The 461,373-nt window shown below is 44.9% G+C and carries 383 protein-coding genes, 2 tRNA genes, 1 pseudogene and 1 riboswitch (2 of these 387 running past the window's edge); of the genes and pseudogenes, 212 read left to right on the top strand and 174 right to left on the bottom strand.

Annotated features, from left to right (window positions below):
* Positions 1–573: the 3' portion of a patatin-like phospholipase family protein gene (locus A8C56_RS00270; protein ID WP_067750562.1), read on the top strand. It extends 468 nt beyond the left edge of the window; only the last 573 of its 1,041 coding nucleotides appear in the window; the start codon falls outside the window, past its left edge; its stop codon occupies positions 571–573.
* Between the two features lie 463 nt (positions 574–1,036).
* On the opposite strand, the gene A8C56_RS00275 is transcribed toward A8C56_RS00270, so the two are convergent.
* On the bottom strand, positions 1,037–3,196 hold the full coding sequence (locus A8C56_RS00275) for a heavy metal translocating P-type ATPase (RefSeq protein WP_067750565.1): 2,160 nt from the start codon (positions 3,194–3,196) through the stop codon (positions 1,037–1,039).
* A gap of 201 nt (positions 3,197–3,397) precedes the next feature.
* Between A8C56_RS00275 and A8C56_RS00280 the strand changes: the two genes are divergently transcribed.
* Entirely contained in the window at positions 3,398–4,942 is a 1,545-nt protein-coding gene (locus tag A8C56_RS00280; protein WP_067750568.1) for a TPM domain-containing protein, read from the top strand.
* A 9-nt stretch (positions 4,943–4,951) separates the two neighbouring features.
* Here A8C56_RS00280 and A8C56_RS00285 read toward each other — a convergent pair whose 3' ends face one another.
* From A8C56_RS00285 to A8C56_RS00310, 5 genes are all read right to left on the bottom strand, one after another.
* Positions 4,952–5,443: an RDD family protein gene (locus A8C56_RS00285; protein ID WP_067750571.1), complete on the bottom strand. Its 492-nt coding sequence runs from the start codon at positions 5,441–5,443 to the stop codon at positions 4,952–4,954.
* A 138-nt stretch (positions 5,444–5,581) separates the two neighbouring features.
* Positions 5,582–5,905, bottom strand: a complete 324-nt coding sequence (locus A8C56_RS24260) for a hypothetical protein (protein ID WP_157097826.1) — start codon at positions 5,903–5,905, stop codon at positions 5,582–5,584.
* Positions 5,906–6,173: 268 nt separating this feature from the next.
* Positions 6,174–6,902 carry a 3-oxoacyl-ACP reductase FabG gene (gene fabG, locus A8C56_RS00300; RefSeq protein WP_067761359.1) on the bottom strand — a complete coding sequence of 243 codons (729 nt, stop codon included), beginning with the start codon at positions 6,900–6,902 and terminating at the stop codon, positions 6,174–6,176.
* Between the two features lie 120 nt (positions 6,903–7,022).
* Positions 7,023–8,558 (bottom strand): HAL/PAL/TAL family ammonia-lyase, encoded by a 1,536-nt coding sequence (locus A8C56_RS00305; RefSeq protein ID WP_067750580.1) that lies wholly within the window; start codon positions 8,556–8,558, stop codon positions 7,023–7,025.
* A gap of 255 nt (positions 8,559–8,813) precedes the next feature.
* Positions 8,814–9,362, bottom strand: a complete 549-nt coding sequence (locus A8C56_RS00310; RefSeq protein ID WP_067750583.1) for a hypothetical protein — start codon at positions 9,360–9,362, stop codon at positions 8,814–8,816.
* 244 nt (positions 9,363–9,606) lie between these two features.
* On the opposite strand from A8C56_RS00310, the gene A8C56_RS00315 reads away from it, so the two are divergent.
* Complete coding sequence (locus A8C56_RS00315; protein WP_067761362.1) at positions 9,607–10,008, top strand: RDD family protein; 402 nt, start codon at positions 9,607–9,609, stop codon at positions 10,006–10,008.
* Here the strand turns inward: A8C56_RS00315 and A8C56_RS00320 are convergent.
* From A8C56_RS00320 to rnpA, 4 genes are all read right to left on the bottom strand, one after another.
* Positions 10,005–11,300, bottom strand: coding sequence for a phenylacetate--CoA ligase family protein (locus A8C56_RS00320; RefSeq protein WP_067750586.1), 1,296 nt, complete (start codon positions 11,298–11,300; stop codon positions 10,005–10,007). The genes A8C56_RS00315 and A8C56_RS00320 overlap by 4 nt on opposite strands.
* Positions 11,301–11,447: 147 nt before the next feature.
* The gene (acpS, locus tag A8C56_RS00325) at positions 11,448–11,822 is read right to left on the bottom strand and encodes a holo-ACP synthase (protein ID WP_067750589.1); all 375 of its coding nucleotides are present in this window, start codon (positions 11,820–11,822) and stop codon (positions 11,448–11,450) included.
* 24 nt (positions 11,823–11,846) lie between these two features.
* Complete coding sequence (gene yidD / locus A8C56_RS00330; protein ID WP_067750592.1) at positions 11,847–12,077, bottom strand: membrane protein insertion efficiency factor YidD; 231 nt, start codon at positions 12,075–12,077, stop codon at positions 11,847–11,849.
* Positions 12,061–12,459: a ribonuclease P protein component gene (gene rnpA / locus A8C56_RS00335; RefSeq protein ID WP_067750595.1), complete on the bottom strand. Its 399-nt coding sequence runs from the start codon at positions 12,457–12,459 to the stop codon at positions 12,061–12,063. The genes yidD and rnpA overlap by 17 nt, the downstream gene beginning before the upstream one ends.
* Positions 12,460–12,579: 120 nt before the next feature.
* Between rnpA and A8C56_RS00340 the strand changes: the two genes are divergently transcribed.
* Positions 12,580–14,919, top strand: coding sequence for a PDZ domain-containing protein (locus A8C56_RS00340; RefSeq protein ID WP_067750598.1), 2,340 nt, complete (start codon positions 12,580–12,582; stop codon positions 14,917–14,919).
* 213 nt (positions 14,920–15,132) lie between these two features.
* Here A8C56_RS00340 and A8C56_RS00345 read toward each other — a convergent pair whose 3' ends face one another.
* From A8C56_RS00345 to A8C56_RS00375, 6 genes are all read right to left on the bottom strand, one after another.
* Positions 15,133–16,110, bottom strand: coding sequence for a hypothetical protein (locus tag A8C56_RS00345; RefSeq protein WP_067761365.1), 978 nt, complete (start codon positions 16,108–16,110; stop codon positions 15,133–15,135).
* Between the two features lie 148 nt (positions 16,111–16,258).
* Entirely contained in the window at positions 16,259–16,414 is a 156-nt protein-coding gene (rpmH, locus tag A8C56_RS00350; protein ID WP_067750601.1) for a 50S ribosomal protein L34, read from the bottom strand.
* A 224-nt stretch (positions 16,415–16,638) separates the two neighbouring features.
* Positions 16,639–17,502 carry a sugar phosphate isomerase/epimerase family protein gene (locus A8C56_RS00360; protein ID WP_067750607.1) on the bottom strand — a complete coding sequence of 288 codons (864 nt, stop codon included), beginning with the start codon at positions 17,500–17,502 and terminating at the stop codon, positions 16,639–16,641.
* Positions 17,503–17,792: 290 nt separating this feature from the next.
* Positions 17,793–18,641, bottom strand: a complete 849-nt coding sequence (gene murI, locus A8C56_RS00365; RefSeq protein WP_067750610.1) for a glutamate racemase — start codon at positions 18,639–18,641, stop codon at positions 17,793–17,795.
* On the bottom strand, positions 18,638–19,948 hold the full coding sequence (murA, locus tag A8C56_RS00370; RefSeq protein WP_067750612.1) for a UDP-N-acetylglucosamine 1-carboxyvinyltransferase: 1,311 nt from the start codon (positions 19,946–19,948) through the stop codon (positions 18,638–18,640). Before murA ends, murI begins: the two co-directional genes overlap by 4 nt.
* Before the next feature lie 242 nt (positions 19,949–20,190).
* A complete protein-coding gene (locus tag A8C56_RS00375) occupies positions 20,191–21,411 on the bottom strand; it encodes a hypothetical protein (protein WP_067750614.1) in 1,221 nt (406 codons plus the stop codon).
* A 116-nt stretch (positions 21,412–21,527) separates the two neighbouring features.
* Between A8C56_RS00375 and A8C56_RS00380 the strand changes: the two genes are divergently transcribed.
* Genes A8C56_RS00380 through A8C56_RS00395 form a run of 4 tightly spaced genes read left to right on the top strand, consistent with a single transcriptional unit; the run spans position 21,528 to position 25,311 of the window.
* The gene (locus A8C56_RS00380; RefSeq protein ID WP_067750617.1) at positions 21,528–22,163 is read left to right on the top strand and encodes a hypothetical protein; all 636 of its coding nucleotides are present in this window, start codon (positions 21,528–21,530) and stop codon (positions 22,161–22,163) included.
* Positions 22,164–22,165: 2 nt separating this feature from the next.
* A complete protein-coding gene (locus tag A8C56_RS00385; protein ID WP_067750620.1) occupies positions 22,166–23,080 on the top strand; it encodes a hypothetical protein in 915 nt (304 codons plus the stop codon).
* Positions 23,081–23,117: 37 nt separating this feature from the next.
* A complete protein-coding gene (locus tag A8C56_RS00390) occupies positions 23,118–24,245 on the top strand; it encodes a hypothetical protein (RefSeq protein ID WP_067750623.1) in 1,128 nt (375 codons plus the stop codon).
* Positions 24,246–24,285: 40 nt separating this feature from the next.
* Positions 24,286–25,311 (top strand): hypothetical protein, encoded by a 1,026-nt coding sequence (locus A8C56_RS00395; protein ID WP_067750626.1) that lies wholly within the window; start codon positions 24,286–24,288, stop codon positions 25,309–25,311.
* Between the two features lie 114 nt (positions 25,312–25,425).
* Here A8C56_RS00395 and A8C56_RS00400 read toward each other — a convergent pair whose 3' ends face one another.
* Positions 25,426–25,965, bottom strand: a complete 540-nt coding sequence (locus A8C56_RS00400) for a DUF420 domain-containing protein (protein ID WP_084489882.1) — start codon at positions 25,963–25,965, stop codon at positions 25,426–25,428.
* Entirely contained in the window at positions 25,937–26,761 is an 825-nt protein-coding gene (locus A8C56_RS00405; protein ID WP_067750629.1) for an SCO family protein, read from the bottom strand. Before A8C56_RS00405 ends, A8C56_RS00400 begins: the two co-directional genes overlap by 29 nt.
* Before the next feature lie 175 nt (positions 26,762–26,936).
* Here A8C56_RS00405 and A8C56_RS00410 point away from each other — a divergent pair, with 175 nt between their 5' ends.
* The 10 genes from A8C56_RS00410 (at position 26,937) to A8C56_RS00455 (ending at position 41,856) form a co-directional block, all read left to right on the top strand.
* On the top strand, positions 26,937–28,187 hold the full coding sequence (locus A8C56_RS00410) for a PQQ-dependent sugar dehydrogenase (protein ID WP_245645697.1): 1,251 nt from the start codon (positions 26,937–26,939) through the stop codon (positions 28,185–28,187).
* Between the two features lie 99 nt (positions 28,188–28,286).
* Positions 28,287–29,945, top strand: coding sequence for a M28 family metallopeptidase (locus A8C56_RS00415; protein WP_067750635.1), 1,659 nt, complete (start codon positions 28,287–28,289; stop codon positions 29,943–29,945).
* 110 nt (positions 29,946–30,055) lie between these two features.
* Complete coding sequence (locus tag A8C56_RS00420) at positions 30,056–32,425, top strand: S9 family peptidase (protein ID WP_084489884.1); 2,370 nt, start codon at positions 30,056–30,058, stop codon at positions 32,423–32,425.
* Between the two features lie 195 nt (positions 32,426–32,620).
* Entirely contained in the window at positions 32,621–34,717 is a 2,097-nt protein-coding gene (locus tag A8C56_RS00425) for a ComEC/Rec2 family competence protein (protein WP_067750638.1), read from the top strand.
* A gap of 59 nt (positions 34,718–34,776) precedes the next feature.
* Positions 34,777–36,300 (top strand): bifunctional phosphoribosylaminoimidazolecarboxamide formyltransferase/IMP cyclohydrolase, encoded by a 1,524-nt coding sequence (purH, locus tag A8C56_RS00430; RefSeq protein WP_067750640.1) that lies wholly within the window; start codon positions 34,777–34,779, stop codon positions 36,298–36,300.
* A gap of 133 nt (positions 36,301–36,433) precedes the next feature.
* Entirely contained in the window at positions 36,434–36,991 is a 558-nt protein-coding gene (locus A8C56_RS00435; protein ID WP_067750643.1) for a TetR/AcrR family transcriptional regulator, read from the top strand.
* Positions 36,988–38,232 carry a beta-ketoacyl-ACP synthase II gene (fabF, locus tag A8C56_RS00440; protein WP_067750646.1) on the top strand — a complete coding sequence of 415 codons (1,245 nt, stop codon included), beginning with the start codon at positions 36,988–36,990 and terminating at the stop codon, positions 38,230–38,232. Before A8C56_RS00435 ends, fabF begins: the two co-directional genes overlap by 4 nt.
* Positions 38,233–38,343: 111 nt before the next feature.
* Positions 38,344–38,658, top strand: coding sequence for an HPF/RaiA family ribosome-associated protein (locus A8C56_RS00445; RefSeq protein WP_067750648.1), 315 nt, complete (start codon positions 38,344–38,346; stop codon positions 38,656–38,658).
* A gap of 57 nt (positions 38,659–38,715) precedes the next feature.
* Positions 38,716–38,917: riboswitch (cobalamin riboswitch) on the top strand.
* 124 nt (positions 38,918–39,041) lie between these two features.
* Entirely contained in the window at positions 39,042–40,016 is a 975-nt protein-coding gene (locus tag A8C56_RS00450) for a ribonucleotide-diphosphate reductase subunit beta (protein WP_067750651.1), read from the top strand.
* A gap of 193 nt (positions 40,017–40,209) precedes the next feature.
* Entirely contained in the window at positions 40,210–41,856 is a 1,647-nt protein-coding gene (locus A8C56_RS00455; RefSeq protein ID WP_067750653.1) for a ribonucleoside-diphosphate reductase subunit alpha, read from the top strand.
* A 278-nt stretch (positions 41,857–42,134) separates the two neighbouring features.
* Here the strand turns inward: A8C56_RS00455 and A8C56_RS00460 are convergent, their stop codons facing one another.
* Entirely contained in the window at positions 42,135–43,781 is a 1,647-nt protein-coding gene (locus tag A8C56_RS00460; RefSeq protein ID WP_157097827.1) for a RagB/SusD family nutrient uptake outer membrane protein, read from the bottom strand.
* Between the two features lie 30 nt (positions 43,782–43,811).
* Complete coding sequence (locus tag A8C56_RS00465) at positions 43,812–46,775, bottom strand: SusC/RagA family TonB-linked outer membrane protein (protein WP_067750657.1); 2,964 nt, start codon at positions 46,773–46,775, stop codon at positions 43,812–43,814.
* A 171-nt stretch (positions 46,776–46,946) separates the two neighbouring features.
* On the opposite strand from A8C56_RS00465, the gene A8C56_RS00470 reads away from it, so the two are divergent.
* Positions 46,947–48,863 (top strand): RecQ family ATP-dependent DNA helicase, encoded by a 1,917-nt coding sequence (locus tag A8C56_RS00470; protein ID WP_067761374.1) that lies wholly within the window; start codon positions 46,947–46,949, stop codon positions 48,861–48,863.
* A 555-nt stretch (positions 48,864–49,418) separates the two neighbouring features.
* Here A8C56_RS00470 and A8C56_RS00480 read toward each other — a convergent pair.
* Together A8C56_RS00480 and A8C56_RS00485 are read right to left on the bottom strand one after the other, a co-directional pair.
* Entirely contained in the window at positions 49,419–50,933 is a 1,515-nt protein-coding gene (locus A8C56_RS00480; protein WP_067750663.1) for an OmpP1/FadL family transporter, read from the bottom strand.
* Positions 50,934–50,958: 25 nt separating this feature from the next.
* Positions 50,959–51,978, bottom strand: coding sequence for a hypothetical protein (locus A8C56_RS00485; protein WP_067750665.1), 1,020 nt, complete (start codon positions 51,976–51,978; stop codon positions 50,959–50,961).
* A 246-nt stretch (positions 51,979–52,224) separates the two neighbouring features.
* On the opposite strand from A8C56_RS00485, the gene proS reads away from it, so the two are divergent.
* On the top strand, positions 52,225–53,700 hold the full coding sequence (gene proS / locus A8C56_RS00490) for a proline--tRNA ligase (RefSeq protein ID WP_067750668.1): 1,476 nt from the start codon (positions 52,225–52,227) through the stop codon (positions 53,698–53,700).
* Positions 53,701–54,455: 755 nt separating this feature from the next.
* Here proS and A8C56_RS00495 read toward each other — a convergent pair.
* A complete protein-coding gene (locus A8C56_RS00495) occupies positions 54,456–55,070 on the bottom strand; it encodes an ABC transporter ATP-binding protein (RefSeq protein ID WP_067750670.1) in 615 nt (204 codons plus the stop codon).
* The gene (gene lpxA, locus A8C56_RS00500) at positions 55,051–55,857 is read right to left on the bottom strand and encodes an acyl-ACP--UDP-N-acetylglucosamine O-acyltransferase (RefSeq protein WP_067750672.1); all 807 of its coding nucleotides are present in this window, start codon (positions 55,855–55,857) and stop codon (positions 55,051–55,053) included. The genes A8C56_RS00495 and lpxA overlap by 20 nt, the downstream gene beginning before the upstream one ends.
* A gap of 213 nt (positions 55,858–56,070) precedes the next feature.
* Here lpxA and A8C56_RS00505 point away from each other — a divergent pair, with 213 nt between their 5' ends.
* Positions 56,071–56,967 carry a helix-turn-helix domain-containing protein gene (locus tag A8C56_RS00505; RefSeq protein ID WP_245645699.1) on the top strand — a complete coding sequence of 299 codons (897 nt, stop codon included), beginning with the start codon at positions 56,071–56,073 and terminating at the stop codon, positions 56,965–56,967.
* Positions 56,968–57,012: 45 nt separating this feature from the next.
* Here A8C56_RS00505 and A8C56_RS00510 read toward each other — a convergent pair whose 3' ends face one another.
* Complete coding sequence (locus A8C56_RS00510) at positions 57,013–58,293, bottom strand: sugar MFS transporter (protein ID WP_067750678.1); 1,281 nt, start codon at positions 58,291–58,293, stop codon at positions 57,013–57,015.
* A 128-nt stretch (positions 58,294–58,421) separates the two neighbouring features.
* Positions 58,422–58,997 (bottom strand): DUF6580 family putative transport protein, encoded by a 576-nt coding sequence (locus tag A8C56_RS00515; RefSeq protein WP_067750680.1) that lies wholly within the window; start codon positions 58,995–58,997, stop codon positions 58,422–58,424.
* 501 nt (positions 58,998–59,498) lie between these two features.
* Here A8C56_RS00515 and A8C56_RS00520 point away from each other — a divergent pair.
* Together A8C56_RS00520 and A8C56_RS00525 are read left to right on the top strand one after the other, a co-directional pair.
* Positions 59,499–62,426 (top strand): TonB-dependent receptor, encoded by a 2,928-nt coding sequence (locus A8C56_RS00520; RefSeq protein WP_218917223.1) that lies wholly within the window; start codon positions 59,499–59,501, stop codon positions 62,424–62,426.
* A gap of 826 nt (positions 62,427–63,252) precedes the next feature.
* A complete protein-coding gene (locus tag A8C56_RS00525) occupies positions 63,253–64,551 on the top strand; it encodes a glycosyltransferase (RefSeq protein WP_067750686.1) in 1,299 nt (432 codons plus the stop codon).
* Positions 64,552–64,557: 6 nt separating this feature from the next.
* On the opposite strand, the gene A8C56_RS00530 is transcribed toward A8C56_RS00525, so the two are convergent.
* The 5 genes from A8C56_RS00530 to A8C56_RS00550 all read right to left on the bottom strand — a co-directional run bounded on the left by A8C56_RS00530 (position 64,558) and on the right by A8C56_RS00550 (position 68,905).
* Positions 64,558–66,222 (bottom strand): C45 family autoproteolytic acyltransferase/hydolase, encoded by a 1,665-nt coding sequence (locus tag A8C56_RS00530; protein ID WP_067750689.1) that lies wholly within the window; start codon positions 66,220–66,222, stop codon positions 64,558–64,560.
* A 39-nt stretch (positions 66,223–66,261) separates the two neighbouring features.
* The gene (locus A8C56_RS00535) at positions 66,262–66,717 is read right to left on the bottom strand and encodes a DUF3368 domain-containing protein (RefSeq protein WP_067750692.1); all 456 of its coding nucleotides are present in this window, start codon (positions 66,715–66,717) and stop codon (positions 66,262–66,264) included.
* Positions 66,710–66,937, bottom strand: a complete 228-nt coding sequence (locus A8C56_RS00540) for a UPF0175 family protein (protein ID WP_067750695.1) — start codon at positions 66,935–66,937, stop codon at positions 66,710–66,712. The genes A8C56_RS00535 and A8C56_RS00540 overlap by 8 nt, the downstream gene beginning before the upstream one ends.
* 65 nt (positions 66,938–67,002) lie before the next feature.
* The gene (locus A8C56_RS00545; protein WP_067750698.1) at positions 67,003–68,505 is read right to left on the bottom strand and encodes a phytoene desaturase family protein; all 1,503 of its coding nucleotides are present in this window, start codon (positions 68,503–68,505) and stop codon (positions 67,003–67,005) included.
* A gap of 10 nt (positions 68,506–68,515) precedes the next feature.
* Positions 68,516–68,905 (bottom strand): winged helix-turn-helix transcriptional regulator, encoded by a 390-nt coding sequence (locus A8C56_RS00550; RefSeq protein ID WP_067761377.1) that lies wholly within the window; start codon positions 68,903–68,905, stop codon positions 68,516–68,518.
* A gap of 93 nt (positions 68,906–68,998) precedes the next feature.
* On the opposite strand from A8C56_RS00550, the gene A8C56_RS00555 reads away from it, so the two are divergent.
* Complete coding sequence (locus tag A8C56_RS00555) at positions 68,999–69,739, top strand: SDR family NAD(P)-dependent oxidoreductase (protein ID WP_067750701.1); 741 nt, start codon at positions 68,999–69,001, stop codon at positions 69,737–69,739.
* A gap of 215 nt (positions 69,740–69,954) precedes the next feature.
* Here the strand turns inward: A8C56_RS00555 and A8C56_RS00560 are convergent, their stop codons facing one another.
* Positions 69,955–73,800, bottom strand: a complete 3,846-nt coding sequence (locus A8C56_RS00560; RefSeq protein WP_067750704.1) for a 1-acyl-sn-glycerol-3-phosphate acyltransferase — start codon at positions 73,798–73,800, stop codon at positions 69,955–69,957.
* Between the two features lie 11 nt (positions 73,801–73,811).
* A complete protein-coding gene (locus A8C56_RS00565; protein WP_067750706.1) occupies positions 73,812–75,020 on the bottom strand; it encodes a DUF2062 domain-containing protein in 1,209 nt (402 codons plus the stop codon).
* 311 nt (positions 75,021–75,331) lie between these two features.
* Between A8C56_RS00565 and A8C56_RS00570 the strand changes: the two genes are divergently transcribed.
* Complete coding sequence (locus A8C56_RS00570; protein ID WP_067750709.1) at positions 75,332–76,519, top strand: ATP-binding protein; 1,188 nt, start codon at positions 75,332–75,334, stop codon at positions 76,517–76,519.
* A 336-nt stretch (positions 76,520–76,855) separates the two neighbouring features.
* On the opposite strand, the gene A8C56_RS00575 is transcribed toward A8C56_RS00570, so the two are convergent.
* From A8C56_RS00575 to A8C56_RS00600, 6 genes are all read right to left on the bottom strand, one after another.
* The gene (locus A8C56_RS00575; protein ID WP_067750712.1) at positions 76,856–77,368 is read right to left on the bottom strand and encodes a hypothetical protein; all 513 of its coding nucleotides are present in this window, start codon (positions 77,366–77,368) and stop codon (positions 76,856–76,858) included.
* 75 nt (positions 77,369–77,443) lie between these two features.
* Complete coding sequence (locus tag A8C56_RS00580; RefSeq protein WP_067750715.1) at positions 77,444–80,377, bottom strand: glycoside hydrolase family 3 N-terminal domain-containing protein; 2,934 nt, start codon at positions 80,375–80,377, stop codon at positions 77,444–77,446.
* A gap of 389 nt (positions 80,378–80,766) precedes the next feature.
* Complete coding sequence (locus A8C56_RS00585; RefSeq protein WP_067750718.1) at positions 80,767–81,474, bottom strand: response regulator transcription factor; 708 nt, start codon at positions 81,472–81,474, stop codon at positions 80,767–80,769.
* A gap of 17 nt (positions 81,475–81,491) precedes the next feature.
* Entirely contained in the window at positions 81,492–82,511 is a 1,020-nt protein-coding gene (locus tag A8C56_RS00590; RefSeq protein WP_245645701.1) for a sensor histidine kinase, read from the bottom strand.
* On the bottom strand, positions 82,489–82,959 hold the full coding sequence (locus A8C56_RS00595) for a gliding motility lipoprotein GldH (protein WP_067761380.1): 471 nt from the start codon (positions 82,957–82,959) through the stop codon (positions 82,489–82,491). The genes A8C56_RS00590 and A8C56_RS00595 overlap by 23 nt, the downstream gene beginning before the upstream one ends.
* Positions 82,960–83,190: 231 nt before the next feature.
* A complete protein-coding gene (locus A8C56_RS00600; protein WP_084489886.1) occupies positions 83,191–84,066 on the bottom strand; it encodes a YicC/YloC family endoribonuclease in 876 nt (291 codons plus the stop codon).
* Between the two features lie 553 nt (positions 84,067–84,619).
* On the opposite strand from A8C56_RS00600, the gene A8C56_RS00615 reads away from it, so the two are divergent.
* Together A8C56_RS00615 and A8C56_RS00620 are read left to right on the top strand one after the other, a co-directional pair.
* Positions 84,620–85,579 (top strand): UDP-3-O-(3-hydroxymyristoyl)glucosamine N-acyltransferase, encoded by a 960-nt coding sequence (locus A8C56_RS00615; protein ID WP_067750729.1) that lies wholly within the window; start codon positions 84,620–84,622, stop codon positions 85,577–85,579.
* A gap of 130 nt (positions 85,580–85,709) precedes the next feature.
* On the top strand, positions 85,710–88,064 hold the full coding sequence (locus A8C56_RS00620) for an ATP-dependent helicase (RefSeq protein ID WP_067750731.1): 2,355 nt from the start codon (positions 85,710–85,712) through the stop codon (positions 88,062–88,064).
* Positions 88,065–88,070: 6 nt separating this feature from the next.
* Here the strand turns inward: A8C56_RS00620 and A8C56_RS00625 are convergent, their stop codons facing one another.
* From A8C56_RS00625 to A8C56_RS00635, 3 genes are read right to left on the bottom strand one after another with little or no spacing between them, the layout of a single operon-like run.
* The gene (locus tag A8C56_RS00625; protein ID WP_067750733.1) at positions 88,071–88,427 is read right to left on the bottom strand and encodes a septal ring lytic transglycosylase RlpA family protein; all 357 of its coding nucleotides are present in this window, start codon (positions 88,425–88,427) and stop codon (positions 88,071–88,073) included.
* Positions 88,424–88,696 (bottom strand): SemiSWEET family sugar transporter, encoded by a 273-nt coding sequence (locus tag A8C56_RS00630; RefSeq protein WP_067750735.1) that lies wholly within the window; start codon positions 88,694–88,696, stop codon positions 88,424–88,426. Before A8C56_RS00630 ends, A8C56_RS00625 begins: the two co-directional genes overlap by 4 nt.
* Before the next feature lie 28 nt (positions 88,697–88,724).
* Positions 88,725–89,534 (bottom strand): 3-keto-disaccharide hydrolase, encoded by an 810-nt coding sequence (locus A8C56_RS00635; protein ID WP_067750738.1) that lies wholly within the window; start codon positions 89,532–89,534, stop codon positions 88,725–88,727.
* Positions 89,535–89,804: 270 nt separating this feature from the next.
* Here A8C56_RS00635 and A8C56_RS00640 point away from each other — a divergent pair, with 270 nt between their 5' ends.
* Positions 89,805–90,464 carry a phosphatase PAP2 family protein gene (locus A8C56_RS00640; protein ID WP_157097828.1) on the top strand — a complete coding sequence of 220 codons (660 nt, stop codon included), beginning with the start codon at positions 89,805–89,807 and terminating at the stop codon, positions 90,462–90,464.
* A 21-nt stretch (positions 90,465–90,485) separates the two neighbouring features.
* Positions 90,486–92,039, top strand: a complete 1,554-nt coding sequence (locus tag A8C56_RS00645) for an ArnT family glycosyltransferase (protein WP_067750744.1) — start codon at positions 90,486–90,488, stop codon at positions 92,037–92,039.
* 7 nt (positions 92,040–92,046) lie between these two features.
* Here A8C56_RS00645 and A8C56_RS00650 read toward each other — a convergent pair whose 3' ends face one another.
* Complete coding sequence (locus A8C56_RS00650; RefSeq protein WP_067750747.1) at positions 92,047–92,796, bottom strand: LOG family protein; 750 nt, start codon at positions 92,794–92,796, stop codon at positions 92,047–92,049.
* A gap of 98 nt (positions 92,797–92,894) precedes the next feature.
* Here A8C56_RS00650 and A8C56_RS00655 point away from each other — a divergent pair, with 98 nt between their 5' ends.
* The 4 genes from A8C56_RS00655 to A8C56_RS00670 all read left to right on the top strand — a co-directional run bounded on the left by A8C56_RS00655 (position 92,895) and on the right by A8C56_RS00670 (position 94,757).
* Positions 92,895–93,668, top strand: a complete 774-nt coding sequence (locus A8C56_RS00655; RefSeq protein WP_067750750.1) for an exodeoxyribonuclease III — start codon at positions 92,895–92,897, stop codon at positions 93,666–93,668.
* Entirely contained in the window at positions 93,665–93,979 is a 315-nt protein-coding gene (locus A8C56_RS00660; RefSeq protein WP_067750753.1) for a DUF4286 family protein, read from the top strand. Before A8C56_RS00655 ends, A8C56_RS00660 begins: the two co-directional genes overlap by 4 nt.
* 300 nt (positions 93,980–94,279) lie before the next feature.
* The gene (locus A8C56_RS00665) at positions 94,280–94,549 is read left to right on the top strand and encodes an HU family DNA-binding protein (protein ID WP_067750756.1); all 270 of its coding nucleotides are present in this window, start codon (positions 94,280–94,282) and stop codon (positions 94,547–94,549) included.
* A gap of 91 nt (positions 94,550–94,640) precedes the next feature.
* Entirely contained in the window at positions 94,641–94,757 is a 117-nt protein-coding gene (locus tag A8C56_RS00670) for a 30S ribosomal protein THX (protein ID WP_067750758.1), read from the top strand.
* Between the two features lie 821 nt (positions 94,758–95,578).
* Here the strand turns inward: A8C56_RS00670 and A8C56_RS00680 are convergent.
* The 3 genes from A8C56_RS00680 to pyrH form a co-directional block, all read right to left on the bottom strand.
* The gene (locus A8C56_RS00680) at positions 95,579–96,775 is read right to left on the bottom strand and encodes a PepSY-associated TM helix domain-containing protein (protein ID WP_067750764.1); all 1,197 of its coding nucleotides are present in this window, start codon (positions 96,773–96,775) and stop codon (positions 95,579–95,581) included.
* Between the two features lie 111 nt (positions 96,776–96,886).
* Complete coding sequence (gene pdxH, locus A8C56_RS00685; RefSeq protein WP_067750768.1) at positions 96,887–97,534, bottom strand: pyridoxamine 5'-phosphate oxidase; 648 nt, start codon at positions 97,532–97,534, stop codon at positions 96,887–96,889.
* Positions 97,535–97,546: 12 nt separating this feature from the next.
* On the bottom strand, positions 97,547–98,254 hold the full coding sequence (gene pyrH, locus A8C56_RS00690) for a UMP kinase (protein ID WP_067750771.1): 708 nt from the start codon (positions 98,252–98,254) through the stop codon (positions 97,547–97,549).
* A gap of 175 nt (positions 98,255–98,429) precedes the next feature.
* On the opposite strand from pyrH, the gene A8C56_RS00695 reads away from it, so the two are divergent.
* The 4 genes from A8C56_RS00695 (at position 98,430) to A8C56_RS00710 (ending at position 102,234) form a co-directional block, all read left to right on the top strand.
* Entirely contained in the window at positions 98,430–99,401 is a 972-nt protein-coding gene (locus A8C56_RS00695; RefSeq protein WP_067750774.1) for an aldo/keto reductase, read from the top strand.
* Between the two features lie 30 nt (positions 99,402–99,431).
* Positions 99,432–100,895 carry an alpha-L-fucosidase gene (locus A8C56_RS00700; RefSeq protein WP_067761386.1) on the top strand — a complete coding sequence of 488 codons (1,464 nt, stop codon included), beginning with the start codon at positions 99,432–99,434 and terminating at the stop codon, positions 100,893–100,895.
* Positions 100,896–100,965: 70 nt separating this feature from the next.
* A complete protein-coding gene (locus tag A8C56_RS00705; RefSeq protein WP_067750777.1) occupies positions 100,966–101,838 on the top strand; it encodes a carbohydrate kinase family protein in 873 nt (290 codons plus the stop codon).
* 108 nt (positions 101,839–101,946) lie between these two features.
* The gene (locus A8C56_RS00710; RefSeq protein WP_067750780.1) at positions 101,947–102,234 is read left to right on the top strand and encodes a hypothetical protein; all 288 of its coding nucleotides are present in this window, start codon (positions 101,947–101,949) and stop codon (positions 102,232–102,234) included.
* On the opposite strand, the gene A8C56_RS00715 is transcribed toward A8C56_RS00710, so the two are convergent.
* From A8C56_RS00715 to A8C56_RS00725, 3 genes are all read right to left on the bottom strand, one after another.
* Complete coding sequence (locus A8C56_RS00715) at positions 102,231–103,646, bottom strand: CCA tRNA nucleotidyltransferase (RefSeq protein WP_067750783.1); 1,416 nt, start codon at positions 103,644–103,646, stop codon at positions 102,231–102,233. The genes A8C56_RS00710 and A8C56_RS00715 overlap by 4 nt on opposite strands.
* Positions 103,647–103,803: 157 nt before the next feature.
* On the bottom strand, positions 103,804–104,370 hold the full coding sequence (locus tag A8C56_RS00720) for an L-threonylcarbamoyladenylate synthase (protein ID WP_067750786.1): 567 nt from the start codon (positions 104,368–104,370) through the stop codon (positions 103,804–103,806).
* 80 nt (positions 104,371–104,450) lie between these two features.
* Positions 104,451–105,602, bottom strand: coding sequence for a glycosyltransferase family 4 protein (locus A8C56_RS00725; protein WP_067750788.1), 1,152 nt, complete (start codon positions 105,600–105,602; stop codon positions 104,451–104,453).
* A gap of 150 nt (positions 105,603–105,752) precedes the next feature.
* On the opposite strand from A8C56_RS00725, the gene A8C56_RS00730 reads away from it, so the two are divergent.
* Together A8C56_RS00730 and rsgA are read left to right on the top strand one after the other, a co-directional pair.
* Entirely contained in the window at positions 105,753–106,559 is an 807-nt protein-coding gene (locus tag A8C56_RS00730; protein WP_218917224.1) for a 2,3,4,5-tetrahydropyridine-2,6-dicarboxylate N-succinyltransferase, read from the top strand.
* 76 nt (positions 106,560–106,635) lie between these two features.
* The gene (gene rsgA, locus A8C56_RS00735; RefSeq protein ID WP_067750792.1) at positions 106,636–107,562 is read left to right on the top strand and encodes a ribosome small subunit-dependent GTPase A; all 927 of its coding nucleotides are present in this window, start codon (positions 106,636–106,638) and stop codon (positions 107,560–107,562) included.
* Here the strand turns inward: rsgA and A8C56_RS00740 are convergent.
* Both A8C56_RS00740 and A8C56_RS00745 read right to left on the bottom strand, forming a co-directional pair.
* Positions 107,556–108,767, bottom strand: a complete 1,212-nt coding sequence (locus A8C56_RS00740; protein ID WP_067750795.1) for an ATP-binding protein — start codon at positions 108,765–108,767, stop codon at positions 107,556–107,558. The genes rsgA and A8C56_RS00740 overlap by 7 nt on opposite strands.
* Before the next feature lie 254 nt (positions 108,768–109,021).
* A complete protein-coding gene (locus A8C56_RS00745; RefSeq protein ID WP_067750797.1) occupies positions 109,022–109,567 on the bottom strand; it encodes a gamma carbonic anhydrase family protein in 546 nt (181 codons plus the stop codon).
* Between the two features lie 473 nt (positions 109,568–110,040).
* Here A8C56_RS00745 and A8C56_RS24740 point away from each other — a divergent pair, with 473 nt between their 5' ends.
* The 5 genes from A8C56_RS24740 to A8C56_RS00765 all read left to right on the top strand — a co-directional run bounded on the left by A8C56_RS24740 (position 110,041) and on the right by A8C56_RS00765 (position 113,380).
* The gene (locus A8C56_RS24740) at positions 110,041–110,331 is read left to right on the top strand and encodes a hypothetical protein (protein ID WP_071609306.1); all 291 of its coding nucleotides are present in this window, start codon (positions 110,041–110,043) and stop codon (positions 110,329–110,331) included.
* The gene (locus tag A8C56_RS24745; protein WP_179946940.1) at positions 110,319–110,513 is read left to right on the top strand and encodes a hypothetical protein; all 195 of its coding nucleotides are present in this window, start codon (positions 110,319–110,321) and stop codon (positions 110,511–110,513) included. Before A8C56_RS24740 ends, A8C56_RS24745 begins: the two co-directional genes overlap by 13 nt.
* Positions 110,514–110,610: 97 nt before the next feature.
* Entirely contained in the window at positions 110,611–112,068 is a 1,458-nt protein-coding gene (locus A8C56_RS00755) for a RapZ C-terminal domain-containing protein (RefSeq protein WP_067761389.1), read from the top strand.
* Between the two features lie 76 nt (positions 112,069–112,144).
* Positions 112,145–112,432 carry a four helix bundle protein gene (locus A8C56_RS00760; RefSeq protein ID WP_218917225.1) on the top strand — a complete coding sequence of 96 codons (288 nt, stop codon included), beginning with the start codon at positions 112,145–112,147 and terminating at the stop codon, positions 112,430–112,432.
* Between the two features lie 201 nt (positions 112,433–112,633).
* Complete coding sequence (locus tag A8C56_RS00765; protein WP_245645704.1) at positions 112,634–113,380, top strand: nucleotidyltransferase family protein; 747 nt, start codon at positions 112,634–112,636, stop codon at positions 113,378–113,380.
* A 121-nt stretch (positions 113,381–113,501) separates the two neighbouring features.
* Here A8C56_RS00765 and A8C56_RS00770 read toward each other — a convergent pair whose 3' ends face one another.
* The 8 genes from A8C56_RS00770 to A8C56_RS00805 all read right to left on the bottom strand — a co-directional run bounded on the left by A8C56_RS00770 (position 113,502) and on the right by A8C56_RS00805 (position 122,047).
* The gene (locus A8C56_RS00770; protein ID WP_067761395.1) at positions 113,502–115,451 is read right to left on the bottom strand and encodes a M1 family metallopeptidase; all 1,950 of its coding nucleotides are present in this window, start codon (positions 115,449–115,451) and stop codon (positions 113,502–113,504) included.
* Positions 115,452–115,538: 87 nt separating this feature from the next.
* Positions 115,539–116,528, bottom strand: a complete 990-nt coding sequence (locus A8C56_RS00775) for an MBL fold metallo-hydrolase (RefSeq protein ID WP_067750803.1) — start codon at positions 116,526–116,528, stop codon at positions 115,539–115,541.
* A gap of 39 nt (positions 116,529–116,567) precedes the next feature.
* On the bottom strand, positions 116,568–117,185 hold the full coding sequence (locus A8C56_RS00780; protein ID WP_067750806.1) for a hypothetical protein: 618 nt from the start codon (positions 117,183–117,185) through the stop codon (positions 116,568–116,570).
* Positions 117,186–117,251: 66 nt separating this feature from the next.
* Positions 117,252–118,253, bottom strand: coding sequence for an aldo/keto reductase (locus A8C56_RS00785; RefSeq protein WP_067750808.1), 1,002 nt, complete (start codon positions 118,251–118,253; stop codon positions 117,252–117,254).
* Positions 118,254–118,439: 186 nt separating this feature from the next.
* Positions 118,440–119,675 (bottom strand): multidrug effflux MFS transporter, encoded by a 1,236-nt coding sequence (locus A8C56_RS00790; protein WP_067750811.1) that lies wholly within the window; start codon positions 119,673–119,675, stop codon positions 118,440–118,442.
* Between the two features lie 81 nt (positions 119,676–119,756).
* On the bottom strand, positions 119,757–120,662 hold the full coding sequence (locus A8C56_RS00795) for a helix-turn-helix domain-containing protein (RefSeq protein ID WP_067750813.1): 906 nt from the start codon (positions 120,660–120,662) through the stop codon (positions 119,757–119,759).
* Positions 120,663–120,771: 109 nt separating this feature from the next.
* Complete coding sequence (locus A8C56_RS00800; RefSeq protein WP_067750816.1) at positions 120,772–121,425, bottom strand: DinB family protein; 654 nt, start codon at positions 121,423–121,425, stop codon at positions 120,772–120,774.
* A gap of 43 nt (positions 121,426–121,468) precedes the next feature.
* The gene (locus A8C56_RS00805; RefSeq protein ID WP_067761398.1) at positions 121,469–122,047 is read right to left on the bottom strand and encodes a pentapeptide repeat-containing protein; all 579 of its coding nucleotides are present in this window, start codon (positions 122,045–122,047) and stop codon (positions 121,469–121,471) included.
* A 98-nt stretch (positions 122,048–122,145) separates the two neighbouring features.
* On the opposite strand from A8C56_RS00805, the gene A8C56_RS00810 reads away from it, so the two are divergent.
* From A8C56_RS00810 to A8C56_RS00840, 7 genes are all read left to right on the top strand, one after another.
* Positions 122,146–122,721: an ExbD/TolR family protein gene (locus tag A8C56_RS00810; protein WP_067750818.1), complete on the top strand. Its 576-nt coding sequence runs from the start codon at positions 122,146–122,148 to the stop codon at positions 122,719–122,721.
* Between the two features lie 90 nt (positions 122,722–122,811).
* Entirely contained in the window at positions 122,812–123,633 is an 822-nt protein-coding gene (locus A8C56_RS00815; RefSeq protein WP_067750821.1) for an energy transducer TonB, read from the top strand.
* A gap of 55 nt (positions 123,634–123,688) precedes the next feature.
* The gene (locus tag A8C56_RS00820; protein WP_067750823.1) at positions 123,689–124,348 is read left to right on the top strand and encodes a phosphatidylserine decarboxylase family protein; all 660 of its coding nucleotides are present in this window, start codon (positions 123,689–123,691) and stop codon (positions 124,346–124,348) included.
* 202 nt (positions 124,349–124,550) lie between these two features.
* Entirely contained in the window at positions 124,551–125,186 is a 636-nt protein-coding gene (locus tag A8C56_RS00825; protein ID WP_067750826.1) for a peroxiredoxin, read from the top strand.
* An 18-nt stretch (positions 125,187–125,204) separates the two neighbouring features.
* On the top strand, positions 125,205–125,519 hold the full coding sequence (locus A8C56_RS00830) for a thioredoxin family protein (RefSeq protein WP_067750829.1): 315 nt from the start codon (positions 125,205–125,207) through the stop codon (positions 125,517–125,519).
* The gene (locus A8C56_RS00835) at positions 125,500–125,745 is read left to right on the top strand and encodes a DUF6952 family protein (RefSeq protein ID WP_067750831.1); all 246 of its coding nucleotides are present in this window, start codon (positions 125,500–125,502) and stop codon (positions 125,743–125,745) included. Before A8C56_RS00830 ends, A8C56_RS00835 begins: the two co-directional genes overlap by 20 nt.
* Before the next feature lie 104 nt (positions 125,746–125,849).
* Entirely contained in the window at positions 125,850–127,136 is a 1,287-nt protein-coding gene (locus A8C56_RS00840) for an NAD(P)/FAD-dependent oxidoreductase (protein ID WP_067750834.1), read from the top strand.
* A gap of 1 nt (position 127,137) precedes the next feature.
* Here A8C56_RS00840 and A8C56_RS00845 read toward each other — a convergent pair whose 3' ends face one another.
* The gene (locus tag A8C56_RS00845) at positions 127,138–127,722 is read right to left on the bottom strand and encodes a C40 family peptidase (protein ID WP_067750836.1); all 585 of its coding nucleotides are present in this window, start codon (positions 127,720–127,722) and stop codon (positions 127,138–127,140) included.
* A 91-nt stretch (positions 127,723–127,813) separates the two neighbouring features.
* Between A8C56_RS00845 and A8C56_RS00850 the strand changes: the two genes are divergently transcribed.
* From A8C56_RS00850 to A8C56_RS25430, 4 genes are all read left to right on the top strand, one after another.
* The gene (locus tag A8C56_RS00850) at positions 127,814–128,251 is read left to right on the top strand and encodes a nuclear transport factor 2 family protein (protein WP_067750840.1); all 438 of its coding nucleotides are present in this window, start codon (positions 127,814–127,816) and stop codon (positions 128,249–128,251) included.
* 10 nt (positions 128,252–128,261) lie between these two features.
* Entirely contained in the window at positions 128,262–129,524 is a 1,263-nt protein-coding gene (locus A8C56_RS00855; RefSeq protein ID WP_067750843.1) for a DUF4861 domain-containing protein, read from the top strand.
* 175 nt (positions 129,525–129,699) lie between these two features.
* On the top strand, positions 129,700–129,753 hold the full coding sequence (locus tag A8C56_RS25425) for a DUF433 domain-containing protein (protein ID WP_394330811.1): 54 nt from the start codon (positions 129,700–129,702) through the stop codon (positions 129,751–129,753).
* 291 nt (positions 129,754–130,044) lie between these two features.
* On the top strand, positions 130,045–130,233 hold the full coding sequence (locus A8C56_RS25430) for a DUF5615 family PIN-like protein (RefSeq protein WP_394330812.1): 189 nt from the start codon (positions 130,045–130,047) through the stop codon (positions 130,231–130,233).
* Between the two features lie 15 nt (positions 130,234–130,248).
* Here the strand turns inward: A8C56_RS25430 and A8C56_RS00860 are convergent, their stop codons facing one another.
* The 3 genes from A8C56_RS00860 to A8C56_RS00870 form a co-directional block, all read right to left on the bottom strand.
* Complete coding sequence (locus tag A8C56_RS00860) at positions 130,249–130,854, bottom strand: tetratricopeptide repeat protein (RefSeq protein ID WP_067750845.1); 606 nt, start codon at positions 130,852–130,854, stop codon at positions 130,249–130,251.
* On the bottom strand, positions 130,851–131,858 hold the full coding sequence (locus tag A8C56_RS00865) for a VWA domain-containing protein (RefSeq protein ID WP_067750848.1): 1,008 nt from the start codon (positions 131,856–131,858) through the stop codon (positions 130,851–130,853). The genes A8C56_RS00860 and A8C56_RS00865 overlap by 4 nt, the downstream gene beginning before the upstream one ends.
* A gap of 88 nt (positions 131,859–131,946) precedes the next feature.
* Entirely contained in the window at positions 131,947–132,816 is an 870-nt protein-coding gene (locus tag A8C56_RS00870) for a penicillin-binding transpeptidase domain-containing protein (RefSeq protein WP_067750850.1), read from the bottom strand.
* Between the two features lie 199 nt (positions 132,817–133,015).
* Between A8C56_RS00870 and A8C56_RS00875 the strand changes: the two genes are divergently transcribed.
* Complete coding sequence (locus tag A8C56_RS00875; RefSeq protein ID WP_067750853.1) at positions 133,016–133,588, top strand: hypothetical protein; 573 nt, start codon at positions 133,016–133,018, stop codon at positions 133,586–133,588.
* Here A8C56_RS00875 and A8C56_RS00880 read toward each other — a convergent pair whose 3' ends face one another.
* Positions 133,589–134,770: an acyltransferase family protein gene (locus tag A8C56_RS00880; RefSeq protein WP_067750856.1), complete on the bottom strand. Its 1,182-nt coding sequence runs from the start codon at positions 134,768–134,770 to the stop codon at positions 133,589–133,591.
* A 207-nt stretch (positions 134,771–134,977) separates the two neighbouring features.
* Here A8C56_RS00880 and rfbB point away from each other — a divergent pair, with 207 nt between their 5' ends.
* The 8 genes from rfbB to A8C56_RS00920 all read left to right on the top strand — a co-directional run bounded on the left by rfbB (position 134,978) and on the right by A8C56_RS00920 (position 140,976).
* Positions 134,978–136,030 (top strand): dTDP-glucose 4,6-dehydratase, encoded by a 1,053-nt coding sequence (gene rfbB / locus A8C56_RS00885; protein WP_067750859.1) that lies wholly within the window; start codon positions 134,978–134,980, stop codon positions 136,028–136,030.
* Between the two features lie 3 nt (positions 136,031–136,033).
* Positions 136,034–136,495, top strand: a complete 462-nt coding sequence (locus A8C56_RS00890) for a hypothetical protein (RefSeq protein WP_067750861.1) — start codon at positions 136,034–136,036, stop codon at positions 136,493–136,495.
* The gene (gene rfbA, locus A8C56_RS00895; protein WP_067750864.1) at positions 136,492–137,349 is read left to right on the top strand and encodes a glucose-1-phosphate thymidylyltransferase RfbA; all 858 of its coding nucleotides are present in this window, start codon (positions 136,492–136,494) and stop codon (positions 137,347–137,349) included. The genes A8C56_RS00890 and rfbA overlap by 4 nt, the downstream gene beginning before the upstream one ends.
* Positions 137,350–137,769, top strand: coding sequence for a cupin domain-containing protein (locus A8C56_RS00900; RefSeq protein WP_067750866.1), 420 nt, complete (start codon positions 137,350–137,352; stop codon positions 137,767–137,769).
* Positions 137,770–137,802: 33 nt separating this feature from the next.
* On the top strand, positions 137,803–138,387 hold the full coding sequence (locus A8C56_RS00905; RefSeq protein ID WP_067750867.1) for an acyltransferase: 585 nt from the start codon (positions 137,803–137,805) through the stop codon (positions 138,385–138,387).
* Positions 138,388–138,470: 83 nt separating this feature from the next.
* Entirely contained in the window at positions 138,471–139,451 is a 981-nt protein-coding gene (locus A8C56_RS00910) for a UDP-glucuronic acid decarboxylase family protein (RefSeq protein WP_067750870.1), read from the top strand.
* A 136-nt stretch (positions 139,452–139,587) separates the two neighbouring features.
* Complete coding sequence (locus tag A8C56_RS00915) at positions 139,588–140,289, top strand: tyrosine-protein phosphatase (protein ID WP_157097829.1); 702 nt, start codon at positions 139,588–139,590, stop codon at positions 140,287–140,289.
* Between the two features lie 186 nt (positions 140,290–140,475).
* Positions 140,476–140,976, top strand: a complete 501-nt coding sequence (locus A8C56_RS00920) for an RNA polymerase sigma factor (RefSeq protein WP_067750872.1) — start codon at positions 140,476–140,478, stop codon at positions 140,974–140,976.
* A 33-nt stretch (positions 140,977–141,009) separates the two neighbouring features.
* Here the strand turns inward: A8C56_RS00920 and A8C56_RS00925 are convergent, their stop codons facing one another.
* Entirely contained in the window at positions 141,010–141,654 is a 645-nt protein-coding gene (locus A8C56_RS00925; protein WP_067750875.1) for an MBL fold metallo-hydrolase, read from the bottom strand.
* Positions 141,655–141,711: 57 nt separating this feature from the next.
* Here A8C56_RS00925 and A8C56_RS00930 point away from each other — a divergent pair, with 57 nt between their 5' ends.
* The gene (locus tag A8C56_RS00930; protein WP_245645706.1) at positions 141,712–144,180 is read left to right on the top strand and encodes a DUF5686 and carboxypeptidase-like regulatory domain-containing protein; all 2,469 of its coding nucleotides are present in this window, start codon (positions 141,712–141,714) and stop codon (positions 144,178–144,180) included.
* An 11-nt stretch (positions 144,181–144,191) separates the two neighbouring features.
* Here the strand turns inward: A8C56_RS00930 and rpiA are convergent, their stop codons facing one another.
* Both rpiA and A8C56_RS00940 read right to left on the bottom strand, forming a co-directional pair.
* Positions 144,192–144,863 carry a ribose-5-phosphate isomerase RpiA gene (gene rpiA, locus A8C56_RS00935; protein ID WP_067750878.1) on the bottom strand — a complete coding sequence of 224 codons (672 nt, stop codon included), beginning with the start codon at positions 144,861–144,863 and terminating at the stop codon, positions 144,192–144,194.
* Complete coding sequence (locus A8C56_RS00940; protein ID WP_067750880.1) at positions 144,860–146,053, bottom strand: aspartate aminotransferase family protein; 1,194 nt, start codon at positions 146,051–146,053, stop codon at positions 144,860–144,862. The genes rpiA and A8C56_RS00940 overlap by 4 nt, the downstream gene beginning before the upstream one ends.
* A 78-nt stretch (positions 146,054–146,131) precedes the next feature.
* On the opposite strand from A8C56_RS00940, the pseudogene A8C56_RS25435 reads away from it, so the two are divergent.
* The 4 genes and pseudogenes from A8C56_RS25435 (at position 146,132) to A8C56_RS00960 (ending at position 155,194) form a co-directional block, all read left to right on the top strand.
* A pseudogene (locus A8C56_RS25435) lies at positions 146,132–149,549 on the top strand (methylmalonyl-CoA mutase family protein).
* Positions 149,550–149,594: 45 nt separating this feature from the next.
* A complete protein-coding gene (locus A8C56_RS00950) occupies positions 149,595–150,053 on the top strand; it encodes a hypothetical protein (RefSeq protein WP_067750883.1) in 459 nt (152 codons plus the stop codon).
* 459 nt (positions 150,054–150,512) lie between these two features.
* Positions 150,513–153,563, top strand: a complete 3,051-nt coding sequence (locus A8C56_RS00955; RefSeq protein ID WP_067750885.1) for a SusC/RagA family TonB-linked outer membrane protein — start codon at positions 150,513–150,515, stop codon at positions 153,561–153,563.
* A gap of 20 nt (positions 153,564–153,583) precedes the next feature.
* Positions 153,584–155,194: a RagB/SusD family nutrient uptake outer membrane protein gene (locus tag A8C56_RS00960; protein ID WP_067750887.1), complete on the top strand. Its 1,611-nt coding sequence runs from the start codon at positions 153,584–153,586 to the stop codon at positions 155,192–155,194.
* A gap of 52 nt (positions 155,195–155,246) precedes the next feature.
* Here A8C56_RS00960 and A8C56_RS00965 read toward each other — a convergent pair whose 3' ends face one another.
* Together A8C56_RS00965 and A8C56_RS00970 are read right to left on the bottom strand one after the other, a co-directional pair.
* Entirely contained in the window at positions 155,247–155,741 is a 495-nt protein-coding gene (locus tag A8C56_RS00965) for a metallophosphoesterase family protein (RefSeq protein ID WP_067750889.1), read from the bottom strand.
* A 70-nt stretch (positions 155,742–155,811) separates the two neighbouring features.
* Positions 155,812–156,435, bottom strand: coding sequence for an outer membrane beta-barrel protein (locus tag A8C56_RS00970; protein WP_067761407.1), 624 nt, complete (start codon positions 156,433–156,435; stop codon positions 155,812–155,814).
* A gap of 149 nt (positions 156,436–156,584) precedes the next feature.
* On the opposite strand from A8C56_RS00970, the gene A8C56_RS00975 reads away from it, so the two are divergent.
* The 9 genes from A8C56_RS00975 to A8C56_RS01010 all read left to right on the top strand — a co-directional run bounded on the left by A8C56_RS00975 (position 156,585) and on the right by A8C56_RS01010 (position 164,007).
* Positions 156,585–156,980, top strand: coding sequence for a hypothetical protein (locus A8C56_RS00975; RefSeq protein WP_067750892.1), 396 nt, complete (start codon positions 156,585–156,587; stop codon positions 156,978–156,980).
* A gap of 115 nt (positions 156,981–157,095) precedes the next feature.
* Positions 157,096–157,317, top strand: coding sequence for a translation initiation factor IF-1 (gene infA, locus A8C56_RS00980; RefSeq protein WP_067761410.1), 222 nt, complete (start codon positions 157,096–157,098; stop codon positions 157,315–157,317).
* A gap of 28 nt (positions 157,318–157,345) precedes the next feature.
* A complete protein-coding gene (gene ykgO / locus A8C56_RS23800) occupies positions 157,346–157,462 on the top strand; it encodes a type B 50S ribosomal protein L36 (protein ID WP_071609307.1) in 117 nt (38 codons plus the stop codon).
* A gap of 35 nt (positions 157,463–157,497) precedes the next feature.
* Positions 157,498–157,878 carry a 30S ribosomal protein S13 gene (rpsM, locus tag A8C56_RS00985; RefSeq protein ID WP_067750895.1) on the top strand — a complete coding sequence of 127 codons (381 nt, stop codon included), beginning with the start codon at positions 157,498–157,500 and terminating at the stop codon, positions 157,876–157,878.
* Between the two features lie 181 nt (positions 157,879–158,059).
* Entirely contained in the window at positions 158,060–158,461 is a 402-nt protein-coding gene (gene rpsK, locus A8C56_RS00990; protein ID WP_067750897.1) for a 30S ribosomal protein S11, read from the top strand.
* Positions 158,462–158,659: 198 nt separating this feature from the next.
* Positions 158,660–159,265 (top strand): 30S ribosomal protein S4, encoded by a 606-nt coding sequence (gene rpsD, locus A8C56_RS00995; protein ID WP_067750900.1) that lies wholly within the window; start codon positions 158,660–158,662, stop codon positions 159,263–159,265.
* Between the two features lie 55 nt (positions 159,266–159,320).
* Positions 159,321–160,322, top strand: a complete 1,002-nt coding sequence (locus A8C56_RS01000) for a DNA-directed RNA polymerase subunit alpha (protein ID WP_067750901.1) — start codon at positions 159,321–159,323, stop codon at positions 160,320–160,322.
* 225 nt (positions 160,323–160,547) lie between these two features.
* Entirely contained in the window at positions 160,548–161,111 is a 564-nt protein-coding gene (gene rplQ / locus A8C56_RS25440) for a 50S ribosomal protein L17 (RefSeq protein WP_067750904.1), read from the top strand.
* A gap of 316 nt (positions 161,112–161,427) precedes the next feature.
* Positions 161,428–164,007, top strand: a complete 2,580-nt coding sequence (locus A8C56_RS01010) for a phosphoenolpyruvate carboxylase (RefSeq protein ID WP_067750906.1) — start codon at positions 161,428–161,430, stop codon at positions 164,005–164,007.
* 1,084 nt (positions 164,008–165,091) lie between these two features.
* On the opposite strand, the gene A8C56_RS01015 is transcribed toward A8C56_RS01010, so the two are convergent.
* Together A8C56_RS01015 and A8C56_RS01025 are read right to left on the bottom strand one after the other, a co-directional pair.
* Positions 165,092–166,060, bottom strand: a complete 969-nt coding sequence (locus A8C56_RS01015; protein WP_084489894.1) for a PstS family phosphate ABC transporter substrate-binding protein — start codon at positions 166,058–166,060, stop codon at positions 165,092–165,094.
* A gap of 479 nt (positions 166,061–166,539) precedes the next feature.
* A complete protein-coding gene (locus A8C56_RS01025) occupies positions 166,540–169,203 on the bottom strand; it encodes an alpha-L-rhamnosidase (RefSeq protein WP_084489896.1) in 2,664 nt (887 codons plus the stop codon).
* A 372-nt stretch (positions 169,204–169,575) separates the two neighbouring features.
* Here A8C56_RS01025 and A8C56_RS01030 point away from each other — a divergent pair, with 372 nt between their 5' ends.
* From A8C56_RS01030 to A8C56_RS01090, 13 genes are all read left to right on the top strand, one after another.
* Positions 169,576–170,139 carry an RNA polymerase sigma-70 factor gene (locus A8C56_RS01030; RefSeq protein ID WP_067750913.1) on the top strand — a complete coding sequence of 188 codons (564 nt, stop codon included), beginning with the start codon at positions 169,576–169,578 and terminating at the stop codon, positions 170,137–170,139.
* 472 nt (positions 170,140–170,611) lie between these two features.
* On the top strand, positions 170,612–170,797 hold the full coding sequence (locus tag A8C56_RS01035) for a hypothetical protein (protein ID WP_067750915.1): 186 nt from the start codon (positions 170,612–170,614) through the stop codon (positions 170,795–170,797).
* The gene (locus A8C56_RS01040; protein ID WP_084489898.1) at positions 170,794–172,968 is read left to right on the top strand and encodes an outer membrane protein assembly factor BamB family protein; all 2,175 of its coding nucleotides are present in this window, start codon (positions 170,794–170,796) and stop codon (positions 172,966–172,968) included. The genes A8C56_RS01035 and A8C56_RS01040 overlap by 4 nt, the downstream gene beginning before the upstream one ends.
* Positions 172,969–173,025: 57 nt before the next feature.
* Positions 173,026–174,102: a FecR family protein gene (locus tag A8C56_RS01045; RefSeq protein WP_067750918.1), complete on the top strand. Its 1,077-nt coding sequence runs from the start codon at positions 173,026–173,028 to the stop codon at positions 174,100–174,102.
* A 198-nt stretch (positions 174,103–174,300) separates the two neighbouring features.
* Positions 174,301–177,642 carry a SusC/RagA family TonB-linked outer membrane protein gene (locus A8C56_RS01050; protein ID WP_218917227.1) on the top strand — a complete coding sequence of 1,114 codons (3,342 nt, stop codon included), beginning with the start codon at positions 174,301–174,303 and terminating at the stop codon, positions 177,640–177,642.
* A 20-nt stretch (positions 177,643–177,662) separates the two neighbouring features.
* On the top strand, positions 177,663–179,432 hold the full coding sequence (locus A8C56_RS01055) for a RagB/SusD family nutrient uptake outer membrane protein (RefSeq protein WP_067761419.1): 1,770 nt from the start codon (positions 177,663–177,665) through the stop codon (positions 179,430–179,432).
* Between the two features lie 102 nt (positions 179,433–179,534).
* A complete protein-coding gene (locus tag A8C56_RS01060; RefSeq protein ID WP_084489900.1) occupies positions 179,535–180,869 on the top strand; it encodes a cellulase family glycosylhydrolase in 1,335 nt (444 codons plus the stop codon).
* 59 nt (positions 180,870–180,928) lie between these two features.
* Positions 180,929–181,861 (top strand): metallophosphoesterase, encoded by a 933-nt coding sequence (locus tag A8C56_RS01065; protein WP_067761425.1) that lies wholly within the window; start codon positions 180,929–180,931, stop codon positions 181,859–181,861.
* Positions 181,862–181,937: 76 nt separating this feature from the next.
* Positions 181,938–182,699 carry a PIG-L deacetylase family protein gene (locus tag A8C56_RS01070; protein ID WP_067750923.1) on the top strand — a complete coding sequence of 254 codons (762 nt, stop codon included), beginning with the start codon at positions 181,938–181,940 and terminating at the stop codon, positions 182,697–182,699.
* A 23-nt stretch (positions 182,700–182,722) separates the two neighbouring features.
* Positions 182,723–183,784, top strand: a complete 1,062-nt coding sequence (locus A8C56_RS01075; RefSeq protein ID WP_084489902.1) for a glycoside hydrolase family 99-like domain-containing protein — start codon at positions 182,723–182,725, stop codon at positions 183,782–183,784.
* Between the two features lie 359 nt (positions 183,785–184,143).
* Positions 184,144–185,379, top strand: coding sequence for a glycosyltransferase WbsX family protein (locus A8C56_RS01080; RefSeq protein ID WP_067750925.1), 1,236 nt, complete (start codon positions 184,144–184,146; stop codon positions 185,377–185,379).
* A gap of 297 nt (positions 185,380–185,676) precedes the next feature.
* Positions 185,677–186,546, top strand: a complete 870-nt coding sequence (locus A8C56_RS01085) for an endonuclease/exonuclease/phosphatase family protein (RefSeq protein ID WP_067750927.1) — start codon at positions 185,677–185,679, stop codon at positions 186,544–186,546.
* 45 nt (positions 186,547–186,591) lie between these two features.
* Positions 186,592–187,269, top strand: coding sequence for an SGNH/GDSL hydrolase family protein (locus tag A8C56_RS01090; RefSeq protein ID WP_067750932.1), 678 nt, complete (start codon positions 186,592–186,594; stop codon positions 187,267–187,269).
* Between the two features lie 56 nt (positions 187,270–187,325).
* On the opposite strand, the gene A8C56_RS01095 is transcribed toward A8C56_RS01090, so the two are convergent.
* On the bottom strand, positions 187,326–188,078 hold the full coding sequence (locus A8C56_RS01095) for a GntR family transcriptional regulator (RefSeq protein WP_067750934.1): 753 nt from the start codon (positions 188,076–188,078) through the stop codon (positions 187,326–187,328).
* A gap of 211 nt (positions 188,079–188,289) precedes the next feature.
* Here A8C56_RS01095 and A8C56_RS01100 point away from each other — a divergent pair, with 211 nt between their 5' ends.
* The 7 genes from A8C56_RS01100 (at position 188,290) to A8C56_RS01130 (ending at position 200,180) form a co-directional block, all read left to right on the top strand.
* Positions 188,290–189,528 carry an MFS transporter gene (locus A8C56_RS01100; protein ID WP_067761431.1) on the top strand — a complete coding sequence of 413 codons (1,239 nt, stop codon included), beginning with the start codon at positions 188,290–188,292 and terminating at the stop codon, positions 189,526–189,528.
* 167 nt (positions 189,529–189,695) lie between these two features.
* Positions 189,696–191,189: an L-fucose/L-arabinose isomerase family protein gene (locus tag A8C56_RS01105; protein WP_067750937.1), complete on the top strand. Its 1,494-nt coding sequence runs from the start codon at positions 189,696–189,698 to the stop codon at positions 191,187–191,189.
* Between the two features lie 129 nt (positions 191,190–191,318).
* The gene (locus A8C56_RS01110; RefSeq protein WP_067750939.1) at positions 191,319–194,516 is read left to right on the top strand and encodes a SusC/RagA family TonB-linked outer membrane protein; all 3,198 of its coding nucleotides are present in this window, start codon (positions 191,319–191,321) and stop codon (positions 194,514–194,516) included.
* An 18-nt stretch (positions 194,517–194,534) separates the two neighbouring features.
* Positions 194,535–195,971 (top strand): RagB/SusD family nutrient uptake outer membrane protein, encoded by a 1,437-nt coding sequence (locus tag A8C56_RS01115; protein WP_067750943.1) that lies wholly within the window; start codon positions 194,535–194,537, stop codon positions 195,969–195,971.
* Between the two features lie 39 nt (positions 195,972–196,010).
* Positions 196,011–198,539, top strand: coding sequence for a hypothetical protein (locus A8C56_RS01120; protein WP_071609309.1), 2,529 nt, complete (start codon positions 196,011–196,013; stop codon positions 198,537–198,539).
* Between the two features lie 31 nt (positions 198,540–198,570).
* Entirely contained in the window at positions 198,571–199,275 is a 705-nt protein-coding gene (locus tag A8C56_RS01125) for an SGNH/GDSL hydrolase family protein (protein WP_067750945.1), read from the top strand.
* A 155-nt stretch (positions 199,276–199,430) separates the two neighbouring features.
* Positions 199,431–200,180 carry an MBL fold metallo-hydrolase gene (locus tag A8C56_RS01130; protein ID WP_067750949.1) on the top strand — a complete coding sequence of 250 codons (750 nt, stop codon included), beginning with the start codon at positions 199,431–199,433 and terminating at the stop codon, positions 200,178–200,180.
* Between the two features lie 142 nt (positions 200,181–200,322).
* On the opposite strand, the gene A8C56_RS01135 is transcribed toward A8C56_RS01130, so the two are convergent.
* The 4 genes from A8C56_RS01135 to A8C56_RS01150 all read right to left on the bottom strand — a co-directional run bounded on the left by A8C56_RS01135 (position 200,323) and on the right by A8C56_RS01150 (position 203,199).
* Positions 200,323–200,709, bottom strand: a complete 387-nt coding sequence (locus A8C56_RS01135; protein ID WP_067750951.1) for a hypothetical protein — start codon at positions 200,707–200,709, stop codon at positions 200,323–200,325.
* A 115-nt stretch (positions 200,710–200,824) separates the two neighbouring features.
* Positions 200,825–201,409, bottom strand: a complete 585-nt coding sequence (locus tag A8C56_RS01140) for a hypothetical protein (protein ID WP_067750954.1) — start codon at positions 201,407–201,409, stop codon at positions 200,825–200,827.
* Positions 201,410–201,445: 36 nt separating this feature from the next.
* Positions 201,446–201,997: an RNA polymerase sigma factor gene (locus tag A8C56_RS01145; protein ID WP_067750957.1), complete on the bottom strand. Its 552-nt coding sequence runs from the start codon at positions 201,995–201,997 to the stop codon at positions 201,446–201,448.
* A 239-nt stretch (positions 201,998–202,236) separates the two neighbouring features.
* Positions 202,237–203,199: a transketolase family protein gene (locus A8C56_RS01150; RefSeq protein WP_067750959.1), complete on the bottom strand. Its 963-nt coding sequence runs from the start codon at positions 203,197–203,199 to the stop codon at positions 202,237–202,239.
* 322 nt (positions 203,200–203,521) lie between these two features.
* Between A8C56_RS01150 and A8C56_RS01160 the strand changes: the two genes are divergently transcribed.
* From A8C56_RS01160 to A8C56_RS01220, 12 genes are all read left to right on the top strand, one after another.
* Positions 203,522–203,710 (top strand): hypothetical protein, encoded by a 189-nt coding sequence (locus A8C56_RS01160; protein WP_067750964.1) that lies wholly within the window; start codon positions 203,522–203,524, stop codon positions 203,708–203,710.
* Positions 203,677–204,702 (top strand): rod shape-determining protein, encoded by a 1,026-nt coding sequence (locus A8C56_RS01165; protein ID WP_067750967.1) that lies wholly within the window; start codon positions 203,677–203,679, stop codon positions 204,700–204,702. The genes A8C56_RS01160 and A8C56_RS01165 overlap by 34 nt, the downstream gene beginning before the upstream one ends.
* Before the next feature lie 56 nt (positions 204,703–204,758).
* Positions 204,759–205,634, top strand: coding sequence for a rod shape-determining protein MreC (gene mreC, locus A8C56_RS01170; RefSeq protein ID WP_084489904.1), 876 nt, complete (start codon positions 204,759–204,761; stop codon positions 205,632–205,634).
* Positions 205,631–206,164: a rod shape-determining protein MreD gene (locus A8C56_RS01175; protein ID WP_067750970.1), complete on the top strand. Its 534-nt coding sequence runs from the start codon at positions 205,631–205,633 to the stop codon at positions 206,162–206,164. Before mreC ends, A8C56_RS01175 begins: the two co-directional genes overlap by 4 nt.
* Positions 206,165–207,804: 1,640 nt before the next feature.
* Positions 207,805–209,277 (top strand): glycine--tRNA ligase, encoded by a 1,473-nt coding sequence (locus A8C56_RS01185; RefSeq protein WP_067750975.1) that lies wholly within the window; start codon positions 207,805–207,807, stop codon positions 209,275–209,277.
* Between the two features lie 201 nt (positions 209,278–209,478).
* Positions 209,479–211,749 (top strand): S9 family peptidase, encoded by a 2,271-nt coding sequence (locus tag A8C56_RS01190; protein WP_067750978.1) that lies wholly within the window; start codon positions 209,479–209,481, stop codon positions 211,747–211,749.
* 207 nt (positions 211,750–211,956) lie between these two features.
* Positions 211,957–212,541, top strand: a complete 585-nt coding sequence (locus A8C56_RS01195) for an RNA polymerase sigma-70 factor (protein WP_067750980.1) — start codon at positions 211,957–211,959, stop codon at positions 212,539–212,541.
* Between the two features lie 67 nt (positions 212,542–212,608).
* On the top strand, positions 212,609–213,679 hold the full coding sequence (locus A8C56_RS01200; protein ID WP_067750982.1) for a FecR family protein: 1,071 nt from the start codon (positions 212,609–212,611) through the stop codon (positions 213,677–213,679).
* A gap of 139 nt (positions 213,680–213,818) precedes the next feature.
* Positions 213,819–217,196, top strand: coding sequence for a TonB-dependent receptor (locus A8C56_RS01205; protein ID WP_157097831.1), 3,378 nt, complete (start codon positions 213,819–213,821; stop codon positions 217,194–217,196).
* Between the two features lie 128 nt (positions 217,197–217,324).
* Positions 217,325–218,980, top strand: a complete 1,656-nt coding sequence (locus A8C56_RS01210; RefSeq protein ID WP_179946955.1) for a RagB/SusD family nutrient uptake outer membrane protein — start codon at positions 217,325–217,327, stop codon at positions 218,978–218,980.
* 49 nt (positions 218,981–219,029) lie between these two features.
* Complete coding sequence (locus A8C56_RS01215) at positions 219,030–220,163, top strand: SusE domain-containing protein (protein WP_067750985.1); 1,134 nt, start codon at positions 219,030–219,032, stop codon at positions 220,161–220,163.
* Between the two features lie 118 nt (positions 220,164–220,281).
* Positions 220,282–221,478, top strand: a complete 1,197-nt coding sequence (locus A8C56_RS01220; RefSeq protein ID WP_067750988.1) for a glycoside hydrolase family 76 protein — start codon at positions 220,282–220,284, stop codon at positions 221,476–221,478.
* A gap of 892 nt (positions 221,479–222,370) precedes the next feature.
* Here A8C56_RS01220 and A8C56_RS01225 read toward each other — a convergent pair.
* The 4 genes from A8C56_RS01225 to nirB are packed head-to-tail and all read right to left on the bottom strand — an operon-like array spanning position 222,371 to position 226,559.
* Positions 222,371–223,228, bottom strand: coding sequence for a formate/nitrite transporter family protein (locus A8C56_RS01225; RefSeq protein WP_067761446.1), 858 nt, complete (start codon positions 223,226–223,228; stop codon positions 222,371–222,373).
* A gap of 31 nt (positions 223,229–223,259) precedes the next feature.
* Positions 223,260–223,670 (bottom strand): hypothetical protein, encoded by a 411-nt coding sequence (locus A8C56_RS01230; protein ID WP_067750991.1) that lies wholly within the window; start codon positions 223,668–223,670, stop codon positions 223,260–223,262.
* Positions 223,657–224,043: a nitrite reductase small subunit NirD gene (nirD, locus tag A8C56_RS01235; protein ID WP_067750993.1), complete on the bottom strand. Its 387-nt coding sequence runs from the start codon at positions 224,041–224,043 to the stop codon at positions 223,657–223,659. Before nirD ends, A8C56_RS01230 begins: the two co-directional genes overlap by 14 nt.
* 26 nt (positions 224,044–224,069) lie before the next feature.
* Positions 224,070–226,559 carry a nitrite reductase large subunit NirB gene (gene nirB, locus A8C56_RS01240; RefSeq protein WP_067750996.1) on the bottom strand — a complete coding sequence of 830 codons (2,490 nt, stop codon included), beginning with the start codon at positions 226,557–226,559 and terminating at the stop codon, positions 224,070–224,072.
* A gap of 198 nt (positions 226,560–226,757) precedes the next feature.
* Here nirB and cobA point away from each other — a divergent pair, with 198 nt between their 5' ends.
* Positions 226,758–227,531 (top strand): uroporphyrinogen-III C-methyltransferase, encoded by a 774-nt coding sequence (gene cobA, locus A8C56_RS01245; RefSeq protein ID WP_067750999.1) that lies wholly within the window; start codon positions 226,758–226,760, stop codon positions 227,529–227,531.
* Positions 227,532–227,631: 100 nt separating this feature from the next.
* Positions 227,632–227,931 (top strand): SelT/SelW/SelH family protein, encoded by a 300-nt coding sequence (locus A8C56_RS01250; RefSeq protein ID WP_067751003.1) that lies wholly within the window; start codon positions 227,632–227,634, stop codon positions 227,929–227,931.
* A 40-nt stretch (positions 227,932–227,971) separates the two neighbouring features.
* Here the strand turns inward: A8C56_RS01250 and A8C56_RS01255 are convergent, their stop codons facing one another.
* Genes A8C56_RS01255 through A8C56_RS01265 form a run of 3 tightly spaced genes read right to left on the bottom strand, consistent with a single transcriptional unit; the run spans position 227,972 to position 234,378 of the window.
* Positions 227,972–229,462, bottom strand: coding sequence for a rubredoxin (locus tag A8C56_RS01255; RefSeq protein WP_067751005.1), 1,491 nt, complete (start codon positions 229,460–229,462; stop codon positions 227,972–227,974).
* Positions 229,459–233,046, bottom strand: a complete 3,588-nt coding sequence (locus A8C56_RS01260; protein ID WP_084489906.1) for a nitrate reductase — start codon at positions 233,044–233,046, stop codon at positions 229,459–229,461. The genes A8C56_RS01255 and A8C56_RS01260 overlap by 4 nt, the downstream gene beginning before the upstream one ends.
* A 21-nt stretch (positions 233,047–233,067) precedes the next feature.
* Entirely contained in the window at positions 233,068–234,378 is a 1,311-nt protein-coding gene (locus A8C56_RS01265; RefSeq protein WP_067751008.1) for a NarK family nitrate/nitrite MFS transporter, read from the bottom strand.
* A gap of 367 nt (positions 234,379–234,745) precedes the next feature.
* Here A8C56_RS01265 and A8C56_RS01270 point away from each other — a divergent pair, with 367 nt between their 5' ends.
* Complete coding sequence (locus A8C56_RS01270; RefSeq protein WP_067751010.1) at positions 234,746–235,438, top strand: Crp/Fnr family transcriptional regulator; 693 nt, start codon at positions 234,746–234,748, stop codon at positions 235,436–235,438.
* A 46-nt stretch (positions 235,439–235,484) separates the two neighbouring features.
* Here A8C56_RS01270 and A8C56_RS01275 read toward each other — a convergent pair whose 3' ends face one another.
* From A8C56_RS01275 to A8C56_RS01295, 5 genes are all read right to left on the bottom strand, one after another.
* A complete protein-coding gene (locus A8C56_RS01275) occupies positions 235,485–236,426 on the bottom strand; it encodes an alpha/beta hydrolase (RefSeq protein ID WP_067751012.1) in 942 nt (313 codons plus the stop codon).
* Positions 236,427–236,434: 8 nt separating this feature from the next.
* On the bottom strand, positions 236,435–237,040 hold the full coding sequence (locus A8C56_RS01280) for a hypothetical protein (protein ID WP_067751015.1): 606 nt from the start codon (positions 237,038–237,040) through the stop codon (positions 236,435–236,437).
* Complete coding sequence (locus tag A8C56_RS01285; protein ID WP_067751018.1) at positions 237,040–237,306, bottom strand: DUF2089 family protein; 267 nt, start codon at positions 237,304–237,306, stop codon at positions 237,040–237,042. Before A8C56_RS01285 ends, A8C56_RS01280 begins: the two co-directional genes overlap by 1 nt.
* Before the next feature lie 189 nt (positions 237,307–237,495).
* Positions 237,496–238,275 (bottom strand): MBL fold metallo-hydrolase, encoded by a 780-nt coding sequence (locus A8C56_RS01290; RefSeq protein ID WP_067751021.1) that lies wholly within the window; start codon positions 238,273–238,275, stop codon positions 237,496–237,498.
* A 42-nt stretch (positions 238,276–238,317) separates the two neighbouring features.
* Positions 238,318–238,608 carry a hypothetical protein gene (locus tag A8C56_RS01295; protein WP_067751023.1) on the bottom strand — a complete coding sequence of 97 codons (291 nt, stop codon included), beginning with the start codon at positions 238,606–238,608 and terminating at the stop codon, positions 238,318–238,320.
* A 190-nt stretch (positions 238,609–238,798) separates the two neighbouring features.
* Here A8C56_RS01295 and A8C56_RS01300 point away from each other — a divergent pair, with 190 nt between their 5' ends.
* From A8C56_RS01300 to A8C56_RS01310, 3 genes are all read left to right on the top strand, one after another.
* Complete coding sequence (locus A8C56_RS01300) at positions 238,799–240,025, top strand: HD domain-containing protein (protein WP_084489908.1); 1,227 nt, start codon at positions 238,799–238,801, stop codon at positions 240,023–240,025.
* A gap of 17 nt (positions 240,026–240,042) precedes the next feature.
* On the top strand, positions 240,043–241,083 hold the full coding sequence (lpxD, locus tag A8C56_RS01305) for a UDP-3-O-(3-hydroxymyristoyl)glucosamine N-acyltransferase (protein ID WP_067751029.1): 1,041 nt from the start codon (positions 240,043–240,045) through the stop codon (positions 241,081–241,083).
* Between the two features lie 94 nt (positions 241,084–241,177).
* Complete coding sequence (locus tag A8C56_RS01310) at positions 241,178–242,581, top strand: bifunctional UDP-3-O-[3-hydroxymyristoyl] N-acetylglucosamine deacetylase/3-hydroxyacyl-ACP dehydratase (protein ID WP_067751032.1); 1,404 nt, start codon at positions 241,178–241,180, stop codon at positions 242,579–242,581.
* Positions 242,582–242,672: 91 nt separating this feature from the next.
* Here A8C56_RS01310 and A8C56_RS01315 read toward each other — a convergent pair whose 3' ends face one another.
* The 6 genes from A8C56_RS01315 to A8C56_RS01340 all read right to left on the bottom strand — a co-directional run bounded on the left by A8C56_RS01315 (position 242,673) and on the right by A8C56_RS01340 (position 247,542).
* Complete coding sequence (locus A8C56_RS01315) at positions 242,673–244,100, bottom strand: L-serine ammonia-lyase (protein WP_067751034.1); 1,428 nt, start codon at positions 244,098–244,100, stop codon at positions 242,673–242,675.
* A 206-nt stretch (positions 244,101–244,306) separates the two neighbouring features.
* Complete coding sequence (locus A8C56_RS01320; protein ID WP_067751037.1) at positions 244,307–244,807, bottom strand: FKBP-type peptidyl-prolyl cis-trans isomerase; 501 nt, start codon at positions 244,805–244,807, stop codon at positions 244,307–244,309.
* Between the two features lie 706 nt (positions 244,808–245,513).
* The gene (locus A8C56_RS01325) at positions 245,514–246,005 is read right to left on the bottom strand and encodes an FKBP-type peptidyl-prolyl cis-trans isomerase (RefSeq protein WP_067751039.1); all 492 of its coding nucleotides are present in this window, start codon (positions 246,003–246,005) and stop codon (positions 245,514–245,516) included.
* A gap of 27 nt (positions 246,006–246,032) precedes the next feature.
* Positions 246,033–246,542: an FKBP-type peptidyl-prolyl cis-trans isomerase gene (locus A8C56_RS01330; RefSeq protein WP_067751041.1), complete on the bottom strand. Its 510-nt coding sequence runs from the start codon at positions 246,540–246,542 to the stop codon at positions 246,033–246,035.
* A gap of 85 nt (positions 246,543–246,627) precedes the next feature.
* Entirely contained in the window at positions 246,628–247,176 is a 549-nt protein-coding gene (locus A8C56_RS01335; protein WP_067751044.1) for an FKBP-type peptidyl-prolyl cis-trans isomerase, read from the bottom strand.
* Positions 247,177–247,227: 51 nt separating this feature from the next.
* Positions 247,228–247,542: a hypothetical protein gene (locus tag A8C56_RS01340; RefSeq protein ID WP_067761452.1), complete on the bottom strand. Its 315-nt coding sequence runs from the start codon at positions 247,540–247,542 to the stop codon at positions 247,228–247,230.
* A gap of 277 nt (positions 247,543–247,819) precedes the next feature.
* On the opposite strand from A8C56_RS01340, the gene A8C56_RS01345 reads away from it, so the two are divergent.
* Complete coding sequence (locus A8C56_RS01345) at positions 247,820–248,668, top strand: hypothetical protein (RefSeq protein ID WP_084490381.1); 849 nt, start codon at positions 247,820–247,822, stop codon at positions 248,666–248,668.
* On the opposite strand, the gene A8C56_RS01350 is transcribed toward A8C56_RS01345, so the two are convergent.
* Positions 248,665–250,017 carry a S41 family peptidase gene (locus A8C56_RS01350; RefSeq protein ID WP_067751051.1) on the bottom strand — a complete coding sequence of 451 codons (1,353 nt, stop codon included), beginning with the start codon at positions 250,015–250,017 and terminating at the stop codon, positions 248,665–248,667. The two genes, A8C56_RS01345 and A8C56_RS01350, sit on opposite strands and share 4 nt — an antisense overlap.
* Positions 250,018–250,293: 276 nt before the next feature.
* Here A8C56_RS01350 and A8C56_RS25385 point away from each other — a divergent pair, with 276 nt between their 5' ends.
* The 9 genes from A8C56_RS25385 (at position 250,294) to A8C56_RS01395 (ending at position 261,507) form a co-directional block, all read left to right on the top strand.
* A complete protein-coding gene (locus A8C56_RS25385; RefSeq protein ID WP_067751054.1) occupies positions 250,294–252,618 on the top strand; it encodes an NADP-dependent malic enzyme in 2,325 nt (774 codons plus the stop codon).
* A gap of 27 nt (positions 252,619–252,645) precedes the next feature.
* On the top strand, positions 252,646–253,383 hold the full coding sequence (locus A8C56_RS01360) for an MlaE family ABC transporter permease (protein WP_218917228.1): 738 nt from the start codon (positions 252,646–252,648) through the stop codon (positions 253,381–253,383).
* A gap of 26 nt (positions 253,384–253,409) precedes the next feature.
* Complete coding sequence (locus tag A8C56_RS01365) at positions 253,410–254,321, top strand: ABC transporter ATP-binding protein (protein WP_067751060.1); 912 nt, start codon at positions 253,410–253,412, stop codon at positions 254,319–254,321.
* Between the two features lie 117 nt (positions 254,322–254,438).
* On the top strand, positions 254,439–255,314 hold the full coding sequence (gene sucD / locus A8C56_RS01370; protein WP_067751063.1) for a succinate--CoA ligase subunit alpha: 876 nt from the start codon (positions 254,439–254,441) through the stop codon (positions 255,312–255,314).
* Positions 255,315–255,552: 238 nt separating this feature from the next.
* Positions 255,553–255,948, top strand: a complete 396-nt coding sequence (locus tag A8C56_RS01375; protein ID WP_067751065.1) for a response regulator — start codon at positions 255,553–255,555, stop codon at positions 255,946–255,948.
* A gap of 93 nt (positions 255,949–256,041) precedes the next feature.
* Entirely contained in the window at positions 256,042–258,966 is a 2,925-nt protein-coding gene (locus A8C56_RS01380; protein WP_067751068.1) for an FAD-binding and (Fe-S)-binding domain-containing protein, read from the top strand.
* 124 nt (positions 258,967–259,090) lie between these two features.
* Positions 259,091–259,867, top strand: a complete 777-nt coding sequence (locus A8C56_RS01385) for a prolipoprotein diacylglyceryl transferase (RefSeq protein WP_071609310.1) — start codon at positions 259,091–259,093, stop codon at positions 259,865–259,867.
* On the top strand, positions 259,839–261,245 hold the full coding sequence (locus A8C56_RS01390; protein ID WP_067751070.1) for a radical SAM protein: 1,407 nt from the start codon (positions 259,839–259,841) through the stop codon (positions 261,243–261,245). The genes A8C56_RS01385 and A8C56_RS01390 overlap by 29 nt, the downstream gene beginning before the upstream one ends.
* Before the next feature lie 52 nt (positions 261,246–261,297).
* Complete coding sequence (locus tag A8C56_RS01395; RefSeq protein WP_067751073.1) at positions 261,298–261,507, top strand: hypothetical protein; 210 nt, start codon at positions 261,298–261,300, stop codon at positions 261,505–261,507.
* 185 nt (positions 261,508–261,692) lie between these two features.
* Here A8C56_RS01395 and A8C56_RS01400 read toward each other — a convergent pair whose 3' ends face one another.
* On the bottom strand, positions 261,693–262,601 hold the full coding sequence (locus tag A8C56_RS01400; protein ID WP_067751076.1) for an NAD(P)/FAD-dependent oxidoreductase: 909 nt from the start codon (positions 262,599–262,601) through the stop codon (positions 261,693–261,695).
* A 159-nt stretch (positions 262,602–262,760) separates the two neighbouring features.
* Between A8C56_RS01400 and A8C56_RS01405 the strand changes: the two genes are divergently transcribed.
* The 9 genes from A8C56_RS01405 (at position 262,761) to A8C56_RS01465 (ending at position 274,863) form a co-directional block, all read left to right on the top strand.
* Positions 262,761–263,168 carry a MerC domain-containing protein gene (locus A8C56_RS01405; protein ID WP_067751078.1) on the top strand — a complete coding sequence of 136 codons (408 nt, stop codon included), beginning with the start codon at positions 262,761–262,763 and terminating at the stop codon, positions 263,166–263,168.
* A 137-nt stretch (positions 263,169–263,305) separates the two neighbouring features.
* Entirely contained in the window at positions 263,306–263,665 is a 360-nt protein-coding gene (locus tag A8C56_RS01410) for a hypothetical protein (RefSeq protein WP_067751080.1), read from the top strand.
* 794 nt (positions 263,666–264,459) lie between these two features.
* Positions 264,460–267,000, top strand: coding sequence for a TonB-dependent receptor (locus A8C56_RS01425; protein ID WP_067751088.1), 2,541 nt, complete (start codon positions 264,460–264,462; stop codon positions 266,998–267,000).
* A 7-nt stretch (positions 267,001–267,007) separates the two neighbouring features.
* The gene (locus A8C56_RS24040) at positions 267,008–267,550 is read left to right on the top strand and encodes a thioredoxin family protein (RefSeq protein WP_169818734.1); all 543 of its coding nucleotides are present in this window, start codon (positions 267,008–267,010) and stop codon (positions 267,548–267,550) included.
* Positions 267,551–267,933: 383 nt separating this feature from the next.
* On the top strand, positions 267,934–268,842 hold the full coding sequence (locus A8C56_RS01440; protein WP_157097832.1) for a BPSS1187 family protein: 909 nt from the start codon (positions 267,934–267,936) through the stop codon (positions 268,840–268,842).
* Between the two features lie 855 nt (positions 268,843–269,697).
* Positions 269,698–272,097 carry a TonB-dependent siderophore receptor gene (locus tag A8C56_RS01450; RefSeq protein WP_084489914.1) on the top strand — a complete coding sequence of 800 codons (2,400 nt, stop codon included), beginning with the start codon at positions 269,698–269,700 and terminating at the stop codon, positions 272,095–272,097.
* A gap of 70 nt (positions 272,098–272,167) precedes the next feature.
* Positions 272,168–273,343: a PepSY-associated TM helix domain-containing protein gene (locus tag A8C56_RS01455; protein WP_067751105.1), complete on the top strand. Its 1,176-nt coding sequence runs from the start codon at positions 272,168–272,170 to the stop codon at positions 273,341–273,343.
* A 422-nt stretch (positions 273,344–273,765) separates the two neighbouring features.
* Positions 273,766–273,906, top strand: a complete 141-nt coding sequence (locus A8C56_RS24275; RefSeq protein WP_157097833.1) for a hypothetical protein — start codon at positions 273,766–273,768, stop codon at positions 273,904–273,906.
* Positions 273,907–274,062: 156 nt separating this feature from the next.
* On the top strand, positions 274,063–274,863 hold the full coding sequence (locus A8C56_RS01465; RefSeq protein WP_067761457.1) for a sulfite exporter TauE/SafE family protein: 801 nt from the start codon (positions 274,063–274,065) through the stop codon (positions 274,861–274,863).
* A 61-nt stretch (positions 274,864–274,924) separates the two neighbouring features.
* Here A8C56_RS01465 and A8C56_RS01470 read toward each other — a convergent pair whose 3' ends face one another.
* Genes A8C56_RS01470 through A8C56_RS01485 form a run of 4 tightly spaced genes read right to left on the bottom strand, consistent with a single transcriptional unit; the run spans position 274,925 to position 279,192 of the window.
* Complete coding sequence (locus tag A8C56_RS01470) at positions 274,925–275,449, bottom strand: NADPH-dependent FMN reductase (protein ID WP_067751111.1); 525 nt, start codon at positions 275,447–275,449, stop codon at positions 274,925–274,927.
* A 31-nt stretch (positions 275,450–275,480) separates the two neighbouring features.
* Positions 275,481–277,271, bottom strand: coding sequence for an SLC5 family protein (locus tag A8C56_RS01475; RefSeq protein WP_067751114.1), 1,791 nt, complete (start codon positions 277,269–277,271; stop codon positions 275,481–275,483).
* 9 nt (positions 277,272–277,280) lie between these two features.
* Positions 277,281–277,994 (bottom strand): SDR family oxidoreductase, encoded by a 714-nt coding sequence (locus tag A8C56_RS01480; RefSeq protein WP_067761460.1) that lies wholly within the window; start codon positions 277,992–277,994, stop codon positions 277,281–277,283.
* A 25-nt stretch (positions 277,995–278,019) separates the two neighbouring features.
* Entirely contained in the window at positions 278,020–279,192 is a 1,173-nt protein-coding gene (locus tag A8C56_RS01485; protein ID WP_067751117.1) for an LLM class flavin-dependent oxidoreductase, read from the bottom strand.
* 911 nt (positions 279,193–280,103) lie between these two features.
* On the opposite strand from A8C56_RS01485, the gene A8C56_RS01490 reads away from it, so the two are divergent.
* Genes A8C56_RS01490 through A8C56_RS01515 form a run of 6 tightly spaced genes read left to right on the top strand, consistent with a single transcriptional unit; the run spans position 280,104 to position 288,993 of the window.
* Entirely contained in the window at positions 280,104–283,196 is a 3,093-nt protein-coding gene (locus tag A8C56_RS01490; protein WP_067751120.1) for a SusC/RagA family TonB-linked outer membrane protein, read from the top strand.
* A gap of 21 nt (positions 283,197–283,217) precedes the next feature.
* Entirely contained in the window at positions 283,218–285,104 is a 1,887-nt protein-coding gene (locus A8C56_RS01495) for a RagB/SusD family nutrient uptake outer membrane protein (protein WP_084489918.1), read from the top strand.
* Positions 285,105–285,136: 32 nt separating this feature from the next.
* Positions 285,137–286,324, top strand: coding sequence for a Gfo/Idh/MocA family protein (locus tag A8C56_RS01500; protein WP_067751124.1), 1,188 nt, complete (start codon positions 285,137–285,139; stop codon positions 286,322–286,324).
* A gap of 32 nt (positions 286,325–286,356) precedes the next feature.
* The gene (locus tag A8C56_RS01505; RefSeq protein ID WP_067751126.1) at positions 286,357–287,199 is read left to right on the top strand and encodes a 3-keto-disaccharide hydrolase; all 843 of its coding nucleotides are present in this window, start codon (positions 286,357–286,359) and stop codon (positions 287,197–287,199) included.
* 3 nt (positions 287,200–287,202) lie between these two features.
* Entirely contained in the window at positions 287,203–288,033 is an 831-nt protein-coding gene (locus A8C56_RS01510) for a 3-keto-disaccharide hydrolase (protein ID WP_067751128.1), read from the top strand.
* A 15-nt stretch (positions 288,034–288,048) separates the two neighbouring features.
* Positions 288,049–288,993: a hydroxypyruvate isomerase family protein gene (locus A8C56_RS01515; RefSeq protein WP_067751130.1), complete on the top strand. Its 945-nt coding sequence runs from the start codon at positions 288,049–288,051 to the stop codon at positions 288,991–288,993.
* Positions 288,994–289,056: 63 nt separating this feature from the next.
* Here A8C56_RS01515 and A8C56_RS01520 read toward each other — a convergent pair whose 3' ends face one another.
* Both A8C56_RS01520 and A8C56_RS01525 read right to left on the bottom strand, forming a co-directional pair.
* A complete protein-coding gene (locus A8C56_RS01520) occupies positions 289,057–290,010 on the bottom strand; it encodes a YeiH family protein (protein WP_067751133.1) in 954 nt (317 codons plus the stop codon).
* Between the two features lie 58 nt (positions 290,011–290,068).
* Positions 290,069–290,965, bottom strand: a complete 897-nt coding sequence (locus A8C56_RS01525; RefSeq protein WP_067751136.1) for a LysR substrate-binding domain-containing protein — start codon at positions 290,963–290,965, stop codon at positions 290,069–290,071.
* A gap of 187 nt (positions 290,966–291,152) precedes the next feature.
* On the opposite strand from A8C56_RS01525, the gene A8C56_RS01530 reads away from it, so the two are divergent.
* The 9 genes from A8C56_RS01530 to A8C56_RS01575 all read left to right on the top strand — a co-directional run bounded on the left by A8C56_RS01530 (position 291,153) and on the right by A8C56_RS01575 (position 305,768).
* Positions 291,153–291,839: a 3-keto-disaccharide hydrolase gene (locus A8C56_RS01530; RefSeq protein ID WP_084489920.1), complete on the top strand. Its 687-nt coding sequence runs from the start codon at positions 291,153–291,155 to the stop codon at positions 291,837–291,839.
* Between the two features lie 43 nt (positions 291,840–291,882).
* Positions 291,883–293,565, top strand: a complete 1,683-nt coding sequence (locus A8C56_RS01535) for a GMC oxidoreductase (protein WP_067751141.1) — start codon at positions 291,883–291,885, stop codon at positions 293,563–293,565.
* A gap of 33 nt (positions 293,566–293,598) precedes the next feature.
* Positions 293,599–294,159 carry a gluconate 2-dehydrogenase subunit 3 family protein gene (locus A8C56_RS01540; RefSeq protein ID WP_067751143.1) on the top strand — a complete coding sequence of 187 codons (561 nt, stop codon included), beginning with the start codon at positions 293,599–293,601 and terminating at the stop codon, positions 294,157–294,159.
* Positions 294,160–294,214: 55 nt separating this feature from the next.
* A complete protein-coding gene (locus A8C56_RS01545; RefSeq protein ID WP_067751145.1) occupies positions 294,215–295,381 on the top strand; it encodes a Gfo/Idh/MocA family protein in 1,167 nt (388 codons plus the stop codon).
* Positions 295,382–295,781: 400 nt separating this feature from the next.
* Entirely contained in the window at positions 295,782–296,381 is a 600-nt protein-coding gene (locus tag A8C56_RS01555) for an RNA polymerase sigma factor (RefSeq protein ID WP_067751148.1), read from the top strand.
* A gap of 56 nt (positions 296,382–296,437) precedes the next feature.
* Positions 296,438–297,634 (top strand): FecR family protein, encoded by a 1,197-nt coding sequence (locus tag A8C56_RS01560; protein ID WP_067751150.1) that lies wholly within the window; start codon positions 296,438–296,440, stop codon positions 297,632–297,634.
* A 238-nt stretch (positions 297,635–297,872) separates the two neighbouring features.
* Positions 297,873–301,346, top strand: coding sequence for a SusC/RagA family TonB-linked outer membrane protein (locus A8C56_RS01565; RefSeq protein WP_218917229.1), 3,474 nt, complete (start codon positions 297,873–297,875; stop codon positions 301,344–301,346).
* Between the two features lie 12 nt (positions 301,347–301,358).
* Positions 301,359–302,972 carry a RagB/SusD family nutrient uptake outer membrane protein gene (locus A8C56_RS01570; protein WP_067751152.1) on the top strand — a complete coding sequence of 538 codons (1,614 nt, stop codon included), beginning with the start codon at positions 301,359–301,361 and terminating at the stop codon, positions 302,970–302,972.
* A 69-nt stretch (positions 302,973–303,041) separates the two neighbouring features.
* Positions 303,042–305,768: a M14 family metallopeptidase gene (locus A8C56_RS01575; protein WP_067761466.1), complete on the top strand. Its 2,727-nt coding sequence runs from the start codon at positions 303,042–303,044 to the stop codon at positions 305,766–305,768.
* Between the two features lie 344 nt (positions 305,769–306,112).
* On the opposite strand, the gene A8C56_RS01580 is transcribed toward A8C56_RS01575, so the two are convergent.
* Positions 306,113–306,186: transfer RNA gene (locus A8C56_RS01580), tRNA-Arg, on the bottom strand.
* A 398-nt stretch (positions 306,187–306,584) separates the two neighbouring features.
* Here A8C56_RS01580 and A8C56_RS01585 point away from each other — a divergent pair.
* From A8C56_RS01585 to A8C56_RS01615, 7 genes are all read left to right on the top strand, one after another.
* Positions 306,585–308,003, top strand: a complete 1,419-nt coding sequence (locus A8C56_RS01585; protein WP_067751155.1) for an anthranilate synthase component I family protein — start codon at positions 306,585–306,587, stop codon at positions 308,001–308,003.
* A gap of 36 nt (positions 308,004–308,039) precedes the next feature.
* Positions 308,040–308,609 carry an anthranilate synthase component II gene (locus A8C56_RS01590; protein WP_067751157.1) on the top strand — a complete coding sequence of 190 codons (570 nt, stop codon included), beginning with the start codon at positions 308,040–308,042 and terminating at the stop codon, positions 308,607–308,609.
* A 220-nt stretch (positions 308,610–308,829) separates the two neighbouring features.
* Entirely contained in the window at positions 308,830–309,822 is a 993-nt protein-coding gene (gene trpD, locus A8C56_RS01595; protein WP_067751159.1) for an anthranilate phosphoribosyltransferase, read from the top strand.
* A gap of 47 nt (positions 309,823–309,869) precedes the next feature.
* Positions 309,870–310,673 (top strand): indole-3-glycerol phosphate synthase TrpC, encoded by an 804-nt coding sequence (gene trpC, locus A8C56_RS01600; RefSeq protein ID WP_067751162.1) that lies wholly within the window; start codon positions 309,870–309,872, stop codon positions 310,671–310,673.
* Entirely contained in the window at positions 310,654–311,289 is a 636-nt protein-coding gene (locus A8C56_RS01605; RefSeq protein ID WP_067751164.1) for a phosphoribosylanthranilate isomerase, read from the top strand. Before trpC ends, A8C56_RS01605 begins: the two co-directional genes overlap by 20 nt.
* 62 nt (positions 311,290–311,351) lie before the next feature.
* Positions 311,352–311,828, top strand: a complete 477-nt coding sequence (locus A8C56_RS01610; RefSeq protein ID WP_067761469.1) for a GNAT family N-acetyltransferase — start codon at positions 311,352–311,354, stop codon at positions 311,826–311,828.
* Between the two features lie 122 nt (positions 311,829–311,950).
* Positions 311,951–312,685: a lysophospholipid acyltransferase family protein gene (locus A8C56_RS01615; RefSeq protein WP_067751166.1), complete on the top strand. Its 735-nt coding sequence runs from the start codon at positions 311,951–311,953 to the stop codon at positions 312,683–312,685.
* On the opposite strand, the gene A8C56_RS01620 is transcribed toward A8C56_RS01615, so the two are convergent.
* Positions 312,679–315,531: a putative LPS assembly protein LptD gene (locus A8C56_RS01620; protein ID WP_245645709.1), complete on the bottom strand. Its 2,853-nt coding sequence runs from the start codon at positions 315,529–315,531 to the stop codon at positions 312,679–312,681. The genes A8C56_RS01615 and A8C56_RS01620 overlap by 7 nt on opposite strands.
* 75 nt (positions 315,532–315,606) lie before the next feature.
* Here A8C56_RS01620 and A8C56_RS01625 point away from each other — a divergent pair, with 75 nt between their 5' ends.
* The 3 genes from A8C56_RS01625 to A8C56_RS01635 all read left to right on the top strand — a co-directional run bounded on the left by A8C56_RS01625 (position 315,607) and on the right by A8C56_RS01635 (position 319,653).
* Positions 315,607–316,611: an N-acetylmuramoyl-L-alanine amidase family protein gene (locus A8C56_RS01625; protein ID WP_067751171.1), complete on the top strand. Its 1,005-nt coding sequence runs from the start codon at positions 315,607–315,609 to the stop codon at positions 316,609–316,611.
* 155 nt (positions 316,612–316,766) lie between these two features.
* Complete coding sequence (locus A8C56_RS01630; RefSeq protein WP_067751174.1) at positions 316,767–317,750, top strand: MlaD family protein; 984 nt, start codon at positions 316,767–316,769, stop codon at positions 317,748–317,750.
* A gap of 1 nt (position 317,751) precedes the next feature.
* Positions 317,752–319,653, top strand: a complete 1,902-nt coding sequence (locus tag A8C56_RS01635; protein WP_067751176.1) for an OstA-like protein — start codon at positions 317,752–317,754, stop codon at positions 319,651–319,653.
* Positions 319,654–319,725: 72 nt separating this feature from the next.
* Here A8C56_RS01635 and A8C56_RS01640 read toward each other — a convergent pair whose 3' ends face one another.
* Positions 319,726–319,938, bottom strand: coding sequence for a hypothetical protein (locus tag A8C56_RS01640; RefSeq protein WP_067751179.1), 213 nt, complete (start codon positions 319,936–319,938; stop codon positions 319,726–319,728).
* Positions 319,939–320,165: 227 nt separating this feature from the next.
* Between A8C56_RS01640 and trpB the strand changes: the two genes are divergently transcribed.
* The 4 genes from trpB to A8C56_RS01660 all read left to right on the top strand — a co-directional run bounded on the left by trpB (position 320,166) and on the right by A8C56_RS01660 (position 324,645).
* Positions 320,166–321,359: a tryptophan synthase subunit beta gene (trpB, locus tag A8C56_RS01645; RefSeq protein ID WP_067751181.1), complete on the top strand. Its 1,194-nt coding sequence runs from the start codon at positions 320,166–320,168 to the stop codon at positions 321,357–321,359.
* A gap of 16 nt (positions 321,360–321,375) precedes the next feature.
* Positions 321,376–322,146 (top strand): tryptophan synthase subunit alpha, encoded by a 771-nt coding sequence (gene trpA, locus A8C56_RS01650; RefSeq protein ID WP_067751184.1) that lies wholly within the window; start codon positions 321,376–321,378, stop codon positions 322,144–322,146.
* A gap of 178 nt (positions 322,147–322,324) precedes the next feature.
* The gene (locus A8C56_RS01655) at positions 322,325–323,401 is read left to right on the top strand and encodes a TlpA disulfide reductase family protein (protein WP_067751186.1); all 1,077 of its coding nucleotides are present in this window, start codon (positions 322,325–322,327) and stop codon (positions 323,399–323,401) included.
* 29 nt (positions 323,402–323,430) lie between these two features.
* Entirely contained in the window at positions 323,431–324,645 is a 1,215-nt protein-coding gene (locus A8C56_RS01660) for a carboxypeptidase-like regulatory domain-containing protein (protein ID WP_084489922.1), read from the top strand.
* A gap of 20 nt (positions 324,646–324,665) precedes the next feature.
* Here A8C56_RS01660 and A8C56_RS01665 read toward each other — a convergent pair whose 3' ends face one another.
* The 7 genes from A8C56_RS01665 to A8C56_RS01695 all read right to left on the bottom strand — a co-directional run bounded on the left by A8C56_RS01665 (position 324,666) and on the right by A8C56_RS01695 (position 330,657).
* Positions 324,666–325,421, bottom strand: a complete 756-nt coding sequence (locus tag A8C56_RS01665) for an SDR family oxidoreductase (RefSeq protein WP_067751191.1) — start codon at positions 325,419–325,421, stop codon at positions 324,666–324,668.
* Between the two features lie 110 nt (positions 325,422–325,531).
* Entirely contained in the window at positions 325,532–325,903 is a 372-nt protein-coding gene (locus A8C56_RS01670) for a helix-turn-helix domain-containing protein (RefSeq protein WP_067751193.1), read from the bottom strand.
* A 107-nt stretch (positions 325,904–326,010) separates the two neighbouring features.
* The gene (locus tag A8C56_RS01675; protein WP_067751196.1) at positions 326,011–326,520 is read right to left on the bottom strand and encodes an O-acetyl-ADP-ribose deacetylase; all 510 of its coding nucleotides are present in this window, start codon (positions 326,518–326,520) and stop codon (positions 326,011–326,013) included.
* Positions 326,521–326,571: 51 nt separating this feature from the next.
* A complete protein-coding gene (locus A8C56_RS01680; RefSeq protein ID WP_067751198.1) occupies positions 326,572–326,916 on the bottom strand; it encodes a tRNA-binding protein in 345 nt (114 codons plus the stop codon).
* Positions 326,917–327,054: 138 nt separating this feature from the next.
* Positions 327,055–327,843 (bottom strand): MBL fold metallo-hydrolase, encoded by a 789-nt coding sequence (locus A8C56_RS01685; protein ID WP_067751200.1) that lies wholly within the window; start codon positions 327,841–327,843, stop codon positions 327,055–327,057.
* Positions 327,844–327,901: 58 nt separating this feature from the next.
* Positions 327,902–329,317, bottom strand: coding sequence for a pyridoxal phosphate-dependent decarboxylase family protein (locus A8C56_RS01690; protein WP_067751203.1), 1,416 nt, complete (start codon positions 329,315–329,317; stop codon positions 327,902–327,904).
* Between the two features lie 119 nt (positions 329,318–329,436).
* Positions 329,437–330,657 carry an MFS transporter gene (locus A8C56_RS01695; protein ID WP_067751205.1) on the bottom strand — a complete coding sequence of 407 codons (1,221 nt, stop codon included), beginning with the start codon at positions 330,655–330,657 and terminating at the stop codon, positions 329,437–329,439.
* Positions 330,658–330,848: 191 nt separating this feature from the next.
* On the opposite strand from A8C56_RS01695, the gene dgt reads away from it, so the two are divergent.
* Positions 330,849–332,225: a dGTP triphosphohydrolase gene (gene dgt, locus A8C56_RS01700; RefSeq protein WP_067751207.1), complete on the top strand. Its 1,377-nt coding sequence runs from the start codon at positions 330,849–330,851 to the stop codon at positions 332,223–332,225.
* 58 nt (positions 332,226–332,283) lie between these two features.
* Here dgt and A8C56_RS01705 read toward each other — a convergent pair whose 3' ends face one another.
* Positions 332,284–332,607 (bottom strand): MmcQ/YjbR family DNA-binding protein, encoded by a 324-nt coding sequence (locus A8C56_RS01705; RefSeq protein WP_067751209.1) that lies wholly within the window; start codon positions 332,605–332,607, stop codon positions 332,284–332,286.
* Positions 332,608–332,613: 6 nt separating this feature from the next.
* Positions 332,614–333,180 (bottom strand): hypothetical protein, encoded by a 567-nt coding sequence (locus A8C56_RS01710; protein WP_067751212.1) that lies wholly within the window; start codon positions 333,178–333,180, stop codon positions 332,614–332,616.
* 462 nt (positions 333,181–333,642) lie between these two features.
* On the opposite strand from A8C56_RS01710, the gene A8C56_RS24280 reads away from it, so the two are divergent.
* The 6 genes from A8C56_RS24280 to A8C56_RS01745 all read left to right on the top strand — a co-directional run bounded on the left by A8C56_RS24280 (position 333,643) and on the right by A8C56_RS01745 (position 342,338).
* Positions 333,643–333,855 carry a hypothetical protein gene (locus A8C56_RS24280; RefSeq protein WP_157097834.1) on the top strand — a complete coding sequence of 71 codons (213 nt, stop codon included), beginning with the start codon at positions 333,643–333,645 and terminating at the stop codon, positions 333,853–333,855.
* Between the two features lie 220 nt (positions 333,856–334,075).
* On the top strand, positions 334,076–336,361 hold the full coding sequence (locus A8C56_RS01720) for a TonB-dependent receptor (RefSeq protein ID WP_067751217.1): 2,286 nt from the start codon (positions 334,076–334,078) through the stop codon (positions 336,359–336,361).
* A 39-nt stretch (positions 336,362–336,400) separates the two neighbouring features.
* Positions 336,401–337,996, top strand: coding sequence for a PepSY domain-containing protein (locus A8C56_RS01725; protein ID WP_071609311.1), 1,596 nt, complete (start codon positions 336,401–336,403; stop codon positions 337,994–337,996).
* A 1,163-nt stretch (positions 337,997–339,159) separates the two neighbouring features.
* Positions 339,160–339,609, top strand: coding sequence for a MarR family winged helix-turn-helix transcriptional regulator (locus tag A8C56_RS01735; protein WP_067751224.1), 450 nt, complete (start codon positions 339,160–339,162; stop codon positions 339,607–339,609).
* A gap of 69 nt (positions 339,610–339,678) precedes the next feature.
* Positions 339,679–341,277 (top strand): DHA2 family efflux MFS transporter permease subunit, encoded by a 1,599-nt coding sequence (locus A8C56_RS01740; RefSeq protein ID WP_067751226.1) that lies wholly within the window; start codon positions 339,679–339,681, stop codon positions 341,275–341,277.
* Between the two features lie 227 nt (positions 341,278–341,504).
* Positions 341,505–342,338, top strand: coding sequence for a class I SAM-dependent methyltransferase (locus A8C56_RS01745; RefSeq protein ID WP_067751229.1), 834 nt, complete (start codon positions 341,505–341,507; stop codon positions 342,336–342,338).
* 70 nt (positions 342,339–342,408) lie between these two features.
* On the opposite strand, the gene A8C56_RS01750 is transcribed toward A8C56_RS01745, so the two are convergent.
* Positions 342,409–342,481 (bottom strand) — tRNA-Thr (locus tag A8C56_RS01750).
* Positions 342,482–343,347: 866 nt separating this feature from the next.
* Entirely contained in the window at positions 343,348–346,671 is a 3,324-nt protein-coding gene (gene secA, locus A8C56_RS01755) for a preprotein translocase subunit SecA (RefSeq protein WP_067751232.1), read from the bottom strand.
* Positions 346,672–346,954: 283 nt separating this feature from the next.
* Between secA and A8C56_RS01760 the strand changes: the two genes are divergently transcribed.
* Together A8C56_RS01760 and A8C56_RS01765 are read left to right on the top strand one after the other, a co-directional pair.
* Positions 346,955–347,860, top strand: a complete 906-nt coding sequence (locus A8C56_RS01760; RefSeq protein ID WP_067751234.1) for a lysylphosphatidylglycerol synthase transmembrane domain-containing protein — start codon at positions 346,955–346,957, stop codon at positions 347,858–347,860.
* Between the two features lie 18 nt (positions 347,861–347,878).
* Positions 347,879–349,840, top strand: coding sequence for an LTA synthase family protein (locus tag A8C56_RS01765; protein WP_067751237.1), 1,962 nt, complete (start codon positions 347,879–347,881; stop codon positions 349,838–349,840).
* Between the two features lie 87 nt (positions 349,841–349,927).
* On the opposite strand, the gene A8C56_RS01770 is transcribed toward A8C56_RS01765, so the two are convergent.
* The 7 genes from A8C56_RS01770 to A8C56_RS01800 form a co-directional block, all read right to left on the bottom strand.
* Positions 349,928–351,673: a glycosyltransferase family 39 protein gene (locus A8C56_RS01770; RefSeq protein WP_084489926.1), complete on the bottom strand. Its 1,746-nt coding sequence runs from the start codon at positions 351,671–351,673 to the stop codon at positions 349,928–349,930.
* A 107-nt stretch (positions 351,674–351,780) separates the two neighbouring features.
* Positions 351,781–352,170 carry a DUF1634 domain-containing protein gene (locus tag A8C56_RS01775; protein WP_067751239.1) on the bottom strand — a complete coding sequence of 130 codons (390 nt, stop codon included), beginning with the start codon at positions 352,168–352,170 and terminating at the stop codon, positions 351,781–351,783.
* A gap of 5 nt (positions 352,171–352,175) precedes the next feature.
* Positions 352,176–353,012 carry a sulfite exporter TauE/SafE family protein gene (locus tag A8C56_RS01780; protein ID WP_067751243.1) on the bottom strand — a complete coding sequence of 279 codons (837 nt, stop codon included), beginning with the start codon at positions 353,010–353,012 and terminating at the stop codon, positions 352,176–352,178.
* A 112-nt stretch (positions 353,013–353,124) separates the two neighbouring features.
* On the bottom strand, positions 353,125–354,015 hold the full coding sequence (gene fabD / locus A8C56_RS01785; protein ID WP_067751245.1) for an ACP S-malonyltransferase: 891 nt from the start codon (positions 354,013–354,015) through the stop codon (positions 353,125–353,127).
* A gap of 21 nt (positions 354,016–354,036) precedes the next feature.
* Positions 354,037–354,633 (bottom strand): GTP cyclohydrolase I FolE, encoded by a 597-nt coding sequence (gene folE / locus A8C56_RS01790; RefSeq protein WP_067751247.1) that lies wholly within the window; start codon positions 354,631–354,633, stop codon positions 354,037–354,039.
* A gap of 17 nt (positions 354,634–354,650) precedes the next feature.
* Complete coding sequence (locus A8C56_RS01795) at positions 354,651–355,058, bottom strand: 6-pyruvoyl trahydropterin synthase family protein (RefSeq protein WP_067751250.1); 408 nt, start codon at positions 355,056–355,058, stop codon at positions 354,651–354,653.
* A 23-nt stretch (positions 355,059–355,081) separates the two neighbouring features.
* The gene (locus A8C56_RS01800; RefSeq protein ID WP_067751252.1) at positions 355,082–355,489 is read right to left on the bottom strand and encodes a 6-pyruvoyl trahydropterin synthase family protein; all 408 of its coding nucleotides are present in this window, start codon (positions 355,487–355,489) and stop codon (positions 355,082–355,084) included.
* Between the two features lie 206 nt (positions 355,490–355,695).
* On the opposite strand from A8C56_RS01800, the gene mqnB reads away from it, so the two are divergent.
* Both mqnB and A8C56_RS01810 read left to right on the top strand, forming a co-directional pair.
* Complete coding sequence (gene mqnB, locus A8C56_RS01805) at positions 355,696–356,340, top strand: futalosine hydrolase (RefSeq protein WP_067751254.1); 645 nt, start codon at positions 355,696–355,698, stop codon at positions 356,338–356,340.
* Between the two features lie 59 nt (positions 356,341–356,399).
* Positions 356,400–357,209, top strand: a complete 810-nt coding sequence (locus tag A8C56_RS01810; RefSeq protein WP_067751257.1) for a 1,4-dihydroxy-6-naphthoate synthase — start codon at positions 356,400–356,402, stop codon at positions 357,207–357,209.
* Here the strand turns inward: A8C56_RS01810 and A8C56_RS01815 are convergent.
* The 10 genes from A8C56_RS01815 to A8C56_RS01860 all read right to left on the bottom strand — a co-directional run bounded on the left by A8C56_RS01815 (position 357,206) and on the right by A8C56_RS01860 (position 365,530).
* Complete coding sequence (locus A8C56_RS01815) at positions 357,206–358,027, bottom strand: aminotransferase class IV (protein WP_067751259.1); 822 nt, start codon at positions 358,025–358,027, stop codon at positions 357,206–357,208. The genes A8C56_RS01810 and A8C56_RS01815 overlap by 4 nt on opposite strands.
* Positions 358,028–358,048: 21 nt before the next feature.
* Positions 358,049–358,468: a DUF4296 domain-containing protein gene (locus A8C56_RS01820; RefSeq protein ID WP_067751261.1), complete on the bottom strand. Its 420-nt coding sequence runs from the start codon at positions 358,466–358,468 to the stop codon at positions 358,049–358,051.
* Positions 358,465–359,676, bottom strand: a complete 1,212-nt coding sequence (gene coaBC, locus A8C56_RS01825) for a bifunctional phosphopantothenoylcysteine decarboxylase/phosphopantothenate--cysteine ligase CoaBC (protein WP_067751264.1) — start codon at positions 359,674–359,676, stop codon at positions 358,465–358,467. Before coaBC ends, A8C56_RS01820 begins: the two co-directional genes overlap by 4 nt.
* 264 nt (positions 359,677–359,940) lie before the next feature.
* The gene (locus tag A8C56_RS01830) at positions 359,941–360,282 is read right to left on the bottom strand and encodes a DNA-directed RNA polymerase subunit omega (protein WP_067751266.1); all 342 of its coding nucleotides are present in this window, start codon (positions 360,280–360,282) and stop codon (positions 359,941–359,943) included.
* Complete coding sequence (locus A8C56_RS01835; protein WP_067751269.1) at positions 360,257–361,018, bottom strand: outer membrane protein assembly factor BamD; 762 nt, start codon at positions 361,016–361,018, stop codon at positions 360,257–360,259. The genes A8C56_RS01830 and A8C56_RS01835 overlap by 26 nt, the downstream gene beginning before the upstream one ends.
* 156 nt (positions 361,019–361,174) lie before the next feature.
* On the bottom strand, positions 361,175–361,978 hold the full coding sequence (locus A8C56_RS01840; RefSeq protein ID WP_067751271.1) for a uroporphyrinogen-III synthase: 804 nt from the start codon (positions 361,976–361,978) through the stop codon (positions 361,175–361,177).
* Between the two features lie 35 nt (positions 361,979–362,013).
* On the bottom strand, positions 362,014–363,420 hold the full coding sequence (locus tag A8C56_RS01845; protein ID WP_084489928.1) for a DUF4271 domain-containing protein: 1,407 nt from the start codon (positions 363,418–363,420) through the stop codon (positions 362,014–362,016).
* A 220-nt stretch (positions 363,421–363,640) separates the two neighbouring features.
* Positions 363,641–363,985 carry a translation initiation factor gene (locus A8C56_RS01850; protein WP_067751277.1) on the bottom strand — a complete coding sequence of 115 codons (345 nt, stop codon included), beginning with the start codon at positions 363,983–363,985 and terminating at the stop codon, positions 363,641–363,643.
* A gap of 86 nt (positions 363,986–364,071) precedes the next feature.
* A complete protein-coding gene (gene nadC, locus A8C56_RS01855) occupies positions 364,072–364,929 on the bottom strand; it encodes a carboxylating nicotinate-nucleotide diphosphorylase (RefSeq protein ID WP_067751280.1) in 858 nt (285 codons plus the stop codon).
* Between the two features lie 208 nt (positions 364,930–365,137).
* Complete coding sequence (locus A8C56_RS01860) at positions 365,138–365,530, bottom strand: DUF4783 domain-containing protein (RefSeq protein WP_084489930.1); 393 nt, start codon at positions 365,528–365,530, stop codon at positions 365,138–365,140.
* 226 nt (positions 365,531–365,756) lie between these two features.
* Between A8C56_RS01860 and gpmI the strand changes: the two genes are divergently transcribed.
* From gpmI to A8C56_RS01910, 10 genes are all read left to right on the top strand, one after another.
* Positions 365,757–367,298 carry a 2,3-bisphosphoglycerate-independent phosphoglycerate mutase gene (gene gpmI / locus A8C56_RS01865; protein ID WP_067751282.1) on the top strand — a complete coding sequence of 514 codons (1,542 nt, stop codon included), beginning with the start codon at positions 365,757–365,759 and terminating at the stop codon, positions 367,296–367,298.
* A gap of 134 nt (positions 367,299–367,432) precedes the next feature.
* Positions 367,433–367,921, top strand: a complete 489-nt coding sequence (locus tag A8C56_RS01870) for a heme-binding domain-containing protein (RefSeq protein WP_067751285.1) — start codon at positions 367,433–367,435, stop codon at positions 367,919–367,921.
* A 510-nt stretch (positions 367,922–368,431) separates the two neighbouring features.
* Positions 368,432–370,267, top strand: coding sequence for an excinuclease ABC subunit UvrC (gene uvrC, locus A8C56_RS01875; protein ID WP_067751287.1), 1,836 nt, complete (start codon positions 368,432–368,434; stop codon positions 370,265–370,267).
* A 21-nt stretch (positions 370,268–370,288) separates the two neighbouring features.
* Complete coding sequence (locus tag A8C56_RS01880; protein ID WP_067751290.1) at positions 370,289–370,831, top strand: Crp/Fnr family transcriptional regulator; 543 nt, start codon at positions 370,289–370,291, stop codon at positions 370,829–370,831.
* Between the two features lie 73 nt (positions 370,832–370,904).
* The gene (locus tag A8C56_RS01885) at positions 370,905–371,495 is read left to right on the top strand and encodes an NAD(P)H-dependent oxidoreductase (RefSeq protein WP_067751295.1); all 591 of its coding nucleotides are present in this window, start codon (positions 370,905–370,907) and stop codon (positions 371,493–371,495) included.
* Positions 371,496–371,587: 92 nt separating this feature from the next.
* The gene (lnt, locus tag A8C56_RS01890; RefSeq protein ID WP_067751296.1) at positions 371,588–373,183 is read left to right on the top strand and encodes an apolipoprotein N-acyltransferase; all 1,596 of its coding nucleotides are present in this window, start codon (positions 371,588–371,590) and stop codon (positions 373,181–373,183) included.
* Positions 373,184–373,981, top strand: a complete 798-nt coding sequence (locus A8C56_RS01895) for an alpha/beta fold hydrolase (RefSeq protein ID WP_084489932.1) — start codon at positions 373,184–373,186, stop codon at positions 373,979–373,981.
* A 95-nt stretch (positions 373,982–374,076) separates the two neighbouring features.
* Positions 374,077–374,835, top strand: a complete 759-nt coding sequence (locus A8C56_RS01900; RefSeq protein ID WP_067751298.1) for an SDR family NAD(P)-dependent oxidoreductase — start codon at positions 374,077–374,079, stop codon at positions 374,833–374,835.
* A gap of 307 nt (positions 374,836–375,142) precedes the next feature.
* Positions 375,143–376,183, top strand: a complete 1,041-nt coding sequence (locus tag A8C56_RS01905; RefSeq protein WP_084489934.1) for an NAD(P)H-dependent glycerol-3-phosphate dehydrogenase — start codon at positions 375,143–375,145, stop codon at positions 376,181–376,183.
* A 159-nt stretch (positions 376,184–376,342) separates the two neighbouring features.
* On the top strand, positions 376,343–376,621 hold the full coding sequence (locus A8C56_RS01910; RefSeq protein WP_067751302.1) for a hypothetical protein: 279 nt from the start codon (positions 376,343–376,345) through the stop codon (positions 376,619–376,621).
* 23 nt (positions 376,622–376,644) lie between these two features.
* On the opposite strand, the gene hemW is transcribed toward A8C56_RS01910, so the two are convergent.
* Positions 376,645–377,766, bottom strand: a complete 1,122-nt coding sequence (hemW, locus tag A8C56_RS01915; RefSeq protein WP_067751305.1) for a radical SAM family heme chaperone HemW — start codon at positions 377,764–377,766, stop codon at positions 376,645–376,647.
* 396 nt (positions 377,767–378,162) lie between these two features.
* On the opposite strand from hemW, the gene A8C56_RS01920 reads away from it, so the two are divergent.
* The 3 genes from A8C56_RS01920 to A8C56_RS01930 all read left to right on the top strand — a co-directional run bounded on the left by A8C56_RS01920 (position 378,163) and on the right by A8C56_RS01930 (position 382,993).
* A complete protein-coding gene (locus A8C56_RS01920) occupies positions 378,163–379,971 on the top strand; it encodes a POTRA domain-containing protein (RefSeq protein ID WP_084489936.1) in 1,809 nt (602 codons plus the stop codon).
* A 493-nt stretch (positions 379,972–380,464) separates the two neighbouring features.
* Positions 380,465–382,372, top strand: a complete 1,908-nt coding sequence (locus tag A8C56_RS01925) for a S9 family peptidase (protein ID WP_067761484.1) — start codon at positions 380,465–380,467, stop codon at positions 382,370–382,372.
* Positions 382,373–382,453: 81 nt separating this feature from the next.
* On the top strand, positions 382,454–382,993 hold the full coding sequence (locus A8C56_RS01930) for a GNAT family N-acetyltransferase (protein WP_084489938.1): 540 nt from the start codon (positions 382,454–382,456) through the stop codon (positions 382,991–382,993).
* A gap of 358 nt (positions 382,994–383,351) precedes the next feature.
* Here the strand turns inward: A8C56_RS01930 and acnA are convergent, their stop codons facing one another.
* On the bottom strand, positions 383,352–386,126 hold the full coding sequence (acnA, locus tag A8C56_RS01935; RefSeq protein WP_067761489.1) for an aconitate hydratase AcnA: 2,775 nt from the start codon (positions 386,124–386,126) through the stop codon (positions 383,352–383,354).
* 174 nt (positions 386,127–386,300) lie between these two features.
* Here acnA and A8C56_RS01940 point away from each other — a divergent pair, with 174 nt between their 5' ends.
* From A8C56_RS01940 to A8C56_RS01950, 3 genes are all read left to right on the top strand, one after another.
* Positions 386,301–386,876, top strand: coding sequence for a Crp/Fnr family transcriptional regulator (locus tag A8C56_RS01940; RefSeq protein WP_067761491.1), 576 nt, complete (start codon positions 386,301–386,303; stop codon positions 386,874–386,876).
* Between the two features lie 69 nt (positions 386,877–386,945).
* Positions 386,946–387,356, top strand: coding sequence for a DUF4267 domain-containing protein (locus A8C56_RS01945; protein ID WP_067751311.1), 411 nt, complete (start codon positions 386,946–386,948; stop codon positions 387,354–387,356).
* On the top strand, positions 387,343–387,672 hold the full coding sequence (locus A8C56_RS01950; RefSeq protein WP_067751316.1) for a hypothetical protein: 330 nt from the start codon (positions 387,343–387,345) through the stop codon (positions 387,670–387,672). Before A8C56_RS01945 ends, A8C56_RS01950 begins: the two co-directional genes overlap by 14 nt.
* A 20-nt stretch (positions 387,673–387,692) precedes the next feature.
* Here the strand turns inward: A8C56_RS01950 and A8C56_RS01955 are convergent, their stop codons facing one another.
* Positions 387,693–389,213: a WG repeat-containing protein gene (locus tag A8C56_RS01955; protein WP_169818735.1), complete on the bottom strand. Its 1,521-nt coding sequence runs from the start codon at positions 389,211–389,213 to the stop codon at positions 387,693–387,695.
* 64 nt (positions 389,214–389,277) lie between these two features.
* Between A8C56_RS01955 and A8C56_RS01960 the strand changes: the two genes are divergently transcribed.
* Positions 389,278–390,246 (top strand): helix-turn-helix transcriptional regulator, encoded by a 969-nt coding sequence (locus A8C56_RS01960; protein ID WP_067751321.1) that lies wholly within the window; start codon positions 389,278–389,280, stop codon positions 390,244–390,246.
* Between the two features lie 784 nt (positions 390,247–391,030).
* Here the strand turns inward: A8C56_RS01960 and A8C56_RS01965 are convergent.
* Complete coding sequence (locus A8C56_RS01965; RefSeq protein ID WP_067751324.1) at positions 391,031–391,522, bottom strand: DinB family protein; 492 nt, start codon at positions 391,520–391,522, stop codon at positions 391,031–391,033.
* A gap of 163 nt (positions 391,523–391,685) precedes the next feature.
* Here A8C56_RS01965 and A8C56_RS01970 point away from each other — a divergent pair, with 163 nt between their 5' ends.
* The 3 genes from A8C56_RS01970 to A8C56_RS01980 all read left to right on the top strand — a co-directional run bounded on the left by A8C56_RS01970 (position 391,686) and on the right by A8C56_RS01980 (position 398,744).
* Entirely contained in the window at positions 391,686–394,649 is a 2,964-nt protein-coding gene (locus tag A8C56_RS01970) for a SusC/RagA family TonB-linked outer membrane protein (RefSeq protein WP_067751325.1), read from the top strand.
* A 24-nt stretch (positions 394,650–394,673) separates the two neighbouring features.
* Positions 394,674–396,050 (top strand): RagB/SusD family nutrient uptake outer membrane protein, encoded by a 1,377-nt coding sequence (locus tag A8C56_RS01975; RefSeq protein WP_067751328.1) that lies wholly within the window; start codon positions 394,674–394,676, stop codon positions 396,048–396,050.
* Positions 396,051–396,248: 198 nt separating this feature from the next.
* Positions 396,249–398,744, top strand: a complete 2,496-nt coding sequence (locus A8C56_RS01980; protein ID WP_067751333.1) for a M14 metallopeptidase family protein — start codon at positions 396,249–396,251, stop codon at positions 398,742–398,744.
* A 68-nt stretch (positions 398,745–398,812) separates the two neighbouring features.
* Here A8C56_RS01980 and A8C56_RS01985 read toward each other — a convergent pair whose 3' ends face one another.
* The 20 genes from A8C56_RS01985 to A8C56_RS02085 form a co-directional block, all read right to left on the bottom strand.
* On the bottom strand, positions 398,813–399,016 hold the full coding sequence (locus A8C56_RS01985) for a hypothetical protein (protein ID WP_067751335.1): 204 nt from the start codon (positions 399,014–399,016) through the stop codon (positions 398,813–398,815).
* Positions 399,017–399,147: 131 nt separating this feature from the next.
* Positions 399,148–399,867, bottom strand: coding sequence for a DUF72 domain-containing protein (locus A8C56_RS01990; protein ID WP_067751338.1), 720 nt, complete (start codon positions 399,865–399,867; stop codon positions 399,148–399,150).
* Between the two features lie 161 nt (positions 399,868–400,028).
* The gene (gene ilvA / locus A8C56_RS01995) at positions 400,029–401,261 is read right to left on the bottom strand and encodes a threonine ammonia-lyase IlvA (protein ID WP_067751340.1); all 1,233 of its coding nucleotides are present in this window, start codon (positions 401,259–401,261) and stop codon (positions 400,029–400,031) included.
* A 62-nt stretch (positions 401,262–401,323) separates the two neighbouring features.
* On the bottom strand, positions 401,324–402,148 hold the full coding sequence (locus tag A8C56_RS02000) for a hypothetical protein (protein ID WP_067751343.1): 825 nt from the start codon (positions 402,146–402,148) through the stop codon (positions 401,324–401,326).
* A 110-nt stretch (positions 402,149–402,258) separates the two neighbouring features.
* On the bottom strand, positions 402,259–402,924 hold the full coding sequence (locus tag A8C56_RS02005) for a hypothetical protein (RefSeq protein WP_067751345.1): 666 nt from the start codon (positions 402,922–402,924) through the stop codon (positions 402,259–402,261).
* A gap of 524 nt (positions 402,925–403,448) precedes the next feature.
* The gene (ilvC, locus tag A8C56_RS02010; RefSeq protein ID WP_067751347.1) at positions 403,449–404,501 is read right to left on the bottom strand and encodes a ketol-acid reductoisomerase; all 1,053 of its coding nucleotides are present in this window, start codon (positions 404,499–404,501) and stop codon (positions 403,449–403,451) included.
* A gap of 87 nt (positions 404,502–404,588) precedes the next feature.
* Complete coding sequence (locus tag A8C56_RS02015) at positions 404,589–405,056, bottom strand: DinB family protein (protein ID WP_067751354.1); 468 nt, start codon at positions 405,054–405,056, stop codon at positions 404,589–404,591.
* Positions 405,057–405,059: 3 nt separating this feature from the next.
* Positions 405,060–405,437 carry a glyoxalase superfamily protein gene (locus A8C56_RS02020; protein WP_067751359.1) on the bottom strand — a complete coding sequence of 126 codons (378 nt, stop codon included), beginning with the start codon at positions 405,435–405,437 and terminating at the stop codon, positions 405,060–405,062.
* A 28-nt stretch (positions 405,438–405,465) separates the two neighbouring features.
* Positions 405,466–406,053 carry an acetolactate synthase small subunit gene (ilvN, locus tag A8C56_RS02025; protein ID WP_067751362.1) on the bottom strand — a complete coding sequence of 196 codons (588 nt, stop codon included), beginning with the start codon at positions 406,051–406,053 and terminating at the stop codon, positions 405,466–405,468.
* A gap of 36 nt (positions 406,054–406,089) precedes the next feature.
* Positions 406,090–406,533: a four helix bundle protein gene (locus tag A8C56_RS02030; protein ID WP_245645712.1), complete on the bottom strand. Its 444-nt coding sequence runs from the start codon at positions 406,531–406,533 to the stop codon at positions 406,090–406,092.
* A 3-nt stretch (positions 406,534–406,536) separates the two neighbouring features.
* Positions 406,537–407,247, bottom strand: coding sequence for a class I SAM-dependent methyltransferase (locus A8C56_RS02035; protein ID WP_067761495.1), 711 nt, complete (start codon positions 407,245–407,247; stop codon positions 406,537–406,539).
* Positions 407,248–407,313: 66 nt separating this feature from the next.
* On the bottom strand, positions 407,314–407,901 hold the full coding sequence (locus A8C56_RS02040) for an O-methyltransferase (RefSeq protein WP_067751365.1): 588 nt from the start codon (positions 407,899–407,901) through the stop codon (positions 407,314–407,316).
* Between the two features lie 42 nt (positions 407,902–407,943).
* Entirely contained in the window at positions 407,944–409,716 is a 1,773-nt protein-coding gene (gene ilvB, locus A8C56_RS02045; protein ID WP_067751367.1) for a biosynthetic-type acetolactate synthase large subunit, read from the bottom strand.
* Between the two features lie 32 nt (positions 409,717–409,748).
* On the bottom strand, positions 409,749–410,237 hold the full coding sequence (locus A8C56_RS02050) for a DinB family protein (protein ID WP_067751369.1): 489 nt from the start codon (positions 410,235–410,237) through the stop codon (positions 409,749–409,751).
* 29 nt (positions 410,238–410,266) lie between these two features.
* Complete coding sequence (locus A8C56_RS02055) at positions 410,267–410,842, bottom strand: ORF6N domain-containing protein (protein ID WP_067751371.1); 576 nt, start codon at positions 410,840–410,842, stop codon at positions 410,267–410,269.
* 434 nt (positions 410,843–411,276) lie between these two features.
* The gene (locus tag A8C56_RS02065) at positions 411,277–412,191 is read right to left on the bottom strand and encodes a hypothetical protein (RefSeq protein WP_067751376.1); all 915 of its coding nucleotides are present in this window, start codon (positions 412,189–412,191) and stop codon (positions 411,277–411,279) included.
* A gap of 35 nt (positions 412,192–412,226) precedes the next feature.
* Positions 412,227–413,912, bottom strand: coding sequence for a dihydroxy-acid dehydratase (gene ilvD, locus A8C56_RS02070; RefSeq protein ID WP_067751381.1), 1,686 nt, complete (start codon positions 413,910–413,912; stop codon positions 412,227–412,229).
* 287 nt (positions 413,913–414,199) lie between these two features.
* Positions 414,200–415,192, bottom strand: coding sequence for an isocitrate/isopropylmalate family dehydrogenase (locus tag A8C56_RS02075; RefSeq protein WP_067751384.1), 993 nt, complete (start codon positions 415,190–415,192; stop codon positions 414,200–414,202).
* Position 415,193: 1 nt separating this feature from the next.
* Positions 415,194–416,687, bottom strand: a complete 1,494-nt coding sequence (locus tag A8C56_RS02080; protein ID WP_067751388.1) for an ATP-binding cassette domain-containing protein — start codon at positions 416,685–416,687, stop codon at positions 415,194–415,196.
* A gap of 110 nt (positions 416,688–416,797) precedes the next feature.
* Entirely contained in the window at positions 416,798–417,958 is a 1,161-nt protein-coding gene (locus A8C56_RS02085) for a 2-isopropylmalate synthase (protein ID WP_067751393.1), read from the bottom strand.
* Positions 417,959–418,183: 225 nt separating this feature from the next.
* On the opposite strand from A8C56_RS02085, the gene A8C56_RS02090 reads away from it, so the two are divergent.
* On the top strand, positions 418,184–419,743 hold the full coding sequence (locus tag A8C56_RS02090) for a hypothetical protein (protein ID WP_317041090.1): 1,560 nt from the start codon (positions 418,184–418,186) through the stop codon (positions 419,741–419,743).
* A 162-nt stretch (positions 419,744–419,905) separates the two neighbouring features.
* Here the strand turns inward: A8C56_RS02090 and A8C56_RS02095 are convergent, their stop codons facing one another.
* Positions 419,906–420,262 carry a hypothetical protein gene (locus A8C56_RS02095; protein WP_067751398.1) on the bottom strand — a complete coding sequence of 119 codons (357 nt, stop codon included), beginning with the start codon at positions 420,260–420,262 and terminating at the stop codon, positions 419,906–419,908.
* Between the two features lie 347 nt (positions 420,263–420,609).
* Between A8C56_RS02095 and A8C56_RS02100 the strand changes: the two genes are divergently transcribed.
* Positions 420,610–422,034: a tetratricopeptide repeat protein gene (locus A8C56_RS02100; RefSeq protein WP_067751402.1), complete on the top strand. Its 1,425-nt coding sequence runs from the start codon at positions 420,610–420,612 to the stop codon at positions 422,032–422,034.
* Between the two features lie 120 nt (positions 422,035–422,154).
* On the opposite strand, the gene A8C56_RS02105 is transcribed toward A8C56_RS02100, so the two are convergent.
* From A8C56_RS02105 to A8C56_RS02115, 3 genes are all read right to left on the bottom strand, one after another.
* Positions 422,155–426,144, bottom strand: coding sequence for an AsmA family protein (locus tag A8C56_RS02105; RefSeq protein ID WP_179946956.1), 3,990 nt, complete (start codon positions 426,142–426,144; stop codon positions 422,155–422,157).
* Positions 426,145–426,234: 90 nt separating this feature from the next.
* Positions 426,235–428,361, bottom strand: coding sequence for a methionine--tRNA ligase (metG, locus tag A8C56_RS02110; RefSeq protein ID WP_067751406.1), 2,127 nt, complete (start codon positions 428,359–428,361; stop codon positions 426,235–426,237).
* Positions 428,362–428,547: 186 nt separating this feature from the next.
* Entirely contained in the window at positions 428,548–428,775 is a 228-nt protein-coding gene (locus A8C56_RS02115; RefSeq protein ID WP_067751407.1) for a hypothetical protein, read from the bottom strand.
* A gap of 83 nt (positions 428,776–428,858) precedes the next feature.
* On the opposite strand from A8C56_RS02115, the gene A8C56_RS02120 reads away from it, so the two are divergent.
* The 3 genes from A8C56_RS02120 (at position 428,859) to A8C56_RS02130 (ending at position 432,358) form a co-directional block, all read left to right on the top strand.
* A complete protein-coding gene (locus A8C56_RS02120) occupies positions 428,859–429,890 on the top strand; it encodes a S66 peptidase family protein (RefSeq protein ID WP_067751410.1) in 1,032 nt (343 codons plus the stop codon).
* Between the two features lies 1 nt (position 429,891).
* The gene (locus A8C56_RS02125) at positions 429,892–430,806 is read left to right on the top strand and encodes a S66 peptidase family protein (protein ID WP_067751411.1); all 915 of its coding nucleotides are present in this window, start codon (positions 429,892–429,894) and stop codon (positions 430,804–430,806) included.
* Between the two features lie 601 nt (positions 430,807–431,407).
* Positions 431,408–432,358, top strand: coding sequence for a hydrogen peroxide-inducible genes activator (locus A8C56_RS02130; protein WP_067751414.1), 951 nt, complete (start codon positions 431,408–431,410; stop codon positions 432,356–432,358).
* Here the strand turns inward: A8C56_RS02130 and A8C56_RS02135 are convergent.
* Positions 432,355–434,334, bottom strand: a complete 1,980-nt coding sequence (locus A8C56_RS02135) for a KUP/HAK/KT family potassium transporter (protein WP_067751418.1) — start codon at positions 434,332–434,334, stop codon at positions 432,355–432,357. The two genes, A8C56_RS02130 and A8C56_RS02135, sit on opposite strands and share 4 nt — an antisense overlap.
* A gap of 179 nt (positions 434,335–434,513) precedes the next feature.
* Between A8C56_RS02135 and A8C56_RS02140 the strand changes: the two genes are divergently transcribed.
* From A8C56_RS02140 to A8C56_RS02155, 4 genes are all read left to right on the top strand, one after another.
* Positions 434,514–436,085 carry a hypothetical protein gene (locus A8C56_RS02140; protein ID WP_067761497.1) on the top strand — a complete coding sequence of 524 codons (1,572 nt, stop codon included), beginning with the start codon at positions 434,514–434,516 and terminating at the stop codon, positions 436,083–436,085.
* A 75-nt stretch (positions 436,086–436,160) separates the two neighbouring features.
* Positions 436,161–437,111: a hypothetical protein gene (locus A8C56_RS02145; protein WP_245645714.1), complete on the top strand. Its 951-nt coding sequence runs from the start codon at positions 436,161–436,163 to the stop codon at positions 437,109–437,111.
* A 73-nt stretch (positions 437,112–437,184) separates the two neighbouring features.
* Complete coding sequence (gene purQ / locus A8C56_RS02150) at positions 437,185–437,898, top strand: phosphoribosylformylglycinamidine synthase subunit PurQ (RefSeq protein ID WP_067751422.1); 714 nt, start codon at positions 437,185–437,187, stop codon at positions 437,896–437,898.
* 79 nt (positions 437,899–437,977) lie between these two features.
* Positions 437,978–438,427 (top strand): protein-disulfide reductase DsbD domain-containing protein, encoded by a 450-nt coding sequence (locus A8C56_RS02155; RefSeq protein WP_084490385.1) that lies wholly within the window; start codon positions 437,978–437,980, stop codon positions 438,425–438,427.
* Between the two features lie 160 nt (positions 438,428–438,587).
* On the opposite strand, the gene A8C56_RS02160 is transcribed toward A8C56_RS02155, so the two are convergent.
* Positions 438,588–439,151: a UbiX family flavin prenyltransferase gene (locus A8C56_RS02160; RefSeq protein ID WP_067751428.1), complete on the bottom strand. Its 564-nt coding sequence runs from the start codon at positions 439,149–439,151 to the stop codon at positions 438,588–438,590.
* 301 nt (positions 439,152–439,452) lie between these two features.
* Here A8C56_RS02160 and A8C56_RS02165 point away from each other — a divergent pair, with 301 nt between their 5' ends.
* Together A8C56_RS02165 and A8C56_RS02175 are read left to right on the top strand one after the other, a co-directional pair.
* Complete coding sequence (locus tag A8C56_RS02165; protein WP_067751432.1) at positions 439,453–439,956, top strand: hypothetical protein; 504 nt, start codon at positions 439,453–439,455, stop codon at positions 439,954–439,956.
* Positions 439,957–440,483: 527 nt separating this feature from the next.
* On the top strand, positions 440,484–440,888 hold the full coding sequence (locus A8C56_RS02175; protein ID WP_084490386.1) for a hypothetical protein: 405 nt from the start codon (positions 440,484–440,486) through the stop codon (positions 440,886–440,888).
* A gap of 69 nt (positions 440,889–440,957) precedes the next feature.
* Here the strand turns inward: A8C56_RS02175 and A8C56_RS02180 are convergent, their stop codons facing one another.
* Both A8C56_RS02180 and A8C56_RS02185 read right to left on the bottom strand, forming a co-directional pair.
* A complete protein-coding gene (locus tag A8C56_RS02180; RefSeq protein WP_067751437.1) occupies positions 440,958–442,217 on the bottom strand; it encodes an aminotransferase class I/II-fold pyridoxal phosphate-dependent enzyme in 1,260 nt (419 codons plus the stop codon).
* A 240-nt stretch (positions 442,218–442,457) separates the two neighbouring features.
* On the bottom strand, positions 442,458–444,890 hold the full coding sequence (locus A8C56_RS02185; RefSeq protein ID WP_067751439.1) for a penicillin-binding protein 1A: 2,433 nt from the start codon (positions 444,888–444,890) through the stop codon (positions 442,458–442,460).
* A 206-nt stretch (positions 444,891–445,096) separates the two neighbouring features.
* Here A8C56_RS02185 and A8C56_RS02190 point away from each other — a divergent pair, with 206 nt between their 5' ends.
* Positions 445,097–445,870: a phosphosulfolactate synthase gene (locus A8C56_RS02190; RefSeq protein ID WP_067751441.1), complete on the top strand. Its 774-nt coding sequence runs from the start codon at positions 445,097–445,099 to the stop codon at positions 445,868–445,870.
* Positions 445,870–446,601, top strand: coding sequence for a shikimate dehydrogenase family protein (locus A8C56_RS02195; RefSeq protein WP_067751443.1), 732 nt, complete (start codon positions 445,870–445,872; stop codon positions 446,599–446,601). The genes A8C56_RS02190 and A8C56_RS02195 overlap by 1 nt, the downstream gene beginning before the upstream one ends.
* 65 nt (positions 446,602–446,666) lie before the next feature.
* Here A8C56_RS02195 and glmM read toward each other — a convergent pair whose 3' ends face one another.
* Both glmM and A8C56_RS02205 read right to left on the bottom strand, forming a co-directional pair.
* Complete coding sequence (gene glmM, locus A8C56_RS02200; RefSeq protein ID WP_067751445.1) at positions 446,667–448,055, bottom strand: phosphoglucosamine mutase; 1,389 nt, start codon at positions 448,053–448,055, stop codon at positions 446,667–446,669.
* Positions 448,056–448,182: 127 nt separating this feature from the next.
* Positions 448,183–450,147 carry an LTA synthase family protein gene (locus A8C56_RS02205; RefSeq protein ID WP_084489942.1) on the bottom strand — a complete coding sequence of 655 codons (1,965 nt, stop codon included), beginning with the start codon at positions 450,145–450,147 and terminating at the stop codon, positions 448,183–448,185.
* Positions 450,148–450,300: 153 nt separating this feature from the next.
* Between A8C56_RS02205 and A8C56_RS02210 the strand changes: the two genes are divergently transcribed.
* Together A8C56_RS02210 and A8C56_RS02215 are read left to right on the top strand one after the other, a co-directional pair.
* Positions 450,301–450,918: a phosphatase PAP2 family protein gene (locus A8C56_RS02210; RefSeq protein ID WP_067751450.1), complete on the top strand. Its 618-nt coding sequence runs from the start codon at positions 450,301–450,303 to the stop codon at positions 450,916–450,918.
* Entirely contained in the window at positions 450,918–452,213 is a 1,296-nt protein-coding gene (locus A8C56_RS02215; protein WP_067751453.1) for a hemolysin family protein, read from the top strand. The genes A8C56_RS02210 and A8C56_RS02215 overlap by 1 nt, the downstream gene beginning before the upstream one ends.
* Positions 452,214–452,437: 224 nt before the next feature.
* On the opposite strand, the gene A8C56_RS02220 is transcribed toward A8C56_RS02215, so the two are convergent.
* On the bottom strand, positions 452,438–452,956 hold the full coding sequence (locus A8C56_RS02220) for a DUF6702 family protein (protein WP_084489944.1): 519 nt from the start codon (positions 452,954–452,956) through the stop codon (positions 452,438–452,440).
* Positions 452,957–453,034: 78 nt separating this feature from the next.
* Between A8C56_RS02220 and A8C56_RS02225 the strand changes: the two genes are divergently transcribed.
* Both A8C56_RS02225 and A8C56_RS02230 read left to right on the top strand, forming a co-directional pair.
* Positions 453,035–453,616 (top strand): HupE/UreJ family protein, encoded by a 582-nt coding sequence (locus A8C56_RS02225; RefSeq protein WP_067751456.1) that lies wholly within the window; start codon positions 453,035–453,037, stop codon positions 453,614–453,616.
* A 9-nt stretch (positions 453,617–453,625) separates the two neighbouring features.
* Positions 453,626–455,986: a M1 family metallopeptidase gene (locus A8C56_RS02230; protein WP_067751459.1), complete on the top strand. Its 2,361-nt coding sequence runs from the start codon at positions 453,626–453,628 to the stop codon at positions 455,984–455,986.
* Between the two features lie 231 nt (positions 455,987–456,217).
* Here the strand turns inward: A8C56_RS02230 and A8C56_RS02235 are convergent, their stop codons facing one another.
* The 6 genes from A8C56_RS02235 to A8C56_RS02270 all read right to left on the bottom strand — a co-directional run.
* Positions 456,218–457,096 (bottom strand): TraB/GumN family protein, encoded by an 879-nt coding sequence (locus A8C56_RS02235; RefSeq protein ID WP_084489946.1) that lies wholly within the window; start codon positions 457,094–457,096, stop codon positions 456,218–456,220.
* An 87-nt stretch (positions 457,097–457,183) separates the two neighbouring features.
* On the bottom strand, positions 457,184–457,552 hold the full coding sequence (locus A8C56_RS02240) for a DUF6515 family protein (RefSeq protein ID WP_157097835.1): 369 nt from the start codon (positions 457,550–457,552) through the stop codon (positions 457,184–457,186).
* Positions 457,553–457,635: 83 nt separating this feature from the next.
* A complete protein-coding gene (locus A8C56_RS02245; protein WP_067751466.1) occupies positions 457,636–458,046 on the bottom strand; it encodes a DUF6515 family protein in 411 nt (136 codons plus the stop codon).
* Positions 458,047–458,586: 540 nt separating this feature from the next.
* A complete protein-coding gene (locus A8C56_RS02260; RefSeq protein WP_067751474.1) occupies positions 458,587–459,099 on the bottom strand; it encodes a hypothetical protein in 513 nt (170 codons plus the stop codon).
* A gap of 104 nt (positions 459,100–459,203) precedes the next feature.
* Positions 459,204–459,515 carry a hypothetical protein gene (locus A8C56_RS02265; protein WP_067751477.1) on the bottom strand — a complete coding sequence of 104 codons (312 nt, stop codon included), beginning with the start codon at positions 459,513–459,515 and terminating at the stop codon, positions 459,204–459,206.
* Between the two features lie 89 nt (positions 459,516–459,604).
* Positions 459,605–461,373 carry the 3' portion of an ABC transporter ATP-binding protein gene (locus tag A8C56_RS02270; RefSeq protein WP_179946957.1) on the bottom strand. It continues 34 nt past the right edge of the window, so 1,769 of the gene's 1,803 nt are visible here — the last part of the coding sequence; its start codon lies off the right edge, out of view; it ends in the stop codon at positions 459,605–459,607.

A 461,373-nucleotide genomic window follows, 5' to 3' on the forward strand; every position in this document is an offset into this window, starting at 1 on the left:
TCTGCAAGTCAGCCTGTATTTATGCCTCCTGTACAGGTAAACAAAAATATAACCGGCAGCGCCAATCCGGATTATCAGTTTGTGGATGGCGGTGTACGGGAATATGCGGGCATGGGCATTGCTTTGGATGCAGGCGCTACAGAACTGTTTACCATTTTGCTGTCTGCAAAAAACAGCGTTCCGGACAACGTTCAGTATACCAATCTTTTTTCGATCCTTTTACAAACCGTTGATATTTTTATTACAGACGTCAGCACCAATGATCTTTACGGGCCAAAGCAGTTCATCAGCTTTATCAATTATATCAACGAAGCAAGACAAAGCATGAAAAGTGCCGGTGTTCCGGAGCAAGCAATAAAAAATTATTTCAGCAACCAGAACCCTGCCTATAAAAATTTACTGGATCGATCTTCCATTAAGTGGCATATTATACAACCGGACCATCCTTTGGGTGGTGGGCCCGGCGGACTGGAGTTTGATCCTGCTGAAATGAAGAATATGCTGGCTACAGGTGCAATAACAGCGGCCGCCTATGTTGCCAGTTTAAAGCCCGGAGATGTAGACTGGGCCTGATAGCAGGCAGGAGACCGTGAAATGCTGTGCGTACCTTATGTGTTTTCATTTAAAAGACAAAGCACTCTGCGCCCGTACTGAAGCTGTATGGTGTATATGTAGGATACGAGAAAAACTGTGTCTTTTACAAAGAAGCCCAATGTTTTTTCCGGTTGTGTTTTACAACCGGCATATAGTTTTTTTTGAATGAAGAATATGCCGCCGCTATACGGCTTATTTTAATTGGACATTTATTGGTCTACTATCTATATAGGCCTCTTTAAGGGCTATATACGGGTAGCATTTATGGAGGCCAGGCAACAAAGCCCGTTTTACGGACGACCTGTTTTCATCTGTTTTTTATTTCTGAAATTTATGTGTTTGCCCGGGGTGCTGATTTTTAGCCAAGAGGAGCTCCTATAAAATTTTCATTCATAAATGATGCTGAAACCGGAGCAATTAATTCAATCGAAACAGGATAAATTTAAACCACTTTTTTTACGGCCAGCCTTCCGCTGTTGATGGCCAGTACCACATCACTAAAAGCCATAATAAGCGCGCCGAACATTGGGGTTAAGAGCCCGAGTGCGGCTACCGGTATTGCTATGATGTTATACGAAAAAGCCCAGAAAAGATTTTCCTTAATAGTTTTATAGGTATGCTTGCCTAAACCCATTGCCAGGGGCAGATGCTTTAATCCATGATTGGTCAATACCACCTGGGCGGTTTGCATGGCAATCTGGGAGGCATCGCTCATGCTAATGCCAATGGTGGCCCTGGCCAGGGCCGGCGCATCATTAATACCATCCCCCACCATTGCCGTAGGCACCTGCGCATTCTTTTCCCCGATGATCTGTAGTTTTTCTCCGGGGGCCTTTTCTGCAATTACCTCGTCAATTCCCAGCTCGTCAGCAATTTGTTTTGCTTTTGAAAAACGATCGCCGCTCAGTAAGATCGTTTTAATGTTTTTGCTGTGAAAATAATTGACCACCTGTTTTGCCTCGGGCCGCAGTTCATCTTTCAGGTCAATGGTACCGATCAGTTGGTTGTTTTTTGTAACATAAATGTTGTGATGTTCTTCTGCTGTGTGGCCGGGTGCAATAGCATGGGAACCGGCGCTGTATCGGTTATCTTCTTTATCCACTGCCATCATACCCAATCCCTTTTCTTCACGGATATTTTTCCAGCGGATCTCTTTATTCGTCTTCCAGGCGCTTGCTGTACTTTTTGCAAGAGGGTGATTAGAGTATTTTTCCAAAGAATACACAATGGATCTGAATGCGTCGTCCTCAATTGCAGGATCAAGAACCGTATAGCTGCATATAGAAAAATTACCGGTGGTTAATGTGCCCGTTTTATCAAAAACAACCTGCCTGATGTCTTTAAAGCGTTCCAGTGTTGTTGCATTGCGGAACAGTACTCCGTTACGGGCTCCGCGGCCGAGGCCTACGGCAATGGCGGCCGGCGTGGCCAGGCCCATTGCACAGGGGCAGGCAATGACCAGCACGGCAATAGCGCGCATGAGGGCATGGGTAAAGTCCTGCAAAATAACCCAGTTGATGATGAGCGTAAGGAGCGCTATCAGTAGCACCAGCGGTACAAAAACGGTGCTGATCTTATCAGCCATCTGCTGAACCGGCGGCTTTTCACCCTGGGCTTCATACACCATATTAACAATGCCGGCCATAACCGTATTTTTCCCAACCGCAGTAACCTGGGCCTTAACGGTACCATCTACCAGAACGCTTCCGCCGATGAGCTTATCTTTTGATTGTTTTTTTACCGGTATGCTTTCTCCTGTAATAATGGCTTCATTAACGTTTGCATCGCCCCAAAGAATCTTACAGTCTGCCGGAACCTGCTCACCGTTTTTTATAAGGATCAGGTCGCCCGTACGCAGCGCATTGCTTTCAACAGGAAATATATTTTCATTATGATCCTGGTCGTAGGCAATCATATTAGCTGTTACTACCTGTGTTTGTGCCAGTTTTTTTAATTGTGCCTGTGTGGAGGTAACGGTATGCTCTTCCATATAGTTTCCCAGGAACACCAGTGTAATTACAGTAGCAGCGGTTTCATAAAAGATATAGGCATGCTGGTGGGTCAGTGTTCCGTATAAGCTGTAAACAAATGCAGCCAGTGCCCCGATGGTTACTAGCACATTCATATTAGGCATTCTGTTACGGATGCTTTTAATGGCGCTAACACCAAAATAAGACAGTCCTGCGGCCAGTACGGGCAAAGTTAAAATAAGCTGTACCCAGGGCTGCATCAGCCAGGTGCCGTGCATTATCGGGAGCATATGCAGCATAAGGATCAGGGTAAAAGGCAAACAAAACCAGAACCGCTGCATATTGGTGCTAAGGAATGCTCTGTTTTTGCCGTGTGCAGGTTCATGGCTGTGCGTGTGCGTATGGTTGTGTTCATTTATGTTTGCTACCACGTTATATCCCAGGCCGGATATGCCTTTGGAAAGTTCCGCTTCATCAGCGGTACCAGTCAGGTCAAAACTTACAGCCCCAGTGGCAAAGTTTACCTTCACATTTTTCATCCCTTCTTTTTCCAGGTATTTATTAATGGTCAGTGCACAGGTAGGACAATCCATTCCTTCCACTGTCCATTTTATTTTCTCATTGGTCTCCATACCTGCAAAGGTACCACAACAAAGAAGGCAATATGGTTGAATTGGCCCTTTTTATTAAAACGCTGTTGCAGAACTTTCTTCTTTTATTGTAACGGAGTTTCAAATAGCCCATGGTTCATATAGCTGCTGGCTACTGATTACTGACCACTGATAACTCAATTCCCTTCATTTCATTATCTTTAACTACTATTTATCTGACATATGACAAAGCCGGGCCGGCCATTATCCATTGTGTTTTTCTATTTGTTTTTGCTGCTTCCGGCAAGTGTTTTTGCCCAGGAGAAATGGACCATTAATAATGTTCCTGATCCCAAAGCACATGCAAGCGGGAATTATGTAAGCAATCCGGATGGCGTTTTGAATGACGGCACGGTGGCTTCTGTCAATGCTTATCTGAAACAACTGGAAGATTCCACAACTGACCAGGTGGCAGTGGTGGTACTGAACTCTATCGGAAAGCAGGAGCCGCGCAGCTTTGCAACAGAGCTGCTCCGGCGGTGGGGGATTGGTCAGCAAGGCAGGAATAACGGTGTATTGATCCTGCTGGTGATGGACCAGCGGAGAATGGAATTTGAAGTAGGATACGGGTTAGAAGGTAAGCTGACAGATCTTGTTCCCAAACAGATCCAGGAAGTATATATGGTGCCCTATGCAAAAAAAGGTGATTATGATGCTGCGGTGCTCAACGGGGTGGAACAGGTATGCGAAGTGCTTCTGGGAAATGCAGTTGCTGATGAGCAAAAAACCGGGGAAGTATATGGCCGGAGCCCGGTTGCCCCGGGTGCAGGCTATACTGAACTCGTATCATCAGCTCCTGCGGCTACGGATCTTTTTGATTTATATAGAAGGCATGTTGGGTTCGGAGGCTTTTGGATGTTACTGTTTTATGGGATCTTTTTAGTTGCAGGGCTTATTAACGTATTTAAAAGTAAAGACAAAAATAATTTTTTCTTTTCTGCAAGACCCTGGTGGTTCTCTTTTCTCCAGTTTTTGTGTACCTATGTATTGTTTGCGGTAATAGTATTTGTTATTGCGGGCATTAAGATCAATTTTTTTACCGGGCTTGCATTTTTTTATTTATACGGAGTAGGTTACCTGTCTTCTACAGTGTACTGGCTCCTGTATCGCTTAAAGCTGGAAGAACGAAAAAGAACGGAATATGATCTTTTGTATCTATACGCACGGCAGCTGGATCAGAGGTGGAAACAGTCTGTTGCCGGTAAGCTGTTTCCTTTTCCACTCCGTAATTACCGGGTAACGGTAGGGCAGTACCTGGCACGTTTGAAACAGGGCATGGTGATCAGCCATACTGGTAGCAAAATGCGTCTGCTGGATGAAAAACAGGATGATGCGTATCTTACCAAGGCCCAAAAGCTGGAAGAACAACTAAAGTCTGTAGATTATGATGTGTGGGCGGAGCAGGGAAGTAAGGAATTTAAGCTGCATGGCGTTTTATTAAGCAGTAAGTACAGTCATTGCCCCAAATGCAACACAATGGCGTATTGCCTGAAATCAGACACTACCATTCAATCAGCTACCTATTCCAGAAGCGGTATCGGGCTAAAAGTATATGAATGTAAATACTGCGGTTATCAGGAAAAAAAAGAATATACGATTCCCAAAAAAAGTAATTCTTCTTCATCCGGCAGCAGCGGTGGTTCCTGGAGCAGCGGTTCTTCTTCCAGCTCCGGCAGCAGTTGGGGTGGTGGCAGCTCTGGTGGTGGCGGTGCCGGCAGTAGCTGGTGATGCTGCCGGTTAAACTGTGTGCAGTTCCTCTCTTTGATTTTCATCAATGACTATGGTTTGGGTCCACCGGTCCTGCCATGGGTCGCATGGAGTTCCCAACGCGCTGAATGCGCAAAACGGAACAGCACGGCTAAAGCCCCGAAGGAAAGCGGTTTTGGAAGAAATGATGCTCCCGTCTGCATTAACAGCCCTGGTCTTTGTAACCAGCTTGCCGATTGATCTCCCTTTAAAGATTGTTTCCATAAGGCCCATATAAAGGGCATAAAAAACAAGGGTGCATAATCTGTCTATAAGGTTTAAACCCTGATCACCATTAGCCAGCGCATCAATAAAGTCAGGGGCTATCAGCGCAATAATGATTCCGAGTATAAAAAACAGGCAGTAAAACACCACCAAGTCAATAAGATAATTGGCAAGGCGCTTACCGGCGCTTGCTCTTACATATTCGTAATCAGTGTCAAAAATTGAGATTTGCTGGCCGGTAGCCGGTTCCTGGTACATATAATCAATTTACTTTGCAGTTTAAAATTCTGGTAAAATTAGGCATTAACCAATACAGGAACAAATCTGCCTCACAGGAATAAACCCCTTCTGCCTATCTACGGCAGGTAACCCGGCAGGATAGGGATATTTTTGAGCTTAATCTGCTTTCTTTATTATCTTAAATGACCCCGTTCCTGTTCCCGGACTTGGATTCTTCCATTCGCCGTCTTTCATTTCTCCGTTTTTTTTATCGAAAACGGCAGTATGAACTTCCTGTACACCAATATTGTACCCGTAGCCATAGATGCAGGTAGTGTTACATATAAGTGTATCTCCCCTCATCGTCCATGTACCTGTTGAAATATGTGTTTGGTCCGTCCATTTTGTTTCGTTAATCGCAGTTCCGTCAGGCTTCAGGATCAGACTGTAATATTGGCTTCCAAGCTCCGGGTAAATTCTACAGTATAGCTGCCTATCCAAATGCCCTCCGCTTTATAAGCCGGCACCGGGGACTGTACATACGTAACTTCTTTTTTACATCCTGGAAATATTAAGCACGTTGTGATTAATATAATTACAGCAATTGGGCTCAAAGTCAAATTTTTCATAGTAATTATTAATAGTTAGTGGTTACAGCAGGTAATAATCGTTTAGATGATTGATATTTTCATAATTCTTATAGCAAAGGGAGCAAAATTGTTTTAATAAGTAAATATAATATAATTTACTGAATTATATATTAAAGAATTCAGGTATACAACCCTCCATTAATGGAAAGAACCTGCCCTGTAATATAGGCGGCTTCTTTGGTAGCAAAGAAGCCAACGGCATGGGCCACTTCTTCCGGTGTGCCAAAGCGGTTGGCGGGGATCAGCTGTTTCATCTGCCCCTCGTCAATGTCTTCCGTCATATCAGTTTTTATAAAACCGGGCGCAACTGCATTTACCGTAATATTTCGTTTCCCTACCTCCTGCGCCAGGGCTTTGGTGGCCGCTATGACCCCGCCTTTTGCAGCAGAATAATTGGTCTGCCCTGCCAGGCCTTTTAAACCGGATAAAGATACAACATTGATAATACGCCCATACCTTTGGCGCAACATTTGATTTACCACCAGCCGGGTTACATTGAAAAAGCCGCCGAGGCTGGTATTTACCACTCCATCCCATTGCTCATCTTTCATCCACATCAGCAATACATCGTCTTTAATACCGGCATTATTCACCAGCACTTCAATGATTTTATCTGCGTTGGCTTCTATCCATCCGCCCAGGATTTGCTGTACCGCATTACGGTCAGCTACATCAAAGGCCAGCAACTGCCCATCTGCCCCGGCTTTCTTTACTTCGGCCAGGGTAGCTTCCGCTTTTTCTTTATTACCCTTATAATTAATAAGTATATGAAAGCCTTGTCGTGCCAGTTGTATGCAAATGGCCTTTCCAATGCCACGGGATCCTCCGGTTACCAATGCCCAGTTCATATTTGCTGATTTGAGATTTTCTGATCTTTGATTCCTGCTGCCAGACATTCTGCCGCTGAAGTGTGCGATGCAAGAATGCCTGATAGTAGTGCTGAAGCCGGCTTCAAAACTACTACTAAATTAAAATGGCTGATGTGCTTTCATAAAGTCACGCACTTTGGCCAGGTCTTTATAGAGCGGATAATCCTTGCTGAACCGGGGAAATTCCCTGCGCAGCAATTCATAAACTGTTTTTGTTTTTACAGCCATCTGGTCATGCCGGTTCAGGTAATCAATGGCCTGTAATAAGGTCATTGCCTGTATGGCCAGCACCTCATAGGCATTCCCTATGACCTGTTTTGCGATCTGCGCTGCATTAAAGCCCATGCTTACAATATCCTGATTGTCGTTATTATTGGGAATGCTGTGCACATACATAGGGAAGGAGAGCGTCTGGTTTTCCGCCGTTGTAGATGTAGCGGTAAACTGGATGCCCTGCATTCCGAAATTTAAACCTAACACCCCGTGATTTACGAACGGCGGAAATTTCTGATTCAGCCGTGCGTTTACCAGATAGTTCAGCTGGCGCTCGCCCAGCATAGTGAGCTTCGTTACCGCAATCTTCATTTTGTCCATTTCGAAGGACACATAGTCGCCATGGAAATTACCGCCATGGAAAATATTTTGGTTGACAACATCTACAACGGGATTGTCGTTGACAGAATTGAGCTCGTCCACAACTACTTCCTCTGTATTTGCCAGCGTGTCATAAACCGGCCCCAGTACCTGGGTAATGCACCGGAGTGAGTAATACTCCTGTACCTTGTCCTCAAATACGTCGTGCTGAATATTTTCAGGATTGTATAGATGTTCCGACCTGCTGCGGATAAGCCGGCTGTCTTCCAGGATATTACGCATCAAACGGGCAATGTGTTGCTGCCCCCTGTGATGCTTTACGGCGTTCAACTCGTGGGAGTAATGATCATCATATACTTCCATGATCTCATTGGTCATAGCAGAAAGCATTACTGCCCAGTTCAGCAATTGCTGCGCCTGCAACAGGTTCAGCAATCCTACTCCTGTCATGGCCGATGTTCCGTTGATCAGTGCCAGGCCCTCGCGTATCTGTACTTTTAAAGGTTCCAGCCCTGCTTTTTGAAAAGCCCCGGCAGCCGGTTGTATTTTTTCTTCATACCAAACCTCGCCTTCCCCGATAATACCCAATGCAAGGTGCGCCAGTTGAACCAGATCGCCGCTGGCACCTACGCCGCCATGTTCATAGATACAGGGTATCAGATTGCTGTTGATCATAGCAGCCAGTAACTGTGTCAGTTTGGGGTCTATGCCGGAATACCCCTGCATCAGATTGTTGAGCCGTGCCAGCATTACTGCCTTGCCCTGCAAGGGTGGAAGTATATTGCCGCCACCGCTGCTATGGCTGCGGATTAAATTATATTGAAGCTCAAGGATGTTCTCTTCGCTGATCTTGTATTGTGCCATTGGCCCAAAACCAGTGTTGATGCCATAGATTAATTTATTGCTGGAGAATTGCTTTAGAAATTCAAAGCTGGTGTTTACCTGCCTTAAGGCTTCTTCATCCAGTGTAACAGGCTGGCTTTCCAGTATAACTGCATTAAAATCCTGTAGTGAAAGCCTTTTCCCTCCTACTATGATCATTTTTTATTTTAAAAATTGGTTAAACAGGCGGCAAAAAAACGAAATATATCGCGGGTATCAAAATAATTGTTCGGTGGCTTACAGGCGTTTGTATATATAGGTACCCCGACTCCATTAAACCGTAAAACCCAGACATGCCCCTGTTTGAACAGGCAGATCATAGTAGAAACAGCTTTTACTGTCTCAATAGCCGGAAAATATTTTTAAACCGGAACCTGCGGTTTTTTTCCAGGAAGGAAAAGCTAATGTGATCTATTATGCATTATCATCGCTGAGGCTGTATTCATTATTTTCTTCGTCTTCTTCTCCCTTGTTTTCGTCCTCATCGTCCTCTTCTTCGCCGGGGATGTCCAGATCCTTTCCGGTGGCGCCGGAACTTTCGTTCAAAGGGTCTCCTTCATCGTCCTTATCATCCGGCCGTGCTCGGCGCAGGTTCTCATCATCAATAGACCCCGTTTGTTCCAGTGCTTCCTGCTCTTCCTTTGTTATTGCCTCTTCCTGGCCGCCGGGGCGGCTTTCATCCAAAGAAGGAGCCGTTTCTGAAGCATCGTCCGGCTGCTGGTTATCTTCTGCAATACCGCGGGTAAGGCGCTCATTGTCTGTGTCAAAGATGCCTACGCCCTCTTCATCATCCGAGGCAATAGTGGTATCGGCCATTTCACGCAGATCAGGAGGGTGTATATTTTCCTGGCCGGGGATGTCTTCTGCATCGGGCAGGTTCAGCGTGTCTTTGTCGGGCTGTAATTTTGCCTGATCTTTTTCAGGATCCTTCAGATCCTGGTTCTTCCTGGTATTAGTGTCCATCGCTTTTTTTTAACAGGAGTACAAATAGGGTGCCTTAGCAAATCCTGTTACATACCTGCCGTTTTAAAAAAATTATAATATATTTATAATGAGTGTATTATGATTTTTAGTGTTCAAGTGGAATTGTACCAGGTGCAACCCTTTTTTTTGAGTGGAACACGGGCCGTGCAAATTTTTTCAGCAAAAAGGGGAATTAATACTACATTTAGATTATAACTTAATTGCTTATCAACCTATAACTGTTATGGAAAAGCGGTATCCTCAACTGATCGACAGGATTCAGTCTACATTTATCGACACATTTTTTATTATCATCCTGATGTTTGTGTTTGCCGGCATCCTGGACCGGTATGAAAGGGTACCGGATTGGGTACGGATCGTCTTATTTATAGCTCTGATCATCGCTTATGAACCACTTTGTACCACATTGGGGTTCACGTTGGGGAACTATATTAAAGGGATCAGGGTCCGGAAAAATTCGGATGAAACAAAACGGATCGGCCTTCTTCAGGCACTTATAAGATATCCCGTTAAACTGTTCTTAGGGTGGATCTCTTTCTTAACGATCGGCACCAATCCTAAAAAAAGGGCCATTCATGACATTGCCTCAGGAAGCGTAATGATCAAACAGTCAACCGCCGGTTAAACCCGCTTATCAATGAACTTTACCGGTTTCCGGGCCCCCTCAGGGAACTGCAACCGCTGCATTTCTTCTTTTGTGAGGTACTTTATATGCGGCATTACGCGCAGGCGGGCCTGCAGGTAGGTTTTTATTTTGCCATCGGTTTCTTCGGATGTGTTGGCCGGTAATATATAGAGGAGCACTTCATCAGTGCCGATCTCGTTACTGTATACTTCTGTCACATACTCTTTAATGGCATCCATTTTATGGATGATCTCAAACAGGGCGGGAGCAAACAGGGTAGTGCCTTTGAACTTGATCATCTGCTTTTTGCGGCCGATGACGGGCGAAAGCCGCGTGGTATGTCGTCCACAGGAGCAGGGCTCATAAAAAGCGCGGCAAAGATCACCGGTCTTGTAGCGCAGCAGGGGCATGCCTTCCACGCCCAGCGTGGTAATGGTCACTTCGCCTATTTCACCCGGCGCAACGGGGTTGCCGTTATCATCGATCAGTTCCAGGATCACCAGCTCCGGGTTCTGGTGCCCGCCCCTGCCCGCGGAGCATTCTGTAAATGCGGTCTGCATTTCAGTGGAGGCATAAGTAGAGTAGAGCTGTATGTTCCAGTTTTCGGTGATCCTGGTGCCGAGTATGTTCAGGCTCAGATCTTCCTTCCGCAGGTTTTCACCAATGCAGATCGCTTTTTTTACGGAAGACTGATCCAGGTCAATACCGTTTTCTCTGGCATACTGGATCATCTTTACAATAAAAGAAGGAACCGCTACAATGGCATTGGGCTTTAAACGCTCAATTACTTCCCATTGCAGGGACGGAACACCCGGCCCCACGCGCACCTGCCCGGCGCCCAGCTTGCGGATACCCAGGTAATAGGCAATGCCGGCCATGAACTGCCGGTCGAGCGTGAGCATCAGCTGATAGATATCGGAAGCGCTGCCATCAGCGCAAACAAAGGAACAGTATTCGTTATAAGCAAGACGTTGCAGATCATTTTCTGTAAGCGCAATAGTAACCGGGCTGCCCACTGTACCGGAAGTGGCCATGTATTCCACGATCTGGTGCTGCGGTACGCACACAAATTCTTTATTGTACAATTGCAGGTGCTCCTTTTCTGTAGGAGGAATTTGGGCCAGGTCTTCAATATGCCGGATGTTGTCCGGGTCAATATTGTTTTCACGGAACAGCCGCTTATAAAAAGGTGAGTTTACTTTCAGGTACTGTACCAGGTTGACCAGTTTTTTTTCCTGGTGAGTCTTTATATGCCCTGCCGGCTGAAAGGATAAGGATGGTAACTCGTTCATTGCCTCAAAAGTAGGATATATAATTTTGGGTTGGACATTTATCAGTTGAGATGTAATGCATAAAGCCCCGCTGAAAGCGCAAAATCTCGTAAAAAGGTAAATGAAAATTCTGCGTTCGTCAGCGCAGTCTGCGAGAGATAAACAAGCTCAGTCTTCTATAATGACAACTGCCGCAGCAATCGTTTTTAAATGGCTTAGGGATATTTTTACTTTATCCAGCCGGACATATTGCAAGGTAACAGCCGTTTGCCCTTTTAAATGAATTTCCGGTTTCCCGTTTTCATCGCCCAGGATCATAATTTCATTAAAAGAAGTGCCATTGGCCCAGCCGGTGCCCAATGCCTTAAAAAAGGCTTCCTTGGCGGCAAAACGGGCTGCATAATGCTCGTATTTATGTGTTTTGGGCTCGCAATAGGCAATTTCCTCAGGGGCAAAGACCAGCTCCCGGAAGCCCTGTTCCTTTTGGATCTTTTCTGCTACGCGTTCTGTTTCTATAACATCAAAACCTAAGCCGCTGATCATTATTTTTTATTTTATATCTATATTTCATGGTACCGGGTCATATCCGCTTCCTCCCCAGGGATGGCAGCGGGAAATGCGTTTTATGGAAAGCCAGAAACCCTTAAAGGGGCCATACTTTTTAAAAGCTTCTAATGCGTAATGGCTGCAGGTAGGCGTATACCGGCATTTAGGCCCCATCCAGGGAGAAATGACCAACTGGTAGAACCGGATGAGCACCACAAACGGGAAACTTAGTATTTTATACAGCCACTTCATTTAATTGCTTCAGTAATTTCTGCAGAGCTATTTCCACCGATTCATAAATGGATCCGTAATCAGGGAGCTCCTTTCCCGTAAATAACAGGAAAACAGACAGGTTGGTTGACTGTTTCAACGCATGCTCCTTTAGGGAATGTTGTTGCAGCCGGTAAGCTTCCCGCAATAATCGCTTGATCCGGTTCCTGTCTACTGCCTTTTTAAAATAACGCCCGTTTGCCCCTACGCCACATTTTACAAAGCCGGCCTGAGCGGGTTCACTTACATAAAGAAGCTTTAAAGGGCCGGCATAAATGCGCTTACCGGAACTGAAAAGTTCCTGCAATTTTTTCCGGCTTTTAAGCCGTTCTTCTTTCGGAAAAGTATATTTTAAAACGGACATGAATCAATGCAAAAATAACCAAGTATGCGCATTTGCCGGAAAGGAATAACGGGATGGTATTGTTTAATAACCGGGTAATATTTATTAAAAGCGGATCAAAAAAAGGTTTATGTTAGTGGTATGCTTCGACTTTTATTGTTATTGCTAATTGTATTCACAGGTACGGTAACCGGTGATGCCCAAACAGCGTTTTATATTGACGCAAATGGAAGCGATTCCAACCCCGGTACCTTGTCAAAGCCCCTGCTTACATTGGAACGGGCACTTCAGAAAGCGCAGGTACTAAAAGGAAAAGATGCAACCATTTATTTAAGAAAAGGTACTTATTATTTCTCACAAACCGTTCAGTTGGCGGGTATTAAATTGTTATTCCGGTCGCTAACCATCCGTAATTATAACAATGAGAAAGTGGTATTCAGCGCGGGACGAAAGCTTTCCCTGCAATGGAAACCGTATAAGAACGGGATCTATGTTGCCAAAGTGCCTGCGGGAACAGTGTTTGAGCGATTGTATATAAACGGACAGTTACAGGTTTTGGCAAGATATCCTGATTATGATTCCACGGCTAAAGTATTTAACGGCACGGCTGCGGATGCTATTGCCCCGGAAAGGGTAAAGAAATGGAAAAACCCGGAAGGGGGCTATGTGCATGCGCTGCATGCTGCTGAATGGGGAAGTTTTCATTACAAAATTATTTCGGCTAACGCGAAAGGGAACCTGAAACTGGAAGGTGGCTGGCAGAATAACCGGCCTTCACCCCTACACAAAAGAGAACGGTTCGTGGAGAATATTTTTGAAGAACTGGATGCGCCGGGTGAATGGTTCCTGGATGAAAAAGCGCAGCTGCTGTATTATTTTCCACGTCCGGGCATCAATCTTTCAAAAGCCCTGGCAGAGGTTCCGGTGCTCCGGCAAACGATCCGGCTATTGGGAAGCAGTACAAATCCTGTAAGAAATGTAGAAATAAGCGGGATTGAATTTGCACATAATGAGCGCAGTTTTATGGAAACAAAGGAGCCATTGCTGCGCAGCGACTGGACGATCTACCGCGGGGCAGCGGTGTACCTGGAAGGAACGGAAGATTGCAGGATCAGCAACTGCACCTTTAACGGCATAGGCGGTAATGCTATAATGATGAGCGGTTATAATAAAAGAGATACTGTTCAGAACTGCCTGGTTCAATATGCCGGGGCCAGCGGTATTTGTTTTGTGGGTAATGCGGATGCAGTGCGGTCGCCCTCCTTCAGTTATGGAAAATATGTTCCTTACGCAGCAATGGATAAAACGCCGGGGCCTAAATCGGCAGCCTATCCCCAATACTGCGTGGCAGATAATAACCTGGTACACGACATCGGGCAAATCGAAAAACAGGCTACCGGTGTTGAAATAGAGATCGCTTCCCATATTACCGTAAGTCATAACAGTATTTATAATACGCCGCGTGCAGGCATCAATATTGGCGATGGTTGCTTTGGCGGGCACCTGCTGGAATATAATGATGTGTTTAATACCGTTCTGGAAACCGGTGATCATGGGGCTTTTAATTCCTGGGGGCGCGACCGGTACTGGGCAACCGACCGGAAATATATGGACAGCCTGGTTGCCCTGCATTCGGAACTGATTTTGCTGGATGCACAGCAAACAACAATCATCCGCAACAACCGGTTCCGCTGTGATCATGGCTGGGATATTGACCTGGACGATGGGTCTTCCAATTACCGGATCTATAATAATCTTTGTTTGAATGGCGGGCTAAAATTGCGTGAAGGTTTTTACCGGATGGTAGAAAATAATATCATGATCAACAACAGTTTTCATCCGCATGTTTGGTTTCAGAACAGCGGCGATATTTTCCGGCACAATATCATCATGAAAGCGTATGCGCCTATTGCAGTGAAATACTGGGGAAAGCAGATCGACAGTAATTTTTTTATGACGGAAAAAAGTCTTGATGCGGCCCGGGCGGATCAAACAGATGCGCACAGTAGTACAGGCCCCCTGGTTTTTAAGGATGCTGCCAAAGGCGATTTTTCATTGTTGCCGGGTGCGGCCGCCTTTTCCATCGGGTTTGAGAATTTCCCTATGGATCAATTTGGGGTGCAGACGAGCCGGTTAAAGCAGCTTGCAAAACGGGCGCCCATTCCGCCATTGCTGGATGCGGCTGCAAGTGATAAAGAACCCATAACGGACCTTTTAAAAGGAAAAGTAAAGTCGGTAGATGGCCTGGGCGACCGCTCCACCTACGGACTGCCCGATGAAACGGGGGTAATTATAATAACTCCGGGTACGGGGATTTTGGCAACGGCCGGATTGCGGGAGGGGGATGTAATTCGCAGCGCAAATGGTAAACCCATACGAAATGTAAAGGATCTGAAAACCATGATCAACGGCGGCGAAAAACAAATAAAGCTGGAAGTGATCCGGAACCAGCAATCCCAAACGTTATTGATGGTACTGTAAAACCAGCCTCTTATGGGGCTACAAATAGTTGGCTCCCGGCAGAGGGCCGGAGGCGTTATAACATTCTTGTTTCCTGTTACTCCTTATTCTTTGCAAATATACCGTAGGCAGTAACCCTTTTCAGAACGGAATTGGGCAATAACAGGTGGTGCCATGTAGCGGCTGCCCGGGCCAAATGATATGATGTTTATTATTATGACGTGTAAACAATTCCTATCCAAACAATGCCAGTTGTGTTATTTCAGGCTCCGGTTGTTTCTTTTGCTTTTTACCTTCGGTTGTTTCTACCGGTTTATCGTTTTCATAATAATGATTCACGCGCGTTATTGAGGTTCCGGTAATACGTTCAACGCCTTCGTTGTTAATTTTTTTATGAATGGTCAGCTGGCAATTGATCACTGATCCGTTTTTGAATTGTACTTTCCCGGATTGTACCAGCTTTTTAAATTCTTTTGATTCCATGATAAAGGAACGCGGTTTTCCGTTATACATGCCTACCCATTTGTAATTACTTTTTTTCAATACCGGTGCAATAATTTCAATTTCCACGTCGTTCACTTCTTCAGGCTCCAGTTCATCAGTAGTTAAAATATACTTTTCAAACTGCATTCTTGTTACGGTGTTTTCCCGGGTTATTTTTAACCGTTCTTCATCCACCGCCGTAAACTGTACGCCAGTGATTTTGGGGTAGCGGGATAGCAATTCAAAGAAATTGGAGCGGCGCTTTTTAATGATATTGCTGGCATCCAGGTTGCTACAGCTCTGTTGCATTTGCCGGATGCGCTTTTCAATCTGTGGTTTCAGTTTTTCATTTTCAGGATCGCAGATCCGGGGCGATTGTTGTACCGCTTCAATAATATGCTGAACTTCCGTAGCTACCGGCGCTGCAAGGGGAGTGCTAATGGCCGCTACCAGGGTAGCGGTTGCAATGGTAACGGCAACGGGGGCGGTTTTGTTTTCCTTTTTTAAAGCTACTTTAAAGCGGCGGCAAAATCCTTTTTCGGCCAGGGGTACGGTTTCTATATAAATACTGAGGCGCAAGCGGAGTGCTACTTCACGCATCAGCGCCAATAATTCATATTCGCATTTATTCTGAATCAGCGCATCCATGAAATGCGTTCCTTCTTTAAAATAATATTGTACTTCTATACAGTTACTTTCTATGTAAACCCGTTCGTTTGCTGTGCTCATCCTGATGATCAAATGCTTTTTGCAAGGCCGCGAAAGTACGGCATTTCTTTGGGCAGGCAAAGGCAGGGTGTTGGGAAATAACAGAAAGAACGAGTACTAAAAAGCCCCGGTTATTCCGGGGCAGATTCTTTTGAGCAGCAAAACTTGCTTACTTCAATTTCCTTTCGTCAGAAACCGTTAATTTTTTGCGCCCTTTTCTGCGGCGGGCAGCCAGCACTTTACGGCCATTAGCGGTTTGCATACGCTTACGAAAACCATGAACCGTTTTCCGGCGGCGACGATGGGGTTGAAATGTACGTTTCATAATATCTTAATTTTTCACTTTTTTTGAATGCGCATGGGAGAACATGCTGATTTTCAAGTTCAACCACAGGACACCACTCCCGTTGGCTTGTGAAAGGACGGCAAAGGTAGGGAAAATATACCATTTGTGCAGATAAAAATCCATGCTATTTAGCAAGAACGTTATAATGTTAGCCACAGATACCTGCCTGAACGGCATGAATAAAAGTAAAACGAAGTTTCCGGTTAAACATATTTTTGCTTTGCCAGGTAGTCGTGGCTGAATTTCAGGCTTTCAAACATATCGCCCTTACTTACATCCTGCTCCACAAACCATTTCTTTAATCCTGCTTTTTTTCGTGCAGCAAAAATGCGGTCAAAGTCAATGGTGCCATGCCCTACTTCGGTAATATCTTTAGTGTTGGCTTCCATATCTTTTACATGCCATAGCGGAAATCGTCCGGGATATTTATCAAAATAGGCTACGGGGTCATGGCCTGCCCTGCTGATCCAGTAAAGATCCATTTCCATGTTTACATGTTGTGCAGCCGTATTGGTGATCAAATAGTCGTAAACAAGCGTGTTGTTATATTTTTCAAATTCAAAATCATGGTTATGGTAAGCAAATATAATACCAGCGCCGGCAGCCTTTTCTCCACACTTGCTTAACAGGTCGGGCAGTTTTGCGTACACCTCTTTGGTGCGTTCATTGGGAAATAAATAGGCACAGGCCATATACCGGGCCCCGATGGAATGCAGATCTTCCACTGCCTGATCCCATCCGTCTGTTAATGTTCCTTTTGATTTTTCCTGTAACCCGGTTGTATGGTGGGAGCTGATCACTTTCATCCCGGTATTGTTTAAAACGGATTTGAATTCGGCAGGGGATTTTCCGAAAAAGCTGCCATTATAACCATAAATCTCCAGCTCATTATAGCCTAATGCTACCAGCTTTTCCAACGTGCCCTCCAGGTCTTTTGCAACGGCTTCCCGCACGGAGAACAACTGCATGGCCATCATCTTTTTTTTCATGTTTTCTGCAAATAAATGAGTGGTATACAATCCTGCGGCGCCCGCAGCAATCGTTTTTAAGAAAAGACTTCTTTTCATGGCAAATCCGTTTTTAATATAAAATTGATTCCTGAAGTTAGCTGATATTCAGCAGATTTCAATCATCGGTACAGGAAAATGCCGGCGTTTTTAGCGCAGCTGTTTCAATTTTTTACAGATCGCCGATGGGGCTAAAGCTGTTAGGGAGGCGCTTTTATCAAAATATTGCCCTATAGAGGGCTGTGCTTGTGAAGACGAAATTCTGGTAAAAATAGCAAGCTATCAGGATAGACCATAAAAGCGCTGTTTTGTTACAAACGCTGAATGCCTGAACAGGTACAGCAACTGCTTTATAACACAATATGCCTGCTGTTTACCGGGGCTCCAAAAAAAACGGAACCATGATTATCAAAGTCTTCAGTAGCGTCTGTGGTAAAAAACAGCCGGCTGCCGTTTTTACTACAGGTTTGTTCTGTTTCAGGGTGCCTTTGCAGGTAATCTTTCAGGCTTTTTGCCACCAGTTCACCCTGTGCTATCAGCTTTACATCAATCGGCAGGTATTGCTGTATCCTGTGTTTTAATAACGGGTAATGAGTGCAGGCCAGTAACACCACATCTATATGCGGCCCTTTATGGAACAGGGAATGCAGGTTCTTTTTTATAAAAAAATCTGCCCCGTGCGTATCTATTTCATTGTTTTCAACAATGGGTACCCACATAGGGCAGGCCTCCTGATATATTTTTGAATGTGGAAAAAATTTAATGATTTCGATCGGGTAAGATCCGGAAAGCACCGTGCCCAATGTTGCCAGGATGCCGATTTCGCCGGTCTCAGAATAATTGCCGATCACTTCCGTAGTAGGGCGAATAACCCCCAATACCCTTTTATCCGGGGCAATTTTAGGAAGATCATTTTGCTGAATGGTGCGCAGGGCCTTTGCGGATGCGGTATTACAGGCAAGGATGACCAGGGGGCAGCCCTGCTGAAAAAACCATTGCACACATTGAAGCGTATATTCATAAACGGTTTCAAAGGAGCGGTTGCCATAGGGCGCACGGGCATTATCGCCCAGGTAAATAAAATCGTATTGCGGCAGGGTCTTAACCAGTTCTTTTAAAACGGTTAAGCCGCCGTAACCGGAATCAAAAACGCCTATAGGCGCTTCTCCGTTTCTGATTTCTGATTTCTGATCTCTCATTTCTGACTTCTTCTGATATCCGCTCCCAGCGCCTGCAACCTTGTATCAATATGCTGATAGCCTCTGTCTATCTGTTCAATATTCTGAATTGTGCTCTTCCCTTCTGCGCTCAACGCGGCAATTAATAAGGCCACACCCGCCCGGATGTCGGGACTGCTCATCGTAATGCCGCGCAGGTTCTGTTCGCGTCCCAGGCCAATAACTACAGCACGATGCGGATCACAAAGAATAATCTGGGCGCCCATCTCGATCAGTTTGTCTACAAAGAACAGGCGGCTTTCAAACATTTTCTGGTGAATCAGCACACTGCCATGTGCCTGGATGGCTGTTACCAGTACAATGCTCAGCAGATCCGGTGTGAACCCGGGCCAGGGGTGATCATAGATTGTTAACACCCCCCCATCGAAATATTTTTGTATGGTATAGCTTTCCTGCGTAGGAACATGAATGTCGTCTCCGGTTATTTCCAACTGAATGCCTAATTGTTCAAACCGGTTGGGAATAACGCCCAGATCCGGCACGCTTACATTTTTGATCAGGATATCGCTCTGCGTCATGGCTGCAAGGCCAATGAATGAGCCTATTTCAATCATATCCGGCAAAATAGTATGTTCTGTGCCGCTTAAGTATTCAACTCCTTCAATGACCAGCAGGTTGCTGCCGATGCCGCTGATCCTGGCGCCCATCCGGTTGAGCATTTTACAAAGCTGCTGCAGGTAAGGCTCGCAGGCAGCATTATAAATGGTAGTAGTGCCTTTTGCCATAGTGGCGGCCATAACAATGTTTGCTGTGCCTGTAACAGAAGGCTCGTCCAGCAGCATATAAGAGCCCTTTAATTCCCTGGCCGATAAGTGAAAGAACCCGTCTTCCTGGTTATGGTTAATGTCAATCCCAAATTTTTCAAAACCGATCACATGCGTATCCAGCCGGCGGCGCCCGATCTGGTCACCACCTGGTTTGGGTATAAAGGCTTTTTTATAACGGGCAAGCATGGCCCCGGCCAGCATGACAGAACCTCTCAGGCGCCCGCTTTTTTTCCGGAAAGCTTCACTATGCAGGTAGTCAATATCCACATCTTTTGCTTTAAAAACGCAGGTGCTCCGGTCAACCCGGTTCACTTCCACATTCATTTCTGCCAGTAACTCAATCAGCAGATTCACATCCAGAATGTCCGGAATATTTTTTATGGTTACTTCTTCCGGGGTAAGCAATACGGCACAGATGACCTGCAATGCTTCGTTCTTTGCTCCCTGTGGAATAATTTCGCCCTTTAAACGGTTACCCCCTGTTACTTCAAATACATTCATAAAATCTCCTTTTAAACATTGATCGGCCCTCCGCCTGCGAAGATAAAGTTTAATCAGATTGTTGTTTATGAAATATAGTGAGGGGGCATAAAACAAATCGCATCCTGAGGATTCAATAAGCGGTCATCCGATAGTTCGGACCCGGCCAGAGTTTTGCCTCAAAAAGCAAAACGCGCGGAACTATTTACTATAGATAATCTCTATGATAATAGAGATCCACCCAAGCTATAGTGCAACCCTAATTACGCCGCAGGTGTTAACTGGAACGACCGTATAAATCCCGTTCCGAAAAAGTTAAGCCGGATGCCCACAATTTTACCAATGGGTTTATCAAACCGGTTTTCAAAGGCCGGATGATCATTGATCATTATTTTGATGCGGTTATCCTTTGATGCGCAACGCAGTTGAACCATACGGGTAAAATCGACCCCAAAAGCAGACAGGTCATTTGTTTTTCCATTGATGGCTTTTGACCCCAGCATCATATTCAGCTCGCCGGAGCAGCCCGTTTTCCCAAAAGGAATTAAAAGCACCCCATCTGTTCCCAGCACCACTACATTCGTGTGCAGGCAGGGCGAGTTATTACCGGAATAGGTATTCTGAAATTCAAGATCCAGCTGAAAATTATTGCTGTTTACATCAAATTTGCGGCTCACATTGGCCAGTGTAACCACCGGCGTTTCCTTAGGATCCAGGTGCAACTGGTCCAGTTCCTGCTGGTCCAGACCAATAAGTCCCGGTTTTTTAAAGATCTTTTCTTTTAAATAGATGGGCGCCGGGTCATGCGCTACCGATCCCATCCACCCATTGGATTCAATGTACAGATCATGTTCTTTCACAATAGAATCGTTCAGGATCAGTTTGGCCCTGTAGTAGCCCGGCAAATAGTAAGTGCTGGTATAGGTATGCAGGTCTTTGGCTACTTTAAATCTTCTCCCGGGATCCCAGCTCTGTTGTATAAAAACGCTATCCGCATTAGAATGAGCAGCATCATACTCAAAAACGACGGTATTGGGAACCCCCAGGGTTACCGGCTGGCTCGAAAAGTACACCTGGTTATAATTCAACTGTTTGAAGGATTTATGCAGGAACATAAAGCCGATAAGAAGGAACGCAATGGCTAATAATAAAAGGAGGAAAGCCATTTTGGGAAACGACCGCTTTTTTACAGGCGCTGGCGGTTGCTCCTGCTCCGTAACAGCAGCGGCAAATGACCGCCAGTTGGAAAAACCGGCAAAACGGGAAAGAGCATCCAGCGTGCCCAGGTTGGGTTTGCTGTTGTACCGCACTTTGCCCCAGATCCGCTTCAGGGTACTGGCGCTTAACACCACACCCGTAGCTTCAAACACCTGGTCGCCCAGGTTTTCAAAATCCTGATGTTGCCAACTGGCACTGCTGCCCCAACCCAGCTGTTGCTCAATCAATGATTTACACTTTTCTATAAGAAGCTGATTATCATCCATTTTTATTTGTGATGCGTCTTGAACAATCTTGAACAGGGTATGAATTTACAATTTATCGGAGCAATGGCAATTTTGGTGCATTCGATTCGCAATTTATTGCTTCTTAAATAAAGGATATGAAAAAAAGATATTTGTTGATTGCTTTGTTGAGCAGTTTCTTCTTTCAGAGCCAGGCACAGCCGGTTAAAACTTCCGACCAGTTACAACCCGTTAACCGGAATGTACAGAGCGGAAAGGACAAGAACCGCAGAACAATCGTTCACCTGGATGCACGCCCCGGTGCCGGCATTGCCTGGATAAAAGGCACCCGCTTTGCCACTGGTATTATTGAAGCCGATATAAAAGGAAAGAATGTACTCCAGGAAAGTTTTGTGGGGATTGCTTTTCATGGGGTGAATGATACGATTTATGAGGCCGTTTATTTAAGGCCGTTCAATTTCAAAGCCAAAGACAAACAGCGGCAGCAACATTCGGTTCAGTACATCGTACTTCCGGGGTTCGACTGGGCGTATTTAAGGGAAAAATTCCCGGGCCGGTATGAAAGCGGTTTGTTAACGGCTACAGATCCGGATGCATGGGTACACCTGAAGATCGTGGTAACAAAGGATACCTTCCGGGTTTTTATAAATGAGGATGCACAACCCTGTCTTACCATAAAGCGGCTGGCACATCATCATTCCGGTAAAATCGGTTACTGGGTGGGCAATGGTTCCGATGGCGATTTTGCCAACCTGAAAATTCAAAATAAATAAAAATGAACAGGAAAATCTGTGTATTGCTGCTGATTGTTTTACTGTTTAACGGCAGGATATATGCCCAGGCCGGTTTCTGGAAAACAAAGGAGGCCTATTTAGGGCAGGAACAACCTGGTGAAATTCCCCGAATTTTTGCAAAAGGCCTGTTGGTGGATTCCGGTTTTGCATTTTGCCGGGTGGCATTTAGCAATGCCGGGAAAGAGTTTTTATACACCTTTGGCCAAAGCTGGACGGATTATAAGGGAAGCGGTGTGAACCGGATCGTTTTTGATGGAAAGCAATGGGAAAAACCGGAACTGCTTTTTGTGGAATATTCAAAACCCACATTATCCCCTGACGGGCAAACACTCTATCTGGATGGGAAGGGAGGCGTATTGTGGCGATCGGAGAAAACTGCAGATGGATGGAGCCGGCCGGTTCAATACCTGGATCTGCCTTTTGGTTTATATAATTATATGCCCACCCTATCCGGTACAGTTTACGCAGGCAGCAACGGAACCTGGGGAAAGAAGGGGGATTACAACAGCTATCAGTTTTCGGTCTTCCGAATTACAGGTAAAGATACGGTGATCAAAAGTCTTGGAACACCACTAAACAAACCCGGCTTTAACGGTGACCTGTATATTGCTCCCGATGAAAGTTATATCATTATCAGTACCAATGAAACGCCCGCTTATGAAAGCGAATTGTACATCAGCTTCCGGAAAAAAAATAAAACATGGACGAAACCTGTAAGTCTTGGCGCTGCTATTAATGAAGGGAAGGCGCACCGCTACGGGCAGTATGTATCGCCGGACGGCAAATACCTGTTTTATACACAGGGTACCAGCGAAAAGGATTGTCATATTTACTGGATGCGATTTGATGGGTTGCTGAAACGGCTGAAAGCTGCTGCTGAAGCCGAATTGCAGTAAATGGCGTAATTACTATTCTTTATTTTAAAAAATTAAAATGAAAAAATTATTTTTTATTGCTCTTGTTTTATTACAACAATCTTGTTTGTATGCACAGAAAAAGACAGGCAATTCTCCCGGAAATTTTTTAAGGCCGGAACAATGGGAGGTTGAACCCGGAAAAGTGGAATTTACCGGCAGTGGTGATCAATCCGTTATGAAAATAACGAATGCCGGTACTGTTGCCCGTTTGAAGAATATTGAATTTGCCAATGGGATCATTGAATATGATGTGCAATTGCAGGAACCCGGTTTTGCAAGCATCTATTTCCGGATGCAGGATATGTTGGAAACGGAATGTTTTTACTTAAGGGGCGGGCGGGCCGGCAATCCCGTGGCGATGGACGCTATCCAGTATGCCCCGTTTTTAAAAGGCGTGAATCTTTGGGATCTGCTGCCGCAATACCAGGCGGCGGCTGAGTTATATCCGGACCGGCCGAATCATATTAAACTGGTAATTTCCGGTAAGAAAATGCTGGCTTATGTGAATAGCAGCCAGTGGCCGGCATTACAGATCCCGTTGCTGGAAGGAAATACCATCAAAGGGGCCATTGCTTTTGATGGAAAGGTGATCATTAGTCATTTGACAATAAAACCAAACGAAACCGAAGGCCTTTCTCCGGAAGCAGGCATGGACATCACCAACAATGACCCCCGTTACCTGAGGAGCTGGAAGGTAAGTGCTCCTTTTGAATTTCCCGTGGGGCAGGAACTGTATTCCAAATTATTACCGGACAGCACTGTGCAATGGCAGCCCATACACGCGGAGCGGGCGGGGCTGGTAAACCTGACCCGGTTGCTGGGCGGCGGCAATTATTTAAAAAGACAGGCAGTTTGGCTAAAGGTGGTTTTGCAGGTGAAAAAGGAGCAAACAAAAAAGATGGATTTTGGATTTAGTGATGAGGTGTGGGTATACCTGAATGGCAAAACCATTTATACAGATAAAAACCTGTACCCGGAGGCCATGCGGAAAGTGCCAGATGGACGGATCTCTGTTGAGAACGCGCAGTTTGAGCTTCCTTTAAAAACTGGTGACAATGAATTGCTGATTGGTGTTGCTAATAATTTTTACGGCTGGGGCATTATTGCCCGGCTGGGATCGATGGACGGGGTTGTAATAAAGTGAAGGTAAAATAATCAGGATCATTTTTAATAAGTTATTGATTATGAAAAAAAGTATCGGAATGTTCCTTACAGGATTAATCGTAATGACTGCATTGCATGCACAAACCTTTTATGTTGATCCTGTAAATGGAAGCGATCAGGCCGATGGCAGTTCTTCAGCTCCTTTTGCCAGCCTCAAAAGGGCTGCTGAGAATGTAACTCGTTACCAGGGTGATACAACTGTTGTTATTAAATTATTACCAGGTCTTTATGTGCTGGATGATAAGATCGTCCTTTCCAGAGAACAAAAGAATGCTTCATCGTCATTTATTATTGAAGCGGCTGTAATGCCGGATGATACTGGCTGGACGCCATCGGAAATGCCGGTCATTCAATCCCTGTCCGGGAATAATTCCACTACTCAGTTCCCGCATGCCGCAGGCTTTCTAGTGGCAACTAATAACGTTTCCATACGGGGATTAAAATTTGTTGGAAATGCCAACCCGGCAACAAAATATTATTATCCGGTTACCCGGGAAGCAACTATTTATACCGGTCTGAATATTTCGCAATGTTATTTTGTTGGAGAAAGGAATTCGGCACCCATACAGGGTGCCATATGGGCGCACGGGCATGGTACAACAATTACGCATTGTATATTTTATGGCTGCAAAAATGCCTTATTGTTATTTAATGCGATCCGTAATTTTTCAGTTACGCACAGCATTATTTATGGCGCGTATGAAGCTGCTGTATGGTTCGGTCCCTATATTTCAGATTTTATATTTGAAAATAATATTGTTACTCAATGCAACTTTTTCTGGTTAAGGCCGGAAGGTACTTATCCTGCATACCGATTTTCCAGCTCGCTTATAGCAAATAATAAGCATTTTATGGGCGTCTATCTAAACTCCGGCGGTCTTGCGGAATCGGAAAACAGAAATCAGATTGAAATCAATATCCGCAAATCCGGATCAGTCACCCTTAACGAAGTTACATCAGACGGAATGCAAAAGGGCTATCTGAACCTTTCGCCGAATTCCGATGGCCACGGGTATAATGCAGGAATATTGACGACAGGGAATTAAGGCATGCTAATGATTGCAGCTTTCCGGAACAATGTGCTTCTAAGAATAAAGGTGTGTTTCGGATTACACCCCTCACGTCTTATATCTCCATATCTCACATCTGAAAGCTTCCTTCTAATAATACGGGCTGATCAGTATATAAATAATAGGCCCGGTTACCGCTACATAAAACCAGATGGGCCAGGTGATCTTTGCTATTTTACGATGACGGGGGTATTCCCCGATCAGCCCGCGGTAGGCGGTAAATAAAATAAAAGGAAGGATAATGCCTGCCAGTGGTATATGCGTGGCCAGGATAAAATAATAGATATAACGGATAGCGCCCTGCCCGCCATATTTGGTATCACCCGCCAGCAGGTGATGGGCAATATAGCTTACCAGGAACAGGATGGAAAGGACCATTGCCACCAGCATCAGCTTTTTATGACGTTCATATTTCCCGTTTTTGGCAGCAAACAATGCGATTACCAACAGCACCGCCACTACGGAATTGATCACTGCATTGATCAATGCAAAGATGTGTACATCAAACCCAAGGTTGACTTTTAACTGTACCCGTCCTAAGGCTACGACCACTGCAAATACAATAATGGAAAAAGTATATATTAAGATATTTGCCTTTTTATCATTTTTTGTCCACGAAGGCTTCAGCATTTTTTTTCTTTTTAAAAACGATCAGGAATAAGCCCACTGCTATTGCTGCTATCAGGAATACGAAGGCAAGAAAATTTATTTGTCCGGAAAGCGCCCCTTTTTCATTGGGTTTTTTCTCCAGTGTCAGCAGGATCAGGTCATTGGATAACCTGGCCAGTGAGGCACTGTCCAAACCATGATAGAATCCCCGGATCACCCGGCTGCTATCGATCAGCACAAAATGATCGGTATGAATAAAGCTGGTATCAACGCCCTTACCATCTACCAGGCCGATCTTCATATCGTTCAGCGCCAGGTCATAAATTGTTTTTTTATCCCCTGTTAAGAGGTCCCATTGTTCCGGGTTGATCTGGAAACGGTCGGCCCATTCCTTTAGCTGGTGCACAGAATCCCGCTCAGGATCAATGCTGAAAGATACAAATTGCACATCCTTATTGGTACGATCGCCCACCCGCTCTAAATTGGTAACAGATTGCTGCAGGCGCCTCATATTCATAGTAAGCCCCGGACAAATAGTAGGGCAGTGGGTAAAGAAAAAATCTGCAATGATTGTTTTTCCCCGGTATTTGTCCAGTGTAACGGTTTCTCCCAGTTGGTTGGTCAGCTTAAAATCACTGATCCGGTGCCAGGTGGTATCTGTAACCTTTTTGCCATCCTTTAAAAGGGTGTTTACAGAGTCCGGAAAAAAACGGGGCGGAAGTGTTACTACGTTGTCGCTGAAGTGTTTTACAACAAAGTAACAGGTAAGCGGTAAAACTATCGCTATGAGTAACCCGTATATCGCTTTTTTATTCAAACTGAGAGGTTTGTTCTTTTTGAAGGCGCAAAAATCGTAAAAAGCTTTTAAAGCGGCCTTATTTTAGAAGAATATATTTTCTTTAACTAGAACAGAAGATTGGCACATTTGTTAATAAAAGCCAGCCATTTAAAGTATTTTGTGTTACTTTTAAAATCTCTAAAACAATAGAATCATGAGCTTTATGAATGTAAAATCTTTCTTAGCCATAGCGCTGGGCTCTTCCCTCATCTGGGCCTGTAATTCAAATAATCACAACGCGGTAAAACCAGGGTCAGGCAGTGATTCCTCTTCCAGGCCGGTAGAAACAAAACCTCCCAACAGTGATTATAAACCGGCTTTTGAAGGGCAAACAAGAATAAAAGGAGTGCATACTAAAACGCCGCTAGACGTAAAAATAATAACAGATAGCCTTAAATATCCCTGGGGAATTGTAACGCTGCCCGACGGGCGCTTTTTAATTACGGAAAAGAAGGGAACCATGCGTATTGCAACCACAACCGGCCAGCTAAGCGCGCCGATCACTGGTCTGCCAAAAGTAGATGCAGCCGGACAGGGAGGCCTGCTGGATGTGGCTATTGATCCGGATTTTGCCACCAACCGTGTCATTTATTTTACATTTTCCCAGGATGTGCCACCGGGTACCCTTACGGCCGTTGGTAAAGGAATGCTTTCCCGGGATGAAAAAACGGTTGAAGGGGCAACGGTCATTTACCAGGCTACACCGGCTTTTGACAGTAAGCTGCATTACGGCGGAAGACTGGTTTGGGATAAGGACGGGAATCTATTTGTAAGCACGGGTGAGCGGTCCGATATCAAGTCCCGTCCGCAGGCGCAGCAATTAAATTCTGCATTGGGCAAAGTGTTACGCATTACAAAAGAGGGTAAGCCGGCACCCGGGAATCCGTTCCTCAGCCAGCCGGATGCAAGACCGGAGATCTACTCCTGGGGCCACCGGAATGTGCAGGGCCTGGCCATTAACCCGGTTACCGGTAATCTTTGGGAAGATGAATTTGGCCCATTGGGGGGGGATGAAGTAAACAGGATTGAGCCCGGCAAGAATTACGGATGGGCTACCATCACATACGGACTGGAGTACAGCGGCAAAAAGGTGGGGGATGGTATTACCCAAAAAGAAGGACTGGAGCAACCGGTTTATTACTGGGATCCGGTAGTATCTCCCAGCGGGTGTATTTTTTATACAGGTGATGCAATCCCTGAATGGAAAAATAATTTGTTTATAGGAGCACTGAGCGGAATGCATATTGTGCGCCTGGTGATTGAGAACAACAAAGTGACCGGTGAAGAGCGCTTGCTGGCAGATCAGCAGCAACGCTTCCGGGATGTGGTACAGGGTGCTGACGGCGCTTTATACGCCATAAGCGATGGCGAAAAAGGCCGGTTATTCCGTATCGGAAAGAAGTGATAGTTATAAGGTTTCAGTTATCAGTATCTGGTTCTGAGAGCTCAACACCGATAACTGAAGCCTGAAAATTGAAAGAACACATATTAAAGCAACTATTCAATGTATTACAAGCTGTTTACTGTTGCGGCTGCGGCGCTTGTTTTTTTATCCTGTAATAATCCGGAAAAGGCAGGTAATGATGAAGAAGGCTTATCGGTATTCAATGCAGACAGCCTCATAAAACATATAAAAGTGCTCTCATCTGACTCCTTCCAGGGGCGCAAACCTTTTACAGAAGGGGAAACAAAGACCATTGCTTATCTGCAGGGTCAGTTCAGGGCTGTTGGCCTGCAGCCTGGTAACGGGGAAAGCTATTTGCAGGATGTGCCGATGATTGATATTTTTTCACGGCCCGATCCGGTCATGCAGATACAATCCCCCAAAGCTGGTTTTCAATTAAAAGGGCTGGATGAATATGTTTTGTCTACCCCGAAAACCGACCCGGTGGTTAACCTGAAGAATACACCAGTAGTCTTTGCCGGTTACGGAGTGGTAGCACCCGAATACAACTGGAACGATTATGCAGGGCTGGATGTAAAAGGAAAAATAGTGATGGTGCTGGTGAATGATCCGGGATTTAATAACGGCGATACCACCTTATTCAAAGGTAAAACAATGACCTATTATGGCCGGTGGACCTATAAGTTTGAGGAGGCTGCAAGACAGGGTGCAAAAGGGTGTTTGGTTATTCATAATACTGCTGCGGCCAGCTATCCGTTCAGCGTTGTACAGAACAGCTGGAACACTTCAGAGTTACGGCTGGATAATATGGATGAGCCATTGCTGGATGCGCAAGGCTGGATCACAACAGAAGCGGCAAAGAAATTAATCGTAGCCGGCGGGCAGGACACCGCAATCCTTTCAAAGGCAGATGTACCCGGGTTTAAAGCTGTTCCGCTGAATATAAGCGTTTCCACCCGTATTCAAACAAAGGTAACGCGCAATCAATCGCATAATGTGATCGGTAAAATAACCGGCACAAAATATCCGGATGAATACATTCTTTACACGGCTCACTGGGATCACCTGGGTATCGGGAAACCCGATGCAACAGGCGATTCCATTTACAATGGTGCTGTAGATAATGCCAGTGGTACGGCTGCTTTGCTGGAATTTGCCCGCGCCTGGAAAAGTTTAAAAACGCCTCCCGAACGCACCATCGTTTTCCTTGCAGTAACCGGTGAGGAACAGGGGCTGCTGGGTTCTGCCTACTATGCAAAAAATCCTGTTTATCCCGTTTCAAAAACTGTTGGGGTCTTAAACGTGGATGAGGTTAATAATTATGGCAGAACAAAAGATATTATGGTAGTGGGGCAGGGACAGTCTGATATGGAAGATCTTTTAGCAGATGCTGCGAAAAAGCAGGGGCGGTATATTTCTTTTGATGATACACCTGAAGCAGGGCATTATTTCCGTTCTGACCACTTTAGTTTTGCAAAAGCAGGTATCCCCGCCCTGGCACAGGGCTTTGGCATTGATGTGGTAGGTAAAGGGAAGGAATACGGGCGAAAGAGGCAGGAGGAGTTCAATGCGCAACATTATCATGCGCCGTCGGATCAATATAATTCTGACTGGGATTTAAGCGGCGCAGTGGAAGACCTGCAGCTCCTGTTCCTTATCGGCAAAAAGCTGGCATATAACCATACCTGGCCGGGATGGAAGCCAGGTTCTGAATTTAAGGCAGAACGGGATAAGACAGCCAGTGAGCGGACAAAATAGTGCATTTATAATAACCGTTGTTCCGGCTGAAGGGCAAAGGGCATCCGGATTGCCTGCATGATATAACTGCAAACATGCTAAGACTAATAAATAGATATTCCTGTTTAATTATGATTAAGAAAATTTTGGGGTATGGCGCTGTTATGATAGCAATAATTACGCCAGCCAGCACAACCGGCCAAAACGCTCCCGGTATTTTGACCGTGCAAAAAATCATGCGCGATCCCAAATGGATCGGCAGTTCTCCTTCGGATGCTGCCTGGAGCAGCAATGGGAAAACCCTGTATTTTTCCTGGAATCCTGCCAATGCTCCGGCCGACTCTGTTTACAAAATTACCATCAACAATAAAACACCGCAGAAAGTAAGCATAGAAGAGCAAAGGCAATCAGTCTTCACTGATCAGGTAAAGTATAATCAAAATAGAACAGCGGCTACCTGGGTAAAGAACGGTGATATCTACTACCGGAATGCAGCCGGTAAAACAATACGGATTACTCAAACACAGGAAGATGAGTATAACCCTGTGTTTAGTTTTAATGAAACCAAAATCGTTTACAACAGTGCCCGGAATTTATATGCCTGGGATATTGCCACCGGTACTACCTGGCAACTGACCCGTTTTATCAATGAGGCCCCACATACTGATAAAAAACCGGACCGGGAAGAAGCCTGGCTGAAAAACGACCAGCTGGCGAATATGCAGGTATTGAAAGAACGAAAAGAAAAAAGGGACGCTACAGCACAATACAACCAGCTGCTGGAGGAAAAGAATCCCCGCGATATTTATTTAAAAGAGGCCCAGTTAACAGGTACAACCATCAGTCCGGATGGCCGCTTTATAACCTATCGCCTTTATTATCCCGTAAACGGCAAAAGAACCATTGTACCGGATTATATTACAGAGAGTGGCTATACAACAGATATTAACGGGCGTACCAAAGTAGGCAGCCCGCAGGGAACGACGACTTTTTATCTATACGATCGGTTGAAAGATACTTCTTATGAAATAAAGCCTCAAAATATTCCCGGCATCAGGGATATACCCGCATATATAAAGGATTACCCGGCTGAATTTCAGAAAATGCAGAAAGACAGCGTCTTGCGCAGTGTTAATTTCTATGGTGTGGAATGGTCGCCCGATAGCCGGCATGCCCTGCTGGATATTTATGCAAATGATCACAAGGACCGCTGGCTGATGATACTGGATACGGCTTCGGGAAATCTGCAACTGGCAGACCGGCAACATGACGATGCATGGATAAGCGGACCGGATATCAACCCCCGCTATACAGGCTGGATCGATAATCAGACGATCTGGTTCCAGAGCGAGGCAACCGGCTATTCGCACCTGTACACCTATTCATTGCCTGCGCAGACAAAAACAGCGCTCACATCCGGTAACTATGAAGTACAGGAAGCAAAGTTGTCGAATGATAAAAAATCCTTTTACATTACTACCAATGAAGTGCACCCCGGGGAAAAGCAGTTTTACAGGCTGGATATAAAAACAGGATCAGCACAGCGCATCACCGGGACGGAAGGCGCCAACGATGTAAGCATTTCGCCCGATGAAAAATACATCGCCATATTGCATTCTTATATCAATAAACCCTGGGAGCTATACCTGCAGGAGAATAAAGCAGGGGCAAAACCGGTGCAGATCACTTTTAAGGCGCAGAGCGATGAATTTAAGCAATACAGGTGGCGGGCGCCGGATGTGGTTACTTTTACCGCCAGGGATGGTGCTAAAGTATACGCACGCGTGTACAAGCCGGAAAATGCAAAACCCGGCATGCCGGCCGTATTTTTTGTGCACGGAGCCGGCTACCTGCAAAACGCGCATAAATGGTGGAGCTCCTACTTCCGGGAATATATGTTCAACAACCTGCTGGCGGATAATGGCTACTATGTGATGGATATTGACTATCGAGGAAGTGCCGGCTATGGCCGCGACTGGCGCACGGGTATTTACCGGCATATGGGTGGAAAAGATCTGACGGATCATGTGGATGCAGTAAAATACTTAGCAGACACCTACCAGATTGATCCTGCAGAGGTGGGCATGTATGGCGGCTCCTATGGTGGGTTCATGACCCTCATGGCGCTGTTTACCGAACCGGATGTATTTAAAAGCGGTGCGGCCTTAAGGCCCGTAACGGATTGGGCCAATTATAACCACGGCTATACTTCTGATATTCTGAATGAGCCTTTTACAGACAGCCTGGCTTATTACAGGAGCTCTCCCATCTATTTTGCAAAAGGATTAAAAGGCAACCTGCTGATCTGCCATGGAATGGTGGATACCAATGTAAACTTCCAGGATGCAGTAAAACTGGCCCAGCGGTTAATAGAACTGGGCAAGGATAACTGGGAACTGGCGCCTTTCCCTATGGAAGATCATGGTTTTATAGAACCCAGCAGCTGGACGGATGAATATAAACGCATTTTTAAACTTTTTGAAAGTACCTTAAAGCAATAGGAATACATTAGATCACTTGCACGCTCCAAAGTGGAGCGGGCGCCTGAAAATACCCTGATTGCCGTAGCCAGCGTCCTTGCTGCCTGTAAATAAGGGCGGCTTATACGAAATAGAATCGGTATCGGAATATGTTCGGTTACATCAGAAGAGGCGTATTATAAAATTTTTCTTAACTTCAGGGGTAAGCTATTGCCTATGCAATCCTCTGTTGCCATATTCCTGGGAAGAACGCCTTTTCTGAAATTAGTCATACCGCTTATTGCAGGAATTCTTTTACAATGGTATGGCCAGCCTGCTGTAATGCACAGTATTGCCGGGTTTATTATTATAATCCTTGCTGTTGTTCTATTCCGCTTATTGCCGGTATACGGGCGTCTCCGGTTTAAATGGTTGCAGGCACTGCTGATTGTTCTGGGCCTCCTGTTCATGGGCATGCTGCTGACAGTGATGAATGATGTGCGCATTAACAGAAACTGGTTTGGCAACAGGTACCAGAAAGGTATGTACCTGTGGGTAACTTTACTTGAAAAGCCGGTTGAAAAAAAACGTTCCTGGAGGGCGGACGCCATAATAAACGGCCTGATCTCGAATAACAACGTTCAAAAGGTAAGCGGCCGTCTGACCCTTTATTTAAAAAAGGAAACAGACATGGATCAGCTGAATGCCGGGGATCAGTTAGTATTCCGGAAAGATCCGCAGGAGATAAGAAATACGGGAAACCCGGGTGGATTTGATTATAAACGATATGCCTTTTTTAATGGACTTACACACCAGGTTTTTCTTACAGCAAGTGATTTTATAAAGATGCCGGTGCCTCCAAAACCAGGTTTTCGTTTGTGGCTGTTTGAAAACCGGGCCTCCGTTTTGAATATCCTGAAACGATCTATTCATGGCCCTAAAGAACTGGGACTGGCTGAAGCTTTGCTGATCGGGTATCGCGATGATCTGGATAAAGACCTGCTGCAATCATACAATGATACCGGTGTAGTGCATGTAATTGCTGTTTCCGGTATGCATCTGGGCCTGGTATACTGGCTGCTGAACCTGTTTTTAAATCCTTTGCTGAAACGGCGCGGTACCCGCTGGCTCCATCCGGTGATCGTACTCACCGTATTGTGGATATTTACATTACTGGCAGGTAGTGCCGCATCAATAGTAAGAGCTGCAGTAATGTTCACGTTTATTTTGTTGGGGAAGACCTTTAACCGCAATGCTTCTGTTTATAATACACTGGCAGCTTCCGCATTTGTACTGCTTTGTTACAACCCTTACTGGTTATGGGATGCAGGCTTCCAGCTATCCTATACAGCCTTACTGAGCATCGTTATTTTTTATAAACCGGTCTATAAACTGGTTTTTGTCTGTAACAGGTCATTAAATGCAGTGTGGCAACTGTGTGCAGTAAGCTTTGCAGCCCAGATACTGACTGTACCGGTTGCCGCGTATCATTTTCATCAGTTCCCGGTATATTTTTTAATAACGAATATACTGGTAGTGCCCCTGTCTGGTTTCATTCTTATCGGAGAGCTTCTGCTGCTGATTGTTGCTCCGGTTCAGGAGCTGGCCCGGTTTACCGGGAATTGTTTAAGCGCGTCCATCTGGTGGATGAACAGCATCATTGAGCATCTTGGGCATTACCCGTTTGCAGTGTGGAAAGGCATCCGGTTAAATGGGTTGCAGGTCGCCCTGTTATACATTTTTATTGCAGGTGTCACCGTTTGGCTGCTGCAAAAGCGGAGATCCGGTTTGTGGATAGGTATAACAGGCCTGTTGTTATTAACAGGTATCAGAGCCGCAACATTCTGCAATGCCGGGAAACAGCAAAAGCTGATCGTTTACAACATCAGCGGAACCAGCGCTATAGATTTTATTGATGGCCGCAGCCACTTCCTGTATGGTGATTCTGTCCGGATAAACGATCCGTTTATACAGAAAACGGTTATTTTACCTGCAACGACCTTATACCGCTTAAGAGCGCCGGGCAATATGAACAATCTGCAGCAAAACGGCCGTTTGTTCAGGTTTAAGAACCGGTCCGTTTTGCTGGTGGGCGACCTGCCGGATGCGCTTACAGCCCCGATTGCCATCAGGGGTAAAATAGACCTGGTGATCCTTTCAGGAAGCCCCAGGCTGTACATAGCTCAATTGCTGCAGCGGGTGCAGCCCGCACAGGTGATCATTGACGGCTCTGCACCGGCCTGGAAAGCGCGGTACTGGCAAAAAGACTGCGACGCGCTTCATATTCCCTGTCATAATGTTGTGGAGAAAGGAGCTTTTGTAATGAACTTTTGAAGACGTACCTTTGCGCCTCCCGCTATGGCGGGGCCCATTCAACATTCCAAAATCATTTTATGAATAAAAAGATCCAATCTGCACTGATTTCCGTTTTTTACAAGGATGGTCTTGAACCCATTGTTAAAGAATTATCCCGCCTGGGCATTACCATCTATTCTACCGGCGGTACCCAGAAGTTTATTGAAGACCTGGGCATACAGGTAGTTCCCGTAGAGCAACTGACCACCTATCCTTCTATTTTAGGAGGGCGTGTAAAAACGTTGCATCCTTCAGTATTTGGAGGGATTTTAGGCAGAAGAAACCTGGAATCTGATGTGCAGGAAATGGCCGAATACAAAATTCCCGAAATTGATCTTGTTATTGTAGACCTGTATCCTTTTGAAGAAACCCTTGCCAATACTAATGAAGAAAAGCTTATTATTGAAAAAATTGATATAGGCGGCCCTTCCATGATCCGCGCGGCGGCAAAAAACTTTAAGGATGTGGTTGTGATTGCTGCCAAAAAAGATTATGCAGTGCTGGAAGAATTATTGAGGACGCAGAATGGGGAAACAACGATTGAACAGCGGAAATCTTTTGCGGCAAAAGCATTTGAAATTGTCGCACATTACGATGTAGCCATCTCTGCCTATTTCAACGGCAACAACGGGGAATACTTTTTACAGTCTGTAAATACTCCCAAAGCCATGCGGTATGGCGAGAACCCGCATCAGACCGGTACTTTCTATGGAAAGCTGGATGAACTGTTTAATCAGTTAAACGGTAAAGAGCTTTCCTATAATAATCTGGTAGACGTGGATGCAGCCGTACAACTGATTCATGAATTTCCACAGGAAGCAGCAACGGTTTTTGCAATCATCAAGCACACGAATGTCTGTGGCGTTGCAGCGCGTGCATCAGTAAGTGAAGCATGGAAAGATGCCCTGGCAGGCGACGCCGAGAGTGCTTTTGGAGGCGTACTGGTAACCAATGGTACGGTAGACGAAGCAACGGCCCATGCCATCAATGAGATCTTTTTTGAAGTGCTGATTGCACCCGCGTTTGATGAAGCGGCATTGAATATTTTGAAATCTAAAAAGAACCGCATTTTATTACAGTTGAAACCCCAGGCATCGGACCCAGGGCTTCAGGCAAAATCTGTGCTGAATGGCGTACTGACCCAGGGGCAGGATAAGGGCAACTATACAGAATGGAAAGAAGCCGGTGGGCGGCAAACGACCGCGGCAGAAAAAGCAGATCTGGAATTTGCGAACATTATCTGCAAACATTTAAAGTCAAATGCGATTGCATTGGTAAAAAACAGGCAACTGGTGGGCAAAGGCGCAGGGCAGACCAGCCGCGTGGACGCAGTGCGCCATGCAATTGAAAAAGCAAAACAATTTGGCTTTGATCTGGCTGGCGCCGTACTGGCAAGCGATGCCTTCTTCCCTTTTAACGACAGCGTGCAGATCGCTCATGAGGCCGGGATAGTGGCATTTATACAACCTGGTGGGTCTATACGTGACAAGGATTCTATCGAATATGCACAACAGCATAACCTGGCAATGGTGCTGACCGGTATGCGGCATTTTAAGCATTAAAATTTTTTAGTAATGGCCGGTAAATACCGGAATTCCCTGCAGCGTTTAAGAAACCCTGCAGGGATTTTTTATAATGACTCCTATAAAATAAATTTGTCTACCTACTAATAGGTAGATACCTTTATCATTAAATATGGATACCCGGTCTGAAATAATACGCATTGGAGATGACCTGCTGAGGGAGCGCGGGTATAATGCTTTTAGTTTCTCAGACATTTCGCAAAGACTGCATATAAAAAATGCTTCTGTTCATTATCATTTTCCTACAAAAACATCCCTGGGGCTGGCCATTATTGCTAAATATGAACAGCAGTTCCGGCAGCTCCGGCAGGAAATGGCCTGCCGGGCTCCCCTGGAAAAGCTGGATGCTTTTCTGAACGTATACACTACCGCGCAGAAGGAAAATAAGATCTGCCTGGTAGGAGCGCTTGCCACGGATCTGTATACAGTGGATCCGCAGATGCAGCAGGCCTTAAAAAGAATCGTGCGGCAGATACTTGGCTGGCTGATGCTTATATTGAAAGAGGGAAAGGCTGAAGGTGTATTTGTGTTCAGGGCTCCTGTAAGAACAAAAGCATTGCTGGTTATTACCAATATGATTGCAGCCCTGCAGCTCACAAGACTAACCGGACAAAAGGATTTCCGGGAAATAAAAAAAACAATTAGTAACGACTTAACAAATAACAAATGAAACGTGTAGTAATAACCGGGTTAGGCGCTTTAACTCCTGTTGGCAATAATACGGCAGCGCTTTGGCAGTCTTTGGTAAACGGCATAAGCGGGGCTGCGCCCATCACCCGTTTTGACGCTTCAAAGTTTAAAACCCGGTTTGCCTGTGAGCTCAAAAATTTTAATCCGCTGGATTATATAGAAAAAGCGGAGGCCCGCAGGTATGATCTGTATACACAATACGCATTGATTACCGTGGCAGAAGCAGTAAAAAGCGCGGGTATCAATTTTGAAGAGCTGGACAGGGACCGGGTCGGGGTAATATGGGGGTCCGGTAACGGAGGCATCCAGACCTTTCAGCAGCAGATAATCGAATTTGCACAGGGCGATGGCACACCGCGGTTTAACCCGTTTTTTATCCCGAAGATGATCGTTGATATTGCTTCAGGGGTCATCTCCATCAAATACGGCCTGCGGGGAATCAATTTTACAACAGTTTCGGCCTGTGCTACTTCCAATACGGCTATTATTGATGCCTTTAACTACATCAGGTGGGGAAAGGCCAATATGATCATTACCGGCGGATCTGAAGCCGCCATCAACGAAAGCGGTGTGGGCGGGTTTAATGCTGCAAAGGCACTCTCCACCAATAATGAGGAAGCGGCCACTGCTTCAAGGCCTTTTGATATATCGCGCGATGGTTTTGTAATGGGGGAAGGCGCCGGGGCATTGGTGCTGGAAGAGCTGGAACATGCTAAAAGACGGGGCGCGCCTATTATTGCTGAAATTGCAGGAGGCGGAATGGCAGGGGATGCCTATCATCTTACAGGTACCCACCCGGAGGGAGAAGGCGCCCGCCTGGGCATGCTGGCCGCGTTGGATGATGCGGGGATTACGGCTGGAGAGATTGACTACCTCAACACACATGCTACCTCTACCCAGCAGGGAGATCTGAGTGAGCTGAAAGCAGCGGAGCGGGTATTTGGTACAGAAAGCACCATCAATATCAGCGCTACCAAATCCATGACAGGGCATTTGCTGGGCGCTGCAGGCGCTGTTGAAGCCATTGCCTGTATCAAGGCCATTGAGCACAATATTGTTCCGCCCACCATTAATTCCACTGAAATAGAACCCGCATATAAAGACGTCTTTAACCTGACGCTGCACCAGGCACAACAACGGGAAGTACGCTATGCAATGAGCAATACGTTTGGCTTTGGCGGGCATATTGCCACCACGATTTTTAAGAAATACGAAGAGTAGGGGCGCATTCGGTTATCAGTTTGCAGTTATCAGTGATCAGACTGAAAACTCAACTCTCAATTCTCAAACCTTTTCGTCCTGTCATTGTAATAATAATACAAATAGTATGTTATGGAAATACGATTAAATACAGATAATAATTTTACCGCTTCAGCCGCTTTTCTGGAAAAAGTGAGCGAAGAGCTTAAAAAAAAGCTTCACCGGTTTAGCGAATATATTACTGCAGCCGAGGTATTCTTTGGAGATGAGAACAGTAATAAAACCGGAGTAAATGATAAACGCTGCACTATTGAGGTGCGCCCCAGGCACCTGCACCCGGAAGCGGTAACCCATTATGCAGACACTGTGGATCATGCCTTTAACGGGGCAGTGGATAAGATAAGAAATTTGCTGGACAATCGTATAGGAAAACTGCAAAGCAGGTAACGAAATGTTTTGCACACCTTGTGTATAAGAACTTGTATGCGTCTCAATTTTATATAATTAATTTGTAACGGTAATGGTATGGCAACCAGGGTTCAATTGTTGCCTTTAAAAGGGAATCCCGTGTAAATCCGGAACTATCCCCGTAGCTGTGAGGCCCTTTAGCCAGAAGTTTTATAAAATAGCCACTGTTCGATCTGTGAATGGGAAGGTTTATAAAAACGGGCCAAGTCAGAAGACCTGCCAGTACCATTTTTTGAAAATGCAATGCTTTCGGGTGAAAGGCAGCGTATTATTCCGGAAGGAAATACCTTATTTCCAATGGAATAATCGTCGTCTCTATCCCCGTCTTTTTTAGAATAAAAAGTAAAAGAACAGAATTTATTATGGGCTTATTTGATAAACGTGTCAACTACAAACCTTTCGAGTATCCGGAAGTGCTGAAATTTACTGAAGCGATCAATAAATCCTTCTGGGTACATTCAGAAGTGGATTTTACCGCTGATGTACAGGATTTTCACAGTCACCTGAATACGGCGCAGCGGAATGCGATTAAAAACAGCCTGCTGGCAATAGCTCAGATAGAGGTGGCCGTAAAATCTTTCTGGGGCAGTTTATACAACCATATGCCAAAGCCGGAGCTGAACGGGCTGGGCAGTACATTTGCAGAATGCGAGTTCCGCCACTCTGAGGCCTATTCCCGTTTACTGGAAGTACTGGGTTATAATGATGAGTTCTCAAAACTGATCCAAGAACCGGTAATTGCAAAACGCATACAATACCTTTCAGAAGCGCTGAAAGACGCTAAATCGAACGACCATAAAGAATACACCCTGTCTCTGATCCTGTTTTCCATTTTAATAGAGAATGTTTCACTGTTCAGCCAGTTTGCCATCATCCTGTCTTTTACCCGTTTTCGCGGGCTGATGAAAAATGTAAGCAACATTATTGCGTGGACATCGGTTGATGAGCAGATACACGCAAATGCCGGTATTTACCTGATCAATAAAATAAAGGAAGAATATCCTGAACTGATCGACGAAGCAATGGAATACCGGATCATGGCGCTGGTAAAAGATTCTATTGAAGTGGAGAGCAAAATTGTGGACTGGATCTTTTCTGAAGGGGCAATTGATACCATTAACAAAACAGACCTGCTGAACTTTATGAAGTTCAGGGTAGATGAAAGTTTTGAGAAACTGGGATTTCCCAAGCAGTTCCACATTTCGCTGGAAGAGTACCGCCCGATGCAGTGGTTTGAAGAGGAAGTATTTGCAAATAGTCTGGATGATTTTTTTGCAAAACGCCCAGTGGAATATACCAAGCACGACAAGAGTATTACGTATAACGACCTTTTTTAGCGGAGGCGGGTTTTGTAGCTGTCCTGTGGCCGGAACAATGACCCCGATAGCTATCGGAATGCAACACCTGCCTTCCGGACAGGAGGCGTTGCTGCTATAGGTAGTGCAGCAGGTAAAAAAATAAAATTGCAGAACAATAAGAAACCTGTCCGCAGGAGGCAGGAAATAAATAGCAAACTATAATAGTAAATATATGGAAAGGCTTTGGTGGAAAAACGAAGAAAGTGAACAGATCCTGAACAGGGGATATCTGTTGAACGGTGAAACAGTAGAAAAAGCAATAGACCGTGTTTGTACGGCGGCAGCGCAGCGCCTGTACAAGCCGGAGCTGAAGGAAGCCTTTAAAGAAATGGTGGAAAACGGGTGGATGAGCTTCAGCTCGCCCATCTGGGCCAATATGGGAACAGAAAGAGGATTGCCGATCTCCTGTTTTAACGTACATATGCCGGATAATATTGAAGGCATTACCCATAAGCTGGGCGAAGTGATCATGCAGACAAAAATAGGCGGGGGCACCTCAGCTTACTTCGGATCATTGCGGGGGCGCGGCAGTGCGGTTACTGATAATGGCAAGAGCAGTGGTGCCGTAAGCTTTATGCGCCTGTTTGATACGGCAATGGACACTATCTCTCAGGGAGGCGTACGCCGGGGCGCTTTTGCTGCTTACCTGGATATTGACCACCCGGATATTGCGGAGTTTTTGAATATTAAGGATATCGGGCATCCTATTCAGAACCTGTTCTATGCAGTTTGTGTACCGGATTACTGGATGCAGGAAATGATTGACGGTGATATTGCAAAAAGAGAGATCTGGGCACGTGTGCTGGAAAGCCGCCAGCAAAAGGGATTGCCTTATATTTTCTTTACAGATAATGTAAACCGGGCAAAACCACAGGTGTATAAAGACAATAATCTTATTATACATGGCAGCAATCTTTGTTCTGAAATAATGCTGCCTTCAACTGAAGATGAATCATTTATCTGTTGTCTTTCCTCCCTGAATCTGGAGCTGTATGATGAATGGAAAGATACAGATGCCATTAAGCTGGCAGTGTTCTTCCTGGATGCTGTATTACAGGAATTTATTGCAAAAACAGAAGGGAATCATTACCTGGCCAATGCCAATCGTTTTGCAAAGCGGCACAGGGCGCTTGGTTTAGGCGTATTGGGATGGCATTCTTATCTGCAACGCAATATGATCGCTTTTGAAAGCATGAAGGCAAAACAATTAACACATTCTATCTTTTCCGAGCTGCAGGAAAAAACAGAAAAAGCAACCATAGAACTGGCGCGTATTTATGGCGAGCCCGATTTGCTGAAAGGATATGGCCGCCGCAATACCACGGTAATGGCTATTGCACCAACGACTTCATCTTCAGCCATATTGGGACAATCTTCCCCCGGTATTGAACCGTTTGTAAGCAATTATTATAAGGCTGGTTTATCAAAAGGGAACTTTATCCGCAAGAACAAATATTTAAAAGCGCTGTTACAGGAAAAGGGAATGGATACGGAAGATGTATGGCGCAGTATTATGCTGAACCATGGCAGCGTACAGCACCTGGAAGGGCTAACAACCCATGAAAAGGATGTGTTTAAAACGTTCCGCGAAATAAGCCAGCTGGAAATTATTCAGCAGGCGTCCATCCGCCAGAAATTTGTAGATCAGGGGCAAAGCCTGAACCTGAACATACCTCCGGGGCTGCCCGTAAAAGAGGTCAACAAGCTATTGATAGAAGCCTGGAAGCTGGGTGTAAAATCATTATACTATCAGCGTAGTCAAAGCGTTTCCAAAGAACTGGTTACTACATTAACGGTTTGCAGCAGCTGTGAATCCTAAGAGAACAGGTATCAGTTATTAGAGGGCCGTTTCCACAGAAACGGCCCTTTTGTTTATGCGCTGCCTTCTCTGGTTCTTGACCAGGAATTCTATATAATGAACTACCAGGATCAATAATTTGGCCGGGAATTACGAAAACACCGTTGCAATTTTTGGCGGTACCAGCCGGTATACCCTGTAATCTAGGCTGCTGGTTCAATAGCGCAGGAAATTGAAAGTGAATAAAAAATCCCTGGTTCATGAACCAGGGATATATAATAGAAAACCGTTCTGCTGAGTTAAAAAGAAGGGTATCCTGGATTCTGCACAAGGTTAGGATTAGAAGAATGTTGCGCATCCGGAATAGGGAATAGCCTTGTATAAGTTCCTGCATCGGCTGCTTTTTTGGGAGAGCGGGTACCGCCACGTGCACCGTCAAAATAATGTGTTCCGTCTGCTACATCAAAGCGGATCAGATCCTGCCTTCTCCAGCCTTCCCAGGCAAGCTCCCGGGCTCTTTCTGCTAAAAGGTTGGCAGGGGTTATATTCGCAGTTGTCCAATTGTGTGCTGCATCACCACTATAAGCCCGAAGCCGAACTTGGTTTACCAGGTCTGCAGCGGAACCGGTTGCGCCTACTGCTGCGCCGCGCATGATCGCTTCTGCGCGCATAAGCAAAATATCTGCTAACCGGAATAAAACAACATCATTGCTCTGGCTGCCATTAGCACCTGCCTCAGGATAATATTTTATTTGCCGGGCCCCGGAAATCCGGCCAGCGGCAGTTGGATCGGATAAAAGAGTGAAATTGGGCTGATATGCTAAAGGAATATTATCAAACAAGGAGTCGGTCTTTGAGAAGACCAGTACATTTTTATCCGGAGGATAGGGGTACAGGTCAGAATACTGTTGACCAACTAAAAACTGGCCGGTCCGCTGATCCTTAAATGTCCGGTAAATTTTGCCTGCATTTGTTGAGTAAACAGAAGTTGTGTCATAATTGCCATAATAGAAATCGCCGTGTGTGCACCAGCCATTATACATACTGCCCGGAAGCAAACCAAATGTTGGGTTCTGGTTATAGTGTAATGTTTGGCGTTCCTTGTCGTTCCCGGTAATATACTTGTTGTCAAAAGGAACAACGAATATATTTTCTTTGGAATTGTCATTGGTTGGCTTGAAATTATCAAAATATCCAGGCTCCAGTGAATATTTGCCTGAGAGAATTATGGAGTCGCAAGCCGCAGCGCAATCTGCCCAATGAGCAGTTCCCGTGTAAACCTGGGCATTCAGATACAATTTAGCCAGTGTTGCGAAGGCCATCCATTTTGTTACCCTACCATAAGTTGAATTATCAACTGTTGAGCTTAGTAAAGGAATACTGGCCTTTAACTCTGCTTCAATAAATGTATACACTTCCTGGCGGGTGTTATTTTTAACCGTGCTTGGATCTGTCTGGAAGCTGCTTACAATTGGCACATTTCCGAAATTATCCACGGCCAGTAAATAGTAATAGGCCCTCAGTGCTTTTAATTCTGCATTTATATTGTCAATATTGGAAGGCTTTTCGGGTAAGCCGTTCACCACGTCCAATATAAAGTTGCATTTTCCGATCCCTCCAAAAATGGTGGACCAGGCATTATTTACTGTTTCTTCAGTTGGCGTCCAGTTATGTAAATAAACCCGTTGGTGATTCCCATTATCATACCAGTCATTTCCACGGGTAGGAATAATGATTTCGTCCGTAGACACGCCATTCAGTTCCTGGAAGTCCCATACACATAATCCTTGTAATTGAGTATACGCCGGGGCTATACCCGCAGCTACCTGATCAGGTGTTTTCCAGAAATTGGCGTTTTCAATGTTACTGTAAACGGGTGTATCTAACTTGGTACATCCGGATGCGACCCCTAATATAATCGCAGTTATAATAAATATTTTTTTCATTGCACTCTTTTTTATAATAAGCAATTCACGTTATTTTATTGAAATATTAACTCCTAGGCTGAAAGATCTTGCCTTGTAATATGCATTATCTGCATTAAACATATCAATATAAGAATTATTGGTTCCGGTAACCTGAATTTCCGGATCTAATCCTTTATACTTTGTAATTACAAACAGGTTATTGCCTGTTACAAAAACCCTTAAATTATCAAAATGGTCGGAGACTTTGCCAATCGTATAACTTAAGGTCGCATTATCCATTCTTAGGAAGGAGGCATTCTGAAGCCATTTATCAGACGCTACCTTATCATCCTTGTCTCCGCTTTCCAGACCGGTTTTAGTCGTATTTCCATTTTTGAGGTTTCCTATATTATCAATAAGCATCCGGGTATTATTGAAATTCTTCAGGCCGGATACACCGCGCAGGAAAAAATTCAAGCTCAATTTTTTATAGGAAATTGAATTGTTAATACCGTAAGTAAATTTAGGTGCGGGGTCAATATAACGCTTCATATCATTATTTAAAGCGTCTTTACCTACCGTCCCGCCTTTTCCATCGTCAAAGAGCTCTTTTCCTTTGTCATCCAGGCCTACGTAATGCGGTAAATAAAATACATAAGGTGAGTAGCCTACCTGCAAATAGGTAATAGGTGAATTGGATAAACCTCTTCCCACGGCATAACCTGCAGGAATGTGATCAGTATTCAGATCATAACCATTATAAGTTCCTGCCAGGCTTTGTACTTTTGTTTTTACAAAGCTGATTTGACCGCCTAAACTCCAGTTAACCTGCTCTCCCCGTATAATATCACCATTCAGTTGTATCTCCAAACCTTTGTTTGTTAAGTCACCCACATTTGCCCAGATGTTGTTTACAAAGAATGGTGGTGTTGGTACGGTATAATTATATAACAGGTCTTTGGTCTTGTCACTAAACACATTTATATTCCCCGAAAACCTGTTTCTGAATAATGCAAAGTCGAGTTGGAAATTAGCTCCCTGCCTGGTTTCCCATCTCAGATCAGGATTAGCGTTTTGTGAGGGTGAATATGCTGTCCGATAATTAAAGCTGGGTGTGGCAGGGTTATAAAACGTACCACTTCCTCCTAAAAGCAATAAGGTCTGATAGGGGGTCAATGCATCAGAGTTACCGGTTCTACCCCAACCAGCACTGAGTTTTAATTCGTTGATCCAACCGATATATTTTATAAATTCCTCCTGACTTAACCGCCATGCTGCAGATACAGACGGGAAATATCCCCATTGGTGGTTGATACCAAATTTAGAGGATCCATCTCTTCTGAGGCTTGCTGTAAGATAATAGCGGGCATCATAATTATACATTATACGTCCCATAAATGAAATCAGCCTATAGGCATTTTTATAGGAAGCAATCGTATTCTTTGCCGGGTTGCCGCCACCAAGGTTATTGTTCTGATTAGGGTCATATAAATAGTTTTCACCGGCTGCGTTTGAATTATCGTATGTAAAATAGTTATATTCATAAACACCGGTTGCATTGATATTGTGTTTCCCAAAACTTTTTACATAAAAAGCATGCAATTCGCCCCGTTTTGAATCGTTGTTTTCTGAATATTTACTTCCGCTATTAATATTTCCGTAACCAGGTAATACAGGGGTATATGCATCCGTCTGCCTATTAAAGAAAGACATAGAACCGGCGGCGCCCAATTTTAGCCCGTCAATGATCTCGTAATCAATTGATCCGTTCCACAAATTTGTCTGGTCTCTTGATTGGTTTAGCCGCATTTCCTGTAATGGAACCGGGTTATAAATATCATAGTCATTTCTGAATGCATAATAAGCTCCTGTTGAATCATAGACCGGTGCTATTGGTGCCATCTGCAACACATAGTAGAAAATATTAAAATCGGTCCATTTTCTGATTGCGCGGTTCGCATTAATGCCCAGGTTAATAACCAGCTTATTATTTAATGCTTTTTGCTGGGCATTGAAATTTAAGCCGTACATTTCTTTGCCGGAATTGATGACAATTCCTTCATTCTTTAAATAGCTCAAAGAACCATGATAAGTAAAGCCGCCGGTTCCCCCGGATATGCCTACATTATGACTGGTGGTAGGAGCTGTACGGGTTATTGCATCGACCCAATCCGTATTCCCATTACGTAAGGTGGAACCCCCTGCGAAGTTATCAGTAGTACCTCCGGCGTCAGTAAATTCCTTGGCATTCAGCAAGTCATATTTTTTGGCATTTTTATCAAACCCGATCGTTCCGGTATAATCGATCACCGCCTTTCCGGCAGCTCCCTTCTTGGTAGATATTAATATAACACCGTTTGCTCCCCTGGCACCATAAATAGCAGTTGCTGATGCATCTTTTAAAATGTCGTAGGTTACGATATCAGCCGGACTGATACTGGAAATCTGATTTGGATCCGGCAATTGTACTCCATCAACCACAATCAAGGGCGCCTGGTTTCCTGCAAGGGAAGTTTGACCACGCAACCGGATACTTATATTCTGGTTGGGATCGCCACTGGGTTGAGTAATAACCACGCCCGAAACTTTGCCTGCGATCTGCTGCATGGGATTGGTAATAGGACCCTGATTAAATTCTTTACTGGAAACGTTGGCAACTGCTCCGGTAACATCTTTTTTCCGGGCAGTACCGTATCCGATAACCACCACTTCGTTCAGGTCGCTTTTCTGCTCTTCTTTTAATACAATGGTCAGTGGTTCAGTACCGGAGATGGCTACGTTCTGGGTAATAAAGCCAATAGCACTGACTTCCACAGATGTTGTATTGCCCGGAACAGTTATTTGGAAATTTCCATCTGCATCAGCAGCAGTGCCGGTCTGGCTTTTCTTTTCCAGGATGCTGGCTCCCGGAACAGCCATCCCTTTTTCATCTGTAACTTTCCCGGTAATTGTTTTTGTTTGTGAAAAGGCTGAAACAGCCCAGAATACTCCCAGCAACGCCAGCAGTATTTTTCGCGGAGTTTTATTTTTCATGTACAATCGTTTTTTCAAAAATAGTGTATTTAATACACATTAACAAAATTTAAACAATCTGTTTTGAAAGCCTTAACGAAAAACAAAAGAAGGTTTACCATTTTCTGTAACTGGAAATTCATCGGTGTTCTGCTCCAATTTATTAATTTTGAAGGGCAATAAATGCCCTTAATGGAAGAGTTATTACACCGCACGCTTAAAAATTATTTTGGCTATGACTCTTTCCGTCCTTTGCAGTTGGCTATTATTAAGACCGCTATTGAAGGGAAAGATGTTTTGGCACTAATGCCTACAGGAGGCGGGAAATCTTTATGCTATCAGATTCCGGGACTGAGTAAAGAAGGTTTATGCCTGGTGATCTCTCCCTTAATTGCATTGATGAACGATCAGGTGCAAAACCTGCGCAAAAAGAATATTACGGCCTTTGCCATTCATACCGGTATGTCGCGCAGGGAAGTGATCAATGTTTTGGAAACTGCTGCCCACAGCAATTGTAAGTTTTTGTATGTTTCGCCTGAGCGGCTGGGAACCGCTTTATTTAAAGAATATCTGCCGGCCCTGGGCGTTCGTCTTATAGCGGTAGATGAAGCGCATTGCATTTCTCAATGGGGATATGATTTCCGCCCTTCTTACCTGCGTATTGCGCTCCTGCGGGAGGAACTGCCGGGTGTGCCGGTCATTGCCTTAACCGCTTCCGCCACACCAAAGGTGCAGGAAGATATTTGTTTAAAATTATCTCCGGAGGGCGAAAACAGGTTTAAAATCTTCCGGCAGTCTTTTGAGCGACCTAATCTTTCATACAGTGTTATAAAAACAGGCAGCCGTATTCAGAAAATCACAGAAATTTTAAAAAAAATAACCGGCACTGCGATCATTTATTGTAAAACGAGAAAGCATACAAAGGAAATAAAAGACCTGCTGCTGATGGAAGGCTTTTCGGCGGACTATTATAATGCCGGCTTAACTGCTGAAGAACGCAGCCGGAAACAGCAGGACTGGATACAGAACCGGACCCGCGTAATTGTTTGCACCAATGCGTTTGGAATGGGGATTGATAAGCCGGATGTGCGGATCGTGATCCACGCGGCTATTCCGGATTGCCTGGAAAGCTACTACCAGGAAGCAGGGCGTGCAGGGCGGGATGGTGAAAAAGCATATGCCGTTTTGTTATATAATGAGCCGGAACTGCAGGCGCTGGAACAGCTTACCGAACAGCGTTTTCCCTCTTTGGAAACCATACGAGCCGTTTATGGCAGCGTGGTCAATTACCTGCAATTACCGGAAGGGGAAGCACCGGGTGAGTTTTACGATTTTGACCTGAAAGATTTTATTAAAAAATTCGGGCTGGACATTACTACTGCCATTTATAGTTTAAAAGCACTGGAACAGGATGGATGGCTGAGCTTTAATGAGCAGGTATTTATACCGGCAACCGTGCGTTTTACCACATATAAAGAAACGTTGTACGAATACGAAGCTACCCATGCAGACCTTGAGCCCCTTATAAAAACCCTGTTGCGCACTTATGAGGGTATTTATGATTACCCTGTCGGGATATCAGAATCATATATAGCCTACCTGATGAAAACGGACGCTGCTGCTGTAAAAGAACAACTGCTCCGGCTGCATGCCGATGGCATTATCGATTACCAACCCAAAAAAGAGGACCCGCAATTGATGCTTACGCGAACAAGGGTAAGAATTGCCGACCTGCAGATCAATACCAAAAATTATGACGCCCGCAAGCGGCTTTTTGCAGAGCGCATAGCGCAGATGAAAAAATATGTTACCAGTGAAACAGAATGCCGCAGTAAGATGATTGGTAATTATTTCGGGGATACGGAAATAAAGGACTGCGGTATTTGTGACAATTGTTTAAAAAGGAGGAATAGCCAGCTAAGCCGGAAAACATTCGACAGTATCCAGGCAAAGATCAGGGAAACGCTCACTGATCCCTGCACCATTCCGCAATTGATGGCACAGCTACAGGATACCGACAAAGAACAGGTATGGACGGTGATCAATTTTCTTACCAGAGAAGAAAAGATCCGGATGCTGGAAGATGGAAGGGTATGCTGGAATAACTGAGGGAAATGTAGAATATAAAATGAGAAATATAAAAAGGGTGGCTTTTATACCTGGCAAGGCCGTAGACCAGGTAAAATGCTGCGCTGCAACTCTCCCGATTTTCGGGACATCGCTGCGAGCAATTTTTGGTCTGATTAAAAAGTTTCCCACAAAAACGCAACCTTTTTTATTGGGCTGTAAGGAATCTTGCTTGCATGTTATGTTCCGCTGTTCCGAACCTTCGGAACGCAGCCTTCCGCCAATAGCGGAAGCGCAGATGGGCAATTATCAGCGCTATTAGCAATTTCTGCGGGAACATTACCGCTTAGGCTTTTTCTTTTGGTGCCCCTAAAAATACGAGCGTGTTGAGAATAAATGGACCTCATCTGCTTTGGAGGGCTTTTGATACCCCGGTTAGCTGGTTGCAATGCTTAGATCTATAATAAATTCCATTTTCGCATAATACGGCGGGTTCTGTGCCATAGCTCGGTCAGAAGCTCTTCTAAAAATACAATATTGCACAAATTAAAAACCTCCGGAAAAATCCGGAGGTACATAACTAAATTAAAAACACGCCTAAATTTTTACTCCAAATGTCAGTACAATCCTTGAGCCATTTAACTGAAGAGTTGCCGGATCAAAATTATTTTTATTTTCTAAACGATAGGGGTAATATACATCTTCCTTTGCGGTATAGATATACCCCAGGTCAATAAAGAAGCCACGGTTGCGGTAACCCACGCCGGCCGTTCCCTGGTACATATTCCCTTTTTCACCTGCAAGATCTTTATAAGGGTTGCCGTAATAGGCACCCCCGATACGGGCCATAAAAGTGTTGAATTTGAGCTCAGCGCCCAGGCGGGCATTAACAGTGCCTTTATAAGCGTTGCCGATTGACGTATTTAAGCCGTGCAGATACGCATCGTCTGACGGATCATCATCCTGTGCGGACCTGAACCGGGAAGACATATAGTTCATGTATTCAACATCTGCTGTAACCAGGCCTCTCTGGCTGCTGACATTGTTCAGGTTGCCAAAAAGATAGGTAAGGCTGCCCATTAAACGATAGGGCGTCTGCAGGGTATAGTCAAAAACGGAAACATCATTGGGGCGTGATTCCGATTCGTTCTTACCTTCATTCTGTGGTAAGCCTTCGGTGTTTGCCCATGCGCGCGCATCATAGGTATCCGTTAAGGAATACCAGGTAGGTGAAATGGCTGAAACGCCGATCCTGAAATTTTGCACCGGTGCAAAAACAGCTCCCAGCTTCAGGTTGATCCCCATGCCCTTTGTGGTTAAATAGTCGTCAAACTGTGCACCATCAAAATTATTATTAGGATTGGTGGTAGGATCCAGCTCATCAAATGTTCGTGTAGCACGGTAACGCAGTACCGGCATACCAATCGAACCTCCCAGGTAAACATTGTCGTTAAGATTAGCCGCTCCGCCAATAGCTATTTCTGTAATACCGCCCTCAGATATTAAGGTTCCGTGCTGTTGAACACCAGTGCTGGATACAATGGCATCCGCCGGGGAAAACAGGTGCTGGTTAGCGTCATCAGTAATCCAGTGTACGTTATATGCTAACTGGCTTCCGTAGGTACTTAGGTTGCCATTGTTGGCGTTCACGTCTTCTATAAACATATCTGCCATAGAGCTTTTCTGGTTCAGACCATTGAACTCGATCCGGTTATTAAAGTCAGCTACCCGGCTAACACCAATACCAAAGGCTGAGCTTTTTAAAGCGCTGCCGCCTCTTGTGGTATTGGCAAGGACAATACCTGTAGTGCCCAAAAAACCGCTGGTTTTATTGTCCTTAACAGATTGACCAAAGTAAGTGGCTTTATTATTCAGTATATTAAGGCCACCGGAAATGACAGCATCTCCCGTTTTATAAAAACCAAGGTTGGCCGGGTTGGTAAAAAGGGTTGAAATTTCTCCCCCTATAGAGCCGCTTGCGCCTCCCATAGCCTGAATGCGGGCGGTGCCCTGTGCCGGGTACCAGGAGTAACGCAGGGCGTCTTCAGGTGTTTGTGCCAACAGATAGCTGCCGGAGGTTAACAATAATCCTGCTAAAATGACTTTCTTCATTAATAATTAATTTCGTGTTTGAGTATTAGAATCTCCTTCCGCTGCCACCACCGGTACCTCCGCTGGCACGTCCGCCACCGCCGCCGGAAGAAGCAGGAGGGGAATAGGAGGGGGTTGATGATCTGCTGTTGTCTATGCTTGGCCTGTATGTTTCCGTTCTTGATGATCGGTTGTAACGCTGAGCAGCATTATTGCTATTGTAATCATTACCCCGGGAGAACCGGTCACGAAGGGCGTTCACCCTTCCCTGGGCGCTTGAATTTCCGGGGTTCGTATTTACACTTCTGTCGCTTCTTATACCGTAGGTTCCATAATTGCCGGTGCTGCGGCTGGTAACGGTTGTTCCGTTACCCCCGACCCTGCGGCCGGCGGCACCACCTACAGCACTTCTGTCTGTAGCTCCTCTGCCATTAAGAATATTCGGGTTATAAGTATTCAGGTTCACCCTTCTTTGCTGATAATTGACCCTGCTGCCAACAATGATCCCGGGGCCATAGCCGTAATAATACGGGCTGCCCCACCAGCCGGTATACCAGGGGTCATACCAGCCCCAGCCGCCATACCAGCTGGTGTACCAGGGATTGTAATAACCGCCACCCCAGCCCCAGGCATAGCCTAATCCTAATCCGCCATACCATCCCCAGCCGGGGTAATAGGGGTTGTAATACATGTTCCAGTATCCAACCGGCGACCAGGGACTGTTCCAGTAAAAAGGATCGTTCCAGTAATACCAGTTGTTATAATAGCTATAGTCATAACGGCCACCGTAATAATACCAGTCATCCAGGTCGGACCACAAATAGCGGTTCCGCACTTTCATACGCAGGTACCGGTCGTCATAATCGGCATAATCATCCTCATCATCATAGGCTTCATAATCCCTGTAACGCTTGTCATCAGATTGGCGCACATTGGCATACTCATCCTGCGGCGGCGGCAGTGAATTATATACATCATCCGGCGTTTGCCCGGTTTTATAGGCTGTTGCACAACTGCCCAGCAGCATTGTGAAGCCCAGCAGTACAAAAAGTGTTTTAAAATTCATTTTGGTGCTGTTTAAATTATTTTTTAAGTAGTATCGTTTTAATATTAACAGGCAATTGCAGTTAATTCTTAATGTTTTAACTATACATTTGCAATTGTTGATAAAGTTACATTAATATTGATGTACCCTTTGTTAAAATGGATGCAAAATAAGTTGTTTTTACATACTTACAAGACGAAAAAAACGTTAGGGGCGCAACAGATTCCCCCGGCAGCGTTTGCAGATACGAACTATTAATAAAAAATTATGAGCAAGGAAGTTACTTCAAGAGCAACAGATTATGCACAATGGTACAATGACCTGGTAATAAAAGGGGGCCTGGCAGATTATTCTGCTGTACGCGGCTGTATGGTCATTAAGCCTTATGGTTATACTTTATGGGAAAACATGCAGGCTGCAATGGATAAAATGTTTAAGGATACAGGGCATGTGAATGCTTATTTTCCGCTTTTTATTCCTAAAAGCTTTTTAAGCAGGGAAGCTGCCCATGTGGAGGGATTTGCAAAAGAATGCGCTGTGGTTACTCATTACCGTTTAAAAAATGACCCGGACGGGAAAGGCGTGGTGGTAGACCCGGAAGCAAAGCTGGAGGAAGAGCTGATTGTGCGTCCCACCAGCGAAACCATTATCTGGAATACATACAAGGACTGGATTCAATCCTACCGCGATCTGCCATTGCTGATCAACCAATGGGCGAATGTGGTTCGCTGGGAAATGCGCACCCGTTTATTCCTGCGCACGGCAGAGTTTTTATGGCAGGAGGGGCATACGGCACACGCAACCAGTGAAGAGGCGGTAGAAGAAGCACGAAAGATGCTGGATGTATATGCCACTTTTTCTGAAGAAGTAATGGCCATACCGGTTATTAAGGGCACCAAAACAGAGAGTGAGCGCTTTGCGGGCGCGGTAGATACCTATTGTATTGAAGCATTGATGCAGGATGGTAAAGCGCTTCAGGCAGGAACCTCTCACTTCCTGGGGCAGAACTTTGCAAAGGCCTTTGATGTCAGATTCCTGAATAAGGAGAACCAGCAGGAATATGTGTGGGCTACCAGCTGGGGAACCAGCACCCGTATGGTAGGCGCATTAATTATGGTGCACAGTGATGACGAAGGCCTGGTACTGCCTCCTAAAATAGCACCGCTGCAGGTGGTGATCATTCCTATTTACAAGGGGCAGGAACAAAAAGAGCTGATTGATGCAAAAGCCCGTGAGATACTGGAAAACCTCAAAAGCAAAGGTATCCGTGCAAAATATGATGATAATGACAACAGCCGCCCGGGCTGGAAATTTGCCGAATATGAAATGAAAGGAGTACCTGTGCGGCTGGTGCTGGGCGCCCGTGACCTTGAGAATAATAAGATTGAAGTAGTGCGCCGCGATACCCGAGAGAAGAAAACGGTAAACCTGGATGGTATCGCCCAGTATGTTGACGGCCAGCTGGTGGAAATGCAGTTTGAAATGCTGCAAAGGGCCAGGAAGTTTATGGAGGAGCATATAACACCTGTGGATACCTGGGAGGATTTTATAAAAACGCTTGATGAAAAAGGCGGCTTTGTAGCAGCGCACTGGGACGGAACTGTGGAAACGGAAGCTGCGATCAAAGAACAAACAAAAGCCACTATTCGTTGTATTCCTTTGGAAAATAAGCAGGAGGATGGCGTTTGTATTTTTTCAGGAAAACCTTCTAAGGAAAGGGTGCTGTTTGCAAGGGCGTATTGATGTTCCTGGTTTAATGTTTGACAATGAACCGGGGCGCCACCGTGGTTTGTGTACGTACTATTGCCGTCAACTTATGGCTTGAGCCTACAGCTTTCCGCTTTTATTACTGTCCCCTTATCAGTATAGCAATTTCGAAGCAATACGCTGCCGCTCTTTTCAGGCCCGGAAGGCCATCGGCCTGGTTCATAGAACAGGGCTGGCGAAAAAGCCTGTTTAAAGTTGATTGTCGTTCTGAACTTGTTTCAGAATCTATTGACAATCAGATGCCACTTTAGATGCTGAAATAATCCCGAATCTATCCTATGGTGTGGACACAAATATTTTTTTCAAAAGGATGTTGCATACCGATGGATAACCTGCAATGGCGGTAATTATTGTTCCGCCGCGCGGCGGCTCTGTGATGAAAACCCAATGCCCGGTGGTGTCAGGGTTATTTTAGAGCTGAATGCACACGATAGGAATCTATCGGGACAGTATGATAAAAGGGCTTTTTTAGTCATTCCCAAAAAATCCCTATAGAACTTTAAGTGCCATCGGCACGATGCATTTCTTTAGAAATAGGAAGCGTTCCAGATAGTAATACTCAAAAAATTGGGCTTCCTCTCTTAAATTGACGGACACCCGCCTAATCAGCTTGTACCGTAGGTTCAGAATTCGGACACAGGCAGGCAACCGGCACCCAGTGAAAGAGCGGATTGGAAGCTCTGATAACTGAAGACTGATAACTCAATACTCAATTAGCCGGCCCAATACTGCTATTTGTAATCCATTATACTAAGACGGTGTTGGCAAAAACGATATTCCGTTTCATCATTGCTGCCCACTAAAACCAGCCGGTTGGTACAATACTGATCAATAAGGGAATAATAAAGCGCTATGCCCTGCTGATCCAGGTTGGTGCAGGGTTCATCCAGGATAACCACTGCGGTGTCGGAATAGATGCATTGTGCCAGTTTGGCCCTTTGTTTCATTCCGCTTGAAAATTGCTGAATGCGTTTGTCGCCAGCCGCTTCCAGCCCCAGCTCTTCAATGATTCTTTTGGGAGTGCAGCCGGGCAATAAAGGCTTAAAACGCTGATGGAACTCCAGAAATTCCAACAGGGTCATTTCTTCAATAACCTCAAGATAAGGCGCGCAATAGGAAATATGCCGGAATATTTTGTCGGCAGGAATACTGGCTGCTGCAGACCATCTGCATGCTCCTTCATTTAACGTAAGGGAACCACTGATCACCTGGAGCAGGGTGCTTTTGCCAGAGCCGTTGGAGCCGGTAATGGCATAGCTGTTTCCTGATTCAAACCGGCAGGTAAGGTCTTTGAAAATCCAGTCACGGTTAAACCGTTTCCCGGCCTTATTCAAGGCTATCGTCATCTCCATTTCCTTTGGAGTATCTTTTAATAATGCCACGCGTGCTTTCCTGGATGAAGGCAAGGATCTCATCCCGCTCATCAGTTACCGGAAATTCTTCTTCCAGCAGTTGCACGGCCTGGGTTACATTCAGCCCCCGGTTGTAGAGGATGCGGTAAATATCCAGGATATGATTGATCTGTTCTACAGAATACCCGTTCCGCTTTAAGCCTACGGAATTAATGCCGGCATAGCTTAAGGGCTGCCGGGCGGCCTTTATATAAGGAGGCACATCCTTGCTTACCAGCGATCCGCCGCTGATAAAGGCATAGGAGCCGATCTTTACGAACTGGTGAACAGCGCAAACCCCGCCAAAGCCTACATGGCTGCCCAATACCACGTGCCCTGCAATTTGGGTGCTGTTGCTTAGGGTACAATAGTCGCCAATAATACAATCGTGGCCGATATGGCTGTAGGCAAGGATCCAGCAGCCTCTTCCAACAACGGTTTTCCAGCGGTCGGCCGTACCCCGGTGGATGGTCACAAACTCACGGATCACACAATCATCACCAATCTCAACAGTGGTCTTTTCCCCCTGGAATTTTTTATCCTGGGGTTCTGAGCCAATTACGGTACCCGGGAATATTTTGCAGTTTTTGCCAATGCGGGTACCTTCCAATATGGTTACATTAGAGCCGATCCATGTACCTTCACCAATTTCAACATCCTGATGAATTACAGTAAAAGGGTCAATTTTTACGTTCCGCGCTACCTTCGCATCCGGATGTATGTATGAATTAAAGTGAATCATGTATTGCCGAATGAACCTGATTTTTTAAAAATATGGCGCAAATTTAGACATTCAGTCTATAATTGGTAATTATTTTTTTTCAGTAAGAAGTTGCAAATCAGTTATTATTACGAACAATTGACATTCTTCAGTTGCTTTTGCCAAAGTTTGGGAATACCTTTGGCAACGGTTATGAGTGCATCAGAGGAAAGTATAAGGTTAAGTTTCAAAGACTTGGAACAGCCACAAGCATTGGAGCTGTTATCCCACCGGGTACAGCAGATCCCGGGGGCCGTTCAGTATGAAATAAAAAGATACAACCGCCCAGGAAATAATTTAACAGAAGATATGGGAATGCTGGTGTATAAATATAACAGCCAGAAGCCCAAAGAAAATAACCTGCAGCTGAAATTTTGTGTTGCGGGAAACATGTATTGCTCCAGGGATAACTGCAGTAAATGCTCAATAGGCAATGCAAAAAACTGTGCAGACAGCGTGAACAGCCTTGATGTGGTGCAGGTAAAGTTCTCCCCGGCTCAACTATCCCGCTTTATCAAATCCAGAACCAGCAATAGTTTTAGCGATTCATTGCTGAAGTTCCGGCATAAAGTGTCTTTTACACGTATCCTGCCGCTTTGCTGTAAAACAAAATCGGTTATAGAAGGTCTCCTGGGGCATACCTATAACGGTACACTGGAAAATATTTATGTAAATGCCCAGTTGCAGATGCTGCTGCTGCTGACTATGGACTCCATGGCCGATGAGAAGGAACTGGAAGTAATTAATTGCAGGTTCTTATCCAATGCAGCCGACAAAGTAAAAGTGGAGCAGGCCCGGGATATACTGATCAAGCATATAGGTGAGCCGATCACCATAAAGGAACTGAGCCGCAAGGTAGCCATGAATGAATGCTATCTGAAAAAAGGATTTAAGGAAATGTATGGCACCACGATCTTTGATTTTTACCAGAACCAGCGTATGGAACATGCAAAATACCTGCTTTATGAAAAGGGGCTGAGTGTTACGGATGTGTCTATGATGCTGGGTTATTCCTCTATTTCCCATTTCAGCACTGCCTTTAAACGGCTTACCGGGTTAAAACCCTGTGAACTGCTGTTTGCTGCCAGGTAAAGAAGATCTGTAAGGTTTTTAAAACCTTACAGATCTTAATGCCTTTTATTTACCCACAGTTTTCCCTATCTTATTTCCTTTTATTGCAAAGAACAGGATAAAAGCATAACAGGGAACCATGATCCAGAAAGCCTGCTGCATTCCTGTTTGCGTACTCAGTACCGCCCATAATTTGGGAATAATAGCACCCCCCGCAATACCAATGATCAACAGAGCTGAACCGGTCTTTAAATATTTTCCCAAGCCATCTATAGACAATGGCCAGATAGCCGGCCACATAGGCGCATTGGCAAAGCCAAGCAAGGCTAAGCACAGAATGGAGTAATTGCCCGGCAGGTAAATGACACCAATTGACAAAATAATACCCAGCACAGCTGCAAATTTTAATGCAGTGCCCTGGGAAATGATTTTGGGTATTAATACAATACCTAAAAGATAACCTGCCAGCATGCCCAGCATGGTGTATGTGGTAAAATGCTTTATAACATCAGTAGGCATTCCCAGGCCGTTTTTACCATATAGCTGGATGATATCGCCCGCAATTACCTCCACGCCTACATAGAGAAAGATGGTTGCAAAGCCCAGCCATAAATAAGGGTATTTGAAAATACTGCTTCTGTCTGCTGTAGCATGCCCCGGGTTTGTTTCTTCTTCATTTTTAATATCCGGCAAAGAAGAAAAACGAATAGCAACCGCCAGCAGCACAAAACAAATGGCGATGATGATATAAGGGCTTATGATTTTTGAAGCCAATTCATCAAGCAGGGCGTTTTTCTGCGCTAAAGGCAGTGAGGAAGCATTTTCATATTTGTCCATGCCGTTTAGCAGCACAGCGCCCATTACAAGAGGAGCAATAGCGCCGGCGCCTTTATTACAAATGCCCATTACGCTGATGCGTTTTGCAGCGCTTTCTATAGGGCCAAGAATCGTGATATAAGGGTTGGAAGCGGTTTGCAGCAGCGCCATACCAATACCAATGATGAATAAACCGGTAAGGAACAGGCCAAATGTACGGCTAAAGGCCGCAGGAATGAACACAAGTGCGCCTAAAGCCATTATAATAAGGCCTACAATCATTCCTCTTTTAAACCCTGTTTTTTTCAGTACCCATGAAGAGGGAAATGCCATTACAGCATAGGCAATATAAGATGCAAAAGTTACCAGCACTGCCTGGTCCGATGTTAATTCGCAAGCTTTCTGAAGATAGGGAATTAAGGTGCTGTTTACCCAGGTTACAAAACCAAAAACAAAAAATAAGACGCCTATAATAATAGTAGGGATCAAATAGCTTTTGGAATTGTTTGATAAAGAATCCGTAGCAGGCATAGCTGATGTTTTGTTGAAGTGCTAAAAATAGCAAATTTATTTTTGCTTCCTGCAATTACTGCAACCGTTTGCGCATAAAAAAAGCATGAACTCAGATCTGTTCATGCTTTTCCTGGCCGACTCTTCTCTCAGGCTCCTGAATATCTTAAAGAAGGGTAGGTCTTTTGCGCCAGGGCATAAATACCAAACAGGATTGTAGTATAAAACAGATCGCCTCCAAAAGCGCCTAAAAATAACTGATTGCTGAACTGGTTGTAAAACGGCAGCGCCCGCAGGTAGGTCATGCCTAAGCTAAGGCCCGGCTCATATTCAATGCTTCCGGGGATCGTACTGCCCACCCAGGTACCAAAATTAGAAACGATCCAGAAAATAGCAGAACCGGTTAATGAATAGCCCAGCACCTTAAGTGCTTTGGGTTGCCCCATAGTAGTGCCCAGCGCTGTAACCAGCAGCATGCCTCCATAAACAAATAACTGGCTGATACCGTAAAAGCCCGTCGTTCCTGTAAGGCTGAAAAAAACGTCGGAAACAAGATAAGCGGCAACCGGCACCAGGTAGGCCAGCCATTTTTTATTGAGTGTAGCCCCGCTGAATAAAGCCATACCCACCAGCGGTGTAAAATTGTACGGGTGCGGAAGAATGCGGCTTAATGCAGCCAGCAGAATCATTATAGTAATCACCCAGAACCTGTTTGTTATTTTCATAATGAAAATTAAAATGTTTATAATGTAAAGGTAAAAAACTTTTAGGAATCATAAGGATGCAGCTTATTGAAGGGTACATAATATTTTGTGATTGGGATAGGCGTGTCTACCGGCCGGCAGGCACGCACCACGGCGAAGGCCATGGTTCGTGTTTCATGAACCGAAAAATGTTATACATTTTTTATTCGGGGGGGTGACGCATAGAAATATAAAAATTCGCCACTGATACCCGCCTGAACGGCCCGAAACTTCAGGACGGCCAGGTATTCATAAAAGCGCTGCTAACCCTATTAATTTGGTGGACTAATTATTTTAAGCTTTCTTTGCAACATGTTATTAAATACTTCTATATACACCAAACAGACCGCCAGAGCATTTCCTGCTTTTTGCTTTCGATGTTGGCAGTGTTGAAGGCGGTAAACCGCCCACTAAACCAGCGCCTGCCGGCAGCTCCGGCCTGTTGACCAGGCATAACCTATATTATTTATTATTAAAACTGTTATGATGTTTTTGTTGAATTCAACCACAAGAAAGCTGTTTTATACAGCTGCTGTTCTTATTGCTTCCACATTTATTACTTTACAGGTAGCTGCGCAGACATCCACAATAACTGGTAAGGTAACTTCTGAAAATGGCCCTGTAGAAAACGCCCTGATCCTGGCCGGCAGCCAGAATACCAATACAGATATAAACGGGAGTTATTTGCTTTCCGTAACGCCGGGTACTATAACGGTGGAGGCATCTTTAGCTGGTTATCATCCCCAAAAGAAGACCATTACTGTTGAGGCCGGTCAGACTACGACTGTGGATTTTGTTCTTGAAAGTGCAGGCAACCTGAATGAGGTGGTGGTAGTGGGAAGCCGTAACCCGGGCAGAAGCTCTACAGAAAGCCCTGTTCCGGTAGACGTGATCCCCTTAAAACAGATCGCCAACCAGGTGGGCCAGCTGGATGTGAACCAACTGCTCACTTACCTGGCGCCATCCTTTAACTCCGTAAGGCAATCACTGGGAGATGCAACGGATCATATAGATCCCGCACAGTTGCGTGGTCTGGGGCCGGATCAGGTGCTGGTACTGGTAAATGGTAAAAGATACCATCAAACCTCTTTGCTGAATGTGAACGGAACCGTGAATAAAGGCACTACCGGAACCGACCTGAACTCTATCCCAGCCAGCTCTATTGAGCGGATCGAGATTCTGAGAGACGGAGCCTCTGCGCAGTATGGGTCTGATGCCATTGCAGGGGTGATCAATATTGTTCTGAAAAAAACAACCGGGTTAAGCATCAACGCTTCTTATGGAGGAAACGTAACCAGCTATGATAAAAATTACGGATGGAACCAGTTGCACCCGGATGATCAGTTGCCGGGAAGCGTAAACAAAACCGACGGGCAAAATTTCCAGGTTGCTGCCAACTATGGCGTGCATTTAAAAAAGGGCTACCTGGTTTTTTCTGCAGAATATCTGAAGAGGAATGCCAGCAACCGTACCGGCTTATATACCGGCCAGATATGGCCCAGTGTAAACGGGGTGGACCGTTCCGATAGTATTAATGGAGCCAAAGGAGTTGACCGGAGCAAATTTGATTTCCGGGTGGGGAACTCCGAAATTACCAGCGGGGGCGGTACCGTAAATTTTGCCTATCCCATCAATGATCACCTGGAAGTGTATGCATTTGGTCTGGCCAATTTTAAAGATGGTGTGGCCGGCGGTTTTTACCGGTATCCCAATAATTTAAGACCCGGCGGAAGCATCATCCCCAGCACAGAAGCCGACTATGATTACCAGGATGCTTCTGCCCTGTTGCTGGAAAAATATCCCTATGGCTTTTTACCGCTGGAAGAATCAAAGGTGCGGGACTATAGTATTACCGGTGGGATCAGGGGCAGCCTGGGCGCCTGGAAGGTGGACCTGAGCCAGACCTATGGTGCCAATTCTTATACTTACCTGGTAAGCAATTCTGCCAACTATACACAGGCTTATTTGCCCGGCATGACAGCGGATGCGCTGCAAACTGAATTTAACAGCGGAAAGACAAAGCTTTACCAGGCCATTACCAATCTGGATGTTTCCAGGAAGCATGATGTGCTTTATGGCTTAAATACCGCTTTGGGAGCGGAGTTCCGGGTAGATGGTTATGGACTGGAAGCAGGGGAGCTGAACTCCTATGCCAATCTTACAACAGATAACGGCCTCCAGGGAATAGCCGGCGCACAGGTATTTGCCGGCTTCCTGCCCTCCAATGCCGGCAACTGGAACCGAAATAGTTTTGCACTGTATTCAGATAATGAACTGGACATTACCAAAAACTGGTTACTGGCTGCGGCTTTACGGTATGAGCATTTTTCTGATTTTGGAAGCACGCTGAACTATAAGGTAGCTACCCGTTATAAATTTACAGACTGGCTGGCGCTGCGGGCGGCTGCTTCCAGCGGGTTCCGGGCGCCCTCTTTGCAACAGGAGCATTACTCAAAAGTAACCACCCTGTTTGTGCAGTCGACCTCCGGCGGCGGATTGGTACCCACGCAGTCCGGCACCTTCCCCAATGATTCCAAAATTGCGGATATACTGGGCATTCCCAAATTAAAACAGGAAACTTCCCATTCCTATTCCGTAGGGCTTACAGTAACCCCGGGAAAGGGTTTGAACCTTACGGTAGATGCGTACCAGATCGACATAAAAAACCGCATCATTTTGTCCAATGCCTTTAGCGGGGGAAGTAACGCGGAGCTTACCCAACTGCTGAATGATGCAGGTGCAGGAACCGCTTCAGTTTTTGCAAACGCCATTGATACCCGCTCCAGGGGTATAGAAAGCGTGCTGAGCTATACAAAGAGCTTTGGTACGGATCATCACCTGAACATCAGCCTGGCGCATTCTTATATAGAAAATAAGGTAAGGCGGGATGATAACGGGGCTATCATTATCCATGCATCTGAGGTACTGGAAAATTCAGGGCAGGTTTCCAAGTATTTTAACCGGGCCGACCAGTCGCGCATTGAAACCTATAGTCCGCGTACCAAAGCGATCTTTACAGCGCAATACCGGTATAAAAAAGCAGGTGTTTTGCTGCGCTTCTCTTATTTTGGATCAGTGCAGTCATTAACAGATACTACAGGTGCAGCAGCTGCTTTGGCGCAGAACAAAGCCGGTGGCAATTATGCCTTTAATGCCTTTGATGGAGGCGCTCTTCAATCCCTGGATCAGAAATTCGGTGGAAAAACAATTACTGATTTAACCCTTAGTTATTATATCAACCGCTTTATCACTGTTAGCGTGGGCGCTAATAACCTGTTTGATGTATATCCGGATAAGATCCTCCATTCGGGCAATTCCAACAACAGCATTTTTACCTATTCAAGAGCCGTTTCCCAGTTTGGCTTTAACGGAAGATATGTTTTTGGAAAGCTGCTGTTTAACCTGCCTTAAAAAATATAGTTACCGGCACTTATTCGTCACCTCGGCCGAAGCGGAGAGGTCTCTTTATAAGTTAGAGATTACCTTCGGTGAAATAGTTCCTCCGCTCCGTTTCACTCGGGTCGGAATGACGGGTAATGTTAGGACGCCCAACATGACAGGAGCATAGCAGCACAACAGTCCGGCACCACTATGTACTGAAGCCGATAGAAGTGCCCGCCGGAATCGTGCCGTAACCGATTCCGGATGTCTTTTTTGGGTACCTTTTTGGACACGCAAAAAGGTACAAAGCATATAGAACAATACCTCATGTCTAAAACATCTTCGTCAGCCGGAGTTCTTCCCCCGCTCCGGTAAGAACGGGTGGTACCATCCCCCCACCCCCGGGGTACCCTTCGGTACCCAAAACCCGGCCGCGCGCAGCCTTTACCCAAGCGCGCGAAGCAATTTGCTAAATTGTTGAAGCTTCTTTCCCCGGCAGCCCACCTGTACAGGTGGGCTGGCCACCCCTCAGCCTTCAACATCGGAGGTTTTTAGGTACCCGGGGTATAGAAAAAAGCTTCGCCCGCTCTACTCATATTAAGCCCCGCCGGGGCTATATGTAGGTAGCCTATATGTAAAGCAAGGTGCAGAGCCCGCTTGATGGGCGACCTATTTGGGACAAGGGCGACCTGAGGGACAGGCAGGCACCTATTCTGTTTTAATTACGAGGTATAGCAGTAATTCTATTTTTAGATAAAATTTAATTTTGTCGCATATTTATAAATAAATACTATTTTTATAGTATTTGAGACTATTTTAATAATATTTTATTTAATAAACCAAAATCTACAACACCATGCATTACGGCATCATTACTTTTGGCTCCAGGGGAGATGTACAACCCTATATTGCATTAGCATCAGGATTAATGGAGCAGGGAAACACCGTTGCAATTGTAGGGAATGAGAATTTTTCTGATTTTGTGGCAAAATATGAGATCCCTTTCTACCCGCTTCCGGTGGATACGCAAAAAATATTGCAGTCGCCGGAAATAGCGGGCATCCTTAAATCCGGTAATGTGATCGTTTATTTACGGGAACTGGGAAAGTTGATCCGGAAAGATCAGGCCGCCGTTCTGGAAAAAATGGTCAGCTACTGTGCAACTTTTGATGTGCTGATAGCCACCCCGCTTACCGTGGTATGGGTATTTTCTGTAGCAGAACGTTTAAAAAAGTCCTGGGCGATTATTCAGTTAACGGTTCCTTCGGTGCCAACTGCAGTCTTCCCGTATCTGGGGCTTGATTTTTTCAATGCGCCGGTTTATAACCGGTTTACATACCGGTTGATGCGGTGGCTTTTCTGGAAAGAACACAAAAAAGATGTGCAGGAACAGCGGGCATTGTTAAAATTGCCGCCACTTAAAAAATCATTACTGAAAATAATAGATGATCAGCAGGTTTTGCAGTTACATGCGTTCAGCCGTTTTTTACTTCAACGGCCTTACGACTGGCCGCAGGAAGTGTCTGTTACCGGCTTTTTAGACCAGAATCGGGGAAAAACGCCTGTAGCCGGGCAGGATGCCAGTACGGAAGAACCGATCAGCAACTGGCTAAAGCAGGACGCCCCGCCCGTTTATATTGGCTTTGGAAGCTTTCCGGTTCCGGATCCGGCAATATTTTACAGGATTTTGGAATACCTATTGAACCATACAGGAGAACGTTATATTTTCTGCCAGGGCTGGAGTCAACCCATTGAGCTGCCCAAAAGTGAACGGGTCTTTGAAGTAAAAGCAGTAGACCATTCGTGGTTATTTCCGCAATGCAAACTGGCTGTTGTACACGGCGGAATCGGAACGATCGGCGCCGCGCTCCGTGCTAAAATACCGATAGTTGTTGTTTCCGTTTTGGGCGATCAGCCAATTTGGGGAAGGTTTATTAAACGGAAAGGCTGGGGCGCGCATCTTTCTTTTAAGAAGCTATCGCCACAAAAACTTTTAGCTGCTATCCGGACTGCTGATCAGGATGCCATCAGAGCTTCCGTTCTGCAAGTTGGCGGCATGATGGAACAGGAGAACGGCGTTGCTGAGGCCGTTTCAAGGCTTGAAGCGTATTTTAAAACGTCAGCACAACCATTGCTGACGCAAAAGAATTTGTAAGTAAGGTCACTTTTCAGCTTTATGCAGCGCCATTTTTAATTGCGTCTTTGCATGTTCTCTTTCGCCATGGTTCGCTATTTCCAACGTTAGCGCTTTTTGATAGAATTGTGCGGCCTTTGCATAGGCTTTGTTTTTAAAGCAATAGTCGCCCGCCAGTATATAACTGTTGTAGAAGGTGGGATTATCAGCTACCAGGCTGTCAGGATCTATTTTTTCACCGTCCTGGATCTTTGCACGGTAAGCCCGGAACTGTTCAAAACGCTTAAACTGGGGTGTATAGATAAGAGAATCTGCAGGAATGGTAAGGGCCGTTTCATTGACCTCTGTATTTTTGTTCATGCCATGCAGGGCAAATATTTTTTTAAGATCATAACAAACATAAGGCCCCAGTTGCCAGGGCGCGGTGGAGACCCATACCAGCAGCTTTTGCGGCTCAAAAACAATGGAATGATGTGCAATAAACTGGTTTACCGCTTTTTCATTGCCCATGCCAATGTCCGCGTTATTGATACCCCGGCAATCCCGCAGGATGGCAATGGTTTTTTGTACCGAATTTTTTTCGTTAGCTGCCAGCAGCTGGTTCAGCCGGTTGTAACGGTAAACGGAAGAGCTTTTTTCACGCATTTCCTTATTGGGTTCCGAATTCCAGAAAGTAGTACTTTGAAAATGATTGGTACAGAGAATGGAGTTTTTATGCGGATCATAAATGGCTAATGAATCCGGCGTTTTCTCAATAATTACGGCTTTATTATCAGCTGCCGAACCTACCAGGAAGGATTCGGAAACAAACATTTTACGCTTTTGGGCGATGGCCACCGCTTCATGAATGTTCTTTGCATATTGAACGATTTCCCGCGCTACCAGCGAAACCGGGGTTGCCGCGCCGGTAGGGTAGCTACTTTTGGCGGCGTTAATGGTAACGGTAAGTCCTTTTTCGTTCATACCGGATACCACACCAATAAATCCACCCCAGGTTACGCTCATATATTTATAGCCGGAAGAGGGGTTTACAAACTCCACAATTTTATTTTTTGCAAAATCGTCCCCTACATAAAAATCAAAGTTGCGGCCAATGATCAGGGTACTGTCTTCCGAAGCAGCCCCCCAGGTGCCAAACGAAGTGCAACCCACCAGTGCCAGGGCTTGCAGGGCATGACCAATATCATGTGCAGAGTGATAGTTTAAAATGCGCTGGTATTTATCGCCAATATAACCATAGTTATCGGAGGCCGAGCGGGAAACACCAAAGATCTCGTCTTTATATTCTTCGGTTACATAGTCCGGCAGCTTGCGATTGAACCAACCAATGAAATATTTTAAAAAATGCCGGTAAAAGCTGGAAGGCACCAGGCGGTTGATCTGTGCGCTGAAATAATCTTCCTGTAATTGCACCAGCTCTTTGCTGAGCTTACCGTTGATCACGCCCCGCTCAAAAGGAGCGCCTTCCACATACAATTCATATAAACCGGAACTGCTTTTGCGGAACCAGCTGTTACCGATGGTGTATAAACCCGTATCCGGTTGCTGCCGTTGTAATTGTAAAGCTGCGGTGTCTTTTACCTTCGGTTCCGGGATGTCTGAAACCCAGGCCAGGTAAGCAAATAGTAAGCCAAAGAACAATACAATAACAGCCAGCACCCGTAATAATCTTCGTAAAAATCGCTTCTTCATTTTGTGTTCGTTTTACGGCGTACAGAGCCATCGTTTTGCTTACTCATTTGCAGCTTTTAATGCCTGAAACTCAATTTCCGCAGATAAACGAAAATTGGTTTGTTTCATTTTATTTAATATCGGTTTTATTGAGGGAATAATGCCTTTTAATTTCGCTTTAATAATTATACCCAAAGTGCCGGTATAGGTTAGTCCAAGATGGCGTGCTATTTTTCTTCCTTTTATATCGTCCAGAATGATTGTACTATCAGGGGTTTCCAGTGCTAAAGCAATGGCACTTGATTCTCCTTTATCGATCTGCATTTCCAAAAGTTGCTGCCGGTATTGATCCTTTACAGCAATAATCTCCACCCATTCAGGAAAAGGATCGCCATATTCTGCAGCGATATCCGGTGTGGTTGTAATTTGCCCGTAAACCTTATGTAAAAGTTCCAGTTCGCCAATGTTAGCAAGAATAATGAAACAGCTGGTGTCTGAAATAATTGTTTTAGGCATTTGCTACATCTCCTGAAAGTTCCGATGCAGGAAAATTAAAGATAGGAACGTCGTAGCTACCTAATAATTCTGCAAATGCTCTTTTTGTTAATCCGGCAACTTCAGCGGCTTGCCCTAGTGAAAGCTTGCCCAGTTCATAAAGCCGACTTGCTACCAGCATTGCGAGTTGCTGGTTGTCTACATCTAAGCCATCCGGAATATTTAATGTCAATACTTTCATAATTGCAAATTTACTATTTATTTTTTTTACGAAAGATTACGGCGTTGAAGGCATTTTTTGTGGTTTTATACATTTCTTATTTTATCTACCAGTGTATCATCATTAAGCAACAGGGAGCAGGTTAATACTGCGGAGAGCGAAGTTCCTAAAATTCCATGCAAATTGAGGCTTTGTCCTGTTAAAAACAGGTTGGGGATTTTGGTGCGCGGACTGATGACGGTTTGTAACGGGTTTTTATAATCTTTTTGCACGCCGTACATCGAGCCATCTTCCAGTCCAATATAATCGCGGTTAGTCAGCGGGGTAGCGGCATAGCTGTACTGAATATTTTCAACAATTTCCGGGAAGCGCTCTTTTACCAGCTTTAACAATTGTGCTGTTTTCCGTTTTTTGAAGGCTTCGTAAGAGGTGCCACGGTTACTTTCTTTCCCCTTACGGTTATAAGTATCCTTCCATTGTTCCACATCCCTGAACCACATGGGCGTTAAAACAGAAATGGTTGCGGCATAGGAGGGGTTCTTACGGTCGCGGGTATAATACAAGCCATAACCCAACGGCCAGTTGGCTTCCGTGTAATCATTCATATTCCATAAACACCCGTCCTTATGAAAATAATAATTGTGATTTTTATAAGGAACCGATCGCGGCTTTAAAACAAGGTGCAGTGAAAAAGAGGATACCGTATTGGGCAGTCCGCTGATCCGTTTGCGATACACATTTTTTAAAAGGGGCGAATTGGTAAGATTTAGTGTAGCTGCAGGGTTGATATTGGAGATAAAATAACGCGCGCTGATGGTGGCGCCGTTTACTATTTCAATATGGGAAATAGCTCTGTTGGTTTCCACGATCTTTTTTACTTCGCAATTGCGCAGGACAGTTCCTCCGTGTTTTTTTATTTCCGCTGCCAATAGTTTGGCGATCTGCGACCCGCCATCCACGCATTTCCAGCTGCTTTCGATATAGCTGTTTACAATGAGTGCGTGTACGTGAAAGGGTGTTTTACCGGCAACACCGGAGTAGAGCAGGTTATTGCCCGCCAGCACGGCCTGTAATTTCTTGTTATTGGTAATGGACGCGATGGTTTCCTGTGCACCCAGGCCCAACACATTGTTTTTTACGGACGCATCGTCTGTGGTTAAGTGATAAAGTGGAAACTTGCCACACACTTCTTTTACCCGTTCGCAATAGCGGATAATGGCTTCCTTTTCTTCCGGGAAATCGGCCACGAGATTTTTAATGAACGCATCATAACCCTGGCTCTGCACATATTCCTTCGGATCATTTTCCAGCAGGATGTGATCAAAGGCCTCCTCCATTTTTTCCAGCCGGAGTTGATCCATGATACCGGCGTATTTAAAGACCTGGTACAGATTCTGGCCCTTGGCCAACCCTCCGATATAATGCACCCCGGTATCAAAAAGCTGCTTGTTACGCGAAAAGGTTTGCAGATTGCCGCCAAGCTGTTTGTTCTTTTCCACAACACAAACCCGCAGCCCTTCCTTACCCAGTATGCTGCCACATAAAAGGCCACCCAATCCGCTGCCGATGATGATAACGTCGTAATCCATAGGTTTCAGATCATGCAGGTGCAATACTGGATGTTTTTTTACCCACAGCGTTTTTCTTATTCCGCAGCTTATTGCCCCAATCGGAAATGGCTTGCAGCATAGGCCCTGCTGATTTGCCTGCTGCAGTTAATTCATATTCTACTCTGGGAGGCACTTCCGGATAAACGATGCGTCTGATCAAACCGTGCTGTTCCAGTTCTCTCAGCTGTGCGATCAACATACGTTCCGATACGCCGGGAATCGATTTTAATAATTCATTATACCGCATTTTCCCGTAAAGAAGGTTAAAAAGAATGGTGGGCTTCCACCGGCCGCCAATAATGGATAAGGCATGAACAACCCCGCAGTTCCGGATCAGTTGCGCTTCATTCAGTGCATTTGTGGAGTTTATTTTACGCATACTTACTTTTTTGTCAGTACTTAACAATTTTATCAGTACTTGTAAAAATATAAATATCTGCACAATTTTACGGCTTCATTTAAAAAAATTACTATGAAACAATTAGAGAGTAAAACAGTATTGATAACGGGTGGCAGCAGGGGAATAGGCGCTGCCATTGCACAACGGCTTGCGCGGGAAGGCGCACAGGTTGCGCTCACCTACAAAGCTTCTCCGGAAAAGGCAGCGGAAGTAGTAAAAGCCATTGAAGAGCAAAACGGGAAAGCAACAGCGATACAGGCGGATAATGCCGACCCACAGGCGATTGTGAACGCAGTTGAAACAACCGTAAAGGAATTAGGCAGACTGGACATTTTGGTGAATAATGCGGGCATCGGTGTTTATAAGGATATCAATGCATTTACGGTGGAGGATTTTGATGCGATTGTAGCGGTGAACATACGGGCCGTTTTTATGGCAGTAAAAGCAGCCTTGCCTTATCTGAAAAGGGGCAGCCGGATCATCACCATTGGCAGCTGCCAGGCTGATCGGATGCCAGGCCCGGGCGGTGCGCTTTATGCAATGAGTAAAAGCGCCCTTACAGGCTTTACAAAAGGTATTGCAAGAGATCTGGGGCCAAAAGGAATTACCGCTAATCTGGTGCATCCCGGCCCGGTGGATACGGATATGAATCCCGCAAACGGCCCTGCTGCTGATTTTCAGCGTTCTTTAATGGCGCTTGATGCTTTTGGAACCGGTGATGAAATTGCATCACTGGTGGCTTACCTGGCCGGACCGGAAAGCAGTTATATTACCGGGGCCGGTTTTTTGATTGATGGCGGAACAAATATTTAATAGTAAAAGGAAATTAATGTATTCAGATTTTATACGAATCTGGAGCTTCAATAATCTTTGGGTGACCAAAAAGTAATGTCAGCCTGAGCCTGACGAAGGCTAATCCCAAGATATTTATTTGTGCGATTATCATTTTTTTATAAAATTAAATTTGTAAAAATTAAAGTTGACTGGTTAGCCTTATTCTACATTTATAAAGTTGCTTCCTGGGTACGCTAATTTTCGTGTTTTCTCAGTACCCAAATCACATTGGAGGTGTACTTTGTATTATCTACCCGCTCAAAGGAAAGTCCATGTTTTATTGCTAACTCTTTGATCATTTTTCCGGAAAGGAAATGCAGCTCATTGACCGTTTTGTTGAAGGAGAATATTTTGGTGGAAAAGAATTCGGTCAGCCGGGTACCTTTATGTTTCGCTTTCAGATCTTTATCCCCATCGCGGATCACCAGCACGCCGCCTGGTAATAAGCTTTGAATAGCTTTTTCAATAACAGCTACCTGCTGTTCCGGTTGCAGGTAATGCAGCACATCACTAATGATAATACCGTTATAGCTTTCAAAAGAAAACCGGCTGATATCGGCATGGATAAAATGAATGTCGTCCGTTTTGCTGAAGCAGTGATTGGCGGTATCGATCTTTCCTTCATCATAATCCACACCTGTAATACGGCGTTTTTCCTGGCTGCTCCAGTAAAGAATATAGCTCATAAAACCATAGCCGCAGCCCAGGTCCAGGATGCTGCCCTCCAATGGCATCACCTTATGAAAAGGCTGGTAATAGTTTTCCAGCCGCAGCTTTATTTTTAAATACCATTCCAGTACCGGGCCTTTATAAATATAATTAAAGAACAGGTGCTCTTTAAAATATTTTGGCTGTTCCAGTTCTTTTGTTAATTGGGTGTGCTGTTCCCTGAAGTATTTTGAAACAGACCGGGTACGCTCCTGGTAAGAGCTGCCCCAGCTCAGATCATCTGCTTTGATCCTGGGTAAGTATTGCGCTGTAATGGGGCCGTTCTTTAATAAGTAATCGCCTTTTGTCATGGTATAACCCAATCCATGTAATAAAACGGGAACAATATCCAGGTGTAACTTTTCCGCCAGGTAAAAGGCGCCTTTGTGAAAGCGTTTGATAGGTGGGCGCGCACTACGGGTGCCTTCCGGGAATACCACAATAGAATAACCTTTATCGGTAAGTGTTTTCAGGAGCGGCACACTGTTCTCAATACCATTGGCAACCGGATAAAAATCGGCCATGCGGATAGCCCATCCAAATACCGGCGACTTCCAGACCCAGCGGTTGGTCAGCAAGATCAGCCGGGGGTTCAGCATGGCCATTTTTAAAATATCCAGAAAGGATTGGTGGTTGGCAATAACAACTGCAGGTGTTTTAAATGTTTCGTGTGCAGGATTATTAATTTTTTTTCTGAAATTGCCCATAATATACAGCACCGACATGCAAAACTTAGACAGTAATACATGGTAAATGTATTTTCCTTTTTCTTTATTGAAAGGATTCAGCTTTACCAGGAAAAAACCAACAAGGGTCAATAATAGACTGGTGGAAGCAAAGTACACAAATGAAAAAGAAGAACGGTGCCAGCTCCAGAGGGTCCAGGGATGGAATTTCCGTTTGATCCTGCTTTTAATAAAAAGATTGAAGAGAAAAGGTATTAATATCTGCGACATTAATACCACGCAGAGGATACCGGTAACCGAAATGAACGAAATGGATCTTAGCGCTGGATGCTTTGCAAAACCCAGCACACCCAACCCTGCAATAGTGGTAATGGCAGAAAGCAGGATGGAAGATTTATAGGAGCTTAATAATTTTTTACCGGTTTTATATTCCGATAAAAGGCCGTCCATTACAAATAAGCTGTAATCATCGCCCAGGCCAAATATAAGCGTGGACACGATAATATTTACAATGTTGAATTTAATACCAGCAATCGCCATAATGCCCAGTATCCATACCCAGCTGATGAGCATTGGAATGAAAGCCATCAGCATTAATTCGATCCTTCCAAATGTAAGGAACAATACCACTGCTACCAGGATGGATACGATCCAGGCAATACGGTTGAAATCATCATTGACCATTCCCGTTAACCGGTTGGTGAGGTACTGGCGGTCTAAGACCACGGCATTATCGGCTTTTTCAAGCGTATTGATGACGATTTGCTTCTGCTGCTCCGGCACTTTCAAAAGCGTAACTACCGAAGCGTGGCCGGGCTGTTCCGTAATATAATCATCAAGATAAGTATTGCGGATATCCTGCAACTGCTCTTTATTAACCGGCGTAAAATCGGTATTCAATAATTGCTCAAAACCGGCAAATGCATTTGCTTTAAAGCCGGTTGCGACGCCCTGCGCTTTTATATCCGAAAGCAGTTGCTGCTTCTTTTCAGTCGTCCAGTAAGCATTCCAGCGATCGATACGCTTTTTTTGCAGCGAATCTGACAGCAGCAGGGAGGCAACCCCGGCGCTGCTATTGACTTGTCCGGTGGCTTTAAAACTGTCTATTGTATTTTGCAGCTGCTCGCTTCTGCTGAGGGCATTCTCCAGGCTGTTTCCTTCTGCCACCAGATAAACAGATTTTAAGGAAGACCCGCTGATGCTGTTGAGCTTTGCTTCGGCCTGCTTCAGCTCTTTGGACATATAGTTGAGCTGCGTCATGTCCGGCTCAAACTGCACCTTTTTCATGTAAAACAGGAAAACAATGGTCAGTACAAAAATGAGCGCCACCAGCCATTTATTGGTTTCCGGCCGCACCCCGGCCAGCTTATCCAGCCAGGAATGATGCCCTGCGGGGCTTTGTGCCGATCTGCCCAGGAAATGCGGCAGGAATACCAGCGAACAAATAACAGCGCCCACCAGGCTCAGTCCCGCAAACAACCCGAGGTCCTTCAGCATATCGGAAGTAGCATACTGGAGCGACAGGAAACCGGCGATAGTGGTAAAGCTTCCAATGGTTAATGGAAAAGAAAGATCCCTGATCACCTGCCGCACATTGCCTGTATGGCGGTAATGATTAAAAACGTGCAGTGAATAATTGATCACGATCCCCAGCACAATGGACCCTGTACCCAATGCAATCACAGAAATACTGCCTTTGATCAGATAAATAAGAGCCAGTGAAAAGGCAGCCCCATAAACAACCGGTACCAAAATCAGCACCGGTGCCCGCTTCTTTTTGAAGTAAAATGCAATGAACAGCACCAGGAATACTATAGTGATGCCTTGTGTGAACAGCGTATCCTTTCTTAGCTGGATGGCGTTGCCTTCAGAGACAACCGCCCCGCCGAAATAATAAGGCTGTATCTGCGGGTGCAGTAGCCGTAATGAATCAAAGGTGTGATCCAGAATATCGAAAAAGCGTTTATTCATACCGGTGTTACCGGCTGCATATACGGGCGTAATGAACAACAGCATGGTTTTGTTGTCCTTTGTGATGATATGATTATCGTACAGCTCAAAATTATCATCAAATTGCAGCTGCTGTAATTTTTTCAATGCCAGGAACGAAATACCACTCGGATCATTACGGATCACATCATTGATCGCAAAGCCTGAGGGGGAGCTTAATAATTTAATATCATTTGCCAGTGTTGCTTTTAATACTTCCGGCTGCCTGAACGTATCGATCTTTGCATAATCTTTTTCTGACAAAAAAACGGGGAGATGTTCCTGGATGGTCTGAAACAATTCCATTGTAAAATCATCTTCCACTTTGTACCTGATATTTTTAATATAGGGTTTTGCTCTTTGCTGCAATGCATCTGCCAGCTCATCTGTATAGCTTACCAGGCTGTCTGCTGCTGTACGGCCGGTATCTTTTAAGGATACCATAATGGCCAGCTTATCGGCGAACTTTGAGTTCCCAAAAACCTGCGTCAGCTTTTCCGTTTTCTGATCTTTGGGAATGATGGCATAAACATCCTCTACAAATTTTATCCGGCTGGCAAAGAGCAGGAACAGTGCCAGCGTTACAAAAAACAATGAATACAGTAAGGGTTTCCTCGGTCTTAAAAAATCATATATGGAAATAAAAAACTGCTGCATTTGTTTTTCCCTTATTCGTGGTTAGAGTTGGCAAGGAGAGGTTTGTTTTTTTTTGCCAGTTTTAAAATTAAAAGGGTCATCAGCCAGAAAAGGAGGGCTGCAAGAACCGCCAGGGTCAGGCTGCCGTAAAGATATTGTTCCAGGTTCTGACCGATATGTTTTAATGTGAGCTGCTTTGTAAAAGAGATGTCCACAGCTCGGCTCCCCATCCAGGGTTTCCCCATTTTATAGCTCAAAAAAACAATGAGTGGTATCATGGGCGGAATGCTGATATTAGCCGCTAAAATAAACAATGCTTTGTTCAGTTTCATGAAATGCGCCAATGGAATGCCGATCAGTAACTGGAACCCCCACAGGGGAATAATTCCCATAAACCCGCCAAAAGCTATAGAATTGGCTTTGGTCATTGCCGATTCATTCGGATTGAGTATGAGCTGTTTTAGCTGCTGCTTCCAGTTTTTTTTTGTAAAGCGCCGGAAAAAATCGCGGGGCTTTATGTATAAAAAGGTGATCAGCACCAGCAATGTGTTTAATACGCTGATACGGCTGAAGTCTTTGAAGGGCCGGAAATGAGTGACCCGTTCTTCCTTTGGAGGGTAATACACGGTAATCGGAACCCAGGTGACCTTAACACCTGCCCAGGCCAGACGGACAATCACCTCAATTTCCAGTTCATATTTGCGGGTAAATAACCGCATTTTGCTGATGGGCGCCAACGGGTACAGCCGGTAGCCGGTTTGGGTATCCGGGCAGTCAATGCCTGTTTCTACCTGGTACCAGAAATTGGAAAATTTGTGCCCGAAGCTGCTCTTGCCCGGCACATTATCGGCTGTTTCCATATTCCGGCTGCCCATGATCAGCGCAGGTCCTTCCTGTTCCAGTTTTTCCAGGAACAGGGGCAGGTCTTTGGCAAAATGCTGCCCGTCCGAATCAAGGGTGATGGCGTACTGATACCCCAGTTCAATAGCTTTTTTAAAAGCGATCCGCAAGGCAAACCCTTTACCCTTATTGGGACTATAACCGATTACTGTGATACTGGGAAATCTTTTTAAAACCCCGGGAGTAGCGTCAGTAGACCCGTCATTGACTACAATAACCTGCTGTGTATATTGCAAAACATCCGTAACCACCTGTTCAATGCTGGAGGCATTGTTATAGGTGGGAATGATTACACATACGCCCAGCTTTGAAAATCGGTCTGAAATATCAGCGGGTATCATTGAACTGTTAAGTGACACAAGCTCCAAAAATAAAACTTAAAATCCTAAGCCCCCAAATCTTAAATCACCCAAAAATGATCCTTATGCTCTTCTGCCTGCCTTAAAAGCACGGAGTAAAGACATTTTTTAATATGCTAATGATTGTCAGCGTTTTTTTTGGTTTTGGAAGAAACCACCTACATTACTAAATGATTAATTTTTTATCAAATAGTATATCTTTAAGATATATTTTTTATCATTAAGATATACTATTTGTTTTTGACATAACCAAAAAGTTTATCTTTGTAAGATAAATCTGGGTAAAAGTAACAATGTATCAGCGTTATATATATGAGAATCTGCTGGCCCACCTCGGCAAAAAACAGGTGACTGTTATAACCGGTATGCGCAGAGTAGGGAAAAGCACGGCTGTGAAATATGTACTGGCAAAGGCAAAGAATCCGAATAGCTTGTATCTGGATTGCGAACGTATTGAGATTCGTACACTTTTGAGCAAGCCGGATTATGAAGAAATAAAAGAAGATTTAGAATTACGTGGCATTGATATGAGCAAGCCCTGCATATTGGCGTTTGACGAGATTCAGCTGGTTGAAAACCTGCCAAGTTTTATTAAGTATTTGTATGATACTTATGGGGTAAAGTTTATAGTAACAGGCTCCAGTTCCTACTATATGAAAAATCATTTTTCGGAAAGCCTTGCAGGCCGGAAAAAAATTTTTGAAATGTACCCTTTGAGCTTTAAAGAGTTTTTGATTTTTAAAGAAGTATGGACAAAAACCTTTGAGCGCTATAAATGGCAGCCGTACAAAGAAGCCTGGTATAATAAAGCCAAAGACTGGTATAAAGAGTATATAACATTTGGAGGATTTCCTGAAGTAGTGCTGGAAAAAGATACAACAGCTAAAAAGGATCTGCTGCTGGATATTATAAACTCCTATATTGAAATGGATGTAAAAATCCTTTCGGATTATTCTGTCGGTGAAGATCTGTACAAGCTGGTAAAACTGCTGGCAGCCAGAAGCGGCAATAAGGTAGATTATAGCAAGCTGAGCAGTATAAGCGGCATTAACCGGCAAAAGACGGCCTCTTATATACAACTGCTGGAGCAGACGTATCTTGTTTATCAATTGTCACCCTTTACCAAGAATATCGACAGGGAAATATCCCAGCAAAAAAAGCTGTATTTCAGCGATACAGGTATCTTAAATGCTTTGGCAGAAAACCAGCTATCCGGCGGACAGGTATTTGAAAATGCAATTGCCGCCCAACTGAAGCCTTCAGGTACTTTACAGTATTATCAAAAAAAGAGCGGGCAGGAGATTGATTTTATTTATAACGGGGATACCGCTGTTGAAGTAAAGGAAACGCCGTCTGTTCAGGACTTAAGCATACTTTTTCAACGTGCAGGCTCGATAGACCTTAAGAAAAATATGGTAATAGGCAAAAGCCCTGCCGCCGGTGGGTTTGTCGATTTTACCTGGGGCGGTGTAATCTGGTAAAGATGGTTTATTATTATGGGAAAGGAACATTGCTTTTGGCCTTCTGATAGGTCAAAGGGAACAGGAGAGATAAAGAAATGGTGGTAATACTATTTCGACATAAAAAGAACACTGTAATCCAGAGGTAATCATAAAAGCATTGCCTTTAAGCTGCCAATGACAGATGGCATTATGCAGTGAGGATCAGTTATACTTTCGTCATGCGTAGCCGAAGCATCTCTTCAACTCTGGGACCTTTCGTCCCGAACGTTCGGGATCGCTACGCTGCGCTGGTGACGACTTTTTTTGTCATCACCTCATTGCTTTTGCAACGCAAATAAATACCTTGACATGACATTAGAACGTATATCTTGCTGCGATACCTGCTGTTGGATGAAAGGTATCATAATCATCCGGTGCTGTAAAATGAATAACAGGGCGTACGTCCGCCGAAAGATTGAGAGGGATCTTTGGAAATTTATAATCGATGCCTCCCGTGGGGTAAATTCCAGCCCCAAATCCATCGTACCGGCCCACTTTTGCGCTGGTATTAAAAAATACCAGGCCTCCGCCCACAAACCATTTTAAACCGGGCACCGGCTTTATAGCGAAATGATGCTGATAGGTTCCTGCAAAGCTTACACCCGGTGCATGCCTCCGGTCGCCGTTATACCAGTAATCACGGTTGCCAAAACCCAGGTTTAATTCAATAGCGCCGGGCTGCGCTACAAAGAACTTATAAGATGCGGCAACAGCTTCATAAGAGGTATTGGAGCTTAAACGCATACCAATGGCCTGTTTATAGCTGGTTTGCGCATATGTGAGCATAGATAGTGCAATAAAAACTGCGAAAAAGGTGATTTTTCTCATTGATAACGGATTTACGTTTCCTATATTAACAATAAGTATACCAAAGGAGCCGGATCTTATTAAGATTGACAGGTTTTAGTTTGCCAGGTTGGGCACCTCGGCCTTGTAAATGGCATCCAGTATATTACCGCGAATGCTCAGCCGGCTCAGCCAGGGATTATCACGGGTAGGGTAAACACGGTTGGAAAGAAAGATGTACAGGATATTGTATCTGGGATCTACCCATACACAGGTGCCTGTAAAGCCGGTATGGCCATAGGCCTGAGGTGAGGCATATTTACCGGGATAGGGATCGTGGCTGGTGGCGTTATCCTTTTCCGGTTTATCAAAGCCATACCCCCTGCGGCTGATAGGGCTGTGATAAGCAGTGAAATATTGTATGGTTTCCCATTTTAAAAAACGCTGGCCGTTCAGCTCCCCACCGTTTAAAAGCATCTGGTAAAGCTTTCCCAGATCATAGGCGTCAGAAAACAGTCCGGCATGCCCGGCAACGCCTCCTCCCAGGGCGGAGCCTTCATCATGCACGGTGCCCTGTATCAACTGGTTGCGGAAATGTGTTTCTTTTTCTGTAGGTACGATTACATCAAGCGGGAACCGCTCCAATGGATGAAAGCCGGTGGTAGCCATGCGCATGGGCTGATAAAAAGTCTTTTGTACATATTCTTCCAAAGGCATCTTTGTAATAGCTTCTACAATTTTGCCAAGGAACCAGAAATCATTATCGCTGTAAACATATTCCTTACCGGGCGGAGTAACAGGGCTTTCCAGTATCTCTCTCCAGATCGTATCCTTATAATCATTCCGGATATAAAGATCCCTTGCCACCTGGGTGGTAAACCCTTCAGTGGCCGTTGTCCGGTACAGATCATTCCTTACGGTGCCATCAGGGTTTAATGTTTGTTTGTAGAAAGGAATAAACGGCACCATTCCTGCCTGGTGCAGTATAATGTCTTCTAAAGTAAGCTTTGCCTTATTGGTTTTTCTTGTCCAGGGAAGATAGTCCTCCAGTCTTTTTTTAAGATCGATCTTACCTTCTTCATACAATTTCATTACAGAAACCGTTGTTGCGGAAACTTTTGTAACAGAAGCCAGGTCAAAGATGCTGCTCAGCTGCATAGGATGGGTGGAGTCATATTCAAAATTGCCAAAGGCTTTGTGAAAAACGATCTTCCCATCTTTGGCGGCCAATATAACACAGCCCGGATAGGCCTTCTTTTGAATGCCGTCTTCTGCAATAGAATCAATAGCTGCAAAACGAGCGTCATCTATCGGCCGCATAAAGCCACTTTGCGTGTCTTTCTGGATCATTCCTGTTCCAAACTTCCAGTTGCAAACGGTAACCGGCAGTTTCCCGGTTGCCGCAAATTTTGATAATAACCAGTCGGCTGCCACATTCTGAAAAACAGGATCATCTTCATAGGCCGCCACTAAAGAGCTGGCTGTGCAGAAATTGCCTAAAGATAACGGGTTGCCAAATACCATGGTAACCGCATTTTGCCGGTTCAGGCTATACCAGTTCTGAAGCGCATTTTTTGAAATGCCAAAATTGCTGCCTCCCTTCCGGAGCCCTATGTTATGAAACCCGATAATAACGGCATCGTATTTTTCATCGATCACTTTTTTTACAACAGTGCCGCCTTTGCCAATGGCATCATTATAATTGATATAATAAACGTCTGCATTCAGATCGTCCCGTAAGCGTTTGGCCAGTGTAGTTTGTGTGCCGTCTGTAAAAGCCACATAGGCAACCTTTTTGCCTTTCAGTGGCAGGTTGAAAAAGTCATTACGGAATCCATCCGGGTTTACCATGTTTACAATGGTTAATGCCTTCTGTGCAATTTTTTCACGGAGGGCATCGGTTTCTGCATTCAGGTCTTCAGTAAGGTGCTCAGTGCTTACCGGCTCGGGGTGGTTTAAGCCCAGGTTGTATTTTGCATGCAGTACCCTTCTTACCTTGGCTTCAATATCGTTCCAGTTTAACCGGCCCTTTTTTATGGCATCATTTACGGCTTTAATAGTACCGGGAACGCTTTCAGGCAGGCAAAGCATATCATTGCCTGCAATTAAGGATTCAACCGCGATAGTGCCGCCGGGAAAATATTTGGCCACGCCTTTCATTTCCAGCGCATCTGTAAATACCAGCCCGTTAAAGCCGAGCTGTTTGCGTAGCAGCCCGTCTACTGCACTTTTTGAAATGGAAGTGGCGTGGTGTGGTGTAGGGTCTATGGAAGGTACAAAAAGATGTCCTACCATAATGCTCTGAACACCGGCCCTGATCATTTCTTTAAAAGGATATAATTCCAGGTCGGCAAGCTGGTTCACGGTTTTATTAATGACCGGAAGATCAAGATGGGAATCCACCGCTACATCCCCGTGGCCGGGAAAATGCTTGGCACATGCCATGATGCCGGCGTCCTGCATACCTTTCATATAGGCAACGCCCATTGCAGCTACCTTATATTTATCTTCTCCAAAAGAACGGAACCCGATCACAGGGTTGTTGGGATTATTATTTACGTCCACATCCGGTGCATAGTTAACGTGTACTCCCAGGCGCTTATGCTGCCGCCCCACGGCCAGCCCCATTTCATATACCAGTGAGGTATCTGAAAGCGCACCAATGGTCATCTGGTAGGGAAATTTTATAACACTATCCAGCCGCATGCCCAACCCGTATTCGCCGTCTATGGTAATCATCAGAGGCGTTTTGGCTAAAGACTGGTAATAATTGGTAAGATTGGCCTGGCGTACAGGGCCTCCCTGGAAAAAACAAAGAGCGCCGATATTATATTTTTGAATATCGCCCGCAACTTTGGCAACGTGATCTGCCTTAAGATTGGAATGGGCCCTTACAATGATCAGCTGCGCAATGCGCTGGTCTTTGCTCAGGCTCTTATAAACACTGTCTACCCATTTATCTTCCGGTAAGCTGCTTTTATACTGGGCATGAATAAAGCCCGGGATAAAAAAAGCAATTAACAGCAGCGCATACAATCCTTTACTTTTCATTCTATGGATTTTATTGGTTACGGATGTTTACAAATGTAACAGATTCCTTAAACAAAACGGAGTCCGCTCATCAAAAGCGGAGCGGTTTCCTTCAACCTGAATGTAGAGAAAGGAAGTATGATTAAGTAAATTTTTGAGTTGAATGGCCCTCTGATCAATAAAATCCTTAAGGAAGTAAGCCTTATTAGTCCTTCATTTTTGAAGGAACGAGTGAGCCGGGAGTGAGATAAAAAATGATCTGTTTAAAATGTGTAAGAGACGGATGCGGAGTGATTGCAAAAGGTAAAAATAACTATTGTTGTATCTGACATCCATTGCTTTGAAGCCTCCGCACAAAAGTGCAGATCATCAGATTTTCCTGTATTTGCCAACGGCAAAATTTAGCGGTATCACTCTGTATATTTATAACCAACGCCTCTTACAGAATGAAAGAATTCCGGGTTACGGCTGTCCTTTTCAAAATACTTCCGGAAGTTTAAAATAAAATTATCAATGGTGCGTGTGGTTGGATAAACGTTATATCCCCAAACGGATTGCAGGATCTTTTCACGCGGTACCACTTCATTTTTGTTTTCAATCAGCAGTTTCAGTAACATCGCTTCTTTTTTGCTCAACTGGATCTTTCCGGCGTATTTGGTCACCGCTTCCTGGGCTTTGAAGTCGATGATATTATCGCCAAACGTATAGGAATTACCAACAGTGCTTTTTTCCTGCAGGCGCTGGTTTTTATTGATGAGCTTCTGGATCCTTAACAACAGCTCTTCCAGGTTGAAGGGTTTGGTGAGATAATCGTCGGCGCCTTTTTTTAACCCCAGCACTTTATCGTTGCTGGTATTTTTTGCGCTAAGCATCAGGATGGGTATTTCTGTATTGGTTAGGCGAATGGTTTCTGCAACGGCAATACCATCCATTTCCGGGAGCATGATATCCAGGATTACCAGATCAAAATACTCATTTTTAATGGCCTCCAATGCCTGAACGCCATCAAAAGCCGATGTAACTGTGTATCCTTCCAGTTCAAGATTTAGTTTTAGTGCTTCATGAAGGTTTTCTTCATCTTCTACCAACAAAATAGTAGCCGTTTTGTCTCCGTTCATAATCTTTATCTTTTGTCCTAACTACTAATATGAAATTTAACCGCAAAAGTACTCCCGTTAGGCTCATGATTTGTCACTGAAATGTCTGCATTATGATCTTTGGCAATTTTATCACATAAATACAGTCCCAGCCCGGTGCCCTGCTTTTTACGGGTAGCTTCATTGCCGATGCGGTAAAATTTCGTAAAGATTTTACGTTTCTCTTCTTCCGGTATGCCGGGGCCTTCATCAGTCACTGAAACAATAACGGATTGGGACTGTTTGGTTAAAGTTACCCTGATCGGGCCTTCTTTGGGGCTGTACTTAATGGCGTTCTCAATAAGATTATTGACCAATATCTGTAATAACAGCGGATCGCCGTTAATGTCTGCATCTTCTTCTATTTGCTTTTGAAAAGCCCGGTCAGGAAAGCGTTTTTCAAATTCTTCCACCCGGTCGGTCAGCAGATCAGAAAGGTCCAGATCTTCTTTATTGATCTTATGGTTGTGGCCTTCCAACTGTGAAGAGATCAGGATGTTGTTGGTCAGGAAGTTGAGCCGGGCTGTTTCTTCCAGCGTCATCAGGATCAGCTTCCGGCGTTTTTCTTCATCGAGGTTGCGTTTTAAAAGCGTTTCCAGGTTCAGCCGGGCAACAGCAATAGGCGTTTTCAACTCATGTGTTACGGCCATTGTAAAATTTTGCTGCTGCTGCTGGAGTTTGGATTGCTGGGTAATATATCGGTATACAAATAGTGCGCCCCACAATATCAGGCCTAAAAAAACGGTTCCTTCTCCGGCGTATTTGAAATGATTGCGCCGGTAGGCCGCTTCAATTTTTGCCAGGCGTGCTTTGTACTCGGCAGTGTGTACGTCTTTTACAGCGGTATTCAGGTGTTCGATCCTGGCCTTATGTAATTCCCGGTTTTGCAGTTCCAGCAAAATGAACAGCCATACCAGTGCGGCCAGTATATAAACGACCAGCAGGTAAAAAATGATTCTTGTTTTTCCGGAACTCCTTTTTAATTTCTGCTCCATATTATTGACCGGTTGCTTTTTCAATACCAATTCCTGCATTTAAAACAAAGGGGAGCGGGTCGTCCTTCATGAGCTGGCTGATCACAAACCGGTACCGGTTCTTTTTTAGAGGAATTGTTCTGTTCAGTTTTATAAAATGATCATACAGGTCATCAATGCCGCGGCCATCCCATTTACCGGAGGCGGATACCAGCGACGCATTTACTGTAAAAGCAGCAATGGTATGGTTGGCGGTATCTTTTACGGTTATTTTTGCTATTATGTTGTTATAAGGATATTGCTCTGTATGGCGGAAGATAAAATAAAGCCCGTAATCCGCCGTGTCTTTAACATCCAGGTCAATAATTGCTGAAAGCCGCTTTCCCCATTTATGATCAGGTATATCTGCCACCCGCTGGTTCACATCTACCTGTTTGCAGGAAGCCAGCCAGCAGATAAGCATAAGAGAAATAAAAAGAATCAGCCTGTTCATCCGGATGCATTTCTGCAAATGTACTATTAAGCCCTTCATTTAAAAATGCCCCGGCAGGATTATTTGTGAAAGGAACGGTAATAACCCCGGATTTTGTAAAGGATTTTTATGGATGAAATCAGAAAGGAGCCATTTAATAAGCTGCCGGTGGAATATTATTCACTCAAACCGGTATTACCAGTAACCCGCGCAGCCACCGGTTTAACTGCTCAAATAAAAAATAAGGTGCTTTTAAAGAACATTCAGTATTTGTTCTTTAGCCTTTTCCAGCTCATCTTTCATCATTACCACCAGCTTTTGGATATCGGAATTATAGGCTTTAGAGCCGGTGGTGTTAATTTCCCTTCCTATTTCCTGGAGCACAAAGGAAAGCTTTTTTCCCTTGATGTCTGAGTCATCATCCATGATCTGCATAAAATAGGAGCAGTGGTTCTTTAACCGTACCATTTCTTCGGTAATATCAATTTTCTCGATATAGTAGATGAGCTCCTGTTCCAGGCGGTTAGGATCAAAATTATCCTTACCCACTTTTTCCTCCAGCAGCTTAACGATACCATCGCGGATCATTTCTTTGCGTGCGGGATCCAGCTTTTCTACCTCTTCCTGCAACAGGGCTATATTGTGCACCCGGCTCCTGATCTCTTCCTCAAGTATACGGCCTTCGTTAACCCGGTGCCCGTTCAGGTCTTCAATAGCTTCCTTTAATAATTCGTTAAAGGCAGCGGCGTCTTCTTCAGAAAGGGTTTCGCTGCTGGGCGTTATCACTTCAGGTAATTTGATCAACGCGCTGAGGATGTTGGAGCTGTCAATTCCAAGTTCTGCAGACAGTGTGGCCAGGGACTGGTAATAAGTTTTTGCAAGATCAGTATTGATCATTACAGGTTTGGAATCGCCGGTTTCTTTTAAATTGATACTGCACTCCACGCTGCCGCGGCTTAAGCCATTGGCCAGGGTTTTCCTTATATCAAACTCTAGTGGTTTTAAGATGGCCGGCAATCTCAATGACAGGTCAAATTGTTTTCCGTTCAGGGATTTTATATCTACCAGGAAGGTTTTTTTGCCAATCGTTTTTTCTGCACGGCCAAAGCCTGTCATTGATTTAAACATATGTTGCTTTTTGTAAAGATAATTATTCGCCGCTGCTATTTAAAAATTAAAAAGAATGATAGGATGGGAGCTTTCCTGGCGTCGCTCATAAAAAAAATCCCTCCGGATAAGAAGGGATTATTTTATAAAGATGGGTTAGTAAGTATGGGAACAAAAATTTCCCACCACAATATTAATTATTATTTTGCCTTTATAAAAATTATTTCGTATAAATTTTATTCACATTTTAAAATGGCTTGTGGATATGTAGCGACCTGTTGAAGAGGTTGCTCGCCTCTTTCTTTACGCTGATATGATTGCTGTTGTAACAGATTGCATTTATTATTCGCCTGAAATATTGATGAATACAGCATTTCAGCGGATGCATGTTTCTGATCGATTGTGTAGTACTAACTATGTTTTATTATTGCAGGATGTATTTTTATTGTGATAACGCTGCTAAGACCTGCTGGGAAAAACTTTTGAAAAACGATCAGAAAAAGAGGGTAAATGTGAAAAACTTTGCACTGTTGCGTTTCAACAACCACTTACGCCTAACTTTGAAAAAAAAGATATGCAGTTCAAAAATCCTGTTCCGCTTACTGAAATAGCCGGTTTAATTGATGCAAGAATTGTTGGTGAAAAGAGCGCATCGGCAGCCGGGATCAACGAAATACATCAGGTGGCCAAAGGGGATCTTGTTTTTGTGGATCATCCTAAATACTATGATGCGGCCATTCAATCAGCGGCAAGTTATATCATCATCAATGCGGAGAAAGAAGTGCCGCAGGGAAAGGCATTGCTGATTGTTGAAGAGCCGTTTGAAGCCTATTTAAAAATAGTAGAAACCTATTACCCGTTTCGGCCTTCCATGGAAATGCTTTCCGAATGCGCAAAAGTGGGAGCCGGTTCTGTAATTATGCCAAATGTTTATTTAGGAAACAGAGTGGTTATTGGTAAGAACTGCGTTATTTATCCCAACGTTACGATAATGGATGACTGCATCATTGGTGATGATGTGGTGATACAAAGCGGCACCGTTATTGGCAGCAATGCATTTTATTATAATAAAAAAACCAACAGGCCGCTTTATTATAAAAGAATGACCAGTTGCGGCACTGTTGAAATAGAAGATGGAGTAGAAATAGGAGCAGGCTGTACTATAGACCGTGGTGTAACCGGGGTTACCCGTATCGGGGCCGGTACAAAAATTGATAACCAGGTGCATATCGGCCATGATACTCTGGTAGGAAAGAACTGTCTTTTTGCCTCCCAGGTAGGTATTGCGGGCGCTACTGTTATTGAAGATGAAGTGATCCTTTGGGGCCAGGTGGGCGTAAGCAAAACTCTTACCATTGGCAGGGGCACAGTAGTGCTTGCAAAGAGCGGTGTACCCTCCTCACTGAAAGCAGACCAGGTTTACTTTGGTATCCCATCTATAAATGCCCAGGAAAAAAGAAGGGAACTGGTATGGATCAAGCGCATACCGGAGCTTTGGGAAAAAGTAAATGCATTGTTAGTCAAAGAGAAATAACTACAAATCGTACAAATTACAAATGCACGCTGTGCTGATAACTGAGCGCTGATCCGGTAGTTACCGGACTGATGGCCGAAATCTGTACCCTGATGGCTGAATTCTGAAATCTCTGGCGTACCTTGCGCGCATGCAGGATTATTTAGCAGGATTGAATGAACGGCAGCGGGAAGCTGTTTTACATATTAACGGGCCTTTGATGATTATTGCGGGCGCAGGAAGCGGAAAAACCAAAGTGCTGACCACCCGCATTGCGCACCTGATGGCCACGGGAGTGGATGCTTTCAACATTCTGGCGCTTACGTTTACGAACAAGGCCGCTCGCGAGATGAAGGAACGCGTAGAGCGTATCCTGGGCAATAATGAAGCACGGAACCTGTATATTGGAACCTTCCACAGTGTTTTTGCCCGTATTCTCCGTGCAGAAGCACATCGCATCGGCTATCCTAACAGTTTTACGATTTATGATACAGACGATGCCAAGAGCGTTGTAAAAACGGTGATCAATGAAATGCAGCTGGATGAAAAACTGTATAAACCCGCCACGGTTTATAACCGGATCTCTTCTGCAAAAAATGCATTGGTAACACCGGCAGAGTATGCCAATGATTATTATATACAGCAGGAAGATATAAGAGGCAACCGGCCGGCCATTGCAAAAATCTATGATGCTTATTGCAAGCGCTGCTTTAAGAATGGTGCCATGGATTTTGACGACCTGCTGCTGAAGTTTTATGAACTGCTGAAAACCTTTCCTGATGTATTGAGCAAGTATCAGCATAAGTTCAGATACATCATGATCGATGAGTACCAGGATACCAACCCGGCGCAATATGAAATTGTAAAGCTGCTGGGCGCCATGAATGAGAATGTGTGTGTGGTGGGCGATGATGCACAGAGCATTTACAGCTTCCGCGGGGCCACGATCCAGAACATCCTTCAGTTCCAGAAAGACTATGACGACGTAAAGGTGGTAAAGCTGGAGCAGAATTACCGCAGTACGCAAAACATTATTCACGTAGCCAATGAGGTGATCCGCAATAATAAAGCACAGATACCAAAAGTGTTATTTACGGAAAATGCCAGCGGCGAAAAGATAAAGATCGTTCGCACTATGACGGACAATGACGAAGGGAAGTTTGTTGCGGATACCATCCAGGAGCAAAAGCTGAGGAATCATTATGCCAATAAGGATTTTGCCATTCTTTACCGTACGAATGCGCAAAGCCGTGCATTTGAAGAATCGCTCAGGCGTATGAATATCCCTTATACCATGTATGGCGGTATCAGTTTTTATCAGCGTAAGGAAATAAAGGATTTTGTTGCCTATTTACGTCTTATCGTTAATAAAAAAGATGAAGAAGCGCTGAAACGGATCATTAATTATCCGGTGCGGGGAATCGGGAAAACAACCATTGATAAGATATTGCTCCAGGCCAACACGCACAATATTACTATGTGGGAAATGCTGGAAAATGCCGACCGGTTCGGATTCCGTGCCGGCACGCTTAACGTGATCCAGGATTTTGTGGTTATGATCCGGAGCTTTACCAGTATGCTGGAAAAACAGAACGCCTATGATGTTGCTTTTCATGTGGGTAAGCAAACCAACCTGGTAAAAGAGCTTTTTAATGATAAGAGCACTGAAGGATTGCAGCGTTATGAGAATATACAGGAATTGCTGAACTCTATTAAAGAATGGGTGGAAAGCCCGGATAACGAGGAAGGGGAAGTGGTGGATAAAAGCCTGGGCGCTTATCTCCAGCAGATCACTTTACTAACGGATGCGGATAATAAGGACCCTGATGCGGATACCGTAAAGCTGATGACCATACATGCAGCAAAGGGACTGGAATTTGCCTGTGTGTTTGCAGCAGGGCTTGAAGAAATGCTGTTTCCGAATGCAATGAGCATTAATACCCGCGAGGAGCTGGAAGAGGAACGCCGCCTGTTTTATGTGGTGGTTACAAGGGCCAAAAAGAAATTGTGGATTACCTATGCGAATACACGGTATAAATTCGGCTCATTGGTACAAAACGAGCCCAGCAGGTTTATTGATGAACTGCCTGCGGATTATGTAGACAGTACGTATGCCGGAGGGGGAACCAAACAAAGCACTTTCGGATTTGGAAGTACCGGCTCTGCTTATGAACGCATGAGTGGCGGCTGGAGCAGTACCGGTTTTGATGCCGGGAAAAAATTCGGCCCTCCGCCGGCTAAAAAAACGACGCCGGAATACCTGAGCCCGAAACCTGAAGCAAAAAAAGTGGCCGATCATACGCCTTCGGCCGATTTCCAGGCCAGTGATGTGAACGATATTGCTGTTGGGCAAAGAGTGGAGCACCAGAAATTTGGCTTTGGAGAAGTGCTGAAACTGGAAGGCAACCAGCACAACAAAATGGCCATCATCCGGTTTGACCAGAATGGCGAAAAGAAAATTCTTTTAAATTATGCACGGTTAAGAATCCTGAACTCTCAGTTATAGCGGCGGTTATTTCTTTTTGTAGGTGATTTTCACGGGAACAACGCCATCATTCAGCATACCGATCTTTCTTGCGGCTTTTTTGCTGAGGTCAATGATCCTTCCCTGAACAAAGGGCCCCCGGTCATTGATGCGCACTTTTACCTTCCGGCCATTTTTTAAATTGGTTACGGTTACTTTTGTTCCTAATGGCAATGTTTTATGCGCAGCAGTCCTTTTTCCCTGTCTGAATATAGCGCCACTTGCGGTTCTCCGCCCTTTGAAACTGTCAGCATAATAGGAGGCATTTCCGGAATCAGTTATTTTCCTGCTGCAGGAAAATAATAGTACCACGGGTAATAGCAAAAAGATCAGATAGCGGGTCATGGCTGCGTTTTCTTGTGGGTATAAGCAAGTTTCAGATAGATCATGGTAAGAGAAAGGCAAAGGATAACGGCATTGGTCAGGATGATCACCCAGTCGCTTTTCAGTGCACCATAAACGATCCACATAGCTTCATTTACGGCAGCAATAATAAACATCATCAGTGAAATGTCCTTAACGGATTTATCCTTTATCGTCTTTATTACCTGGGGTAAAAAAGTAAGTGTGGTAATGGCGCCGGCTACGGCGCCTAAAAGATCAACTCCGTTCATTGTGATTTCAGATTTTGGAATAATAAAATTATTTCTTCCTCTTTATTTTTTTCCTTTCATAATAAGGGCTCAGGTCAATGATCTCTACTTTTCTGAATTCTACCGGGTGCCCCTCACTCTGCAGGGATATATATCCTGACTTCAGCAATTCGCCGTCCTTTTTCACAGCAGCGTCAAAATCAGTAACATTGCTTCCGCCCAACTGTGGTTTTTCATATACCAGCACCGTGTCTCCGTTTACGATCTGTTTTATAACAGAATCGCCCAGCACCAGTACTTCCGCCCTTACCCAAACGTCATTCCGGAATGTTTTTGAATCGGAATTGATACAATGCTGTGTTTGCAGCTTACCATCCATAACAATATTGGTTCCGGGGGTGCAAACATTGCAGGTACTGCGCTCCCCCGTAGAATCGCCGCCTAATAGCTGATCTTCAATAGAAATAGGGAAGTCCTGGTTTTTTAACATGGTTTCCGGCGCCTGGCAGTGCAACATAATACCGCTGTTTTTATAGGCCCAGCCGGGAGCGCCGGGTGTTTGCTTTCCTGTAAAGCGGTATTCCACCGCAAGCAGGTAGTAAGAGAACGGGGTCTTATAAAAAAGGTGACCGAACCGGTCGTCAAATGTTTTATAGTGACCGTAATTGACCTGTATAACACCATTTACTACTCTGAATGTGTTGCCAAAATTATTCCCCAGTTCATAACCTCTTATTTTAGGCGTCCAGCCTTTCAGATCTTTTCCGTTAAATAATTGTACCCATTTACGGGGAATAGGTTCCTGTGCATTGCAAAACCGGCAGGCAATAAGTATAAAAAGAAGAAAAAGGGATCGCATATAAGCTATATTAAATAAAAAGGTATAAAAATATGTATAACATTTAAAGATACTATTTTATTAATACGCTTACAAAACGGCTTTGGAAAAGCCCGAAAAATTATAAACCATTACTATATAAACGATCATTAAGAATGCAGCAGTAAAAACAAAATTTATCCCCATCAGGGAATAACCGTGCAATGCGGATTTATCAATTTATTAAATCTTCCGGAATTAATATTAAAACAATATAGCGGGGATAGGTTTGGGGACAAAACCATCCATAACATGCAAAGCGTTCAGAATTTTACAGCCAAGAACAGGATTTTTATCAATTTCCTGATTGTTTTTACACTGGTAACTGCACTTCCCAGTTTGCTGGTACCAAAGGAATATAGTTTTTACTGGTTGAATTTTTTCCATTGCAGGGAGCTGGATCATTTTTTTATTGCATATACTTATGTTGGCGACGGGCTGTTTTCAATATTGCTTGTATTATTGTTCTTTGTTTTTAAGAAACGCTTGTTGTCATTCCATTTATTGCTGTCATTTCTCTTTTCAGGGATCGTAGCCCAGGTACTGAAAAGCATCGTGCGTTTACCCCGGCCCATGGCCGCATTGGGAACAGGATCCTATCATTATTTTATAGAAGGGGTTACGCATTCCGGATATAACAGCTTCCCCTCCGGTCATACCGCTTCGGCTTTTGCGCTTGCCCTGCTGTGCGGTTTCTATATAAAGGATTTCAGGGTGCAGCTGCTCCTCTTTTTCCTGGCTTGTGTTGTTGGCTACTCCAGGATATATCTTGGTCAACATTTTTTACCTGATGTTTTTGCAGGAATGCTGATCGGATGCGGAACGGCCATTAGTGTACGCCTGTTCATCAAATGCCCGGTATGGATAAGAGAATCTGACCGGCTGACTGAGCAGCTGAATGCAACCGCTTAGTTCTAAAAAACAGTATCTCTTATGGCGTACTACCGGAAGCAGGTATATGGTCTTATTGTTGTGGTAACCCTTTTAAAGTTATTGCTGTCTGCCTTTTTACAACTGGGGAACGATGAAGTATATTACGTTGCCTATGCGCAAAAACTTCAATGGAATTATTTTGATCACCCGCCATTTGTGGCCCTCATCATAAAATTTTTCTCTGCTGGTCTTTTGCTGAAACATGAAGTGTTTCTGAGATTGGGCTTTGTTTGCATTGGCAGCATCAATACCTGGCTGGTATACAGGATTGGAGAAAAATTACAGAGCAGTTATGCGGGCTGGATTGCAGCGCTGCTGTTTACGGCATCTGTTTACGGAAACATAATCAGCGGCTTTATGATTATGCCGGATGCGCCGTTGTTGCTATTTTGGCTGGCCGCGGTATGGACGGCTCTGAACATAAGTAACTGTACCGGTAAATACCGGCAACGCTGCCTGTTGCTATTGTTTGGATTGCTAACCGGCCTGGCCACCATGAGCAAAGCAAGCGGGATGGTATTGTGGGCGGGTATGGGCCTCTATAGCCTGTGCAGTCAAAGATCCTTATTAAAGAATCTTTATTTATATGCCGCGCTGTTAGTAACTATCCTTATGATATTTCCTGCAGTGTTATGGAGCATGCATAATGGAACAGATGGGATTATGTACCAGGCACACCGTGTAGCCATTCACCAGCAGTCATCAATACAAGCAAAGGGTTTTTTGCAGCAGCTGTTTGGAGAGATCGGGTATAACAATCCTGTTTGCTATGCCTTGGGGTGGATGGGGGCCTTCCATTACTGGAAATACCGGTGGCGCCGGAACGAGCAACAATTATTAATTTTCTGTTTTGCACTGCCATTGATATTACTGGTATGGTTTTTTTCCTGGTTCCGGCAAACACTTCCACACTGGACGGGCCCTTCCTATGTGCTCCTGCTATTGTTTGGTGCACTGTTTATTATTTACAGGCAGGTTAATAAAATATGGGCACCGTTAACCTTAAAATGGGCAAATGGCCTAAGCGCCGTTGCTGTAATTGGTATTGCGGCGGCCTCTGTGTTTTTACCTTATACCTTTAATAAAAAGGATCCGTTGCAAACAGGAAAAGGCGATCTGTTGCTGGATTTTACGGGATGGAAACAGTTTGCAAAAGATTTTAGAGCGGTGTATATAAATGATGCTGCAAATGGCGTTATGAAGCCAAACGCATTTATTGTTTCAGACTATTGGTTTCCGGCAGCGCACTTTAACTGGTATCTTGCGGATAAGGATCATTATCCTTTTATGGCAGTAGGTGCTTTGAACAACATTCATCAGTTTGCCTGGTTAAACCAACAGCGACCGGGGCTAACAACCGGTGCGGATGCGTATTATATTACAGTATCCAATTATTACCGGGCACCGGAAAAGGCGCTCACAAATAGCTTTGCAATGACCGGTCCGGCGCTTATCATTCCCCAGTTTCGTATAGGGCAGGTTGTTCGTAATTTTTATATCATCAGATTGCACTATTATAAAGGTAACATCCGGCCATCGGGCATTATTAATTAAATACCGGCTATCTTTTTTCAAATAACCAGGGAAGCCGCCAGCGTTTTTTGATCTTATAATTAGACTCAATGTACTGCCGGATATGGTTCATAGCTTCATCCACGTCATCTGTTAATAAAACAAGATCCATATCTTCTTTTGAAATAGTGCCCTGGTTGGCCATATCTTCAATGGCGGTCATCAGATCCCTGTAGAACTCTTTTCCAAATATGACAATCGGAAACTGGGTAATGGATTTGGTTTGTATCAGGGTAATGGTTTCAAAAAATTCGTCCATAGTTCCAAAACCACCCGGCATAATGATAAATGCGTAGCTGTATTTTATCAGCAGGGTTTTTCTTACAAAAAAAAGATCCAGGGTTACTGCGGTGGTAAGGTACTTATTATAGTGTTGCTCAAACGGCAGTTTAATATTACAGCCTACAGATTCACCTCCCGCTTCAAAAGCGCCTTTGTTGGCGGCCTCCATAATACCGGGACCGCCGCCTGTTAACGTGGTAAAGCCCAGCCCGGCAATTCTTTTGCCAAACTCTTCAGCACTTTTGTAATAAATATGATCTTCCTTAAAACGTGCAGAACCAAATACGGTAATACAGGGCCCCACAAAATGCAGTGTACGGAACCCCTTTAAAAACTGCCACAATACATGAATGGCAAATCCCAGTTCATAAGTCCTGCTCTTAGGCCCGTCAAGATATACCTGCTCTTTTGGAGGAATGATTTGTTCCCTGGGTTTTATCTGCTCTTTTTCGTCCATATTACTGAATAACTAAAGATTGAGTAACGAATATAATTCATAAAATTTTTAATGCATAAATCCTTTTACTTTTGTACGGACTAATATTTATTTCCCCTATGCGTATTATAAGCTATAATGTGAATGGTATCCGGGCTGCCCTTAAAAAGGGGTTTACGGACTGGTTAAAAACAGATCCTGCAGATATTATCTGTCTGCAGGAAATAAAAGCGGAGAAAGAAAATATCGACGTCAGGGAATTTGAAGATCTGGGATACAGCACTTATTGGTTCTCTGCGCAAAAAAAAGGATATAGTGGTGTTGCTGTGCTTACCAGGGTACGTCCGGATAATATTGTTTACGGCACCGGACATAAGGTGAGTGATGAGGAGGGGAGAGTAATACAACTTGATTTTAAGGAACTCCGGCTGATCAATGCCTACTTCCCCAGCGGAACCAGCGGGGTACTGCGTCAAAGCTTTAAATATAGCTGGCTGGATGAGCTGTATACCTACCTGCAGGAGCTGAAAAAGAAACATCCTGCTCTTGTTCTTTGCGGTGATTATAACATTGCTCATGAGGCGATTGACATCCATGATCCTAAAGGCAATAAGAACTCATCAGGGTTCCTGCCGGAAGAAAGGGAATGGATGACCCGGTTTTTAAAGAATGGCTTTAACGATACTTTTAGAATGCTGCATCCTGATGAAACAGGACGGTATAGCTGGTGGAGCCAGCGTTTTCCTTCTGTACGCTTAAACAATAAGGGCTGGCGTATTGATTATATTACCGTAACGGATGCATTAAAGCACCAGGTAGCCGATGCGGAGATCTTTCCGGATGTAAAACACAGCGATCATTGCCCTGTATATCTAAAATTAAAAAGCTCATGAAACCCGCTTTTATATGGAATGTTACTACCAAAGTGGCACCAGAAATTCACAAAAACTGGCTTGCATGGTTAAAGGAGGTGCACATTCCCGCCTATCTGGCCACAGGATGCTTTTATGATGCGCTTGTTTTAAAACTTTTAGGACAGGAAGAGGAGGACGGGTTTACATACGCCGTGCAGTTTTACGCCCGTTCTGTTACTGACTATAAGGTATTTGCCGAGCAGCATTATCCTGCATTACATATGAATATGATGGCAACCTGGGGCGCAGACTGTTATGGTTTTGAGTCTGCCCTGGAGGTTGTGAATTGAATGTGCATAACATTTTCCGGCGCCTGTTAAATATCTGAAATTATTTGTATATTCCCTAAAACCCTTGTGCTGCGTGCATTTCAGCCGGTAAAAGGCTGAAACCCTTTATGGAAGCGGGTTTGGCTTGTTTTTCTCTTTCTGTATGTCTTATTTCCGGCAGGTTCATTTTTGCTGGAACTCTTGCCCGTAGCGGGTTTTCAGGAGTTAAAGAGAATCAAAAACTTCTGAAGTTTTTTGTTACAATCATTAAAAACCCTCTAATTTTGTTTTGTTATAAAAACACTCATTAAATAATTAATTATGAACAAGGCAGAACTGATCGACAAGATATCCGCTGATGCTGATATCACTAAAACACAGGCTAATGCAGCTTTAGATTCTTTTGTAGATGCTGTAACCAGAACTTTAAAAAAAGGGGATAAAGTTACTTTAGTTGGTTTTGGCACTTTTTCTGTAACAAAGAGAGCTGCCCGTAACGGCCGTAATCCTCAAACAGGCGCTGTAATAAAAATTAAAGCTAAAAAAGTTGCCCGCTTTAAAGCTGGTAAAGAGCTTGCTTCTAAAATCTAACAGCCTGCTTCAAAGAAAGTATGCTCCGTAATGCATAATTACGGGGCATTTTTTATTAAGTAACCCTTACATTTGCAAAAAATTATAAACTATGGGAAGAGGCGATAAAAAAACAGCAAAAGGAAAACGTTTTAAAGGCTCATTTGGTAAAAGCCGCCCGGCTAAGCCCAAAAAAGCCGCTCCTGCAAAGAAAAAAGCAGAAGCATAGTCTGTTTGATGGTTAGTTGCCTGCACCTACAGGCAATTAACCGTTAGATAGTCTCCTTTTCACCATTGTGCCATAGCTTCTACGTTCATGCTTACCCGTTGCTGCGTTTCTGATGAACGTGTACTTTCAGACCCAGGAAGCGCTATCTGCTCTTGCTTTGTGCCAATCCTGCCAGCTGTTTTTTAAAGCAGCAGTGTGGCTTATTGCCGCAGGTTTTTCAGATAATACAGAATGGCATTTTCATTAGCTGATATTTTTTGACGTATAAGAGCTTCAGAACCGGCCGGGTTGCCTGAAAACAGTAAAATCTGGGATTGCAGGTGGTTTAAAGCGCTGCCCGGAACCGTGCTTTATTCATCCACTTATAAAAATAAAAGGCTGCCCATATTTTCCTGGACAGCCTCGGACCCTCTGCTGTGACGGGGCCAATTAGTGCCGGAACCTATTTGAGCGTACTTTTAAGTTGTTTATAATGGCGGATACTTAACTTCTGGAAAATAGTTTCCGGGCTTACTGTTTTAATAAAGGTGTTTTTCATTGTTAGCCCATTGATTTTATTTATTATATGATCAGATAACTCAGTTTTGGTTGCAAGACCTTTGATTCTGGCAATCAATTGCATTTTCTTTTGTCGTGTAAACACTGTACTTCTTTGTAAAGAAGCGGTAACAGATGTACTGTTGATCAGATACATGTTTCTATTAAAGGTTTTAACAAAGAAAAGGTAACCTGCAGGAAACCGTTTTCATAATCGGGAAATTGATTTTTGAAATGCGGAAATTTTTAGGTCAGTCAGGAAAGAGATCCGTTTTAAATGGGCTTCAGGTAGCCTTAGAAACAGTGGCCCGGGGGTGTTTTTTCCTTCTTCGGCCGTACCAGATCAAAAAACCGGTAACGGGCAGTGATGCACAAATGCTGCTTACAATAAACGCAAGTATTTTTGTGGGCAGCCCCAGAATAGCGCCCACATGTACGTCATAGTTAGCGTCAATCGCTTTTTCACCCAGGTTTTTTTCCCTGTAATTGTAATTCCTGAGCAGCCTGCCGGAGTTGGCATCAAAGATCAGCTGATGCATGATGTGGTAAGAATAGCTTAATTGCCGTACATAAACAGTGAAACCGGTGCGCTCCTTTTGTTCGTTATCCAGAACCAGCGAATAGCTGAAAGCAGTAGGATACAATGCTTCTACCTGTGCGCAGATCTTATCTGCCGTGGTGGTATTCCGGACACTGTCAGGAGCAGTTGTTACAATGCCTGAAAAGTCGGGCAGGCTGGTTTTACCCCCGGAAAAAGCAAAATAAACGGCGCTGCCAACAAACGGAAATGCATAGAATAAACCGGTCAGTGCAATAATGAATGCAAAAGACAGGGCATAAAAACCAGAAATGTTGTGCAGGTCATAATTTTTCCTGCGCCACGCTTTTACGTTCTTCCACCGGAACCAAAGCCGTTGTTTCCTTGCTTTTTTATTTTTAGGCCACCAGAGGATAATACCGGTGATCAGCATTACCAGGAATATCAGAACCGGGATACCGGTCAGATATTTTCCCCAGCTGCTGTGTAACAGGAAGCTCCAGTGGATGAATTTTACAATGTTGAAAAAGCCGTTCTTCTCATCAAATACCGCAATCACCCTCCCCGTAAAAGGGTTTACATAGGCGGTTTTATAAATGACCAGTTCCCGGAAATAGTTCCACCCTTCGGGGTTGGTTTTATAATAGACAAACTGATAGGAACGCTTTTTATCAATGGGAATATCTACCCATTGTACATTGTATTTTTCTTTGCATTGTGCCTGAACCGCTGCTTTTAGCATATGGACAGGCAGCGGGGTCTTGTTCCGGATATCCTGCTCGTGGTGAAAAATGGCGTCTTTGCGCAGCAGGTCCTGTACCTCGTCTTTAAAAACATAAAGGGCTCCTGTTATGGATATGATGAACACCAGCAGTCCAACGGTCATCCCCAGCCATAAGTGCAGCCGGGAAGCCCATTTTTTTATAAACCCGGGTTTTTTCATTCTAAAAACGTATCAGCGAATGCTCCTCTTTTAGGCAGGTACGCATTCTATGGCAAAAATACCTGTTGCGAAAACAGTTTGCGGAAGTTGCCGGTAAAGGTAGGGATATCTTCATGGGGCCAGTCGCTCAATTTTCCAGGTACCATTATCCTGTAACGTGTAAAGCAGGCGGTCATGCAAACGGTTAGGCCTTCCCTGCCAGAACTCTATACGTACAGGTGATACCAGAAACCCGCCCCAATGTTCCGGTTTTATGATCTTTTCCCCTGCCTCCGCACGTTTTGTGAACTCCAGGGTGCGTGCATCAAGGAATGTACGATCCGGAATAACCGAGCTTTGCGGTGATACCACTGCGCCGATCTGGCTGCCAACAGGCCTTGAGTAAAAGTAATTTTCGCTTTCTTTTTTTGGAACTTTTGACACAGAGCCGGTAACGCGTACCTGACGTTCCAGTTCTTTCCAAAAAAATACCAGACAGGCACGGGGGTTCTGCTCCAGCTCTTTTCCCTTGGCACTTTCATAGTTGGTAAAGAATACAAATCCTTTTTCTGTAACGCCTTTCAGCAATACAATGCGTGCGTCCGGCAGGCCGTTTGCATTGGCTGTGGCCAAGGTCATGGCGTTCACTTCCGAAAGCTGGCTGTTCAGCGCTTCCTGCCACCAGTTATTGAACTGTGCAATGGGCTCTGAAGCCACATCTGTTTCGGACAGGCTTTTTTGATAATAATTGATACGGATATCGGCGATATTCTGATGCATCGGAAATGTTCATTAATGGATCAATGTGCCTACCTTTTCTCCTTCTACCAGCCTTTTCAGGTTGCCTTCCCTGTTCATATCAAACACAATAATCGGCAGGCTGTTTTCCATGCAAAGTGTAAAAGCCGTCATGTCCATAATACGCAGGTTTTTGGTAAGGCATTCCTGGTAGGTGACCTCATCATATTTTGTAGCGGTGGAATCTTTTTCAGGATCAGCAGTGTAAACCCCATCCACACGGGTGCCTTTTAAAATAACATCGGCATTTATTTCAATAGCCCTTAAAGAGCCGGCGGTGTCTGTTGTAAAATAGGGATTACCGGTACCGGCACCAAAAATAACAATACGGCCCTTTTCCAGGTGACGGATCGCACGGCGCCGGATATAGGGTTCTGCAATCTGCTCCATTTTTATAGCGCTTTGCAGGCGGGTAAATAAGCCCACTTTTTCTAATCCGGCCTGCAGGGCCATGCCGTTGATAACCGTAGCCAGCATTCCCATATAATCGCCATGTGCGCGCTCAATGCCCGTTTCTGCCTCATTCATACCCCGGTAAATATTACCCCCACCAATTACCAACGCTACTTCAATACCCAGATCCGTAACGGATTTTATTTCTTTTGCGTACTGGGAGATGACATCAGAATCCATTCCAAAATTTTTATCCCCCATTAAAGATTCTCCGGAAAGTTTTAGTAAGATCCTTTTGTATTTATGCATTGTTTACTTTTTTGATGAGTTGATTGATGCAGCGAAGATACTGTTTCAGAACCTAAAATCGGCCATCCGGTTTTCTGAATTCCGCCCTCCCGCCGGGTAATTTCTGTAAAAATGGTTGTATCTTCCAGCGGTTGATATCGTAACCTGTTTTTATAAAAAATGTAAGATGAATAGTATGAGAAACAAACTGGGTACCAGTGATGTTACCGTAACGGCGGTAACACTGGGTGCATGGGCTATCGGGGGTGCCATGTGGGGCGGCAATGACGAGGCAGATTCGCTGGCCGCCATAAAAACGTCTATTGATAATGGCATTACTTCCATCGATACGGCTCCTGTTTACGGAATGGGGTATAGCGAGGAACTGGTAGGAAAAGCCATAAAAGGGTATGAACGCAGTTCCCTGCAGCTACTGACGAAATTCGGCATGGTCTGGGATCAGGAAAAAGGTGATTTTGCCTTTGAGCGTAAAGATAATAATGGTGTTATAAGAAGGATTTACCGGTATGGCGGTTATGAAAATGCTATAAAGGAAATAGAGGCCAGTTTAAAACGTCTGCAAACAGATTATATTGACCTGATCCAGCTCCACTGGCCGGACAGTACGACTCCTATCCGGGAAACAATGGAAGCCATGCAGAAAATGCTGGATGAGGGTAAGGTAAAAGCCATTGGCGTTTGCAACTATAACAGCACACAACTGGAAGAGGCTGAAAGAACGGTGCGACTGGCATCTGATCAGGTTCCCTATAGTATGCTTAAAAGGAAAATTGAACAGGATCTAACGCCTTACGCGCAGCAGCATAATCTTTCCATTATTGCTTACAGCCCTATGGAGCGCGGGTTGCTGACGGGTAAATACAACAGTTCCTATAAGCTGCATGAAGATGATCACAGGAACAGCTATTTTAAACAGTTTGATATGAACAAGGTAGCCAAACTGACCGATCACCTTGCCGAAATGGCGGCAGGATATAATGCTACAACAGCGCAACTGGCCCTGGCATGGGTCTTTCACCAGCCAAAGGTTGCTGCCGCATTAGCGGGAGCCCGGAATGCCAAACAGGCTATAGAGAACGCAAAGGCAATGCAGTTACAGTTGTCCGGCTCTGATCTGCAGCAGATTGAAAAATGGCTGGCGGAATAATTGCATATTGAAAAACTTTATTGCTGTAATATGAAGTTATCGAATCAAAAAATTAAGAAATTATTGCTGAGCGTAGCTGCAGGCATTACACTGGCTGCCGGGGCACAAAAAATAACACCGCCGGCACCGGTAGGCCCTGTGCCCTCAGCCAATCAGTTGGCCTGGCACCGGTTGGAAATGTACGCATTTATCCATTTTACTACCAATACGTTTACGGATAAGGAATGGGGGTATGGAGATGAGGATCCCAAAGTGTTTAATCCCACAAAGGTGGATGCAGACCAATGGGCTTCCGTACTGAAGCAAACAGGGTTTAAAGCCATGATCCTTACCACCAAGCATCATGATGGGTTTGCGCTGTGGCCCAGCAGGTATACGGAGCATTCTGTTAAGAACAGTCCCTGGAAAAACGGCAAAGGGGATATTGTAAAAGAAGCCAGCGATGCCGCAGCAAAAGCAGGACTGAAATTTGGCGTTTATTTGTCGCCCTGGGACCGTAACCGGGCTGACTACGGAACGCCTTCCTATATTACCTACTACCGCAACCAGTTAAAAGAGCTGTTTACGGGTTACGGCCCCATTTTTGAAATGTGGTTTGATGGCGCCAATGGTGGTGACGGTTATTACGGGGGTAAAAATGAAAAGCGAAAGATCAATGGAGCCACCTATTACGACTGGCCGGCCACATTGAAGATGGTACGAAGCATACAACCCAATGTATTGTTCTTTAGTGATGCCGGTCCGGATATCCGCTGGGTAGGTAATGAACGGGGTATTGCCGGCCGGACGAACTGGAATACGATTACACCCGATACTTTGTACGCAGGGAAACCGGGAATTGATGCGCTGCTCAACAGTGGCTCAGAAGATGGTTCCCGTTGGATCCCGGCAGAAGTGGATGTATCCATACGGCCGGGCTGGTTTTATCATGCTTCTGAAGATGGAAAAGTAAAAACCCCGCAGCAGCTGTTTGATATTTATCTTTCTTCTGTAGGGCGTGGCTCTAACCTGCTGCTGAATATTCCGCCCGACAGGAATGGTGCATTTCATGCGGAGGATGTAAAAGCGCTCCTTGGGTTCAGAAAGTTACTGGATGAACGGCTGGGCCATAATCTTGCAAAAAATATAAAGGTAAGCACCACAAACACAAGAGGAAATGCAGCAACCTATGAAGGAGCAAAAATGGTTGACGGCAATGCCAATACCTATTGGGCTACGGATGACGGTGTTACCACAGCGGGTTTTGAAGCAACGCTGCCCGCGCCGCAAACAATCAGCTATATATTGCTGCAGGAATACATTCCACTGGGTCAGCGGGTAAAAAGCTTTACCGTTGAAGTTTTTGAAAATGGCAGCTGGAAAAAAGCGGCTGATGAAACAACGATCGGGTATAAGCGCATTTTAAGAATTGATCCGGTAAAGACCAATAAAGTACGCGTGAACATTACGGATTCCAAAGCGGCACCGGTGATCTCAAATTTTGAAGTGTATTAGATAAAAGGCGATGGCTGGTAGTATAAGGTCTTTCTGGTTCACTGAATTTTAAACAGCAATAAGGAAACGCATGACACAACATACAGCAATCTGTTTTGGAGAAATACTCTGGGACGTGTTGCCCACTGGTACAGAGCCCGGCGGCGCGCCTATGAATGTAGCGTATCATTTAAATCAGTTAAAGATATCCGCAGGCCTGATCTCAAAAAAAGGAAATGACAGGGACGGGGAACAACTGGTGCATTTCCTGGATGAGCATCATGTGGACACGACATTGATACAGACCGATCCGGAACATGCTACCGGAAAAGTTATAGCTACTCCCGGCGATAACTATGAAATGCAATATGATATTGTTTTTCCTGTGGCCTGGGATTTTATTGATGCTACGGAACCGGCAAAAGAAAAAGTGGCCGCTGCTGAATTGCTGATCTTTGGAAGCCTTGCAGTGCGCAATGAACATTCAAGAAACGCATTGTTTGAATTACTGCCCCTGGCAAAGACAAAAGTGCTGGACATTAATTTAAGGCCGCCGCATTTTAAACAGGAAACAATTGAAGCGCTGTTGAAAGAGGCCACGATCCTGAAGCTGAATGAGAACGAAATGGAGCTGATCTGCGGATGGTATGCATTCACAGGGCCCTTAAAGGAGCAGGCTGCAGCCCTGGGAAAACGGTATGCAATCAATGATATTGTTGTTACCCGGGGTGCCGAAGGAGCGGTCTGTTTTTCTGATGGCAGGTTTTATGAGCACCCGGGCTTTCAGGTGAAAGTAGTGGATACTGTTGGAAGCGGTGATGCGTTCCTTGCAGGATTTTTATCGCAATTGCAGAAAAAAGCCGACACGGCCGCCATATTGGAATTTGCCTGTAAACTGGGCGCATTTGTGGCAACGCAAAAAGGAGCCTGCCCGGAGTATGACAGCGCATCTGTTTTTGTTTGAGGCCTGCGCATGAGCGCCAGGAGATAAACTCATTTTCAATCCGTTAAAACGATTGCTGATTCGGGTACATATTTTGTGGCTCTAAAGTATAACAGAAATAAATCAAAAATGTCTTATAGCGAATTTAAGGACTCCTTACAGGCTAATGTACCGCCGGCAGGGTTAAGTGAACTGCAACTGGGGCTCTGGCATATTGCAAAGGGCAACTGGCAGGAGGCGCATACCATTGCACAGGATCATGAAGGTGAAACGGATTTTGATCGTTTACATGCGTATGTGCACCGGATCGAAGGTGATGCCTGGAATGCTGATTACTGGTATCAGAAGGCCGGAACAAAGATGCCCGAAAAATCAATAGGAGAGGAACTGGAACTGCTGATACATCTTTGGTGTTAGGCACCCGGTATATTCAGCTCTTTTGCTTTTTGTTTCAGGTATTCCAGCGCTGCTGCCCTTGTATTGGGAATTTCCCCGTCAAGGATAGCATCTTTTAACGAATCCTTTAAAATGCCTACAGGTTTTGAAGGCGGCAGGTTAAAGAGCTGCATGATCTCCAACCCGTCAACCGGTGGCTGCCAGCTGCGGATCTGGTCTTTTTCTTCCACCTCCCTGCTGCGCTCACGTACCATTTTAAAATTTTCCAGGAAACGCTGCACCTTCTTTTTATTCTTGCTGGTGATGTCGGCCTCACAAAGCAGCATCAATGCTTCAAAATCTTCACCGGCATCAAATAACAACCGCCGGATAGCAGAGTCGGTTATGTTTTCTTTTGTCAGGCTGATGGGGCGCAGGTGCAGTTCTACCAGCTTTTTTACAAAACGCATTTTTTCATTCATCGGCAATTTCAGTTGCGCAAAAATTTTGGGAACCATACGCCCGCCTACTACCTCATGACCATGAAAGGTCCATCCTGTGCCTTCTTCAAAACGTTTGGTAGCAGGCTTTGCAATGTCATGCAGGATTGCAGCCCAGCGCAGCCAAAGGTCATTGCTGGTAGCGGCAATGTTATCTAAAACCTGCAGGGTGTGATAAAAGTTATCCTTATGGCCAATACCCTCTTTAAATTCAGCACCGGACAGCTCCACCATTTTAGGAAATATGATCTTCAGCAGCCCTGTTTTATACAGCAGGTCAAAGCCAATGGAGGGTTTGGGTGATAAGATGATCTTGTTGAGCTCCTCTGTAATACGCTCCTGCGAAATGATCCGGATACGCTCTTTATTTTCTGTAATGGATGCCAGCGTATTTTCTTCAATAGAAAAGTCCAGTTGCGTGGCAAACCGAATGGCGCGCAGCATACGCAGGGGATCATCGCTGAAGGTTTGCCCTGGTTCCAACGGAGTGATGATCTTTTTTTCCTGAAGATGTTGCTGACCGTTAAACGGATCCAGCAGTTTGCCGAAGTCTTTTTTGTTCAGACTGATGGCCATTGCGTTAATGGTAAAATCCCTGCGGTTCTGATCATCTTCCAGTGTTCCGGGGCTTACTTCCGGCTTCCGGCTGTGCTGCCGGTAGCTTTCTCTCCGGGCACCTACAAACTCAATATCAAACTTCTGTGTATGAATATGCGCCGTACCAAAATTCTTAAAATAGTTCACCTCCGGTTTGGGATGAAATCGTTCTGCCACGGCCTTTGCCAGCTCAATGCCATCGCCAACAGTAACGATATCTGCGTCTTTGGTGGGCCGGTCTAATAATTTATCGCGCACAAAGCCGCCTACCAGGTAGCTTTCCTGCCTCAGCTCCTGTGCTGCAAGGGCTACCTTGTCAATAATTTCCTGCTCTTTCTTATCTAAATGAATATCCATGTAACGGGCAAAGATAGTTTGAGATTTGAGATTTCAGTAATCAGGTTTCAGTAGTTAGTGATCAGTTATCAGTAGTCAGCCTTCAGTGCTTGGATAAACCTGCTTAACAATGAACGTACTTCTGGATTTATTATTTTATATTTTACATTCTTTATTTCTACCGGATCACTTCCACCTGTCCATCTTTCCAGCGGATAATGGAAGAGGGCTGATGAGGTGTGCGATCATCCTGCCGGTATTGTACAATATAATCTGCCTGGTTTTTTATGGCAGCCGTGATGGCGTTAAAGCGGGCAGGGGTTGGTTCACCGGAAATATTTGCAGAGGTAGAAACAATGGGCTTCCCAAAACGTTTGATCAGCGAACGGCAGAAATCATCTTTACAGATACGGATCGCAATGCTGCCATCTGCTGCTGTCAGGTTTTCTGCAAACCCGATCCCGTGTTCATAGATCACCGTTGTAGGGCGCTCAGCCGTTTCCAGGTAATCAAACAGGCTCAGATCTACAGCCGCCGTGTACTGCAGCACCTCCCGTTCCGTAGCCGCCAGTACAATCAACGCCTTGCTGTCGTCCCTTTTTTTTATAGCATAGATTCTTGCCACTGCTTCCGCATTGGTTGCATCGCATCCCAGTCCCCACACGGTATCTGTAGGATAAAGGATCACGCCTCCGTTCCGTATTGTATCAACTGCTGCCTTTAGATCCTGTTCAAAATCAGTCATTGTTTTTCTTTAATTTATAGATTGAAAGGCCGGATCATGAGTTCTTTTAAAAATATTCATCCAAAAGGGCTGTATCCTGTTTATACAATAGAACGATACAGCTCCATCACTTCCCTTGCATATACTTCCGGTAAAAAACGTCGGGCATTTTCCATCCCTTTTGTGCGCATTCCGGCTGCAAATGCCGGGTCGGAATAAATTTTTCTAAGGCCGGTTGCCATTTCTTCCGGACTGTCCGGGTTGGCCAGCCAGGCAGCGCCACCGGCTATTTCCGGCAGGCAGGAGGTGGTAGACGTAACCACGGGCACGCCTCCGGCCATTGCTTCAATAATGGGCATGCCAAAGCCTTCAAAGTAGGAAGGATAGATCATGGCCGTTGCCAGCTGGTATAAGGCAGGCAGCTCGTCCGTTGCAACAAAGGGTTTTTTACCTGCGCTTTCCAGTTGTTCCGACAGGAACAGCACCCGGTCTTCCAGTTGCATCGTTTTTAAATAGACCTGTACTTTTTCCTTAAACCCGCCGTCATTGCCTACTACAACCAACGGAACAGGGATCTCATCCCTGATCAGCTGCATGGCTTTGCAGATGTTCAGCAGGTTTTTGCGTTCAATGATAGTGCCCACATGCAGAAAAAAGGCATCCGGCAAATGGTATTTCCGGCGCACAACCTCCTTTTGCTCTTCCGGTTCCTGTATCATAAATGCCGGGGCGCAGCTTTGATAAATGACTGCGATTTTTTCAGCAGGGATACCATAGATCTGCATAATATGCTGTTTGGTTTCCTCACTGATAGCCATGATCTTGGTAGCATGGCTACAGGCGTATCTCGATTTGGCGCGGTAAATCCTTGTGTCGATCGGCTTGTACTGGTGCGGGTAAATTTCGGGGAACAGATCGTGCATGGTTACCACAGAAGGAATGCCTGTTTTGGGCATTCCCACCGGAATTTCATGGCTCAGGCCGTGGTACAGGTCTATTTTGCGCTGTACCAGGTCTTTGGTTACCCACCGGCTTCTCCAGACAGCGCTCAGCATTTGATGCAGTGCGCCTGCTGGTAATATCTCATGGATATTTTCCTGGTTGGGATGAAAAGACCTGCCTGGTCTCGGATTGAACAGGTAGTACTCATTTTCAGGATAATGCCCGGCCAACAGACTGATCAGTACCCTGCTGAAGAATCCCAGTCCTGTATTGTTATGATAGGCCCTTTTGGCATCAAACCCGATGTTCATAGCCGCAAAGTTGCAGGAAATTAAGACAATTTACAAACAGGGGCTGGTTTGAATCTTATAATTCAATCTTATGGCCCGATTCTCAGATCTCAATTCTCAATTCTCATATCATTCTGTTAACTTTGGCGGCACAAAAGCACAAAGATCGCCATGGAAGAGTTAATAAAAGCAGCCTGGGCCGACAGGGAATTGCTGAAAACCAGAAAGTATGAAAAAGCGGTGCATGATGTAATTGCCGCTCTGGACAAAGGTGAGTTGCGTGTTGCGCAGCCGGAAGGCAGAAAGTGGAAAGTAAATGAATGGGTGAAGCAGGCCATTCTGTTGTATTTTGGTATACAGAAAATGCAGACCTGGGATGTGCCGCCCTTTGAGTTCTATGATAAAATGCTGCTGAAAAAGAATTACAGGGATATTGGTGTGCGTGCCGTACCGCATGCAGTTGCGCGTTATGGCGCCTACCTGGCTCCCAATGTGGTACTGATGCCCTCTTATGTAAATATCGGGGCGTATGTGGGAGAAGGAACAATGGTAGACACCTGGGCTACTGTGGGCAGCTGCGCACAGATCGGTAAAAATGTGCATCTTAGCGGTGGCGTTGGTGTTGGAGGGGTGCTGGAGCCGTTACAGGCAAGCCCGGTTATTATTGAAGACGGGTGTTTCCTGGGCAGCCGTTCTATAGTGGTAGAAGGCGTGATCGTGGAAAAAGAAGCCGTGCTGGGGGCAAATGTAGTGCTTACACAAAGTACCAAGATCATTGATGTAAGCGGCAGCATTCCCATTGAAGGTAAGGGCAGGGTACCGGCAAGGAGTGTGGTTATTCCCGGATCCTATGCCAAGAAATTTCCCGCTGGTGAATACCATGTAAACTGTGCATTGATCATTGGCAAACGAAAAGCAAGCACGGATCTGAAAACCAGCCTGAACGATGCTTTGCGCGACTTTAAAATAAGCGTATAGCACCGCGGTATTTCAAAATATGGTTTGCGGATCCTGTTAAACCAGGTCTCAAATCTGATAGCTCAATGCTCAATTCTTGAAAGCGGTAGTCTATAAATCAACCGGTAGCTGGTACACCGTTAAGGATATAACGGGTAAGTTTCATAATGCCCGTATAAAGGGCGTTTTTAAAATTGATGGTATTACCAGTACCAACCCATTGGCCGTAGGCGATTGGGTAAATATTGAGCAGGAAGAAAGCGGGGAAGCCACCGCTATAATCACAGAAATTTTTCCACGGAATAATTATATTAACCGGCAGTCGCCGCGTATGAAACACCAGCAGCACATTATTGCTGCAAATCTGGATCAGTCTGTGCTGATCGCTACATTAAAAGAGCCACGCACCTCACAAGGCTTTATTGATCGCTTTTTAGTGGTTTGTGAAATGTACCATGTACCGGCTGTGGTGTTGTTTAATAAAACAGATATTTACCGGGAAAAAGAGTGGCACCGTTTTGAAGCACTATCTGCCATGTATACCTCGCTGGGTTATGGCATATATGCGGTAAGCGTAGAAAAGACGCAGGGGGTAGAAGCATTGCGGGAATTATTGCAAAACAAGACCACGCTGATCAGCGGCCATAGCGGGGTAGGAAAATCTTCCTTGATCAATGCCCTGTTACCGGACGAAGCCATTAAAACGCAGGATGTAAGCGGCTGGAGCGGAAAAGGAATGCACACCACCACGTTTGCCACCATGTACGACCTGCCCGGCAGTGGACGAATCATTGATACACCCGGCATCCGCGAACTGGCCATTACCAACCTGGACAAAGAAGAGTTATCCCATTATTTCCCCGAAATGCGTGCACGGTTAGAACATTGCCGTTATAACAACTGCACACATATTAATGAGCCGGATTGTGCCATAAAAGCTGCAGTAGCAAATGGGGAGATCTATGAGGAGCGCTACATCAGCTACCTTAACATTTTTGAAAGCATCGGAAATAAAAATTACTGATCTGTTAAAAAGTCGGCTAAAGACACTACTTCTATGCTTTTGCCATTGTTATTGATGGTGTCTGTTTGATTAACAGTGACGATCTTTCCCTTCTTTATATTAAAGAAATCCAGGGCCGTTGTCAACCCTGCTGTTTCCCGCTCCAGGTTATCTGCATTTAATTCATAGCAAGCCTGAATAACCTCTTTAGGTCTACCCTTCTCCATCGCTATAAAGTCACACTCACCTTTTTCAGTGAAATAATAAAGTTCTTTATATTTTCTACGTAAGTGAAGGTATACAGCGTTCTCCAGACTTCTTCCATTCTCATCGGTAAACACAATGGAGTTTTCTGTAAACATTCCCGGGTCTATTGTATATACCTTTTTCATATTCCGTACCTGTTTTTTAACGGAATGGCTGAACATAGGCAGGAATTGCACTATATAAGCATTTTCCAGGTAGGAAAAATATTCAAGAATAGTGCTGGTTGCCTTTATAGCGAACAGGCTTTTCAGATTATTGGCAGACACGGGTTTGCCAATATTGGATATAAGATATACGGCCAGTTGTTTCAAAGATCGTACATCCCTTACTCCATATCTCACAGCAATATCACGGTATAGAATATCTTCCAGGAGCTGATTCAGGATAAAGCCGTTGGCAGCTTTTATATATTCCGGAAAACCGCCCTGCAAAAGATATTGCCTGGAAGACCCTATCGTATTCTTTAGTTTTTTGAACGCTAAAAATTCATTATAGGAGAAAGGAAAAAGTTCTACAGATAAATGACGGCCTGTGAGCCGGGTACCCAGTTCACGGCTTAGCAAGGTAGCATTGGAGCCGGTGATCACTATTTTATAGTGCTGATCCAGCAGGTGTCTTATAAAGAACTCCCATTGATCCATGATCTGGATCTCATCAAAAAACAATACTTCAGGCTTCCGTTTTTTTATTTCACTTTCCAGTCTTGCAAAATCATTTTTCTCGAAACCTGCCAGGCGTGGATCTTCAAAATGAAGATAAAAAGCAGTATCAAAACAATTCTTCAACAATTGCAGCAACAAAGTGCTTTTTCCGCAACGCCGGATACCGGTAATGATCAAGGTATGCCGGTTGGGTACCGGTAATTGGGGTAATATTTCACGCTCAAGGCCTGTATGCTTTCCTAGAAAGTTTGCTGCCTGCGATTGGATCACTTCTGCTATCTGGCTTTGTAAAAGCATCCTGTCTTTTAGTGCAAAAAAAATATTATTTGTTACTAAACAATAATATTATTTTTTAGTAATGAAAAATATTGTTTTTTAATATCAAATAATAAGATTGTGATTCCATTAATATATTGATAATGAGTATAATACTGGATGGAAGGGTGAAAAGCGTGGTCCATAATTAGCGGGTACAGGGCAACCCGGATACTACCTGCATAGAAGCAGACTGCCAGAAATTATAAAGAGTTCAGCAGAATTTTATGTGGATATTATTTCTCAGCATATTGCTCAGCTTCGTTCGCATCATGGAACCAACTGGCGTATTTTACGTAATTGTTGGCAATGCGGTTAATTTCTCCATTTAGCAGGTCGGCTGAAATATCTTTTATCCTTTGTGCCGGCCGGCCGGCATAAACGCCACCGGCATTGCAAACGGTTCCTTCCAGTACCAGCGCACCTGCGGCAATAATACAATCATTATGAACTACAGCGTTGTCCATAATAATGGCACCCATACCCACCAGCACATTGTCATGGATAGTACAGCCATGTACTACTGCATTGTGCCCTATTGAAACATTGTTCCCGATGGTAGTGCTGGTTTTCTGGTAAGTACAATGAATGACCACGCCATCCTGCACATTTACTTTGTTGCCTATTCTTATGGAGTTTACATCTCCGCGCACCACGGTATTGAACCAGAAGCTGCAATCATCCCCTGCAATAACGTCTCCAACTATTGTAGCGTTGGGCGCTATAAAACAATTGTTGCCTATTTGCGGGTGTTTCCCTTCTACCGGTAATATTACTGCCATAAAAGATCATTTAAAGCTAAGATACAAAAATTAGACCGGGCTTTTGCTAAAGAGTGTATAACATTTTTACGGTTTGTATTCTTACCATAGCCGTTAATTTAAGGGCGGAAGCACGATTTTTGGGTATTGCTGTCAGGAACATTTCCTGAGGCCAAAGAAAAGCATCGTGCATGCCTGATCCGGTAAGCAGGCCGATGACACTCAGAGTTCCATAGGGGGTTCTTTAGGGCTTTTTGGTCAGCCCGTTCCATGAATCAGGCCGATGGCCTTTGGGCCTGAAAAGAGCGGCAGCATATTGTTTAGGAATTACTATCATGATGAGTACTGAGGCGTAGCCCCGGGCGGATGTGTTAGCAAAGAACCTCAGTTCGTTGTTAAGCTAACCGTAATAAAAGCTGAGCGCCGTAAGCTTGGGCCATAAGTTGACGGTAATAGTATTTTTACGAACTGCGGTGCCGCTCCATCACAAAAAAATGAGCTGTATTGTCTTGCTGCGTGTGCAGATCATTATTAACTTTAACCTGCCCATTTTTATAAAATTCATTTCAATACGAAACACGCTAAATAATAACATGCATGTATTTGTTACGGCTAACCGTTCCCTGAAATTCGTTTGTCTTCACTTTGTATGGATGCTTGTATTGCTTACTACAGCACAAACGAATGCACAGGAAACCGTAAAGATTACTACCCGCACAACGGATCTTACCCATACATTGTCAGAAACAGAAAAAAGAGCCTCAATGATCAGTTGTATGCAATAGAGCAAAGTACGGGCAGGCAGGTAGTGGTGATGAGGGTACTTACAACAGGCAGCCGGTCTGTTGAGACTACGCCACAGCAATGTTCCGGCAAAATCATATCGGCTCAAAAGAGCAGCGACAGCAGTAGCTTTTCCGGTGGCGGTGGCAGCAGCGGGGGCGGAGGCGCCAGTGGAAGCTGGTAACCTGTTACGGGCGGCAAGCTGCAGTACCAGGCACGCCGGTGGCAATTCCTTCTTCAAAAAAGCAGTATTCATAATCCGATTTGGTTATTTTTGTCCGATGCAGGATAAATTGGACCAAATTACAGACCTATTTATAAAATGGAGCGGCCATGCACCCGACACCATCGATATTTTACAGCAGGCCGGCAGTGAGCGGCGCTATTTCCGTATCTGGAAAGATGGTCGGTCTACCATCGGAACCTATGGCGCCAATATCAAAGAAAATGAGTCTTTCTTTTACTTTTCAGATGCCTTCCAGAAAAAACACCTGCCGGTAGCCAGGATCCTGGCTATTAGTGATGACCGCGCGTATTATTTACAGGAAGACTTTGGCACGGTATCTCTGATCAATCATCTTGAAAAAGACGGGGAAACAGATGTAGTATACCAACTGTATAAAAAGAGCCTGCACGAGCTGGCACGGGTTCAGGTATTAGGTGATCAGGGGCTTGACTATGACAAATGCCTAACCAATAAAGAGTTTGGCAAGCAGGCCATCATGGCTGATCTGCTTTATTTTAAGTATTACTTTTTAGATGCGCTGCGTAAGCCTTATGACAAACAGGCGCTCATTGATGATTTTGAAGCGCTGAGCACCTACCTGACGCATACGGATTATAAGTTCTTTATGATGCGCGATTTTCAGAGCCGCAATATACAGGTAATGGAAGATGACTCTGTTCATTTTATCGATTACCAGGGCGGCATGAAAGGTGCCCCGCAGTATGATGTGGCTTCTTTATTATGGCAGGCAAGGGCCAACCTGTCTGAAAGCTGGAAAGAAAACCTGCTGATGGATTATATGGATGGCCTGGAGCCCTTGCTGGAAAAGCCTTTGAACCGGGCTGTATTTGTAAGCCAGTACAATGGGTATGTACTGATCCGTTTGCTGCAGGTGCTGGGTGCCTATGGCTTCCGTGGGTTGTTTGAGCGAAAGGCTCATTTTTTAACCAGCATCCCCCTGGCATTAAGAAATTTGAAGTCTTTTATTACAAGGAATGCAATGGGTATTTCAGTGCCAGAGTTTGATAAGGTTTTGCAATTATGCATTGATGATGCAATCATACAACAGTTTACACCGGTACAGGCAACGGACAAAACACCGCTGGTAGTAAAGGTTTCCAGCTTCTCATTTAAGAAGGGGTTACCGGTAACAGATAACGAGAATGGCGGCGGGTTCGTGTTTGACTGTCGTGGTATTTTAAACCCGGGACGTATGGAAAGCATGAAAACAAAAACGGGCCGGGATAAAGAAGTGATCCAGTACCTGGAGCAGCAAACCAGAATGCCGGAATTTTTGCATAGTGTTTTTGATGTGGTAGATATAACGGTAGAAGATTTTATAAAGCGGAACTTCAGCAGCCTGACGGTAAGCTTCGGCTGCACGGGCGGTCAGCACCGCAGTGTATATGCCGCAGATGCACTAACCCGGCATTTAAAAAATAAGTTCAGGGTAAAGGTAGAGCTGAACCATTGGGTACAGGACGCGAGAGAGTGGGTAAACACGGGGCAATAGTCCACGCTCAATGGTTCATAGAGCAGTTGCCGAAAAAATGTTTCAGGTATGATTTCTCACTGGATAAATTTCAGTTATGGCATTCAAATTTGAAAGTTTAAAAGTATGGCTGATTGCAGCCGCTTTATCAAATGAAATCGACCTGCTTACAAAAGAGTTTCCGGTTGAGGAAAAATTTACTCTTTCTTTACAAATAAAAAGAGCTGCTGATTCTGTTGTTTTAAATATAGCAGAGGGTTCTACAGGGCAGCCCACACCGGAGTTTAAAAGTTTTTTAGGGCTTGCCTTACGTTCAGCGGTTGAAGTGGTTAGCGCTTTGCTCCTGGCAGGGATGAGAAATTATATAACAGAAGATGTAAAATAGAAATACTACGATGAGCACGAGCTTCTTTGTAAAATGATTACCAGTTTAAGAGATTCGATGCAGCAATGGGCTATGGGCTGGTTAGTATAGACTTTTCTAAAAAAAGTAACACAAATTTTATACGGAATAGGATGTAGCGTGTGAAATGATTTCTGGTTTCAGAGACGCACTTTAATAGATCAATTATTTGAATTCAAAACTATGGACAATGAACAATGGACAATGGATGCTCCCCAGGGCATGATCTTCTGTGCCGGCCTGGGTACCCGCTTTAAACCCTGGACGGATAAGCATCCCAAGGCATTGGCAGTGATCAACGGGAAAAGTTTATTACAGCGGAATGTGGAGTACCTGCAACAATACGGCATCAGGCATGTGATCGTAAATGTGCATCATTTTGCTGACCAGATCATTGAAGCTATTGAAAAAAACAAGGGCTGGGACAGTGAAATTGCGATCAGCGATGAAACCGATGCGGTGCTGGAAACCGGTGGTGGCTTGTTAAAAGCAAAACCTTTATTTAAGCCGGGTGAAAAATTTATTACCTGTAACGCAGATATTCTTACCGACCTGGACATTAACCGGCTGATCGACTTTCATGAGGCCAACAAGCCATTAATTTCCCTGGCGGTAGGTGAGCGTAAAACCTCCCGTTACCTGTTATTTGATGAAAACGACACGCTCTGCGGTTGGAGGAATATTGCCACGGGAGAGGAAAAAATAGCCCGCCGGGGCGCTACGCTCATTCAAAGATCATACGACTGTGTAGTGGTTTTTGAGTATGAGGTGTTCAGCCACATTCCGTTTACCGGCAAATTTTCGCTGATAGACTTATACCTGCACCTGGCCAAAACCCACATCATAAAAGGGTTCCGGCACCAGGCTGACCGTTGGATAGATGTGGGCAGGCCCGAAAGCGTGGCGCCGGCAGAGCAACTGTTTCCATAATCGTCAGTTGTTGTCGCCTTAAAAATTTATTTTACACGTTTGTTTCATAAAAAGGCAGAAAATAGAATACTTTGTTTATCAGCATATTCTTTCATTATTTTTCCTTTTATCGCAAGCCCTACTATTTACCTGTCCATGTATTATTGGAGCGGTCCCAGTCGTACATTTTTTTATTGGGGTCAATGGTTACCGAACTGATAGGGGAGGTGGTGGGCACATCAAAACTATAGATAGCGCTGCGCTGCCATATTTCTACCGGAAGGTTTATCGTTTGCTCCTTTCCATTGCTTTCCTTTATAAGCACCGTTACGGGCATAGGCATTTGCTGCAGGTTTTCTATAGTAATCGTAGCGCCATTGGCAGGCACACTGTTTTTATACTTTACTCCCTGCACGGCCTGGTCTATCTTCCAGTCGTTAAACACCCAGCCCCTCCAGAACCAGGCAAGATCTTCGCCACCTACATTTTCCATAGTGCGGAAAAAGTCCCAGGGTGTGGGATGCTTAAAGGCCCAGCGACTGATGTACTCCCGGAACGCTGCATCAAAGCGTTTTTCACCCAATACAGCATTTCTTAAGGCGTGCAGCATGAGTGAGGGCTTCAGGTAAGCTGCCACACCTAAACTCATCTGCTGGATCACATCCGGCTCTGTCAGCATAATGTCCATTTTATCATTAAAAACCATGCGTACCATTTGCTCATTGGTAGGATCTCCAAAAAAGCTTTGCTGTTTAAACTCCCCGTTATTGAACGCTTCTGTAGAAAGATCATTAATAAATGTATTAAAACCTTCGTCCATCCATGCATATTTGCGCTCATTGCTGCCAACGATCATCGGGAACCAGGTATGCCCGAATTCATGATCCGTTACGCCCCAAAGGTCTGCTCCCATTGATTTGTAGCTGCAAAAAACAATGCCGGGGTACTCCATTCCGCCTACAGTGCCGGCCACATTGGTAGCTGCCGGGTAAGGAAATTCAAACAGTTTTTTTGAGTAGAACTCTATAGCTCCTTTTACCATTTCCGTACTGCGCTGCCAGCCGTTTGTTCCCATGCTTTCCACCGGATAAGCGCTCAGCGCGAGCGATTTTTTACCGCTGGGCAAATTGATCTTTGCACCATCCAGCACAAAAGCTTTTGAAGCGCCCCAGGCCACATCCCTTGCATTTTGTATTTTAAACCGCCAGGTAGTAGTGCCTTTTTTTGCGCTGACGCCGCTTTTGCCGATTTCGTCCGCGCTGCGGATCATTACTGTTTGATCACTGTTCTTTGCTGCTGCATAACGTTTTGTTTCTTCTGCCGTAAAGCATTCAGCCGGATTCAGCAACTCCCCGGAACCGACAATGATCATGTTTGCTGGGGCTGTTACGCTAAAATTAATATCCCCGTATTCCAGGTAGAACTCTCCCTGGCCCAGGTAGGGAAGCAGGTTCCAGCCCTGTACATCGTCATATACCGCCATGCGCGGAAACCATTGCGCTATTTCATAGATCCACCCGTTCCGGGTATTCAGCCGCCCCATACGGTCGCTCCCGTATTCAGGCACTTTAAAAGAATATTCGATCGTCAGCTTTAGCTTTCCACCTCCTGCTTTTAACGGGTTATTCAACCATACCTGTGTGCGTGTGTCTGCTGTATTGTACTGTGGTGTATATTTTTTGCCCCCCTCTTCAATGCTTATTGAGGAAATAACATCGCCCTCTGTAAAGGTGGAGTTGGCCCAGCGGCCACCGGCAGCGGTTGTGGTTGCCGTGGCGCGTGAGTCTTTACGATAAATGTTCTGATCTGTTTGCAGCCATAAAAACTTCAGGTTATCCGGGCTGTTGTTGGTGTATAAAATTTCCACTTTTGCCGTAACCGTATGACTGGTAGTATCCAGCGTGCTGGTAATGTTATAATCTGCCCGGTTCTGCCAGTATTTTGGGCCCGGCTCACCGGCAGCGCTCCTGTATTCATTTCCCGCAGAAGGGTAAAAGAAAGGTGCAAACGCTTCTGTATTACTGTACTTCGACTGGGCAAAAACAGCCACAGAAAAAATACTTACTACAATAAATAATCCGCCTTTTTTCATTTTCATTTCTCATTTATTGAGTGAATGTAATGAAAATAACAAAAGTGTTTCAACAAACCTGCCTGAAACGACCTGTATTTTTTATTTTTAAGGCCTGCTGTAGGCTTCTGCCACCCAGGTAAATGCGGTTCCATCCTTGCGGGTATAGCCAACACCCGGCCAGCTAAGATGATAGCCCAGTGCGCGGGTCTTTGTTACAGCCAGTTGCTCCATTATCTTTTTTCTTGAGGCTATAGCCAGGTCCAGATCTGTATCGCCAGAGAAGCCCCATTCCGGGTGCGGGAATAATAAAATATCTGAATGTACCAGGTCTGCCACGTACAGCAGCCTTTTATTACCCGATTGAATAGTGGTTAATGTGAGCCCGGGTGTATGCCCCGGTGCCAGCTGAAAGCTAAAGGTACCATACAACGGCTTTTCAAAATCGTAATAATTCAGCAGCGGCTTTATGGTAGTGAGCAGGTGCTGTACCTTCGGAATAAACATATTTAAAAATTCCGGTTCTTTCTTTAAGGCACTGTTGTTAAAATCCGCCAATGTCGCTTTCATCCAAAAATCATGCTCCGTTTTAGCAATAAAGATCTTTGCATTAGGGAACACCAGCTGGTCCTGCTCATTTATAACGCCACCGATATGATCCGGGTGTGCATGGGAAATAAACACATCAGTAATCTGGTCCGGAGAAAAGCCGGCTGCTCCCAGGCTTTTTAATAACAGGCCGGTATTATCATCAGCAAAGATGCCCATGCCGGTGTCCAGCAATATGAGCCGGTCCTTTGTTTTTATTAAGGGCACATTCATGGCCATATCAATGTGCTCTGTGCTGCGGAAGTGCTCTGCCAGTAACTGCCTTAAAGCGGCAATATCTGCGCGGGGCGCAAAGTGGGTGCTTTTGTCCTGCAGGAATCCGTCTGTTAACACATAGAGCTCCAGGTCGCCTATCTGTAATTTTTTAAATCCGCCTGCTATTTCCTCTTTTGCCGCTTCTTTTTTTGTTGCTGCGGATAATTTTCCAAAAGGCAATGACGCTGCCAGGCCGGCAAACGTCATGCTGCTTAACATTCTTCTTCTGTTCATAATTATTTTGTTTAACAGACCTATAGGGTTTCAAAAATCTTATAGGTCTTTATTTTTCAACTTTATAACCTGCTGGTGAAACTTCACAAAAGCTTCTACAGAACCGAACCATTGTATTACTTCATCTCTTTTTAAAAAAGTAGGCTGGCCGTTTACCAGCGAAGGATAACTATCAAATTCCCAGGCTCCGATATACTTTGTAAGGCCGTGGTGCACGGCGTTTTTATGAATGTAGAAAATAAAGTTATTGACCGATGACTCCTTTTCTGCCCTGGATCTTTTCATATGATCCATAAACAGCCCACCCATCCTGGAATACATTTTATTAAATGCCTTTGTGTACCCATTTAACCAGTTGCTGAATTGCTGCATTACAAACCGGGGCATATCATCCTTTAACGGATCAAAAATTGTTTCTTTTTTCTGGTAATAGAAGTCTTCAAGCTGTTTTTGTATTTTTATCCTTACCAAAAGGTGAAAATGATTGGGAAGCAGGCTATATGCGTAAATATCTGCGACCGGCAAAATATGCTGCTCCATTTTCCTGAGGAAATACCGGTAGTTTTCTTTTGAAAGAAATAATTTTTCACTTCCAACAGCCCGGTTGAACAGGTGATAGCAATTATTTTCAATTAATGGTGGGTGTTGATCAGGCATGTTTAAAGTTAAGAAAATCTTTATAAATCTATAAGGTCTTCAAGACCTTATAGATTTTACGAAGACCTAATGATTCACCAGTTTCATAGCCCCCTCGCTATAACGGGCACCGGTATTGGGGTATTTTTTTAGCAGAGCCTCAATAGCATCAAGGTCGCTTTGTGTTAATACCACGTCAACGGCGACAGCATTTTCTTCCAGGTACTTCCTTTTCTTGGTACCGGGAATGGGAATGATGTCTTCCCCCCGGGCCAGTACCCATGCCAGGGCCAGCTGCGCGGGTGTGCATTGTTTTCCGGCTGCCAGGGCTGCAAACCCGCCCACCAGTTGGTTGTTGTTTTCAGCCACATCTTCCTGGTAACGCGGTAAAGTTCTCCTGAAGTCGTCCGCTGCCAGTGTTTCCGTATTGAGCGTATTGGTAACCAGCCCGCGTGCAAGGGGTGAATAAGGTACCAGACTGATGCCCAGTTCCCTTACGGTATCGAGGATCTCTCCTTCCACATCTCGGCTCAGCAAAGAATATTCGCTTTGCAAAGCGGCAATAGGATGCACCGCATGTGCCTTACGGATGGATGCGGCAGAGGCTTCACTCAACCCCAGGTAGCGTACTTTTCCCTGCTTTACCAAGTCGGCCATGGCCCCCACCATTTCCTCCACGGGCACGTTCGGGTCGATCCTGTGTGCATAATACAGATCGATGGTATCTATTTTTAAGCGCTGCAAACTCTTATCCACCGCCTGTTTCAGCCACTCCGGCCGGCCATCAAAATAAGTTCCGGCGCTGCTGCTCGGGCCGGCAACACCGTCTTTAAAGCGAAAACCAAATTTGGTGGCAATAAATACTTTATCCCTGTTAGGCACCAATACTTTTGATACCAGCTCTTCATTGGCTCCATTGGCATACATATCTGCCGTATCCCAGAAATTAATCCCCAGGTCCAGGGCTTTATGCAAGGTGGCAATGCTTTCCGCATCATCAGTAGGGCCATAGGCAAAACTCATGCCCATACAGCCTAATCCTATTGCGGATAACTGTTCTCCTGTTTGTCCTAATGTTCTGTATTTCATAATTCTTATTTTTTAGTTTGATGATAATTTGAAATAATAGCCCATAGTTGATGGTTCATAGTTCATGGCCTTCTGCTATGATCCATGAATCATTGCTGCTGTATGCACACAGGTACAAGCGAGCGTGGCAAGAAAGCTGATAGCATTACTGCTGCTGACCCAATAAAAAAGAGCTAAAGTAAATGCCTATTGCTGCTTTGCTTGGTGCTTTAATAAGAACTGCAGGATGAAAAATGAAAGGACGCCCATTGCCAGGTAGCCCCAGCCCAACACCATCTGTGATCCCGGATGCAGGGTGCCCACCACCGCATAGCTTGCAACAGCAGTAAGGATAAAATTAGTGCCCCCGGCGAGGCCGCTTGCCAAACCGGCCATTTGCGGAAAACGCCCCAGGCAATAGGCAAAATAATTGTTGAAGATGAATCCTACACAGGCATGTATAAGAAATGCAAATACAATCAATGTGTAAATATTCTGTAGAATACCTACGCTTCCGATCATTACTAATGTAATCAATAATTGTACCGCATTGCTTAGCCGTAGCTTGGGCAAAAATGGTTTATGCAGGGTTGCTTTCCCTAAAAAGCCTCCGCTCATCCAGGCCAGGCCCATCACCAATGCTGCATATCCTGCTACCACGGGTGAGTAATGCATTTGATGCTCAATAATAAAAGCGCCGGCAAGACCAAAGATCATGGTAGTGCCATAACACAGTCCGCAGATAAACAGCCCGTATAAAAACCTCCGGTTGCTTAACATGTATTGATAATCCCTGATGATGACGCGCCATTTAAAAGACCGGAAAACGGGTACGGTTTCTCCGGAGAATACCCACTCCAGCAATAACATCATGCTTCCATAAATGGCCAGCACATAAAAGTTGGCCTGCCAGTTAAAATACTGCTGCAGGTAACCCCCGATGAATGGTGCTATTACCGGCGCGGAAGACCATACGATAGACATCAGGCTGAGATAATGTTTGCGTTCATCCCCCTCATATACGTCCACAAAAAATGCGCGTTTGGCCACTACAATAAAGCCCGTGGTAATGCCCTGCACAATACGCATGGCGTAGATCACTTCTATTTGCCGGGTATAAATGATCACAAAATTGCTGATGATAAAAACCGCCAGGGAAACAAGCGTAAGCCGGAACCTTCCAAAACTATCAATAAGACTGCCCGTAATAAACTGTGCCAGCCCATAACTTACCAGGAATAGGGTAAGAGTCAATTGAATGGCTCCTTCCCGTTGTTGCAGGTCTGCTGCCATATGCGGCAGGGAAGGAATATAGATATCCGTAATCAAGCCGGATAAAGGGATCAATAAAAAAGATATAAAAGTAGCAATGCGCTTATTTTTCTCCTGTAACTTTTTTACTTCTACCCATCGTTGTTTTTGCAAGATTACTGCATCAGACATAGCGTTCACTTTTTAGGTCAACAAAATTAGATGGCCGGACAGGATTCCGTGTTACGCTGATCAAACCAATACTTACAAAAATCAAACAATTGATTTCCGGAGGGCCGCAGGGCTTTGACCGGTTTTTTTCTTATAAAAATTGGTAAAATGCGCCGGGTATTCAAAACCAAGGCTGTACGCTATTTCCGAAACATTCCAGTCCGAATGCAGCAGCAGCGCCCGGGCCTCCTTTAAAATGCGGTCAGAGATATGGGCAGAGGTGGTTTTACCGGTAGCCTCCTTTACGGAGCGGTTTAAGTGGTTTACATGCACAGAAAGGTGCCGCGCATAATGCTGTGGGGTGCGCAGTTGCACTATCCGGTCCGGTTCATCAATCGGGAACTGCCGTTCCAGCAGTTCCAGGAACAGATTGGTGATACGGGCGCCGGCATTGGTGCTTTTTTCAAAGGTATCGGCCACGCACCATTTCATGGCCTCATGAATAACCAGATGCAGGTAATTGCGCAGCATACTGAATTTGTGCATATAATCCGACTGCATTTCCTGCTCCATTTTGCGGAAGATGGTGCTTATTTCCTGTTGTTGCTGCTCATTCAAAAAATAAACAGGGCGGGCTCCGGTTTTAAAAAGCGGGGTATCCTGCAGGCTGGTTACCCGTTTATCCTGCAAAATAAAATCTTCTGTAAACAGGCAGAACCAGCCTTTTTGTTCGGCAGATTCCGCTTCCCAGGAATATGGGATCATAGGGTTGGAGAACATCAATGCCGGGCGGTCAATATAGATCCACTCATTGGCATAATGTAATTTGCCGGTTCCAATGATATAGGATACCTTATAAAAATCGCGCCGGGAGTAGCTGGTTACGGCAGAACAGGAGTCTCTTGAAAAAATATTAAAATGCCCCAGACCTGCATTTTGCAGAGAGTGTTTAGGCAGCTGTTCATTTACCCTTTTATAAAAATCCTCAACGGTTTCTGTTTTATTCATGGGTTAAAATTACACAATTCAAATAAAATGATCTTATCTGCAAGCTTTTAAGCCCATCAGTCTAAAAATTATAGTAACGAGCTTTATCCTGTTCGGGAGATTGTGGACTTTATTCCGTTCCTGCGGGTTTCGCACCCGGCAGACGGCTTTTTAAAAAAGCAATCTGTCCGCGGTGGTTGGATTCATGCTCACATACATGGAACCATTTCCAATAGGTATTCAATGGCTGGTTGGGGGGCGACCACTTGCGGTCAACGGCCAGCAGCCATTTGTCATCTTTCTTTTTAAAGGCTTCCAGCGTCTCATTGCGTACTTCCGTAATCAGGTCCAGGTAATACTGTATATCATGGCCCCTTATTTCAGCTCGCCCCTTTGCGCCCAGCTCCAACGGGGCCTGCCATAGCTTTTTTTCCTCGTCGTTAAATTCTTCCCGACCTTCAAAGGTATTGATCTGGTAAAATTTGTCCACAGCACCCAGGTGCATTACAAGCGCTGCAATGGTATTGGCATGATCATCCAGCAAAAAGTCAATCTGGTTCCGGGATAATTTTTCAACCGATTTTACTACTGTAGAGCGGTTGTAGTTGAGCATGGAAACCAGCGTGCCTATCTGCGGTGTATAACCTTTTATCGGCCCGATCATAAAGAGACCCTCATCTGTTGCTGAACCCTCAAACGTGGCAGTACCGGCGATGGGAGTTAATAAAGTGCTGGCAAAAAGGGCCATGCTGCTTTTTATAAATGTTCTTCTTTGTGTTTGCATGTTTTTGTGTTTGGATGGGTGTAGAAATTGTTTGCAATACAAGTTACGTTATTCCATCAATAATGATCGCGTACCTATCCAGCAGTCCCGCTGCAGCCGGAAATGAAAATCGGGCCTTTTTAATGAGGTTGCGTTCCGGGTCGATTGAGTAATTGAAAGAGGTACGGAGGTCCGACTGATCCAGGCGGGTATTCTCAAATTTTGCATGCAGAAAGTCACAGTTATCAAAAACAACACCGGTACAAACGGCATCAGCAAAATCTGCTTCATGAAGGATACAGTTGGTAAAAGCAGCATGTTTCATATTTACCCCATAAAAAGAGCAAAGGGTTAATACGCAATCCCGGAAGGCAGGTGTAAACAAAAAGGTATTGGCATCCTCAAAATGCATGCCCAGCATTTTACAGCTGCTAAAGCCGGTATCCTGGAAACTTGTTTTTATAATAGCTGCGCTGCTTAAATTACAGTTTTCAAACCGGCAATCTATAAAATTGGTATAAGACAGCGCTGCTTTTGAAAGATCACAATTTATAAAGCGGCATCCTTCATAATCGCCTGCTTTAAAAAGCTGGCCGGTGAAATCCTGCTTTTCAAAAACCAGGTCTTCAAAGTAAGTGCTCATCTTTTCTGTTTTTCCAAAGATAGTTTTTGAAGAAAGTATTTTTAAATTTTTATGGAAATAATCACTGAGTGGATCTAATAGGTAAATACACATTTACTATGAACAGCATGGAAACGGCTATACAGCTGGTAAGCCATAAACGCAGTATGAGAAAGGTTTTCAGCCGGTCTGGTCTTAGAATAGATATGACACCAATGGTGGACCTCGGCTTTTTGCTCATCACCTTCTTTATTTATACCTCAGCAATGAGTGATCCGGCAACAATGGACCTGTTTATGCCAAAAAACGGGCCGCCCGTTAACACGGCAGTTTCCGGAGCTTTTACCATTCTTGTTGGTAATAACAGGGCCGTTGCATACTATGAAGGAAATTTAGCAGCCAATGCATCTAACCTGAGCCATGGCTCGCTTACAGAGCTGAGGAAAGCATTGATCCGTAAAAAAAGAGAGGTGATGGCCGCCTATGTTCCCGATGCAGGCTGTGAAGCAAAAGCGTTAGCTGAAAAACGATCCATAGACGATTGCAGGCAAAATAAACTGATGGTTTTGATCAAACCCGGTAAAAACGCTAATTATAAGACCATTGTAAATGTGCTGGATGAAATGTCCATTAACCGGATTGCGCGCTATGCACTGGTGGCGCCCGAAAAAGAAGAACAGCAACTGATTCCCTGACAGAACCGGTAACAGTATTGAACGGTTTCCTGAAAATTGATTTTGGGGAACAGGGGAGCGTTATGTCCGTTAACAACTAAAATAAACAATATGGAAACCAAACAGATCCTTTCTTCCAGTCTGCTTGACATTGTCTTTGACGGAAAAAACAAAGCGTATGGTGCGTATGAATTACGCACTACCTATTCCAGGCGCTTATTGAAAGCATTGCTTGCAACAGGTATTTTGATAGGCATAGTTGTAAGTGTTGCCTTATTAAAACCGGAGCCTGAAAAAACTGCAGTGCCCGTTATTGGCCCGGATGTTACTATTATTGAAAAAATTGACGAACCCCAAAAAACGGAACCGCCCGTACCGGTACCACCAAAGCAGTCGGAGCCTAAAAAAATTGAGACCCAAAAATTTGTGATCCCCAGAATCACACCGGATAAGCTGATGACAGATCCTCCCCCCGCGCAAAAAGATCTTACAGATGTAAGGATCGGGATCGAAAATATAAAAGGCGATAAAACAGGGAATATTGCAGTACCGCCTATAGGTGATGTGGACGGTGGCAGGGGAATAGTAGAAACGAAAACAAAAGATAAGGAACCCGATATAGCTACGTTTGTTCAGGTAGAAGCAAAGTACCCCGGCGATTGGATCCGTTTTCTTACTACAAACCTGCGGGGCGATACGCCGGTAGACAATGGTGCTGCTCCGGGTAATTACCAGGTACTGGTGCAGTTTGTGGTGGATGTGGATGGTACGGTAAGCGATATGAAAGTGCTGAAAGACCCGGGTTATGGCATGAGCGAAGAAGCCATACGTGTGATCCAAAAATCGGGTAAATGGAAGCCCGCCATCCAGAACGGGTATCCTGTAAAAGCCTACCGGAAACAACCCATTACTTTCCAGGTTGTAGAACAGTAATAAGCTGTTAAAACCTGGCGGTTTTGTCGTAATTTTGCCGCCTAAAACAAAGTAGATGACCTTACATAAAGAAGGATCCGCCACTATTACCATTAGCACCCTGCTGTTTTTAATGCTGAGTGTTGTGTTGTACTATCTTCTGTTTTACAGTTACCCTGTTATTTTCTGGATACTGGAAACGGCGCTGCTTATTGTGTATGGACTGATCATTTCCTTTTTCCGTATTCCCAACAGGAACTATACTGTTGATGCCCATGCCGTTACCGCACCCTGCGATGGTAAGGTAGTGGTAATTGAAGAAGTGCAGCCGGATGAATATTTTAACGACCGCCGCATTCAGGTCTCTATTTTTATGAGCCCGCTGAATGTGCACGTAAACCGAAATCCGGTAGATGGGGAAATCGTTTATAATCAATATCATAAAGGGAAATACCTGGTGGCCTGGCATCCGAAATCATCCACAGAAAATGAACGGCATTCTAATGTATACCGGCATAGCAGCGGCAGGGAAGTGCTGACCAAGCAGATTGCCGGAGCGCTTGCCAAGCGGATTGTAAACTACAATAAGGTAGGGGATAGGGTAAAGCAGAATGATGAAATGGGCTTTATTAAATTCGGGTCAAGGGTAGACCTGTTATTGCCCCTGGATGCCAGAATCAATGTTAAGATCGGAGATATTGCGGTTGGTGGCGTCACGGTTATTGCGCAATGGTAGCCCTGATCAACTTATTTGAAGAATAAACAGGCCCGGCATCAGCCGGGCTTTTTTATTATACTATATTTATCTATATTAAAGTTTTTTTCATAGATTTTGTCTATATTCTTATAGAAACAATCACTTGACCACGCATTTGCATAGCTGTACCTTTGCAGCGTTTTTTAAAGCAAGATTCCGTATAAATTAAAATTGAATAATTATGTCATTAGTAGGAAAGAAATTCCCGGGTGTAGCAATCGATGCCATGTCTGAAATGGGAGACAATTTAAAGATCGATGTGTATAAAGAGGCTGTTGAAAACAAGAAGAAAGTGTTGTTGTTCTGGTATCCGAAGGACTTTACCTTTGTTTGCCCTACTGAATTGCATGCCTTTCAGGAAGCGCTTCCTGAGTTTGAAAAAAGAAATACACTGGTCATTGGTGCTTCCTGCGATACTGCGGAAGTGCATTTTGCCTGGCTGAACACACCAAAAGACAGTGGCGGCATTGAAGGCGTAACCTATCCGATTCTTGCAGATACGCACCGTTACCTGTCAAATGAATTAGGTATCCTGGATGCAGACTATGAAGTGAACGAGGAAACCGGTGAAGTAAAACTAAGTGGCTCCAATGTTTCTTACCGTGCCACTTATCTTATTGATGAAGAAGGAAAAGTGTTTCATGAAAGCGTAAATGACATGCCTTTGGGAAGGAATGTTCAGGAATACCTGCGCCTGATTGATGCATATACACATGTGCAAAAACATGGGGAAGTATGCCCGGCAAACTGGGAAGAAGGCAAAAAGGCTATGAATGCAGACCGGGAAGGCGTTGCTGCTTATTTCAGTGAGAACTAAATAAAAAGGAGGAATAGTATGTATATAGAGCTGAACGAGGATAATTTACAGCAACTGGTAGCGGATCATCCTTCTGTAATGGTACAATACGGGGCTGGCTGGTGTGGCAATTGCCGTATTATGAAACCTAAATTCAAGAAGCTGGCAAGTGAAAATGAGCAGGTGGCCTTTTTTTATGTGGATGCGGAAAAATTTCCCGAATCCCGTAAGCTGGCTAAGGTAGATAACCTGCCCACCTTTGCAGCATTTAAAAATGGTCAATTACTTAACCAGGTGCAAACCAACCAGGCTGCATCGCTAAACGAATTGTTTGATGAAATTACCCATAATTAGAAAACTGTACCAGGCGGCACCACCGGAAAAGCTTCAGGCAACGGTTGATGTGCTGGAAGCCTTTTGCGAGATGAATATAAAGGATGAAGAAATTGATGTGGCGGGAGAACTGATCACCAATCTTTGCGGGGCTATTGAGGTGCATGAACTGGTAAAAAATGGCATGCGGGAATCAGAGGCCCTGAACCATTTTTCAAAAAAAGTCTTAGGATCTATTGATCTGTAAGTTCACGTAAATGTTTGTTTTACGCCCTGCTACAATAAGCAGGGCGTTTTTTTAGCTGCAATTCATTTTTTTAAAGCGTATTTTTATTAAAAGATGGAGTAACAATGCAGGAAAACAGGTATGACGTGATTATTGTAGGTGGTGGCCCGGCCGGCTGTTCGCTGGCCGCACGCTTAGCCGTATCTGGTATGCGCATACTGGTGCTGGAAAAAGATGCATTGCCGGAACGGACGGTGATCTCCTGCTCTTTATTTCTGGCAAGTGGTATGCGGCTGATGGATGAAATCGGGATCAGTGAAGTACAATATACTGCCGGTAATCCAAAGCTGGCAGGGGCTGTACTGGAAATGGCCGGCTATTTTAAAACCTTTGTAACAATGCCTGAAGTGGGCGGAAGAAACTATTTATACGGAATCCGGCGGGAACTGCTTGACAATGCACTTTGGAACCATTTGCAGCAATTCCCGAATGTTACAGCAATCGATCAGTTTTCTGTTACAGACATAAATAACGATGAAAAAGGATCGGTAAAAATCATATCAGGTACTAAAAAAGGAGCAGGAAACATACAGTTTTTCGCAAATGCAGTAATTGGTGCAGACGGGCGGAACAGTATTGTTGCCCGTAAGATGAAAGCTCCGGTTATTAAAGAGGAAAAAAAGCTGATTACTACCGTGTACTATGCTTACTGGGAAAATGTGGCACCCTATAAAACCGGTGGGAAGGAATGGGTACATATCCATTCCGGATGTAATGGCTTCAGCACTGTTGTGATGCCCGCCGGAAGGCGCCGAACAGGTGTGCTGGTACAATGCAGGCACGATTATTTTAAAGCAGATGAAGGAGCTGATGCCTGGTACCTGCAAACATTAAGCACTTTCCCATCTGTAAATGAGCGGCTGAAAAACGCCCGTAGAGTCACTCCTCTAAAGGGTATCAAAAATGTTTCTAATCTTTTCAGGAAAGCTTTTGGCCCCGGTTGGGTGCTGGTGGGAGACGCTTATCACCAGAAAGACTCTTATGATGCACAGGGCATTTATGATGCGCTTACAGGTGCAAAGATGCTGTCTGGGTATTTAATCGCCTGGTATCAGAAAAAAGGAGAATGGGATGCTTTAATGCAGCAATATGAGTCTGAGATTTACAGGATTGCCGCTCCAATGTTTAAAAGTACCATGGAACGGCTGAAGCGGGAATTGTTTACTATTCCTCCGCCCTTTGTTGCCAAAACGCTGATGCGCTGGATGCTTACCAGCCCGTTATATAAAAACCGGTTTGCCCGGTTGATCAGCCGTCAGGTGGCTCCGGATAAATGGGCGCCTCCTTCTGTGGTGCTGCGGTCAATTGTTACAGGAGCATTAAGGGATCTGACAGGTAAACGCAAAGAGTAGGTTATTTTAGCACGCGTATGATCTTTACAAAATGTTTTTCAAAATAACCGGATAACCGGCCAATGGTTACTACCGTTCCGCTGCCGGGAGCGTGTATAAATTTTAGTACATCCTTGTTTTCCGTAACAATTCCCATATGCCCTATTTTACGGCTGTTTTCTCCTGTAAACAATATGATATCCCCGGGCAATGCCTTTTTTACAGAAACCTCCCGGCCTACATTTTCGTAGTCATAGGAAGAACGGGGCGATTTTACATGATAATGCTGAAAAATATGATACAGCAGTCCAGAACAATCCAGTCCCTTATCAGGGTCTGCTGATCCGTATTTATAAGGAGTGCCTAAAAAGGTCTTTGCATAATCTACAAAATCATAACGGTTAATATCCAACGGCTGATCTAATGAACGATTGATTGCGGTGTTCCCCGGATTGTTTTCCTTTTTTGAAGTAGTTGCAGCAGCAGTGCTTTCCACAGGATCTGGCCGTTGCTCCAGTACATTTACCTTCTGGCTTTTCCGGGCGCCGGAACACGAATACAATACCACAAGGAGGGTAAGCATCAAAAAAGAATAGCCGTTCTTCATACTCCAAAAATAATAACAAGTAATTTAATGAGGGCAGAGGGCTGTTCTTTGGAGAATTAAAGAATATATTTGTGAACTAAACAGTTCATTTATGCGTATACGATTTTTTGCTTTGTTATTGGGAATAGTATTGATCCCCGCTGCTCCTTTATGGGCCCAGAATAAGCACCTGCAGGAAGTAGAAGCTGCCGTAAAAAAATTTACCAAAGCAATGCTGGATAGTGATATCCCTGTTTTGAGCGCCTTGGCCGCCGACCAGTTAACGTATGGTCATTCAAGCGGCAAAGTGCAGAACAAGGCAGAATACCTGGAATCATTTAAAACCGGTGCATCTGATTTTACAAAAATCGATATCAGTGACCAGACCATCTATTTTGTGAACAATACGGCGATTGTGCGTCATTTGCTGGATGCAGACACCAATGATAATAAGCAACCGGGTCATACTACTTTAAAGATCATGACCGTTTGGGAAAAAGTGGCCGGTAAATGGTTGTTGATTGCAAGGCAGGCTGTAAAACCACAATAAAACAGGTTTTATGAAGGCATTGTTATTGTTACTGATCGGGTGCGGCTTTACAGGTAATATATGGGCGCAAACAAAGACCATTACCGTTATCAACCCCTCTGATATAGCGCGCAAAGATGAACTGGTGGTTCTGAAAAGAGAATGGCTGAAAAAAAAGCTGCCTTTGCTCAGCAATGATCATTATGTTGTCATTGCAGATAAAGGCACACCACAGGTGGTGCAGTATGATGATATGGATGGAGATGGTAGCTGGGATGAAGCCGTGCTGTTGCTGGACCTGGCCCCCGGCCAGCAGCGAACGCTGACAGCTACCGTTAGTGACCAGCCGGCTGCAGTAAAAGCGGTGGTGCGCAGTTATGTACGCCAGAAGCACCGGTTGCCGGATAGCCGTTTTGGGGCAAATGTATTAACAGATACCATGCCTTACAACAATGCGCCTACAGATTTTTCCAAACAAAAGCTGCCGCCCTATTTAACGGAAGGACCGGCATGGGAGAATGACAAAGTGGGCTTCCGGAAATATTTTGATACCAGGAATGCAAATGATATATGGGGAAAACGGGTGCCGCAAATGGTTTTGGATGAGGTGGGCGCAGATCCTTCAAAGATCTATCATAACCTGGCAGACTGGGGTATGGACATTCTTAAAGTGGGTAAATCACTTGGCGCCGGAGCGCTTGCCTTAAAACTCAGCATAAATGAAAAAGACACGCTGATCCGTTTTGGCAGTAATGTAAAGCAGGAAATTTACCGACAGGTAACAACAGGCCCGCTCCGTTCTGTTTTCGAGGTCATTTATAAGGACTGGCAATACCTGCCCAACCAGGCGCCCATAACCGTTACAGAGCAGATCAGCATCTGGGGCGGGCAGTATTTTTATGAAAACAAGGTAAGTTTCAATACCGTTCCTGCCAATGCCTCCCTGGTTACGGGTACCATTGATTTTTACAGTAAAGAGGATCACAAGATCAGTAAACCGGGGGTGGCCGGCTTATATACTTATGACCGGCAGAGTGAGCACAAGGATTTACTGGGATTGGGTATACTGACACCGGCAAAATATTTTAACGGCTATGGGCATATTGGAGCTATACCCGGCGACATCACCAATGTATTTACATTAGATATGAAGATCAGCCAGGAACAGCCAACTCTTTATCGTTATTATGTGGGCTGGGAGCTGTCAGATCGTGTCTTTGCAACCAAACAGGGTTTTGAGCGATTTATAGATAGCGAGGAGGTAAAATTCGGGAGGCCGGTAATTATCCGGTAGAACCATTTGTCAATCAGTTTACTGCAAAAGAACGTGTGGAGCTGATCAATCAAAAGTATATCCAATAATCACAGTTAAGTAAATTATTATGTAACCTGGACTAAATAAAACGCCTGAATAAATGACACTTCAGCAACAGGAATTATTAAACCGTATTACAATTATACCCGGATTAATGAGTGGGAAACCTACAATACGAGGTTTAAGGTTTCCGGTGGGGATATATTAGAAATGCTCGCAAGTGGAATAGGGAAAATGCTATTCTGGAACAACACCCGTTTTAGAAAGGGGCGATATTTCTGCCGCACTATTATATGCGTCTTTAAAAATGAAAAATACGGTTGTTATTCATGCGGCCTGAATAGGAAATCTGGCTGGATATGCATCTTTCTCCCATTATTGCAAAATGGATGAAGGAAGAAATCGGAATAGAAGTTAATCAGGCTGCATACTTAATTTCAATGCACTTTCTGATGTTGCTATTTACAATAAAGCAAGAGCCTATGGAAACGTTATACTTATTTCAAAAGATGCTGATTTTCCGGAATTAATAAGTCGCCTTGGGGCGCCTCCCAAACTCATCAATCTCAGGATCGGCAATTGTGACAATCGTTTTTTGTGGGAGAAACTAAAAGTACGTATTCACGAAATGATTGCCATACTGACAACAGATAGTATTGATATTATCGAATTGGAATTGGAACGGTAGGTGCTGATCGGCGTTTTACCAGTCTTTCTCATTACTGATGCCATACTGGGATTTATCTTCAGAAATACGCTGTTGCGTATTCCGTTCCTTTTGTTCCAGTTTATCAAGCTGGTTCTGTGCCTGCTTTTGTTTCAACTTTGACTGCTGGGGTTTCTTTTGTTGATCCTCCTTATTATCATCTCCGCCGCCGCTTTGCTTCTTTTGTTCCAGTAATGCTTTTTGCAGGTTTTCCCGTGCATTCCTGTCGTTACTGTTCAGCCGCAAAGCATTCTTGTAAGCTTCAATACTTTCGGTCAATTTGTTTTGATTAGAGTAAACCACGCCCGTGTTATAAAATGCACCGGAGCGCAGGGCATTATTTGTATTGGCAGCGTCACTTGCCAGCTGGTAGCTTTTAATAGCGTCTTCATACTTTTTAAGGCGGTAAAGCGCGTTCCCTTTATTTACAAGCGCTACATATTTAGCAGGCCCGTTAACTGCCTTGTCATATTCGGTAACCGCTGCCTCCAGCTTTCCCTCTTTGAAAAATTCATTCCCTTTATTTACAGATTGGGCACCGTTATCCTGTGCAAACACAGGGATCGCAATACAGCTCAACAATAAAATAAAATTGCTTTTCATGTTTCTTTTACTTTTTTGCCATCGGGCAGCAACTGCTCTGTGATCAATAATAATACCATTGCAGTTGCAAATACCCAAAAGTAATAGCTAAAGCTCATGAGGCTGGTATCTGCGGATACTTTTTTGTCAATTTGCGCCAACTGGGCATTGATTGCTTTAACAGCGGCATTGATATCGGTCAGGTGCACATACACGCCCTTTGTATTGGCCGCAATTTCCTGCAGTTCCTTTTGATTGAGCTTTGAAATAACAGGTGCCCCGGTTGCCGGATCCAGCTTATTTCCGCCTGTGGAATCGTCCGGAATAAAGCTGCCTTCCGGGGATCCGATGCCAACCGTGTTCACCATTAAGCCATGTGTGGCTAATTCCTTTGACAGCTTCAGTGCTTTTTCGTCGTGATCTTCCCCGTCGGAGATCAGGATCACTGCTTTGTATTTTGCTTCCCGTTCTCCAAAAGATTTAAGGCTTTGTTCCAGGGCATCGCCGATTACCGTTCCCTTTACAGGAACCACATCCGGGGAAGCATCGTCTACATACATCTGGGCCGACCCGTGATCTGCACTAATGGGCATTTGTATAAATGCCTTTCCGGCAAACCACACAAGCCCCACACGGTTATCAGGCATGGCATCCATCATTTGACTGATAAATTGTTTAGCCAACAGCAACCGGCTGGGTTTTACATCCTGTGCCAGCATGCTCTTGCTGAGGTCCAGGACAAAAACCACATCAATTCCCGCTCTTTTTATGCCATCGTCTCCGCCGGGCTTTCTAAGGCTCATCACACAAAAAACGCCCAGTAAAAAGGATAAACAGAGCAAAAAGAATTTGAAATTGAACCGGAAGGGGCTGTATCCCCTGATCATGGACTTTACAAGCGCGGGCTCACCTATTTTTTTTATGGTTTTGCGCTTCCATTTTTTTACGGCAGCAAACAATACCAGAAAAAGCAGGACCGCTGTTGCCAGCCAGATAAAATAGATGTATTGAAATTCAAAATGCATGTGCCTGATAAAGTTACCCAATTGACGGGTTTAAAAAGCTGAAAAGACGCTGCCTTATCAACTTGTTAACATTTAAAAGGCCTTTCTGTTACATTTTTCCTTCAAAAAAGCCCAATTGTTTTAAAATAGCTTTCAGCATTCTCAATCGTACAGTGCTCATGTCATAATCAGGATCGGGCGACTCTACGTTCAGCACAAAGAAATAGGGATGCCGGTTCTCTTCGATCCAGCCAACCACCCAGCCCAGGGCATGATCTTTATCTGTGGTGCCCCAACCGGTCTTATAAGCCAGCTTATAGTTGGCATTGTCTTCAAACAACATGGCATGTTTTACTTTTTCCTGGTATAATTTGAAAAAGGGCAGCTCATTAAAGTACAGTTTCTTTACAAAGCCCAGATTTTCATCGGGAGTGATCTTTAGTGTATTATCCAGCCAGAAGGTATCAATAGCGGATCTGATCCTGAATAAAGTATCTTTTTTACCGGAACCGTAATGCAGAGAATCCAGCCAGTATTGCATCGTATCTTTCCCGATACGGCGGGCCACCTCCTGGTAATAGGGAACTGCAGATACACGAAAAGCCTGGTACATGTTCAGGTCTTTGTTCCACTCCGCTACGGGCCGTTGTATACCGTCCCAGGGAATGACCATACTATCGCTTGAAATAATACCTGTCTGCAGGCCAATGAGGGAATTAGCAATTTTAAAGGTGCTGGCCGGCAGGTAAGCACTATCGCGATAACGGGCCAGGTTATAAACCGTAAACTCGCCGGTTCCGTTGTCCAGCAGCGCAAAACAACCGGTCAAATGGTTCTCATCAAAATATTTTTTAAGGGAATCGTCTTTTTTTACATTGTTTTGTGTACAGGAGTATAATAATATTGAACTGATGACCAATATTATACCTGACGCGCATCTATTGTTCCTCCATCCGGGCAAACCAGCTATCTTCTTCATTTGGAATTTGTTAATGCTGGCAAAAGTACGTACCTTTTATTAGTGTTGCGTCAGGTAAAATGTATTGTTTAAGGGAGGCCGCATATCCTTCTGTCTGTAATACAGATCAGCGGATTTATTGTTGCCGGTATTCAACATCGGGTCATTTTAATAGTTTTCTGGCACCGGAATTGCCTGTTTAAATAGATAGCTAGTTCAAATGCAGTCGGTTATAGCATATAAAAGAGATGATTTCAACAGGTACCAGCTGATACTGGATCTGCCTCCGGCAATAAAAAAACGCTTTGCGAACGCCCGGGCAAAACTGGATGCACTTTTCAGGGGTATAACCCTTCCCGGCGGTCATCCGTTTATTTATCTCGCTGCTTTTTCCGGCTATGAAACAAAAGAAACAAGCTGGTTAAGTGAGTTGCATAAAGTGGCGCTGGGAATGATGCCTTTTAAGGTACACCTGAAGAATTTTGCATTAGGAAACGGGGATGAGCTCTATATAGATATTGCTGAAAAAATTGTAATTCAAAAGATCATAGAGAAAATAAGCAGGATTCAGCATCACTGGAGCGATGCCCGGCTGAACCCGCTGCCAAGGATCACCCTGGTTAAAGGCTTGTATCACTGGCAACTGGAAAAATGCTGGCCTTATTTTGAAAAGGAAGTTTTCAGGAGCAGTTTTATAATGAACCGGATGCTGCTGTTAAAACAAATGCCCGGATTCCGGTCCTGGCAGATTGAACGATCTTTTCTCTTTGAAAACCAGTTTATACAGGAATAGCTATACTTTAATATAGATCTTTCTTTTATCCATCCACCAGGCAATGGCCCACATCAGCAGGATCACACAGATGGCATAAAGCAGCGAACCATTTTCTTTGGCGCCGGGTGTATGTACCAGTACTTTTGTATAGAGCCAGTTCCAGGGTGTTACTCCGTCTTTCGTTTTAAACAGGGCAGCAGTTTTTGGGAAAAAGGCGCTTAATGCAAAAATGAAAAGAGGGTTTTTGCCAAACACCTCGAAAAAACTGGCCAGGAACCCCCTGCTGCCTTTTATTTCAATAAAGTAGATCATTACACAAAGGGTCAGGAGGGCTAACCCCGTTGTGTATACCGTATAAGAACTGGTCCATATTTTTTTATTGACAGGAAAGACCATATCCCAGCAAAAACCTGTTACCAGTAGGCCAACAGCCGCTACAAACAAAACGGTCAGCATTTTGAACATCGGGTTGCGGTAGTCGTTCTTATCGGTCAGGTCTTTTGGTATTTCAGCACTGCTGTTCCTGATATATATTCCTACAAAATACCCGAAAACGATCTGCACAATAGCAGCCATTGTGCTTGCGATCCCTTCAGGGTCAAAAGGCACCCCCTCCCCTTTATACATGTGAGGTATATGCAGGATGGCTTTATCTACATTGGTGCCAAACCATCCGTTAAGGCTGTAAGGGTCCGATGGGTTACCCAGTATACACAGCGCCCAGTAGGCTAAAAGCAATATCAGGCAAAGGAAATAAGCCGCCCTGGGTTTCAGATAGTATACAATAACCGATGCAAAAAAGTAGCAGACAGCAATACGCTGCAGCACCCCGAAGATCCGGACCCCGCTTGTAGGACTGCTGACCCACCTGATGAATTGCAGCGAACCCTCATTCCACCGGACAAAGGGATACCAGTTCAGAAAAAGCCCGATTCCAAAGATCATCAGGGTTCTTTTGATCACCTTTTTCCAGAATTCCGCAGGGCCGGCCTGTTGTAAACGGGGAATTACAAAGGAGAGCGCATTGCCCACCGCAAACAGGAAAAAGGGAAAAACAAGGTCTGTGGGAGTAAGCCCGTGCCAGGGAGCATGTTCTAAAGGAGCATAAATATGAGCCCAGCTTCCGGGGTTATTTACCAGGATCATCAAACAAACCGTGGCGCCCCTGAAAACATCAAGCGATCGGTATCGAATCTTCATTTTATTGAAATAAACAGTTAAAGTACAAATTATATTTCTAAAATAAATAATTATGTTTTATTAATATTGCACAGCTCAGGCAAGAAAAACGGAACCGGAATCAGAACTGATCGTAGTATTGGCTGTTTTTGTAACAGGAATAGCTTTACGGTAAAACTGTTGATGAAGGCCGGTTAATATAGCATTCAATTTTATCAGGATAATAATATGTCAAAGACAATCATCATTACCGGGGGAGCCGGATTTATAGGATCGCATGTGGTGCGCCTGTTCGTAACAAAATATCCAGATTATAAGATTATTAATCTGGATGCGCTCACCTATGCAGGTAACCTTGAAAATTTAAAAGATATAGAGCAGCAGCCGAATTATATTTTTGAAAAAGCCAATATTGTCAATGCAGAAGAAGTAGCAGCGCTATTTAAAAAATACCAGCCGGATGGGGTCATTCACCTGGCCGCCGAAAGTCACGTGGACCGCTCTATTACCTCGCCACTGGATTTTGTTTACACCAACGTGATCGGCACGGTCAACCTTTTGAATGCGGCAAAGGAATTGTGGAAAGACCATTACGAGGGCAAGCGGTTTCACCATGTGTCTACGGATGAAGTATATGGGGCATTAGGTGCAACCGGGTTATTTACAGAGGAAACCAAATATGACCCGCACTCCCCGTATTCTGCTTCCAAAGCGGCTTCTGATCACTTTGTATACGCCTATTCGGATACCTATGGATTACCCGTTGTACTAACCAACTGTTCCAATAATTACGGCCCCAACCACTTTCCTGAAAAGCTGATACCGCTGATGATCCACAATATCATCAATAATAAACCCCTGCCGGTGTATGGCGATGGGAAGTATACCCGCGACTGGCTGTATGTGATTGACCACGCCCGTGCCATTGACCTGGTGTTCCATAAAGGTAAAAACGGGGAAAAATATAATGTAGGAGGCTTTAATGAATGGCAGAATATTGACCTGGTAAAACTGCTGTGTAAGCAAATGGATGAAAAACTGGGCCGGCCTGCCGGAACCAGTGAGCAGCTGATCACTTTTGTAAAGGACCGGCCTGGTCATGATCTGCGTTATGCCATTGACGCTACCAGGATCAATAAGGAACTGGGGTGGGCCCCTTCCGTAACCTTTGAAGAAGGGCTTTCCAGAACCATTGACTGGTTCCTGGAAAATAAAGAGTGGCTGAACAATGTAACCAGCGGGGAGTATCAGCAGTATTATAAGAAACAATATGCAGACTAACATATGAGACTTACTTTTTTAATAATCTGTACATTAATAACACATGCTCTTTATTCTCAAACGGTAGTATATGGTCCTGAGGTTAGTAAAGAGCAGAAAAAGCTGATTGATGAATTTGTTGATGTGAGTGGCTTTAAAAAGGCGCTTATAGAAGCAGCAAATATGCGGGTTTTTGTGAAAGCTATGGAAGCAAATAAAGAACATCCGGAGGCAATTTCAAAGGCGGATGCTGCCAGAATATTGAGAAGTATTTATGATAGTTATAATTACAAAGAGAAATATTATACGGAGTTTTCCACTGTTACAGAAAAAGAATTAAAGTCATTGATCAAACTCTATAAGGACAATCCATCTTTATCGGAGCGCGGGCAATACATTTTTTGTTCGGTAACACTATTTCATAACCTGGAGAATGAAATAGAAAATGAAATAAAAACGGTTCTTCAAAATAAAGATAAAAAATGAAAGGTATCATACTCGCAGGTGGATCGGGCACCCGGCTATACCCGATCACAAAAGCCATCAGCAAGCAATTAATGCCTGTTTATGATAAGCCCATGATCTATTACCCGCTTTCGGTGCTGATGATGGCAGGTATCCGGGAAGTGCTCATCATTACCACGCCGGAAGACCAGGCCGGTTTTCAGCGGTTGCTGGGCGATGGCAGGAAGATCGGTTGCCGGTTTGAATATGCCGTGCAGGAGGTGCCCAATGGCCTGGCACAGGCCTTTGTCATCGGTGCTGATTTTGTAGGTAAAGACAAAGTAGCGCTGGTGCTGGGCGATAATATTTTTTATGGAGTGGGATTGGGGTCACAACTGAAAAAACTGACCGATATAGATGGCGGTTATGTATTTGCCTACCCCGTATCGGACCCGGAGCGGTATGGTGTGGTGGAGTTTGATGAGAACAGGGTGGCAAGATCTATTGAAGAAAAGCCGGCCGATCCTAAATCCAATTATGCAGTGCCCGGCCTGTATTTTTATGACAACTCGGTGCTGGAAATTGCCCGGAACCTGCAACCTTCCCCGCGGGGTGAATACGAGATCACTGATGTGAATAAAGAGTACCTGCGGCAAAACCGATTGCATGTAGCAGTACTGGACAGGGGCACGGCCTGGCTGGATACCGGCACTTTTGATTCGCTTACGGATGCATCGGAATTTGTGCGGGTGATCGAAAAAAGGCAGGGCATGAAAATAGGCTGTATTGAGGAAATCGCTTACCGGAACGGTTTTATCAATAAAGAGCAGCTGAATTTACTGGCAGATGAACTGGTCAAAAGTGGCTATGGCGCCTATTTAAAAAAAGTGAAGTAAATGAAACCCGTATTTATAAAAGGTGGAACGCATATAGATGAGAGAGGCACTTTATTGTTTAATAACAGTTTTGACGCAACATCTGTAAAAAGGATTTACACTATTGAACATACCAGTACTTCTTTTATAAGAGGCTGGATGGGGCATGAGGTAGAGCATCGCTGGTTTACAGTATTACAGGGATGTTTTAAGATAGATGTACTTGCTATAACTGATTGGCAACAACCCGATCTGCGACCGGAAAAAGCTGTTACGTTTATTTTGGAAGCAGAATCTCTTGATGTATTGCATATTCCTCCCGGACATCTGTTTAGCCTTCAGGCAAAAGAAAGCCCTTCCCGTATTCTGGTAATGGCTGATCGTTTATTGGGAGCTGATAATGATGAACATCGTTACCCTGCTGAAGCGGGCAGGGTGTAACTAATATTCGTGTTCTTAAAATAAAATGACTTCATGTCTGCAGCCTCGTTTTTTGCGCATCCTTCTGCTATTATTGATGAGGGGTGTAGTATTGGTGAAGGAACAAAGATCTGGCATTTTTCACACATCATGTCCGGATGCTCCATTGGTGCCAATTGCAGTTTTGGGCAAAATGTAATGGTGGCATCCAATGTGGTGCTTGGCAATAATGTACGGGTGCAGAACAATGTGTCTATTTATGAAGGAGTGATCTGTGAAGACGATGTATTCCTGGGCCCCAGTATGGTGTTTACAAATGTGATTAATCCACGCAGTGCTATCAGCCGGAAACATCAGTACCGGCCGACTCTTGTTCAAAAGGGAGCATCTGTCGGGGCTAACGCCACGATCGTTTGCGGTAATACAATAGGAGCGTATGCTTTTATAGGGGCTGGTGCCGTGGTTACAAAAGATGTACCTGCCTATGCATTGATGACCGGGAATCCGGCCCGGCAAACCGGCTGGATGAGCGAATATGGCCACAAGCTGGAATTTAATGAAAACGGAAGCGCTGTTTGCCCGGAAAGCGGAGCCCTTTATCAATTAAAAGAAGGCAGGGTCTTTAAACAGGAAGAATAGGAAAGTTTAAAAAATTGTTGAAATAGTACAGGTTCAGAACCAGCTTTCAGTTAAATTCGCTACGTATAACTCCTCAAATTAATATGAAGAAAAAAGTTTTAATAACCGGGGCCGCCGGTTTTCTAGGGTCGCATCTTTGTGACAAATTTATTGCAGAAGGGTATAAGGTTATTGGAATGGACAATCTGATAACCGGCGATTTAAAGAATCTGGAACATTTGTTTGCCAATCCTGATTTTGAATTTTACCACCATGATGTAACCAAATACATCCATATTCCCGGACAACTGGACTATATACTGCATTTTGCTTCGCCTGCAAGCCCGATCGACTATTTGAAAATACCTATCCAGACACTAAAGGTGGGCGCCATGGGTACCCATAACTGTCTGGGCCTTGCCAAGGATAAAGGTGCACGGATGCTGGTGGCTTCTACCAGTGAAGTATATGGGGATCCGCTGGTGCACCCGCAAACAGAGGAATACTGGGGAAATGTGAACCCGGTAGGCCCCCGCGGGGTCTATGACGAGGCAAAGCGATATATGGAATCTATAACAATGGCATATCATACATTTCATAAAGTAGATACGCGTATTGTGCGCATCTTTAATACCTATGGCCCCCGTATGCGGCTAAACGACGGGCGGGCGCTCCCGGCCTTTATAGGACAGGCTTTAAGAGGTGAAAATATTACCGTTTTTGGCGACGGATCTCAAACCCGCAGTTTTTGCTTTGTTTCTGATCTTGTAGAAGGCATTTACAGGCTGCTGTTAAGCAATTATGCATTACCGGTAAATATTGGCAATCCCAATGAAATTTCCCTGAAGGATTTTGCTGAAGAAGTACTGGCCCTGACCGGCAATGCCGTCAAAATTGTTTATAAACCTCTGCCGGTTGACGATCCCAAACAGCGGCAACCAGACATTACGAAGGCAAAAACACTATTGAACTGGGAACCTGAAGTTTCCAGGAAAGAGGGCCTGCAAAGAACATATGATTATTTTAAAAGCCTTCCTTCTGAAGAATGGTACAAACAACCTAAAGAGTTCGTTAGTAACAAATAAGGAACATACGGAACAAAGATCTGCCTGAACGCATTTTTTAATAAGATGCCTGGAATTGCTGCCGGATATATTGAATTTCTATGCTATCTTTGCAGATATGTTTGGCCTTTTTTCGAAGAAAAACAACAAGACGCGAATGGATTACACATTGGTAAAAACCGATATGCATTCTCATTTGCTGCCGGGCATTGATGATGGGGCGCCTGATCTGGAAACATCAATAATGTTGATCCGCCGGTTTAAGGAACTGGGATATACCAAGCTCATTACAACCCCTCATATTCTGTGGGACCTGTATAAAAATACGCCTGATATTATAGAAAACAAGCTGGAACTGGTGCGTAATGCATTAAAAGAGAACCAGATTGATATTGAAATTACTGCTGCCGCGGAATATTTTCTGGACGATCATATGACGGAACTGCTGCAGAAAAAGGAAAAATTACTGACGATCAAAGAAAACCAGGTGCTAACAGAATTTTCCACCATGCACAAGGCCCTGTCTATGAAAGAAAGCCTTTTTGATGTTCAGATGGCCGGCTATCAGCCGATCCTGGCGCACCCTGAACGTTATGTTTATCTTTATAAAAAATGGGATTTCTTTCATGAAATAAAGGATAATGGTGTGCTTTTCCAGTTGAACCTGCTGTCTTTAACAGGTGGATATGGAAGCCGTGTGCAGGAAATTGCCCAGTACCTGCTGGATAATGATTTTTACACCTTTGTTGGAACAGATCTGCATCATGAAGGGCATATGAGCCGTCTTCAGTCATTACAAATTCCGGAAAAGCTTCAGAACCTGTTAACAGGCGATCGTCTTTTAAATAAAGCACTTTAAAAGTAACGGGTTGTTCGGCCGGAATGTATTATCTCCTGGTTTTACACAAAACGTATGGGAGGACTTTCCTTTGGCTGCCGGTATGGCAGCCCGTGGTAAACGGTAAACTTTTTGTTATAATTGAACAACGAGCTTTGCAGATAGACTGTAAAGCTGTAATTTAGATATATTTCAAAAAAGAAGGGTATGGCAAATAAAGAATTTAATGAGTTGTTGGTGGATAATGCGGATTTTTTGAAGCCTTTTGCTGTCAATCTTACAAAGAATACGGAATCAGCTAATGACCTTTACCAGGAAACATTATATAAAGCACTTGCAAACTCAGAAAAGTATCATTCAGGCACCAACATAAAGGCATGGTTGTTTACGATCATGCGGAATATTTTTATCAATGATTACCGGAGGAACGCCAAGCGTAAAACGATCCTGGATAGTACACCGGAAGACTATCTGATCAACCTGAAGCAGGTTTCTGTAACCAATACGGCAGAAAGCTCACTGCATGAAAAAGAGATCCAGGCAGCAATTGAAGGTCTGCCGGAAACGTTCAGGGTTCCGTTTCGTTTATACTTTGAAGGATATAAATACCAGGAAATTGCCGAATACCTGCAGGAACCTTTGGGAACCATTAAAAGCCGTATTCACTTTGCGCGTAAGCTGTTGAAAGAGCAGATACGCAGGTATTAGCCTTTGCTGTTACAATATTAAATGACCCTTTTGTTATAGTTCCTGAACAAAAGGGTTATTTTTTTTCTCATATCCGATGCAGGTACCGGCTCCATGACCGCTGTAAACATGGGTATCATCCGGCAGGGTATAAAGCCGGGTTCTTATAGAATGTTCAAGCGTGTTGAAGTCACCACCCGGCAGATCCGTTCTGCCAATGCTTCCGCTGAAAAGCGTATCTCCACTGATCAGCAGCTTGTTTTCGGCATTGTAAAACGATAAACTGGCGGGCGAATGGCCTGGTGTAAACAGCAGCCTGATCTCATCGGAACCCAGGAGCAGCTTTTCCTTTTCATCTATAAATACAATTTTACCGGAATAAGGGTGAAATTCAAAACCATACATTTCCGCCACTCTGGGGCCAGACTCTAAAACAGGGAGCTCTCCTTTGTGAATGTGCAAAGGAAGGCCCCACCGGTCATAAACAAACTGGTTGCCGAGGATATGATCAATATGACAATGTGTGTTCAACAGGTAAACCGGTTCCAGTTTATTTTCGTCAATGTATTGTAAAAACTGATCCTGTTCGTCTTTATTTGAAAACCCCGGATCTATAATAATGCACCTGCCGGATTCATTATAAAGAATATAAGTATTTTCCTGAAAGGGATTGAAAACAAAACGATGGATGAATAACATAACAAATCTTTACTTTTAGGCGATGAAATTAGCTGAAATTCTGGAAAACAACAGTAAATGATGGGGAAGAAAGGCTTATTGACAATAGGGGTACTGTTGTGGCAGTTTACTGTATGCGCACAAAAAACACTGACCGGAAACGTAAGGGATCATCATAGTGAAGAACCGGTCCCTTTTGCTTCATTTCAGTTTAAACATACAAATACCGGTTTTATAGCGGATTCTGCAGGCAGCTTTCATTTTTCTGCAACGCAGTGGCCTTCAGACACGTTGGTGATAACCAATGTGGGCTATGAAACAAAAGAAATTCCTCTTCGTCAGGGTACAGATTCCCTGAAGATATTGCTTGAACCCAGGACCTATGACAACGGGGTTGTAGTAAAAACAAAGATCAATATGGGCTTATATATCTGGAAGAACATTGTAAAGCACAAGCCTTATAACGACAGGTTCCGGCATTTTGATAATTTTTATTATGAGATCTATAATAAAATGGAGCTGGACCTGAAAAACTTAAAAAGCATACAGAAGATCACCAATATAAAGCCTTTCCGCCCTATGAATGAACTGATCAACCGGAACATAGATACAACAGAAGGGGTTAAGTTTTTGCCAACATATTTAACAGAATCGATCTCAGATTACTATTACCAGAAAAAGCCGTTAAGACGCAGGGAGGAAATAAAAGCGTATAATACAAATGGAATTAATAATGCCAGCATGGTAAAGTTTTTAGGGGGTATGGATCAGGTGATCAATGTGTATAATGATTTTATAAACGTCTTTAACCGGCAATTTATAAGTCCGCTTAGCAGCAGTGGCAATTTTTATTATAAATATGCCTTAAGCGATACGCAACGCATCGGTTATCAAAAATTTTATCACCTGGTATTTACTCCTAAAAATAAAGGCTCCAACACCTTTGAAGGGGATTGCTGGGTGGCTGCCGGAAGCTTTGCCATACAGAAAATGAGTTTGCGGCTGGATAAGTCTGCCGATGTCAATTTCCTGGACCGCCTGAGCCTTATACAGGAGTACAAAAAAATCAATGACAGTACCTGGTTTATTGCAAAGGATAAATTTGTAGCGGATTTTTCCCCGGCGGGAAAACAGGTGCCGGGGATCATTGCGCGCAAAACCACCACCTATCAAAATGCCCTTGTAAATGATAGCAGCGTTACCAATGTGCTGAAACAGAATAAAAAGATAGAAGAGATTATTGTAAAAACCGGATCAGGGGATAAACAGGCCGGGTACTGGGATAGTGCCCGGCATGAAGGGCTAACCACCAATGAAGTGAACATCATGAATATGATGGACACGGTTTTGAACTCGCCGACCTATAAGAAAATAACCAAACAGATCGCATTTTTGGGGTCAGGATTGTTTAATATAGGTAATGTGCAGTTGGGGTCGGCTTATAACTGGTTCAGCGGAAACGGCTGGGAAGGGTTCCGTATGCGGTTTGATGTTGCCAGTAACGTGCATTTTGATAAAAAGCTATGGTGGCATACGTACCTTGCGTATGGTTTCAGCGATAAAAAGTTTAAAGGAGAAGCCGAAGTTTTTTACCTGCCTAAAAAAGAGCCTAAACGCCAATACTGGTACCTGGGATATAAAAATGATCTGGATTTTGGACAAACCTATTTTGGAGAAATTTCCAATGATAACATTTTTGCGTTTGCCATACGTAAGCCCAATATTCCTTTAAAATACATCAACCTGGAACAGGCACAATTTGAGTTTTTTAATGAGCTGGGGAAAGGATTTTCCTTTTTAACAAATGTGTCCCGGAAAACATACCGGCCGCTGAAAAATCTGGTGCCTGCGGATTCCTTCAGGATGGGTTATAATGGCTTAACCGGTTCGGAGATCACGGTAAAATTCCGGTATGCATTCCAGGAAAAATTCATTGAATCTAACTTTTTCAGAAGCAGCCTTGGGAGCAGGTACCCTATTGTTGAAGCTTCTGTTACCAGAGGTATTTCAGGTTTTCTGGGAGGTAATTATAATTATACAAAGGTGCTGGCAAGCGTTTCCCATATTTTAAAAATCCCGCCGTTAGGGGTTATCAATTATCAGGTTTACACAGGTAAAACATTTGGTACGGTACCTTATATGTTCTTAAATGTAGCGCCCGGCAATGAGCTGTATTATTATAACCGGTATGCTTTTAATATGATGAACCGGTATGAATTTATTAATGACCGTTTTGCCGGTATTAATTTTGAGCACAATATCGGTAATGGTATTTTCAAATTGTTCCCCAAATTAAAATTCCGCCAGTTGTATACCGTTAAGGCCTTATGGGGCACGCTTTCTGACGCAAACAAGTCACTGAATTTTAAAGAAGGGCATAATTTTCAGTCGCTGGATGGAAAGACCTATATGGAAGTGGGCACGGGCATTGATAATATCCTGCGTTTTTTCAGGGTGGATTTTGTCTGGCGGGTATTGCCCAGGAGCTCCATTAAAACCAGTACTGCCCATTTTGGCGTTTTTGGAAGCGTAAGGCTGAATTTTTAGATGCCGCACTTTTAGCGTTGATAAATAGTTACCACGTTTCCTTTGCCGCAGATGACCATTGAAGCCAGGTCAATGAACAGGCCATGTTCCACCACTCCTGTAATATGATCCAGCTCTTTTGCAAGAGCAGCCGGATCATCAATAAGCCCAAAGTCTACGTCAAGGATGTAATTGTGCTGGTCAGTAAGATACACCTGGCCGTTCCTGTTGCGTAAAACCGCTCTTCCGTTTAAAGCGCTTAGCTTACGGGCCACGGCATTGGATGCAAAGGGAATTACTTCAACCGGAACTTTAAAGGCGCCCAGTTTTTCAACCTGCTTGGATGAATCGGCAATAATGATCTGTTGTTGCGTAATGGATGCCACAATTTTTTCCCGCAACAATGCGCCGCCGCCACCCTTTATTAATTGTAGCTTGCTATCAAACTCATCAGCCCCATCAATGGTTATGTCAATTGCAGTAACTTCATTAATATCTGCCAAAGGAATAGCCAGCGCTGCTGCCATCTTTTTTGTTTCTTCTGATGTAGGAATGGCTTTGATCGTCAATCCTTCCTTTACCATTTCCCCAACGCTCTGAATGGCAAAATAGGCAGTAGAGCCCGTACCCAAACCTATTATTTGCCCTTCTTTTATATAGGTTACCGCTTTTAGAGCGGCGTTCTTTTTTTCCTGTTCGTTCATGCTAAGGTATTTAATGTTTTGATGATAATGGCACAGGCTTTTTCAATGATTTCTTCAGCAATGGTAAGCGGCGGGCAGACCCTGAACGCGGAGGGAGCAAATAAGAACCAATCGGTAAATACACCCATCTCTTTATTTTGAAGAATGGCATCAATCAGCTTTTTATTTGCCTCAAATGTTCCTAAATCAACAGCCATCCATAAGCCAAAGGAATGAATGCTTTTGATCTTCGGGTGTTGTAATAAAGAGCTGAATAACGCTTCTTTTGCGGCTACACCTTCAGCCAGTTGCTCTTCCAGTAATACATTTAGCGCGGCATGGCCGGCAGCACAGGAAACAGGATGCCCTCCAAACGTAGTGATATGGCCTAATACAGGGTTTTCTGTAAGGGTCATCATTATTTTCCGGTCGCTTATAAAAGCGCCCAACGGCATTCCTCCGCCCAGGGCTTTGCCCAGTAATAAAATATCGGGCACCACGTCAAAATGCTGAAAGCCCCATAATTTCCCGGTGCGCCCGAATCCCGCCTGTATCTCATCCAGCACCAGTAATGTGCCCGTTGCAGCACATTGTTGCCGTACTGCCTGTATCCATTCTTTTTGTGGGGCTATAATTCCTCCTTCGGCCTGAACGGTTTCTAAAATAACGCAGGCTGTTGTTTCATTAATTTCATGCAGCCAGTCGTAAGAGTTGTAATTAACATGTAAAATACCGGGTAATAGAGGCCGGTAGGCATTGCGCCAGTATTCATCTCCCAAAATGCTCAATGCGCCTTGCGTAGAGCCGTGATAGGAGTTTTTTGCCGCGATGATCTTTGTGCGGTTGGTAGAACGTTTTGCCAGTTTCATAGCCCCTTCCACAGCTTCTGCTCCTGAATTGGTAAAATAAACAGAATTGAGGGAATCCGGTAAATGGTCAGCAAGCAGTTGGGCATACTGTACCTGAGGGCTCTGCACCACTTCTCCGTAAACCATTACGTGCAGGTAAGCATCCAGTTGCTTTTTAATGGCATCAATCACAGCCGGATGCCCATGCCCGGTATTGGCCACACTGATGCCGCCAATGAGGTCAATATATTCTTTACCGTTTCTGTCAAAAAGACTGGTACCCTTTGCTTTTGAAACTTCAAGAGTGAGCGGAGCCGAAGAAGTTTGTGCTACATGCCTTAAAAAAAGTTCGCGCTGATTCATGGGCTTCAAAATTACACACTTACACATGAAACAGGAAACCAGTGGTATTTTCCTATTTTTGCTAACAATTGTTCGGGTATGAAGGTTGATACTTTACGTATAGTTACAGCGGCTTCCCTGTTCGATGGGCATGATGCTGCCATTAATATAATGCGCCGCATATTGCAATCAAAGGGTGTCGAAATTATCCATTTAGGCCATAACAGGGCGGTACAGGAAATTGTGGAATGTGCTATTGAAGAAGACGCGCACGCCATTGCCATTACCAGCTACCAGGGTGGGCATATAGAGTTTTTTAAATACATGAAGGACCTGCTGGCAGCATCAGGCTGTGGTCATATAAAGATCTTTGGGGGAGGGGGCGGTACCATTCTGCCTCATGAAACTGAGGAACTGCATGCTTATGGTATTGACAGGATCTACAGCCCGGATGATGGAAGAAAACTGGGTTTAGAAGGAATGATTGATGATCTTATTAAGATTACCCGTTCCAAAGAAAGCAGGGAGGCTTTTAATAATGCACCTGAAAGCTGGAGCGGAGAACCGCCGTTGGGCGAAGCCAAAGACATCCGGCAGATTGCCCGGGCTATTACTTTGGCCGAGCTGGGTCGTGCTCATTTGCCGGAAGCATTCAAACAAGCGCATACGCGTAAAGCGCCGGTATTGGGCATTACAGGTACCGGTGGTGCGGGTAAATCATCTGTGACTGATGAACTGGTGCGCCGATTCTTACATGAATACGCTGATAAAACCATCGCGGTCATTTCTGTTGACCCCTCCCGGAAAAAAACGGGTGGTGCCCTGCTGGGCGATCGTATCCGTATGAATGCCATTGCTCATCCAAGAGCCTATATGCGTTCTATGGCTACGCGTAATGAGCACGCTGCCTTAAGCGGAGCCATACAGAAAGCGATTGACGTGTGCCAGTCCGCAGCCTTTGATTGCATTATCCTGGAAAGCGCCGGCGTGGGCCAAAGCGATGCCTCTATTGTGGATTATGCAGATGTGAGTATATACGTAATGACACCTGAGTATGGCGCGGCCTCTCAGCTGGAAAAAATTAATATGCTGGACTACGCGGACATCATTTGTATTAACAAGTTTGATAAAGCAGGGGCTCAGGATGCATTAATGGAGGTAAGAAAGCAATACAAAAGAAATCATTCGTTATGGCATACGGCAGATGATGAGTTGCCCGTAATAGGAACAGTTGCTGCAAAATTTAATGACCCGGGCGTCAATGAACTGTTCGTAAAAATGATACAGGTATTGAATAAGAAAACTGAAGCAGGGTTTAACGAGCTTATTTCCTTTCAGTATTCAGCCCAGTTGGAGCGGTCTGTTATTCCTGGTAAAAGAGCACGTTATCTTTCAGATATTGCAGATGCTGTGCGGCAGTATAATCAATGGGTGGGAGACCAGGCGGCTGTTGCAACAAAGCTGTACCAGTTAGAAGGCGTAATAAAAATGTATGAATGAATGTGCTACGCAGACAAAAAGTGAATATTAAGGAAAGAGAGTTAGAATGAAAGAAGCTATCATAAAAGAACAGTTGCAGGCGCAGCAGCAGCAACTGTCAACAGCTCTGGATGCCGGCAATAAGCAATTGCTGCAACAATGGCCGCTGTTACTGGAACGATATAATAAGGACGTATTTGAATTTACTGTGCGGGATAAAACAATCAGCCTGCCTTTAACAACCAATTCCTTAAGCGGTACGAAGATTAAAAAGATCCTGCTTCCGAAGTATAAGGATTGGGGCGATATCCTGAAATGGCAGCTACAGGAAAATGTTCCCGGCAAATTCCCTTTTACAGCAGGTGTGTTTGATCTGAAGCGGCAGGAAGAAGACCCTACCCGCATGTTTGCGGGGGAGGGCAGCCCGGAAAGAACCAATAAGCGCTTTCATTACGTAAGTGCAGATGCACCCGCAAAACGGCTCAGTACGGCATTTGACAGCGTTACGTTGTATGGAGAGGATCCGGGGCATCGCCCGGATATTTATGGAAAGATAGGCAACAGCGGTGTAAGCATAGCTACGGTTGATGATGCTAAAAAACTGTATAGCGGTTTTGATCTTTGTGATCCTGCAACCTCCGTTTCAATGACCATTAACGGGCCGGCTCCCATCATCCTTGCATTCTTTTTAAATGCTGCCATTGACCAGGAATGTGAGAAGTATATTGCCGCGCATGATCTGTGGGACAAGGTAGCGACAGTACGCAAAAAGAAATTTGAACATACAAAGGCGCCTGTATACTTTAATCCCCTGCACCCGGAAGGGCTGCCCCCGGGCAATAACGGACTGGGTTTGCAATTGCTGGGATTAAGCGGCGATGAGGTCCTTGATAAAGAAACCTACGAGCGTATTAAAGGTGTTGCATTAACAAAAGTGCGGGGCACGGTACAGGCTGATATTTTAAAAGAAGATCAGGCACAAAATACCTGTATTTTCTCTACGGAGTTTGCATTGAAGCTTATGGGCGATGTTCAGGAATATTTTATTGAGCACAGGGTACGCAATTTTTACAGTGTAAGCATCAGCGGGTATCATATTGCAGAAGCCGGTGCCAACCCTATCACCCAGCTTGCTTTTACTTTGGCCAACGGGTTTACCTATGTAGAGTACTATCTGAGCAGGGGAATGCAGATAGATGATTTTGCGCCGAACCTTTCCTTTTTCTTTAGCAACGGAATGGATCCGGAGTACAGCGTAATAGGCCGTGTAGCCCGGCGTATATGGGCCAAGGTTATTAAGAACGTTTATAAGGGAAATGAACGTTCTCAGAAGCTGAAATATCATATACAAACATCAGGGCGCAGCCTGCATGCACAGGAAATTGATTTTAATGATATCCGCACTACATTGCAGGCTTTATATGCGATCTATGATAACTGTAATTCACTGCATACCAACGCCTATGATGAAGCCATTACAACGCCCACAGAGGAAAGCGTGCGAAGGGCGATGGCAATACAGCTAATCATTAACAAAGAACTGGGAACGGCCCGGTCAGAAAATTTTATACAGGGAAGCTTTGCTATAGAAGAGCTGACGGATCTGGTAGAAGAAGCGGTGCTGATGGAATTTGACCGTATTAACGAGCGGGGCGGTGTTCTGGGGGCTATGGAACGTATGTATCAGCGTAATAAAATACAGGAAGAAAGCCTGTATTATGAAATGAAGAAAAACGATGGGAGCCTCTCCCTCATTGGAGTCAATACCTTCTTAAGCAAACAGGGAAGCCCTACCGTTTTACCCAATGAAGTGATCCGCAGCACCCCTGAAGAAAAAGAACAGCAAATCCGGAACCTGAAAAATTTTCTTGAAGCTAATAAAGACAAAAGTGCAGCAGCGCTTGCAACGTTAAAACAGGCTGCTGTAGAAGGGAGAAATTTATTCAACGTTCTGATGGAATGCGTAAAAGCCTGTTCGCTGGGGCAGATCACACACGCATTATATGAGGTTGGTGGTCAATATCGCCGCAGTATGTAATATATTTCCTTAATTTCGTCCGAATCAAAATATAAAATCAGGATTATGGAAACAGGTTTGCTTCACTTACATAGTTTTTTGCGTTGGGTAATACTTCTTTTATTATTGATTGCCATCTTCCGGAACATTGGTGCCGGTAACCGGCCATTTACCAACGGGGATAAAAAAGTAAGTTTGTTTTTAATGATTGCCGTAGACATTGAGCTGTTAATAGGATTGATACAGTGGTTCACCGGTTCATGGGGACTAAAACAGTTAACATCCCGGCCTATGGGCGAAATTATGAAGGACGCTGTAGCCCGCTTTTTTACAGTGGAACATATTACCATGATGCTGATTGCCGTGGTACTAGTACATATTGGCAAAGCTGCGGGGAAAAAAAATATTTCCGACCGGAAAAAACATCGTAAAACGGCCTTGTTTTTTGTACTGGCCCTGATTATTATGCTGGCTGCCATTCCCTGGCCTTTCAGAGAAATAGGAATGGGCAGAGGATGGTTCTGAAAAGGAAACGCTCCTGAAATAATGAATCACTGACCTGAGGTTGTCTGAAGTAGAGGCAGCCTTTTTTTATTTACACACCCGTTTGTGGAAACAGATGCCCCTATGCGATTCTCAGGAGGTGCATATACCCTTTCAGATGGCTCCGTTTTTATTTATTTTCCTGCTTTTCATCATGCAATCGTTTGCGCACTGTTTACTGTATAGCGATAGAGTTGTTCAAACGATTGCACGGATCTGTGATCGGGCCGGATAAATTTCTACATTTGGCGTTTACCCTCCAGCGGTATTATTGTATTGAAATGTTGCAATACTCCCCGCTGTACTTTTTAATAAAACAGACCTGTCATACCTAAGAACCTGTTTCCCGAAAGCGACTGTTTTGGGGGTGCAGTATTAGTAATGTTTTATAAATAACCATTATTGGCGGGCAGTGAATTGTAATTGACTAAATAAAAGTATATGCTTAAAACAAAAAAAACGAACGCTTTCTGTGGGCGGGCGATGCTTGGCTGCTTTCTGACATTGTTATCGTTCATTCCCCCGGCCGGGTTTACCAGGAATGCAATACCAATGGATTTTGCACATCAGCAGGCGCCGGTAAAAGGAAAAGTTACAGATGAAAATAAAACTCCATTGGAAGGAGTTACGGTTACTGAAAAAGGCACACAAAATAGTACGGTAACCCGTGCAGATGGTACGTTCAGCCTTACCGTAAGTTCTGATACATCTGTACTGGTTTTTTCGGCAATAGGATATCAGACCCTTGAAGTAGCGGCAGCAGCGGCTTCGGAGGTTACACTGGTAAAGCAGGCGCAAACGATAGATGAGGTAGTAGTGGTGGGCTATGGTTCTCAGAAGAAATCCGATCTTACAGGTAGTGTTGCCACCATCAGCTCCAAAAACCTTTCAGAAATCAATGCCCCGAATTTTGTTGATAAGATCCAGGGGCGTGTACCGGGTATGAATATCAATACCGGCAATGCAAAACCCGGAGAGGTGGCGTCTATGACGGTACGGGGCGAAAACTCCATTTCAGCATCCAATCAGCCACTGATTATTTTAGATGGAGTGCCCTTTAATGGTTCTTTTAATGATATCAGCACCAGCTCTATTGAAAATGTATCGGTTCTGAAAGATGCCTCCTCCACCGCCATTTACGGGTCGCGGGCTGCCAATGGCGTTATTATAGTTACTACAAAAAAAGGGCAGAACGGGAAACCGCGGGTGGCCTATAACGGCTATGTGGGCGTTCAAACAGTAGAAAGAAGATTGCATTTAATGAACGGACCGGAATATATCCAGTATATGCGCGATTATCAGGCATCCAAAGGAAAAACAGGTGATGAACTGGATCCTGAAAATTATTTATTTGCAAATGTTCTGGAACAATGGAAAAAGGGTGAGGAAGTGAACTGGCAGGATGAAGTATTTAATAAAGCGGCATTGGTACAGGAGCACCAGTTAAGTATATCCGGGGGCAGTGAAAAATCAAATTATTATGCATCAGTAGGCTATCTGAACCAGGATGGGCTGGTAAAAAATACTTCCTATGAGCGTTATAACGTAGCGCTCGGGTTGAACCAAACGCTGCTGCCCTGGCTGAAATCGGGCTTAAATGTACAGCTTTCTCAGGGAAACACGAACGGCGTTCAGCCAAGTATTGATAATGCTGTAAAGCTGAGCCCCTATGGCAAGAACAGGGATGAAAACGGGAACCGTGTGCTGTATCCCATGTACGCGCAAACGCTTTACCCCAATCCCTTTGCGGATGAAAACGGACTTGATGATAATACCCGCAGAACCGTTTTTGCGGCAGGCTTCCTGGATGCCAAATTACCTATAAATGGCCTGAGTTTTAAAACCTCCTTCGGAACCAACTACCGGCACGAGTTTACCGGTCAGTATTATGGCGCCAATACGTTTAGCGGCATGAGCATGAACGGGTACGGACAAATCGATAATTCAGATTATTTTGACTGGACCTGGGAAAACCTCCTGACCTATGACCGCAGTTTCGGAGATCATAAACTAAATGTGGTAGGGCTGTACAGTGCACAGAAAACAAACCTCAAAACCTCTTCTTTATACGGAGAGGATTTCATTATTGATAACGGGTACAATAATCTTGAATCTGCTTCAAAAAACCAGAAGATCAACTCCAATCTTACCAACACTGCGTTGATCTCCTATATGGGAAGGATCAATTATGGTTTTAAGGACCGTTATTTATTAACGCTTACCGGCAGATCAGATGGTTACAGTGCTTTTTCACCCAATAATAAATGGGCGTTTTTCCCTTCTGTTGCAGGAGCATGGGTCATATCCCGGGAAGACTTTTTTAACAGCAAGCTGTTCAACCAGCTAAAATTAAGATTGTCCTACGGTGAAAACGGAAACCAGGGTGTAACCGCCTATCAGACCTTTGATCGTTTAACAAAGATCCAGTACCTGTTCGGAGACGGTGCTCCCGCAGAAAACGGGCTGGTGATTAATTACAACGGTATCGGAAGTAAAAACCTGAAATGGGAAACAACCCGCTCATTTAACATCGGTGTTGATTTCGGCTTGCTGGAAAACCGGATCAGCGGTAGCCTCGACTTTTATAAAACACACACCTTTGACCTGTTGCTGAGCCGCCAGGTGCCGGTAATGAACGGCTATAATTCTATATGGGACAATGTGGGTAAAACACAGAACACAGGAATAGAGCTGGCGCTGAGCAGTCGTAATATTGTGCACGAGGATTTCTCCTGGAATACGGATCTGACCTTTGCCTATAATAAGAATAAAATTCTTGAATTGCGCGGCGATGGCAAAAATGATCTGACCAATGCCTGGCTGATCGGTGAGCCGATCCGGGTTTTCTATGATTACAATGTTATTGGGGTATGGCAGGAATCAGATGATATAAAAAACTCCTGGCAGCCCAATGCAAAACCGGGTGATGCAAAGCTGGAGGACGTTAATCATGATGGGAAAATAACTGCTGATGACCGCAAAGTCATCGGCTCCAAGATGCCGGCGTATACAATGGGTCTGGGCAATAGTTTTCAATATAAAAACTGGTCCCTGTCCTTATTTCTTACCGGCGCTTTTGATGTGACCAAAGAGAATAATTTTGCTAATATTGAGCGCTTTTTGCCCAATAACGGCGGCAACTTCCTGTCAGATATTCCTTACTGGACGCCCGAACGCCCCAGCACGGAATATGTATCACCGGGGTATACACCGGTCAATAATCACTCTTATTACCTTGATGCCTCTTACTTAAAAATAAAGGACGTGTCGCTGGGCTATGCTTTCCCGGTAGATAAATGGAATGTAAAAGGGATTACAGGTATAAAGGCCTTCATCAATGCCAGGAACCTGTACACGTTTACAAAAGTAAAAGGGTATAACCCGGAAGCACTTTCTGTAAGCGCAACAACGGGCAACCCCACAACAACAAATGTTCTTTCGCCCTACCCGGTGGCGCGTACTGTTTCACTGGGTGTGAATGTTCAATTTTAATAACTGATAAAAATTATTATATGAAGGGTTTTTATAAATTGCAATGGACGTTACTGGCAGCTGTAATGCTGACTTCCTGTAGCAAGCATTTTCTTGATGAAGATACCAGCGGCTTCCTGGCGCCGGATAATACATTTATAAATACAGCAGGCTTTAATGCTGGTATGACCGGTCTGTATGCTTTTGCAAGGCTGGAATTCCAGACCTGGAACAATGATATCTTTTCGCAAGGGGCAACACCCCAGGAAGCATTGCAGGCCGGAACTGATATTGTTGCTATTAAAACAACGGGTACGGATGCCACCCTGGCGCCGTTCTCCAATTACACGCTCAATCCTGCCTCCAGCTATGTAAGAAATTACTGGAAATTCTCTTATGGATTAATTGCAAATGCCAACCAGCTTCTCGCGGCGCTGGAAAATCCTGCCATTTCATGGACGGACCCGGAAAACGATCCCAAGCTGGTTAAGGGCACTGCCGCTTTTTTCCGCGCTTATGCCTACCGGTACCTTGTTACACTGTATGGAGATGTACCCTGGGTAGATAAAGTATCTGTAACACCAAGAACCGACTTTGTGCGGGATAAAAAAGAGGATGTTCTGCAAATGATGATCAATGATTACCGGACGGCATCTGGTAATCTTCCTGAAGATGCAGACGGGGTGGCTGACGGAAAGTTGACCAAATGGGCGGCCCTGCATTACCTGGCCGAAGCCTACCTGATGGCACATAAGCCTGATTCTGCCATTATTGCTGCTAATGCGGTTATTAATTCCGGGTATTTTCATTTGAATGACCAGCGTTTTGGTGCGCAGAAAAGTGCTCCCGGTGATTATTTCCATGATATGTTTATCGAAAATAACCAGAACCGCAAATCCGGCAACCAGGAGACTATCTGGGCCATGCAGCTGGATTTTAATACCCTGGGGGGCGGCGACCGTTACACAGACTGGAGCAAAAGGGCCTGGGTACCTTTTTACGCGCAGCAGGCTGGCTTTTTACTGGCGGATAGCTTAGGTGGCCGCGGACTGGGACAAATAAGACCGTATAAATGGTGGCTGGATAGCTATAAGCCGGGAGATGTTCGTAACTCCGAATACAACATCAAACGGCACTGGTATTATAATGATCCCAGCTCACCGCTTTATGGTAAAGAGCTGGTGCTTACAGACGCCATCCGGGCTTCCGGTAATGTATTTGAAACCACCACCAAATTCTTTTATGGTAAAACCTCGGTTGACCCTGCTTTTGAGGGAAATATGAAAGACCGGGTAAAAGCACGTTTGGCTGAGACCTATCTTTTATTGGCCGAGGCCTATTTGCAAAAGGGTAATACCGGAAGCGCTGCCACTGCAATTAATGTAGTGCGCGCCCGGGCAAAAGCCCCGCTTGCATCAGCCGGAGAGATCAATACAGATTACCTGCTGGATGAAAGGGCGCGTGAGCTCATTGGTGAGGAAATGCGCAGGATGACCCTGTTCCGTTTTGGCAAAGAGGTCTTTTATCAACGGGTACAAAGAAACGAACAGTCCAAAGGTGTGTATAAGGATTTTAACTGGCTATGGCCCATTCCGCAGGAAGTGATCGATGCCAATACCGGTGCGCCCTTTGCGCAGAATGAAGGGTATTAATATGAACCGCCTTTTTATACAATGTCCGCTTGTTGAAAGCGGACATTTTCTATTACCGGCCCTTCAGCTCAATAACTTCACAATCCCTGATATCCGGTCCGTCAATCGTAAAACGGATCAGCGTTCTTATCTGATGCCAGCCCTGTTTGCCGGCAGCCCCGGGGTTCATATGCAGGCATTGCAGCTGGTTATCATACATAATTTTCAGAATATGCGAATGACCGTTGATAAAGAGCTGTGGCTTTTCCCGTATCAGCAGGGGCCGCGTGTCCTTATTGTATTTAGGAGGATAACCGCCAATATGTTTCATCAGTACCTTTACATTTTCACACTGAAATACCAGGATCTCCGGGAATTCCAGGCGGATCTCCTGTCCGTCGATATTGCCATATACGCCCCGCAGCGGCTTAAAACTTTTCAATTGCTCCACAAGCTCCTTACTGCCAAAATCCCCGGCATGCCATATTTCATCGCAGTCTTTAAAACAGGCAGAGACCGCTTCATCCAGAAAGCCATGCGTATCTGATAGTAAACCGATCCGTTTCAATTTTTTTCTGAAAATAAATAAAAAAGTCCCGCAAGCTACGGGACTTTTTTAAAGAATATTCCAAATCCGATCAGAAGTTCTTGGAAATACCAATTCCTACAGAACGGCCAAAAGTGATATTAAAGTTGTTTACTTTATCCTGGCTCTGTTTGTATTTCATGGATGTATATTCAATTCCGCCAATATTAAAGTTCAGGCCAAAGCCATTTTTAACGTTGATAAAAACAGCAGGAAAGAAACCAACATTAAAACCATTTCTCTTTTCAGAATCTAAATTCTTACCATCGTATTTTACCTGAGAAGACTGGTATTGCCCCTGCAACTGACCATAAACAGAGAAAATATCACTTAAAGGCGCCGTGTAACGTACAAAAGGACCCACGCCCCATGCAGTGGTCTTCACCTTATCGTCATATTGTATGCCACTAATACCGATGACATCATCACTTTCTGCGATGCTCGAGTTTTTAGTAGTGCTGACAGAGCCCACAACACCAACGGTCCAGTTATCGTTAAACTGATAGCCAATGGTCGGCGAAAACTGGAAGTAGTTCATGTTGTCCTTGTTACCGGAGCTGTCTTTAAAAGAGCGGGAATTAAAGTCTACGTTACCACCCACTAACACTGTTCCACTTTGTGCATTGGCGCCTGCTATTACAGCAAGGGAAAAAATGCTCAATACGATTTTTTTCATTTGATAAAGTTTTAATTGCGCCAGTTTGCCCAACAAACGTGCCAAAGTATAACAGAAACTTAAAAATAAATTAATGCAGTGTTAACGAAAGACCGGAAAAAAAACTATATTTATGCTTGTAATTCATTGATTTTAAATAAAACATTTTTATGAGATTGGGTGAATTAAAACCAGGGGACTGGGTAATTGTTGATGATGACGGTGTGGCACGTGAAGGCACCGTTGTACGGGTAAGTAATGAAGAGCAGGAAGTTTGTGTTGATAACGGCGTGCAGGAAATCTGGTACAAGCCGGATCATGTTAAGGGCATTCCGCTTACAGAAGAGCAATTAATGCGCCTGGGGTTTGAAAAAATGGACAATGAGTCAGGAAAGGGTGCCAAATATGGCAAAGGCCCTTTCAGAATAGTGGTACCAGCGGCTGACAATTTTTCCCGCAGTGAAATATGGTACCGGGAAGACCGGCGGCAATATGATCGTCAGATAACCGTAAATGAGTTACAAAATATTCATTTACAGATGACTAAGGTGCCCTTAGTGCATTAATGGCGGCAGTAACGGTCATTTGGTATGCAAAACAGACAGCTTTATTCTGAAATTAAGCAGAATAAGGCTTTTTTATTATAAAGAATATACCTATCTTTGCAGCCCTAAAATTTGTATGTCAAAACAACCATTAATAAAACAGGACGGTGTAATTGTAGAAGCCTTGTCCAATGCGATGTTCAGGGTGAAACTGGATAACGGGCATGAGGTTTTGGCAACAATTTCCGGTAAAATGAGGATGCACTATATCCGCATTATGCCCGGAGATAAAGTGGGATTGGAAATGTCTCCTTATGACTTAACCCGGGGGAGAATTAACTTCCGCTACAGGAATTAATCGGCTAAAAACCTTAAAAATTTATAAGATGAGAGTAAGAGCATCCATTAAAAAGCGTAGCGCCGACTGCAAAATAGTACGTCGCAAAGGGAAGCTTTATATAATTAATAAAAAGAATCCCCGCTTTAAACAAAGACAGGGATAGTCTAAATTCTAAATTCTAAATTCTAAATTTAAAATATGGCACGTATTGCCGGTGTAGATTTACCAAAGAACAAAAGGGGCGAAATAGGCCTTACCTATATTTATGGCATTGGCCCTTCTACAGCCAAATATATTCTGGACAAGAATAATATTGACCGTAACAAAAAAGTAAACGAGTGGAATGATGAAGACCTGAATGCGATCCGCTCTACTATTACTGAAGAACTGAAGGTGGAAGGTCAGCTGAGAAGCGAGGTGCAGATGAACATAAAGCGTTTACTGGACATCGCCTGTTACCGTGGGCTGCGTCACAGAAAAGGATTGCCTGTTCGTGGTCAGCGTACAAAAACAAACAGCCGTACACGTAAAGGTAAGCGTAAGACCGTTGCGGGGAAGAAAAAAGCAGCTAAGAAATAATTAAAAGTCGCCGTAGGGACAGAAAATTTTCTGTCCCTACGGCGACGACCCGTTTTTAATTTATATGCACCGAATAATTACCGGTTTAATTGCGGATACGATGGTGCACGTGGAGGGTTGAACCGGGTTTCGCTGATCAGGCGAAATGTTTTTATAAATAAGAATACCTCAGTTTTCAATTATGGCAAAAGCACAAAACAGCGCAAAAGCCGCTGCAAAAAAAAGAATTGTGAAGGTGGACGCTTATGGCGACGCGCACATTTCTGCTACATTTAACAACATCATCATCAGTTTAACCAACAAAACCGGCCAGGTAATTTCCTGGAGCAGTGCCGGTAAAATGGGTTTCCGTGGTTCTAAAAAGAACACGCCCTATGCCGCTCAGATGGCTGCTGCCGATGCTGCCAAAGTAGCACTGGATGCCGGTTTAAAAAGGGTAGATGTTTTTGTAAAAGGGCCCGGTGCCGGCAGGGAAGGTGCGATCCGATCTCTTTCCCAGTCTGGTATTGAGGTAGTAATGATCAAAGATGTTACACCTTTGCCGCATAACGGCTGCCGTCCTCCAAAGAAGAGAAGAGTTTAACAGCATCCGGAAGTCAGAAAGCTGGAAAGTCTGCAAGTATACGCTTCAGTCTTTCGGACTTTTTGGACTTTCGGTCTTTTACATATTTTTTGAGCCGATTTGGTTTCATTTTTAAAAAGGGTACACAATTAATTTTTTCCAAAGCTTTTTACTGATTGCTGTACCGGTTTCTAAAAAAGCTTAAATGAAAGTATAATTATGGCACGTTACAATGGTCCTAAGACCAAAATCTCCCGTATTTTCGGGGAGCCTATTTTAGGTAATGGTAAATGGTTGGGTAAAAACAGTAACCCTCCCGGTATGCATGGTGAAAAGCGTAAGCGTAAAACCCTTGGTGAATATGCTTTACAGCTGCGCGAAAAACAAAAGGCAAAGTACACTTACGGTGTATTGGAAAAACAATTCCGCAAAACTTTTGAAGAAGCGAACCGCCGTAAAGGCATTACCGGTGAAAACCTTATAAAATTACTTGAAGCGCGTTTAGACAACACTGTATTCCGCATGGGCATTGCCCCCAGCCGTCCTGCTGCACGCCAGCTGGTGAGCCACAAACACATTGAGGTAAACGGCGAGGTGGTAAACATCCCTTCCTATCAGCTGAAAGCCGGTGATATCATCACCTTAAAGGAAAGCAGCAAGAACAGGTCTTCTATTACAAGCGTTATCCGTCCGAAAAATCCGAAATTCGGATGGATCGATTTCAACGAAACAGAAATGAAAGGTACTTTCATTACGTATCCCGAAAGGGAAAGTGTTCCTGAAAACATTAAGGAGCAATTGATTGTTGAATTGTACAGTAAGTAATTTTTTAAGTGATAGTACCGCTATCACTTTTATCCTTAAAATACAAACCTAAAAAATGGCAATTTTAAATTTCCACCAGCCTGATAAAATAATTCTGCAAAAGGCGTCAGATTTTGAAGCTCAGTTCGAGTTTCGCCCATTAGAGCCTGGTTACGGGGTTACTATTGGTAATGCCCTGCGCCGTGTTTTATTGAACTCTTTAGAGGGATATGCTATTGTGGGCATTAAAATAGAAGGAGTTGATCACGAATTTGCTACCATGAAAGGGATCAGCGAAGACGTGGTTGAAATTATCCTGAACCTGAAACAGGTACGCTTCAAAAAGATCGTTGATCATGAAGTGGCCAATGAAAAAATAGCAATTTCCGTAAAGAACCAGACTGAATTTACCGCTGGTATGATCGCTGAAGGAACACAGTCTTTCCAGATCATGAACCCGGATCTGCTGATCTGCACTATGGATTCTTCTTCCAAGCTGGATATTGAATTAACCATTGGCAAAGGCCGTGGTTATGTTCCTGCGGAAGATAATAAGGTAAAAGATGCACCCGTTGGCTATATTGCCATCGACTCTATCTTTACTCCTATAAAAAATGTAAAATACAGCATTGAAAATACCCGTGTGGAACAACGTACCGACTATGAGAAACTGTTGATGGAAGTTATTACAGACGGTACCATTCATCCGGAAGAAGCGGTTAAGCAGGCCAGCCGTATCTTAATTCAGCACCTGATGATCATTACTGATGAAAACATCACTTTTGATAATAAGGAAGAGAAGAAGGAAGATATGGTAGACGAACAGACCCTGCAACTGCGTAAGGTATTAAAGACTCCGCTGGAAGATCTGGATCTTTCTGTTCGGGCCTTTAATTGCTTAAAGGCCGCCAAGATCAATTCATTGAGCGAGCTGGTGCAATACGAACAGGAAGACCTGATGAAGTTCCGGAACTTTGGCCAGAAATCGCTGTCTGAAATTGAACAGGTATTGATTGAAAGGGGCCTGAGCTTTGGAATGGATCTTCAGAAGCTGGGTATTGATAAAGATGATTATTAAATAATTTAAAGATTTGAAAATTTGAGAATGTGCTAATGGATTAGTGTTACTGCTACTGCTCCAATTAAAATATTTCCAAATTTTCCAATCCCCAAATTTTCCAATTTGTGTATAGTAGGTTACATTTCCTTGACACGGTGTAGCCGAATTTTTTAACCGGTTTGACTTTGAAATCTCAGGTCTCAAATCTCAGGTCTCAAATCTCAGATCTCAAATCCAAATGTCATGCGTCACGGAGACAAAATCAAAAACTTAAGCCGTACCAAAGCACACAGAGATGCTTTGTTACGCAATCTTTCCTGCCAGTTAATTACACACAAACGCATTGTAACTACTGTTGCAAAAGCAAAAGCGCTGAGAGTGTATATTGAACCCCTGATTACAAAAAGTAAAGAAAATACCACTCACCAGCGTCGTATCGTGTTCAGTCACTTACAGGATAAAGAAGCTATAAAAGAGCTTTTTGGTGATATTGCTGCAAAAGTAGGAGGGCGCCCCGGCGGTTATACCCGTATCATTAAACTGGGCATCCGTCCTGGTGATGCTGCTGAAAAAGCAATGATCGAGCTGGTAGACTACAACGAAATTTACGGTAAAGGTGGTGAAGAAAAAGCTGCCGGAAAACGTACCCGCCGTCGTGGTGGAAGCGGTAAGAAAAAGACTGCAGAAGAAACCACTGTAACGCCTGAAGCGGTAACAGCACCGGCTGAAGCCGCAGAGGAAGCAGCTCCAAAAGCTGAAGAGGCTCCTGCCACTGATGCAAAAGACGAAAACAAGGAAGAAGCGTAATGTTTTTTTGATAAAATGCTTAAAACCTCACCGTACCCCGGTGAGGTTTTTTTTATGGCAATTCTTTTTAGTAAAAGGGCAGGACCGGTAGCCGCTGCTAAAATGCCGTTTTATTCTGTTTAGATAATTTATAACAGGTATAAGCAGTTATTGAAATTTATATAAATAAATTATTAAATGGTTAATAACTACCCCTGCTATTGGCGAAAATCCTGTATCTTCAACGCTGATCTTTTTCCGGATATGCAATAAAGCGGGAATTTAATTCCATTGCTTTGCTCAGGAACTTAATTACTAAAATTAAACAATAATTGACATGGATGTGGTAGCGAGTCAGTCCGTTCAGCGCTTTAAGAATGATGTTGGCGTTCGATTTCAATTATACAATAGTTTATTTACTTCTTTACCCTTTCATAAAATTGAAAAGACCGGGATTTTATTATCACTGCTGTCCAATATGTGTGAAGAGGGCTATGAAAAAGGGCTGAGCCCTGTCGAAATTCTGGAAGATTTTTTTAGCCGGCACACTTCTTTTACCACGCCCAGGGAGCGGCTGGATCTATTGTTCCGGCTGGTGCAATATGTAGAGCGCCAGGTGGTTTTATTTGATGCACTGGAAGATGCCTCCTATAAAAAAATAAATGACTTTAATGGCCCCGGTACGTTAAAACAGCTGATGTCTGCAGTAGCTCAAAATAACAAGGAGGCTCAGTTGGATAAAGTGCTGGAAGATTTTTGCGTGCGGTTGGTGCTAACAGCGCATCCTACCCAGTTTTATCCGGGTTCTGTGCTGGGTATTATCAGGGACCTGAGCAATGCCCTGGTTAAAAATGATGCCAGTGAAATAAATACACTGTTACAGCAGTTGGGTAAAACGCCTTTTTTTAAAAAAAACAAACCCACGCCTTTTGACGAAGCGGTAAGTCTTATCTGGTATCTTGAAAATGTTTTTTATCCGGCAGCAGGCCGTATTCTCAGCGAGTTAAAAAACCAGTTCCCGGATGTTGCTACAGACAAGCATACACTCATAAAAATGGGCTTTTGGCCCGGTGGCGACAGGGATGGAAATCCTTTTGTTACTACTGATACCACGCTGCAGGTAGCTGCGGCGCTACGCGCGGCTATTTTGAAATGCTATTACTTTGATGTGCGCAGGCTAAAACGCCGGCTGACTTTTCATGATGTAGAAGACATTATGAGCGATCTGGAACGCCGCCTGTATGAGGAGGTATTCATTCCGGGGCATGAAGCCAAAATAACCGATAAAGAAATTATATCCATACTGGAAGGGGTAAAGAAAATCGTTAATGAGCGGGCCAACGGGTTATTTGTGTCCCGGATACAGGACCTGATCAGCAAAATTGAAATATTCGGGCTGCATTTTGCATCGCTGGATATAAGACAGGACAGCTCTATACATGAAAAAGTATTTTCACAGGTAGCAGCTTCACAGTCGGGCATATTGCCGGAGAATTACGATGACCTGGGAGAGAAGGAAAAGGTGAAATTACTGTTGAACCTTAAACCGCTTGGCGCTTCTTCCATATTCAAAGATGATGTTGTAAGAGATACGGTTGAAGTCGTAAACGCCATTTGTTCTATACAAAAGTCGAACGGGGAACAGGGCTGTAACCGATATATTATCAGCCATGCCACCAGTGTACTGAGCATTATAGAAGTAATTGGTTTGTTTAAACTGAACGGCATCAGCAGCCAGGAAATGAATGTGGATATTGTTCCGCTTTTTGAAACAATTGATGATCTGCAAAATGCGGGGGATATTATGAAAACCCTGTATTCCCTTCCGGAATATAAGGCACATCTGGGCCGCCGTGGCAAAACGCAAACCATCATGCTGGGCTTTTCTGATGGTACCAAAGATGGCGGCTACCTGATGGCCAACTGGTGCATTTACCGGGCAAAGGAAGAGCTGACGCGGATCACAAGGCAATACGGCTTTGATGTTATTTTCTTTGATGGAAGAGGGGGGCCTCCTTCCCGCGGTGGCGGAAAAACACATAAGTTCTATGCCTCTATGGGACGGAATATTTCTAACAAAGAAATTCAGCTGACCATACAGGGCCAAACCGTAAGCGCTAATTTCGGTATTATTGACTCTGCCCAGTTTAACATAGAGCAATTAATTAACGCTGGTGTGTCCAGCTCCCTTTTTTCGGATCGCTATCCGCCGTTAAACGGCAAGCAGGAGCAGTTATTGCAGGAGCTTTCTTCATACGGGTTTGATGCGTATATAAAACTGAAGAACCATCCGCAACTGGCCAATTATTTGTATGAAATAAGCCCCCTGCGTTTTTACAGCGAAACAAATATTGGCAGCCGGCCAGCCAAAAGGGGCAAACAGACTTCTATTTCACTGGGCGATTTACGTGCGATTCCGTTCTCGGGTGCGTGGAGCCAGCTGAAGCAAAATGTGCCCGGTTTCTTTGGTGTGGGCACTGCGTTAAAACAAATGGAATATATCGGGCGCTTTGATGAACTGAAGCAATTATATAACGACTCGCTGTACTTTAAAACCCTGCTGGATAATTGCGAAATGGCCATGAGCAAATCTTATTTCCCCATAACGGCTTACATCGCAAAGGATCAGCAATTTGGTGATATCTGGAAAATGATTTATGATGAATTTGTTTTAACCAAGCAATATATTTATAAACTAACGGGACATGATACATTAATGGCCTCTTATCCGGTAGATAAATTATCCATCCGCATGCGTGAGCGGATCGTGATGCCGCTGGTAACTATTCAACAATACGCCCTGGTGCAATTGCGTGAGGGTAATGACGATAAAGAAGAAAGCCTGCACGAAGTGCTTGGAAAACTGGTGATGCGCTGCTCCTTTGGAATTATTAATGCCGGAAGGAATTCAGCATAAATATAGCATTGGTTCGATAAGTAATGCCATTTAGATTCTTTTAAATTGCACCAGGTGAAGGTATGTCAGGCTGAGCCAACCATAAAGCGTTACAGTTAAGTTTATTGAAATGACAGGTAAATAAAGAGTCGTCATGCTGAGTTTTCCATTTGTAAAAACAAGATCATCCGAAAGTTCGGATGAGGCAATAACAATTATTCTTACGGGGTCCACCCTGAAGATGTCATCCCGGACTTGTTCCGGGGTCCCGATTAGCAATAAATAGATACCGAAACAATTCCGAACTATCGGAACGGCATGACAAAAAAGAAGGATTGATTTTCAAAACAATAACACATCTGGCATTGGCAGCGGAGTGTAACGCAGCCGAAACATCTCTGGATAATCGGTTGATCTTAGCAATCAGGAGACCCTTCCGCTTTCAGCGGAATACGGCCAGGGTAACAAATACTATAATACTTACCATTAACAGGCACAAATAAGAGGAAAGGTAAGTTCTTTAAATCCGAACATTCGGATGACAAGTAGCACTGTCAGGCAGAGCTTGACGAAACCTCGGACGATGGATATTAATGTCCTTCGTCAGGCTCGTCCGACCGGGTCATCCGGGCGGGCTTAGGACGACATTGATTTTCATATTTAAACCACTTGTCATTAGCAGCAGTTTGACGAAGCCTAATCAAGTGAAATTTATTATGGACTAAAGCATTAGGACTAAGTTGCCGGAGCATTAAAAATCCCTAAAAGCAGCTGGATCTATTTTTGGATAAGGTATTCTCACCACCCGGATTTCCAGGAAGAACCAAAAGAAAGGGCCCGTGCTCTTCAATATTCCCGCAGAACAACGCAAACAACCATCTATCTGCGCTTCCGTTAATGGCGGAAGTCTGCGTTGCGAAGGTTCGGAACAGCAGGACATAACACACAAGTGAAACTCATTGCAGGCTAACAAAAAAAGCGTTGTGTCTTCGGGAAACTTTTCGGCCTGATTAAAATGTCACTTCCGTATGAGAAGAAGGATCCCGCTTTCAGATGGTTCGTATACATCTCCTGTTACTCTACTTTGCTGCGTCCGGAATGGATACTAATCCGGAAGAAAGCCGCACTCTGCAATGGTTGGTTTTGCATGTTGCGATTGTAACCATTCATATAATTTATAAGCCATTGTGTTGTGATCTAAATCAGAACGGATAATGACATATAATTTAGTTATAAAAGGATATGTTCCGTTTGCAATCGTTTTTTCACTGGGAAAAATATTGTCAATGGCTATTTTGGGTACTTCACTGTCCGGCACCCGCGCTTGTAAATTTTTATAGTTATTGAATGTATAGCATATGGCATTCTCAAAATTACGCACTTCAGTAAAAACACCCGCCATGCCTCCTATGGCGCTTTCCGGAAAATCGGCTGGTTCCATGCCGTCCATTACAAGGCTTCTGAACACCTCTTCACTACCTGAATTGCGCGGTCGGGTAAATACTTTTATCGCTGCATTTTTGCCACCTATCTGAGACCAGTTAATTATTTCGCCGGTATATATTTTCCGGATCTGATCTGCCGTAAGCGATTTTACGGGATTGTTTTTGTTCAAAACAAATACAAAAGCATCAGAAGCTATTGGAGTTTCTGTTAGTATGATTCCGGCCGCTTCCGCGTAAGCTTTCTCTTCCGGAGAAGCGGTGCTGCTCGTTATGATTATATCCGCATTACCATTAATCAGGTTCAGAAATGCGGTGTGGGTTTTGGAACTTTTTATTTTTTCACTGAAAAAGGGCCAGCGCTCCTTTGGTATTTTATCATACACAGGATGTATGCTCCATTCTATAAACGTATCCGCTCCACTCCACTTATAAGGCACGCTCAATTGTTTGCAGGCCACCATCATATTCAGTACATAGGAAGACGTAGATCCATCTACTTTCGGATAATTTTCAAATGAAATACCATCGATTCCAATAAAATGCTCTTTTGCAGGTTTTTCTTTGCTGCAAGCTGCGTCAATGACTATGGCCAGTAAAATCATTACTGTACATACATTCAATCGTTTCATATTTTATGCCCCGTTTATTGTTAAATCTTTCGCTGAAACAAAAGTAATACCAATTGTGAAGGTGACCCCAAAGCCCTTTTGTCATGCTGCATTTATTTCAGCATCTAAAATAACGATTGCTTGTCAACAGATTCTGAAAAAGGTTCAGAACGACAATCTGTTATAAACCGACTTTTTGGTTATCCCCTATTCCGAGCTATCGGAAGCATTATACCAGAAACAGTTGGACTGTTGCTTAATGACAAACAGTATAATTCCCTGTTTCCTGTTGTTTATTGCCTTAATATAACCGGATAATATAATTATCTCAAAACAGAGGCTTATCGTCAATCTCTTTCCTGACCTGTAAATCATTTCCCCGGCACATATTTACTTTAGAGCAATTAATGCTTATTCCCCGGGAGTGCCACCGGAGTACCACCAAAATGTTCTGAGTCATTCATACAGCGCAGGTCATTTGCTGAGTCCATGTTAATAGGTTATAATTTTTGTAGTTGTATGGAATACGTACCGGATGACAGCTCATAGCTGCCATCTTTATTAGGTGCGCCCGGCATTTTTGAGGCTTCTTTCAGTTTCCATTCCCGGGGAATATAAAATGTTGCTGTGCTGTTGGCCGGGATCACAACTTCAAAATGCACGGAACGGCCTGTTTGCCTCCAGGAAGAGCGGATGAGCCCCTGTGGCCCGTAGTAAGAGGCTTTGAACCGGCTAAGGCCTGTAACAAAATTGGGTTTCAGCAGAATGTGCTTAAAACCGGGCAGGTCAGCATCAGGGAAAATACCACCTAATGCCTTATACAGCCAGGCACCGATATCGCCAAACATAATATGGTTTAAGGAAGCATCATTCTTTGCGTCTACTTTCCAGTTCTCATAAAGCGTAGTGGCTCCGTTCTCCATCCACCATCCCCAGGAGGGATATGTTTTCCTTGAGGCCAGCTGGTAGGCAAGGTCTGCATAGCCATTTTCGCTTAAAACATTCAGTACTGCTTTAGCGCCCAATATGCCTACGTCTAACTGCATGCCGTCCTTTCTCACTTTCTCTGCAAGGTTTGCCACCACCCTGGCTTTTATATTTTCCGGAACCACACCCCAGTATACCGGGGTGCTTAGCTCTGTTTGCAGCCCGCTTCCATAAATGCCGGTTGTGGTGTTCAGATATTTTTTGTTGATGGCATTTTTTATTTTTTCTGCCAGGGCTGAATAGTTGTTCTCATCTTCTGTTTTGCCCAGTAGTTTTGCAGCTTTTGCAAGTATAGTTGCATCCGCATAATAATATAAGGAAGAGGTTAACTCAACCGGTGATTTGGACTTCACAGGTACCCAATCGCCAAGCCCCCAGGTGGTTAATCCCCCCGGATAAAGATCATTGATGTGGCTTACATAAGACCTTATGTTTTCATAGTTGTCTTTCAGTGGTTTCAGATCCCCGTAAAATTCATATAATGTCCAGGGAATAACGGCGATGGTGCTTGTCCAGTCGGGCCCGTTCCCCCATTCATATCCCCAGCCGCCGGTGGGTATAATAGAGGGAAGCACCCCGTTAGGCTGCTGCTCATCCCGGTGATCTGCCAGCCATTTTTCATACACGGTAATGCCGTTAAAATTATAAAGCCCTGTTTGCAGCGCAATAATGGCATCGCCGGTCCAGCCGTTCTTTTCGCGTTGCGGGCAATCTGTCGGATAACCAAACAGATTGGATAAGTAGGAATTGTTAGTTGCCTGCCATATTTTATTGATCAGCAGATCGCTGGTTTGCAGCTGACCGATTTCCGGAACAGCACTATGCATAAAATAGCCGGTCAGGCTGTTTTTGTCCAGCTGAACAGGAGCGCTGCTGACTACTTCTACATACTGAAACCCTTTGTAATTAAAACGGGGTTTAAAGGTTTCGGTACCGGCGCCCTTAAGAATAAAAATATCTGTCTGGAAAGGGTCGCTGTCATCTGTAGGGCGATAATGCACATCAATATTGGAAAGATCTGTATGGCCGGAAGGATGGATCTTTTCCGCATGGATCAACCGGATAATGGTACCAGCCTTCCCCGAAACAGTCAACTCACTGATGCCTGCAATGTTCCTTCCCAGATCAAATACATAATTGGTATCGCTGAATTTTTTTACTGCTTTTGCCGGAATTTTTTCTACAGCACGAATGGGGTATAAGGTCTGGGCCACGATGTGCCCGGAAGGAGCGGATCTTATAATGACCGGCTTCCAGGTAGTGTCCACAAAATCAGCCCTGTTCCATCCTGGTATTTCCAGCCGCGCATCATAATGCTCACCGGTATAAATGCTGTTGAATATAACAGGACTTAATGCTGTTTTCCAGCTTTTATCAGAAGTAATTGTTTCAATGCTTCCATCAGCATAGGTAATGCGGAGGTCTAAACAGAAAGCCGGCCGGTTGCGCCAGGGTGCTTTATGAAAATCCCATACGGCGGTAGACTGATGATTGTACCAGCCATTCCCTAATAAAAGCCCTATTGCATTGTTACCGGATTGCAGCTCATTCGTTACATCATAGGTTACATAAAGATTTCTTCGGTCAAAACGTGTATACATAGGATCCAGCTGATGATCGCCGATTTTTTTGCCATTAATGGAAAGCTCATATAACCCCGCTGCTGCAATATATACTCTTGCTGATTTTATGGCTTTGCCAAGCATAAATGATTTTCTGAAATAGGGGGCAGGCTTCAGGTGAATGTCTGTACCATCACTGATCCAGCTGCCCTTCCAGTTCTGTTTTTGCAGCATGCCTGTTTCAAAAGAAGCAGTTGCTGACGGCTGATAAGGATGATTATCTTTATCAGTAAGCAGTACCTTCCAGGTATATTTTGTAAACGGCTCCAGGGCTTTGCCTGCATAGGTAACAAGATGATCGCCTGATGCAATTGGTCCGGAGTCCCATATTGTTTCGCCGTTTTCCTTATACACGATTACCTGGTAACTGGTCTGCCGGGCACCCCGGGTATCATCAAGCAGCACCCAGCTGAAACGTGGCTGGAGATTATCAATACCCAGGGGATTTTGCAAATGTTCACATTGCAGATCATCTGCCCTCCCGGGTGATTGTGCCTTTACAATAACAGGAACAGCGGCAAAGATCCACACCAGGCAATAAATGATTCGATTCATAGTGGCAATGTTATTTTATAATTTCTTGGAACAGTTAAAGTACAATGATAATAAATGTCTTTCTAAAATTATATTTTCAGGATGGTACAGGATGGTTGGCCCGGCAATATTGCTTAACTTAACCAACGGTTAGTAACAGCTTTATTTATAACGGTTGCCATTTTATTGATCTGTACGTTTATCAGGAAGGAATGTTTTTGGCCGGCATCGCAGGCCCGTGATTGCTTTTCAACAGATAGAACGATTGCATTATTGCATAAGATAAAGGACTTCCTGAAAAATTAAGGCAAATGTAATATACCACAAGAGGACTGTTTGTGGAAATACTGCGAACTTGCCCGGATGCTGTTAAAAGTATTAAACTTGTAATAGATGCTTTCTGATTTTGAGATAAGAATCAACATGGAGCGCGTGGCTCTTTTTGAAAAGCAGGATGCTTTTGAGCTGTTGTTTAAACATTTCTATGAACGTTTAAAACGTTTTGCCCTGTCTATTGTAAAAACAAATGAGGCCGCAGAGGATGTAGTGGCTGAAGTATTTCTTGTTCTCTGGAACAACCGGGCCCGCTTGCTGGATATTAAAAATCTGAACAGCTATCTGTATATCATTACAAAAAACCTGTCGATCAGGGAATTGAGCAAAACCAGGTCCATCCGTTTTTTTTCGGTAAATGATATGGAGTTGCAGTTGATTCCTGCTGTTGAAAAAAACCCGGAGGAGTCGCTGTTGAATAATGAAATGATACGGCAATATGAGAAGGCTGTCGAGCAGTTGCCGCCCCGCTGTAAATTGATCTATTTGCTTGTAAAGCAGGAGCAGCTGCGCTATAAGGAGATCGCCTCGATCCTTAATATTTCTGTCAAAACGATTGACGCCCAAATGGCTATTGCTACCCGGCGTATAACAAAAGCAGTACGCTTTGAGATGATCGGTTAATAGGAATCATTTAGTAAGGCTTTAATTATAAACCCGTCTGTAGTGCTGCTATCGGGCTTTCGTTGCGTCGCACTCTTCAACTGTTGTGCTACTATTCAACAACATCCCTGTATTGTTTGGGAATTGCTATAGTGATGAAGAGGCGTAGCCTCGGCCAAATGTGTTAGCTACGAACTGAAGTTCGTAGCTAAGATGACAATAATAAAACGGAGAGCTGTAGGCTCGGAGCATAAGTAAACGACAATTGCCGGCAGGAATGAAAAGTAGAGCAACCATTTGTGGCGGCAGAAGATGGAAGTGATGCGGCAGTTCAACAGCAAACCTGATGAAGTATGATGGTTTTGCTGTTATGCCGTTGGTGTCTTTCCCTCGCGCATAGGCTGTGCTCAACACCAACGGTAGCGGAATTTTTTTTTGAGAGCATTTAGGGGATTTTTATTTGCATACCGCTCCTATAAGGAAATAAACGGGTATGCAGCTTGCCATTCATAATTGTAAACGGATCAGGATCTCCTTTTTAAAAGAAATTATCGGGGGCGGGTATGTAAAAGAACCCCTGGTGCTTACGGACTTTGCCTCAGCCGGAAATACCTGGGATGCAACTTCCGCCTGTTTAACCTGGTTCATTAATCCTAAAGACCCCTCAAAAGACAGATGATCCCGTTTCGCAAAGAATTTATCCGTATTGCCAGGCTGCTCCCTGTTATTGTGCTGGCATTCTGTTCCTGTAAGAACGATTCAACTGATTATACAAAATGGGAAAACTATGCAGGTACCAAAGACGGCATGCGTTACAGTTCCCTGGACCAGGTGGATACCGCTAATGTGGCCAACTTGCAGGAAGTATGGCGGTTCAGTACGCATGATAAGGATACACTGGGCAGGAGCCAGATCCAATGCAACCCGATAGTGGTGAACGGGATCCTGTATGGCGTTTCACCGGCTTCAAAATTATTTGCCTTGGATGCGGCAACCGGTAAACCCCGCTGGATATTTGATCCGGCCGGAAAAGATCCGGATAACGGGGGACAAAAGCAGGGAAGCTTTAACATCTGCCGGGGAGTAACCTATTGGACGGATGGGAGCGATAGCAGGATCTTTTACAATGTGGGAAAAAAGATAATGGCTATTGAAGCCGGCACAGGTAAGCTGATCAGGAGCTTTGGGCATAATGGCTGGATTGATCTTTCAGAGCACCTGGGGCGGGATGCAGGCCCCAGCCCTTATGTTGTGGGTACCACTCCCGGTATTATTTATAAAGAACTGCTGATCGTTGGATCAAGGGTGTCAGAAACGGCTGATGCCGCCCCGGGCGATATACGCGCTTATGATGTGCGGAGCGGCAGCCTCCGCTGGACCTTTCACACCATTCCCCACCCCGGGGAAAAAGGCTATGAAACCTGGCCTGATAAAGAGGCCTGGAAAAAGCTAGGAGGCGCTAACTGCTGGGCCGGTATGTCGCTGGATGAGCAACGCAGAATTGTATATGTACCTACAGGCTCAATAGCGGGCGATTTTTATGGAGGGATCAGGCAGGGTACCAATCTTTTTGCAAACAGCATTATTGCCTTAGATGCTTTAACCGGCAGCTATCTCTGGCATTACCAGACCGTGCATCATGATCTTTGGGACCGGGATCTGCCCGCAAACCCCAACCTGGTAACGGTGGAGGTGAACGGGAAAAAGATCGCAGCATTGGCGCAGATCACCAAGCAGGGAACCATTTTTTTGCTGGACAGGACAAACGGTAAACCGGTTTTTGAAATAAAGGAAATGCCTGTTTCTACAAAGGGATTGCCGGGAGAGGAGCCCTGGCCCACACAGCCGGTGCCCACGCTGCCGGAGCCTTTTGCACGGCAGTATTTTACTGCCGCAGATATTTTTAGTACCGATGAAGCCGGTAAGGCGGATTTAGCTGAAAAGTTCGGTAAAATCAGGTATCATGAGCAATTCGATCCGCCTTCAAAGGAAGGAAGCTGGATCTTCCCGGGCTTTGACGGGGGCGGTGAATGGGGCGGAGCTGCGGTTGACCCGGAATCATCAGTTCTGTATGTGTTCAGCAGCGAGCTTCCCTGGTCGCTTACCATGACGGATATACCTGTGCAAAGCGCACCGGCCGGGGAACGTTTGTATAACCGGTATTGTGCTGCTTGTCACCGGCCCGACCTTCGGGGGGATGGCGCTTCATTTCCTTCGCTGGTAAATATTGCAGAACGGCTGACACCGGCAGTAATAAAAGGACTGATACGGCAGGGCCGTAACCGGATGCCTTCTTTTGCCAGTCTGCCGCCCGGAGAAATAGAGGCACTGGTTGCATATATTACGCATAAACAGGATAAGGAACCTGCATCGGATCCGCATGATCGTGCGCCGGGAGATTCCGGTAGTATACTGGATCAGGTTCCGTATATGATGACCGGCTACAACCAGTTTCTTGACAAAAACGGCTATCCCGGTATCCGGCCACCCTGGGGTACTTTAAATGCGGTGAATTTAAGCACTGGTAAACGGCTTTGGACGGTGCCGGTTGGGGAATACCCCGAACTTACCCGTAAAGGGATCCCGGTTACAGGAACAGAAGGATATGGCGGCCCGGTTGTTACAAAAGGCGGACTGGTATTTATTGCAGCATCCAGGGACAAAAAGATCCGCGCCTTTGACAAACGCAGCGGAAAACAGCTCTGGCAGGCGGACCTGCCGGCCGCGGGCTTTGCCACCCCCGCAACGTATATGGTGCAGGGCGTTCAGTACATCGTCATTGCCTGCGGTGGCGGCAAAATTGGCACAGTATCCGGAGATGAGTATGTAGCATTTGCACTAAAAAAATAAAAAAGCCTTTAGGGGATTTTTATATGCTGCCTGCTCATAATAAGAGATTAGAATAAAATGTCTTCAAGATTTTGGTTTTTATTGGCAAGAAAGCTGGCTGGCGAGGCAACGCTTGATGAGATCAGGGAACTGGAACAGCTGCTGCTGGAAAACCCGGAACTGGCGGGCAGGGTTGAGTTATATACAAAATATTTCAATAGCCGGATACCAACAGCTCCTTCAGCTAATGCCAGGCTGGAGCAGCAATGGCAGCAGCAGCTTGACCGGTTGCGGGGGCAGGGCGCACCTGAAGATCAGGTAGGGCCGCCCGATAGCAAACCCCTTAAAAAGGGCAGGATGCTGAACCCTGTGCTGGTATTTGGTTTGGTTGCTTTGGTGGCAGGATTGTTTGGCATTTTTACTGTGAAGCAAAGACAGGGCGCATTGCTGCCGGGTAATACTCCCGGTGCTGTTACCTCAAAAAATGAGCGCATTGAAACGCTATTGCCGGATGGCAGCAAAGTGTGGCTGAATAAAGACAGCCGGCTTACGTTTGATAAGGGTTTTGGAAAAAGTAACCGGGAAATTTACCTTACAGGAGAGGCCTTTTTTGATGTGGTGCATAAAGCAGAACTGCCAATGATCGTTCATGCCGGAAAGGTGGATGTAATGGTAAAAGGTACTGCATTTAATGTATGCGCCTACCCGGGCGATAACCAGGTAGAAACCGCCCTGGTAAGAGGCTCCATTGAACTTTCGGCCCGTATCAATGGTAAAAAACAACGGCTTTTGATGAAGCCCAATGAAAAGGTGACCGTTCACACCGGTGAAACACCGGTTCAACTACGACAGCAGGCACCGGTTCCGGAATTTGTTCTGGATACGCTTGCCGTTGAAGAACAAAGCGGGCTGATTCCTGAAATTGCCTGGATCCAGAATAAAATGGTGTTTAAGAATGAAAATTTTGCAGAACTAACAGAGAAAATGAATAAGTGGTTTCATGCCAGAATTATCATAGAGGACACTTCCCTGTTAAAGGAGCGGTTTACCGGTGTCTTTCAGAATGAAAACCTTCAGGAGGCATTGGAAGCGCTGCGGTTCACTTACGGGTTTAATTATAGCATTCAGAACAATCAAGTAGTAATAACTAAATAGACATACAATGATATAGGAATCGTTCAACAAAAAAAGAGGAGATGCGTCAACATCTCCCCCGGAAAATCAAAAACGTTGGGGCATGCTTTGCAAACCAGTCCCATTATTTTTAATCTTTAAGAACTGCAATTTATGCAAAAAAATGCTATTGCTGCCATTTGTTGTGGAGCAAATAGGAAAATGAAAATCCTGCTTGTTATGAAGTTGGTTATTGCGATGTTAACCCTGTTTTGTGTACAGGCTGCCGCTAAAGGTTTTTCGCAGAATAAAGTGACCATCTCTGCCAACAAAACGGCTATCCGTGAAATATTTAAATCTATTGAAAAACAAACGGATTACCGGTTTCTTTATCATGAAAGCAACCGGCTGAACAATGTTAAGGTAAGCCTTGATGTAAAAGATATGGAGGTTCCGGAGCTGCTGGAGCAGTTGCTTAAGAATACAGCGTACAGTTACCGCATTACAACGGGTAAATTAATATTGTTAAGCAGTGGAGCAGCTATTTTTGAAAAAATCACCGGCGTTGTTAAGGACAGTGCAGGAAATGTATTGCCAGGCGTATCGGTGGGTATAAGAGGCAAGCCGATCGGTACCACAACAGATGGCAACGGGGTGTTTAGCATCAGCGCAGATCCTGAAGATTACCTGGTGTTTTCGAGGGTCGGAATGGTATCCCTGGAAATTGCTGTGGGCAACCAGAAGGAATTCCGGATTACGATGTACTATGAGGAAGCAAAATCAGAAGATGATATAGTGGTGGTTGCTTATGGAAAACAACGCAAGGCAACACTTACCGGCTCAGTTGCAACCATCACTACAAAAGAAATAAAGCAAAGCCCTGCGGCAAACCTTGCAGTAGCGCTAACCGGCCGTTTACCGGGTTTGATCGCCCAACAAAGAAGCGGAGAGCCGGGGCGCGATGAAACCTTGCTTTTTATGCGGGGCAGAGGAACGCTAAATGGTCAGGCGCCACTAATTATGGTAGACGGAGTGGAGCGCGAACTCAATTCCATAGATCCTAATGAAGTGGAAACGGTGACCATTTTGAAAGATGCTTCCGCTACAGCTTTATATGGCGTACGCGGTGCAAACGGGGTGATCCTGGTTACTACAAAAAGAGGCACAGAATTGGTGCCTACTATAGGACTTAATGTGGAAAGCGGGCGGCAGACCTTTACGAGGTGGCCGACAACGATGAGCTCCTATGACTGGGCGCAGCTGAAAAACCAGGCATGGCATAATGACAATCCCAATCCCGGGCCTAATGATTCTCCGCCCTATTCCGACTATGCACTGGAGCGTTTTCAGAAGCAGGATTGGCCGGAGGCTTATCCCAACAATAACTGGGTCGATAAACTTTTGTATAAATGGGTACCGCAAACCCGCTATAATCTTACACTCAATGGAAAGGGATCAAACGTAGGATACTTCGTAAACATTGGCTATTTAGACCAGGGTGGACAATTTAAGGTGGACCCGGAACCTAAGAGCTGGGATCCCGCAGCGTATATGAAGCGTTATAATTTCCGCTCTAATATTGATGCGGTTTTAAATAAATCAAAAACCCTGAAGACGTTTTTAAACGCTGCCGGCTGGCTGGAAAAGGTGAACGGGCCTTATGTTGATGGGCGGTTCACTTCAAATTCTCAAATTGCTCCTGAAATCATACATAGAACCCTGCAGCTTTGGCCGGTTACCATGCCCGGGCCATTAACGCCGGGAGGAGAGGTATTGATTGGTAGCGGAAGTTATCAGGAATCCCCCTGGGCTGAGATTAACCGGACCGGCTATCGTAGGGAAACGCGCAGCAGCGTTACGGCTACCTGGGGTATGGAGCAGGACTTTAGTGCACTTATAACCAAGGGGCTTTCTGCGAAAGTAATGGCTTCTTTTGATACGCGGTCCATGCATTACCTCAATGGTGCCATGCAGCATCAGTACTGGGAGCAGGTAATTGATCCCAATCTGAAAGGCAGCAGCGGGTTCGATAGTGTGTATTACCGGAGGATCCGGTCCGATTTTGACAATACGCCTATTTCAACCAGTATCAGTGCCAGTTTTCAATCATTCTTCGATATGCAGCTGCACATAAATTATAACAGGTCTTTTGGCAAACATAATGTAGGGGCGCTTATTTTAGGGCAGCAGCAGGGGATGATCAAACCTTCTGACCCCCTGCCTTTTAATGTAAGAGGGTTGGCATCAAGATTGAGTTATGGCTATGACAATCGTTATATGGTAGAATTTAATGCCGGATATAACGGTTCAGAGCAATTTGCAAAGGGCCGCCGCTATGGTTTTTTCCCTTCTTACTCCGGGGCCTGGAACATTTCTAATGAAGCATTCTTTCAGGGCCTGAAGGCCACTGTGAATACTTTTAAACTAAGGGCTTCGTACGGTAAGGTAGGAAACGACAAAATTGGCGACACCCGTTTTTTGTACCTGGATAATGTATCCAGGGGCGGTGGTGGGCCTATACCCGGCGTTGCCCAGAATAACAGTACGATCAATGAAACGTTTTTCGGTAACCCGAACGTATCCTGGGAAACAGCCCGGAAATTAAACCTGGGGCTGGATATAAGCTTGTTCCGCTCTCTGGATATTGTTTTTGATGTTTTCAATGAACATAGAGATAATATCCTTATCTACAGGCAGACAATACCCACGTTAATTGGTGTTTCAAATTCTTCTATTGCGCCGTATAATATGGGAAAGATCAATAATAAAGGATGGGAACTGGAAATGACCTATAACAAATCTATTAACAGGGACCTGAATCTGGTCAGTAAATTCAATATTGCCTATAATGATAATAAAATAATATTCAGGGACGAGTTACGGATGGACTCTTCTTACGCTTATCCTTACAGGGAAACAGGGTATTCTATCGGGCAGCAATGGGGCTACAAGGTGCTGGGCTATTATAATAGCCAGGAGGAGATTGACCAGGCAGGCATTGTGTATGGTGAAGGAAAGGCATTCCGTCCCGGCGATTTTAAATATGCAGATCTGAACGGCGATGGAATCATTAATAACAAAGATGTAATGCCCCTTGGATACTCCAATGTACCCAAACTTAGCTGGGGATGGGCAACCAGTATCAATTATAAGATCTTTGATATATCTTTTTTATTGCAGGGCGTAAGCAAGGTTTCAGGGGTTATTGGAGGCGACGGGCCCTGGGAATGGTATGATTTCCGTAAGTACCATCAGCAGGCATGGACGCCGGAACGCGCAGCTTCCGGAGAAAAAATCCTGTATCCTGCATTATCCTTAAATGTTTCCGCAAGTAATACTACCAATTCGTTTTTCATCCAGGACCGGTCTTTTGTACGGCTCAAAAATGTGGAAATTGGTGTATCGCTGCCCTCCAGTTGGGTATCTAAGATCAGCGCCCGCCAGGTACGTCTTTATATGAATGGCTTGAATTTATTTACCTGGGATAAACAAAAGATCAAGGATTGGGACCCCGAGCTGTTGAGCAACACGACCTATCCGGTACTTAAAATTATCAATTTTGGTTTGAATGTTACTTTTTGATCATGTATCAATTTAAAAAAATGAAAAGACTTTTTATACTTAGCATCGGCATTGTTATTCTTTTGGGATCCTGCAAGAAAGATCCGCTGGATATAACGCCCGATGGGAGAATGAGCCTGGAAGATGTTTTTAAAAGCTCCGATCTGACCCCGGCTTATTTAAATTCCTGCTACGCCTGGGTGCGCAAATACGGCCACGGCTATCATTATTATACCTTTCTCTCTTCATTTACAGATGATGCAACAGATAGCCAGGTGCCAACAGATAGCTGGCACCAGTTGCAAAGCTGGTATAATGATGCTTTCAGCGCCAGCAATATGCCCTTTATGGCGGGGAGCGCAACGCAACTTTATAATGACATGGATCTCTATGCCCGCAACTGGATGGGCATCAGGAAGACCAATGTATTTATCAACAATGTAACGGAGCAAAATATTCCAGACCCGACAACGCGCGCCCGGCTGCTGGCAGAGGCAAAAACCCTGAGGGCCCATTATTACTGGGATCTGATCAAAATGTTTGGGCCTATGCCTATTATTGATAAAGATCTTGTAGGAGAGCAGGACTTTAGCAGTATCAAAAGGAACAGTTTTGATGAATGTACACAGTTTATTGTAAAAGATTGCGATGAGGCAATTGCTACTGCATCTTTTCCATTACGTGCAGAAAATGAGCCAGACAGGGGCAGGATGACGAAGGCAGTGGCATATGCTGTAAAATCGATGGCCACCTTATTTAATGCAAGCCCTCTTTGGAATCCGGATAATAATGCCGGAAAATGGAAAGCGGCTGCTGATGCATCAAAAGAAGCAGTGGATGCGCTTAGCTCAAATGGTTATGCCCTGTATCCCGATTATGAAAAATATTTCCTGACCCGGCCGGATAAGGCCGCTGCTCCCGGCGATAAGGAAACCATCCTGGAAGCAACAGACAGCTATGGTTACGGAACCCAGACATACCGTGCCTTTGGTTCTATTACCTATCTGATGCACATGATTCCGACTTTTCCTTCCGAAAAGCCCGGCTGTGCTCCTACACAGGAACTGGTGGATGCTTACGAAATGAAAGATGGCACCATACCTATTCTGGGTTATAATGATGCCGATCACTCCAGGCCTATTATTAACCCGGCTTCCGGCTATGATGATCAAAATCCTTATGTGAACCGCGATCCTCGCTTTTATGCCTCCATCTGGTATAACGGTGCCTATTTTGGTGTAGTAAACGGCGCACAGATTTATATTGAATCTTTTGTAGGAGGTGCACATGGTATCTCAGGCATTAAGCAACGGTCGCCTACAGGTTATTACTTAAGAAAATATGTAGATCCGGCCATGCGCAATAATGGTACCAGCAAAACCCTGTTCCGGATCTACCGCCTTGGTGAGTTGTACCTGAACCTTGCCGAGGCTGAAAATGAAGCCAATGGACCCACAACTATTGCTTATAACGCCGTAAATACCGTAAGAGCACGCGCAAAAATGCCTGACCTGCCGGCAGGGTTGTCAAAGGAGGAATTCCGGGAGCGCATCAGGCGGGAACGCAGGGTAGAAACGGCCATAGAAGAAGACCGGTATTATGATTCCAGAAGATGGGGGAGCGATTATTTTGTAAATGTGTCAAAAATAAAAACCGGGATGCGCTGGGTAAAAGCGACCGATGGCTCTTTGAGCAATACGCGTATTGTGGTAGTAAAACCCAAAATGGCCATACCCAAATACCTGTTAATGCCCATACCGCTGGGAGAAACGATCCGCATGCCGGGTATGACTCAGAATCCAGGGTGGTAACTCCTGCTCATCTGTTAGATCCGATATTTTCCACAAAAGGGAAAGCGGAAGCGTTGTGCTTTCCGTACGGGAATATTATTCACTTCACCTCAAAACTTATATATGATGAAAACCTGTTTAACAATTGCAAAGAGCAATACACAAACTTTTTTTATTTTAGGATTGCTGCTTATCATTTTTTACGGTTGCAGCAGGCAGCTAAAGGAGAATCTGAATGTATCGGGAACCAGTTCGGGAACCGGATTGCCCGGCCCTGTAGCAACACTTGCCACAACGGCTGATGTACTTACCCTGGACGCGACTACCGGCAGGCTAAAGAAAGGAGGAGCTGATTACTACGGCGCCGGTGTAAATTATTATGATGCTTTTTACAGGGTTATTATAAATGCTTCGCATTCCGATACGTCTTATAAAAAAGGCATCCGGCAACTGGAAGCACGCGGCATCCCATTTATTCGCTTTAGTGTGCTTGGGTATTATCCCGATGATCTGAACTATTATAAAAATAGTGAAGCAGATTATTTTCTAAAGCTTGATTCGTTTGTAAAATTTGCAGGTGACCATAATGTAGGATTAATACCCTGTTTTTTCTGGAACCATTCCACTATTTCGGATTTTGTGGGTGAAAAAGTAAAGGCCTGGGCACATTTGGAAGAGGCAGGTAATAAGACAAATGCTTTTATTACAACCTACATACAAAAAATGGTAACCCGCTATGGAAATAACAAAACAATATGGGCATGGGAATTCGGCAATGAAACGAATATTAAAACGGATCCGGCAGGGATGAGCTTTCAGCAGCAAAAATGGCTATATCCGATCACCAGTGCTACCGGCCAGGGAGGCATACCTGCCACCCGCTCCTGGGATGATACCTTGCATACTACACAGCTAAATGCCGCATACAATAAGTTCCAGGGGTTGGTACGTTTTTTTGAAAATCAATTAGGACTGCCCAACCGTGCGCTATTCAGCGGGAATACGCTTTCTACATGGGGCGCGTATTCGCGTTATTACGGCATTTGGGGCGCAGATACAAAAAGCGCACTGGAAACGATGATGCTTTGGCAGAATGGAAACCTCGGAACCATTACGATCCATCCTTATCTTAATAACGAAGGGGCTGCTTCATACAACACGTCCATCGGAAATATTATTACCGGCGCCAAAGCAAAAGCAGATGCCTTTAACCGGGCCTTATTTATTGGCGAGTTTGGAGTGCAGGAATCCTATACAGGCAATAAATTGCAGAAATTTGCCGAATATCTTAATGCCATCAGGGGCTCCTCGGTTCAATTGTCCGCCTTGTGGGTATTTGACCCGCTGGGAGGCGCTACCGGCTATATGCAAGATTGGGCAGTAACTCCTTCTTACAGATCCTATCAGTTAGATTCATTAGAAGCGCTTAACAATTATTACCGGTCGCTGCCGCATTGACGGCGCCTGGACGTAACCAGAACCGTACAAACTCGTTAACCCGGATTAAAAGAAAAAATATGCGAATTCTGAATATTATTTTAACAGTTTTTGTTTTACAAAGTTGCGCTTCTTCAAAATTTACCATCCCGGTACTTCCGGATACACAGGAAGCGGTTACCCGCCGCCATGACATGTTTAATGCACAACTGAATTGGATCGCTAAGGCAAAAGATTCATTGCACATACCTATTGTGCTGCATGTGGGCGACCTGGTGAATTTTGATACCATTCCCCAATACCAGCGGGCGGCAAAAGCGTTTGAAGTGCTGGATCAGGCAAAGATCCCTTATGCCATTACGCTCGGAAATCATGATGGGCAGGCGGTTCAGCACAATAGCGGTAGCGCGGCACCGGGCAATGTAAATGCCAATTTAAGAAAAACACAAAAATTCAATGAGTACTTCCCCGTGTCCAGGTTTGCATTGCAAAAAGGAAGATATGAAGAAGGAAAAAGCGACAACTCTTACCAGGTTTTTAAGGCAGGCAAAAAGAAATTCCTGGTAATAACCCTGGAATTTTGCGCCCGCGAGGGGGCAGCACAATGGATGGACCAGGTAATAAAAGAACACCCGAAATATAATGTGATCGTATTGACGCATTATCATCTCACACCCAAAGGCGAGATTGCCAGAACCAACGCCGGTTATGGCGACATGAAAGTGGTTGATATTTTTGATAAATATATAAAGCCCCATAAGAATGTCTTTATGGTGCTGAGTGGGCATGTATGCTTCTCAAGCCACAGGGAAGATAAGGGTACCGGTGGTAACAGGATCTACCAGATCTTATCGGACTACCAGTGTAAAGATGATGGTGGTGGCTATATACGGCTGTTAGATTTTGATTTGAAAAAGAAAATCATAACGGCAAAAATGTACAGCCCTTTCTATAATAAAACGCTTGATGACGATAGCCGGTTTGTACTTACTGATGTCCGGCTGGTAAAATAAAAAAAAGAACCGGATTCAGGATTAACCTGCTTTGTTGTTATAACAATGTATATATCCGGAAAACAGAAAGGAATTTATGAAGCCGCTGCAAAATAACCGCCGCAGGTTTATTAAGCACACAGTTGCCAGTGTAGGGCTTTTATCGCTGCCGGCTTTATTACAGGCACAGCCAGGCAGGAAGGCCGTTGCTAAAAAGGTTGTTTGTGTCGGCGCCCACCCGGACGATCCTGAAACGGGTTGCGGAGGTACATTGGCCCGCCTGGCACGTGCGGGTCATAGGGTGACCATCATTTATTTAACAGCAGGTGAGGCGGGTATTACAGGCGCTTCACATACGGAAGCCGCCCGGATAAGAACACAGGAAGGAATAAATGCCTGCAAGATACTGGAAGCGAAACCTGTATTTGCCGGTCAGACGGATGGCGCTACGGAAGTGAATAATGAGTGGCTGAAAAAGATGCGGGAACTGATCGTTTTCGAAAGCCCCGATATTATATTCACCCACTGGCCGGTCGATTACCACCCGGACCACCAGGTGGCCGGTTTATTGACCATCCAGGCCTGGATGAAAGAGGAACGGAAATTTGGGCTTTATTTTTATGAGGTTCAAACAGGGTTGCAAACGGCTCTTTTTCATCCTACGGATTATGTGGATATTACCGGAACAGTTGAACAGAAGTGGAAAGCGGTTTATTGCCACAAGAGCCAGGACCCTTCGGGAATTGAGGCCAGCGGTCACCGGACTATGGAAAATTTCAGGGGATTGGAATTAGGCGTGAAGGCCGCTGAAGCTTTTGTGCGGATGACTGGCCGGCTGCAAGGGGAGATCAATATCTGAATCGTTACTTAAATAGATTTATTATGACTGTAAATATTTTTCATGCTGCCGTATTAATGATCTTCTGCATGCTCACAGGTTGCTCCACGGGCAGGCACCAACCTGCTGCGCTTTCAGAAAATAAAAGCAATGTTCAGATCGGCGCTTATTATTTTGATGGATGGACAGGGAAGACAAAGCATATCAGGGAAACCTTTAATGACTTTCCTGAACGGAAGCCCATATGGGGAAGCTTTGTTACCAGTACGCCGGAGCTGGTAAAAAAGCAAATTGACCTGGCCGCAGACGCAGGGCTTGATTTTTTCAGCTTTTGCTGGTATTTTGATCATAAGAACAATTCTGATGATCCCCCTATGAACAATGCACTCAAACTTTATTTGCGCTCTCCCAACCGTTCCCGGTTAAAATTTTATTTAATGGTTGCCAATCATCAAGGCTATTATATTGACCCCCAGAACTGGGACCGGATTAAAAAATACTGGATACAGGCCATAAAAGAACCGGGGTATTTAACCGTGAACGGAAAGCCGCTGCTGGTTTTTTTTGAGTACAGGAAAATGCTTGAAAATTTCGGATCGAAGCATGCCTTACGGCAGGCGCTCCTTTCCTTAAAAAGTGAAGCAAAAGGTCTTACGATCGGCGTTTGCGTGTGGCCCGGCTTCAATGATGTGCAGGAAGCGGTGGATTGCGGTTTTGACCTGATTACGGGTTATAATTACCATGGGTCCGGTTTAACCGGGCTTTTGACACCGGTACGGCAGATGGCAGATGCAGAGTATAAAATATGGGAAGGATTAAAGAACACCCGGTTGCCCTATATTCCCGTGTCTACCCTCAACTGGGATCTTCGTCCGTGGAGCGATAGTGCAGACCGGGAAAAACGGCTTGTAGGGTATGGTGAGCAATCAGTAATGCACTCCGTGGGGTCCCTGAAAAAATGGTTGCTGCAAAATGCCGGCTTTGCAACAAAGGAAAAGATCGGTATCTTATATGCCTGGAATGAATATGGCGAGGGTGGCTGGCTAACGCCTTCATTGCCTATGAAAGACAGCCTGCTGAATGGTGTCAGGCGTGTGCTGAAATAACTTTCCCTGCTAAAAGATATTCAATGATCCTTGTAAATTTATATTTCAAAATAATTGGGTTACAAAATAAGAGAGCTGACAAAGAGCAGCGACAACTGATAATGAATCGGGATGCAAGACGAACGTATCCGTTTGTTTTTTACTGTAACTGGCCGTCAATAAGGTTCTTGTTCATAATGCCACGAATTCCATCGTTCTGCGTTTCAGAATGATGGAATCCGTGGCAAAATACGATACCGTGATTTGCATCCGCACAAAACCATTTAAAGCTGCGTTAGTTGGGGATGATTTGATCCCGGCGTGGCATAACATTTTAACCGGAAATAATCCGCATAATAATTTTAAGAAAAGTAAATCAGATGAAAACAATACGTATATTCCTTCCCCCCTCATTCTTCGTCTTTATTTATCTGAATATAGCTCTGGCGCTGTTAGGGCTTTCGGCATGTGTTTCGCAAACACATAAGGAGCAGGTTGTAGAGAAAAAGAGCAACTATTACGTAGCCGCGTATGTATGGCCCTCCTGCCACAACGATACGATGGCGCAAAGATTATTATGGCCCGAAGGTATCGGAGAATGGGAAGTGATTAAAAAAGGAAATCCCCGTTTCGAAGGCCATTATCAACCCAAACAGCCCTTGTGGGGCTACGAAATGGATAATGATCCCAAAGTAGTGGAAAAATGGATCGATGCAGCTACCAGTCACGGGGTGAATATATTCATCTACGATTGGTATTGGTATGACAAAAGTCCGTACCTGGAAAGCGCCCTTAATGACGGGTTCCTTGGAGCCAAAAATAATGAGAAGATGCAATTTTACATAATGTGGGCTAACCACGATGTGAAAAAGAACTATTGGAATTACCATAAATACGGTAAAGACACCTCCCTGTTGTGGAATGCTGCTGTTGATTGGGAAAACTTCAAAATTATCGTACACAGGGTCATCAATCAATACTTCCGCAAGCCCAATTATTTCAAGATCAATGGCGAACCGGTGTTTGCTATTTTCAGCCAGGAAAAACTGATGCAAAGCTTTAATAACAGCGTGGAGGAAACCCGTAAAGCATTGGACTATTTCAGGACTGAAGTAAAGAAAGCCGGTTTCCCGGGATTACACCTGCAGCAGATCTACGGTGGCGGTGGCTACCTGTCTGAAGAATCAGGCAGGCAGGCGGCTGACCGTATTGACAAATTAGGATTCAACAGCGTAACCTTTTATAACATGGGTGGCCGCGTGGAAGATTATATAACATACGGTACCAATTCCATTAAAATCAGGGAGCAGTGGGATAAGGCAATGAAGGTTCCGTTCTTCCCCTGCGTATCTGTTGGTTGGGATGATACCCCGCGTTTCCCCGCCTATGGAATGAAGGATGTGGTACATTACCATAATACACCTGAAAGTTTTGCCGCCCTCCTGTCAAAAGCCAAAAGTTACGCGGACAGCCGCCCGGACCAGCCCAGGCTGATCACGATCAATGCCTGGAACGAATGGGTGGAAGGCAGCTATCTCTTGCCTGACATGCAATATGGATATGATTACCTTGATGCGGTAAAAGAGGTGTTTTTAGAAGGGAAATATGACAGGTAGCCAGATTGAGGAATAAATAATAGGAAAATTAAGTTCATTAAAATGACAAGTAGCGCTTTCAGGCAGAGCTTGACGAAGCCTCAAGCGATAGATATTAATGTCCTTCGTCAAGCTCAGGACGACATTGATTTTTATTTATTTATACTACTTGTCATTAACAGGAATAAGAAAGGGGTGTTGACAGGGCTGCTCCATGCTATAGGTGTATAAAGAACATAAAGGATCCGTCTAAAGTTACGCGTCAGCCCCGTTAGAGCGATAGATTGTAGTAAAAGGTATTTTAATAATCTATATCACATGAAAAAAATAGAAAAGCTTGCAGGATTTGGATATTTTTTATTGGCTATGTTATTGCCGGCTGCAGCGTTGGCGCAGTCTGCAAAAGAAATGCGCGTAATGACCTACAATATCCGGTATAAGAACACGATTGACAGCATCAATAACTGGGACAACCGGAAGGCGAATGTTGCTGCGTTAATAAAGTATCACCAGGCGGGCATTATTGGCATGCAGGAAGCGTTTCTCTCACAGATTGCTGATCTGGAAAAAGACCTGCCCGGTTATAAATGGTATGGTGTTCCACGGGTAACGGGCAGTAATGGTGAGTGTAACCCTGTTTTCTACCGGGAGGATCTTTATACGCTTTTGGATAAAGGCACTTTCTGGTATTCGGAAACCCCCTATATAAAAGAAAGCAAAAGCTGGGATGCTTACTATCCCCGGATTGCATCCTGGTGCAAATTCCGGGATAAAAGATCTGGCAGGGAGTTCTTCTTTTTTAATACCCATTTTGATCATAGGGGAGCAATAGCCCGGACGAAAAGTGCCGAAGTATTGCGGTATCAGATTGACTCTATTGCCAAAAATACGCCCGTAATTGTGACCGGCGATTTTAATTCCATGCCTTCCTCAACGGCTTATGAAACCATGACCAAAGACGGCGCTTTACGGGATGCTTTATTAATTACCGAAACGCCGCACTACGGACCGGTGAATTCGGCCGGCGGGTTTTTTGTAAGCACCCAGCCCATTCGTGCAAGGATTGATTATATTTTCGTCAGCAAAAATGTAAAAGTGCTGCAGCATGCAACCCTGAGCGATCAGCAGGAAGGCAGGTACTATTCAGATCATTTGCCGGTGCTCTCCGTTGTAGAATTGGTACGGTAGTGCCTAGTTCCCAGGCATAATCTTTCAAAAAAATATATATACAGTATGCGCTTTTTATTTTTTAGTATCTGCTTTCTTGTTGTATTTCCCGCCTGTAACACATCCAAAAAGAGCCGGCAAAGCGGCCTGGTAAAAAAACACATTAAAGTGCTGATATTAGGAAACAGTATTTTGCAACATGCACCTGCTCCTGCGTTAGGATGGCAGCATAACTGGGGTATGGCCGCATCGGCGGCGGATAGTGATTTTTTGCACCGTCTTCAGGTAAAGATCCTTAAAAAACAGCCGGAAGCAGTAATTGAGCACAGGAATATCGCTGATTTTGAAAGAGACTATAGGAACTATGATCCGGAGCAGCTTGCAGTATTTAAGAATGCGGATATCATTATCATGAAGATTGGTGAAAACGTTAAGGATGCAGCCGCTGCAGATAGCAATTTTATAAAATATTATGATGGGTTACTGAATTTCCTGGATGAGAGAAAAAAGGCCAAAAGAGTGCTGGTGGACGGATTTTGGAAAAACCGGAATGTAAACAGGCTGATCCGGAACTATGCGCAGGAAAACCACCTTCCGCTTGTAAGTATAACAGCCTTATCCGCTGATCCGGGCAATGAGGCTACCGGGATGTATGAAAACCGGGGCGTGGCGGCACATCCTTCAGATAAAGGAATGCAACTGATCGCAGAAAAAATATGGGAAGCCATTAAAGGCTATTTTTAAGCCCTGCATTTTCTATACTGTTACTGCTGACCTCTTTAAAAGGAAGCTGTATATTATTACAATTCATTGCCTGCTATTATTGCAAACCTGTATTTGTCCCCGCGGTAATAAGAACGTTCCAGTTCAACCACTTTATCGTTAGATGTGAGCACCGCACTGTCTAAAATGAATACGGGGATCAGCACATCGGACTCAAAATTGTTTTCGGGGTCGTCTGGTTTAAAGATGTCCGTTCCTAAGGTCTGTGTAATATGCAGTTGGCCCAGTTGGTATCTTTGTTCGTAAATTTTATAGTAAGAGATATCTGTAGGCAATATATTTATTTTGGGGCAAAGCGTCAGCGATATATATTTTGTTTCGTCTTTCATAACAATATCATTGGCACACCGCAGCTGGCGTACCAGTAAAGCCGGCCCTTCTATGATATAATGTTTCCCATTTATTTCAGAAGATACGCCTTCGTTTAATATTGTTTTCTCAAGGATGATATTCCTGGGTTCAAATCCTTCCGCTTTTAATTTCTCGTGAAAGCCGATACGCGTATCGCCGATGGAACCAAGTGTCCGCAATAAATGCCGGTCCTGTGTGCGGTTTAGAACAAAAGTACCTTTCCCTTTTATCCGCCGGGCCCAGCCTTTTGTTTCAATTTCGAGCAATGCCTTCCGGGCGGTTGTGTTACTTACCCGGTAGTTACTGATAATTTCATTTTCAGAAGGAATTTTATCTCCGGGCAAATAGTCACCCGCTTCAATTTTTTGGATAATGTCCTGGCTTATTTTTAAGAATTTGTGTTTGTCTTCTGCTTTCATAAATTTAACGCACTAAGTTGATTCCCTTTGTTTGGATCAGGAATATGCCGGCTGATTCCTGCTTCATAAAGGGGCAGGGTGTAAATTTACTACATTTGGGACGCCCATATTAAGAAATTATGACAAAAATGAATATCCGGTAAGATTGTTTTTGTTTTTTATAAAAGATTATTATATTTTTGGTTCACGATTACTTAGTGCGTTAGCTTATATGAAAAAAATTAAACTTAAATGGATTGTTGCTGGGCTTTTGTTTATTGCTACAGGGTTGAGTTTCCTTGACAGGCAGGTGCTTTCTGTTGCCATCATCCAGATACAAAAAGAGCTTCATATCACCGATGTTCAATATGGATGGATCAACACTTCCTTCCTGGTGGGGTATGCATTTATGTTTACAGCAGGAGGCTGGCTCATTGACCGTTACGGAAGCCGGAGGGGAATGGCCTGCTCAGTGGGCGTATGGTCCGTTGCAAACCTGTTACATGGAATGGTAACAGGGTTTGGCCAGCTTGTTTCCTTCCGTTTCCTGCTGGGCCTTGGTGAAGGGGGCTGTTTTCCCGGTGCTGCCAGGGCTGTATCTGAATGGTTTGACAAAAAAGAACGGGCCCTGGCCAATGGTATCGCCATCGGGGGATCTGCGGTGGGAGCAGTGATAGCGCCCCCGCTTACGATATGGATCGCCGGCAGCCACGGATGGCGCTGGAGCTTTGTATTGCCGGGGATTGTTGGAATATTATGGACGATCGGCTGGTTATGTATACGCTCCAAAAAACCGGCAGCCGGAGGAGATTTCTTTATACTATTCCCGACAAGAATTCCCTTTTCAGCCGTATTACAGCAGAAACAGGTATGGGTATTTGTTGTGATCCGCTTTTTACTGGATCCCGTATTGTATTTTTTTATGTTCTGGATCCCAAAATATCTTAGTGCAGAAAGACATGTTTCCTTTGACCGGATCGGAAACCTGTTCTGGATCCCTTTTCTTGCATTGGGCGTATCCAATATAATCGGGGGCTGGCTTTCAGACCGGCTGATGAGCCGGTTGGGTTTTTCATTAAACAGATCCCGTAAAACCGTGATGGGGATAGCCGCATTCCTGACAATGACGGCGCCTTTTATTGCGGTTGTTGCTTCTGTAGAGGGGGCCATAACGCTGATGGCCGTCATCCTGTTTGCACACGGTTTCTGGATTACCAATTATATAACGTCTATATCCGATGTATTTGGAACTGCAGCCACATCAACCGTTGTAGGTATTTCCGGAACCGCGGGTGCCCTTTCAGCCCTGCTGGTGAACCCGCTTATTGGCAAAGTGGTATCCGCCGCAGGTTACACGCCATTATGGTTTTTATCCGGGCTAATGTACCCGCTGGGGTTCGTGCTTCTTGTTGTATTGATTCCTAAACTATCACCGGTAACATTCAAATGCTTGTATCAAAAGTCATTATAGAACGTAATGTCGTTCTGAACTTGGTTCAGAATCTATTGACAATCGTAGTTCCTTTTAGATGCTGATCCGCCACCTGGCGAACAACAATGGTGACTTTTGATACAAACTTTAGAAAATAGTAAGCATTCAAACTTAGTGCGTTAAGTAAATAAAAGAAAACATTTATAATGAGTACAGATCATAGCAAACAGCAGGTTCATTTTTCAATAAGCCACCGTCAGTCACATGCTCCCGCCCGCATCGGCGTGTTTGGAGTTGCCTATCATAAATACTGGGCACAGTTTGAAGGGTTATTGGATGACATGTATAAAAAACAGCAACTGCTTATTAAAAAGATCAAAAGCCAGCCGGTTGAGGTGATTGATTTTGGATTAATAGACACCGTTCAGAAAGCGTATGAACTGGTGCCGAAATTAAAAGCGGCCGGCCCGGATCTTATTTTTTGCGACATGCTCACCTACGCCACTTCCAGCACTTTTGGAATTATTATTAAGAGTATCGATACGCCAATTGTGCTGGTGGCCCTGCAGCCCGATAAGGCAATGGATTATACCCGTGCTTCCACCTACCTGCAACTGTATAACGATGATATCTGCTCATTGCCGGAATTTGCCGGCGTAGCGGCCAGGATGGGAAAGCCGGTACCGGAAATGATCATAGGCACGTTGCAGGATGATGCCGCTGCTGATGAAAAGATAGCTGAGTACTGCCGTATAGCTAAAGTATTGCACGATCTGAAAACAGCCAGGATCGGCCATATCGGCCATCCCATAGAAGCCATGCTGGACATGCATACTGATGCGACCCTGCTGACCACTTTCTTTGGCGCACATATTGTACAATGCGAGGCGCATGAGATCGTATCGGGTTATGAAAACGCCAATGCCGGCGAGGTGGCTCTGTTGAAAGAAGACATCCTGGGTTTTTTTGATACACCGGATCCCTCATCAGATCCTATTGCAGAAAAACTAAATGAAGCAGATCTTGAAACAGCGGCAAGGGCTACAGTAGCGCTTCAGCGTTTTGTGCAGGAAAAAGAGTTGGACGGGCTGGCCTATTATTATGAGGGAGCCGCAAACAGCCTGGAGCGCCTCGTAATGTCTAACCTTATAGTGGGCAACTCCCTGCTTACTTCGCGGGGCTTTCCCATGTGTGGAGAGAGTGACCTTAAGACCTGCTTTGCTTTATTTATCATGGACAGGCTGGGCATAGGCGGCAGCTTTGCGGAATTTCATCCGGTGGATTTTAATGAGGGCTTTGTGCTGGTGGGGCATGATGGTCCGCATAATATTGCCATTGCAGATGGCAAGCCGGTATTAAGAAGCCTTAAAAAATATCATGGAAAATATGGCTCCGGCGCCAGTGTGGAGTTTAAAATAAAAGAAGGTCCCATCACCATGCTCAGTATTAATGCTACCTATAACGGCAAACTCAGGTTTATTATAGCGGAGGGGACTTCTGTTGCCGGTCCTATTCCGCCCACCGGTAATACCAATACGCGCGGCTTCTTTAAGCCGGACGTCCGCACATTTCTGTACAGATGGATGAAAGAAGGCCCCACCCATCATTTTGCATTGGGGGTGGGGCATCATGCTTCAACGATTCAGAAAATAGGGCAATACCTGAATGTTGAAACGGTGCTGGTACAGACGGGGGAATAAAAAGACATCAATCAATTATAAATATTCTGATTATTCAATTATGAAATGAGCCATAAAAATTATTCATGCCTAAAAGAATGATTATTTGGCGAATTCCATCTGACCATTAAAACAATAAAAAATAAACAGATGAAACAATTAAGGTTCTGTAAAACGCTGCCAAAGAAATGGGTGTTGCTGGTATTCAGCCTCGTTTCCTGTTGCCTTATTGTAACTGCCCAGCAGCGCATTGCTGTTAAAGGCAGGATAACGAATGCTTCCACGGCTGCGCCGGTTTCCGGCGTCAGTATTATTGAAAAGGGTACAAAGAATGGCACGTTAAGCGATTCGGATGGAAATTTTACATTGACGGTAGCCGCCAATGCAACACTCACCGCCACCTATGTGGGCTATCAGCCCCGGGAGGTGAAGGTAGAGGGCCGCACTACGCTTTCTATTGGGCTTACGGAAGAAGTAAAAGACCTGGGTGAAATAGTAGTAGTGGGGTATGGATCGCAGCGTAAAAAAGACCTTACCGGGTCTATAGCCAATTTAACGCAAAAAGACCTGGTGCCTATTCCTGCAGCAAACAGCTTTGACCAGATGATGCAGGGTAAGGTGGCCGGTGTGCAGATCACCCAGACATCCGGCGCCCCGGGCGGCAATGTAAATGTGCTGATAAGGGGCGTTAACTCTATTACAGGAGGCAACCAGCCGCTGTACGTGGTAGATGGCTATGCCATTGGTACCAGCGGAGGCGGCAATGTAAGCAGCTATGCATCCGGGTCCTATTCCGTAGATGGGCTGATCGGTTCCAGCGGCATCAACCGCATCAACCCGCTGAGCACCATCAACCCTTCCGATATTGAATCGATCCAGATATTAAAGGATGCTTCTGCAACGGCGATCTATGGTTCAAGAGGCGCCAATGGTGTTGTAATTATCAATACCAAAAGAGGAAGGAGCGGAAAGGCCAGTATTAATTTTGAGCATTCTACCGGGCTGCAGGAGGTGCAAAAGAAATTAGACCTGCTTACGCCAAGGGAATATGCCGAGTTTGTGGCTGAAGGCAGGGATAACGCCTGGGTCTTTTTAGGCGGCAAGGCATCAGATCCTAATAACGTAAGAGGCACGGGGCAATATGTAAAACCGGCATTCAGAAACCCCGAACAATTTGCGGATCAGGGTTATGGTACCGACTGGCAGGACCTGATCTTCAGAAAAGCACTGGTGCAGAATTACCAGCTTTCTGCAACCGGTAATAAAAACGGCATGATGTATTTTGTATCCGGCGGGTATATGGACCAGGATGGGATCATTATCGGTTCCGATTTTAAGAAATTCAATACCAGGGCCAACCTGGATGTGAACCTGACTTCTAAATTAAAGCTTGGGGTATCTTTTGCCGGAACCTATTCCTACGGGGATTTTGCACGTGCAGAGGGGCACCTGCAATACCGGGGCCTGATCTCTTCTGCCACAGCAAGCGACCCTACGATACCGGTATATGATGAGAATGGCAATTATTATTCAGAATTTTCTGACCCAACCGGTATACCGGTAGAGCATGTATTGTTAATTAATGATGAATTTTCCGATAAGCGGAAAAATGCCAACGTGTTTACCAATAACTATCTTGAATATAAAATTGCAGATGGCCTTACATTTAAATCTTCCTTTGGCGTAAACTATTCCAGCAACCAGACACGTTTATGGAAATCTTCCAAGATCGGCATCGCTACCAGCAGAACCGGTGCTGCCATAGCCGGGGTCACCCGCTATAATTCGCTGAACTGGTTAAATGAAAATACCCTGAATTATAAAAAGCTGGTAAACGAAAAACATCGCTTTGATGCCCTGCTGGGTCTTTCTTCCCAGAAAAATACGGATGATGTGGTACAGGTGGGGGCAACAGATTTTCCTACGGATGATATTCCGTTGATTGCTGCAGGCATTGTTAGCGATGGTACCGATTACACAACGGAATGGTCAATGGTATCCTGGTTCGCCCGGCTGAACTATGCATTCGCTGATAAATATCTGGTAACAGGAACGCTTCGCCGCGATGGAAGCTCCCGTTTTGGCGCGGACAATAAATGGGGCACCTTCCCTTCTGTTTCTGTAGCGTACCGCCTTTCCGAAGAAAATTTCCTGAAGCAGGTACCGGCCATCAATGAATTAAAGATCCGGGCCAGCTATGGTTTGTCCGGTAACAATCTTATAGGAAACTATGCAAGCCTTGGTTTATTAGGTATAGCCCCCACCGTTTCAAACGGACAGGTGGTTTCCGGTATTGTGCCTTCTTCTCTGGCCAACGATCTTTTGCGCTGGGAAAAATCGCATCAGACCAACCTTGGGCTTGATCTCAGCCTGTTTGATAACAGGGTTTCCCTTACTGTTGATGCCTACCGGAGCCTTAAGAAAGATCTGTTACTCTCTGTTTCGCTGCCCGCTGCCTCAGGCTTCTCCTCTTCTGTGCAGAATATAGGGAAGCTGGAAAACAAAGGACTTGAATTTACGTTGAACACGGATAATATTGTTGGTAAAAATTTTAAATGGAGCTCCGATTTTAATATAAGCCTTAACCGGAATAAGGTTTTAGAATTAAACACGGAAAATTCAACGATCAGTACTTCCAGCTACCAGGTAGCACAGGTAGGGTATCCCATCGGCAGTTTTCGCCTGATGAAGATCCTGGGCATTTTCCAGACTGCGGAAGAAATAGCTAACAGCCCGGTTCAGAATCCTAAAGTGCAGCCCGGGGATTACCGGTATGAGGACGTTGACGGAAACGGCACCATTACCCAGGCCGACAAAGCGATTGTAGGAAATCCCTGGCCAAAATTCACCTGGGGCTTTGGGAACAACTTCTCTTATAAAAATATTTCCCTTGGCATAGACCTGTATGGTTCCCAGGGCAATGATATGTATTTCCAGGGGGGAGAGGTGCTGCTGAACGGGGCCGGTGTGCAAAATCAACTGGCTATGGTGGCAGACAGGTGGCGCTCACCGGAAGACCCCGGTGCGGGTAAAATAGCCCGGGCCATCCGTAATGATTATGCTTTTGGTTTTGGCGCCAGTTCTACCAAGCTTCTTTTTGACGGTTCCTTTATAAGGATGCGCAATATAAATCTTGCCTATGCGTTTCCCGCAGCACTTATGAACCGGATCAACATACAGGCATTATCCGTTTTTGCCAATGTGACCAACCTGTTCACCATTACCAGCTACCCCGGCTATGACCCCGAAGGCGCAACCTCCGGAGACAATGTAGGTATGGCCGGCGTTGACTTTTTTGCCTATCCCAATCCTAGGACCTATTCTTTGGGCCTGAGGCTTACTTTATAATAAAAAAATCCAGCAATTATGAAATTGAAGTATATTTTAGTTTTACTGATTGTGACAGGCTTAATGTCCTGTAAAAAGTTCCTGGATCTTACTCCCAACAGCCAGATGAGCAGTAATGATTTTTATAATAATCAAAACGATTTTGAAAGAGCATTGCTGGGCGCTTATGCCAACATAAGAGGGCTGTACAGCGGCAGCGCTATTCAGTATGCAGCAGATCTGAGAACAGATAATGCAGAGATCAACTGGTCTTCTCCATCGATCGATGAAATGCAGTTGGAGCAGAACGCGCTTACCTCTTCTAACGGTATCGTAAACAGTATCTGGAACACCTGTCTGAAAACCATATCCAAATGTAATACGATCTTAAACAGGATTGAGAGCGTGAATTTTACTGAAGCCGATAAAAACAGGATCATAGGGGAAACAAAATTCCTGCGGGCCCTGAGCTTCTTCTATATGGTGCAATTGTTTGGCGAGGTGCCGGTTACCTTTGAGGAATTTAACAGTCCTGAAGAAATAATGAAAGCAGACCTGAGCCGCAAGCCGGTAGATGAGGTGTATAAAGTGATCATTGATGACCTTACAAGTGCTGAATCACTATTGCCGGCTGCACTGAATACAGATAAAACAAGAGCTTCCATGGGTACCGTTAAAACCCTGCTGGGGAAAGTATACCTTACAAGGGGTAATAATGACGGGGCAGCAGCAAAGCTGAAAGAGGTGATAGACCTGGGTCAATATAAGTTACATAATGATTACGAATCCCTGTTCTCCCCGGGCAATAATAACCTGGACGAATCGATATTTGAAATACAATTTGTAAAAGGCAAAAGCCTGGGCAATAATTATTCAGCGTTATTTACCCCCGCCATAACCAGCATGGCGCTGTTCCCCGGCAATGCGCAGGGCTCCGGGCGCATTACGCCCACCCTTGATCTGTTTAATGCTTATGAAGCAGGCGATAAAAGAAAAACAGCCTCTGTCAGCGATTCTGTTCCGCTGATCAACGGAACAAAATCCTATGCCCGTTACGCATTAAAATTTGTAGATTGGGAAGCTGTTTCAACATCCGATGGAGGTGTTACGTTTACAGTGCTGCGTTATGCCGATGTTTTATTAATGTATGCCGAAGCCTTAAATAATCTGGGTAAAACCGCGGAAGCATTAGCCGAAATAAACAGGGTAAGGCAGCGGGCCGGTTTGCCGGACCTTACCGGGTTGGATCGGTCTGCCACAGCGTTGGCCTTGGAAAAAGAAAGAAGGGTAGAGTTCCTGTTTGAAGGCCAGCGCTGGTTTGACCTGCTGCGTACCGGCAGATTAAGAGAGGTGGTAAATGCCTATTACCAGGGGAGAGGATTGAGCTTTAAAATAGAGCCGTTCGAAACATTATTCCCGGTGCCTTTGGCAGAGATCCAGTTAAATTCAGCCTTAACGCAAAATGAAGGGTATTAATAGCGTTTTCCGGTTTGGTCATTTAACAAAAAACAGACAATGTTTATACAATATAAACGGATAGTAACAGGCATTATCCTGCTCTTGCTGCCCTGCTGCATGGCGGCGCAATACCAGCTTGCTCCGCTCAAGGGACAACCTTTTAATAATATTGTGCTCGAAGCTTCCCTGAAGCCATTTAAAGTAAATGAAAAGAACTATATCCATGCAGTTGCCCGGGAACTATTCACACAATGGCAGTCCCTGCTAAGGCATGCTGATACCGCCTCGGTAATGTTATGGACGGGCGATGGTTCCGAAATACTGGATTATACCGGGAATATGCAGCAACGCCTTGAATGGGCCATGTACATGGGAAATCCCAATACAGGGCATGAGGTAGGTTCCGGTCCAAAGGAATTGTCCATTCACGAAAGGGCCTATTTATATATTGATCACCCGCCCAAATTTAACTATGGTGATCTCCGGTCCATTGTACAGGCGTTAAAGGAAGAAGGGCGGAAGATAACCGGCAAACCGGTGTTGGTGGGCGCTACATTCGATCCCGGTCCCGAATTTGCCAGATCGGAATTCAAATACAAAAAACATCCGGAAGTACTGGGTGGCAATGCAATGGGGCATAAGACCTTTGTAAACTGTTACGCTATTTTAAACAAAGATAAGACACACTATGCAGGATATCCGGACGGCATCCCGCAAGGAACACCGTTCGGCACTTTTTTTGGGCGGCAAAGCCAGCATTTTCTTACCGACCTGCAGTTTGATTATATCTGGTTCAGCAACGGTTTTGGCTTTGGTGCAGAAGGCTGGTCCTCCACCGGCGCCACTTTTACCGGTAAGGAATTTAGGCAGGAGGCGCTGCCAGGCTTTTCAGAAAAGGTGTTGCAGTTCTGGAAACTGTTCAGGGCTGAATGCCCCGTTTTCCCTATCCAGACAAGAGGTACTAACTTATCCGTAGGTGCAGATCTTGCGCGGGATGCCGTAAACTTAAAAGCCATTTATGAGGGCGGCTTTAATATGCTGCCGCCCCCCAATTCTCCCTGGGCCGCACTGGATGGCGATTTTGGGCTGGAAATGACGGGTTATATGTCGCGCATGGCACAGCTGCCGGATCACCGGTTCCCGTTCCGGTTTTATACGCATGATCCCTGGTGGCTGAACAGCCCCTGGCTGGACCGGTACGGAAGAGAGCCGCATGATATTTATTTGCCCATGTCGGTAAGCCGGATTGATGAAGAAGGAACTATTTGCGGGCCTACGCAATTAAACTTTTTAACAGTTGATGATACTTATGGCAATATGCCTGCACAGGTTCCGGATGAAGTGATCCCTCATATCCTGAAAGCCCGGTACGATATGCCCACCGCGCCGGGCCCGCTGGTTTGGGTGTACCCGTTTGATGAATATCATAACTGGGCTTACCGGCAGCAGGGCCGGCTGTCTGAAGTGTATTATGGCGACTGGTTTATAAGACAGGCTGTTAATAACGGCCTGCCATTAAATACGGTCATTTCCACTACTGCATTTCAGTCGGTCATCACTAAAAAACCGGCACTCTTTCAGGAGTCCGTATTGCTGACGATAGTGCCGGATGCGGGTACGCCACTGGAAAAAAAACTGATGCAATTTGTGCAGGAGGGCGGAAAATTAATTCTTTTCGGTCCCGCAGAGCATGCAGGCAGGGAATTTCTCAGGATGCTGAATTTAAAAAATGAAGCACCGCTGGAAGGGGTTTTTACACTGGGCATTAAAAATCAGCCTGACCAGATGACTATAAAATTCCCTTCACAGATCAATCACCGTTCCCTGTTTAATGGAGGGGGCATTGCCACCGTTTTGCTGGACCGGAATGATCGGTATACCCAACTGCTTGCACAGGCGCAGCAAGGAGGCCAGGCAAGAGATGTGGTATGGGTTAGGCAATTACCGGAATGGAAGGGTGGTAAAGTGCTGTATATAAGAGGTACCAACAGCAGCAATTTTACAGAAGGAAGGCTGCTGACGCCCGATGATCCGTCTCAGTATTTTGCAGGGCCTGTTTTGCTGCGTTACGCATTGCAGGAATTCGGGCTCACGATTGCCATCGATAAACTTTCACCTGAAATTAAAAGCCCGGTGCTGACGATTTCCCGGTCGGCAAATGCTTTTATTTTTTCAGGATATAACCCCAACAGCACGGTAAAGGAGCGGTTCAAATTCGCCCGGGGTGCGCCATTGCTGCTTGGGTTTGAAACCATACTGGAGAATGGCTTTTCTGCCTATACGCTGCCTACTTCCTGGCATCGTACCTGTAGGGTCTTTGTAGAACAGCAGGAAGGAATGATCTCCCATAAGGAGTTACATTCCGGTGAGCGGGGTATTTATAAACGCTACCAGATCAGCGGGCTGAAAGCAGCTACGGTTCGGGTATATGCTGACCCGGGCATTGACGAAGCGCATTTTCATGCTTATGTAAACGCGGGCTATCCTTGGAAAAAAGGGAAATACCCGTTCCGCTTAAAAAAGGATCAGTATGGAACGTATTTTTTGATAGAGCAGGTAACCGGAGACCTGGTGGTTTCCTGGTAATACCTGATGTTCTGTTTATAAAAAAACAATTATGAAATTTTTTTTATGTGTTGCTGCAATGCTGCTGATAACACAGTGCCTGCCGGGGCAGGTAGCGCTTCCTGAAACCTACCTGTCTGCAATCAGGCAACAGCTTACTGTTCAGTGGCCAAAAAATAAGACCATTAACCTTGTATTTCACGGCCACTCTGTTCCGGGAGGCTATTGGAATGATCACCGGGTAGAAACGTTGCGCTCTTATCCTTACCAGGTGCTTAAAGCGTTAAAGGAAAAATATCCCTATGCATTGATCAATATCATTGTTACCGCAAAGGGAGGTGAAAATTCCGTTGACGGTCAAAAGCGGTTTGCTGATGTACTGGCCCATAAACCGGATGTTTTGTTTATTGATTATGCATTGAATGATGTAGGTATTGGGTTAAATAAAGCAAAAAAGGCATGGGAACAGATGATCCGGCAGGCCCTGGCAGCGGGGATAAAAGTAGTGCTGCTTACACCCTCTCCCGATCAGCGCATCCATCTTTCTGATAGTGCAAATATACTGGAACAGCACGCCCGGCAGATCAGGCAACTCGCCGCTGCCTACAAAACGGGACTGGTGGATAGTTATGCGCTATTTAAAAATAGATTTCAAACAGCAGGTACAATAAAACCTTATATGTCCTGGGTGAACCATCCCAATGAAAAGGGGCATTTGCTGATTGCCGGAGGCATTTTAAAATATTTTGATCTGTAGGCCCCGGCAGCCTTTGCTTGCAGATGCCTAACAGCAGCCAATTAAATAAAAGCATTCGTATTTTACGAACTGCAAAAAATGGTATGCTTCTCTGATACCTGTACTTTATTACAACGGATTTATTTCTTATAATTTTGCAGGTTTAAATTATAAGAATGAAAATTATACCATTATCAGAAGGGAGCTTTACTGTTGACAGTACAAAAAAATTTATTCCGTTTCGTTTATCGGAAGATGAAATGACCCAAAGGGCACAGGGCAGCCTGCTGGTAGAAATACAGCCCTTTCTGGTCATAACCTCAAAAGATGTTTTGTTGCTGGATACGGGTTTGGGGTTTAACCATCATACGGGCAGCCAGATGCAGCTTGTAAAGCACCTGGCTGAGAACGGTATCCGGAGCGGGGATGTTACAAAAGTCTTAATGAGCCATTTGCATAAAGATCATACCGGGGGTATGGTAAACCCGGCAACGGGTAAGCCTACTTTTGAAAATGCCACCTATTACATACAGGAGCGGGAAGTGGCGTATGCAAAAGAACGGGGCGCTCCTTCCTATGATATTTCAAAAGTTGCGGCAGTGCTGGAAGGGCAGGCTGCTTTGTTAAAAAAGGATACCGGAGTCATCAATGACTATATCCGCTACGAGGTTACGGGGGCCCATTCAAAATACCATCAGGTTTTTTGGATAGAAGAAGCCAATGAGATCCTTTTCTTTGGGGCGGATGATGCGCCCCAGTTCCAGCAAATGAAACATCGCTTTGCCGCTAAATATGACTATGATGGAAAGAAAGCAATGGAATTACGTACAAAATGGTGGGAACAGGGCAAAAAAGAAGGCTGGAAATTCCTTTTTTATCATGATACGCAAAAACCGGTAGCCATACCGGGAAATGAGAACAGTTAAAGGCATAAAAAAAGGCCTGCCCTAAAAAGAGCTGGCCGTTGCTAACCTATGAAAAACACCAGCGCAAATATAAGCACAGTTTTTTGAATGAAACAAATATTTTTTTTGAAATATTTGTTTAAACATTGGTTTTAACAAATATTTAGTTTTTCTTAACATTCCGGCCTTTTAATACTTCTCTTATTTTTCTCCGGAACAGCTGTTCTTCAGTAAAAAAACGTGTGGCCCGTTGGTTGCCCAGTATGGGAGTAAAAGATTTCCGGTAACTGATCTTAAGGGCAGCGCGCTCCTGTTCCCTTTGCAGGGGATCCGTGATGGTTTTGTTAATCCGCCTTGTTTCTGAAAAATAGCCCACGATCAGCGGTCGCATCTGGTTACGTTCGGTTGGGGTCAGATGGATCTTTTCTGTAAGAAAATCAAGGAAAGCATCTACAACCTTTGGCTGCGGGCTGCTGCCGGACGGTTGCTGGGCGTTTAGTGGCCGGCAAAAAAGAAGGAAGGGTATAAAAAAAATAAAGATCAGTTTCATCCGTATATTGTTTTGTTTGTGTTATTAAAGCAGAGCGGTTCAATAGTTCAGTGAAGCCTGTACAGGCGCAGGCACAGCCTGGTTGCTTTTGCATAACGGAACTTATACCATTGGTTTACTGGTTAACCAGCAGGTCCTCGCCCGTATCCGCAGTTTCATTCAGAAAATTATTTAAGTCATCGCTGGACACATCTTTTAAAAGTGATGCGGCATCAACGGTGTTGCCTTCTGCCTGCTCTTTATAAGAAGAACCGTCGGCGGCATTATTGCCTCCTATAAACCGCTCCATCTGCTCATTGCTCAGTTTGTTAATGCTTGCAGCAGAAGATGGGTACAGCCTGTCATCGGTAGCTTTTTTTGTAACCAGAAAGATACTTGCAGTAGCAATGATTATAAAACTTGCCGCGATGGAAACTCCTTTTCTGAAAGAAATAACAGGTGCGGGTTTCGGTTGGTAGCTGACAGGGGCTTCAAAATAGGAATCCGGTACCGTAAAAGGCATTTGTTTTGAAATGCTGTCAAGCACCGGAAAGGGCGGCTGTTCCTCTTCTGCCGGCTCCATATGCCGGATCTTTTGCAGCAGCTTTTTTGAAAAACTGTCAAAATAGGTGTCGGGGACGCTAAAAACTGCGTTCAGTACAGTGCGGTGGTGCTTTTTTAGTCCGCTTAAAATGGGCAATATTTCTTCTTTATCTTCCATTTTCTATTTAGTCAGACATTTTTTTGAGTAATTTGTTTAATCATTCAATAAATAATTTTCTACCTTTTTGGCTGCATGGTGGTAGCTGGCTTTTAAAGCGCCTTCGGTAACTCCCAGCAATTCGCTCATTTTCTGGTAAGGCATTTCATCAAAATACCTCAGGTTGAAAATAAGCCGTTGCTGTTCCGGCAATTGCTGTATGGCCAATTGTAATTTCCATTCGATCTTACGGGCGTTAAACTGCGGATCAGCCTTTATCCGCGAGGTCAGGTCATAATCCGTAGGTGCGGCATTAATAGCCCTTCTCTTTTTCAGGTTTTGAAGAAAACTAAGGCTTTCATTGGTGCTGATGCGGTACAGCCAGGTATACAGGCTGCTATCCTCCCGGAAACGGTCCAGCCCTTTCCAGCTCTTTATAAATACATTCTGCAGGATATCGTCCGTATCTTCATGAACAATCACTAACCGCCGTATATGCCAGTACAGGCGTTCCCGGTATTTGTTTACAATAGCGGTAAACGCAGCCTCCTTCGTAGCGGGGTTACGAAAAAGAGCCACTAAAGTTTCATCGTTCTCAACCTGTTCCATTCGGGCGCCGGCATTTCTTTGACCGGGAAGATAATAAAAGGTTTAATGGAGGTAAATGAAATAATTCCGTGCAAAAAATGAAGTTGTCCCAAAAGAAAGAAATCGTCATATCAAGTGAGGCGAAGCGGAACGGAGATATCTCTTAATCAATACAAAATATCTGAGATTTCTCGGCTACACTACGTTTCACTCGAAATGACGACTTTTGATACAGCCTCTTTCAGTTCTTTTATTGAGGGCTATCCGTTTTTGCGGGCAAGCACCTTTTCGGCAGCAGCTACAATATCCGGCACATCCAGGTGATATTTTTTCAGCAGTTCATCCGGGGTGCCGCTTTCGCCAAACGTATCCAGCGTGCCTACATATTCAATAGGAATGGGAAAATGTTTAGCGGCGCATTGAGCAACAGCGTCGCCCATTCCGCCATAAATATTGTGCTCCTCTGCCGTAACAGCGCATTTTGTTTTTTTGATAGAAGCCAGTACCGCTTCTTCATCCAGTGGCTTTATCGTATGTATATTGATCACTTCAACGCTCAGCCCTTTTTCTTCCAGTTGAATACCAGCCTGGATGGCGTTCCAGACCAGGTGCCCGCAGGCAAAGATGGTCACATCCGTTCCTTCGGAAAATTTTTGGGCTTTGCCAAACACAAAATCAGCCTCTTTTGTAAAAATGGGCCAGGAAGGGCGTCCAAAACGCAGGTAAACAGGGCCTTCAATGCCGGCAATGGTTTGGGTGGCTGCTTTTGTCTGGTTATAATCGCAGGGAACCACAACAGACATGCCCGGCAGCATTTTCATCATACCAATATCTTCCAGTATCTGGTGGGTAGCCCCGTCTTCCCCCAGCGTTACGCCGGCATGGGAAGCGCATATTTTTACATTTTTACCGCTATAGGCAATAGACTGGCGGATCTGGTCATACACGCGCCCGGTGCTGAAATTGGCAAAAGTGGTGGTAAAAGGAATATGGCCGCCAATGGTTAAACCAGCGGCAATGCCCATCATATTGGCTTCTGCAATACCACATTGTATAAAACGCTCAGGAAATTCTTTTATAAACTGGTTCAGCTTCATTGAGCCTAATAGGTCTGCTGAAAGGGCAACAATTTTATCATTACTGCGCGCCGCCTCCACAATACCATCTCCAAACCCGCTGCGGGTATCTTTTTTACCTGTAGATTGAATATCCTTTAAAGCCATAGTTTCTTTTTGAGGTTACAAATGTACTATTTATCGCAAAGAATTCAACATAAGTTTTCAGGGCTGCGGCAGGAGCCTGTGAAATTTTTAACCACCGGTTTGCTCCGGAAAGAGGTTGTGTATATGAACACAATAATGCCGATTGGTACTTTTAAAACAGCACCTGCTATTACTTTTGTGTATATTTCCTGCATTGGTAAACAGCACATTGAAAAAAGAAACTGAGATGCCGGGGCTTTAGTACCAGAATGCCAATAAAACGGGATCTTTCCGGCGGGTACCAGTTTGGAGCCGGTTTAGTTGAGTTAAAATATTGTATAATATGAAATATAGAACAGGCCCGTTTGATCCCGGTTTTGCCAATCTGTTGCGGTGGCCTAAAATTCCTGCGCCTGACGGTAGTTTTACTTTGTTAATTTGGATTATTTACTTCACCTTTGCTCCTCACGAAAAGCATAAGCAATTTATTTATAAAGAATGGGACTTTTTAACTGGTTTACACAAGAAATAGCAATGGATCTGGGTACGGCAAATACCCTTATTATACATAATGACGAGGTGGCTGTAAATGAGCCAAGTATCGTTGCTCTGAACCGTAACAACCCTAAAGAGGTGCTGGCAGTTGGAAAACGGGCGCTGATGATGCACGAAAAAACGCATGAAAGCATCCGTACGGTACGGCCTTTAAAAGACGGCGTTATTGCCGATTTTAATGCCGCTGAACTGATGATCAGGGAATTAATAAAACTGGTATATCCCAAAAAGCCTTTATTTCCGCCCAGCTGGAGGATGATGATCTGTATCCCATCTTCCATTACAGAGGTAGAAAAAAGAGCGGTAAGGGATAGCGCAGAGCAGGCTGGTGCAAAGGAGGTTTATCTGATCCATGAGCCCATGGCAGCTGCTTTGGGTATCGGGATCGATGTGGAGGAGCCCGTGGGCAATATGATCATTGATATTGGCGGTGGTACCACCGGTATTACGGTAATCGCCCTTGCCGGTATCGTTTGCGACCAGAGCATCCGCATTGCCGGAGATGAATTTACCGCGGATATTATGGAAGCCCTGCGTCGTTACCATAGCCTATTGATCGGGGAGCGCACTGCCGAGCAGATCAAGATCCAGGTAGGAGCTGCCATGAAGGACCTGGATAATCCGCCGGATGACATTCCTGTTAACGGGCGCGACCTGGTGACCGGTATCCCCAAACAGATAATGGTAAGCTACCAGGAGATAGCCGAAGCCCTTGATAAAAGCATTTTCAAAATAGAAGAAGCCATTCTTAAGGCTCTGGAACAAACACCGCCTGAATTAGCAGGTGATATTTATCGCAGAGGTTTGTATCTTACAGGCGGCGGGGCATTGTTGCGCGGGCTTGATAAAAGGCTCAGCCAGAAGATCAAGCTGCCGGTGCACATCGCAGATGATCCGTTGAAAAGCGTTGTAAGAGGAACAGGAATCGCATTGAAAAATTACGATCGCTATCCTTTTGTAATGCGTTAATCCATCAAACGTCCTGTTTTGCAGAGGCAAAGCAGGCAGTAAATTTTTAACACCCGGTGCGTAACATTTTTTTGTTCATCAGGCGGTTCTCGGTTTTTATAGGCTTTCTCATCTTACAGGGGATATGCTTATACAACCTGTTTACCTATAACCGCATCCACCGGGTAAAGGGATTGAATGCCGCAGGGCGTATTACCAGTTACTTTAATTCAAAATACAATTCTCTGGAAGACTTTTTCCGCATGCAGGCGGAAAACAAGCGGGTGCACCAGATGAATGATTCATTAATGAACCTGCTGAATGAAAACTTTGTATCAATAGACAGCAACGCCATACTGGTGCATGATACGGCTACTATTGATACCACCGGTAAAAAAAGGGCCTATACCTGGCGAACAGCACAGGTGCTGTATGCCACGGTTAACGGCGAACGGAATTATTTACAGATCAACAGGGGCAGTAATTCCGGTATCAGTGATGATATGGGCGTTTTCAGCTCTAACGGAGGCCTGGTTGGGAAAGTGGTCAATACCGGTAAGGATTTCAGCGAGGTGATGACGATGCTGCATGTTATGTTCAGGCTGAGTGTGCAACTGAAAAAAACAGGGAATTCAGGCATTATTTCCTGGAATGGTCAAAGCCCCACAGAACTTACGCTGAACGGGATCCCCAAAACAGACTCTGTGCATGTAGGCGATACCATCCTTACAGGCAACTATTCCCTCAGTTTTCCCCCGGGGAAAATGGTAGGCACGGTTTCCAAAGTTATTAAGGATGAGGCTACCAATTTCTTTATTCTTAGGGTAAAGCCAACAGCTAATTTTGGCAGCCTGCAACAGGTGTTTATTGTTGAGAATATGAATTACGCCGAACAGCAGCGGTTAAATGATGAAACCATTAAAAAAGTAGAGGCGAAATCTGAAAACAAGTGAGTGACTTAGTAAAAAATAGTATCCGGTTCGTATTATTTGTTTTTGTACAGGTATACGTGTTCAATGTAATGCCGCACCTGCATGAACTGATCACCCCCTATATTTATTTTTTGTTTATACTCTGGCTGCCTTTTACCATAAAAAGAGGCTGGTTGCTGCTGCTTGGATTTTTGCTGGGCATGACGGTTGATTATTTTACCATGACCCCGGGATTGCATGCGGCAGCGGCGGTATTGGTGGCTTTCCTGAGACCCTTCATTATTCACTTATTTGCCCCCAAAGACGCAACGGAATATACTTACCAGGAACCCTCTCCCAAATCAATGGGGTGGACGGCTTACAGCCTGTATGCGTTAATGTTGTCCTTTGCCCATAATTTTTACCTGCAGTTGCTGGAGTGGCTGTCTTTCGGTTCCTTTATTCATTTCCTGCTAAAAACGCTGGTGACCACTGCGGTCAGCATGTTGCTGATCCTGATTACAGAGCTCATTTTCTTCCGCAAGCAACGCTATCGTACCAATACGGCCTAATCGATCAGCTGTATTTGCTAAATTAACGTGGCAGGCTATGAGGCTGTCAAAAGTCGTCATCCGATAGTCAGATTTGAGCGAAACGCCCGCCTGACCGGACGACTACCCGGTATACATATCTTTTGCTAACAGCTATAAGAGGTTCTAATTATTAGGTTTTGCTTTTTTCTTGTTTTTCAATTCCGGAACGCAACTGCAACTACTGTATCCAGCCGACTTCGCAGTGCCTCTTTTTTATACAACGGATGCTTATCGTTTAACGGGCCATGCCTGTAAAAAAGCAGCACATTAGTGACCTGTACAACAGCAGGCAGTGGAATCTACAGCCTGCTATTTCATTAGTATTTTGGGGTTGCTTTTCGATTGGAATCTTCATGTGCGCGGGAGGCCAAAAGGCGGAGCGTTCTTTTGGCTAAGCCTTTTATGCGCATCATTTATTATTGTTTTTGGCGCTTATGAACTCCCTTTGGTCGGTTGGAGGGGTGACCAAAAAGTCCCTTTTGTCATGCTGAATTTATTTCAGCATCTAAAATGGCGTCTGATTGTCAATAGATTCTGAAACAAGTTCAGAACGACAATCCACTATAAACAGACTTTTTGGCCACCCCTAAAAGAAAATAGAAGAGTTGAAAGGTCTGTCCTTATCTCAATAACTCCGCAACTCAATAAAGACAAACTCACAATCAGAATTACTGTACGAACCTGGTTAATAGAAGAAAAAATTTGTGTGTATAGCGTAGCTACTGGCCGGCCGGCATTTTGCTTCACTTCTCCTGATAGTAATCGAGTGCCAATGACAGATGGTATTATGCATTGAGGATCAATTATACTTTCGTCATGCTGAGTTTTTTATAGGGGGCCTAATCATCCGAAAGTTCGGATGAGAGGATGACAAATACGCTTATGGTCACCCTGCCCCGAATGTTCGAGGTATTTCAGGGTCTACTCCTGTTCAGGGTCCAGGGGAACGATAGATAGATGCCGAAACAATTCCGAACTATCGGAACGGCATGACAATAAGAAGGATTGATTTTCAAAACAATCATCTGTCATTGGCAGCGTAGCCGAAGCATCTCTTCAACTCTGAGACCTTTCGACTTCGCTGTGCTGCCAATGATGCATTTGTAAGTAACTGATTTGTAATATTCTTTTCCCGTTCAATTGTATACCTTATTTAAAGCTCCCTGGTATTTTATTTGTACCTTTTTGCTTGTCCAAAAATCCCGATCGCTATCGGGGCAAAAAAGACTCCTGAAATCGGTTATAGCAGGATTCCGGGGGGCACTTCTATCGGCTTCAGCACATAGTGGTATGTTTCGCTTTCAGTGAAACGCTCAGCTGTTGAATTACTATCATTAAGCTGATATAGACCTATATTTAGAAACTCTTTCAATTTGAAAGAGCAAATAAAATATGTCATCGCATCATTGACTTGGGCCACCTGTATTCTAATGGTGTTTAAAGCTGGTGGCAGACACCGGTCTTTGGTAAGATGTATGTACCCCGGATAGCCGGGGGGGCTAAAGCTGGTTGATCCTATCCGGTTATTTAAGTAAATCGTATAAGTTAGGCAACCGGATTCTCAACTCTCAACGCTCAATTCTCAATTCTGTGAATTTTTCAGCCTAAATTTGCGCCCTATGGCAACTACAGATACGAATAAATTTCAGGCGATCATATCGCATTGTAAAGAGTATGGATTTATTTTCCCCAGCAGCGAGATCTACGATGGTTTGCAGGCCGTGTATGATTATGGCCAGTGGGGAGCGGAATTAAAAAAGAATATCAAGGATTATTGGTGGAAATCCATGACGCAGCTGCAGGATAATATTGTAGGTATTGATGCCGCCATTTTTATGCACCCCACCACCTGGAAGGCCAGCGGGCATGTAGATGGGTTTAATGACCCGATGATCGACAACAAGGATAGCAAAAAGCGTTATCGTGTAGATCATCTTATAGAATCCCATACAGACCAGCTCAAAGCAGAAGGAAAAGAAGAAGAAGCCGCCGCTATTATTGGTGCAATGGAAAAAGCAGATGCTGCGGGCGACCTGGAGGCACTGAAAAAGATCATTGATGAGAACAGGATCAAATGCCCGGTAAGCGGCACTGCCAACTGGACGGACATCCGCCAGTTCAACCTGATGTTCTCCACAGAATTCGGCTCTACCGTTTCTTCTGAAGAAGAGAACAATAAAGTATACCTGCGCCCGGAAACAGCGCAGGGGATCTTTGTCAATTTCCTGAATGTGCAGAAAACCGGTCGTATGAAAATACCATTCGGGATTGCGCAGATCGGTAAAGCCTTCCGGAACGAGATCGTTGCCCGCCAGTTCATTTTCCGCATGCGGGAGTTTGAACAGATGGAAATGCAGTTCTTCATCAAACCCGGCACACAAAAGGAATGGTATGAATACTGGAAGCAGGAGCGCCTGAAATGGCACCTGGAGCTGGGTGTTCCCCAAACCGAGTACCGCTTTCATGATCACGTAAAGCTGGCCCACTATGCCGATGCCGCCTGTGATATTGAATACAATTTTCCCATGGGCTTTAAAGAGCTGGAGGGCATCCACAGCCGTACGGATTTTGACCTGAGGAACCACCAGGAGTACAGCAGGAAGAAAATGCAGTATTTCGATAATGACATCAACCCGGAAACCGGAAAACCGATCGGTAACTATATTCCTTATGTGATCGAAACCTCTATTGGTCTGGACCGGATGTTCCTTTCCATGGTCTGCGCGGCTTATACGGAAGAGGATCTGAGCGCTGACGGAAAAGAAGACAGCCGCGTGGTATTAAAATTCCCGGCAAAATTAGCGCCGATAAAACTGGCCGTTTTCCCGCTGACCAAAAAAGACGGGCTGCCGGAAATTGCACAGGAAATTATGGCCCGGTACCGGGCAGATTTTAAATGCTTCTATGAAGAAAAAGATACCATTGGCAAACGCTACCGCCGCATGGATGCGCTGGGGGTACCTTTCTGTGTAACAGTAGACCACCAGACCAAAGAAGACAATACGGTTACCATCCGCCATCGCGACAGTATGGAGCAGGAGCGCATTCCGATTGACCGGATCGGGGAGCTCGTTGGGAAAGCTATAAAATAAAAGGACGTAAAGCCATACAGATAAAAGGCCCTTGCCGATGACTGTTTTCCAAAGGGCCGTATTTATTTTATATTTGATCATAAAAGCTGATCAGCCTCAGGCTCCTTATCCTTTTGGATGAGGTGGAAAGGGTCCGGAGAAACAATAGATAAGTTCCCGGACAGCAATGAAAAAACATTTATTCTAACAAATTAACAAATTATGAGAAGCTATTTACTCACTTTAATTATTTCAGTATTCAGCATGACTTTAATAAATGCGCAGGATATTACAGGAGCCTGGAAGGGAGCCCTTGATGTACAGGGGACAAAGATCGCGTTGATCTTTCATCTAAAAAATGATAATAATGGCTTAACGGCCACGATGGACAGCCCGGACCAGGGCGCTTCCGGCATCCCGGTGGATAGCGTCCATTTTGCAGAGAACACCTTAGGGCTGGGTATAAAGGCAGCTGGTATCAGTTACAAGGGTACGCTCAATAATAATACGATCACCGGTGAGTTTCACCAGGGAGGCATGCAGCTTCCGCTGGTATTGACCAAAACCGTTATTACAAAGCCGGGAGATACCACGCTTCCTTCAGGAGCAACTGAACTGCAAAAAATTATTGAACAGGACAAAGGCAATTACCAGTACAGGGTGGAAGACTATTTTGCACGGCCCAAATCCTCGCAATTTCAATTGTCACCCGGTGGCAAATTCCTTTCTTATATGGAAAAAGAAGATGATGGTAAACGCCATGTATATGTAAAAGAGATCGCTACCGGAAAAATAACCAGGGCCATTGAAGAGAAGGAGGAGCTGATAAAAGGTTATGGCTGGATCAATGATGAGCGCCTGGTATATGTAATGGATAAGGGAGGAAATGAAAATTTTCATATTTATGCCGCCGGCGTGGATGGCAGCAATGTGCTGGACCTGACCCCGTTTGACGGAGTGCAGGCAAGTATAGAGCGGATCCTGAAAGATCAGAAGAACTACATCATTATTACCATGAATAAGGACAATAAGCAGATCTTTGAGCCTTATAAGGTAAATGTGGTTACCGGCCAGATGGAAAAGTTATATGAAAATAAGGATGTAACAAATCCTATAGCCGGTTATGATTTTGACAAAGACGGCAACCTGCGCGGCTTTTCAAAAATGTACCAGGGCATAAAATCACAATATTTTTACAAGCCTTCCGGAGCAAGTAATTATTCGTTGTATTTTACCACTAACTGGGACGATAATTTCAACATCCTTTCCTTTAGTTACAACCCGGCCAACCCTGATGAGGCCTATGTTTTGACCAACCTGGATTCTGATAAGGCCCGTATTATCCTGTATGATTTTAAAAAGAAGGAGAAGGTAAAGGAAATTTTTTCCAATAAAGATTTTGATGTAAGCAGTATCGGCCTTTCGCGCAAGCGGAATTATGAAGTGGATTATTATGCTTATGAAGGAGAGAAAGAAGAAGTGATCCCTGTCAGCGAAACATTTAAAAAGATATACAACAATCTTAAAAAAGAGTTCAGCGCTTACCAGTTTGGCATAGCCGGAAAAACAGATGATGAAAGTAAATACCTGGTATACGTGACCAGCGATCGCCTGGTGGGCAAATATTACATTTATGATGCTGCAACCGGCAAAATCACTTTCCTGTACGATCTGATGCCGCAACTGAAAGAAACAGACATGGCTGTCATGCAACCCATTACCTTTAAAAGCCGCGATGGCAAAACCATTCACGGGTATATCACCCTGCCCAAAGCAGCCCTGGAAGGTAAAAAAGTACCTTTGGTGGTGAATCCGCATGGAGGGCCGCAGGGCATCCGGGATAGCTGGGGTTTTAACCCGGAAACGCAGCTTTTTGCCAGCAGGGGGTATGCCACGTTGCAGGTGAACTTCCGGATCAGCGGTGGTTACGGTAAAGAATTTTTAAGGGCAGGATTCAAGCAGATCGGGCGGAAGCTGATGGATGATATTGAAGATGGTGTGCAATATGCAATTGACAAAGGCTGGGCAGATGCCGGTAAAAAAGCGATCTACGGCGGAAGCCATGGTGGGTATGCAACATTAATGGGCCTGGTAAAAACACCGGACCTCTATACCTGTGGTGTGGATTATGTAGGTGTGTCTAATATTGAAACCTTCTTTGCCTCGTTCCCTGAATACTGGAAACCCTATAAGGAAATGGTAAAGCAGATCTGGTACGACCTGGACAACCCGGAAGAAGCAAAGATCGCGAAAGAGGTATCTCCATTTTATCAGCTGGATAAGATCAAAAAACCCTTACTGGTTGTGCAGGGGGCAAACGATCCCAGGGTAAATATCAACGAATCTGACCAAATCGTAAAGGCGCTGCGTGCCAAAGGGTTTGATGTGCCGTATATCGTTAAGTACAATGAAGGCCACGGATTTCAAAGAGAAGAGAACCGTATTGAATTTTATAAAACAATGCTGGGCTTTTTGGCAGGGTATTTAAAATAAGGTAAAAAAGAAACAAGGTACGGGTGGCAACACCCGTATTTTTTTGCTGCGTATTTTAAAAAATACCGGATTTATCACCGGTCAAAAACAAAAGCAGCCGTGTAAATTTGATAAATAGACCCTGCAAAACGGGGTTCGTGTATCTGTGGTATTGAAAAAGGAATATGCTACCGGTATTAAAAGATTCTTTGTATTTTCACCGCTACAATGACTGAGAGCCGTAAGAAATATCTTGTTTGTTCGATTGCTGAAAATAATGACCAGTCTGCTTTTGAAGAGCTGTTTACATTTTATTATCCCGGCCTGGTGTCATTTGCGGCAGGTATTTTGAAAGACCGCCAGTTGGCGGAGGAAATCGTGGAAGATGTGTTCCTGAAATTATGGGAAAACAGGAACACAATGGTCTCTATTAATAATTTTTCGCATTATATGTATACTGCCTGCAAGTATGCCGCTATAAATGCCTTAAAGGCAAAAAAGAAAACTTTTGAAGAAATACCGGGGGATGATTTCTGGCTGGATGACACCTATAAAGGCCCCGAGACGGATCTGATAAGCAATGAAAATATGAATGAGATCCTCCAGGCCATCAATCAGCTTCCTCCCAGATGCCGGTTAATTTTCAGGCTGGTAAAGGAAGAAGGCATGAAGTACCAGGAAGTGGCACAATTGCTACAGCTCTCCGTTAAGACGGTTGAAAACCAAATGATTATTGCCATTCGTAAAATTCAGGACACACTGGAGCTTTTTTTGCCCGGATTGAAAAAACGTTTTAGCAAAAAGAAAGCTTAAAAAAAATTTCACTGTTTTTAGGGGTAAAAGCCTGGAAAAACTGACATATACGTACAGGTCAGTTTAAATGAATAAAGAAAGGCTTACAGAATTGCTTGCCAAAAAAGTTTCCGGAATGCTTACACTTCCTGAAGCAAGGGAATTGGCGGAATACCTGGAAAAGAATCCTGATGATAAAGAGCTGGTGGCCCTGATGGATGATTTTCTGAAGGGAAGCCTGCATTTTGATCATGTGTACACCAAACAGATGCTGGATGAAAGAGTTACTCGGCTTAACCAGAAGATTTTTAAAGAGAAGCAGGGGCAGGAACCTCTACAAAAAAAGAGCCTTCTGCGTACAATTACTCTTTATATCTCTGTTGCCGCTCTTCTTGTTTTACTGGCTGGTACCGCCTGGTATTTTTTTTATAGCCGTAAAAATGAGGCATCAGTTCCAAAAAATGTGCTGGCTACCAAACCGGGCTCTAAATCAACGGTAGAACTTCCTGACGGAACCCGGGTACTGCTGAATGCAGACACCCGGTTGTTTTATGACCAGTCTTTTGGCAACAATACGCGTGAAGTAACATTGGAAGGAGAAGCCTATTTTGACGTGGTAAAAGATGCAGCGCATCCTTTTATCGTGCATACTTCTTTAATGAATATTAAGGTGCTGGGAACGGTTTTTAATGTGAGAGCCTATAAGAATGAAGAGAACATGCAGGCCACTTTGCTGCGGGGCTCTGTAGAAGTTACTTTAAAGAAAAAAGGCGACCGGAAAATACTGGTACTGAAGCCCAATGAAAAGGTGATCGTCCGGAATTTCAACGCGGATGATACCGCAGCGGATAAAAGCAGGAATGCTTTGCCTGATATAGCGATTATGACCATTAAAGCAATGGGGAGCGACTCTACCGTTAAAGAAACCCAGTGGACCAAGAACCGGCTGGTATTTGACCAGTCGAGACTGGAAGATATTATTCCCGAACTCGAAAGATGGTATGGCGTAACGATCCAGATAAAGGATACTTCCCTGCTGAACAGGAAAATAAGTGGTATTTATGAAAATGAAAGCCTGACGGAAGTGCTGGAATCTTTTAAGCTGGTATTGGACTTCAGCTATAAAATTTCAGGGAACACCGTAACGATTGTAAAATAGATTTATTAACCCGTAAAACAAGCATATGAACCCGTAAAAAAACAGAAGGCGAAAAATGCTGCCACATTTTTCGCCGGATAACAGACAGAAATAATTGCAGTATTGCAATATTCCATCACATTTAAATCACAACGAAAATATGAAAAAATCGGATTGCCTTGCCATGGGCCTGGGAAGGTATTGGATCATTAAATTTCTGCTGCTAATGAAATTGTCAGTCATTTTTTTATTCCTTACAGCATTTCAGGCGATAGCTTATACAGGTATTACACAGGAACAGGTCAGTTTGCATTTAGAAAATACATCCCTGTCTGCCGCCCTGAAGAAAATAGAAGCCGATTACAGCTACCGTTTTGTGTATAACGATAGCGTGGCACTTATAAATCAGAAAGTAAACCTGAATGTAAATAATGCTTCTATTGATGATGTAATGCACCAGTTACTGATCAATACCCGCTTTACCTATAAAAAAATGAGAAAAGACCTGCTGGTTATTGTACCTGCAGGAAGAAAAAGGTCGTTGCTAACTGTAAAAGGCAAGGTGCTGGATTCATTGGGGCACCCCTTGGCGGGCGCAAGTATCCTTGAAAAAGGCACCAGCAATGGAACGGTGTCCGGGCCCGACGGTTCTTTTAGCCTGGCGCTCAATAGCAATACAGCTGTATTGGTCATCTCGGCAATAGGCTATGAAACAAGGGAAGTACTGGTAACGGGCGAAGAGCTCGGCGATATCCTGTTAATGGCTTCAGATCAGAAATTAGAAGACGTGATTGTGATTGGTTATGGAACCACCACGCGAAAACGGATTACAGGAGCTGTAGACCAGATCTCTTCCAAAAATATTGAAAACCGCCCGGTCGGGAACCTGACACAGGCGCTCCAGGGGGCGGCTCCAAGCCTCCTGATCCAGCAAAAAAGTATGGATCCCAATAATAACACGATCAATATTAATATTCGCGGTATTAATACTTTCACCAACGCTTCGCCATTGGTAGTTATTGACGGGATGATCTCAGATGTAGGGAATATGAATAAGCTAAACCCTAACGATGTGGATAATATTTCTATCCTGAAAGATGCCGGTACCGCAGCCATTTATGGCTCCCGTTCTGCAAGCGGTGTTATTTTAATTACCACCAAGCAGGGCGCTAAAAATTCAAAGCCCAGGGTCCGGCTGGGTGCGTCTTATGGGGTTCAGACACCGGATATTTTATATGAGCCGGTAGACGGCTGGCAGAATGCCACACTGCTGAATGTGGCATTGGCCAACGGAGGGAACAACCCTGCTTATACGCCGGAACAGATACAGGATCTGAAGAATCATGGAGATGCTGAATGGATGATGGACTATATTTTTAAAGATGCACCCCAGCAATCCTATGATGTAAATATTTCCGGTGGTGCCGCCAACAGCACTTATATGGTTTCCGGTGGCTATTTCAGCCAGGGAAGCAATTTTATTGGCCCCGGATATGGAATACAACGGTATAACCTGCGCACCAAATTTACTACCGAATATAAACGGCTGAAGGTAAATGTGGTAATGGGTTATGTGCGAAATGACATAAAAGGCGACGAAGCGAACCAGGATTTTAAAATAGCAGACGCCAGCCGTACGCCCAAATATTATTATAATGCCCCCAAAACAGCAGATGGCAGGTATATTAACAGCTCTGTGGGCACCAATGTGGCGGCCCAGCTGGAACTGGCAGGATATAACAAGCATAACAATGATTGGGTCAATATTGGAACATCGCTCGATTTTAAGGTGACCAACGATTTAAAACTGAGAGGTGTATTTGGCTATGATCTTACATCCGACTGGAGGTTTATCCGCCGGTTTGAATATCCTGTTTATAATAGCCCGGAAAGTACAGAACCTGTAATGAACGGTACCAACCGGGAAACGGAAAACTATACATCCAAAAATGTTTTTATCAATGCGCAGGTTTTGCTGGATTATAACAAGCAAATCGGTAAACATGCAATAAGCGCCATGGGAGGTGTTTCCCAGGAAGTGCTGAACAACAGGGGTATTGATGCAAAAACAAAATTTACGGATCCGGATCTGGGTATCCCCATTTCAGGAGAAACGACCTTTGATGACACCCGTACAGAAGTCAACAACACGCTGAAACGGGTGATCCAGTCTGTTTTTGGACGTGCAAATTACAGTTATGACAACAGGTATTCGGCAGAATTTACCATCCGTGCTGATGGATCCAGCCGTTTTCCAAAAGAGAACCGCTGGGGCACTTTTCCTTCCGTTTCCCTGGGATGGACGCTTTCTCAGGAATCGTTTATGAGTGCCTACAAGGACAATATAGGAGATCTGAAGCTGCGGGGCTCCTGGGGTATTCTGGGAAATCAGGAAATAGACGACTACCAGTATTTTACCACGTACACAGTTTATTCCAATATTGCCGGTTTTAATAACAAGATCGCTTCCGGCACCGGATTTCAGATAGGTAGCCCGGACTTAAAATGGGAAAAAGTAAACACCAAAAACATCGGAGCCGATCTGTCTTTTCTTAAAAATAAATTAACGGCCAGCCTGGATTTCTTCTTTAATAAAACAACGAACATCCTGCTCGTTCCTATAACACCAACCGTGCTGGGAACAACATTGGGTGACGTAAACATCGGTTCCATGCAAAACAGGGGCTGGGAAGTGAACATTGGCTATAACCTCAGAACAGGCGACGTAAATCACAGTTTTTCGTTCAACATTGGCAATACGCAGAACAAAGCGGTTGATCTGGGCAACCCGGAGATCAGAACAGTGGACAATATAGGATTTATCCGTCGCAACGGCCTGCCGTTAGGGGCTTATTACGGCCTGAAAACAGATGGTCTGTTCCAGAGCTATGATGAAATAGCAAAGTCAGCGGTTCCCGTTGGCGCGGCTCCCCAGCCGGGTGACGTGAAATATGTAGACCGTAATAACGATGGTATCATTGATGATGATGACCGTTTTTATTTAGGTGACGGGTTCCCCCATTATAATTTCGGATTCACTTATAATGTCAATTATAAAGGTTTTGATCTGGCACTGCTGATACAGGGGGTTGGTAAAAGGCTGCAATCACTCAGAGGCGATATCTATACTCCTTTTCATAATGGCGCCTGGTACCCCGTAATTTTTAAGCATGAGCTGGATACATGGACGGTGACCAACACGGATGCAAAGTTTCCACGGCTGACTACTGATAACTCTGCTTCTTTTGCCAATAACTGGGGACATGCCTCTGACCTCTACCTGCTGGATGCTAAATATATCCGTGTAAAGAATATTCAGCTGGGGTACACGCTTCCCAATAAACTGGTTAGCAGATGGGGACTGGGTAAAGTACGCGCTTACCTGAATGCCCAGAACCCTTTTACATTTTCAAAGAATTCTTTCATAGACCCGGAATCCACAGAGTTTGATAATATGTTAAAAGCCAATGGAGGAAACAGCGGCAGGAATTATCCTACGCTTAAATTTTATGGCGGTGGCATCAATATAGATTTTTAAAAGGTATGAAAATGAAACGAAGCATTATAAGCCCGAAAGCCTTCGGGGCTCAAATAAGAGAATATATGCGCGGAGTTTTATTCTGCCAAAAGAATCATCGCGCAGCGGCAAACAAAAAAAATATACGGATGAAAAAATTATATATCGTAGCTGTTATAATAGCAGCAATGCAGCTTTATTCCTGCCAGAAATTAGATATAGCACCGATTAGTAAATTTACGGAGGCCAATTACTGGACAAGTACAGATAAGGCAGAACTGGTTTTAAATATGGCCTATAACCAGATGTACAATGCCGGTATTATGTGGCGGGACGAGTTTTTGGGCGATAATATGGTGCATACCTATGGAACAAGCGACCCCAATTCGATCCGGAGAGGAGAAGCTACGGCCGCGTTAAATCTGTTCGCAAGTGAGTGGAAAGATGCCTATGGTGGTATTAAGACCTGCCTGGTTTTCCTGGCGAATGTGGACCGGATACCGGGGATGCCGGAGGAGCTCAAAAACAGGATGATCGATGAGATCCGCTTTATAAGAGCGTACATCTATTTCCGCCTTGTTAATTATTATGGTGATATTCCGTTCTTCACTACAGAGATTTCACTGGATGATGCCTACAAGGTAAAACGTACTCCCAAAAGTGAGGTACTCTCGTTTATTCATTCAGAACTGGATGATATCATGAACGGAGGGCATCTTCCTAAAACTGAAAACCTGGTCCCTGACGAAAAAGGCCGTATTACCATTGGCGCCGCCTGCGCTTTCCAGGCAAGGGCTTATTTGTATGAAAATAATTATCAGAAGGTAAAAGAATATGCCGGGCATCTTATCAATGAACAGGATAAATATGGAATGTATCAGTTGTTTGAGTATCCTGCCAAGAAAGAGGAAAGCTACTTCAGGCTTTTTACACCGGAATATGAATATAATAATGAGGTAATTCTGGACATTACCTATGTGCCCGATCTGAAAACCTGGAGCAACATGAGCCAGATGGCGCCTATATCCAAAAGGGCGGAAATATCAGCAGACAATCCCACGCAGGAACTGGTAGATTGCTATATGACCATGAATGGCCTGCCCGTGAAAGGGGCTGACAAGGATCCTGCTTATAATGAAAATGATCCCTATGTAAACAGGGACCCCCGCCTGTCAGCTACCGTTGTGTATGATAATTATAAATGGCTGAATAAAGATGGTTCAGTAGATACTATCCGAACGGCTATTGGCACCAAAACGGATGACTCTTATAAAAGCCCGGTAGACCGGCAAACAAAAACAGGCTACTATGTTCGTAAATATTATGACTGGACGATGAGCAGCAATAATCAGTCGGGTTTGAATATTATCATGTTCCGCTATGCGGATGTATTGCTGATGTATGCTGAAGCCTGTAATGAACTGGGAAAAATAGCACAGCAGGAATGGAATGCTACCATAAGGCCCATCCGGGAAAGAGCCGGTTTTAAAGTAGCTGCGGCTTTAGATTATCCTGCTGCAAAATCCCAGGCAGAGCTCCGGGATGAGATCCGGAATGAACGGAGGGTTGAGCTGGCGCTGGAAGGTTTACGCTGGTATGATATCAAGCGATGGAAAACTGGCCAGCAGGTGCTGAACGGTGCCATCCATGGCTTCAGATTTGCCGGCTCAGCCGGAGCCACAGACGGTGGCTATATCCGCGTTAACCAATACACGTTTAATAATAACCGCGATTATCTGTGGTCTGTTCCGCTGGATCAGATGGATCTTAACCAGAACCTGAAACCAAATAACCCCGGTTATTAACAGCGCTCTTTTATGTATTAAACAACTAATTAATTTTTAATAAAATAGTATGAAAACGATAATAGCCAGAATTCTTGTTGTATTTACTTTCCTCGCTCTTGTAGCAGGATGTAAAAAGAATGACATGGAATATAAGGATCCGAAAGTGAGCCCGGTTGATGAGCTATATGCACCTTTGGAAAACCAACAGGTTACTTTGAGCACGCAACCGGATGCCCGTTTATTATTTCAATGGGCTCCAAGCCATGCACAGGATGGTCAGTTGGTTGCTTACGAAGTGGTCTTTTACAAAGAATCAGATACAACCAATCCTGTATACAGGATCACATCTGATAATACGGGGAAAGAGTTGTATGCAAACATCTCGCATCTTGATATTAACAGGGCCTGTGCAGCAGCTGGTATTCCTACCGGGGAAACAGGAACTGTTTACTGGTCCGTGGCTTCATGGCGGGGATTAAGTTCCGCTGTTTGCCCCCAGAAAAACAAGCTTACGGTAAAACGTCTGGAGGGCTTTGAAGTGATCCCGGATAATGTATATCTTACCGGTGAAGCGTCGGAAACAGGCGATGATCTTTCCAAGGCAATACTGATGCAAAAGACCGGGGAAGGAAAATTTGAAATATATACACAACTCAAATCACAGGGTGGGTACAAATTTGTAGATCGTACCACCGGAACGCCTGAAGTATATTATATCAACCCTTCCGGAAAACTGGCCGATGCTGACAATAATGAAACATCCAGTGTTACAGAAACCGCGGTTTACAGGATCACGATTGATTTTACGAATAAGGGAACCACAATGACTAAAATAACAAAGATGGGTGTATTCTTCTGCCCTGAAAATAAAGTCATCCTGGATCTGGATTACCAGGGATTAGGCGTTTGGTCCGGAACAGGGATCATTAATTTCAAGCAAGAAAGCTGGGGCAGGGATGAGCGTTATAAATTCCAGATGGAAACGTCCGCTGGAACAAAGCAGTTAGGAACCGTCAATTCGACCGATAGCCGCCCGGATGCAGGGTCTCCCGCTTCCTATTACTATGTCAGGTTGCTCGATCAGAACTCTCAGTGGGATGATAAATGGAAATTTGCAACCGAGGTAGATGGTGCCAATTCTACCATTACCTTAACTATGAAGGGCGGCGCTCCGTATACCCATACTGTAAAGGTGAATTAAGAATGCAAGGGGCAATAACCATTGCCCCTTGCTTAAACTACTATTAGAAAATGCTCCTGTCGGTCATAAAACTACCGGAGCATTCATCTGACTATTAAAAAAAATTAAAAACAAACAGATGAAAAAGCTTGCTATAATCTATAGCCTTATCCTGCTAACGCTTGCGTCCTGCCAGAAATATAATGATGTTTACACGGGCAATGAAACAGAGCCTGCCGGTTTTTACCAGGTAGACTGGACAGCAGCAGTGGACAGTAGCACGAATTCCTTTGTCAACAGGTACTGGAATACCACCTACCATGTGTTCAATAATACATATAATGGTGAAATACAGTGGAACGATTACTGGCCGGAAGCGCATGGGCTGGATGTGCTGGTGGATGCCTACCTCAGAACAAAAGACAATAAATTCAAACAGGCTATTTATGATTTTTATGAGGGTGTCCGGAAAAAGAACTGGTACAGTGATAACTGGGAAAATGATTATTATGATGATATGGGCTGGCATGGATTAGCGCACATGAGAGCGCTGGAGGCCACGGGTGATCAGCGTTATGCACAATCATCAAAAGATTTATGGAGGTGGATTACTGAAGGCTGGACAGATTATGATGGCGGCGGTATCAAATGGCGTAAAGAATCGGACGATCTGGGCGAAGGCAAAGGCATACCCGCCAATGGCCCGGCGGCGATCATAGCCGCAAGACGATATAAGATGTACCCGGATGAAATAAATGGCGGTCTGAACAACCTGGAATGGGCCAAACGGATCTATGACTGGATGAAATACAATCGCACTATATTGTCTTCCGGCAGGATCTTTGAGAATATTAACAACACCAATAGTGATTATTCCTATGATGTGGGTACTTACCTGGGGGCAGCACTGGAATTGTATGACATCACAAAGGATAAAACCTATTTTGATGATGCTGTAAGGATTACCAATTACCATATTACGCACAACATCGATAAAGCTTATGGAGTAATGAGAGACTTTGGCGAGCAATCGGGCAATGGTGGCGGAAATGATGTGAATCTCTTCAAAGGGATATTTGTCCGTTATTTTACCATCCTGATCCAGCATCCGGATCTGCCCGATGAAGACCGGGAACGTTATATTGCTTTCCTGAAGAACAATGCAGAATATCTTTGGATAGAAGGTACACAGAAAACCCCCGACATAAAATTCAGCTATACCTGGTGGAAGAATCCCGGAGATGCTGAAACCTGGGGTGACCTTCGGTCTGCCATAAGTGCGGCAACCACAATTGAAGCGATGGCTTTGTTACAGAAAAAGGGGTACTTGAAATAAAAATTGCCTGGTTAAGATCCTGTATATAAAAAGCCGGTCAGTTATTATGCATGTTTGTATGATCAGTAATAATGCATTCATAAAACATCTTACAGGTCATAAGCTCAACCAATTCTCCGGGGTGACCAAAAAGTCCCTTTTGTCTTGCTGTTCCGGTAGATTCGGGACTATTTCAGCATCTAAAATGGCATCTGGTTGTCAAAGATGCTGATCCGCCAACCGGCGGACAGAACGACACTCTATAATCGACAGACTTTTTGGTCAAACCCCTTTATAATTAGAACAATTCTTTCAGCTGATATTATACGCCAGTGAAATTTATTATACACCAACAAAAAAGCGTTGCATTTCCGGGAAACTTTTTCGGTCTGATTAAAATGTCACTTCCGTGTTATACCATTTTAATTGAATGATCATTTAATACCATTTAAATTAAATGGCACCAGGTGAAGGTATGTAAGGCTCACCATGACATTTGCTTTTGATAACGTCCGGCTTATTTGTCATTTCACAGAGCATAACTGCAATGCTTTTATGGTTGCCTGTTCATGACAGGTGCTGTAATCTGTTTGAAATGGATATACAGAGAAGCGTCATCCGGATGATCGGATCTGACCGAATGGAGTGGAATGAGCGGAGCAATCTCTGCAAAGTTAGAAATCCTCGGTTTCGCTGTGCTTCACTCGGATGACGATTGGAAGGAGCCTGTTGTTTTAAAGAACTTAATCCTGTTTATTGGGGGGCTGGGTGATAATGTTCTTTTAATGTAATTGGTATAACACCTGAATGCGGATCCGCCCGCCTGTACTCCGGCAGGTAGCCCGGCGTGCGGCATGACAAAAGTGTTTTTTAGTCAGCCCCTTACTGCGCTTCCCTGCATCACCGGTTGTATTCAGACCATCTGCTGTTCCGGAACAATGGCTTTAGGTGTTTGCGATCGGGTAGTTGAAGAGGCTGCGGGCTTGTTTTCCCTTCCGTAAGTAATATATAAGGCAGCGGCAGTAAACAGCAAAGCTCCCGCAATATTACCCAGCGTAACAGGTATCTGGTTATATACCCACCAATCGCTTAAAGTAACTTTTGCGCCAAACAGCATGCCTGCGGGGATCAGGAACATGTTTACCACAGCATGCTCAAACCCCTGTGCAAAAAACATAAATACCGGTATCCAGGCAGCTATTATTTTACCAATGGTGGAAGAGGAGGTAAGCGCCAGCACCACACCCATGGTCACCATCCAGTTGCACAGGATGCCTTTTGTAAATGCTGTAGCAATGCCTGCCCCTCCCAGCTGTCCGTAGCCGGTTGTCTTTGCCTCCGCTATTTTTACAATAGCCGGTATCAGCGGTGAGCCGGAGGTTTGCCCGAAACTGGTAAGAGATGCCCAGAACAGGAATACATATAAAAGCGCCCCGAATAAATTGGCACTATAAACGATCATCAGATTACGCAATAAGGATCCTATAGAAAGGCTTTTATGAAAGTAAGCTGCCGGCAGCAGGGCAAAGCTGCCGGTAACCAGTTCCAGCCCCATCAGCACTACCACTACAAAACAAATGGGAAATAATAAGGCTCCCACAATGGGAATGCCGGTTTGTGTGCTGCCCGTAACGGCAAGCGTGGTGCCAATGCCCAGCAGCATGCCGGATAAGGCACCTCTTACAAAAAGATCAGTGGTGCCGAGCCGGCCTTTATCAGTGCCGGACTGGATCATCAATGCAACTACTTCTGCGGGTTTTTTGTAATCCATACTATTGGGTTTAATTAAAGATTGATAAATATTAGAATTTATAGCCCAGTCCCACACCTACGTTCCATTTTCCGTCGGCTGTGGTTGTTTTGGTATTATAATACAAGGGAACCTGTATTACCAGTTGCTTGTATGATGCGCTGAGCCCGCAGCCCAGGGAAGGTGTTACGGTTGCGTTTTTGGAGGCATTGGCAGCTGCTTTGTCTTCTTTAATACGCAGCGAGGGGAGCATACCCAGGCTGATGCAGAAAGGCTTCCGTGTCCATTTAACAGCTGGGCCTCCAAAGTTGAGAAATGCCCCTTTATCCACATAGCCCGCTACAATCATGCCGTCCCAAAGAGAGGCGCTGGTTTTGGAAGCAGGGGTTGTTTGTGCAGCAGCGGTTCTTGTCAGCAGCAGCATTGCTGCCAGTATCAGTAGTTTGGATCTATTGCTGTTCATATGCCGGATAAGTTGAAGGGTTGGGTGTAAGGAGGGATGCAATATCAATGAAGACATTGCCCTCATGTACTTTAACCGGATACGTTTTAATAGCGCTGCAGTTTTCATCATTAAGGCACTCCCCGTTTTTAAGCGAAAATGTTTTTTTATGAAACGGGCAGGCCACTTTTGGCTCTCCCTGCTGTGACCCCAGTATACCCCGGCTGAGCGCCATCTGCTTTTTGTGCGGACACAGGTTTTGTGTGGCATACCATTCCTTACGGTGGGTGAAATAATAAAGAGCGATCTGCTCCGTTCCATACTGCACGCACACACCTCCGTTGTGCGGCATGTCTGCTGTCTTACAGGCATAGATCCAGTTACTTTTTTGCATGGGCTATAAAATTTGGTTGAAAAAAATTACCATTCTGCGGCTTTCTTCTGGCCGCGCATTGTTTCAAATACCACCGTAGGGTCTTTGGCTTCCGGGGCATTGATAAAATGGGCGAAGCGTTTTCTCAGTTCAGGTGTTTCCACCGCTTTTTTCCATTCGCACTCATAATGGTCTGCAAGCGTTTGCATCTGAGCTTCCAGTTCAGCGCCAATGCCCAGGCTGTCATGCACCACTACATTTCTCAGATAGTCGATGCCACCTTCCATTTTATTCAGCCAGGTAGCGGTGCGGGTCAATGGGTCGGCTGTTTTGATGTAAAACATCAGGAACCGGTCAATGTATTTTATACAGGTTTCGGAATCAATATCCGCAGCCAGTAATAAGGCATGCTGGGGTTTGGAACCTCCGTTGCCGCATACATAAAGGTTCCAGCCTTTTTCAGTGGCAATGATGCCAAAATCTTTCGATTGTGCTTCGGCACATTCACGGATACAGCCGGAAACGGCCGACTTTATTTTGTGCGGGGCCCTTAATCCTTTATACCGGTTTTCAACGCGTATGGCAAAACTTACACTGTCATGCAAACCAAAGCGGCACCAGGTAGACCCTACACAGCTTTTTACGGTGCGCAACGCCTTTCCGTAAGCATGGCCGCTTTCAAAACCTGCTGCAATCAGCTCTTCCCAGATCAATGGCAGGTCATTTAAATGGGCACCAAAAAGATCAATACGTTGCCCGCCGGTTATTTTGGTATACAGGTTGTATTTTTTTGCTACTTCACCAATCACAATGAGTTTTTCCGGTGTAATCTCACCTCCCGGTATGCGGGGCACAACGGAGTAAGTGCCGCCTTTCTGAATATTGGCCAAAAAGCGGTCATTGGTGTCCTGTGAGGTGGCGCTTTCCTTTTTAATGATGAGGTCGTTCCAGAGACTGGCCAGGATGGAGCTGACCGCCGGCCGGCAAATTTCGCAGCCATCGCCGGCACCCAGCGTATCCAGCACTTCATCGAATGAGTGCAGGTCTTTGATTTTTGTAAGATCATAGAGCTCCTGGCGGGAATAAGCAAAGTGCTCACAGATCACATTGCGTACTGCTTTCCCCTGCTTTTTTAAAGTAGCAGTGATAATATCTTTTACCATTGGCGTGCATCCGCCACAGCCCGAACCGGCGCCGGTACATTTTTTTACCGCGTCAAAAGATTCGCAGCCCTTCCGGACAACCGCATCTTCAATGGTTTGCTTTTTTACACCTTCGCAGCTACAGATCAGTGCTTCAGCGGGAAGCTCAAAATCATCTGCGCCATTTGCGGTTTTGTTTGATGTTACGATCAGGTCAGCCGGCGAAGAAGGTACTGCCAGCCGGTTGGTGCAGATCTGCTGTAGTTGATTATAGGTTTCCGCATCTCCCACCAGGATGCCGCCCAGCAGTTCTTTGCCGTCATTGGAAACATTGATGCGCTTATAGATGCCTTTATGATTATCATGGTAAATGATGGAACGGGCTTCTTCACCGCCGGTGAACGGGTCGCCAAAGCTGGCCACATCAATGCCGATCAGCTTTAGCTTGGTGCTCATGTCAAACCCTCTGAAGTCTCTGGTGCCGCCGCTTAGCTGGTGTGCCACCACTTCTGCCATTTCATAACCCGGGGCTACCAGCCCATAAACAGTCCCTTCATGTACGGCGCATTCACCAATGGCATAGATAAACGGATCGCTGGTTTGCATCTGATCATTTACGGAGATGCCGCCTCTGTGACCGATGGTTAAACCGCATTTTTTAGCCAGCTCATCGCGGGGCTTAATGCCGGCAGAGATCACCAGCATGTCTGTGTTGAGTATACTGCCGTCGGTGAACATCAACCCGGTAATGGTTTCATTACCCAGGATTACGGCGGTATTCTTTTGTGTATGCGTAACGATGCCTAAGGCTTTGAGCTTTTCAGTAAGCACATGGGAGCCACCCTCGTCGATCTGGCGGGGCATCAGCCGGGGCGCAAATTCGATCACATGCGTGTCAGTGATGCCCAGGTCCAGCATAGCCTTGGCAGCTTCCAGGCCCAGCAGCCCACCGCCGATAACAACAGCTGATTTTGCCACTTTTGCATGCCGCCAGATGAGGTTCAGGTCTTCAATAGTACGGTAAACAAATACGCCATGCTTGTCAACACCGGAGATCGGTGGTACAAAAGCCGCCGAGCCTGTAGCAAATACCAGGTAGTCATATGAGAATTGCTTTCCTTCAAAGGAAGTGATGACTTTCTGATCACGGTCTACCTGTACAACAGGATCACCGAGATGCAGATCAATCTGATTCTCTTTATACCAGTTCATAGGCTTCATGCACAGGTCCTGAACGGTTTTGCCGGCAAAATATGCGCTCAGGTGCACCCGGTCGTAGGCAGGAAGCGTTTCTTCTCCAAAAACGGTCAGTTTAAGGCTTTCCGGTTTTTGAGCAACCAGTTTCTCGCAAAACTTTTGCCCCACCATGCCGTTGCCAATAACAACAACTTTCATAATATTTTATTTTTTGAAATAAAGAACGGCAGGCAATCACTAACATATTATAAAAATATAAATATTATTTATTTAATAGGTTTATAATATAAATTCATTTCAAATATACATAAAATATTATTTAAATAACAAATTAATATGATAAAATATTATTTTTACATCATAATACATTATATGTAATTATTTATAATATAAGTTATGACAAAATTAATCTTAATAGGAGCGGGGCCCGGAGATCCGGAACTGATCACACTGAAGGCCATACGGGCGCTTCAGAAAGCGGATGTGATATTGTATGATGCGCTGGCAAATGAAGAACTGCTGTTGTATGCCCCGAATGCGGCTGTTAAGCAATTTGTGGGTAAGCGTTTCGGATGTCATGCATTAAGTCAGCAGGAGATCAATGATCTTATATTAGAATACGGACAGCACTATAAGCATATAGTGCGGTTAAAAGGAGGCGACCCGTTTGTGTTTGGCCGGGCACAGGAAGAAATGGAGATAGCCTTTGCTGCAGGAATGCAGGTTGAAGTGATCCCGGGAATTTCCAGTGCCCTTGCGGTACCGGCATCGGAAATGATACCATTGACCTGCAGGGGAGTGAATGAAAGTTTTTGGGTGGTTACCGGTACCACACGGTCAGGAGAGTTATCGGAGGATATTGCATTAGCGGCCCGGTCATCTGCAACCGTGGTGCTGCTGATGGCCATGAGCAGACTGGAAACGATCGTGGATATCTTTATGGCAGCCGGGAAAGGAGAAACTGCTGCCGCCATCATTCAGAATGGTACACGGCCTGATGCAAAAATGGTATTGGGAAAGGTAAAAGACATTGCCTGCCGCGCGCAGCACAGCGGTCTGGGCAACCCGGCTGTTATTATTATTGGTGAAGTGGTGAACCTGAGCCGGCAACTGGCGGATAAGATGGCTGCCGGTAACGGAATAGCTGCTGTAATGGGCGGGTTGATATAAAAAGCAAAGCAAATTATCGCCTCTTGTCTGTTCAGGTGGCTATGTGTTCTGCCAGTCCTGTATTTAACCCAATGCCCCTTTATTTTTCTAACTTTATTGTATGAAACCGGAAATAACAATAGAATATTGTCCGAAATGTAAATGGCTGCTGCGTGCAGCATATATAGCGCAGGAACTGCTGACCACTTTTGAGGAAGAGCTGAAAAGCGTAAGCCTGCAGCCCAGTGAGGTGAGCGGTCGTTTTCTCATTGGTCTGAATGGGGAATGTATTTTTGACCGGAAGCGCTATGGCGGTTTCCCTGAAATAAAGGAGCTGAAACAAATGGTGCGGGACCGTGTATGCCCCGGTAAAAGCCTGGGGCATAGTGATACTGAAGCGCATCATCAGCAGGAACCCTGATACAGGTGGTAATTGGTCAGTATGTTATACAATAGCGGTATCATAGGTATTGCCGGTTCAGGCTTTCCTGTTCAATTTTTATAAACTGGTCCTTGTTTGCCTCACATAAAGAGCAGGTATAAGTATGGGGCAAGGTTGCAAATGCAGTGCCGGCTGGAATGCCGTTTTCAGGATCTCCGGTTGTGGCGTCATAAACAGTAAGGCAATGTGCGCATTGATAAATAGGCTCTTCTGTAAACGCTGATGCAGTAACCGGCGAAGTAACGCTTCCCCGGAAGGGAAGTTCCTGATGCGTGCACTGGTCGTAGAAGGCAGCAAGCGATTTGCGCAGATTCCCGGCCAGCAAAAAACGGGGAAGATTGCTGCGGAAGATATAGCCGGTGCGTTTATTGGGATTGTAATCGTGCGCGCAAAGGATATCATATAAATAAAACAGGGCATAGCCCCTGATGGGTAAAACGGGTTTGCGTTTTACCAGTATGCTGCTGAATATTTCGCTCTTCTTCCTGGTTTTGATGCCGATACAGAGGCCGAATGTACGGGTGTCAGTATTGTTCAGTTCTTTTACCAGGTATTGTTTCAGCCGGGTGGCCTTGCTGTTATTGTCTTCTACCTGAAAATTGAGCTCATTGGCTGCATGACGCATATTGATCGTATGTATATTCAGCAATGCATTCCACAAGTGTTTGTCTTTTTCTTCAATACCTTTCACAATAACCGATTTCCAGGGCGTGGAGCACAGCTGTCCGATCTTTGTTTGCAGGCAGATGCTGCAAAGGTCTTTTAAAAATGCAACAGGAAATAATTCATCCCTGCGGTATACGCCCAGCCAATACCTGTTATTGTGCTTGTGCAACCCTTCATAATAAGGCAGGTTAAACTCTGGTAATACCGCTCTTTGTTCCGCGGGTTTTGTAATATATTGTTTCTCCTGTATTCGCAGGAAGAACGTAGTTCCATCCGCGCCCGGCTGGTCATAAAACAGCGTTTTGTTGTTCAGGATCAGTGCCTCAATTTCCTTTGAAAGACGCGCAATGTCGTTGGTATAAACCATCTTGTCCCATTCGTAAATGGTATTGGTTTTCGGAAACCGGATCAGCAGGTGCCAGAAATGCGGTACGCTGGCGGATGCTACCCAGTTGATATTACCGGTCAGTAACGGAGTAAAGCTCTGGTGGCTGTCGGAAATATTGATCTTGAATCTGGGCGGGTAGTCTATTGCGTTCAGAATGTCTTTATAGGTGCCCTCGCTCAGCCAGGTGTGGGCAATAAAAATGTCTTCGGCGGGGCAGGAGGTTACAATGTTAGGAAAAGCATCATTGTTTATTTCGTAAAATAAATTGCTTTGTTCCAGAAAGGTGGTAAGCGGCTTTATTTTCCGGGTAGGACAGTTGGTTAATAATTGCTGCCGCAATCCAAAGCTTACCTGTTGCACACCTGCGTGCTCCAGGTGCTCCAGTAGTTGATACAGCAGCCCGGGCGATATAATTCCGCCTGCAAAGTTGATTTTTATTTTGCTGTATTTCCTCATACGCTTTGCTTTTCGATAGTTATGGTTTCTTTTGGATAAAGGCCCAGGTTTTTTTCGAGGATGGCTTTTACTTCCGGTTTACAGCTGCCACAGCCCATACCGGCGCCGCTCAGCTGGCAGAGCTGCAGGTGATCGGTACAGCCTTCTTTGATCTTATTAATCAAATTGCCTTCTCCCACATTGTTGCAACTGCATACCAGTTTTCCGATCACGGGTTCCGGGGCCTTGCCGGACCGCAGTAGTTGCAGGCGTTTTTCACTGAGCTCTAGTTTTTTTTCAATAAGGTTACGGTACTCTAAGAATTCAGTTTTGTCGCCGATAAGAATAGCACCTACCAGGCGGTCTTCGTGAATAATGCATTTTTTGTAATAGCGCTGTGCTTTGTCAATAAAGATCACTTCTTCATAGGCAGGATCGTCCGGGCATTCCACCATTCCAAGGGAACAGAGATCGGTGCCATGCATTTTCAGTATGTTCATTGCTAATGTGCCACTGTAATACATGGATATATCTCCATTCAGGTAATGCGCTGCAATTGCTGCCTGCTGCTCGGCTGCTGCTGTAATACCATACATACGGCCTTTGAATTCGGCTATTTCTCCTATGGCAAAAATGCCGGGGTCTGAGGTTTGAAGGTACTCATTCACAATAACGCCCCTTTTGCATTCCAGTCCGCTGGACCTGATGAAATCAATGTTGGGAACGGTGCCGATAGCAAACACAATAGCCGTGCAGCTGATGGTACGGCCGCTTTTTAAACGGATACCGGATACGGAACTGCCGCCAAGTATCCGGTCTGCTTCATCGTTAAAATAAATTTCAATTCCCTTATCGGTCAGCTCTTCATAGAGGAGCTGGCTACCAATGGTATCCAGCTGACGGTCCATCATGCGGGATGACCGGTTCAGGATCGTTACGGCTATGTTGATCTCACGGAGGGAGGCCGCCAGCTCTACCCCTAATAAACCGGCTCCTATAATAACCACTTTTCCTTTAAAGGCTGCAGCGTGCGCCGTGAACAGATCGGCGTCTGTACGGCTGCGCATGGTGAATATGCCTGCCATAGCGGGTATTTCTTTGGGCAGGGCAGGACTGCTGCCGGTAGCCATTATTAAAATGTCATAATTGTGCACCTGCCCCTTGCTATCGGTGATCGTTTTGTTGCTGCGGTCAACGTTCAGAATGCTGACGCCCCGGTGCAGCCGGATATTGTAATCATATTCCTCCTGGCTGGTCATTTTTACCAGGCTGTCCCATTGCAGGGTACCGGAAATATAATCCGGTAGCAATACCCGGTTGTAAAAAGGAAAATTCTCCTTGCTGAAAACTTCAATTTCATCGGTAGTATTCAGCGCGCGGTAGCTTTTTACAAAACCACAGGCTCCTGCGCCGGCGCCTGCCACAAGGATCTTTTGCCGGGGTTTCCGGTAACGGCATATTGCAACAGCAGTGTATTTGAAATCGGGCTCTTTGCTTTGGGGGTCTGTAAGGTTATTGGTAAGATTGTTTGCCCTGACCAGGTCCCTGCCCAGTAGCTTACCCCAGTGCATGGGAAGGAACACCACGCCTTTTTTTATGGTATCTGTGAGCTTTGCCCTCACCCGCACTTCACCCCGTGGGTTGCTGACCGCAACGAGGTCGTCCTCATTAATGCCGAGCGCTGCAGCATCTTCCGGGTGAATCTCTAAGAAAGAAGCACTGATGTGCTGCCGGAGCTTGTTTACCTTACCGGTCTTGCTCATGGTATGCCATTGATCCCGGATGCGGCCGGTGGTTAGTATGAACGGGAAATCCGGTGTTAAAGGCTCTGATTGGTTCACGTCCGGGAAGGAATGTAGCTGTGCCCGTTGTGTAGGGGTAAAGAATTGTTGGTTTTCAAAGAGCCGCTTTGTGCCTTGCTGGTCTTCTTTGTCTGCTGCAGCAAGGTGTTTGGTTGTAAACGGCCACTGTACGCTATTGCGCTGGCGGAGTATATTGTAGTTTAAGCTGCTGATGTCCATCTTTGTTCCGCCGGTAAGAGCAGCATGTTCTTCAAAGATGGCTGCCGGACTTTCATAATCAAAACCCGGGAATCCCATTTTCCGGGCGAAACGGCAAATGATGGTTGCATCCGGTAATGCTTCACCAGGGGCATCATTTATTTTATTAAGCAGGCTGATACGGCGTTCGGCATTGGTCATAGTGCCTTCTTTTTCGGTCCACGCAGCTGCGGGCAATACCACATCCGCGTATTGCAGTGTTTCCGGCTTGTTGCTGATTTCCTGTACCACTACAAATTTTGCCTTTTTTAAGGCTGCTTCTGCCCGGCGCACATCGGGCAGGCTGATCAGCGGGTTGGTGCATAGGATCCAGATAGCTTTCAGACGGCCGTCTTCAAGCGCTTCAAACATTTCTGTTGCCGTAAGCCCCGGCCGCGGGGAAATAGTTCCCGGAGCAATGCCCCAAAAATCTTCTACTTCCCTCCGGTGCTGTTCTTTGGAAAGGTTGCGGTGGGCAGGCAGCAGGTTTGATAGTCCGCCTACTTCCCGGCCGCCCATGGCATTTGGCTGGCCTGTTAAGGACAGTGGCCCGGAACCGGGTTTGCCGATATGACCAGTGATCAGGTTGAGATTGATCAGTGAAAGGTTTTTGTTTACACCGATCACGCTTTGGTTCAGCCCCATGGTCCACATGGTCATAAATCCCTTCGCCTTGTTAATATATCGGGCCGCCTGTAAAATATCTGTTTCGGCTACGCCGCAGATCAGTGCTGCTTCGGCAATGGATCGTTGAAAGACTGTTTCCCTGTAAGCCGCAAAGCCTTCCGTATGTTCCCGGATAAATGTTGTGTCCACCCATCCGTTCTCAATCAGTGCCCGGCCTATAGCATGGTGCAGGGTGATATCGGTTCCGGGGTTGAGCTGGAAATGAATATCGGCAGATGCGACCGTTTGTGTTTTGCGCGGATCGCTTACAATAATCTTTAAAAGCGGATTGCGTTGCCGGGCAGCTTCTACCCGCCGCCACAGGATGGGATGGCACCAGGCAGGATTGGCTCCCGCAACAAAAATAACATCTGCCAGCTCCAGGTCCTCATAGCTTACGGGCACGCTGTCTTCTCCCAGGCTCCTCTTGTAGGCCGCTACTGCGCTGCTCATGCACAGGCGGGAGTTGGTGTCAATGTTGTTACTGCCTATATACCCTTTCATCAGCTTGTTGACCACATAATATTCTTCGGTAAGGCACTGGCCGGAGGCGTAAAAGGCAACCGAGTCCGGGCCATATTTTTCAATCAGTGTTTTAAATACGGCAGCAGTCCGTTCCAGGGCTGTGTCCCATGAAACCCGCCTGCGGGGCTGGTTCCGGTTGTACCGCATTTCGGGATACAGCAGCCGGTCGCTGTAATCATTGGCTGTATAATGCAGGTTCATGCCCTTGCTGCAAAGCATACCTTTGTTTACCGGGTAATCCTTGTTGCCTTCCACCTGAAGACGGCCCAGTTTGTTTTTACGTACGGTAATGCCACAGCCAACGCCGCAATAGCAACATACCGTATTCATTGCAGTATTGTTACCGGAATTATCATCAGGGCTGGAAGTGATCATAAAAAGGAGTGCTTTTAAAATTTAAGAAACAGTAGCGGGCTGCATACGGGTAGCTGTTTTTTCCGTAGCAGCTTCCTGTTTTCCAAACCGGGTGAACAATACAATAAATGAAGTTGCAATAACAGCAAGCCCTATATAGCTAAAAGCCTGCGAATAAGTAATGGCGTTGCTTTTGAACAGGAAGCCAAACAGCATGCCTCCTAAATTGCCTCCGGCCCCTACAATGCCACTGATGAGACCAATATTTTTTATATTGATAAAAGGGGTCATGGCATAGGTGGCGCCGTTCACCATTTTAAGAAATAAGGCAAAGCTGATCATGGCGGTTACGGCCAGTGGCAGTGTGGGCGCTTTGGCAAAGAGCAGCAGGCCAATGCCTTCAAAAAGGAGCATTACCGCAAGAAAAATACCCTTGCCTTTCATGCCCTGCTTTTTACCGATCTTATCCGCAAAGATACCACCCAGCGCTCTTGCAAAAAGATTCATCAGCCCGAACACCCCGGCCCAGAAGCCTGCGGCAGCCTGGGATAGTCTGAACTCCTGTACAAAGTGCAGTGCGGCTACATTGTCAAAGGTGATCTCCATACCAAAACCCATGGCATATGCCAGGGATAATGCCCATATCCGCCAGTCTTTCAACAGGGAATAATCTGTTTTGACAGAAGCGCTTTTTTTCCCTTTAATGGAATCGCCGTAATTGCCTTCCGGTGTATCCTTTGTATAGCGGTAATATAAAAAGGCTGCCAGTATCATTAATAACCCCGGTAGCAGCATGGCATAGCGCCAGGCCTGGTGTTGGGTATAGCCTAAACCAACAATTGCGGCAAATACCAGGGGCATCAGCATATTGGTAATACCGCCACCCAGGTTGCCCCATCCGCCGGCTATGGCGTTGGCAGTACCTTTAATATTGGGAGCAAACATTACAGAGGTGTGGAACTGTGTAATTACAAAAGACGCTCCGATAACGCTTATGGCCAGCCGGAATAACAGGAATGTGGTGTAATCTTTGGACAGGCCCACGCACATTACCGGCAGGGCGCCACAAAGCAACAGCGCCGTATAGGTTTTCCTGGGCCCCCAGGAGTCACAAAGCCGGCCAATGATCAAACGGGCAATAATGGTTCCGGACACGGAGGCAATAACAATATTGCCGATCTGGGATTTGCTCAGGTGAAGGTCTTCTTTTATCGTAGGCATCAGCGGCGCCAGTCCAAACCATCCAAAGAAACAGATAAAAAAAGTAAACCAGGTAATATGAAAGGTGCGCATTTGTGCACCTTTCAAAGAAAAAATATTCAGTTTTGTAAGCGGGGCATTGGAAGAAGTCATAATAATTGAATTATTGGTTTAAAATAGTAAGGCAGGAAAAACGGATATTGGGTTATTGCCGTGGGTAAGCTGGCAAACCCGGGTAATGTTCTTGGTTGCAGGAGGCATTCAGAGCCGTCATTAACTGATTTTCCATTCATAACAGAACAGTATTAAATAATAATGACAGGCAATAATTAAATATAGTATTATATATAATATGAAATATTTTGTAGTATACTATATATTTACAGTATTAAAATATAATTTATATTATAAAAATAATACTTTAATGTATATTTTTTATATTTTAACTTTAAAATATATTATATATTTATTATTATAATATAATAGAAATGATCTTTAATTCTTTTAAGACCACAAACTGATGAAAAAAAATAAAGGAAAGACAGCTGTTACCGAAAGTTTTTTATACCGCACATGCGTGCCGGAATGGTGGCCGGCACTGGACGCCTATTGCAGGATACTGAAGTTTAAAAAAGGAGCGGTCATTTTCAGCACGGGAGAGCAGGTGGCCGGTATTTATTTTGTAATAGACGGAATGGTTAAAGTGCACAAGCGCTGGGAGCAGGGTAAGGAACTCATCATCCGCTTTGCCGGTCCGGATGATATCCTGGGGCACCGGGGCCTTTCCACCCGTTCCACTGTTTATCCTGTAAGCGCAACTGCTGTCACATCCGGAACCTTATGCTTTGCAGATATGGCGTTTTTCCGCAAAACCCTTACTGTAAATCATAACCTGCTTTATACTTTTATGTTGTTTTTTGCGGATGAATTACAGTTGTCTGAGCAGCGGATGCAGGAGCTGGCCCATGTACCTGTAAAAAGGAGGGTAGCAAAAGCGATCCTGGAAATTTATGAAAAAACAGGCTCTGTAACAGAGGCCGGCCCTGCCATAACCATTAGCAGGCAGGACCTGGCGGCTTATGTAGGCGCTACTTATGAAACCGTATACCGGTTTCTGCTGGAGTTTTCAGAGCAGGGCTGGATCAGCGCGGCGGGCAAGAATATTGTATTGCAGCATATACCGGCATTAGAGCTTGCTGCCGCAGGCCGGTAAAATTCTGCATCATAAAAATGAGATTTTTTAATCAGCCCGATCGGTATTATTTTTTTATATAATCAATAATAGTGTGCACAAGGGTGTCGTTTACAGGCAGCTCTGGATTGCTATACGATTGCATGTTTTCTGCTTGCTCCCCTGGTATATTTTTCAATACGTGGTTCATATTGCCAATAATAACCAGGGTGCTTTTGGGTTGCGCAGTTTTTAGTTTTTGAGCATCTGCTACCGTAATCTGCAGATCCTTTGTACCCTGAATAATCAGTACAGGGATCTTTAATTTTTTTATCTCGGTCTGAGGGTCATATTTAAACCAGGAAATTAAATAAGGCTGTATGGATGGTCGGAATAATTGTTGTAAGTTGGGGTTGACATCTTTAACTTCATCCCCCCTTTTTAAACTGTCAATGGTTTTTACGGCAGTCTCATACAGATTTTGTGGTAATTTTTGAAGCTGTGTTTTTAATATAGTATCTGCCGATGTTCCTGCGCCTGCAAGCGAAATGAATTTGTCTGCGTGGCCTGGAGTGGCAATCATGCCAATTAAAGAGCCTTCACTATGTCCGGCAACAACCAGTTTTGAAAAATGGCTGTCCTTTCTTAACAAGTCCATCCACGCTCTTGCATCCGCAATATAATCATCAAATCGCAGGGATGCTTCAGATTTTGCGGCGCCCACACTTTCAGCGACACCTCTTTTATCGTAACGTACAGATGCAATTTTTGCTGCGGCAAGGGCATGCGCCAGTTGAAGCGTACAATTAGTCTTTAAACCCATATTATTATTGCCATTACGATCGGTAGGGCCACTACCGGCAATAAATAACACAACGGGTACAGCACCACCGGAGTGCGGCAGAGTTAAAGTTCCATAAATTTTCCCGGTTGCAGTTTCCAGAACAATGGGGCTTTCTGTATATGAGCTGTCTTGCGCACCGACTGCTGCTCCCAGGCTCATGAACAAAAGAAGGAGTAGATACTTCATAATTGTTTTTATTTTAGAAAGTGGAGTAAATTGGGATAAAGCAACCCGCGGTATATGACTTCTGCTATGATCAATGTTGCTGCAAAAAGCACATAATGTATGGCTTTTCTAACGTGCACTGCTGTTCTGAAACCATTTAACAGTAATACGATGGCACAGACAAAAAACACCAGCATCAGCAGGCTTACAACTGTGGATATCCATATAGTGGTACCGGACAATGACTCTAAATGATTACTTTTAACCGCCTGCAGGATCTTATCCATTGCGGCTTTTATAAAAGGAAGCTGAAGGATCAGGATGCCTAAGGTTAACGGGATGCGGTGGATCATCGTGGCGTTCAGAATGTCGATGATCCTTGTTTTAGGATTGATAGCTTTGCCCAGGCCCGATAGCAGCGCACATACCAATAAGGTGTAAACAACGGCTTCTGTTATTGCCCCAACCAGGGACAGATCCGCCTTGGGCGATACATGATAAATACCATCATTTGTTTGACCCGCCCACCAGAACAATATTATGGAAAGCAGCAGGGTAATGATCCCCGCTACGGCTAAGCTCTTTTCCGAATAGCGCTCAAACGGATTAAAAACAGTTTTCCAGTTTTTAGACATTATGAAGTCATTTTTTTTATTTTCTCAATCATATCATCCATTTTATTGCGCATGGTAGGGTAGCTGGTACCCGCCTGCCTGGCCATTTCTTTTATACTTCCACTGGCCAGGAAAAATTCCATAATAAAACCCTGTTCTTCCTGGCTTAATTTCAGGTAAAGCGGCAATTCATAAAGACCGCTTACTTGTGTAGAGCAGGCTTCGCATTTCAGCTGGCTTACTTTCAGCGGGCTTTTACAACTGGGGCAATGAATGGGTAACTTCATTTAATAAATATAAAATTAATTTAAATAAAATGAAAGTGCGAATTAGTTTTATTAAACTACAGCTGTAAAAAAACCACCCTGATAAGCAGGATGGTTCCTTCATTTTAGTAAATTTTAAATCTGGCAAAGAGGAATCGCTGCCTTAAAGATAATATAGTTTTTAATGGAAAAGAAAAGGGGCTTCTTATTTTATACGGAAATCTCAAGGCCATCATAAGCAAGATTACGGCCGGGGGCCAATGTGGCTTCTACTTCCTGGTGAAAGCCCATCTGGTGGGAGATATGGGTAAAATAAACCTGTGGAATTCCCAGCTCATCGGCAAGCGCAATGGCTTCTTTTAAGGTAAAATGGGAGAGATGGGTTTTATGACGGAGTGCATTCAGTACCAGGATTTTTGAGCCTTTTATTTTTTCTTTGGACGGTTCATCGATCCTGTTGGCATCGGTAATATAAGTAAAATCGCCCAGTCTGAAGCCCAGCACCGGCATCCTCATATGCCATACAGGAACAGGCACTATTTTAAGATCGCCAACTGTAAACGGCTGCTGTTCGTTGATCTGGTGCAGGTTAACAGAGGGTACACCGGATATTTTAAGATCGCTGAAAGCATAATCAAATTCCATTTTTATACGTTCCTGCGAAGCCTGTGTGGCATAAAGTTCCATGGGTTTTTGCTGGAAATAGTTATAGGCGCGTACATCGTCCAGGCCTGCAATATGATCTTTATGTGCATGGGTAATTGCAATAGCATCCAGTTTTTTTACGGCATATGTAAGCATCTGTTGCCGGAAATCGGGCCCTGTGTCAATCACCAGTGTTGTTTGGCCGGATTGTACCAGGAGGCTGGAACGAAGCCGCTTATCTTTCGGATCAGTTGAATGGCAAACGGCACAGTTGCAGGCAATCATCGGAACGCCGGAGCTGGTTCCGGTTCCAAGAAAGGTGATATGTAAGGGTGGATAGGACATGTTGGATGCAAAATAGGAAAAATGCGTTAAGCCTTCCCTGTTTTAGCTTTTGGGGTTTTCGGCATCAGGTGACGCATTTTCCACTACTTCGGCATACAGTTTCTTTGAGCTTTCGTCGAGCTGCGCCGTGTCAATATCCAACTGCGGAATAATTTCAAGCAGTGCATTGATCCGGCCCTCTGTTTGCAGGAATTTATTCAGTACCACTACTTTTTTATTGTCCAGGATACAGTAACCGCTTTGAAACGTGCCACGTTCATAACGCAGGAGATAGCCGCACTGTTCAGGAATTGCTTCCAGCTTGTCTAAACTGTTTTGTGTATACTTGATCATTTTTTATTTGTCAATAACAACAAAGATAACCATCGTTTTCGGTTTCGGGGTTATAGTTCATGGCGAGTAGGGAATAGTGAGTAGGAAGTAGGCGCAGACAATCTCTGATAACTGACGACTGAGAACTCAATGCTTAAATCTCCCATCTCCCATCCCGCTCCTTTTACTAACTTTGAGGGCAACTGAACAAATGGCAACAATCCGCAAAATAATCAATGACCCCGTTTACGGCTTTATAACTATTGATCACCCACTTTTACTGGCAATTATTTCCCATCCGTTTTATCAGCGATTGAGGAATATTCATCAGATGGCTTTTGCCCACCTGGTTTATCCGGGAGCAGTGCATACCCGGCTGCTGCATTCTCTTGGCGCTTATCATTTAATGTGCACAGCGCTCCGGGAGCTGAAGGGGAAAGGAGTGGTGCTTACCGGGGAAGAAGCATTGGGTGCAAAAATAGCCATCCTGTTGCATGATATCGGGCATGGTCCTTTTTCCCATGCATTGGAGCATGAGCTGATCCCGGGAGTGCATCATGAAAAGCTGTCTCTTGCAATTATGCAGGAGCTGAATAAAGAGTTTAACAATCAGTTAGAAACTGCATTAGCTATATTTACAGGCACGCATCCCAAAAAGTTTCTGCATCAGCTGGTGTCCGGCCAGTTAGATGTAGACAGGATGGATTACCTGAACCGTGATAGCTTTTTTACAGGTGTGGCAGAAGGCGTTATTGGTTATGACCGTATTATAAAAATGCTGGCGGTGCACAATGACAACCTGGTTGTAGAGGAAAAAGCTATTTATTCTATTGAAAAGTTCCTGCTGAGCAGGCGGTTGATGTACTGGCAGGTGTACCTGCACAAAACGGTGGTTGCAGCAGAAAAAATGCTGGTCATGATTATCCGGCGGGCAAAGGAGTTGATCGCAAAAGGTGTCCGGATTACAGCAGCTACAGCAGCGCTGGAGCATTTTCTGCATAATGGCGCCGGGCGTACTGCCGCCAGTAAAGGCCGGTTGTTACAGGACTTTTGCAATATGGATGATCATGATATGATGGCTACCATAAAGAACTGGAGCAGGCATACTGATAAAGTTTTATCACAATTGTGTACGGACCTGATAGAAAGAAGGATCATGAACATCCGGTTACAATCACAGCCTTTTGATGAAGCATTTCTTTTACAAAAAAGAAAAGAAATAGCTCAGAAAATGAATGTAAATGAAGAAGAAGCTTCTTATTATGTATTCTGGGGCGAAGCCAGCAACAGGCTGTATAATCCGGAAAATGAAACTATTACGATCCAGTATAAGGATGGGCGGCTGAAAGATATTTCAGAAGTAGACAATGCACTGATCAACGTAAAAACAAGTATGGCAGTTAAAAAATATTACATTTGTTCATTAAGAGTACGCTAAAACCAGTTATTTAGAATATGACATTTACTGCAGCGCAGATTGCGGCCATCATTAACGGCCAGGTGGAAGGAAATGAGAATGCTTCTGTTGACAATTTCGGAAAAATAGAAGAGGCAAAGGAAGGTCAGCTGAGTTTTCTTGCTAACCCAAAATATGAGGAATATCTGTATGAAACAAAAGCCAGTGTCATCATTATCAATGAAGCCCTGGAGCTGAAAAAGCCTGTTGCTGCTACTTTGATCCGCGTAAAAGATGCCTACTCAGCATTTGCCGCGTTGCTGAGCAGGTACCAGGAACTTGTGCAGCAACAGTTAAAAGGCATACAGGAGCCTTCCTATATTGCTAAAACGGCCAGTTATGGCGCTGATGTTTTTATTGGCGCATTTGCTTACCTGGGCGAGCAGGTAACCATTGGCAACAATACAAAGATTTTCCCAGGCGTCTATATCGGCAACAATGTCACCATTGGCAATAATACCGTTATTAACCCGGGTGTAAAGATCCTGCACAATTGCCAGATAGGAAACAATGTAACCATACATGCAGGAACGGTTATTGGTGCGGATGGTTTTGGATTTGCACCACAGGCCGACGGAACGTTTTCAAAAGTGCCCCAGATCGGTAACGTGATCATTGAAGATTATGTAGAGATCGGCGCTAATGCAACCATTGACCGTGCAACCATTGGCTCTACCATCATCCGTTCGGGTGCCAAGCTGGATAACCTGATCCAGATCGCACACAATGTGGAGATCGGCAGCAGCACCGTAGTGGCTGCCCAGGCAGGTATCAGCGGCAGCACCAAGGTGGGTAAAGGTGTCATGATCGGAGGTCAGGTAGGAATAGTAGGGCATCTGCATATTGGGGATGGTGCCAAGATCAATGCGCAAAGCGGTGTCAGTAAAAATATAGAACCTGGAAAAGCCGTTACGGGCTCGCCGGCCTATGACTATACTTCTGCTTTGAGAAGCCAGGCACTTAACCGTAAACTGCCCGACCTGGAAAAGCGTTTAAAGGAGCTGGAGCAGGAACTGGAGCAGTTAAAGAAGCACCTATAACACCTGAGACTCTTCAAATTATTGATGAATTACAATCGTTCATTATTGCTACCCAAGGAATTTATAAATATATTTGCCGCCTTAATTCACAAGCATGGAGAATAGTTTCAACCCTGACAAACAACATACTTTAAAACAGGCAGTAAGCATCAGCGGCACAGGTTTGCATACCGGTGTGCTGGCCGATCTTACGCTGAAGCCCGCGAATGCCGGGTTTGGTATTCAGTTTCAGAGGGTTGACCTTCCTAATAAGCCCATGATCAAGGCCGATTGTGACCTGGTTACTGATACCAGCCGCGGCACTACCCTGGAAGCGAACGGAGCCAAAGTAAGTACGGTGGAGCATTTGCTGGCGGCTCTGGTGGGTATGGGCATCGATAATGTACTACTGGAGATCAACGGGCCGGAAGTGCCTATCATAGATGGAAGTGCCATGCCTTTTATTGAAATTATTGAAGAGGCGGGTATTGAGGAGCAGGATGCTGCCAAATTATGGTATTCCATTGATGAGAATTTATACCTTACCGATGAAGAAAAACGGGTAGAAATGGTCATTATGCCTGCAAGGGAATACCAGATCACCACGCTGATCGATTTTAACTCCCCGGTACTGGGCACGCAGCACGCGGAGCTGAAAACCATGCGGAACTTTAAAGATAAGATCTCCACTTCCCGTACCTTTTGTTTTTTGCACGAACTGGAAATGCTGCTGCAGCATAATCTTATAAAAGGCGGTGATGTAAACAACGCCATTGTGGTGGTAGATCAACCAATTGGTGATGAAGAGCTGGGGCGTTTGAAAAAGATCTTTAACAAAGATGATATTGAAGTGAAAAGCGAAGGTTACCTGAATAACCTGGAACTTCGTTTTCCGAATGAGCCGGCACGTCATAAGTTGCTGGATATTGTGGGCGACCTGGCACTGATCGGGTATCCCGTAAAAGGGCGGGTAATTGCCAACCGGCCGGGGCACAGCACTAATGTGCAGTTTGCGCGGATGATCAAAAAGCATATTAAAGCTAACAAGCATTTAAAGGGTGTTCCCAATTATGATCCGAACGTTCCGCCGGTCTATGACCTGCAGTATATAGAAAAAACGCTGCCGCACCGCTTTCCGTTCTTACTGGTAGATAAGATCATTGAGCTGACCGATGAGCGCATTGTAGGAGTAAAGAATGTAACTTTTAATGAATGGTTCTTCCAGGGGCACTTTCCGCAAAACCCTGTAATGCCCGGTGTTTTACAGATAGAGGCATTGGCGCAATGCGGTGGCATACTGGCCATTAATCTTGCCGGGGAAGGAAAGTATGACACCTATTTCCTGAAAATTGATAACTGCAAGTTCAAGCAGATGGTAAGACCGGGCGACACGATGATCCTGAAAATGGAATTATCAGCACCTATCCGCCGTGGCATCTGCGAAATGCGGGGCACTGTTTATATAGGCAATAAAGTAGCTACAGAGGCAGACCTGGTAGCGCAGATTGTGAAGCAATAGATTTTAAGATTTCAGAACAAGCCTCCACACACACTGACAACTGATCCCGATAACTATCTGGGCTGACAACTGATGACTGACAGCTGATCACTCAGCATTCCGGTAAGCTCAATGGAACATGCACGGCAAGCCCGCCGTCTGCGGTTTCCTTATATTTAAAATTCATATCCTGGGCCGTGTCCCACATGGTTTTGATAACATCATCCAGCGATACCCTGGCAAAGTCCGGTGTGCTTTGTAAAGCCAGCTGGCTGGCGGTTATTGCTTTAATGGCCCCCATGGTATTGCGTTCAATACAGGGTACCTGCACCAGCCCGCCGATGGGATCACAGGTCATGCCCAGGTGATGTTCCATAGCGATCTCTGCTGCCATCATTGCCTGTTTCTGTGACCCCCCGAGCGCCTCTGTTAATGCCGCTGCCGCCATGGAGGAAGAAACACCTATCTCTGCCTGGCAGCCACCCATTGCTGCGGAAATAGTGGATTCTTTTTTAAAGATGCTCCCTATTTCGGCTGCGGTCATTAAAAATTTATTGATCTTTTCCGGGTCATTGCCATCGCAGAAAATAATGAAATAGTGCAATACAGCCGGAATAACACCCGCCGATCCGTTCGTAGGTGCGGTTACCACGCGGCCAAATGAAGCATTTTCCTCGTTTACAGCCAGAGCAAAACAGCTTACCCAATCCAGCGTATAACGGAAATTACTTCCTCCTTTACGGATCAGCCCGATCCATTCTTCGTAGTTCTGATAAGAGACATCGCCGATCAGTTTCCTGTTCAGCACAGCGGCCCTTCTTCTTACATTCAACCCCCCGGGCAATACTCCCGTTTTATGACAGCCCCGGTAAATACAATCCCGCATGGTGCGCCAGATCTTTTCCAATCCTTCATTGGTTTCTTTTTCGCTGCGCCAGGCCTGTTCATTTTCGGCCACTATTTCACTAATGCTTAGCCCGGTCTTGATAGACCATCGCAGCAGATCATCGGCATCATCTATCGGAAAGGGCAGCAGTACGTCATTATTCAGAACAGTGTCTTCCCCCTCTTCTTTTACAAAACCGCCGCCTATAGAATAATAGGTCTTTGCAACAGGAGCATCATTGTTCGGCGTTGCCAGAAAAGTCATTCCGTTTGAATGATAAGGCAGCGTTTCTGTAAACAGGAATTCAATATCCGTTTTTGGATCAAAAGCCACTTCTTTTACACCACCCAGCAGCAGCTTTTTTGTTTGCTGTATAGCGGCAATGGTGCTGTTGATTTTTTCAACATCAAAAGTTACCGGGTCATAGCCGCAAAGCCCTAATTGTACAGCTATGTCTGTTCCATGTCCTGTGCCGGTTTTTGCAAGGGATCCGTATAAGAGTACTTTAATGCTTTCAATATTTGTGAGCAGCCCGGCCGCATTCAGAAAACCCAGGAAACGCTCCGCAGCACGCCAGGGGCCAAGGGTATGGGAGCTGGAAGGCCCCACGCCAATTTTCAACATATCAAAAACCGAGATCGGTTCGTATTGCATAAAATATTCAATTCTGGATCTAAATTACGATAAAGGAAGGAATGGTTTTTGTAAAATATAAGCCAATAATCCGGCTTTTATGGACGACCCCCGGAAATAAAAAAATATTTTATTGGAATAACAGCATTGCATTAAAAGTTACTTTTCAAACGGTAATAACAGGCCTGTTTTGTAACGGATTATCAGCATACAATTATGAACACAGCTCAGTCCCCTACTTTTATAAGTTCTATATTAAAATAAAGGGGCTGGTTGGTTAAAGACCCTGCGTTAGGATTGCAGCCGTAGGCCAGCGACGAGGGAATGATCAACCGTATTTGCCCGCCTTCTTTAATTTTAGGCAATCCCAGTTGCCAGCCTTTGATCAGCTGGTTCAGCGGAGGGGTGGTAACGCCATCCGGGGTTTTTACATAGGTGGAATCATATGCTTTTCCATTCATGAAATAAGCAATGTATTTTACAGTAACCGTGCTGCTGAGCGTTGGCGCAGCGCCGGTGCCGGGGTTAATGATCTCAGAGAAGATGCCGTCTGTTTCCCCGGTGGTATCCATTACAAAAGCGCTGTCCCTTACCATCGCCTTCATGGTATCCAGCTCATTTGAAATGGGAACGGGCGTGCAGGTTTCCACATCATTTTGTTTCAGGCAGCCGGTTAACAGGAGCAACCCGATCAAAACTGCCAGCCCGGCACTGTAGCGCTTCTTCATTATTATTGATTAAGGTTGAAATTTGCGGCTAAATTACAGGAAACCTTTCTATTTGGTAATACAACCCCTGATTCCTCTTAATTTTTTGGCTGAAGAAAGGTCGCTGCTACGCGGCTTATTCTGTTTGGGAATTTATGGACTGCTACCAAATAGCAGAGGCTGTATCAAAGGTTCACTATTATTTTGCTGAATTCCCGCCCGGATGACCCTGGTCGGACGGGTATTTCAGCATCTAAATGAGATATAATTCTCAATAGATGCTGAACCAGGTGCCAATGACACATTTGTAAGTAACTGATTTGTACTATTCTTTTCGCATCCACATGTATACCTTATTTAAAGCTTCCCTGGTATTTTTTTTATTTGTACCTTTTTGCTTGTCCAAAAAGGTACCCAAAAAAGACTCCCGAAATCGGTTACGGCACGATTTCGGGGAGCACTTCTATCGGCTTCAGCATATAGTGGTATGTTTCGCTGAAAGCGAAACGCTCAGCTGTTGAATTGCTATCATTAAGCTGATATAGCCCTACATTTAGAAAACGCTTTCAATTTGAAAGAACAAATAAATACGTCATCGCATCATTGATTTGGGCCACCAATAATTTACTCAGGATGACATTACGTTCTAAAATGACTTTTGATACAGCCTCATTTGCAGGTAGCTGTTGCTACCTGGTTTGTTCCCGGAACTTGTACGTCCGTTTTGCTAATTCGGCTTGATGCCCAGCAGTTCCACATAAAAGTAGAGCGGCTGGTTGGCCGGAATCAGTACCTGGCCGGTATAGGGATTCACGGATCCTGTGCAGCCATAGGCCAGGGACGATTGTATGATCAGTTTTATTTTTCCGCCTGTCTTTATTTTAGGAATGCCGATCTGCCAGCCTTCAATGAGGGAGGAGAGTTTGAATGTAACATTATTGCCGGCATCAAATTGCTGGCCGTTCAAAAACCGCCCTACATAGTTGATCGTAATGGAATCGGACTGGGCCGGCGCAGTGCCTGTGCCGGGCTCAAGCACCTGGTATAAAATGCCTGTTGGGTCCTGTTTGGCATCTATAGAGCTGTCTGCTGCAAATTTCTGCATGGATGGCAATTCCTTTGCAACAGGCTGGGGAGTGCAGCTTCCATCATCGTTACTCTTCATACAACCCGTTATCACAAGGATTACCAGGGCCGTAAAACCTAATAATTTTCTCATTTTTGATTAATACTAATATTTTAAGAGTTAATAGCTGGGTGTCATATCAGTTAGCTCATATTCGTAGAAAAGCTGGGAATTGGGCGGCACAATATTCACTCCGGTCATCTGCCTGCACCCAAACGCGGAGGAGGAGGGAATGATCAGCCGGATCTTTCCTCCTTTTGTGAGTTTGGCTAATGCATAAGGCACATACACCAGGTTCCCGAAATTTCTTAAGGGCATGGTGGGCGGCGGCTGTACGGTAGCCGAATCGATAATTGTGCCGTTCAGGAGCTTTCCGGTATAATGAAAAGATACCAGGGAATCGGTGGTTGGCCTGTTCGTGCCGGTTCCGGGATCTTCGATATCATAATAAAGGGCCGCCTGGTCATCAAAAGTAAAACTGGTGGTCTGGTGACTGGCTGAAAGAAAAGAATCAATGATCTGCCGGTCCTGCTGTAATGAAAGACCATTGGTACAGGGGGGCGTATCATCGTTTTTTAAACAGCCCAGAAGCGTTGTTGCGATAATAATTATGATCAATGCTTTCTTCACAAAGAGATCTAAATTTAGTATACCGATCGTATATAAAACAGATAACTAAACACTACCAAAATCAATTTTGCCTGCCGTCCTGCTCTTATTGATTAGAAGCAACGCCCGTTAATGTAAAATCATAAATGAGCTGTGAATTACCTGGAATAACTTTTCCATCGGCAGTATTTTGTGAATTACAGCCAAAATAGACAGAGGAGGGCAAAATGACTTTTGCAGTACCGCCTTTTCTTAACTGGGAAAGAACAGTATATTCTACAGTAGCTACCCCGTTTGTATTAACAAAATCACTGAGCTTTAGCAGCATTCCCGTATTCGTGTTCCTGCTGATCGTGTCAGATGTACCCAGACTGGTTCCGTCCATTAATGAAATGGAATATTTATAGCTGATTACAGAGTCTGCTGCCGGCATGCTGCCTTCTCCAGGATTGGTAATACCAATATAAGCATTAATATCGGAGTTAAAATCCATATAACTCATTCCCTTGTCGTTTATAAATGAGTCAATTACCTGTCGATCCTGACTTAACGAGTAACCAGTACATTGCGGTGTATTATCTGTTTTCATACAGGAAGCAAGGGTTAATACAGCCACAGCAAAAGTCATCAGGGGTACAACAAATGTTTTTTTCATTCTTTTTGTTTAAAGATTAATAATAAATAATAAAATTGAGCCAATAATAGCTTATTTTTTGTCTTTACGGGCTAATAATTCCTTATAATAGTTTTCATTAATATCCCATTTATGGTAAGACGAGAAGATGCCTACAAACGCAACAATAATAATGCCTGCAACCAATAAAACCAGGAAAAGGGAGGGGTCTGCATTGGCCTCCATTGCAGCCCGTTTATACCAGCCGCTGAAAAAGTTGACGAAAATGCCAATGACCAGTATGATTCCCAGGGGAGTAGAAATAAGAATATTTTTAAGCGACCGTTTCTTTTTTAAACGGTGCGCTTCCCAATACTTTATAAATGCTTCTTCCTTTTGGGTGTACATACCCCAAAGATAATAAACCCTGCCTGAGCACCCGGCATTTTTCAGGCCGGGCAACCTGAACCGGACAATTTTGCAGCTGTACGGGACAGGCAGGTTCACCTGGCGTAAGTCCGGCAGGATGGGTGCTCTCAACCCGATGCAATATAGAACGAATGCCTTAAAAGCTGTACAGAGCCTGCGGAATCAATGGTAAAATACATTGGGTAACATTAATTTAAGAAATACCCTGTTGCAGGTATAACAATTCTTTCATATATTGCAGTTTAATCGTTTGTTTGTGAAACTATCACCCTTACTGGCACAATACCTCTTAAACCACAAGGAATTAAGCTTACCGGGCCTCGGTACTTTTTATGCCGAAACCTACGGTGGCCCTGAAAATGCAACGGTTAAATTTGAGCAAAAACCGGTGGAGCAGTTTGACAATAGCGTTATTGCCTATATTTCTGAAGAAACCGGCAAAATGAAAGTGCTGGCAACGTCTGACCTTCAATCACAACTGGAGGATGCAATCCGGTTCTTAAATACAGGCAAGCCTTATCTGTTTGCAGGCATCGGCACCCTGTTGAAAAAAGCAGACGGGACCTATGATTTTGTGCCCAATACGCAAACGGAGCCACCGAAAAAGAAGGAAGTACCGTTTACGGAACGGAATACGGTTCCGCAGGCCTATATTGAGGAAAAGCGCAGCGGCAGTAACAGCCGGTCAAAAAGACCCGCAATAATGATCATTGTTTTAGTAGTAGTAGCCATTGGGGCTACGGTATGGTTTTACTCAAAAACGGCCCGGCCAAAAGAGGCCCCTGTAACCGGCACTGCGGAAACCGGCAGTGCGGTGGATACTGCCGCACATAAAAATACTGCACAGCCTGCAGCCGGTCCAACTGTTGTGCCCGCTGCAGCTTCAGGCATGGTAACGTATATACTGGAAACCACCAGAGAGCCAAGAGCTTCCAAACGGTACAACCAGCTAAAAAAGATTGATTGGCCGGTAGAGCTGGAAAAAATAGATTCACTTCATTACAATATATTAATGAAGCTGCAAACCCTGCCGGCAGATACCGCAAGAGTGCGGGATTCCCTCACTATAATTTCCGGCAGAAAAGTTACGATCCGCAATAATTAATAAATTGATCTTAACCTGCGGCGGCTTTCTACAGCACCCCTGAGTTTGTTTTCGTATTTTAAAAGTTTTTGATTAGCTACGGGCATCAATACCGGCTGCGCTGCCGGCAATGCCGCCATGGTTCGTAAACCGGTGCGGTCAATACCGGCCAGGGCTGCCGCCAGCATGGATTCCTGTACATCGCCCCAGTTGCGGTCAAGCCCATCTGTTGCGGTGACCGTGGGTTGAATGCCGTCAAAATAATTTCCCTGCCTGCTGGCATTGAGGCTCCTGAATGATACCGGGAAAATATACCAGCTGCCTACTTCGATAGGGAAGAAACCTACAGCCTTGCCATCCGTCCTTGTACCCACTGTATTTACTGTCATATAGGGTTTCAGGCTGTTGATCAGTAATTCACTGGCGGAAGCCGTGCCCTGTGTGGTGAGGAAATAGATCTTATCCAGGTTCAGGGAACTTTTTTTGTTGAAATAGACCGTTGTATCAAAATCCTGGTAATCGGGGTTAAAATTTTCTGTATACATTACTTTTTTGGAGCCGGATGCATTATTATTAACCAGGTAATTGGCTAAAAGCTCCTGCATCCATACATAGCCCCCGCTGTTATAACGCAGATCCACGATCATATTTGAAATGCCCGCTGTATTGAATTTATTAAAGACGCGGGCCATATTACTGACCACGGATGCGGAATCTCCCAAAAAGCTGTTGTATACCAGGTAGCCCACTTTGCCGGAGGGGCGGTTGTAAACAGTGTCCAGGTAAACAGGCTGCTCTGTGTAAGTAGCAGCTTTCAGCGTGAGCTGCTGGTTGCTTGCGTCCGGCTTTTTAAAGGTAATGGTAGCTTCCTGGCTGTCGAAAACAGCAGTTACGATCGCTTCTATTGCTGCTTCCGTTGTGTCAATCCGGGCTACCCCGTCTATTTTTAATACCTGCCATCCCCGCTGAATGCCTGCGACCCCGGCTGGTGATAATTTTTCAACTGATTTAACGTACAGCTTGTTGGTGCCCGGCATAAAGAAGATGCCCAGGCCAAAATCACCTGCAATGCCCTGGCTTACATCATTCCACTCGCTTTGCCGGATGGCAAAGCTCCATTCATCAACATTTCTCCGGAATTGCTGCTCAAAGCTGTATTTTTTTATATATTCCATTACATCGTCCAGGCTGCTGAATTGGGAAGCGTTCATGGAAGCCGGAAGCTGATCGTTCCATAAATAAATTTCCTTACTGTATTCAACCGCCTGTTTTAATTCCTGTGGGGTATTTGTGGTGGATGGGCGATCGTTTTTCCGGCAGGAAAAAAGGAGTCCCATGATTGCCGCGAAAAAAAGCAGATTTTTTTTCATTCGTATAATTTTTTAATGCCTGGTTTACGCAGGCAGGTTTTGGGTTAATGCCTGCCTTCCGTTGGCAAGCGGGTGCCATCCTGATGGCAACCGGGATGAACATTTTATAATGAATGTTTCATAGCGCTTCTAAAGTTTCTGAGAATTAACCTGTCAAATATAAGATTCTAATGGCATTAGTTTAAGGCTTTCATACCTAAATAGCTATTTTTGTAACCGCTGCCGGCTGATTAAGCGTGCTGCACGCCGGGACCAGCCGGATGAGAAACTGATATTATGGCAAAAAATGATTTAAGAAAAGAGCTGGCGCTTGATTACCATGCCAAAGGCCGGCCGGGAAAGATTGAAGTAATCCCCACAAAAAAGGCAAAAACACAAAGAGATCTTTCGTTAGCCTATTCGCCGGGTGTGGCGGAACCCTGTCTGGAGATCGCAAAGAATATTGAGAATGTTTACAAATATACTGCTAAAGGGAACCTGGTAGGGGTCATCAGCAATGGCTCGGCTGTATTGGGATTGGGTAATATTGGGCCGGAAGCCGGAAAACCGGTAATGGAAGGGAAAGGTGTGCTGTTTAAAATTTTTGCAGATATTGACGTTTTTGATATTGAGATCAATGAAAAAGACCCGAAGAAGTTTGTGGAAATCGTAAAGGCATTGGAGCCAACTTTCGGCGGTATTAACCTTGAAGATATTAAAGCTCCCGAATGTTTTTACATAGAGGAGGAGCTGAAAAAGCAAATGAATATTCCGGTCATGCACGATGATCAGCATGGAACAGCGATCATCAGCGCTGCTGCATTGATCAACGCACTGGAAATTCAGAAAAAGAAAATCGATAAGGTCCGGTTTGTGATCAGCGGAGCAGGAGCGGCTGCTATGGCCTGTATCCGCCTGTATCAGGAGCTGGGAGCAAAGCCTGCCAACTTTCTGCTGTTTGATAAAGAAGGCGCATTGCACAAAGAAAGAACGGATCTTGATCCAACACAACTTCCTTTCGCCAATGCCCCCAAAGGCATGACACTTGGGGAAGGCATGAAGGGCGCCGATGTGTTTCTGGGCCTGAGCGCGGGAAATATTGTCAATGGCGATATGATCAAAAGTATGGCCAAAAATCCTATTGTATTTGCCATGGCCAATCCCGACCCGGAAATTTCCTGGGAGGATGCTACCCGCGCGCGTAAGGATATTATTATGGCTACCGGAAGAAGCGATTATCCTAACCAGGTGAACAACGTGTTAGGGTTTCCGTACATATTCAGGGGCGCACTGGATGTAAGGGCAGGGGTTATTAATACCGCCATGAAACTGGCGGCTGTAAAGGCGTTGGCCTCACTGGCAAAGATGCCGGTTCCGGATGCGGTAAACAGGGCCTATAACCAGGAAGTGATCGCATTTGGCCCGGAATATATTATTCCGAAACCCTTTGATCCCAGGCTGTTGCCTGTAGTGGCGCTGGCCGTAGCCAAAGCCGCTGAGGAATCGGGAGTAGCACGTCATCATATTGAGAACTGGGATCAATATGCACTGATGCTGGAACGCAGGCTGGGCATGGGGAACCATGTATTGCGGTCGTTAGGGGCCAAAGCCCGGCAAAACCCGAAGCGGATCATATTTGCGGAAGGGGAGAACGTGAAGATATTGAAAGCTGCCCAGATCGTACTGGAAGAAGGGATCGGTTTTCCGATACTGATTGGCGACGGAAAGGAAATAACCAAAATAGCAACGGAGAACAACATTGATCTGTCGGGTATGATGATCGTTGATCCGCGCAGTGAGGAAATGGCCGAACGCTGCAGGGAATATGGTGAGATCTTTTTCAGGATGCGCGCCCGGAAAGGCTATACAAAGGACGAGGCATATAAGCTGATGAAGGAGCGGAACCATTTTGGGTGCATGATGGTAGAACAGGGCCATGCCGATTGTATGCTGGCCGGTCTTACTAAAAAATATGATGAGGCAATCCGCCCGGCCCTGCAGATTATAGGAACGGCGCCCGGCGTTAACCGCGTTGCAGGAATGTACCTGGTAATGACGAAAAAAGGCCCTTTGTTCCTTGCAGATACCACTGTAAATTTTAATCCCACTGCTGAAGAGCTGGCAGAAATTGTTTTATTAACGGCAAGGGAGGTAGCAGCGCTGAACGTCGTTCCCAAAATAGCCATGCTCAGTTATGCGAATTTTGGAAGCAGCAATTCGCCGGAGGCGAAACTGGTAGCCAGGGCAAGGGCCCTTGTAAAGGAAAAAATGCCGGATCTGGTGGTTGATGGGGAAATGCAGGCAAATGTGGCGCTGAATAACAGATTGTTAAAAGAAATGTACCCATTTAGTGAGTTGGTTGGGCATGAGGTTAACACCCTAATCTTTCCTAACTTAGCATCCGGTAATATTGCCTATAACATTCTGCTGGAAATTGGTTCCACAGATGCAGTGGGCCCCATAGTGATGGGTTTGAAAAAACCGGTACACCTGCTGCAACTGGGCAGCACTGTAAGTGGCATTGTAAATATGGCAATGATAGCGGTCACAGAAGCACAGCTAAAGTCAAAAGAACAGGAACCCGGTACTAAAGGCGGGAAAGGGTTTTTGAGGAAAAAATAACGGATCGACTCAATAAAAATTAATCAGTTGAGAATATTAAAAGAGTTCGGGGAGTTTATTAAAATGGCCGGCGGCATGTTTCGCAAGCCGGAAAGTGTTAAAATGTACTGGAAGCAGTTTATGATCCAGTGCAATGATATCGGCATTGGCTCGCTGGGCATTATTTGTATTATATCTGTTTTTATCGGAGCGGTGTCTACCCTGCAAACAGCTTACCAGCTGGTTTCTCCCATTATCCCTAAATCGACCATTGCCCAGGTTGTACGGGATACGGTTATTCTTGAATTTGCACCTACTTTAAGCTGTATTGTCCTTTGTGGCGTGGTGGGCAGTAAAATAGCCAGTGAGCTGGGCAATATGCGGGTAAGTGAGCAGATTGATGCGCTGGAGATCATGGGCATTAATACCAAGGGGTACCTGATCCTGCCTAAAATTCTGGCCGGCCTTATTACGATTCCTTTACTGATTATGCTGGCAATGATCCTGGGTATCTGGGGCGGACGCCTGGCGGGCACGGCAGCGGGCATTATTGACCCTGCAATTTTTGATTCCGGTCTTGTAATGGGCTTTAAGGCCTACAACGTTTATTTTGCGCTTATTAAAAGTATTGTATTTGCATTTATCATTACTGCCATTCCGGCTTTTTATGGCTATAATGTAAAAGGTGGTGCCCTGGAAATTGGTCACAGCAGCACAAGGGCCGTAGTTGTTTCCTGCGTATTATTATTACTGGCAGATTATGTGCTTTCTGCTTTGCTTTTGTAACCCACTCACCCGATAATTTCATAAGTATGATTGAACTGAAAGATCTGAAGAAGAGTTTTGATGAGAAGCCGGTCTTAAAGGGGGTAAGCGTTGTAATGGATGATGGAAAATGCAACCTCATTATTGGCAGCAGCGGAAGCGGCAAAACGGTTTTAATGAAATGCATGGTGGGGTTATTTAAACCCACATCGGGGAATGTATTATATGATGGTGCAGATTTTGTAAACCTCAGCGATAAAGAACAAAAAACGATCCGGGAAAAAATAGGAATGCTTTTCCAGGGCGGAGCGTTGTTTGACAGCCAGACAGTTGAACAGAATGTGATGTTCCCTATGGATATGTTTACCAATGAAAAGTATTCAAAAAAAAGAGAACGGGTAAAACAGGTGCTGGACCGTGTTCAGCTAAAGGAAGAAGCCTACAAAAAATTTCCGTCAGAAATAAGTGGGGGCATGCAGAAGCGGGTGGCGCTGGCACGTGCCATTGTGCTGAACCCCAAATATCTTTTTTGTGATGAGCCCAACTCCGGACTGGATCCGCAAACTTCCCTTGTGATCGATAAACTGATTCATGAAATCACAAAAGAGTATGATATGACAACGATCGTCAATACCCATGACATGAACAGCGTAATGGAAATAGGAGATCATATTATTTATATGCACCAGGGTGAAAAAGAATGGGAAGGCAATAATAAAGAGATTATTTTTAGTAAGAATGAAAAGCTGAACGAGTTCATTTTTGCGTCAGAATTTTTAAGGGATGCAAAAAATATGCGCACGATCCAGGAAACCGGAGAAATTCCCAAAGAAGTGGAAGCCGGCATCAAAGATGCAATAGAGGAAAAGCTGAATGTTGATCTTGACGGGGACGGGCATATTGGCGACCCGGGAAAAGCAGATGAGCCGTCTGAGAAAAAAGCCCCTCCAAAAAAATAAAGAAAACAGCCTTACTTCCGGCCGGTCCTGTAAGCAATCCAATAAAAACATTAAGTTCTAAATATCAAATCGAAAAGTTACATTTGCAACATTCAAAATAAAAATAATAAGCAACTTATGGCAGTTTTAGTTAATAAGGATTCTAAAGTATTGGTGCAGGGGTTTACAGGTACGGAAGGTACGTTCCATGCTACGCAAATGATAGAATACGGGACAAACGTTGTGGGTGGTGTAACACCTGGTAAAGGTGGCAGCACGCATCTGGAACGCCCTGTATTTAATACTGTTGCGGAGTGTGTCAATGCCACCGGGGCTAATGTAAGCATCATCTTTGTACCGCCGGCCTTTGCGGCGGATGCTATTATGGAGGCCGCGGACGCAGGCATTGCGTTGGTTGTGTGCATTACAGAAGGGATCCCTGTTCAGGATATGGTGGCGGTAAAAAACTTTCTGCAATCGACTGCCACAAGGCTGATCGGCCCCAACTGTCCGGGTGTGATCACTGCGGGAGAATGTAAAGTAGGGATTATGCCGGGATTTGTTTTTAAGCAAGGCCGTGTAGGTATTGTTTCCAAATCCGGAACGCTTACTTATGAAGCTGCCGACCAGGTTGCCAAAGCAGGACTGGGCATCAGCACGGCTATCGGTATTGGCGGAGACCCGATCATTGGTACTACTACCCGGGAAGCCGTTGAACTATTTATGCAGGATGATGAAACAGATGCCATTGTAATGATTGGTGAAATTGGTGGTGGAATGGAAGCCGAAGCTGCCCGATGGATAAAAGAAAATGGCAATAAAAAGCCGGTTGTTGGTTTTATTGCCGGGCAAACAGCTCCTCCCGGCCGCCGGATGGGACATGCAGGCGCCATTGTGGGGGGTGCGGATGATACCGCTGCTGCAAAAATGAAGATCATGGGTGAGTGCGGCATACATGTGGTAAGCAGCCCGGCAGATATTGGTAAAACGATGGCTGAAGTAATAAAGAAATAACAACAAAAAAAATCAGCTGATCATGATGCCCCACTTAAAAGGGGCATTTTTTAATAGCAAGTATATTCCGAAATTATTCTAAATTTGACTGCTCTTCTTAACCAGACAATTGCCGTAGCGTGTATATTAAGGAAAATATAAATACTGTTTGGAGCAACACCTTAATGGCTGCTGCTTATCTGAAAACCGGTAGTATTATTTGTAGTGAATTTGAAAACGTTCAAATTGCCTTCTATTCATGAAAACAGGAAAGGAAATATTTATTGTAGATGATGATTCGATTCACCGGCTTTTAATGAGCAAACTTTTTGCACGGCAAAATAAAGGATATAAGCTGGATTTCTTTGAGAATGGCCAGAAAGCCATGGATGTATTGGAAACGGCCATTGCAGACAATCCTTCCGGGATACCGGATATTATTTTACTCGATATCGAAATGCCGGTTATGAATGGCTGGCAGTTTATGAATAAATACCGGTTGCTGCCGCCGGAAATTAAAGACCGGATCAGTGTTTACATGGTCAGCTCTTCTTTTTCTGATGAGGACCAGGAACGCGTAAAGTCTTATCCTGAAATTGTGGACTACATCGTTAAGCCGCTCCGTATTGAAAAAATAATTGAGCTGATGAATTAGTTCCCCCTTTACAGTCCTGTTTACTTACCAAACTGCTGCCCACGTAGTTTATAAACTATGAACTACCTTTAGCAGATCGTTTATTGTGTTATTATGGATCTTGAACAGTTGGAACCGTTCTTCAGCGGGGAATTGTATTATAGTAATGAGTATGCGCATAAAGCGCAGAAGATCGTTTATGCCACAGACGCCTCTGTTTACCAGGAACAGCCCCTGGCGGTTGCTGTGCCAAAAAATAAAAAGGATCTGCTGGCATTGATCCGGTTTGCCAATGACCACAGGGTAACCCTGATTCCCCGCGCCGCAGGCACTTCCCTTGCCGGCCAGGTAGTAGGCAACGGTATTGTGGTAGACACTTCAAAGTATTTTAAAAGAATAATTGAAGTAAATACCAATGAACGATGGGTGCGCCTGGAACCCGGTATTATCCGGGATGACCTGAATGCGTTTTTAAAACCCTATAGTTTATTTTTTGCACCGGAAACCTCTACTGCCAGCCGTGCCATGATCGGGGGGATGATTGGTAATAACTCTTGCGGGCTGCATTCCATAGTATGGGGCGACACCAGAAAGCATTTGCTGGAAGCCACCGTGCTGCTGAGCAATGGTGAAGAAGTGGTGCTGAAGCACTATACTGCAGAAGCCGTTCGCAAAAAAGCAATACAGGATAATCTGGAAGGGCGTATTTATAGCCAACTGATGAATTTGCTGAATGACGAAGCTAATAAAACGGTCATTCGCAATGATTATCCCAAACGGTCCTTAACCCGCCGCAATACCGGTTATGCACTGGATGCCCTGCAGGATGAGCTGGAACAGGGTAAAGACGGATTGAACCTTTGTCACCTGTTAGCAGGTTCAGAGGGCACCCTGGCTTTTGTTACAGAAGCGAAGCTGAATTTGCTGCCGTTACCCCCGGCAAAAGATGCGCTGGTTTGCATCCATTGTACCTCCATTATAGAATCCCTGCACGCTAATAATGTTGCACTGCGGCATTTACCAATGGCGTCAGAACTGGTTGATAAATACATTATGGACTTTACCAAAGGGCATCCGGTTTATGATCATAACCGGTTTTTTATAGAAGGGGAGCCGGAAGCCCTGCTGATGGTGGAGTTTATGGAAGATACTGACGAAGCGTTGGATGGAAAAACCAACCGGCTGATCGGGGACTTAAAAAAACAGGGACTGGGCTATGCTTATCCGGTTATTAAAGGGACTAAAACCAAACTGGCCTGGGATATCCGTAAGGCGGGGCTGGGGCTGATCCGGAATATGCCGGGTGACACACAACCGGTGAATCTGATTGAGGATTGTGCCGTATCGCCGGAAGATTTACCGGCTTATATTGCAGATCTACAGCAGTTGCTGGCGGGGTACGGCCTAACGGCTTCTTATTATGCGCATGCCGGAGCGGGCGAATTGCATGTAGAGCCCATGATCAATCTGAAAACAGAAGAAGGAAAAGAAACGTTCAGGAATGTATTGAGAGATACCGTTACGCTGGTGAAGAAATATAACGGATCCCTCAGTGGTGAGCACGGCGACGGGCGTTTGCGCGGGGAATTTATTGCTGCTGCCATGGGGGAGAAGGTGTACAGCTTACTGAAGCAGGTAAAGGCTGTTTTTGACCCGGATAATATTTTCAATGCAGGCAAAATTGTAGATACGCCTAAAATGAATGAGCAGCTGCGTTATAATCCCGGCCACCGGCAAAAGAAAATAGTAACAATTTTTGATTATACCCGCCAGGAAAATATCCTGCGCCTGGCGGAGAAATGTTCCGGTTCGGGCGATTGCCGTAAATCGCATATAACCGGTGGCACCATGTGCCCGTCGTATATGGCCACCTTGCAGGAAAAAGATACCACGCGTGCCCGGGCCAATGTGCTCCGGCAGTTTTTGACAAACGCATCAGGAGAGAATCCGTTCAATCACCCGGAAATAAAAGAGGTAATGGATCTTTGCCTGAGCTGCAAGGCCTGTAAGTCGGAATGTCCGTCCGGAGTGGATATCGCCAAACTGAAAGCAGAATTTTTACAGCACTACTATGATGCCAATGGGGTGCCGTTCCGCTCCCGGCTGATTGCCGGTTTCACCAGATCGCAACAGGTTGGTATAAAGATGCCGGCAGTGTATAATGCTTTTGTGGGTAACCGGTTTACATCGGGAGTCATTAAAAAGATAGCAGGGTTTGCGCCAAAACGTTCCCTGCCTTTTGTAGGAAGAACCACGCTCCGGAAATGGTTTCAGAAATATACAGAGCAACAGGCACAGCAGTTTGACCGTATGGTATACCTGTTTTGCGATGAATTTACCAATTACAATGATGTGGAGATCGGTCAAACGGCCATACGGCTTTTAAACGCATTGGGCTATGGGGTTATGATTCCCGAGCATGAAGAAAGCGGCCGTACCTGGCTGTCAAAAGGGCTGGTGCGCAAGGCACAGGAAATTATCAGTGGTAATGTACAACAACTTTCAGGGCGGGTAACCCGGGAGTGCCCATTAATTGGTATTGAGCCCAGTGCGCTGCTCACTTTCCGGGATGAGGCGCCGGACCTGGTGCCTGCTCATTTAAAAGATGCTGCCCGGCAATTGGCTGCAAACAGTCTTTTAATTGAAGAGTTCCTGGCTGATGAATATGAAAAAGGTGCCATAAAGGAAGAGCAGTTCACCCGGGAAAAACGGACCGTGAAACTGCACGGGCATTGTTACCAGAAATCATTTGGTATTGTACCGTCTGTACTAAAAGTGCTGGGCATTCCTGTAAATTATTATGTGGAAGCCATCCCCTCCGGCTGCTGTGGCATGGCCGGTTCTTTCGGCTATGAGAAAGAACATTATGAGGTATCTATGAAAGTAGGAGAGCTGGTGCTTCTGCCGGCTGTAAGAGGTGCTGCTCCGGAAACCATTATTGCTGCATCAGGAACCAGTTGCCGCCACCAGATAAAGGACGGAACCGGGCGAAAAAGCCTGCACCCGGTGGAAGTGCTGTGGGAAGCGTTGAAACAATAGCTACAACAGGTTTTACGGAGTATGTTTTTTAAAAATACGCTCAATTCATAAACATCATTGCTAATCATTTGAAGCGCTCCTGCTTCAAATAGATACCCTATCTTTCCGTAAATAATTTAAAAGCTTGAATTTCCCGGTCTACCTGCATATCGGTACGCATAAGATCCTGTTACATATGGTAACGGAGATTGCTGCTTTTTTTATAGCGTTTAGATATTATCTCTATCTACGCAGAAAAAAGGGCGATGCTATCTCCGGCCTGCACCGGCTGTATATTTTACTGGGTGCCACACTGGGCGCCTTGCTGGGGTCGCGCCTTCTGGGCGGGCTGGAAGACCCCATAGCCTTACAACGCAGCACTTCCCCGCTGCTATACCTGTATGCCAACAAAACCATTGTGGGTGGCTTTTTGGGTGGACTGGCCGGGGTAGAACTGGCTAAAAAAGCAGTAGGTGAAAAACAACGAAGTGGCGACCTGTATGTTTATCCAATTCTTCTTGGGCTGGTCATTGGCCGTATTGGTTGTTTTAGTATGGGCGTGTATGAGGAAACCTATGGACTACCTACTACCGCATTTACCGGCATGGATCTGGGTGATGGGCTGATGCGCCACCCGGTGGCACTCTATGAGATCGGTTTCCTGGTGGTGTTATGGTGGCTGATCCGGTGGGCGTCTCGCCGCTACCCACTGGATAACGGGGCCCTGTTTAAGCTTTTTATGGTCGGGTACCTTGTATTCCGTTTTTTGCTGGACTTTATAAAACCGCACTATACCTGGGCTATCGGGTTATCATCCATTCAGGTAGCTTGTTTGCTGGGATTATTGTATTATATTCGGTTTATTATTCATCCTAAAAAATTGCTGACTACTGATGCCGGTACGCCCCTACACATACTATGATTTTACCATAAGCCTTTGCAGCACCTGTTTAAAAAGAGTGGATGCCAAGATCGTTTTTGAAAATGACAGGGTCTATATGCTCAAGAACTGCAGGGAGCATGGGTTTGAAAAAGTGCTGATTGCTACAGATATACCCTATTACAAAAATATCCGCAACTATAATAAGCCTTCTGAAACGCCGCTCCGCTTCAACACGGAAACACACTATGGCTGCCCGTATGACTGCGGCCTCTGTACAGATCATGAACAGCACAGTTGCCTGACGGTGGTGGAAATAACGGATCGCTGTAATCTTACCTGTCCTACCTGCTATGCTATGAGCAGCCCGCATTATGGCCGGCACAGAACAGTAGAAGAAGTAAACCGCATGCTGGATATTGTTGTGGCTAATGAGGGACAGCCGGATGTGGTGCAGATCAGTGGCGGAGAGCCTACGGTGCATCCTGATTTTTTTGAGATACTGAATATTGCCAAATCAAAGCCCATTAAGCATTTAATGGTCAATACCAACGGGGTCCGCATTGCCAAGGATAAGGAGTTTGTAAAACGGCTGGCGGGTTATATGCCGGACTTTGAAATTTACCTGCAATTTGATTCTTTTAAACCGGAGGCGCTGATCAACCTGCGGGGGAAAGACCTGCTGGGAGTGCGCATGAAGGCACTGGAGCATTTGAATGCCCTGAATTTATCCACTACCCTGGTGGTGACCCTGCAACAAGGCGTGAACGATGATGAAATAGGTGCCATTATTGACTATGCACTGCAACAGCCCTGTGTGCGGGGCGTTACCTTTCAGCCGGTGCAGGTAGCGGGGCGGACAGAGCATTTTGACCCGGCGGTGAACCGGATCACGATGACCGATGTGCGGCAAAAGATACTGGAGCAGACAACGGTCTTTAATGCCAACGACCTGATCCCCGTACCCTGTAACCCGGATGCCTTGGTAATGGGCTATGCATTAAAGCTGAATAACCAGGTGTTCCCGTTAACGCGTTATATAGACCCGGCACAGCTGCTGGATAATTCCAGGAACACGATCATCTATGAGCAGGACGATGCGTTAAAGGAAAAAATGATCAATATATTCAGCACCGGTATTTCGGTAGATCGCGTAGAGGAGAACATGAACCAGTTGTTGTGCTGCCTGCCGCAGATACAGGCACCAGGGCTTACCTATAATAATTTATTCCGCATCATTATTATGCGGTTTATTGATGCCTATGATTTTGATGTGCGGGCAATTAAAAAAAGCTGTGTGCATATTGTGCATAAAGACGGCCGCCTGATTCCTTTTGAAACCATGAACCTGTTTTACAGGGATGAGAAGGAACAATATGTAAAGCAATTGCAGAATAGTATTGAAGAAACGCTGGTCTGAGGAAGTGCAACGCAGCGGCGTCGTTAATGATCAAAAATGAAAAATTACTGGTATGAATGATGGTTTTTTGTTGTTCCTGCTGTTTGGGATCCCCGCCCTTTGTGCCGTTATAATGCTTGTGGGCATTGTAATGCTGTTTAGTAAAGATGAACGGGTAAGGAAAACCGGAACAAGGCTTTTGCTGATCGGTTTTATTGTGGCGGTTGTTACCGTAGTGATCGGCTTTTCTATTTGCACCGGGGCTTTTGGCGGATTTCATTAATCGTAGTTACAAGTGGTTGGAACCTGCTCTTTATTGCTGCTTCATATTCCGCAGCAGAAGTGTGCAACGCAACAAAGATGCTGTGAAAACTATAGCCGGGCGCATAAAACCTCTTAATAGTAAACATCGGTTTTGTGCAATAAGGCAACCTGAAGAAGTGGCTGGCACATTAAGTACAACCCCTGTTAGAATTGCTCATTTGTCAACTCCATATTGGCCATCGCACCGGCAAAATTTCCTGCTGAAACCGCATTGGCCACAGAGCGCATGGGCGATGTGTTATCGCCGCAGGCAAAAATGCCTTCAACAGTTGTTTTTTGAAAACTGTCTGTTTTAATGTAACCCTGTTCTGTCAGCTCACAACCTAACGAAACGGGAATATCCGAATGCTGGGTAAACGGAATAACAGCATACACCGCAGTGAAGTGCATCCTGCTGCCATCGTCAAAGACCACATTTTTAAGATGACCGTTTCCGTGCTCAATTCCGGTGACCGGTGTTTCTATGATCCTGATAGAATGCTTATGCAGTTTAGTCCTTTGGGCTTCAGTGAAACCGGCTTTGCCCGAAGTTAAAATGGTAATATCATTGCTGAGGTTATTGACGAGGGATGCAATATGAAAGGCCCGGTCGCCGTTTGCCAGAATGCCTGTTGGCTGACCGCGGAATTCATAGCCGTGGCAGTAGGGGCAATGGATTACGGAAATGCCCCAGCAGGCAGCAAACCCTTTTATACCGGGCATCAGATCTTTGATACCCGTTGCAAAAATGAGCTTCTTTGCGTGGAAGATGACGCCTGACCCGGTAGTGATCGCAAAGCCATTCTCCGTTTTTGTTCCACTAACAGCAAGATCATTATGGAGTTTTACAGTGTCATAGTTCAATACCTGTGCCCTGGCTTTTTCCGCTATTACCTCAGGGGGTGCTCCATCCTGCGTAATGAAATTGTGCGAATGGGGTGTTTGCCTGTTGCAGGGTAACCCGCTGTCAATGATCAGCACATTGCGAAGCGAACGGCCCAAAGCCATTGCCGCAGAAAGCCCTGCATAGCTTCCGCCGATGATGATCACGTCAAAATGCTTACTCTCTGGCATAAAATAATTTTTTTAAAGGATAGATAACCCGGAAGGTACTGTTAAAACAGGTTTGCCCGGCGCTGCTGAGCGCCCCAGATCATCAATCAGCAAAATTAAGTGGATTTTTATATTTGCAACTATGTTGCAGATATTTTATTTTTGCATAAATGAATCACTATGCAGTACAAGCGCTTAAAAATAAATTACGACCAGTTGGGCATTTTTACTTCTATTGCCTGTGCCATCCATTGCACCCTTTTACCCTTGCTGATCAGCAGCCTGCCTTTTCTGGGTATTGATATACTGGAAAATAAAGCCATAGAATGGGGCATGATCCTCCTGGCCCTGGTCTTTGGCTTCGTATCGCTTTATCATGGCTATTTGCATCACCATGGCAGCTATAAGCCGCTTGTTTTATTTGGCTGCGGTTTCCTGTTCCTGATCCTGAACCAGGTTTGGGAAGAGGCTTTTGTGTATCTCTTTATTCCCCTGTCGGCCCTCTTTATTATCAGTGCGCATCTACTGAATATTTATTATTGCCGCAACTGCACCCGTAAGAAGTCCGGAAAAACTAAAGAAAGCTGAGTGTTATTTATGATGCTTTTATTGCAGAAATTGCTCCTGCAGGTCTTTTTTTCTTCTGATGTTGCCATCAGCCAGATATGTTGGTGCCGGTTCTTAAGAGGCCGGCCGGATAACCTGGTTTATAAAGCGGTAAAAATATGCGGAAAACTGTAGCATCCATTTTCCTGGTTTTGTATGTGGCCCTGTTTGTCAGCAATGCCCTGTTTACACATGGGCATGTTACGGCAGACGGGCGGTTTATCCTGCATGTGCATCCTTATAATATTGCCTGGGAAAAGACAGGAAAAAAACACCGGCATTCTCCCTCCCAAATGGAAATGCTGAATGCGGTGCACTATTGTACCTATACCCATCCTTCAGTATATCTGCTGCCACTCTTTAGTCCTGCATGCACAGGGATCTTGCCCGTGCCGGAAAATATGGGCAGGCCCCACCTGTCTTATGTAAGAGCAGCAGCAGTCCGCGGCCCTCCGTTAGCAGCTATTGCTTTTTCCTGAACGGGGCTTACACACTTTCGCTTTCACTGCTAATGGCAGGAGGTGCCGTATTCATTTGTTTACAGGTGCGTTTTGCGTCCCGGGCATTGAGCGACGGCGTAAGACCGGCGTTTGATAACAGATCAGAGAATGCCAGGTCCACAGTCTGCCCTCAATATCCATGTGGTACCCGGCCGGGAAAAAAGGATTTTTATCGTTATCCTGAGTTTCCGTTTATAAAAACAAAATCATCCGAAAGTTCGGATGAGGCAATGACAATTATTCTTACGGGTCACCCTGAAGATGTCCCGGACTTATTCCGGGATCTGTTTTTGTTTCAGGGTCCAAATTAAGCAGATGCTGAAACAATTCCGAACTATCGGAACGGCATGACAAAAAGAAAGATTGATTTTCAAAACAATAACACACCTGTCATTGGCAGCATAACGTAGTGAAGCAGAAGGGACTCACAATCTGTAGAGATGTTTCCTTATTCTTAAGTGTGTATCCACCTGTTCGTTTCGTTCTTGCTCCGTCAAGTTCAGCATGACAGCACTTTCTGTTATTCCGATGAACTCAAAAAATGCTTTTTGTTCCCGCTCTGCAGAGCGATAAAGCCGGCATTGATTGTCAATAAGGCAAACGATAAAATTCATAAATACTATAACCCTGCAGCATTCCGGTTAATCAATTCCGGTCTGTTTGCTGACAGGCATTTTCGATCCGGGAAGCCCGGTAATGTGTAAATCGGGTACTAAAAAAACATTTTGTTAGGTTAATCTAACTTTTTATATTCGTTAAATCAAATAGATAATATGCCATTCAAAATAACAGGTCTGAAAATCATTTTTTTTATCATCGGCTGTTTTACAGGAATTGCTGCAATAGCCCAGACCGGGCTGCTTAAGGGCTTTGTACAGGATGTAAATGGAAAAGCCGTAAGTGCCGCTACCATTGCGATTCCCAAGCTGAACATCGGCACTACAACAGACAGTACCGGCAGTTATCAGCTAAAGGGCATTGCTGCAGGTAACTGGCAGTTGAGAGTAAGCGCTGTTGGTTTCGATCCCTATACTGCCCAGATCAGGATTACGGATCAGTCTTCCAAAACCCAGCATATAACATTAAAAAATTCCGGTGCGTCCATGGACGAAGTGGTCATTACCGGAACGCTGAAAGCCGTACGAAAATCTGAAAGCCCCGTACCCGTTACCATTATTTCTGCCAGATTGTTCCAGAAAAATCCTACTTCTAATGTGCTGGATGCACTGTATATGGTTAACGGCATTAACCCCCAGGTGAACTGTAATATGTGCAATACCTCGGACATTGGCATTAACGGCATGCCCGGGCCTTATTCTATGGTGCTGATCGATGGTATGCCGATTGTGAGCTCCCTCTCTGCGGTATATGGTTTCAGCGGTATTCCCAATAGTGTTATTGATCGTGTAGAAGTGGTAAAAGGCCCGGCGTCCTCCTTATATGGCTCTGAAGCCATTGGTGGCGTCATCAACATTATTACCAAAAAAGCAACTACAGCGCCTAAATTCTTTTTGGATTATAATGCTTCCACCTGGGGAGAGCTGACCGGAAACACCGGCTTCAGCGCCCGGTTAAGTGATAAGGTTGCTACGCTATTCAATGTGGATGGCTATTATTTTAATACCCCGCACGATCAGGATCATGACGGGTTTATGGACAAAACCCTTCAGCAACGATTGTCCTTCTTCAATAAATGGGATATCAAACAAAAGTTTGGTAAGGCCGCCAGTTTGTCTTTACGGTATTATAATGAAGACCGGCACGGCGGGGAAACGGGCTGGGATCAATCGGACAGAGGGTTTGTGGATTTCCATGAATATGATAACGACGCCGGTTCTCCGGGTTACAATGCCGATTATGTGTTGCCCAACGGGCATACGATCTACAATGAAAAATATGCAAAGGGGTTCCGCATTCCCCGGTTTGATAAGCAGACAGACAGGCAGCAATGGCTGGATGCAGTAAAGCTGGCCAACCCCGCTGCAGCGCTGGCAGATAATATGAAATATCAGGAATCTATCTATACCAGCCGGTTTGAAGCGGTGGGAAAATATGAGCTCCCTATAAAGGAAAATATTACCATCCAGGGCTCTTATAACCGGCATGATCAGAATTCCGCATATGGCACAGAGCTTTTTATGGCGCATCAGCAAACCTTATTTGGCCAGGCATTCTGGGATAAAAAGCGGGGCGATCATAACTTTTTACTGGGGGGGTCTTACCGGTACATCTGGTTCAAAGACAATACCATTGCTTCTGATAATGGTGCAGACCCTTTTGTGACGCAGATGCCCGGTTTCTTTATACAGGATCTGTGGACGCTGAATCCTAAAACCAGCTTGCTGCTGGGCTACCGGTTTGACTATGATTTTACCCGTTCCGCTTCCGGCGACCATGAGAACCCGGTGCATTCTCCCCGCATTGCGTTGAAATATGCACCTGACGAAAAAAATACCCTGCGGGCCAGCATCGGTACCGGTTACAGGGTGGTCAATATCTTCAGCGAAGATCACAGGGCACTGAGCGGACAATACGAAGCACTGTTCGGCGAAACGTTAAAACCCGAAAAATCGATCAGCGGTACGCTGGATTATGAAGGCAGGGTTGCTACGGAAGGCATCGGCCTTACTTACGATGTAAGCGCCTACTATACCCATTTCTTTAATAAGATCTATCCTGTAAGAAATGACGTGAGCAGGACCCTTACTTACTATAATGTAGATGGAAAAGAGCATGCCCGCAATATTGGCGCATCGCTGGATATTGCATTGAATTTCCGTTTTCCCTTCCGGCTTACGGCAGGTGTTTCCTATAACCAGGCAGAGTTATTTGAGTTTGAAAGGGATGATAACGGTAACCAGCTAAGCAATAAGATCGTAAGATCGCCATTTGAGTTTTCTCCCAAATGGTCGGGCGTATTCAGTGCCGCGTATGATCTTATTCCGCAGCTCACCTGGGATGTAACGGGGGAATGGCGCGGACCTATGTTGCTGCCTACGCAGGGAACAATGGAAACCTACGACGGTAATGGTCATATAACAGGAACCATAACCGATCCGCGACCCCCTTATTCCCCCTGGTTCTGTAAGCTGCACAGCCAGTTAACGTATAAGCTTACTGCCGGCTTACAATTGTATGCCGGTGTAAAAAACATATTCAATTACATTCCAAAGCACCTGCTGGTAAATACGGCAGACCCTTTTAATGACCGGTCGGGCCCTGATCAGTATGGCGGGCTGCAATTTGATACGGAGTATAACTACACGCCACAGCAGGGCCGCACAGGTTACCTGGGTGTACGTTTTAATCTTTAATATCATTATGCATTGTATACAGAGAACAGCCAATAAGAGGACCGTTCCGGTAAAAGGTGCTTCGCTTTGCGTTTTAGGGCGTTGTGCTGGGGCCTTGTTGCTCCTGTGCTTTTGGGCTCATACAGCAGGCGCGCAAATGAGCTTTGCGGAACTGGATTGGCAGATGACAAAAGAAAAAAAATACGTGGTGGTTTACATCCGCTCAAAACACTGCACCTATTGCCTCATGCAGGAGGCACAACTCCGTAAGAACAGCCATTTAAAGCTGCGGCTGGAGCGCGACTTTTATTTTGTAGAGGGAAAAGCGGAAGAGGATTCTGTGATTGTTTTCGATCATACAGCATATGGGAACCCCGATCCTCAAAATCCCCGCCAGGTAAATGATTTTGTAACTGTTTACGGGAAAGATAAAGAGGGGATGGTGGGGTATCCGTTGTGGCTTTATTTCGATAAAAATTATCGCCTGTTGTTACGTTTTTACGGGCTGATGCCTCCTGAAAATATTTTAAAGATACTGGACAGAATTTCAGCAGTAAGCGGTGAACAATAAGCCGGCATCGGGATTACTTTTAACCAGGTAATACATTTTTAACGGGAAGGAATTGCATGCTTCGGCCCCGGTTGGGTACATGCTATTTTCCGGTTCCGTTCTGTCAGCTTTTTTATTCCCTCCATTTATTTTTAGTCTTTTGATTAAAGCTAAACGGGCTGATGGCATTCAAAGTTCTATAGAGATTCTTTAACTGCGGAATGGTTCCTTAAATCGGGCCGCCGGCCTTTAGGATCTGAAGAGTGCGGCAGGAATTGCACGAATAATGAAGAAGCGTAGCCTGGGCGGGCGTACCTACACATACTGCCTTTTGTAAAAGAGGCTATGGTCTCCCGGTTTTGCCCCTGGGTATTTTCTGGAATAGTATTGCTATCTTTATCTGTATGGCATATCTTAACAAATATGGGTTGCTGTTGCTGCTGTTTGCGGGGCTCTTACCGGTAAACACCTGGTCACAGGTAAAGATTGAATGGATTTCTCCTGCTGCAACAGCAGATAATATCCGGGAAGTGCATGGCCCGCACGTTGCGATGTACAACCCGTCTGCTCACTCCCGGCACCGGCTGCTTTTTATGATAGAAGGAACAGGTGCCAGTGCAGCAAGCTGCAGGGTTTTTGACAGTTGCTTTGCTGAAATGGGGTATCATGTGGTCAGCATTGATTACCCGAATAATGTAATTACCACTACCTGCAGCGGTAGTACAGACAGCAGCTGTTTTGACGGGTACCGGCAGGAGATTGTTTTTGGCACACCTGCCAGTTCGCTGGTAGACGTGGATGCTGCCAATAGTATTGTCAGCCGCTTTACAAAGCTGCTGCGCTATTTGTCTGCGCACGACAAGGCCGGTGGGTGGGATGCATTTTTGCAGGGCGCAGCCCCGCGCTGGGACCATATCATTGTGGCTGGCCATTCACAGGGAGCCGGCCATGCCGCCTATCTGGGTAAAGCCTTTCAACTGGCGGGCGTATTAATGCTTTCCGGCCCGCAGGATTACCTGAGAACTTTTCAAACGCCTGCCCCCTGGCAGTTTCGTAAGGGATTAACACCAGCTGCGCGGCAGTATGCGTTCCTGCATGTGAAAGACCCCTTCAATTATCAGTTTCAGGTTGCAGATGTAGCTGCCGTTACGGGACTGAGCCCGGCAGACACTACTATGGTACAGCCCGGGATACCTGTGCATTCGGACCGGCACATTTTTGTTAATACCTGGGGAACCAAAGACTATCATGGCTCTACTGTAAACCCTGCGTTTGTACAGGTATGGCAATATATAATGGATCGGCTGCAGTAAGATATCTTTATACGATCAGCGTTCTTTTCGGGAGGGCTGGCCTTCTGCGGAGATTACAAAGTATTACTCTTTGTTTTTCCCGAAGTGTCAGACTTTTTTGTAAGCCTGGTTAATTTTAATGTATCTTTCTCGCACTTCACCTGTCATTGGGCGATAGCATTCATTTCTGCTAAACTAAAATATGGCGGTTCTTTATTTGTGTGATTTTTAAAAAACGATGGAAAATTTTATCCTTTCTTTTCTGATCAGATTGCTCTTCAATGATACCGCCATAATTTAATGACTAAAATAAATGCCCTCCAATAAAAGCTGAAGTTCCGGAACGTTAATAAATGCTGAGTGTTTTCCGCAGTCGTTCCAAATACTTATTTTCCGCAGTTCCGGAACGCAGATAACGCAGAAAAATAGAGCTGTCAGCGCATTCTGCGTACTGCAGGCTTTCAACGAAAATGTATACCAGATAAATTCCCCGCGGACTTTCGTAGACGATGCAGAAAAATAGAACCATCAGCGTATTCTGCAGGCATATTTTAACGAAATTGTTGCCAGGCCGGCAGTTTAAGGATTCCCACAGATTCGCAGAGGGGCGCAAAAGAAGATCAGCGCATTCCGCGGGTTCTGTGGATATGAGATCCGTATTGTGCCTCCAATTCCAAAGTTTCGGAACGTTGAATAGTGCGGATTTTTCTTTACACCCGCTGCGGGAAATTTTTTGGTGTGGTTAGGATTTCATCATTGTATTAGTCATTCTTCAGATTATTTTCCCGATTTCGTAAATGATGAGGATTGGTATGCTTTTACTTTTGCACTCCCTTAACAAAAGAGCAGGGATTTTTTTACCAAAAGAAAAGTGCAATGTTGAAACAACCAATTATTCGATTTGCTATTTTAATACTTTGTACTGTGCTGCTTTCAGGAGCGCTGACCGGGCCTGTTTTTGCCCAGGCAAAACGGTCGGGTGTTATTGAAGGCAGGGTGCTGAGCTCCGACCATCAGCCGGAAGAGAATGTCATTGTAGTGCTCTCTCCTTCTGAAAGACAGGCCAGTACGGATGATAATGGTCATTTTGAATTCAGGAACCTTCCTTACGGGCCTTATACCATCTCTGTTAAATCCCTTGGAGTAACGGCTGAGCCCGTTTCTGTAGAGCTGGATGCCGCTAAAGTATCGGCCGGTACTATCCAGTTAAAGGAAAACGCCAGCACATTAGACCGGGTAATTGTATCCTCCTCTTACCGGCACGTTAATAAGAACAGCACCCAGGTAGCCAGAATGCCGCTTACTTATACGGAGAATCCGCAGAACTATGCGGTCATTCCAAAGGAAGTACTCCAGAACCAGTTGGTTACAACCACGGAACAGGCGTTGATCAACATTCCGGGCGCCAGCAACCTGTCTATTGTAGGGGGCAGCGGCGGTTCGTCGCTTACCTTCATGTCCCGTGGCTTCGCCAGCGGTTCCGTTATGTACAGGAATGGCGTATCTGCAGGATATGTTGCCCTTACAGACCTGTTCAACGTAGAACGGATCGAAGCCATTAAAGGGCCTTCAGCCACTTTGTTTGGTGGTAATGAAGCTGCTTCCTATGGTGGCGTGTACAACCTTATTACCAAACAACCGCTGGAAGTAAGGCGCGGCGAAGTTTCCTTCACCACCGGCAGTTACGAGCTGGCAAGGGCCACGGTGGATTATAATACACCGTTGAACGAAGACAAAACAGCTTTGCTTCGTTTCAATGGCATGTACGATAACAGGAACACGTTTCAGCAGCTCGCACAGAATAATGTGGGCTTTGCGCCGTCCCTTTTAATAAAGGCAACAGACCGGCTTACCTTGCATTTTGATGCCTATTACTACAAAAGTGTCCGTCCCATTGTGCTCTTCGGGTTTGGCGCACCTCCCGGCGGCACTACGGAAGCCAGCACCTATGCCGGCAATTTTAAAGATCTGGGTTTAGATCCGTCCAACTCTTATGTTAACCCGGATTTCAACAGTAAACAACAAACATGGGCAGTAACCGGAAGAGCAGATTACCAGCTTTCCGATCAATGGCTCTCTCAAACCAATTTTTCTGTGGCCAGAAGCAATAATGAAACACATTACATTAACCTGGTCGCTAATAAGAAATCGGCTACAGACACTGCTATTATTACCCGGAATATTCTTGAAATGCCTTTCAGTCAGCTGTACACCCAGCAGTTCCAGCAGAACTTCATTGGCGACTTTAAGATCGGCTCACTACGCAACCGGTTACTGGTAGGCCTTGATTATTTCAGAACAAATGTAGGCCAGGCCAGGGGTACTGTTGTTTACGACAAAATCTATGCTACCGCTACAGAAGCGGAGAAATTGATAAAAAAAGCACGGGTTGACAGTATCGGCGCCAATATAGCTTATAGCGCCAGCCGAAGCATCGCCAACAGCTACGGCGCCTATGTATCTGAAGTGCTCAACGTTACTGACCGGTTGTTACTGATGGCAAGCCTGCGCATCAACCGGTTTGTGGATGCAAGCAGTGATTACATGCAAACCTCCTATTCGCCCAAGCTCGGTCTTTCTTACGAAATTATTAAGAACACGCTTTCTGTATATGGCAACTACAACAATGGTTACCGGAATAACAGCAGTTTAGACTCATTAGGCAATCTGCTCAAACCTACTTATGCCAACCAACTGGAAGGCGGGGTGAAATTTGACGCCTTCCACCATCGTTTAACAGGTACCGTAAGCTACTATGATATCAGGGTTAAAAACATGCCGATGCAGATTCCAAACACCACCTATTATGCACAGGATAACAAACAAAGGAGCCGTGGTGTGGACGTGGATGTACTGGCCAACCCTGTTCCGGGCCTGAACATCGTTATGGGCTATGGCTACAATAATATCCGTTATACCGAATTTACTGCAATAGTGAATAAGGTACCTGCTGTTCTCGATGGCAACAGGGTGGAGGGCGCACCACACCATGCCGGCAATATCTGGGCCAACTATGGCTTTACTTCCGGTTCGCTGAAAGGATTTGGTTTTGGTGTGGGCGGCAACGGACAGAGCAGCTCCTTCACCAATAATGTCAATACAATTACTTTGGACGGTTTCGCCGTTTTTGGGGCAAGCATATTCTATGATGCGCCCAAATTCAGGCTGACGGCCAAGATAGACAATATTGCCAACAAAAAATATTACACGTATAGTTCCTGGTTGTTACCGGGGCCAACAAGGATGCTGGCGTTCAATGCCACGTACCGGTTCTGATTTTTTGTATAAGCGCGCAGGCACAACCTGATTATTGTTGGGTTGTGCTTTGCCTTTTAACTGATTTAATATGAATAAAGGAAAGTCTAAGAAGTCTATATTTAGCCGTGTGAATGCCTGGCTGCATTTGTGGACAGGAATTTTTGCCGGCATCATATTAGTATTTGTTGCCCTGACGGGCACCCTGGTCGTGTACGGGGATGAGGTCATTGAATGGTCCGCCGGAAAAGCCCGTTATGTAGAACAGGTCAGGCCTGAACGGCTGCCGGTGGAAACCCTTATGGCCAATGTTACCAAAGCCTATCCACGGGTGAAACTTTCGGAAGTAACTGTATACAAGAACCCCGGAAGAACAGTACGCTTCAGGACCTTTGCCCCCGGAAAAGGCCTGGGATTTGCTTATGCAGACCCTTATACTGGTAAGGTATTGAAATATGACCGTACTGCCAATTTCTTCTATGTTATGGCGCACCTGCATGCCGCCCTCTTATGGCACGGCCCCGGTGGGTGGATCGTGGATATTGCTACTGTTATTTTCCTTATTGAACTGATCTCAGGCATCATACTCTGGTGGCCCCGGAAATGGAATAAGTACACGCGCGATGCCAGCTTCAAGATCAAATGGAAAGCCCGATTCAAACGGGTCAATTACGATCTGCATAATGTGCTCGGCTTTTATTCGTCCATCCTGGCTCTTATATTAACCATTACCGGCCTAATCATTGCATTTCACCCGCTGGCAGCATCCACGGTAAAGATTTTTGGAGGCGATCCGGATACAAAATGGCAGAAAACGATGCCTAAGAACGATGCTACCCGGTCTGCCTTTGCTATTAATAAGGTTCTTGAGCAGGAATTTACCCGTCATCCACGGCAAAAAATGGGGCAGATATGGTTGTACAACCTTGATTCCTCCGGTTTTTACATGGTAACCACGGCTAGCAAGCTCGGGCTGAAAAGTGCGGAAAATGCACAGCTTGCCTTTATTGATAAATACACCGGCAAAGACCTTCCGGTTCCTCCTAAAAGCCTGAAAGGAGAGTATATTGAAAATACCGTTTGGCAGCTGCATATGGGCACCTGGATGGGACAGGCCGGTAAACTGTTCACTTTCCTCTGTGGGCTTATTTGTACATCGCTGCCCATTACCGGCTTCCTGATCTGGTGGAACAGGGGCAAAAAAAAGAAAAGGAAAACCGTAAGAACGGTCGTTACAGAAAAAAAAGAGCTTCTTGTTACACGCTGAATAAAGTTACTTACTGCTGCATTAAATCGCCATTTACCGCCAGTACATACCGTTCAGAAAAAACGCCGTGCATTCCGTATTGATTATGGATCTCCCTGTCTGCCTGCCGAAACGTGGATCGGGCAAACGCTTTGCTACACCCGTCTGTACCACCCGGCAGGCTTTAGCTGATATGAGTTTTTTTATTTTGAGACCATCGCTCCTTCATTTTACATTTTATTTCCGTAACAGCAACCAGATGGGGGAGTTGGATAACCAAATGTTATGGAAGATAAAAAGGTATCATTTCCCCGGGTTGTGCTTTTTCACGAAGTTCGCAATATGCAGCGGGTATCCGGGAAGAAGCGGGGCATTTGTATTATATGGCTGCTGTTGTATTATGCATTATACTGTTGTTATTATCCGTGCCGGTATATTTTCTTATGAGCAAAAACAAGCAGGGCATTAAAGTGCTCCGTACATATAATGGTGGTTACTGTAATGAAATGGTCACTGATGAACTTCAATTTCTTCTTTTGATGAACGGTGTTACCGGCACCCATGTGGTGGAAGTGCATTTATAATGCAGCTCATTCGGCTCCGGCTGTTTCCGCATGGCCCGGTTGCACAGTCGGGGATATTGAAACCGGATCCCAGGTAATAAATGGCGCACCCTGTAATTATTGCTGCCTGAAGGCATAACAGGCAAAGATGAATTTTTAATAAGCGATGCTGCTCTTATGATGTTATTAGGTTTTTTTCTCTGGTTGCTGATTGGTCTTCTTCTGGGGCTGATGGGGGCTGGCGGCAGTATTATAACGGTACCTGTTTTAGTATATTTTTTTCACATTGATGCTTCCACTGCAGCATTATATTCCCTGTTCATTGTTGGCACAACAAGCCTGCTGGGCGCATTTTCCTATTTAAAGCAGGGATTGGTGAGCAGGAAAGTAACAGTAGATTTTGGGTTGCCTTCAATTATCGCTGTTGTGATCACCAGAATGTTTATAGAACCGATGTTTCCGGAAACCTTTTTTTATGTAAGAGGGGTGGCATTTACAAAAGAGGCTTTTCTGATGTGCCTGCTTTCCGGTACAATGTTCGTTGCTTCGTATTATATAATCTGTTCTAAAAGAGGCCGTCGCAAAAAAGGAGTGCCTGTTACTGATGATTATTTTATGCTGGTGAGCCGCGGCATAGTTGTGGGCATCTTATGCGGGTTAGTGGGCGTTGGGGGCGGGTTCCTTATTATTCCTGCGCTTCTCCTGTTCAGTAAACTTGATATAAAGAGAGCGATTGGTACCTCTTTAACGATCATTGCCCTGCAATCGACGGCTGGCTTTTTAAGCGGCTGGAGATCGTACAGTATCAACTGGGCCTTTATCCTGCAGATTTCCGTAATTACCATGTCAGGGGTATTCATTGGCTCGGTACTGTCTAAAAAAGTGGATGGCAGAAAACTAAAAACAGGTTTCGGGTGGCTTGTAGCAATTGCCGCCTTTTATATTATTGTGCATGAGGCCGTATTAAAGATCCTGTGAATGCGGCTGCGCTTTTCTGCTTTTAGAGGAGCTGTCATTGAATTAAAAGCTATGAAAGACCTCAGAATTTCACCAGCCGCTGGATCTGATCGATGATGAGCCTATGGATGAATTCATCTGTTACAATGCCTTCAACAAAGTTTTTTTTCATCAGCGGGATACGGATCTTTTGTGGCAATACATACATTCCCAGATAATTGAATATATCTGTAATATGGCTCAGGCCTAACGCGTTTCCTGATACGCCATCGGAGATGCCCACCAGGGCGCATTTCTTATTGTGCAGTGCGTTAGGGTAGCTAAGTCCGTCTATAAAGGCTTTGAATACACCGGGAACGGAGTTGTTGTATTCAGGTAAAACAAATACGTATTTTTCAGCCTGCTCAATTTCATGGCGGATCTCGTTGAATTTCTGATTTTTCCCGATATTATGATAAAGCGCCGATACAATAAAGTCTTCCGGCAGATCAGCAAGATCAAGGATCCGGCCGGGAACATGTATCATGTCTAACTGGTTTTTATAGAACTCGGCTACTTTCCGGGATTTCGAATGCAAGCGATTGGTTCCTACTACAATGGTGATCATGCTTAATAAATGGTTTTCACGTAAACAGATTTTAAGCGAAAAAATACAAAATCCAAATCAGCGCTCCTGTTAGTATTCCGGCATAAAAAATATCGGATTGATAAAAACGATAACCGGATTCTTCTTTCCGCATATACCAGAGAAACAACCCAAATGTAAGCAAAGCAGCCGGATACGCGGCTACCTGTGGTGTAATGATACGGAACAGCACCAGCGCCAGGATCGGAGCATGAATAACGACCGCTCTTACTATTGCTTTTCCGGTTCCTGAAAATGAAACCGACAGTTCGTTGGTTGCTACAACACCCCGTGTACGGTTAAAGTAATTACTTAACACTACCAGCAGGATGGATCCTACAAAAAAGATCATAAATACACGGTGCAGAAAGTTGAAATGAGTACCAAAGAGGTTGGCTACAGTTGCAAAGTTTGCAAGGAAATGATTATACAGTATGTCCAGCCCCCATCCGATAAGCGGTGAAGCGATCAGCACTGTTAAGGCGGCAATGGGATGTGTTTTGCGCCAGAGAATTCCCCAGAAGAAAACCACCACCAGCCCGGGTTTGATATAAGAAGCCTGATTGGCAAGGATGAGGAAAAAGTTTTCAGAAGAATTAGGATCAAATGTAACATATGCAAGCGCAGTAGCAATTGCGCACATTACTATGATCCCTAACTGCCCGAATCTTACCGTACGCCGGTCAGACGCATGCTTGTTGATATAATTGCGGTAAATATCATATGCAAGCATGGTGGATACCGAATTCATCATCGAATATATGGCGGAGAAGATCGCGCAGATAAGCCCGGCCAGGATCAATCCACTCAGTCCAAAGCCCACCGGCACAACCGTTTTTAACAGCGTGATAAATGTGTCGTCCGGCAATACCACGTTTTTACCAAAGCGGGAGTTGAACAGATAGAAGGCAGCTGTTCCTGCCGCAATGGAAAAAAAAGGAATGAGAAATTTAAGCATTCCTGCAACGATAGATCCTAACTTGGCATCGCGCTCGGTTTCGGCTGCCAGCACCCGCTGCACCTGGTACTGATTCGTGGTCCAGTAAAAAAAATGGAGGATGACCAGTCCTGTAAAAACACCGGTCCATGGCAGGTCGGGATGATTTGCCGGCAGGTAAAGGTGCATTTTGTTTGCATGGGCATGATCCAGCCTGAGGAGCCCGGTAAATCCACCAATTTCAGGCTGCATAAATGTAAGGGTGCCAATAACCAGTACCGCTAATACCATGATCACGGTTAAAATATTATCTGCAATCACAACGGATGACATGCCGCCAAAAACGGTAAAGACAATCGTTACTATGGCAATGACCAGTATACCCTGTATATAGGTAGGCTCCAGCGCGGTGCCTTCAAAGAGGATCCCGAGCGTACGGCTGCCAATGTAAAAGCCGGCGATCAGCTGGATCATGATAAAGGCCAGCATCAGGATCGTATATGCCAGGCGGGAGCCCCGGTTGAACCGGTTTTCCAGAAACTGTGATAACGTAAAAAAATTACCTTTCCGGTACACGGGAATGAACACATAGACCAGTATAAGGATTGCTGCTACTGCCAGAAACTCATAATGACTTTGGGCAAATCCAATAGAATAGCCTACCCCCATCATTCCTATGATCTGCTGGGCGTGAATGTTGGTGCCGAAAATGGACCCGGCTACCGAGTACCATTTTAATGACCTTCCGGCCATAAAATATTCTTCAGAATTCTTTTTCCGGAAACTCGAATACATACTGGCGATGACAAAAGAAAGCAAAAGAAGCGCAACAACAACGAGGTCTATAGTACTTAGGCTCCGGATCATACACAATTTCTAATATTCTTGCGAAAGCGGGTGAATCATCAGCTCGTCAATAACCACATGTGCCGGCTGCCCCATCACAAAGCGGATGCCGGCAGACATGTTTTCATCAGTAAGCCATTCTTTTTTTTCAGGGGCATGCGGATCAGGATGGAAATCCGTATCAACTAAACCGGAATAAACCACGGAGACTTTGATGCCGTCCCGGCGCACCTCTTTACGCAGTGCCGCGGAGAACGCATCCTGCGCAAATTTAGAGGAACAGTATAATGCCCCGCCGTCGAAGACGCGTTTGGCTACGTCAGACGCAATATTGATGATATGACCTGCACCCGCCTTTTTCATTGGACCCATTGCTGCTTTGCAGAACAGGAAGGTACCTTTTACGTTGGTGTCATACAGGTCGGACCAGGCTTGTTCACTGTACCCTTCGGTAGGGCCAAAAATTCCGTAACCGGCATTGTTGACCAGATAGTCGATCCGGCCGAATGTCTCAATCATTTTGGAAACAGCCTCGTTTGCCAGTTGCTCATCAGCAACGCTTCCGGTAAAGGTGAGCACCTTTACTCCATATTCTTCTGCCGCGTTTTTTACCTGTTCAAGCGTTTCTTTGTTACGGGCAACCAGCCCCAGGTGCGCCCCTTCAGCTGCCAGATCCAGCGCCAGCCTTTTTCCTATTCCCCGGGATGCACCGGTAATCAATACGGTCCTCTGCTTAAAACTCATAGAAAATGATCCTTTCAATTTATAATTAATAAACTTTTAATTCGCCTGTTGTTAACGGCGTTACAGGTGTTGCAGAAGGAGTGCGCCCCTGTTCCACAGACAACTTTATGGTCGGTAGCTGCGGCAATACCAGCCTTCCGAAAAATTCACACTCTTCAATAAGCGGGTACCCGGAAAGTATAAATGCCCGGATGCCCATGTCCATATACCGGTTTAATTTTTCAATGATCTGATCCGGGGTACCCACCAGTGCAGCTCCACACCCGGAGCGTGCACGCCCGATACCTGTCCACAGCATGGGCTCTATGAAGTCGTCAGGATCTGCATTCTTACGCAGTTCATCCTGCCGGAGCACGCCCGCCGAGTGAGAGTCCTGTGCGCGGTGTTTTAGTTTCTGTCCCATTTCCGCATCAAACTTCGACATCAGCGTTTTTGTATATTGACGGGCTTCTTCTTCCGTTTCGCGAACGATTACATGAATACGTAAACCAAAATCAATTTTCCGGTCATATGCAGCAGCACGCCCGCTCATCTCCTGCATCGTTGCATAGATCTGCTCTTCGGGTTCCGGCCACATCAGAAAAACATCGCAGTGTCTGGCACAAACGTCCTTGGAACCCGGAGAAATACCTCCGAAATACAACAACGGCCCCCCGTTTTGCTGGTAGGGTTTTACGGGGTCTGCAGGCATTTTGTAGCGGTAAATTTCTCCTTCAAAATCTATTTCGTCTTTTGTCCAGGCTTGTTTCAGGATCTCTATGACCTCCTCACAACGCCTGTACCGCAATTCCGGAGATTCCCGCAGACCCGGAAGATCTGAATTGATGATATTAATGGTAAGACGCCCTTCCAGCATATGGTCAAGCGTTGATATATGCCGGGCCAGCATGGGAGGATGTATCTCACCCGTACGGATGGCGGCCAGCATATTGATATTTTTTACCTGGGGCGCCATGGCTCCGGCAAACGGAAGCACTTCCTGTCCGGTGATATACGAAGTCGGGAGCAGAATATTTTTAAAGCCCATCCGGTCTGCAGTTTTAATGATGTCGGCACAGTGGGCATAATTGCTGCGTCTTTTGGGGTCAACGGTACCAAGGAAAGCAGTATCTCCGCCGCAAAGATCATCGAACCAGGCGATTTCACAGGCTCTTTTTTCTGTTCGGATGGGTACGGATTGAAAAGATTGCGTTGACATTGATTAAAGATTTACAATTAGTGAATAATTTTAAAATAGATCTTCCGGGCTATCAGGCAAAGCAGGCTGTATGCATTTCTATAAACGGATAACCTGTTAACGGATACTGCTGTCATGTCTGCAGTATAGTCTGTTTGAATTGAAAAAGCACTCTTTTCCCGAAAGTTTCCTGTATGGCACTGATCGTTCATTGTTATATATCGGCAATATTGCTGCTGAACAAATATAAAGCCTTTGGGTATATTTAGAAAATGAGTATTCATAATGAGTAATTACTATTGGTTATGGTTTCATGGACAGATTTTCACTCATGGTTTGTCTGATCGCTTTTTACAGACAGATTGTTTGGTGAATATGTAGGTGAAAATTATGGATGCCATGTTACCGCAAACATGAAAATATCTTTTTCCGGCTGCTGCGCAGATCATATAAGGTAAATGAAAATCTGTTTTAATGACTTGTTGTACGCCGGTAAAGATAATAATTTTTATTATCCTACTTTTTTGGTAGACTATTAATTTCTTCTTATACTTGCACTCTCAAATTTTAATATGAACATGAGCCGATCCAATTACCCCGCTATGCTTTTTTCATACAATTGTATGCAGCCTTTGTCTTTGCGATGTTGCTGCTGTTGTGGATCATAAATATGATTTTTTCAAACTGAACCCTGTAAGCTTCTCTAACGGTAAACCTGCTCCTGGCTTATTTCCCGGTAGTTTTTTAAGTGAGGCATTTCTGGTAATGCCTGCAAGAGGAATATCCGCATGATAATAAAAAAAGGTAATCAGGTATAAGAATAATTAATTTGACTTTTTGATGAATTAGTCCTTTCTTCGGTAAGAGAACCGGTTTAAAACTACTGTTCAATTTTTTTCTTTCGATTGCTAAATTATTATAGAGCCTATATTATGAGACAACTGTTACAGCCCCGGAAGTGGTATCTTTTGGTATTGCAAATCTTATTCCTGTTGGGGAGCGCCTTTGCACAAAAGGAAATAGAAGTAAGCGGCATCGTTACAAACGGACGCAATGAGCCTATTACCGGCGTGTCGGTATCGGTCGCTGGTAAAAATGCACTTACCGCCACCAACCAGGAAGGCAGGTACACGATAGCTGTTTCTGCAAAAGCCACTTTGGTTTTTTCCTCCGTTGGCTACAGGTCAGAGGAAATTGCAGTAGATGGCAAAAAAACCATCAATGTAGTCCTTGTTGAGGATCTGGCTTCACTGGGCGAGGTCGTTGTAATCGGGTACGGTGCCCAGAAGCGGGTGAACGTAGTGGGCGCGGTTGCTTCCGTTAGCGGAGCCAAGCTGGAATCCATTCCGGCTGCTGATGTAACAAACGCCATTGCCGGGCGGTTGCCGGGAGTAACCGTAAGACAGCCTACGGGGGAACCTGGTCAGAATGCTGCCGATATCCGGGTGCGGGGGCGTACCACATTGGGTACGGGCACGGGGCCCCTGGTGGTGATTGACGGGGTGCCCGGCCGCTCGCTGAGCGAAATAGATCCTGTGGACATCAGCAGCATTTCAGTTCTGAAAGATGCCTCTTCCGCAATTTATGGAACCCAGGCTGCAAATGGTGTTATCCTGGTTACTACAAAAAAAGGAAAAGCCGGCACCAAGCCCAGGCTGAACTATCAGTTCTATCAGGGTTTTATGAAGCCGACAATATTGCCTAAAGTACTGAATGCAGGCGACTATGCCACGATGCTGAGCGAATACCAGGATTATGAAGGGCGGCCGCGTACTTTTTCCGATGAAGACATTGCACTGTATTACAGTGGCAGGGATCCCTGGGAACACCCGAATACCAACTGGATGAATGACCTTATTGCCGATTGGACCACAACAAGCAAGCACAATCTTTCAATCAGCGGAGGAGGAGCCAATGGCATGACCTATTATCTTTCATTGGGGTATAAGAATGAAGAGGCTATCTATAAACAGGAGTCTACACGATACCGGGAATATAGTGTAAGAGCCAAGCTGGATGTGCCCATCACCGATTGGCTCAAAGGTAGTGTGAATTATGCGGGATATATTCCCAGCCGGCTGTACCCGACCAAATCTGCAGCAGATATTTACGGGCAGTCTACCCGGCTGCTTCCCACCCAATGGTCGTTCTGGCCAACAGGGCAACCGGGCCCGGATATCGAATATGGAGATAATCCTGTTGTAACCTCAACGCTTCAGGGTGGCTATAATGATAAAAAGCAGTATAAAAGCGAAATGGCTTTTAACCTGACCATTACCCCACCAATGATCAAAGGACTTACTTTAAATGGTATGTTCTCCTATGACCTGTACAACACTTACCAGAAAATATTCCGGACCCCATGGACACTGTATTTCCCGGATTGGGGCTCTGCTCAACGGGATGCGGATGGTTTTATCACCAGTATGGATCTGGTTCCTACACTGCGCGGTTACAGCGCGCCGGAACTGCAGGAAAACTATGCCCGCAGTATCCGCCAGCTGGGTAATGTAAACTTTACCTATGCCCGGGAATTCGGTGCGCACTCCGTTTCCCTCTTCGGCGCTTACGAGCAATTGAAGGAGAGCTCTAATGATCTTGGTGCATTCAGGAAATATTATATTTCCGACATTGTGCAAACCATCAATGCCGGTTCAAATACAGATAAGGACAACTCAGGCTCTATGAGCATCTATGCCCGCGAATCATGGATCGGCCGGTTAAATTACAGCTACCTCAGCAAGTACCTGGTAGAACTGCTTTTTCGCCGGGATGGTTCATTGAAATTTCCGCCGCAGAGCCGGTGGGGAAATTTTCCTGCGGTGTTGTTAGGCTGGCAGGCGTCTGAAGAGCCTTTCTGGAAAGAACACCTGGGGTTCTTCAGCTACTTTAAGTTACGTGCCACTTACGGTAAAATGGGCATGGATCCGGGTGATGCATTTCAATATATGAATAAGTATACCCTTAATACCGGCGTGGCCATGGGCAGCGGAAAGGATGTTGAAACAGTAGTACGGCAGGCCGGGGTAGCCAATCCTTTTATCACCTGGGAAAAACAAACAACCTATAACGTCGGCTTCGATTCTTATATCCTTAAAGACAAATTTCATTTGAATACCGAGTTCTTCTATAATAAACGTTCGGACATCCTTGCGCCCAGGAACGCATCAGTGCCTGACTATACCGGGTTGCAGCTGCCGGACGAGAACATAGCGGCAGTTGATAACAAGGGGTTTGAAGTGGATCTCGGTTACCACCAGCAGCTGAGCAAAAATTTCAGAATCGATGTAGCGGGTAATGTAAGCTGGAGCCATAACAGGGTACTTTTTACTGATGAACCTGCACGTACAGTGCCCTGGCAGGTGCGTACAGGTCATTCTTACGGTGCTGTTCTTTTGTACCGGGCAATTGGCATTTTTGCCGACCAGGCTGCGGTGGATGCATACCCGCACTGGAAAGGCGCAAAACCGGGTGATGTGATCTTTGAAGATGTAAACGGCGATGGCCAGATCACCAGCGATGACCAGATTTTGCTGGACAGGGCCGATGCTCCGGAATTGTTGATGGGGCTATCAATTGACCTGCGGTATAAGAACTGGTCATTGTCATTACTGGCCCAGGGGCAGGGCAGCTACTACCGGCAAAATTATGCAGACGACCGCCGGGGGGAAGCAGGCAACTATTTCCAGTGGAACTTTGATAATCGCTGGACCCCTGAGAACACGCATACAAATATCGCCCGGGCGTATAACAGGGCAGACCAGTACTGGGGCTTTGGTGTGAATAACAGTACTTATTGGTATGATAATATGGCATATATCCGAATGAAGAATGCTGTATTGAATTATGAGCTTCCAAAACGGCTTTTCGGGAAATCGGGGATTTCGAATGCAAGCGTGTTTTTCTCGGGCAACAACCTGTTCCTGATCTATGCCGCCCAAAAGAAATTCGATCCGGAAATAGGCGCTCCCCTGAGCTATCCGGCCGTTAAAACACTGGCTATCGGCGCAAAAATAACTTTTTAACGATATTGAAATTCTAAGACAATGAAAAGAACGAAACGCTTTTTAGCCGCTTTAATGCTACTATTACTGGTAGTAACATCCTGCCAGAAGGTACTGGATCAAAAAGCAGTTGATTCCTTTAATGAAGAATCGGTTTTTCAGGACCTGAACCTGGTACAGGCTTATCTGGGTAATTGCTATGATATGATGGACGGGTCAACGGGAACTACCCCAACTGACCCTGCCTTGAGTCTGAATAAGGATCTGCTTGCTTCGGCAACGGATGAGATGCTGAATATGCAGCGCCCCAACAATGCGGTAAATCTGAAGGGAACCCTAAGCCCCGATAACTTTGGCAATTTTGGTAATTCAGAGTGGCAGTTCCTGCGCTGGGGGCCCCTGTATACAAACGTTAAGAATGTTAACGTGCTGCTGGCTAACATAGATAAAGTACCCGTTACTACGGATGCGGATAAAGCCAGGCTGGAGCGGATGAGGGGTGAGGCCTATTTCATCCGGGCCTATGTATACACGTATTTAATGCGCGTGTTCGGCGGCCTTATACTGATCGATAAGCCTTTTGACCTGAATGACGATTTTTTATCCTATAAGCGGTCGGGCCTTGATGAAACGGTAGCATTCATTCTTGCAGATCTGGATAAAGCTATTGAGATATTACCTGAAAAACAGGACATCGAACAGGGGCGTGCCACTAAAGGAGCTGCGGCCGCATTGAAATCAAAGCTGCTCAGCTGGAGCGCCGGTAAGCTGGTGAATGGAGGATATGAGCCATCGAACCCGCTTGTTTCTTTCCAGCTGGGTACCCGGGAAGAACGACTGCAGGCTGCCAAGAAAATGGCCCGGGAGATCATGGATGGAAAATATGGCCATTATGCCCTTACCGGCGAAACAAGTGACCCGCCTGCAAATATGACGGAAGAACAGGTGATGGCATACGCGGATAATTTTGCAGGTATTTTTTTGCAGAAAGGAGCATGGAACGACGAAGTGATGTTTGGTATCCAGTTGAAGAACGCAGTAGGCAACCAGAAGGATATGAACAAGAGCTGGGGGCCTAACGGGTATCATAATTTTGGCCAGAATGAGCCTACCGAACCGTTTGTACGGTTATTTGAAATGAAGAACGGAACCCCTTTTGTCTGGAGCAGGTACAATCCCGGAAACGAAACGGTACGCGACTTTACGGCGGCGGAGCTGGCAGCCGATCCGGAAAGAAACCCCTATGTGGGGCGCGAACCGCGTTTTTATGCATCCATCCTGTTTGATGGGGCAAAATGGCAGAAACGCCCCGATGACCTGGCTGCAATGGACCCGGAAGGGCGTATTCAGGCAGGGACCTACGTGGCCGCCAATGGCGCGCTTACGGCTGGTATTGATACCCGGCAGGCTGCAACTGAATCATGGAATGGTACAAAAACCGGCTATTATATGAGGAAGTACCTGGATCCGGATCTGGAAGGACAGTATTTTAATAATGATAACGCCTGGATTGAATTCAGGTACGCAGAGGTTGTGCTGGATTTTGCTGAAGCCTGTATTGAACTGGGTGATATACAGGAAGGGCTTGATGCGCTGAACATGATCCGCAACCGTGCCGGCCTGCCGGACAGAGTGACCTCCGATCAGGCACAGGCAAGGGAATGGTACCGGAAAGAGCGCCAGCTGGAATTTTTTGGAGAAGGGGACCGCTGGTATATGATGCGGAAATGGATGATTGCCCCGGATGTGGTAAAGGATGTGCACCAGATGCTGATTACGCATTATTATGACGGAAGGACAAAATGGGAATACGATACAAAAACAGTCGTAGACCAGCGGCAGTGGGAAGATTTCTGTTATTGGCTGCCCATTCCGAGAACGGAGATCAACAAGGCTCCCCAGATTGATCAGAATCCGGGATATAAGTGATCGGATTTTATTTAACCTGATATGTTTTAACAATGAAAACAAATAACAGCTTTTCACGCAGAAGATTTATAGGGCAGAGCCTTGCCGGAGTTGCCGGGGCCGGGCTTGTTAACCTGTACGGTAATCCGCTGTTTGCGCAGGCGCCTCAACCAGGTAAGCAGGATAAAGTTTACAGGATCGGGATCATTGGCTGCGGAAACAGAAGCAAAGCCACTATCGGTTCTATCAATTCAGTACCGGAAATTGAGATCAGTGCGCTTTGTGATATAGTGCCGCACAAAATGGCGCAGCGGGCAGCGCTCATTAAAGACGGTCCCAGGCCGCGGTTCTTTACGGACTACCAAAAAATGCTGAAAGAAGCTGATCTGGATGCGGTGGCAGTTGTAACACCTCCGGGCCTGCACAGGGAACATGCCATTGCGGCTATGGAAGCGGGAAAACATGTGTTTTGTGAAAAGCCCATGGCGCTGACCGTTGCTGATTGCAACGCGATGCTTAAAGTGGTTGAAAAGACGGGTAAAGCGCTTCAGATCGGAACCCAGCGCAGGCATGCAGCGGATTATAAATTACTGGTTGAAACGATCCGGACGTTGCCGGTTGGAGCTATCATTTATTCCGATCTGAATGATTACCGGGGCGACTGGCGGGTGCCGGCAGCAGATGAGTATCCTCCCGGAGTAGGTTACTGGAGGCTGAACCAGGCACAAAGCGGAGGTGCTGTTTTTGAAATGGGGGCACATATCATTGACGTAAATAACTGGATCATGAACAGTGAGCCGGTAACGGTTTCCAGTATTCAGGGCGTCAACAATCCATTGCTTCGCAAGCGCGACTCCATGGATCACGGCGGCGTCATTGTGCGGTATGCAAATAATGCGCTGATGAATTATGGCAGTGTAGTGTATAATTACGGGCCTGCTGCCCCGGATACATTTTTCGGTACCAAAGCTACCATTCAGTTTGGAGGAGGCCAGCTTTCCGTAAATTACGGCCATCCCCCCGGGGCAGCGCTGCCAGACGGGCTTCCGGCTTCCTTTAAGAAGCCGCTTCCGAAAGGTGGGGGCGAAGTGGCACAGATGAAGTATTTTGCAGAGGTGCTTGCAGGAAAAAAAATGCCCTACCCGGATGGTATCATTGGCAGGCAAACAGTTCAGATCTGTGAGGGATCGGTTCGCGCATCACAGGAGCACAGAGCAATTAATATTAAGGAATTAGGATAAAGAAGCACGAATACATAAATTAAAAACATTGCATGGCACAACAGAAGCTTTCCAGAAGAAATTTTTTAAGATATTCAGCACCCGCATTATTGGCTTCACCGGTTGTTTTCCCAAAATGGGCAACCGGTATGTTGCATGAAAAAGGGTTTGTGAATCTGTTTGATGGAAAATCCCTCAAAGGGTGGCACACAAATTATGAAAAGATCGGTCATGGAACAGGCGGTCACTGGCAGGTAGAAAAAGGCGTGCTAACCGGCGAACAGGACCCGCCCGGCTCCGGCAACGGTGGAATTCTGATGACCGACAAGCTGTATGGTGATTTTGAATTGCGGTTGGATTTAAAGCCTGACTGGGGAATAGATAGCGGTGTATTTCTTCGTACGAATAATAAGGGAGAATGTTTCCAGGTCTATGTCGACTATCACGATGGAGGACAGATCGGGTATATTTCTACAGAAAGGGAAGGGCAGCCCCGGATGATCAACCGGCCCTTTTTCATTAACGGGATACACGATGCACTGGGAAACCTGACTGGTTTTGAAACAAAACCCGATCCGCGCGACATTGCATGGAAACCGGATTATTTAAAGTATCATTGTACGCCGGAAGAATGGAAGAAAGCCTGGAAGATCGGGAAATGGAACAACCTGCGGATCCGTTGTGTTGGAAAATATCCATTGATTACCACCTGGATCAACGGCACCAGGATCTGTGAGTTTGACGGAGCCACTTCTCCAAACCCGTTAAATAAAAAAGAGGAATTGCTGGAAGCGTTTGGAAGAAAAGGAGCCATTGCGCTGCAGGTGCATGGAGGGAACGTATGGCGTAAGGGTGCCAAATGCCGTTGGAAAAATATTCAAATAAAGGAACTGTAACATATGCGTATTCTGTTAATTATTGGCGCTGTTTGTTATGCGTCATTGTCTGTTAAAGCCCAAAAAAATATAACGAAAGATTCAGTTCGGATCACTCCTGAAATGACGGAACGTTGGGAGCCGAAACCTGTTGTAGTAACACCGGGAACCATAACTCCCGATGGAAGGATAACCCCTCCTTCAGATGCGATTGTTTTATTTGATGGTTCAGGACTGTCTGAATGGGAGGGTGCGCCGGATTCAAAAGTGCTTGTAAAAGGCAAAGATCTGTCCAAGTTTGTTCCATCAGCAGGGAAGGATGCCGTCTGGACGGTGTCGGGCGGTGTGCTGACCGTGAACAAGGCTGCCGGGGATATTCAAACAAAACGGACATTTGGAGATTTTCAGTTACACATTGAATGGCGGATACCTGAAGGGATTCATGGCGAAGGCCAGATGCGGGGGAACAGCGGTATTTTCCTGCAGGATATTTATGAATTGCAGATACTGGATTCCTATAAAAATGAGACCTATGTGAATGGTCAGGCCGGTAGCATCTACAAACAAACAGCGCCCGTCGTAAATGCAATGCGGAAGCCGGGGGAATGGAATGTCTATGACATCATTTATACAGCTCCTACTTTTAAAAAAGATGGCACCTACCGTACAAAACCGGTTGTAACGGTATTACAGAACGGGATACTCATTCAAAATAGCACCGTGATCATGGGAACTACGCCGTTCATCGGGCTTCCCCAGGTAGTTCCGCATCAGGAGGGCCCCATCAGGCTGCAGGCACATGGTGATAAAAGTGAACCGGTGAGCTTTCGGAATATCTGGATCCGGGAACTTTAATGAATCTAATAATTCATGGAACGTAGAAATTTTATAAAAAAGGCTGCCGCTGCCGGTGGCACAGCTATGCTGGGCTTGGGAGCCACCTCCCGTGCCGCTTCTTTTATGAAGGAAATGACAGGGGATAAAAAAAGCATTTCCAACAGGGCGAAATTCAGGTTGAAATACGCGCCCGGCCTTACCCTGTTTTCAGCGTATGCCGGGAAAGATCCTGTTGATAATATGAAGTTCATTGCTGATCAGGGATTCCGGGCGGTATTTGAACTGGGCATGGTTAATCTTCCTGCTGCTACACAGGAAAAGATAGCGAATGCTGCTGCACGATTAGGATTGGAAATGGCAGAATTCTCATTAAAGATAGACTTTAGCGGCAGCACCTTTGTATTACAGGATCCGGAGATAAAAGAAATGCTGAGGAAGAAAGTTATGGCAGGTATAGAAGTGCAGAAACGCACCGGCATCAATAAGGCGTTGGTTGTATTGGGCCGTTATGATCAAAAGCTTCATTGGGATTACCAGACTGCGAATGTGATTGATAACTTACGGATGTGTTGTGAGCTGGCAGAAAAACCGGGGCTCACCTTTGTAATAGAACCACTGAATCATACTAATCATCCCGGGTTGTTCCTTACGCGCCTGCCGCAGGCAAAAATGATATGCATAGCCGTTGGCCACCCAAACTGCAGGATCGTGGATGATATGTATCACCAGCAGATCACAGAGGGGAATATCATTCCGCATATGGATAACTGCTGGGACTATATCGGCTCATTCCATATTGGTGACAATCCTGGCCGTAACGAGCCTGCTTCCGGGGAAATGAATTATAGGAATATCTTCAGGCATATTTATGAGAAGGGATACAAGGGCACCCTCTGTTGTGAACATGGAAAAAGCAAACCCGGAAAAGAAGGAGCGCTTGCTGTGATACAGGCATATCGTGAAGCGGATTCATTTTAACAGGCCGGGCACAGGAACATTGGGAAGGAATGATGCCCTTTAAAACCCCGATCCTGCCATTTATTACAACCATACGATCACCAATAACGATGCGATCGTTATCAACATCCACAGTGCCACCGCCTGAATTAACACCTTTCCACCCACTACCTGTTTCACTGTTCCTACCGAAACGCCCGAGCCGATCATAAACAGGCTCACCACCATCATTTGTTTTGCAATAGCGTACAGATCTTTAAACAGCTTTTGTTCGGCAGGCATAAGGCTGAATAAGCAGGAGGCAAGAATAAACCCAATAATGAACAAAGGGAATTTTAATGTGCCCCTGTTTTTAGAAGAGCCGATCACTAAAACAGCCAGCACGGGAATGATCCATAAGATCCGGAGCATTTTTGATATGGAAGCTACTTTCAATGCTTCATCTCCGTAATGTGCACTGGCGCCTACTACAGAGCTGGTATCATGTATAGCAATGGCAACCCAATGTCCGAATTGTACCTGCGACAATCCGAGCCAGTGCCCGAATGCCGGAAAGATAAACAGGGCCAGGGCATTCAGCAGGAATACAGTACCTGTAGCAACAGAGAGCTGGTCAGAATTTGCCTTTACGGTTGAGCCCACTGCTGCAATAGCGCTTCCGCCGCAGATTGCCGTGCCAACGGAAATTAATAATGCAATGGTTTTATCAATTTTTAAGAGTGCGCCCAGCAGGATGCCGATAGCCAAAGCGCCTAACACAAATCCTGCAGTAACACCAATGTTCTCCCTGCCTGCATGAACCAGCACATGAATATCTATACCAAAACCAAATCCGATTACAGATGCTTTCAGTAAAATACCGCTCCATTTATTCATAAGGTTTTTAAAAGGGGCGCCCATCAATACGGAAGCCAGTAATCCCAACAGCAATGCGCAGGAGGCTGACACAAACGGAAAACAACAGGTAAGCAGTAACAGTATATAGAGCAGCTGTGGATACCGGCTGTTATTTTGGAAGCGGTAAATTTTACCTTTCATACGTTGTGAAGGTAAAATGTTTCCGTCTTGCAAATAGATGAGTATTACTTATCTGCGATCACCTTTCTTTATAATGTTGCCGGGTATACCGCATAAACATTGTCGAGAATTTGTCCGGCTGCCCATGCAGATAAATAAAGGAGAAATGCCGCATGATCCGGAAGCCCCGGATGTGGATTATTTTCAGTTCCCCATATTGTATTTCCTTGTGTATGGCATGCATTGAAATAAACGCTACCGAGTGCGAGTTTTCGAGAAAGGATTTTATACTTTCAGTACCTCCCAAATGCATAATAACAGGTAGATCGGCAAGGCTGATATTTCTTTCCTGGAGCGCTATCTCGATCACTTCAAGAGTGCCGGATCCCCGCTCTCTTAACACCATAGGCATTTTTTTCAGTTCATCCAGCTCAATGGTATCTTCTTTGGCATACCTGCTCTTTGCATGCGTAACCAGCACCAGTTCATCAGATGTTAATTCAGCGTACTTCAGCCCCGTATGATGTCTTTTTCCTTCTACAATGCCAAGGCTGATGCTTTTTGACAGAACGGCGTTTTCAATTGCTTCCGTATTGCCGCTCATTAGATTGAGCCTGATCTCCGGAAACTTTTTCTGGAAGCCGCCTAATACCGGGGATATCAGGTATTGGGCAATAGTGGTGCTGGCCCCAACCGTAAAAGAACCGGCAGGTTTTGCCTTTAATACGCTGAGTTCAAAATTGAATTCTTTGTATAACTGAAAGATCTCATTGGTATACCGGAACAGGAGCTCTCCTTCCTGGGTCATAACAACAGAATTACTGACGCGTTCAAAAAGCCGGGTCTCCAGTAATTCTTCCAGGTTCTTGACCTGTTTGGTAACTGCCGGCTGGGTAATAAGCAATTCTGCTGCTGCCTTTGTGAAACTTTTGTTACGCGCTACCGAATGAAATACCTTTAATCTAAAATCTTCCATAATGTCGAATTTGCAGTTGTTCAAGAATGATCAGGAAAATAATGAAAGATAGCAAGTATTTTTTTAAACGTATTGTAAGCTTGTGATAATTCAGATGAATTGTATGGCAGCAGCGCTATGAACTTTCGTAATCACTCATAAGGATAAATAATTAGGATATTACCATTATAGTTGATATTTTTAGAGCATGACGATGAAGCCGGAAGAAACAGAAGTCTGGGAACCTGTTCCTGTTATTGTAAAACCAGGTAGCGGTTGGGATCCTCCAGGTGACGCTGTTATTTTGTTTGACGGAAAAGACATGTCTGAATGGGATATTCCGGAAAATACCAGGTGGGTTGTAAAAGACGGTATGGTTACAATTGCTGCTTCCCATGCCCGGCAGGTTCAGCCGGTATGGATTTTTTCCAGGAAGATGTTTGGAGATATTCAGCTGCACGTAGAATGGTGTTCGCCGGAAAAAATTAAAGGAGAAGGACAGCGCCGGGGTAACAGCGGTATCTTTCTGCCGGGGCGGTATGAGATTCAGGTGTTGGATAGTTATCAGAATCCTACTTATGTAAACGGCCAGTGCGCAAGCATCTATAAGCAATACTCCCCGTTGGTCAATGCCTGCCGCAGGCCGGGAGCATGGCAGACATATGATATTATTTTCAGGGCACCGAGGTTTTTCCGTAATGGCCGCCTAAAGTCTGCAGCCCGCGTTACGGTGATCCATAATGGCGTTTTGGTACAAAACCATGTAAAGATAAAAGGAGCTACCACGTTTATAGGCAACCCTGAATATGTTGCCCATCCTGTAAAGCAGCCCCTCGGTTTACAGGACCATGGTAATGCGGTAAGTTTCCGGAATATTTGGTTAAGAGAGCTTTGAGTTATTATCTCTGTTTATTTTATAGTTATTAAATTATTTTGTTATGGCTGAAAATGTGTACGATGCCATCGTAGTCGGATCGGGTATCTCAGGCGGCTGGGCTGCCAAAGAACTAACGGAGAAAGGTTTAAAAACGTTGTTATTGGAACGTGGCCGGAATGTTGAGCACATAAAGGATTACGTTGATGCCGGCAAAGCGCCCTGGGAATTTCCGCACCGGGGGCAAACCACCCGGCAAATGAAAGAAGATTATCCCGTGCTTGTCCGGCATTATGGAACTGTTGAGCAGCGGGGGCTGGATTTCTGGGTGAAGGAAAAAGAAAGCCCCTTTGTAGAGGTTGCACCATTTGACTGGATCCGGGGGTATCATGTAGGCGGGCGCTCATTAATGTGGGGGCGCCAGAGTTATCGCTGGAGCGATTTGGATTTTGAAGCCAATGCAAAAGACGGGATTGCGGTTGACTGGCCCATCCGGTATAAGGATATAGCGCCGTGGTACGACTATGTAGAACGCTTTATTGGTGTGAGCGGTGCTGCAGATGGAATACCGGAGTTGCCTGACGGCCAGTTTATGCCGCCGATGGCAATGAATTGTGTTGAAAAGGATGCAGCAGTCAGGATTCAAAAACATTACGGCGGCAAACGGCATATGATCATTGGCCGCACTGCCAATATTACCAGGCAGTTGCCGGGCCGGTCGCCCTGCCAGTATCAGAGTAAATGCGGCCTTGGATGTTTTTACGGAGCGTACTTCAGCACGCAGTCATCTACTCTTCCCGCAGCAGTAAAAACAGGTAATTTAACACTGAGGCCCTGGTCTATTGTAACCAGGGTATTATATGACAAAGATACGAAACGGGCTACGGGGGTAGAAGTGCTGGATGCCGAAACCAATAAAACATATGAGTTCAAAGCAAAAATCATCTTTTTAAATGCATCTACCTTAAATACAGCCTGGGTATTGATGAACTCGGCAACAGATATATGGCCGGATGGATTGGGCAGCAGTTCCGGCGAACTGGGGCATAACATTATGGACCATCATTTCCGGGTTGGTGCAAACGGAGAGGTTGATGGGTACGAAGATAAATATTACTATGGCCGCAGGCCTAATGGCATTTACATACCCCGTTTCCGCAATCTGAACGGAGAAAAAAGGGATTACATCCGTGGGTTTGGCTACCAGGGAGGAGCCGGCCGGAAAGGCTGGGGCCGGAATATTGCAGAGTTCAGGATAGGCGCTGCATTTAAGGATGCATTAACAGAGGCCGGAGGGTGGACTATGGGCATCAGCGCCTGGGGCGAGATCCTGCCCTATCATGAAAACAGGGCTTATCTGAATAAAGAAACCAAAGATAAGTGGGGGTTGCCAGTTTTGTCCCTGGATGCGTCCATTAAGGAAAATGAGAAGAAAATGCGGGTCGATATGATGGAAGATGCCAAAGAGATGCTTGAAATTGCCGGTGTAAAAAATGTAAAAACCTTTGACGGCAATTATTTAATGGGAGGCTCCATACATGAAATGGGTACAGCGCGGATGGGGCGCGATCCCGGGACCTCCGTATTGAATGCACACAACCAGGTATGGGACGCATTAAATGTTTTTGTAACTGATGGCGCCTGTATGACGTCTTCTGCCTGCCAGAACCCATCCCTTACGTATATGGCATTAACAGCACGGGCTGTTGATTATGCCGTATCTGAACTGAAAAAACAAAATCTTTAATGCCTGTTTTCAGGTTCGTAATATTATTTTACTATGGATAGAAAAGAAGCCGTTCACAGAATAGCGCTCCTCCTGGGGGGAACCGTTGTAGGAGCAGAGTTATTGTCCTCCTGCGTATCAGATGTGAAAAAAGGCCACAAACTGGCCGGCCAGGAACATATATCGCTGCTGGATGAAATAGGAGATACCATTATACCATCTACCAGCTCACCCGGGGCCAAAGCCGCAGGCATAGGCGGTTTTATGCTGCTGATGGTGCAGGACTGTTATAAGCCAGCTGATCAAAAGGTTTTTTATGAGGGCATTGAAGCAATTAATAAGGCAAGCAACCAGAAATACAATAAGGTTTTTTTACAGCTTGATGCCGGGCAGCGCGAAGCGTTGTTGTTAGCAATTGATAAGGAGCAGGAAGATTATATGAAAAAGAGGGATAAAAAAGATCCGGCGCATTACTTCCGGATGATGAAGGAGCTGACCTTACTGGGGTTTTTTACTTCTGAAGTGGGCGCCACCAAGGCATTGCGCTATGTGGCCGTGCCGGGAAGATATGAAGAGATCCCCTATAAAAAGGGGGATAAGGCCTGGGCTACCTGAGCCGGAATTTAGCAAACAGACCGGTTGGCAATATAAAAAGCAACTACAACAGCAGATGAACAGAAAACTCAGAATGGGAATGATTGGTGGCGGCAGAAATGCTTTTATAGGGGCTGTTCACCGTGTTGCAGCAAATATGGACGGATTAATTGAAGTGGTTTGCGGGGCGTTAAGCACTGATCCGGAAAATGCGCTGCATAGCGGCCGCTCGCTTTTTTTACCCGAAGAGCGTATTTACCTGACATATGAAGAAATGCTTCGGAAGGAACGTCAGCTTCCGGCAGATCAGCGTATGGATTTTGTAACCATTGTAACGCCCAACTTTGCACATTTTGAACCCGCAATGATGGCACTTGAAAATGGCTTTCACGTGGTGAGCGAAAAACCGCTTACCCTTACGCTGGAAGAAGCACTGCAGTTGCAGCGTAAAATACAGAAGACGGGTTTGCGGCTGATGCTTACACATACCTATTCCGGATACCCGATGGTAAAAGAAGCCCGCAGTATGGTAAGAGCCGGAAAACTCGGGGAAATCAGAAAAGTAATTGTTGAATATCCGCAAGGCTGGCTAAGCAGGTTAGTATATAAAGGCGGAAACCCACAGGCAGCATGGAGAGCCGATCCGGAACGTTCAGGCAAAAGTGGCTGTATGGCCGACATCGGCACACATGCCGCACACTTAGCCGAGTATGTTACCGGTTTAAGGATCACCGAATTGTGTGCTCAGTTAAGCGTGATGACTACCGGCAATTCTTTGGATGATGACGGGAATGTGCTGCTGAAATTCAATAATGGGGCCACGGGGGTGCTATTAGCTTCCCAGGTAGCTACAGGGGAAGAGAATGCGCTGAAGATCAGGGTGTACGGTCAAAAAGGGGGTATAGAATGGTTTCAGCAGGAGCCCAACTCATTGTTGGTAAAATGGGCGGATAGCTTTATGCAGACGGTACGTGCCGGTACCCGGTATACCGGTCTTCTGTCTGAAGATGCATTGCATAATTGCAGAACGCCCGGAGGCCACCCGGAAGGATATTTGGAGGCCTTTGCCAATTTGTACCGGAATTTTGCAGGAATGCTTTCCGCCGAAATGGATGGCCGCAATCCCTCTGATCAGATGCTGGATTTTCCATCGATCAGCGACGGGGTCCGTGGAATGGCTTTTATCGAATGCGTGCTCGCCAGCAATGCCTCTGATGAAAAGTGGACGAAGTTTACCTGTTAGGGCTGCTTCTTTTTTACCTGCCTTAAAAGCCGGAACTTACCAGGAGCTACCTGGTCTGCTATGCGCAGCAAAGTGATAAGACAGCGCAAAAAAACTTATGAGAAAAGACAACCCGCTAACCGGGAGAATCCGATAAAAACCGGAAGCGATCAAAATTCCCGATTTGAAATAGGTCAGGCGCCGCGAGTATTTTTCCCTGGAAGGCCAAAAGAATCCGGGTACCCGACAGCCTGCTTTTTCAGCAGGAGTAGAGCATCCTGATCACCCATTTGGGCGAAGCTTCGCCCTTTAATGCATAAACTGTAAATATCAGGGGCTTTTTCGGTTTTGTAGCCTGCAAAATGAGGGGATATATTTAATTCTCTTATTTTTACGAACGGATTCGTTATTTTTTGTATAAATGGCTATTGATGATCAATATACAGACAGCACCTTATTTAAGCGTGTTTCGGAAAGTGATGAACAGGCTTTTAATCTGATCTTTGACCGTTACTGGCCACAGGTGTATGGCACTACCCTGCATTTGACCAAAAAAACAGAAGAGGCCAGGGACCTGTCCCAGGATATTTTTATTAAGCTATGGGAAAACCGCAGCCGGCTAAAAGATATTGTCAACCCCTCCTCTTATTTATATACAATTTCCCGAAACCTGGTCATCGACCATCTTCGCAAAAATGTTTTTGATCCTTCTAATACTGATTTTTTACTGAACTATTTTCAATCGGCGGCTTCCACGCCGCAGGAAATGGCGGAGTACAGGGAACTGCACAATCTGCTGAATAATGCAGTAGAGGCGCTTCCGGGGAAGATAAAAGAAGTTTTTATTCTTAGCCGCTATAAAGGGCTTACTCACGAACAGATTGCGGCAGCGCTTGGCATTTCTGTAGTTTCATCAAAAACGTATATTGTAAGGGCGCTGCAGCTAATCCGGAAATTTATGCTCAGCCATGCTGATACGCATTTAATATGGATGGCATTTGTCCTTTTGCTTCAGCGTTAAAAAAAAATATTTTTTTGTCTTACCTCTTCTTTGTTTTACGTCATTATATATGACGTATGATCAATTCAAACTTGGAAGAACTGCTGCAGAAATTTGCAACGGGTAAAATAAATCCGGCAGAGCTGGCAGAATTGCAGCGCCTGATGATGGACGATGCTGCTATGGATGTGCTGGACGCTTTTTTGCAAAAAGCATATCAGGACCCGTCTTTGGCAGTAAAGAATGATTTTGACAAGCAGCAGGCATTCAAAACAATCGGGCGTCGTTTAAGATCGTCTTCAAAAAGGGGTGTAAGACCTTCCTTTATAAGAAAGCGTATGATTTATGCCGCGTTAGGTACAGCAGCAATGCTCCTGTTAGGCTGGATCGTGTTGTATTTCTTTTTGCAGCCCCAACCGGTACAAAGCAATAAAGAAGCGGTTGCGGTTTCCGGAGATATTTATGCGCCGCAAGCCAACCGGGCAACCGTTACTATGTCAGACGGCACAGTAATGTACCTGGACAGCGCCGGTAACGGGCAGCTGGCCACACAGGCAGCTACCCGGCTTATAAAATTAGCAAATGGCGTCATCGCCTATGAAATGTCCGGGCAAAAAGCACCATCCACGGCCCCTGTTTATAATACGATCAACAACCCGAGGGGCAGCAGGGTCATCAATATTATATTAAGTGATGGATCAAAAATATGGCTGAATGCAGGCAGCTCCATTACCTACCCGGTAGTATTTGCAGATAGCGAAAGGCAGGTGCAGCTTAAAGGAGAAGGGTATTTTGAAGTAGCAAAAAATGAGCATAAAAAATTTATTGTAACATCTGCTAATACCATTACAGAGGTATTAGGTACCCACTTTAACATAAATGCTTATGAAGATGAACGGGCTATAAAAATAACGCTTTTAGAAGGCCGTGTAGCAATAGGCGTGCCCGGTGTTTCAGGCAAAACAGCGCTGACGCCCGGTATGCAGGCCCGGGTGGTAAATAACACACTGCGTACGCTGAGAAACGTGGATGTAAGATCGGAAACCGCCTGGAAGGACGGCTATTTCTCTTTTCATAATGCTGATATGAAAGAGGTGCTGCGCCAGTTAGCCCGTTGGTACGATTTAACGGTGGAGTACAGAGGCGTTATCCCCGACAGGGAATTTGAGGGAGAAATGCAACAGGACCTGATGCTGTCGCAGGCTTTGAAAATACTGGAAAAAAATAAAGTCAATTTTAAAACAGAAGGGAAAAAAATTATCATTATGCCATAAGACAGAACTGAAAAACCGCCGGCGGTTAATTAAAGAACATACGACTATCAAAAGGTGCTGATCCTGATATATTCCGAGTGATCAGAACAGGGCAGTATCTGTTTTCTTTTGATCATCCTGAGTGAAATAAGATCAGGTAAATTATTCTTTTCATCAAAACACTGCAATTATGCAATCACATTTTTGTAAACTTAAATTATTACAGCGAACGAATCTTGCTATGAAACTGACAGCATGCATGCTTACAGTTCTTTTTTTTCAGGCCTCAGCAACCGGCAGGGCCCAAAATATTACCATTACCGGAACTGACCTGCCGGTGAAAAAGGTATTCTCATTAATTAAAGACCAGACAGGGTACGTATTTTTTTATGATGCGGGGTTATTAAAAAGATCGCATACGGTAACGCTTAGACTGGCCAATGCGCCTATCAATGTTGTAATGGAGGATGTATGCAAAACCCAGCCCTTTACATGGGTGCTTGAGAACAAAACGATCACCCTGGTAGAACGGCCGTTGGCTGCACCTGCACGCGGTAAGGAACCGCTAAAACCATTGCCTGCTACAGCCTGGCCGGTAAAAGGAACGGTAAAAGATGCGGAAGGAAATCCGCTTCACGGCGTTTCGGTTACCGTAAAAGGCAGCAACAGGGGCGTTTCAACCAACAGCGCAGGTGAGTTTTCGTTGGAGGTGATTTCGGAAAACAGCGAGCTGGTCTTCTCTATGGTGGGCTATACATCTCAAACAGTAGCGGTAAAAGGACGCAGTATTATTAATATTACCCTTACGCTTAACGAGAATAAGGCAGACGAAGTGGTGGTGGTAGCGTATGGTACAGCAAAAAAAGGCGCATATACCGGGGCCGCCGCCCAGATTAATGCAGATAAATTTGATGAGCGCCCGCTTACCAATGTTACCAGCGCCCTTTTGGGCGAAGTGTCTGGTGTGCAGGTGGGTACCGCAAACGGACAACCGGGCTCTGAGCCTAATATTTATATCAGGGGCATTGGTACCATTTCATCAAGTGTTAGTTCCGCTCCGCTTATCGTTTTGAACGGCATGCCTTATGATAATCCCATTAATACCATCAACCCAAACGATATTGAAAGTTTAACTGTGCTGAAAGATGCCTCTTCAGCTGCATTATATGGCGCACGGGCTGCCAATGGTGTTATCCTTATCCAAACGAAAGGAGGGAAGATGAACCGCCAGGTGGTTAATTTTAAACTGAACCAGGGATTTACAGCACCCCAGACAAATGATTATAAAAAAATGGATGTGGCCGATTATCTTTTAGTAAACTGGGAAAGCACCCGCAATTTGCTGATCAAAAACGGGATGCAACCCGATGAGGCCGCTCAGTCAGCAGCAAAGAATCTTATTACCAATAATCTGAAGTATAATCCGTTCAATGTTCCGGATGACCAGGTTGTGGACGCCAACGGGAAATTAAACCCAAACGCGCAATTTATGTGGGGCGATGATATGGATTGGATGGACGCTATTCAGCAAACAGGAATGCGCACCGATGCAGCTGTAAGTGTTGGCGGTGGCAACAATAAATCGGATTATTACCTTTCTGCCGGTTATTTGTCTGAAAAAGGGTATGTTATTGGTTCCGAATTTGACCGGTATACAATAAACGGGAATATCAATTCCCGGATCACTTCCTTTTTAAAGATCGGAGGAACTGTTAATGGTACTTTAAGCAAAATGAAAGGGCAGCAGAATGAAAGTTCAGGCAATAACAGCAACCCCTTTCGTTTTGTACGGTATATAGGGCCGATCTATCCCATTCATGTTCATGATCCTGTTACAAAAGATTATGTGCTGAACTCCAATGGAGAGCGTGTTTATGATTTTGGAACGGGCTACCCCATTTCAAGTACGTTAAATGCACCTTCCCGCGATTATGTGGGTGGTTCTAACCCTGCGCTTGAATTACAGAATATTTACGATGGATATAAACGGAATTTGCTGAACGCCAAAGTATATTCGGAATTTCAGGTTATGGAAGGGCTTAAGTTTACAATGAACGGGGCAGTAAGCGCTGATGCCCGTTTAAATTCCTCGGCTTCGGTAGTATATCCTGAAAAGCAAAACAGCGGCAGCGTTACCAAGTCCAATTCCTTTACCACTACCTGGACCTTTAATCAACTGCTTTCCTATACTAAAAAAATGGGGAAGCATCATATTGATGTATTGGTGGGGCATGAAAGCTATGATTACGAATATAATTATTTACTGGCTCAAATGTCTGACCAGAAGTTCATCGATGATAATTACGAGCTTCCCAATTATTCAGTACCGGGAGATGAAGATTCCAGGACCGATAAATATCGTACAGAAGGATACCTTTCCAGGGTGAACTATGATTTTAACAACCGGTATTTTCTTTCAGCGTCCATTCGCCGTGACGGCACATCCCGGTTTTATAAAGATTACCGGTGGGGCACATTTTATTCAATAGGTGCGGGGTGGCGCCTGGACCAGGAGCCTTTTATAAAGGATTTAGCGTTTATTGACCTGTTGAAACTGCGGGCCTCATACGGCGGAGTGGGCAATGATGATATTGGTACTTATTATGCCTGGCAGGCTTCTTATGAGCCGGCTACCAATGGCCTGGAGCCGGGGTATATCCGGGAACGGGTATTGAACAGCCAGTCTTTGCAATGGGAAGTGTCACACAGCAGCGATTTTGCGCTTGAGTTTGGAATGTTTAGAAACCGTTTATCCGGTTCTGTTGAATTTTTTAACCGCCAGTCGAGCAATCTTTTATTCAGAGTTCCGCAAGCCCCGGATGCAGGGCTTACCTACGCCTACCAAAATGCCGGCAGCATGTATAACCGCGGGGTGGAGCTTACCATTAACGGACAGCCTGTAAAGATCAAGGATTTTACATGGAGCCTGGGCTTTAATACGACTTATCTGAAAAATAAAATAACAGAATTGCCCATTGACCCCTATAATGAAAATGTATTCAGGATAGAAAAGGGGCATTCCCGTTATGAATTTTATCTGAGGCAATGGGCAGGAGTTGACCCTGCTACCGGCAGCAGCATTTATGTTCCCGAAGCGGAAGTGCTCAATGCCTACTTGAATGAACCGGATCCTGCTAAGCGGTCTGCATCTATTGTAAACGTAAACGGAAAATATTATACAACAAAGGTAGCCGAAGCGCTTTACGACTGGTCCGGGGTTTCTATGCCTGCTTTTTCGGGCGGTATCAATACCGGTTTTTCATGGAAGGGCTTAACGCTGACCCTTTTGTTTAACTATCAGTTAGGGGGCAAGATGTATGATATAGGCTACAGTAATTTAATGACCGGCCCGTCTGGCTCAGCGCTCATTGGCTCTACAAGGCATGTAGATATTTTAAACCGCTGGCAAAAACCGGGAGACATTACGAATGTGCCCCGCCTGGAAGACTTTTCAGACCCTGATCTGAATGCGGCTACTTCTACCCGGTGGTTAATAAGTTCTGATATGTTAGAGCTGGCCAATATTACACTGGGCTATGATATACCAAAAAGGATCCTTGATAGATACAAAGCGCAGGGCCTTAAAATCTATGCCTCTGCCGACAATGCGTTCCTGGCTACAAAACGCCAGGGGGTATATCCCCGCCGGAATATTTTTTCAGGCTATAGCAGCAATGTTGATGTATACCTGCCGTCAAGGGTATTTACATTAGGATTAAATCTAACTTTTTAAATTATTTGGAAAATGAATAACGGATACAGGTTCTTACTTATAATAGCTTTGGCAGGCATTGTTTCAGGAGGTTGCAAAAAGAATTTCCTCGAAACAAAATCAACAGAGAAAGTAGATGAAGAGGTGATCTTTAGGGATACAAAAACAGCCCTGGCAGCTGTAAATGGTTTGCATAAGCTTATGTGGACGGCTGATCTGTCCACCACCGCTTTTTATGGCGGGTATGATATGCTGATGATCTGGTACGAGGTAATGGGGGAAGATTTAGTATATACGTACTCGAATGCACAGTTTCAAACGCAGGCACAGTGGGCAACACATCGTAAACCTACCGTTGGTAGTGTGGAACATTTCTACCGTTTATTGCAATACTTTGTGACCAATGCCAATATGATCATTAACCGTGTAGATGATCTTGAAGGTCCGCAAAGCGAGAAAGACAATATCAAGGGACAGGCGCTGTTTTACAGGGCCTTTGGCTATTTTACAATGGTACAGATGTATGGAGAGCGGTACCGCCCCGGAGGTAATAACACACAGTTGGGCATCGTATTACGCAACGATAATTCTACGGAGCCCAGGGCAAGGGCAACGGTTGAAGAAGTGTACCAGCAAATTAACAATGATTTGGACGCGGCCATTCAGGCGCTGGAGGCCACTTCTGTTGAACGGCCTAATAAATCGCACATCAATGTACACGTAGCGCGTGGCCTGAAGGCACGTGTATTGCTGACACAGGGAAAGTGGCTGGAGGCTGCACAAATGGCTAAACTTGTCGTAGAACAATCCGGTGCACAGTTACAGGCCGATACCTATACTACTGTTAATAACCGGTTTAGTGATCAGGCCAATACCGAATGGCTGTGGGGCTCCAAGCCCTTACTGGCGCAGGGAAAGCAGTTGACCCATTTTCATGGGTACATGTCCAATGAAAACGTGAGTTACAATCAGAATACGCCACGTGCCATTTATAATTTACTGTATAACCGTATTTCCGGTACGGATGTACGGAAATCAATATGGTTTCCTATGGCCGTTGTTCCTTCTGTAACACCGCGCCCGCTGGTGCCGCCTTCCACCAATTCAAAATATGCCAATTATATGGCGAATAAGTTTATTGTTACGGATCCGCAAACAATAGGGGAAAGGGACATTCCTTTTATGCGGCTTCCTGAAATGATGCTGGTTGAGGCCGAAGGGTATGCCCGTGCGGGTGGTCATGATGCAGAAGCGGCTGATGCTTTATACCCCCTGGCACACCAGCGCGATCCCGATTACCAGCGGTCTGTGAATTCCGGCGAAAACCTGATTGATGAAATCATGTTCCAGCGCAGGGTTGAATTGTGGGGAGAAGGGTTCCGGTTTTTAGATTTAAAAAGGCTGAATATGCCGCTGGACAGGGGGGCTGCTCCCCGCCCCGGTTATAACCAGGGCAATTGGTCAAACAGTATGACATCCATGCCGGTGAATGTTGATCCCCTGGCTTCCAATTTTAATATGTATGGTAATGGTACCGTAATAGGTGAGGCCAACCGTTACCGTGCAGCCGATAGTAATGACTGGCAATGGGTTTTGCCCGAAAGTGAAATACAGCTGAACCCGCTTTGTGTGCAAAACCCTTTGTAAAGGCACGCAGGAGTCAGAACGGACTGTTATTTGAATAAAGGCTTTTTTTTTGGATTATTTAAATCGTTTATGGTGAAAAGAAAAATTATCGGATCTTTTCTTTTGCTGACTGTTTTTGTGCTGAATACCGTTGCGCAAAAGATCACGTCGCCCAAAGAGTTTTTTGGTTTTAATATAGGGGATAATTACCGTTTGGCTAATTATAGCCAAACGGAAAAATACTTTCAGCTGGTTACCAAACAGTCAGAGAGGGCGTTGATTACAGAGATTGGTAAAACAGAAGAGGGGAGAACGCAATATATGATGATTGTTTCTTCACCGGAGAATTTGAAACATCTGGAAGCATACCGGCAGATTTCACAAAAGCTGGCAAGGGCAGAGATAAGTGCTTCGGAAGCGGCAGCGCTGGCGCAAAAGGGGAAGGCGGTAGTGTGGATAGATGGCGGGCTGCATGCTACGGAAACAGTGGGTTCGCAGCAATTGATCCAGCTGTATTATGAGCTGCTGACGCGCAATGACGCGGAGATGAAGCATATTCTGGATCATGTGATCATCCTTTTGTCGGAGGTAAACCCCGACGGGCAGGAGCTGGTAGCCAACTGGTATATGCAGGAAAAGGATTCCTCCAAAAGAAATATGCTGATTCCGCGGGTGTATAATAAATACATTGGTCATGATAATAACCGCGATTTCTATATGATGAACATGAAGGAAACGCAAAATATTACACGTCAGCATTACCTGGAATGGATGCCGCAGATCATTTATAACCATCATCAATCCGGTCCTGCAGGATCTGTGATTGCAGGCCCGCCGTATCGTGCGCCGTTCAATTATGATTATGACCCGTTGCTGATGACCCAGATAGACGGGGTGGCGGCCTCAATGATCAACCGGTTAAACGTGGAAAACAAACCCGGGTATACCCGGCTGGAAGGCTCTTCATTCAACGGATGGTGGGATGGAGGTTTGCGCACTGCGCCTTATTACCATAACATGATCGGCCTGTTAACTGAAATTATTGGTAATCCTACGCCTTCTGCTATTCCCCTGGTGCCGAAACGCCTTTTGCCGGACAATGCTACTCCCTTTCCTGTAATGCCCCAGGCCTGGACCTTTCAAAAGTCGATTGATTATTCCATGTCGTTAAATTACGGGGTATTGGATTATGCCGCGCGGATGAAGGATAAACTGCTGTATAACATTTACCAGATGGGCCGGAACTCCATAAAAAAAGGATCTGAAGATACCTGGACGGTACAGTCGTATAAAATTGATACGTTGCTGGCAGCCTATGAACGGGATAGGAAATCAGGAAGAGCTAAAGACAATGTATCGGGCTGGGGTGAGCGGAGTTTGCCGGTCAGCTACTTTGATCAGTATATAAAAGCAAAGGAATTGAGAGACCCGCGGGGGTATATTATTCCTGCAGACCAGCCAGATTTTCCTACAGCCGTCCGGTTCATAAATGCCTTGTTGCAATCAGGGCTTAAGGTATTTCGCTCAACCGGTGCATTCAGCGTAGCAGGAAAATCCTACCCTGAAGGATCTTATATTGTTAAAACGAACCAGGCATTCCGGCCGCATGTGCTGGACATGTTTGAGCCGCAGAATTACCCCAATGATTTTCAATACCCCGGCGGTCCTCCCATCCGGCCTTATGATGTAACGGGGTGGACGTTGGCTTTTCAAATGGGCATACAGTTTGACCGTATTATGGAAGATTTTTCAGGTCCGTTTGAACAGGTACCTTATGGCAACCTGCAAACACCTCCGGCCTTGGCAATTCCTGCCGCTAGAGACGGCTTCCTGCTGAGCGCAGCTGTAAATAATTCGTTCATCCTGGTCAATGATCTTTTAAAAGCAGGAGTTGATGTATTTCGTGTAAAAGATGCCATACAGGGATTACCCGCCGGGTCCTTTTATATTCCGGCGAAAGGGTTTGCTGTATTGAAGACCGGTAATACTGCTTTAGGTGTTCCCATAATGGCAGCTTCCGCTGTTCCCGGCAATAAGGAAAAAATAAACAAAGCCCGTATAGCCTTATTTGATTATTATGGCGGCTCTATACCTTCTGGCTGGACGCGCTGGCTGCTGGAGCAATTTCACTATTCCTTTACGGTGATCTACCCGCAGGATATTGATGCAGGAAACCTGAAAGACAAATACGATGTCATACTCTTTATGAATGACGGGCTGCCTGCTGCGGATACAACGGCTGCAACCCGGCGCAGAACGGGCCCAAAGCCGGATCGGGTGCCGCAGGAATACCAGAAAATGCTGGGTAGTTTTACGCTGGAGAAATCGCTTCCGCAGGTAAAGGCGTTTTTAGAAGGTGGGGGTAAGGTTATTACAACCGGTAATAATACAGCCCTTGCCTATCATTTAAAGCTGCCTGTAACCAATGCCCTGGTAAAAACCAATAAGGAAGGAAAAACAGTGCCCTTGAAAGGTGATGAATACTATATACCTACCAGTATACTGGAAGTCAATATCAATACAGGATCCCCGGCAAATTACGGGTTGCCGTCCACAACTGATATTGTATTTAACAACAGCCCCGTTTTTAAATTACCGGCTCCTTCTGACCGTATTGAGGTCTTGGCTTCTTTTGATAGTAACAGGGACGCGCTGAGAAGCGGCTGGGCCTGGGGGCAGTCTTATTTAAAAGGAGGCATTGCTGCGTTTAAAGCAACAGTGAATAAAGGTGTATTTTATGCTTTTGGGCCTGAAATTACTTTTAGGGGACAGGCGCACGGCACTTTCAAAATGTTATTTAACGAGCTGTATCAATAACCATTACCGAAGCTACCCTCCAGGCGGGTGCTCCTGGCCGTGCCCGATATGCTGCGTATCTGGGATTCCTGCTCTGCCTGCTGACCTTGTCTGCCTTTGGCAACAAAGCTGGTTGCTATATGCCCTTTGTTACAATATTTCCTGTTTTCATTAGTGACGTAAATAGCCTTTGCAGTTACTGTAATTATGTTTTCTTATTCTTTAAGAAGAAAGATGGGAGTTGTTGCAGTTAGCTTAAAAAAACAACGCGATGAAGAAACCACCGGATAAGGTACCTGATCAGTTTAACAATTAAAGCTTTGATACGGCTATATATAAGGTGTATGTCAAAGGGAGCATTTTAGTGACCCGGATTGGATTCGAACCAATGACCTACTGCTTAGAAGGCAGTTGCTCTATCCAGCTGAGCTACCGGGCCAATTATTTTATCATATTGTCATTGATTATTGGCCGAATCAATGATCTTCCGGTCTGAAGCGGAAGGCGCTGTCTTCCCGATAGTTATCGGGAGAGCTACCGGGTTAAACTATTTTCTCTATTTCAATAACCTACTACTTAGAAGGCAGTTGGTCATGAAGAGCGCAAATATAGACCAAAAATCCCTGTTTTAAAAAAAACATCCCTTTTATTGCCTGAAAAATTTGCTGATTTTGTTTTTGAAATTTATATTTGCCTTAAATGAATTTTACAAAGAACAATATGTGGTGGCATAACAACACTGTAGGGGTGCTGTAATGCTATTGTCCGTATTGTAACAATATATTCAAACCCCGGTACATACCGGGGTTTTTGCTTGACTGAATGGTAATAAGAATAATGAAAAAGATAAGAATCCAAACCGAAGTACAGTCCATGCTGGCGGATGTCTTTACGCCGGTGGGCATTTATCTGCGGCTGCGCGACCGTTTCCGCGACACCATATTGCTGGAAAGTGCAGATAATAATGCCACCAACAACAGCTGGTCCTTTATTGGTGTGAACGCCATTGCGGGCATAGAGATCATTTCCGGGGACACCATTGATCTGAAATTACCGGGGCAAACCGCCGAAAAAATCCAGCTTTCCGGAACGCAAAAGATCACAGAAGTGCTGACCGGATTTATGGAGCATTTTGAGATAGAAAAAAATGAAGAACGGGAGGCACGCTATGCACAGGGTTTATATGGCTATACCACTTATGATGCTATCCAGTTTTTTGAAACTATTCCTAACAGCCGGTTTAAAAACAGCAGGGAAGATATCCCGCTGATGCGTTATCGCCTGTATCAGTACGTTATTGCGATCAATCATTTTAAAGATGCGATGTATATACTGGAGAACAGAATGGAGGGCCTTCCGAGCGATAAACCGGCACTGCTTTCATTGATTATGGGAAAAGATGTTCCGGTATACCCCTTCCGGGCAGTAGGTGAAGAAAGCTCCAATATGACCGATGAGGAGCACAGGGCCATGGTGCGAAAAGGCATCGCCCATTGTCATCGCGGGGATGTGTTCCAGATCGTATTAAGCCGGAGATTCAGGCAAAAATTTACCGGTGATGAATTTAACGTATACCGGGCATTACGGAATATTAACCCTTCTCCTTATTTGTTTTTCTTTGATTACGGTGATTATAAACTGATGGGCTCATCACCGGAATCTCAATTGATCATCAATCGCAGAAAGGCCACTATTCATCCTATAGCGGGCACTATTAAACGTACGGGCGATGATAAGACTGATGCAGAGCAAACCCGGCTGCTGGAAAATGATCCCAAGGAAAACGCAGAGCATGTAATGCTGGTAGATCTTGCAAGGAACGACCTGAGCCGGGGTTGCGGAGATGTACATGTAAGCCATTTTAAAGAGCCGCAGTATTACTCCCATGTAATCCACCTGGTAAGCGAGGTAAACGGAACCGTATACCCCGATACCAGCCCTTTTGATCTGTTTGGAAAAACATTCCCCGCCGGTACCCTGAGCGGAGCGCCAAAAATAAAAGCGATGGAGCTCATCAGCGCACTGGAACCTACGGCCCGCAGCTTCTATGGCGGTGCCATCGGGTTTATGGGTTTCGACGGAAGCTGCAACCAGGCCATTATGATCCGCAGCTTCCTGAGCCGCGGAAATACCTTAACAAGACAGGCCGGCGGAGGCATTGTAGCCGCCAGTAACCCGGAAGGAGAACTGCAGGAGGTCATTAACAAACTGGGAGCCTTAAAAAAGGCGATTACTGAAGCAGAAAAGATCGTTTAACATTTTATGAACTCAACTGAAATCTGAAGCCTCAAAATGAAACTACTCGTTTTTGATAATTATGATTCCTTCACTTATAACCTGGTGCATATGGTAGAGAAGATCCTGCACCAGAAAGTAGATGTGTTCCGGAATGACCAGATCCCGCTGGAAGCGGTCAAACAATATGATAAAATTATTTTATCACCAGGGCCGGGTCTGCCGGAAGAGTCGGGATTATTATTACCACTGATAAAAGAATATGCAGCTTCCAAATCCATATTAGGCGTTTGTTTGGGGCAACAGGCAATCGGCGAAGTATTTGGCGGTACTTTGTATAACCTGCCAAAAGTGTATCATGGTATTGCTACCAACTGCACTGTCATTAAGCGTATGGGGCCCCTGTTTAATGGAATTCCGGATCATTTTGAGATAGGTCGTTACCATTCCTGGGTGGTATCCCGAGAAAATTTTCCGGAAGAGCTGGAAATAACGGCTGTTGATGATAACGATATGATCATGGCATTGCAACATAAGCAATATGATGTACAGGGGGTACAGTTTCACCCGGAAAGCGTATTAACGCCGATGGGGGAAACGATTATCCGGAACTGGCTGAAGGATTAATTTGAAAACCCGGGAATTTGATGATTTGATAATGGAATACGATTGATAGTTCATAGTCGATGGTCCATGGTTTTCCGCTCCTACGGAGCGGCCTGTTTGTAACAAACGAAAACAGAAATAGAGCCGCGTAGCAACGATAGATTAGTAATAACCGGGACGATGAAGTGTGCGACGCAAGATGGCTGCCATTTGCACAACTGCCGGTACAAAAATAAAATGAATGAAAAGAATATTATCGCTCTTATTTGAGCATAAAACGCTGGACAGGGCCACTGCAAAAGAAGTGCTGGTGAATATTGGCAAAGGGGTTTATAATGAGCACGAGATCACTTCTTTTATGACCGTGTACCTGATGCGGAGCATCTCCCTGCAGGAGTTGCAGGGCTTCCAGGATGCTCTGCTGGAATTGTGTGTGCCCCTGGATTTTAATGGCATCGATACCATTGATATTGTTGGTACGGGCGGTGATGGGAAAAACACGTTTAATATTTCCACCCTCTCCTGTTTTGTTGTTGCAGGCACAGGGCACAAGGTTACCAAACATGGTAATTATGGCGCATCTACGGTTAGCGGTGCTTCCAATGTGGTAGAGTCGATGGGCTACCGGTTTAAAAACAACAACGCTGCATTAACGCGCGAGCTGGAAGCGGCAAACATCTGTTTTTTGCACGCTCCCCAGTTTCACCCGGCCTTAAAGAACGTAGGCCCTATCCGTAAGAACCTGGGTATGCGTACCTTTTTTAATATGCTCGGCCCATTGGTAAATCCTGCATTCCCGTCGTTCAGCATTATAGGTGTATATAATTTGGAAATGGCGCGTTTGTATAATTATTTAATGCAGCAGCAATCAAAACATTTTGCCATTGTGCACGGGCTGGACGGGTATGACGAAATTTCATTGACCGGCGATTCAAAAGTGATCACCGCAACAGGAGAACAGGTCTTATCAGCAATGGAACTGGGCGGCAGGGAAGTAAAGCCGGAGTCGATCAGAGGAGGCACTACCGTGGAAGAGGCTGCAAAAATATTTTCGGCTATTATCCGGGGCAAAGGAACGCCCGAACAGGAAGCGGTGGTACTGGCTAATTCGGCTATTGCATTACAGGTTACAGGCGTATATCCCAATTATGCGGATGCATTTGAGGCGGCAAAGGAAAGCCTCCGGTCGGGCAGGGCATATGAGTGCCTGCAAAAATTAATTGCGTTGCAGTAGAGTGATCAGATATCAGTAGTCAGTAATCAGTAATCTCAAATAAGACCATGAACATTCTTGATACTATAATTGAACATAAAAGAACAGAGGTAGCAGAACGGAAAGCCCATACATCTGTTAAACAATTAGAAAGTACTCCTGCGTTCCAGCTGCCGGTATATTCACTGGCCGCATCGCTGCAACAACCGGGCAGTACGGGCATCATTGCAGAGTTTAAAAGAAGGTCTCCTTCTAAGGGATTTATTAATAAAGATGCAGATGTGGCTGCCATTACCGGAGCTTATGCCCGATGCGGGGCAGCGGCTATATCAGTCTTAACGGATGCTCAGTTCTTTGGCGGCTCATTGGCAGATCTGGAAACAGCAAGAAGAAATGCACTGCCCGTTTTGCGTAAGGATTTTATCATTGATGAGTACCAGATCGCAGAGGCAAAATCGGTCGGTGCGGATATCATTCTGCTGATCGCCGCCTGTCTGTCGCCTGCGGAGGTGGAGCGCTTAGCTGGTTTTGCAAATTCCCTGGGACTGGAAACCATACTGGAGCTGCATGCAGAGGAAGAGCTGGGGCATATTTGTGCGGCAACAAAAATTGTTGGCATTAATAACCGCGATTTGAAAACCTTTAAAGTGGATATAGAGCGCAGTCTGAAAATGGCGGAAAAAATTCCCGGCGACAGGATAAAGATCGCGGAGAGCGGGATTGACAAGATCGAAGATATTCTGTTGTTCCGGGAAAACGGTTTTAAAGGATTCCTGATAGGAGAATATTTTATGAAACAGGAGAACCCGCCCCGGGCTTTTGAAAATTTTGTAACCACATTAAGAGCAGGCTATGAACAAAACCCTGGTTAAGGTTTGCGGCATCACGGAGCTGGCACAGGCGGAACAGCTGCGCAACCTGGGCGTTGACTATGCCGGGTTTATTTTCTATGCCCCTTCTCCAAGATACATGGTCGGCAAGATTGAGCCGGCAGCCTTAAGAAGGCTTAAAGGAATACAAAAAGTGGGCGTATTTGTAAATGCGGCAGCGAATGAAATAGAAGAGGCCGTTGAGGCATACGGACTGGATGCCGTTCAGCTGCACGGGGAAGAAACACCCGCACAGGCCGGTTCATTAAATGCCCGTATACAAGTAATAAAAGCATTTCGGATTTCAGGTGATGAAGAGGTAAAGACCCTGACCGGCCCTTATGCTGCGGCTGTCACTGCGTTCCTGTTTGATACAAAGGCAAAGGCCTATGGTGGAACCGGTCAGCAGTTTGACTGGTCAGTATTAAAAACGGCGCAATTCAGCAGGCCCTTTTTCTTAAGCGGTGGCATTGGCCCGGATGATGTGGCTGCAGTAAAAGCTTTCCTGACTGAAAACAAGGTATATGCATTAGATGTGAACAGTAAATTTGAAACGGCCCAGGGAATTAAAGATCTGGCACTTATTCAACAATTTCTTAATGGCCTGAAAGGGCTGTAAAGTCTTAAAAAGCCCGCTTGCTGCCTTTTAAAACGGACAGTGTTAGCGATCAATACATCTTTATGCAAAATAGCATTCTGAGAACAGCAGCTAAAAAAGACCTGCCTGCCATATTGCAGTTACAAAAGCTGTGTTACCTGTCTGAAGCAGCCATTTATAATGATGATACCATTGAGCCCCTTACTCAAACAATAGAAGATCTGTACAGGAGTTTTGATAACGGTGAATTATTCCTTATTGCCGTATGCAATGATCAGATTACAGGATCTGTAAGAGGCGTTGTTAAAAAAAGTACCGGGCATATCAATAAATTAATTGTTGCTCCGTCCTTTCAGAATAAGGGCATTGGCAAACAGTTGATGACAGCCATAGAAACGCAGCTTGCGCCGGTAAACCGGTATGAATTATTTACGGGTCACAAGAGTGAAAAGAATCTATATTTATACCAAAAGCTGAATTATACCATTTATCAGACCCGGAAGATCCACGATGGATTGTCGCTGGTTTTTCTGGAAAAGCCTGGTAGTCCGTTGTGCTGATCTTTCTGCCGGTATAGAATACTCCTGTTCTGCAAGCCTTCTTTATCTCATCCCGGCAAGCCGGAACGATGCATCCAACTGATTAAAAAGGGCTATTTTTGAACCACTTTAATAAAGGCTGAATGAATATTTTTAAAGAAATAGCAGGAAGAGTGTGTGCTGCGTGGGCTTTAATAACTTTTATCATCACTTTTATCCTTATTCTGCCCTTTGCATTAATTTCCTACCTGTTTAAAGAACCTGCATCAACCGCTTATTTTACAAAAGTGTCAAAAATATGGATGCGGGTGTGGATGTTCCTTATCGGCTGCCCGTTGCGGATCTGCGGCACCGGTAATTTTGAAAAGGGGAAAAGCTATATTGTTACCTGCAATCATAATTCGTTACTGGACATTTCGCTCTCATCGGCTTTTATCCCCGGGCCTAATAAAACCATTGCCAAGAACAGTTTTGCCAAAATACCCGTTTTTGGCTGGTATTATTCAAAAGGCTCTGTACTGGTTGACCGTAAAAGTGAAAAAAGCCGTAAGCAGAGCATTGAAAAAATGAAAGCGGTTTTAAAGGCCGGTATGCATATGTGCATTTACCCGGAAGGAACGCGTAACCGCACCGGTGAATTATTAAAACCTTTCTATAACGGGGCGTTTAAGCTGGCGGCAGATACCGGACACGCCATTATTCCGGGGGTAATCATTGGCACCAAAACAGCCGTTCCGCTGAGTAAGCCTTTTTTTTTCCTGCCACGCAGACTGGAGATCCATTTTTTAGAACCTGTAGCAGTTGGTAATAAAACGGCTGGCGTATTGAAAGAAGAAGTATTTCACATCATGCAGGATTATCTCCTGCAGCATCAATAGGATGTGCCGTTATAAAAAGAACGGTTGCGGTTGATCTTCAGATCCTGCAATAGTCCTGCCTTGGGGCTGATGGTGAAGTTAAAATAACGGTAAATACCTACCGGTGTTACGTTCACAGATAATTGCCAGCAGTGCAGGTCCCTGGAAATGGACATGCTGAATGTCTGGATCTTATTGGTATTAAAATCATAGTAGCCGTTTACGCTGAAGTTCCACTTTGGCGTTAAATTGAAGCTCCCGTTAAAGCTCGTACTGGAAGTAATACCGTTGTATTGTGCATTATAAGCCCCGGTAACCCTGCTGGGGCGGGTATAGGTTAAAGAGTAAGAAAGGTTAATGGACCAGGGGGTATTAAAATCAACAAATTCCGCCGGGTTCTGCTGCATATATTCTAATAGGCGCTGCTGGTCTGCCTGCAGCATCGGGTCATTCATCTGCTGGTTGATCATTTCCTGCCGTTGTTTGGCCTTATTGGCATCCTTGGGCTTGCTCTGGAAGCTGGTGCTCATGGAAACACTGGCGCTGGTAAGCGTACCGATATTAAATCTTCCACCCTGCCAGGCATAATTTTTTGTAGGAATACCGTTTGCGTCAAGCCGGTAAGGAGTAATGATCCCGTTGGCACTGAGGTTGATTTTATCAAAAAGATTGGTGCGGAAATACAGGTTAAAAGGGGAAAGCTTCATGGAGTCCGCAAACATATTATAGGAAGAAGTAAAGCCAAATCCATCGATCAGCCGGATTTTTTTAAACCCGTTCTCGTCTACTTTTGAGTCGGAATTACCATCAGTATCCGTGCTGTCCGAGCCCGATTGCTTTTTCCCCTTTTTAGCCCGCACCTTCATTTCCAGGTTATTGTCAAGTCCAAAATTGATCCCCCCGAATTTTCGCGCTGTAAAAATGTCTACAGGACGGGAATACAACCCCGCCAGCTTATCATAATAAACATAAGAGGCCGTATCGCCCACACCGATCTTTACCCGTTGATAGTTGCCTTTATTCAGATCCGGTGTATAGCTTAGGGATACAGTAGGCCTTACAACGTGCCGGATAGCCACCAGGTTTTTATTTTTAAAATTATACTGGCCATACAGCGCGGTGTTAAAGCTGATGCCCATGCTCATCTGCTGTTTCAGGTTGATTCCTTTTACATTGTGGGCAATAACGGTATCCAGCGATTGTATCCATTCATAAGTTGCTTTTCTGTCAACCAGCTGTTGCGAATATGAAATAGAAGGCGCTATCATTACCGCCCCACCCAGTATCGGGGGTAAGGAAAGGGTAATGGGAATACTTTGGTTGGCGTTCCACTGAAGGGTATCCAGCATTCTTCTGAGCGTGGAACGGTGCAGGATTGTATCCGGCAGCTCGTAAAAAGCCACGGCATTCTGAAAACTTCCCTGGTAGCCGATTCCCAGTTGTTCATACCATTTTTTAACGCCCGCAGATTCCTTTTTCTGAAACGGATATACGGTATTTACCGTAAATGCCGCGTTGGGAAAATTGATGGTTACTAACCGTGCCGCGTTATTCTGATTATGGTTGGCGCTGACTGTAAAGCTAAAAGGCTTGTCCTGCCAGGTTTTGGAATAAGTAATGGAAGAACCTGCCGTATTATTATAGTTCATCAGGTTACTGTTAGGTATATTTTCATTATACCTTGTAGAGCTGGCATTTACGTTTGCAGAAAAGCTTACGCCGGGTCTTGAGCGGGTATCTGATGAATGAGACCAGTTTACGGTATACGTATTGGTATGGTAATAATCCGGGTCTCCCGGAAAGTTCCGGCGGGTACTCTGCAGGCCAAAATTAAAGGAACCCTGATATTTATATCTTTTGCGGTAAGTGGGTTGTACGTTTACCGACCAGCTTCCGTAGGAATAAATATTTCCGTAAACCTGGGCATCCCAGTAGTCATTGATGACCTGGTAATAGCCCAGGCGGGACAGACCAAGGCCCATCTGGTCATTTCTTTCAAAAGAGGGGGATAAAATGCCGGAATGCCTTCCCTGGTACAAAGGAAAAATGCCAAAAGGCAGGTAAATAGGTACCGGAACGGAATCAAATTCCGGCCGGATGGCCCCTGTAACCGCTAATTTTTTGTTAATGATTTTTGATCTCCGGGCTCTGAAGCCAAAATGCGGATGATCCAGGTTGCAGGTTGTAAAAAAGGTGCCCAGTCCGTACATGGTGCGTGCGTCTACCTTTTTAACAATATCTGCGTGAACAAACATTTCGCCCTGCTGGGTAATGGTTCCCTTTGTAATACCCTGCTGGGTTTTAAAGTTATATTCCATGTGTTCGCTCTTGAACTCATTGTCGGCCTGTTTCATATCCGCATAGTCGCTTATTTCCCCGGTGCTGTCCCTGCCTGCGGCTGCGGAGATCATATGCTTATCCTGGTTAACGGAAATGCTGGGCGCTGTTAAGGTCATATCCTCATATTCAGTTTTGGCTTTCCCGTAAAGATTCATGATTTTGGAATCCATAAAGCCTACAATGGAATCCTGTGCATAATATTTAACAGGCCCGCTGAGCGTGTCTTTTGATATTTTTAAAGTAAAAGTGTCTGTTGATACTTTTCGGCCGGTATCTGTTGACAAATTGGAAGAATCGGTTATCTTTAGCGTATCTTTTACGGGGATTGTATCATTTATGGATTTTTGGGGAACGGTGTCTTTGAATAAATGAGGCAGGGAGCCACTAAAACCGGCATTAGTATTAGTGGCAAGATTTTTTTTAGCAGCTATCAATATCATAGCCGTTAGAAACAATACAACAAAATAAATTCTTTTAAATTTGCGCATTAAGGTTTGCTCAAGTACGGGCAAATGTATAAATAACATAGTAAAGATTTTGTGAAGCTTGTAATTAAATTATGTATGGGCAATAATTACCGGCTTCTTCAGTTTAGATGAAATATGAAACAGATTTTACCCTCAGCTCTGGCGTTGTTTTTTTCGGTTGGCTTTTTATTAAATAGTTGGGCGCAGCAGGCCGCCAGATCAGGCGCTATAAAAACAATTATTGTTGATGCAGGTCATGGCGGCCCTGATGTGGGTGCAGAAGGAACAAAAACGAATGAAGCCACCATTACCCTGCAGGTAGGCCGCAAACTGGCGGCAGCAATGCGCAATGAGTTAAAAGGCATTAACATTCTTGAAACAAGAACTACCGCCGCTTTACCGGGCGGCCTTAGCAATTCTGTAGCCGCCAACCGGTACAGGGCAGACTTTGCCAACCGGAACAACGGGGATCTGTTTATTTCGCTTCACTGTAATTCAGCAGGCAGAAGACCGGGAGGCTGGTATATAAAAAGGGTGATTGGGAGGAAAGCGCATACAAAAACCGTTACAGTAGGCAAAGGCAAAAAGAAAAAACACGTAAAAAAAACCTACTATACCAATATTTATGAAGACGTATGGGTGGAGAATAAAGCGCGGGGAACAGAAACCTATATATGGGCAGTAGGGAAAAATGAGCAGAAGGTCAATTCCATGAAGAACATGGAAGACAGCGATAGTTCTTATTACAATGAAGAAACCGGAAACGGTGCAGAACAGCCGATGCCCGACAGCAATGACCCGGCGGAGCGGGTAAGAATGCTCATTTATGCCCAGAACTATTTCAGGAAAAGCTATTCCCTTGCCGCATTGGTTGAAAAGAACTTTATAGCAGACGGGCGCATCAGCCGCGGCGTACAGCAAAGGAACCATAAGGGGATCTGGGTGCTTCAGGCAACCGGCATGCCCAGTATCCTGGTAGAAATGGGCTTTATCAGCAACAAAGAAGACGAAGCCTACCTGATGAGCGTCGACGGGCAGAATGAAATTGTTAACAGCATACTGGCAGCCGTAAAAACATATATTAATAAATATAACACCATCGGTTCAGAGTCACTGGCTGCAAATGAGGTTGCACAGTAAGAAAAAATTGCTTCCCGGTTCCTTTTCTTACACAAATAATTAACGATCTGGGTTTATAGTTTTTTGTTTAAATAAGCTGATTTTTAAATTTTTCGGGCGTTATTTGCATTGTATTTTGAGCAGATTGACAAAGAACAACATTTAAACCATTTTTAATGAAAATATCAAATGAACTTAAAGTGGGCATTTTGGCGGTTGTAGCCATTGCAGCACTGATTTTCGGGTTCAGGTTTTTAAAGGGAAAGGATGTATTCAATCATAAGCCAAAGCTGTATGCTATTTTTAAGTCGGTAGGTGGCCTGGAAAAATCGAATCTTGTAAAGATCAACGGGCTGGCCATAGGATCGGTTTACCAGATTGAGCCTGCGGACCCTAACATCAATAATATAAAAGTTACCCTTAGCATTACCCAGGATGTGAATATACCGGATAATTCAGTGGCTTATATTTCCGGCAGCCTCCTGGGCGCTTCTGAAGTGGTGATTGAAAAAGGTAATTCCACCAGATATTTCCATGATGAGGATAGGATCAAAACCCGGGTGGAAGATGGTTTGCTGGGCGATCTTTCCTCGGAAGCCAAACCCCTGATGGGAAAAGTCAGAACTGTTGCCGATTCGCTGACCCTGTTATTATCACATTTTAACAATACCCTGGATGTGCCCACGCAACGGAACCTGCAGGAAGCTATAGCCAATTTAAAATATACTATAGTATCTTTAAATAATGTATTGACCAGCGTGGAAAAACCTTTAGCCGCATCCTTAAACAATATGAGCGCGTTTACAGAGTCGCTGAAACGGAACAACGGGCAAATAGACACCATTCTGGGCAATGCCAATAAATTCAGCAAGGGCCTTTCAGAACTGGAACTGCAGCGGACCATGGACACGCTGAACGCAACAGTAGCCGCTTTGCGTACCACTGTTAACAATATTTCCAATCCAAACGGCAGCATCGGTGCTTTAATGAATGACCGGCAACTGTATAACCGCCTGAGCCAGGTAGCCCTGAGCGCAGAAATTTTACTGGACGATATACGGGTGCACCCCAAGCGCTATGTAAATATTTCGGTATTTGGTAAAAAAAATAAAGCAGGTGAGCTGACAGCGCCGGCTATAAAGGACTCTATTCCCCGGTAAAATGCATCATCCAATCGGATTACTGAAGTTCGGGTTCGCCTTTCTCATTGTTATCTGGGCAGCCGTTGTACGGGCACAGCAGCCTGTTACTGCACCTCCTGCCAGATCTGCTGCTCCTGTGCCTATTGATATTATTCATGCAGACAGCATTTCCCTGAAAAAAGTAAATGACAGCACCAATCTCACCGTATTGCAGGGAGCCGTTTTAATGAAACAGGGGAATACCGTCTTTAAATGCGACCGCTGTGAAAAAAACGACCGTGCCAATACTTTTGAGGCCTGGGGAAATGTGCATATTATTGATGCGGATACCACGAATATCTATTCCGGGCACTTGCAGTACCTGATCGCCAAACAGATCGCCTACCTTGATAAGAACGTAAAACTGACTGATGGCCACGCAACGCTGACCACGCCGGACCTGACCTACAACATGGCTACCAAAATAGCCACATACACCAACGGCGGCAAAGTGGTGAACAGGCAAACGGTCATTACAAGTAAGGAGGCCTTTTATTATACGGATATTAAGGATGTTTATTTTAAGAAGAACGTGCTGGTAAATGACCCTGCCTACAGGATCACTACAGATTCCCTGCTCTATAATACAGAAAGCCAGATAGCCCGCTTTATAGCAATGACAAATATTAAAGACAGCGCTAACCGTACCATTGATACCAAAGAAGGATTCTATAATTTAAAGAACGGGGAAGCACAGTTCGGGCAACGCCCTTTTATTAATGATGGCAAAGGCACCACACTGAACGCGGATAACGTTTCGTTAAACAGCAATCTCGCCAAGGCAGAAGGTTCCGCAGTGCTGATTGATACGGTGCGTAAAACAACTGTTATCGGCAATCTGATCTATCAGAACCGTATTACAGATGCTTTCCTGGCCACGCAGAAGCCACTCATGATCGTAAAGCAGGATGAGGATTCTATTTACATTACAGCAGACACTTTGTTCAGTGCTAAGCTTACAGACCTTTATGTGGTATCTCCGGCATTAGGCGGCGACAGCATTAAAGTAAAGCCGGATAGTCTGGGTTTGAGCGATACGCTTCAGCAATATGCTGCTCCTGTACGAAAGGTTACTGCTCTGAAAGAAATAGCCGATTCGGCAGCAGCTACTGCAGGAAACAGCATCGTATTGCCTTCCTCTACCAACCCGGAGCATAGGGCTGCCGTACGGGATAGTATGGCAGCCGGTCCCATTAAAAATGTACCGGACCGGGTACGGGATGAGCCGGCAGTGACTGTGCCGGTAACTGGCGCTGTTGCATCCGGAAAAAAAGAGCCCCCCCCTGTTAAAACAACCAGGACCACAGATAACGACAGTACCAATCGTTATTTTGAAGCATTTCATAATGTAAAGATCTACTCAGATTCCCTGCAGGCCGTTTCGGACAGCCTGTTCTATTCTTTTAAAGATTCCACTTTCCGCCTGTACCAGAGGCCGGTTATATGGGGAAAGGAAAGCCAGATCACAGGCGATACCATTTTATTGCATACAAAAAACAAGCAGATGGATCACCTGGAAGCGTTTAAAAACGGGTTTATGGTCAACCATATAGAAGCACAGGCCTATAACCAGATAAAAGGCACGAGGATTGACGGGTATTTTACCGATGGGTCGCTGGATTCCATGCAAACAAAGGGTTCTGTTGAATCGCTTTATTTTGTTCAGGATGATGACAGTGCTTTTGTTGGCGTTAATGAAGTAACCTCCGATATCCTGGATGCCTATTTTGCTGAGAAAAAGTTAAATAAGATCGTGTTCAGGAGCGAAGCAACCGGTACGTTTTCACCCATAAAAGATAAAAAGCCGGAAGAAACAAAACTAAAGGGTTTTATCTGGAGGGAAGCAGAACGGCCAAAGACCAAATATGACCTGATGCAATAACCCTGTTAAGACCTGTAAGGTTTTACAAACTTTACAGGGCTCTTAATTATGCATCTTATCTGGTTTGCGGTTTCAGGCTTTTTTGTCCGTTACAATATACCATTCTTTACCATTAATGATCTCAATATGCCATATCCATTCAGTTATATTAAAACGCTTCATATTTTTTGCCAGATGAGTGATAGCGTCTCCCGTAAAACTGACATTACTATTTACAAAAGCCGAATGAGAAGCATCCCTGTCCCTGTCGGGCTGACTGATCCGATCATCATAAAACACTCTCATAGTATTGCTTTTAATGTATCCTATTAAAGATACGACTATAAAAACCGCGGCAAAAAATCTATTTTAAAAGTATGTATATATACAACATGATCACGCAGTTAAGTGTGAGATTGTATCAATGATCTTAACAAAAAAAGGAAAGCCCTCCAAATAACGTGAAAAGGCGGGTTGCGGAACACCTGTTTTGATGTATCTTTACGACTCACAAAAATCAGAGCGATCAATTAATGCAGGTATCTTATAAACAGCCGGATGAGCACGGGTATTACGGGGAGTTCGGCGGCGCTTTTATACCGGAAATGTTGTACCGTAACGTGGAGGAACTCCGGGAAAATTATTTAAAAATCATTGCAGATCCGTCTTTTCAGAAGGAGTATACCCTTTTGCTGGCCGATTTTGCAGGCAGGCCCACGCCGCTTTATTATGCCGGCCGGCTAAGTGAAAAATACGGTACAAATGTGTATTTAAAACGGGAGGATCTTTGTCATACCGGAGCCCATAAGGTAAATAATACGATCGGGCAGATACTGGTGGCAGAGCGTCTTGGTAAAAAGCGCATTATTGCGGAAACCGGCGCCGGGCAGCATGGTGTGGCAACGGCAACGGTTTGTGCTCTGAAAGGACTGGAATGCGTGGTATACATGGGAGAGAAAGATATTGAGCGCCAGGCCCCTAATGTGGCCCGTATGAAAATGCTGGGCGCATCAGTTGTTCCTGCAAAAAGCGGCAGTAAAACATTAAAGGATGCTACCAATGAGGCCATCAGGGACTGGATCAATAATCCGAATGACACCTTCTACATCATCGGGAGCGTGGTAGGCCCGCATCCTTATCCGGATATGGTGGCGCGTTTTCAAAGCGTGATCAGTAAGGAAATAAGGGCGCAGCTAAAGGAAAAGACCGGAACCGAACTGCCAACGGCAGTGATGGCCTGTGTAGGCGGGGGCAGCAATGCAGCCGGCGCCTTTTATCATTTTTTAGATGAGCCTTCGGTTGACATCATTGCAGTGGAAGCAGCCGGCTGCGGTATTGATACGGACAAAAGCGCTGCTGCCACGCAACTGGGCAAACCGGGTGTGCTGCATGGGAGCCGGAGCTATCTGATGCAGACCGAAGACGGGCAGGTGGAAGAGCCTTACAGTATTTCCGCCGGGCTGGATTATCCGGGCATCGGGCCGATGCATGCTAATTTATTTGTTACCGGGCGTGGCCGGTTTTTGAACGCAACAGACAAAGAAGCACTGCAGGCGGCTTTTGAGCTGGCAAAACTGGAAGGCATTATCCCTGCACTGGAAAGCGCGCATGCCCTTGCGGCACTGAATAAGCTAAAGTATACCGCCAATGATACGCTGGTCATTTGCCTGAGCGGCCGGGGCGATAAGGATATGGATACTTATATGCGCGAAATGAAAAATTATTAAAAGAGAAAGCGGTATTATGTCAAGATTGAAACAGTTGTTTGAACAGAAATCGGAGAATATTCTGAATATTTATTGTACCGCAGGTTATCCGGCTTTGAACAGTACCATACCGGTAATGAAAGCCCTGCAGGAAAGCGGGGCAGATATTATCGAACTGGGAATACCTTACAGCGATCCGCTGGCGGATGGAGAAACCATCCAGAACAGCAGCGTTGTGGCGCTAAGGAACGGCATGACCATTGCCGGCCTGTTTGAGCAACTGCAGACAATGCGTACCAGAATAAGCATTCCTGTAATCCTTATGGGCAATATTAACCCGGTATTGCTTTATGGCTTTGAACGTTTTTGTAAAGACGCGGCAACGGTTGGGGTAGACGGCCTGATCATCCCGGACCTGCCGCCTTATGAATTTGAAATAACCTATAAAACGGTTGTGGAAAAGTATGGACTGGATTTTATATTCCTGGTAACGCCGGAAACATCAGAAGAACGGGTACGGAGGCTGGATGCTTTGAGCTCCGGATTTTTATATGCCGTTTCATCCTCTTCTACTACCGGCAGGGATAAAGACTTTTCAGCCGTTGAAAAATACCTGGAACGCCTGAAAAGTTATCAGCTTAAGAATCCCATACTGGTCGGATTTGGAATAAAAGACCATGAAACCTTTTCAAGAGCCGCCAGGCACTCCAATGGTGCTATTATTGGCTCTGCATTTATAAAAGCCCTGGAGGGCCAAGCAGATGTTGCTGCTGTTTCCAGGAACTTTGTAAAAGCGGTCCTGAATTAATGTTTTGCTAAAAAAGTGCCCGCTTGTTAATTTGTTTTTACATATAAATGTTGATAGCCAACCAGTTGCAATAATTTAAAATATTGCGGATAACTTCACATTTGCCCTGCCAGTAAAAAGAAGAACAAATAAACTGTAATCTTGTTTTAGAAAAAACTATCAGTAAATGTATCTGCGAATGAATAAGATCAGCCTCTTTTTAATAATGCTTTTCCCGGTGGTTGCCATGGCACAGCAATTAACGCTTACAGGAACCATTGAGGGATTGCCGGACAATACCAGTGTTTTATTGATCAACCTGGAAAAGGGATCCTCAACCATCGGGGAAACAAAGTCTAAAGGGGGCATGTTTACGTTAAGCGGTCAACTGGATGGCCCATCGATTCTTGGCCTGATGGTGGGGGATTCTTCCAAAACAGCCCTGTTTGTGGGTAATGATGTTGTAAAAGTTACCGGCAACATGAAGCAGAAAATGGATGACTGGAAGTTTACAGGATCAAAGACCCAGGACGATTTTGCTGAGTTCCAGGACCTTTTTATTCCAAAGTTTGAACGGGTCAACCAGATCGGCATTGAGCAGCAGTCCGGAGCAGGAAGCGATGTGCTGGATGACTCTATGAAGCTGGTTGTAGCTGACATTCAGCAAAATGTAGATGCCTTTATTGCAAAGCACCCGGCTTCCCCGGTAAGCGCAATGGTTGTTTTATCTACCATCGGTTTTACTGATGACATTGCCTTGCTTGAAAAAAGAGCCGGTGCCCTTTCAAAAGAAGTGATGCAGACAAGTGTGGGCAGTCAGCTGCAGAAAGCCCTGGAAGACGCGCGCTTCAATGCAGTGGGTACGGAAGCGGCCGGTTTTACACAAAAGGATACGGCAGGTAAAGAGGTATCCCTGGACCAGTTCAGAGGAAAATATGTACTGGTCGATTTTTGGGCAAGCTGGTGTGGACCCTGTCGCCGAGAGAACCCGAACGTGGTTCATGTGTATAATAAATACAGGGATAAGAACTTTACGGTACTGGGCGTTTCCCTGGATGAAGAAAAGGAGGCCTGGCTGAAGGCGATTGAAAAAGACGGGCTGACCTGGACGCAGGTAAGCGATCTGAAGGGATGGGAAAATGAAGTGGCGCAGCAATACCGTATTACGGCCATCCCGAGGAATTTTTTAATAGGGCCGGACGGAAAAATCATCGGGAAGGACCTGCGCGGGCGGGAGCTGGAAAATAAGCTGGCTGAAATACTGGATAAAAAATAATACTACGAATTTTTCGTAATACGGGCCGTATGTTCTACATTTGGAGCATGCGGTTTTTACTTGTCCTTCTGTTTCTTTTGACGTTGTATACGGCTGATGCCCAGGCTGTCAGTGGTAAGGTGGTACAGGAAGGGACCGGTGAAGCTGTTGCCGGTGCCAGTGTATTTATTAATAACAGCTCTATAGGCACAGTAACCGCTGCTGACGGCAGTTTTTTGCTGAATACGATTCCGCCCGGAAAATATGACCTGATCGTTTCTGCTGTAGGGTATGAAACACTTATATACACCATCGGGCCGGAACCGGTTTCCCGGAAGCTGCGCTTTGAAATGCGTACAAAAGTCACTGAAATGCAAAATGTGGTGGTAGGCGGCTATGTAACGGAAACCTGGGAAAAATGGGGCAAAACCTTCCTGGAAACATTTTTGGGCGTAACTCCCATTGCTAGGCAATGTACCATAAAGAACACAAAAGCACTCCGGTTCCGTTTTTATAAAAAACAGCAGTTGCTGGAAGTAGTTGCTGACGAACCGTTGCAGATTGATAACGCATTGCTAGGCTATGTGCTGCAATATGACCTGCAGGATTTTAAAATGGATTTCAGGGCACATAGTTCCTATTTTGCCGGGTATACTTTATTTAAAGACAAACGCAATGCCGCAAAAAAAGCAATAAAAAAAAGAAGGCGGGATAATTATTTAGGTTCCACCATGCATTTCATGCGGTCGTTATATGCCGGTAAAATTGCTGATGAAGGGTTCCGGGTGCGGAGGATGACGCGGATCTGTAACCTGGAAAAGGAACGGGTACGTGCGCTTTTTAAAAAAGAGATCCGGCTGGGAAAAGACATCACAATAGCTCCTAAAGATACATTGGAGCCGGACTCCAGTAGTTATTACAAAACTATCCTGCAGCAAAAGGATTATGAAGATGTGTACAGCTCCTGGCTGTTAACAGCAGATAGTATCCTTATTGCTTCAGGGCAAGGGCAGCGGCCTGCTTATTGGGAGCATTACCTGGCGATAACGTATATGAATGCAACAGAAGCGCCGGAATACCTGCAATATACCGGCGAAGCACGCAAGCCGGTTCCCCGGTTTTCCCTGTTACAGCTGCAAACAAGACAGCCCCTTGTCATTGATGCCAATGGCAACTGGTCGCCTCCGGAATCCCTGATAACTTCCGGCTATTGGTCCTGGAGCGATAAAGTGGCCAATATGCTGCCGCTGGATTACGTTCCGTAAGTGAATGCCTGCCCTGTCAGTTACCGGGTGGTATAGCCCCCGTTGGCAAAGATGGTTTGTCCCGTAATCCACCAGCCATCCGTTACCAGAAATTCAACCAGGGGCGCAATATCTTTGATGTCTGTTAAACCGCCCAACGCAGCTGCGGATTTATGATAAGCAACCGCATCGTCACTTTCCTGTCCATAGAAAAAGGGGGTATCCATAGGGCCGGGTGCAACAGCAGTTACGGAAATGCCCCTTGCACCAAATTCTTTAGAAGCGGCCCTGGTAAAATGTTCCACAGGCGCTTTCATTCCTTCATAGGTAGAGTATAAACCCGTATAGGCCGCCAGTAATGAAGTAACGATCGTACAGATTTTGCCTTTATCATTTAGTTTTTTGCCTGCTTCCTGTATAAAGAAGTAGGCAATTTTGGAATTGATATCGGACATGCTGTCGTATTCTGCCTCTGTTGTTTCAATAAAAGGCTTCTTCAGCACTTTGCCTACGGTGTTAATGGCAATATCAATACCGCCGAATTTTGCAATGGTTTCGTCAAAAAATCGGGTAATATTTTTTATATCCGTAAGGTCTCCCTGAAACAGGAAGGCGTCTGCTCCTGCATTTTTCACGTCTGCTATTGTTTGTTCGGCATCAGCTTTTGTAGGCCTGCTGTTATAATGAATGGCCAGTCTGGCGCCCTTTGCCGCAAAATTCCTGCTTAGCAACCCGCCGAGGTTTTTAGCACCTCCTGCTATTAAAACTATTTTCCCTTTTACATCATTGTAGGTCATATTGTTTGTTTTTGATTACCCGAAGGTCAATAATATATACAGGTATAGTATGGTGAACTTTTCGGAAATTTTCAGAGCACAATGAAAAAATGCAGCAAACTGTAACATTATCATATTTTCCCCCGCCACTGTTTAGGAGTACTGCCCGTCCATTTTTTAAAGAACTTGGAAAAGTTAGAAGGGTCGTATGTAAGCAGGAGCGCAATCTGTGCCACAGATGAATGGGTGGTTTTTAAAAGGTATTTTGCCTTTTCAATGATTTTTTCATCATAAAAATAGCAGGGATGGTGGCCGGTTTCTTTCTGAACGGAGTCTGTAAGATGCTTGTGAGACACGTAAAGCGCTGCTGCCACCTGGTGCAGCTTCATAAAACCGGGCACATGCCCGGTGATCACCTCATCAATATGCCGGTCAATAAATTCCAGGTACTGAAGTGTGATCTCTTTGCTTCTTGCTGTCTTTTTTGTTTTAAAAACCGCCATTTTTGTTTGCCTGGCAAAGGTCAGGAATTAACATTGATCAATAATGGTGAACTTTCCGGATATGAATTGATGAGATCCGGAAGGGGGCTCTTTAACCGGCTGTTTATTCAGCTTAATGCTGCTTTTATTGCTGCTTCGTTTTCTGCATCAAAACAAATTAACAGCACTTTTTTAATTGTATTGCCTGCTGAAAGAAAATCAGTTACAGCGTTTACAGCAATCTGTGCTGCTTCCTTTTTAGGGTAACCATAAATACCGGTACTGATATTGGGAAATGCAATGGAGCTGCAATTGTTCTCTTCGGCCAGTTTCAGGGCGTTCAGGTAACAGGAGCGCAGCTTTTCGGCTTCCTGTTTTTGACCACCGTTCCATACCGGCCCAACGGTATGAATGACAAATTTTGCAGGCAATTTTCCTGCGGTGGTAATAACCGCTTCCCCTGTTTTACAGCCGCCTTGCTTTGCAACTATTTTCCTGCAATCTTCCTGTATTGCCGGACCACCGGCCCTGTGAATGGCCCCGTCAACACCACCACCGCCCATCAGGGATGAATTGGCGGCATTTACAATGGCGTCTGCATGCACTTTTGTAATATCTGCCTTAAGTACTTCTATCATTGTTGCAGCTTTAAAACCTTTATAATATAAAAGTCATGAATCTCTTCCGTGCTAACCGACCCGTAACCCATTGGGAACGGATCTTTCAGGTGATAAAAGGGTGATGGTATTTTCATCGCCCACTATGCCCAGTACCAGGCATTCGCTGAAAAAATTGGCAATTTGTTTCCGGGGAAAATTTAATACAGCAATCACCTGCCTGCCCAAAAGATCTTCAGCCGAATACAGTTTTGTTAGCTGCGCGGAAGACCTGCGGGTGCCGTATTCGCCAAAATCAAGGGTGAGCTTATAAGCAGGCTTACGGGCCTCTTTAAATACTTCCGCATGTGTGATAGTGCCTGTGCGCATTTCTATTTTTTCAAAATCGGCCCAGTTGATAAAGGATCCTGTCTGCATCTTTTTAAGTTTGATCAGCCGGAAATATACAAATAAAAAAGATGCGGCATTATTTACCGGTCAGGTATATAGAATGGCGGTTTGTGAGCGTTTGTGATTTCAGTGCAACCCTGTTTTGTGGATTGTTTAAACAACGGCTTATTCAAAAATCTTTAGATAACGATCAATCGAATAGTCAAATGACTGCCGGGCTTTTTGCTCAATATATCTTCCGAAAGCGCCATACATTGCATCAAACCGGAATCCGTTTAACGAGTCCTTTATATGCAGGATGCTTTTTTTATTTAACGGAATATAATTGGGGTAGCTGTACATAAAGCCAACGGTCTTCCTGTCTGGCGCTACCTGTATAATATCACCCGTTAATAAAAGCTGCCCGTAATGGAGCACGGCTCCGCCTTCAAAATGACCGGCGCAGTTGATCAATGTAACTCCGGGCAGGAGCTCAGTTGTTGCCCCCTCCCATAACCGCAGGTCAAAATCCTTCCGCGCAATCCATTGTGCATCCCGTTTATGCAAATATACCGGTGCCTTAAACGTATTGCTCCATGTTGCCATAGTGGTATAATAATGTGGGTGGGAAATGGCGATCTTTTGGATACCACCCAGCCTGTTGATGATATCAATGGTGGTGGCATCGAGGAGGACAATACAGTCCCACAATATGTTTCCGTTGGGGGTAATGAGCAGGTGTGCGCGTTGTCCTATTGCAAAGCCGGGCGAGGTATAAACGGCGTATATATTTTTGGCTATTTTGTCAAAAATGTTTTTATGCGTTTTACTGAGCCGCTCAGGCGTTGTCCAGCTTTGACCGCCCGGGTTTACATACTGTCGTTCATCTTCACAAACAGGACAGGACCGCGGCGGCTCCGCAGAAGGCGCATATTCCATACCGCAGGTGCTGCAAATAAATGATGTCTGGTTCATAATTGTTCAATTATAGCGGCTGCTATATTCGTTTTTTTTTAAATGACAAACAAGGTATTTACGCATCCTTTGTTTGTTCCAGTATTTCCAGGATCAGTTGCTCTGCTATGGCAATGTCTTTTTCCGTTGTTCTGAAATTAACAAAGGCGGCTCTTATACCCGGCTGCCCTTTGTAAAGTGTTGGGCTCATAAATACTTTACCCGTTTTATTAAGCGCGGAAAGGAATGCGCTTACTTTATGAGGATAGTTGTTTGCCCCGGCTAAGGTAAAACACACCGTATTCAGCCGTACCGGCGCCATAAGCCTTAACCTGGCTGTCCGGGCTATAAATGCTCCAAAGCGTTCTGCCAGCAAAATACAGTTACGGATCACCGACTGGTATCCTTTCCTCCCGTAAGCGTTTAAAGAAAGCCATACCGGCAATGCTTTTAACCGTCTTGAATTTTCGGGCAGTAAATTCAGGTAGTTAAAGTTTTCCAGCGGGTCTCCCAGATAAGGGGCGTTAGAGTTCTGAAATGTGATTACCTGCAACAGCCGGTGCTGCTCTTTTATAAAAAAGACCGCATTTTCGTAGGGCACATTCAGCCATTTATGGCAATCTACAGTAATGCTGTCTGCCTGCTCCCAGCCTTTTAAAAGATGCCGGTGCCTGTCTGATAAAATAGCAAAGCCTCCAAAAGCGGCATCAATATGCCACCAGAAATGATACCTGTTTTTCAGGGCAGCGATGGCCGGAAAATCGTCAAAATCGGCCGTGTTTACCGTACCGGCGCTTGAAATAAGAAGAAAAGGCTGTCCGTTTAACTGCCGGATGCGGTTTTCAAGATCACTGATATCAATGGATTCACGATTCCCGTCTCCTGTTTTTATACTAAGGATGTTTGCGCTTCCTATACCCAACAATGCAAGGGACTTTATGGAAGAAGAGTGAGGCGTAGCTGTAAGAATATTCAATTCATCGCTTATACCATCCCTGGCAATGTTCAGCCCTGCCTGGCTGCCCAGCCATTGTCTGGCTACGGCCAGGCAGGTAAAATTGGACATGGTAGCGCCGGTGACAAACCCTCCCAGGAAATTTTCAGGCAACTCCAGCAGCGCCAACAATAACCGGATCGTTTCCAGTTCCAGGGCAGCAGATATATCCCCGTAACCTTTTGCTGCCTGCGTATTCTGATCGTAAACAGTAGTTAGCCAATCTCCTGCAATGGCAGCGGGCGTAGTGCCGCCGGTTACAAATCCCCAGTAACGGGGGCCGGATGCAGCCACTAAAACAGGCGCCCACCGCGCATTGAACCTTTTCAGCGCTTCAATAGCGCCAATGCCTTCCTGCTGCAAGCCTTCAAAAACTTCAGGCACAGCTTCTGTGGAAGTAGAATGTGCATGAATATTTTGCAGATATTCAAGCCCGTGCTGAGTTACCTGTTCCAGTATTGCCTCCATTGAAGAAAGATCATTACTTAACTGTTTGTTCATATATTAATTGAATGATCTGTACAAAAAGTTCGTACAGTGTTGCTTATAAAAGTAAGCAATACTACCAGGAAACCCTCAATTATGTGCAACAAACACTTCGTAATAATGCATTCAGCCGGTTATGTTTTTTGTTCTTTAAAGAAGAGCACAAAAATGAGCAGGCAGATCATGGAAAGGGCGGCGGGACACAGCCACAGGTAACGCCAGTAAACAGTTCCCTCGTAAACTTTCAGCGCATCAGCAATAGCGCCCGCTAACCAGAAACCGATCAGCATACCAATACCGTACATGGCAACTGTAACCAGGCCCTGAGCTGAAGAGCGATAGGCTTCGCCAGCGATGGTATCCGTGTAGATCTGGCCTACAACAAACATAAAATCATAGCAGACCCCATGCAATAAGATGCCCGTGATCAGTAAAAATGCCAGGTCCTGTCCGTTGCCATAAGCAAAAAGCAGATAACGCAATACCCAGGCGCCAATACCCAGCAGCATCATTTTTTTATAGCCCAGCCGTACAAAAAGAAGGGGGATTAGCAGCAGGCAAAGCGCTTCTGACACCTGGCCTAATGCCATCTTAGCCGTTGGATTGGGCAGGCCGGTAGCAACCAGATAGGGATTGGTATACTGGTAATAAAAGGAAATAGGAATGCAGATGACCACCGCTGTCAGGGAAAACACCCCGAAGTTTCTTTGTTTTAACAATGCCAGTGCCTGCAATCCCAGCGCATCGCCCCAGCGTACCTGCTTACTCCTGCCTGCTTTTACGGGAGGAGTGGCCGGCAGCAAACAACAGCAAATGCTCAGCAAAAACGAGCAGGCTGCTGCCAGCAAAAAGGTGTTTCTTAATGCGCCGGCGGCAATGGCTCCCGGCTGATCCCAGTGAAAAATATAACTGATGGTAACCCCGGATGTTACCCATCCTGCGGTGCCCGATACGCGGATAGAAGGAAACTGGCGCTTTGCATCAGGAAGATGCCGGAAAGAAATAGAGCTGGCCAGCGCTATTGAGGACATATATACAATAAAATAAAAAAGCACATAAGGATAAAAAGCGGGAGCATTGTCAGATCGGTACATCATAAAAAGAAGGCCTGCACCTGCTAAATGCAACACAGCCATTACCCGCTCTGCATTAAAATAGCGGTCTGCTATAAACCCGATAATAAAAGGGGCTATAACGGCGCCTATTGACTGGGTGGAGAAAATAGCAGATACCTGGAGCCCGGATGCGGACAGGTTGCTTTTAAGATAGGTGCCCAATGTTACAAACCATGCTCCTTTTATAAAAAATTCCAGGAACATCATTAAAGATAATTGTAAACGCAATGCAGGCTTCATAGAATGTTGGGTTAACGTGAACTGCTTATAAATGTACAAAATAAGCTTATTTCAGGAGCTTAAAGAAAAAACGGACCACACATTATTGCCTTGGGTAACGGACAGCAGCCAAAAAGAAATACATTTGCCGGCAATGCAGCGCCACCGGTTTTATAAAGGCGCCTTGCAGGACTAAATTTGCAGGTATGATAATGACATGGAATAATTGCTTTTCCTCAAAAAGATACGGTATCAGCAGCGCTTCGGTGGATACCCGTAGCGAGTTTGAAAGGGATTGGGACCGGATCATTTTTTCAAGCCCTTTCAGAAGGCTGCAGAATAAGACGCAGGTTTTTCCATTGCCGGAAGAGATCTTTGTGCATAACCGCCTTACCCATTCACTGGAGGTAGCCAGTGTGGGGCGTTCGCTGGGCGGGCTTATAGGAGAACGGCTAAGCGGGTTACCGGAAGTAAAAGAACAGGAGGCTTCGGAGATTTTCTATAAGAATGACCTTAAATATGTAATAGCCGCTGCCTGTCTGGCGCACGACCTGGGCAACCCGGCCTTTGGGCATTCCGGTGAAGAAGCTATTTCAAAATACTTTAAAAAAAGAGATACGGCAAAAGAAGAAGATCAGGCGTTTAAAAGCCTCTTCAGTACAGCAGAATGGAAAGATCTGACCAGTTTTGAAGGCAACGCCAATGCGCTGCGCATTTTAACGATGAAGCAGAATGGCCGCTCCAGGGGCGGCTTCCGGCTTACCTACAGCACGCTGGGCTCTATTATAAAATACCCCTGTGAATCGCTGGCATCGGTAAAAAAAGGAGCAATACACCTGAAAAAATACGGATACTTTAAAATTGATGAAGCGGTATTCCATGAGGTAACACAGGCTTTAAATATGATCCCGGATGAAAAAGCGCCCCTTGTAGTTTATAAGCGCCATCCGTTTGTATTTATTGTGGAAGCCGCAGATGATATCTGCTATAATATTATTGATTTTGAAGATGCGCACCGGCTGGGTATCCTGAGCTATGAGGAGGTGTGCAGCAGCTTTCTTTCCATCATTGAGCAGCAACCGGGGGAAGATATCAGCAGGGTTAAAGCAATTGCTGATCAGCTAAGAGACGATGCCAATGAATCCATTGCCTACCTGCGGGCAAAAGCTATCGGGGTGCTGATCCATAAATGCACGGAAGTATTCTGGGAGCACCGTACAGCCATACTGTCGGGAGACTTTGATAAGAGCCTTATCAATGCTATTCCTGAACTGGAAGCCCCTTTAAAAACGATCGCAGAGATATCCGTACAAAAGATCTATAATGCCCGGAAAGTAGTAGAGCTGGAAATTGCCGGTTTCCGCATCATGTCCGGATTGGTAGAAGATTTTGTTACCGCTGCTTTAACACCCCGGAATGAACGGGAAAAAGAGCATAATAAGCTGCTGGAGCTGTTGCCGCAGCAGTTTGTATTTGATGAGGATGAGCGCCCCTATGTTAAAGTAATGCATATCCTGGATTTTATTTCCGGGATGACCGATGTATACGCCCTTAAGCTGTACCGCAAGCTCAGGGGAATTGAAATATAGTGCAGGAGCGGTTTTGATTGCCCGGGTAGCAGGCAACGGAAGCCGGATTAAAGACCTGCTATTTCTTTTGTTTTACAATAGCTGTATAGGCAGTGTATAAAGCCTCCCATACCAGTTCTGGTTTTACATGATCCAGTATAAAGGTAGTGGCGCCTTTCTCACCCCACTTATTGGGAACGGAATAAATATTTTTCCGGTCCATTTTACAGAACAGCTTTTGCTCTTCCGGTGTTAAGAAAATATTGGCGGTATTATCCTTTGCAAGGTAAGTAGCAAACATACGCCGGCCGGTAACCTTAAAGCCGGTCCGTTCAAAGTGCGGTTGCTGTTCCGTACCGGGAAAGGAGAGGGCCATCTCTGTAAATAACTTTTCGCTCATCATAAAATCTTATATAAAATAATGACGGAATATATAAGTGATTTCATACACGATAAACAGGATGACCAATAAATACTGGAACCGGATATGGTTATACCGGATACCCAGCAAACATAATAGAATATGCACGCTGTTGCGGACAGGATATTCCCAGTGCAGTGTATGAAAATAGTCTTTCCCTTTCAGCAGCGTATCAGCAAAGTCCATAATAAAAATAACGATCAGAAAGGAAAAGAACCATTGCTTTCTTGAAAAGAAATAGTCTTTGTAGCTTTTGTATTCGCTGATGGAATCCGGGAAGATCAACACGCATAATACATAATACATAGCAGTGTATGCGATCAGGAACAGGTATTCCAGGAAGTTCCAGGAGCCAACTACTTTTAAACGGGCTTCCCACCACCAGAAGTGGATGATTAAAAGAAATGCATAAAACACCCATAAAAGGTGCAGTGGATAGGGCTTAAGCAGTTTATTATGATCGATCAGCTTGACCGCATTTTTCAATAGCTGGGCTATACTGAACCCCAGTATAATGCTGATCATTGTTCTTACATGTGTAAATGTTTCTTCCATAGCGGCGGTGGTTTAGGACAATCTGTTGCAAAACGAATTTATTCATTTTAAAATTAAATCCCCAACTTTTTGAAGATGGCGCCGGTGGAAACTATTCTGCCCAATCAGAACACAAATATGATTCTGTATTTTCAGAATAGATACAAGTAGCACCGTTTGGTCGCTTATTCGTGTTACGATAGCCGGGACGTGGCATTGTAAATGAATCCTTTTAATAACCCAGCCCAGTAAAAATAAATTAATGCATCCGCCTTAAAGTATTTGCAGTTTTAAAATGTTCCGTTGTATATTTGCCTTGTTGTGCAGAAGGTATTCTCAACAATATTTTTCATTGTTTTTCTGGCGCAGTCTTTCAGCCAGGGCTTTTATTATCTGGACTACATTTTCCGAAAAAAAGCATATATCGAAAAATGTATCAATAAAAGCCGGCCCATGCTGCATTGTGACGGAAAATGCCTGCTCATGAAGAAAATCCAGGAGCAGGAAAAAAACGAGCAAAAGCAGGCGCCGGAACTAAAAATAGCGAAACAGGAAATTGTTTCACTGCAGCCTTCTTTTACGCTTACATTTTCTCACCCGTTAGCTGCCAATACACGCAGCTATTGTACTGTGCGCGCAGGCACACCCGTTAAACGTTCCTACGCCATTTTTCATCCCCCTTGCTCCCTGTCATAAATCCCTTTTTTTAACGAAGTAAGATACATCAGGCATGCATGTCTGATACTGTGCGTCATTAAACAAACGGAGGTTCAATGTTAAGGGTGCCTGCACCTGTATCGATTACTCTTATAGTGATGTAAGGAACAGGCATTCCCCTGTTTTATCCTTTATTTTAATAAGATGGCTTAACCCCTTCTGGAAGGGCTTAGGGCCACCTGTCAAACTTGTATATTCCATGCTCCGGATTTATATATTGTGCGTTGCCCTGCTTGCAACTGCTGCAGCATACGGGCAACAGTTATTGAAAGGAACTGTATTTGATGCTGATACAAAAGAGCCGTTGGCCGATGCTACTATCCATGCCGGTGGGCACAGCTTCCGGTCAGACGCAAAAGGCGTGTTTTATCTTCCTGCCGGCGGGGCTGAGCTGGACGTAAGCTGTGCCGGTTATGTCAGCCGGCATTTGCCGGCCGGCCAGTTATCCATCGGACTGAAAAAAAGAGTAGATGACATGGAAGAGGTGATCGTAAGCGGCAACCGTACTGCCCAAAAACGCAGGGAAGCCCCGGTAGCCATTACCAGCATCAGCAAACAGGTAATGGATGATACCAGGCCCCAGCGTATGGACCAGCTGCTGAATAAGGTAAGCGGTGTGTTTATGGTGAGCCTGGGAAATGAGCAGCATGAGATGAGCATCCGCCAGCCTATGACCACCAAGAGCCTTTTTCTTTATATGGAAGATGGTGTGCCCATCCGCACCACGGGTGTGTATAATCATAATGCCCTCCTGGAAATGAACCTGACAGCAGCCCGGTCTGTGGAAGTGATCCGGGGACCTTCTTCTGCGCTATATGGCGCAGAAGCAATAGGGGGAGCTGTGAATGTGATTACGCAGGCAGCGCCCGCTTTTACCAATGGCACAATCAGCCTTCAGATAAATAATGCCGGCTATAAGCGGGCAGATCTGCAGGCAGGTACTTCAGTAGGAAAATGGGGGTTTCTCCTGAGCGGTTATTATGCAGATAAAACCAACGGACCTGTGGAGTTCAGCGATTTTCATAAAACAGCATTGACGCTGCGCAGCGACTACCGGCCCAATGAGCAGACCAGCTGGACGAATACCATTTCGCTGGTTGATTATTACAGTGATATGACGGGTGCTTTGGACAGCATCCGGTTTGCGCGTAAAGATTATAGTTCCTTACAAACCTTTACCTACCGGAAGGTGACTGCGCTCAGGTATAAATCGATGCTTACACAGAACTGGAATGCCAATAGCAGCACCAATGTTTCGCTGCTTTACCGGAACAATGCAACCGGCCAGAATCCTTCTTATGCAATATCCAGCACTTCCGATCCCCAAAAATTCAAAGGGCAGATCAATGATAATTCGTTCCGCACGTATGCCCTCTTTGCCACGCACAGCCAAAAATTCAAATGGCTGCAAAGCCGTATAGTGGCGGGCGGCAGTATTGATTTCAGCCCGCAGGGATACTATGCAAAATTTATCTCGGTCAATAAAGACCCCGTTACAGGAAAGTATGCCAGCTATACGGCACCGGCAACGGATTCTTTTTTGAGCAACTATCACACCGGTATACTGAACATGGCCGGCTACCTGGATTATGAATTGAATCCCTTCGACAGGTTGAAACTGGTGCTGGCGCTGCGTTATGATGCATTTAAATATTATTTTATTAATGACCTTCCTGCTTCCACCAGCGTAAGCACCGCTTCTACTGTCAATTCTTTTGCACGGGTAACGCCCAAGCTCGGCTTTACCTATAATTTTAAAGGAGTGGGGTTCTATGCCAATTACAGCCAGGGCTATGTGCCTCCGCAGCTTACGGATCTGTACAGCAGCGTAAAAGAAGCGCCTTACCTGCTACCGCAGACATTTTTTAATTATGAAGCGGGCGGATGGGCTTCGCTGTTGCGCAGCAAGCTGTATCTGGACTGGAGCCTGTACCGGCTGGACGGAGCTAATGAGATCATATCTGTACGGCAAACGGACAATTCCTATATCAATGAAAATGCCGGGTCAACACGCCATACAGGTATTGAATACGGCATTACCTACAGGCCCTGCGCCGACCTGTCCATCCGCTTTAGCGGTACCAATGCAAAGCACACATTTATAAAAAATCTTGTAAGGGGAGTTGATTACAGCGGAAAAGAAATGAGCGGGGCACCGCGTTTTACCGGTAACGCAGAAGTGAGCTATAAGCCGGCTTTTGTAAAAGGTCTGCGGGCAAGCATTGAATGGCAGCACCAGGGACGTTATTTTATGGACGACCTGGATAAGGAACGCTATGAAGGCTTTGATGTGATCAATTGCAGGGCCGGCTATCAACTGAAAAATTTTGAGGTTTGGGTAAACGTTTTGAATGCCACCAACCGGTATTATGCTGTTTATGCCTCAAAGAACGCTACCTCCGGTGGTAATGCCGCTTACAGTTATAACCTGGGCGACCCAAGAGAAATTACGCTGGGTGTTGCGTATCATTTCGGGCATCAGTAACGGCTGCTGCTTTTATTCAATCAAATTTAAAAATCAGCAATGCGAAAGAAAATATATAAATGGCACAGAACCCTTTCTTTGATTATTTCCATACCGGTGATCCTTTGGGCCTGCAGTGGTTTTATGCATCCGCTCATGACCAATATTCGGCCCCGGATAGCTACCCAAATGTATGAAGCGCCGCACATCGATAGCGGACAACTGCAAATGGCACTTAACCGGGCATTGGCAATGAACGGGATCCGTTCTTTTAATAATATTCATATTGTGCAGATGGGGGGACAGCAGTTTTACCAGGTGCTTATCGACTCAGCGCACCAGGATATCCGCTATATCAGCACGGTCTCGGGGCGGTTGCTTGCGGACGGGGATCGGTTATATGCGCAGTTCCTGGCACGACGGTTCCTTAGCGGGAACGGGCAAAATAAAACTTTGCCTGAAACAGAGGCCGCATCGGATCAGGATTGTTGTATAAGAGCCGCTTTGAATATCAGGAACAGCCCCGGGGCAAAGATCATAGCCGTAGAAAAGATAACCGGCTTTAAAGGGGCATATAAATACATTAACCGGTTGCTGCCGGTATATAAAGTGTCCTTTGACCGGGGTGATGGCATCCGCATTTATGTGGAAACTGCCGGGAGCCGGTTTGCTTATGCTGTAGATGACCGGAGGGCGGCCTTTGACCGGTTCTTTGGATGGTTCCATACCTGGGAATGGATGGACGCGCTGGGCACGGTAAAATACTTTATTATGGTGCTTATTACGGGGATCGCATTGCTGACAACGCTGATGGGGCTGTATATTTTTTGCATCACCAAAACAAAAAAGCCGGGTAATCCGCTGTTAAAGGCGAGGCGCAACCACCGGTACACATCGCTGGTCGCCTCTTTGTTTACACTGATGTTTGCCTTTAGCGGCGGCTTTCATGCCCTGGAAAATGGTTTGTCAAAGAAACAATTGCCGTCAGCCTTTTCCCCGCAGTTTGCTGCATCAGCCATCGACCTCAACGTTGCCCGGCTGGATTCGCTGACAGGCCATAGTGGTATCGGGGAATTATCCCTTTGCACAATCAATAACCACAACTACTGGCAGGTGCAGCTCTGTAAAAAACAACAGGATATGGAGCAGCAGGCAGATCTGATGAAAAGCATGGAAGTTCACCCGGCGCCCCTGCTGTATGTGGATGCGGAAAACGGGCAGTTGTTACAGGACGGCGACCGCTTATATGCACAATACCTGGCGCAGGCCTTTCATACAGAACGCACAGGCGTCATCCGTTCTGCTACCCTGGTCACAAAGTTTACGGATGAATATAATTTTATTAATAAACGCCTGCCGGTATGGAAGGTCAGCTACAATACAAAGGATCATAAACGTTTTTACATTGAAACGAAAACGGGAGTGCTTGCGGCCTGTATACGGGATAAGGATCTTGTAGAAGGCTATAGTTTTGCGTTATTGCATAAGCATCATTTTATGGATTGGGGCGGTAAAACCACCCGCGATATCAGTACGATGTTTGGTGCGGGAATGCAGATCGCAATGGTGGTCATCGGCATGGTGCTATACTGGCGGGCCCGGAAAAAAAAGCGCGTTCATCCAAAAAGTTTTCCTGCCGGTCATGATCAGAAATAGACGGATTTATGCATTTGAAACCTGGTGTTATGTATAATGTGTAGGGCAATATTGCCTGCAGATTCGCTGAACAGCGCAGAATGATTTGATCATCCGCGTAATTCAGCCCAACACTTGGCATCTTACAAATACATGTATTTAGCCAAAAAAAAATAATATAAGGAAGAGATATTCATAGAATGTTTGTACATTCGCAACAATGTTGCAAATTTAAAATTCTGTTACGGGAAACCGCAACAGTTTGAACATGAAGCATTATAAAGATCGTTTCCAGGGTCAGTTACAGATCCCTGCTGCGTTTTGCTGGTGTTGAGTACTACAACGTATGCAGTCCGGGGCAACAGCATGTATGAAAATACATGTGCGTTGCCCCTTTTTTATCTGTTTACAGATAGTATTTATTACTCAATATTTTTCTTAAGGTCTGCGAATAGGTAAATGCCTGAAGAGAGTTAAGATTAATTTACCAGGAGAGCGAAAAAGCGAAATAGCGGCTATTTTATTAGGAATGGGTCGCTTGCTGCCCGGCTCAAATTTAAGCACCTGGATACCAAAAACCCGGATGCTTTCCAGATCCTGGCGCGGGCGGAGTCATTAATAAATCCCTGTTTTTAATCATATATTGATACATTAAATAACAGCGCATTGCAGAGCAACAGAATCCCATGTATGACGGAACAGGATCATCGCCTGGATTTTATTGCAACAAAAACGCCGATGCTATACAAAAACAAAAAAGATGCGATACTGATAATTACAGGTGTCATAATAATAAATGTTAGTTCATTTGTTTAATGGAAGCCAAATTCCAGGCCAAAAATCAATAGAACATTCAAAAAAAATACCCACAGACCGCTTTTTATGATTGTGAGGGAGTTATACTTTTTAAACTGATGTAATAAGATGCAAAGCCGGATTGCATGTATCATTCCGGCCGGAACCGGGGCGGTTTCTTTGTTTCCCGGCACTCCTCTTCTGTTACCGGCCGGCAGCGGCTGTACCGGGAGAGTGGTATAAGTATATACAGATCCGACAGATTGAGAAGGTCAGCGGGGCGAGCCGGAAGATACATCCTGGTAAAAGTGTTTCAGTTAATCCTGCTGATGGATCAATTGGTTAAGATATTAACTATTTATATCTTAACTTTAAGGAAAAAATAGTTTATGACAGACACGGACCCGACAGAAGCGACCAGAAGATTTGTACATGCCCTGCTTGAGCTGCGCGACTATCTGCGCCAGTTTATGCAAAAAAAGTTCCGGGCGCATAATATTGATCTTACCTATGAAATGCACCAGATAATGGCCAGCCTGTGGAAAAAAGACGGCGTTAATCAGCAGGATCTGGCAAATCTTACCTTAAAGGATAAAGCCAGCATGACCTACCTTATTGATAATCTGACAAAGAGGGAACTGGTTTTTCGGAAAGAGGACCCCCGGGACCGCAGAAATAAACTGGTGTACCTTACCCCCAAAGGCAAACGGCTTGGGCACAAGGTAGAGCCGTGGGTAAATGAGCTCTTTGAAATTGTGGCAACGGGATTTAAGCCGGCTGATATGGAGCATTATACCCGTATTGTAGAAGAAATGCGGGATAACATACGCCGGGAATAATTTTTTATAGATAAATAGTTAAATGCTTGACTGTATATAACATTACTAATAAATAAAAAATAACCACAAATGGCTAATCCAATACATACTGATCCCAATTCGCTGGTAGAATATGGCGCCCGCAGGGTTATTGTTACCATCACGGCAGTAATTTGTGCCTTGCTGCAGCTGATCGATACAACTATTGTAAATGTAGCTTTACCAACAATGCAGGGAAACCTCGGTGCCTCTTTAACGGAAATTACCTGGGTAATTACGGCGTATGCTATTGCAAATGTTATCCTGATGCCGATGACCAGCTGGCTGAGCCATCAGTTCGGAAGAAGAAATTACTTTGCTGTTTCCATCATGCTTTTCACGATCGCATCGTGGCTTTGTGCCAATGCAGGCAGTATTGAAGAGATGATCATCTTCCGCTTTATACAGGGCATTGGCGGCGGTGCCCTGCTGGTAACGTCACAAACAATTATTACGGAAAGCTACCCGCCTGAAAAACGCCCTATGGCGCAGGTTATTTATGTATTGGGGGTGATCATCGGCCCCACTATAGGCCCGGCTTTAGGAGGCTATATCGTTGACAATTTTCACTGGTCCTATATCTTTTATATCAATATACCCATTGGAATAATTGCCACCCTGCTTACGCTCCAGTTTGTCAAAAGCCCGCACTATAGCCAGAAAAGCAGGCTGAGGGACATTGACTGGCTCGGTATTTTTTTGTTGATCGTATCAGTAGGCTCGTTGCAGTTTATCCTGGAGAAAGGGCAGGAAGCCGATTGGTTCGAAAGCTCGCTGATCACCTCCCTTTCTGTTATTTGTGTTTTTGGCTTTTATTTCTTTATCTGGAGAGAGCTGACCTGTAAAAAACCGATCGTTAACCTGCGGGTGCTCAATAACCGGAATTTGTCAGTAGGATGTGTCTTTGCTTTTGTGCTGGGTTTTGGATTATTCGGATCTACTTTTATCATCCCGCTTTATACGCAATCCATTATGCGATGGACCGCTTTGCAGGCCGGGATGCTCATGATGCCCAGCACAATATTCACGGCCATTATGATGCCGTTCGTGGGGCAGCTGATGCAACGGGGCGTATCTACCCGGTTGCTGGTGAGTATTGGAATGCTGATCTTCTTTATTTATAGTTTAATGGCGTATAAAATATTAACGCCGGATACAGGGAGCAGCAGCTTTTTCTGGATCCTCGTAATCAGGGGCGTTGGGCTGGGATTTCTTTCTGTACCTATTACCACAATGGCACTGTCTACGTTGAGCGGTTCGCAGATCGGAGAGGGCGCCGCGCTTTCAGGAATGATGCGGCAGTTGGGCGGGTCCTTTGGAGTGGCCATTATTTCAACTTATCTCACCCGGGATATACAAGCACATCGCAATGATCTGATCAGTCATCTGAGCACCGATAATAGTATGCTGCAGCAGCGTGTACAAATGCTGACACGCAGTTTTCAGGGCAAAGGCATGGCACCCAATCTTGCCTATAATACTACCCTGAAATTGCTGGATGGAATGGTAAATACCCAATCCACAATACTGTCATATATGGATATATTCCTTATTGTAGGGATCATGTTCCTGGTGTGCATTCCATTTGTTATTATCTTTATAAGGGAATCCGGAACCCTGCAGGATACGGCGCACCTGGTAGGGGAATAGGAACTGTATAGAGGGATCATGAACTATGGGTTTTGATCAATGTCCTGATCCGCACACCAGTCCCTGTTCAGCATGTTTTTGTTGTTTTTATAAACGGTAACAACTGAAAGCGGGAATGTGAGCAAAGCTGTTTTTCCTATTCTGATCCTGCTGTGATTATAAAATTTTTAGGATGTCACGCTTGTCTCTTCCGGGAGTATGTGTTATCGTGCATCAACCAACTGCCCATGAATAAAGGAGAAGGGAGTAAAACAGCCGTTGCTGCGGCGATGTTGCGCGCAGCGCACCAATTGTTGGATGGTCCGCATAAACTGCTTGCAGACCCGGTTGTTCTGCGGTTATTGGGTACTGAAGCTATTGAATGGATTCTTGCTAATCAGCAATACTATTTCCTCCCGGGCATCCTGGCTATGCGGACACATATTGTATTAAGAAGCCGGTATGCTGAAGATTGTCTGAAGGTTGCCTGTAAGGAAGGCATCCGGCAATACCTGATCCTGGGCGCCGGACTGGATACTTTTGCTTTCCGGCAACCTGACTGGGCAAAAGAATTGCAGATTATTGAAGCAGATCATCCCGCCAGTCAACAGAACAAGAAGGAAAGACTGGATAAAGCCGCACTATCCATGCCTTCCAACCTTCATTTCCTGGAAACAGACCTGGAGAGTCTGGAATTGCAGCTTGCTTTAAACAGCCCCCTTATTGACTATCATAAGCCGGTTTTTGTTGCCTGCCTGGGTGTACTCATCTATCTGAGCCCGCAAAGCATTGCCAATCTTTTTCGCTGGGCAGGGGGTCTTCCACAGGGAAGTCAGCTGGTATTTACCGCTTCATTTAATACGGAGAGCCGGAACTCCCTGTTGGCTGATAAAGCTGCCAAAGCCGGTGAACCATGGATCAGTTATTTTTCAATGCCGGAACTGGAAGCCCGTCTTATTGAATGTGGCTTTGATCATATAGAATTGCTCACACCCGCAATAGCAGAAGAACAGTATTTTAAGGGAGCCCACCTTGTATTGCCACCGCCCCGGAGAACGAGTATTGTAAAAGCGGTTATTTAGGTGAAAGCAGATTTCTTTTGGTAAAGAATGCTTTTTGTCAGGGGGGCAAATGGCTATCTGATAATTTTTGAGCCAACCATGGGACTCGAACCCACGACCTGCTATTTACGAAACAGCTGCTCTACCAACTAAGCTAGGCTGGCTTTCCTGATAAGAAAGTGCAAAATTAATAGAAGTTGCTGAACCTTTTTGTTCAGATGGGCAACATTTTTTTAGTTTTATTGTGCGATCATTAACTTATGATCCGGGTTCACGATCGGCTGCCAGTGCAACTGATGCTATATTTTTCCTTGTTTTTTGAAACAGGCCGCTCCTGCGGAGCTCCGTCGCTTTTGGGCGATTTTTACCAATAGGCTGCCCCTGCGGGGCGGAATGGTGCAATAAGGCATAAGAAGAAGTTTAATGTGAAGCTGCTTCTGTCGTTTTTAACCTTGAGCATTTACACCCTGGAGGCAGGTGTTGCTGTATAATACGATAGTGAAATTCATTACAGGCCAATAAAAAAGGGTTGCATTTCTGCGGGAAACTTTTGGTCTGATTAAAATGTCATTTTCGTGTAATGCAAGCGGTACAACCAGCAATATGTGGCCGATCTGCCGGCAACCAGCAACGATCCATATCGCTTACTCCTGTTTTTTTTTGACTCGGGGCTGCTTCGGAATGATGTTTTTATCAATAGGTAGCCCCATCGGAGTGCTATATAGGTAGCATATGGATAAAATTTAATACTTCAGCCCCGGAGGGGCGATCTGTAATGGACATATTCAATTAAACAGTAGCCGCTATGTAACAGAAATCGTTTTGATAACGGTTCACATGGCATTGTGCTGCTATATGTGCATTGGCGGCCCTGAGCGCTTTTTTCTGAATCTGTTCAATAAGAACGGCAGTTACGGGAAATCAGGTTGCCGGCCTTTTGTAAAGCCAATCCTTTATCGGGCCAACGGATTGAACGGAATTTCTCCCAATAAAAAATCCCCACCGTTTTAAAGTGGGGATTCAATCTGTTCTATTCAAACCGGCCGTGGCAGTTCTTATATTTTTTACCGCTGCCGCAGGGACAGGGGTCGTTCCGGCCTACTTTTGGCCCTACCCGTATCGGTTCCTGCTTCACCGGCGGCTGCGCCGGATCGAAGTAATCCTTTTCGTTGGCGGCATAATCCTCACCGGCTGCTTCTATATCCTCTTTGTTTACCCGCATCTTGCTGAGGTCCGTCTTTTGTGCACGCCCTTCTTTAATACTGGGCGCTTCTTCCTGCGCAGGGAGGTTGGCCTGGGTAAGAAAGGAGATAATGTCTTTGTTTAAATTAGTGATCATGTTGTTAAACAACTGGAAGGCTTCTACCTTATAGATCACCAGCGGGTCTTTCTGTTCCAGGTAGGCAGTCTGCACACTTTGCTTCAGGTCGTCCATGGCCCGTAAATGCTCCTTCCAGGCATCATCAATTACCGCAAGGGTAATAGATTTTTCCATGCTGGATACCAGTTCCCGGCCTTCAGTGGTAATGGTCTTATCCAGCGGCGCTAGCACGTTAATTGCTTTACGCCCATCCGTAAAGGGCACAATTACGTTTTCAATATGACCGCCCTGCGTATTGCGGATGTTCTGGAACACAGGCACAGCCTGGCTTTGAATACTTTTATTATGATCGTTGTAACGGGCCAGCGCTTCCTCGTACAGCTTATCGGCCAGCCTGCTGGCTTCTGTAGTACGGAATTCTTCTTCGTTAACAGAAGTGTCCATCCCAAAATTTACAATACAGGCCAGCTTGAATCCTTCAAAATCGTCCTGTTCTTTAAAGGAGCTGCAAAGGCTTTCTGCCACAATTGAAAATGCGTTATCAATATCCAGTGATAGGCGGTCTCCAAATAAGGCGTGGTTCCGTTTCTCATAAATAGCGTTACGCTGCTTATTCATAACGTCATCATATTCCAGCAAACGTTTACGGATGCCAAAGTTGTTTTCTTCCACCTTCTTTTGTGCCCGCTGAATGCTGTTGCTGATCATGCTGTGCTGGATCACATCTCCTTCTTTATAACCCAGCTTATCCATCATGCCGGCAATACGCTCACTTCCGAACATGCGCATCAGGTCGTCTTCCAGCGATACAAAGAACAGGGAGCTACCCGGGTCGCCCTGGCGGCCGGCCCGTCCGCGCAACTGGCGGTCTACACGGCGGCTTTCATGGCGTTCTGTGCCAATAATGGCCAAACCACCGGCTTCTTTTACACCGGGCCCCAGTTTGATATCGGTACCGCGGCCCGCCATGTTAGTAGCAATGGTTACCGCACCGGCCAGTCCGGCTTCTGCCACGATCTCTGCTTCACGGGCATGCTGTTTGGCATTTAATACGTTGTGGGGTATTTTCTTTTGCTGCAGCATGCGGCTCAGCAATTCACTGATCTCAACGGAAGTGGTACCCACCAGCACCGGGCGGCCTTCACCGCGCAGCTTTTCAATTTCATCAATAACCGCTTTATATTTCTCCCGTTTGGTCTTATACACCAGGTCCTGCAGGTCCTTACGGATCACCGGAACATTGGTAGGAATGGTAACCACGTCCAGCTTATAGATGCTCCACAATTCTGAGGCTTCTGTTTCTGCCGTACCGGTCATCCCTGCCAGTTTGTGGTACATCCTGAAATAGTTCTGCAGGGTAATGGTGGCATAGGTTTGGGTAGCGGCTTCGATCTTCACGTTTTCTTTTGCTTCCAGTGCCTGGTGCAATCCGTCAGAGTAGCGGCGACCTTCCATAATACGCCCGGTCTGCTCATCAACAATCTTGATGGCACCGTCAACGATCACATATTCATCATCCTTCTGAAAGAGCGCGTATGCTTTTAACAGTTGCTGCACAGAATGGATCCGGTCTGCTTTTTGAGAATAATCATTCAGCAGGGCCTCTTTTTGCTTTAATTTTTCTTCGGAGGAAGCATCGCTTTTTTCTACATCGGCTAAAGCCGCGCCAATATCCGGCAGTACGAAGAAGTCGGCATCTTCTCCCACCTTTGTGATCATGGTAAGGCCCTTTTCAGTAAGGTCTACTGAATTGGTTTTTTCATCGATCTTAAAGAGCAGGTCTTCATCCACGATCTTCATGTTCCGCTCCTGTTCCTGCAGGTAATAGTTCTCTGCTTTTTGCATTTTTACCTTTACCCCCGGCTCGCTTAAGAATTTGATCAGCGGGCTGTACTTGGGCAGCCCCCTGTAAGCGCGGTATAAATGCAGGCCTCCTGTTTTTGGATCGTCTTCGCCTTTTTCAAAAAGCCGTTTTGCTTCGTTCAGGTTGTTACGGACAATACGCTCCTGTTCGCGATACAATTGTTCTACGCGGGGTTTATGGATATGGTATTGCTGCTCATCCGCATGATCAACAGGGCCACTGATGATCAATGGGGTACGGGCATCATCGATCAACACACTGTCTACCTCATCCACCATGGCATAATGATGTTTGCGCTGCACCATTTCAGAGGCATTATGCACCATATTGTCCCGCAGGTAATCAAAACCAAATTCATTATTGGTTCCATAGGTTATATCTGCCATATAGGCGTTGCGTCGCTCGGCGCTGTTCGGTTGGTGCTTATCAATGCAATCAACCCGCAGACCCAGCCACTCAAATATGGGACCGTTCCATTCCTGGTCACGACGGGCGAGATAATCGTTTACCGTTACAATATGTACGCCTTCGCCGGCCAGTGCATTCAGGTAAGCGGGCAGGGTGGACACAAGGGTTTTTCCTTCCCCGGTGGCCATTTCGGCAATTTTACCGGAATGCAGCACTGCACCACCGATCAACTGTACATCATAATGCACCATATTCCAGGTGATCTGGGCGCCGGCAGCGGTCCAGCTGTTTTTATAAATGGCATTTTCTCCGTCAATGGTAATATAAGTTGCTTTTTTTGCCAGCTCATGATCCAGTTCCGTTGCTTTTGAAACCAGCTCTGCATTACCGGCAAAACGGCGGGCAGTTTCCTTTACTACCGCAAAGGCTTCCGGAAGAATTTCATCCAGCACTTTTTCGATCTCTTTATCCCGGTCTTTTTTCAGCTCATCCACCTGTTTGTAAATGGCGTCTTTCTGCAGCAGCTCTTCATGCGGCAATTCGTCGGCCTGCTGGTTCAGCGCGGCAATTTTATTATCAATTTCTGTAAGCTGGTCATTGATGCGCTTCCGGAACTCCAGGGTCTTATTACGCAGTTCATCATTGCTAAGTGATTGATAATTAGCGAAATTTTTGTTAATTTGTTCAATGACAGGTGCAAGCTTTTTTACATCCTTTTCAGATTTACTGCCACCGAACATTTTTGATAAGAAACCAAACATATCTTTTGTATCTGTTTTTATAAAAGTTGTAGATCGTCAAAAATAATGCTATAAGCACTTTAAGCCATTTTGACAGAAGGGCAAAGATAAGAAAGTTTAAGGTTGGGGCAATAAGGAGAAGCGAGTGGGAAATAGTCAGTAGCAAGTAGGGGTGTCTTTGTTGATGGTCAATGGTCAGGACTGAAAACTGCTTACTGACAACTGATTACCCGTTTCTCACCTTTCAAATCTCCTGTCTCAATTCCCGATTCTCAATCAACTATCCTAAGTTTGCATCTGAGTTATGGATAGAAAAAGGGCCTGGAATATTTTAAAACCGATACTGAAAGTCGGGTTTACTGCCCTGGCCCTGTGGCTGGTATATACCAAGGTCGACTTGGCTGTTTTAAAACGGTTATGGGCAGAAGCGAACGGATGGTACCTGGTGCCAGCTGTAGTGTCATTTGTAATTTGTCAGGTAATAACATCTATAAGACTGCTGAATTTTTTCCGGAATATCGGGTTGCCCATTTCGGTAAAGTCTAATTTCCGGCTGTTTTTGCTGGGCATGTTCTATAATCTTTTTTTGCCCGGCGGTATCGGTGGTGATGGGTATAAAATTATTGCGCTAAAGCAGCGGTACGCTTTTACCACCCATAAAGAGGTTTTTTCTGCTGTGTTCTTTGACCGGCTCAGCGGTTTATGGGGATTGAGCTGGCTGTTGGCCGTTTTCAGTCTTTCAATGCCACAGGTGCAGCAATACAGCCGTTGGGTGCTGCTGGCTTTTGTTGCGGGCACGATCATTTATTACTGGGTGCTGCGCCGGTTTTTTAAAAAGATCAGCCAGCGCTTTATCATTACACACCTGCTGGCCATTTGTGCGCAGTCGCTGCAACTGGTTACCGTGGCATTTATTTTAGCCGCCCTGGGTTGTACAACCAGCTATTGGCCTTATTTTGCTATTTTTTTGCTATCGTCTTTGGCATCGCTATTCCCTTTTAGCATTGGCGGGCTGGGAGCAAGGGAAGTAGCCATTGTTTGGGGGGCGGCTACCTTTGGTTTGGATAAAGATCTGGCGGTTTCGGTAAGCCTGAGTTTTTACCTGATCACCATGGCGATGGCACTTACTGCTGTTCCTGTCCTGTTCCGCAAAGAACGCAGAACGCCCGCCGGCAAGAACGGCCAGGCTGAGCAAGCAGCAGCTACCTGATTTAATTTGTTTATAGGTATGACCAGGAAAAAAACTACGGTTCAATGGGGTTATTATGCGGTGTTTTTATACCGTATGGCAATTGTGCTGCTTTTACTTTTTATATGCAGGCTGCTGTTTTATTTTCTGAACAGGGGGTTGTTTCCTGATATTGCCGGCAGTGATTGGCTAAAGATCCTGAAGGGCGGGTTGTTATTTGATATAGCGGCACTTTTTTATTTCAATGGTCTGATGATTTTTTTAATGACGATTCCTGTGCCGTATGCGGTGAGAGCTAATAAAGGCTACCAGCAAACCATAAAGTGGATTTTTTATATTACAAACGGCATTGCTGTTTTTTTAAACTGTGTTGATTTTATTTATTACCGCTTTACGCTGAAAAGAACCACGGTTAGCGTGTTCAGCGAGTTTTCTCATGAGCAGAATAAGGGCGGCCTGGCTTTTCACTTCTTTATTGACTATTGGTTTGTGGTGCTGCTGTTTGTGGCGCTCATAGCGCTGATGGTTTTTCTTTATAACCGTGTTGTGATCCGGCAAAGGCACTGGCCGCTTCCCAAAGCAGGATATTATATCACCGCTTCGCTGGTTTTTGCAGTTGCTGTTGTGCTGGCCATTGGCGGCATCCGTGGAGGCTACCGGCACAGCACCCGCCCCATAACGGTAACGGATGCTGGAGAGTATGTAAAACGGTCGCATGAAGTGTACCTGGTGTTAAATACCCCATTTGTATTTATCCGGACAATGGGAGTAACACCTTTAAAAGAAGTGCATTATTTCCCGGAAAATGAAGTGGCAAAGATCTATTCGCCTTTGCATTATCCGTCACAGGCAGACTCAGTGCCGTTTACCAAAAAAAATGTGGTCATCATTATACTGGAAAGTTTTGGAAAGGAAGCCACAGGCTTTTATAACAAAGACCTGGACAGGGGAACCTACAAAGGGTTTACTCCGTTCCTGGATTCGCTGGCCTCCGTAAGCAAAATTTACTGGAACTCGTTTGCTAACGGCCGGAAATCCATTGATGCCATCCCTTCTATATTGTCAAGCATTCCCAGCGGGCAGGACCCGTTTGCATTAACCCCTTATGTTTCAGACAGTACACGAAGCCTGCCCCGGCTTTTGTCACAGGAAGGGTATCACACATCTTTTTTTCATGGCGCGGCCAACGGGTCAATGGGTTTTTTGTCCTATACAAAGATGATTGGTATTGAAAATTATTTTGGGAAAACGGAGTACAATAATGATGCGGATTATGATGGAATATGGGGCATCTGGGACGAGCCCTTTTTCCGTTTTTTTGAGCAGAAACTCAGCAGCTTTCCACAGCCCTTCTTTGCAAGCATTTTTTCGGTTTCTTCTCATGACCCTTTTAAAGTGCCTAAAAAGTACGAGGGCCGGTTTCAAAAAGGTCCGCTACCGGTATTGGAATGCATTGGCTATACCGATATGGCGCTGCAGCAGTTTTTTGCAAAGGCACAGCAGCAGCCCTGGTTTAAGAATACGCTGTTTGTGATATCTGCCGATCATGCCACGGTTACTTACCACCCGGAATACCAGAATGCCTGGGGCGATTATGCCATACCCATTATCCTGTACGCCCCGGGCGACAGCAGCTTCAGAGGCGTTGAGCAAGGGGTGATCCAGCAACTGGATATAATGCCCACGGTACTGGATTACCTGCACTATAAGAAACCTTACCTGGCTTACGGTGAAAGCGCATTGCACAGGACCGGACCGGGTTTTGCTTTTCAATACCTTGGAGGATACCGGTGGATCACCGGCCCTTACCTGATGTTCTTTGACGGTAATAAAACAACGGGGCTGTATAATTACCCAACCGACCGGCTGCTGCAAAAAGACCTTGTGAGGGATTCTGCACAGGTGGCGGCAGGTATGGAACAAAAACTGAAAGCTTTTATCCAGCAATACAATAACCGTATTATCCGGAACCAGCTGATTGCGCCCGCAATACAACCTTAAGCTGCTGTTATACGATAGTGAAATTCATTACAGGCCAATAAAAAAGGGTTGCATTTTTGCGGGAAACTTTTTGGTCTGATTAAAATGTCATTTCCGTATAACCTGAACTCCGTAAAAATTGCTGGCAAAATTGCCGGGGATAAAACCGTTGACAACAGAAAATAATAACCGGTATTTTCCTGGTTTTTCCGGGGCTTTGACAGGGATTTTAATAACCGCGCTGTCTCCCGGTGCCAGGGTCTTCCGGGGCAATGGAAAACGCGTATCGGAATTAATGAAATTATATTTTTCTATAAGAAAGGCATAGTCGATGGAAAGCGCTGTGTCCAATACAATGGGAGTGGTTCCTTTATTGATCACGGCTATGGATAAGGTTACAGGCTGGCTGGCGGGCATTGTTTTAGGCGTATTAAGCAGGTGGATCCTTAACGCATTTACGGGAGTATAATGTTCTACAGGCAACAAACGGCCTGTGTTGTACTTGGTATCTACAGGTATTCCCTGTCCGGGCGCTATAGCATTGCTCTGGGTATAATAGAAAACACGATGACCGTTAAGGAAATGATCATCCATAAGATTAAAATTGGTTTTGCGGTAACTTTTATCGTTGTAACCAATGGTCTGTGCATCCGGGTGGTAATATTTATAAAGCGAAGGGGCAGAGTAGGAGTTGGAAAAGACAACGGGTGTTGTTCCTGCCCGGGCATATACTTCATCCGCCCATAGTTTTGCATAGGAAAAGGAGCGGAAATGCTTAATAAGATTTGCGGGCCCGCTGGGGATCAGGAAAATGATCCTTGCCAGCAGGATCAGCACAATATTTATATAGGCTGTTTTTAAAAAAAGCTTCCTGAATTTTTCGGTTCCGTTAATAATGAGCGATAAGAACAGGGCTATATAGGAAATACCTGCAATCAGCGTCCAGTGTGGTTCCACCGTATTTTTAAAGGAAGAAAACAAGAAAAAGCCCAGTGTGCCTGCAAACATAAAAAGATGCGCGCGCATCAGCTTGTCTTTAATCTTCAGTTTAAACACGGATGCATAAAAGAGCAGCGAGATCAGGGGCCCCCAGATGAGTATCTGCCCAAGCAGGTAGTCAGTAGTAAAATTGATCCGGTACTGTTTGGCAATGCGCTCAATTAAATGAAAACGCAACGTAGGCCAGTCGTGCGTGTATTGCCAGTACAGGTGCGGAATAAAAAGCAGGATAACGATCAGCAGGATCAGCCAGCAATATTTGTTCAGTAATAGCCGGAGATTGGATAGTACCACAAAACCTACCAGCAGCACCCCGTGGTATTTGCTGTAAAACATCCCGGTAATGGCCAATGCCAGCCAGAAGCTGTTGCTGAAATTTTCTTTTGCCAAAAAATGTTTATAACGCCAGAAGAACAGCGCGGCAAAGAAAAACAAACAGGCATCCGGTGTGGTGATGAACGCATATACATTGAACACCAGTGTGGCGGCATAGAGAATAATGAACCATCGTAGCTGCTGCAGGTAAGCAGGCAGCCCTTTGTACACAAAGGCGATGGATAAAGTAGAGAGCAGCACTGTTCCCAGCCGGGTAAATAAAAAACCATGCCCCAGGCTTTCTCCCAGCCGGATGAACAGGGCCACCATGGGCGGGTGATCAAAATAACTCCATTGAATGTGCTGCGCAAGCATCCAGTAATAGGCTTCATCGCCGTCCAATCCCAGAAAGGCTGCCTGTAAAAGATTCAGCACCAGCCATACCAGCATAAACCCCACCAGGAGCTGGTTATCGTTTTGAATAGCTGTTTTGGGGATGGTGAGTCCCGTTGTTTTAAGAATACCCGCCCGCGCTGCCATGAAACACTTGTTGATTTCATACAAATTTACTGATAATTGCGCCTTCCGGGATAATGTTCAGGTTAAGGAATTATGGCGTATTTTAATTTTATGACCTGTATAAAATATTATCCGGCGTAGCCCAGGTAAATACTGGTGCCGATAATGCTAATCACTATGATGGTGATGGCTATATACAGGTAATCCTTTTCTGCCATAAATGAAAATAACGATAACACTAACCGCAGCGCAGGCGTCAGAAACAGAATAATAATACCGGCAAATATGATCGCCTGGCCGCTGCCTGCCTTTAGTCCATTAATGATTTCCCTGAACAGGGTTCCGAGACTTTTATCGTTTTCTTTGAACTGTTCATAATGTACAACATCGTGTCCATGCCTGCTTAAATAAAGAATGCCCCCAATACCGCCCACCGTTAAAGCCAGTAACACGCCGTAACGCAGCAGGTTGCCGATGATGGTTTGCAGGGTTTTATCAGAAAATGGAGTTTTTGCCATATCTTTTAAATTTTACCGGTGATGCCGTTATAGATCATGTTCAATGCCAGCAATAGAATAATGATGGAAAAGAAAAGGCGTAATTTTTTGGGGTTCGATTTTAACAGGATCCTGGAGCCCGTTATAGATCCGAATAAAACTCCGATCATAGTAGGCATACAGATAGCAGGCTGTATATAGCCTTTCTGCAGGTAAATAACCGTACTGGCGATAGCGGTTACGCCCATCATAAAATTGCTGGTAGTGGTGGATACCTTGAATGGTACCTTCATAATATTATCCATCGCAATGACTTTAAAGGCGCCGGAACCGATGCCTAACAGGCCGGACATCATACCAGCCAGCCCCATCATGCCAAAGCCGCCCCAAACATTTTTTGTTCCATAAGTTATTTTCTTTCCGTTCACATCCGGATAAGCGCCATACAGTTTTAACTTCTGTGCCATAGGGCTGGAGTTTTTTAAAAAATGCTCTTCTTTTTTTCGTAAGGAATTAACGGAGGAAAAGATCAGCGTCAGTCCAAAGAGGACGGCAATAAAAGACCCCGGTGCAATAGTGGAGATCAATGCTCCCGAAACGGCTCCCAGTGTTGTAGCGATCTCTAAAAAGATACCGAGCCGCATATTGGTTATACCTTCCCTTACATACGCCGCTGCAGAACCGGAGGAGGTAGCAATTACCGAAACCAGGGCCGTACCAATGGCATAATGAATGTCTACGCCCAGGCCAACAGTCAGGAGGGGAATGATAATAATGCCACCGCCAAGTCCTGATAAAGAGCCCACTAACCCTGCGCCAAAGGCGCCGATGAGCATAATCAATGTAAATACCAATACCGTCATATCACTTACAGGTCATTTATAGCCGATAGCTCATTCCGTAGGGCCGGCTGAATCATAGAAAGCAGAATGAATGATCGTCTGTTTTATAATATTCTACAAAAAAAATGGGGTTTTAACTAACCCCATCTACTTCAACTTCTTTATTTATTTTTTGTATCAGGCCCTGTAACACCTTGCCGGGCCCAGCTTCTGTAAACTTTGTGGCGCCGTTGGCAATCATTGCCTGTATGGTTTGTGTCCATTTAACGGCCCCGGTCAGCTGTGCGATCAGGTTGGCTTTTATTTCTTCCTTATCTACAACCGGTTTGGCCACTACGTTCTGATAAATGGGGCAGGCGGGCTGATGAAAGGAGGTCTTTTCAATCGCTTCCTGCAGCTCTTTTCTTGCCGGCTCCATCAGCGGGGAGTGGAAGGCTCCGCCTACGGATAAAACCAGGGCACGCTTTGCACCTGCTTCTTTCATCCGTACTACTGCGGCATCAACCCCCTTAACAGTGCCACTGATCACTAATTGCCCGGGGCAGTTATAGTTTGCCGGAACCACCACTTCGCCTGTTTCTTCCTGAATGGCTTTACAAAGCTCTTCCACCTTTTCATCGGGCAGGCCCAGGACGGCTGCCATCGTAGAAGGCTGCAGCTCGCAGGCCTTTTGCATGGCATTGGCCCGTACGGCCACCAGCCGTAATGCATCTTCAAACGCCAGTACGTTATTGGCAACCAGTGCGGAGAACTCTCCGAGACTGTGACCGGCTACCATATCCGGATTGTTATTTTCCATTGCCTTGTAGGCTACAATAGAATGCAGGAATACGGCGGGCTGTGTAACCTTTGTTTCCTTTAGCTCATCAGCAGTTCCTGTAAACAGGATATCAGAAATACGAAAGCCCAGTACTTCATTACCCTGCTCAAACAATTTTTTGGCAAAGGTGCTGTTTTCATAATGTTCTTTTCCCATTCCGGTATATTGCGACCCCTGTCCGGGGAATACCACTGCATGTTTCATATTCACTAATTTATTTTGGTTTTAACTTAAATGTGCGCTGATGAGCTTTAAGAACTCACTGCGCGTCGGATTTTTTTCAAACTCCCCGTAAAATGCGGAAGTGGTGGTTACCGAGTTCTGTTTCTGCACTCCCCGCATCATCATGCACAGGTGTTTGGCTTCAATAACTACTGCAACGCCCAGCGGGTTCAGTGTTTCCTTGATCGCGTTCATGATCTGTACCGTTAACCGTTCCTGTACCTGCAGGCGGTGTGAAAATACATCTACCACCCTCGCAATCTTGCTCAGTCCTGTGATCCATCCGTTGGGAATATAGGCCACATGGGCTCTGCCAAAAAAAGGCAGCATATGATGTTCGCAAAGACTGTACAGCTCAATATCCTTTACAATGATCATCTCGCTTACATCCTCATGGAATTTGGCAGAATTGATGATCTTGTGCGCATCTGAATGATACCCTTTTGTGAGCACCTGCATTGCTTTGGCCACACGTTCCGGCGTTTTTAGCAGGCCCTCCCGTTCTGCGTCTTCGCCCAGGTTCGTAATAATACTTTTATAATTTTCAATCAGTTTCTGAGTCACCGATTCGTCATACCGATCTTCATTTTTATAAGCCATGCTGTCAGTAATTTATTTTATGCCGGATATTCAACGAAGTTGCGGGGTGTTTCATATAAACGGATCTTCAGTTCCTGTTCTTTATTTATATGAGGCCGCAAGATATTATAAATAACAATTGCAATATTCTCGGCAGTCGGATTCAGGTTTTTGAATTCTTCTGTATCCAGGTTAAGGTTGCGGTGATCAAATTTTTCAAGCACGGTTCTGTTCACAAGCTCGCTCAATACCTTTAGATCCATTACAAAGCCGGTGGCCGGATCCACGTTACCGGTCACTTTTATTTCCAGCTCATAATTATGACCGTGGTAATGAGGCAGGGAGCATTTTCCGAAAACTTTTTCATTGGTAGCTGCATCCCACTCCGGGTTAAACAACCGGTGGGCCGCATTAAAATGTTCTCTCCTGAAAACGGATACTTTCATACTGGGTAAAGGTAAGGATAAACTTAACCAAAATATTCTACATAGATGCGGGGCGTTTCATAGAGCTTGATGCAGTGTAACTGCACATTAGGCGGCAGATGGGGCGTTAGCTCGTTCCAGATGCCAATGGCCAGGTTTTCTGTGCTGCACAGCTGATCTTTCATAAAACCTACATCCTCGTTCAGGTTCCGGTGATCCAGCTTTTCAATAATATGCTGCCTGATAATCCCGCTCAGTTTTTTTACATCATACACAAATCCTGTTTCGGGATCGGGCAGGCCTTTTACCGTAATATAAAGTTCATAGTTGTGTCCATGCCAGTTCTTATTGGCACATTTTCCGAAAACCTGCTCGTTTTCTTCTTCTGACCATTTGGGATTGAACAACTTATGAGCTGCATTAAAATGTTCTATTCTTGTAAGATATATCATAGAGGCTGCAAAATTATTAATTTTTAAGAAGACGCCTGATGAAATATTTGAATGCAGATTCTGTGCACATGCCCTATAAAATGCGGATCCGCCTGCTTCTTGCCCTGTGGATGCGCTCCTGTATGAGAATTCTTCCTTATTTAAACCGAAACTGTTCTCTGCCGGTATTAAAGTAATACCTTTGCAGTTCTTATTGTGTACAGGATATGGATTTATTGATCGTGGCGGCAACAAAACTGGAGATCCCTTCAGTAATACAGTTTTCAAAAAAGCAGGATCATGTTGATGTTCTGATAAGCGGCATAGGGGGAGTGGCTACAAGCTATGCGCTGACAAAAGCCCTTGCAAAAAAGAAATACGACCTGTTAATACAGGCAGGTATAGCAGGCAGCTTTTCAAAAGAAATGGCGCTGGGTACCACAGTTGTTGTTGGCGCGGATTGTTTTGGAGACCTGGGAGTGGTGGAAAATAAAGAACGCAAGTCTGTTTTTGATCTGCATCTGCTGCCTGCTGATAAAAAGCCCTTCAGTAACGGCTGGCTGGTAAACCCCCATAAACGTTTGTTAAAGGCTACCGGTTTAAAAACGGTCAGGTCGGTTACGGTAAATGAAATTTCTACAGATAAGCGGTCTATTGCTTATTTTGGTACCAAACTTGAAGCAGTAACAGAGTCGATGGAAGGGGCTGCTTTTCATTATGTGGCCTTGCAGGAAAAAGTGCCTTTCCTGCAGATCCGTTCCCTCTCTAACCGGGTAGGTGAGCGGAACAAAGCCCGATGGCAGATAAAGGAATCGGTGCTGGATCTGAATCAGACGGTTTTAAAACTGGTTCATGAAATACGCAACAAATAAAGAGCGCCTTTTTGATAGTTTTGAAAAGGCGGTTATAATAAAATTTCTATAACAGAAACATGATGCTTAGAATTGGATTTTCTCCCTGTCCGAATGATACATTTATTTTTGATGCCTTGGTAAACGGGAAGATCGATACGGAAGACCTGGAATTTGAACCGGTGCTTGAGGATGTGGAAACATTGAACCGCTGGGCCCTGAAAGGAGAGCTGGATATTACAAAACTGAGCTTTCCTGCTTATTTTAAAACAACCGGTCAGTATGAGCTGTTGAATGCCGGAAGCGCTTTAGGCAAGGGCGTAGGCCCCCTGCTGGTTAGCAACAGCAATAAAAAATTCACAGAGGAAGAAGTAAACAATGCCCGTATTTTGCTGCCGGGGATCAATACGACGGCCCACCTGCTTTTCAGCTTTGCTTATCCGAACGCTAAAAACAAATTTTTTGGTGTTTTTCATGAAATAGAAGACGCCGTTGCAAGCGGCAAAGCCGACCTGGGGGTTATTATTCATGAGAACCGGTTTACTTATCAGGATAAAGGATTGTTTAAAGTAAGAGACCTGGGCGAATACTGGGAGCAGGAAATGAAAGTGCCGATCCCGCTGGGAGGTATTGTAATCAAAAAGGAGCTAGGCAGGGGACTGTATAATGAAGTGAACGCTTATATTGTTGAAAGCCTTCAGTATTCGTTCAAAAATTATCCCGCAATATCAGATTACGTTAAAACGAACGCGCAGGCCATGAGTGAAGAGGTGATGCGCAAGCATATTGATCTGTACGTAAATAATTACAGCCTGGACCTGGGTGAGGATGGCCATAAGGCAGTAGCCACACTGGCAGAGATCCATAAAAAGATTGCGCCTGCCCCTTAGGGAAATAAATGGGAAAGGTGTTGCTGTAAAAGTGCCTGTGTTTGTTGCGTGCGGTAAAGGGCTCCCTGGAAAGATTGTACGCTGCGGATGCCCCTGAGCGCATTGGTCAGGAACAGCTCCTCGGCATTTTTGAGATCATCGGTCGTGCAGGGCTGCTGTACTATCAAAGGCGCATTGTTCAAAAGATAAGATCGGAAAACACCTTCCACACAACCTTCGTTAACAGGAGGGGTAAAAAGCTGTCCGTCCCTGATCCAGAAGATATTGGATATAACAGATTCTATAAGGCGGCCGTACGTATTCAGGATAATGACATCATCCAGCTGCTGGGCAGCGCAGTATTGTGCCGCGCGGCTGTAGATAAAGCCACTGGCCAGCTTCAGGCCGGAATAGGGAGAAATCTCTTTACGGATGGCATCGAATACCCCAAGAAACAGGCCGGCACTCCTGGTAACAGCAGGCGGCGGAAAAGCGTCTGCCTCAATCAGGTAATGCAATGCCTTATTTTCAAACAGTGTTCCGTCTCCGTGTGAAAATGACAGGCGCACCCTGGCGCTGTTATTGCACCGGTTCAGCGCGCACAGCTCCAGCAATTTTTCAAAAACAAGATCAATAGTGACGTTATCTGGCAGCGTATAGTTTAGCAGTGCCAGGCTTTTTACGATCCTTTTTTTATGATAGGCTTTGAGCGGTATATGAGATTGATGTACTCTTAATGTTTCAAAAAAACCATCGCCGTAACGGTAGCTTTTATTGCCGGCGCTGATGACCGGCTGATCCGAATTGAAGAAAGTTCCGTTAAAACATAACCATTTCATGGATGCATGCTGTTTAGACGGCTATTGCGGATGAATCCTTGATGGAAGTCCCGGCTTAATAGAAGGGTCAGGCTGAGCAGCTCTTGCTGAATCAAAGGCTTTAGCCTCCCCGGGAGGTAGTTTTTTCCTGGTTTGCTGTACATTAATAGAATCCAGCAGGGCGGCAAAAACATCGGGTTTGCGCTGATAATAGTCCAGGCTTTTATCGAACTGCTCTTTTGTTATATTATGCAGCGTAAAGATCTTGCGCAGTACTTCCTGGTTAATAGCAGCATGGTTCAACTGAGGATAGCGGTAATACACATAACTGTTTACAAATTCGCTTCCCTTTGCAATATCCCACAGCACTGCTTCCATTTTTTCTTCGGATAAAACACCTTTTGGCCGGCCGCAGGCGGCTACCAGTAAAAAACAGATAGCTGATAACAGTATTTTTTTCATATTGCTGGGAAGCCGGTTTTTAAAATGGTATCTATAATATCACGTGCTACGGCTGTTTTAGGTTTTGATTCAAAAGGGAATTGAGCACCGTCCTTTGAATAGATCGTTATTTTGTTGGTGTCTGCACCAAATGCTGCCCCGTCATTCAGAGAGTTCATTACAATATAATCTGCATTTTTTTTCCTGAGTTTTTCCAGCGCATTGGAGGCTTCATTATGAGTTTCCAGGGCAAATCCCAGTACAATCTGGCGGTCTGTTTTAAGATGTCCCAACCGGGCAAGGATGTCTTTGGTTTTTACAAGGTGCAATTCCGGAGCCCCTTTTTCTTTTTTTATTTTTTCGGTGCTTACCTGCTCCGGCCTGTAATCTGCTACAGCAGCAGCCATCAGGGCAATATCTGTTGTGCTGAAATGGTTTATGCAGGCGTTATACATTTCCTCGGCAGAGGTCACTTTTATAACCGTCATACCGGAAAGATCTTCCTTAAGGATCTCCGGTGCGGGGCCTAATATCAGCACCACGTCTGCGCCCCGGTTACGGCATTCTGCTGCAAGGGTATACCCCATTTTTCCGGAAGAGCGGTTGCCGATATACCTTACGGGGTCAATAGCTTCCTGCGTGGGGCCGGCGGTAATTAAGATCTTTTTTCCTGTAAGATCCGTTTTTGCGGTTGCGCTAAAAAAGGCGTCTATCTGACGGATGATATTTTCCGGCTCTTCCATTCTTCCTTCCCCGATAAGACCGCTTGCCAGCTCTCCATGACTGGGAGAAAGGATGCTATGCCCGAAAGACCGTATCTGTTCCATATTCTTTTGCGTGGCAGGGTGTTTCCACATGTCTTCATCCATAGCGGGTGCAACCATTACGGGGCAGGTTGCAGAAAGATAAACCGATAACAGCAGGTTATCACAGTGCCCGTTGGCCATTTTAGCAAGGGTATTGCAGCTCAGCGGGGCGATCAGTAACAGGTCCGCCCACCGGCCCAGCGCCACATGGTTGGCCCAGGTATTGCCGGTGGCCATATCTGTAAGCACTTCATTCCTGGAAAGCGTGGCCAGCACCAGCGGCGAAACAAAATCTTTCGCGGCAGGCGTCATGATTATTTTTACGGCGGCCTTTTCTTTAACCAGCAGCCGCACCAGGTGCACGATCTTGTAAGCAGCAATGCTGCCACTGATACCGATTGCTATTTTTTTGCCTGCTAACATTTGTCAAAAATACGGTTTCGGAGCTGAATGACGACCTGTTCAACAACCGGCCCTGGGAGGATACATAAATCTGCAAAATATTTTATCAGATGCGTGAATGGCGCCAAATGACGCTTATTGGTGTTCCGATAGCCGGGCGAATAAACCCTTTTGATGCCGATTACAGTAAAAAATCAATTGATGCATCCGCCCTCCAACACAGCCTGCAAATAAAAACCACAGCTAATACCTGTTAGCTGTGGCTGAATTCAATAAAAAAAATAACTAGCTGAACAGCTCGTCTTCCGCTTTGCGGTAATAGATTTTATCATCTAAAAATTCCTGGGTAGCTAAAAGCGCGGGATTGGGCATTCTTTCATATGCTCTTGAAATTTCAATCTGCTCTTTGTTTTCATGAATTTCTTCCAACGTATCTGTATGGCTGGCAAATTCATCCAGTTTATTGTGCAACTCTTCCTTAATGGAAATATTGATCTGGTTGGCTCTTTTAGCAATAATGGAAATAGACTCGTAAATATTACCGGTCTTGTTCTTTATTTCCTGCAGGCTTTTGGTTTCAACACTGCTGGGTGTGCCTACACTAAGATGCCTTCTTAATTTGCTCATTATGACTTAATTTTTGTATTTGTGAAGTTGATAATTGGGAATATCTTTCAATATCGGCTTTATACTTGCTGTCCGGGAAGCGATCCAGGAATTCCCTGCAGGCCGTTAGCACATCATTATAGCGCTCCGTTTTTTTATCCATTACGCTGCCTTCTGCAAAAAGAAAATAGGATTTTACAGACATCAGCTTGTATTCATCTGCGCTCTGGGATTCGGGGAAGTTATCAAGCAACGTGGCAAAGGTTACTCCTGCAGCCCTGTAGTACCCCATATCATAATACAGCTTTGCGCTTTTGTAATCCTTTATTTCACGCTTTTTCTGCAGCTCTTCCAGAATGCGGTTGGCTTCCCCTAGCCTTACGGAATTGGGATGGGTGTTCACAAACGTCTGCATTGCGCCTATAGCTTTGAACGTATTGCTTTGATCCAGTTCCGGCTTGGGCGATTGCAGGTAAAAGATATAGGCCCTCATGTATTCCATTTCTTCATACTTGGGGCTGTTGGGAAAACTTTCCAGAAAGGTTTTGAAATAGTTTTCAGCCATTGTGTAATCCTTCTGATAATAGGCTGAGTAGGCATATTTGTAATAGATATCCTGGTATTGAGGAGTGGTCTTGTAATAAGGCAGGATATCATCAAACACTAACTGTGCTTTATTATATTTCTTTTTAGCATAAAAGCCTTCGGCCATTTTCAGCTTATACGCAGGATCTTTGCTCTTCAAAATCTTATTCATACCCGGCCCGCAGGATGACAATAGAAATAAGCTAAAAATAATGATGAAAAATCTCATAAAGTGTGCAAAGTTAACTATAACCCTGCAAATATTCATAAAAACCTTGCCCACCCAAAAAATGAGTAGTTAAGTTTTTGATAAAGACCGGTTACCGGGCTATTTTTGGTTAACAGATGACAAAAACTGATCCAGTGCAGTGATCATGCTGGGGCTTTGGGGAGACGGCGCTACAATGGCGGGTTTTAAACCGGCCTTAAGGGCAGCATCTTTGGTATTGTCTCCAAATGTGCCAATAACTACTTTTTCCTGTTTGAATTCCGGAAAATTGTCAAACCAGCTCTTAATGCCGCTTGGAGTAAAAAAGCATAAGATATCAAATTGCTTATTTCCAAGGGATTGCTTTACATCATTGCTGCGGGTGCGGTACATAAAAGCCAGGTCAAAAGCGCAATCATGTTGCTTTAACCAACTGGTTATTATATTATCTTGTTGATTTTCAGAGCAAACATACAGAAAGTTGAGGTTTTCTTTGTGTTTGTTGATAACGTCCAGCAAGCTTTTGTTGCTGCCATCAGCGCCATAGAATACTTTTCTTTTACGGTAAAGGATAAATTTTTGCAGGTAAAGAGCTACGGCTTCTGTTATACAGAAATATTTGGTGTCCTGGGAAACGCTTACCTTCATTTCATCACAGGTTCTGAAGAAATGGTCGATGGCATTCCTGCTGGTAAAAATAACTCCTGTATAATTAGCGATATTAATTTTTTGCCGCCTGAAGTCTTTTCCTGAAATGGCTTCCAGCGCGATCAGCGCCTCAAATTCCAGTGTAACTCCATGTTTTTTTTCAAGGTCAAAATAGGGCGACTTTTCGGTCTTAGGTCTTGGCTGGCTGATGAGTATGTTTTGTACTTTTCCAGCTTCGCGTTTTGATACGGGTTTTGTTGCTAAGTTACTTGACATTAATTCTCCTAAATTGGGTGCAAAGGTACACTATTCTAGGTTAAAAAAAGTAAAATAAACCGGTAGATTACAAATACGGGTAAGAGCTCAAACGCAACGAAATATAAAAGGAAATGAAACAGGCTTACCCGGTTATTTTTCTGTACCATCTGTAGGGTTACAAAAAAACGGTACAGGAACAAAGCGGCTATCACCAGCCAGCTCAGCGTCCATATAATGGTTTTTATGCCGGTTCCGCCTAATGCGGCTATTACAATAACCGGCAGCAGGAAGAGCGTAATGATCTTGTTTACAAGGAATATGAGGAAGATATAGGCATCTGTAAGATTTTGTATGTTGAACAGCCATCCGCATAGCTTCAGCAGGAAGAATTTTGCAAGATAGACACAGGCAACCAGAATAACAGCAGCGCAGAAGATCTGCCATAAGGGATGGTCCAGCTTCCGGAAAGTGAATTGCTGGGTCAGCAGGGTAAGATAAAATCCCGCCACCAGCGTAAACAGGATATTGAACAGAAAAGAAGGTAACGTGTTCTGGCTCAGCTGTTGCTGCAGTTGTCGCTGTTTCAGGGTGCGTTTAAAGAACAGAGTGGTAAGATCATCAAAATACTTGGAGAAAGCCGTTTTGAAACCGGCAAATAACAACAAAATACCGGCGAGTGTATAAAAATAAAGCTCTTTGCCGGGCCGCTCCGCTTTTTTGCTGTAAGGCGTAATAACCGGCGGCGCAGCCATGGCAAAATAGGGATGACCGCTAAGGATCTTCCAGGTAAGCTGATAATTACGTATTAATACAGCCAGTTGTCTTCGTTTTTGAAGGCTGTCTGCAACTGCAGCGTTGATCCGGGCAGTGTCAGAAGGGTGTGCCGCGGCTAAAGCCGTTTTGCGGAGGCTGTCGGCTTTTGCCAGTGAATCCCTTTTTATGGGATTATGACGGATAGGATGAGCGGCTTTTTTTACAGTACCTGAATCCTGCCGGGAAACTCCGGGTTTGGGAGTTATCAGGGGTTTTAGTAGTTTCTTTGCCGCTAAAGAATCCTTCTTTTGACCCGGCTTTAAGACCGTTTTTTTTACAGGAGTTTTTAATGCGTGTTTTGCTGTGTCCTTCTTTTGCTCAGCTGGTTTTTGTTGTAGTACATTGTGCTTTGCTGCCGGCTGTGTTTGTTTGGATGGCTGACCCGTTTTTTTTGCGGCAGGCTTTGTAGTGTCCTTTTGCTCAGCAGGTTTGCGCTGTACGGCCTTCTCCTGTATTGTAGGCTTCTTCTGCTGTGGGGGCCGGGTGGGCTGCTTTTGACCGGTTGCCTTTGCCCCGGTTTTTTTTTGCAGTGGTTTTGCCTGGGTGCGTATTGCCTGTGGCTTCGGCCTGGAGCTGTCATTGGTTTGTGCCTGCAGGCCGTTTATATGGACCAGTATAAAAAACAATATGGTAAAGAAACGAGTCAAAATAGCGCTGCCTTTGCTGCAAAAATAATATGCCTGTCCTAATAAAGCTGAAAAAGATACTGCTAGTTAAAGCCCTATGAAGTTTTTCCACAGCACAAAGCAAACTTCATAAGGCTCTTAATTTTCAAACAGGAATGAACTGTTAAACAAAATATATCTGTCTGTAGTTCCGAAGCATTTGAAATACAAACAACCGGGGCAATGAGTATAAAAACGGGGATCAGCCCCCGCTTTTTTTTGTTTGTGTATAGCCGTTTTTGTGCAGCCATTGTAACAGTTTCTCGCGGTGCTCTCCCTGTATAATGATCTCCCCGTCCTTTGCAGAACCGCCTGTTCCGCAAAAGGTTTTCAGCTTTTTTGCCAGTTCCTGCAGCGCTTCGTCATCCCCCGTAAAGCCCGTTACAATACTTGCGGTTTTTCCGCCCCGGTGTTTTGTTTCCAACTGGATGCGCAGCCGCTGCTGCTGTGGGGGCAGTGTTTCCTGCTGGTCTGTTTCCGGCTGAAAGCGGAAATCAGGATTAGTACTGTAAACAAACCCCTGCTGATCTGATTTATTTTTTGCCATTATTTTTATTTGTATTAAAAACTTTTAACCAGTGCTTTTTATAAATAAATCGTTTTAAACCTTAATACTGAAACCTGGAACATTAATTACACTTTTGCCTTCAGGCTGAGGTCAAGACTTTGCGCCTGGTGAATCAACGCCCCCACACTTACAAAGTCCACACCTGTAGCGGCATAGCTTTCAATCGTGTCCAGGTTAATACCGCCGCTGGCCTCGGTTTCAAACTGCCCTCCGATCAGCTGCACTGCTTCGGTCATCAGTCCGGGCGTAAAATTATCGAGCATGATGCGCAATACTTTCCCTTTTCCTGTTTCCAGTACCCTGCGCACATCTTCCAGGGTCCTGGTTTCCACTTCTATGGAAATATTCAGGTGATGTTCCTGTACAAACCGGTAAGCTTTTTCGATGGCTTTTTCAATGCCCCCGGCATAATCAATATGATTATCCTTCAGCATGATCATATCATAAAGACCAAAACGATGGTTTATCCCGCCTCCGATGCGTACCGCTTCTTTTTCCAGCAGGCGAAAATTGGGTGTGGTCTTGCGCGTGTCCAGCAGCCGGGTCTTGTACCCCTGTAGCCGGTCTGTATACTTGCGGGTAAGCGTGGCAATGCCGCTCATGCGTTGCATGCAATTCAACAGCAAGCGTTCGCATTGCAGAATGGTATGCTCCAGCGCTTCCACCTCAAAAGCAACGGCGCCGGCTTTCATGGTATCGCCATCCTTCATAAAAGGAGTAAAGTGGCTATCGGGCTCTTTCAGCTTCAAGATCTTTTCTGCTACCTGCACGCCTGCCAGCACCCCATCCTGCTTTATTTTTAAGACCGCCCTGCCCTTTGCAGCAGGGTCAATACAGCTTTGAGTAGAATAATCACCGCTGCCGATATCTTCCTGTAAAGCTTCTTTAATAAGATGTGCTAATTTTTCATCAAATTGTTCCATCCTGTAAAAATAAAGGAGGTTGTATCAAAAGTTACTATTGTCTTGCTGAATTTATTTCAGCATCTAAAAGAAGCTATGATTGCCAATAGATTCTGAACCAGGTTCAGAACGACATTACGTCCTAAAATGACTTTTGATACAGCTTTGTAAAAATGAACAGCCTCTTATTGCAAGAGGCTGTTTTTATCATTAAATTTTCATAGAAATCTTATTCAATCAGCTGGAAGCGCAATTCTTTAATGACTTCGCCGCCTTTTTCCTTGCGCATAAAAATATTTACACGGTAGCTGCCACCGGAAGTTTGCAGGGTACCAATGGCATAATTTCCATTGGGCGCGCTTCCTTTATGTTTCAGATCAAATCCCTTTACTGTATTTTTCTGAAAAAAATCTTTCAGTGCCTTTTCTGCCTGTGCCTTATTATAAGTGCTGCTTTTATCGGCAACGGTCAGTTGCATGTTATCTCCGATGCTACCGGAAAGCTGGCTGGTATTGCCGGATTTTAACCCGCTGATAACCCCATCAATACTTTGCGCATGTAAACCCGTGACTGCTAAAAATGCCACCAGTGCGACAACTGACAATCGTAATAAATGTTTCATTGTATAAATTAAGTTTTATTGCTTTTTCTGCCGACCTTATCACGAATATATAAAAAAACCGGTTTCAGTTCATTGCTGCTCTCAATATGAATCAAAATGCAATAAATAGCAACTTTTAAACTTTTATTGTTGCACATTATTTTAACTTTACTGCCGCTGTTATTCCAACCTGTTAAAGTTGAATAGCCACAGATAGTCTGAATTTTTAACTCAAACACAATAGTTCATGTCACAGAAAAGAGCAATTTTACTAATAATGGACGGCTGGGGATTAGGGAAAGTTGCATCAGCAGATGCCATCCAGAATGCAAACGTACCTTTCACCAGATCATTATATACCAGGTATCCCAACACAACCTTAACCACTTTTGGGGAACTGGTAGGTTTACCGGAAGGCCAGATGGGCAATTCTGAAGTAGGCCACCTGAATCTGGGCGCCGGGCGCATTGTATATCAGGAACTACAGCGCATTAACGTAGCTGTTAAAACAGGAGAGCTGGCTGCTAACAGGGAATTATTGAGGGCTATTAACCATGCAAAAGAAAACAGCAAACCCTTACACCTGTTAGGCCTTGTAAGCGATGGCGGCGTGCACTCGCACATCAATCACCTGAAATCCCTAATAAACATTTGTAAGGATAACGGGCTGCGGCAGGTATACATCCATGCGTTTACTGACGGAAGGGATACAGATCCCAAAAGCGGGCTGGGCTTTATAGAAGATCTGCAGCAGCACCTGGACGCTGCAGGCATTGGAAAAATAGCCACGGTAGACGGGCGCTATTATGCAATGGATCGTGACAAGCGCTGGGAACGCGTGCAACTGGCTTATGATGCAATGGTGAACGGAAAAGGAGAAACAGCTCATTCTGCTGTTGAAGCAATAAAGAACAGCTATGCCAAAGATATTACTGATGAGTTTATAAAGCCAACGGTGATCCTGGATGCCGGCAATAACCCGGTGGCAACGATCAAAGACGGGGATGTGGTGCTTTGCTTTAATTTCCGAACAGACCGCTGCCGCGAGATTACGGAGGTGCTGACACAGCAGGACCATCCTGATTATAACATGCACACACTGGATCTTGATTATACAACCATGACAGTATATGATCACACATTTAAAAATGTACATGTATTATTCCATAACGAGGACCTGACCAATACGATCGGCGAAGTTATTGAGGCCAGCCACCTGAAGCAGATCCGTATTGCGGAAACAGAAAAATACCCGCATGTTACCTTTTTTTTTAGCGGCGGAAGGGAAAAACCCTTTGAAGGAGAAAGCCGTATTTTAAAACCTTCTCCCAAAGTAGCCACTTATGATCTGCAGCCGGAAATGAGCGCTGAGGACTTAACAGCGGCCATTCTTCCGGAGATTCATAATAAAACGGCAGATTTTATTGTGCTGAACTTTGCAAATACGGATATGGTGGGCCATACCGGGGTATTTGCCGCAGCAATAAAGGCAGCAGAAACCGTTGATTATTGTGTAGAGCAGATCGTAACGGAAGCCCTGAAGCAGGATTATGTTATTTTCCTGACTGCGGATCATGGAAACTCTGATTACCTGATCAATGAAGACGGCAGCCCCAATACCGCACATACCATGAACCCCGTTCCGTTTTTTATTATTGATAACAACTGGAAGGGCACTATAAAAGAAGGAAAGCTGGGCGATATTGCACCAACCATCCTTACCTTTATGCACCTGCCCATTCCAAAAGAAATGACCGGCGATGTGCTGGTGGATAAAGATTCGGTATAGTAATATACAGGCCCGGAAAATTTTTGTCCGGCAAACAGCGTGAGAAGTAAAAAGGAATGGAAAATATACAGCTCCTGCAGTTTAGTTTGCTTCTCACGTTTTTCTTTTTATTCACATAACGGCGATGCTGTATTATGATAAAGAAAATAGTCTTCTGTTTCCTGGTGATCCTGATTGCCATTCAGTTTATCCGGCCGGTAAAGAATATACATCCCGGCAGGCAACCCAATGCTGTTGCTTCAAAATACCCGGTGCCGGCCGCCCTGGATGCGATCCTTAAAAAAGCCTGCTATGACTGCCACAGCAATAACACCGTATACCCGTGGTACAACCGTATTCAGCCGGTCTATTGGGTAATGGATAACCACGTAAGAAATGGCAAGCGGCACCTGAATTTTGACGAGTTTACCAGCCTGCCGGCGTGGAGGCAATACCATAAGCTGGATGAAATCATTGAACAGGTAAAGGAAAACAATATGCCGCTGGAATCCTATACCTGGATCCATAAAGATGCGGTCTTAAGAGATGCGGAAAAAACAGCCGTTTATGACTGGGTGAACACCGCGAAGACCGCAATGGAGCAGCAATACCCGAAAGATAGTTTAATACGACCAAAGAAATAGCCGCTGTACGAAATAATTATTGAAGAGTAACAAAAGGTAGTTTCATACAGGGTTTCTTATCGGTGCTGCCTGTCCTGAAGCCGGACGGACAAAATCATCTGAAAGCGGGGCGTGTGGTACAACTATTTTTCTCCCAACCGATATTACAGGCAGCAACATACCAGCGGCGGATTACCTGAAAACGGCGGAAACATATATTACGCCGCGCTGCGGCTCCCTAATTGTTTTGGATGGATCTATAAATGGTACCGGTGCGCTGCACCTTTGCCCCGTGCTATGTGAAAGCATAGTTACGGAGCAGCCAAATATTCGTAGCAGCAAACAATCACAGCCCCAAAAGGCGCGTAGCGCCGCAATATTAAAAACGAGGCGGAGCGGGTGCGGTCAGTGACCAGAGGTAATACTGTAAAAATAATAAGCACCTGGAGCAGGTACACTCTAAAAATCCGCTCATTTTTCCATACACCATTTACTTATTAAATTTACCGGCCTTAAAGTCTGAATAATCAATTGACGCAGGAAGAATTTTCAAATATCGCTGCAACCATTCCGCAGGAACCGGGCATTTATAAATACTTTGATGAAACCGGCAAGATCATTTATGTAGGTAAAGCAAAGAATTTGCGTAAACGTGTTGGTTCCTATTTTAATAAGACCTTTACCAATTACAAGACCCATGAGCTGGTTCAGCGCATCCGGAATATTGAATTCACGATCGTTAACAGTGAGCCGGACGCTTTTTTCCTGGAGAATTCCCTTATAAAGCAGTTTCAGCCCAAGTATAATATCAACCTGAAGGACAGCAAATCCTATCCTTATATTGTGATCAAAAACGAGCCATTTCCCCGAATATACCTGACGCGTCAGCCGGTCAGTGACGGGTCGGAATACCTGGGGCCCTATACTTCCGTTTTCAAGGTGCGGGAATTGCTGGAGTTCATCAGGCGTACCATACCCATGCGTACCTGCTCCTTAAATCTTACACCCAGGAATATAGAGAAAGGAAAGTTCAGGGTTTGCCTGGAATATCATCTGGGCAACTGCAAAGGCCCCTGTGAAGGCCTGCAGACAAAAGAAGACTACGACAATAACATCAGCCGTATCCGGGATCTGCTGAAAGGCAACCTGACACCGGTTATCCGCCATTTCAGGGAGGTTATGAAACAGCACGCAGAAGCACTGGAATTTGAAAAGGCAGAGCAGGTACGCAAAAAGATCGAATATCTGGAAGAATATTACCAGTCAAAATCCGTTATTACGGGGATCCGGGGAGGCGATAAAGATGTATTCTCCATCATCAAAGACCGATCCATAGCCTATGTAAATTACCTGATGATCCGCAATGGCACGGTAGTGCAAACCCAGACCAACAAGCTGGAAACGCACCTGGATGAGCCGGTTGAGGAAATACTGGCTTATGCCATCCGCCAACTGCGCATGACGTTCAACAGCCAGGTAACGGAAATTGTAGTGCCTTTTGAAATTGATTATCCCGAATCCAATGTGGAGCTCATTGTTCCCAAAGCAGGTGACCGCAAAAAGCTGCTGGAGCTTTCAGAGAAGAACGCGAATTATTTTATTGAAGAGATAAAAAATAAAGAACGTATAAAGATCAACCGGAATGTGGATCATGTAAAAGTGCTGGAACAGTTACAGATGGATCTGCACCTGCCCGAGCTGCCGGTGCACATTGAATGCTTTGATAACTCCAATTTCCAGGGAAGTTACCCCGTGTCGGCTATGGTTTGTTTTAAGAATGGGGTGCCCAGCAAAAAAGACTACAGGCATTTTAATGTAAAAACCGTTCAGGGCATCAATGACTTTGCCAGCATGAAAGAGGCCGTATACCGCCGTTACAGACGGCTGACAGAGGAAGGTGCATCCCTGCCCCAGTTAGTGATCATTGATGGGGGCAAGGGGCAGTTAAGCGCTGCACTGGAAGCGATGGAAGAACTGGAGCTGCAGGGTACCATTACATTGGTAGGGCTGGCCAAAAACGTAGAAGAATTATTCTTTGCAGGTGACCAGGAATCCCTGAAGCTTCCTTACAACAGTTCCAGCCTGAAGCTGATCCGTTTTATCCGCGACCAGGTGCATCGTTTTGGCATTACCTTTCACCGGCAGAAGAGAAGCAAAGGTACTTTTAAGAACGAGCTGGAAGACATTAAAGGCATTGGGAAAGCAACGGCAGACCTTTTGTTAAAGGAGTTCCGTTCTGTAAAAAATATCCAGGAAAAATCAGAAGATGAGCTGGCCACCGTTATTGGCCGGTCAAAAGCTCAACTGATCATCAGCTATTTTAATAATAAGAGCAGCGCGGAGGCTGATAACGCAATAGATCATTAACAGGTTCAATGTTGTTTTATAATGGGACTTAACTTAAGTACGGTCAGTAAAGAATGGGCATTGTTTGAACATCTGTTCAGGCAGCGGCATGTTCCCGCCCGCGAAATACTACTGCGCGAGGGCGCCATTTCAAAAATGGCTTTTTATATAGAAAAGGGGAGTCTCCGGCTTTGGTTCAATAATAATGGTGCAGACGTCACTTTCCAGTTCTTCTTTGAAGGCGAAGGGGTTTCCTCCGTGGAAAGTTTTCGCAACCGGCAGCCCAGTCTTTTTACCATACAGACAATTGAGCCCTGCATCATTCACAGCATTAGCCGGAAAGATTTCCAGTATATTTTAGACCATTCACCAATTATCCGGGAGTCAGTGGAAGAACACTCTTTTCAGAGGCTGATCCATTACCAGAAATTATTTCTTTCCAGGATAAAAGACAGTCCTGAAAAAAGATATAAAGAACTGCTGAAAGAACACCCCGAAATAGTACAGAGGGTGCCGCAGCATTATATTGCCTCCTACCTGGGCATTACCGCCGTTTCATTAAGCAGGATCAGGAACAGGCGCTGATATTTATTAACAATTGTTATCGTTTGCCCTTCTTAGCCTTTCGGATATTGCACAGACAATAAAAAGGCTAAAAATGAAAGTGGTAATCGTTTTTAATCATCCTTACGAAGGCAGCTATTGCAACGCCGTTTTAGAATCTGTTATCAAAGGACTTCAGAAAGCACAGCACGAGACCGACCTCATCCATCTTGATAAAGACAACTTCAACCCCGTAATGACCGCCGCTGATCTGAAAGGATTTGTTGAGCGGAAACCGGTAGATCCGAAAGTGATGGAATACCGGCAGCGCCTGGAGCAGGCGGAGCACCTCATCCTCATTTTTCCCATCTGGTGGGAGCTGATGCCTGCCATGACAAAAGGGTTTATAGATAAAGTGATTTTCCCCGGAGTGGCCTATGATCATCCGCCCAAAGGCGTTCTTTTTACGCCCCTTTTCAAAAAAATAAGAGGTGTTACAATGATCACCACCATGAATTCTGCCGGCATCGTATACCGGCTCTTTTTCGGAAATGCCATACAGCGTTCAGTTTTACGGGGCACATTCTGGAAAACAGGGTATAAGAACCGTAAGTGGATCAATTTAACCATGGTCAAAATGATCTCTGAGGAAAAGCGGAAAAAACGGCTTCAAAAGCTGGAGCAGGTTTTTGCCAGACTGAAATAACAGGTACCATACTTTAGCGTCGCCATCCCGCTAATTATTCAAATTCTGTATGAAAAATTTTATGTACGTTTGGCTTCTAAGCAAACAGCAGCATGAATGCGAATAAACAGGGCGGGTTATTAAACGCTGTTATCGGGGGGATCTTACTCTGGGGAGCATGGCCCACATCTCCTTTAACGATACTTATATTCATTGCCTGGGTTCCGTTGCTTTATACAGCCGAATCGGCCGGTTCCTGGGCGCGGTTCTTCGGCTATACCTATATTACCACGCTGCTTTGGAATGTGCTGGTCACCTGGTGGGTTGCAAAAGCCAGCGTACCGGGCGGCATAGGCGCCTTTGCCGCCAACAGCCTGCTGATGTGCGTTCCATGGCTGGCCTACTATTTTACCCGCAAACAGTTTAACGCGTTTGTTTCCGGGTTGGCTTTAATTGCCTACTGGCTTACATTTGAGTTCATTCATATGAACTGGGATCTTAGCTGGCCCTGGTTGTCCTTAGGCAATGTATTTGCAATGCATCCCAACTGGGTACAGTGGTATGAATATACAGGAACTGCCGGGGGCAGCCTGTGGGTGCTGTTAAGCAATATACTGGTGTTTAATGTGTTGCTTCGTTACCGGGAAGAAGGCCGCAGCACAGGCTATTTTAAATTAGCCGCCGCCTGGGTACTGACGCTCTGTGTGCCGATCCTGCTTTCTGCGTTTACCAAACAAAATCTAACACTGCAGCATAATAAATACAATGTGGTGGTGGTTCAGCCCGATTATGACCCATGGGACGACAAATTTGTTGCCGGAAAGGAAGAAGAGCATCTTCATAAATTGATTCGTCTTTCGCAACAAAATATAGATGCCAATACCGCGGTAGTTATATGGCCGGAAACAGCTGTGCCGTATACAGTACGGGAAGATCAGCTGCATGAAAACCGCTTCCTGGTGCCGCTGTGGGCTTTTTTAAAGAACAATCCACACATAAACCTGCTTACAGGACTGGAAGGCTATAGATTGTATCCTGTAAGACCCAGTCGTTTTGCCACGAAGTTGCCGGATGGATCTTTTGCAGAAAGCTATAATAGTGCAGCCTTGTTTGACAGTAACAGCGTGCAGATCTATCACAAATCCAAATTGGTTCCAGGGCCTGAAGTATTGCCGGGGTTTATAAGCTTCCTGGCTCCTCTGTTTGAGAAATTTGGCGGAACTATGGGCGGCTATACAAAGGATAGTACAGAAAAGGTATTGCAAACTTCCAATAATACGTTCAGCATTGCACCAGCTATTTGCTACGAAAGCATTTATGGCGATCATTTGTCGCGGTTTAACCGTAAAGGAACCAATCTGATAGCCGTTATTACCAATGACGGGTGGTGGGGAAATACACAGGGGTACCGGCAGCATATGCAATACGCAAGATTGCGGGCTATTGAAAGCCGGAAATGGGTGGCACGCAGTGCCAATACAGGCATCAGCTGTTTTATTGATCCCTATGGGAATATTACCCGGCAGTTGCCCTGGAACCGGCAGGGCGTTCTGAAACAAACCGTTGCGGCGTTTGTTACGGAAACGTTTTATACAAAGCATGGCGATTGGATATCAAAAATTGCTGCGGTCATTGCGGTGCTCTTTTTATTGTTTTTAGTTTACAGGATATTTGCAAAAAAGACTTCATCACCCTTAAAATCACCCTGAATGGAAAAGAAGGCGATCACCATCAATAATAAAATAATCAGTTACGGCGTAGAAGGCGTGGGGCAACCTGTTGTGCTGCTTCATGGGTTTGGCGAGGATAGTTCTGTATGGGAAAATCAGGTAGACTACCTGCGCCACAACTACCAGGTAATTGTGCCGGATATTCCCGGTAGCGGGAAATCTGAACTGACAGATGATGTAAGTATGGAAGGTATTGCCGGTGTGGTGAAGCAGATCATTGAAGCAGAAGAGCTGGATGCTGTAGTATTGATCGGGCACAGCATGGGCGGTTATGCTACCATGGCCTTTGCAGAGCAGTACCCGCATATGCTGGATGGTTTCGGGCTGTTTCATTCCACCGCCGCAGCTGATACAGAGGAAAAAAAAGAAGCCCGGAGAAAAGGGATTGCGTTTATTGAAAAGAACGGCGCCAATGAATTTTTAGAAACAACGATCCCCAATCTTTTTGCCGATACCACAAAGGAAAAAAAGCCAGAGCTGATCAAAGCTTTTACCGCCTCACTGCCAAAGTTTTCACGGCCGGCGCTCAAAGCATACTATGAAGCCATGATCGCAAGACCGGAGCGGATCGACCTGTTTTCAAAGACTGACCTGCCGGTGCTGTTCATTATCGGGGAACAGGACAATCTTATTTCTTTTGAAGATGTTTTAAAGCAGTCTTCCATGCCCCGGGTGTCCTATATTCATGTATTGCATCACTCAGGTCACATGGGCATGCTGGAAGAACCGGCCAAAGCAAATGCGGCGATCGAAGAGTTCTTAATGGAGTTGAAGTAGGTCAGAGATCTGAGCATTGAGATGTGGGCATTGAGTTATCAGTAGTCAGTTGTCAGCCCGAACCGGAATAGTCAGTAACAGGAAATAAAGCACCCATGAATAAAATTGTTTTGATAACAGGCGCTACTGCCGGATTTGGCGAGGCCTGTGCGCGAAAATTTGCCGCCAGCGGATATGATGTGATCATTACCGGCAGAAGGCTGGACCGCCTTGAAAGACTCACAGAGGAGCTGAAGGCACAGTATTCCGTTGATGTATTGCCGCTCCGTTTTGATGTGCGCAGCCGCGATGCCGTGCTGAATGCCATTAATGAGCTGCCGGATCAATGGAAAAGGATAGATGTACTGATCAATAACGCGGGGCTGGCAGCAGGTAAGGATGATTTTGATAAAGCCAGCCTGGATGACTGGGACGCAATGGTGGATACCAATATAAAGGGGTTTGCTTACATAGCCCAGTCAGTTGCACAGCTGATGATCCCCCGTAAAAAAGGCCATATCATTAACCTGGGCTCCGTTGCAGCCAAGCAGGTCTATGCACAGGGAAATATGTATTGTGCTACCAAACATGCTGTGGAAGCGCTTTCACAGGCGATGCGCATTGACCTGCTGCCGTATCATATTAAAGTGACGGCCGTCCATCCGGGAGCTGCCAATACCGAGTTCTCAACCGTTCGTTTTAAAGGAGACCGTATTGCTGCTGATAAAGTGTACGACGGTATGATTCCTCTGGTTGCTGCAGATGTTGCAGAAACTATTTTTTACTGTACCACATTGCCGGATCATGTTTGTATCAATGATCTTGTAATTACCTGTACCCAGCAGGCGGACTGTTTTTATTACGATAGAAAATAATGGATGAGCAGAAGCCGGGCACATTTTACGGAGCACCGGGGACGAACGCAGAAACTGTAAAAAAAAACAGCCATAAATACCGGCGGAACGGCCTGGCGGGCAGGCACGGATAAAACAAGAACGAAGTTTTTATTTAAAATAACACCAGTAATGCCCCCCTGGACACATTTTCGCATTTTGGAGTAGTTTTCAATAATTCGGTTGACGGGTGCTCGGAATGACATTTTTATATATCCTCCTGTATAAAAGGCCAGCCATAACGGGTTTCTGGCGCATTCAGTAACTTTGATCTTCAAACTTTTACGAATTGGCAATAAAATTTGGAGTAGCCGGCAGCGGCAGCTGGGCAACAGCGTTGGTAAAAATATTAACGGATAACGGTCACAAGGTAAACTGGTGTTTGCGTAATGAAGCGTCTGTTGCCTTTATCAAACAGCGGCACCACAACCCCAAGAATCTTACGGCTGCGGTGCTCAATACCCGGTTGCTTCACCTGACTACTGATCTGGCTGCGCTTGTTGACAGATCGGATGTAGTGATCCTGGCAATGCCATCTGCCTATGTAGCCGCCACCCTGCAGGTGCTGGCCCCGGACGCTTTCGGCAACAAAAAAATCCTTTCCGCAATTAAGGGTATTTTACCGGTGGAAAATGTTTTGCTGAATGAGCACCTGGAGCGCAATTTTGATGTGCCGCTAACCAATTATTTTGCAGTATTAGGCCCCTGTCATGCTGAAGAGGTAGCTGCTGAAAAGCTTTCTTATCTTACTTTTTCCGGTGTTGACGAAGCATTTGCATCCAGGATCGCGGCGCATTTTAAATCCTCCTTTATCAATACGGTTGTTAATGAAGATATACTGGGAGTACAATATGCTGCGGTTTTAAAAAATATCTATGCGCTGGGCGCCGGCATTGCGCATGGCCTTGATTATGGTGATAACTTTCAAAGCGTTTATATTGCCAACAGCGCGGATGAAATGGCCGGTTTTCTCAGAAAATTCGGAGCTGAGCATATTGTAGTAGGGGAGCATGACGATCTTGACCATCCCGGTAAAAAATACGCCAATTATTCCGCCTCCGTTTATCTGGGCGATCTTTTGGTAACCTGCTATTCCCTGCACAGCCGGAACCGCACTTTTGGAAACATGATCGGAAAAGGATACAGCGTACAGGCCGCCCAACTGGAGCTGCGCATGGTAGCGGAGGGGTATAATGCCGCTAAATGCATTTATAATACCAATAAGTCCCTGAAGGCGGATATGCCCATTGCAGATACGATCTACCAGATCCTGTGGGAGCAGTTGCCCCCTGCAAAAGGATTTGAAAAAATTGAAGGATTTCTGATATAGCCGGTAACACGCATATACAGCCGGACGTTTCAACCGGGCCAAACCGGTGATGGCACTGATTCTCATTGACTGTGAAGATTTGTAATTCCTCTGCTTTGTCCGGGTTTTTATGATTATATTGTGCAGACAAACGATTGTTGAACCGATAATTTTATAACGATGGATATACCTGCATTTCCAAACGGGTTTGATTCCTGGCACAAGACCCATTTTGAAGTAGTGGAAGCGCTTTGTTATTTAAGAGATCTGGAAGAAACCCGGCAAACAAAAAATTTTGCTGAGATGCTGAACCGGAGCGCTACGGAAGACCTGTACCAGCTGGCAAAAACGCTTACCGACCGGTTTGAAGAGCAGGCCCGGGAGCTCCCCCGAACCCGGACACTTTTTGAAGAAATTGAAGATTTTGTAGCAGGGGAAATAAAACAGAAAGCGCAATAATCCTGCAAAGAGCGTACTTAGTACTATGCATCCAGGAACAGATCTGCTGCAATTCCGTCTGCATACAATTTGCCTTCATTGGTTAACCAGATAACGCTGCCGTGCTGCTGCAAATGACCACGCCGGGTATGTTTTACTGCCTGTTCCAGTACATATTTTTTTCCCATCTCCGGCAACAGGGCCGTATCGATGCCCTCTGCTGTTCTCAGGGCAATCATGATGTATTCATTGAACCTTTGTACAGGGGTCAGTATTTCCTCTTCAAAGGGAATATTTCCCTCATTAATGGCATGGATGTATTTTTGATTGCTGGCCACGTTCCACCTGCGCGCCATGCCGTTAAAGGAATGGGCTGAAGGGCCAAAGCCCCAATAGGGCACTCCTTTCCAATAGGCGCTGTTGTGGCGGCTGCGGAAACCCGGTTTTGCAAAATTGGAGATCTCATAATGCTCGAATCCCGCGTCTTTCAGCCAGTTCATCAGCAATAAGAATTGCTCTGATTGCCTGCCGGCATCAATATCATTTTTTTCATGCTTTCGGATCATTTTATCCAGCGGCGTCTTTGGTTCTATCGTTAATGCATAACAGGAAAGATGCGGAACGCCCAATTCCAGTGCGGTTTCCACGTTTTGCCGCCAACGCCCATCGCTTAAACCCGGAACACCATAGATCAGGTCAATAGTGATGTTTTCAAAATCATTCAGGGCAAGTAGCAGTCCCTGCCTTGCCTGTTCTGCGTTGTGTGCCCGGTTCATCCACCGCAGGTCTTCCTCAAAAAAAGACTGTACCCCGATGCTCAATCGATTAATACCGGCCTTTTTCCATGCTTTTAACTGCGCTGCAGATAAATCGTCCGGGTTGGCCTCTAATGTTATTTCTGCGTCATCAGCAACCGGGTAATACCGGTTTGCCTGTTCCAGTAAATGGGCTATTGCATCCGTTTCCAGCAAACTGGGTGTACCCCCACCAAAATAAAGGGTTGCAACGGGCTGCTGCTTAATAAAGCCACCTGCACCTGCCAACTGCATTTCCCTTTCAATGGCATCCACCAGTTGCTTCTTATAGTGCAGAGAGGTGGTAAAATGAAAATTGCAATAATTACAGGCCTGCCTGCAAAAAGGAATATGAATATAAATACCCGCCAATGGTGCTGTTTAAATAATGAGAATACGCTATAATCAAAAATATCTGCCTTTTAGACCCAACTGCCATGATGTTTGGGCTGGAAATGCTGTTGTCAAAGACCAAAGTTAATTCGAAAATTGAAAGCAAATCACAACTGTTTTCTTCAAATAGCGTTTATTTTGCAGTTGCCAATGACAGATGTGTTATTGTTTTGGAAATCAATCTTTCTTTTTGTCATGCCGTTCCGATAGTTCGGAATTGTTTCGGCATCTATTTATCGCTAATTTGGACCCTGAAACAAAAACAGATCCCGGAACAGGTCCGGGATGACATCTTCAGGGTGAGCCGTAAGAATAATTGTCATTGCCTCATCCGAACTTTCGGATGGTTTTGTTTTTACAAATGGAAAACTCAGGATGGCAAAGGTACAATACCTTTTAATGCTTTTTGCTTTTTTATGGATGAGCCTGTGCGCCTCTTCCCAAAACCGGTATGTGCTGCACATAGAGCCGGCAGACCGCGATACAGGTTTTATCCGGAATGAGCTGCAGTTAAAAACAGACTTTATTAACCAGGCGGATTGCCAGCAATATGTAAGCCAGCTGTTGCCTGCATTGCAAACACGCGGATATGTTACCGCATCCATCGATACGGTCCGTTTTGATACGGCTGCGGCTTACCTGAAACTGTTTACCGGTGGAATTTATAAATGGGAGTCGCTCACCACATCAGCTGAAAGCCGTAAATGGCTGGCCCAGGCAGGCTATAGCCCGGAGGTGTTCATGAATCGCCCTCTTGATTACCAGGCATTGGGGAGGCTGCAACTACAGCTTCTCGATTATTTTGAGAATCACGGATATCCCTTTGCAAAAATATTTGTAGATAATCTTAATATTGACGGCGATAAAGTTTCCGGGCGGCTACAGGTACAGCCTGGCCCGCTTTACCGGATCGACAGCATTAAAATAACCGGGAATGCTAAGCTCAGCAACGACTATCTGCAGAATTTCCTTGATCTCAAAAACGGCTCGTTATACAATAAAGAAAAGCTGCAGCGCATCAGCGCTGAATTAAAGAAGCTCAACTATATTGAAGAAACGCACGATCCCCAATTTTACTGGGGCAGTACCGGCGGCGTTGTAGAACTTTTTTTGGAGCAGCGAAAAAGCAACCAGGTCAATTTTATCATTGGATTTTTACCCAATGCCAACACCGGCAACGGTCAGTCCAATAAATTGGCCATTACCGGTGAGGGATTGCTCAATCTTAAAAATGCTTTGGGTGGTGGTGAAACCATTGGCCTTCTCTGGCAAAAGCTGGCCGCATCTTCTCAGCAATTAAATGTGGCGTTTCAGCAGCCTTATCTGTTCCGGTCGCTTTTCGGGCTTGATTTTGGGCTCAATATGTTAAAGCGGGATTCCAGCTATTTAAATTTCGACTATCATATAGGCGCACAATATGCGTTCAATACAAAGCAAAGCGCCAAATTGTTCTTCAGCCAGTTTTCCACTATTGTCAACAGCATAGATAAAGATGTGATTCTTCAAACCCGGCAATTACCTGCCGAAGCAGATGTGCGGATTTCCAATGTTGGTGTGGAATACCTTGTGAATACCACCAATTATATTTTTAATCCTGTATCCGGACTGGATATTCACTTTACAGGTACTGCCGGTATCAAAAAAATAAAACGAAACAACCAGGTACTGGATCTGGAAGACCCTGATGATCCCGGCTTTGATTTTGCAAGCCTTTATGATACCGTAAAACTGAGCTCTTACCAGGTGCGTACCACCCTGGGTGCTGCTAACTATTTTCCTTTATCAAAAAAAGGGGTCAGCACATTAAAAACCGCTATCCAGGCGGGTTATCTGGGCGGAGGAAATCTTTTCCGGAATGAGCTGTTCCAGATTGGCGGTTACCGGTTATTGCGTGGTTTTGATGAAGCCAGCCAGTACCTGTCTCAATATGCTATCGGTACGCTGGAATACCGTTACCTGATCGGGGAGAACTCTAACCTGAATGTGTTTGCAGATGGGGGCTGGGGGCGGGATGGCAGCCGGGGTGTTAACCAGAACTATACCTACATCGGCCTTGGCATCGGTATTGCTTTTGAAACAAAAGTAGGCATCTTTAATCTTGCCTGGGCAGTAGGCAAACGAAATGATACGGAGCTGAACCTGCGGCAGTCAAAAATACATTTTGGTTTTGTAAGTTATTTTTGAGAGGGGGGATGGGGGAAGTCAGAAGTTAGAAGTCGGAAGTCAGGTGTTCAGGCAGGAGAGTTATCAGTATTGATTTCAGATATTAGATATTAATATTTAGACTTCAGGTATCCGGCATCAAAACGAACTATTAACTATGGACTAAGAGAGTAATCAGCCGGACAGTCTGAATCAACTATGAACTATCGACCATAATTCCCTTCCATGTCCTGAAAAAAGTGAACACTTTAGCTGAACATTGACTATTGCGTATTGAAAATTGATTATTAATATGCAACAATCAATTTTCAATATTCAACGTTCATTGATTGCTGACCACGCCCCCCGCCTCCCGCCAAAATTTCTCCTTCCCGGCAGCATGCATTTTAACTACATTTGCACAAACCGACATGAAATTTTTCATGCCGAAATTACATAAAAGGGCATGAAAAATTTCATCAAAGGTTCCTCTTGGCCAAAAACAATAATAAATTTACAAGAGAAATTTTCAGTAATGAAACCATTTTTCATCACCGTATTTGTATTTTCTATGCTCAAAGCTACTGCACAGCAAAACCTAAGCCCGGAAACGCTTTTGAAACTGGGAAGGGTTAGCACTGTTGGAATTTCAAAAGACAAAAAGAACCTGGTTTACAAGGTAGCTACTCCCAACCTTGCAGAAAATAAAATGGAGACCAAACAATATGCTATTCCCCTTGCGGGCGGACAGGCAACAGCCATAGCCAACACAGATGAAATAGTGGAAAATAGCCGTATTTCGCCGGATGGGAAATACATACTGAGCAGTGAAGAAGTGCTGTTAAAAAAAGTAATGGGCAAGGATATTTACCCGGAGCTGGATCAGACGTCGGCGCAGGTGTATACATCGCTGAACTACCGCCACTGGGATAAATGGTTTGATGGTCGTTTCAGTCATGTGTTTTTTGCACCTTATGCTGATGGAAAAGCAGGAGATAAAAAAGACATTATGCCGGGTGGACCTTATTTCTGCCCGCAGCAGCCTTTTGGGGGAGATGAAGACTTTATCTGGACACCCGACAGTAAGAAAATTGTTTACGTAACCAAAAAGAAATTTGGTACGGACTATGCCATCAGCACCAATACCGATATTTACGAATATGACATTGCTACCGGCCAGACAAAGAACCTCACAGAAAACAACAAGGGTTATGATATAGCACCGGCATTTAATAAAGAGGGCAAAATGGCCTGGCTGCAAATGAAAACGCCGGGTTATGAAGCAGATAAAAACGACCTGGTGGTGCTGACCAACGGAACCACCGTAAATCTTACCGGGCACAATGACCAGATCCATGTATCTTCTTTTATCTGGGGGAGCGATGGAAAGACCCTGTACTTTATTGCGCCGGTTGATGGCACGGAACAGGTTTTTTCCGTGAATGACATTGGTCTTACGCGCATGCTGCCCCGCATCCGGCAGATCTCCAAAGGGGACTTTGATATCACTGCTATTGCAGCACAGGTGGGCGATGAATTGATCGTTTCAAAAGAAGCCATTTCCCGTGCAGCAGAACTGTACCGGCTCAATATTAAAACCGGAGCCTTCACCCAGCTGACCCATGTAAATGATGAAGCGTATCAAACAATTGCCCCTGTAAGAACCGAACGCCGGTGGATTACCACGTCGGATCATAAAAAGATGATGGAATGGATAGTGTACCCGCCGGGTTTTGATCCCAATAAAAAATACCCCACTTTGCTGTACTGCCAGGGTGGCCCGCAATCCGCCACCACACAATTTTTTTCTTACCGTTGGAATTTTCAGCTGATGGCTTCGCAGGGATACATAGTTGTTGTTCCTTCAAGACGCGGGATGCCGGGGTTTGGAACCGCATGGAATGCTGAAGTAAGCAAACATTGGGGCGGGCAGGTATTGCAGGATTACCTGGATGCGATCGATGATATTTCCAAAGAGCCCTATGTAGACAAAAACCGCAGGGGCGCCGTTGGCGCAAGCTTTGGAGGCTATTCTATTTTTGCTTTGGCTGCAAAGCATGAAGGCCGGTTTAAGACCTTTATTGCGCACGACGGGGTTTTTGATTTTGTAAGCATGACCGGTACAACGGATGAATTGTGGTTTGAGAACTGGGAAAAAGGGGGCTATTACTGGGAAAAGGAAAACAAAGCGGCACAGGCATCTTATGCGGCATCTCCCTCCAACTTTGTTGCACAATGGAACACGCCCATTATGATTGTGCAGGGCGGCAAGGATTACCGGGTGCCCATTGAGCAGGGACAGGGCGCTTTTCAGGCAGCACAGCTAAGAGGAATAAAGAGCAAATTCCTTTATTTCCCCGATGAGAACCATTGGGTGTTAAAGCCGCAGAACGCTATGGTCTGGCAACGCGAATTCTTTGGCTGGCTGAAGGAAACGCTGTAAAATAATTCCTGTACATTGAAAGCCGGGTTCTGAAAGCCCGGCTTTTTTACCCATATCGATCTTCGCAAATAAAAATGCACAATGACTGATCAGACCAATAGCGTGCCTTTTTCCATTCAGCCGGTTCTTGAAAATGAAGTGGTAAAATTAGTTCCGTTGAAAGAAACCGATTTTGAGCGTTTGTATGCCGTAGCTTCAGATCCGAAGGTATGGGAAATGCATCCCAATAAAAACCGTTATGAACCGGAGGTGTTCAGGGCCTTTTTTGAAGGAGCCATAGAAAGCGGCGGCGCTTTTTTGATTTTTGATAAGCTTAGCGGGGAGCTGGCGGGCAGCAGCCGTTTTTATAATTACAGTGCGGAGGAGAACAGTATTTTTATCGGCTATACTTTTTATGCTGTTAAATGCTGGGGTACCGGTTTTAATACGCAGGTAAAGCATTTAATGCTGGATTATATTTTTCAATTTGTTAATACGGTTTACTTCCATATCGGTGCTGAAAATTATCGCTCGCAAAAAGCAATTGAAAAACTGAACGCTGTAAAAATAAAAGAAGAATGGGTAACTTATCAGGGAGAACCGGATCGTTTAAACTTTGTGTATAAGATCAGCCGGGAGTAGGGTTTTCCGTGAAAGATAAAACCATTGAGCCATTAAGGGTCATTAATGTTTGATAATGATCCTGTATCAAAATCATTTTTATAAACTTTTCTCTCGTTCATCTTCCAGTCAGTGCAGACCTGCTTACCGGCCAACCCGGGGCGCTCCCGTGGTTTTTGTCCGCACTATTGCTATCAACTTATGGCCCGAGCCTATAGCTCTCCGCTTTTATTACTGTTATTTTGGGGTTGACTAAAAAGCCCCCTTGACTGTCACCCCGAAACTTCGGGGGAGCCTGACGAAATATAGACAATCAAGGGGGCAGCCTTCGTCAGGCTCAGGCTGACATTATTTTGGGTCACCTCACAGGTCTGGTCGTTTAATTATTCCTCAGATACTCCCGTAACACATATTGCAGGATGCCGCTGTTCTTGTAATATTCAATTTCAATGGCAGAGTCCAGCCGGGCTTTTACCTTGAAATCAATTACTTTTCCGCCGGGATGCACTGCTTTTACATCCAGTAATTTATGAGGCGTAAGATTGTTAGCAAGGCCGGTAATCGTATAGGTTTCTGTTCCATCCAATCCAAGTGAGGCCGCATTTTGCCCCTCCACAAAAACCAGCGGCGCTACGCCCATGCCTACCAGGTTGCTGCGGTGAATGCGTTCAAAACTTTCGGCAATGACCGCTTTAATGCCCAGCAGGAATGTTCCTTTAGCCGCCCAGTCGCGCGAAGAGCCGGAGCCGTATTCCTTACCAGCCAGAACGATTAGTGGCGTTTTATCTTCCTGGTAAGTCATTGCAGTTTCATAAACGGTTTTTATGTCACCGGTTGGAAAGTAACGGCTGAAGCCCCCTTCGCGGTCTGCTATCTTGTTTTTAATGCGCACATTGGCAAAAGTGCCGCGCATCATTACCTCATGGTTACCCCTGCGGGAGCCATAGGAGTTAAAGTCGGCCTTGGTAACGCCATGCGCCAGCAGGTATTGTCCTGCAGCGCTTTCTTCTTTGAAGGAACCTGCCGGGGAAATGTGATCGGTAGTAACAGAATCGCCTAAATATAATAACACACGGGCGTCTTTTATGTCTGTTACGGGATCCGGGGTTTCCTTCAGGTCTTCAAAGAAAGGAGATTCTTTAATATAGGTTGAATTTTTGTCCCACTGGTAATTCTGATCAAGGCTCACTTCCAGGTGTTGCCAGTCGGTAGAGCCGTCAAAGATCACGTCATATACCTGCTGGAAATCATCCTGCTTCACGCATTCATTAATGGTATGCACAATATCTTCCCGGCTGGGCCATATGTCTTTCAGGTACACAGGATCGCCGTTCGGGTCATAATCCAGCGGGTCTTCCAGCAGGTTCACATCCACCCGCCCTACCAGCGCATAAGCTACTACCAGCATGGGCGACATTAAAAAATTCATCTTCACCTGCGGATGTACCCTTGCCTCAAAATTCCGGTTGCCGGAAAGTACGGATGCTACTACCAGCTCTCCCTTTTCAACGGCTTCTGCTATTTGCGGGGGCAGCGGCCCGGAGTTGCCGATGCAGGAGGTGCACCCATAGCCTACGGTATGAAAGCGCAGCGCATCCAGGTCTGCATTCAGACCGGAACGTTCCAGGTACTGGGTCACCACTTTAGAGCCCGGGGCTAAAGAGGTTTTTACCCATGATTTGGTGCGCAGCCCTTTTTCCACGGCGTTGCGTGCCAGCAGCCCTGCGCCGATCATTACGGCGGGGTTGGACGTATTGGTACAACTGGTAATGGCGGCAATAACAATACTGCCATCGCTTAACACATATTCGTTATTCCTGTGTTTGATGCGGACGGATTGAATGGATTCTGTAATAACTTCATGAGGTGCTGTATTTTCAACCGGCACTTTGCCAAAGATGAATTCCGTACCGGAACCTCCTTCTGTTAGCCAGGCTGATTCTTTCCGTTCCGGCACCGGGTAATATTGGCGGTTGTGTTCATTGGTTAAAAGGGCAGCGAATTTTGCTCCCAGCTCCTTTACCAGTATTTTATCCTGCGGACGTTTTGGTCCGGAAACAGTGGGTTCCAGGGAAGAAAGATCAAACTCTACAACGGAAGAATAACTGATCTTTTCATTGCCCGTGCGCCATAGCAGATTTTCTTTACAGTAGGCTTCTACAATCTTTATCTGCTCCGCGGAACGGTTGGTGGAATGCATGTATTCCAGTGTGCGGTTATCTATGGGAAAGTAGGTGACGGTACAGCCAAACTCCGGCGACATATTGGATATAGTGGCACGATCGGTTACGGTAAGGTTATCCAGCCCGTCTCCGAACACTTCCACGAATTTGCCCACCACGCCCTTATCGCGCAATATTTTGGTAATGGAAAGCACCATATCCGTGGCGGTGCACTGGTCAGGGATCTTTCCTGTTAATTTTAAGCCGATCACTTCAGGGCAGGTAAAAAAGATCGGCTGCCCCAGCATGGCTGCTTCTGCCTCAATACCGCCCACTCCCCAGCCAATAACGCCAATACCATTTACCATAGGAGTATGTGAATCGGTACCTACCAGGGAATCAGGAAATAACCAGCCGTCCCGCTCAATAACGCCCTTTGCCAGGTATTCCAGGTTTACCTGATGGCAAATGCCCATACCCGGGGGAACTACCGTAAAATTATTCAACCCTTTTTGTGCCCATTTCAACAGCTCATAGCGTTCCTTGTTACGGTCAAATTCCAGTCCTACATTTTTATCATAGGAATAATCCGTGCCAAAATAATCCACCTGTACGGAATGGTCAATCACCAGGTCTACCGGTATGGCCGGGTTAATTTTCTGTCCGTCCTTGCCGTGCCGCACAAATTCTGCCCGCAAAGAGGCCATGTCCACCACCGCCGGAACCCCCGTAAAATCCTGCATAAGGATACGTGCCGGCTTAAACGGAATATCCTTATCAACAGGTGTTGGTGACCATTCTGCCAGCGTTTGTACATGCTCATCAGTAATACTGAACCCATCATAGTTCCGTAATACATTTTCCAGCAGAATGCGGATACTGAAGGGGAGATGCTCCACAGAACCCTGTGGCAGGTCTTTTAAGGAGCTGTAATGGTACTGCTTTCCATTAACCTCAATTTCTTTTTGGGCTTTTGCTTTTGAACTACTCATAACGGTTATCTTAATAATAAAGCAACAAGTTAATTCAAAAAAATGTTTTTTCATAGGAAAACAGGCGTTAAAATAGGGAAGAAAATAATACCCGGAACAGGCGTTGACAACCGCCGCAGATTCCGGCCTGCCTATCGTTAAAGTTTATTGTATTTTGCAGGTAAAAGTACCGCTATGTATGACTTGTTGATTGCAACGTTCAGCCGGTTTATAAAACTGGATGATATTGAAAAAGTATACCTTATGACTATTTTTAAAGAAAAGCAGGTGCAAAAAAACGATTTCTTTTTAAAAGAAGGAACGGTTTGCAGGGAGGTGGGCTTTATCATAAAAGGTATGGTACGGTATTACATTAATAAAGACGGGGAGGAAAAGATTTATGGGTTTGGAAAAGAAGGTGATTTTGTTTGCAACTATGAAAGCTTTTTAAGTAAACAGCCTTCCGGTAAGAATATCCGGCACATGGAAGAAGGAGTTTTGCTTACGGTATCCTATGATAACCTGCAGTTGTTTTATAAGAATGTAAGACAAGGCGAACGTTTTGGCCGTTTGATAAGCGAGCACCTTTTTGTAGAAGCGCTCGGGCAGATCACTTCCCTTTATACCGATTCCGCAGAGGACCGGTATCACAACTTTGTGCAGTTATACCCGGACCTGCAGCAGCGCATTCCTCAATATTATATATCTTCTTATGTAGGGGTAAAACCTCAGTCGCTCAGCCGTATAAGAAAAAGGATCGCTGCTCATTAATTAACCTGGGTGCATCACCAGGTGTTTGCAATAGCGGAAGTTTGTGGTAACAATAAAAAATAGTCCACAATGCAAAAAATTCCACAAAAAACCGCTTTTACGCTATCCCTGATCACGGGTCTGACATTAATCTTTATCGGTATCCGTTTTTTCGTAATGCCACTGGTTGCTGAAACCGCTTTTGGTATCCATACCCATACCGGGGGCGACTATTCTTTCCAATACATTAAAGGCATACGGGATCTTTTTTGCGGGGTGATCCTGCTGCTGTTGCTTTTTACAAGGCAATACAAAGCGCTTGGTCTGATTCTGTTGGTCAGTATTATGATACCTGCTGCTGATTTTGGAGTTGTGATTAGCCATCCGGATTTTGAAGCTGCAAAATTGTTCCCGCACGTTATTGCAGTGCTCCTTGGTTTGGGCCTGGGTTCCTATTATTTAATAAATACATCAAAAAAGAAAGATCATGTGGCTCTTTAATACCGTTCTGATCCTGCATTTTCTGTCGTTCCTGATCTTTGCCGCTACATTGATGGCAGTATACCCGAAAAAAGAGCGAAGGCTATACAGATATGCTATTTTTCTGGGTATTGCAATATTAATAACCGGTTTAAGTATGGTTATGCTGCATTATCCTGCTGTGCAATACAATAAAATTGTTCCCAAGCTGGTTATTTTTGTTATCATCAGCATATTGTGTGGTATTTATAGCAAGAAAGCTTTACCTGCAGGTGTTTATTTTACAATGCTTGGGTTGCTTGTGCTGGCAAGCCTGATCGGCGTAGCCCGGTTTTAAAAAAGAATAAGGATGGCAGCTTATTCCTCGTCTTCTTCAATGTAAAAACTGAATAATTCATCCTTCTGCCCCTTCCGGCGCATCTTCAGGTATTCTTTACTTTCAATAAACTGTTCATAAACAATAGCATGGATGATCCTGTTCCTGAAATTGACGATCCCCCATTTTTTATTTTTCTGTACGGCATAATAGCCGGGGTTGAAGCCGATCTTATACATCTGTTCATATTGAGGCGCTATAAGTATTCTGCCCGTGGAATCGATCAGCCCGTATCGGTTCTCTTTTGAAATGATCTGCAGCCCCGGGGTTGTGGGAATACCAAAATAGACGGGGTTGGTTTTGATGGTACAGTTTTTGTCAAGCAGGAGCCTGTTTGCAGGGTGGGAGAGGTCTAAGATATAGCTGCCATCCGCATTGCAGGCAAAAACGGCATTAGTGGCCACATTGCCGATCCTGTAAGCCTCCGGCCATAATTTTTCACCTCTGAAATTATAAACATAAACCGAAGTGTCCTTATTAACGGTTACTAAAAGCGTATCTTTTAGCGGGAATACATTGCTGTATTGCAGGGGAATGATCGTTTCCCTGTTGCTGTTCATTACACCGCTCAGTCCGTTTTGCTGAACAATGTAAAGATCCCTGCTGAGCGGGAAAATATAGTTGTATGCAACAGATAGCAGCTCTTTACCCGCTAAGGTATAAGCCCCCTGTTTTTTGTTTTTTTCAACCACCAGCACATCGTTCCGGTATTGGATAGCATTGTAAATGGCAGGCATAACAAAATGCCCGAGCGTGTCGATCAACCCTGTCTTCCCCATTGTAGTATTGGTGGCAGTATAAAAATAAGGGGCTACCTCATTAAGCCGGTAACCGGTGATGGGGTCAAACAGTTGCTGCCCGTTTCTGTTAATCAGCGTTACTCCCCCGTTCTTCAGCTGTACCCATGTGTAGCCATTATAAAACCGCTCCAGGTCAATAAACAGGGTAGGAGTCAACAGCCGGCCCCTGCTGGTATAGATCCGGTATCCCGCCGTTGTTTTTACGGCAAATTTTCCATCGTTCAAACTGATCATCTCGCTGTATTGCAGTGGAAGGATTACGTTATTCAAAGTATCTATAAGGCCCCATTTATTATTTTTTGCCACCATGCACCTGCCTGCTTCAAAAGATGTAGCTGCATCATCATACTCAAACGGGATTACGATCCTGCCCCTGTTGTTTATAAAGCCTCTTTTTAGTTTACCGTTTTTGGTAATGCCTGCCTGTGCTTTATCTTCATCAAAGCGGTCGTATATATAATCGTACTTAGGAGCTGCTACAAGATGGCCGGTTGAATCCACCAGCCCTTCTTTCCCGGCTTTATTCCGTACTACGGCAACCCCGTTGCTGATGCAGCCCACAAACTCATAGGTGGCTTTCAGCTGCTTCATCAGGCTCTTGTCAAATTTTTGGGCACTGCCTGTTACAACGGCGCTCAGCATTAAAAGAGTACAGCTAATAAGGGCAAAAGTGGGCTGTAGTATGTTTTTTATAGTCAGCATCCGGCGCATAGGTATTTTTCTTATTTTCAGCCCGAAAATACTAAACTTTTAATATTCCAGGCAGATGGCTGCTGAACCGATCAATAAATTCGACAGGATCATTGCTATTCTGATACAGCTGCAATCCCGGCGTATAGTAAAAGCACAGGACCTGGCCAACCGGTTTGAAGTAAGCCTGCGCACCATATACCGCGATATCCGCAGCCTGCAGACCGCCGGTGTGCCGATTTCCGGCGAGGCCGGAGTCGGATATGAGCTGGTGGAAGGCTACCGTTTGCCGCCGGTGATGTTTACACGCGAAGAAGCGTCCAGTTTTGTTGCGGCAGAAAAACTGATGGAGCGTTTTATTGATAAACGTTTGGGGGATCATTTTGCTGCGGCCATAGCAAAGATGAAAGCAGTGCTGCGTATGACAGAAAAGGACTGGATCAGCAGCATTGAGCCTCAGGTAATGGTGCGTGGAGGGCAGCCCATTTTTAATGACAAAGTACCTGATGCGCTGTCCGTATTATTTGATAGCCTTGCACAAAAAGTGCAGATTGAAATTAATTATAAAAAGCTGGAATCAGACCAGGCAGCATTACGGACAATAGAACCGGTAGGCGTATTCCATGAAAATGAGTTCTGGTATATGATGGCCTATTGCCACCTCAGAAAAGATTACCGCCGCTTTCGTACCGACCGCATACAGGGGATAAAAAAACTGGAGATACCCTTTGCAAAAGAGCACCCTGGGCTGGAACATTTCCTGGATCGGCAGCAGGATGCTCCCAGAACTAAAGTACGCATCCTTGTAACGCCAGCAATTGCAAAATACCTCGACCGGCAAAAAAGCCATCAGGGATTTGTGGAACAAAAGGTAACGGATAAGGGCATCGAAATGACCTTTATGAGCCGTTATCCTGAAAGCGATTTTGCCCGTTGGTTTATAACGTTCGGGGATTATGCAACCCTGCTGGAACCCGTATCATTAAAGAAGACCATCCGGGAAATTTTAGAAAAACAGTTGAAGAATCTGAGCGATGAGGCGTGAGAGATGAGATAATGGGTATAAAACCCCGGTTTTAGCTGTGGGTATGCTTCAGGCTCTGACGCAGGTTGTTACCGGGACCGGTATCATAAAAGGCCTTTTCGGGTTAACACCGGCTAATTTCAGGAAAGTAGTAAAGAGGGCAGGCCGGGAAGGATTTCTGGTATTCAGATCTGCAGGCCGGCAGATGATGATTACAAATATGTAATCAAAAAATCTGTAATCAAAGATATTGATTACAAAATTCCTGATTACAGATTGACTCGTCCTGAAAAAGGTTGATACTGTGACTTACCCGGAAAAAGAGTATAATGGATACGTGCTTCAACGGCAGGCATCCGGTTTTATCATTTTAGGGTATCTAACTTGCCTTTAAGAGGATAAACCTCTATGGCGCTAGTGCCGTGTCAAGTTTTCCATTTGTAAAAACAAAATCATCCGAAAGTTCGGATGAGGCAATGACAATCATTCTTACGGGTCACTCTGAAGATGTCATCCCGCACCTGTTCCGGGATCTGTTTTTGTTTCAGGGTCTGTTAGGTGATCATATACATAGATGCTGAAATACCCGTCCAACCGGGGTTGTCCGGGCGGAAATTCAGCATGACTAAAGTATGATTGGTTTTCAACGTATAATGCAGTCTGTCATTGGCAGCCTAAATGTTCATTTGGAATTTCCCGCAGAATGCGCTGACTGACGCAGATAATCAAATCATTCTGCGCTTTTCTGCGGGAAATATTGCTCTGCACTTTAGAATTGACAGGACACTGGTCCTGTACGTACAGCTCATTTACCTCTTTCCCAAAAGAACGGAGGGGTAATGCCCAGTGCCCTCAGATAAACATACCCCTGCGCCCGGTGATGAATTTCATTGTCTATGAAATAAAAAATATTTTCATAAACAGGAAACGCATACTGCCCGAACAGGTTAACTATTTTTTGAAAGCCGGCTTCAGGAATTTGCCTGTAATAGGTATTGATCGTTTTGGTAGCAGTGTCCCAGAGCTTTAAAAGCTCCTTTTTGGAGGTTGCCTCAAAAGCTGCTTCATTATAAGGGCGTTCATCCTGTTCCACGATTCCTTTAAGTGCAGGACCACCGATCGCCAGTAACTCTGCAACTAATTTGGCAAAAGGCCGCATACCGCCTATTGAAAATTCAAAAAGCTCTTTTTCAGGAAAGGCCTCGATCACCCTGCGGGTAAGATTGCGGTGCCCCTGCCAGTGCTTTAATAATTGTTCTTTGCTCACTGCTGTGGTTTGTTTTGCTGTAGTTGTCATGATGCTTTGTTGTTGATTTATAGTTCAAAACTATGCCGGGGGAGTGACAAGGGGCTGTCAGCAGCAGAACAAAAAACAGCAGTCCTCATAATTTTTTTTGCAGTAACTGGATGATTGATTACTTTTCATTATCTAAACCTTACATTTTAAATCAAAGCAAGACATGAGAAAGATCTTATTTTTTTATTTAGGATTGCTGTTTTCTATTGTGAGTTACTCGCAAACAGATGTGAAGGGGACAGTTAAAAATGCCGATTCCGGTGAACCGATCCCCGGGGCAAGTATTGTAGTAAAAGGTACCAGGCAGGGAGTGATTTCAGGGGAAGACGGACGCTTTTCGCTAAAAGTGCCTAAGGGATTTGATGCGCTGGAGGTTTCTGCTGTTACTTTTTTAACGCAGGAAGTAACAGTGGCCCCGGAACTGGATATACGCTTGAAAACGAGCGGCAGCACAGATCTGAACGAAGTTATGGTTGTTGGGTATGGTACCAAAATAAAAAGGGATGTTACTTCCTCAATCAGCAGGGTCAGTGCAAAAGATTTTGAAGAGCAACCGGTCAGTAGTTTTGAGCAGGCGCTGCAGGGGCGGGCATCTGGTGTTTTTATTAATTCCGGCAGTGGCAAGCTGGGGCAGGGGTTAAAAATAAGGGTAAGAGGGATCTCTTCCATTTCTGCCGGTCAGCAGCCTTTTGTGGTTATAGATGGGGTTCCGGTGGTTAACCAGCAGCTGAGCAGTTCCGATGAGCCGGACAATCCGCTGGCCACATTGAACCCGGATGATATAGAAAGTATTGAAGTTCTGAAAGATGCCTCTTCAGCCGCCATATATGGCGCCCGCGCTTCCAATGGGGTGATTCTGGTTACCACAAAAAGCGGAAAACAGGGTAAAACAAAAGTAAATATTGGTATATCCAACGGATGGTCTACCCCCACACATTATCAGCAGTTTTTGAACGCAGACCAGTACAGGGAACTGTTCACGGCAGCGGCTGAAAATGCGGGATATAATGCTGCTGATGAGTTTGCATCCGAAACAGGTACAGATGACTGGAACAGCAATAATAACACCAACTGGGCAAAAGCAGCGTTTCAAAACGGGTATGTACGGCAATATACCGCTTCAGTATCGGGAGGTGATGCACGCACCCGTTTCCTTGCAAGTGCCAGTTATAATGATCAGAAAGGGATCATTATCGGAAACCGGCTAACCAGGGCAACCGGCAGGATAAACCTGGAGCATGATCTGAATAAGATTTTTAAGGTAGGGGCTAATATTTCGCTGAACCAGACCAATAATTACCGGGTCAGCAGTGATAACGCTTTTAGTAACCCGGTTCAGCTAAATGCATTGCCTCCTATACAGCCTATGTATGATCCGGCTACCGGATTACTGAACAGGAATACGCTTTATTACAATAGTCTGATTGAAGTGGAAGGAAATAACCGGAACTGGAACAAGATCTACCGTACAACAAGCAGTGCATTTATTGAAGCGAATATTCTTCCAAACCTGAAATTCCGCAGCCAGAATGGTATTGACTGGACAAACTTGCAGGAATCGAATTTCCTTGGCAGGCGCACTGAGGACGGCGCTCCCGGCGGCTATAGTTATGAAGGGCAAACCACCAGTTCAATATTTACAACCACTAATACCCTGTCCTGGTTAAAATCTTTTGCCAAAACCGATGTGGATGCTCTTGCGGGAATTGAATATCAGAACGGGAAAGTAAGCGGAGAGAATGTGACCGGCCGGGCATTTCCAAGTGATAAATTTACAAGAATAGCGAGTGCTGCTATTATTACAGGTGGCTCCTCAACAGCCACCCAATACCGGTTTATGTCTTATTTTTTCAGATCTAACTTCAAATTTGATGAGAAGTACCTGCTGAGCGCAAGTGTTCGTGCCGATGGATCTTCAAGGTTTAGTAAAAATAAACCTTACGGGGTATTTCCCGCTGTTTCTGCGGGATGGATTATTTCGCAGGAAAATTTCTTAAAAGAATCGAAAGCGCTCAGTTTTCTGAAACTGAGATCCAGCTATGGCAGAACGGGCAATGCAGAAATCGGGAACTTTAGCTCGCTGACATTGTTTGAAAGTTCTCCTTATGCAAATATTGCGGGTATTATAGCTTCCCAGGTAGGCGATCCCAACCTGAGCTGGGAAAAAACAGATCAGTTTGATTTAGGCCTTGATTTTGGCTTTTTGAATAACCGCATCTCTGGTGAAGTGGATTATTTCTTTAAGAAAACAAAAGACCTGCTGCTGGATATTCCACTGCCATCTGTAAACGGTTTTACCGTTATTACAAAAAATATAGGTGATATGCAGAATAAGGGCTGGGAGTTTGTGCTGAATGCGGATGTGATAAGAAATGCGGCTTTTAAGTGGACTACCTCCTTTAATATATCTACTTACAGAAATAAAGTAACAAGGCTGGTAGCTCCCGTACAGCCTACTGACCGAAATGTAGGCCGGTTAGCTGTGGGGGCTCCTTTCGGGCAATTCTATACCAAAAAATATATGGGTGTGGACCCGGATAACGGGGATGCGCTGTATATGAAGGCGGACGGAACCACCACTAATGATTACGGGCTGGCAGTAGATACCGTTGTGGGCAACCCGAACCCTGATTATTATGGCGGGTGGAATAATAAGATCTCCTATAAAGGTTTTGACCTCGATATCTTAACCCAGTTTGTAAAAGGGGGTGATATCTTTAACCTGGCAGGGATCTTCCAGTCGGTAAATGGTGACTATTTTGATAACCAAACAGTGGATCAAATGAACTATTGGAAAAAGCCGGGGGATGTTACGAATGTTCCGCAACCAAGGTTGTACGAAGGCAACGGCACCAATAAAAGCAGCCGGTGGGTACAGGATGGGTCCTATTTCCGTTTAAAATCTGTTACGTTGAGCTACAGTTTGCCCAGGCAGCTTGCCGGTAAAGTAAAAGCCAGTAATATTAAATTGTTTTTGTCTGGGCAAAACCTTTTGACATTAACCAAGTATAAAGGTTACGACCCTGAAGTCAATACCCAGTTTATCGGTTCTGTAAACCTCAATCACGATTTTTATACTCCCCCCCTGGCCAAAACGTTTTTGATAGGCCTGAATGTTGATTTATAATCTGACTCACTAAAAAACAAAGAAATGAGAAAAGTATTTTATATAATTGCAATGAGCTTTTGCCTGCTGATACAGTTCTCGTGTAAAAAAATCCTTGATGTTGCACCGGAGCAGTCCATCGAGGCTGGTAATGCTATTGAAAATGATCAGGATGTTGAGGCCTTGATCATAGGAGGGTATTCCATTATGGGAAGAGGGTCCCTGTATGGCACCAACCTTTTGATGATCCCGGATCTGTTGGCAAGTGAAGACTATTGCTCATGGAGGGGCACCTTTGTGAGCTATGATGATATTTCATTAAAGCAGATGACCCCGGATAATGCAGACGTGACCCGTACCTGGACAGATGCATACGCCGCAATCAATAATGCAAATATTGTATTGGAAAATATAGACAAGGTGCAGGATGAAGAATTAAAAAAGACCCTGCAGGGCGAAGCTTATTTTATCCGCGGGATCATGCACTTTGAATTGGTGCGGTTATATGCACTGCCCTGGGGCGCTACGCCCGGCAACAGCCAGATGGGTGTTGTAATTAAAACCACACCCACAACAACAGAAGACCAGGCCTTTTTGAAAACACCGAGATCGTCTGTTGCAGAAGTATACAAACAGGTAATAGAAGACCTTCAGGCAGCCATTCAGGTATTGCCAGATGACAATGGCACAAGAGCCGATAAATTTACAGCCTATGCTTTTTTGAGCAGGGTATATATGCAACAGCAGGACTATGTAAAAGCCCGTGATGCGGCATCGGAAGTAATCAAAAGCGGGAAGTATAAAATGAATGCTTCCATTTCTGCAGTTTTTGCAAACAAAAATACTGATGAGTCAATCTGGGAAATTCAGCAGAATGAACAAAATAACGCGGGAGATGCCAACGACGGCATGGCTACCTTTTATGCAAGCCTGGACGGGATCGGCCGTGCAGATGTACGTATTGATGCGGGTTTTATAGATACTTATCCCGCAGGTGATTACAGGAGCACCGGGTGGTATTATGAAGGTACAGGCAGAAGGCCCGGGAATATGTACTGTTCAAAATGGCTTTCACCTTATCAAAACCTGCCGGTTGTGCGTATTGCAGAAATGTACCTGAACCGTGCAGAATGTAATCAACGGTTGGGCACAACGGTTGGCGCCACTCCGCAGCAGGACCTGGCACAGATCCGGAATGAGATCAGAGTGGGGCTGGATCCTGTGGTGAACCCCGGGCTTCAGGCGATACTGGATGAGCGGTTTCATGAACTGGCTTTTGAAGGAACCCGGATCCATGATCTGAGAAGGCTTCATTTGGCAACGGGTGATTTTGACTGGAATGCCAACGAACTGGTATTCCCGATCCCGCAGCGGGATGTGGATGCTTCTGAAAAAATAATTAAGCAGAACCCGGGGTACTGAGTGCCTGTTTGAAAATTCGCCGGTAGTTTTCATATACCAGATTTTTCGCTGATCCCATCGGTCTTTCGCAGAAGGTACAGCATCAGCTATGAAACCATCTGGCATGCCCGGTCATCGGGAACGAAGGGCTGCGGGCACTGTATGCGCAAGCTATTAATTGTAAACAGGCCATAAAAAGCGCATCATTACAGAAAATTTATGTTTAAAAGATTTTTTCTTCTTATTTCAGTTGGGTGGTATTGTACAAGCGGTTTTTCCCAGTTACAGGCGCCCGAAAGTTTTTTGGGCTATAAACCGGGTAACCGTTTTACACCGCATTACAGGTTAGTGGAGTATTTTAAGCATGTGGCCGCCAACAGCAAAATGGTGCAATTGTATCAGTATGGCGAAACCAATGAGCACCGGCCTTTGATAGTGGCTTATGTGGGGGAAGAGCAAAATCTGCAGCATATTGATGCAATCCGTCAAAAAAATCTGGCAATGGCTAACGGGCAGGCCCAGGCTGCCGGGGCGCCTGTTATTGTTTGGCTCAGCTATAATGTGCATGGTAATGAGCCGGCCTCATCTGAGGCCGCCATGCTTACTTTATACGAACTGGTAAACCCCGCCAATGCCGGAACGAAGGAATGGCTGAAAAATACACTGGTAATTATTGATCCCTGCCTGAACCCTGACGGCCGCGACCGGTATGTGAACTGGTATAATGGCGTTGTAGGCAAATCAGCCAACGCCTTCCCACAGGCACGGGAACACAGGGAGCCCTGGCCCCAGGGCAGAAGCAACCATTATAATTTTGACCTGAACCGCGACTGGGCCTGGCAAACACAGCAGGAAAGCCGGTACCGTGTGGCATTGTACAACCAATGGCTACCCCAGATACACGTAGATTTTCACGAGCAGGGATACAATGCCCCCTATTATTTTGCTCCCGCGGCAGAACCCTACCACGATGTATTAACCAAATGGCAGCGCGATTTTCAGAAAGTGATCGGTAAAAACCACGCTAAGTATTTTGACCAGAAGGGTTGGCTATATTTTACCAAAGAGCGCTTTGATCTGTTTTACCCTTCCTATGGCGATACATACCCGCTGTATAGCGGAGCAATAGGCATGACCTACGAGCAGGGCGGAATAAGTGCCGGGCTTGCCGTACAGGCCGGTGACGGAGATACCGTGACCCTGGTAAGCAGGGTGGCGCATCATGTTACTACCGGGTTAAGCACGGTGGAAACCGCATCAGCAAACGCAGCACAGCTGCTGCAGCAGTATAGCGATTATTTTGCAAACGCTGCTGAAGGCAAAACCGGCAGCTACAGGTCTTTTATTATTAAATACAGCAAAGCAGATGAACAAAAACTGGATGCGCTGAAAAAATTACTGACGAAAAACAGTATCCGCTATGGTACTGCCACCGGAAGCGGAAAAGGGTGGAATTACGATACCCGCAGGGAAGAAACCTTCTCCATTGAAAAAAAGGATATAGTGGTCAGCACCCGGCAGCCCAGATCCGCACTGATACAGGTGTTGTTTGAACCGGAATCAAGGCTTACCGATTCTGTAACCTATGACATTACTGCCTGGGCACTTCCTTATGCCTATGGTCTAAAAGGCTATGCCTCCAGACAGGTCTTTACCGTTAATGCCGTTACTGCCAACGATGAGGTACGGGGGGGTATAAATGAGGCTTATGGGTACGTAATGCCCTGGGGAATGAATACCGCCAGGGCTGCGGCACAGTTGCTGCAAAACCGGGTAAAACTGCGGATTGCGGAAAACGATTTTACGTTCAATCATCAGAAGTTCTCAAAAGGCGCTGTGATCATTTTAAAAACAGGCAATAACCTGCCTTCAAGCGACCTGCTTGCAAAGGTGAAGGCCGCAGCAGATAGCAATATGGTTCCCGTATCTGCCGTAAGCACGGGCATGGTAGATACAGGATTTGATTTTGGAAGCCCTTCAGTACGGGCTGTTAAAGCGCCGCGGGTAGTGCTGGTAACGGGGCCGGAAGCCAGTGCCTATGCTGCTGGTGAAGTGTGGAGTTTTTTTGATAATGAATTAAAATATCCCGTTAGCCTGGTAAACAGTAACGACCTCAATAAACTGAATCTGGGCAATGTGGATGTGATCATTGTACCTGATGGCAATTATGATTTTCTTTCCGGCAAAGAATCATCGGCCTTTATTGCAGCCTGGGTAAGAAACGGGGGACGACTGATTGCGCTGGAAAGCGCGGTGACCCAATTGTCAAAACTGGACTGGTGCAGCCTGAAACTCAAGGAGGACAGCGCCTCCCGGAAAGACAGTATTATAAAGCCATCTGTATTTGGCAGCCGTGAGCGGGAAGAGGTTTCTGAAACCACACCCGGATCCATATACAGGGTAAGGGTTGATAATACGCACCCGCTGATGTTTGGTTATCCGGACTACTACTATACATTGAAGATGGACAATAAGATTTACAGGCCTATTGCAAAAGACGGATGGAATGTGGGCATCATCAATTCAGATAATAAGATGTCCGGGTTCACCGGAACGAAATTATTAAAAAAAATGAAAGACGGCGTTCTGTTTGCCGTACAGGATCTTGGTAAGGGAAACATCATTTATCTGACGGATGATGTGCTGTTCCGGAACTTCTGGGAAAATGGGAAGCTGCTATTTACAAATGCAGTGTTCCTGGTTGGGGAAGATTGATTGTTACCGGTTATATCCGTAAAAGCATGAAGGCAGTTGCTTGTCAGCAATGCTATCAGGATAAAAAATCAGCACAGGGAGCCCTGGCCGATATTTTTTAGACTGAATGCCCAGAACCGCGGAATTGTTACGATCATTTGCCGGAAGGGGTCCTGTGCCGCTTTGCCAGGCGCATCTGGAACCGGCTGGTTCTTATTTATTTTTTGAGATGTACAGTAACCCTGTTCATTGATCGTTAGCTTTGTTGCTGCTTTTGTTTTTCCGTTGCTCATATCTGTTGCTTTAATAAATTCAAAGCTAAAACAGACAGGTGACAAGGGATTGTCAGCAGGAACAGCTGTTTTTTAAAATCGTTTTATCCTATATGTCTGATCTGTTTGAAAAAGACCGGCTTTGGGGTGTTTTATATCCATTGTGCAAACTGTCGCGCATTTTCTATTGCGGCCGTTCCCCATGTATTGTTAAAGAATACATAGGCTTCCTTTAAATACTGTGCGGCATGTATTGTTTCAAATACCTTTTTTAACGTCTTTTGCGGGTATGCAGACTTATAGAGCACAGGCTTGCCATGAAAGCGGTAATAGGCAGTTGATGCATTTATAAAAACGGTATCGGGAATATTTCCGGGGTAGCTTTGACCGCAAAAAACAATATGCTGCTTTCCCAGCTCCTTAATGAGCGGTTGCCGGAACCAGGAATCGTGACGAAATTCAACGGCTACTTTCATATGAGGCGCAATGCTATTGATAAGCAGTTCCAGGCGCTCATCTGTATAGCTGAATTTTGGAGGGAACTGCATCAGCAGGATGCCCAGCTTTTCTTTCAGGCCCTTTGAAATATGCTGGTAAAAGTCAGTTAAAAGATCTTCGCAATTTTTAAGCTGGTGCAGATGGGTAATTAACCGGGGTACCTTCAGGCTGAATAAAAAGCTTTCCGGGCTTCCTGTGTACCAGTTTTTCAGGCTTTTGGAAGAAGGGGTTCTGTAAAAACTGGAATTGATTTCAATACTGTTAAACTGGGTACAGTAATAGGTGAACCAGTTTTTCTGAGCGAGCGGTTCCGGATAAAAATGACCTTTCCATTCCTTATAAGAAAAACCGGAACAACCGATGTACCATTTCATTGCTGATTACATGTTTAAAAGCTTAATTCATATATCGTACCAGGATTGTAAATATTGACAGGAACAAGCGGCGTGAAGACGCATAATAGTGCCGCAGTAATTTTACATGAATTTTGATGCGGATGGGCATATGACCAATATGCAAAAACAATAATGATTGATTATACCAAATAACTGAAAAGGGTGTCATCCTTGTTCAATTCAGTGAATTCGATCTGCATTTTTTCGAGGTGCTCTATCAGGGGGAAATAGTCTTCCCGGTTCTTTAATTCAATACCAATTAAGGCGGGGCCGCTTTCCTTATTGGTCTTTTGCATGTATTCAAAGCGGGTAATATCGTCCGTCGGTCCCAGTACATCATTTACAAATTCCTTCAGGGCGCCCGGTCGCTGCGCAAAGTTGATCAGGAAATAATGTTTGAGCCCTTCATATTGTAAACTCCGTTCTTTTATTTCCTGCATCCGGTCAATATCATTATTGCTGCCGCTTACAATGCACACTACATTTTTACCCTTTATTTCATCTTTGATCAGGTCCAGCGCAGCTATCGACATGGCTCCTGCCGGTTCAGCCACAATGGCATCCTTATTATATAATTGTAATATAGTGGTACAGATCTTTCCTTCGGGCACCAGTAGCACCCTGTCTAAAATAGTTTTGCACAGGTTAAAAGTGATATCCCCTACGCGCTTCACAGCAGCACCGTCTACAAAACGGTCAATATTTTTTAGTTCTACGGGATAACCGGCTTTTAATGCTTCGGTCATTGAAGGGGCGCCTTCCGGCTCAGCGCCAATGATCCTGGTTTGAGGACTTATGCTTTTTATAAAAGTACCCGCACCGGCACATAACCCACCGCCGCCAATGGGAATAATAATATAATCGATCTTTTTAAGCTGCTCCCAGGTTTCCACACCAACTGTAGCCTGGCCTTCAATTATTTTTTCATCATCAAAAGGATGAACAAAGGTCATATTATTTTCTGCCGTAAATTTTTTAGCTACGTTGGCGCAGTCATCATATGTGTCTCCGGTTAACCGGATCTCAATATTATCTCCTCCAAACATTTGGGTTTGCGTTATTTTTTGTTTGGGAGTGATGGAGGGCATAAAAATGATTCCCCGGATGTTTAATGCCTTGCAGCTGTAGGCAAAGCCCTGAGCGTGATTGCCGGCACTGGCACATACTACGCCGCATTCCAGCTTTTCTTTTGGCAAAGAGCTCATCATATTGTAGGCGCCCCGCAGTTTGTAGGAACGTACCACCTGCAGATCTTCGCGTTTAAGATAAACAGCGCAATTATATTGCCTGGATAGGTTTTGATTGTATTGTAAAGGCGTATTGGCAACAATGCCTTTTAACCGTTCAGTTGCTTTTTCAAATTCAATGCTCATGCCCAAAGGTAAAAGGAATAAAGGTTTTACGCTTGGAATCAGTATAATTTTATTATCTGATGCTACTTTGAAAACTTAAAGCCAACCCCCAGGGTCAGGTAGAACAGATTTTTGCCGGTTTCTCCTTCCAGTAAATGCTGCGGCACAACATAGGCCGGTATTATTACCGCATAAAACTTTCCTGCAACAGCAACAACCGGTACGGATGCTTCGTATGCTAAAATGTTAAACCCATCATATGTTTGGGTCGTTTCCTGTTCGGATACAGGTATTCCCAAAAAACTCTTTCGCTCAATATACGTTTTAGTGAATTTTTGAGTGCCTGCATACATGTACAGCGATGGGTCTATTGCAAAGGCTACATGACTGCCTGCCTTATGCAGAACAAAAATATGATCTAAGCCAAGTGTGGTGCCGATATCTGTTTGCTTGCCGCTGAACTTTAGATCAGCACCGGCGTTAATGTTGACTACGGTTTTATAACTGGCGTTAATCCCCGTTTGTGCCTTTAATGCTGATTGGGGCAGCTCACTTTTATCCTTGTACAGGATCTGCGTATAAAAAATATTGCCATTAAATTGTTTTGAAGGTTTAAAGCGGTATCCGCCTTCTATGGTTGTTCCGGCATAGGTTACAGAAGAGGCTTTGTTCTGAATAAAAATGAAATTACTCTGTATATACAGACCGTTTTTTAACTGAAAACCGATATTAGGTAACAGGCCACTGCTTTGAAGACTGTCTGTTCTTCCAAAATAGTGCAGTCTTGTCTGGTAATTAACTCCTATGCTCAGTTCGTTTTTTTTAGTGCTGTCCTGCTGCCCTAAGCAGAATATAGGAGCCAGCATTAGCAGGGCAACAGGGATTGTCTTTTTTCTCAGCATATGCATACTGCCGGTTTTTAAGTTTCATTACAGGGTAAAAATTGCCCTCTTGTTTGTTACAAGAGGGCTGGTATTTATGAATTCAGGTTAAATAAAGAAATAAATCATTATGGATTTTATTGATTAGTGGTTGCATTGCCACTACCAGAAGCGCTCACCGTTACCGTTGCGCCTGCAGACGGAAGAATGCTCTTTGCTTTACCGGTTGCTTTCTGGGCACCGGTTGTTACGGCTTTTGCTGCGCTCTTTGTTTCCTGAGTGATTGTCTTAGCTGTTTCTTTGGCCTTTGCCTTTGCACCGGGAACAGCTGCCTGTACGCCGGTAGCGGTTTCACCGTTAGCGCCTGCGTTTACATCACCTGCCTGTATGACCGCGTTTTCATGGGTATGTGCGGCCACATTACCTTTTTTCCCAGTAGCGGATGCGCCGGCGGAAACGGAACCGGAAGTTGGTGCGCCTGCAGTTACAGCAGCGCCTGAAGCAGCTGCGCTTTTTGCAGCAACAGTTGTGTTATTTACTGCATTGCCCGCAGCTGTTCTTGTCCGGTCTATCGCATTTGCAGTGGCGGCTTTTGTTTTGTCCACCGTATTAGTAGTTGCAGCGGACACCTTATTTGCAGCATTGGTTGCTGCAGATGCGGCTTTTGTGGCGCTTACAGCCGATGAAACGGAGCCGCCTACAGAAGCTTTCACCGCAGATCCCACGCCTATTTGCGCGTCAGCAGCATTTACGAATATCAGGGCAAACGCTGCCATTGAAAGTTGCAAAATTTTCTTTTTCATAAAAATAGTTTTTAATAGCTCTATACTAAGCTAATATCAACTACTATGCCAGAGCAACTATGTGAAACACGCGGGATTGGCAGCAGCAAGTTCTTTATTTTTTAATTGATTCGTTATCAATAATGAACCCTTTGTCAATTAACAGATCATTATGCGCCCGGCTTATATTCATTGAAGCTTCAAAAAGCCTTGTCCGGGCTGCCGCGTCTTCATCTGTTCTTCATAATTGTCTCTTATAGTTTAGGGGTAAAAGAAATGCCATCTTCTTATCACCTGTAGCGTTTTTATTATGGACAATTGACATTCCGCGTCTTGCTGTATTAATAATATTGCAGAATACTGCTATGCTGCATATAAAAGAGGCTGTGTCAAAATAAAAAAAGCCGTCATACCGGCTGAAGCGAAGCAAAACGGAGATATCTCATAATCAATACAAAACATTTTATAAGATTTTTCCGGTTACACTACGTTTCGCTCGAAATGACGACTTTTGATACACCCTCTTTTAAAAGGGCTTTAGCCGTTTATACCGCCTGGTTCTCCGGGCGAAGGCTGCGTACAGTTTTTCCTGCCTGCCACATTTCGCTTTCCTGCAGTTCTTTCAGCTCTGCATTCAGTTTTTCACGGTAATCAGGCTGGGAATTGCTGTCGATAGAACGTTGGGATTCTTTACCGGTTGCCACGCTTTCATACAGCTCTTCAAATACAGGTTGGGTGGCATCCTTGAATTTTTTCCACCAATCCAAAGCACCACGCTGGGCCGTTGTAGAACAGTTGGCATACATCCAGTCCATGCCGTTTTCTGCAACCAGCGGCATCAGAGATTGGGTCAGTTCTTCCACTGTTTCATTGAAGGCTTCAGAAGGAGAGTGGCCCTTGGAACGCAGTACTTCATATTGTGCAGCAAAGATCCCCTGGATCGCGCCCATTAATGTACCTCTTTCACCAGTCAGGTCAGAGAATACCTCTTTCTTGAAATCGGTTTCAAACAGGTATCCACTGCCTACTGCAATGCCCAATGCAATAACACGATCCTTTGCTTTGCCGGTAGCATCCTGGAAAATAGCATAGGAGCTGTTCAGCCCGCGGCCCTGCAGGAACATACGACGCAAAGAAGTACCGGAGCCTTTGGGGGCTACTAAAAATACGTCAACATCTTTAGGAGGTACAATGCCTGTCTGCTCATTGAACGTGATGCCAAAGCCATGAGAGAAATACAGGGCCTTGCCGGGAGTTAAATATTTTTGAACGGTAGGCCACAGCGCTATCTGGGCTGCGTCGCTCAACAGGTAACAGATAATGGTGCCGCGCTGTAATGCTTCTTCAATTTCAAATAACGTTTCACCCGGAACAAAACCATCTGCCACAGCTTTATCCCAGCTTTTTGAATTTTTACGCTGGCCAACGATTACATTGATGCCATTGTCTTTTTGGTTTAAGGCCTGACCGGGCCCCTGAACTCCATAACCGATAACTGCCACAGTTTCGTCTTTTAAAATTTCCTGAGCCTTGCTTAATGGAAATTCCTCCCTGGTCACTACGTTTTCTTCAACGCCGCCAAAATTTAACTTTGCCATTTGATTTTTAGTTTTTTGCTTTAGTTTGTTATAAAGCTTTTGTGATTGATTTATTGCCTGCCCGACGGCAGACAGGTTTAAAAATAATTATTTTTCTGTATTTAAAATGCGTTTGTAATCCCTGATTATCTGGCAGTGGACTGCATCATGAAGCGCTACTGTGGTAATCATATCCTCTATGGTTGTAACCGGAACACCAAAAGTATCGGTGGTATATTCCGCAATGCTCGCAAACCGGTTACTGTTCACCGCGTCCCTTACGGCCGGGGTAAAGGTATTGGATAATTCAATGAGCTCCCTGATTGTTGCTGTTGTTACCGGCGTTTCCGGGCGGGTGCCCTTTCTGTATTGATCCAGGTGGGGAATCAGGAAATCAGGGTCCGCCTGTGTGGCGCGGAAAACAAGGCTGTAGCCGCTCACGACCAGGTGCCCGAAATTCCAGGCGATATTATTATTAAACCCTGAGGGGATCCTGTTCAGGTCTCCGAGAGAAGTTTCGTTGATGATCGCTATGGCCTTTTGCCGGGTACTGTTAATGATGTCAAATATATACATTGCTCAATCTTTGTGGTCAGTTTTTTTTTCGTTAAAAGAAATTTTATTATGGAAAGGGTCATTGACCGTTACGCACCAGGAACCGTAAAAGGTTTCGTCCAGCCCCGGACGGTTGTATTTATAATTTTTGCCGGCCAGCTCTTTATGAAACGCTTTTAAGCCGGTGCACCAGAGAAACACATTTGCACCGGGAGATGCATCGCCGTGATGCTCACTCAGGTGCAGGGTAAGATTGCCTTTGGTGATTTCCATATAAACAGGCATACCGGGCTCAAACCGGTGCTCCCATTCAATGGTAAATCCCAGCCACTGCACATAAAATTCAACGGCTTTTGGGTAATCAAAGATCCGGAGCACCGGTATGGTTTTTTCTATATCCATAGTCTGGTTTTAAAATACCTTTTTAATCTTACATACTGAATATTTTGTCCTGCTCATTCAGGTATTGATTTTCGATCACCTCTTCGCCAGGCTGCTTTGCTTCAAATTCCTTGATCTTTTTATGAAATCCCTCGCTGGCCTTGATAATGGCTACGCGCGCACCGCGAACAAATTCGATCAGCCCGTATTTTTCAAAGAGGGACACCAGTTTATCAGTTTCCTCCCTGTGGCCGGTACATTCAAAAACCGTATAGTCATTGTTAATGGCTACCACACGCGCACCATATTCTCTTAAAATGCGCTCTACCACCATCTTTTCAGTTACCTGGCGGGTAGGTACTTTATATAACGCCAGTTCCTGCCATACAATTTCATCATTCAGGTGGTAATAGGCCTTTAGCACTTCTACCTGCTTTTCTATTTGCCTGCAAAGTTTTTTTACTACTTCCTCTGTTTCCTCAATCAGGATATTAAAACGGTGTATGCCCGGTATTTCAGATGAAGAAGTGTTCAATGCATCAATGTTTATTTTTCTTCTTGAGAAAATAATGGTAATGCGCGCCAGTAAACCGATCTGGTCTTCTGCGTAAACGGTAATGGTGTATTGTTGTTTCATTCTGTGTTTGAATTATGAATAATGAGTAATGAATAATCAATAATGGGTGAATTTAATCAATCCGGAAAGTTGTTTGTAACACTTGATAAGTGGTTCTTCTAAATGTTTTATTTCATCGATTGTTGTATAACTGAGATCTGTAGCTAAATCTAATGCTGCATCAACTTCTATAACGGAGCCTCTTGATATTTTAAAAAACCGGCATCTTTCAGCGCTGGATTTTCTGGAACACCCTTCAGCAAGATTCAAATGAGCCAATATAGCTTCTCTTCTTATTTGATTGACGAGAGAAAATTTTTCTTCTTTTGGGAAGGGCTCTGTTGCTTTACAACGAGCCACAACAAATGATCCCGTTAGTTTGTAGATCTCTGTTTTTGTATGCGCCAGTTGTAAAAACATAATTTCTGATTTATTCCTGTTTATAAAATGACTTAGTTGTATCGACCGTTTTTCTTTCATCAACAATAATTCATCGCTCATCACTCACTTTATTCCTCCAAAAGCTGCAAAGCACATGTTCTTATGTAAGATCTCTGTTATGCGGAAACCCGTTTTCTTCATCAGCTCTAACTGGTAGGTTACGGAGCGTGGGCTGTCTTCTTTTGCAACATATTCCAGCACGGTCCGCCGGTAGGCTTTGTCCTTGACCGATTCCAGGTAATCGCCATAGCGTTCCCAGGTGTAATCACTGACGGCGCTGCTTTCCTGTGTGACCAGGTCGGAGATCATCAGGCAACCACCCGGTTTCAGCAGATTGTACAGTTTCTGAAACGTGGCTTCCCAGTCATGATCATCCCGCAGATGGTGTAAAACCGCCCCGGCAAGAATAATATCAAAGTGATTTTCCGGAAGTACTACTTTCCGGATGTCTCCCTGAACGGGGGTTACGTTATGCCGGGCTGCTGCAGAAACCCTTTCAAAAGCCTTATCCAGCATGGGTCTGCTGAGGTCATTCAGCGTGCAGTTCAGCTCCGGCAATTTCTTTAGCATCATAAGCGTATAATTGCCTGCCCCACAGCCGATGTCCAGCAATTGGGTGGCCGCCGGAACGATCCGTTTTGCCGCCTCGGTGATCAGCTCCAGTGATACGGTTGCATCAATCGTGGATACCTGCCCGGTATCCAGGTTCGAAAACCGTTCAACATCGTTGTCAAACCGTTGCTTTATTTCTTCTACTGTTGATTTCTGCTCCATTGTTTTATTGATAATGTTCAACAACCGGGGTGGATCTGATATTCAATATGGCCGGTTCGGTTACCATTATGGATTCATAGAATGTTTTGTGGCAATAATGATTCCTGTAGACCAGTTTAATTTGGTAATCGCCAGGTCTTTTCTTTTACCGATCATTGTTATAAAGGCCGCTGCTTTTGCCGCATGGCCTTCCGGCCAGTTGGGCTGTGGTAGCATGTCGTCAATGACATAGAAGCCACCTTCGTTCAGCTGCGCAATTGTTTCTTCAAACAGGTCATATTTGCCTGGCATGGCATCAGCGAATATGAAATCAAACCCCGGGCCGGTATAACTGCTGATCCATTCATACCCGTCGGCAAGAACAAAACTAACCCGGTCATCATTCAGGTATTCCTTCGCGATGTTTAACAAAACTGCATTGTTTTCAATACTTGTAAGCCGTGAACTTTTATCCATTCCTTCCAGAATCCATGATGCCGAAAGCCCGCTCCCTGTGCCCAGTTCCAGGATATTGGAACCAGGTTTGGACGCCACTAAGGTTTTTAAAAGACTACCCGTTTGCAGATCAGATGCCATATTGAAATCTAATGATCTTGTAGCGCTTAGTATATTGTTATACTGAACAGGGATGTCCGGGAAAATATTATCCTGCATTATTTGTTTATTTTTGATCCGGCAGCTGCCATCAGGGTTCGACTACTTTAGCCTGATCTCACTTACGCTGCAGCCCTGCGGCACCATCGGAAATACATTATTTTCTTTGCCTACTTTTATTTCCAGCAAATATGGCCCATCATGATCCAGCATTGTTTTAAGAGACGTTTTCAGGTCTGCGCGCTGATCGATGGATTGGCCTTCTATTCCATAGGATTTTGCGAGCATTACAAAATCGGGGCTGGTGATGTTTACAAAGGAGTAACGCCTGTCATGGAATAATTGCTGCCACTGGCGTACCATTCCCAGAAACTCATTATTCAGGATCAGGATCTTTACAGCCGCCCCGAATTGCATAATGGTGCCCAGTTCCTGCAGGGTCATCTGGAATCCGCCATCACCAATAATCGCAACCACGGTTCTGTCTGGTGTACCGTATTTTGCTCCTATGGCAGCAGGTAATCCAAACCCCATAGTTCCCAGCCCGCCCGAGGTGATATTGCTTCTTGTATGGTTGAATTTTGCATAACGGCAGGCCACCATCTGGTGCTGCCCCACATCTGTTACAATAACGGCATCGCCTTTTGTCAGCTCATTCAGCGCCTCCATCACTTCTGCCATGGACATTACAGGGCCTTTGGGGTGCATTTCCGGTTCAATGCATTCCTTTATTTCTTCCGCCTCGTACTTCTTAAATTGTTTCAGCCATTTTGAATGGTCTTTTGCTTCAATCAGCCTGGTTAATAAAGGCAGGGTCTCCTTACAGTCGCCCCAAACGGCAACGGTTGTTTTTACGTTCTTGTCAATTTCTGCCGGATCTATATCCAGGTGAATTACTTTAGCCTGTTTGGCATATTTGTCTAACCGTCCTGTAACGCGGTCATCAAAGCGCATACCTACCGCAATCAGCACATCGCATTCATTGGTTAAAACATTAGGTCCGTAATTACCATGCATGCCCAGCATTCCCACACCTAAGGGGTGGTTAGTTGGAATGGCTCCTTCGCCCATGATGGTCCATGCTGCGGGGAGGTTGCCCTTTTCAATAAAGGTTTTAAATTCTTTTTCTGCCTGGCCCAGGATCACGCCCTGACCAAAGATCACAAAAGGCTTTTTAGCGCTGTTGATCAGCTTTGCAGCTTCTGCTATGTATTCTTTGCGGATGATGGGCTTGGGGCGATAGCTGCGCACATGCTCACATCTCTGGTAGCCCGGATATTCAAACTGCTGAAGCTGCGCATTTTTTGTAATATCTACCAACACGGGGCCGGGCCGGCCGCTGCGGGCAATATAAAAGGCTTTTGCAAGAACAGAGGGGATCTCTGCCGCATCCGTGATCTGGTAATTCCATTTGGTTACCGGCATGGTCACATTGATCACGTCTGTTTCCTGGAAAGCGTCTGTTCCCAGCAAATGGGCAAACACCTGGCCGGTGATGCAAACCAGGGGAGTAGAGTCAATTTGCGCGTCTGCCAGGCCGGTCACCAGGTTGGTGGCACCGGGGCCGCTGGTAGCAAAGGCAACACCTACTTTACCGCTGGTGCGCGCAAAGCCCTGGGCGGCGTGTACACCACCCTGCTCATGGCGTACAAGAATGTGCTGCAACCGGTCAGTATAATCATACAATGCATCGTAAATAGGCATAATAGCCCCGCCGGGATAGCCAAAAATGGTATTTACTTCTTCTGCTATCAATGCTTCCATTACAGCCTGGCTGCCTGTAAGGGTTGATCCCTTTTTTACTGCTGCTGAGGCTTTTGGAGCCGCTTTCTTGTTTGTTCCGGCTGTTTTATTTTTTAACTGGATCGTTTCCATATTTTATTTTTTAAGCTGCCTTTTAATTTTTTTTAATTGCGATAATAAACAATAAGATCTGTAGCATTTACATCCGTATAACCCACCTGCCTGAGCAGGGTCACCAATTGGCCACGGTGATAAGTGGCGTGATTGACGACCTGTGCAAATAGCTGGTAATATTTTGCGGAAGATGCTTCACCATTGAAACGCTTAAAATGAAGCTGGTCGCTCAGGCGGCTTTCATCAAAGGCTGTAACGAATGCCTTGAATTGCCCAGACAATTGTTTCCATAGCGCAATATGCTCTTCTTTCGTGCCCTGGAACGTCTTTTCTAACTGCTCAACATTTTCTTTTCCGTGCAGTCTTTGCACCCAGGCATCTTCTGAAGAAAGCATGTGGAGCGTTGTTTGCCGGATGCTGCCAAAGCTGCTGATGACCGGCTGGTTCCATTGCTCATTGCTGATATTGCTTAACCAGCCACAGGTAATTTCTGTTGCCCATAGATGGTATGCTGCCAGCTCCGTGAAATAGTTATCCATTTTCAAATTGCCTGTTTTTTTTTACCGGATTATTTTTTAAATCCTATTCGTTCCCTGTTTTCCCATTTTCGCTCAGCCGCTTTTTCATCCAATAAATTTTCGAGCGCATCATAAATATGGCTGAGCTGCACATCATGCCCGCCGACTCGTTCTTTCAATTCTTTTATCTGCTCTTTAATGTCATTTTGTTGCAGCAAAATTTTTCTTACTTCCACAAATGCCCGCATGATGGCTATATTCATCTGAATAGCGCGATCACTGTTTAAAATACCACTCAGCATCGCCACGCCCTGTTCGGTAAAAGCATACGGCAATGTACTACGATGCCTTTGGGAACCGGTCACAAATTGTGACCGGTTCCCTGTAGTATTTTGATTATCAATGCTTTCAATATATGCTACATTAACTTCTGGTTTTATGTTGGTCCATTCCTGACGGGTGAGCTGAAACATAAAGTCTTTTGGAAAGCGTTTGATATTTCTTTTTACAGCCTGATTAAACGCCTTTGTTTCCACTTCATACAGCGCTGCCAGGTCAAAGTCAAGAAGCACCCGTTCACCTCTGATTTCATAAATCCTGTTTTGTATGGATCGTATTATCTGCATTTTAATTGTTATCAGAACTATAGTGCTATCTTTTTTGCATTATCGCGCTTATAATAATCAGTATAACCGGAAGCATGGCATAACCCCAGCAAAAAAAAGTTCCAAAACCTGTAGACTGAAATATTGTGTTCTTATAATAATTGATATTACAAAAAGACTTGTATCGGTCATTTGTTATTAAGTAATTATAGATGGGTAAACATGCTACTATACCACCAAGAAGGTAGAGAAGTTTGTATTTAGAATTAATGTTGATGATCGGAATATTCAATATGTTATTTAAATTCAGTATAATACCCAAAATCAATAAAAGGGTGAATAAAGCGGTTAAAGAAAAAGCATACGTATCCGGATCTTTGTCCGGCCATCTTGCATTGTAGAACATATAAATCCTGAAAAAAAAATATTTAAGGAAAAGCATCAACAATGAGTTTTTAAGGTACGTACATGATCCTCCTGGCTTTATAATAACTGTCAGCAGCATCCTCAATACTTTTTGCTGTTGGTAAAATAAAGTTTTGCCATACTTCATGCCACCAGTCATTTCCTGAAAGTGTGAGCACCCCATCCGTCAGGAAATACAATCCCGAAATGATCCAGCCGGGACCAGGAATAAAGGCCACCCCGGTCATGATTACGTCCAGGGCCAGTTTGCCGTTTGCCTCGGCGGTAAATCCTTTATTCGCTGCGTCTGCAACTGATAACACCACTCCGCCGGCTGCGGTTAAATGACCTGCTACTTTTACAAGTTTCATTGTTTTAAAAGTGGCATTAAAAGCCGCTTTTTCAACAGCAACAGCATCAGCAGCAACGGCTGCATTGCCTTTGAATCCTGTTTTCCAGACCCGCTTCCCGTTCCAGTTAGCAATAAACTTCCCTTCTTTTACTACTGTTTTAAATGTTTCATAATCTTTGATGGTCAAATAGGCCTCGGTAGCTGTACCGGTAGCTGCCATTCCTATACCTGATAAGGGTATCCAGTTTTTTGAAAAATAATTGCCGGCAACGCTGTTATTTCTATAATAGGTGTTATCCCTTGCTGCCCTCATGTCTGAACCTGTAACAGAATAGGAGGATTGAGGTACTGTTAATCTTTTACCTTGCGTGCGCAGATCTAAGCTGTTAAGATGGGCATATGTATTGCCGCTCACTTCCCGGAACGTATATACCCGGCTGGTGTCCGGGCGTAACGTACCGTCGCTTAAAATGCCGGGCCTGCAAACCGGAAAACGATCCGGTTTAAAACCAAAATCACGAACCAAACGGCTTTGAGCCTGGATGCTGTTTTTATGAGTGCCATACAGATAATCATGGAACAGCATTATTTGGGTAGCATCATCCTTTGTCATTGTTTGCTGTTTTAAGGTATTTGCCTGTTACAAAATTACGCTTCATCCGTTACACAGCCTTCACTCGCAGACTTCACAAATTTTGCATATTTGTACAGCACACCGCTGGTGGCCTTAGGCGCAGGGCGTTTCCACGCGGCCCGGCGTTTGGCAATTTCTTCCTCGGAAACTTTTAACGTAAGCGTGTTCTTAATGGCATCTATTTCAATAATGTCATTATCCTGCACCAGGCCTATTAAGCCGCCTTCATAAGCTTCCGGGGTAATATGCCCTACAACAAAGCCGTGCGTACCTCCGCTGAACCGGCCATCGGTAATCAGGGCAACAGAATTACCCAAACCTGCACCAATGATGGCTCCTGTGGGTTTCAGCATTTCGGGCATGCCGGGTGCGCCTTTGGGCCCGATGTTACGTATAACCACCACATCGCCTGCATGCACCCTGCCGCTTGATATACCAGCGATCAGATCCTGCTCACCGTCAAATACGCGCGCGGTGCCTTCAAAGCGCTCACCTTCTTTCCCGGTAATCTTTGCCACGCTTCCGCCCTCGGCAAGGTTTCCGTACAGTATCTGCAGGTGCCCTGTTTTCTTTATGGGGTCTTCTAACGGCTGCACAATTTTCTGTTCATCAAAATTCAGTTCCGGCACATCCTGCAAATTTTCTGCAACGGTCTTTCCGGTTACGGTAAGGCAGTCGCCGTGCAGCATTCCGTTCTTTAATAAATACTTCATTACCGGGGGTAAGCCACCCTGTTTGTGTAAATCCTCCATCAGGTATTTTCCGCTTGGCTTAAAATCGGCCAGCATAGGCACTTTATCGCTTATTTTCTGAAAATCATCAATGGTCAGATCCACACCTGCAGCTTTTGCCACGGCAATCAGGTGCAGCACGGCATTGGTGCTTCCGCCCAGGACCATTATTACGGTAATGGCATTTTCAAATGCCTTGCGTGTCATAATGTCTTTGGGTTTAATATCTTTTTCCAGTAACAGTTTAATGGCCTTACCGATGGTTTCACACTCTTTCTGCTTGTCTTCACTTAAGGCAGGGTTACTGCTGGAGTAGGGCAGGCTCATGCCCAGGGCTTCAGCCGCACTTGCCATTGTATTTGCGGTGTACATGCCGCCACAGGCACCTGCTCCCGGGCAGGAATGACGGATAATGCCTTTAAAATCTGCCTCATCCAGGTTCCCTGCGATCTTTTGCCCCAATGCTTCAAAGGCTGAAACAATGTTGAGGTTATCCTGTCCTTTATAATGACCGGCTGCAATGGTGCCGCCGTACAGCATAATACCCGGGCGATTCAGCCGTGCCATGGCCATTAATGAACCCGGCATATTTTTATCGCAACCCGGAATGGTGATCAATGCATCGTAGTATTGAGCACCTGCGTTGGTTTCAATGCTGTCCGCAATCAGGTCGCGGCTAACAAGGCTGTAACGCATTCCATTAGTACCCATACTGATGCCGTCACTCACTCCGATGGTATAAAACCTTAAACCTTTAAGATTTTCAGCGTTTACGCTGTCACGCACTTTTGTGGCCAGGTCGTTCAGGTGCATGTTACAGGGATTGCCGTCCCATCCCATGCTTACAATGCCCACCTGCGGCTTACCGAAATCTTCCTCTTTAAAACCGATGGCATAATACATTGCCTGCGCGCCCGGTAGCGTTTCATCCTGTGTAAGGGTCCTGGAATACTTGTTTAACTCTGCCATACTGTTTGCTTATGTTTATTATGTTTAAATCGTATACTAAAAAACCCGCCTTTATGGAGGCGGGTTATATCGGAAATCCGTTTGTTTTACTAAATAATCCCTCCTCCATTTTTATGTAAAATGACAATGGCAAAGACCACAATAGCATTGCGGAATAATTGAGAACGGTTATGTGCATTGTCAAACATCAATTGGAGAAGCTTTCAGCGAATATAAAGCCTCTGCTGTTTGCATCAAAATTTTTTAACAGAAAAAAATTGATGTATATAAAGAACTATACGAAATGGTTAAATGATCGTTGATTTCTGCAATGCCATATTTTCACCTTTGGCAAAGCCGGGTATAGAGCCCCGTATAAAATCGCTGATCAGCTCACCTATTGTACTGGTTGAATAATTATTGACCGGGTCAATATCTTTTGCAACAAAACCATGCAGCAATGTCCAGTTTACAGCGGTGCGCACAATTAACGCCTCTTCATGCATGTTAAAATAATTCAGCATGATAGCGGCTGCCAGAATTGTTCCTGCCGGGTTGACCTGATTTTTTCCTGTATCTGCGTCCTTTATGCCAAAAGCAGGACCGAAGAAAGAACTGTGCTCTGTGGCCAGAACAGAAGGGATCATTGCCGGGGTGCCGGAAAGTGCCGCTGCCTGATGAAACAGGTAGTAGCCCGCATCCATGTTAGTGATGATGACATCAAAATCTGCCGGGTGGTGCATGAATGCCCGTATGGCATTGCTTATTTCCATATGCTCAATGAGCACTCCGGGATATTCTTTACCATATTGTGTCAGCAGGGGCTGCCAGGAAGCCGTGCTGCCGGCTGCTTCAGAAGTACGGATAAACGTAATTTTTTGTTTCCGGCCTGAAGCCTGCTCAAAAGCAGACTGGGCAATTCTCCTGCGGCTGCCCTCGCCTGCTGTTAAAGTGGGCTCCTGGTAAAGGATCAGATTTACGTTCTCAATGTATTTATTCTTTAAAGGCGATAAATGATGCAGTGAATGATATACCACCACCGGCTGCGCAATGGCAAACAGCGGGAATTCTTTTTGAATTACTTCCGCTGCTGCACTGCCTGCGAAGAGCACTGCGTCAGCAACTGCAATAATATCTTTTGAATCCTGCGAAAGATGCGGTGCTGAAAGATCGGGCAAAACAGATGTAAACTCAAACAGATGCTCATACTGCTCGGCAACAGCTTTTAATACCTTTGCTGCCTGTTCTGTTGCTTCTGCTGCTGCCCCCGGCTCTTCTATGATCGCGATCTTCTTTTTCATTTTATAAAGCCTTATGTGTTAATGCGGTTTTTGATTTTATGACCGGGTGTGGAACGGTCTTTTTATAAACCGCAGGTATCCCTTTGTTCAGTTCCAGTACGTGTTTTACACAGGCAGGAACCTCGTCGTCATAATGGCTGATGAAGAGCTGGGTCATTCCCGTTTCCCGGTGAATGCGCTCTAACAGCTGCACCACCATTTTTGACTGCTGGTCATCCAACCCCTGGCAGGGCTCATCCAGCGCCAGCATCAGCGGGTCTTTGATCAATGCTCTTGCAATGAGCACCAGGCGCTGCTCGCCACTTGATAAAGAAGACAGCGGGCGATGCGCTTTGTCCTGTAATGCAAAGAACGAAAGCCATTCATTTACTTTTGCGGTCTGGGCCTCATTTAATTTCCGGAACAGCCCGATCGTATCAAAGAAGCCGGAACCTACCGCCTGTGCAATAGATGTGGAGCGGTCAAAGAAATTCTGCAGTTCGGGCGACACAAAGCCGATGCGGCTTTTAATATCCCAGATGCTTTCACCGGTGCCCCGTCTTTTGCCGAATAAATAGATTTGCTGGGAATAAGCCTGCGGGTTATCCCCGTTTATTAAACTGAGCAGGGTAGATTTGCCGGCACCGTTGTGGCCTTTGATTTGCCAGCACTCTCCATTGTTTACCTGCCAGTTGATATTGTTTAAAATAATGGTATTGCCATACCGGATAGTAACGTCCTTCATGGTAATGAGCGGACCTATATGGTAGGCTTTTTTCATTGCCGGAAGCGGGGCCTCAAATTGCCGCACCTGCATAGATTCCATAAAGCCCAGCTTTTCTACAGGAGCATAATTGATCACTGCCCCGTCTGCCATTTCTGCAAAATGAGTAATGCTTGCAGGCAGCTCATGGCTGTCGGTTATCAATATTAGAGTAATGCCGTCTGCTGCCAGCTGGTTCAGCACTTTGTGCAATACCTTCCGGCTTTTGACATCCAGGCCGGTAAATACTTTATCCAGGATCAGGATGTCCGGGTGCGCTAACAAATGGCTGATCAGCTGCATTTTCTTTAATTCACCATTGGACAGCTGGATCAAAGGCGTATGAGCACGGTGTGTTAGCTGAAACTGCTCCAGCCAGTTGCTGATCGCCTCCGGGCTTCCTTTTTTTAACAGCTCTTCTGTTAAGGTTGCCGCATCTTCCGCATCACAGGTATTGAAGCGTTGCTGGTAATAGAAATCAGCAACATTGGATTTGTTTTTTAAGGGATGCGTTGCAGGAACATAGGCTACGGTGGGTTTTACGGGTTCATTGTTCCTTTTATAAGCTATAGTGCCGGCATGGAATAGTTCTCCCTTCAGGGCTTTTGCCAGCAAGGTTTTACCACTGCCGCTTGCGCCAAACAGGGCCAGGTGCTCTCCGGCATTTAGGGTAAAGCTGATGTTGTCCAACAGCAGCCTGCCCGCCTGTTGCACTGTTACATTGTTTAAAATAATATTAAAGTTCCGTTCCATGTTTCAACCTCCGGATAAGGTGTTTACTGGGTTGTACGGCTGATAGAAGCACTGCTGCTGAACTGGGTGTAGCAAGAGCACTGCTGTTAATGCTGCAGCCGGTTAAAAAGTTATGCCATCGACTTTACTTTGTCTGCCATCTCTTTCAGATCATGATCCTCTACTTCTTTTTTGGCATCCGCCACATTCAGGAACTGCTGATACAGCTCATCTACCTGATTGCGGTCAAAATCATATCCCAGATTTTTGAAACGGTAAGCCAGTGCACTGCGGCCGCTGCGCGCTGTTAATACAATGCGGGAAGTGTCCGCGCCCACTTCATGCGGGGCGATGATCTCATAAGTGGAAGACTCTTTAAGGAACCCATCCTGGTGAATGCCGGATGAGTGCGAAAAAGCATTGTCACCGACGACGGCCTTATTGGGTTGCACCACCATGCGCATGGTATCTGCCACATTCCGGCTTATTGGTAATAATTGCGTGGTATCCACATCTGTATACAGGTTCAGCTCAGGGTGCTTTTTTATAGCCATTACCACTTCTTCCAGAGAAGTGTTCCCTGCGCGCTCGCCAATGCCATTAATGGTGCATTCGATCTGTCTTGCGCCTGCAATGGCGCCGGCTATTGAGTTGGCCGTAGCCAGGCCCAGGTCATTATGGCAATGACAGCTGAAAATGGCTTTATCAGCGTTGGGCACATTATTTAACAGGTACGTGAATTTTTCAGCATACTGATGCGGCAAACAGGAACCGGTGGTGTCCGGAACATTTACCACAGTAGCGCCTGCGGCAATAACGGCCTCTGCCAGCTGTGCCAGGAACTGAAGATCGGCCCGGCCGGCATCTTCTGCAAAGAATTCCACATCCGGTACCAGGTTGCGCGCCAGCTTTACTGCTTTAACAGCACGTTCCAGTATATCTTCACGGGTGGTGTTGAATTTGTATTTGATGTGATTGTCTGATGAACCGATACCCGTATGAATGCGCGGGCGAACAGCAGGTTTGAGCGCTTCAGCAGCCACTTCAATGTCCTTTTGTACGGCACGGGTAAGACCGCATATGGTGGCATTCTTTACCACTTTTGCTATTTCATTTACGGAAGCAAAATCTCCGGGGCTTGAAATGGGAAAACCGGCTTCAATAATGTCTACGCCAAGAGCTTCCAGTTTCAGTGCCAATTTGATTTTTTCTTCCGTATTCAGCTTGCAACCGGGCACCTGCTCGCCATCCCTCAATGTAGTGTCAAAAATAAAAACCTTGTTATCCGCCATAATTCAATTTATTTAATTTAGAATTGTTATTTTCAATACCTGCTGATATAACTGAATAATGCAGTTGATTGTTATAATATTAAAAATAACCAGAGGTTCCGGAATATGGAAACCAATTTATGAAGATACTTACATTGAATAAAAGAAGTTATTGAATTTTAATTTATTGATAATCAATTATAAAAGGAGGACCAAATTACGATGCCCAGTAAATCGACAGACGCTTTGTTTCAATTGATAAAATCGCTGGAAAAATCTGAGAAACGTAATTTAAAGCTTTTTGCCGGCAGGAACTCAGGGGCGGAAACCTTAAAAAGCATGCAACTGTTCAATGCCCTGGACAAGCTTCCGGAGTATGATGAAAAGATGCTGCTGAAAAAAGTGCCTGCCGTAAGCAAGCAACAATTGTCTAATACCAAGGCATTGCTGTATAAGCAGATCCTGGGGAGCCTGCGGATCATCCGGGAGGATATGAATGTGGATATGCAGTTGCGTGAAATGATGGACAGCGCGCGCATTCTTTATAATAAAGGCTTATACCTGCAAACGTTGAAGATACTGGATAAAATGAAAGAGCTGGCAAGATGCTACCACCAGCTGACCTATTTACAGCAGGCGCTTTTTTTTGAAAAAAAGATAGAGGGCCTGTACATTACCCGCAGCATTCAGAACCGGGCCGATGAACTGGCGCGGGAAGCGGACGCGGTTACAGAAACCGTCAATAATATCAATACGCTTTCAAACCTTGCATTACAGTTATACAGCTGGTATATACAGAACGGCCATGCAAGAAACGAGAACGATATTAAAACAGTGCGGCTTTTTTTTGAGAAAAGCCTCCCTAAGAATGCGGCGCAGCTTCAGGGTTTTTACGAAAAGCAATACTATTACCAGAGTTATGCCTGGTATGCGTTTATAAAGCTGGATTTCCTGATGTTTTACAGGTATACCCAAAAATGGGTGGATACGTTTGAGACGAACCCGCAGATGATCGCACTTGAAACAACCATGTATATTAAAGGGGTGCATAACCTGATGAGCGCGCATTTTGACCTGATGAACCGGGATAAACTGGCGGCTACCATTAAACAATTCAAGCACTTTGTGCAAACAAAGCTGGTGCAGGATAATAACAATAACCGTATTACCGGTTATGTGTACCTGTATACCGCGGTGATCAACCTGCACTTCCTGGAGGGGACGTTTAATAAAGGCTTAAAGATGGTTCCTTACCTGGAAGAAATGCTGGTAGAGCATGGGCTGTATCTGGACCGGCATAAAGTAATGGTATTCTATTATAAAATAGCCTGCCTGTATTTTGGCAGTGGTGACAATAAAAAAGCGATTGATTATTTAAACCGGATCATTAATCAAAAGGATGACCTGAGAACCGACCTGCAATGTTATTCAAGGCTGTTGCACTTAATAGCCCATTATGAATTAGGAAATTTTGATCTGCTGGAATACCTGATCAAATCTGTTTACCGCTATATGGCCAAAATGGAGAACCTGAGCAAGGTAGAGGAGGAGATGTTCCGTTTTTTAAGGAACGCCTTTAAATTTAATGCAAAGACCATCCGGCCTGAATTTGAAAAACTGCTGACCAAGCTGAAGCGTTATCAACATAACCGCCTTGAAGCAAGAGCCTTTGCCTATCTGGATGTGATCAGCTGGCTGGAAAGTAAACTATACGGGATCAATGTGCAGGACGTGATCCGGAAGAAATACCTGCGGGCATCAAGGAGCACAAAAAGAGGCTGTATCAAAAGGCATTTCAGAACGTAATGCCGTTCTGAACCAGGTTCAGAATCTATTGAGAATCATAGTTCATTTAGATGCTGAAATAAATTCAGCAAGACAATAGTGAACTTTTGATACAGCCCCATCAGGGAGTACAAAAAAAAATCGCGTTTTACAACGCGATTTTTTCTTTTTAACAAAACCCGGTTACTTTGAATAATTCCTGAGGGTTTCGTTCGGATTAAATGTAAATCTGTTAAGCACTACTTTCTTTTTGTAAGGAACAATATAAGTGTTCTGCCCCTTCTGGTAAGAAATGGAAGTGTTCAAGTTAACATAATTATTATTTGAACTTTCGTTTGTTAATAATTTATCACCTCTGAACTGGTATTTGGAACGCAAAGAAAAAGAGTTTAACTGCCCGTTAAACCTGGAATCAGAAAAATAAGCGCTCTTTGATTTTTCTTTTCCGCGGTCAAAATTAACAGAGGGATCTTCGTTAGCATAAGAAACACCCCCTATAACCAGGACAAAAATTGTGCTTAGTAAGAAGGTTTTCAACATTTTTAATGAATTTACTGATTTAAACTTAAACAAAAATACAACATAATATTAAGATTTGGAAATTTTAATTTTTTTTTAACCCATACCCACTTATATTTAGTTTGCTAACACCTGTTCTGGTTTTTAATTGAAAATTATTCAATCAGGGTTATGAGGGCAGATATAAAATGTAACTTATTGATAGTTAGTTTGTTGATGTGAATGCAACAAACGTCTGGTTTAGGGACTCTTATTATAAAGTTTTGCACACCGGAGGATAACTTGTTTGGGCGCCCAATAACAATATTTTACTATATTGGAACAAAATAAGGGTTTTGTGGTTTTGATAATGAAATAAAGGAGACGATATGAGAGAATATTCCCACCAAAGTGAAGAGCGCAAGGAAGAAATGGAAGAGTTACTGCAACGCTATGAAGACCTTAGAAATGGTAATTCCGTATCCTATCTTGAAGAAGAATCTTTTGAACGTATTATAAATTATTTTGAATCGAAAGAAGCCTTTAAAAAAGCACTCCAGGCTACAGAAATAGCTATAGAACAATTTCCTTACTCAGCCGGGTTACTGGTAAAAAAAGCAGACCTTGTGCTGAACAACCGGGAGTATGATACAGCGCTGGAACTGCTGGATAAAGCAGCCATCTTTGACAGCAACGATATTGATATTTATATTCTGAAAACGGAGGCGTTACTGGCCCTGGACCGGCAGGAGGAAGCCGTTGCGCTGCTGGGAGAAGCACTGAACCTTTTTGAAGGCGATGAAAAGATTGACCTGCTTTTTGAGCTGGCAGATGTTTATGACGACTATGAGGATTTTGAAAAGGTGTTTGACTGCCTGAAATGGATCCTGGAGCTGGAACCCAATAATGAAGAAGCGCTGTACAAGATCTGCTTCTGGACAGATTATACCGGCAGGAACGCGGAAAGTATTGAGCTGCACCAGAAGATCATTAATGAATATCCTTACAGTGAGCTGGCCTGGTTTAACCTGGGCGCGGCTTACCAGGGTATAAAACTGTATGAGAAAGCCATTGATGCTTATAAATATGCCGTAGCTATTGATGAAAAGTTTGACTATGCCTACCGTAATATTGGTGATGCATACATCCGGCTCAGAAAATATAAGGAGGCTATTGAAAGCCTGGAAAGGGTGCTGGAACTGGCCAAGCCGGAAGATGTTATTTACGAAGCCATTGGCTATTGTTATGAAAAGCTGAAAAACTATGCGCAGGCCCGGTTTTATTTCCGTAAGGCATCGCATCTTAATGAAGACAAAGGCGCGTTGCTGTATAAAATAGCATTGACCTATTACAAGGAAGATCAGTTTGAGCAATGTATCCGCCAACTGGAGGCCGCCTTAAGGATCAGGAATAATAACCCCGAGTATTTATTGCTGATGGGCCAAAGCAAACTGGCTTTGGGACTGGATAAGGACGCATTACAGTATTTCCTGAATGTGGTGCGTTTGCGCCCCAAACAGCTGATGGGCTGGGAATCGCTGCTGATCGGTCTTTACAAGGCCGGGCTTTTTGATGAAGGCTTGGAGCAGATCAGAAATGCCTGCCTGCACCTAGGAACCGAAAAACCATTGTTTCATTATTATAAAGCGCTGTTTTATTTTGGCCTGAATCAGCCCAAACAGGCATTGGTTGAATTTGAGGAAGGACTAATAAAGGGCCCCCGCTTTCTGAAAAGGGTTCTTGAAGTGGAACCCTCTCTTCTTCAGCGCCCTACAATAGGAGCGCTGATCCTGAAAAATAAGAAGCGCCGGTAACCGGCAGCATACTATATACTGATTTTGATATAAGACGGTTCCTGGCTATTGTTCATATACGGGGCAGCAACCCGTCTGAGAATAAAATTTTCCCATTGTTCTGAATCCCGGATGCTCCAATCATCCTTCTGCAGATTCCACGTTCCATAGCTTCAGAACTTCGGGTGATCTGAGCGAGAGCGGCTTTTCTTTTGAAGTATTTTTTAACGACGCCTGTTTTTTCAGTTTTTTCATATACCTCCGTTCCTGCTTCCTAATGCCTGGTAAACCAATGCTGGATTTGATACCGGAAAGAATGGACTTGATGAGGAAATTGATGGGCGACTTATCCGTCAGCCGTTCAAAGAAGACCGGGGATCTTTTACCCCTGTTATTTTTGCGCAAAATAAGTGCATTAGCCGCCCAGCTTACTACTTTATTCATAAAGGTTTGCGTTTTCTCCGGCAGCTTTTTCTTATCCAGTAAACGCAGCTTCAGGCCCCTGTAATACATTTGTAGCTGCCCTTTGGAATACCCGTTATTGCCAAGGGCCGTCATGGTAAGGCTGTCGAGATGCCCGCGCAGCACTTCTGCGCCCACCAGGGGTACCAGCACTTCATTCCATTTTTCAAGGTTCAGGGCGCCGGTACGCACCTGCATTAAAAAACGGCCGGCGGTATCCAGGTATGATTCACGAACGCGTAGTTGTGTGTTCATGGCACCTATTACATTGGCACCGGCAACAATAAACAGGCTGTCCGCCGGACCCAGGTCATAGTTCTTTATATGATACATATGGGCATTCAGGTTATTTACAGGGATGATGCCCAGTGTTTTGGTTTGGGGATTGATCTCCCTGTACTCAACATACATATTGGAAAGACCCAGGGAGTCAATATTTATTTTTATAGGAATGCCAAGGATCTGGCGGGTAGGCAGCAGTTTGTATTTGATGGCTGTGTCCGGCTGTGTTTTATCTTTAAAGGAGAGCAGGCGAATGGAATCTATATGTACTCCGCCGATCTTTAGAATGCTGTCGTTCCCGTAGATCTTTGTATCCCACGGTCCGCCGGTAATAGCGCCTGTAGCCACCTGCAGGTAATCTTCATTAAAGGCCTTTTTCCTGCTGTAGTCTTCAATGCTCTGGTTGGGCGAAAAGTTAAGAGAGTCTGCTTTAAAGAAACCGTTTTTGAAATTAAAATTGTACCAGTGCAAATGGTTCTTAAATGTGGTAAAGCTTCCGGTAGCCCTGCGCACATCCAGCCTTGTACTGGCTTTTAGAATTTCGCCTATATTCTTTAAGGTTGCTGAGCCTAAATAAATATTGCGCACTTCCCCGGCATCCAGCTTAAGAACGGCATTCTTTTTCCCCAGGCTGTCAAAAACCAGTTTATCCATGGAAAGCACACTTAGTAAAGTGCTCCAGTCTACTTTTTCATCGCCATTCTTTTTAGCCTGCAGGCGCTCCAATAAAATATTTAATTTGTTATAGTCAGTTGCAAACCGGTTGCCATTATCGTTGTTCAGGAACTCAAAATTGGTCAGGTATACCTTTACGGCATCTGCATCCAGTAGTTGCTTTTCTGTGGATTTCAGGTTACGGATATGCAGGTAGCTGTTTGCTGCCTGTCCATCCCATTTGATCGTGTTGGTTTGATTTTTTTTGTTCACGAACTGCAGCTCCAGGTGGGGGCGTTCCAGTAATGCCTCTCCTAAAAGGATCTCCGGCGCTTTCTTTTTGTTCTTTGCTCCGGCAGTGTCCTTTTTGCCAAAGTGAGCCAGTATATCCGGGTCAGAAAGAATGATCTTGTTTAGTTGCAGGTTGCCGTTTATGATGCGGCTGATATTGGGTATAACGGCAATTTGCGGAATATTGACAAGGATGGAATCTGTTTCCGTGATTTTTTGAAACTGCAGGTTTTTAAAAATACTGTTTTGCTGATCGTTTACCAGCATCTGATCTACAGCTAAGCGCATATCCGGGCCAGTCATTAAAAAATCCTTACCGGCAACGGCAAGGCCTTCCGCTATCAGACCTGCATTCTTCTTTTTGTAGATGCTTTTAGCATTAATGGAATTAAAAAATGCAGTAATGTTCCTGTTCTCCCGGTGAACGTTCAGTGAGGTATTATTGCCTTTAAGGTCTTTTAGCAGCAAGCCTGTGAGGGCCTTCTTTTTTTGTTTGTTTTCCTGTGCGGGCTGATCAATATTAACAGAAGCGCTTGCCCAGTGCAGGCCGGATAAAAGCATGTTCTGATTGGCGCTGTCCAGGATCACATCCCGGATACCGACCGTGCTGGCTACAGCATGAATACCATCGCCTTTAAGAACAAGATCTGTTGCTTTGAGGCCGTTGGCATTGTCCATCTTAACATTGTTCAGTACTGCTGTCAACGGGCCTTTACTGAACCGTGCCCTAGTAAAATTGAGGGTTTTTACAGCGTTCTGTATATTTTTTACTTTTTTTGATGCAGTGAGCTCACCCGGTAAAACGGACAGGTTGGTATTGCTTAAATGAAGAGCGGCGCCTTTACCGAATTTTAAATGGATATTCCCGTTCCGGATACCCAGCGCATCCAGGTTCATTACCTGCCCTATATCACTTAATGTTTGAAAAATACTTTTTTCCTTTTTGTTTTTTTTGGGCGCAACGGAATAGGTAATATCCGGGTTCATGAACGTGGCACTGCTGGCATTCAGTTTGTTCTGGTACAGGAGCGCTTCCCAGGAAAGCCCTTTCAGTTCAAACCTGGGCATCTGCAGGTCGTTGATCACTTTTCCTTTACGGAACTCCTGCAGCCGGAACTTTGTAAGGTAAATGGCATCATCCAGGAACTGTACACTGTCAAAAGACGTGGTATAACGCCCGTCCTGGAGCGATGTCTGGTAATTGTGCAGAGTCATCAGGAATTTTTCTACCCGAACGGGCTGCTCATAGTTTTGCCGTATCTGGAAGCCCTGCAGTTCAAAATCATTGTCTTTAGAAGTAAAGGAATTGATCTTTCCCTTGTTAATAGTGTTTACTTTTATAAAGGCGTTCTGCACTACCACATAGTTGAGCATAATGTCCCCGAAAAGCTGCTGCACAAGATCATCAACCTTCTGAATGCGCTTATTGTGATGCCTTGCCGTTTTCTGGTCAGCATCCACATCCAGGAAAATCTTTGGATTCGCAGCAAATACGGAATCAGCCTTAATGACCTCGGAATAAAACAGCGTATCAAAGTTGATTTTGGTGAGGCGGAGACTGTCAAAATAGATCTTAAAGGCTGTTTTAGAACTGTCGCCTTTTACGCCACGGATCGTACAGCTGTCAAACTCAACACGCTTATCCTGCAGGGTGATCTTAAAGTTCTTGAAGCTGATCATGTGCCGGTTTCCCGGGAGGGTCAGGTTCTGATCGTGGGTCTGAATGGCTATATCTTCTGTAAACAGGATCTTTCCTTCCACCTTTTTGTGCCTGCCCGTGGTGGTACTGTCTACCTGCAGACCGTCCAGGCGGATGTGCACTTTATTCAGAACAAAAGGAGTTTCTTCCGGCCTTGTATTGTCAATTAATGAAAGCGAGCCGTTGTCCAAAAGAAAACGGTTTATCTTTAGTACATTGATCGCGTCATTGATCGATTTTGCGATCCGCCCCATTTCCCTCGAAACCGTAAAATGATCATCGGCAGACGTGCCTGTGGTATCTTTTTTACGGGCTGTCCTCGTTCTTACCTGCAGCCGGGTAAGGGTTACTGATGGTGAATAAAGGTGGATGGAATCTATAAGAATTTCCTTGTTGAACAGCAGGGGCAAAAACCCCTTTGCCTTAATGGTGATCCGGTTAACGCTGACATTATATACAGAGTTGGCAGAGCTGTCGGCAGAATAAAAAACAGCCTTATTCAGTTCGATCCTGTTTTTGATCCAGTTGAACCTGAACTTTTCAATTTTCAGCTTTAATTTGCCTTTTGACTGCTGATCAACGATCTGTTCAATAGCGTCTTCCGCGTGGTCAATAAACCAGAAGTTAAAGGCTAGAATTACGGTAGCAAAAATACCCAGGGTGATCAACCCTATGCGGTAGTGCCTTCTTTTAACTCGTAAGTTCTTGAGCTTTAAATCTCGTAAACGGACCTTTGTCTTCAAACCTGGGTGCTTTATTCTTAAAAATAGCAAAAAACCATGAATGCACCCGATAAAAGAAAAAAGACGGACTGTTATTTTCCGGTTCTGTTACTAACGGATAGCGGCTCCGTCAGGCGCTTCATTATCTGCAGCCACAAACACCAGCCTGCCTTCCCGGTCTTCTGCCATAAGGATCATGCCGTTGCTTTCAATGCCCCTCATCTTGCGGGGGGCAAGGTTGGCAACCACCACCACCTTTTTGCCGGGTAATGTTTCCGGGCTGAAATGTGCTGCAATTCCTGAAACAATGGTTCTTTTTTCAAAGCCCAGGTCAATCTCAAGCTTCAGCAGTTTATCTGCCTTTTGTACTTTTTCTGCTGTAAGGATGGTACCGGTGCGTAGATCGATCTTTGAAAAATCATCAAAGGAGATCTGAGGTTTGAGATCTGAGACCTGAGAGGGCTGTCCGCTAACAACTGCCTGCTGATCACTGATTACTGATGACTGATCACTGACCACTGGTTGCTGCCCGCTACCAGCTCTTAGTTTCTCCAGTTGCGCTTCAATTTCAGCATCTTCAATTTTCCGGAACAGCAGCTCCGGTGCCCTGAGGCTGTAACCAACACTGAGCAGGTTCAGCTTACCCGCATTTTCCCAATCCAGCATCCGTTCTACCACCTTCATCATGTGCAATAGTTTCCTTGCCGTAGCCGGCAGGAAAGGATTGATCAGAATAGCAAGGTTTGCGGTCAGTTGTAAGCATAAATGTAAACAATTGTCAATCTTTTGCTGGCTGGCTTCCCGGTCTGGGTTGTCTGCCGTTAATTGTTTGGCAAGGATCCAGGGCTCTTTTTCCTGCATGTATTTATTTCCCTTACGGCTCAGGTCGATCACTTCAAACAAAGCATCGCGGAAGCGGAAGTTATCCAGGGCCGCCTGCACCCTGGCCGGTGCCTGCTGGATGTCGGAAATAAAAGCTTTGTCTGCATCATCCAGCACTTCTCCATGCAGGGGCGGAACCTTACCCCCACATAATTTGTGCATCAGTACAAACGTCCGGTTTACAAAGTTGCCAAAAACAGATACCAGCTCGTTATTGTTGCGATCCTGGAAATCTTTCCAGGTAAAATCATTGTCCTTTGTTTCCGGCGCATTGCTGCAAAGCACATAGCGTAAAGTATCCTCGCAACCGGGAAAATCCTTTACATATTCATGCACCCAAACGGCCCAGTTACGGCTGGTGGATACTTTCTGGCCTTCAATATTTAAAAATTCATTAGCCGGCACATTGTCCGGCAATACAAAACCCCCGTGCGCTTTCAGCATGGAGGGGAAAATAATGCAGTGGAATACAATATTGTCTTTTCCTATGAAATGGATCAGCCGGGTATCTTCCCTGCACCAGTAGTCGGCCCAGTTTTCAGTGAGCTCTTTGGTTGCTGAAATATAACCGATGGGGGCATCAAACCAAACATACAGCACTTTTCCTTCTGCATCCGGCAGCGGTACTTTAATGCCCCAGTTGCTGTCCCGGGTCATGGCGCGGGGCTGTAACCCGTTATCCAGCCAGCTTTTACATTGGCCGTATACATTGGCTTTCCATTCTTTATGGTCTTCCAGGATCCATTGTTTCAGCCATGCTTCATAATCCTGTAACGGAAAATACCAGTGTTTTGTCTTCTTTTTAACAGGAACGGCATCGCTCAGTGTGCTGCGCGGGTTGATGAGCTGTTCCGGAGATAAAGTGCTTCCGCATTTTTCACACTGGTCGCCATAAGCGTTTGGGTTGCCGCAAACAGGGCAGGTGCCGGTTATATAACGGTCTGCCAGGAACGTATTGGTCTTTTCATCATAAAACTGCTCGGTTTCCCTTTCCTCAAAGAGGCCTTTATCATAAAGCGCTTTAAAAAAAGCGGCTGCTGTTTCATGATGCACTTTATCGGAAGTGCGGGAATAGATATCAAAAGAAATGCCCATTTGCTGCATGCTTTCCTTGATCTGGGCATGATATTTATTCACAATATCCTGCGGGCTGACGCCTTCCTTTAATGCGCGTATGGTAATGGGAACCCCATGCTCATCACTGCCACCTACAAATTTCACATCTTTTTTTTGCGCTCTTAAATACCGGGCATAAATATCAGCCGGTATATAACATCCGGCCAGGTGGCCGATATGAATAGGGCCATTGGCATAGGGCAAAGCGGCTGTTATTAATGTTCTTTTATAATCTTTCATTAACTGTACTTGAATTAGTCTGCAAAAATAGCCATTGTCAGTGAGATGTGAGAGGGGAGATTTCAGTTATCAGTGGTCAGTATTTAGATTTCAGACTATCTGCCTGCTGCACTTTTTAAAAGTAATCCGCGAAATTATCAATTCCTTGTCAGTTGTATAAAGGTGATCTGCTGATATGCCGCCTGCTTACTCCAAACAGTCACCATTTTCAGCCTGCTTTTTCAGATCCCCGGCAGTAATAAAATGCCCTTGTTCAATTTCATCATTACCCGTTTCTAAGTCCTTATTATATTCCTCCAATGTTTGCGGAATTTCTTTAGCCTTGTATCCAATACCCATCAATTTAAGTGTATGCAGCAGCCATTCTCTTTTTGAGGAATCTTTTATATTGTCGAAATTTATTATTAACTCCATATTTATTGTTTGGATAAGTTCTATAACAAATTAACCGGATTTTTCATCAAACAGGTAGCTGACTTTCATTTATCTTAGCATCCATGAACCGTAAAACCTTTGTACAATCATCGCTGGCTGCACTGACTGCTGCAGGCCTTCCTGCATCCATGGCCTATGCGGGAGCGCAAAAACAGGTGGACATAAGCGGGGAAATCCCCCCGTTCTTAAAACCGGGCGACCTGATCGGTATTACTTCACCCGCCGGGTATATTACGCGTGAAGAGATCCTTCCGGCTGCTGCACTGATGCAGCAGTGGGGTTTTAAAATAAGGGCGGGTTATACCATCGGTAAGCGGGACTTTACTTTTGGAGGAACCGATGCGGAAAGACTGGATGACCTGCAAAAGATGCTGGATGATGCGGATGTAAAAGCCATTATGTGCGCGCGTGGCGGCTATGGATCCGTGAGGATCGTTGATGGATTGAAATGGGATCAATTCCGCCAGCGACCCAAGTGGGTGATCGGATTTAGTGATATTACGGTACTGCATTCACATATTCACCGCAATTTCGGGATCGCTACCATTCATTCCAAGATGTGCAACAGCTTTCCGGACGTTTGGGAAACGGCAGATCCGTTGCAGAAGGATACCATTGAATCCATCCGGAAGGCACTGACCGGTGAAAAAATGATGTATTCGGCGGAAGCTTTTAACAGTGTGAACAAACCGGGAACAGCAACGGGTATTCTGGTGGGCGGCAACCTGAAAACCCTGGAAACGCTGGCCGGCTCGGCTTCAGATATTCATACAGATGGCAAGATCCTTTTTGTGGAAGATACGGGGGAATATATGTACAGCATCGACCGTATGCTCTGGAACCTGAAACGGACCGGCAAGCTGGCGAAGCTGGCCGGGTTGATCGTGGGGGGGATGAAGCTGAAACAGGATCCGCTGGATGAGCAGTTTGGTAAGAATATTTATGATTCGGTGCTGGAAAAAACAAAAGAATACAGCTACCCTGTTTGCTTCGATTTTCCGGTTGGGCACCAGATTGATAATTATGCCTACCGTTGTGGCACCCGCCATCAGTTAAATGTAACTATTAAAACCGCTACTTTAAACAGTTTGTAAAATGATCATAAGGCAACCTCCTTTTTTAAAGAAAGGCGATACGATCGGCATTGTTTGCCCGGCAGGATTTATGGATTATGCGAAAGCGGCAACATGCATCAGCGTGCTGGAAAAATGGGGCTTCCGGGTAAAAACAGGAGCCACACTGGGCGGAACATCAACCACTTATTTTTCAGGAACAGATGAAGAACGGCTGAAGGACCTTCAGCAAATGCTGAACGATGACGGAGTACAGGCCGTGCTTTGCGGCCGGGGCGGTTATGGTATGGGACGCATTATTGACCGCATTGATTTCAGTAAGTTTAAGAAACGACCCAAATGGGTGATCGGCTATAGCGATATAACAATCTTTCACAGCCATATTTATACCAACTTTAAGATAAGCGGACTGCATTCTCCTATGGCAGCTGCTTTTAATGACGGGGAGTATAAAAATAAATACATCCGGTCATTGCATGCTGCATTGACGGGGAAGAAAGCCAGTTACAAAGCCCGCCGTTCAAAATATAACCGCCACGGGCAGGCCACCGGCGAATTGATCGGCGGAAATCTTTCGCTGCTGGTAACTGCAGTTGGCACAAAGTCGGACCTGCAAACAAAAGGAAAGATCCTGTTTGTGGAAGATGTTGGTGAAGAAAAGTACAGCATTGACCGGATGCTGTACCAGCTAAAACGAAGTGGTAAACTGGCGCATCTGGCCGGGATAGTTTTTGGCCGGTTTACAGATGTTGGTGATACCACAAGGCCTTTCGGTCAGGAGGTCTATGAGATCTTATGGAATGTGGTTCGGGAATATGACTATCCTGTTTGTTTTGATTTTCCGGTAAGTCATGAAAAAGAGAACTATGCATTAAAGGTAGGTGGTACCTACCGGTTGGCGGTAGGGAAAGAGGGGGTAACACTTAAGGAAGCCTGACCGTCTTTTACCGGCGGGCATACCATTAACCCGGATACAGAGAAGCGGCCTGCTCCGGGATTATATAAGAGCCTGCCCGTTTCACAAAGTTACCCTTGTTCCAAACGTACAGGTATTTATATGCCACGCGTATTCACCACTGCATTACTGAAGAATCCTGCCATTAAAAGGTATTATTTAAGGACGGCTGATTCACCCGAAGTTCTTTTGTAGCAAAGCTCCGGGAAAAGATTACTACGAATAGCTGCAAGGATTTTGCAGAAATTCGTCAAAACCCTTTTTTGGGCTTAAAATGCAGCTATTGTAATTTCATCAGTTGATATGGCGCCCTAACAGGGTTTAATACGTTTCAGTTTTCCTTTGATTACCAATATACTGCCCCACAGGGCTGTTCTGTAGGGATGCGCCAGGGTAAGCAAACAGCCAGCTAATGTATGTAATAAAAGCGTCGTAAGGTGCAGCCTGTTTCATTTAAAATATGCCGGGAATAATGGCAAACCACTAAAATGCCATTGTAAATTTTTTCTGACTTGAACGGCAATATTTAGTTTTATAAATAAAACCGATTAATTTTATAATTCTATTGGTTAATTCTATATTTATGACCTTACAGCAACTGGAATATATACTGGCAGTAGATGTCCACAGGAACTTTGTAAAGGCAGCAGATGCATGCTTTATTACCCAGCCAACCTTGAGCATGCAGATCCATAAGCTGGAAGAGGAGCTGGGCATAAAAATATTTGACCGCAGCAAGCAGCCTGTGGTGCCAACAGCTATCGGGCAGGGTGTGCTGGAGCATGCCCGCCGCGTCTTGCATGCGCGGAATGAGCTGGACCGGTTTATTGAAGATCAGAAGGGCACTATTTCCGGTCAACTGCGCATTGGAATTATTCCAACGCTGGCGCCCTACCTGCTGCCCATATTTGTTCCTGCATTTATAAAAAAATACCCGGAGATCAAATTGATCGTGCAGGAGCTGATGACGGAACATATGATCCGGTATTTAAAAGAAGAACGGATTGATGCCGGCATTTTGGTAACTCCTATTAATGAGCCAGGCATTAAAGAGCAGGTGCTGTTTTATGAAGAGCTGATGGTTTTTACTTCCAGGCAGAACAAAGCCTACCAGAAACAATACCTTCTGCCAAAGGACATTGATACCAGCAAGCTCTGGCTGCTGGAAGAAGGGCATTGCTTCCGGTCACAGATCATCTCTATCTGTGAATTGCAGCAACAAAGTCGTGAACATTCAGGGCTGGAATATGAAGCGGGGAGCATTGAAACCTTAAAGCGTATGGTAGAGATCAGCGACGGGGTAACAATTATACCGGAACTGGCTGCCCTGCAAATGCCTAAAAGTCAGCAACAACTGATCCGCCATTTTAAGAAACCGGTGCCTGTGCGCGAGGTAAGCCTGGTGGTGCACAGGGATTTCCTGAAAGAAAAGCTGGTAACGGCGCTGCAAACGGAAATACTTGCAGCGGTGCCGGATAAATTAAAGAAGCCGCCTTCCCGCAATGTTATACCGGTTGTGGAGAGCGAAACTTAGCTGGGATCCTCGATTCGCCGTAACTTTACGCTGGTAACCGGAGCCACAATTAACGGGAACTTCTCTACCGTAACATTGGAAAGATCCAGTCCAAAACCTTTTTCTTCAGAAAGGCTGATCTGTTTGATCATGAAATGCAGCTTCATGATGATCTTTTCAAGGAACGGGAGATCATTATCCGGGCTCAGGTATTTTTCCATGACCATAAACTGGAAATCGCCAACCGTATTGCTGCTGGCAAGGCTTTCATACCGGCTGATGATGTTTACTTCATTGTTCACTACAAGGTCTTCCACCACTTTTTTAAACATAATGCTGATCCTTGGCTGAATACGGAATCCCAGACGGAAATCAATACGGATGATATCATTGGGGATGATGTGCTCCACCTTATATTCGGCGGTATAGGGGTCATCTAATGTGTCCACGTGCACAAACCAGTAAATATCTGCCCGTTTGGGCTTTTTGTTTAAAATGGAATAAATGATCTTGTGCTCAATTTCCTTGGGATTATCCGCACTGGTAAGGTAGATAAGGTGCGTAGCGTATTTGGCAATGGACCGGTCTGCGCTTAATTCCTGCATTTTAGGAATATAATGCTCCATACGCACAAATTCCACGTAGCGGTTTTTGATCTTTCTTGCACGATACCAAACATACATGACAATAAACATCAGACCACCGATCATTACTGTTATATAGCCACCATGAACAAATTTTGCCAGCAATGCAATTAAATAGGCAATTTCTATTACCGCAAAACCAATAACGAATATATAGACCTTAATGGGTTTTATTCTTTTTAAAACCAGGTAATTGGCATAAAGAATGGTTGTCATAAGCATGGTTACGATAATGGCCAGGCCATAGGCGGCACCCATGCGGGATGATTGCTGGAAATATAAGACAACCCCGATGCACCCTATGAACATTAATGTGTTTACGGCGGGGATAAACAACTGCCCTTTTTCCTCTGACGGGTAGCGGATCTTTACCTTTGGCCAAAGGTTGAGGCGCATAGCCTCACTGATGAGGGTAAACGCTCCTGATATCATGGCCTGGCTGGCAATAATTGCCGCCGTGGTGGCTATGATTACCCCCGGAACAATGAACCAGTCCGGCATCAGGTTATAAAAAGCATTAATTCCAAGGGTTTTCCTGACTGTTTCTGTAACGGTCAGCCCTTCATGGTGGGCCAGCAGGTAAGCGCCCTGCCCAAAATAACTCAGCAGCAGGCAGATTTTTACATAAACCCAGGAAATCCGGATATTACCCCGGCCACAATGGCCCAGATCGCTGTAAAGGGCCTCGGCTCCTGTTGTACACAAAAACACCGCTCCCAATAGCCAGAAGCCATGCGGGTATTTGATTAAGAATTCTATTGCGTAATGAGGACTAAGCGCCCGGAAAATACTAAAGTCGTCTGAAATATGCAAAAGGCCAAATACCGCCAGCATGGTAAACCAGAGGAACATTACAGGTCCGAATATTCTGCCGATAGAAGCGGTGCCAAACTGTTGAAGAAAAAAGAAAAGACAAAGAATAATAAGAACGATAATAACAATGGTGTCGGGCGCTATATGGCGCAGGGAAGGCAGGATAGATAAGCCTTCAACGGCTGAGGTGACTGTCATAGGTGGTGTGATCATACCATCGGCGATCATTGCGGCGCCTCCGATCATGGCAGGAATAACGAGCCACTTTCGCCGTCGCCGTACAAGCGCATATAAGGCAAAAGTGCCCCCTTCACCCCGGTTGTCAGCCCTTAAAATAAGAACCACATACTTAATGGTGGTTTGCAAGGTAAGCGTCCAGATAATACAGGATAGCGATCCTATGATCAGCAATTCATCTATTTCCCGGTTTCCGATAATTTCATTAAATACATATAAAGGGGAGGTTCCGATGTCTCCGTATATAATTCCCAGTGCAACAAGCAGCCCGGCTGCTGTGACTTTGTTTGTAGAAATTTTCACTTGCTAATAAGTCCTTTTTACTGCAATAAAGCAGCAAAGTTTATATAAAGATTAATAAAGAAAAAACTTATTTTTTACGGTCTTTCCGGTATATTTTCCTTTTGAAAAAACGGGCTGTTAAAACCTTATCGGGTATTGAAGGAAAGCTGTACCTTTATAAACGAATAGGAATAAGTTTTATGAAAAAGTTGATTTTTAACCTGTTACTAATCGGTTTCAGCCTTATTAACGTTGCAACTGCACAAAGTATTGTGTACGCTGATGTAAATAAAACAGACGTGCCCCGGATGAATTTTGAGATCATCGGAAAGCTGGCCAGTAATTATCTTATCTATAAAGAGGTAAAAGGGAGCCACCGGATCACTGTTTTTAATGAAAGCATGCAGCAACTGGAAACGGTACCCATTACCCTGCTGCCCAAAAAAAAGGATCTGCTGGATGTGGGTTTTTATACTTTCTCCAACTTTGCGTATTTATTATACCAGTTCCAGCAGGGAAGCATCGTGTATTGTAATGCGGTGCGTATAGAGCCCAACGGAAAAATACTGGAAGAGCCGGTAACGCTGGATACCACGAGGATCGCCTATAAGGCCGACCGTAAAATTTATACGGCGGCTCAGAGCGGTGACGGCAGCAAGATCATGATCTTTAAAATCAACAAAAAAGACCGCACGCGCCACCTGTTTACCACAAAACTGTTTGACGCACAGTTAAACCTGCTCCAGGAAAGCCGGTATGCGCTGCCTATGAACAGAAGCGGCGATTATTTGTCCGGCTATAGCCTGGCAAACAACGGAGATTTTGCGTTTATCAAATACAACCGCTTAACAAGTGGGGATATAGAAGATGCAACGCTGATCGTAAAGCCCGCAGCTGTTGATGAATACCAGGAATACCCGCTTGATATTAACAATCTTTTTCTGGATGATATTAAACTGAAGATTGATCAAGCCAATAACCGCTACCTGCTGACCTCGTTTTACTCCACCAAAAAAAGAGGAAATATTGCAGGATTGTACAATAGCGCGTTCAGTATTGACAGCCGTCAGCAGGTATTTAAGACAACTACAGCGTTTAATGATGAGCTGAAGAAAAAAATGAGCGGCAGGGCCAACAGCAAAAGAGCCTTTAATGATCTTTTTATAAACAGCATCATTATTCATGAGAACGGTGGCTTTTCAGTTGCGGCTGAAGCTCTGTATACCACAGGTGGAGCATGGGACCGCTGGGGTTACTGGGGTGGCCCTTATGGTTTCTATGGAGGTCCTTACGGGTTTTATGGCGGCTTTGGCTGGGGTTGGGGCTGGGGAGGCTTTTGGTCCCCCTATTATTATTACTCCCCCTTCTTCTACAGGAGCTACTGGTGGGGCGGATTAGGCTATGGATATGACTATGTAAGGTATAACGCAGGCAACCTTGCTGTGTTTTCCTTTGACAGGGAGGGCAACAGGACCACTGAAAATATTATTTTTAAAGACCAGTCAGAATCCGGAACAGATGGCACTATTTCTTACCAGGTGCTGTTGAATAATGACCAGATGCATTTTATAATGAATCATTCCGGTAAAATAGCTGACCTTGACGACGTAGTGATTACTGAAGACGGGCAAATGATAGAAAATGAGCCACGGGAGGCCAGGGACCGGTATGTAAATTTTATGCCCCGTTACGGAAAACAGGTAGGGCCCACCACCATGATTATTCCTTATTCTTATAAAAAAAATATATCTTTTGCACGCGTTGATTTTTAATACGGTAAGGTTGTAAAGTAACTGGCTGTAGTTGTGATTGGAACTTTTAAACAAAAAAACCCCGGAAATCTGATCATGATTTTCATTTTGGGTATCCTGCTCAAATTGCCGTGGTTGTTTGGAAAGTCTGCTGTTGTTATCCGCCCGCAGGACGGGTTTTTGTACGACCGGTTTATTAAGTTCCTGGAACCCCTTGCAGCCGTTTTTCCATCTGTATATGGCACTCTTGCTTTCCTGCTGATCTTCTGGCAGGCATACCTGCTTACTGTTTTTATCAATAACCAGCGCCTGGTTAACAGGCCCAATTATCTGGCAGGGATGGCATTAATGCTTATTTCTTCTTTTATTCCGGAATTCAACTATTTATCGGGCCCGTTGATCGTTTCCCTTCTTTTTTTGCTGGGATTTATCTCCATTTTCAGAGCGCATAATCATCCTAACGCCAGGGGGCTGATCTTTAACTGCGGGTTAGCATGCGGGCTGGCCACCATGTTTTTTCAGCCGGCTGTTTTCTTTATTTTGTGGGGCCTGATTGCGCTGGCTGTTTTACGGCCGTTCCGTTTTAATGAATGGCTGCTTCTGTTCATCGGGTTTACGGCGCCGTATTATTTTTATCTCATTTACCTGTTCCTGTCTGGTCAGTGGTCCACCGTTACCTCCATGATAGAACCTTTTAGTTTTGGCATCAGCCTGGAAAAACAGTCACTGTGGTTTGCCGGAGCCTTGTTTTTAACCATTTTGCCACTTCTGGCAGGTATTTACTATATCAATGCCCTTTCATCAAAAATGCTTATCCAGATACGAAAAGGGTGGGTACTCTTTCTCCTGTATTTTGCAACCGCTGTTGTAATTGCACTGGTAAATCCCGGACCAGGCTTTGCAAACTGGGTATTGATCCTTGTTCCCTGCGCGGCTGTTCATGCTTTCGGATACCTGAACAGCGAGGTGAGGATTTATCCTGTGCTTTCGTTTTGGCTGACAGCAGGGTATATTATAGCCATTGAGGTAGCAGGCAGGTTTGCCTGAGCTGCTGCTTAAATTGAATTTAAAATGAGGGACGCATTAGCTATCTTTGCTTTTTAACCGAAATCAATCAATAATGAAATTTGGAGTAGTCGTTTTCCCCGGATCCAATTGTGACAGGGATATGCTGGATGCTTTACAATATGACCTGAATCAGGAAGTGGTTCCTTTATGGCATAAGAGCGAGGACATCGGCTCTTTTTCAACGGAAGACTGTATTGTATTGCCCGGAGGATTTTCTTATGGCGATTATCTGCGCTGCGGCGCCATTGCTCGCTTTAGCCCTATTATGAAGCGGATTATTGAATTTGCAGAGAACGGAGGTAAAGTGTATGGTGTTTGTAACGGTTTCCAGATCTTATGTGAATCAGGGCTGCTGCCCGGAGCCTTATTGCGCAATGAACGTCAGCAGTATATCTGCAAAAATGTGTTTATAAAGGCAGACGGATTTTACAGGGAACGTATTTTGGATGATAAAGCGGTTTTCAGTGAAGTATATAAAATACCGGTTGCCCATGGAGAAGGGCGTTACTATGCAGACACGGCAACACTGGAACAATTAAAATCCAATGGCCAGATCCTCTTCCGCTATTGTAATGAAAACGGAACGGAAACACCCGAAAGTAATCCTAATGGCTCTATTGATCATATTGCCGGTATCAGTAATGAAGGGCGGAATGTTTTTGGGATGATGCCGCATCCGGAACGTGCCTGCAGCTCGGTTTTAGGCAATGAGGATGGTAAAAAGATCCTGACCTCCCTGTTAATGGCCAAGCAACTGGTTGCTTAATTTTAACGTCATTGGTTAAACCATCCTTTTCAGGAATTGTAAAAAAAGGCAAACCTATTAAATGATTAAATTATACTTAATGAAGCATATTTTCTTTGGAGTACTGGCTGTATTGACCGTTGCAGCCGCAAGGGCACAGGACCCGGCAAGCTGGAAATTTTCTTCTAAAAAGGTGGGCGATAAGGTATACGAAGTACACATGGTGGCTACGCTGCAAAACGGCTGGCATTTATACTCACAGCAGCAGCCAAAAGAGGCGATCGCTTACCCTACAAAATTTGATTTTACCAAAAACCCGTTAGTGGTGCGTACCGGAAGCGTTAAGGAAATGGGCAAAATGCAGAAAGTGCATGATGCTGCTACGAATTCCACAGCTTATCAATATGGAAATACGGTAACATTTGTTCAAAAGGTAACGCTGAAGGCAAATGCAAAAACATCGTTATCCGGAACTGTTGAGTACCAGACCTGTGATGACAAGAAATGTTTGCCTCCCAAGAAAGTTCCATTCCATATTCCCCTGGGATAAACAAAATAACCAGGGCCAACCAAAAAGTCCCTTTTGTCGTGCTGAATTTATTCCAGCCTCTAAAAGGGCGTCTGATTGTGAATGGATTCTGAAACAAGTTCAGAACGACAATCTACTATAAACAGATTTTTTGATCAGCACCTACTTATAATTGAATTTTTTACTTTTCAGTGCCCCATCTGTAAGACGGGCTGTCAAAGCCGGCAAGATCCAGCACCCGGTCTACCACAGTATCCGCTACAGCTTCAACCGTTTGGGGTAGGCTGTAATAGGAAGGAGTTGCGGGGCAAATAATACCTCCTGCAAGGGTTATGGTTTCCATATTACGGATATGAACAAGATTATAAGGCGTTTCCCGCACCACGCAGATCAGCTTTCTTCGTTCTTTTAAAATGACATCAGCTGCACGTGTAATCAGGTCGTTGGAAATACCGGCTGCAATTCTTCCCAGTATGCCCATTGAGCAGGGAATAATGATCATAGTATCATACCGGCCGCTTCCGGATGCAAAAGGTGCATGAAAATCGGTAACTGAAAAGCAGGGAAATGCCGCCGTTTTAAAAGGGGTTCCTGTTTCTACCTTCCAGACCTCCCGTGCATTATCAGTAACAATGATTGAAACCTGTTCCCACTGATCTTTTAATTGCTGGAATTTTGCAAGTAATCTGGCCGGGTAAACAGATCCGCTTGCTCCCGTAATGGCTACGACAACTTTTCTTTTCATCTGATTTTTAGTTCATTAGGGATTTGGGATTAGAAAAAATCATAATAAAATGTGAAAATTGCTAATCCGCCTGATATTGGCCTTGCAAAATAGGAATTAAAGTTCTAATTTTGAAAGTGAATTTTCATAGGATAAGGTTTAATGGTTAATGGTTTTTGATGAAGGTCCCCAACGTGCACAATGTTGGGGATTTTTTTTATCCTGCTTTATTTTAAATTGATTGCTCGGAATAGACGGATAGTCTTTTTTAAAGGTTGCATCAGTGCATTTATTTTTGTAATTTTCTTAAAATTGATTCAATATGATCATTAGAATTTTTGTGGTTTCACTGGGCCTATTGTTACTGACAGCCTGTAAAAATCCGGAGGCAAAGAAGCCTGAAGTGCCGGCAGACAGTACCGTCAATGCGGATACCAGCAATCCTGTTGCTGCTCCTCCTGAAAATAAGGATACCTCAACTGTAGCGGATATACACAGTAATAACGATTCTGTTATTTATTTAAACGCGTCTGGCAGGTTAAGCGACCTTACCGTTGACATTAAAAAAGATTATCAGCGGGTATATATCAGTGTACCGGTTAATGATACCAAAAAATTAAATGCCGTCTTAAAGCCCGAAGGAAAGAACAGGAACGTGCGTTTTAACCAGATTGAATTGCCTGATAAAAAAACGGATGGCCCCTTTGGGCTTAGTGTAGCATATTCTACCAAAAAGAATGGCACTTATGGTTTAATCATTGGCAGAAATAATATGGCCGAAGGAACGGTGAAAGGCCCGGTCAATGTTCATATTGTATTGGAATAACAGGTTGGGAACTTCCTTCCTGTCTGGGAATTGGAAGCAGATTTATACGGTTACCTGCAACAGCCCTTTACGGGGCTGTTTTTTTATGTTGGATGTCATACAGGCTTGTTTTGTAAAATGCTTATAATGAGGTGTTTATAGTTTTTAAAAGCAAGGTTAACACCCTATCAGCATTAAAATATTGGTTTGGGCTGGCCTTTTTGGCGCTGTAGCTTTGTGGTATCAATTTAAAAAAGCGGTGCTATACAGGGCACCAATTGAGCTCACCAATCTGATTTGCTTGTCTCGTTTTGTTTGCCGCCAGGCGATATTGGCCGATGATGAAAACTTTATAAAAATTAAAACAAAAGGAGACGTAAAATGAAAAATTTAATTTCCAAAGCAGCAGATGTGGCCTACCGGTTAGGAGTTATTTTTTCAAACACCTTAACCACAAGGAACATCTACAGCAAATAATCAGTATAACAAAAAACAAACAATATTATCCAACCTGTCTGCTAACTGCAGGCTTTAAAATGAAAATGATCATGAAAAAAATTACAATTAAAGCAAAAGTATTATCCATTGCCCTTGCAGCAATTCTTGCAACAACTGCAACTACTGTATTCGCAAATGACGGCGGCGCTGATAACCCTATTGAATTAAAATACATCAATACAAAAGCTCAGCTGCCCATTTACCAACTGCGTTTAAACAACCTGAGTAAAGGTTCTTATGCAATTGCGATCAAAGACGAAACCGGCAGTTTATTGTACAATGAAACAGTAGCTGGCGCTAAAATAGTTCGTAACTATCAGTTTGATGCTGAACTGCCCGCTGATACCCAACTGACTTTTGAAGTGAGCAACTTAAAAGACAATACTGTAAAGGTTTATAACGTTAGCAAGAACACAAAAGTTGTTGAAGACGTTGTCGTGAACGAAGTAAAATAATTCGGACAATACTCCTAAAAAAAGCGGTCTGTCAATACCCGACAGACCGCTTTTTTTTGCTGGAATCTTTTATTTATGCTCAGCCATGTCTGGTATAGCATTTGTTTTGTAAGCGCCGGCATCCAGTTTTTCTTTGACAGCTGAAAAAGCTTTTAAGGTAGCTTCAATATCGGCATCTGTATGCGCTGCTGTGGGTATCAGGCGGTAAATAATATGTCCTTTGGGAATAACGGGATATACTACAATAGAGCAGAAGATCCTGTGGTTTTCCCTGAGATCCATAACCATAGCAGTAGCTTCTTCTACGCCGCCTTTCATATAAACCGGCGTTACCACTGAATCTGTGGTACCAATGTCAAAGCCTCTGTCTTTAAGGCCTTTTTGCAGTTTCAGGGCATTGTCCCAAAGTTGTTGTTTTAATTCCGGCTTTGTGCGCAGCAACTCAAGCCGTTTCAGGTTGCCGATTACCAGCGGCATGGGCAGGCTTTTTGCAAAGATCTGGCTCCTGATATTGTAGCGGATATAATCGATGATCTGGCGGTCGCCGGCAATAAAAGCGCCGATAGATGCCATTGATTTTGCAAAAGTGGAAAAATAAATATCGATCTGATCCTGTACGCCCTGTTCTTCTCCGGCCCCGGCTCCTGTTTTGCCTAATGTACCAAAACCATGTGCATCGTCTACCAGCAGGCGGAAATTGTATTTGCTCTTGAGAGCAGTGATCTCTTTCAGTTTGCCCTGGTCGCCTGCCATACCGAACACTCCTTCCGTAATAACCAGTATGCCGCCCGATTTTTGTTTTTCGATCAGTGCTGTAGCACGTTCCATCTGCTTTTCAAAGTCTTCAATATTATTGTGCTTGAATACAAAGCGATGCCCCGGGTGCAGGCGCAATCCGTCAATAATACAGGCATGGCTTTCTGCATCGTATACAATTACATCATGGCGGCTGCATAAAACATCAATAAGGCTTACCATTCCCTGGTAGCCAAAATTCAGCAGTATGGCATCGTCCTTATGCACAAAAGAAGCCAGCTCTGTTTCCAGTTGCTCGTGCAGGCTGGAGTTGCCGCTCATCATCCGGGCGCCCATTGGTAATGCAAGTCCAAATTGAGCAGCGCCCTCCGCATCTGCTTTCCGGACCTCCGGATGATTAGCCAGGCCCAGGTAGTTGTTCAGGCTCCATACAATAACTTCTTTCCCTCTGAATTTCATGATGCTTCCGATTTCTCCTTCCAGCTTGGGGAAGGCAAAGTATCCATGAGCTCTTTCGCGGTGCTGTCCAATAGGCCCGTAATTTTTTATCAGCCGTTCAAAAATATCTGCCATATCAATGATTGATTTTTGGTAAAATAATGTGCAAATATAAAGACGATGCAGGATATAATGCCTTTCGGGCTTATTTCAGATGGTTGAGCCTCTGCCAAGTCGCTGGAAGGCGCTGGCGGTAAACCTGCCCGGAATAATCCGGAACGCTTTTGGTGAGGTTGGAACTGCAGGGATGCGATTGGTATTATCAACAAAAAAGCCCTGCGCAAATAAATATTGCAGGGCTTTAAAATTTTTATATTAGGGATGCTGATCAGGATTTTTCTTATCCTTTTTACCAAAGATTCTGTTGAACAATCCTTTTTTCTTTTTCGGCTCTTCCTGTGAGCCTATGGGTTTGCCCTGGGTGGCTTTTGGGGGTTCTTTTTTGGTGGTATCCTTTTGCGGTTTGTCCTCGTCCATGATCGGTTTGGATTCAGGCCCGATATACTCATTGTTGTTCTGCATGTAATCCTGTTCTGTGCCTACACCAGCGTCTTCCCCTTCCGCGGTAGGTGTTACGCTGTCGGAAGTAACGTACATGGATGGATCTGCACTTAAAAGCTCATTATCCATGGAGGGGGGCTCGGGGAACTTTTCATCTTTATTAATCCCTAAAGACTTATCCGCATATATCTTTTTAAAGAAGGCTTCCCATATGGGCCTGGCTGCTTCACCGCCAAACCCGCCTTTACTGTCATTACGGATAAAACGGTCATCGCAACCTACCCAAACACCTGCCAGCAACTGGGGCGTAAAGCCCATGAACCAGGCATCAGCGTTATCATTGGTGGTACCTGTTTTACCCGCCATTTCTGCTGCGCCAAGGCGGGCGCGCAATCCCGCAGCAGTTCCTTTATCTACCACCCCCTGCATCATCCGTGTCATTATATAGGCCGATGCTTCGCTGATGGCTTCTTTACGATTGGCGCTATAATCAAAGCGTTTGATCACATTGCCGTTCCGGTCTTCTATACGGCTGATGAAATAGGGCTTTGTAGAAAAACCACGGCCTCCGAAAATGGAATATCCCCAAAGCATTTCAAAGAGCGACAGTTCACAGGAACCTAATGCAATGGAAGGGTAATTGGGCACTTTTGTAGGAATATTGATGCGTTGTAAAAAGTTAACGAACTGCGCTGTTCCTACCTGCTTCATGATATAAGCGGTGGCGCAGTTCTTTGACCAGGCCAGGGCTGAAGCCATCGTCATAGTACGGCCGGAACAGGTTCTGCTTGTTGCAGGCACTAACTGCCCGTTGCCAAAGTCCTGCTGCACATCTTCAACGGGTGAATCGGGCGTCATGCCCCTTTCATCAACAGCCTGTGCATACAGGAGCGGTTTTATTGTAGAGCCTACCTGCCGTTTTGTTCGGATATTGGCATGGTCATATTTATAGGTTTTAAAGTCAATACCCCCTACCCAGGCCCTAACTTCTCCTGTTACAGGATCCATTACCATAAAGGCCGACTGTACCATTGTTCTGTGGTATTTAATCGAATCATAAGGGGTCATTACTGTATCCTTACTTTTATTGGCATTCCAGGCAAAGACCTTCATGGGCACCTTTTTAAAGAAACTTGCACGGATCTCTTTGTCGGTAAAGCCGTCATCTGCCATATTCCGCCAGCGGTCGCTTTCCTTCATGGCCCGTTGCAGGATGTTCTCATGCCCCTTCCATACGGAGCCATCTTTTATAAATGACTGGCGTACCAGTGCCCGCTGAAGGTTGGGCACCTGTGCATATACAGCTTCCTCTGCATATTGCTGCATTAAAGGGTTGATAGTGGTATATATCTTTAAGCCATCTTCATAAAGACTGTAAGAGGAGCCGTCTGGCTTTTTCAGATCTTTCAGGATCGATTTCAGTTCATCGCGCAGCACATCCCTGAAATAAGGTGCGTATCCGGTATTTTCATCGATCTTCTTATAGTTTAATTTAATAGGCATTGCCTGCAACTGCTGGCCTTCTGCGGCTGAAAGATTATTGTTCTCTACCATACGGGCAATGACCAGGTTTCTCCTGTCCATAGCCAGCTTCGGGTTCCTCCTGGGGTTATAGATACCGGGACCGTTGATCATGCCTACCAGCAACGCGGCCTCATCTACCGTTAAACGGTCCGGCTCTTTCTGGAACCATGTTTTTGCTGCGTTCCGGATGCCATATACATTATCACTGAACGGAACGGCGTTCAGGTATAAAGCAATGATCTCTTCTTTTGTAAAATTTCTTTCCAGCTTTACTGAAATGATCCATTCCTTTAATTTCTGGATAACGCGCACTGCTTTGTTGCTGGCTCTCTGGTTAAACAGTGCCAGTGCCAGTTGCTGGGTAATGGTACTGCCTCCGCCTTCACTGCCAAACAAAAATATAGCACGGAGGGTGCCCTTTAAATCAATGCCGGCATGATCATAAAAACGTTTATCCTCGGTTGCCACCAAAGCATTGATCACATTGGGAGAAATGTCTTTATACTTTACCAGGGACCGGTTGCCGTTTGGTAAATAATATTTTCCCATCGGGGTTCCGTCAGCCGCCAGCACCTCGGAAGCCTGGGTGATGGTTGGGTTTTCCAGCTCTTCCATAGAGGGCATCTTGCCAAATACCCCCCAGTTAGCCAGAAGGATTGTAAGAATACCAAGACCGAATAAAATGAAAAAGATCTGCCAGAAAATACGAACGGATTTCCGCATATAAAAAAGAATATTATGTTTACAATAAAATCAGGAACCAAAAATAAGTAAATGCCACTCCATTCACTGATTTTAAGTTAATAATTTAAGTTGGTTTTATCAATTACCGGATCTGATTTCCTGTTTTTTCCATATTTATAAATGCTTTAATTGAGTTAAACTTGAGCAAAATAGTTACATTTGTTGCCATTAATAACTGAAAGCGAATGAAGTTTAATTTGTCGCAGATGCCGGAAAGGACAGCTCGTCCACGTACAAATGGCATAACAATGGTAATGGACAAGGGGCTGAGTGTTGATGAAGCTAAAAGTTTTATGAGTGTGTCTCACCCGCACGTAGATGTGGTAAAGCTGGGTTTTGGAACTGCCGTGGTAACCCCTAACCTGGAAGACAAGATTGAAGTCTATCGCTCCTATAATATTCCTGTATATTTTGGCGGCACCTTATTTGAGGCGTACCTGGTACGGAACCAGGTAGAGGATTATATTGCGATCTGCAAACATTTTGGTATTGATTATATGGAGGTTAGCGATGGCTCCATCAGCATTCCCCATGCTGAAAAGTGCGGGTATATAGAGAAGCTGACCCAACACGGCACGGTTTTAAGCGAGGTAGGCAGTAAAGACGCCACGCATATTATTCCGCCTTATAAATGGATAGAGCTGATGAAGGCCGAACTGGATGCCGGCTCCAGCTATGTGATTGCAGAGGCCAGGGAGGCTGGTAATGTAGGTATTTATCGCGGAACAGGTGAAGTACGGGAAGGTTTGGTGCAGGAGATCCTGACCCAGATCCCTTCGGAGAAGATCATCTGGGAAGCGCCCCAGAAAGCACAGCAGCTCTATTTTCTGGAGCTGATCGGCTGTAATGTAAACCTCGGAAACATTCCCCCTAACGAAGTTATAGCGCTGGAAGCCATGCGTATTGGTTTGCGCGGGGATTCGTTTACATTGTACCTTGATAATAAAACCGCTTTTTAATGCGTTTATATGGTCTGATAGGGTTTCCTTTAAGCCAGTCCTTTTCAAAGAAATTCTTTTCTGAAAAGTTTAAAAGGGAAGGAATAACAGACTGCAGTTATGAACTGTTTGAAATTCCTTCGATCACGTCACTTCCTGATATTTTGGCCCGTTATCCTGAATTAAAAGGCCTGAATGTGACCATACCCTACAAACAGGAGGTATTGCCATATTTACAGGAAATTGATGGTGAAGCTGCCTCTATCGGAGCCTGTAACTGTATTAAAATTACCGGGGGGCATCTGAAAGGGTATAACACAGATGCAAGCGCTTTTGAAGTAACACTTCTGGAACAACTGCAGCCACATCATACACAGGCACTGGTACTTGGTACCGGCGGAGCAGCAAAAGCCGTTCAGTATACTCTGGAAAAACTAGGGATCGCGTATAAGTTGGTGTCAAGATTCCCCGGCGAAAATGCGCTTTCCTATAAAGACCTTGATGGTGCTGTAATGGATGCCTATCCGCTCATCATCAACTGTACACCACTGGGCAGCTTTCCCAAAACCGAGGGCAGGCCCGATCTTCCTTATGATCTTATTACGCCGCGGCATTACCTGTACGACCTGGTTTACAACCCGCCGCTTTCTTCCTTTCTGAAAGAAGGGCAGGAACGGGGCGCTGTTATAAAAAACGGGTATGATATGCTGGTGGGCCAGGCGGAACTGAGCTGGAATATCTGGAGGACGTAGGCTGTAACCTATAATCGATGGTAGTTCAGTACCCACGTTTCAACGTCCCATTCCCTCTTCAGCTTCTACATGTTTTCCTTAATATCCTGCATCAGCTTCTGGGCAATATTCCTGGCTTTTGTTTCATAATCGCTTTCAGAATAAATGCGGATGATGGGCTCTGTATTCGACATTCTTAAATGCACCCAGTCGTCGTCAAACTCTATTTTTAGCCCGTCTTCGTCGTTCACGGGCAGTTTGCTGTATTTCTGTTTGATCTTTGCAAAGATGGACGGCAGGTCAGTGCCCTTATCCAGCTCTATCTTATTCTTGCTGATAAAATAATCAGGGTATTGTCTTCTTAAAGATTTAATACTTCCTTTCTGGGTGGCCAGATGGCTCAGGAATAAAGCGATCCCGATCAGCGCATCCCGCCCGTAGTGGAAATCAGGAACAATAACCCCGCCATTGCCTTCGCCACCAATTACCGCATCAACCGCTTTCATTTTAGCAACAACGTTTACTTCGCCCACAGCGGATGGGTAATACTGCCCTCCATGCTTCAATGTTATTTCTTTCAGCGCTTTGGTGCTGCTCATATTGCTTACTGTGTTTCCTTTGCGTTGCGAAAGCACGTAATCGGCTACAGCTACCAGTGTGTATTCTTCCCCAAACATACTTCCATCTTCATTTACAAAACAAAGACGGTCCACATCAGGGTCTACTGCAATGCCCAGGCTTGCCTTTTCCTTTACCACTGCGCTGGACAGTTCGCTTAAATGATCCGGTAACGGCTCCGGATTGTGTGCAAAGTTGCCGGTAATGGCTGCATTCAATACAATGATGTCTTCTACTCCCAGTGCCTTTAATAAGGCGGGTACAAAAAGGGCCCCGGTAGAGTTAATGGCATCTACTACTATTTTAAAGTTCTTTTTTGCAATGGCTGCTTTATTAACCAGCGGGTAGGCAAGGATGGCATCAATATGCTTTTGCAGGTAGGTATCATCCGGCATTACAGTGCCCAGCTTGTCAACACCTGCAAAATCAAAATTTTCAGCTTCTGCAATCTCCAGTAATTCTTTTCCCAGCGCTGCGGAAATGAACTCCCCGGAGCTGTTCAGTAATTTCAGCGCATTCCATTCTTTAGGGTTATGGCTGGCGGTAAGGATAATGCCACCATTTGCTTTTTCCATCGGAACGGCAATTTCCACGGTTGGGGTGGTACTTGGCCCCAGGTCTGTTACATCAATGCCCAAAGCGGTTAACGTAGCTGCCACAAGATTGCTGACCATGGGGCCGCTGATGCGGCCATCCCTTCCAATAACCACTTTCAGTTTTTTTTGTTTATCAGCTGATTTTTTGAGGATCGTACCGTATGCTGCTGTAAATTTTACAATGTCTACCGGCGACAGTGTTTCGCCGGTCTTTCCACCTATTGTACCACGGATTCCGGATATGCTTTTTATTAAAGCCATGTTTTCACTTGTTTTTATCCGGCATATATTGCCGGGCTGCAAAATTAAGGAGCGCGCCTTAATTTTAAGGTGTTGTGGATAAGATTGCTGAAAATTTAAGCAAACGAATGTTGTTTATTAAACAGGCTTATTTATTGTTAACCAGCAGGTACTGAGCCGTTAAATAGTAGGCCCTGGCCAGTTCGCCCATTTTTTTCCTGATAACGGACAGTTCCGGAGCAGTATAACGGGCTGTTGTATCCAGGGGTACCAGATCTTCTTCAGAAAATTCCAGGTTTTTGACATAATAGAACTGGTCATTAACGATCCCTATTTTACCCGCAGTATTGGTAATAAAGGCGATATTTCCTTTTTTGGCAGGGTTCAGTAAATCTCTTCCCAGTGTGGAATTGGTATAAGGCCGTTGTACCAGGCCGGCAATGGTGGGCAACACATCAATCTGGGACACCGTTTCTTTCCGTAGCTGCGGATTGACCAGGTAAGGAGCATAGATCAGAAAGGGAACATGCTCATCAGAAAGCCGCTGACTGGTCCAGGGCATAGGATATACTGACGTGGCATTTCCGGCTACCCCGTGATCGCCGATAAATACAAATATGGTATTGTGAAAATACGCTTCCTTACGCGCTGCTTCTATGAATTGCTGAATACAGTAATCGGCATACCGGAAGGCATTGTATTCGTTTAATGATTCAAACCCGTTAGCGGCCAGCTCCTCATTGGTGATGCTTTTTTTGACAAAATCACTGTCTGTTTCGGGTATGGTATAGGGCCGGTGGTTATCGGATGTTTGCACAATAGCAAAGAATGGCCGTTGCTGTTCTTTGAACACCTTATTGGCTGTAAGGAAAAGGTCTTTATCACTGACGCCCCATACATTTAACCGGGGTGCATGAATAGTTGCTTCTGTATGCAACTGGAGACTGTCGATGTTCTTTAAAAGCCCTTCAAAGTTATTGAACTCCGGGTTGCCGCCCAGGAAATAGTGTTTTGAATAATCAGTAAAATCATTAATAATGGTCCTTTGGTCAAGCGCATCCGGGTTCCGGGTCGAAAATTTGAACAGTTGCACATCCGGGATACCTGTAATAATGGCAAATAACCCGCGTGCCGTAGAAAAATGCGGCGTAAAACACCGCTCAAAAAAGATTCCCTTTTGGGATAATGAATCAAAATAGGGGGTAGCATCCAGCTTATTTCCGCTCATAGAGCTTTTATACATGCTGTAGGATTCACAGATCACCAGCACAATATTGGGTTTACTTTCAATACCGGTGGCATAGGGCGCCACAGTTCTTTGAAAACCAAAAGGAGCGTTTGAAGGGAATTGCAGGAAGTTGGCCATGATGCGGAATGATTCGCGGGCTCCTTTTTCGTTTACAACAGGCTTTCTCAGGCGCATCGTTGAAAAAAAATTCTGTAACGGGTTTAAGGCCAGGTAGGTTTTAAAGCTATCTTTTAAAGCAAAAGCATCCTTCCATTTGAGCGGCTTATTGTCGACCTTTCCGTAGATCAGCAACGCCATAATGATAGCAGTAATTACAAAGGGCGGCTTACGATGGGCAATTGCTTTTCCGTCAGTAAGATTGATGACCTGCCAGTGGCTTTTGTTCAATGCCCATTTAAAGCAGATAACAGCGGCTGCCAGACCTATTAATATCCATATTAAAGGGTAGGTCTGCCAGATCATGTTAAGGGAAATGCCCGGATCTTCTACAAAGTTCATGGCCCCGGCGTCCAGACGGGTACGGTTATAAGAAAAGCTTACCAGGTCGGCTATAAAAAAGAGGAATAATAAAAAGCTGGCCACGGCAAGATACCAGGTCCAGAACCGTTTATTTCCGGCAGAATAAAAAGGAGAAAAAGAGCGCTGGTAGCTGAACAGGATAATCGGTAGCAGGAATATGGAAACCCAGCGCAGGTCATATTGTATACCCAGAATAAAAGCGGGAATACAGTCTGTAAACGAAATACCCGGAGGCCTGAACGCGAAGAAAGTAATCAGGCGAAAAATAAAAAAAAGCCCCCCTAATACAATGCCCATATGAATGACCCACAGGATGGTCTTGGGTAGTTTAAGTTTCGCTAACATCAGAATACAAACTTAGCCAAAAGTTTACAGGTGAGCGTATTTAATAGGATGGATGGTGTGCTGGAGTTTTGGGCAAACCGGCACTTAGCGGGTACTGGTTTCAGTTTCTGAGCCTTTTATCCCGGAGAACTGCTAATCCCTTACTTTTGCTGTATGGGCGGGTTCCTGTATATTCCTTTGCCGGACTGGTGGGTAAAGCCAGACCGGTGGCTGTTTGAACTGATTAATGTAAAACTGGCCAACCCGTTCATGGACTGGCTGATGCCCCTGTTCCGGAACCCGTTCGTATGGGCACCGGCCTACCTGTTTATTGTGGTTTTTGTGCTGGTGAATTTTAAAAAACAGGGTAGCTGGTGGTTGCTGTTATTTATCTGCACGGTTGCCAGCACTGACCTGATAGGAGTGCATGCTTTCAAAGATGTTTTTGAGCGGCTGCGGCCCTGTAATGACCCGCTGCTGGACGGGCATATAAGAATGCTGCTGGGACGTTGCTCCGGCGGGTTCAGTTTTGTATCTAACCACGCTATTAATCATTTTGGTATCAGCACTTTCTTTTTTGTCACCTTTCGCTCATTTTTTAAATATGCCTGGGTACCGCTTGTTTGGGCCGGTATCATTGGCTATGCCCAGGTTTATGTAGGCGTTCATTATCCTTTTGATGTATTGGGTGGCCTGCTTTTAGGGGTCCTCATCGGGTTCTTTTGGGGCAACCTGTTCAATAAAAGATTTGGATTTACTATCTTCGATAAGCAATCAACCGTATTAGATTAATGGAATTATTCATAATAGCCTTATTGATTTTACTCAATGGACTATTCTCAATGGCTGAAATAGCCCTTGTATCAGCCCGGAAAGCACGATTGGAAGCGCAGGCGGGCAAAGGAGACAAAAAAGCAGCAGAAGCGCTGAAGCTGGCAAATCACCCGGATATTTTTCTTTCCACCGTTCAAATAGGAATTACACTTATCGGTATTTTAACAGGTATTTATTCCGGGGAAAAAATGACGGGGCATATTGTTGGGTTCCTGCAAAAATTTCCGGCAATTGCGCCTTACAGCAAAGGCATTGCCACCACCTCTGTGGTGATCATTATCACTTATTTTACGCTCATTTTCGGAGAGCTGGTGCCCAAAAGGATCGGCCTTTCCAGCCCGGAGAAAATTGCCAAATTTGTGGCAAGGCCCATGAAATGGATCAGCGTGGTCACTTATCCTTTTATATGGCTGCTTACCAAATCCAGCGGGCTGATCGGGAAGCTACTGAATATTAAAACAGAAGATAACCAGGTTACGGAAGAGGAAATTAAGGCCATGATCAGCGAAGGCACGGAGCAGGGCACGCTGGAGGAAACAGAGCAGGAGATTATAGAGCGGGTCTTTCATTTGAGCGACAGGAATATTACATCTTTAATGACGCACCGGAGCGATATTGTTTGGTTCCATGTAAATGACACAGCAGAATCCATCCGGGAAAAAATACTGAAAGAGCCCCATTCTATTTACCCGATCTGTGATGGAGAGATTGACCATATAAAAGGAGTGCTTTCCTTAAAGGATCTGTATACCAATAAAGATACGGTTCCGTTTAAAGACCTGATGCGGCCGGCGCTTTTTGTTCCGGAGAATAATACAGCCTTCCGGGTGATGGAAAAGTTTAAGGAATCACAACTGCACTCCTGTTTTATTGTAGATGAGTATGGAAGCGTGCTGGGCATGATCACGCTGAATGATATCCTTGAAGCCATCATTGGTGATATGCCGGAAGAAGATGAGGATGATTATGAAATTACGGAACGGGAGGACGGCTCCTACCTGGTAGATGCCCAGATTCCTTTTTATGATTTCCTTTCCTACTTTGACAAGGCAGAATGGATGAATGAAGGAGAGCAGGAATTTGATACGCTGGCAGGTTTTATTTTGCATAAGCTCAAACAGATCCCTTCTACCGGTGATAAACTGGACTGGAACGGGTTTGATTTTGAGATAGTGGATATGGACGGGCACCGTATTGATAAAGTGCTGGTAACAATCAGCCAGGAACTGAGAGACGGTATGGAGGAAGAATAGGTCGGGGGCGATAGTCCATGGTTGATGGTTCATAGTTCATGGATGCGGGATGCTTATACCGGATGCTCGATGTTGCCGGTCCTTGATACCGGCTTTCTGATGCTGATAACTGACCTGTGATAGCTGAATAATGGCCCATAGTCCATGGCCCGTGGTTTCACCTGATGTTTGATTCTGAAGACTGAAAACTGATAGCTCAATTCTGATAGCTCAAATCTCAACCCTCAAAAACTGAACTGCAGCTTCCTGTCCGGGTAATTCAGCTTGTCGCTTTTTCTTTTTCCGTTAACAATGAAATGTACAATATTCATCTGGTCCTCAAAGAGATCATAGAGAATGGTATTTTCCACAGTTATTTTCGGGGGGGCAAAGCCGGCGGCATCAGCAATTGTATAAACATATACGGCTTCATGATCTATTTCCCACCCGAAAAACTTCAATGGAAGGATCCTGCCATTGCTCCGCACGCTTAAATGAGTGGTAATGTAGCGGGTAACCAGGGCGTCCATTTGGGGTTTGAATGCCTTATCGCTAAAATCGGCTTTGGTCTTGTAAATGCGTGCCAGTACGTTCTCAAAATCGTCTGTAAACAACTTACTGCTTATTTCCAGCCGGTTATCTTTTGCATTGTATTCTATTTCAGAAGCGCTTACATGAAACGGGTGGAAGGCCGGTTTGCTGAACGCCGCAAGCAGGAAGAACAAAAAAAGACCGGGAACCCACTTATTGATCATTTTTACCATTGGTACAAATTAAATTCAGTAGTGTAAAGATGGTAAATTATATTTGATAATGGACTGCACAAAATTGACGCGCGTTATATGAACAGTTTTTTATTTTATTTTGTTGAGGGATGGAAGCATATCATCAGCCGGGATGCGCTGGATCATCAGCTGTTCATACTGGCACTGGCCATTATCTATACGCTCAAAGACTGGAGACGGGTATTGATCCTGGTTACAGCCTTTACTATCGGCCATTCGCTTACGCTGGCTTTGAGTGTATTTGACATTGTAAGAGTTCCATCAGACTGGGTGGAATTCCTGATTCCTGTAACCATTGTACTGACAGCTTCATGGAATATGATCCGCAGGCAGCAATTAAAAAAAGTAAATACCAATTATTTCCTGGCTTTATTTTTCGGGCTGATCCATGGTTTGGGCTTTGCCAATTCAATCCGGATGATGCTGGCAAGCGATCAATCCATGGGTATGGGACTGTTTGGCTTCAACCTAGGGCTGGAAGCAGGCCAGGTAGTGGTTGTGCTGCTGATCTTACTGATTACTCAATTGCTGCTGAACGGAATAAGAATTCCGCAGAGAACCTATATTTTTGTGGTTTCGGCTATTGTATTAATCCTGTCCGCCAAAATGGCTGTTGAACGGATACCTTCATTATCATAAACTGGCATGATGAAAAAACTTTATCTGGCTATCTTTTGCTTTTGCGCTGTAACTGTACAGGCACAGAACATTCAGAACAATCCCCAGAGCAATCACGGAAATAAATTTGAGCAGTTGGGCACTATATTGCCAACACCCAATGAATACCGTACAGCAAGCGGCGCCCCGGGCCCCAAATACTGGCAGCAGCGTTGTGATTATGTAATTAAAGCAGCACTGGATGAAAAGGGCCTGCAACTGACCGGCAGCGAAACCCTGAATTATTTTAATAACTCACCGGATCTGTTAACGTATATCTGGATCCAGCTGGATGAGAATGAGCACAGCAATGTTAATAATGCCAATTATCAGAGCAGCTCTTCCCTGCCGGAAGTGATGACCGATAAAATGGTTACCCGTATAGAAGAAGCAGCAGGCCCGGACAATGGCTATGGTCATAAGATAAAGGCGATCACGGATATGAACGGCAAGGCAATTCCCTATACGATCAATAAGACCATGATGCGGGTGGATCTGCCCGAAGCTTTAAAGCCGGGTCAGCGTTTCCGGTTCCAAATAGACTGGTCTTATAAAATTTCCGATCGCATGACTTATGGCGGCCGTGGTGGGTATGAATATTTTCCGGAAGACGGCAATTACCTGTTTACCATGACACAGTGGTACCCACGGGTATGTGTATATAGTGATTTTCAGGGCTGGCAGAACCATCAGTTTACCGGCAGGGGAGAATTTGCTTTAACCTTTGGTAATTTTGATGTGGAAGTAACAGTGCCGGCAGATCATATTGTAGGAGCTACCGGCGAATGCCAGAACTATCCACAGGTGCTGACAGCTGCCCAACTGGAACGGTACAAACAGGCATCCAATGCAAAAGAGCCTGTTGAAATTGTTACGTTGGCAGAAGCCAAAGCGGCTGAAAAGCATCAAAGCAGCCAGACCAAAACCTGGCACTTTAAAGCAGAGAATGTCCGCGACTTTGGATGGACCTCCTCCCGTAAATTTATCTGGGACGGTATGGCCCAGCTTATTAACGGCAAGAAGATCATGTGCATGAGCTATTATGGCAAAGAAGCATATGGTTTATACCGTAAGTTCTCTACACGGGCAGTAGTGCATACCATTAAAACGTATTCCTCCTTTACCTTCCCTTATCCTTACCCTGTGGCACAAAGCGTGGAAGCCGCAAACGGAATGGAGTACCCCATGATCTGTTTCAATTACGGGCGTACTGAAAAAGATGGCACGTATAGCGAAGCCACCAAGAACGGTATGCTGGGGGTTATTATTCATGAGGTAGGCCACAACTTCTTCCCGATGATCGTTAACAGCGATGAGCGGCAGTGGACCTGGATGGATGAAGGGTTAAACACCTTTGTGGAATACCTTACGGAAGAATTATGGGATAATAAATTCCCCACCAAACGGGGCCCGGCCTGGACGATTGTTGATTATATGAAGCTGCCAAAGAATGAGCTGGAACCGATTATGACCAACTCCGAGAATATTGAGCGTTTTGGGCCCAATGCCTATGCCAAACCAGCAACAGGATTAAACATCCTGCGTGAAACCATTATGGGGCGTGAGCTTTTTGATTTTGCCTTTAAAGAATATGCGCGGCGCTGGGCCTTTAAGCACCCGACTCCGGCAGATCTGTTCAGGACAATGGAAGATGCCAGCGGCGAAGATCTGGACTGGTTCTGGCGGGGGTGGTTCTATGGAATTGATCCCGTTGATATTTCACTGGACTCTGTAAAATTTGCAAAGGCCGACCTGGATAGTAAAGTACCCGGCTCCAGGAAAATAACCACAGCGATGACTCCCCCCGCATTAAATGATTTTGATGATATCTCCAAGATCCGTAACCGGGAAGACAAGAGCATTACCTTTTACACGGATGCAGATAAAGAAGCGCGTGATTTTTACTGGCGCTATGACCGTGGCCAGGAAAAATATGATTCCACCAAAAAAGTAAGCTTTGAACTGCCGCAAACGGTTACGGCGCTTACACCGGGAGCAAAAAAGCAGCTGGCGGGAAAATATTTTTATGAACTCAGCTTTTCAAATAAAGGCGGCATGGTAATGCCCATTATTATTGAGTGGACGTATACGGACGGATCAAAAGAAACGAACCGTATTCCTGCGCAGATATGGAGACATAACGAGCAGCAGGTAAAAAAATTGTTCCTGAAAGATAAAGAGGTAGCTTCTATCCGACTGGATCCTATGCGTGAAACGGCGGATATCGATGAATCCAATAACGTGTGGAACACGATGCCTGCACCTACAAAATTCAGGGCCTACTCCCAAAAACAAGGGCTGGTGCGCGGACAGAGCTTTGGCACGAACCCCATGCAGCAATCCAAACAATAATTAGGGGCATTGAGTACAAAAGTGGTTGTATTACAGAGGTAGTGATCTGCGTATTCCCCATACACATTTTTGAAGGGGCTGTATCAAAAGTCGCTTTAACAACGGAATGTCGTTCTGAACTTGTTTCAGAATCTATTGATAATCGTATGTGATTTTTAGATACCGGATCAAGTCCGGTATGACAATAATGACTTTGGATACAGCCTGTTTTATAGTTCCGGTAAATCCTGATTAATCGGATACAGGCGTTACCGTATATCCTTTTTCCCTTAGCAAATGGATGAGACCATCAGTGCCGCCCAGATGCCCGGCACCTACTGCAAAAAGCGTTGGGCTGTTTTTCATCTTATCCGGCATCAGGGTGACCCAGTTCCTGTTCCGTTCTTTTAATAATCGTATTTCCTGGCCTGTATTCATAAACTCCGGGTTATTCATTAACGCCGTCAGCTTCGTTAATTGTTCAGTTTTATAATAGGTTACCAGTTGTTTCATATAGGCAGCAGAGCTGTTCAGTTCCTTTAGAGAGCCAATTAATTCATCAATCGTGTTCATGGATCTTATAAGGCCTATCTGAAAATCGACTGATTCCAGGTGATCCAGTTTTAATGAATTGGCCAATGCCATATTATATAGTTCCTGTTCCATCATTTTTACATTTCCGCCGCCGGAACAATCGATCGTTTTTATGGTCAGCATGGACATAAGTCCAAAGGGAGAGACAAATTTCAACGCTTCCGCTGTAAGCCTGTTTTCTTTAAACAGGCTGTCCAGGATGTGCATTTTTTCTGCGTTCAGCGTATCCAGTATACCGGGTACCGGTTTCATCAGATCCAGCAGCTTTTCGGATCCTTCTGTATTATTGACATCTGCTTCAAATGTTATAGTCTTTACCAGTTGCATTACAGCCCTGACCTTGGGTTTTATTTCAAAATCTGATGCGCACAGCACATGCATGGTGCCCAGTAAATAGGAGGGTGCGGGCAAATGATTACCGCTGATCCGCCATAATACGGAATTGCCTTCCTGGGCATTCAGGTAAATAGCCGGAGCACATAGCAGCAAGCCGGCAATAGCCAAAAAGATCTTTATTTTCAGCAACTGATTTTTCATAGTCAAAGTTATTTACAGATGGCTCCAAAAGAATCATAAAAAAAGCGGCCGGTAGCCAGCCGCTTTTGTTTTTAGAAGGGTCACCTGCTAATTATTACCCTTTGTTACTTCGTAAACAGTTCTGCCATCCACGATAACGGGTTTGTAATAAGTTCCTGCCGGCGATACGTACTGTCTTTTCCCGTCAACAGTTATAGATTTGCTGTTTTTAGGTAATTGATCAAACTGATCACCTATCTGTGGCCTGTTATCATATACGGCATTATTATCATTACCGGTAACTTCTGTTGGCTGATCATCTCCGTTAATATTATTGTTATAGGAGTTATTTGCGGGAGCCTGCTGGTAGTTAGTATTGTCTTCGTTGTTATCCTGTTCATTTTCAATATTTTCGGATGCCTCAGCCCGGGCTTTTTCGGCCTCATCAACATTCAGCTCCCCATTAGTGCCTACCACCACATAGTATTTGTGTCCGTCATTGGTTACATCAGCAGAAAAATAAGTGCCATCAAACTCATAATAATTCTGCCCGTTAATTTTTACCAGGCGTGCCCCCTGGGCAACTGATCCAATGTTCCTCCTAAAGGTGGCGCTACCACTTCATAACCTTTATCATTGTGCACATAGTAGGTATTGTCGTAATAATAATACGGAACGCCTCCAAAATAAAACCGGGTATACCCAACCGGCAGTGAATAAAAGAATGCACCTACGGCAGGGAACCCTACACCTACAGAAAAACCTGGGCGGTACCTGTATCTGTAATACGGCCTGGGGCCCCAGTAACCACCAATGCCCACACCAACAGATACTCTTGGTGCCGGTCTGTAATGATGATAGCGGGGTCTTGGCGCATGAACATACCTGCGGTATTGCGCAAAGCTGTCGGTTGCCAGCAAAAGCAGGATACCCAACAAAAACATACCGAATTTTATAACATTCTTGTTCATAGTTTTTATTTATAATAATTTGACGATAATATCTTTTAAAAGTGTAGTATTGGGATATATGGAAAATGATAAAATAATGCTAAAACTTTCCTGGGCAGTCTAAAACCAAAACAATAGCCGAATACCTGAAGGGCTGCGGGAAGTAATGAATTATGGTATGATCGGGTATGTGGTACCGCATACCCTTTATCCCGGAGGCTATTACTGTGTGCCTGATTTGCGGGTGCCATTTATAAGCATAGCGGCTCAAAAGAACTTTATAGCAGTTTACCATATGGGGCTGTATATAAATGAGCCGCTTATGGAATGGTTTATTGCCGGGTTATAAAGCTTTTTTCAAAAAAAACGGATATGGGCAAGAGCTGCATCCGGTTTAAAAACCCTAAAACAATTCCGTTTGGACTGATCGGCGAGCTTTCAAAAAAGATTACTGGAAAAGACTGGATTGCAATGTATGAGAACTACATTGTGCAAAATAAAAGCTGCAGACACCTATATAGCCTGCAGCTTTAGAATATGCTTTATAAGCGTGCATTATCATTATCTGCGCCCGCCACCGCCACGTCCACCGCTGAATCCGCCACTGCTGCGCATCGGGGCGCTGTATGAACGTTGTGGTGCTGACTGTATTCTTTGAGGAGCAGACTGCATTCTTTGCATATTAGCATTGGAACGACCGTTATTACCGTTCCTGTAAGTATTTGCGTTAGAGCGGCTGTTACTGTAGTTCCTGTAAGCGTTTGCATTGGCGCGGCCCTGGTTGCGTGCTGCGTTTGCCCGGGCTCTCGAATCATTTCGGCCATAACGACCAGCAGGTCGCCTGTAATAGTGACCATTCCGATAATAATAATTATTATAAATGCCACCATAGTAACCATAATAACCCGGCCAATACCCGTAACCGTAATATCCCGGGTAATAACCATAATCATCATAGTAATACCCGTCGTTGGCCGGATAATATGCGTCTGCACAGGAACTGAAACCAATCACCACCAGTGCAACAAGCCCCAGTACTGCAGCCTTTGATTTTTTAAATATTGAGGTTTTCATTTTGAAATTTGGATTTTTTGTACCTGTAAAGTTAAACCAAAACTTTATATCAATTTTGAAGTCGCCTGTCAGGGAGTGAATTTAGCGCTTTTTTAAACCCTTTTTTAATATTTTCCCCGTCTGTGATGCCCCGGTGCAAAAGCTTTTGCTGACCTGTGGCCATAATATTTTTTAGCATGACCAGGAGGTAAGTGGCGATAATGGGTTACATAATACCGGTGCCCCGGATAATAGTGCCGGTGATAATAATACGTAGTTCTATAGGACACCGGGTAATACACCACTCTCACAGGCCTGTAATGCCGGTGATGATACCTGCTGTAATAACGTTTTTCATGCCGATAATTTTGCGCATTTGCCTGAACAGCGCCCAATCCCAACAACGCCAGCAGCAGTAAAAACAACTTCATTTTCATAATAAATTCATTTTAGGTAACGGATTAAAAGTTATCACTTATTAGACGTTGAAAGGAATGCAGGCGGGTGTTAACAAAAATAAAAAACTTTAACTGATAGACTGGGCAATACGCGCCAGGTTCAGGCTTCTGGCTGCTGCATCAAAGATCTCTTTATACGGGCCTGCTTTTTCAACCAATTCTTCATGGGTGCCCTGCTCCACTACTTTGCCCTGTTTCAGTACGTAGATCCTGTCTGCGTCTACAATTTGGGAAATAGAATGGGAAATAATTACGACTGTGCGGTTTTTCTTTATGGCGTCAAGACTGTTTTTGATCTGCTCCGTAGCAATAGCATCTAAACTGGCGGTTGGCTCGTCTAAAAAAATGATTGGCGGATCTTTCAGGAATAAGCGGGCAATTGCAATGCGCTGCTGTTGGCCGCCGCTCAATAACTGTGCATCACTTTTATATTGTAACGGCAATTCCATGATCTGATCGTGCAGGTACGCCTTTTTTGCAGCTGTAATGATCTCATTTTCCGTAGCATTTATTTTCCCGTAGCGGATGTTGTCTTCAACTGATCCCTTAAAAATGTGATTTTTCTGCAGCACCAAACCGATTTCATCTCTTAATAACTGGTTGTCATATTCATTCAGGTCAACCCCATCCAGCAGAATGCTGCCATTATCCGGCGAATAGAATTTATTCAGCAGGCTAAGGATGGTACTTTTCCCTGCCCCGCTCAAGCCTACTAAGGCCGTCGTTTTGCCGCCTGTTATTTTTAAGCTGACATCATGCAAGGCCTGTGTGCCATTCGGATAGGTAAAACTGACGTGCTGCATTTCAAAGTTGCCTTTTGTGACGGCTTCCCGGTAAGTGCCTGATTGCTCTGCTTCTTCTGCGGCATCCAGTATCTGGAAAAAAGCTTCTGCATAGATCAGCGAGTCGTTAACATCATCATAGATCCTGTGCAACTGGCGAATCGGGGCTGATACATTATTGAAGAGCATAATGTGCAGCATGATGGCGCCAATGCTTATCTGATGGTTCAATACAAGATAGGTGGTAAGGATAATGATCAGCACTACACCGATCTGCTCTATAAATGATTTTACACCATCATAACGAAAGTTGGTCTTACGCGTGTATAACTGGTCCTGTGTAAGCTGCTCCTGTATTTCCAGCTGTTTTTTTTCTTCGTAAGATTCGCGTACAAAGCTTTTGATAACGGTAATAGAATCGATCAGGTTTAAAAGACCGTTATTTTTGTTTTCCCGCCCTTTCCTGAGCTGGCGGCGCACTCCCTGCAGTTTTTTTGCCTGACGGCTGCTTACATAAAAGTAGGCGGGTAAAATAATGGTGGCAACCAGGCCAACGTATATATTGGCCATGTACATAATGATCAGCGCCAGGATGGCATTCGAGAACAACGGAAGAATATCAATAAAGAAATTCTGTACCAGCTTGGTAAGACTTTCCACGCCCCGGTCGATCCTTGTCTGCAGCCGTCCGGATTGATTTTCGGGTGCTGCATAAAAGCCCATTCCATAAGAAAGGATGCGGTGAATAGCAACCTCCGAAAGGCTGTTGCTTACATTGATGCGGATCTTTTCCCCATAATATTTCTGCCCGAACTGGATAAAGATATTGACAATCTCCTTTGCAAAAAGAACAACCGAGATCAGCAGCAGCAACCGCGTACCCTCCTGCATAGGGTTACTTTGTTGTAAAAGCGCATCTACATGGTCTACTGTATATTTTAAAATAAGCGGATTTACCTGTGCAGCCAGCGAACCAATTAGCGTAAGCGTCAGTGTGCCTAACACCATAGAACGGTAGGGCCTTACAAAGGGCCAAAGCTGCCGGACAATATTTA

It is taken from the genome of Niabella ginsenosidivorans (assembly GCF_001654455.1).
Classification (GTDB): domain Bacteria; phylum Bacteroidota; class Bacteroidia; order Chitinophagales; family Chitinophagaceae; genus Niabella; species Niabella ginsenosidivorans.

Bases quoted from the DNA above. Each gene is read 5' to 3' on its own strand.
- A8C56_RS00275 (WP_067750565.1), bottom strand. From the start codon at position 3,196: ATGGAGACCAATGAGAAAATAAAATGGACAGTGGAAGGAATGGATTGT.
- A8C56_RS00280 (WP_067750568.1), top strand. From the start codon at position 3,398: ATGACAAAGCCGGGCCGGCCATTATCCATTGTGTTTTTCTATTTGTTT.
- A8C56_RS00285 (WP_067750571.1), bottom strand. From the start codon at position 5,443: ATGTACCAGGAACCGGCTACCGGCCAGCAAATCTCAATTTTTGACACT.
- fabG (WP_067761359.1), bottom strand. From the start codon at position 6,902: ATGAACTGGGCATTGGTAACCGGAGGATCCCGTGGCATTGGAAAGGCC.
- A8C56_RS00305 (WP_067750580.1), bottom strand. From the start codon at position 8,558: ATGATCATAGTAGGAGGGAAAAGGCTTTCACTACAGGATTTTAATGCA.
- A8C56_RS00310 (WP_067750583.1), bottom strand. From the start codon at position 9,362: ATGGACACTAATACCAGGAAGAACCAGGATCTGAAGGATCCTGAAAAA.
- A8C56_RS00315 (WP_067761362.1), top strand. From the start codon at position 9,607: ATGGAAAAGCGGTATCCTCAACTGATCGACAGGATTCAGTCTACATTT.
- A8C56_RS00320 (WP_067750586.1), bottom strand. From the start codon at position 11,300: ATGAACGAGTTACCATCCTTATCCTTTCAGCCGGCAGGGCATATAAAG.
- acpS (WP_067750589.1), bottom strand. From the start codon at position 11,822: ATGATCAGCGGCTTAGGTTTTGATGTTATAGAAACAGAACGCGTAGCA.
- yidD (WP_067750592.1), bottom strand. From the start codon at position 12,077: ATGAAGTGGCTGTATAAAATACTAAGTTTCCCGTTTGTGGTGCTCATC.
- rnpA (WP_067750595.1), bottom strand. From the start codon at position 12,459: ATGTCCGTTTTAAAATATACTTTTCCGAAAGAAGAACGGCTTAAAAGC.
- A8C56_RS00340 (WP_067750598.1), top strand. From the start codon at position 12,580: ATGCTTCGACTTTTATTGTTATTGCTAATTGTATTCACAGGTACGGTA.
- A8C56_RS00345 (WP_067761365.1), bottom strand. From the start codon at position 16,110: ATGAGCACAGCAAACGAACGGGTTTACATAGAAAGTAACTGTATAGAA.
- rpmH (WP_067750601.1), bottom strand. From the start codon at position 16,414: ATGAAACGTACATTTCAACCCCATCGTCGCCGCCGGAAAACGGTTCAT.
- A8C56_RS00360 (WP_067750607.1), bottom strand. From the start codon at position 17,502: ATGAAAAGAAGTCTTTTCTTAAAAACGATTGCTGCGGGCGCCGCAGGA.
- murI (WP_067750610.1), bottom strand. From the start codon at position 18,641: ATGAGAGATCAGAAATCAGAAATCAGAAACGGAGAAGCGCCTATAGGC.
- murA (WP_067750612.1), bottom strand. From the start codon at position 19,948: ATGAATGTATTTGAAGTAACAGGGGGTAACCGTTTAAAGGGCGAAATT.
- A8C56_RS00375 (WP_067750614.1), bottom strand. From the start codon at position 21,411: ATGGATGATAATCAGCTTCTTATAGAAAAGTGTAAATCATTGATTGAG.
- A8C56_RS00380 (WP_067750617.1), top strand. From the start codon at position 21,528: ATGAAAAAAAGATATTTGTTGATTGCTTTGTTGAGCAGTTTCTTCTTT.
- A8C56_RS00385 (WP_067750620.1), top strand. From the start codon at position 22,166: ATGAACAGGAAAATCTGTGTATTGCTGCTGATTGTTTTACTGTTTAAC.
- A8C56_RS00390 (WP_067750623.1), top strand. From the start codon at position 23,118: ATGAAAAAATTATTTTTTATTGCTCTTGTTTTATTACAACAATCTTGT.
- A8C56_RS00395 (WP_067750626.1), top strand. From the start codon at position 24,286: ATGAAAAAAAGTATCGGAATGTTCCTTACAGGATTAATCGTAATGACT.
- A8C56_RS00400 (WP_084489882.1), bottom strand. From the start codon at position 25,965: ATGCTGAAGCCTTCGTGGACAAAAAATGATAAAAAGGCAAATATCTTA.
- A8C56_RS00410 (WP_245645697.1), top strand. From the start codon at position 26,937: ATGAGCTTTATGAATGTAAAATCTTTCTTAGCCATAGCGCTGGGCTCT.
- A8C56_RS00415 (WP_067750635.1), top strand. From the start codon at position 28,287: ATGTATTACAAGCTGTTTACTGTTGCGGCTGCGGCGCTTGTTTTTTTA.
- A8C56_RS00420 (WP_084489884.1), top strand. From the start codon at position 30,056: ATGATTAAGAAAATTTTGGGGTATGGCGCTGTTATGATAGCAATAATT.
- A8C56_RS00425 (WP_067750638.1), top strand. From the start codon at position 32,621: ATGCAATCCTCTGTTGCCATATTCCTGGGAAGAACGCCTTTTCTGAAA.
- purH (WP_067750640.1), top strand. From the start codon at position 34,777: ATGAATAAAAAGATCCAATCTGCACTGATTTCCGTTTTTTACAAGGAT.
- A8C56_RS00435 (WP_067750643.1), top strand. From the start codon at position 36,434: ATGGATACCCGGTCTGAAATAATACGCATTGGAGATGACCTGCTGAGG.
- fabF (WP_067750646.1), top strand. From the start codon at position 36,988: ATGAAACGTGTAGTAATAACCGGGTTAGGCGCTTTAACTCCTGTTGGC.
- A8C56_RS00445 (WP_067750648.1), top strand. From the start codon at position 38,344: ATGGAAATACGATTAAATACAGATAATAATTTTACCGCTTCAGCCGCT.
- A8C56_RS00450 (WP_067750651.1), top strand. From the start codon at position 39,042: ATGGGCTTATTTGATAAACGTGTCAACTACAAACCTTTCGAGTATCCG.
- A8C56_RS00455 (WP_067750653.1), top strand. From the start codon at position 40,210: ATGGAAAGGCTTTGGTGGAAAAACGAAGAAAGTGAACAGATCCTGAAC.
- A8C56_RS00460 (WP_157097827.1), bottom strand. From the start codon at position 43,781: ATGAAAAAAATATTTATTATAACTGCGATTATATTAGGGGTCGCATCC.
- A8C56_RS00465 (WP_067750657.1), bottom strand. From the start codon at position 46,775: ATGAAAAATAAAACTCCGCGAAAAATACTGCTGGCGTTGCTGGGAGTA.
- A8C56_RS00470 (WP_067761374.1), top strand. From the start codon at position 46,947: ATGGAAGAGTTATTACACCGCACGCTTAAAAATTATTTTGGCTATGAC.
- A8C56_RS00480 (WP_067750663.1), bottom strand. From the start codon at position 50,933: ATGAAGAAAGTCATTTTAGCAGGATTATTGTTAACCTCCGGCAGCTAT.
- A8C56_RS00485 (WP_067750665.1), bottom strand. From the start codon at position 51,978: ATGAATTTTAAAACACTTTTTGTACTGCTGGGCTTCACAATGCTGCTG.
- proS (WP_067750668.1), top strand. From the start codon at position 52,225: ATGAGCAAGGAAGTTACTTCAAGAGCAACAGATTATGCACAATGGTAC.
- A8C56_RS00495 (WP_067750670.1), bottom strand. From the start codon at position 55,070: ATGACGATAGCCTTGAATAAGGCCGGGAAACGGTTTAACCGTGACTGG.
- lpxA (WP_067750672.1), bottom strand. From the start codon at position 55,857: ATGATTCACTTTAATTCATACATACATCCGGATGCGAAGGTAGCGCGG.
- A8C56_RS00510 (WP_067750678.1), bottom strand. From the start codon at position 58,293: ATGCCTGCTACGGATTCTTTATCAAACAATTCCAAAAGCTATTTGATC.
- A8C56_RS00515 (WP_067750680.1), bottom strand. From the start codon at position 58,997: ATGAAAATAACAAACAGGTTCTGGGTGATTACTATAATGATTCTGCTG.
- A8C56_RS00520 (WP_218917223.1), top strand. From the start codon at position 59,499: ATGATGTTTTTGTTGAATTCAACCACAAGAAAGCTGTTTTATACAGCT.
- A8C56_RS00525 (WP_067750686.1), top strand. From the start codon at position 63,253: ATGCATTACGGCATCATTACTTTTGGCTCCAGGGGAGATGTACAACCC.
- A8C56_RS00530 (WP_067750689.1), bottom strand. From the start codon at position 66,222: ATGAAGAAGCGATTTTTACGAAGATTATTACGGGTGCTGGCTGTTATT.
- A8C56_RS00535 (WP_067750692.1), bottom strand. From the start codon at position 66,717: ATGCCTAAAACAATTATTTCAGACACCAGCTGTTTCATTATTCTTGCT.
- A8C56_RS00540 (WP_067750695.1), bottom strand. From the start codon at position 66,937: ATGAAAGTATTGACATTAAATATTCCGGATGGCTTAGATGTAGACAAC.
- A8C56_RS00545 (WP_067750698.1), bottom strand. From the start codon at position 68,505: ATGGATTACGACGTTATCATCATCGGCAGCGGATTGGGTGGCCTTTTA.
- A8C56_RS00550 (WP_067761377.1), bottom strand. From the start codon at position 68,905: ATGCGTAAAATAAACTCCACAAATGCACTGAATGAAGCGCAACTGATC.
- A8C56_RS00555 (WP_067750701.1), top strand. From the start codon at position 68,999: ATGAAACAATTAGAGAGTAAAACAGTATTGATAACGGGTGGCAGCAGG.
- A8C56_RS00560 (WP_067750704.1), bottom strand. From the start codon at position 73,800: ATGCAGCAGTTTTTTATTTCCATATATGATTTTTTAAGACCGAGGAAA.
- A8C56_RS00565 (WP_067750706.1), bottom strand. From the start codon at position 75,020: ATGATACCCGCTGATATTTCAGACCGATTTTCAAAGCTGGGCGTATGT.
- A8C56_RS00570 (WP_067750709.1), top strand. From the start codon at position 75,332: ATGTATCAGCGTTATATATATGAGAATCTGCTGGCCCACCTCGGCAAA.
- A8C56_RS00575 (WP_067750712.1), bottom strand. From the start codon at position 77,368: ATGAGAAAAATCACCTTTTTCGCAGTTTTTATTGCACTATCTATGCTC.
- A8C56_RS00580 (WP_067750715.1), bottom strand. From the start codon at position 80,377: ATGAAAAGTAAAGGATTGTATGCGCTGCTGTTAATTGCTTTTTTTATC.
- A8C56_RS00585 (WP_067750718.1), bottom strand. From the start codon at position 81,474: ATGAACGGAGACAAAACGGCTACTATTTTGTTGGTAGAAGATGAAGAA.
- A8C56_RS00595 (WP_067761380.1), bottom strand. From the start codon at position 82,959: ATGAACAGGCTGATTCTTTTTATTTCTCTTATGCTTATCTGCTGGCTG.
- A8C56_RS00600 (WP_084489886.1), bottom strand. From the start codon at position 84,066: ATGTTTAAATCAATGACAGGCTTTGGCCGTGCAGAAAAAACGATTGGC.
- A8C56_RS00615 (WP_067750729.1), top strand. From the start codon at position 84,620: ATGCAGTTCAAAAATCCTGTTCCGCTTACTGAAATAGCCGGTTTAATT.
- A8C56_RS00620 (WP_067750731.1), top strand. From the start codon at position 85,710: ATGCAGGATTATTTAGCAGGATTGAATGAACGGCAGCGGGAAGCTGTT.
- A8C56_RS00625 (WP_067750733.1), bottom strand. From the start codon at position 88,427: ATGACCCGCTATCTGATCTTTTTGCTATTACCCGTGGTACTATTATTT.
- A8C56_RS00630 (WP_067750735.1), bottom strand. From the start codon at position 88,696: ATGAACGGAGTTGATCTTTTAGGCGCCGTAGCCGGCGCCATTACCACA.
- A8C56_RS00635 (WP_067750738.1), bottom strand. From the start codon at position 89,534: ATGCGATCCCTTTTTCTTCTTTTTATACTTATTGCCTGCCGGTTTTGC.
- A8C56_RS00640 (WP_157097828.1), top strand. From the start codon at position 89,805: ATGCAAAGCGTTCAGAATTTTACAGCCAAGAACAGGATTTTTATCAAT.
- A8C56_RS00645 (WP_067750744.1), top strand. From the start codon at position 90,486: ATGGCGTACTACCGGAAGCAGGTATATGGTCTTATTGTTGTGGTAACC.
- A8C56_RS00650 (WP_067750747.1), bottom strand. From the start codon at position 92,796: ATGGACGAAAAAGAGCAGATAAAACCCAGGGAACAAATCATTCCTCCA.
- A8C56_RS00655 (WP_067750750.1), top strand. From the start codon at position 92,895: ATGCGTATTATAAGCTATAATGTGAATGGTATCCGGGCTGCCCTTAAA.
- A8C56_RS00660 (WP_067750753.1), top strand. From the start codon at position 93,665: ATGAAACCCGCTTTTATATGGAATGTTACTACCAAAGTGGCACCAGAA.
- A8C56_RS00665 (WP_067750756.1), top strand. From the start codon at position 94,280: ATGAACAAGGCAGAACTGATCGACAAGATATCCGCTGATGCTGATATC.
- A8C56_RS00670 (WP_067750758.1), top strand. From the start codon at position 94,641: ATGGGAAGAGGCGATAAAAAAACAGCAAAAGGAAAACGTTTTAAAGGC.
- A8C56_RS00680 (WP_067750764.1), bottom strand. From the start codon at position 96,775: ATGAAAAAACCCGGGTTTATAAAAAAATGGGCTTCCCGGCTGCACTTA.
- pdxH (WP_067750768.1), bottom strand. From the start codon at position 97,534: ATGCATCAGAATATCGCCGATATCCGTATCAATTATTATCAAAAAAGC.
- pyrH (WP_067750771.1), bottom strand. From the start codon at position 98,254: ATGCATAAATACAAAAGGATCTTACTAAAACTTTCCGGAGAATCTTTA.
- A8C56_RS00695 (WP_067750774.1), top strand. From the start codon at position 98,430: ATGAGAAACAAACTGGGTACCAGTGATGTTACCGTAACGGCGGTAACA.
- A8C56_RS00700 (WP_067761386.1), top strand. From the start codon at position 99,432: ATGAAGTTATCGAATCAAAAAATTAAGAAATTATTGCTGAGCGTAGCT.
- A8C56_RS00705 (WP_067750777.1), top strand. From the start codon at position 100,966: ATGACACAACATACAGCAATCTGTTTTGGAGAAATACTCTGGGACGTG.
- A8C56_RS00710 (WP_067750780.1), top strand. From the start codon at position 101,947: ATGTCTTATAGCGAATTTAAGGACTCCTTACAGGCTAATGTACCGCCG.
- A8C56_RS00715 (WP_067750783.1), bottom strand. From the start codon at position 103,646: ATGGATATTCATTTAGATAAGAAAGAGCAGGAAATTATTGACAAGGTA.
- A8C56_RS00720 (WP_067750786.1), bottom strand. From the start codon at position 104,370: ATGACTGATTTTGAACAGGATCTAAAGGCAGCAGTTGATACAATACGG.
- A8C56_RS00725 (WP_067750788.1), bottom strand. From the start codon at position 105,602: ATGAACATCGGGTTTGATGCCAAAAGGGCCTATCATAACAATACAGGA.
- A8C56_RS00730 (WP_218917224.1), top strand. From the start codon at position 105,753: ATGGAAGAGTTAATAAAAGCAGCCTGGGCCGACAGGGAATTGCTGAAA.
- A8C56_RS00740 (WP_067750795.1), bottom strand. From the start codon at position 108,767: ATGCTTTTACAAAGCCAGATAGCAGAAGTGATCCAATCGCAGGCAGCA.
- A8C56_RS00745 (WP_067750797.1), bottom strand. From the start codon at position 109,567: ATGGCAGTAATATTACCGGTAGAAGGGAAACACCCGCAAATAGGCAAC.
- A8C56_RS24740 (WP_071609306.1), top strand. From the start codon at position 110,041: ATGAGCTGTATTGTCTTGCTGCGTGTGCAGATCATTATTAACTTTAAC.
- A8C56_RS00755 (WP_067761389.1), top strand. From the start codon at position 110,611: ATGCAGGATAAATTGGACCAAATTACAGACCTATTTATAAAATGGAGC.
- A8C56_RS00760 (WP_218917225.1), top strand. From the start codon at position 112,145: ATGGCATTCAAATTTGAAAGTTTAAAAGTATGGCTGATTGCAGCCGCT.
- A8C56_RS00765 (WP_245645704.1), top strand. From the start codon at position 112,634: ATGGACAATGAACAATGGACAATGGATGCTCCCCAGGGCATGATCTTC.
- A8C56_RS00770 (WP_067761395.1), bottom strand. From the start codon at position 115,451: ATGAAAAAAGGCGGATTATTTATTGTAGTAAGTATTTTTTCTGTGGCT.
- A8C56_RS00775 (WP_067750803.1), bottom strand. From the start codon at position 116,528: ATGAACAGAAGAAGAATGTTAAGCAGCATGACGTTTGCCGGCCTGGCA.
- A8C56_RS00780 (WP_067750806.1), bottom strand. From the start codon at position 117,185: ATGCCTGATCAACACCCACCATTAATTGAAAATAATTGCTATCACCTG.
- A8C56_RS00785 (WP_067750808.1), bottom strand. From the start codon at position 118,253: ATGAAATACAGAACATTAGGACAAACAGGAGAACAGTTATCCGCAATA.
- A8C56_RS00790 (WP_067750811.1), bottom strand. From the start codon at position 119,675: ATGTCTGATGCAGTAATCTTGCAAAAACAACGATGGGTAGAAGTAAAA.
- A8C56_RS00795 (WP_067750813.1), bottom strand. From the start codon at position 120,662: ATGAATAAAACAGAAACCGTTGAGGATTTTTATAAAAGGGTAAATGAA.
- A8C56_RS00800 (WP_067750816.1), bottom strand. From the start codon at position 121,425: ATGCAAACACAAAGAAGAACATTTATAAAAAGCAGCATGGCCCTTTTT.
- A8C56_RS00805 (WP_067761398.1), bottom strand. From the start codon at position 122,047: ATGAGCACTTACTTTGAAGACCTGGTTTTTGAAAAGCAGGATTTCACC.
- A8C56_RS00810 (WP_067750818.1), top strand. From the start codon at position 122,146: ATGAACAGCATGGAAACGGCTATACAGCTGGTAAGCCATAAACGCAGT.
- A8C56_RS00815 (WP_067750821.1), top strand. From the start codon at position 122,812: ATGGAAACCAAACAGATCCTTTCTTCCAGTCTGCTTGACATTGTCTTT.
- A8C56_RS00820 (WP_067750823.1), top strand. From the start codon at position 123,689: ATGACCTTACATAAAGAAGGATCCGCCACTATTACCATTAGCACCCTG.
- A8C56_RS00825 (WP_067750826.1), top strand. From the start codon at position 124,551: ATGTCATTAGTAGGAAAGAAATTCCCGGGTGTAGCAATCGATGCCATG.
- A8C56_RS00830 (WP_067750829.1), top strand. From the start codon at position 125,205: ATGTATATAGAGCTGAACGAGGATAATTTACAGCAACTGGTAGCGGAT.
- A8C56_RS00835 (WP_067750831.1), top strand. From the start codon at position 125,500: ATGAAATTACCCATAATTAGAAAACTGTACCAGGCGGCACCACCGGAA.
- A8C56_RS00840 (WP_067750834.1), top strand. From the start codon at position 125,850: ATGCAGGAAAACAGGTATGACGTGATTATTGTAGGTGGTGGCCCGGCC.
- A8C56_RS00845 (WP_067750836.1), bottom strand. From the start codon at position 127,722: ATGAAGAACGGCTATTCTTTTTTGATGCTTACCCTCCTTGTGGTATTG.
- A8C56_RS00850 (WP_067750840.1), top strand. From the start codon at position 127,814: ATGCGTATACGATTTTTTGCTTTGTTATTGGGAATAGTATTGATCCCC.
- A8C56_RS00855 (WP_067750843.1), top strand. From the start codon at position 128,262: ATGAAGGCATTGTTATTGTTACTGATCGGGTGCGGCTTTACAGGTAAT.
- A8C56_RS00860 (WP_067750845.1), bottom strand. From the start codon at position 130,854: ATGAAAAGCAATTTTATTTTATTGTTGAGCTGTATTGCGATCCCTGTG.
- A8C56_RS00865 (WP_067750848.1), bottom strand. From the start codon at position 131,858: ATGCATTTTGAATTTCAATACATCTATTTTATCTGGCTGGCAACAGCG.
- A8C56_RS00870 (WP_067750850.1), bottom strand. From the start codon at position 132,816: ATGAAGAAGATAGCTGGTTTGCCCGGATGGAGGAACAATAGATGCGCG.
- A8C56_RS00875 (WP_067750853.1), top strand. From the start codon at position 133,016: ATGCAGTCGGTTATAGCATATAAAAGAGATGATTTCAACAGGTACCAG.
- A8C56_RS00880 (WP_067750856.1), bottom strand. From the start codon at position 134,770: ATGAAGATTCGATACCGATCGCTTGATGTTTTCAGGGGCGCCACGGTT.
- rfbB (WP_067750859.1), top strand. From the start codon at position 134,978: ATGTCAAAGACAATCATCATTACCGGGGGAGCCGGATTTATAGGATCG.
- A8C56_RS00890 (WP_067750861.1), top strand. From the start codon at position 136,034: ATGAGACTTACTTTTTTAATAATCTGTACATTAATAACACATGCTCTT.
- rfbA (WP_067750864.1), top strand. From the start codon at position 136,492: ATGAAAGGTATCATACTCGCAGGTGGATCGGGCACCCGGCTATACCCG.
- A8C56_RS00900 (WP_067750866.1), top strand. From the start codon at position 137,350: ATGAAACCCGTATTTATAAAAGGTGGAACGCATATAGATGAGAGAGGC.
- A8C56_RS00905 (WP_067750867.1), top strand. From the start codon at position 137,803: ATGTCTGCAGCCTCGTTTTTTGCGCATCCTTCTGCTATTATTGATGAG.
- A8C56_RS00910 (WP_067750870.1), top strand. From the start codon at position 138,471: ATGAAGAAAAAAGTTTTAATAACCGGGGCCGCCGGTTTTCTAGGGTCG.
- A8C56_RS00915 (WP_157097829.1), top strand. From the start codon at position 139,588: ATGGATTACACATTGGTAAAAACCGATATGCATTCTCATTTGCTGCCG.
- A8C56_RS00920 (WP_067750872.1), top strand. From the start codon at position 140,476: ATGGCAAATAAAGAATTTAATGAGTTGTTGGTGGATAATGCGGATTTT.
- A8C56_RS00925 (WP_067750875.1), bottom strand. From the start codon at position 141,654: ATGTTATTCATCCATCGTTTTGTTTTCAATCCCTTTCAGGAAAATACT.
- A8C56_RS00930 (WP_245645706.1), top strand. From the start codon at position 141,712: ATGATGGGGAAGAAAGGCTTATTGACAATAGGGGTACTGTTGTGGCAG.
- rpiA (WP_067750878.1), bottom strand. From the start codon at position 144,863: ATGAACGAACAGGAAAAAAAGAACGCCGCTCTAAAAGCGGTAACCTAT.
- A8C56_RS00940 (WP_067750880.1), bottom strand. From the start codon at position 146,053: ATGAATCAGCGCGAACTTTTTTTAAGGCATGTAGCACAAACTTCTTCG.
- A8C56_RS00950 (WP_067750883.1), top strand. From the start codon at position 149,595: ATGGAAACAGGTTTGCTTCACTTACATAGTTTTTTGCGTTGGGTAATA.
- A8C56_RS00955 (WP_067750885.1), top strand. From the start codon at position 150,513: ATGCTTAAAACAAAAAAAACGAACGCTTTCTGTGGGCGGGCGATGCTT.
- A8C56_RS00960 (WP_067750887.1), top strand. From the start codon at position 153,584: ATGAAGGGTTTTTATAAATTGCAATGGACGTTACTGGCAGCTGTAATG.
- A8C56_RS00970 (WP_067761407.1), bottom strand. From the start codon at position 156,435: ATGAAAAAAATCGTATTGAGCATTTTTTCCCTTGCTGTAATAGCAGGC.
- A8C56_RS00975 (WP_067750892.1), top strand. From the start codon at position 156,585: ATGAGATTGGGTGAATTAAAACCAGGGGACTGGGTAATTGTTGATGAT.
- infA (WP_067761410.1), top strand. From the start codon at position 157,096: ATGTCAAAACAACCATTAATAAAACAGGACGGTGTAATTGTAGAAGCC.
- ykgO (WP_071609307.1), top strand. From the start codon at position 157,346: ATGAGAGTAAGAGCATCCATTAAAAAGCGTAGCGCCGACTGCAAAATA.
- rpsM (WP_067750895.1), top strand. From the start codon at position 157,498: ATGGCACGTATTGCCGGTGTAGATTTACCAAAGAACAAAAGGGGCGAA.
- rpsK (WP_067750897.1), top strand. From the start codon at position 158,060: ATGGCAAAAGCACAAAACAGCGCAAAAGCCGCTGCAAAAAAAAGAATT.
- rpsD (WP_067750900.1), top strand. From the start codon at position 158,660: ATGGCACGTTACAATGGTCCTAAGACCAAAATCTCCCGTATTTTCGGG.
- A8C56_RS01000 (WP_067750901.1), top strand. From the start codon at position 159,321: ATGGCAATTTTAAATTTCCACCAGCCTGATAAAATAATTCTGCAAAAG.
- rplQ (WP_067750904.1), top strand. From the start codon at position 160,548: ATGCGTCACGGAGACAAAATCAAAAACTTAAGCCGTACCAAAGCACAC.
- A8C56_RS01010 (WP_067750906.1), top strand. From the start codon at position 161,428: ATGGATGTGGTAGCGAGTCAGTCCGTTCAGCGCTTTAAGAATGATGTT.
- A8C56_RS01015 (WP_084489894.1), bottom strand. From the start codon at position 166,060: ATGAAACGATTGAATGTATGTACAGTAATGATTTTACTGGCCATAGTC.
- A8C56_RS01025 (WP_084489896.1), bottom strand. From the start codon at position 169,203: ATGAATCGAATCATTTATTGCCTGGTGTGGATCTTTGCCGCTGTTCCT.
- A8C56_RS01030 (WP_067750913.1), top strand. From the start codon at position 169,576: ATGCTTTCTGATTTTGAGATAAGAATCAACATGGAGCGCGTGGCTCTT.
- A8C56_RS01035 (WP_067750915.1), top strand. From the start codon at position 170,612: ATGCAGCTTGCCATTCATAATTGTAAACGGATCAGGATCTCCTTTTTA.
- A8C56_RS01040 (WP_084489898.1), top strand. From the start codon at position 170,794: ATGATCCCGTTTCGCAAAGAATTTATCCGTATTGCCAGGCTGCTCCCT.
- A8C56_RS01045 (WP_067750918.1), top strand. From the start codon at position 173,026: ATGTCTTCAAGATTTTGGTTTTTATTGGCAAGAAAGCTGGCTGGCGAG.
- A8C56_RS01050 (WP_218917227.1), top strand. From the start codon at position 174,301: ATGAAGTTGGTTATTGCGATGTTAACCCTGTTTTGTGTACAGGCTGCC.
- A8C56_RS01055 (WP_067761419.1), top strand. From the start codon at position 177,663: ATGAAAAGACTTTTTATACTTAGCATCGGCATTGTTATTCTTTTGGGA.
- A8C56_RS01060 (WP_084489900.1), top strand. From the start codon at position 179,535: ATGATGAAAACCTGTTTAACAATTGCAAAGAGCAATACACAAACTTTT.
- A8C56_RS01065 (WP_067761425.1), top strand. From the start codon at position 180,929: ATGCGAATTCTGAATATTATTTTAACAGTTTTTGTTTTACAAAGTTGC.
- A8C56_RS01070 (WP_067750923.1), top strand. From the start codon at position 181,938: ATGAAGCCGCTGCAAAATAACCGCCGCAGGTTTATTAAGCACACAGTT.
- A8C56_RS01075 (WP_084489902.1), top strand. From the start codon at position 182,723: ATGACTGTAAATATTTTTCATGCTGCCGTATTAATGATCTTCTGCATG.
- A8C56_RS01080 (WP_067750925.1), top strand. From the start codon at position 184,144: ATGAAAACAATACGTATATTCCTTCCCCCCTCATTCTTCGTCTTTATT.
- A8C56_RS01085 (WP_067750927.1), top strand. From the start codon at position 185,677: ATGAAAAAAATAGAAAAGCTTGCAGGATTTGGATATTTTTTATTGGCT.
- A8C56_RS01090 (WP_067750932.1), top strand. From the start codon at position 186,592: ATGCGCTTTTTATTTTTTAGTATCTGCTTTCTTGTTGTATTTCCCGCC.
- A8C56_RS01095 (WP_067750934.1), bottom strand. From the start codon at position 188,078: ATGAAAGCAGAAGACAAACACAAATTCTTAAAAATAAGCCAGGACATT.
- A8C56_RS01100 (WP_067761431.1), top strand. From the start codon at position 188,290: ATGAAAAAAATTAAACTTAAATGGATTGTTGCTGGGCTTTTGTTTATT.
- A8C56_RS01105 (WP_067750937.1), top strand. From the start codon at position 189,696: ATGAGTACAGATCATAGCAAACAGCAGGTTCATTTTTCAATAAGCCAC.
- A8C56_RS01110 (WP_067750939.1), top strand. From the start codon at position 191,319: ATGAAACAATTAAGGTTCTGTAAAACGCTGCCAAAGAAATGGGTGTTG.
- A8C56_RS01115 (WP_067750943.1), top strand. From the start codon at position 194,535: ATGAAATTGAAGTATATTTTAGTTTTACTGATTGTGACAGGCTTAATG.
- A8C56_RS01120 (WP_071609309.1), top strand. From the start codon at position 196,011: ATGTTTATACAATATAAACGGATAGTAACAGGCATTATCCTGCTCTTG.
- A8C56_RS01125 (WP_067750945.1), top strand. From the start codon at position 198,571: ATGAAATTTTTTTTATGTGTTGCTGCAATGCTGCTGATAACACAGTGC.
- A8C56_RS01130 (WP_067750949.1), top strand. From the start codon at position 199,431: ATGAAAATTATACCATTATCAGAAGGGAGCTTTACTGTTGACAGTACA.
- A8C56_RS01135 (WP_067750951.1), bottom strand. From the start codon at position 200,709: ATGAAACTGATCTTTATTTTTTTTATACCCTTCCTTCTTTTTTGCCGG.
- A8C56_RS01140 (WP_067750954.1), bottom strand. From the start codon at position 201,409: ATGGAAGATAAAGAAGAAATATTGCCCATTTTAAGCGGACTAAAAAAG.
- A8C56_RS01145 (WP_067750957.1), bottom strand. From the start codon at position 201,997: ATGGAACAGGTTGAGAACGATGAAACTTTAGTGGCTCTTTTTCGTAAC.
- A8C56_RS01150 (WP_067750959.1), bottom strand. From the start codon at position 203,199: ATGGCTTTAAAGGATATTCAATCTACAGGTAAAAAAGATACCCGCAGC.
- A8C56_RS01160 (WP_067750964.1), top strand. From the start codon at position 203,522: ATGAAATATAGAACAGGCCCGTTTGATCCCGGTTTTGCCAATCTGTTG.
- A8C56_RS01165 (WP_067750967.1), top strand. From the start codon at position 203,677: ATGGGACTTTTTAACTGGTTTACACAAGAAATAGCAATGGATCTGGGT.
- A8C56_RS01185 (WP_067750975.1), top strand. From the start codon at position 207,805: ATGGCAACTACAGATACGAATAAATTTCAGGCGATCATATCGCATTGT.
- A8C56_RS01190 (WP_067750978.1), top strand. From the start codon at position 209,479: ATGAGAAGCTATTTACTCACTTTAATTATTTCAGTATTCAGCATGACT.
- A8C56_RS01195 (WP_067750980.1), top strand. From the start codon at position 211,957: ATGACTGAGAGCCGTAAGAAATATCTTGTTTGTTCGATTGCTGAAAAT.
- A8C56_RS01200 (WP_067750982.1), top strand. From the start codon at position 212,609: ATGAATAAAGAAAGGCTTACAGAATTGCTTGCCAAAAAAGTTTCCGGA.
- A8C56_RS01205 (WP_157097831.1), top strand. From the start codon at position 213,819: ATGAAAAAATCGGATTGCCTTGCCATGGGCCTGGGAAGGTATTGGATC.
- A8C56_RS01210 (WP_179946955.1), top strand. From the start codon at position 217,325: ATGAAAAAATTATATATCGTAGCTGTTATAATAGCAGCAATGCAGCTT.
- A8C56_RS01215 (WP_067750985.1), top strand. From the start codon at position 219,030: ATGAAAACGATAATAGCCAGAATTCTTGTTGTATTTACTTTCCTCGCT.
- A8C56_RS01220 (WP_067750988.1), top strand. From the start codon at position 220,282: ATGAAAAAGCTTGCTATAATCTATAGCCTTATCCTGCTAACGCTTGCG.
- A8C56_RS01225 (WP_067761446.1), bottom strand. From the start codon at position 223,228: ATGGATTACAAAAAACCCGCAGAAGTAGTTGCATTGATGATCCAGTCC.
- A8C56_RS01230 (WP_067750991.1), bottom strand. From the start codon at position 223,670: ATGAACAGCAATAGATCCAAACTACTGATACTGGCAGCAATGCTGCTG.
- nirD (WP_067750993.1), bottom strand. From the start codon at position 224,043: ATGCAAAAAAGTAACTGGATCTATGCCTGTAAGACAGCAGACATGCCG.
- nirB (WP_067750996.1), bottom strand. From the start codon at position 226,559: ATGAAAGTTGTTGTTATTGGCAACGGCATGGTGGGGCAAAAGTTTTGC.
- cobA (WP_067750999.1), top strand. From the start codon at position 226,758: ATGACAAAATTAATCTTAATAGGAGCGGGGCCCGGAGATCCGGAACTG.
- A8C56_RS01250 (WP_067751003.1), top strand. From the start codon at position 227,632: ATGAAACCGGAAATAACAATAGAATATTGTCCGAAATGTAAATGGCTG.
- A8C56_RS01255 (WP_067751005.1), bottom strand. From the start codon at position 229,462: ATGAGGAAATACAGCAAAATAAAAATCAACTTTGCAGGCGGAATTATA.
- A8C56_RS01260 (WP_084489906.1), bottom strand. From the start codon at position 233,046: ATGATCACTTCCAGCCCTGATGATAATTCCGGTAACAATACTGCAATG.
- A8C56_RS01265 (WP_067751008.1), bottom strand. From the start codon at position 234,378: ATGACTTCTTCCAATGCCCCGCTTACAAAACTGAATATTTTTTCTTTG.
- A8C56_RS01270 (WP_067751010.1), top strand. From the start codon at position 234,746: ATGAAAAAAAATAAAGGAAAGACAGCTGTTACCGAAAGTTTTTTATAC.
- A8C56_RS01275 (WP_067751012.1), bottom strand. From the start codon at position 236,426: ATGAAGTATCTACTCCTTCTTTTGTTCATGAGCCTGGGAGCAGCAGTC.
- A8C56_RS01280 (WP_067751015.1), bottom strand. From the start codon at position 237,040: ATGTCTAAAAACTGGAAAACTGTTTTTAATCCGTTTGAGCGCTATTCG.
- A8C56_RS01285 (WP_067751018.1), bottom strand. From the start codon at position 237,306: ATGAAGTTACCCATTCATTGCCCCAGTTGTAAAAGCCCGCTGAAAGTA.
- A8C56_RS01290 (WP_067751021.1), bottom strand. From the start codon at position 238,275: ATGTCCTATCCACCCTTACATATCACCTTTCTTGGAACCGGAACCAGC.
- A8C56_RS01295 (WP_067751023.1), bottom strand. From the start codon at position 238,608: ATGATCAAGTATACACAAAACAGTTTAGACAAGCTGGAAGCAATTCCT.
- A8C56_RS01300 (WP_084489908.1), top strand. From the start codon at position 238,799: ATGGCAACAATCCGCAAAATAATCAATGACCCCGTTTACGGCTTTATA.
- lpxD (WP_067751029.1), top strand. From the start codon at position 240,043: ATGACATTTACTGCAGCGCAGATTGCGGCCATCATTAACGGCCAGGTG.
- A8C56_RS01310 (WP_067751032.1), top strand. From the start codon at position 241,178: ATGGAGAATAGTTTCAACCCTGACAAACAACATACTTTAAAACAGGCA.
- A8C56_RS01315 (WP_067751034.1), bottom strand. From the start codon at position 244,100: ATGCAATACGAACCGATCTCGGTTTTTGATATGTTGAAAATTGGCGTG.
- A8C56_RS01320 (WP_067751037.1), bottom strand. From the start codon at position 244,807: ATGAAGAAGCGCTACAGTGCCGGGCTGGCAGTTTTGATCGGGTTGCTC.
- A8C56_RS01325 (WP_067751039.1), bottom strand. From the start codon at position 246,005: ATGAGAAAATTATTAGGTTTTACGGCCCTGGTAATCCTTGTGATAACG.
- A8C56_RS01335 (WP_067751044.1), bottom strand. From the start codon at position 247,176: ATGAAAAAAACATTTGTTGTACCCCTGATGACTTTTGCTGTGGCTGTA.
- A8C56_RS01340 (WP_067761452.1), bottom strand. From the start codon at position 247,542: ATGTACACCCAAAAGGAAGAAGCATTTATAAAGTATTGGGAAGCGCAC.
- A8C56_RS01350 (WP_067751051.1), bottom strand. From the start codon at position 250,017: ATGAAAAAAAATCTGCTTTTTTTCGCGGCAATCATGGGACTCCTTTTT.
- A8C56_RS25385 (WP_067751054.1), top strand. From the start codon at position 250,294: ATGGCAAAAAATGATTTAAGAAAAGAGCTGGCGCTTGATTACCATGCC.
- A8C56_RS01365 (WP_067751060.1), top strand. From the start codon at position 253,410: ATGATTGAACTGAAAGATCTGAAGAAGAGTTTTGATGAGAAGCCGGTC.
- sucD (WP_067751063.1), top strand. From the start codon at position 254,439: ATGGCAGTTTTAGTTAATAAGGATTCTAAAGTATTGGTGCAGGGGTTT.
- A8C56_RS01375 (WP_067751065.1), top strand. From the start codon at position 255,553: ATGAAAACAGGAAAGGAAATATTTATTGTAGATGATGATTCGATTCAC.
- A8C56_RS01380 (WP_067751068.1), top strand. From the start codon at position 256,042: ATGGATCTTGAACAGTTGGAACCGTTCTTCAGCGGGGAATTGTATTAT.
- A8C56_RS01390 (WP_067751070.1), top strand. From the start codon at position 259,839: ATGCCGGTACGCCCCTACACATACTATGATTTTACCATAAGCCTTTGC.
- A8C56_RS01395 (WP_067751073.1), top strand. From the start codon at position 261,298: ATGAATGATGGTTTTTTGTTGTTCCTGCTGTTTGGGATCCCCGCCCTT.
- A8C56_RS01400 (WP_067751076.1), bottom strand. From the start codon at position 262,601: ATGCCAGAGAGTAAGCATTTTGACGTGATCATCATCGGCGGAAGCTAT.
- A8C56_RS01405 (WP_067751078.1), top strand. From the start codon at position 262,761: ATGCAGTACAAGCGCTTAAAAATAAATTACGACCAGTTGGGCATTTTT.
- A8C56_RS01410 (WP_067751080.1), top strand. From the start codon at position 263,306: ATGCGGAAAACTGTAGCATCCATTTTCCTGGTTTTGTATGTGGCCCTG.
- A8C56_RS01425 (WP_067751088.1), top strand. From the start codon at position 264,460: ATGCCATTCAAAATAACAGGTCTGAAAATCATTTTTTTTATCATCGGC.
- A8C56_RS24040 (WP_169818734.1), top strand. From the start codon at position 267,008: ATGCATTGTATACAGAGAACAGCCAATAAGAGGACCGTTCCGGTAAAA.
- A8C56_RS01440 (WP_157097832.1), top strand. From the start codon at position 267,934: ATGGCATATCTTAACAAATATGGGTTGCTGTTGCTGCTGTTTGCGGGG.
- A8C56_RS01450 (WP_084489914.1), top strand. From the start codon at position 269,698: ATGTTGAAACAACCAATTATTCGATTTGCTATTTTAATACTTTGTACT.
- A8C56_RS01455 (WP_067751105.1), top strand. From the start codon at position 272,168: ATGAATAAAGGAAAGTCTAAGAAGTCTATATTTAGCCGTGTGAATGCC.
- A8C56_RS24275 (WP_157097833.1), top strand. From the start codon at position 273,766: ATGAGCAAAAACAAGCAGGGCATTAAAGTGCTCCGTACATATAATGGT.
- A8C56_RS01465 (WP_067761457.1), top strand. From the start codon at position 274,063: ATGATGTTATTAGGTTTTTTTCTCTGGTTGCTGATTGGTCTTCTTCTG.
- A8C56_RS01470 (WP_067751111.1), bottom strand. From the start codon at position 275,449: ATGATCACCATTGTAGTAGGAACCAATCGCTTGCATTCGAAATCCCGG.
- A8C56_RS01475 (WP_067751114.1), bottom strand. From the start codon at position 277,271: ATGATCCGGAGCCTAAGTACTATAGACCTCGTTGTTGTTGCGCTTCTT.
- A8C56_RS01480 (WP_067761460.1), bottom strand. From the start codon at position 277,994: ATGAGTTTTAAGCAGAGGACCGTATTGATTACCGGTGCATCCCGGGGA.
- A8C56_RS01485 (WP_067751117.1), bottom strand. From the start codon at position 279,192: ATGTCAACGCAATCTTTTCAATCCGTACCCATCCGAACAGAAAAAAGA.
- A8C56_RS01490 (WP_067751120.1), top strand. From the start codon at position 280,104: ATGAGACAACTGTTACAGCCCCGGAAGTGGTATCTTTTGGTATTGCAA.
- A8C56_RS01495 (WP_084489918.1), top strand. From the start codon at position 283,218: ATGAAAAGAACGAAACGCTTTTTAGCCGCTTTAATGCTACTATTACTG.
- A8C56_RS01500 (WP_067751124.1), top strand. From the start codon at position 285,137: ATGAAAACAAATAACAGCTTTTCACGCAGAAGATTTATAGGGCAGAGC.
- A8C56_RS01505 (WP_067751126.1), top strand. From the start codon at position 286,357: ATGGCACAACAGAAGCTTTCCAGAAGAAATTTTTTAAGATATTCAGCA.
- A8C56_RS01510 (WP_067751128.1), top strand. From the start codon at position 287,203: ATGCGTATTCTGTTAATTATTGGCGCTGTTTGTTATGCGTCATTGTCT.
- A8C56_RS01515 (WP_067751130.1), top strand. From the start codon at position 288,049: ATGGAACGTAGAAATTTTATAAAAAAGGCTGCCGCTGCCGGTGGCACA.
- A8C56_RS01520 (WP_067751133.1), bottom strand. From the start codon at position 290,010: ATGAAAGGTAAAATTTACCGCTTCCAAAATAACAGCCGGTATCCACAG.
- A8C56_RS01525 (WP_067751136.1), bottom strand. From the start codon at position 290,965: ATGGAAGATTTTAGATTAAAGGTATTTCATTCGGTAGCGCGTAACAAA.
- A8C56_RS01530 (WP_084489920.1), top strand. From the start codon at position 291,153: ATGACGATGAAGCCGGAAGAAACAGAAGTCTGGGAACCTGTTCCTGTT.
- A8C56_RS01535 (WP_067751141.1), top strand. From the start codon at position 291,883: ATGGCTGAAAATGTGTACGATGCCATCGTAGTCGGATCGGGTATCTCA.
- A8C56_RS01540 (WP_067751143.1), top strand. From the start codon at position 293,599: ATGGATAGAAAAGAAGCCGTTCACAGAATAGCGCTCCTCCTGGGGGGA.
- A8C56_RS01545 (WP_067751145.1), top strand. From the start codon at position 294,215: ATGAACAGAAAACTCAGAATGGGAATGATTGGTGGCGGCAGAAATGCT.
- A8C56_RS01555 (WP_067751148.1), top strand. From the start codon at position 295,782: ATGGCTATTGATGATCAATATACAGACAGCACCTTATTTAAGCGTGTT.
- A8C56_RS01560 (WP_067751150.1), top strand. From the start codon at position 296,438: ATGATCAATTCAAACTTGGAAGAACTGCTGCAGAAATTTGCAACGGGT.
- A8C56_RS01565 (WP_218917229.1), top strand. From the start codon at position 297,873: ATGCTTACAGTTCTTTTTTTTCAGGCCTCAGCAACCGGCAGGGCCCAA.
- A8C56_RS01570 (WP_067751152.1), top strand. From the start codon at position 301,359: ATGAATAACGGATACAGGTTCTTACTTATAATAGCTTTGGCAGGCATT.
- A8C56_RS01575 (WP_067761466.1), top strand. From the start codon at position 303,042: ATGGTGAAAAGAAAAATTATCGGATCTTTTCTTTTGCTGACTGTTTTT.
- A8C56_RS01585 (WP_067751155.1), top strand. From the start codon at position 306,585: ATGAAAAAGATAAGAATCCAAACCGAAGTACAGTCCATGCTGGCGGAT.
- A8C56_RS01590 (WP_067751157.1), top strand. From the start codon at position 308,040: ATGAAACTACTCGTTTTTGATAATTATGATTCCTTCACTTATAACCTG.
- trpD (WP_067751159.1), top strand. From the start codon at position 308,830: ATGAAAAGAATATTATCGCTCTTATTTGAGCATAAAACGCTGGACAGG.
- trpC (WP_067751162.1), top strand. From the start codon at position 309,870: ATGAACATTCTTGATACTATAATTGAACATAAAAGAACAGAGGTAGCA.
- A8C56_RS01605 (WP_067751164.1), top strand. From the start codon at position 310,654: ATGAACAAAACCCTGGTTAAGGTTTGCGGCATCACGGAGCTGGCACAG.
- A8C56_RS01610 (WP_067761469.1), top strand. From the start codon at position 311,352: ATGCAAAATAGCATTCTGAGAACAGCAGCTAAAAAAGACCTGCCTGCC.
- A8C56_RS01615 (WP_067751166.1), top strand. From the start codon at position 311,951: ATGAATATTTTTAAAGAAATAGCAGGAAGAGTGTGTGCTGCGTGGGCT.
- A8C56_RS01620 (WP_245645709.1), bottom strand. From the start codon at position 315,531: ATGTTATTTATACATTTGCCCGTACTTGAGCAAACCTTAATGCGCAAA.
- A8C56_RS01625 (WP_067751171.1), top strand. From the start codon at position 315,607: ATGAAACAGATTTTACCCTCAGCTCTGGCGTTGTTTTTTTCGGTTGGC.
- A8C56_RS01630 (WP_067751174.1), top strand. From the start codon at position 316,767: ATGAAAATATCAAATGAACTTAAAGTGGGCATTTTGGCGGTTGTAGCC.
- A8C56_RS01635 (WP_067751176.1), top strand. From the start codon at position 317,752: ATGCATCATCCAATCGGATTACTGAAGTTCGGGTTCGCCTTTCTCATT.
- A8C56_RS01640 (WP_067751179.1), bottom strand. From the start codon at position 319,938: ATGAGAGTGTTTTATGATGATCGGATCAGTCAGCCCGACAGGGACAGG.
- trpB (WP_067751181.1), top strand. From the start codon at position 320,166: ATGCAGGTATCTTATAAACAGCCGGATGAGCACGGGTATTACGGGGAG.
- trpA (WP_067751184.1), top strand. From the start codon at position 321,376: ATGTCAAGATTGAAACAGTTGTTTGAACAGAAATCGGAGAATATTCTG.
- A8C56_RS01655 (WP_067751186.1), top strand. From the start codon at position 322,325: ATGAATAAGATCAGCCTCTTTTTAATAATGCTTTTCCCGGTGGTTGCC.
- A8C56_RS01660 (WP_084489922.1), top strand. From the start codon at position 323,431: ATGTTCTACATTTGGAGCATGCGGTTTTTACTTGTCCTTCTGTTTCTT.
- A8C56_RS01665 (WP_067751191.1), bottom strand. From the start codon at position 325,421: ATGACCTACAATGATGTAAAAGGGAAAATAGTTTTAATAGCAGGAGGT.
- A8C56_RS01670 (WP_067751193.1), bottom strand. From the start codon at position 325,903: ATGGCGGTTTTTAAAACAAAAAAGACAGCAAGAAGCAAAGAGATCACA.
- A8C56_RS01675 (WP_067751196.1), bottom strand. From the start codon at position 326,520: ATGATAGAAGTACTTAAGGCAGATATTACAAAAGTGCATGCAGACGCC.
- A8C56_RS01680 (WP_067751198.1), bottom strand. From the start codon at position 326,916: ATGCAGACAGGATCCTTTATCAACTGGGCCGATTTTGAAAAAATAGAA.
- A8C56_RS01685 (WP_067751200.1), bottom strand. From the start codon at position 327,843: ATGAACCAGACATCATTTATTTGCAGCACCTGCGGTATGGAATATGCG.
- A8C56_RS01690 (WP_067751203.1), bottom strand. From the start codon at position 329,317: ATGAACAAACAGTTAAGTAATGATCTTTCTTCAATGGAGGCAATACTG.
- A8C56_RS01695 (WP_067751205.1), bottom strand. From the start codon at position 330,657: ATGAAGCCTGCATTGCGTTTACAATTATCTTTAATGATGTTCCTGGAA.
- dgt (WP_067751207.1), top strand. From the start codon at position 330,849: ATGACATGGAATAATTGCTTTTCCTCAAAAAGATACGGTATCAGCAGC.
- A8C56_RS01705 (WP_067751209.1), bottom strand. From the start codon at position 332,607: ATGATGAGCGAAAAGTTATTTACAGAGATGGCCCTCTCCTTTCCCGGT.
- A8C56_RS01710 (WP_067751212.1), bottom strand. From the start codon at position 333,180: ATGGAAGAAACATTTACACATGTAAGAACAATGATCAGCATTATACTG.
- A8C56_RS24280 (WP_157097834.1), top strand. From the start codon at position 333,643: ATGAAGAAAATCCAGGAGCAGGAAAAAAACGAGCAAAAGCAGGCGCCG.
- A8C56_RS01720 (WP_067751217.1), top strand. From the start codon at position 334,076: ATGCTCCGGATTTATATATTGTGCGTTGCCCTGCTTGCAACTGCTGCA.
- A8C56_RS01725 (WP_071609311.1), top strand. From the start codon at position 336,401: ATGCGAAAGAAAATATATAAATGGCACAGAACCCTTTCTTTGATTATT.
- A8C56_RS01735 (WP_067751224.1), top strand. From the start codon at position 339,160: ATGACAGACACGGACCCGACAGAAGCGACCAGAAGATTTGTACATGCC.
- A8C56_RS01740 (WP_067751226.1), top strand. From the start codon at position 339,679: ATGGCTAATCCAATACATACTGATCCCAATTCGCTGGTAGAATATGGC.
- A8C56_RS01745 (WP_067751229.1), top strand. From the start codon at position 341,505: ATGAATAAAGGAGAAGGGAGTAAAACAGCCGTTGCTGCGGCGATGTTG.
- secA (WP_067751232.1), bottom strand. From the start codon at position 346,671: ATGTTTGGTTTCTTATCAAAAATGTTCGGTGGCAGTAAATCTGAAAAG.
- A8C56_RS01760 (WP_067751234.1), top strand. From the start codon at position 346,955: ATGGATAGAAAAAGGGCCTGGAATATTTTAAAACCGATACTGAAAGTC.
- A8C56_RS01765 (WP_067751237.1), top strand. From the start codon at position 347,879: ATGACCAGGAAAAAAACTACGGTTCAATGGGGTTATTATGCGGTGTTT.
- A8C56_RS01770 (WP_084489926.1), bottom strand. From the start codon at position 351,673: ATGGCAGCGCGGGCGGGTATTCTTAAAACAACGGGACTCACCATCCCC.
- A8C56_RS01775 (WP_067751239.1), bottom strand. From the start codon at position 352,170: ATGGCAAAAACTCCATTTTCTGATAAAACCCTGCAAACCATCATCGGC.
- A8C56_RS01780 (WP_067751243.1), bottom strand. From the start codon at position 353,012: ATGACGGTATTGGTATTTACATTGATTATGCTCATCGGCGCCTTTGGC.
- fabD (WP_067751245.1), bottom strand. From the start codon at position 354,015: ATGAAACATGCAGTGGTATTCCCCGGACAGGGGTCGCAATATACCGGA.
- folE (WP_067751247.1), bottom strand. From the start codon at position 354,633: ATGGCTTATAAAAATGAAGATCGGTATGACGAATCGGTGACTCAGAAA.
- A8C56_RS01795 (WP_067751250.1), bottom strand. From the start codon at position 355,058: ATGAAAGTATCCGTTTTCAGGAGAGAACATTTTAATGCGGCCCACCGG.
- A8C56_RS01800 (WP_067751252.1), bottom strand. From the start codon at position 355,489: ATGATATATCTTACAAGAATAGAACATTTTAATGCAGCTCATAAGTTG.
- mqnB (WP_067751254.1), top strand. From the start codon at position 355,696: ATGGATTTATTGATCGTGGCGGCAACAAAACTGGAGATCCCTTCAGTA.
- A8C56_RS01810 (WP_067751257.1), top strand. From the start codon at position 356,400: ATGATGCTTAGAATTGGATTTTCTCCCTGTCCGAATGATACATTTATT.
- A8C56_RS01815 (WP_067751259.1), bottom strand. From the start codon at position 358,027: ATGAAATGGTTATGTTTTAACGGAACTTTCTTCAATTCGGATCAGCCG.
- A8C56_RS01820 (WP_067751261.1), bottom strand. From the start codon at position 358,468: ATGAAAAAAATACTGTTATCAGCTATCTGTTTTTTACTGGTAGCCGCC.
- coaBC (WP_067751264.1), bottom strand. From the start codon at position 359,676: ATGTTAGCAGGCAAAAAAATAGCAATCGGTATCAGTGGCAGCATTGCT.
- A8C56_RS01830 (WP_067751266.1), bottom strand. From the start codon at position 360,282: ATGAGCAAATTAAGAAGGCATCTTAGTGTAGGCACACCCAGCAGTGTT.
- A8C56_RS01835 (WP_067751269.1), bottom strand. From the start codon at position 361,018: ATGAATAAGATTTTGAAGAGCAAAGATCCTGCGTATAAGCTGAAAATG.
- A8C56_RS01840 (WP_067751271.1), bottom strand. From the start codon at position 361,978: ATGTCAAGTAACTTAGCAACAAAACCCGTATCAAAACGCGAAGCTGGA.
- A8C56_RS01850 (WP_067751277.1), bottom strand. From the start codon at position 363,985: ATGGCAAAAAATAAATCAGATCAGCAGGGGTTTGTTTACAGTACTAAT.
- nadC (WP_067751280.1), bottom strand. From the start codon at position 364,929: ATGGAACAATTTGATGAAAAATTAGCACATCTTATTAAAGAAGCTTTA.
- A8C56_RS01860 (WP_084489930.1), bottom strand. From the start codon at position 365,530: ATGAAACATTTATTACGATTGTCAGTTGTCGCACTGGTGGCATTTTTA.
- gpmI (WP_067751282.1), top strand. From the start codon at position 365,757: ATGTCACAGAAAAGAGCAATTTTACTAATAATGGACGGCTGGGGATTA.
- A8C56_RS01870 (WP_067751285.1), top strand. From the start codon at position 367,433: ATGATAAAGAAAATAGTCTTCTGTTTCCTGGTGATCCTGATTGCCATT.
- A8C56_RS01880 (WP_067751290.1), top strand. From the start codon at position 370,289: ATGGGACTTAACTTAAGTACGGTCAGTAAAGAATGGGCATTGTTTGAA.
- A8C56_RS01885 (WP_067751295.1), top strand. From the start codon at position 370,905: ATGAAAGTGGTAATCGTTTTTAATCATCCTTACGAAGGCAGCTATTGC.
- lnt (WP_067751296.1), top strand. From the start codon at position 371,588: ATGAATGCGAATAAACAGGGCGGGTTATTAAACGCTGTTATCGGGGGG.
- A8C56_RS01895 (WP_084489932.1), top strand. From the start codon at position 373,184: ATGGAAAAGAAGGCGATCACCATCAATAATAAAATAATCAGTTACGGC.
- A8C56_RS01900 (WP_067751298.1), top strand. From the start codon at position 374,077: ATGAATAAAATTGTTTTGATAACAGGCGCTACTGCCGGATTTGGCGAG.
- A8C56_RS01910 (WP_067751302.1), top strand. From the start codon at position 376,343: ATGGATATACCTGCATTTCCAAACGGGTTTGATTCCTGGCACAAGACC.
- A8C56_RS01920 (WP_084489936.1), top strand. From the start codon at position 378,163: ATGGCAAAGGTACAATACCTTTTAATGCTTTTTGCTTTTTTATGGATG.
- A8C56_RS01925 (WP_067761484.1), top strand. From the start codon at position 380,465: ATGAAACCATTTTTCATCACCGTATTTGTATTTTCTATGCTCAAAGCT.
- A8C56_RS01930 (WP_084489938.1), top strand. From the start codon at position 382,454: ATGACTGATCAGACCAATAGCGTGCCTTTTTCCATTCAGCCGGTTCTT.
- acnA (WP_067761489.1), bottom strand. From the start codon at position 386,126: ATGAGTAGTTCAAAAGCAAAAGCCCAAAAAGAAATTGAGGTTAATGGA.
- A8C56_RS01940 (WP_067761491.1), top strand. From the start codon at position 386,301: ATGTATGACTTGTTGATTGCAACGTTCAGCCGGTTTATAAAACTGGAT.
- A8C56_RS01945 (WP_067751311.1), top strand. From the start codon at position 386,946: ATGCAAAAAATTCCACAAAAAACCGCTTTTACGCTATCCCTGATCACG.
- A8C56_RS01950 (WP_067751316.1), top strand. From the start codon at position 387,343: ATGTGGCTCTTTAATACCGTTCTGATCCTGCATTTTCTGTCGTTCCTG.
- A8C56_RS01955 (WP_169818735.1), bottom strand. From the start codon at position 389,213: ATGCTGACTATAAAAAACATACTACAGCCCACTTTTGCCCTTATTAGC.
- A8C56_RS01960 (WP_067751321.1), top strand. From the start codon at position 389,278: ATGGCTGCTGAACCGATCAATAAATTCGACAGGATCATTGCTATTCTG.
- A8C56_RS01965 (WP_067751324.1), bottom strand. From the start codon at position 391,522: ATGACAACTACAGCAAAACAAACCACAGCAGTGAGCAAAGAACAATTA.
- A8C56_RS01970 (WP_067751325.1), top strand. From the start codon at position 391,686: ATGAGAAAGATCTTATTTTTTTATTTAGGATTGCTGTTTTCTATTGTG.
- A8C56_RS01975 (WP_067751328.1), top strand. From the start codon at position 394,674: ATGAGAAAAGTATTTTATATAATTGCAATGAGCTTTTGCCTGCTGATA.
- A8C56_RS01980 (WP_067751333.1), top strand. From the start codon at position 396,249: ATGTTTAAAAGATTTTTTCTTCTTATTTCAGTTGGGTGGTATTGTACA.
- A8C56_RS01985 (WP_067751335.1), bottom strand. From the start codon at position 399,016: ATGAGCAACGGAAAAACAAAAGCAGCAACAAAGCTAACGATCAATGAA.
- A8C56_RS01990 (WP_067751338.1), bottom strand. From the start codon at position 399,867: ATGAAATGGTACATCGGTTGTTCCGGTTTTTCTTATAAGGAATGGAAA.
- ilvA (WP_067751340.1), bottom strand. From the start codon at position 401,261: ATGAGCATTGAATTTGAAAAAGCAACTGAACGGTTAAAAGGCATTGTT.
- A8C56_RS02000 (WP_067751343.1), bottom strand. From the start codon at position 402,148: ATGCATATGCTGAGAAAAAAGACAATCCCTGTTGCCCTGCTAATGCTG.
- A8C56_RS02005 (WP_067751345.1), bottom strand. From the start codon at position 402,924: ATGAAAAAGAAAATTTTGCAACTTTCAATGGCAGCGTTTGCCCTGATA.
- ilvC (WP_067751347.1), bottom strand. From the start codon at position 404,501: ATGGCAAAGTTAAATTTTGGCGGCGTTGAAGAAAACGTAGTGACCAGG.
- A8C56_RS02015 (WP_067751354.1), bottom strand. From the start codon at position 405,056: ATGTATATATTTGACATCATTAACAGTACCCGGCAAAAGGCCATAGCG.
- A8C56_RS02020 (WP_067751359.1), bottom strand. From the start codon at position 405,437: ATGGATATAGAAAAAACCATACCGGTGCTCCGGATCTTTGATTACCCA.
- ilvN (WP_067751362.1), bottom strand. From the start codon at position 406,053: ATGAAACAACAATACACCATTACCGTTTACGCAGAAGACCAGATCGGT.
- A8C56_RS02030 (WP_245645712.1), bottom strand. From the start codon at position 406,533: ATGAGCGATGAATTATTGTTGATGAAAGAAAAACGGTCGATACAACTA.
- A8C56_RS02035 (WP_067761495.1), bottom strand. From the start codon at position 407,247: ATGGAGCAGAAATCAACAGTAGAAGAAATAAAGCAACGGTTTGACAAC.
- A8C56_RS02040 (WP_067751365.1), bottom strand. From the start codon at position 407,901: ATGCAGGATAATATTTTCCCGGACATCCCTGTTCAGTATAACAATATA.
- ilvB (WP_067751367.1), bottom strand. From the start codon at position 409,716: ATGGAAACGATCCAGTTAAAAAATAAAACAGCCGGAACAAACAAGAAA.
- A8C56_RS02050 (WP_067751369.1), bottom strand. From the start codon at position 410,237: ATGGATAACTATTTCACGGAGCTGGCAGCATACCATCTATGGGCAACA.
- A8C56_RS02055 (WP_067751371.1), bottom strand. From the start codon at position 410,842: ATGCAGATAATACGATCCATACAAAACAGGATTTATGAAATCAGAGGT.
- A8C56_RS02065 (WP_067751376.1), bottom strand. From the start codon at position 412,191: ATGACAAAGGATGATGCTACCCAAATAATGCTGTTCCATGATTATCTG.
- ilvD (WP_067751381.1), bottom strand. From the start codon at position 413,912: ATGGCAGAGTTAAACAAGTATTCCAGGACCCTTACACAGGATGAAACG.
- A8C56_RS02075 (WP_067751384.1), bottom strand. From the start codon at position 415,192: ATGAAAAAGAAGATCGCGATCATAGAAGAGCCGGGGGCAGCAGCAGAA.
- A8C56_RS02080 (WP_067751388.1), bottom strand. From the start codon at position 416,687: ATGGAACGGAACTTTAATATTATTTTAAACAATGTAACAGTGCAACAG.
- A8C56_RS02085 (WP_067751393.1), bottom strand. From the start codon at position 417,958: ATGGCGGATAACAAGGTTTTTATTTTTGACACTACATTGAGGGATGGC.
- A8C56_RS02095 (WP_067751398.1), bottom strand. From the start codon at position 420,262: ATGTTGAAAACCTTCTTACTAAGCACAATTTTTGTCCTGGTTATAGGG.
- A8C56_RS02100 (WP_067751402.1), top strand. From the start codon at position 420,610: ATGAGAGAATATTCCCACCAAAGTGAAGAGCGCAAGGAAGAAATGGAA.
- metG (WP_067751406.1), bottom strand. From the start codon at position 428,361: ATGAAAGATTATAAAAGAACATTAATAACAGCCGCTTTGCCCTATGCC.
- A8C56_RS02115 (WP_067751407.1), bottom strand. From the start codon at position 428,775: ATGGAGTTAATAATAAATTTCGACAATATAAAAGATTCCTCAAAAAGA.
- A8C56_RS02120 (WP_067751410.1), top strand. From the start codon at position 428,859: ATGAACCGTAAAACCTTTGTACAATCATCGCTGGCTGCACTGACTGCT.
- A8C56_RS02125 (WP_067751411.1), top strand. From the start codon at position 429,892: ATGATCATAAGGCAACCTCCTTTTTTAAAGAAAGGCGATACGATCGGC.
- A8C56_RS02130 (WP_067751414.1), top strand. From the start codon at position 431,408: ATGACCTTACAGCAACTGGAATATATACTGGCAGTAGATGTCCACAGG.
- A8C56_RS02140 (WP_067761497.1), top strand. From the start codon at position 434,514: ATGAAAAAGTTGATTTTTAACCTGTTACTAATCGGTTTCAGCCTTATT.
- A8C56_RS02145 (WP_245645714.1), top strand. From the start codon at position 436,161: ATGATTTTCATTTTGGGTATCCTGCTCAAATTGCCGTGGTTGTTTGGA.
- purQ (WP_067751422.1), top strand. From the start codon at position 437,185: ATGAAATTTGGAGTAGTCGTTTTCCCCGGATCCAATTGTGACAGGGAT.
- A8C56_RS02155 (WP_084490385.1), top strand. From the start codon at position 437,978: ATGAAGCATATTTTCTTTGGAGTACTGGCTGTATTGACCGTTGCAGCC.
- A8C56_RS02160 (WP_067751428.1), bottom strand. From the start codon at position 439,151: ATGAAAAGAAAAGTTGTCGTAGCCATTACGGGAGCAAGCGGATCTGTT.
- A8C56_RS02165 (WP_067751432.1), top strand. From the start codon at position 439,453: ATGATCATTAGAATTTTTGTGGTTTCACTGGGCCTATTGTTACTGACA.
- A8C56_RS02175 (WP_084490386.1), top strand. From the start codon at position 440,484: ATGAAAAAAATTACAATTAAAGCAAAAGTATTATCCATTGCCCTTGCA.
- A8C56_RS02180 (WP_067751437.1), bottom strand. From the start codon at position 442,217: ATGGCAGATATTTTTGAACGGCTGATAAAAAATTACGGGCCTATTGGA.
- A8C56_RS02185 (WP_067751439.1), bottom strand. From the start codon at position 444,890: ATGCGGAAATCCGTTCGTATTTTCTGGCAGATCTTTTTCATTTTATTC.
- A8C56_RS02190 (WP_067751441.1), top strand. From the start codon at position 445,097: ATGAAGTTTAATTTGTCGCAGATGCCGGAAAGGACAGCTCGTCCACGT.
- A8C56_RS02195 (WP_067751443.1), top strand. From the start codon at position 445,870: ATGCGTTTATATGGTCTGATAGGGTTTCCTTTAAGCCAGTCCTTTTCA.
- glmM (WP_067751445.1), bottom strand. From the start codon at position 448,055: ATGGCTTTAATAAAAAGCATATCCGGAATCCGTGGTACAATAGGTGGA.
- A8C56_RS02205 (WP_084489942.1), bottom strand. From the start codon at position 450,147: ATGTTAGCGAAACTTAAACTACCCAAGACCATCCTGTGGGTCATTCAT.
- A8C56_RS02210 (WP_067751450.1), top strand. From the start codon at position 450,301: ATGGGCGGGTTCCTGTATATTCCTTTGCCGGACTGGTGGGTAAAGCCA.
- A8C56_RS02215 (WP_067751453.1), top strand. From the start codon at position 450,918: ATGGAATTATTCATAATAGCCTTATTGATTTTACTCAATGGACTATTC.
- A8C56_RS02220 (WP_084489944.1), bottom strand. From the start codon at position 452,956: ATGGTAAAAATGATCAATAAGTGGGTTCCCGGTCTTTTTTTGTTCTTC.
- A8C56_RS02225 (WP_067751456.1), top strand. From the start codon at position 453,035: ATGAACAGTTTTTTATTTTATTTTGTTGAGGGATGGAAGCATATCATC.
- A8C56_RS02230 (WP_067751459.1), top strand. From the start codon at position 453,626: ATGAAAAAACTTTATCTGGCTATCTTTTGCTTTTGCGCTGTAACTGTA.
- A8C56_RS02235 (WP_084489946.1), bottom strand. From the start codon at position 457,096: ATGAAAAATCAGTTGCTGAAAATAAAGATCTTTTTGGCTATTGCCGGC.
- A8C56_RS02245 (WP_067751466.1), bottom strand. From the start codon at position 458,046: ATGAACAAGAATGTTATAAAATTCGGTATGTTTTTGTTGGGTATCCTG.
- A8C56_RS02260 (WP_067751474.1), bottom strand. From the start codon at position 459,099: ATGAAAACCTCAATATTTAAAAAATCAAAGGCTGCAGTACTGGGGCTT.
- A8C56_RS02265 (WP_067751477.1), bottom strand. From the start codon at position 459,515: ATGAAAATGAAGTTGTTTTTACTGCTGCTGGCGTTGTTGGGATTGGGC.